The organism is Brevibacillus parabrevis (assembly GCF_003710905.1).
Lineage (GTDB): Bacteria > Bacillota > Bacilli > Brevibacillales > Brevibacillaceae > Brevibacillus > Brevibacillus parabrevis.
The window spans coordinates 288,358-742,709 of the sequence record NZ_RHHV01000005.1 but is presented as its reverse complement, the minus strand read 5'-3'; the positions used below and the strand labels follow the sequence as shown (position 1 = coordinate 742,709).

392 protein-coding genes, 1 tRNA gene, 7 pseudogenes, 1 CRISPR repeat array, 7 riboswitches and 2 other annotated features (1 of these 410 running past the window's edge) are annotated in these 454,352 nt (G+C 53.2%); of the genes and pseudogenes, 111 read left to right on the top strand and 289 right to left on the bottom strand.

Annotated elements, in window-relative coordinates:
• Window positions 1-107: 107 nt before the first annotated feature.
• From EDM60_RS06705 to EDM60_RS06695, 3 genes are read right to left on the bottom strand one after another with little or no spacing between them, the layout of a single operon-like run.
• A complete protein-coding gene (locus EDM60_RS06705) occupies window positions 108-3,125 on the bottom strand; it encodes an RHS repeat domain-containing protein (RefSeq protein ID WP_122963242.1) in 3,018 nt (1,005 codons plus the stop codon).
• Between the two features lie 57 nt (window positions 3,126-3,182).
• Window positions 3,183-4,172: an RCC1 domain-containing protein gene (locus EDM60_RS06700; RefSeq protein ID WP_122963241.1), complete on the bottom strand. Its 990-nt coding sequence runs from the start codon at window positions 4,170-4,172 to the stop codon at window positions 3,183-3,185.
• Window positions 4,169-13,852: an Ig-like domain-containing protein gene (locus EDM60_RS06695; RefSeq protein WP_122963240.1), complete on the bottom strand. Its 9,684-nt coding sequence runs from the start codon at window positions 13,850-13,852 to the stop codon at window positions 4,169-4,171. Before EDM60_RS06695 ends, EDM60_RS06700 begins: the two co-directional genes overlap by 4 nt.
• A 334-nt stretch (window positions 13,853-14,186) precedes the next feature.
• On the opposite strand from EDM60_RS06695, the gene EDM60_RS06690 reads away from it, so the two are divergent.
• Complete coding sequence (locus EDM60_RS06690) at window positions 14,187-14,564, top strand: DUF3899 domain-containing protein (RefSeq protein ID WP_122963239.1); 378 nt, start codon at window positions 14,187-14,189, stop codon at window positions 14,562-14,564.
• Here EDM60_RS06690 and EDM60_RS06685 read toward each other — a convergent pair.
• From EDM60_RS06685 to EDM60_RS06640, 10 genes are all read right to left on the bottom strand, one after another.
• Window positions 14,542-15,168 (bottom strand): hypothetical protein, encoded by a 627-nt coding sequence (locus EDM60_RS06685; protein WP_233454201.1) that lies wholly within the window; start codon window positions 15,166-15,168, stop codon window positions 14,542-14,544. The two genes, EDM60_RS06690 and EDM60_RS06685, sit on opposite strands and share 23 nt — an antisense overlap.
• A 270-nt stretch (window positions 15,169-15,438) precedes the next feature.
• A complete protein-coding gene (locus tag EDM60_RS06680; protein WP_122963238.1) occupies window positions 15,439-16,389 on the bottom strand; it encodes an ABC transporter ATP-binding protein in 951 nt (316 codons plus the stop codon).
• Entirely contained in the window at window positions 16,386-17,414 is a 1,029-nt protein-coding gene (locus EDM60_RS06675; RefSeq protein WP_122963237.1) for an ABC transporter ATP-binding protein, read from the bottom strand. Before EDM60_RS06675 ends, EDM60_RS06680 begins: the two co-directional genes overlap by 4 nt.
• 17 nt (window positions 17,415-17,431) lie before the next feature.
• Complete coding sequence (locus EDM60_RS06670; protein WP_167470244.1) at window positions 17,432-18,367, bottom strand: ABC transporter permease; 936 nt, start codon at window positions 18,365-18,367, stop codon at window positions 17,432-17,434.
• Window positions 18,368-18,376: 9 nt separating this feature from the next.
• Window positions 18,377-19,309 carry an ABC transporter permease gene (locus EDM60_RS06665; protein WP_063227133.1) on the bottom strand — a complete coding sequence of 311 codons (933 nt, stop codon included), beginning with the start codon at window positions 19,307-19,309 and terminating at the stop codon, window positions 18,377-18,379.
• A 15-nt stretch (window positions 19,310-19,324) separates the two neighbouring features.
• Entirely contained in the window at window positions 19,325-20,761 is a 1,437-nt protein-coding gene (gene pepV / locus EDM60_RS06660) for a dipeptidase PepV (RefSeq protein ID WP_122963235.1), read from the bottom strand.
• Window positions 20,758-22,833, bottom strand: coding sequence for a sigma-54 interaction domain-containing protein (locus EDM60_RS06655; RefSeq protein ID WP_122963234.1), 2,076 nt, complete (start codon window positions 22,831-22,833; stop codon window positions 20,758-20,760). Before EDM60_RS06655 ends, pepV begins: the two co-directional genes overlap by 4 nt.
• Before the next feature lie 74 nt (window positions 22,834-22,907).
• Window positions 22,908-24,578, bottom strand: a complete 1,671-nt coding sequence (locus tag EDM60_RS06650; RefSeq protein ID WP_122963233.1) for a peptide ABC transporter substrate-binding protein — start codon at window positions 24,576-24,578, stop codon at window positions 22,908-22,910.
• A 69-nt stretch (window positions 24,579-24,647) separates the two neighbouring features.
• Window positions 24,648-25,673 carry an asparaginase gene (locus EDM60_RS06645; RefSeq protein WP_122963232.1) on the bottom strand — a complete coding sequence of 342 codons (1,026 nt, stop codon included), beginning with the start codon at window positions 25,671-25,673 and terminating at the stop codon, window positions 24,648-24,650.
• A 291-nt stretch (window positions 25,674-25,964) separates the two neighbouring features.
• Entirely contained in the window at window positions 25,965-26,933 is a 969-nt protein-coding gene (locus EDM60_RS06640) for a GDP-mannose 4,6-dehydratase (protein ID WP_122963231.1), read from the bottom strand.
• A gap of 227 nt (window positions 26,934-27,160) precedes the next feature.
• Between EDM60_RS06640 and EDM60_RS06635 the strand changes: the two genes are divergently transcribed.
• Window positions 27,161-28,909 (top strand): phospho-sugar mutase, encoded by a 1,749-nt coding sequence (locus EDM60_RS06635; RefSeq protein ID WP_122963230.1) that lies wholly within the window; start codon window positions 27,161-27,163, stop codon window positions 28,907-28,909.
• On the opposite strand, the gene EDM60_RS06630 is transcribed toward EDM60_RS06635, so the two are convergent.
• A complete protein-coding gene (locus EDM60_RS06630; protein WP_233454200.1) occupies window positions 28,906-29,622 on the bottom strand; it encodes a hypothetical protein in 717 nt (238 codons plus the stop codon). The two genes, EDM60_RS06635 and EDM60_RS06630, sit on opposite strands and share 4 nt — an antisense overlap.
• Before the next feature lie 237 nt (window positions 29,623-29,859).
• Between EDM60_RS06630 and EDM60_RS06620 the strand changes: the two genes are divergently transcribed.
• Genes EDM60_RS06620 through EDM60_RS06600 form a run of 5 tightly spaced genes read left to right on the top strand, consistent with a single transcriptional unit; the run spans window position 29,860 to window position 35,627 of the window.
• Window positions 29,860-30,843 carry a GDP-mannose 4,6-dehydratase gene (locus EDM60_RS06620; protein WP_122963228.1) on the top strand — a complete coding sequence of 328 codons (984 nt, stop codon included), beginning with the start codon at window positions 29,860-29,862 and terminating at the stop codon, window positions 30,841-30,843.
• Window positions 30,843-32,084, top strand: a complete 1,242-nt coding sequence (locus EDM60_RS06615) for a glycosyltransferase family 2 protein (protein WP_122963227.1) — start codon at window positions 30,843-30,845, stop codon at window positions 32,082-32,084. The genes EDM60_RS06620 and EDM60_RS06615 overlap by 1 nt, the downstream gene beginning before the upstream one ends.
• 31 nt (window positions 32,085-32,115) lie before the next feature.
• Window positions 32,116-33,072: a GDP-L-fucose synthase family protein gene (locus EDM60_RS06610; protein ID WP_122963226.1), complete on the top strand. Its 957-nt coding sequence runs from the start codon at window positions 32,116-32,118 to the stop codon at window positions 33,070-33,072.
• Entirely contained in the window at window positions 33,069-34,175 is a 1,107-nt protein-coding gene (locus EDM60_RS06605; RefSeq protein ID WP_122963225.1) for a glycosyltransferase family 4 protein, read from the top strand. The genes EDM60_RS06610 and EDM60_RS06605 overlap by 4 nt, the downstream gene beginning before the upstream one ends.
• Before the next feature lie 18 nt (window positions 34,176-34,193).
• The gene (locus tag EDM60_RS06600; RefSeq protein ID WP_229049878.1) at window positions 34,194-35,627 is read left to right on the top strand and encodes an FkbM family methyltransferase; all 1,434 of its coding nucleotides are present in this window, start codon (window positions 34,194-34,196) and stop codon (window positions 35,625-35,627) included.
• 104 nt (window positions 35,628-35,731) lie between these two features.
• Here the strand turns inward: EDM60_RS06600 and EDM60_RS06595 are convergent, their stop codons facing one another.
• From EDM60_RS06595 to EDM60_RS06575, 5 genes are all read right to left on the bottom strand, one after another.
• On the bottom strand, window positions 35,732-36,631 hold the full coding sequence (locus EDM60_RS06595; protein WP_122963224.1) for an NAD-dependent epimerase/dehydratase family protein: 900 nt from the start codon (window positions 36,629-36,631) through the stop codon (window positions 35,732-35,734).
• A gap of 6 nt (window positions 36,632-36,637) precedes the next feature.
• Complete coding sequence (gene rfbF, locus EDM60_RS06590; RefSeq protein ID WP_122963223.1) at window positions 36,638-37,405, bottom strand: glucose-1-phosphate cytidylyltransferase; 768 nt, start codon at window positions 37,403-37,405, stop codon at window positions 36,638-36,640.
• Window positions 37,402-38,505 (bottom strand): CDP-glucose 4,6-dehydratase, encoded by a 1,104-nt coding sequence (gene rfbG / locus EDM60_RS06585; protein ID WP_122963271.1) that lies wholly within the window; start codon window positions 38,503-38,505, stop codon window positions 37,402-37,404. Before rfbG ends, rfbF begins: the two co-directional genes overlap by 4 nt.
• Entirely contained in the window at window positions 38,505-39,872 is a 1,368-nt protein-coding gene (locus EDM60_RS06580; RefSeq protein WP_122963222.1) for a sugar phosphate nucleotidyltransferase, read from the bottom strand. The genes rfbG and EDM60_RS06580 overlap by 1 nt, the downstream gene beginning before the upstream one ends.
• A 168-nt stretch (window positions 39,873-40,040) precedes the next feature.
• Window positions 40,041-40,889: a hypothetical protein gene (locus EDM60_RS06575; RefSeq protein ID WP_122963221.1), complete on the bottom strand. Its 849-nt coding sequence runs from the start codon at window positions 40,887-40,889 to the stop codon at window positions 40,041-40,043.
• Window positions 40,890-41,123: 234 nt separating this feature from the next.
• Between EDM60_RS06575 and EDM60_RS06570 the strand changes: the two genes are divergently transcribed.
• Together EDM60_RS06570 and EDM60_RS06565 are read left to right on the top strand one after the other, a co-directional pair.
• Window positions 41,124-41,951 (top strand): DUF1698 domain-containing protein, encoded by an 828-nt coding sequence (locus EDM60_RS06570; protein ID WP_233454199.1) that lies wholly within the window; start codon window positions 41,124-41,126, stop codon window positions 41,949-41,951.
• Between the two features lie 195 nt (window positions 41,952-42,146).
• Window positions 42,147-43,334 carry a glycosyltransferase family 2 protein gene (locus EDM60_RS06565; RefSeq protein WP_122963220.1) on the top strand — a complete coding sequence of 396 codons (1,188 nt, stop codon included), beginning with the start codon at window positions 42,147-42,149 and terminating at the stop codon, window positions 43,332-43,334.
• 16 nt (window positions 43,335-43,350) lie between these two features.
• On the opposite strand, the gene EDM60_RS06560 is transcribed toward EDM60_RS06565, so the two are convergent.
• A complete protein-coding gene (locus EDM60_RS06560) occupies window positions 43,351-43,695 on the bottom strand; it encodes a DUF1360 domain-containing protein (protein ID WP_122963219.1) in 345 nt (114 codons plus the stop codon).
• Window positions 43,696-43,789: 94 nt separating this feature from the next.
• On the opposite strand from EDM60_RS06560, the gene EDM60_RS06555 reads away from it, so the two are divergent.
• The gene (locus EDM60_RS06555) at window positions 43,790-44,872 is read left to right on the top strand and encodes a peptidoglycan-binding protein (protein ID WP_122963218.1); all 1,083 of its coding nucleotides are present in this window, start codon (window positions 43,790-43,792) and stop codon (window positions 44,870-44,872) included.
• Between the two features lie 60 nt (window positions 44,873-44,932).
• On the opposite strand, the gene EDM60_RS06550 is transcribed toward EDM60_RS06555, so the two are convergent.
• A complete protein-coding gene (locus tag EDM60_RS06550) occupies window positions 44,933-46,462 on the bottom strand; it encodes a hypothetical protein (protein ID WP_122963217.1) in 1,530 nt (509 codons plus the stop codon).
• Between the two features lie 139 nt (window positions 46,463-46,601).
• On the opposite strand from EDM60_RS06550, the gene EDM60_RS06545 reads away from it, so the two are divergent.
• The 5 genes from EDM60_RS06545 to EDM60_RS06530 all read left to right on the top strand — a co-directional run bounded on the left by EDM60_RS06545 (window position 46,602) and on the right by EDM60_RS06530 (window position 53,714).
• Window positions 46,602-47,486, top strand: coding sequence for a glycosyltransferase family 2 protein (locus tag EDM60_RS06545; protein WP_122963216.1), 885 nt, complete (start codon window positions 46,602-46,604; stop codon window positions 47,484-47,486).
• A gap of 107 nt (window positions 47,487-47,593) precedes the next feature.
• Window positions 47,594-48,796 (top strand): BMQ_0737 family morphogenetic spore coat protein, encoded by a 1,203-nt coding sequence (locus tag EDM60_RS06540; protein WP_122963215.1) that lies wholly within the window; start codon window positions 47,594-47,596, stop codon window positions 48,794-48,796.
• Window positions 48,797-48,969: 173 nt separating this feature from the next.
• Window positions 48,970-53,040 (top strand): hypothetical protein, encoded by a 4,071-nt coding sequence (locus tag EDM60_RS06535; RefSeq protein ID WP_122963214.1) that lies wholly within the window; start codon window positions 48,970-48,972, stop codon window positions 53,038-53,040.
• A gap of 82 nt (window positions 53,041-53,122) precedes the next feature.
• Window positions 53,123-53,305, top strand: a complete 183-nt coding sequence (locus EDM60_RS28370) for a hypothetical protein (protein ID WP_063227158.1) — start codon at window positions 53,123-53,125, stop codon at window positions 53,303-53,305.
• 22 nt (window positions 53,306-53,327) lie between these two features.
• Window positions 53,328-53,714 (top strand): M67 family metallopeptidase, encoded by a 387-nt coding sequence (locus EDM60_RS06530; protein WP_122963270.1) that lies wholly within the window; start codon window positions 53,328-53,330, stop codon window positions 53,712-53,714.
• Window positions 53,715-53,755: 41 nt separating this feature from the next.
• Here EDM60_RS06530 and EDM60_RS28470 read toward each other — a convergent pair whose 3' ends face one another.
• The 8 genes from EDM60_RS28470 to EDM60_RS06500 form a co-directional block, all read right to left on the bottom strand.
• On the bottom strand, window positions 53,756-53,929 hold the full coding sequence (locus EDM60_RS28470; RefSeq protein ID WP_167470239.1) for a hypothetical protein: 174 nt from the start codon (window positions 53,927-53,929) through the stop codon (window positions 53,756-53,758).
• A gap of 17 nt (window positions 53,930-53,946) precedes the next feature.
• Window positions 53,947-54,243 (bottom strand): ferredoxin family protein, encoded by a 297-nt coding sequence (locus EDM60_RS06525; RefSeq protein ID WP_122963213.1) that lies wholly within the window; start codon window positions 54,241-54,243, stop codon window positions 53,947-53,949.
• A complete protein-coding gene (locus tag EDM60_RS06520) occupies window positions 54,243-55,538 on the bottom strand; it encodes an FAD-dependent oxidoreductase (protein WP_122963212.1) in 1,296 nt (431 codons plus the stop codon). The genes EDM60_RS06525 and EDM60_RS06520 overlap by 1 nt, the downstream gene beginning before the upstream one ends.
• Window positions 55,531-56,553, bottom strand: coding sequence for an electron transfer flavoprotein subunit alpha/FixB family protein (locus EDM60_RS06515; RefSeq protein WP_122963211.1), 1,023 nt, complete (start codon window positions 56,551-56,553; stop codon window positions 55,531-55,533). The genes EDM60_RS06520 and EDM60_RS06515 overlap by 8 nt, the downstream gene beginning before the upstream one ends.
• A complete protein-coding gene (locus tag EDM60_RS06510; RefSeq protein WP_122963210.1) occupies window positions 56,550-57,380 on the bottom strand; it encodes an electron transfer flavoprotein subunit beta/FixA family protein in 831 nt (276 codons plus the stop codon). Before EDM60_RS06510 ends, EDM60_RS06515 begins: the two co-directional genes overlap by 4 nt.
• Window positions 57,381-57,488: 108 nt before the next feature.
• Complete coding sequence (locus tag EDM60_RS28365) at window positions 57,489-57,686, bottom strand: hypothetical protein (RefSeq protein WP_141254179.1); 198 nt, start codon at window positions 57,684-57,686, stop codon at window positions 57,489-57,491.
• Between the two features lie 51 nt (window positions 57,687-57,737).
• The gene (locus EDM60_RS06505) at window positions 57,738-59,996 is read right to left on the bottom strand and encodes an immune inhibitor A domain-containing protein (protein ID WP_122963209.1); all 2,259 of its coding nucleotides are present in this window, start codon (window positions 59,994-59,996) and stop codon (window positions 57,738-57,740) included.
• Window positions 59,997-60,426: 430 nt separating this feature from the next.
• On the bottom strand, window positions 60,427-61,704 hold the full coding sequence (locus EDM60_RS06500) for an ATP-binding protein (protein WP_229049877.1): 1,278 nt from the start codon (window positions 61,702-61,704) through the stop codon (window positions 60,427-60,429).
• A gap of 247 nt (window positions 61,705-61,951) precedes the next feature.
• Here EDM60_RS06500 and EDM60_RS06495 point away from each other — a divergent pair, with 247 nt between their 5' ends.
• Window positions 61,952-63,139, top strand: a complete 1,188-nt coding sequence (locus EDM60_RS06495; protein WP_122963207.1) for a M20 metallopeptidase family protein — start codon at window positions 61,952-61,954, stop codon at window positions 63,137-63,139.
• Window positions 63,140-63,191: 52 nt separating this feature from the next.
• Here the strand turns inward: EDM60_RS06495 and EDM60_RS06490 are convergent, their stop codons facing one another.
• The 3 genes from EDM60_RS06490 to EDM60_RS06480 form a co-directional block, all read right to left on the bottom strand.
• Complete coding sequence (locus EDM60_RS06490) at window positions 63,192-64,367, bottom strand: FAD-dependent monooxygenase (RefSeq protein WP_122963206.1); 1,176 nt, start codon at window positions 64,365-64,367, stop codon at window positions 63,192-63,194.
• A gap of 114 nt (window positions 64,368-64,481) precedes the next feature.
• On the bottom strand, window positions 64,482-65,396 hold the full coding sequence (gene cysK / locus EDM60_RS06485) for a cysteine synthase A (RefSeq protein ID WP_122963205.1): 915 nt from the start codon (window positions 65,394-65,396) through the stop codon (window positions 64,482-64,484).
• A 140-nt stretch (window positions 65,397-65,536) separates the two neighbouring features.
• The gene (locus EDM60_RS06480; RefSeq protein ID WP_122963204.1) at window positions 65,537-66,601 is read right to left on the bottom strand and encodes a hypothetical protein; all 1,065 of its coding nucleotides are present in this window, start codon (window positions 66,599-66,601) and stop codon (window positions 65,537-65,539) included.
• 203 nt (window positions 66,602-66,804) lie between these two features.
• Between EDM60_RS06480 and EDM60_RS06475 the strand changes: the two genes are divergently transcribed.
• Window positions 66,805-67,350, top strand: a complete 546-nt coding sequence (locus EDM60_RS06475) for a DUF3267 domain-containing protein (protein ID WP_244226800.1) — start codon at window positions 66,805-66,807, stop codon at window positions 67,348-67,350.
• 86 nt (window positions 67,351-67,436) lie between these two features.
• Here the strand turns inward: EDM60_RS06475 and EDM60_RS06470 are convergent, their stop codons facing one another.
• The 9 genes from EDM60_RS06470 to EDM60_RS06430 form a co-directional block, all read right to left on the bottom strand.
• The gene (locus tag EDM60_RS06470; protein WP_122963202.1) at window positions 67,437-68,423 is read right to left on the bottom strand and encodes an ROK family protein; all 987 of its coding nucleotides are present in this window, start codon (window positions 68,421-68,423) and stop codon (window positions 67,437-67,439) included.
• Between the two features lie 30 nt (window positions 68,424-68,453).
• Entirely contained in the window at window positions 68,454-69,275 is an 822-nt protein-coding gene (locus EDM60_RS06465; protein ID WP_122963201.1) for a sugar phosphate isomerase/epimerase family protein, read from the bottom strand.
• A gap of 15 nt (window positions 69,276-69,290) precedes the next feature.
• Window positions 69,291-70,259, bottom strand: a complete 969-nt coding sequence (locus EDM60_RS06460) for a Gfo/Idh/MocA family protein (RefSeq protein ID WP_122963200.1) — start codon at window positions 70,257-70,259, stop codon at window positions 69,291-69,293.
• Window positions 70,260-70,277: 18 nt separating this feature from the next.
• Window positions 70,278-71,252: a Gfo/Idh/MocA family protein gene (locus EDM60_RS06455; protein WP_122963199.1), complete on the bottom strand. Its 975-nt coding sequence runs from the start codon at window positions 71,250-71,252 to the stop codon at window positions 70,278-70,280.
• A 13-nt stretch (window positions 71,253-71,265) separates the two neighbouring features.
• Complete coding sequence (locus tag EDM60_RS06450) at window positions 71,266-72,255, bottom strand: Gfo/Idh/MocA family protein (protein ID WP_122963198.1); 990 nt, start codon at window positions 72,253-72,255, stop codon at window positions 71,266-71,268.
• Window positions 72,256-72,286: 31 nt separating this feature from the next.
• Entirely contained in the window at window positions 72,287-73,129 is an 843-nt protein-coding gene (locus EDM60_RS06445) for a carbohydrate ABC transporter permease (protein ID WP_122963197.1), read from the bottom strand.
• Between the two features lie 30 nt (window positions 73,130-73,159).
• Window positions 73,160-74,107 carry a carbohydrate ABC transporter permease gene (locus EDM60_RS06440; RefSeq protein ID WP_122963196.1) on the bottom strand — a complete coding sequence of 316 codons (948 nt, stop codon included), beginning with the start codon at window positions 74,105-74,107 and terminating at the stop codon, window positions 73,160-73,162.
• An 81-nt stretch (window positions 74,108-74,188) separates the two neighbouring features.
• On the bottom strand, window positions 74,189-75,472 hold the full coding sequence (locus EDM60_RS06435) for an ABC transporter substrate-binding protein (RefSeq protein WP_122963195.1): 1,284 nt from the start codon (window positions 75,470-75,472) through the stop codon (window positions 74,189-74,191).
• A gap of 148 nt (window positions 75,473-75,620) precedes the next feature.
• The gene (locus tag EDM60_RS06430; protein WP_122963194.1) at window positions 75,621-76,826 is read right to left on the bottom strand and encodes an ROK family transcriptional regulator; all 1,206 of its coding nucleotides are present in this window, start codon (window positions 76,824-76,826) and stop codon (window positions 75,621-75,623) included.
• 453 nt (window positions 76,827-77,279) lie between these two features.
• Between EDM60_RS06430 and EDM60_RS06425 the strand changes: the two genes are divergently transcribed.
• The 4 genes from EDM60_RS06425 to EDM60_RS06405 all read left to right on the top strand — a co-directional run bounded on the left by EDM60_RS06425 (window position 77,280) and on the right by EDM60_RS06405 (window position 81,550).
• Window positions 77,280-77,498: a PLDc N-terminal domain-containing protein gene (locus tag EDM60_RS06425; RefSeq protein ID WP_122963269.1), complete on the top strand. Its 219-nt coding sequence runs from the start codon at window positions 77,280-77,282 to the stop codon at window positions 77,496-77,498.
• A gap of 14 nt (window positions 77,499-77,512) precedes the next feature.
• Complete coding sequence (locus EDM60_RS06420; RefSeq protein ID WP_233454122.1) at window positions 77,513-77,932, top strand: hypothetical protein; 420 nt, start codon at window positions 77,513-77,515, stop codon at window positions 77,930-77,932.
• 900 nt (window positions 77,933-78,832) lie between these two features.
• A complete protein-coding gene (locus tag EDM60_RS06410; protein ID WP_122963192.1) occupies window positions 78,833-79,561 on the top strand; it encodes a hypothetical protein in 729 nt (242 codons plus the stop codon).
• Between the two features lie 468 nt (window positions 79,562-80,029).
• Window positions 80,030-81,550 carry an NAD(P)/FAD-dependent oxidoreductase gene (locus EDM60_RS06405; protein WP_122963191.1) on the top strand — a complete coding sequence of 507 codons (1,521 nt, stop codon included), beginning with the start codon at window positions 80,030-80,032 and terminating at the stop codon, window positions 81,548-81,550.
• Between the two features lie 281 nt (window positions 81,551-81,831).
• Here EDM60_RS06405 and EDM60_RS06400 read toward each other — a convergent pair.
• A pseudogene (locus tag EDM60_RS06400) lies at window positions 81,832-81,970 on the bottom strand (LuxR C-terminal-related transcriptional regulator).
• A gap of 381 nt (window positions 81,971-82,351) precedes the next feature.
• On the opposite strand from EDM60_RS06400, the gene EDM60_RS06395 reads away from it, so the two are divergent.
• Window positions 82,352-82,783 (top strand): VOC family protein, encoded by a 432-nt coding sequence (locus tag EDM60_RS06395; RefSeq protein WP_122963190.1) that lies wholly within the window; start codon window positions 82,352-82,354, stop codon window positions 82,781-82,783.
• 179 nt (window positions 82,784-82,962) lie between these two features.
• Here the strand turns inward: EDM60_RS06395 and EDM60_RS06390 are convergent, their stop codons facing one another.
• The 6 genes from EDM60_RS06390 to EDM60_RS06365 all read right to left on the bottom strand — a co-directional run bounded on the left by EDM60_RS06390 (window position 82,963) and on the right by EDM60_RS06365 (window position 90,378).
• Window positions 82,963-83,184, bottom strand: a complete 222-nt coding sequence (locus EDM60_RS06390) for a helix-turn-helix domain-containing protein (RefSeq protein WP_003387736.1) — start codon at window positions 83,182-83,184, stop codon at window positions 82,963-82,965.
• Between the two features lie 462 nt (window positions 83,185-83,646).
• A complete protein-coding gene (locus EDM60_RS06385) occupies window positions 83,647-84,570 on the bottom strand; it encodes an ABC transporter permease (RefSeq protein WP_122963189.1) in 924 nt (307 codons plus the stop codon).
• Between the two features lie 34 nt (window positions 84,571-84,604).
• Complete coding sequence (locus tag EDM60_RS06380; RefSeq protein WP_167470238.1) at window positions 84,605-85,468, bottom strand: ABC transporter permease subunit; 864 nt, start codon at window positions 85,466-85,468, stop codon at window positions 84,605-84,607.
• Window positions 85,469-85,614: 146 nt separating this feature from the next.
• The gene (locus tag EDM60_RS06375) at window positions 85,615-86,073 is read right to left on the bottom strand and encodes a chemotaxis protein CheX (RefSeq protein WP_122963188.1); all 459 of its coding nucleotides are present in this window, start codon (window positions 86,071-86,073) and stop codon (window positions 85,615-85,617) included.
• A gap of 79 nt (window positions 86,074-86,152) precedes the next feature.
• Window positions 86,153-86,548 carry a hypothetical protein gene (locus EDM60_RS06370; protein ID WP_063227188.1) on the bottom strand — a complete coding sequence of 132 codons (396 nt, stop codon included), beginning with the start codon at window positions 86,546-86,548 and terminating at the stop codon, window positions 86,153-86,155.
• 65 nt (window positions 86,549-86,613) lie between these two features.
• Window positions 86,614-90,378, bottom strand: coding sequence for a S8 family serine peptidase (locus EDM60_RS06365; RefSeq protein ID WP_122963187.1), 3,765 nt, complete (start codon window positions 90,376-90,378; stop codon window positions 86,614-86,616).
• A gap of 192 nt (window positions 90,379-90,570) precedes the next feature.
• Here EDM60_RS06365 and EDM60_RS06360 point away from each other — a divergent pair, with 192 nt between their 5' ends.
• On the top strand, window positions 90,571-91,032 hold the full coding sequence (locus EDM60_RS06360) for a MarR family winged helix-turn-helix transcriptional regulator (RefSeq protein WP_063227190.1): 462 nt from the start codon (window positions 90,571-90,573) through the stop codon (window positions 91,030-91,032).
• A 30-nt stretch (window positions 91,033-91,062) separates the two neighbouring features.
• On the opposite strand, the gene sdhB is transcribed toward EDM60_RS06360, so the two are convergent.
• The 3 genes from sdhB to EDM60_RS06345 are packed head-to-tail and all read right to left on the bottom strand — an operon-like array spanning window position 91,063 to window position 94,218.
• Window positions 91,063-91,812 (bottom strand): succinate dehydrogenase iron-sulfur subunit, encoded by a 750-nt coding sequence (gene sdhB / locus EDM60_RS06355; protein ID WP_063227191.1) that lies wholly within the window; start codon window positions 91,810-91,812, stop codon window positions 91,063-91,065.
• An 18-nt stretch (window positions 91,813-91,830) separates the two neighbouring features.
• A complete protein-coding gene (gene sdhA, locus EDM60_RS06350) occupies window positions 91,831-93,588 on the bottom strand; it encodes a succinate dehydrogenase flavoprotein subunit (protein ID WP_122963186.1) in 1,758 nt (585 codons plus the stop codon).
• Between the two features lie 18 nt (window positions 93,589-93,606).
• Entirely contained in the window at window positions 93,607-94,218 is a 612-nt protein-coding gene (locus EDM60_RS06345; RefSeq protein WP_063227193.1) for a succinate dehydrogenase cytochrome b558 subunit, read from the bottom strand.
• 325 nt (window positions 94,219-94,543) lie between these two features.
• Between EDM60_RS06345 and EDM60_RS06340 the strand changes: the two genes are divergently transcribed.
• Entirely contained in the window at window positions 94,544-94,996 is a 453-nt protein-coding gene (locus EDM60_RS06340; RefSeq protein WP_122963185.1) for a DUF2507 domain-containing protein, read from the top strand.
• Window positions 94,997-95,100: 104 nt separating this feature from the next.
• On the opposite strand, the gene EDM60_RS06335 is transcribed toward EDM60_RS06340, so the two are convergent.
• The 13 genes from EDM60_RS06335 to EDM60_RS06275 form a co-directional block, all read right to left on the bottom strand.
• The gene (locus tag EDM60_RS06335; protein ID WP_122963184.1) at window positions 95,101-96,342 is read right to left on the bottom strand and encodes an aspartate kinase; all 1,242 of its coding nucleotides are present in this window, start codon (window positions 96,340-96,342) and stop codon (window positions 95,101-95,103) included.
• A 231-nt stretch (window positions 96,343-96,573) separates the two neighbouring features.
• Window positions 96,574-96,760: riboswitch (Lysine riboswitch) on the bottom strand.
• Window positions 96,761-96,846: 86 nt separating this feature from the next.
• On the bottom strand, window positions 96,847-98,628 hold the full coding sequence (uvrC, locus tag EDM60_RS06330) for an excinuclease ABC subunit UvrC (RefSeq protein WP_122963183.1): 1,782 nt from the start codon (window positions 98,626-98,628) through the stop codon (window positions 96,847-96,849).
• 29 nt (window positions 98,629-98,657) lie between these two features.
• Window positions 98,658-98,909: a DUF2164 domain-containing protein gene (locus tag EDM60_RS06325; protein ID WP_122963182.1), complete on the bottom strand. Its 252-nt coding sequence runs from the start codon at window positions 98,907-98,909 to the stop codon at window positions 98,658-98,660.
• A 259-nt stretch (window positions 98,910-99,168) separates the two neighbouring features.
• Window positions 99,169-99,486: a thioredoxin gene (trxA, locus tag EDM60_RS06320; RefSeq protein ID WP_063227198.1), complete on the bottom strand. Its 318-nt coding sequence runs from the start codon at window positions 99,484-99,486 to the stop codon at window positions 99,169-99,171.
• Window positions 99,487-99,647: 161 nt separating this feature from the next.
• The gene (locus tag EDM60_RS06315) at window positions 99,648-99,935 is read right to left on the bottom strand and encodes a hypothetical protein (protein ID WP_122963181.1); all 288 of its coding nucleotides are present in this window, start codon (window positions 99,933-99,935) and stop codon (window positions 99,648-99,650) included.
• A gap of 121 nt (window positions 99,936-100,056) precedes the next feature.
• Window positions 100,057-101,016 carry an electron transfer flavoprotein subunit alpha/FixB family protein gene (locus EDM60_RS06310; protein ID WP_063227200.1) on the bottom strand — a complete coding sequence of 320 codons (960 nt, stop codon included), beginning with the start codon at window positions 101,014-101,016 and terminating at the stop codon, window positions 100,057-100,059.
• 20 nt (window positions 101,017-101,036) lie between these two features.
• Window positions 101,037-101,804: an electron transfer flavoprotein subunit beta/FixA family protein gene (locus tag EDM60_RS06305; protein ID WP_063227201.1), complete on the bottom strand. Its 768-nt coding sequence runs from the start codon at window positions 101,802-101,804 to the stop codon at window positions 101,037-101,039.
• 56 nt (window positions 101,805-101,860) lie between these two features.
• Window positions 101,861-102,634: an enoyl-CoA hydratase gene (locus tag EDM60_RS06300; protein ID WP_122963180.1), complete on the bottom strand. Its 774-nt coding sequence runs from the start codon at window positions 102,632-102,634 to the stop codon at window positions 101,861-101,863.
• Between the two features lie 119 nt (window positions 102,635-102,753).
• Window positions 102,754-103,344 carry a TetR/AcrR family transcriptional regulator gene (locus EDM60_RS06295; RefSeq protein ID WP_122963179.1) on the bottom strand — a complete coding sequence of 197 codons (591 nt, stop codon included), beginning with the start codon at window positions 103,342-103,344 and terminating at the stop codon, window positions 102,754-102,756.
• 204 nt (window positions 103,345-103,548) lie between these two features.
• The gene (locus EDM60_RS06290) at window positions 103,549-105,249 is read right to left on the bottom strand and encodes an AMP-binding protein (RefSeq protein WP_122963178.1); all 1,701 of its coding nucleotides are present in this window, start codon (window positions 105,247-105,249) and stop codon (window positions 103,549-103,551) included.
• Window positions 105,250-105,440: 191 nt separating this feature from the next.
• On the bottom strand, window positions 105,441-106,436 hold the full coding sequence (locus EDM60_RS06285; protein WP_122963177.1) for an LCP family protein: 996 nt from the start codon (window positions 106,434-106,436) through the stop codon (window positions 105,441-105,443).
• A 141-nt stretch (window positions 106,437-106,577) separates the two neighbouring features.
• Window positions 106,578-107,753, bottom strand: a complete 1,176-nt coding sequence (locus tag EDM60_RS06280; RefSeq protein ID WP_122963176.1) for a thiolase family protein — start codon at window positions 107,751-107,753, stop codon at window positions 106,578-106,580.
• A 40-nt stretch (window positions 107,754-107,793) separates the two neighbouring features.
• Window positions 107,794-108,741 carry a 50S ribosomal protein L11 methyltransferase gene (locus tag EDM60_RS06275; RefSeq protein WP_122963266.1) on the bottom strand — a complete coding sequence of 316 codons (948 nt, stop codon included), beginning with the start codon at window positions 108,739-108,741 and terminating at the stop codon, window positions 107,794-107,796.
• A 461-nt stretch (window positions 108,742-109,202) separates the two neighbouring features.
• On the opposite strand from EDM60_RS06275, the gene csaB reads away from it, so the two are divergent.
• Window positions 109,203-110,300, top strand: a complete 1,098-nt coding sequence (gene csaB, locus EDM60_RS06270; RefSeq protein WP_122963175.1) for a polysaccharide pyruvyl transferase CsaB — start codon at window positions 109,203-109,205, stop codon at window positions 110,298-110,300.
• Window positions 110,301-110,326: 26 nt separating this feature from the next.
• Window positions 110,327-111,184 (top strand): class I SAM-dependent methyltransferase, encoded by an 858-nt coding sequence (locus EDM60_RS06265; protein ID WP_122963174.1) that lies wholly within the window; start codon window positions 110,327-110,329, stop codon window positions 111,182-111,184.
• Between the two features lie 33 nt (window positions 111,185-111,217).
• Here EDM60_RS06265 and EDM60_RS06260 read toward each other — a convergent pair whose 3' ends face one another.
• Complete coding sequence (locus tag EDM60_RS06260; RefSeq protein ID WP_122963173.1) at window positions 111,218-112,855, bottom strand: polysaccharide biosynthesis protein; 1,638 nt, start codon at window positions 112,853-112,855, stop codon at window positions 111,218-111,220.
• A gap of 188 nt (window positions 112,856-113,043) precedes the next feature.
• On the opposite strand from EDM60_RS06260, the gene EDM60_RS06255 reads away from it, so the two are divergent.
• Window positions 113,044-114,420: a phenylacetate--CoA ligase family protein gene (locus tag EDM60_RS06255; RefSeq protein WP_122963172.1), complete on the top strand. Its 1,377-nt coding sequence runs from the start codon at window positions 113,044-113,046 to the stop codon at window positions 114,418-114,420.
• Here the strand turns inward: EDM60_RS06255 and murJ are convergent.
• Window positions 114,395-115,921, bottom strand: coding sequence for a murein biosynthesis integral membrane protein MurJ (murJ, locus tag EDM60_RS06250; RefSeq protein ID WP_122963171.1), 1,527 nt, complete (start codon window positions 115,919-115,921; stop codon window positions 114,395-114,397). The genes EDM60_RS06255 and murJ overlap by 26 nt on opposite strands.
• Window positions 115,922-116,169: 248 nt before the next feature.
• Between murJ and EDM60_RS06245 the strand changes: the two genes are divergently transcribed.
• The 3 genes from EDM60_RS06245 to EDM60_RS06235 are packed head-to-tail and all read left to right on the top strand — an operon-like array spanning window position 116,170 to window position 119,876.
• Window positions 116,170-117,432 carry an O-antigen ligase family protein gene (locus EDM60_RS06245; RefSeq protein WP_122963170.1) on the top strand — a complete coding sequence of 421 codons (1,263 nt, stop codon included), beginning with the start codon at window positions 116,170-116,172 and terminating at the stop codon, window positions 117,430-117,432.
• A gap of 4 nt (window positions 117,433-117,436) precedes the next feature.
• Complete coding sequence (locus EDM60_RS06240) at window positions 117,437-119,065, top strand: hypothetical protein (protein WP_122963169.1); 1,629 nt, start codon at window positions 117,437-117,439, stop codon at window positions 119,063-119,065.
• On the top strand, window positions 119,058-119,876 hold the full coding sequence (locus EDM60_RS06235) for a hypothetical protein (RefSeq protein ID WP_122963168.1): 819 nt from the start codon (window positions 119,058-119,060) through the stop codon (window positions 119,874-119,876). Before EDM60_RS06240 ends, EDM60_RS06235 begins: the two co-directional genes overlap by 8 nt.
• A 133-nt stretch (window positions 119,877-120,009) precedes the next feature.
• On the opposite strand, the gene EDM60_RS06230 is transcribed toward EDM60_RS06235, so the two are convergent.
• The gene (locus tag EDM60_RS06230; protein ID WP_122963167.1) at window positions 120,010-121,167 is read right to left on the bottom strand and encodes an MFS transporter; all 1,158 of its coding nucleotides are present in this window, start codon (window positions 121,165-121,167) and stop codon (window positions 120,010-120,012) included.
• Between the two features lie 76 nt (window positions 121,168-121,243).
• Window positions 121,244-122,608 (bottom strand): glycosyltransferase family 4 protein, encoded by a 1,365-nt coding sequence (locus tag EDM60_RS06225; protein ID WP_122963166.1) that lies wholly within the window; start codon window positions 122,606-122,608, stop codon window positions 121,244-121,246.
• Window positions 122,609-122,762: 154 nt separating this feature from the next.
• On the opposite strand from EDM60_RS06225, the gene EDM60_RS06220 reads away from it, so the two are divergent.
• Together EDM60_RS06220 and EDM60_RS06215 are read left to right on the top strand one after the other, a co-directional pair.
• Complete coding sequence (locus EDM60_RS06220; protein ID WP_122963165.1) at window positions 122,763-123,899, top strand: glycosyltransferase; 1,137 nt, start codon at window positions 122,763-122,765, stop codon at window positions 123,897-123,899.
• A gap of 162 nt (window positions 123,900-124,061) precedes the next feature.
• Window positions 124,062-124,889, top strand: a complete 828-nt coding sequence (locus EDM60_RS06215) for a M55 family metallopeptidase (RefSeq protein ID WP_122963164.1) — start codon at window positions 124,062-124,064, stop codon at window positions 124,887-124,889.
• A 284-nt stretch (window positions 124,890-125,173) separates the two neighbouring features.
• On the opposite strand, the gene EDM60_RS06210 is transcribed toward EDM60_RS06215, so the two are convergent.
• The 5 genes from EDM60_RS06210 to EDM60_RS06190 form a co-directional block, all read right to left on the bottom strand.
• Window positions 125,174-125,374, bottom strand: coding sequence for a cold-shock protein (locus tag EDM60_RS06210; RefSeq protein WP_063227221.1), 201 nt, complete (start codon window positions 125,372-125,374; stop codon window positions 125,174-125,176).
• A 224-nt stretch (window positions 125,375-125,598) separates the two neighbouring features.
• Window positions 125,599-126,897: a nucleotide sugar dehydrogenase gene (locus tag EDM60_RS06205; RefSeq protein ID WP_122963163.1), complete on the bottom strand. Its 1,299-nt coding sequence runs from the start codon at window positions 126,895-126,897 to the stop codon at window positions 125,599-125,601.
• Between the two features lie 298 nt (window positions 126,898-127,195).
• Window positions 127,196-127,513, bottom strand: a complete 318-nt coding sequence (locus EDM60_RS06200; protein ID WP_122963162.1) for a 2Fe-2S iron-sulfur cluster-binding protein — start codon at window positions 127,511-127,513, stop codon at window positions 127,196-127,198.
• A gap of 41 nt (window positions 127,514-127,554) precedes the next feature.
• Window positions 127,555-127,965 carry a DUF350 domain-containing protein gene (locus EDM60_RS06195; RefSeq protein ID WP_122963161.1) on the bottom strand — a complete coding sequence of 137 codons (411 nt, stop codon included), beginning with the start codon at window positions 127,963-127,965 and terminating at the stop codon, window positions 127,555-127,557.
• Between the two features lie 20 nt (window positions 127,966-127,985).
• On the bottom strand, window positions 127,986-130,343 hold the full coding sequence (locus EDM60_RS06190) for an endonuclease MutS2 (protein WP_122963160.1): 2,358 nt from the start codon (window positions 130,341-130,343) through the stop codon (window positions 127,986-127,988).
• A gap of 197 nt (window positions 130,344-130,540) precedes the next feature.
• Here EDM60_RS06190 and EDM60_RS06185 point away from each other — a divergent pair, with 197 nt between their 5' ends.
• Window positions 130,541-130,915, top strand: coding sequence for a phage holin family protein (locus tag EDM60_RS06185; protein WP_063227226.1), 375 nt, complete (start codon window positions 130,541-130,543; stop codon window positions 130,913-130,915).
• Window positions 130,916-130,966: 51 nt separating this feature from the next.
• On the opposite strand, the gene larB is transcribed toward EDM60_RS06185, so the two are convergent.
• From larB to pheS, 5 genes are all read right to left on the bottom strand, one after another.
• Window positions 130,967-131,737 carry a nickel pincer cofactor biosynthesis protein LarB gene (gene larB / locus EDM60_RS06180; protein WP_122963159.1) on the bottom strand — a complete coding sequence of 257 codons (771 nt, stop codon included), beginning with the start codon at window positions 131,735-131,737 and terminating at the stop codon, window positions 130,967-130,969.
• Complete coding sequence (larE, locus tag EDM60_RS06175; RefSeq protein ID WP_173598490.1) at window positions 131,730-132,590, bottom strand: ATP-dependent sacrificial sulfur transferase LarE; 861 nt, start codon at window positions 132,588-132,590, stop codon at window positions 131,730-131,732. Before larE ends, larB begins: the two co-directional genes overlap by 8 nt.
• 77 nt (window positions 132,591-132,667) lie before the next feature.
• Window positions 132,668-132,943 carry a cell division protein ZapA gene (zapA, locus tag EDM60_RS06170; RefSeq protein ID WP_063227229.1) on the bottom strand — a complete coding sequence of 92 codons (276 nt, stop codon included), beginning with the start codon at window positions 132,941-132,943 and terminating at the stop codon, window positions 132,668-132,670.
• Window positions 132,944-133,024: 81 nt separating this feature from the next.
• Window positions 133,025-135,448: a phenylalanine--tRNA ligase subunit beta gene (pheT, locus tag EDM60_RS06165; protein WP_122963157.1), complete on the bottom strand. Its 2,424-nt coding sequence runs from the start codon at window positions 135,446-135,448 to the stop codon at window positions 133,025-133,027.
• Between the two features lie 15 nt (window positions 135,449-135,463).
• On the bottom strand, window positions 135,464-136,498 hold the full coding sequence (gene pheS / locus EDM60_RS06160; protein ID WP_122963156.1) for a phenylalanine--tRNA ligase subunit alpha: 1,035 nt from the start codon (window positions 136,496-136,498) through the stop codon (window positions 135,464-135,466).
• A 454-nt stretch (window positions 136,499-136,952) separates the two neighbouring features.
• Here pheS and EDM60_RS06155 point away from each other — a divergent pair, with 454 nt between their 5' ends.
• Complete coding sequence (locus tag EDM60_RS06155; protein WP_122963155.1) at window positions 136,953-137,672, top strand: DUF2225 domain-containing protein; 720 nt, start codon at window positions 136,953-136,955, stop codon at window positions 137,670-137,672.
• A 108-nt stretch (window positions 137,673-137,780) separates the two neighbouring features.
• Here the strand turns inward: EDM60_RS06155 and EDM60_RS06150 are convergent, their stop codons facing one another.
• Window positions 137,781-137,894, bottom strand: coding sequence for a zinc-binding dehydrogenase (locus EDM60_RS06150; RefSeq protein WP_233454121.1), 114 nt, complete (start codon window positions 137,892-137,894; stop codon window positions 137,781-137,783).
• Here EDM60_RS06150 and EDM60_RS06145 point away from each other — a divergent pair.
• Window positions 137,866-138,105 (top strand): annotated as a pseudogene (locus EDM60_RS06145) (LysR substrate-binding domain-containing protein); the annotation flags it as partial. The gene EDM60_RS06150 and the pseudogene EDM60_RS06145 overlap by 29 nt on opposite strands.
• Window positions 138,106-138,168: 63 nt before the next feature.
• Here EDM60_RS06145 and rlmB read toward each other — a convergent pair.
• Both rlmB and EDM60_RS06135 read right to left on the bottom strand, forming a co-directional pair.
• Window positions 138,169-138,984, bottom strand: coding sequence for a 23S rRNA (guanosine(2251)-2'-O)-methyltransferase RlmB (gene rlmB, locus EDM60_RS06140; protein ID WP_122963154.1), 816 nt, complete (start codon window positions 138,982-138,984; stop codon window positions 138,169-138,171).
• A gap of 2 nt (window positions 138,985-138,986) precedes the next feature.
• Window positions 138,987-139,640 (bottom strand): potassium channel family protein, encoded by a 654-nt coding sequence (locus tag EDM60_RS06135; RefSeq protein ID WP_005829288.1) that lies wholly within the window; start codon window positions 139,638-139,640, stop codon window positions 138,987-138,989.
• 227 nt (window positions 139,641-139,867) lie between these two features.
• Here EDM60_RS06135 and sspI point away from each other — a divergent pair, with 227 nt between their 5' ends.
• Window positions 139,868-140,104 carry a small acid-soluble spore protein SspI gene (sspI, locus tag EDM60_RS06130; protein WP_063227234.1) on the top strand — a complete coding sequence of 79 codons (237 nt, stop codon included), beginning with the start codon at window positions 139,868-139,870 and terminating at the stop codon, window positions 140,102-140,104.
• A 34-nt stretch (window positions 140,105-140,138) separates the two neighbouring features.
• On the opposite strand, the gene EDM60_RS06125 is transcribed toward sspI, so the two are convergent.
• The 22 genes from EDM60_RS06125 to EDM60_RS06020 form a co-directional block, all read right to left on the bottom strand.
• Window positions 140,139-141,290 carry a GerAB/ArcD/ProY family transporter gene (locus EDM60_RS06125; RefSeq protein WP_122963153.1) on the bottom strand — a complete coding sequence of 384 codons (1,152 nt, stop codon included), beginning with the start codon at window positions 141,288-141,290 and terminating at the stop codon, window positions 140,139-140,141.
• Window positions 141,291-141,302: 12 nt separating this feature from the next.
• On the bottom strand, window positions 141,303-142,463 hold the full coding sequence (locus EDM60_RS06120) for a Ger(x)C family spore germination protein (protein WP_122963152.1): 1,161 nt from the start codon (window positions 142,461-142,463) through the stop codon (window positions 141,303-141,305).
• Window positions 142,456-143,616, bottom strand: a complete 1,161-nt coding sequence (locus EDM60_RS06115; protein ID WP_122963151.1) for a GerAB/ArcD/ProY family transporter — start codon at window positions 143,614-143,616, stop codon at window positions 142,456-142,458. The genes EDM60_RS06120 and EDM60_RS06115 overlap by 8 nt, the downstream gene beginning before the upstream one ends.
• Window positions 143,613-145,148, bottom strand: a complete 1,536-nt coding sequence (locus tag EDM60_RS06110) for a spore germination protein (protein ID WP_122963150.1) — start codon at window positions 145,146-145,148, stop codon at window positions 143,613-143,615. The genes EDM60_RS06115 and EDM60_RS06110 overlap by 4 nt, the downstream gene beginning before the upstream one ends.
• 208 nt (window positions 145,149-145,356) lie before the next feature.
• Window positions 145,357-147,105: an LVIVD repeat-containing protein gene (locus tag EDM60_RS06105; RefSeq protein ID WP_122963149.1), complete on the bottom strand. Its 1,749-nt coding sequence runs from the start codon at window positions 147,103-147,105 to the stop codon at window positions 145,357-145,359.
• 49 nt (window positions 147,106-147,154) lie between these two features.
• Complete coding sequence (locus tag EDM60_RS06100; protein WP_122963265.1) at window positions 147,155-148,570, bottom strand: amino acid permease; 1,416 nt, start codon at window positions 148,568-148,570, stop codon at window positions 147,155-147,157.
• A 56-nt stretch (window positions 148,571-148,626) separates the two neighbouring features.
• Window positions 148,627-149,910: a kynureninase gene (gene kynU, locus EDM60_RS06095; protein ID WP_122963148.1), complete on the bottom strand. Its 1,284-nt coding sequence runs from the start codon at window positions 149,908-149,910 to the stop codon at window positions 148,627-148,629.
• Between the two features lie 22 nt (window positions 149,911-149,932).
• The gene (locus tag EDM60_RS06090; protein WP_122963147.1) at window positions 149,933-150,127 is read right to left on the bottom strand and encodes a 4-oxalocrotonate tautomerase; all 195 of its coding nucleotides are present in this window, start codon (window positions 150,125-150,127) and stop codon (window positions 149,933-149,935) included.
• A 64-nt stretch (window positions 150,128-150,191) separates the two neighbouring features.
• Window positions 150,192-150,983 carry a 2-keto-4-pentenoate hydratase gene (locus tag EDM60_RS06085; protein WP_122963146.1) on the bottom strand — a complete coding sequence of 264 codons (792 nt, stop codon included), beginning with the start codon at window positions 150,981-150,983 and terminating at the stop codon, window positions 150,192-150,194.
• A gap of 3 nt (window positions 150,984-150,986) precedes the next feature.
• The gene (dmpG, locus tag EDM60_RS06080; protein WP_122963145.1) at window positions 150,987-152,015 is read right to left on the bottom strand and encodes a 4-hydroxy-2-oxovalerate aldolase; all 1,029 of its coding nucleotides are present in this window, start codon (window positions 152,013-152,015) and stop codon (window positions 150,987-150,989) included.
• On the bottom strand, window positions 152,002-152,901 hold the full coding sequence (locus EDM60_RS06075) for an acetaldehyde dehydrogenase (acetylating) (RefSeq protein ID WP_122963144.1): 900 nt from the start codon (window positions 152,899-152,901) through the stop codon (window positions 152,002-152,004). Before EDM60_RS06075 ends, dmpG begins: the two co-directional genes overlap by 14 nt.
• Before the next feature lie 14 nt (window positions 152,902-152,915).
• Complete coding sequence (locus EDM60_RS06070) at window positions 152,916-153,695, bottom strand: 2-keto-4-pentenoate hydratase (RefSeq protein ID WP_122963143.1); 780 nt, start codon at window positions 153,693-153,695, stop codon at window positions 152,916-152,918.
• A 31-nt stretch (window positions 153,696-153,726) separates the two neighbouring features.
• Complete coding sequence (locus tag EDM60_RS06065; RefSeq protein ID WP_122963142.1) at window positions 153,727-155,178, bottom strand: aldehyde dehydrogenase; 1,452 nt, start codon at window positions 155,176-155,178, stop codon at window positions 153,727-153,729.
• A gap of 13 nt (window positions 155,179-155,191) precedes the next feature.
• On the bottom strand, window positions 155,192-155,653 hold the full coding sequence (locus EDM60_RS06060; protein ID WP_122963141.1) for a RidA family protein: 462 nt from the start codon (window positions 155,651-155,653) through the stop codon (window positions 155,192-155,194).
• Window positions 155,654-155,667: 14 nt separating this feature from the next.
• A complete protein-coding gene (locus EDM60_RS06055) occupies window positions 155,668-156,660 on the bottom strand; it encodes an amidohydrolase family protein (RefSeq protein WP_122963140.1) in 993 nt (330 codons plus the stop codon).
• A complete protein-coding gene (locus EDM60_RS06050; RefSeq protein WP_122963139.1) occupies window positions 156,645-157,184 on the bottom strand; it encodes a 3-hydroxyanthranilate 3,4-dioxygenase in 540 nt (179 codons plus the stop codon). Before EDM60_RS06050 ends, EDM60_RS06055 begins: the two co-directional genes overlap by 16 nt.
• Window positions 157,185-157,348: 164 nt before the next feature.
• Complete coding sequence (locus EDM60_RS06045; RefSeq protein ID WP_122963138.1) at window positions 157,349-158,113, bottom strand: IclR family transcriptional regulator; 765 nt, start codon at window positions 158,111-158,113, stop codon at window positions 157,349-157,351.
• A 183-nt stretch (window positions 158,114-158,296) separates the two neighbouring features.
• Window positions 158,297-158,656: a DUF1294 domain-containing protein gene (locus tag EDM60_RS06040; RefSeq protein WP_122963137.1), complete on the bottom strand. Its 360-nt coding sequence runs from the start codon at window positions 158,654-158,656 to the stop codon at window positions 158,297-158,299.
• Window positions 158,657-158,659: 3 nt separating this feature from the next.
• Entirely contained in the window at window positions 158,660-159,277 is a 618-nt protein-coding gene (locus EDM60_RS06035; protein WP_063228714.1) for a DedA family protein, read from the bottom strand.
• A 178-nt stretch (window positions 159,278-159,455) separates the two neighbouring features.
• Complete coding sequence (locus tag EDM60_RS06030; RefSeq protein WP_233454118.1) at window positions 159,456-159,944, bottom strand: DNA alkylation repair protein; 489 nt, start codon at window positions 159,942-159,944, stop codon at window positions 159,456-159,458.
• Window positions 159,907-161,685: a B12-binding domain-containing radical SAM protein gene (locus EDM60_RS06025; protein ID WP_122963136.1), complete on the bottom strand. Its 1,779-nt coding sequence runs from the start codon at window positions 161,683-161,685 to the stop codon at window positions 159,907-159,909. Before EDM60_RS06025 ends, EDM60_RS06030 begins: the two co-directional genes overlap by 38 nt.
• 133 nt (window positions 161,686-161,818) lie before the next feature.
• The gene (locus tag EDM60_RS06020; protein WP_122963135.1) at window positions 161,819-162,325 is read right to left on the bottom strand and encodes a MogA/MoaB family molybdenum cofactor biosynthesis protein; all 507 of its coding nucleotides are present in this window, start codon (window positions 162,323-162,325) and stop codon (window positions 161,819-161,821) included.
• Between the two features lie 192 nt (window positions 162,326-162,517).
• Here EDM60_RS06020 and EDM60_RS06015 point away from each other — a divergent pair, with 192 nt between their 5' ends.
• Both EDM60_RS06015 and EDM60_RS06010 read left to right on the top strand, forming a co-directional pair.
• Window positions 162,518-163,960, top strand: a complete 1,443-nt coding sequence (locus EDM60_RS06015) for an aminotransferase-like domain-containing protein (protein ID WP_122963134.1) — start codon at window positions 162,518-162,520, stop codon at window positions 163,958-163,960.
• 93 nt (window positions 163,961-164,053) lie between these two features.
• The gene (locus EDM60_RS06010) at window positions 164,054-165,400 is read left to right on the top strand and encodes a TrkH family potassium uptake protein (protein WP_122963264.1); all 1,347 of its coding nucleotides are present in this window, start codon (window positions 164,054-164,056) and stop codon (window positions 165,398-165,400) included.
• 75 nt (window positions 165,401-165,475) lie between these two features.
• Here EDM60_RS06010 and leuB read toward each other — a convergent pair whose 3' ends face one another.
• The 12 genes from leuB to moaA form a co-directional block, all read right to left on the bottom strand.
• A complete protein-coding gene (leuB, locus tag EDM60_RS06005; protein ID WP_122963133.1) occupies window positions 165,476-166,570 on the bottom strand; it encodes a 3-isopropylmalate dehydrogenase in 1,095 nt (364 codons plus the stop codon).
• 77 nt (window positions 166,571-166,647) lie between these two features.
• The gene (locus tag EDM60_RS06000; RefSeq protein WP_122963132.1) at window positions 166,648-168,183 is read right to left on the bottom strand and encodes a 2-isopropylmalate synthase; all 1,536 of its coding nucleotides are present in this window, start codon (window positions 168,181-168,183) and stop codon (window positions 166,648-166,650) included.
• Between the two features lie 56 nt (window positions 168,184-168,239).
• The gene (gene ilvC / locus EDM60_RS05995; protein WP_122963131.1) at window positions 168,240-169,262 is read right to left on the bottom strand and encodes a ketol-acid reductoisomerase; all 1,023 of its coding nucleotides are present in this window, start codon (window positions 169,260-169,262) and stop codon (window positions 168,240-168,242) included.
• Window positions 169,263-169,319: 57 nt separating this feature from the next.
• Window positions 169,320-169,826, bottom strand: coding sequence for an acetolactate synthase small subunit (ilvN, locus tag EDM60_RS05990; RefSeq protein ID WP_063228706.1), 507 nt, complete (start codon window positions 169,824-169,826; stop codon window positions 169,320-169,322).
• A 1-nt stretch (window position 169,827) separates the two neighbouring features.
• Complete coding sequence (gene ilvB, locus EDM60_RS05985; protein ID WP_122963130.1) at window positions 169,828-171,564, bottom strand: biosynthetic-type acetolactate synthase large subunit; 1,737 nt, start codon at window positions 171,562-171,564, stop codon at window positions 169,828-169,830.
• 607 nt (window positions 171,565-172,171) lie between these two features.
• Complete coding sequence (gene sat, locus EDM60_RS05980) at window positions 172,172-173,323, bottom strand: sulfate adenylyltransferase (RefSeq protein ID WP_122963129.1); 1,152 nt, start codon at window positions 173,321-173,323, stop codon at window positions 172,172-172,174.
• 22 nt (window positions 173,324-173,345) lie between these two features.
• The gene (locus EDM60_RS05975) at window positions 173,346-174,047 is read right to left on the bottom strand and encodes a phosphoadenylyl-sulfate reductase (protein WP_063228703.1); all 702 of its coding nucleotides are present in this window, start codon (window positions 174,045-174,047) and stop codon (window positions 173,346-173,348) included.
• 154 nt (window positions 174,048-174,201) lie between these two features.
• Window positions 174,202-174,435: a hypothetical protein gene (locus EDM60_RS05970; RefSeq protein ID WP_063228702.1), complete on the bottom strand. Its 234-nt coding sequence runs from the start codon at window positions 174,433-174,435 to the stop codon at window positions 174,202-174,204.
• A gap of 268 nt (window positions 174,436-174,703) precedes the next feature.
• Window positions 174,704-175,063 carry a 50S ribosomal protein L20 gene (rplT, locus tag EDM60_RS05965; protein ID WP_063228701.1) on the bottom strand — a complete coding sequence of 120 codons (360 nt, stop codon included), beginning with the start codon at window positions 175,061-175,063 and terminating at the stop codon, window positions 174,704-174,706.
• A 91-nt stretch (window positions 175,064-175,154) separates the two neighbouring features.
• Window positions 175,155-175,352, bottom strand: coding sequence for a 50S ribosomal protein L35 (gene rpmI, locus EDM60_RS05960; protein WP_012685334.1), 198 nt, complete (start codon window positions 175,350-175,352; stop codon window positions 175,155-175,157).
• A 30-nt stretch (window positions 175,353-175,382) separates the two neighbouring features.
• On the bottom strand, window positions 175,383-175,886 hold the full coding sequence (gene infC / locus EDM60_RS05955) for a translation initiation factor IF-3 (protein WP_005829338.1): 504 nt from the start codon (window positions 175,884-175,886) through the stop codon (window positions 175,383-175,385).
• 262 nt (window positions 175,887-176,148) lie between these two features.
• A complete protein-coding gene (gene moaA, locus EDM60_RS05950; protein ID WP_122963128.1) occupies window positions 176,149-177,174 on the bottom strand; it encodes a GTP 3',8-cyclase MoaA in 1,026 nt (341 codons plus the stop codon).
• 188 nt (window positions 177,175-177,362) lie between these two features.
• Window positions 177,363-177,445, top strand: a riboswitch (cyclic di-GMP riboswitch).
• 148 nt (window positions 177,446-177,593) lie between these two features.
• Between moaA and EDM60_RS05945 the strand changes: the two genes are divergently transcribed.
• The gene (locus EDM60_RS05945; protein WP_122963127.1) at window positions 177,594-179,324 is read left to right on the top strand and encodes a methyl-accepting chemotaxis protein; all 1,731 of its coding nucleotides are present in this window, start codon (window positions 177,594-177,596) and stop codon (window positions 179,322-179,324) included.
• An 89-nt stretch (window positions 179,325-179,413) separates the two neighbouring features.
• On the opposite strand, the gene thrS is transcribed toward EDM60_RS05945, so the two are convergent.
• The 4 genes from thrS to EDM60_RS05925 form a co-directional block, all read right to left on the bottom strand.
• Window positions 179,414-181,327 (bottom strand): threonine--tRNA ligase, encoded by a 1,914-nt coding sequence (thrS, locus tag EDM60_RS05940; protein WP_122963126.1) that lies wholly within the window; start codon window positions 181,325-181,327, stop codon window positions 179,414-179,416.
• A gap of 332 nt (window positions 181,328-181,659) precedes the next feature.
• Entirely contained in the window at window positions 181,660-182,580 is a 921-nt protein-coding gene (gene ytxC / locus EDM60_RS05935) for a putative sporulation protein YtxC (RefSeq protein WP_122963125.1), read from the bottom strand.
• A 185-nt stretch (window positions 182,581-182,765) separates the two neighbouring features.
• A complete protein-coding gene (mqnC, locus tag EDM60_RS05930) occupies window positions 182,766-183,872 on the bottom strand; it encodes a cyclic dehypoxanthinyl futalosine synthase (protein WP_122963124.1) in 1,107 nt (368 codons plus the stop codon).
• 153 nt (window positions 183,873-184,025) lie between these two features.
• Window positions 184,026-184,244, bottom strand: a complete 219-nt coding sequence (locus EDM60_RS05925; RefSeq protein WP_063228695.1) for a hypothetical protein — start codon at window positions 184,242-184,244, stop codon at window positions 184,026-184,028.
• A 316-nt stretch (window positions 184,245-184,560) separates the two neighbouring features.
• Here EDM60_RS05925 and EDM60_RS05920 point away from each other — a divergent pair, with 316 nt between their 5' ends.
• Window positions 184,561-185,127 carry a YqaA family protein gene (locus EDM60_RS05920; protein ID WP_063228694.1) on the top strand — a complete coding sequence of 189 codons (567 nt, stop codon included), beginning with the start codon at window positions 184,561-184,563 and terminating at the stop codon, window positions 185,125-185,127.
• A 65-nt stretch (window positions 185,128-185,192) separates the two neighbouring features.
• On the opposite strand, the gene EDM60_RS05915 is transcribed toward EDM60_RS05920, so the two are convergent.
• From EDM60_RS05915 to EDM60_RS05905, 3 genes are read right to left on the bottom strand one after another with little or no spacing between them, the layout of a single operon-like run.
• Entirely contained in the window at window positions 185,193-187,004 is a 1,812-nt protein-coding gene (locus EDM60_RS05915) for an acyl-CoA dehydrogenase family protein (protein WP_122963123.1), read from the bottom strand.
• Entirely contained in the window at window positions 187,001-188,572 is a 1,572-nt protein-coding gene (locus EDM60_RS05910; protein WP_122963122.1) for a class I adenylate-forming enzyme family protein, read from the bottom strand. Before EDM60_RS05910 ends, EDM60_RS05915 begins: the two co-directional genes overlap by 4 nt.
• Complete coding sequence (locus tag EDM60_RS05905; protein ID WP_122963121.1) at window positions 188,569-188,985, bottom strand: MerR family transcriptional regulator; 417 nt, start codon at window positions 188,983-188,985, stop codon at window positions 188,569-188,571. The genes EDM60_RS05910 and EDM60_RS05905 overlap by 4 nt, the downstream gene beginning before the upstream one ends.
• A gap of 182 nt (window positions 188,986-189,167) precedes the next feature.
• On the opposite strand from EDM60_RS05905, the gene EDM60_RS05900 reads away from it, so the two are divergent.
• The 3 genes from EDM60_RS05900 to EDM60_RS05890 all read left to right on the top strand — a co-directional run bounded on the left by EDM60_RS05900 (window position 189,168) and on the right by EDM60_RS05890 (window position 190,470).
• Window positions 189,168-189,590, top strand: a complete 423-nt coding sequence (locus EDM60_RS05900) for a cell wall hydrolase (RefSeq protein WP_122963120.1) — start codon at window positions 189,168-189,170, stop codon at window positions 189,588-189,590.
• 27 nt (window positions 189,591-189,617) lie between these two features.
• Window positions 189,618-190,040 (top strand): spore coat protein GerQ, encoded by a 423-nt coding sequence (gerQ, locus tag EDM60_RS05895; protein ID WP_122963119.1) that lies wholly within the window; start codon window positions 189,618-189,620, stop codon window positions 190,038-190,040.
• Between the two features lie 124 nt (window positions 190,041-190,164).
• A complete protein-coding gene (locus EDM60_RS05890; protein WP_122963118.1) occupies window positions 190,165-190,470 on the top strand; it encodes a hypothetical protein in 306 nt (101 codons plus the stop codon).
• 42 nt (window positions 190,471-190,512) lie between these two features.
• Here EDM60_RS05890 and EDM60_RS05885 read toward each other — a convergent pair whose 3' ends face one another.
• The 12 genes and pseudogenes from EDM60_RS05885 to EDM60_RS05835 all read right to left on the bottom strand — a co-directional run bounded on the left by EDM60_RS05885 (window position 190,513) and on the right by EDM60_RS05835 (window position 204,956).
• On the bottom strand, window positions 190,513-191,664 hold the full coding sequence (locus tag EDM60_RS05885; RefSeq protein WP_122963117.1) for a DUF2087 domain-containing protein: 1,152 nt from the start codon (window positions 191,662-191,664) through the stop codon (window positions 190,513-190,515).
• Between the two features lie 136 nt (window positions 191,665-191,800).
• Window positions 191,801-192,277 carry a PilZ domain-containing protein gene (locus EDM60_RS05880; protein WP_122963116.1) on the bottom strand — a complete coding sequence of 159 codons (477 nt, stop codon included), beginning with the start codon at window positions 192,275-192,277 and terminating at the stop codon, window positions 191,801-191,803.
• A gap of 155 nt (window positions 192,278-192,432) precedes the next feature.
• Window positions 192,433-192,609, bottom strand: coding sequence for a hypothetical protein (locus EDM60_RS28465; RefSeq protein ID WP_167470237.1), 177 nt, complete (start codon window positions 192,607-192,609; stop codon window positions 192,433-192,435).
• 90 nt (window positions 192,610-192,699) lie between these two features.
• Complete coding sequence (locus EDM60_RS05875; RefSeq protein WP_122963115.1) at window positions 192,700-193,950, bottom strand: GNAT family N-acetyltransferase; 1,251 nt, start codon at window positions 193,948-193,950, stop codon at window positions 192,700-192,702.
• Window positions 193,951-194,128: 178 nt separating this feature from the next.
• Entirely contained in the window at window positions 194,129-195,568 is a 1,440-nt protein-coding gene (locus EDM60_RS05870) for an MDR family MFS transporter (RefSeq protein WP_122963114.1), read from the bottom strand.
• Window positions 195,569-195,753: 185 nt separating this feature from the next.
• Window positions 195,754-196,374: an NUDIX hydrolase gene (locus tag EDM60_RS05865; RefSeq protein ID WP_122963113.1), complete on the bottom strand. Its 621-nt coding sequence runs from the start codon at window positions 196,372-196,374 to the stop codon at window positions 195,754-195,756.
• A 274-nt stretch (window positions 196,375-196,648) separates the two neighbouring features.
• Window positions 196,649-198,220, bottom strand: a complete 1,572-nt coding sequence (locus tag EDM60_RS05860; protein WP_122963112.1) for a glutathione ABC transporter substrate-binding protein — start codon at window positions 198,218-198,220, stop codon at window positions 196,649-196,651.
• Window positions 198,221-198,441: 221 nt separating this feature from the next.
• Complete coding sequence (locus EDM60_RS05855) at window positions 198,442-199,671, bottom strand: amidohydrolase (RefSeq protein ID WP_122963111.1); 1,230 nt, start codon at window positions 199,669-199,671, stop codon at window positions 198,442-198,444.
• A gap of 15 nt (window positions 199,672-199,686) precedes the next feature.
• The gene (locus EDM60_RS05850; protein ID WP_425266753.1) at window positions 199,687-200,589 is read right to left on the bottom strand and encodes an ABC transporter substrate-binding protein; all 903 of its coding nucleotides are present in this window, start codon (window positions 200,587-200,589) and stop codon (window positions 199,687-199,689) included.
• A 120-nt stretch (window positions 200,590-200,709) separates the two neighbouring features.
• Window positions 200,710-201,438, bottom strand: a pseudogene (locus EDM60_RS05845) (ABC transporter substrate-binding protein); the annotation flags it as partial.
• Window positions 201,439-201,551: 113 nt separating this feature from the next.
• Entirely contained in the window at window positions 201,552-203,141 is a 1,590-nt protein-coding gene (locus EDM60_RS05840) for a glutathione ABC transporter substrate-binding protein (protein ID WP_122963110.1), read from the bottom strand.
• A 210-nt stretch (window positions 203,142-203,351) separates the two neighbouring features.
• Window positions 203,352-204,956: a glutathione ABC transporter substrate-binding protein gene (locus EDM60_RS05835; RefSeq protein ID WP_122963109.1), complete on the bottom strand. Its 1,605-nt coding sequence runs from the start codon at window positions 204,954-204,956 to the stop codon at window positions 203,352-203,354.
• 266 nt (window positions 204,957-205,222) lie between these two features.
• On the opposite strand from EDM60_RS05835, the gene EDM60_RS05830 reads away from it, so the two are divergent.
• Window positions 205,223-205,741 carry a DUF3231 family protein gene (locus tag EDM60_RS05830; RefSeq protein WP_122963108.1) on the top strand — a complete coding sequence of 173 codons (519 nt, stop codon included), beginning with the start codon at window positions 205,223-205,225 and terminating at the stop codon, window positions 205,739-205,741.
• Window positions 205,742-205,926: 185 nt separating this feature from the next.
• On the opposite strand, the gene EDM60_RS05825 is transcribed toward EDM60_RS05830, so the two are convergent.
• The gene (locus EDM60_RS05825) at window positions 205,927-207,000 is read right to left on the bottom strand and encodes a branched-chain amino acid aminotransferase (RefSeq protein ID WP_122963107.1); all 1,074 of its coding nucleotides are present in this window, start codon (window positions 206,998-207,000) and stop codon (window positions 205,927-205,929) included.
• 127 nt (window positions 207,001-207,127) lie between these two features.
• Complete coding sequence (locus EDM60_RS05820; RefSeq protein ID WP_122963106.1) at window positions 207,128-207,571, bottom strand: aminotransferase class I/II-fold pyridoxal phosphate-dependent enzyme; 444 nt, start codon at window positions 207,569-207,571, stop codon at window positions 207,128-207,130.
• Window positions 207,572-207,736: 165 nt separating this feature from the next.
• Here EDM60_RS05820 and EDM60_RS29065 point away from each other — a divergent pair, with 165 nt between their 5' ends.
• Genes EDM60_RS29065 through EDM60_RS05805 form a run of 3 tightly spaced genes read left to right on the top strand, consistent with a single transcriptional unit; the run spans window position 207,737 to window position 209,117 of the window.
• Window positions 207,737-208,099, top strand: a complete 363-nt coding sequence (locus EDM60_RS29065) for a hypothetical protein (RefSeq protein ID WP_233454203.1) — start codon at window positions 207,737-207,739, stop codon at window positions 208,097-208,099.
• A complete protein-coding gene (locus tag EDM60_RS05810; protein WP_122963105.1) occupies window positions 208,092-208,298 on the top strand; it encodes a hypothetical protein in 207 nt (68 codons plus the stop codon). Before EDM60_RS29065 ends, EDM60_RS05810 begins: the two co-directional genes overlap by 8 nt.
• A gap of 54 nt (window positions 208,299-208,352) precedes the next feature.
• Entirely contained in the window at window positions 208,353-209,117 is a 765-nt protein-coding gene (locus EDM60_RS05805; RefSeq protein WP_122963104.1) for an SDR family oxidoreductase, read from the top strand.
• A 95-nt stretch (window positions 209,118-209,212) separates the two neighbouring features.
• Here the strand turns inward: EDM60_RS05805 and EDM60_RS05800 are convergent, their stop codons facing one another.
• Window positions 209,213-210,682 carry an amidohydrolase family protein gene (locus EDM60_RS05800; protein WP_122963103.1) on the bottom strand — a complete coding sequence of 490 codons (1,470 nt, stop codon included), beginning with the start codon at window positions 210,680-210,682 and terminating at the stop codon, window positions 209,213-209,215.
• 308 nt (window positions 210,683-210,990) lie between these two features.
• Here EDM60_RS05800 and EDM60_RS05795 point away from each other — a divergent pair, with 308 nt between their 5' ends.
• Window positions 210,991-212,235 (top strand): amidohydrolase family protein, encoded by a 1,245-nt coding sequence (locus tag EDM60_RS05795; protein ID WP_122963102.1) that lies wholly within the window; start codon window positions 210,991-210,993, stop codon window positions 212,233-212,235.
• A gap of 197 nt (window positions 212,236-212,432) precedes the next feature.
• Here EDM60_RS05795 and EDM60_RS05790 read toward each other — a convergent pair whose 3' ends face one another.
• Window positions 212,433-213,122, bottom strand: a complete 690-nt coding sequence (locus EDM60_RS05790; RefSeq protein WP_122963101.1) for a hypothetical protein — start codon at window positions 213,120-213,122, stop codon at window positions 212,433-212,435.
• A 301-nt stretch (window positions 213,123-213,423) separates the two neighbouring features.
• Here EDM60_RS05790 and EDM60_RS05785 point away from each other — a divergent pair, with 301 nt between their 5' ends.
• On the top strand, window positions 213,424-214,098 hold the full coding sequence (locus EDM60_RS05785) for an MBL fold metallo-hydrolase (RefSeq protein ID WP_233454204.1): 675 nt from the start codon (window positions 213,424-213,426) through the stop codon (window positions 214,096-214,098).
• 246 nt (window positions 214,099-214,344) lie between these two features.
• On the opposite strand, the gene EDM60_RS05780 is transcribed toward EDM60_RS05785, so the two are convergent.
• From EDM60_RS05780 to EDM60_RS05770, 3 genes are all read right to left on the bottom strand, one after another.
• Window positions 214,345-215,565: an amidohydrolase family protein gene (locus EDM60_RS05780; RefSeq protein ID WP_122963100.1), complete on the bottom strand. Its 1,221-nt coding sequence runs from the start codon at window positions 215,563-215,565 to the stop codon at window positions 214,345-214,347.
• 110 nt (window positions 215,566-215,675) lie between these two features.
• Entirely contained in the window at window positions 215,676-216,899 is a 1,224-nt protein-coding gene (locus EDM60_RS05775; protein ID WP_122963099.1) for an amidohydrolase, read from the bottom strand.
• A 6-nt stretch (window positions 216,900-216,905) separates the two neighbouring features.
• Window positions 216,906-218,150, bottom strand: a complete 1,245-nt coding sequence (locus tag EDM60_RS05770) for an amidohydrolase (protein ID WP_122963098.1) — start codon at window positions 218,148-218,150, stop codon at window positions 216,906-216,908.
• Between the two features lie 184 nt (window positions 218,151-218,334).
• Between EDM60_RS05770 and EDM60_RS05765 the strand changes: the two genes are divergently transcribed.
• The 10 genes from EDM60_RS05765 (at window position 218,335) to EDM60_RS05720 (ending at window position 227,568) form a co-directional block, all read left to right on the top strand.
• Window positions 218,335-219,234, top strand: a complete 900-nt coding sequence (locus EDM60_RS05765) for an ABC transporter permease (protein ID WP_122963097.1) — start codon at window positions 218,335-218,337, stop codon at window positions 219,232-219,234.
• A gap of 13 nt (window positions 219,235-219,247) precedes the next feature.
• Window positions 219,248-220,168: a nickel ABC transporter permease gene (gene nikB, locus EDM60_RS05760; protein ID WP_122963096.1), complete on the top strand. Its 921-nt coding sequence runs from the start codon at window positions 219,248-219,250 to the stop codon at window positions 220,166-220,168.
• Window positions 220,169-220,180: 12 nt separating this feature from the next.
• A complete protein-coding gene (locus EDM60_RS05755; RefSeq protein WP_122963095.1) occupies window positions 220,181-221,203 on the top strand; it encodes an ABC transporter ATP-binding protein in 1,023 nt (340 codons plus the stop codon).
• 4 nt (window positions 221,204-221,207) lie between these two features.
• Window positions 221,208-222,197 (top strand): ABC transporter ATP-binding protein, encoded by a 990-nt coding sequence (locus EDM60_RS05750; RefSeq protein ID WP_122963094.1) that lies wholly within the window; start codon window positions 221,208-221,210, stop codon window positions 222,195-222,197.
• A gap of 170 nt (window positions 222,198-222,367) precedes the next feature.
• Window positions 222,368-223,087 (top strand): sensor histidine kinase, encoded by a 720-nt coding sequence (locus EDM60_RS05745; RefSeq protein ID WP_229049852.1) that lies wholly within the window; start codon window positions 222,368-222,370, stop codon window positions 223,085-223,087.
• A gap of 5 nt (window positions 223,088-223,092) precedes the next feature.
• Window positions 223,093-223,797 (top strand): response regulator transcription factor, encoded by a 705-nt coding sequence (locus tag EDM60_RS05740; protein WP_122963092.1) that lies wholly within the window; start codon window positions 223,093-223,095, stop codon window positions 223,795-223,797.
• The gene (locus tag EDM60_RS05735; protein WP_122963091.1) at window positions 223,794-225,110 is read left to right on the top strand and encodes a sodium:solute symporter family transporter; all 1,317 of its coding nucleotides are present in this window, start codon (window positions 223,794-223,796) and stop codon (window positions 225,108-225,110) included. Before EDM60_RS05740 ends, EDM60_RS05735 begins: the two co-directional genes overlap by 4 nt.
• Window positions 225,111-225,174: 64 nt before the next feature.
• Window positions 225,175-226,068: a DMT family transporter gene (locus EDM60_RS05730; RefSeq protein WP_122963090.1), complete on the top strand. Its 894-nt coding sequence runs from the start codon at window positions 225,175-225,177 to the stop codon at window positions 226,066-226,068.
• A gap of 99 nt (window positions 226,069-226,167) precedes the next feature.
• Window positions 226,168-226,614 carry a hypothetical protein gene (locus EDM60_RS05725; RefSeq protein ID WP_122963089.1) on the top strand — a complete coding sequence of 149 codons (447 nt, stop codon included), beginning with the start codon at window positions 226,168-226,170 and terminating at the stop codon, window positions 226,612-226,614.
• A 75-nt stretch (window positions 226,615-226,689) separates the two neighbouring features.
• Window positions 226,690-227,568, top strand: a complete 879-nt coding sequence (locus EDM60_RS05720; RefSeq protein WP_122963088.1) for a phosphotransferase family protein — start codon at window positions 226,690-226,692, stop codon at window positions 227,566-227,568.
• Between the two features lie 5 nt (window positions 227,569-227,573).
• On the opposite strand, the gene EDM60_RS05715 is transcribed toward EDM60_RS05720, so the two are convergent.
• From EDM60_RS05715 to EDM60_RS05690, 6 genes are all read right to left on the bottom strand, one after another.
• Window positions 227,574-228,407: a carbohydrate ABC transporter permease gene (locus EDM60_RS05715; RefSeq protein WP_122963087.1), complete on the bottom strand. Its 834-nt coding sequence runs from the start codon at window positions 228,405-228,407 to the stop codon at window positions 227,574-227,576.
• Window positions 228,408-229,358: a carbohydrate ABC transporter permease gene (locus EDM60_RS05710; protein ID WP_122963086.1), complete on the bottom strand. Its 951-nt coding sequence runs from the start codon at window positions 229,356-229,358 to the stop codon at window positions 228,408-228,410.
• Between the two features lie 17 nt (window positions 229,359-229,375).
• Window positions 229,376-230,524, bottom strand: a complete 1,149-nt coding sequence (locus EDM60_RS05705) for an ABC transporter substrate-binding protein (protein ID WP_409362256.1) — start codon at window positions 230,522-230,524, stop codon at window positions 229,376-229,378.
• A gap of 368 nt (window positions 230,525-230,892) precedes the next feature.
• The gene (locus tag EDM60_RS05700) at window positions 230,893-232,209 is read right to left on the bottom strand and encodes a serine hydrolase domain-containing protein (RefSeq protein WP_122963084.1); all 1,317 of its coding nucleotides are present in this window, start codon (window positions 232,207-232,209) and stop codon (window positions 230,893-230,895) included.
• Window positions 232,210-232,265: 56 nt separating this feature from the next.
• A complete protein-coding gene (locus tag EDM60_RS05695) occupies window positions 232,266-233,357 on the bottom strand; it encodes a DmpA family aminopeptidase (protein ID WP_122963083.1) in 1,092 nt (363 codons plus the stop codon).
• Window positions 233,358-233,383: 26 nt separating this feature from the next.
• Window positions 233,384-234,319, bottom strand: a complete 936-nt coding sequence (locus tag EDM60_RS05690; RefSeq protein ID WP_122963261.1) for a dipeptidase — start codon at window positions 234,317-234,319, stop codon at window positions 233,384-233,386.
• A gap of 157 nt (window positions 234,320-234,476) precedes the next feature.
• Here EDM60_RS05690 and EDM60_RS05685 point away from each other — a divergent pair, with 157 nt between their 5' ends.
• Entirely contained in the window at window positions 234,477-235,367 is an 891-nt protein-coding gene (locus EDM60_RS05685) for a LysR family transcriptional regulator (protein ID WP_122963082.1), read from the top strand.
• A gap of 1,645 nt (window positions 235,368-237,012) precedes the next feature.
• Here EDM60_RS05685 and EDM60_RS05680 read toward each other — a convergent pair.
• Complete coding sequence (locus EDM60_RS05680; protein ID WP_122963081.1) at window positions 237,013-238,173, bottom strand: MFS transporter; 1,161 nt, start codon at window positions 238,171-238,173, stop codon at window positions 237,013-237,015.
• Window positions 238,174-238,289: 116 nt separating this feature from the next.
• On the opposite strand from EDM60_RS05680, the gene EDM60_RS05675 reads away from it, so the two are divergent.
• Together EDM60_RS05675 and EDM60_RS05670 are read left to right on the top strand one after the other, a co-directional pair.
• The gene (locus EDM60_RS05675; protein WP_122963080.1) at window positions 238,290-239,180 is read left to right on the top strand and encodes a LysR family transcriptional regulator; all 891 of its coding nucleotides are present in this window, start codon (window positions 238,290-238,292) and stop codon (window positions 239,178-239,180) included.
• A 163-nt stretch (window positions 239,181-239,343) separates the two neighbouring features.
• Complete coding sequence (locus tag EDM60_RS05670; protein WP_122963079.1) at window positions 239,344-240,309, top strand: DHH family phosphoesterase; 966 nt, start codon at window positions 239,344-239,346, stop codon at window positions 240,307-240,309.
• A gap of 94 nt (window positions 240,310-240,403) precedes the next feature.
• Here EDM60_RS05670 and EDM60_RS05665 read toward each other — a convergent pair whose 3' ends face one another.
• The 4 genes from EDM60_RS05665 to EDM60_RS05650 form a co-directional block, all read right to left on the bottom strand.
• The gene (locus EDM60_RS05665) at window positions 240,404-241,360 is read right to left on the bottom strand and encodes a Gfo/Idh/MocA family protein (RefSeq protein ID WP_122963078.1); all 957 of its coding nucleotides are present in this window, start codon (window positions 241,358-241,360) and stop codon (window positions 240,404-240,406) included.
• Between the two features lie 117 nt (window positions 241,361-241,477).
• Entirely contained in the window at window positions 241,478-244,582 is a 3,105-nt protein-coding gene (locus tag EDM60_RS05660; RefSeq protein WP_122963077.1) for an efflux RND transporter permease subunit, read from the bottom strand.
• The gene (locus EDM60_RS05655; RefSeq protein WP_122963076.1) at window positions 244,575-245,828 is read right to left on the bottom strand and encodes an efflux RND transporter periplasmic adaptor subunit; all 1,254 of its coding nucleotides are present in this window, start codon (window positions 245,826-245,828) and stop codon (window positions 244,575-244,577) included. The genes EDM60_RS05660 and EDM60_RS05655 overlap by 8 nt, the downstream gene beginning before the upstream one ends.
• A 96-nt stretch (window positions 245,829-245,924) precedes the next feature.
• Window positions 245,925-246,494, bottom strand: a complete 570-nt coding sequence (locus EDM60_RS05650) for a TetR/AcrR family transcriptional regulator (protein WP_122963075.1) — start codon at window positions 246,492-246,494, stop codon at window positions 245,925-245,927.
• Window positions 246,495-246,692: 198 nt separating this feature from the next.
• Here EDM60_RS05650 and EDM60_RS05645 point away from each other — a divergent pair, with 198 nt between their 5' ends.
• The gene (locus tag EDM60_RS05645) at window positions 246,693-247,106 is read left to right on the top strand and encodes an SRPBCC family protein (RefSeq protein WP_122963074.1); all 414 of its coding nucleotides are present in this window, start codon (window positions 246,693-246,695) and stop codon (window positions 247,104-247,106) included.
• Complete coding sequence (locus tag EDM60_RS05640) at window positions 247,107-247,487, top strand: ArsR/SmtB family transcription factor (protein ID WP_122963073.1); 381 nt, start codon at window positions 247,107-247,109, stop codon at window positions 247,485-247,487.
• A 54-nt stretch (window positions 247,488-247,541) separates the two neighbouring features.
• Here the strand turns inward: EDM60_RS05640 and ileS are convergent, their stop codons facing one another.
• The 13 genes from ileS to EDM60_RS05575 all read right to left on the bottom strand — a co-directional run bounded on the left by ileS (window position 247,542) and on the right by EDM60_RS05575 (window position 261,227).
• Window positions 247,542-250,622 carry an isoleucine--tRNA ligase gene (gene ileS, locus EDM60_RS05635; RefSeq protein ID WP_122963072.1) on the bottom strand — a complete coding sequence of 1,027 codons (3,081 nt, stop codon included), beginning with the start codon at window positions 250,620-250,622 and terminating at the stop codon, window positions 247,542-247,544.
• A 53-nt stretch (window positions 250,623-250,675) separates the two neighbouring features.
• Window positions 250,676-250,934 (bottom strand) — a binding site (T-box leader).
• Between the two features lie 70 nt (window positions 250,935-251,004).
• Entirely contained in the window at window positions 251,005-252,210 is a 1,206-nt protein-coding gene (locus EDM60_RS05630; protein WP_122963071.1) for an MFS transporter, read from the bottom strand.
• 32 nt (window positions 252,211-252,242) lie between these two features.
• A complete protein-coding gene (locus tag EDM60_RS05625) occupies window positions 252,243-252,806 on the bottom strand; it encodes a thioredoxin family protein (RefSeq protein ID WP_122963070.1) in 564 nt (187 codons plus the stop codon).
• Between the two features lie 36 nt (window positions 252,807-252,842).
• Entirely contained in the window at window positions 252,843-253,235 is a 393-nt protein-coding gene (locus tag EDM60_RS05620) for a hypothetical protein (RefSeq protein WP_122963069.1), read from the bottom strand.
• 74 nt (window positions 253,236-253,309) lie between these two features.
• Complete coding sequence (locus EDM60_RS05615; RefSeq protein WP_122963068.1) at window positions 253,310-253,750, bottom strand: Rrf2 family transcriptional regulator; 441 nt, start codon at window positions 253,748-253,750, stop codon at window positions 253,310-253,312.
• 231 nt (window positions 253,751-253,981) lie between these two features.
• Entirely contained in the window at window positions 253,982-254,458 is a 477-nt protein-coding gene (locus EDM60_RS05610; protein ID WP_122963067.1) for a GNAT family N-acetyltransferase, read from the bottom strand.
• Window positions 254,459-254,496: 38 nt separating this feature from the next.
• The gene (locus EDM60_RS05605; RefSeq protein WP_122963066.1) at window positions 254,497-255,477 is read right to left on the bottom strand and encodes a quinone oxidoreductase family protein; all 981 of its coding nucleotides are present in this window, start codon (window positions 255,475-255,477) and stop codon (window positions 254,497-254,499) included.
• Window positions 255,478-255,605: 128 nt separating this feature from the next.
• Window positions 255,606-256,193: a DUF1802 family protein gene (locus EDM60_RS05600; RefSeq protein WP_122963065.1), complete on the bottom strand. Its 588-nt coding sequence runs from the start codon at window positions 256,191-256,193 to the stop codon at window positions 255,606-255,608.
• Window positions 256,194-256,271: 78 nt separating this feature from the next.
• Complete coding sequence (nadR, locus tag EDM60_RS05595) at window positions 256,272-257,294, bottom strand: multifunctional transcriptional regulator/nicotinamide-nucleotide adenylyltransferase/ribosylnicotinamide kinase NadR (protein WP_122963064.1); 1,023 nt, start codon at window positions 257,292-257,294, stop codon at window positions 256,272-256,274.
• Window positions 257,282-257,995 carry a nicotinamide riboside transporter PnuC gene (pnuC, locus tag EDM60_RS05590; protein WP_122963063.1) on the bottom strand — a complete coding sequence of 238 codons (714 nt, stop codon included), beginning with the start codon at window positions 257,993-257,995 and terminating at the stop codon, window positions 257,282-257,284. The genes nadR and pnuC overlap by 13 nt, the downstream gene beginning before the upstream one ends.
• Complete coding sequence (locus tag EDM60_RS05585) at window positions 257,992-258,837, bottom strand: TIGR02452 family protein (protein WP_122963062.1); 846 nt, start codon at window positions 258,835-258,837, stop codon at window positions 257,992-257,994. The genes pnuC and EDM60_RS05585 overlap by 4 nt, the downstream gene beginning before the upstream one ends.
• A 24-nt stretch (window positions 258,838-258,861) precedes the next feature.
• Window positions 258,862-259,770 (bottom strand): NUDIX hydrolase, encoded by a 909-nt coding sequence (locus EDM60_RS05580; RefSeq protein ID WP_122963061.1) that lies wholly within the window; start codon window positions 259,768-259,770, stop codon window positions 258,862-258,864.
• 182 nt (window positions 259,771-259,952) lie between these two features.
• A complete protein-coding gene (locus tag EDM60_RS05575; RefSeq protein ID WP_122963060.1) occupies window positions 259,953-261,227 on the bottom strand; it encodes a cation:dicarboxylate symporter family transporter in 1,275 nt (424 codons plus the stop codon).
• A 264-nt stretch (window positions 261,228-261,491) separates the two neighbouring features.
• On the opposite strand from EDM60_RS05575, the gene ytvI (EDM60_RS05570) reads away from it, so the two are divergent.
• Entirely contained in the window at window positions 261,492-262,523 is a 1,032-nt protein-coding gene (gene ytvI / locus EDM60_RS05570) for a sporulation integral membrane protein YtvI (RefSeq protein ID WP_122963059.1), read from the top strand.
• A gap of 73 nt (window positions 262,524-262,596) precedes the next feature.
• Here ytvI (EDM60_RS05570) and EDM60_RS05565 read toward each other — a convergent pair whose 3' ends face one another.
• From EDM60_RS05565 to EDM60_RS05530, 8 genes are all read right to left on the bottom strand, one after another.
• Complete coding sequence (locus tag EDM60_RS05565) at window positions 262,597-263,895, bottom strand: (Fe-S)-binding protein (RefSeq protein ID WP_122963058.1); 1,299 nt, start codon at window positions 263,893-263,895, stop codon at window positions 262,597-262,599.
• A complete protein-coding gene (locus EDM60_RS05560) occupies window positions 263,888-265,303 on the bottom strand; it encodes an FAD-binding oxidoreductase (RefSeq protein ID WP_122963057.1) in 1,416 nt (471 codons plus the stop codon). The genes EDM60_RS05565 and EDM60_RS05560 overlap by 8 nt, the downstream gene beginning before the upstream one ends.
• 198 nt (window positions 265,304-265,501) lie before the next feature.
• Window positions 265,502-266,821: an MFS transporter gene (locus EDM60_RS05555; protein WP_122963056.1), complete on the bottom strand. Its 1,320-nt coding sequence runs from the start codon at window positions 266,819-266,821 to the stop codon at window positions 265,502-265,504.
• Window positions 266,822-267,104: 283 nt separating this feature from the next.
• Window positions 267,105-268,115: a TAXI family TRAP transporter solute-binding subunit gene (locus tag EDM60_RS05550; RefSeq protein ID WP_122963055.1), complete on the bottom strand. Its 1,011-nt coding sequence runs from the start codon at window positions 268,113-268,115 to the stop codon at window positions 267,105-267,107.
• Window positions 268,112-269,479: a sigma-54-dependent transcriptional regulator gene (locus EDM60_RS05545; protein ID WP_122963054.1), complete on the bottom strand. Its 1,368-nt coding sequence runs from the start codon at window positions 269,477-269,479 to the stop codon at window positions 268,112-268,114. Before EDM60_RS05545 ends, EDM60_RS05550 begins: the two co-directional genes overlap by 4 nt.
• On the bottom strand, window positions 269,460-271,406 hold the full coding sequence (locus tag EDM60_RS05540; RefSeq protein WP_122963053.1) for a transporter substrate-binding domain-containing protein: 1,947 nt from the start codon (window positions 271,404-271,406) through the stop codon (window positions 269,460-269,462). The genes EDM60_RS05545 and EDM60_RS05540 overlap by 20 nt, the downstream gene beginning before the upstream one ends.
• Before the next feature lie 233 nt (window positions 271,407-271,639).
• The gene (locus EDM60_RS05535) at window positions 271,640-272,017 is read right to left on the bottom strand and encodes a VOC family protein (protein WP_122963052.1); all 378 of its coding nucleotides are present in this window, start codon (window positions 272,015-272,017) and stop codon (window positions 271,640-271,642) included.
• Between the two features lie 90 nt (window positions 272,018-272,107).
• Complete coding sequence (locus EDM60_RS05530) at window positions 272,108-272,986, bottom strand: helix-turn-helix transcriptional regulator (protein WP_122963051.1); 879 nt, start codon at window positions 272,984-272,986, stop codon at window positions 272,108-272,110.
• Between the two features lie 181 nt (window positions 272,987-273,167).
• Here EDM60_RS05530 and EDM60_RS05525 point away from each other — a divergent pair, with 181 nt between their 5' ends.
• The 4 genes from EDM60_RS05525 (at window position 273,168) to EDM60_RS05510 (ending at window position 278,156) form a co-directional block, all read left to right on the top strand.
• The gene (locus tag EDM60_RS05525) at window positions 273,168-273,938 is read left to right on the top strand and encodes a YheC/YheD family protein (RefSeq protein ID WP_122963260.1); all 771 of its coding nucleotides are present in this window, start codon (window positions 273,168-273,170) and stop codon (window positions 273,936-273,938) included.
• A gap of 180 nt (window positions 273,939-274,118) precedes the next feature.
• Entirely contained in the window at window positions 274,119-275,096 is a 978-nt protein-coding gene (locus tag EDM60_RS05520) for a LacI family DNA-binding transcriptional regulator (RefSeq protein WP_122963050.1), read from the top strand.
• A gap of 363 nt (window positions 275,097-275,459) precedes the next feature.
• Window positions 275,460-277,187 (top strand): amidohydrolase family protein, encoded by a 1,728-nt coding sequence (locus tag EDM60_RS05515; protein ID WP_122963049.1) that lies wholly within the window; start codon window positions 275,460-275,462, stop codon window positions 277,185-277,187.
• Window positions 277,188-277,454: 267 nt separating this feature from the next.
• Window positions 277,455-278,156 (top strand): YczE/YyaS/YitT family protein, encoded by a 702-nt coding sequence (locus EDM60_RS05510; RefSeq protein WP_122963048.1) that lies wholly within the window; start codon window positions 277,455-277,457, stop codon window positions 278,154-278,156.
• 131 nt (window positions 278,157-278,287) lie between these two features.
• Here EDM60_RS05510 and mscL read toward each other — a convergent pair whose 3' ends face one another.
• From mscL to EDM60_RS05495, 3 genes are read right to left on the bottom strand one after another with little or no spacing between them, the layout of a single operon-like run.
• Complete coding sequence (mscL, locus tag EDM60_RS05505) at window positions 278,288-278,752, bottom strand: large-conductance mechanosensitive channel protein MscL (protein ID WP_063228617.1); 465 nt, start codon at window positions 278,750-278,752, stop codon at window positions 278,288-278,290.
• Window positions 278,753-278,764: 12 nt separating this feature from the next.
• Window positions 278,765-279,697, bottom strand: coding sequence for a nucleoside hydrolase (locus EDM60_RS05500; protein WP_122963047.1), 933 nt, complete (start codon window positions 279,695-279,697; stop codon window positions 278,765-278,767).
• Window positions 279,694-280,542: a nucleoside hydrolase gene (locus EDM60_RS05495; protein WP_122963046.1), complete on the bottom strand. Its 849-nt coding sequence runs from the start codon at window positions 280,540-280,542 to the stop codon at window positions 279,694-279,696. Before EDM60_RS05495 ends, EDM60_RS05500 begins: the two co-directional genes overlap by 4 nt.
• A 235-nt stretch (window positions 280,543-280,777) precedes the next feature.
• Here EDM60_RS05495 and EDM60_RS05490 point away from each other — a divergent pair, with 235 nt between their 5' ends.
• Window positions 280,778-281,110, top strand: coding sequence for a protein kinase family protein (locus tag EDM60_RS05490; RefSeq protein ID WP_122963045.1), 333 nt, complete (start codon window positions 280,778-280,780; stop codon window positions 281,108-281,110).
• Between the two features lie 406 nt (window positions 281,111-281,516).
• On the opposite strand, the gene EDM60_RS05485 is transcribed toward EDM60_RS05490, so the two are convergent.
• From EDM60_RS05485 to EDM60_RS05460, 6 genes are all read right to left on the bottom strand, one after another.
• Window positions 281,517-281,732: a hypothetical protein gene (locus tag EDM60_RS05485; protein ID WP_063228613.1), complete on the bottom strand. Its 216-nt coding sequence runs from the start codon at window positions 281,730-281,732 to the stop codon at window positions 281,517-281,519.
• 53 nt (window positions 281,733-281,785) lie between these two features.
• Complete coding sequence (locus EDM60_RS05480; RefSeq protein WP_122963044.1) at window positions 281,786-283,003, bottom strand: ABC transporter permease; 1,218 nt, start codon at window positions 283,001-283,003, stop codon at window positions 281,786-281,788.
• Window positions 283,000-283,722: an ABC transporter ATP-binding protein gene (locus tag EDM60_RS05475; protein ID WP_122963043.1), complete on the bottom strand. Its 723-nt coding sequence runs from the start codon at window positions 283,720-283,722 to the stop codon at window positions 283,000-283,002. Before EDM60_RS05475 ends, EDM60_RS05480 begins: the two co-directional genes overlap by 4 nt.
• 3 nt (window positions 283,723-283,725) lie before the next feature.
• Window positions 283,726-285,363: an efflux RND transporter periplasmic adaptor subunit gene (locus EDM60_RS05470; protein WP_122963042.1), complete on the bottom strand. Its 1,638-nt coding sequence runs from the start codon at window positions 285,361-285,363 to the stop codon at window positions 283,726-283,728.
• Window positions 285,364-285,522: 159 nt separating this feature from the next.
• Window positions 285,523-286,929 (bottom strand): HAMP domain-containing sensor histidine kinase, encoded by a 1,407-nt coding sequence (locus EDM60_RS05465; protein ID WP_122963041.1) that lies wholly within the window; start codon window positions 286,927-286,929, stop codon window positions 285,523-285,525.
• The gene (locus tag EDM60_RS05460) at window positions 286,922-287,605 is read right to left on the bottom strand and encodes a response regulator transcription factor (RefSeq protein WP_122963040.1); all 684 of its coding nucleotides are present in this window, start codon (window positions 287,603-287,605) and stop codon (window positions 286,922-286,924) included. Before EDM60_RS05460 ends, EDM60_RS05465 begins: the two co-directional genes overlap by 8 nt.
• A 139-nt stretch (window positions 287,606-287,744) precedes the next feature.
• Here EDM60_RS05460 and bluB point away from each other — a divergent pair, with 139 nt between their 5' ends.
• Entirely contained in the window at window positions 287,745-288,428 is a 684-nt protein-coding gene (gene bluB / locus EDM60_RS05455) for a 5,6-dimethylbenzimidazole synthase (protein ID WP_063228607.1), read from the top strand.
• Window positions 288,429-288,584: 156 nt separating this feature from the next.
• Here the strand turns inward: bluB and hrpB are convergent, their stop codons facing one another.
• Window positions 288,585-291,107 carry an ATP-dependent helicase HrpB gene (gene hrpB / locus EDM60_RS05450; protein WP_122963039.1) on the bottom strand — a complete coding sequence of 841 codons (2,523 nt, stop codon included), beginning with the start codon at window positions 291,105-291,107 and terminating at the stop codon, window positions 288,585-288,587.
• 174 nt (window positions 291,108-291,281) lie between these two features.
• Here hrpB and EDM60_RS05445 point away from each other — a divergent pair, with 174 nt between their 5' ends.
• Window positions 291,282-292,103, top strand: a complete 822-nt coding sequence (locus tag EDM60_RS05445; RefSeq protein WP_122963038.1) for an MBL fold metallo-hydrolase — start codon at window positions 291,282-291,284, stop codon at window positions 292,101-292,103.
• On the opposite strand, the gene EDM60_RS05440 is transcribed toward EDM60_RS05445, so the two are convergent.
• Window positions 292,100-292,549, bottom strand: a complete 450-nt coding sequence (locus EDM60_RS05440; protein ID WP_122963037.1) for a DinB family protein — start codon at window positions 292,547-292,549, stop codon at window positions 292,100-292,102. The two genes, EDM60_RS05445 and EDM60_RS05440, sit on opposite strands and share 4 nt — an antisense overlap.
• A gap of 187 nt (window positions 292,550-292,736) precedes the next feature.
• On the opposite strand from EDM60_RS05440, the gene EDM60_RS05435 reads away from it, so the two are divergent.
• On the top strand, window positions 292,737-293,600 hold the full coding sequence (locus tag EDM60_RS05435) for an S-layer homology domain-containing protein (RefSeq protein WP_122963036.1): 864 nt from the start codon (window positions 292,737-292,739) through the stop codon (window positions 293,598-293,600).
• 20 nt (window positions 293,601-293,620) lie between these two features.
• Window positions 293,621-294,010, top strand: a complete 390-nt coding sequence (locus EDM60_RS05430) for a VOC family protein (protein ID WP_063228603.1) — start codon at window positions 293,621-293,623, stop codon at window positions 294,008-294,010.
• A 70-nt stretch (window positions 294,011-294,080) separates the two neighbouring features.
• Here EDM60_RS05430 and EDM60_RS05425 read toward each other — a convergent pair whose 3' ends face one another.
• From EDM60_RS05425 to EDM60_RS05410, 3 genes are all read right to left on the bottom strand, one after another.
• Window positions 294,081-294,911 (bottom strand): prohibitin family protein, encoded by an 831-nt coding sequence (locus EDM60_RS05425; protein ID WP_122963035.1) that lies wholly within the window; start codon window positions 294,909-294,911, stop codon window positions 294,081-294,083.
• 65 nt (window positions 294,912-294,976) lie between these two features.
• Window positions 294,977-295,192, bottom strand: coding sequence for a hypothetical protein (locus tag EDM60_RS05420; protein ID WP_122963034.1), 216 nt, complete (start codon window positions 295,190-295,192; stop codon window positions 294,977-294,979).
• Window positions 295,193-295,812: 620 nt separating this feature from the next.
• Window positions 295,813-297,045: an MFS transporter gene (locus EDM60_RS05410; protein WP_122963032.1), complete on the bottom strand. Its 1,233-nt coding sequence runs from the start codon at window positions 297,043-297,045 to the stop codon at window positions 295,813-295,815.
• A gap of 147 nt (window positions 297,046-297,192) precedes the next feature.
• On the opposite strand from EDM60_RS05410, the gene EDM60_RS05405 reads away from it, so the two are divergent.
• Entirely contained in the window at window positions 297,193-298,074 is an 882-nt protein-coding gene (locus EDM60_RS05405; protein ID WP_122963031.1) for a LysR family transcriptional regulator, read from the top strand.
• A 60-nt stretch (window positions 298,075-298,134) separates the two neighbouring features.
• Here EDM60_RS05405 and EDM60_RS05400 read toward each other — a convergent pair whose 3' ends face one another.
• The gene (locus EDM60_RS05400; RefSeq protein WP_229049849.1) at window positions 298,135-298,986 is read right to left on the bottom strand and encodes an ABC transporter substrate-binding protein; all 852 of its coding nucleotides are present in this window, start codon (window positions 298,984-298,986) and stop codon (window positions 298,135-298,137) included.
• A gap of 287 nt (window positions 298,987-299,273) precedes the next feature.
• On the opposite strand from EDM60_RS05400, the gene EDM60_RS05395 reads away from it, so the two are divergent.
• On the top strand, window positions 299,274-299,540 hold the full coding sequence (locus EDM60_RS05395) for a CD3324 family protein (RefSeq protein WP_122963030.1): 267 nt from the start codon (window positions 299,274-299,276) through the stop codon (window positions 299,538-299,540).
• A gap of 83 nt (window positions 299,541-299,623) precedes the next feature.
• A complete protein-coding gene (locus EDM60_RS05390; protein ID WP_122963029.1) occupies window positions 299,624-300,364 on the top strand; it encodes an MBL fold metallo-hydrolase in 741 nt (246 codons plus the stop codon).
• A 401-nt stretch (window positions 300,365-300,765) separates the two neighbouring features.
• On the opposite strand, the gene EDM60_RS05380 is transcribed toward EDM60_RS05390, so the two are convergent.
• The 3 genes from EDM60_RS05380 to EDM60_RS05370 all read right to left on the bottom strand — a co-directional run bounded on the left by EDM60_RS05380 (window position 300,766) and on the right by EDM60_RS05370 (window position 305,735).
• Entirely contained in the window at window positions 300,766-302,613 is a 1,848-nt protein-coding gene (locus EDM60_RS05380; protein ID WP_122963027.1) for an ABC transporter ATP-binding protein, read from the bottom strand.
• A 1-nt stretch (window position 302,614) separates the two neighbouring features.
• The gene (locus tag EDM60_RS05375; RefSeq protein ID WP_122963026.1) at window positions 302,615-304,351 is read right to left on the bottom strand and encodes an ABC transporter ATP-binding protein; all 1,737 of its coding nucleotides are present in this window, start codon (window positions 304,349-304,351) and stop codon (window positions 302,615-302,617) included.
• Between the two features lie 295 nt (window positions 304,352-304,646).
• Window positions 304,647-305,735, bottom strand: a complete 1,089-nt coding sequence (locus EDM60_RS05370; protein WP_122963025.1) for a M24 family metallopeptidase — start codon at window positions 305,733-305,735, stop codon at window positions 304,647-304,649.
• Between the two features lie 271 nt (window positions 305,736-306,006).
• On the opposite strand from EDM60_RS05370, the gene EDM60_RS05365 reads away from it, so the two are divergent.
• A complete protein-coding gene (locus EDM60_RS05365) occupies window positions 306,007-306,249 on the top strand; it encodes a helix-turn-helix domain-containing protein (protein WP_122963024.1) in 243 nt (80 codons plus the stop codon).
• A 26-nt stretch (window positions 306,250-306,275) separates the two neighbouring features.
• A complete protein-coding gene (def, locus tag EDM60_RS05360; RefSeq protein WP_122963023.1) occupies window positions 306,276-306,794 on the top strand; it encodes a peptide deformylase in 519 nt (172 codons plus the stop codon).
• A gap of 68 nt (window positions 306,795-306,862) precedes the next feature.
• Here def and EDM60_RS05355 read toward each other — a convergent pair whose 3' ends face one another.
• The 18 genes from EDM60_RS05355 to EDM60_RS05270 form a co-directional block, all read right to left on the bottom strand.
• Window positions 306,863-308,188 (bottom strand): hypothetical protein, encoded by a 1,326-nt coding sequence (locus EDM60_RS05355; RefSeq protein WP_122963022.1) that lies wholly within the window; start codon window positions 308,186-308,188, stop codon window positions 306,863-306,865.
• A gap of 15 nt (window positions 308,189-308,203) precedes the next feature.
• Window positions 308,204-308,641: a hypothetical protein gene (locus tag EDM60_RS05350; RefSeq protein ID WP_063228592.1), complete on the bottom strand. Its 438-nt coding sequence runs from the start codon at window positions 308,639-308,641 to the stop codon at window positions 308,204-308,206.
• A 431-nt stretch (window positions 308,642-309,072) separates the two neighbouring features.
• Window positions 309,073-310,779, bottom strand: coding sequence for a GmrSD restriction endonuclease domain-containing protein (locus EDM60_RS05345; RefSeq protein WP_122963021.1), 1,707 nt, complete (start codon window positions 310,777-310,779; stop codon window positions 309,073-309,075).
• Between the two features lie 471 nt (window positions 310,780-311,250).
• Window positions 311,251-312,126, bottom strand: a complete 876-nt coding sequence (purU, locus tag EDM60_RS05340; protein WP_122963020.1) for a formyltetrahydrofolate deformylase — start codon at window positions 312,124-312,126, stop codon at window positions 311,251-311,253.
• A gap of 162 nt (window positions 312,127-312,288) precedes the next feature.
• Window positions 312,289-313,167 carry a lipoyl synthase gene (gene lipA, locus EDM60_RS05335; RefSeq protein ID WP_122963019.1) on the bottom strand — a complete coding sequence of 293 codons (879 nt, stop codon included), beginning with the start codon at window positions 313,165-313,167 and terminating at the stop codon, window positions 312,289-312,291.
• Complete coding sequence (gene gcvPB / locus EDM60_RS05330; RefSeq protein WP_233454054.1) at window positions 313,148-314,632, bottom strand: aminomethyl-transferring glycine dehydrogenase subunit GcvPB; 1,485 nt, start codon at window positions 314,630-314,632, stop codon at window positions 313,148-313,150. Before gcvPB ends, lipA begins: the two co-directional genes overlap by 20 nt.
• Window positions 314,633-314,657: 25 nt before the next feature.
• Complete coding sequence (gene gcvPA, locus EDM60_RS05325; RefSeq protein ID WP_217365621.1) at window positions 314,658-315,992, bottom strand: aminomethyl-transferring glycine dehydrogenase subunit GcvPA; 1,335 nt, start codon at window positions 315,990-315,992, stop codon at window positions 314,658-314,660.
• A gap of 23 nt (window positions 315,993-316,015) precedes the next feature.
• Window positions 316,016-316,405, bottom strand: a complete 390-nt coding sequence (gene gcvH / locus EDM60_RS05320; RefSeq protein WP_122963016.1) for a glycine cleavage system protein GcvH — start codon at window positions 316,403-316,405, stop codon at window positions 316,016-316,018.
• A gap of 53 nt (window positions 316,406-316,458) precedes the next feature.
• A complete protein-coding gene (gene gcvT / locus EDM60_RS05315) occupies window positions 316,459-317,574 on the bottom strand; it encodes a glycine cleavage system aminomethyltransferase GcvT (RefSeq protein WP_122963015.1) in 1,116 nt (371 codons plus the stop codon).
• A 20-nt stretch (window positions 317,575-317,594) separates the two neighbouring features.
• Window positions 317,595-318,467, bottom strand: a complete 873-nt coding sequence (gene sdaAA / locus EDM60_RS05310; protein ID WP_122963014.1) for an L-serine ammonia-lyase, iron-sulfur-dependent, subunit alpha — start codon at window positions 318,465-318,467, stop codon at window positions 317,595-317,597.
• Between the two features lies 1 nt (window position 318,468).
• Window positions 318,469-318,987, bottom strand: a complete 519-nt coding sequence (locus EDM60_RS05305; protein WP_122963013.1) for a serine dehydratase beta chain — start codon at window positions 318,985-318,987, stop codon at window positions 318,469-318,471.
• A gap of 15 nt (window positions 318,988-319,002) precedes the next feature.
• Entirely contained in the window at window positions 319,003-320,256 is a 1,254-nt protein-coding gene (gene glyA, locus EDM60_RS05300) for a serine hydroxymethyltransferase (RefSeq protein ID WP_122963012.1), read from the bottom strand.
• A 103-nt stretch (window positions 320,257-320,359) separates the two neighbouring features.
• Window positions 320,360-320,440, bottom strand: a riboswitch (glycine riboswitch).
• A gap of 2 nt (window positions 320,441-320,442) precedes the next feature.
• Window positions 320,443-320,546, bottom strand: a riboswitch (glycine riboswitch).
• A 14-nt stretch (window positions 320,547-320,560) separates the two neighbouring features.
• Window positions 320,561-321,973, bottom strand: a complete 1,413-nt coding sequence (lpdA, locus tag EDM60_RS05295; protein ID WP_122963011.1) for a dihydrolipoyl dehydrogenase — start codon at window positions 321,971-321,973, stop codon at window positions 320,561-320,563.
• A 129-nt stretch (window positions 321,974-322,102) separates the two neighbouring features.
• A complete protein-coding gene (locus EDM60_RS05290) occupies window positions 322,103-322,441 on the bottom strand; it encodes an iron-sulfur cluster biosynthesis family protein (RefSeq protein ID WP_167470236.1) in 339 nt (112 codons plus the stop codon).
• Between the two features lie 229 nt (window positions 322,442-322,670).
• A riboswitch (glycine riboswitch) is annotated at window positions 322,671-322,775 on the bottom strand.
• A gap of 189 nt (window positions 322,776-322,964) precedes the next feature.
• Window positions 322,965-323,381: a VOC family protein gene (locus EDM60_RS05285; RefSeq protein ID WP_122963009.1), complete on the bottom strand. Its 417-nt coding sequence runs from the start codon at window positions 323,379-323,381 to the stop codon at window positions 322,965-322,967.
• A 106-nt stretch (window positions 323,382-323,487) separates the two neighbouring features.
• Window positions 323,488-324,597, bottom strand: a complete 1,110-nt coding sequence (locus EDM60_RS05280; RefSeq protein ID WP_122963008.1) for a mandelate racemase/muconate lactonizing enzyme family protein — start codon at window positions 324,595-324,597, stop codon at window positions 323,488-323,490.
• 31 nt (window positions 324,598-324,628) lie between these two features.
• Window positions 324,629-326,035: a YfcC family protein gene (locus EDM60_RS05275; RefSeq protein ID WP_174769194.1), complete on the bottom strand. Its 1,407-nt coding sequence runs from the start codon at window positions 326,033-326,035 to the stop codon at window positions 324,629-324,631.
• Window positions 326,036-326,199: 164 nt separating this feature from the next.
• Window positions 326,200-327,066 carry a LysR family transcriptional regulator gene (locus EDM60_RS05270; RefSeq protein WP_122963006.1) on the bottom strand — a complete coding sequence of 289 codons (867 nt, stop codon included), beginning with the start codon at window positions 327,064-327,066 and terminating at the stop codon, window positions 326,200-326,202.
• A gap of 69 nt (window positions 327,067-327,135) precedes the next feature.
• On the opposite strand from EDM60_RS05270, the gene EDM60_RS28460 reads away from it, so the two are divergent.
• Window positions 327,136-327,288 (top strand): hypothetical protein, encoded by a 153-nt coding sequence (locus EDM60_RS28460; protein WP_167470235.1) that lies wholly within the window; start codon window positions 327,136-327,138, stop codon window positions 327,286-327,288.
• A gap of 93 nt (window positions 327,289-327,381) precedes the next feature.
• Window positions 327,382-328,332, top strand: coding sequence for an ABC transporter substrate-binding protein (locus EDM60_RS05265; protein ID WP_122963005.1), 951 nt, complete (start codon window positions 327,382-327,384; stop codon window positions 328,330-328,332).
• 314 nt (window positions 328,333-328,646) lie between these two features.
• Here EDM60_RS05265 and EDM60_RS05260 read toward each other — a convergent pair whose 3' ends face one another.
• From EDM60_RS05260 to EDM60_RS05230, 7 genes are all read right to left on the bottom strand, one after another.
• Complete coding sequence (locus EDM60_RS05260) at window positions 328,647-329,366, bottom strand: YebC/PmpR family DNA-binding transcriptional regulator (RefSeq protein WP_122963004.1); 720 nt, start codon at window positions 329,364-329,366, stop codon at window positions 328,647-328,649.
• 219 nt (window positions 329,367-329,585) lie between these two features.
• Window positions 329,586-330,530 carry a metal ABC transporter substrate-binding protein gene (locus EDM60_RS05255; RefSeq protein ID WP_122963003.1) on the bottom strand — a complete coding sequence of 315 codons (945 nt, stop codon included), beginning with the start codon at window positions 330,528-330,530 and terminating at the stop codon, window positions 329,586-329,588.
• Window positions 330,531-330,548: 18 nt separating this feature from the next.
• Window positions 330,549-331,409, bottom strand: coding sequence for a metal ABC transporter permease (locus EDM60_RS05250; protein WP_063228571.1), 861 nt, complete (start codon window positions 331,407-331,409; stop codon window positions 330,549-330,551).
• A complete protein-coding gene (locus EDM60_RS05245) occupies window positions 331,409-332,152 on the bottom strand; it encodes a metal ABC transporter ATP-binding protein (protein ID WP_122963002.1) in 744 nt (247 codons plus the stop codon). Before EDM60_RS05245 ends, EDM60_RS05250 begins: the two co-directional genes overlap by 1 nt.
• A 294-nt stretch (window positions 332,153-332,446) precedes the next feature.
• Window positions 332,447-333,886 carry an NAD-dependent succinate-semialdehyde dehydrogenase gene (locus EDM60_RS05240; protein WP_122963001.1) on the bottom strand — a complete coding sequence of 480 codons (1,440 nt, stop codon included), beginning with the start codon at window positions 333,884-333,886 and terminating at the stop codon, window positions 332,447-332,449.
• Complete coding sequence (locus EDM60_RS05235) at window positions 333,883-335,265, bottom strand: hypothetical protein (RefSeq protein ID WP_122963000.1); 1,383 nt, start codon at window positions 335,263-335,265, stop codon at window positions 333,883-333,885. The genes EDM60_RS05240 and EDM60_RS05235 overlap by 4 nt, the downstream gene beginning before the upstream one ends.
• 14 nt (window positions 335,266-335,279) lie before the next feature.
• Entirely contained in the window at window positions 335,280-336,425 is a 1,146-nt protein-coding gene (locus tag EDM60_RS05230; protein WP_122962999.1) for an iron-containing alcohol dehydrogenase, read from the bottom strand.
• A 405-nt stretch (window positions 336,426-336,830) separates the two neighbouring features.
• Window positions 336,831-336,930, top strand: a riboswitch (glycine riboswitch).
• A 3-nt stretch (window positions 336,931-336,933) separates the two neighbouring features.
• Window positions 336,934-336,992: riboswitch (glycine riboswitch) on the top strand.
• A gap of 338 nt (window positions 336,993-337,330) precedes the next feature.
• On the opposite strand from EDM60_RS05230, the gene EDM60_RS05225 reads away from it, so the two are divergent.
• Entirely contained in the window at window positions 337,331-338,704 is a 1,374-nt protein-coding gene (locus EDM60_RS05225) for an amino acid permease (RefSeq protein WP_122962998.1), read from the top strand.
• Window positions 338,705-338,805: 101 nt separating this feature from the next.
• Here the strand turns inward: EDM60_RS05225 and EDM60_RS05220 are convergent, their stop codons facing one another.
• Together EDM60_RS05220 and EDM60_RS05215 are read right to left on the bottom strand one after the other, a co-directional pair.
• Window positions 338,806-340,407: a sigma-54 interaction domain-containing protein gene (locus EDM60_RS05220; RefSeq protein WP_122962997.1), complete on the bottom strand. Its 1,602-nt coding sequence runs from the start codon at window positions 340,405-340,407 to the stop codon at window positions 338,806-338,808.
• A 20-nt stretch (window positions 340,408-340,427) separates the two neighbouring features.
• Complete coding sequence (locus EDM60_RS05215) at window positions 340,428-340,766, bottom strand: hypothetical protein (protein ID WP_122962996.1); 339 nt, start codon at window positions 340,764-340,766, stop codon at window positions 340,428-340,430.
• Between the two features lie 124 nt (window positions 340,767-340,890).
• On the opposite strand from EDM60_RS05215, the gene EDM60_RS05210 reads away from it, so the two are divergent.
• The 3 genes from EDM60_RS05210 to EDM60_RS05200 all read left to right on the top strand — a co-directional run bounded on the left by EDM60_RS05210 (window position 340,891) and on the right by EDM60_RS05200 (window position 345,685).
• Window positions 340,891-343,833: a response regulator gene (locus EDM60_RS05210; RefSeq protein WP_122962995.1), complete on the top strand. Its 2,943-nt coding sequence runs from the start codon at window positions 340,891-340,893 to the stop codon at window positions 343,831-343,833.
• Between the two features lie 146 nt (window positions 343,834-343,979).
• Complete coding sequence (locus EDM60_RS05205) at window positions 343,980-344,696, top strand: response regulator transcription factor (protein ID WP_122962994.1); 717 nt, start codon at window positions 343,980-343,982, stop codon at window positions 344,694-344,696.
• Window positions 344,697-344,845: 149 nt separating this feature from the next.
• The gene (locus tag EDM60_RS05200) at window positions 344,846-345,685 is read left to right on the top strand and encodes a putative bifunctional diguanylate cyclase/phosphodiesterase (protein WP_122962993.1); all 840 of its coding nucleotides are present in this window, start codon (window positions 344,846-344,848) and stop codon (window positions 345,683-345,685) included.
• Between the two features lie 39 nt (window positions 345,686-345,724).
• On the opposite strand, the gene EDM60_RS05195 is transcribed toward EDM60_RS05200, so the two are convergent.
• On the bottom strand, window positions 345,725-346,429 hold the full coding sequence (locus EDM60_RS05195) for a MerR family DNA-binding transcriptional regulator (protein ID WP_122962992.1): 705 nt from the start codon (window positions 346,427-346,429) through the stop codon (window positions 345,725-345,727).
• A gap of 139 nt (window positions 346,430-346,568) precedes the next feature.
• Here EDM60_RS05195 and EDM60_RS05190 point away from each other — a divergent pair, with 139 nt between their 5' ends.
• Complete coding sequence (locus tag EDM60_RS05190) at window positions 346,569-347,315, top strand: DUF5701 family protein (protein ID WP_229049847.1); 747 nt, start codon at window positions 346,569-346,571, stop codon at window positions 347,313-347,315.
• Between the two features lie 336 nt (window positions 347,316-347,651).
• On the opposite strand, the gene htpG is transcribed toward EDM60_RS05190, so the two are convergent.
• The 4 genes from htpG to EDM60_RS05165 form a co-directional block, all read right to left on the bottom strand.
• The gene (htpG, locus tag EDM60_RS05185) at window positions 347,652-349,532 is read right to left on the bottom strand and encodes a molecular chaperone HtpG (RefSeq protein WP_063228559.1); all 1,881 of its coding nucleotides are present in this window, start codon (window positions 349,530-349,532) and stop codon (window positions 347,652-347,654) included.
• A gap of 210 nt (window positions 349,533-349,742) precedes the next feature.
• Window positions 349,743-350,501: a MerR family transcriptional regulator gene (locus EDM60_RS05180; protein WP_122962991.1), complete on the bottom strand. Its 759-nt coding sequence runs from the start codon at window positions 350,499-350,501 to the stop codon at window positions 349,743-349,745.
• Between the two features lie 363 nt (window positions 350,502-350,864).
• Window positions 350,865-352,400, bottom strand: coding sequence for a 2-isopropylmalate synthase (locus tag EDM60_RS05170; RefSeq protein WP_122962989.1), 1,536 nt, complete (start codon window positions 352,398-352,400; stop codon window positions 350,865-350,867).
• Window positions 352,401-352,582: 182 nt separating this feature from the next.
• Window positions 352,583-352,817, bottom strand: a binding site (T-box leader).
• Between the two features lie 164 nt (window positions 352,818-352,981).
• Window positions 352,982-353,788: an alpha/beta hydrolase gene (locus EDM60_RS05165; RefSeq protein ID WP_122962988.1), complete on the bottom strand. Its 807-nt coding sequence runs from the start codon at window positions 353,786-353,788 to the stop codon at window positions 352,982-352,984.
• Window positions 353,789-354,190: 402 nt separating this feature from the next.
• On the opposite strand from EDM60_RS05165, the gene EDM60_RS05160 reads away from it, so the two are divergent.
• The gene (locus EDM60_RS05160) at window positions 354,191-354,928 is read left to right on the top strand and encodes a cyclase family protein (protein WP_122962987.1); all 738 of its coding nucleotides are present in this window, start codon (window positions 354,191-354,193) and stop codon (window positions 354,926-354,928) included.
• Window positions 354,929-355,004: 76 nt separating this feature from the next.
• Here EDM60_RS05160 and EDM60_RS05155 read toward each other — a convergent pair whose 3' ends face one another.
• Entirely contained in the window at window positions 355,005-355,973 is a 969-nt protein-coding gene (locus EDM60_RS05155) for a hypothetical protein (protein ID WP_122963258.1), read from the bottom strand.
• 142 nt (window positions 355,974-356,115) lie between these two features.
• On the bottom strand, window positions 356,116-356,838 hold the full coding sequence (locus tag EDM60_RS05150; RefSeq protein WP_122962986.1) for an SDR family oxidoreductase: 723 nt from the start codon (window positions 356,836-356,838) through the stop codon (window positions 356,116-356,118).
• A 126-nt stretch (window positions 356,839-356,964) separates the two neighbouring features.
• Between EDM60_RS05150 and EDM60_RS05145 the strand changes: the two genes are divergently transcribed.
• Window positions 356,965-357,324 (top strand): winged helix-turn-helix transcriptional regulator, encoded by a 360-nt coding sequence (locus tag EDM60_RS05145; RefSeq protein WP_122962985.1) that lies wholly within the window; start codon window positions 356,965-356,967, stop codon window positions 357,322-357,324.
• Between the two features lie 24 nt (window positions 357,325-357,348).
• Here the strand turns inward: EDM60_RS05145 and mle are convergent, their stop codons facing one another.
• The 6 genes from mle to EDM60_RS05110 all read right to left on the bottom strand — a co-directional run bounded on the left by mle (window position 357,349) and on the right by EDM60_RS05110 (window position 365,109).
• Entirely contained in the window at window positions 357,349-358,188 is an 840-nt protein-coding gene (gene mle, locus EDM60_RS05140) for an alpha/beta fold macrolide esterase (protein ID WP_122962984.1), read from the bottom strand.
• A gap of 638 nt (window positions 358,189-358,826) precedes the next feature.
• Window positions 358,827-360,566 carry an ABC transporter ATP-binding protein gene (locus EDM60_RS05130; RefSeq protein WP_122962982.1) on the bottom strand — a complete coding sequence of 580 codons (1,740 nt, stop codon included), beginning with the start codon at window positions 360,564-360,566 and terminating at the stop codon, window positions 358,827-358,829.
• Window positions 360,566-362,377 (bottom strand): ABC transporter ATP-binding protein, encoded by a 1,812-nt coding sequence (locus EDM60_RS05125; RefSeq protein WP_122962981.1) that lies wholly within the window; start codon window positions 362,375-362,377, stop codon window positions 360,566-360,568. Before EDM60_RS05125 ends, EDM60_RS05130 begins: the two co-directional genes overlap by 1 nt.
• Window positions 362,367-363,836, bottom strand: coding sequence for an ABC transporter ATP-binding protein (locus EDM60_RS05120; RefSeq protein ID WP_122962980.1), 1,470 nt, complete (start codon window positions 363,834-363,836; stop codon window positions 362,367-362,369). Before EDM60_RS05120 ends, EDM60_RS05125 begins: the two co-directional genes overlap by 11 nt.
• Complete coding sequence (locus EDM60_RS05115; protein ID WP_122962979.1) at window positions 363,833-364,510, bottom strand: energy-coupling factor transporter transmembrane component T; 678 nt, start codon at window positions 364,508-364,510, stop codon at window positions 363,833-363,835. Before EDM60_RS05115 ends, EDM60_RS05120 begins: the two co-directional genes overlap by 4 nt.
• Window positions 364,507-365,109 (bottom strand): MptD family putative ECF transporter S component, encoded by a 603-nt coding sequence (locus EDM60_RS05110; protein WP_122962978.1) that lies wholly within the window; start codon window positions 365,107-365,109, stop codon window positions 364,507-364,509. Before EDM60_RS05110 ends, EDM60_RS05115 begins: the two co-directional genes overlap by 4 nt.
• 180 nt (window positions 365,110-365,289) lie before the next feature.
• Between EDM60_RS05110 and EDM60_RS05105 the strand changes: the two genes are divergently transcribed.
• Window positions 365,290-366,282 (top strand): helix-turn-helix domain-containing protein, encoded by a 993-nt coding sequence (locus tag EDM60_RS05105; RefSeq protein WP_122962977.1) that lies wholly within the window; start codon window positions 365,290-365,292, stop codon window positions 366,280-366,282.
• Between the two features lie 37 nt (window positions 366,283-366,319).
• Here EDM60_RS05105 and EDM60_RS05100 read toward each other — a convergent pair whose 3' ends face one another.
• The 4 genes from EDM60_RS05100 to EDM60_RS05085 form a co-directional block, all read right to left on the bottom strand.
• Window positions 366,320-366,754, bottom strand: coding sequence for an SRPBCC family protein (locus EDM60_RS05100; RefSeq protein WP_122962976.1), 435 nt, complete (start codon window positions 366,752-366,754; stop codon window positions 366,320-366,322).
• 88 nt (window positions 366,755-366,842) lie between these two features.
• Complete coding sequence (locus EDM60_RS05095; protein WP_122962975.1) at window positions 366,843-367,235, bottom strand: DoxX family protein; 393 nt, start codon at window positions 367,233-367,235, stop codon at window positions 366,843-366,845.
• A gap of 244 nt (window positions 367,236-367,479) precedes the next feature.
• Entirely contained in the window at window positions 367,480-368,868 is a 1,389-nt protein-coding gene (locus EDM60_RS05090) for a TraB/GumN family protein (RefSeq protein WP_122962974.1), read from the bottom strand.
• A gap of 94 nt (window positions 368,869-368,962) precedes the next feature.
• The gene (locus EDM60_RS05085) at window positions 368,963-370,072 is read right to left on the bottom strand and encodes a Gfo/Idh/MocA family protein (protein ID WP_122962973.1); all 1,110 of its coding nucleotides are present in this window, start codon (window positions 370,070-370,072) and stop codon (window positions 368,963-368,965) included.
• A gap of 124 nt (window positions 370,073-370,196) precedes the next feature.
• Here EDM60_RS05085 and EDM60_RS05080 point away from each other — a divergent pair, with 124 nt between their 5' ends.
• Window positions 370,197-371,045 carry a LysR family transcriptional regulator gene (locus EDM60_RS05080; RefSeq protein WP_122962972.1) on the top strand — a complete coding sequence of 283 codons (849 nt, stop codon included), beginning with the start codon at window positions 370,197-370,199 and terminating at the stop codon, window positions 371,043-371,045.
• Window positions 371,046-371,160: 115 nt separating this feature from the next.
• Here the strand turns inward: EDM60_RS05080 and EDM60_RS05075 are convergent, their stop codons facing one another.
• The 4 genes from EDM60_RS05075 to EDM60_RS05060 form a co-directional block, all read right to left on the bottom strand.
• A complete protein-coding gene (locus tag EDM60_RS05075; RefSeq protein ID WP_217364989.1) occupies window positions 371,161-371,403 on the bottom strand; it encodes a DUF2798 domain-containing protein in 243 nt (80 codons plus the stop codon).
• A 174-nt stretch (window positions 371,404-371,577) separates the two neighbouring features.
• The gene (locus tag EDM60_RS05070) at window positions 371,578-372,018 is read right to left on the bottom strand and encodes an SRPBCC family protein (RefSeq protein WP_122962971.1); all 441 of its coding nucleotides are present in this window, start codon (window positions 372,016-372,018) and stop codon (window positions 371,578-371,580) included.
• 111 nt (window positions 372,019-372,129) lie between these two features.
• On the bottom strand, window positions 372,130-373,695 hold the full coding sequence (locus EDM60_RS05065; RefSeq protein ID WP_173596112.1) for an AMP-binding protein: 1,566 nt from the start codon (window positions 373,693-373,695) through the stop codon (window positions 372,130-372,132).
• A gap of 2 nt (window positions 373,696-373,697) precedes the next feature.
• Window positions 373,698-374,543 (bottom strand): SDR family NAD(P)-dependent oxidoreductase, encoded by an 846-nt coding sequence (locus EDM60_RS05060; protein WP_122962970.1) that lies wholly within the window; start codon window positions 374,541-374,543, stop codon window positions 373,698-373,700.
• Between the two features lie 391 nt (window positions 374,544-374,934).
• Between EDM60_RS05060 and EDM60_RS05055 the strand changes: the two genes are divergently transcribed.
• The 8 genes from EDM60_RS05055 (at window position 374,935) to EDM60_RS05020 (ending at window position 383,549) form a co-directional block, all read left to right on the top strand.
• Window positions 374,935-375,720, top strand: coding sequence for a Crp/Fnr family transcriptional regulator (locus EDM60_RS05055; RefSeq protein WP_167470234.1), 786 nt, complete (start codon window positions 374,935-374,937; stop codon window positions 375,718-375,720).
• Between the two features lie 29 nt (window positions 375,721-375,749).
• Window positions 375,750-376,529: a class I SAM-dependent methyltransferase gene (locus EDM60_RS05050; protein ID WP_122962968.1), complete on the top strand. Its 780-nt coding sequence runs from the start codon at window positions 375,750-375,752 to the stop codon at window positions 376,527-376,529.
• 20 nt (window positions 376,530-376,549) lie between these two features.
• On the top strand, window positions 376,550-377,269 hold the full coding sequence (locus EDM60_RS05045; protein WP_122962967.1) for an ABC transporter ATP-binding protein: 720 nt from the start codon (window positions 376,550-376,552) through the stop codon (window positions 377,267-377,269).
• A gap of 4 nt (window positions 377,270-377,273) precedes the next feature.
• Window positions 377,274-378,341, top strand: coding sequence for an ABC transporter substrate-binding protein (locus tag EDM60_RS05040; protein WP_122962966.1), 1,068 nt, complete (start codon window positions 377,274-377,276; stop codon window positions 378,339-378,341).
• Window positions 378,316-379,086, top strand: coding sequence for an ABC transporter permease (locus EDM60_RS05035; protein ID WP_122962965.1), 771 nt, complete (start codon window positions 378,316-378,318; stop codon window positions 379,084-379,086). Before EDM60_RS05040 ends, EDM60_RS05035 begins: the two co-directional genes overlap by 26 nt.
• A 6-nt stretch (window positions 379,087-379,092) precedes the next feature.
• Window positions 379,093-379,398, top strand: a complete 306-nt coding sequence (locus EDM60_RS05030; protein ID WP_122962964.1) for an AraC family ligand binding domain-containing protein — start codon at window positions 379,093-379,095, stop codon at window positions 379,396-379,398.
• 181 nt (window positions 379,399-379,579) lie between these two features.
• Entirely contained in the window at window positions 379,580-382,705 is a 3,126-nt protein-coding gene (locus EDM60_RS05025) for a GNAT family N-acetyltransferase (RefSeq protein WP_122962963.1), read from the top strand.
• Window positions 382,692-383,549, top strand: coding sequence for an amidohydrolase family protein (locus EDM60_RS05020; RefSeq protein WP_122962962.1), 858 nt, complete (start codon window positions 382,692-382,694; stop codon window positions 383,547-383,549). Before EDM60_RS05025 ends, EDM60_RS05020 begins: the two co-directional genes overlap by 14 nt.
• A gap of 215 nt (window positions 383,550-383,764) precedes the next feature.
• On the opposite strand, the gene EDM60_RS05015 is transcribed toward EDM60_RS05020, so the two are convergent.
• The 10 genes and pseudogenes from EDM60_RS05015 to EDM60_RS04965 all read right to left on the bottom strand — a co-directional run bounded on the left by EDM60_RS05015 (window position 383,765) and on the right by EDM60_RS04965 (window position 394,523).
• Window positions 383,765-384,742 carry an iron-hydroxamate ABC transporter substrate-binding protein gene (locus tag EDM60_RS05015; protein ID WP_122962961.1) on the bottom strand — a complete coding sequence of 326 codons (978 nt, stop codon included), beginning with the start codon at window positions 384,740-384,742 and terminating at the stop codon, window positions 383,765-383,767.
• Window positions 384,743-385,002: 260 nt separating this feature from the next.
• On the bottom strand, window positions 385,003-385,941 hold the full coding sequence (locus EDM60_RS05010; protein WP_122962960.1) for an NAD(P)-dependent alcohol dehydrogenase: 939 nt from the start codon (window positions 385,939-385,941) through the stop codon (window positions 385,003-385,005).
• Between the two features lie 111 nt (window positions 385,942-386,052).
• The gene (locus EDM60_RS05005) at window positions 386,053-388,698 is read right to left on the bottom strand and encodes a winged helix-turn-helix domain-containing protein (protein WP_122963255.1); all 2,646 of its coding nucleotides are present in this window, start codon (window positions 388,696-388,698) and stop codon (window positions 386,053-386,055) included.
• A complete protein-coding gene (locus EDM60_RS05000) occupies window positions 388,689-389,459 on the bottom strand; it encodes a DUF4253 domain-containing protein (RefSeq protein WP_122962959.1) in 771 nt (256 codons plus the stop codon). Before EDM60_RS05000 ends, EDM60_RS05005 begins: the two co-directional genes overlap by 10 nt.
• A 195-nt stretch (window positions 389,460-389,654) precedes the next feature.
• Complete coding sequence (tyrS, locus tag EDM60_RS04995; RefSeq protein ID WP_122963254.1) at window positions 389,655-390,914, bottom strand: tyrosine--tRNA ligase; 1,260 nt, start codon at window positions 390,912-390,914, stop codon at window positions 389,655-389,657.
• 382 nt (window positions 390,915-391,296) lie between these two features.
• Window positions 391,297-391,401: pseudogene (locus EDM60_RS04985) on the bottom strand (formylglycine-generating enzyme family protein); the annotation flags it as partial.
• Between the two features lie 38 nt (window positions 391,402-391,439).
• Window positions 391,440-391,808 carry a DUF4180 domain-containing protein gene (locus tag EDM60_RS04980; RefSeq protein ID WP_122962957.1) on the bottom strand — a complete coding sequence of 123 codons (369 nt, stop codon included), beginning with the start codon at window positions 391,806-391,808 and terminating at the stop codon, window positions 391,440-391,442.
• 27 nt (window positions 391,809-391,835) lie between these two features.
• Window positions 391,836-391,997: pseudogene (locus EDM60_RS04975) on the bottom strand (TetR/AcrR family transcriptional regulator); the annotation flags it as partial.
• Between the two features lie 87 nt (window positions 391,998-392,084).
• Window positions 392,085-393,392, bottom strand: a complete 1,308-nt coding sequence (locus tag EDM60_RS04970) for an NtaA/DmoA family FMN-dependent monooxygenase (RefSeq protein ID WP_122962956.1) — start codon at window positions 393,390-393,392, stop codon at window positions 392,085-392,087.
• A 288-nt stretch (window positions 393,393-393,680) separates the two neighbouring features.
• The gene (locus EDM60_RS04965) at window positions 393,681-394,523 is read right to left on the bottom strand and encodes an AraC family transcriptional regulator (protein WP_122962955.1); all 843 of its coding nucleotides are present in this window, start codon (window positions 394,521-394,523) and stop codon (window positions 393,681-393,683) included.
• 210 nt (window positions 394,524-394,733) lie between these two features.
• Between EDM60_RS04965 and EDM60_RS04960 the strand changes: the two genes are divergently transcribed.
• The 4 genes and pseudogenes from EDM60_RS04960 to EDM60_RS04945 all read left to right on the top strand — a co-directional run bounded on the left by EDM60_RS04960 (window position 394,734) and on the right by EDM60_RS04945 (window position 397,492).
• A complete protein-coding gene (locus EDM60_RS04960; RefSeq protein WP_063229229.1) occupies window positions 394,734-395,264 on the top strand; it encodes an ECF transporter S component in 531 nt (176 codons plus the stop codon).
• 251 nt (window positions 395,265-395,515) lie between these two features.
• Window positions 395,516-395,834: pseudogene (locus tag EDM60_RS04955) on the top strand (hypothetical protein); the annotation flags it as partial.
• 135 nt (window positions 395,835-395,969) lie between these two features.
• Window positions 395,970-396,950 (top strand): hypothetical protein, encoded by a 981-nt coding sequence (locus EDM60_RS04950; RefSeq protein WP_141254099.1) that lies wholly within the window; start codon window positions 395,970-395,972, stop codon window positions 396,948-396,950.
• A gap of 125 nt (window positions 396,951-397,075) precedes the next feature.
• Window positions 397,076-397,492, top strand: a complete 417-nt coding sequence (locus EDM60_RS04945; protein ID WP_063229227.1) for a hypothetical protein — start codon at window positions 397,076-397,078, stop codon at window positions 397,490-397,492.
• A gap of 271 nt (window positions 397,493-397,763) precedes the next feature.
• On the opposite strand, the gene EDM60_RS04940 is transcribed toward EDM60_RS04945, so the two are convergent.
• A complete protein-coding gene (locus EDM60_RS04940; protein WP_122962953.1) occupies window positions 397,764-398,039 on the bottom strand; it encodes a hypothetical protein in 276 nt (91 codons plus the stop codon).
• 122 nt (window positions 398,040-398,161) lie between these two features.
• Between EDM60_RS04940 and EDM60_RS04935 the strand changes: the two genes are divergently transcribed.
• The 3 genes from EDM60_RS04935 to EDM60_RS04925 all read left to right on the top strand — a co-directional run bounded on the left by EDM60_RS04935 (window position 398,162) and on the right by EDM60_RS04925 (window position 400,250).
• Window positions 398,162-398,614, top strand: a complete 453-nt coding sequence (locus tag EDM60_RS04935; protein WP_122962952.1) for an Lrp/AsnC family transcriptional regulator — start codon at window positions 398,162-398,164, stop codon at window positions 398,612-398,614.
• Window positions 398,615-398,636: 22 nt separating this feature from the next.
• Window positions 398,637-399,542, top strand: coding sequence for an EamA family transporter (locus tag EDM60_RS04930; protein WP_229049844.1), 906 nt, complete (start codon window positions 398,637-398,639; stop codon window positions 399,540-399,542).
• A 180-nt stretch (window positions 399,543-399,722) separates the two neighbouring features.
• Complete coding sequence (locus EDM60_RS04925) at window positions 399,723-400,250, top strand: hypothetical protein (protein WP_122962951.1); 528 nt, start codon at window positions 399,723-399,725, stop codon at window positions 400,248-400,250.
• Between the two features lie 76 nt (window positions 400,251-400,326).
• On the opposite strand, the gene EDM60_RS04920 is transcribed toward EDM60_RS04925, so the two are convergent.
• The 18 genes from EDM60_RS04920 to EDM60_RS04835 all read right to left on the bottom strand — a co-directional run bounded on the left by EDM60_RS04920 (window position 400,327) and on the right by EDM60_RS04835 (window position 425,706).
• On the bottom strand, window positions 400,327-402,465 hold the full coding sequence (locus EDM60_RS04920; protein WP_122962950.1) for an AraC family transcriptional regulator: 2,139 nt from the start codon (window positions 402,463-402,465) through the stop codon (window positions 400,327-400,329).
• 196 nt (window positions 402,466-402,661) lie between these two features.
• Entirely contained in the window at window positions 402,662-403,477 is an 816-nt protein-coding gene (locus tag EDM60_RS04915; RefSeq protein ID WP_122962949.1) for an ABC transporter permease, read from the bottom strand.
• Complete coding sequence (locus EDM60_RS04910) at window positions 403,474-404,484, bottom strand: ATP-binding cassette domain-containing protein (protein ID WP_063229218.1); 1,011 nt, start codon at window positions 404,482-404,484, stop codon at window positions 403,474-403,476. Before EDM60_RS04910 ends, EDM60_RS04915 begins: the two co-directional genes overlap by 4 nt.
• Window positions 404,485-404,846: 362 nt before the next feature.
• Window positions 404,847-405,317 carry a PDDEXK family nuclease gene (locus EDM60_RS04905; RefSeq protein WP_122962948.1) on the bottom strand — a complete coding sequence of 157 codons (471 nt, stop codon included), beginning with the start codon at window positions 405,315-405,317 and terminating at the stop codon, window positions 404,847-404,849.
• Window positions 405,318-405,768: 451 nt separating this feature from the next.
• Window positions 405,769-406,968, bottom strand: a complete 1,200-nt coding sequence (locus EDM60_RS04900; protein ID WP_122962947.1) for an MFS transporter — start codon at window positions 406,966-406,968, stop codon at window positions 405,769-405,771.
• Between the two features lie 30 nt (window positions 406,969-406,998).
• Window positions 406,999-407,814, bottom strand: coding sequence for a MerR family transcriptional regulator (locus EDM60_RS04895; protein ID WP_122962946.1), 816 nt, complete (start codon window positions 407,812-407,814; stop codon window positions 406,999-407,001).
• Between the two features lie 482 nt (window positions 407,815-408,296).
• Window positions 408,297-409,136 (bottom strand): Ig-like domain-containing protein, encoded by an 840-nt coding sequence (locus EDM60_RS04890; RefSeq protein ID WP_122962945.1) that lies wholly within the window; start codon window positions 409,134-409,136, stop codon window positions 408,297-408,299.
• Between the two features lie 881 nt (window positions 409,137-410,017).
• Window positions 410,018-412,095: a CRISPR direct-repeat array (repeat unit 32 nt; unit sequence GTTTCAATCCACGCCTGCCTACGACAGGCGAC).
• A gap of 185 nt (window positions 412,096-412,280) precedes the next feature.
• Window positions 412,281-412,571 (bottom strand): CRISPR-associated endonuclease Cas2, encoded by a 291-nt coding sequence (gene cas2 / locus EDM60_RS04885; protein WP_122962944.1) that lies wholly within the window; start codon window positions 412,569-412,571, stop codon window positions 412,281-412,283.
• A 12-nt stretch (window positions 412,572-412,583) separates the two neighbouring features.
• Window positions 412,584-413,615 carry a type I-C CRISPR-associated endonuclease Cas1c gene (cas1c, locus tag EDM60_RS04880; protein ID WP_063229213.1) on the bottom strand — a complete coding sequence of 344 codons (1,032 nt, stop codon included), beginning with the start codon at window positions 413,613-413,615 and terminating at the stop codon, window positions 412,584-412,586.
• On the bottom strand, window positions 413,612-414,304 hold the full coding sequence (cas4, locus tag EDM60_RS04875) for a CRISPR-associated protein Cas4 (protein ID WP_208715191.1): 693 nt from the start codon (window positions 414,302-414,304) through the stop codon (window positions 413,612-413,614). Before cas4 ends, cas1c begins: the two co-directional genes overlap by 4 nt.
• A 6-nt stretch (window positions 414,305-414,310) precedes the next feature.
• Window positions 414,311-415,192, bottom strand: a complete 882-nt coding sequence (gene cas7c / locus EDM60_RS04870; RefSeq protein WP_122962943.1) for a type I-C CRISPR-associated protein Cas7/Csd2 — start codon at window positions 415,190-415,192, stop codon at window positions 414,311-414,313.
• A gap of 32 nt (window positions 415,193-415,224) precedes the next feature.
• The gene (gene cas8c, locus EDM60_RS04865) at window positions 415,225-417,081 is read right to left on the bottom strand and encodes a type I-C CRISPR-associated protein Cas8c/Csd1 (RefSeq protein ID WP_122962942.1); all 1,857 of its coding nucleotides are present in this window, start codon (window positions 417,079-417,081) and stop codon (window positions 415,225-415,227) included.
• Window positions 417,078-417,725, bottom strand: coding sequence for a type I-C CRISPR-associated protein Cas5c (gene cas5c, locus EDM60_RS04860; RefSeq protein WP_122962941.1), 648 nt, complete (start codon window positions 417,723-417,725; stop codon window positions 417,078-417,080). Before cas5c ends, cas8c begins: the two co-directional genes overlap by 4 nt.
• A gap of 15 nt (window positions 417,726-417,740) precedes the next feature.
• Window positions 417,741-419,999, bottom strand: coding sequence for a CRISPR-associated helicase Cas3' (cas3, locus tag EDM60_RS04855; protein WP_122962940.1), 2,259 nt, complete (start codon window positions 419,997-419,999; stop codon window positions 417,741-417,743).
• Between the two features lie 445 nt (window positions 420,000-420,444).
• Complete coding sequence (locus tag EDM60_RS04850) at window positions 420,445-420,879, bottom strand: DoxX family protein (protein ID WP_122962939.1); 435 nt, start codon at window positions 420,877-420,879, stop codon at window positions 420,445-420,447.
• A 510-nt stretch (window positions 420,880-421,389) separates the two neighbouring features.
• Window positions 421,390-421,465: transfer RNA gene (locus tag EDM60_RS04845), tRNA-Ala, on the bottom strand.
• Between the two features lie 427 nt (window positions 421,466-421,892).
• Window positions 421,893-422,978 carry an ankyrin repeat domain-containing protein gene (locus EDM60_RS04840; protein WP_122962938.1) on the bottom strand — a complete coding sequence of 362 codons (1,086 nt, stop codon included), beginning with the start codon at window positions 422,976-422,978 and terminating at the stop codon, window positions 421,893-421,895.
• 103 nt (window positions 422,979-423,081) lie between these two features.
• Window positions 423,082-425,706, bottom strand: a complete 2,625-nt coding sequence (locus EDM60_RS04835; RefSeq protein ID WP_122962937.1) for an Ig-like domain-containing protein — start codon at window positions 425,704-425,706, stop codon at window positions 423,082-423,084.
• Between the two features lie 19 nt (window positions 425,707-425,725).
• Between EDM60_RS04835 and EDM60_RS04830 the strand changes: the two are divergent.
• Window positions 425,726-426,451: pseudogene (locus tag EDM60_RS04830) on the top strand (YdcF family protein); the annotation flags it as partial.
• A 72-nt stretch (window positions 426,452-426,523) separates the two neighbouring features.
• Here EDM60_RS04830 and dnaI read toward each other — a convergent pair.
• The 3 genes from dnaI to nrdR form a co-directional block, all read right to left on the bottom strand.
• Window positions 426,524-427,462, bottom strand: a complete 939-nt coding sequence (gene dnaI, locus EDM60_RS04825) for a primosomal protein DnaI (RefSeq protein ID WP_122962936.1) — start codon at window positions 427,460-427,462, stop codon at window positions 426,524-426,526.
• Window positions 427,463-427,477: 15 nt separating this feature from the next.
• A complete protein-coding gene (locus EDM60_RS04820) occupies window positions 427,478-428,917 on the bottom strand; it encodes a replication initiation and membrane attachment family protein (protein ID WP_122962935.1) in 1,440 nt (479 codons plus the stop codon).
• 151 nt (window positions 428,918-429,068) lie between these two features.
• Window positions 429,069-429,557, bottom strand: coding sequence for a transcriptional regulator NrdR (gene nrdR / locus EDM60_RS04815; RefSeq protein WP_122962934.1), 489 nt, complete (start codon window positions 429,555-429,557; stop codon window positions 429,069-429,071).
• A 137-nt stretch (window positions 429,558-429,694) separates the two neighbouring features.
• On the opposite strand from nrdR, the gene EDM60_RS04810 reads away from it, so the two are divergent.
• Entirely contained in the window at window positions 429,695-430,825 is a 1,131-nt protein-coding gene (locus EDM60_RS04810; RefSeq protein WP_122962933.1) for an HD-GYP domain-containing protein, read from the top strand.
• A 121-nt stretch (window positions 430,826-430,946) separates the two neighbouring features.
• Here EDM60_RS04810 and EDM60_RS04805 read toward each other — a convergent pair whose 3' ends face one another.
• From EDM60_RS04805 to polA, 5 genes are all read right to left on the bottom strand, one after another.
• Window positions 430,947-431,993, bottom strand: a complete 1,047-nt coding sequence (locus EDM60_RS04805) for a glyceraldehyde-3-phosphate dehydrogenase (protein ID WP_122962932.1) — start codon at window positions 431,991-431,993, stop codon at window positions 430,947-430,949.
• Window positions 431,994-432,186: 193 nt separating this feature from the next.
• Window positions 432,187-432,750 (bottom strand): lytic transglycosylase domain-containing protein, encoded by a 564-nt coding sequence (locus EDM60_RS04800; RefSeq protein WP_122962931.1) that lies wholly within the window; start codon window positions 432,748-432,750, stop codon window positions 432,187-432,189.
• Entirely contained in the window at window positions 432,747-433,355 is a 609-nt protein-coding gene (coaE, locus tag EDM60_RS04795) for a dephospho-CoA kinase (RefSeq protein ID WP_122962930.1), read from the bottom strand. The genes EDM60_RS04800 and coaE overlap by 4 nt, the downstream gene beginning before the upstream one ends.
• 21 nt (window positions 433,356-433,376) lie before the next feature.
• Entirely contained in the window at window positions 433,377-434,204 is an 828-nt protein-coding gene (mutM, locus tag EDM60_RS04790) for a DNA-formamidopyrimidine glycosylase (protein ID WP_122962929.1), read from the bottom strand.
• A 59-nt stretch (window positions 434,205-434,263) separates the two neighbouring features.
• A complete protein-coding gene (polA, locus tag EDM60_RS04785) occupies window positions 434,264-436,912 on the bottom strand; it encodes a DNA polymerase I (RefSeq protein ID WP_122962928.1) in 2,649 nt (882 codons plus the stop codon).
• A 140-nt stretch (window positions 436,913-437,052) separates the two neighbouring features.
• Between polA and EDM60_RS04780 the strand changes: the two genes are divergently transcribed.
• Window positions 437,053-437,850: a divergent polysaccharide deacetylase family protein gene (locus tag EDM60_RS04780; protein ID WP_122962927.1), complete on the top strand. Its 798-nt coding sequence runs from the start codon at window positions 437,053-437,055 to the stop codon at window positions 437,848-437,850.
• Here the strand turns inward: EDM60_RS04780 and EDM60_RS04775 are convergent.
• A complete protein-coding gene (locus EDM60_RS04775; RefSeq protein WP_122962926.1) occupies window positions 437,828-438,586 on the bottom strand; it encodes an N-acetylmuramoyl-L-alanine amidase family protein in 759 nt (252 codons plus the stop codon). The genes EDM60_RS04780 and EDM60_RS04775 overlap by 23 nt on opposite strands.
• 128 nt (window positions 438,587-438,714) lie before the next feature.
• On the opposite strand from EDM60_RS04775, the gene EDM60_RS04770 reads away from it, so the two are divergent.
• Window positions 438,715-439,659 carry a DMT family transporter gene (locus EDM60_RS04770; RefSeq protein ID WP_122962925.1) on the top strand — a complete coding sequence of 315 codons (945 nt, stop codon included), beginning with the start codon at window positions 438,715-438,717 and terminating at the stop codon, window positions 439,657-439,659.
• Window positions 439,622-439,762: a hypothetical protein gene (locus EDM60_RS28455; protein ID WP_167470232.1), complete on the top strand. Its 141-nt coding sequence runs from the start codon at window positions 439,622-439,624 to the stop codon at window positions 439,760-439,762. The genes EDM60_RS04770 and EDM60_RS28455 overlap by 38 nt, the downstream gene beginning before the upstream one ends.
• Before the next feature lie 63 nt (window positions 439,763-439,825).
• Here the strand turns inward: EDM60_RS28455 and EDM60_RS04765 are convergent, their stop codons facing one another.
• From EDM60_RS04765 to citZ, 12 genes are all read right to left on the bottom strand, one after another.
• Complete coding sequence (locus EDM60_RS04765) at window positions 439,826-441,400, bottom strand: DHA2 family efflux MFS transporter permease subunit (protein WP_122962924.1); 1,575 nt, start codon at window positions 441,398-441,400, stop codon at window positions 439,826-439,828.
• Between the two features lie 13 nt (window positions 441,401-441,413).
• Complete coding sequence (locus EDM60_RS04760; protein WP_122962923.1) at window positions 441,414-442,643, bottom strand: efflux RND transporter periplasmic adaptor subunit; 1,230 nt, start codon at window positions 442,641-442,643, stop codon at window positions 441,414-441,416.
• A gap of 6 nt (window positions 442,644-442,649) precedes the next feature.
• Window positions 442,650-443,309 carry an efflux RND transporter periplasmic adaptor subunit gene (locus EDM60_RS04755; protein ID WP_122962922.1) on the bottom strand — a complete coding sequence of 220 codons (660 nt, stop codon included), beginning with the start codon at window positions 443,307-443,309 and terminating at the stop codon, window positions 442,650-442,652.
• A 9-nt stretch (window positions 443,310-443,318) separates the two neighbouring features.
• The gene (locus EDM60_RS04750; RefSeq protein ID WP_122962921.1) at window positions 443,319-443,747 is read right to left on the bottom strand and encodes a MarR family winged helix-turn-helix transcriptional regulator; all 429 of its coding nucleotides are present in this window, start codon (window positions 443,745-443,747) and stop codon (window positions 443,319-443,321) included.
• A 142-nt stretch (window positions 443,748-443,889) separates the two neighbouring features.
• Complete coding sequence (locus EDM60_RS04745; protein WP_122962920.1) at window positions 443,890-444,828, bottom strand: VanW family protein; 939 nt, start codon at window positions 444,826-444,828, stop codon at window positions 443,890-443,892.
• A gap of 65 nt (window positions 444,829-444,893) precedes the next feature.
• Window positions 444,894-445,982 carry a PRK06851 family protein gene (locus tag EDM60_RS04740; RefSeq protein WP_122962919.1) on the bottom strand — a complete coding sequence of 363 codons (1,089 nt, stop codon included), beginning with the start codon at window positions 445,980-445,982 and terminating at the stop codon, window positions 444,894-444,896.
• Between the two features lie 188 nt (window positions 445,983-446,170).
• Window positions 446,171-446,827, bottom strand: a complete 657-nt coding sequence (gene phoU, locus EDM60_RS04735) for a phosphate signaling complex protein PhoU (RefSeq protein WP_122962918.1) — start codon at window positions 446,825-446,827, stop codon at window positions 446,171-446,173.
• Between the two features lie 93 nt (window positions 446,828-446,920).
• Entirely contained in the window at window positions 446,921-448,684 is a 1,764-nt protein-coding gene (gene pnpS, locus EDM60_RS04730; protein WP_122962917.1) for a two-component system histidine kinase PnpS, read from the bottom strand.
• Window positions 448,685-448,698: 14 nt separating this feature from the next.
• A complete protein-coding gene (locus EDM60_RS04725) occupies window positions 448,699-449,394 on the bottom strand; it encodes a response regulator transcription factor (RefSeq protein WP_122962916.1) in 696 nt (231 codons plus the stop codon).
• 263 nt (window positions 449,395-449,657) lie between these two features.
• Complete coding sequence (mdh, locus tag EDM60_RS04720) at window positions 449,658-450,596, bottom strand: malate dehydrogenase (RefSeq protein ID WP_122962915.1); 939 nt, start codon at window positions 450,594-450,596, stop codon at window positions 449,658-449,660.
• A gap of 54 nt (window positions 450,597-450,650) precedes the next feature.
• On the bottom strand, window positions 450,651-451,934 hold the full coding sequence (gene icd / locus EDM60_RS04715; RefSeq protein WP_122962914.1) for an NADP-dependent isocitrate dehydrogenase: 1,284 nt from the start codon (window positions 451,932-451,934) through the stop codon (window positions 450,651-450,653).
• 150 nt (window positions 451,935-452,084) lie between these two features.
• Window positions 452,085-453,197, bottom strand: coding sequence for a citrate synthase (gene citZ, locus EDM60_RS04710; RefSeq protein WP_063229179.1), 1,113 nt, complete (start codon window positions 453,195-453,197; stop codon window positions 452,085-452,087).
• A gap of 369 nt (window positions 453,198-453,566) precedes the next feature.
• Between citZ and ytvI (EDM60_RS04705) the strand changes: the two genes are divergently transcribed.
• On the top strand, window positions 453,567-454,352 hold the 5' portion of the coding sequence (gene ytvI / locus EDM60_RS04705; protein ID WP_122962913.1) for a sporulation integral membrane protein YtvI. The gene runs 345 nt beyond the window's last position; 786 of the gene's 1,131 nt are visible here — the first part of the coding sequence; it begins with the start codon at window positions 453,567-453,569; the stop codon falls past the right edge of the window.

The following is a 454,352-nucleotide window of genomic DNA, read 5'->3' as shown; positions in this document are numbered from 1 at the left end:
CTCTAGTTGCCAACGCAAAAACACCTCCAAGGTTGTCCCCATATCTTACGACATGGTCAGGTTCTCTTGAAGGTGTTTTGATTTGTCTCACATTACGGGGTCAGTCCCTAGGCATAAGAGGTGCTCTTGGCCTGGTTTCCGTAGGGAATCGTGCGGCTGACCTGCAAACCGTCTGGCGTAAACTCGTTTTCCACGAGCGGACGTGTGCCGCCGTTTTTCCCTTTTTGCTCCTGGTAGGCGATATCGCCATACGGGGTGTAGTACGTAATAACCCGCGACGAGTCTGGCAAGGTTCGTTCGACCACCCCTGGCCCTGCCGTCTTGGTGCCCGTGGCATCGCCATCGCGGTACGTGTACGAAATCGTGCGCGTTGATCCCTGGTTCCGATAGCTCTCGGAAAGGAGACGACCCAGCGTGTCGTAGTCGTAGGTGACTTTGCCCCCGTCCGGGTACGTTTGGCTTTTGACCTGGCTTTGTTCATCGATGTCTAGCGTAAAATTCAGGACGTCGGTCTTGCCACTTTCCAGCTCGACCCCGGCCACCGTGATTTGCGTTGGCTGCAAGCCGTAGGCGTCGTAGGCGGGAAACGTTTGCGTTCTCGTCTTGCCGCCGAAGTTTTCCGTGACCGAGTAAAGCTGCTTGTTCGTGTATTCGTAGGTGCGCTCTGTCGTCTGGCTTTTGTACCCCGCCAGATTCGCTGGATACGAGTGGATCTCGGTTTCTTTTCGCAGCAAATACTGATCGTTGTACTCGTAGGACAAGTTGGAATAATATGGATCGCTGGAAGCGGCGGTGGCTTGCGTCCGCGTCGCCTTCAGCAAGGAAAAGGTGCGGAATCTCCCTTGGCTTTCCAGATCGTACGTCCATGTCGTCAAGATGCCGTCTGGCGCCAGTTGTTTGACCAGATGCCCGTACTCGTTGTATTCGTAGTACGTCTCTTGCGCGTAGTTGTTGAGTTTGGCGGCGTACGCGGCACGCTTGGACAGAACGGGTTCTTTTAAATAGGACGAAAACACATCCGGGTCGGACACGGAGACGGGTTCCAGAAATACGTACTGGTAGGTCGGCTTCGTCTGGCGGCCGGAATAGGCATAGGTGGTATACGTTGTCGGGTTGTACGATACGGCATATTTCGCCCCCGCAATCGACGTTCCTCCCTGGCTGATTCCGGTCGTCTTCGCGCTTCGCAGCAGCGGCGTTCCGTCTGCGTTGATGCGGTAAAACAGAGAGCGGGTGTAGCGGGACGGCTCCGTTTCCGTGACCTGGAACGTATCGCCATGCCGATCGGCCATGTTTTTCAGCCGGGGCAGCTGCTCTTTCGGCATTTTCCATATTTCGTAAAAGGTGTCGTTGTCGGCATAGCTTTTTTCCAAACGGTACGTGTTCGTGCCTTTTGGCGTTTGCAGAGCGTAGCTGTACGTGACCTTGTTCACGGGATGATAGGAGATGTAGCTTAGGGCGTAACGGTCTTGGAACATGCGCACCAGTCCGTCTTTGATCGACGTCTGATCGAGTGTGTATGGCCGATACTCATACTGGATCGACAGCCCTTGCAGCGGGTAGCTGGCCTCCTGCATGAGCAAATAGTCGAATTCCTTCCGCGTCTTTTTGTCTTCGGCCCAATATTTCGGCGACTCCTGGAGCGCCTGATCCGTTGCGACCTTGTCCAACGTGTACTTTTTGTTCAGGTTGAAATAGGCCATTCCTTTGGTGCGCGGGTTATGGTACGAGTAGCGGGCGGTGGTGTAGGCGCCGTTTCCTTTGCCGCCTGGCGGGAGCACCTCTACACGAGTGAGCTGGGTGTAGATGGCCAAGCCCGATTTTTGTTCCAAATGGTAGCGGATGTGCTTGAGCACCGTCGTTTCCGATTTGTCCTTGTAGACGATCAGGTCTTGGGTCCGGTCGTTGACGCCCCTTCTTTTCAGGACCACATACCGCCCGACGCTGTCCTCGATGGAGATGAGCTCGCCGTCACTACTGACCGTGTACGTGATTTTATCGCCGTAGATGTTCGATTTGACGATCGTCCCTCTCAGCAAGTCAAACTCGTAAATCCAGTTGCGGAAGGACAAGGTGTAGTTGCTGTTCAGTCGCTCCACGGAGAAGCTGGCATCTTTGTACGGGTAATTGACAAACTGGTTGTAGTGGTATTCGAGCGACGTTCCGTCTTCGAGCGTAATAAAATAACGGTTGCCCGCCGGCAGATCGTAGACCCGGGTGGTGTAGATTTCTTGCCCCGGGTTGCGGGAATCGTCGCTCACGGAGGCGGAGTGCTCGCGGGAGACGATCTCCAATTTCGGCACGTTGAAGTCCCAGCCGGTCGCAAATCGTTCCGGAGAGGAATGGGCTTCGTTGCCTGTCTCGGTTTCGTTCCAGCCGGGCACGCTAATTTTGCTGCCCAGAGAATGGTAGCGGCGTTGCAGGACCACGTCCAGGCCATGTTTGCCTTGCAGGTACACATCCTGCTCGACCAGATTGGCCGCCCGGTACACGTCGTCTACCGATGATTCGGTCTTGGAGCGGGCGAAGTGAAACTCTTGCTCTTTTTCCGTGTACTGCGTAGGCGGAAGCGGCGTCGCTGCCTGGATGTCCATCGTTTCCGCGAGCTTGCGGATTTCCGCCATTTTCGCCGGGATAAGCGGTGTGAGCTTTTGGAGCCATTGCTGCTGGTCCGACGTCACCGATTGATAACGGGAAAGAAGGTCCGTGTCGGTGAAGGCTTTGGCTTGCGCGCGCTCTTCTTCGGTGAGGAGTTGTTCCAGATCCGAGTAGAAATAGGCGGCAAATGTCAATAGCTCCCGGTCAAACGTGCGGTGGATTTCGCTGGCGGTGGAAGCGTCCAGTTGTGTCCAGGGCAGCTTGGCGATATCCGCTTCGGTAAAGGTGGTCGGATCGCTTTTCGCGGCTTGTTGTTCGATCGGAACAAGTTGCTCGTCCGCGATGGACTGCTGGAGTTCGTTGGCCACGGCTTCCGGTGTGGATGCGGTGGTTGGTGTGTCCTGCGCTTCCTGTGGGAGCGGCTCTTGGGACGGTTCGTTGGCCAGGGCTGCTCCTGGTGGCAGCAGGGTGATGCATAGGGCCAGGCAGAGAAGGTAGATGAGTGCTTTTATGGAAAGGTGTTTCATAGGGCCTCCATCATGGGTAGTAGTCCCCCCTTGGTGAGAAGGGGGGATTGGTGTTGGTTAGGGGAACCATGTAATCGGAATTGGTTTGTAACTAGGGGTAGTTGTGCCGTTGCCAAGTTGCCCGTTCTCATTAGCTCCCCAGCCTAGAACGGTTCCATCGTTCGTCAACGCAAAAACGTGTGCTGCAAAAGTTCCCGTAAAAATCTTCTTGATGGAAGTCAGTTCCGGGATGAGGACAGGTTTTGTCTGCTCGTCTGTTGTTCCATTTCCCAGTTGACCGGAAGCATTGGCTCCCCAGACAAAAACCCGGCCCTCCAAATCAATAGCGTAACTGCTCAAGGCATTTGTCTCGATCTCAGCAATTTGGGTAAGAGATTCAATTTTTTGTGGGGGGCCACTGGGGGTCAGGTTACCATGACCGAGCTGTCCAAAATCGTTGGCTCCCCATGAATACACGGTATTGTCACTTTTGAGAGCCAAACTGTGAGTGGCTCCTGCCTTAATACTCTTGATCTCGGCCAGACCTTCGACTTTCACTGGTGTTCGATTTTTTGTGAAATTGCCCATATTGACTCCCCACATGAAGACCGTTCCATCGCGTGTCAATGCCAGTGCATACACCTCGCCAGCCGCAATCGCCGTCACATTGGACAAACCAGCTATTTGTGCAGGTACTACTTTAGGCTGTTTGTTAGCATCGCCCAATTGACCGTCCCGATTAAAGCCCCATCCCCAAACCGTTCCATCGTTTTTTAAAGCCAGGCTGAAATTGGCTCCGGCAGCAATGCCTACCATGTCAGTGAGTCCAGCTACTTGAACCGGGGTCGTTTTGGCGATCTTCGTTCCATCGCCCAATTGTCCATCATCGTTTAGGCCCCAAGACCACACGGTTCCATCCTCTTTTAAAAGGAGGGTGTGGTACTTCCCGGCCGCACTTGATTTGACCTTACTGTCGGCATGAGCCCTTTCTTCCAGTAAGCCAAATACGGTCAGTACAATGATGAAAGAGCACATTATTTTTTGGATGCTGTGGTTATTCCAGATCATTTTGTTACCCTCCCAGGTTCCTGACCGATGATTTTAATCGGGCTATTCCGATTTTGCATGGTTCCATCTCCCAACTGCCCACTCTCATTTTGTCCGGTCGCCCAGAAGCTTCCGTCATCTGTCATGATCAGCGTGTAATTCATTCCTGCCGAGATGTACTGAACACTTCTTGGAATCCCTTTGACTTGCACAGGAATGGTCAGTTGTTGATCGTAATAACGAATGACAACGCTCGCTTTCCCTCCCATTTCGCCGGATGTCATGACTCCATGCTGGTCGACTTGGAGAATCTCTGGCTGGCTGCTTTCATATACGACTTGATCGGTAACATCTTGCGCATGGCCATTTGCATACGTGGCTGTCACCTTTAATGGCTTACTCTCGTACGCATTCATTTCTACGAGATTCGCCGTTGTCTCCAGTTGTGTAACGACGACATCCACCATAACCGGAACAGGTGTCGTCTGATTTTGCATCGTTCCATTCCCTAGCTGCCCGTGCTCATTTTGTCCGGTTGCCCAAAGGCTTCCATCCGCTCGCAAAATCTGTGTATATGCCATTCCGGCAGACAAACTTTGCAATTGGACGCCAGGGTCACTCACTTTCACCGCCACGCTCCGCTGCTTGCCGGAAAATGCTGCGGTAAGCGTCGCCGTTCCTGCTTTTTTAGCTGTCAGCAAACCGCCCGTACTTACCGATGCGATGGACGGGTCATCGACAGTGTACTGGGCCTTGTCGGTAATGTCGGACTCTGTTCCATCTGCGTGTACAGCCTTGACTGCGAGCTGCTTCGTCGCATGTTCCAGCAAGGTAATGGCTTCCGGAACGATCTTGATGTCCACTACCGCGTTCTCCGCCGTGACGACAACGGGTACGTTGACGCTCACGCCTTCATACGTCACAGTGAGGCTCGCACTTCCGGCCTGGACAGCGGTGACGAGTCCGTCAGGCTGGACGGTTGCGATGGATGAATCTTGCGACAAGTACGTAACTTGCTTGGATACGTCTGCCGTTTTGCCGTCTTGGTAGGTTGCCGTTACTTGCAGGGTCTGTGCTTTTCCTACCAAAAGCTCCAGTTTGACAGGCGTGACGGTCAGACTCTGCACTGGCTCCTGAGCTTCTGTGACCTGTACAGGCACAGAGACGGTTTTGCCGCCAAACGTAATCGTAATCGTCGTGGAGCCTACTGCCACTCCCGTAATCAATCCAGTCGCTGAAACCGTGGCAATCGCGGGTTGGGCGATTTGGTAGGTGGCTTGGCTGGTCACATCGGTCACCTTGTTATCGCTATACGTTGCTTTGACTTCCAGTTGCTGGGTTGCACCCTTTTTCACGCTGACGGACTCCGGACGAACCGAGATCGTCTGCAAGGTGACGACCGTTCCTGTCACCGTGACGGGAACGGACAGGCTTTTCGCTCCGTAGGTGACCTGGATGGTTGTCGTTCCAGCGGTAGTTGCCACCACGCCTCCCATGCCATCGACCGAGGCAATCGCAGGGTTGCCGCTGGTGTATTGGGCTTTGGCCGAAACGTTTTCCTCGACTCCGTTGGAATACTGTGCGTAGATGCTCAGTTGTCCCTTGTTTCCGGCTGCCAGCGAAAGCTGCGCGGGACTGGCTTTCAGCCCCAGCAAGTAAGCTCCCTGCACCGTTACTTGAGCGGAAGCGCTTTTGCCGTTATAGGAAGCGGTAATCGTCGCGGTTCCCGGGGCGATCCCGGTCACGACGCCCTGGCTGCTCACCTGCGCCACCGATGGACTGGAGGAAGAAAAGCTGGCGACGCTGTTGATGTCTTTGCTGCTGCCATCGGTGTAGTAGGCGGTGGCGTACACGCGCTGGATTTGTCCTTCTGCCAGGGTCGTTTGCGCCGGGCTCAGGCTGATGGACGACAAAGAGATCGCCGGAGCGCTTACGGTAATCGTGAGTGTCTTCGTTTGTCCGCCATAGTACAGCCGTGCCTGGGTGGTTCCGCCGTTGACGGCGTAGACACGCCCGTTGCTGATGTAGGCTACGGATGGATTTTCCACGATAACCGTCACTTGCGAGGTGACATCCACCTGACTGCCATTTTCCAGCGTCGCGGTTACCTTGATGGACGCCGAGCCGCCGGAGGACACATCCACTTTGTCTGAATCCAGCTTCAGCGCGGTTGCCTTTGGCTGAGGCGAGACGGCTTGCTTGACGCTTTTGAGCAGATTGCCGTTCTCATCGTGGGTGAAGGTGACGCTGTTGGCGCCGTTTTCCTTGATCGCCGTGATCCGGTTGTTGGCATCGTAGACGTATTCATACAGCGTGCCTCCTGCCAGTGGAGCAAAGACGGTAAACGACAGGCTAAGCGCAGTGGTGTCGTTGTTGGTCAGCCGGACGGTGTAGCTGCCGGATGCCAACTCGTACACGGCCTCGGACTCGCTTGGCTTTTGCTTCGGACTGACGAGCGTGCCGTTGGACAGCATAGCGACCGTCGGGTATTTGCTGCCTGGATTTTTCAGCTGGACCACGGTGCGGTAGGTTCCAGGAATCAGCGCATTCATGGACAGCTCGACCGATTGCCCGGCTGGAATCGTGAGTTCCTTGGCCTGGTTGAACACAATCGCTTCTCCGCTCGCCTTGGCCAGGAGCGTCGCGTACAAGGAGCTGCGGGACTGGACGGACAGATAGTACGTTTTGCCTGCGACCAATGCCGCGCTGACACTCCCGTTTTCACCGGAAGCGATTTGGTCCGGCGTTTGCAGAGACGCGCTGCGGAACACCGCGATTTTCCCTGAGGCGAGGGAACTGGAATCGTTGGTCAACGTAAACTGGTACGTGCCGCTCGTCTTGGCGGTGAGCTTGAAATATTTCGCCTGCTCCGCCGGGTAGTACATACGAATCGGGCTGTTTTCCTGCAACAACGTGAAGTTTTCCTCCGCAGGCAGCGTCTCGACGGAGATCGAAGCCGGGTAGCTGCTGATTCCGGATGGGCTGTAGGCCCACAGCATGATCGTATAGGCGCGGCCTGGCTGGAGGCCAGAGAACGTGTAGCTGGTGACGTTCCCTACATCTCGCGCCAGAGGATGGTTATCCAGGCGGATCTGGTAGGTGCTGGCTCCGGGGCTCGGGTTCCAGTACACCGTGATGGCGTTCTTGGTCGGCTCGGTCTTGACAATGACCGGCGCTCCCGGTTTCCGTTCGACGACCAGGACTCCGCTGTAAGAAGCGGCTCGACCGCTTGCGCTGCGTACCTCCGTATTCGTATACGTACCTTCGCCCAGCTCCTGGCCCAGCCAGCTCATACTCCAATAACCAGCTGAACCAGTCGTGGTCGTCGTTTTCCTGGCATACGTCGCCGGGTAAATCGTTCCTGTGAGCGTGTCTCCTGCCTGCAAGCGGCTGTACGTGCCGTCCAGGGTAAAGGTTTCCTTCAAGTCGATAATGCGCTTCTCTGTAGGGGTGTAGACTGCCAGCTCTGGGAGGTGATCCACCAGACGAGCCGAGTAGACTTGTGGCTCCGACCAGGCTCCGCGGTTATCTTGGGCCTGTGCGGTCCAATAGATGGTCCGAAACAGCATGTCTTTGGTGATGGGAAATTGGTAGCGACCTGTGAATTTTCGCCCTTGATCCACCTCATAAATACCCTCCATCGTCTCTCTTACCTCATTTCCACCCGGTGTCCAGCCAATCCGAATTTTCCGTGCTACCAGTTTGTCCGTAGCATCCTTATCCGCAATCGTGAAGCTGATTTGTCCGGTCTTCCCTCCGTAAATGACGATGAGTTCCGTGCTTTCCAAAACCGGAGCTTGGTTGCCGTTCAGGATTTTGAAAAACCGTTTGACGGTGGTGCCGCTGACGTATGCGGGCACGTTGCTGCTCAAAATAGTGCGCAGCCGCGCTTCCACGTTGGCGCTTTTGGAAATGGTGGAAGTATTCAACTCATAGGAGCGGGTATTCGCCGACAGTTTTTCCTTAACGGTGGAAGTGACATGACCCGCCTCGGAAATGTAAATCGTCAATTCCTGGCCCGTTATTTTGTCCAAGTAGGAGCCATAGCTTGTCGAGTAATCCCAAGTGAGGATCACCCGTTCTCCCAAGTTAATCTCCGCGTTATTGGCTGGACTATTCCATGTGGCCCCGACATCGATCGGGTCTTTTTCCTTGGCCTGTGCGCGCATATCCAGGGTAAAGTCCACCTGCTGTACAGGAGACAGGCCCTGCTTCTGATCGGTAGCCCAGACTTTCAGGGAGTATACGTCATCTGGCTTCAGGTCTTGCACCGGAGCATGGTACAAAAAGGCGGAGGCGTTTTCTGACGCCAAGAACGAAGCGATCTGGTGCACTTCCCCTTCGTCGATTTGATACCAGAGGCTGACGCGATCCCCGATGTTCGGGTCCATGACCCAACCGGAAAGGGTGATCACATCCTGTCCGTTCACCTGATCGATGACTTTTCCCGTAACGGGGGTGGTGAGGTACACACGCGGCGCGGCGTTATCCGGGATGTTCGTGGAGAGATAGTCAATCTCCGGGGTCCATTTGAATGAATCCCCCACCTCGGTTTCTTTTGCCTGCGCCTGGAAATACAGCTTGTCTCCCGCCTCAACTTCCAGCTCTTGCGCTAGCTCCACCCCAACCTGATCGTTGAACGCAATGGACTGCCAGCCCGCCGACGGCCAGATTTGGGTATCGTTTTTCAAAAGGCGGAGGTTAACGCCGTCTCCTTCGCTTCCTTCGAGCATAGACGCCCAGCCGCCGACGTGAATCTTCCCGGAACGCGGCGCTTCCCAGCGAATGACCGGATCGGAGCCGCCGATTTTCATCCACGTATTCCCGATGATCGTCTCGCCTTGCGGGCTTTTCCACTGCTCGCTTTCCTGGTTCCACACCAGTTCGGTGTAGCGCTCTTCCTTGACCTCCAAATAGGACCAGTTGTGTTTGCCCTGTTCCTTGGAAAATTGCAGCCAGTAGCGATTTTCTTCGGTGATCGCCTCGACAATCGTGACGGTTCTCTCCAGGTTGGTTTGTTTTCCGTCTTTTTCGGTAACCCGTACGGTCAGCTTGTGCGTTCCCTTTGGCTGCTCCTCTGCACGCAGCCTATAGGAAAAGCCTGGCTTCGCGCCTTGGCTGCCCGGGTACGTGCGCAGCACATCGGGGCGCTCGGTGCCGTACAGCGCCTCGCCCAAAACGGTTTCGTCCAGCAGCACCTCGATTTTGTCCAACTCGCCCTCAGGGAGGAACCAACCCGTGACGAGATAGTTGCCGCTGATGACTTCGTTGTCTGACGGCGTGTCGATTTCTCCACCGTGGCTCGGTCCGTCTCCTTGGACCTGCACCGGATACGTCTGCACGATTCCGGCATACGATACGCGCAGATGCGTGTTTCCTGGCATCAGGCCCGTGATCAAGCCAGTCGACGCCTCGATTTTGGCGAGGGCCGGGTTCTCAAACGCGTACGTCGCTTCGGCCGTGACGTCTTTTGTGCTGTTGTCGCGATGGGTGGCGGTCAGTTGGAAGGTCACCGTTTTGTCTTTTTCCAGCGCGATCGAGGTGAGATTGGCGGTCAGCTTGGCAACCGGACCAATGACCACGTCTCTTTCCAGCACGAGGCTTTCCTGTCCCGTCTGATTCGTGGCGCGGATGGTCAGCTTGTGCGTGCCTTCGGCGAACGGAAGCGTGTCCCATTGGTAGCGGAACCCGGCGTTTGCCTGGCGGTAATGCGGATACATCGCTGCAATATCCGGGCGAGGTTCGCCGTATTCGGCGGTGCCCACAGCTTGTCCATCCACGAGTACCTCGACTTTGGCAATGCCAGACGGGTCGAGCAGCCAGCCTTGGACGGTGGTCACGCCACCGATGACAGCGCGGTCAAATGGCAGCTCTAATTGCCCTTTTGGCTGCGTGGACCCGGCTTCTGTCTCCGTCACGGTGACGGGGATGGTGACAGATTGCCCGCCGTAGCTTGCGACTACGTTGGTCTGGCCAACTTGCAGCCCCGTTACCACACCGAGAGGGCTGACGTGGATGATCTCGGCCTTTTCTGCCGTGTACTGTGCTTCTCCTGTGATCTCTTTGGTCGTTTGCTCCGTCAGTAGCGCGGAGATCGTCAGCTTTTTGCTGGAATCTTTCGGCAAGGTGACGGTTGGCTCTTGCGGCTGCAAACGAAGGATCGGGGGTTGTTTTCCGATGACGAAGCGTTTTTCTGGCAACGGATGCGACTTGCCTTCTCCGTCGATGGCCACCACGGCAACGGTATGCTCCCCGGCTGGCAGGTCGGATCCCTCCAGCGTCAGGCTGAAACCGGCGTGGCTGTTTGCATAATCCGGGTGCAGCAAGGCGATATCCGGGCGAGCGATGCCTGCTTTTGCTTCGCCTTTCTTCGTTCCGTCTACGAGAACGTCGTAACGGGTAATGGGCGTCGTCGCTAAAAACCATCCGGCGATCGTGCTTGTGCCCTCGATGACAGCTCCTTGGACGGGCGTCTCGATTTCGCCCATCGCGGACAGTGGTCCGGCTTCCGTGACGGTGATGGGGATAAGGAGGCTCTGCTGTCCGTAGGTAATGGTCAAGTTTGCCGTGCCAGGTGTAATGGCGGTGACGAGGCCATCTGTGTTTACTTTCGCTACTAACGCGTTATCCACCATATAGCGAGCTAACTTAGTGACGTCATGCTCACTCTGATCTTCCAAGATCGCCTTGATCACGAGTAGATGCGTTTTTCCCTCTGCGAGGCTCAATTCAGTGCGGTCTGCCCGCAAGCTTTTCGCTGGCAAAAGCGGAACGACGTGGATCTTTCTTTCCCCAAGCATCGTCTGCGTCCCGTCTTGGCCCGTTCCGCGTACGGAAAGCGTATGCGTTCCTTCCTGGAGCTTGCTTGTATCGAGATCGAATTGATAGCCGATATCGTGATTCGGCGAGGAGACATCCGTGATCTCTACTTCTGGACGTGGTATGCCGTAGGCGGCTTCCCCTTGGAGGGCACCGTCTACCAGCACTTCTACCTTGGCGACTCCACCTGAGTGGAAATACCAGCCCGTAATCGGGTACACGCCGCTAATGGTCGCGTTGTCCGGTGGGGTATCGATGCCGCCTTGGATCAAGCCTGCCGCTTCCCGCACCGTTACGGGAACGGTCAGCACATGTTCCTGGTAGTGGACGGTGATGGTCGTTTGTCCGGCTTCTAATCCCGTGACCATTCCACTTGGCGAAATACTGGCCACATGCGGATGTTCTGCGGTATAGGTCGCTCCTGCGGTCACGTCTTTTGTCTCTTGATCGGAAAGGACAGCCGAAATGCGTAGCTGTTGCGTTTTCCCGCGAGCCACCTCTACTTTTTCAGGCGCAGCCGAGATGCTTGTCGTTGGCTGTTCTTGTTCAACTAGGATAGCTCGCTCCGCCAGCACATGTTCCGTGCCGTCGTTGCTGACAGCCGTTACTTTCAGCACATGCGATCCTTCTTGATCAGCGTTCGTCTGGAAAAGGAACTGAAAACCTGCCGCCGGATTGCGGTAGTCCGGGTAAGCTGTTTCGATGTCGCGACGGACAATCCCGTACTGCGCATCCCCCAGCCGCGTTCCGTCCAGTTGCACCTCGATTTTCGCCACTCCGGCCGGGTCCAAGTACCAGCCTTCCACCAGCACTTGACCCGCTACGGTGGCGTTGTTTGCTGGGTGCTCCACTTCCCCGCGCGCAGGGAGCGGTGTTTCTTCCTTGACTTGAACCTGTACCGGGATGACCAGCGTCTTGGCTTCGTAGGTGACGGTAAGGTTTGTGCTGCCGACTCCAACCGCTTGCACGACTCCCGTCTCACTCACGGTAGCAACTCCCGGGTCAGAGGAAACATAGGTCACCTGCTGCGTCACGTCTTGGACCGAGCGATCCTCCAAAATGACGGATATCTTCAACGGGTGGCTGTCGCCCGGAGCCAGCTCCAGCTTCTGGACATCCGCCTGCAAGCCCTCCGGCAACGGCGTTTCGCCGACATAAAAGGCTCGGCCCGCGATGGTCGTTTTCTCGCCAGCCGTATTCTCAATCACAACGGCCAGTGTATGCGCTCCGCTCGCTAGTGTTTGCGTGTCCAGTTGGAACGTAAACCCGGCGTTTTGATTGCCATATGCCGGATATTTCGCCGCGATATCCGGTCGTGGCTGACCGTACTGCGCTTCTCCTGCGTCAGCCCCATCCACTTGGATGCGAATGCTCGCCACTCCCGCAGGGTCAAGATACCACCCTTTTCCATTCAACAGACCGCTCGTCCATTCGCCATTTTCCGGACTGTCCAGCCCTGCCAGTGGACGCAGCGGTTCCGGCGGGGTCACCGTAACGGAAATCTCGAAGTGATGTCCCTCGAACTCTCCGGTTACTTTGGTTTCGCCCGGCCCGACAGCACTCACAAGTCCTGTTGCCCTTACCTTGGCAATGGCCTCATCCTGCACGGCATAGCTGACCCGCTTGGTCACGTCTTGTTCCGAGCCATCTGTGCGCTTGGCTGTGACTTTGAGCGGCTGGCTTTCCCCCTGTGCCAGCTTGAGTTCTGAAACAGAAGGCAAAAGCGCTTCGATTTCCGCAGAACTTTCCCCTTGCCCTAGCGCTTTCTCCAAATGCACCAGCCCTTTGCCATAAAAACGGGACTCGCCCAGCGGCGTAGCGCTTTTCGTCAACAGATCGCGCAGCTCAGCGCTAGAAATGTTTCCTTTCGCCGACCAAATCACGGCCGCCGCCCCCGCTACGTGCGGAGCAGCGAGCGAAGTGCCTGATCTCGTCTGAAAATCTCCACCAGGCGCGGTACTGCGGATATCCACCCCTGGCGCCATGAGGTCCAGCTCTTTTCCGACACTGGAAAAATCGGCGCGCTGGTCTTCCCGGTCAACCGCGCCGACCGAAATCGTTTCCGCATACTGGGCTGGAAACAGCTCGGTTTCTTCGCCCAAGCCCCGGTTGCCCGCCGCCGCAATGACCAGAATGCCGTGCTCGTTCGCCCGTTTGATCTGGTCGTGCAAGGCGCGGCTGTTTACATAACCGCCCGCGCTGATCGAGAGGATGTTCATCCGGTTTTGAATCGCCCATTCGATCCCCTGGATCATGCTGGAGTAGGTCCCGTGGCCTTTTTTGTCCAACACTTTAATCGCGTACAATTCCGCTTCCGGCGCGACCCCGACGATACCAAAATCGTTGTCCCGAGCGGCGATGACTCCCGCTACAGCCGTACCGTGGCCGTGCTGGTCGCCAAAATCGTCCTCTCCTTCGATGTAGGACACACCGCCCTTGATCTCCAAGTCTGGATGGGCAGAAATCCCGGTATCCATTACCCCGATTTTGATGCGTTGCCCTTTGTACTGCTGACTGTGCGCAGCGGCGGCACCGATATGCTCGACGCCCCACGGCACTTGCTGGCTTTGGCTCGGCGAGAGACTTGCTTCCGCCAGCTCGGTTTCGCTGTCTTCTTCGATGTAGGCGACATTTTCGTCTTCCAGCATCGCTTGTTTCTCGCTTTCGGTCAGTTCGGCGACCACGATTTGTCCGGTGAGTGGCTCCACCGATGACCGCTGGATCGCCCGGACCTTAGCGCGTTCCTGTTTCTTGAAGCCGATCAGGTATGTCTTGCTGTCCGCACTCGCCGCCGCATGCGCGGGAACGAGCTGCAAAAGCAGGAGCGACACCAGGAGGAACGCTTGGAACATACTGAATAAACGGAGGAAGGCCTGGTTCATTCACGTGACTCCTTATCTGGATTGATTTGTTGGTTGCGGCTGTGTCATTTGCCCAATGAAAATGGTACCTCTCCCTCCTGTCAACAGTTTGCAAAGGTATGAAATTCACAGCAAAAATAGTAAAATATTCCTGTTGCATTCAGGCGAATTATATTAAATTTCAAAACATGGTTCAACAGGAATTTACTTGAAATTTGCATTTTCGACACCATTGGCAATTTTTCAACATTTGCGGTAAAGTCAAATGAACAGGATTTTATCTGAAAATGTCGATTTGCACCTACTGCCGGCTTGGCTGGCAAAAGACTGACTCGAAAAAGGACGTGCTTCTACTGTGAACAATTGGTTTGCCATCATCCTGGTCCTAGCAATCACCTGTAGCCTCGTACTCGGGGTGACCTCCGAGACGCTTGCCTTGCTGCCTTATATCAATCAGAGCTTTCTGCTCGGGCTGATTTTGCTGATGGTCGGCTGTGCTGCCGTCGTTACCCGTTCCGGCTTCTTCACCGTTTTCATGCGCGGCTTCAAGCAGCTCAAAGGCTTCTTTTTTCGCAAGCCGCGCATGATGGAGAGCGATCTCGTGCAAGGAGACGATCCCGTTTTTGCGCAAAAAAAACAATCCGTCATCAAGGTGGCGACTTCCCTCTTTCTCGCCTCCGGGACCGGATTGATTGTGTTTTCGCTGGTGCTTACTTGTTTCTACTATTTATAAGCAACGATTTGCCGATGGCCAGGAATACATCGGATTCATAGATCGTCGGCAGCTGCTCTTGCGGCGAAATACTGTCAAAGCGTTCGCCTGCCAGCTTCAGCCAGGGAAAGCCTTCTGCTCCCTTCGCTTTGTAAAGCTGCTCGGGTGAATTGGGAATCAAGATGTGCTTGTCGCCTTCTTCCTCATAACTGCTATTCAAAAAGAGCAGGTACTCCCCTTGCTCCAGCTGTTGATACTCGGGGGCGACGAGACTGGCCATCTCGTGGATATCCCCTGGGGCGTATCCAATGATCCGGTAAACCTCAACCGTATCCCCAGCCTTGATATTTTGCTCGGTCTGGTTGTCGTACAGCTTTTCTACCTCGACGTCGTACACATGAAAAACGAGCTCGGCCAATTGCTCTTGTCTCGGTTCCTTGGAAATCTTTCCTTTGAGGATTACATTGGAGAAATCGACCAACTCACTGGTGGAGTTGTACACTTTTGACAATGAATAACCGGAAGAATCCGCCAAAGATGCTTCCTGCCTTTTTATAAAAGCGAGTGTCAAGCCAAGCCCAACAGCCAGTAATACTAGAATGGCAGTCATCGTTCTCTTTTTCACCGTCGCACGCCCTTTCCGAACAACCTTTCCCCACACTCTCGCAAACGCTTCATCCAAACCTCAACTCCTAATATATGTAAAAACACAACTGCTTGTAAATGACGAGACATCGCGGAAGGAAGGCTTGGACATTCACGGATTGCAAGGGATTAGGCAAAGGATCGCGCCAGAACCGGGCAGACTCGAACATCGCTCCTTTATCTATCACCTGCCGCCACCGCCATCTAACGCAAAAAGACGCCTGGAAAAAGGCGTCTTTTGTTTCCGTACCTATGCTTCTAGCAAATGACAGGCGACCCAGTGTCCTCGCTCTGCCTCCAGCCACTTCGGCTCTTCTTCGGCGCAGCGCGCAGTGGCGAGCGGGCAGCGCGTTCGGAAGCCGCAGCCGCTTGGCTTGTTCGCCGGGCTTGGCAAATCGCCCTGAAGCACGATTCGCTCGCGCTTGACAGTCGGGTCGGGAACAGGCACAGACGAGAGCAGTGCCTGCGTATACGGATGCAACGGACGGGCGTACAAATCATTGCTGGCAGCCAGCTCGACCATTTTGCCCAAGTACATCACGCCGATGCGATTGGAAATGTGTTTGACCATGGACAAGTCGTGGGCGATGAACAAATACGTAAGACCGCGATCGTGCTGCAAATCTTCCAGCAGATTGACGACCTGCGCCTGAATCGAGACGTCCAGGGCGGAAATCGGCTCGTCGGCAATGATGAATTGCGGTTCGACAGCGAGGGCGCGGGCGATGCCGATCCGTTGGCGCTGGCCTCCGCTGAACTCGTGCGGGAACCGCTGGGCGTGGTCTTTATGCAGACCGACCAGTTGCAACAGCTCGGCGACCCGCTCCCGGCGCGATCCTCTGCTGAGTCCGTGAATGTCCAAGCCTTCCGCGATGATGTCCTCTACCGTCATGCGCGGATTGAGGCTGGCCTGCGGGTCCTGGAAAATCATCTGGACATCCCGATTGAACTGGCCCACTTCTTTTCCGCGCAACTGGTGGACGTTCTTCCCTTTGAACAGCACCTCGCCAGCCGTATTCTCATACAGCCGGATAATCGTGCGGCCCAGCGTGGATTTGCCGCAGCCGCTCTCGCCTACCAGTCCAAGCGTCTCACCTTTTTGAATCGTAAAAGTCACCCCGTCCACGGCTTTCAGATCAAAACCGGGACCCATGGAGAAATGCTTTTTCAAATCGCGTACATCAACCAACGCTTCTGTCATACTCCCTGCCTCCCTGCTGCAACCAATTCATCGATGCGCGGCGCTCTTGGATCGTGCAGCCAGCAAGCCGCCTCGTGGCCCGCTCCGAAGTCGTTTTTGGCTGGCATTTGCTGATCGCATATTTCCATGGCAAAATCACAACGCGCCGCAAACGGGCAGCCTTTTGGCGGTTGGAACAAGTCCGGCGGCGTGCCGTCGATCGGTACGAGCCGCTGCTTCTCGCCCTCATCGAGACGAGGCAGCGAGCGCATCAATCCCCATGTGTACGGATGGCGCGGGTTGGCAAACACATCCTCGACCGTTCCTGTCTCGACAACCATGCCTGCATACATGACGACCATCCGATGGGCGATTTCCGCCACGACACCGAGGTCGTGCGTAATGATGACGACGGACAGCTCCTGCTCTGCTTGCAGCCGCTTCAGCAAATCGAGAATTTGCGCCTGAATCGTTACATCCAGCGCTGTCGTCGGCTCATCGGCGATCACGAGCCGCGGCTGGCAGGCAAGGGCAATCGCGATGACGACGCGCTGGCGCATCCCGCCGCTGAACTGGTGGGGGTATTGATCGATCCGCTTTTCCGGGTCTGGTATGCCGACCAGCCGGAGCATCTCGATGGCACGCTGGCGCGCCTCTTCACGCGTCACTTTTTGACTGCGCACAAATCCTTCTACGATTTGCGTTCCGACCTTCATCGTCGGGTTGAGCGCGGTCATCGGGTCCTGGAACACCATCCCGATCTGCGTTCCGCGAATGCCGAGCAGCTCCTTTTTGGAAAGCCCGCTGATGTCCTGCCCGTCAAACACGATCTTCCCCCCGACGATTTTGCCAGGCGGGTTGGGGATCAGCCCCATGATCGCCTGCGCGGTGACGCTTTTGCCGCAGCCGCTCTCCCCTACGATCGCGACCGTCTCGCCCTTGTCCACGTGAAAGGAGACGCCGCGCACCGCTTGCACTTCGCCACCGTAGGTCTTGAAGTTGACACGCAGCTCGTCGATTGCTAACAAATGCTGATTTTTCGTCATTTTCTCCCTCTCCCCCATCAGTCGCGCAGGCGCGGGTCAAGCGCATCCTGCAAACCGTCTCCAAATACGTTAAAAGCGAACATCGTCAGCGAGATCATGAGCGCCGGGAAAAACAGCCGCCACCAGTCTCCGGTCAAAATAACGCCAAGAGCGTCGTTCGTCATCGTTCCCCAGCTCGCCACAGGCGCTTGCACGCCGAGTCCGAGAAAGCTCAGGAACGACTCGGCAAAAATCGCGGACGGAATCGTAAACGTCAAATTGACAATAATGACGCCGAATGTATTCGGGATCAGATGTTTGAGCAAAATCCGGTTGAATTTGGCTCCCAGCACTTGCGCAGCCAAAATGAACTCCTGGTTTTTCAACTGCAAAATTTGTCCGCGCACCAGCCGCGCCATGCCGACCCAGCCCGTAGCGGACAGCGCAATAATAATCGTCAATATGCCCGGCTCCATGACGACCATCAGCAAGATCACGACCAGCAAGTACGGCAAGCCGTACAACACTTCAATCACGCGCATGATAATCGTATCGATCCGATCCCCCCGCTTGCCGCGCCCTGCCATGTAGCCAGCGATGCCGCCGACAGTTACGCCGATCACCAGGTCGATGAGCGCCGCCACCACCCCGATGGTCAACGAAATTCTCGCGCCGTACCACGTTCTGGCAAACATGTCCCGGCCAAGCTCGTCAGTTCCAAACCAGTGCTCGGACGACACTTCCTGATTTTTCGTCAACAGGCTCTGATCCGAGTAACTGTAAGGCACGAGGTTCGGTCCGATAATCGCCATCGCGACCAGTGCCGTGATGATGAACAAACCGAGCATCGCCAGCTTGTTTTTTGCCAACTTGCGAATCACTTGCTGTCCATTGCTCAGGCTCGGCCGGGAAATGACGTTGGCCTGCCCTTTTTTGGACAGCGGCTGAAATAACGGGTCTACTCTATGTTCCATCGCCACAGGCTATCTCTCCTTGTTGGTCAGCTTGATTCTCGGGTCGATCAGCGTATACGCGATATCGATCAGGAAAATGGTCACGATCAAAATGGCGCTGTAAAAAATCGTCGTACCCAAAATAACGGGATAATCACGGTTGAAAATACCGTCCACGAAGTATTTGCCGATGCCGGGAATCGCGAAAATTTTCTCGACGACAAACGTTCCCGTGATCAGCGAGGCGATCAGTGGACCGAGAAACGTCACGACAGGCAAAATCGCGTTGCGAATGCCGTGGCGCAACACGACCAAAAACATCGGAATGCCTTTTGCCTCGGCCGTGCGAATGTAGTTTTGATTCATCACTTCAATCATGCTGGCCCGCATATACCGCGTGATGATGGCGACCGGACCGAAGGCGAGAGCGAGTGACGGCAGCACTGTGTGCATCCATGTACCCCACGTCGCCACCGGAAAAATCGACACCTTGATCGCAAAAAAGTTGATCAGCAACGGAGCCATAATGAAGCTCGGAATCGCTACCCCGAGAACGGCCAGCGCCATCGCGACATAGTCCAGCCATTTATTGCGGTTGAGCGCTGCCACGATACCAAACGTGATCCCGAACACCAGAGCGATCGCAATCGCTTGCGCCCCCAGCCAGGCGGACGCGCCGAAGCCGTCGGAAATCATGTCGTTGACGCCGCGCGAGTCTGATTTGATGGACGGGCCGAGGTCGAGCAGCAACAAATTTTTCAAGTAGAGCACGTACTGGACGGGCAGCGGTTGATCGAGGTTGTACTTGGCCCGCAAGTTGTTCAAAATTTGCTCCGGCAGCTGATCCGACTCGGAGGCGAACGGATTTCCCGGAATGGCATGCATCAAGGAAAAAGTCAGCGTCACGATGATCCACAGCGTGACGATCATCATCAAAACGCGTTTCACCAGGTAGTTTGACATGAAGTTCCTCCTCGTTTATTTGGCCAGCTCGTAGATGGCGTGGGCGTAAATCGCCATCGCCCGCAGCAGGTCGTCGATTTCCACATATTCGTCCACCAGGTGCGCCGTCGATTCCTTGCCTGGAAAAAGCGGCCCGTAAGCGACTCCGTACGGCATGATTTTGGCGTAGGTCGCACCGCCGGATGACAGCAGGGCAGTCGGCTCGCCCGTATGCTCCTCGTACACCTTGGACAACGTCTGAATGACAGGATGATCGGCCGGAACGTAATGCGACTTCGACGTGCGCAGACTGGCGATTGTCCAGCCCAGCTCCGCCACGCGCGTCCTCAGCTTTTCCACGTACTCCTCACAGGAAATCGTCGCAGGATAGCGGATGTTCAGCCGAACGCTTCCCCCGTCCGTTTCGCTGTAGCGCAAAATTCCCGCATTGACAGTCAGCTTGCCGGATACTTCGTCCTCGCAAGCCAGATGAAGCTCGTGCCCGTAATAATCTTCGTGAACAATATCTGACAAGAGCGAAAGAAACGAAGATCCTGAACCTTCAAACGATTTTTCCCGCAAAAAACAGGCAAGCATCGTTCCCGCATTCACGCCCTCGTGTGGAGCCATTCCGTGTGCGGGCTTGCCCGCCAGGGTGAATGTCAGCTTGTCTGAATCGACTTGCTCGATCCGCCCGCTCGTTCCCATTGCCTGCAAAAAGGCATCCCACTCGGCAGCGAGCTGCGCGAAGTCGAACTTCGCTTTCGCTTGTGCGCCCAGCTCGACAACCGCTTCCGCCTTGTCCGGCACACTGTTGCCCTGATCGCCGGAAACAAAGGAAAGCAACGTCCAGCCCCGGTCTGCGCCCGCGCCCCGCTGTGTCGGAGCGATCGTCAGCGTCGGGTTGATCTGGCCTTTTTCCGCATGAATCATCGGAAAAGCCGAATCTGGCGAAAAGCCGACAGGCGGCACCCGGTCATGCTCGGCAAAATGCTTCATGCACAGCCAGCCGCTTTCTTCATCAGTTCCGATGATCAAACGCACCTTTTTGGAGAGAGCAAGCCCGGAGTCTCTCACCAGCCTGAGCGCATAGTAAGCAGCAAGAGCCGGTCCCTTGTCGTCGAGCGCTCCTCTGGCATACATGCGCCCATCGCGAATCGTCGGCTCAAAAGGAGGCGTCGTCCAGCCTTCTCCGACCGTCACGACGTCGATGTGGACGAGCACCCCGATCTCTTCTTCGCCGTCGCCATACTCGATCGTTCCTGCGTAGCCGTCGAGGTTTTTCGTCGCAAACCCATCCTGCTGTCCGCGCTCAAGCATCGCTTCCAGTGCGGCCGCGACACCTTGTCCGAACGGCTTGCCCTCCGTCGCAGTCGTCATGTCCTCGATACTGTTAATGGAAAGAAACGCCACCAGCTCGTCCACGAACGCTTCTTTTTGCAGGAGAGCTTGCTTCTTCCAATATTCGCTCATCTGTGTCCACCTGCTTTCCTCTGCGCAAGGAATCTCAGAAACGCTTCTCCCTTCGCAGAAATATGACTTCCTTGTCTGCCTTTTCCCACATGGATCAGTTCATCTTGCTGCATCAGTTTCAAACGGTAACGCAACTGCTGCGACGAAATCGCCACGTCGCGCTCGCCAAGCTGTTCCATCAAGGAGTAGCGACCGCCGCTCCCGGCTCCAAGCTCCTGCAAAATCGCGAAAACCTCCTCCAAAAAGCCTCGCTTGACGTATTCGCTTGCGATCGACTCAAACCGTTCTTCCTGCCCGTCTGATACAAGCGGCATTTCCGGTGCCTCGTTCCAAAACGGCAACTGATACACGTACGCCTCTTCCTCTGCGACGTGCGCCAAATACTCGATGACGTTTTCCAGCTCGCGGATATTCCCCGGCCAATCGTAGTTCATCAGCGCCTTCATCGCCTCGCTGGTCAAGGTAAAAGGCGGACGCCGCAAATCGAGCGAGTATTTTTTCACGAATTGCTGCGCGAGCCACGGGATGTCCTCCCGGCGTTTGCGAAGTGGCGGCAGGTGAATCGGCAAGATGTTCAGCCGATAGTACAGATCAGCGCGAAAAGAGCCTTCTGTCACCATCTTTTGCAAATCCTGATTGGTGGCAGCGACCACGCGGATGTCCGTCGGAATGACCTTGTTGCCCCCCACCCGCATGATTTGCCGCTCCTGCAACACCCGGAGCAGCCGATTTTGAATCGCGCCACTGGCGTCGCCAATCTCGTCGAGAAAAATCGTTCCTTTGTGGGCAAGCTCGAACCAGCCGATGTGGCCGCCTTTTCGCGCCCCTGTAAACGCCCCTTCCTCGTAACCAAAAAGCTCGCTCTCCAACAGCGATTCGGAGATAGCCGCGAAGTTGACGCCGACAAACGGCTCTCGCCTGCGCGGAGAGGCATTGTGGATAGCCTGGGCGAGCAATTCCTTCCCTGTTCCTGTCTCGCCTAACAAAAGCACCGTCGAATTGCTTCTGGCCATTTTCTTGGCAATCTGGATCACTTTTTGCACAGAAGGACTTTCTCCGTAGATATCATCAAAATGGTATTTGGCAACCAGCCCCTTGCTGTACAGGCGCATGCGGTAGTCGTGCTCCAGCTTTTCGATCTCCGCCGCCTTGCGGAACAACAGCAAGCTTCCGAGAAAGCTGCCCTCCATGACAATGTGCATCTTGCGGAAAAAGTAGGTTTTGTTCGCCCAATCTACCAAAACGTCCTCATTCTCTTCACACTGCCGGATCAACTCGTAAAAGTCCGGCGGAAGACAGTCGGCTGCACGCTCTCCGACCACTTGCCTGCCCTCCAGATGCAACGATTCGATTGCCTTTTGATTGACGAAGCGAATCCATTCCTTCTCATCAAACGCAATGATCGCATCCTCGATCCGGTTGACGATGGCTTCCAAGTATTTGCTCAAAAGGTGCGCGTGCTGAATCTCGTTGTTCAGCTCTTTCGTGACGTAAATCAACGATTGCATCGCTCTCGCCGTCACCTTTTGGAAATTTCCACTGCCAAAATGCGAGTAGATCGCCATCCAGGTCGATAAATCAATGACGCGGTAACCGATGTCGACTACTTTGCGAATGCCGGGCGGAACATGTTCAGGCTCGCCAGGCGTAACTGCAATTTCAATATCGGACGGATAGTCCGCTCCGGGATAGTACGGATACAACTCAAAATCCATGCTGGACGCCCGCAGCAAATCCACGTTTTCCTCTGCGGTTTCTTTGGTATCGCTTACCAAAAGCACTTTGACGCCTTTCGGAATCTCCAGCATGCCGCGCAAATTGTGATACGGCAGCATCCGCTTGGCAACGAGAATGCTCGCATCGCCAGGCAAATACGGCTCGACAAGCGAGACGATGCTTTTCGTGGACAAAACCACCAGCGCCCCCGGCGTAATCGGTCGAAACGGAAGCTGGTCCACTCGGATCGCTTCCACGTGAATGTCTTCAGATATCCCCAGTTCGTGGCATTGACTGACCACGGATTGCAAAAATTCGTCCATTCTCGCGATGAACGTAATTGTTTTTTTCGGCATGGACACTCGCTCCAGATGTAGTGTGAAGACAAGAGCACAAAGCTGCCCTTGCGCTCTTGTCTTCGTCTATTCTACTATTTCTTCCCGATCTCTACCCATTTGTAGTCGAGAGTTCCGACCGGATGGCGAATGATGCCCTTGATGTTTGGCTGATCCATGAACACTTTGGTGCTGAAGTAGATCGGCACCAGCGGCATGTCTTCCATAAAGATTTTTTCTGCATCGTGCATCAGCTTGAAGCGCTCGGTTTCGTTTGCGGTGTTGCGAATTTTTTCGACCAGCGCGTCGTACTCTTTGTTGCTGTAATTGATGCGGTTGCCCGGGTGATCGGTGACGAACAGCTCCAGATAGTTGACCGGATCGCCGTAGTCAGCCGGGATGGTGGAACGGGAGAATTGCAGCTTGCGGCCGCGCTGTTCTTCCAGGAACACTTTCCATTCCTTGTTCTCCAGCTTCACGTCTACCCCGAGGTTTTTCTTGTACATCTCTTGCAAAACTTGCGCGATCGCTTTGTGGGCGTCACTTGTGTTGTACGTCATGGTTACAGGCGGCAAGGTTGTCCAGCCTTCCTCTTCCATTCCTTTTTTCAGCAAAGCTTTTGCCTGCTCGATGTCGTTGTCTTTGATGAAGTCTCCGCCCTTCTCGCGGAAGTCGCCGCCTTCCGGTTCCGGGAAGCCGAATGGCACGTGCGCCAGTGCAGGAGCCTGCTTGCCTTGTACCACGTTGTCGATCAGCGTTTGGCGGTCGATCGCCAGCGCAAACGCTTTGCGGATGTTGGCGTTCGTAAACGGAGGCATCTGCGTGTTCATCCGGTAGTAGTAAATCGCCGCTTCGGATTCGACTTTGGCCTCTCCGGAGTCGATCAGCTTTTTCTTCAAGTCGTTCGGTACGGTCTGGATCATGTCCAGTTGTGCGGTGGAGTACATTTGATACTGTGTATTTTCGTCGTTGACCATCACCCAGTCGATTCCGGCAAATTTGACGGAGTCGCGATCCCAGTAGCCATCGTTTTTCACGAGTTTGACAGATTGGTCATGCACCCAGTCTTCCATTTTGAAAGGACCGTTTGTGACGATGCTCGACGCATTTTCTGCCCACTTCGGATTGCTTTCCACCACTTTTTTATTCACGGGGAAGAACGTAGGCTGCGTGATGATGTGCAGGAAAAAGCCTGCTGGCGCCTTGAGATGTACTTCCAGCGTCTTTTCATCGACCGCTTTTACCTTCACGCCGTCTGCGGTGCCGGTTCCTTTGTTGAACTCCTCTGCTCCCTCGATGTAGTAGGCGAGGAAAGCGGACGGGAACGCGTTGTTCGGATCGACGATGCGCTTGAAAGCAAATTCAAAGTCTTGCGCCGTTACCGGATCGCCATTGGACCACTTGCTGTCGCGCAGCGTAAAGGTGTACGTTTTTCCATCCTCGCTCACCGACCATTTTTCCGCCATGGCAGGCTGCGGCTTGTGGTCTTTGTCGAGACGGGCCAAACCTTCCATCGTCGCATTGAGCACCTCATTGGACGTGCTGTCAAAGCCTTTTGGCGGATCGAGGGACGGTGGCTCGGTCTTCAGGTTGAGCTTCAGTCTTGCTGCCGGATCTGCTTGTCCACCAGAGTCGCCTGCTGGCTGTCCGGCTGGTGTTCCCTCGCCTTGCTTCGTCGGAGCAGCCGACTGGCTACATCCTGTCACGGCCAAAACCGCGACCAGGGCGGCAGTGCTGAGCAGCTTCCATCCTTTGTGCAACTTCATTTTTTTGTGACCCCCTTCTTCTTTTGAAAAAATCTTTATAGATAAACGGCAACGAAAGGTAGCTGCCGCTTATACCCCCAGTGACACGCTCGTTTGCGTCAGCAAAAACGGCGTTTCGATCCGGCCTACGACGCTATTGCTCATGTTGGTGATCGGCGGGTTTGTGTATTGTGCCAACACTTCCAGCGGGCCGTCTGTACCGATCCCGAGTTGGCGCAGCACCTCGTTTACGACCGGATTGATGGCGCGTGGCCCGCCGTCCTCGATCTTCACTGCGATACCCAGCCCTGTTTTTCTGTCACCCAGACAGTAGACAGACTCAGCGCCCGCCTTGCCCACGATGCGCCCGGCAAAAGCATTCATCAGATCGGTGCAGTAGCGATTTTCGCCCCCGACCATTTCCGGATGAGCCGTCATCGCTTCTGTAATTCTCTCTACCGCTTTGCGGCGCTCCGGCTTCGCGATCACTTCCGGGCGAACGAGCTTGGCAAAAGCCCAGGCGAAGTTCGCGAGCGGCAGTTGATGAACAGGCACTCCGCAACCGTCTGTTCCCAGGTTGATCTTCTCTTTTGGATAGCCTGTAATGTCTTCCACGACATCGAGAATCCGCTGCTGCACCGGATGCTCTGGCAGGTGATAGGTGGCGACCTCTTCTCCCATGTACGTCGCGGTTGCAATCATGCCCGAATGCTTACCGGAGCAGTTGGAAAATACGGGTGTAAGCGGTTTCCCCTGACGGATCAGCTCTTTGTAGCTCTCCTCGTGACGCGGCACGTGCGTCCCGCATTGCAAGGTCGCTTCCGGTTGACCCGCACGTTCCAGCATCGAGAGCGCGCGCGTGCGATGGCGCGGCTCCCCGCTATGGGAGGCGCAGCAAAGCGACAGATCGGCAGGCTCAAATCCGTAATGATCAGCGGCGCCTGTCTCCACGACCGGAATCGCCTGCAACGGCTTCATGCTTGAACGGGCATAGGTCATTCGGTGTGGATCTCCGAATGCATACAGCAAAGTTCCGGAAGCATCCACAACGGCGATATGACCAAGGTGCGAGCTTTCCACCTGTTCTCCCCGGTATACGTTAGCAACTACATTCATAGCAAAGTCTCCTTTTGACGCGATAGTTGAAATGTTTGTACTTTTCTCAAAAGCAAGTTGCGTGCCAACCACTGGCAAGGCAGGGTTAAAACCGAATTTTCTGCAAGTTTATCGCTGTAGCGAGTGAAAAAGCGGGGAGCAGCAGAGGGTAACTGGTTGTTATACAAGGCTTAATAGGTTGTTTTTAATCATTAATAGGTTAACTCGTTTTTGCCCAAACAAAAAAACACCCCTTTTCTTTTGCGCTTCCAGAAATAGGGTGTCACTAATGATTTTCTCGCTGCTGTTTCGCTACTCTTTTGCCACGCGCTGCATATCGGCTTCCACCATCATATGAATCAGCTCGACCAGCTTTGTTTTCGGCGTCCAGCCCAGCTCCCGCTTCGCCTTTTCCGGATTTCCCAGCAAGACGTCCACTTCTGCGGGGCGGTACAGCTTCGGATCAATCAGCAAGTAATCCTGATAATTCAAGCCGACGTAGTCAAAGGCGATTTTGCACATGTCCTCGACGGTTGACGTTTTTCCGGTCGCAATGACAAAGTCATCCGGCTTCTCCTGCTGGAGCATGAGCCACATCGCCTCCACGAAGTCGCCTGCGAAGCCCCAGTCCCGTTTGGCCGCAATGTTGCCGAGCCGCAGCTCTTTTTGTTTGTTCGCGGCAATTCTCGCCACAGCGTCGGTTACTTTTCGGGTGACAAATTCAAGCCCGCGCAACGGCGATTCATGGTTGAACAAAATGCCGTTGCAGCTGTACATCTGGAAGCTTTCCCGGTAGTTTTTCGTCATCCAGTAGCCGAACAGCTTGGATACCGCATACGGACTGCGCGGATAAAACGGGGTTTGCTCCGATTGCTGCGGCTCCTGGATCAATCCGTACAGCTCGCTTGAGGAAGCTTGATACATTTTGATCGCGGGATTCGTCTCGCGAATGGCCTCCAGCACATGCAAAACACCCATCCCGGTCGATTGCGCCGTCAAGACGGGCTGCTCCCACGATGAGCCGACAAAGCTTTGCGCCGCCAAATGATACAGCTCATCCGGCTTCACGCTTTTGAGCGCCCTGGTCAAAGACGACAAATCCAAAATATCGCCGTCCTTGTACTCGATTTCATCGGCAATGCCCAAATACTCCAGCCGCCAGCGATCCACAGTGCTGCGGCGCGGCACAAGTCCTGCCACGCGATAGCCTTTGTCCAGCAAAAACTTCGCCAAATACGCACCGTCCTGCCCGGTTATTCCTGTAAGGAAAGCTGTTTTCATGCGTCACCTCTCCCCTGGCCTGATCCAATCCCAATCGTTAAAAGCATATGCCACCCTGCGCGCATTCGTTCAAAAACAGGGCTGGACGCTTGAAGCAACTTCGTTTTTCGCATGTGCCTCCGCCCTGTCTCTTGCGAATGATCTTTTGCTCCTCCCTCACTTCCCGCCCTTTTCCTTAATACGCTAAGAAAGAGGCAAGACTTTTTTGACGGGAAGTGAGGTTTGGCATGCAGATGGATTGGCACAAGCATTATACGCGCTGGAAGCAATACACAGACCTGGACCCGCAGCTTCAGCGCCACCTGGAGCAACTGGAAGGCGACGAGCAAAAGCTGGAAGACTGCTTTTACAAGCCGATTGCCTTCGGTACAGGTGGCATGCGCGGGGTCATGGAGCCGGGGATCAACCGGATTAACCTTTATACGATTCGCAAGGCTGCCGCAGGGCTGGCCCTGCATTTGCTGGAGCAACATTCGGATGCGGCCCAGCTTGCGGTCGTCATCGCCTACGACTCGCGCAACGATTCGTACACCTTTGCACTGGAAACGGCAAAAGTTCTCGGTTATTACGGCGTTTCCGCATGTTTGTTCGAGAATTTGTGTCCAACGCCGCTCTTGTCTTTTGCCGTTCGGCATCTGGGAGCTGCCGCAGGCGTCGTCATCACGGCGAGCCACAACCCGCCGGAGTACAACGGCTTCAAAATATACGGGTCAGACGGAGGACAAATTCCGCCGCAAGCTGCCGACCGGATTTTTGCCCAGATGGAACAAGCCGGAGATGAGCTGCAAATCGGAACGCGTGAAGTGAATGAGCTGTTGGACAGCGGTCTGTTGCGAATGTTGGGCGACGAAGTATTTACCGCCTATATGGCCTGCCAAAAACAGCTTCGCTCCCCTGCCGCTTCCGCCATCGTCGCTGCCCACCAGCCGCGCATCGTCTTTTCTCCGCTGCACGGCACGACGCTTGTACCGATTGCGCAAGGACTGCAATCGCTAGGCTTTGAGCAGGTAAAGGTCGTTCAGGAGCAGGCGGAGCCAGATCCTCTGTTTTCTACCGTCTCCACCCCCAATCCGGAAGAGCCGGAAAGCTTTCGATTTGCCTTGAAGCACGCTCGCAAAAAAGGCGCCGACTTGATCATCTGTACAGACCCGGATGGAGACAGGCTCGGGGTAGCTATCAGGACGGGCCCTAACCAGCATGTCATCCTGAACGGAAATCAGGCGGGCGTCTTGCTTTTGGACTATATTTTGGCGCAAGAAAAGCTTGCCGGAACGCTCCCGGCCCACGCTGCCGTCGTGAAAACGATCGTCACCTCGGAAATGGTTCGCGCGATCGCCGCTGATTACGGTGTGGCTACAATCGACACCTTGACCGGATTCAAGTACATCGGGGAAAAAATCGAGGAATTTGCGCAAAGCGGAGCGCATCACTTTTTGTTTGGACTGGAAGAAAGCTGCGGGTATTTGCGCGGTGATTTCGTCCGGGACAAAGACGCCGTCCAGGCCGCTTTTTTGCTGGCGGACGCCTGCGCGTTCCAGCTGTCGCAAGGCTCAAGCCTCCACCAGCGTTTGCAGGAGCTGTACGCCAAGCACGGCACTTTCCGGGAAGAGCTGATCTCGATTACGTATCCGGGAAAAGACGGCATGCAAACCATGACAGCGATCCTCGCTGCCTTGCGCGACAGGCCGCTGACAACTGTCGCGGGCGATGCGGTGACCTCCATCGAGGACTACTTGACTGGCGAACGTCGGCTGCAAGCGACAAACGAGTCACAGCCTTTGTCGCTGCCAGCAAGCGATGTCTTGAAGTTCATCATGGGCGACCATGCCTGGTTTTGCATCCGTCCATCCGGTACGGAACCGAAGATGAAGCTGTATTTTGGGGTCAAGGACGTCTCAGAAAGTGCAGCCTTGACTGCCCTTGCCAACATGAAAAAAGCGGTGCTCGACTATTTGCAGCAGCTGTTGCCCGCCTAGATTTCCAGGTAGGGGCCATTTCCACGCGGGTGGCCCCCGCCATCAGGGCCGTAGCTTGGCGGATGGTACGCCTCTTGTGGAGTTCGCTCCGCAAAGCGTGCCAGACCCAACAGTTCCCGGCGGACAAAGAAGGCGTTGACTCCACGCGAATCGGTGCCGATCAGCGCATAGCCGAGCTTTTTCCCAAGTTCGGCAAGCGATGTCAGGCTCGCTCCGAAATAGGTTGTTCCGTTCCATGCAAAGGAAGGATCGTACGCTACGACCATCTTTTGCGGTGGCGGAAAAGAAGCGTTGTATTCGATGATCACCACTCGCGGCTTGTAGGCAGCCAGCGCTTGCCAGACCCAATAGTCGATCCCGTCCAGATCGATCGAGAGCAAATCAAACTGTGTCGGAACGCGAAATTGGGCAAACAACGAGGCGATATTTTCTCTGGTAATGAACGCCTGATGGGTGGCAACCTGAGGGAGCGCGGCATAGGTCTGCTGCAAATAGATGTATTTGAGCGGGTGCCCCTCGATCAACACCCCCGACCATTGGTGCGCGTACGCCAAGTTTCGAGACAGGCACTCCACGCCCCCCTCGACTCCAAATTCAACAAAAAATCGATTCGTTGTCCCGATCCGCGCAAACAACTCCTCGATCATGCCATCTTCACCATTTTGCGAGAAAACACGCTTTTCATAGAGATTGATGGAGTCCATTCGGTTCATCGCCCCTCCTTCTTTCGTTCTCTTTTCTCCATCGTATTTGCCGTATGCGCGAAAGGCGTAGTCATCTGCTCCCCTTTGGCGAGAAAAAGGCGTGCCGCACTTTCCCTGTACATAAAAAGACATTCGCCGTGCCAGTATCCGCATGTTCTTACTATATATAAAGCAACTGCTTTCTTTTTTTGGAAACGGTTTTGCCTGCTGCTGCAAAAAAACATCACGAGCAAGGGGGGAAGCCTCTTGAAAGTTTTGATTACAGGCATTACCGGGTTTGCCGGCAGCCATTTGGCAGAATATCTGCTCTCGCGCGGCGATGTCGAAATCTATGGAACTTACCGGGCCCGCAGCCGAATGGACCATATCGCCCACATCGCGGATCAGCTTCATCTCGTGGAATGCGAACTGCAAGACCCCGCAGCCGTCGCCCAAATGATTGCCCGAATCAAGCCGGCACATATTTACCATCTCGCTGCCCAAAGCTTTGTCCCCGCTTCGTGGACTTCGCCCGCCGACACGATGATGAACAATATCGTCAGCCAGCTGCACATTTTCGAAGCGGTCCGGGCAGCTGATATTCCGTGCAAAATACAGGTGGCATGCTCCAGCGAGGAATACGGCCTCGTCTACCCTGACGAACTGCCAGTGCGGGAGACAAACCCGCTGCGGCCGCAGAGTCCTTATGCCGTGAGCAAAATCGCCCAAGATTTTCTCGGCTACCAGTATTATCAAAGCTACGGACTTTCCATTGTTCGCACGCGTACTTTTAACCATACAGGGCCGCGGCGGGGAGAGCGCTTTGCCACCTCCAATTTCGCCAAACAAATTGCCCAAATCGAGCTTGGCTTGCAGCCGCCGCACGTCCATGTCGGAAACTTGCAAGCGCGACGTGACTTTACAGATGTGCGCGATGTCGTCAAAGCGTATTGGCTCGCGCTGGAACGGGGAGTGCCCGGGAGCGTCTACAACATCTCTTCGGGGAACACGCGAACGATCGAAGAAGTATTGCATACCCTCCTGTCCTTCACTTCCGCACCTGTGCAGATTCTCGTCGATCCCAAGCGGCTGCGCCCCTCCGACGTAGAGGTACTGCTCGGCGACGCCAGCGCTTTTTGCACGCAAACGGGCTGGCAGCCGGAAATTCCTTTTCACCAGACGATGCACGACTTACTTCAATATTGGCGAGACACTTTGCAAGCACAAGCCGGGGAAAAGGAGGGCAGTTGATGGGATCGCAGAACTTGCCGCTAGTCAGTATCATTACGCCTTCCTTCAATCAGGCCGCCTTTATCAGGCAAACGATCGAGAGTGTGCGCAGCCAGGACTATCCGTACATCGAACACATCGTCGTCGACGGCGGTTCCACAGACGGGACTTTGGAGATTTTGCAGGAATACGCCCATGAAAAACAGCGCTTCCGCTTCGTTTCCGAGCCTGACCGGGGCCAGTCGCACGCCATCAACAAAGGCTTGGCACTGGCAAAAGGCCAGATCATCGGCTGGCTGAACTCGGATGACAAGTATTTGAATGGCGCTGTCGGCAAAGCCATCTCTGCGCTGCAAACCAACCCGCAGTGGTCGATGGTGTACGGGAACGCCCTGCACATCAACGCCGAGGACAAGATTACCAGCGTCTACCCGACAAAGCCGTTTTCCCGTCAGGCCCTGTTTCTGTTTTGCATCATTTGCCAACCGACTGCCTTCATCCGCAAAGAAGTCTTTCAAGCTGTCGGCGGTGTGGACGAAAACTTGCACTATTGCATGGACTACGACTTGTGGATGCGCCTGTCCAAAACGCATCAGGTCGGCTACATTCACGATTTTCTCGCTGCCTCCCGCCTGCATGCAGCCTGCAAGTCCGTCGCGCTGGAGGTCGATCTCGGACTGCCGGAAATATTGCTGGCCAGCGTCCGGCACTTCGGCACCGTCGCCAATCACTGGCTGTATCATTTTCTCACGCACTATCCGAACAAAGGCGTGTTCTGGTATCTCGATCTGTTCAAAAGTCATCGGGTCTTCGGAAATACTCCCCTGCTCGTGGACAGCAATCGCCATGCTTCCTTCTGGGTCCCGCCGCGCTACCGGATGCATCTGTACGTCGATCCGGCCCAGCCGATGCATGCTCTGGTCATCAAAGGCATCAATACGTTATTCAACCAGCCTGTTCACGTCCACGTCATGGTCGATCAAGTGCCGACCGCTCATCACGTCATTCCGGCCGGTCACTTTGAAACGAGCATCGTATTCCCAGTTACTACGCCGAATGCCGTCGTCGAGCTGGTGTGCAGCAGGCAGCAAATTTTGCCGGAAACAGAAATGGCGGCAAGCATCGGCACGGTCAGCTTCCAAGTGCAAAATGCGATGCCGCTCTCTGCCCAGGAATACCAGTTTTACTTGGAATACAAAAAAAATCCTCGGGATGTCGCCAACTGGTTGTTGAAAAACAGGCAGCCAGTCCCTTCGCTGTGACCACATTCGCGTAAAGGAAGGTGTTGCTTTCATGAATCTGTCGGACAAACGAATCGTCGTTACCGGCGGAGCAGGTTTCCTGGGAAAGCATGTGCTCAGCCAGCTGCAAGCCCAGCAATGCCAGCATGTGTTCGTCCCGAGAAGCCGCGACTTTGATCTGCGCAAAGAAAACGACATCGTCTTGATGCTGCATACTTACGCACCGGACATCATTATCCACCTCGCCGCCGTCGTAGGGGGCATCGGCGCCAACCAGAAAAATCCCGGCAAATTTTTTTACGACAACCTGATCATGGGCACACAGTTGATCGAGCAAGCGAGACTGTTTGGCGTGAAAAAGTTTGTCGCCATCGGAACGATTTGCTCTTATCCCAAGTTCGCACCCGTCCCTTTTCTGGAGGAAGACCTGTGGAACGGCTACCCGGAAGAGACGAACGCTCCGTACGGTTTGGCGAAAAAAATGATGCTGGTGCAGTCTCAGGCGTATCGTGAGCAGTACGGCTTCAATTCGATTTTCTTGCTGCCCGTCAACCTGTACGGCCCTCACGACAACTTCGATCTCGAATCTTCCCACGTCATCCCGGCGATCATCCGCAAATGCCTGGAGGCCAAAGCCGCCAAACAGGACGAGATCGTTCTCTGGGGCACCGGGAACGTCACCCGCGAATTTATTTATGTACAGGACGCTGCCCGCGCCATTGTGCTGGCGACCGAGAAATACGATTCCTCCGATCCGGTCAATATCGGCTCCGGTGAAGAAATGACCATTGCCGAGCTGGCCAGTACGATTCAAAAGCTGTGCGGGTACGAAGGACGGATTGTCTGGGACGCCAGCAAGCCTGACGGACAGCCGCGCCGCAAGCTGGCAACAGACAAAGCGAGGGACGCTTTTGGCTTTACGGCAACCACTCCGCTTCTCGCAGGCTTGCAGCAAACGATTGACTGGTATCGCCAGCACAGACGCGATGACGAGGTGAAGGCTCCGTGAAAATCGGTGTAAATCTGCTCGCCTGTATCCCTGGAAAAATCGGCGGCATGGAACAGTACGTGCGGAATTTGCTGGCGTACTCGATTCAAAACAAGGACAACGACCAATGGTTCTTGTTTTTGACCAAGACGAATTACCACACCTTTCCCAACCATCCGAAAATCCAAAAAGTGATGATGCACGAGCACATAGACGCGCACAAGCAGTTCCACGCCTGGATTCGCGCGCTTGCGCTCGATCTGTGGTTCTGCCCGCTCCTGGTGCTGAATCCGATCGATGCTCCCATCCCGAGCGTGATCAACATCCCGGACATTCAGCATGAATTTTACCCGCAGTTTTTTGACGAGAACTCGCTGCAATGGCGCAAGGCGACCTACCAATCGTCCGCGCTGAAGACAAACGCCGTCTTGACGTTGTCCGAGTATTCCCGGGAGAGCATCATTACCAAGTTCGGGATTCCGAAGCATCGCGTACATGCGATCCATCTCGATTCTGCCCATGAATTTACGCTCCCGTACAACGAATCCGTCAATCAGCGGGTGCGGCAAAAATATCGGCTGCCCGCTCATTACGGCTATTATCCTGCGAATACGTGGTGGCACAAAAATCACGTTTCGCTCTTGCAGGCGCTCGCTTATTTGCGCGATGCACACCAGTTGAAAATTCATATGGTGTTCACCGGAGCCCCCCAGGAAGCACACAACCAGGTTCTGACGACGATCCGTGAGCACCAGTTGTCCGATCAAATTACGTGGCTGGACTACATTCCGCAGGAAGAGATGCCGTATTTGTTTCGCAACGCCAACTTTCTCTGCTTCCCGTCCCTGTTCGAAGGCTTCGGGATTCCGCTGGTGGAAGCGATGCGAACCGAGCTGCCGATCATTTGCTCCAACAACGGCAGCATCCCGGAAATCGTCGGAGACGCTGCGCTTACTTTCGATCCGACTTCTCCGGAAGACATCGCCCGCAAAATAGTCGAGGTGCAAAACCAGTCTGTGCGCTCGGACCTCATCGCCAAAGGATTGCGGCAAGCGGCACAGTTTTCCTGGTCCAAATGCGCCAGGGAAACGCTCGCGGTTCTGCATCAGGTCGCAGGAAAATAACCGAAAGAGGAAAGGAGCATGCTCATGTCACGCATGGACGAAATCAGGCGGGTTTGGCAACAGGAGTTGCGCATTCCGTTTCCGCTCACCGCTCAGGAAGCGTGGGATTTTTGGCTGCTGGAATCGCCGCCTTACGAGGTGAAAACGACAGCTGTCGCCCAATACGGAAAAAAGCACCAAATCAACACGCTGATTGAAACCGGCACGTATCGCGGTTACATGGTGGATGCCCAGAAGGCTGTTTTTCAACGAATTTATTCGATCGAGCTTGACCTTGCACTGTACACGGCAGCCAAAACGCATTTCGCCGCCGACGCCCATGTATCCATCTTGCACGGCGACAGCGGCACAGTGCTTCCCCAACTGCTCGCATCGATTGACGAACCTTGCCTGTTCTGGCTGGACGGACACTACATCCCGCTGTCAACCGAGTCTGCAAAAGGCAATCTCGATACGCCAATTTTGGCCGAACTGGCCGCCATCTTGTCCCATCCCGTGCCGAATCACGTCATCCTGATTGACGACGCCCGCTGCTTCATCGGCTCCAATCCGCTGTTAAAAGACTATCCGACCATCGCCGAGCTGAAACAGTACGTGGCTACCCTGCGGCCCGATCTGCACTTCGAAGTGAAGGACGACATCATCCGCATTCATCCGCCGATTGCCCACGATCCGAAAAAGACGGTCACCTTCCGTCTGCCTTTTGACGAAAAATCGTTTTTGGTCCACGGCAGCAGTTCAGACCAGAGCGTCCTGTACTACATCGAAATGGCAAACGGCCTCTACGAGGAGTACGTGCTTAACGTGCTGAAGCGGGTCGTGAAGCCAGATTCCATCTGTCTCGACATCGGGGCGAACCTCGGAACGATTTCGCTTGCGCTCAGTCATCTCGCACCGCAGGGCAAGGTGTACGCGTTTGAGCCATCTTCCGTCAACCTCGCCTTTTTGCATCAGACTTTGCAGGATAATGGGATCGGCAATGTAGAGCCTGTTCCGCTCGGCGTATTCGACCGCAACGGCATCATCGAGTTTTGCGAGGTCGATCGCGGCGGCGGCTGGTCGTTCATCGCCAGCGAAGCGACTTCTGCTGCTACCAACACGATTTCGTGCACGCGTCTGGACGACTGGGTCGCTGCTCATAACCTGTCCCGGATCGACTTGATCAAGCTCGACGTGGAAGGCTCGGAGATTCAGGTGCTGCAAGGCGGGCAGGAAACATTCAAAGCCTTCGATCCCGATCTGGTGATCGAATTTAATCCCGACAACCTGCGCGGCTATTTCGGCAAGGACCCCAACGAGCTGTTCCTGCGGCTGTTCGCGCTGTACAAAAAAATCTACTTGATTAAACGGGAAGGCGGGCTGCTCCCGATCCACTCCTATCCCCAACTGTTGGAGGCCATCAGGCCGTTTCACGGCGATTTGTTTTGCACGAACAAAACGGCTCTGCTGTAATCCACGCCAGCCTCGTCATCCGCAACAAAAAAATGCCCGGCTGCGCCGTCCCGAACGAAGGGAACGCAGCCGGGCTGTTTTGTTGTTCGTTCGCTGTTTTTTTGTTAATCCGCGGCTTCCTTTTGCAAGATCAGCTTCAATCCTTGCTCCAGGGAAACGCGCGCTTGCCAGCCGAGTGCGCCGAGTTTGCCCGTATCGGCTTGCGAGCACATCAGCTCCCCCTCTCGCTGGGCGAATGCTCCGAATTGCAGCACCGCCGTCGAGCGAGTCAGCGAATGAATTTTTTCGACCAATTCACGTACCGCCGTCGCTTTGCCCGTTCCCACCTGAAACTCGGCGTATTCGGCTGGCAAGGACGACTTTTCCCGCAGCAAAAGCAAGTACGCTGCCACGACATCCTCTACATATACAAAGTCGCGCTTCTGCTCCCCGGAAGTGAGCGCGAGCTGTGCCCCATCCCGAAGACACTGGCTGATTACGTACGGGATGAATTTGTCAGACTGGTCGAACGGCCCGTATACGTGCTCCAGCCGCATGTTGGCAAACGTCAGCCCGTACTTTTTGGCTATGTACGCCCCCCATTCCGCAAACTGCTTTTTCGTCAGGTGATAGCCTGCCAAATGCGGCGCTCCTTGTGCAAGGGAATCGCGGGAAAACGTATCCGTATTCACAAACAGCCTGGTGCCCTGCTCACAACAAAGCTGGAGGAGCCGAAGCGGGAACAAGACGTTGGCTTCCAGCAGTCCCACGTCTGACTCCCCTCTCCGGCCGTAAGCGGTTGCGGCATGAATGACGGCATCAAAAGGCCCTTGCTCGGCAAAGAGCCGGTACACGCTCCCTTCCTCATCTGCATCGTACGCGATCATCTCGCTGGCGATGTCCGCAAGCCTTGTGCAATCGGACGAGCTGCGTTTGACGATGACCAGCCGATGCGAAGCTTGCACCAATGCCCGCGCCAGATGGCTGCCGAGAAATCCGGTCGCTCCCGTAAGCAAAATGTTCATGCTCTGCTACCTCCACTCCGCCTTTCCGCTTTTCCACAGCGACTCCAGGTAATTTTTGTCGCGCATCGTGTCCATCGGCTGCCAAAATCCGCTGTGCCGATAGGCTGCGAGCTTGCCGCTTTGCGCCAGTCGTTCCAGCGGCGCTTGCTCAAAAACAGTCGCATCATCGTCCAGATAGGAAAACACCTCTGGCTGCAACACGAAAAATCCGGCATTGATCCAACCGCCATCGCCGCTCGGCTTTTCCTGGAAGCCTTTCACCTGGCCGTCTGCTTCCAGATCGAGCGCGCCAAACCTTCCTGGCGGCTGCACGGCCGTAATCGTCGCCAGCTTGCCGTGCGACTGATGGAACGCAACGAGAGCGGCAATATCGATATTTCCCACCCCGTCTCCATACGTAAGCATGAACGGCTCCTCGCCGACGAATGGCTGGATTCGCTTGATCCTGCCGCCTGTCATCGTATCCTTGCCCGTATCGATCAGCGTCACCTTCCACGGGTCCTGGCAGCGATTGTGCAAAATCATCTCGTTCCCGCGGCGAAAGTCAAACGTGACATCCGACTGGTGCAAAAAGTAGTGGGCGAAATATTCCTTGATCATGTAGCCTTTGTAGCCGAGGCAAATAATGAAATCGTTGTACCCGTACTTGGAGTAGATGGACATGATATGGCAAATGATCGGCTTTTCCCCGATCTCAATCAGGGGCTTCGGCCTAAGCTGCGATTCTTCTCCGATCCGCGTTCCGTATCCGCCAGCCAAGATAACGACTTTCATGAAGCCCCCTCCTTTCCGTATTGATCGATGTGCGCAAAACAGACTTGCCGCATGTCGGCTTGTTGCTGGTAGGCTCTTGTCCACTCCACGATGCGATCCAATGCCTGCTCGATCGTCCAGTGCGGACGCCAGCCCAGCTTTTCCCGCGCTTGCGAGCTGTCGAGTCTGAGGTACGTCGTCTCGTGAAAAGAAGCTCGCTCGTCAACCTCGTAAGTCGCCTGCTTTCCCCATTTTTGGCACAGACGCGCAGCCAGCCATTCCACGCTTTTGGCGTCGTTGGCATCCGGCCCGAAATTCCAGCTACAGGAGTAGCGTAGACTATCCCCATACAACCTTTGCGCCAGCAGCAAATACCCGTGCAGCGACTCCAAAACGTGCTGCCAAGGGCGAACCGCTTGCGGATGGCGAAGCTGCATCGGCTGGTCAGCGAGCAAACTCCGCAGCAGATCAGGAATCAACCGCCCGCCTGTGAAATCGCCGCCACCGATGACGTTGCCTGCGCGTGCTGTTGCAAGTCCGATCGGAGGCAAGTCTTGGGCCTGCCCGTCCTGCTGAAAAAAAGCAGCGCGGTAACAGGCGGTCACCATTTCTGCGCACGCCTTGCTATTGGAATACGGGTCGTGCCCGCCCAGCGTGTCCACCTCCCGATACCCCCAGGGCCACTCCTTGTTTTCGTAGCATTTGTCTGTCGTGACATTGACCAGCGCGCGGATGGGAATACCTGCATTTCTCGCCAGGCGAACGGCTTCCAGCAAATAAACCGTTCCCATGACGTTCGTCTCATAAGTGGCGACAGGTTCCTGATAGGACAGGCCAACCAGAGGCTGTGCCGCCATATGGATGACGATATCCGGTTTTGCTTGCAAAAGCGCCGTTTGCAGCTGCTGACTGTCGCGAATGTCGCCTGACACGGAGTCGATCAAGGAATCGATGCGGCACAGCTCAAACAGGCTGGGATGGGTCGGCGGAGCCAGCGCATATCCGGTCACCTGCGCCCCCAAGCGATGCAGCAACAGGCACATCCACGAGCCTTTGAAGCCCGTATGTCCTGTCAGGAACACTCTTTTTCCTTGCCAAAAGGCAGCGTCTGGTCGCATCATCATTCACTGACCATTTCCACGATGTCATTCCAGTCCATGCCCAGCCGGACGATGTCCTCTTCGACCAGCTTGCTGCCCATCTGCACCTCGATAATGTCGAGGTCGCTGATCGCTTTGATCGCATGCTTGGCTCCGACAGGAATTTCCACCACATCGCCAGGCTTGACGATCATCAAGCGATCATTCAGGACAAACTCCCCTTCTCCCTCCACTATCATCCACACCTCGCTGCGAAAGTGGTGGTATTGATAGCTCAAATTTTTTCCGGCGTGGAGGTGGAGCTGCTTGGTCAACACCTCGACCTTTTCATTCATTTTCTGAAACTGCAAGACGTGGTACCAGCCCCAGCGCCGCTCCTCGAACATCGGCCGCTGCGACCAATCGCTTGCAATATCCTTGACCTTGTGGCTTTTGTCCTTCGCTGCGACCAGGATGCCATCCGGGCTGGCGGCGACGACGAGGTCGGATACGCCAATTGCGACGATCGGCAAATCCAGTTCATTAATGACGTGCGTATTCGTGCTTTCCTCCAGATGCACGCGCCCCACTGAGCTGTCGCTCATTTCCTCGGTCAGCGTGTTCCATGTGCCAAGGTCCTTCCAATCGCCTGCGTACGGCACAACGACGACATGCTTGGCTTTTTCGACAACCTCGTAATCAAAACTGATTTTCGGCAATGCCGTATAGCGCGCAACCAGCTGATCGTAGTCCGTCGGCAGTTGTTTCTTTTGCAGCTCTTGCAGCATATAGCCCAGGCGAAACGCAAATACGCCGCAATTCCACAGGGCGCCTTGCGCAATCAGCTGGGAAGCTGTTTCCACAGAAGGCTTTTCTGTAAAGCGCGCGACCTGCAAAAAGCTGCCAGACTCGTTGTCGGCTTGCACCGGAATGACGTATCCATACTTGGTGGAAGGGTACGTCGGCTTGACTCCCATCAAGGCGAGGTCGGCCCCTGACTGCTGTATGACCGTTTCCAGTCCTTTCAACTTTTGAAAAAAGTGATCCTCCACAAAAGAGTCGACAGGCATCACAGTCACGACCTCGTCTGGCCCCAGTTGTTTGACGCTGTGCAAATAACTGGCGATCAGCGCGATGGCGGGAAACGTATCCCTTTTTTGCGGCTCCAGAATCAGCGGCACATCCGGTCCCAGCTGGCTGTATATGAGATCTACCTGCGATTGACTCGTTGAGATATAAGCCATGTCCTCAAACTGATTGGCAGCAAGCTGCCTCCATACCCGCTGAACCATGGATTCCGGTTCGCTTTCCCCATTGCGAATCAGCTTCAAAAACTGCTTGGAGCGAACATCGTTGGAGAGCGGCCACAGTCTTTTGCCCGAACCGCCCGATAGCAACACCAGTTTCATCCAGGCCACCTCTGTCCGTTAAACTTCATGCATGAATCATCATATGAAAAGTTGGTAGAGGGTGACTGTTTGGTACGCGAAAATGGTCGATTCTCCCGCTTTTTGGAAAACCGGCAATCACTAGCCTAGTAGACAAATACCCCGACGCGATTCGCCGGGGCATGAGCTTCAGTTCTGTATGGTCCATTGGGACGATGCATAGTCGTAATAATGAACGCCGGGTTGCCTGGGGATATGGGGGAGCCAGAAATCTTTCATGTAGCTTTTGGCCGTAAGCCCCTGGAAATGCAACGAATTTAGCCGCTTGAGGGCACCGCTGGCCAGATCCTTGCAGTAGAGCTGTCCGTCGATGGCGTACACTTTTTTCTTGCCCGAAAGACTCTCTGCCCACCGCGGGCGGTTAATATTTTCGTCGAAGAAGCTGTCGCCGAACGTTCCATGCGTATGCGCCTGGCCGGAGTAAGAACGGAAATAAAGCAGGCACAGCACCATGTCCGACACCAGCGGAACCCCTTCGATCACCTGGTCAAGCTCGATCGTTTTTTGCACGAGCAGCCGAAACATCTGCGGATTCACAAAGTATTGCATCGTCAAATTGCAGAAACGATCCAGCGTATCCAAGCCTACGAAACTTGTCCACGCAAACTCCATGGAAAACGCCCGGTATTCCGGCTTGTTGACCTGGGTGTAGAGCATCACGTCCGAATCGAGGTAAAAGCAGCCTTGTATCCGGTTTTTGCGCATGAAGTCGCGGAGAATAAACCAGCGCTGAAAGCAGAACAAATTATATTCGTAGCTCATGACATGCATGTGCTGATACACCTTGGCGAACATCTGCGCTGTCTGCATATACGAATCCATCATGACATGCATGGCGCCGGACGAGGCGTATTTCCGGTTAGCCTCCCTGCCGAGCAAGTAAACGGGAGAGCGGGGATTGCTCATCTTGGCTTGCCGCAAACTGTAGGCTAAATAATCCTCATCGTCCCTGTGCATGAAAATGATAGGCAAGGTCATTGGCGCACCCTCCTGTACATTCCTTTTCCTCCACCGTATGCTTTTCGGATCGTGCCGGAAACGGCCACTGCTTGTACCGGACGCCTAAATCCGCCGCCATGCGCCTGAGAATGGGGGATTACACCCGTTTCCCGACATCTGCGGCGTTCATATCGTAATGTAGCATGATCGCATTTTGCCTAGACACCGATTCTTCTGAAGGAGGGACATGAGTGGGAGGAACATGGACAGACAGTGAAATTTTGGCGGAGATTGGCCAAGCGCACCTGGTACCATAAAATTCAGTTGCGTCCCGGGATCGCAACTCCTGGCCTGAAAATTTTGGAGCCACTTTGGGACAGTACGCGCAAATCCAGAGCGCACATCAATTACGCAGGGAAACGGGTGCTGGACATTGCCAGCTTCGACGGAATGTGGGCGTTTGAAGCAGAAAAGCTCGGAGCCTCGCTCGTCGTCGCCACCGACTGCATGCAGCCGCTGTACTCCAACTTTGAACTGTGCAAAGACATTCTCGAAAGCAAGGTTCTTCCGCTGTATAACATTTCTCCCTACAACTTGTGGGAAGGTTTGAAAGTGCTGCTGATGGACGATTTCTCCGCTCCGTTGCCGTTCCCGCAGCAAATTCGCCACAACCTGTTCGATATCGTTCAGCATACCGGACTGCTCTACCACGTCCGCGATCCTTTGTGGACGCTGTCGCAAGCGCGCAGTGTGATCAAGACTGGCGGACATCTGCTGTTGGAGACGGCTTGCATCCTCGACGACAACGAATCAAGAATGATCTTCAACGGCCCTCCGGGAAATATGAACAGAATCTACCACGATATAACGACCTACTGGGTGCCTTCGATCAGATGTTTGCGGGAGATGCTCGCCAGCACGCTTTTCGAAGTATTGCCGCAAAGCATCACAACCGTCAACTCCGGGACCAAAAACGACTACCCGATCGGCCGCGTCACGATGGTTGCGCGGGCCATCAGCGGACGGGAAACAGCTGCCGATTCGTACGCGGAACTGCTGCGCATTTACCGCAACCCGGGTCTGGTGCCGGACTATTTGTAAGGTAAGCACAATCTCGCCATGTGCGTCTATCAAGGTGTGCGCTCCCTCCTGCAAGCGAGGGCGCCACACCTTTTTGCTATGGGAATCTGTCAAAATAAGAAACGTATCCCGATGCCAAATCCGGTTCTTGTACATATGGTATTGCAGGCGTGCCATTTCTTTTTTGCGCTGACTTTTTGAAAAGGAGTGACAGAAATGTCTAGCGGGCAGCTGCCTCTCGTCAGTATCGTAACCCCCTCCTTCAACCAGGCCAGATTCATTCGCGAAACGATCAACAGCGTGCTGCTCCAGGACTACCCGAACCTGGAAATGCTCGTGATCGACGGCGGTTCGACGGATGGAACACTCGCCATTTTGCAGGAATACGCCAGTGCGGACAGCCGCTTCCGATATATTTCCGAACCGGACAACGGACAATCCCATGCGCTCAACAAAGGTTTTGCCATGGCGCAAGGAACCATCATCGGCTGGCTCAACTCGGACGACACCTATCTTCCCGGAGCGATTCGCAAGGCTGTCCACGCTTTATTGCAGCATCCGGCTTGGGGAATGGTTCATGGAAAATGTCAGGTCATCAATGAACATAGCCAGGCAGTCAATACGTTTCCCTCCTCGCACGCCGATGCCAAGCAGCTTTACTACACGTGCTGCATCTGCCAGCCCGCCGCGTTTATTCGCCGCAATGTCATCACCCACATGAAGGGCGTGGACGAAAAGCTGAACTTTTGCATGGACTACGAGCTTTGGATGCGCATCGCCAAATTTCATCAAATTGGCTTTGTTCCGGAGTTTTTCGCCAATGCCCGCATCCACGCCACCTGCAAATCGACGACGCAGTGGCATTCGGTCGGAATCCCGGAAGTGTTCAAATCGCTCGCCAAGCACTATTCGAGCATCCCGAGCGGCTGGATCTCGCACGTCTCGCAATATCGGGGGATGGGCGTAATTGACTTGCTGAAAATATTCAAGTCGTTTCCTTCCAACTCCACTCGTATTACCAGCACGAACCGCTTCCCGGACACATGGGCGCCTCCCGTCTTGCGCACGATCATTCAGTCTGACCCTGACAAGCCGGCACATATTTTGCTGATCAAAGGCAAAATTCCCGGTGCGCCAGCAAAGCTGCCCAAACCTTTTCAACTGACCGCTCTCGTCAACGGAGCCCGGGCCAAGTCTTTCACCGTCGAAAAGTCGCAGTTCGCCCTGGAAATCCCGCTCGACCCGCGAACAAACGTGCATCGCGTAGACATCGCTTCTTCCTTGACAGCCCCGGCGACCGTCCCGCATCTGCAAAACAAGCTGGTCGGAGGTTATCAGGCCGAGGAAGTGATCCCGCTGTCTCATGATGAATTTGTTGTGTATCAAGCTTTTTCGCGAGCCTAAAGACCCTGCGCATGCTTCACATGTACAGCCTCGTCTCCAGAACAGCCGCCGCCCCTGCAATCGCCAGCAGCAACAAGATGGGATAGGCGGCTGGTACATACGCGTAGACCGCCACTGTCGCCACAGCTACCCAAATGCCCGTGCACCAGTGGCAACTGAGCAATTCGCCAAAAAAGCGGCGGATTTTTCCCCCTTTAAAACGATACTGCCGATTCATTTGTCCGGTCGCGTCTGCCTCGTACACGACGGTAAAAAACGGGTTGCGAAGAAACGACGTGATCTCGTCATACACAATCAAATGGGTGAGGCGAAAGCTGGCCAGCACGAGAATGACCAGGTCAATCCACGAGATGCCAAACATCGAATTTTCCCTCTTTCCAATATTTTGTGGTTTCTTTCCCCAAACAATATCGGGTACCATTGGAGGGCGACAAACCAGAGAAAGGCGTGATGACATGAATCGCAACATTTCGAAGATTGCAGCTATCCTTTCCCTGTCCGTCACCTTCACCATGATCGGACAACCTGCATTTGCAAAAACAACATTTACCCCTCTGAAAAAGGGGATGAATAATGCACGCGTGCTCGAAGTGGAGAAAATGCTCGATGCCCTGCATTTTGACCACAAGCTGAAAGTAGACAAGCTCTATACCGTCGACACCGTGTACAACGTCAAGCAATTCCAGAAAAAGTACAAGCTCAAGCAAACGGGAATTGTGAACAAAGCGACTTACGACAAGCTGAACAAAGTGTACAAGGCGCAAAAGACAAAACCGGCTCCCAAACCGGAGACGCCAAGCAAGCCTGCCGAACCAGCTGTCACCCTGAAACTCGGCTCTACAGGTGAGCGCGTCAAAGATTTGCAAGCCATGCTCGCCAACCTCGGCTACAAGGTGACTGCGACAGGCACTTATGATGACTCTACCCGTTTTGCCGTCATGCTGTTTCAATCCCGCAACAAGCAGACTTTGACCGGGGAAGCCGACGCGAAAACGTACAAGGCGATTGAGGAGCAGTACAAGAACAACAAGAACAATCCGAAGCCAACTCCGACACCGACACCAACGCCAACCCCGACACCGCCTGTGACGCCAACACAGCCGGAAAAACCGCAAAACCCGGGCACTGGCACGACCGTTCCTTTGCCAGCCGATTTGACTGCTGACGAAAAGGAAATGGTCCAGTTGGTCAATCAGGAGCGCACGAGCCGCGGACTCGCGCCGTACCAGGTCGATATGCAACTGGTCAAAGTAGCGCGAGTCAAAGCCCAGGAGATGGTGACCAAAGGCTACTTCAGCCACACTTCTCCGACGTACGGTTCGCCTTTCCAGATGATGGACACCTTTGGTATCAATTATATGGCGGCAGCTGAAAACATTGCCCAAAATCCGTCGGTAAGCGGTGCCCATCAAATGTTCATGAACTCTTCGGGCCACAAGACCAACATCCTCAGCCCTACGTATGACTATGTGGGAATCGCTGTAGTCAATGGCGGCCCTTACGGAAAAACGTTCGTCCAAATGTTTTTGAAAAAGTAAGCTCGCTGAATGTAAAAGCCATCATTTCGCTATCGAAATGGTGGCTTTTTTTGCCTGTGCCTAGAACGAAACAGCAATCCGGTTGTTCGCCGAAAAATGCACGGATTGGTCATTGCAGAGAACGACTCCTTCTACAACGATCGCCTTGCCCGAATCCTGCTTCAAAAAAGACACCTGGAAATTTTGAAAAGCTTCCGCTGACTGCGGAGGGATCGCGACAGGCTGGATCGGAGCAATCCAGTATTCGCCGCGCTCCATCGCTTGGGTAAACCAGTCGTCATCAAGATACCGCCAGCCTTTCAAGCCGTTGCTGCCTTGCACAGCCAATGTCTCGACCAGCCGCGGCGGCAAAATTTGCCCGCCCATCTTGATCGAATCGGCTGGGCTTACCCGCAGGCAAACGATCGGATTGTACAGCACCTCTGTTCCCGTGTTTTTGACTTGCAGAGTGCCTATTAGCAAATACGGTTTTTCATTGGAGTCTGAGTGAATCAATGTGTAGTCAAAAAACACTTCTGCGGCTGTGCGCGCTTCTACAGCCTGTTCTTGCTCCTGTTCCTGTTCCTCTGTTTGTTCGGGAGCTGCTTCTTCTATATGGAGGACGGCTGCGTGCGGTTCCCGTGGTTGCTCTCGCTCCTGCGATGCGACTACCTCTTCTGCCAGGTGTGCAGCAACTTCCTGCTCTTGCTGAACCACTTGCTCTGCCTGCGGCTGTTCCGCCTTTTGCAGGCTCGCTACTGCTGTCTGTTCCTCCTGAACGTCTAGCGCCGCCTGTGCCGTCATGACTGGCGCCTCGGCTTGCTCCTCGCCAGCTTCGCTCTCGATTTGCTCGCAATCGTGCTCATCTGCCTGGTCAAGCAGCTCCTCCACTTCTGCAAGCAATTCCTCATCGTCGCTTGTGCTTGTGGTCAGCTGACTTTGCTCGGACGACCAGACGCTGGAGTAGAACAGCTTCAATATGTTCGGGGGAAGGTAAGCAAGCGGCTGAATGTGCAAGCCGTTTTGAAAATATTCCAAAATGCCCGAAGCAAGATAGAAGGCTATTTTTTCGCCGTAAGCTTTTCTTTTGTACACTTCCGTGTGAATCGGAATTTGCAACTGGATATGCACGATTCCGCCCGCTTGTTTGGGCGCTTTGCTCGCTTTTTGCTGGCACGCTATCCCCGTCTGCTTCAGTTCTTGCTGCAAGCAGCGGATCAGCTCTCTCTGCCGCTCATTTTCGTGCGGATATAAAACCAGCCGCGGCTTTTCCAGCAAGCGCAGTTCCTTCATGCTGAAGCGGATCGCAACATCCGTATTTTTCGCCAGGCTGAGGTTGTTTTTCGTCAGCACCACTTCCATTCCATAATCAGAAACGAAGCGCTGGACTTTCCCCAGCACATCCCACTCGTAGGCAGTTTCCGTCGTTTGGCCGCCTGTAAAAAGAACGCACACTTTCCCTTTCAGGCCCGAATCGAGATCGATCCGCTTCTGTTTCGGGTCCCATTTCAATTGAAATCCGTTTTGCTTGCAAAACAATCGAAAAGCAGGCAGAGCCGCATACGGCATGGTCCCGCCACGCTGCCCGCTGTAATATACCTCGACGTCCATCCTTTTCACTCCTCACGACACGATCTAGACTCTCCGCGATATTGTATGAATGCCTAGTGCCAAGAGTGAGCAAATTTGGCAGCGGGCGTTCCCTCCCCTGACGTGCGGCATACCATGGCTACTAGAAAGGAGTGGTCATATGTCCGTCGAGCAACCGCCATTGGTCTCTATTATCATCCCTGTCAAAAACGAAGGAGACAATGTGCGCACAACGATTACTTCTCTCGTCAATGCGAGAACCAATATGACCTATGAAGTCATCGTGGTCGACGATGCTTCTACTGATAATGGCTGTCATTTTTTGCGCAATCAGGAAAACCCGTCAAACATCAAGCTGATCACGACAGAAGGGATCGGAGCAGCCGCCGCGAGAAATTTGGGCGTCGATCACGCGCAGGGCAGGTTTTTGATCTTTTGCGATGCGCACCTCGCTTTTGAAAATTTCTGGATCGATCGCATGCTGGAGCTGATCCTCACCAAAAAAGCGGACGGCGTCGCACCGGGGATCGCCTCCATGACAGAGCCGCACAAAATCGGCTACGGCCAAAAGCTTGATCAAAAGCTGGGCGTCGTCTGGTATCCGAATCCGCAGCGGCCTGCTCCGATTGCGATTTTGCCAGGGGGCTGCTTTATTGTCACGCGAGAAGCTTTCATGAAGGTCGGCGGATTCGATCGCGGGTTCCGCGTGTGGGGCTTTGAAGACATCGAGTTTTCCATCAAAATGTGGCTGTTCGGCTTCACCTGCTTTGTCCACCCTTCCGTGAAAATTCGTCATCTGTTCAGGCAAACTCATCCTTATACAGTGGTGCATGAGCACATCTACTACAATATGCTGCGGATGGCGTACAGCCATTTTAGCGAACAGCGGATTGAAGCCACGAAGAAGCTCATCGTGTACGCAAATGCCAGCGAAATCGAAGACGACGTGCTGACATCTGGAGCAGCTGCCCAGCGCATCCGCTACCTCGCCCAGAGAAAACGCGATGACAACTGGTTTTTCCAACAATTTCAAATCCCGTTTTAATCCGTCTTTCACCTAAAAAATGGGCATTCGTTGACAAGCAAATTTCCCCTTGCCCACATAGTATGTAACTGCAAAGCAAATCCCCTAGGAAAGGAAGGATTCTTACGGTGAAACATCCTGTGAAGCCCATTATGGGTCGCCAGCTCCCTACACCAACACCGACCGCTACTCCTCCTACTCCGAACAACCTTCAGGAAGAGTGCATTCGCGTTCAAAAGGTGTACGACTGGGTCGTTCTTGCTAACAGCTACCGGAACAAGATTGCCCTTCCCGACGATTGTCGAGCACTTGTGGACGCAGCTATTCGTGCAGGGCAAGATATTTCCATCTCGTGCGTAGAGCCTGTATCTCCTGGCCCTAGCTGCAGCGTCGTCAGCATTCGCCGCGAAAACATCACAGTCAACGGCACAACCGTCCGCGTAGGTGTTGTCCGCTTCGTGTTCAGCGCCACTGTTATCGTGCGCGTTTTCGCAGACGGAACGCCACTCTGCGAATTTACGACAACGGTACAGTTCGATCAGGAGGTCGTACTGTGCTTGCCTGAACCGCTTGACGAAGACAACATCGTTTGCCGAATCAGCGCCCTGGAATGCAGCCCTACAGGCAACGTACTCCTCGGCGGCATGGTTCAGCTGGATGTCATTGTGTGCGTGGAAATCCAGGTAGAAGCGGAAGTCAAACTCGAAGTGCTCGCCAAATTCTGCTCGCCGCGTCCTAACAACATTCCTGTACCGTCGCCAACGCCTTCTTTCCGTTGCCCGCCGATCACATTCCCGCCACAATGCCCGCCAATCTTCCCAGTTCGCAACTGCGATTGCCAGGCGTCCGTAAACGCACTGATCCCGAACGTATCGATCAGCATCGGTATCCCACTCGAAATCGCAGTCGGTACAGTCCAGCTCATCGCCGATATCTGCCCAAGCTGCGATCCATCCAGCAGCTCGTTCACCTTTAATTTCTTCGATACAGTCTTGACTGACCTGTTGGGCGACCAAAGCTTCAGCTTCTCGCCTACCTCGATCAGTTCGCCTACGTGCATTACCGTGCTGCCAGGTCTGGATCTGATCACTGGTCTGGTCGTATCCGGTACCGGCGTGAGAACCTTCACAGCAACCGGAGCGCAAGAGTTCATGACCTACTCCTTGACTCTGGCCGAAACAGCACTCGGTCTGCCAGACGTGATCATCCTGACACTGACAGATGCAAACGGCATCCTCGTCTTCTCTGCCAACCTCACCATCGTTCCCGACGAGCAATTGCTGGTGCGCGATTGCGTCACATTCGGAGACATCGTCATCACCACGCCGTAAGCTTCCTGCTTCCTGCAAACTATACTGGTGTTTCCACCGGGAGAAGACTTTGTCTTCTCCCTTTTTTCGTTTCTTTTGCCGCCAGATTGGCCGCATCGGGATACAGGCACCAAATGCCGACCATTACATATGTCTATAGAGGATAACCTTACGCAAAAAAGGAGGACAACACTGTGCTTAAAAAAAGAACCTCCAGCACAAGCAAGCCAAAAGCAGGGAACGAGAAGTTCCTTTTGCTGAAAAAACAGGCGTACTACTACGAGGACAAAGCTAACCAACTGGGCATGAGAGTGATGGAGCTTGAGGAAAAGATAGAAGCAACCAGCCTGGAAAACCAGGAATACCGGGCACAGCTGGAGGAACTGCACCAGACCCTCGCCGATCTGGACCAAAAAGCAAATGAATGGCAGCAGTACACGGATCAGTCGCAGAAGCTGCTCAGCGATCTGGAAGCGAAACTGGACCACTACCAGAACCTTCTCCAGCAGCGCGAAAAAGCCATTTCGGTCTACAAAGATCGGGAGGGCAAGCTGAAGCGAACGGTAGATGAGCTGCGGAGCGAGCTGCACGAGCATGAAACATCCCCCAAGCTCGCGGAAGCCATTTCCAAGCATGAGGCCATGGAAGCCACTTTGCGGGAGCGTATCGAACTATTGCAGCGCAGGCTGGATCACTTTGAGAAAAAGGAAGCGGAGTGGGAGCAAAGCCTGGCGAAGCTGAAATCATATGAGTCCGCCAGCGAGCACGCACAGCAGCAGCTGGAGGAAGCGAGACGAAAAGAAGCAGAACTGGCACAGCTGATCGCCTCGTCGGAGCAGGTCAACACCCAGTTGCATGAGCAGCAGCAACAACAGCGTGACAAGATCGAGGAGCTGCTTGCAGAACGCCAGCAGTTGCTCGAAACGATTACCCATTTGGAGCAGCAGGAAAATTCCTGGAAACGAGCGCTTGAGCATATGCACGACGAATACGAAAGCGCCCAACTCGTGGAACAGGAGCAGCTTTCCCAGCTGGAGCATTTGCAAGAGCAGCTGGAAGCATCCCAGCAAGACCTGCACACCAAGCGCCAACAGTTGGAAGCGACAAACAAGAATCTGGAAACAACTTCCCTGCAACTCCAAGAAACGACTCAACTTTTGCAAGACACGTCCGCACAGCTGACAAACGCGTCCCAGCAACTGGAAGCTGCACGCGATCTGGAAGCGCAGCTTTTGCTCAAACAGCAGCACTTAGATGAAACCGCACGGCAACTGCACGAGACAACCGTACAATTGCAAAACGCCTCGGCCCAGCTGGAAGCTACCTCCCAGCAGCTTGACGCGGCCCGCGCTCTGGAGCAGGAGCTGGTCGAGAAGCAGCAACAGCTGGAAGCTGCCCTTGTTCAGCGGGAACAGCAGGAGCTTTCGTTGCAGCAAGCCCTGGAGAAAAAAGACGCTGAGCTGATCGCGGCTCATCACGATTATTTGGCGTTAATTGAAAGGCACGATCAGACGCTGCAACAGCTGGGCACAACGGCACAGCAACTCGACGAAACAAATCAGCAACTGGAAGACACCACAGCCCGGCTGCACAGCACAACTTCCCAACTCGACGCCGCCTCCCAGCAGCTGGATCACACTGCGCAACAGCTTGACGCGACTTCCCGGCAACTGGATCAAACTACACAACAGCTTGACGCCGCTTCCCGCCAGCTCGATGCCGCTCGCGAACACGAGACGCAGCTTCTCGCCCAACAGCAACAGCTCGAAGCAGCCGTCACGCATTGGGAGCAACAAAAGATCGTGTGGACCGAGGCGCTTGAGCAAAAAGACGCTGAGGTGCAAGCTGCGCTCCACCTGTCCCACGAGTGGAATGCGAAGCACGACCAGGTGGTTCAACAGCTTGACGCGACCTCTCAACAGCTCGATGCCAAGGCTGAGCAGCTCGACGACGCTTTGCAGCAACTTGACGTGACTACGCAGCAACTCGACACGACTGCGCAGCAGCTTGACACTACTTCCGCTCAGCTCGGCGAAGCGAACCAACTTTTGGCGGAAACGGCGGCTCAACTGCAAACCACGACTTCCCTGCTCGATGCCAAATCCGAGCAGCTTGACGACGCTTTGCAGCAACTTGACGTGACCACGAAGCAGCTCGACACGACTGCGCAGCAGCTTGACACTACTTCCGCTCAGCTCGGCGAAGCGAACCAGCTTTTGGCGGAAACGGCTGCTCAACTGCAAAACACGACTTTCCTGCTCGATGCCAAGTCCGAGCAGCTTGACGACGCTTTGCAGCAACTTGACGTGACCACTCAGCAACTCGACACTACTTCGCAGCAGCTCGACACCACCTCCGCTCAGCTCGGCGAAGCGAACCAGCTTTTGGCGGAAACGGCTGCTCAACTGCAAACCACGACTTCCCTGCTCGATGCCAAGTCCGAGCAGCTTGACGACGCTTTGCAGCAACTTGACGTGACCACTCAGCAACTCGACACTACTTCGCAGCAGCTCGACACCACCTCCGCTCAGCTCGGCGAAGCGAACCAACTTTTGGCGGAAACGGCGGCTCAACTGCACAGCACGACTTCCCTGCTCGATGCCAAGTCCGAGCAGCTTGACGACGCTTTACAGCAACTTGACGTGACCACTCAGCAACTCGACACTACTTCGCAGCAGCTTGACACCACTTCCGCCCAACTCGTCGAAGCGAACCAGCTTTTGGCGGAAACGGCGGCTCAACTGCACAGCACGACTTCCCTGCTCGATGCCAAGTCCGAGCAGCTTGACGACGCTTTGCAGCAACTTGACGTGACTACTCAGCAACTCGACACGACTGCGCAGCAGCTTGACGCCACTTCCCGACAGCTCGAAAGCGCCCTTGCCTCCAAGGCGCAGCTGGTTGCGAGGCAGGAGCAGCTCCAGGCAAGCATCGCGGACTGGGAGCAGCAGGAAGTTTTCTGGCAGCAAGCTTTGGAACAAAAAACAGCCGAGCTGCATAGCGCTCATCAGGACTACCTCGAACTGAGCGGAAAACACGAGCAAGCGCTTCAGCAGTTGAACACAGCTTCCCAGCAGCTTGACGAAGCACAGCAACAGTTGGCAGATACTCAAGCCGAACTGCAAAACACCCGCTCCCAACTGGACGCATCTTCCCAACAACTCGGCGAAACACAGCAACAACTGGAAAGCACAACTGCACAACTGCAAGACACCACAGAGCAACTCCAAGCCGCTCGCGAGCAGGCAGCGCAGCTGACCGCGAAGCAACAACAACTCGAAGCAAGCATTGCCCAGTGGGAGCAACAAGAGCGACTGTGGCAACAAGCTTTGGAACAAAAAAATACCGAACTGCAAGACGCCCACCGCGACTATCTCGAATTGGGCGAAAAGCACACCCAGACGCTTCAGCAGCTTAACAGTTCTGCGCAACAACTCGCCGAGGCGACCAAACAACTGGACGAAACAAAAACCCAACTGCAAAGCACAACTTCCCTGTTCGACGTTACTTCCCAGCAACTCCATGCCGCTCGCGAGCAGGAAGTACAGCTGCTGACCAAGCAGCAACAGCTGGAAGCAGCGATCGCCCGATTGGAGCAACAGGAGCAGCAGTTGAAGCAAGAATTGGAACAAAAGAGCAGCGAACTGCAAACGAGTCGCCAATCGTATGAGCAATTGAACGACAAGCACCTTTCGCTCGTTCAGCAGCTAAACACCGCTTCCCAACAGCTGGAAGCAACGAAAGAACTGGAAGCGCGCCTGACCGCAAAACAACAACAGCTCGACGACGCGCAAAAACAGCTAACCGAAGCAAACGCAAACTTGTCCGCGATCCAGAAGCAGCTGCGGGCCGCCGAAGACAAGCTGACTTTGCAACAGACGGATGAAAGCAGCTGGAACAAACGCCTGGAAGACACGATTCACTCCTTCAAGCAACAGCTCAAAGAAAAAGAAAAACAACTGGAGCAAATCACTACCCAGGAGCTTGTCTTGAAAAAGACAGTCGCCGGACTAAAACAGTTGGTCAAGGAGCATCAGGAGAAAGAGGAGAAGTACAGACAAGCCATAAAAGATTTCAGCCAAAAAGAAGCGCGGGCAAACAAGACGTTGAGCCAACTGCCGCACAGCACTTCTTCGTCCATGAACGGCCACATGAACGGCAACATGAACGGCAACGCAAACAACAACATCCCTGCTTCCAGCCCAATCTCGTTCAAGATGCCGCCGCATACGCAGCAAGGAAACACATTCAACCCGTTCAAGTGACCAGTTGCAATGTGCGATCGCCGTTACCACTCGACAGCTCGCTGAATAAAACATAGTACAGTACAGAAAGGGAGGGAAATCCATGACACCAGATCAACTCCGCGCACTTTACAATCAGCGTCAGCAACGCCCTGTTCGCCAAGGCATGCGTCCGCTGGGGATGCCGCCATCGCCACTGCCAAAATCCGGGCCTGTGCACAACGTGAAACCCTTTGTCCAATCCAAAACAACCGGAGGATGCTGCGGCAGACGTTGGCAAGGCTAATACAACCGAAACACCCTTTTCCATGACCCGATCTGTGTGGGACGAAATGGTTCGACATTGCCAAGAAGAAAAACCGTATGAGGCATGCGGATTGCTTTCCGGAAGGGGCAACAGCGCCCAGACCATTTGGCGGATGGAAAACGTCCTGAAACGCCCCGATGCTTTTGCCATGAGCACACGGCAAATTCAGAAGGTGCTAAATAAAATGGCCATGCGCGGCGAGAATCTGGTCGGGATTTACCATTCCCATCCAACCGCTCCGCCCGTTCCATCCACCGAGGACATCGCTTACGCCCACTACACGGAAGCCGCTTACCTCATCGTTTCCTTATCTTCGCCCCAACCTGCACTCGGTTGTTATCGCATTTGGGGGGCCAGAGCTTTTCCACGCCCCTTCCGCCTTGAATAAACACAATTCACCCACAGAGGAAAAACAGCCAGAACGCCGGGTCATCTCCCCCGCTGTTCTGGCTGTTCCTTTTTGGCGACCAGCAAGCATTCGCGCTGCTCCCAACTGACAAAATCATCCTCCCACAAAACTTGACACCGTTCTTCCTCGATGCTGATGACGACACCTTTGGCTCCATCCTTCACAAATACGACCAGATCACCCACTTGGATCACCGGAGATCGCCCGCCCATTATCCGAGTCTGAAAATGATTCCGTGGCCGCCCTTCGGGTATTCCCACCGGATGTTTTCGTGCGGACAGCCGATGCGACAGCTCCCGCACTCGTGGCAGCCCTCGTAGCCCACATGCATCCGCACTTCTTCCCATTTGTAAACCTCCGCCGGACAGAAGATCGTACAGAGCTTATCCGGGCATTGCGACGCGCACACATCCGCGCTCAATACGTGCAGGTGCGATTGCGTATCTGCCTTGAAGCGAACGAGATACTGCTTCTCTTCGATCGATTGCCCTTTGGGTATTTGCGTCATCACTTCATCACCCTCCATGCATTCATCAGATCGCGCGCCATTTTCCACTTGTCCTTGGCGCTGCCCAGATCGCTCCATATTTTTTTCTGCTTGTTCCACTTCGAGCTTCCGTCCACCGTGAACATTTGGCTGGCTGCCTTGTTCATCAGCGGGATGTACTGCTCAAAATATTGCGGGAACTTTTCAAAATGGTGTGTAGCATCCTTGTACTTTTTCAAATCCTGACCGACGAAGCTGTTCAACAGGCTGTCGCGGTACGGCATGAGCATTTTTTCCGAGAAGTCGTTCGCCTCTCTTGCCTGCATAATCGTCTCGGCAGCCATTACCCCCGAAGCCATCGCCATGTTCGAGCCTTCCCGGTGAATCGCGTTGACGAGCTGTGCCGCGTCTCCCACGACGATGACGCCGTTTCCGACGACTTTTGGCATCGAGCGATAGCCGCCTTCCGGGATCAGGTGCGCCAAATACTCCTGCTGCTCGCAGCCTTGTATATAGGGGCGGATCATCGGATGGTTCTTGACGTAATCCAGCAGCTCATACGGCTTGAGCTTATGCTTGATCAGCCCGGACAGCATCGTGCCCACGCCGATGTTCAGGCTGTCCTTGTTCGTATAGAGCCAGGCTGTGCCCAGTATTCCCTTGGTCGAGTCTCCAAAAATCTCGATCGTACAGCCGTGATCGCCCTCCAGATTAAAGCGGTCCTCGATGATTTTGCGATCCAGCTTCAATACTTCCATCACAGCCAGCGCAACCTCGTCAGGGCGAAACTCCTTGTGGAAGCCGAGCGATTTTGCCAACAACGAATTGACCCCGTCAGCGAGGACGACCACATCGGCGTAAACATCGCCGTCCGGTCGGTCAGTCTTGATCCCGACGACCTTGCCGTCCTCGACAATACAGGATAACGCCACTGTCTCATTCAGCAAAAGCGCGCCTTCCTGCACCGCTTTATCGGCAAACCACTGGTCGAACTTGGCTCTGAGCACCGTGAAGTTGTTGTACGGCTCCTGCGCCCATTCCATGCCTTTGTAGCTGAAATTGAGCGCCGATTCTTTATCGAGCATCATAAAGCGCTGCTCCACGATCGGCCGCTCGACCGGAGCCTCCTTGTAAAAGCCCGGGATGATATCCTCCATCGTCTTGCGATACAACACCCCGCCCATCACATTTTTGGAGCCGGGATATTCGCCTCTTTCCATCAACAGCACACTGACACCAGCCTTCGCTAGCGTGTAAGCACAGGCTGTTCCGGCCGGACCTGCCCCGACGACAATCACGTCAAATTTTTCAGCCATACGTAACCTCCCTGTCCGGCTCCTTTTGGAACGCTTTCATCAGCAATGGCACGATCTCAAAAGCGTCGCCCACAATGCCGTAGTGACACGCCTGGAAGATCAGGGCATTCGGGTCTTTGTTGATCGCGATGATCAGCCCGGAATTGCGCATGCCGACCAGATGCTGGATCGCCCCGGAAATGCCGATGGCAAAATAAATTTTCGGCGTAACCGTAACCCCTGTCTGTCCCACCTGATGCGCGTGATCGACCCAGCCCGCTTCGACGGCATCCCTGCTCGCCCCAACTGTCGCTCCGATCGATTCCGCGAAACGGTGGATGAGCTGAAACCCTTCCTTGCTGCCCAGCCCTTTCCCGCCAGCTACGATGACATCGGCTTCATCCAGCCTGACCTTTTCTCTCGTTTCCCGCACGATTTTCAACACTTTGGTGCGAATGTCTTCCTCTGCAAGCTTGATGCTCTCCTTGATGACTTCGCCCGTCCGCGTCTGATCCGCTTCCAGTGCTTTCATGACTTTCGGGCGCACCGTCGCCATTTGCGGCCGATGCTTTTTGCATAAAATCGTCGCCATAATGTTCCCGCCAAAAGCAGGTCGGCTCGCTTCCAGCAGTCCTGTCTCCGCATTGACATCCAGCATCGTCGTGTCAGCGGTCAGCCCCGTCTGCAAGTCGGTAGCTACCGCGCTCGCCAAGTCTTTTCCTGTCGTGGTCGCCCCGTACAAAATGATTTCCGGCTTGTGCTTCTCCACACACTCGATGACAGCGCGCATGTACGACTCCGTGCGGTAGTCGGCAAAAATGCGCTGATCGTAGACGTACACCTGATCCGCCCCGTACGGAAAAGCCGTTTGCGCCAGCTCCTCCACGCCATCTCCGATTAAAAGTCCCGCCAGCGGCACGCCGCGTTTGTCCGCCATTTGCCGCCCTGCTCCCAAAAGCTCCAGCGATACGGGCGCAATCTGTCCATCCCGCGCCTCCAGATAGACCCAGATGCCGCGATACTCCTCCAGATTCATGACTGTCCCTCCTTCACACGAAACAATCCCTGTTTCTCCCGGAGGATGTCCATCAAGCGCTCCACTTGCTCTGTCGCTGTTCCCTCCAGCATTTCTCCGCCCTTCGGCTTTTCCGGCGGCCATACTTTTGCGACGATAGTCGGCGAGCCTTTCAATCCAAGCAAAGTCCGGTCAATATCGCCCAGATCGTTCACAGACCAGACAACCGGATTGTACCTGGCCGCCCGCAGCATGTTGGGCAGAGGAGAATACGGCACCTCGTTGATTTCCTTTTCCACGGAAAAAAGACAAGGCAGCGTCGACTGGACAACCTCATGACCGTCTTCCAGCTTGCGGTGAACGATGGCATAGCCTTGTTCCTTGTTCACTTCCACTACCTTTTTCACATTGGTCAGCGGGGGAATATCCAGCCGTCTGGCAACTCCCGGCCCGACCTGTCCCGTATCTCCGTCAATCGTCATCTTTCCGCAGATGACGAGGTCAACCGGATGCTCCTCAGCGATTTTTTCAATCGCCTTCGTGATCGCATAGCTCGTCGCCAGCGTGTCTGCTCCGGCAAATGCGCGGTCCGTCACCAAATAACCCGCGTCTGCGCCGATCTCGATGCATTTGCGAATCGCTTTTACGGCTGGCGGCGGCCCCATCGTCACCACAGAAACCACGCCGCCATAACGCTGTTTCAGACGGACGGCTTCCTCTACTGCATGCGCGTCATACGGGTTGAGGATCGCAGGCGCACTGGCGCGATCCATCGTGTTTGTCTTCGGATTCATCTTGATGATCTTCGTATCCGGTACTTGCTTGATACAGGCAACGATGTGCAGCATGAACAATCCCCCCTTGCTGCCTGGCGCGGGTTTTTCTGTCGGCCTGTGCAAAGGTTGTCTTTCTTTCGCGCGATTTCCTGCGGGCAGCTTGTCGTTCGTTGTTATAACCTATTGCACCAGAGGCAGGCTTAGACCAGTAAACAGCCGGAATTGCCTTTGCACGGGGGAAAATCCGTTGTCTGCCGCCCCCTCGCGGACGTGAGCATTCGCCTGGAAGCAGGTGTCGCTTATCGGAAAGACGAGCGATCCGAGATCGCGCATTCGTTTCAGGACATGTTTTTCCGTCTGTTTGTCTACGGCATGCAAAAAGACGCCCGCTGCCAACTCGTGGCTTGCGGGCGTCTTGCTCTTTGCTTCTTACTTTTTCACAGACAGCTCAACGGTTCCTTCGGTAAACTTCTTGGATACCCGTTTCAGCTTGATTTGCAGTCCGATCTCAGGAAGGATTTTACCGATTTCCGGCACTTCCGACATCGTGTAGTCGTCGCCGTCGTCGAATGTCGTTACTCCAGCGAGCGGCTCATAATCCATCGTGCCGTAAATGTAATCGAGATCCATGCCAGATGTTTTGTTCGGGCTGAATGCCGCATCGTTCACCTGGTAGCGGGAGTCTGCGATCGCGTCTTTGTTTCCTTCGTCGTTGTTCCAGTAGCGCACTTCTTGATGCGCATCGACTACGCCGAGCATGCCGTAGCCTGGATGCTGGCTTGTGTTGTTGTCCTGCGTTTTGCCGTAACGGCCGTCGTAGTACCAGATCACCATACCTGGATCGTAAGTGAAGAACGTATCGTTGCGACGGAAATACTTCAATCCAGCGTCTACGCCTTCGTGAGAACGCAGCTCGATCAGGTAGTACGTGTCGTACATTTTGCCTTTTCCATCAAAGTGCTGGAAGCCGTCCAGCTTGAACTTCGGTTCGCCTTCTGCGTCATCCTCGAAAATAACCTGTCCGTCTCCTTCAACTTCAAAGTTGTCGAGATAGAAGCCAGCCATAGCCAAGCCGCCATCTGTCTTGTAGTTGAACTCAACGCGAATTTTCTTGCCGGCAAAATCGTTCAGGCTGATTTTTTCGTGATCCCAGCCTTTTGTTACATCGTCGAACACTTCTACTTCTTTGCTTTCCCCGGTATTTTCATCAATCACATTGACGTACAGGAAGTCGTAGTCGGTTTCAATCGCTCTCCAAGAATCAAAGCTCATGGAAGCCGAGCTTACTCCGCTCAAGTCAATGACGTCCGAAACCATTTTGGTATCGAGATTGTCACCCTCGTCAGAGAAGTAGGAGTAGTCCCCATCTTTTGGCTGAATCGGTGGCTCTTTTTCTACTTGCGGCATGTTGAGCTTGATGACTTTTCCGCCCATTTCCAGGCTGGAAGCGTCAACCAGGCTGACTGTCTTTTTCTTGTTTTCCAAATCTTTGTAGTCAAGCACGCGCGGCGAGATCCATTTGCCGCCGTACATTTGTTGCAGCATCATTTTAGACCAAGGGTCCATTCCGGTCGGTTGCGTTTGGAAAATTTGGCCGGTATGGCTTCCGGACGACATCAAGGACCAAGCCCCTACTGGGGAATCGTGCCCTTGCTTGCTTGTGTCATACAAGTCTGGCAAGCCGAGGTTGTGCCCGTATTCGTGAGCGAATACGCCTGGCGCGCCGTCTTCTGGCTGGATCATGTAGTCAAAAGCTTTCAGGCTGGTGCCTGGGATTTCCACCGGCTTTTTCAAAGTCCAGCGATGCGACCAGATTGCGTCTGCATCTTCCCCTGTTTCCTCCCCGATCCCTGCGTGAACAAGCATCAGGTTGTCCAACATGCCATCCGGCTCCATCAAATCCCCGTCGCCATCCAAATCGTACGGGTCGCGTTGGTCGTACTCGTCTTCTTTGCCTGCGATTGCCTCTCCTACTGCGTCAAGCGTTTCCACGACCAAGTCGCGCGGAGCGGAATCGCTGCCGCCGGAGTTGTTTTCGCCATAATACTTGTAGCTTTTCTCAGCCATTTGCCACGGAGTGACTACCCCGTCTACCGTCCAGCTTCGGCCGGATTGCAAGTAGTAGTATTCCGCCATGGTCGTCATGCTGGTGCCTTCTGGCGTCTCGTATCCTTTTTGATTGAACAGCATTTCCTTGTAGTGCTTTTCGTTGAAATCCGCTGTCCAGAGCGTATCGTTCATTTTAGGCAGTTCGTTGTGTTCGCGATCGGAAAACTCAACCAGCGCGATCACGATATTGTCTGTATGTACTCTTTTCGAAGCGCGCAATTCTTCTTCATCTTCAATCTCCGTAACTCGTTGCGCTGCATCCGACAAAGCCGCCAGCTGGGATTTCGTCGCCTTTTTCCCGAAGGAAGAGGATTCGTCTACACCATGCGGCACTTTCTTGTCTTTGAGGTAATCCTCCAAAGCTTCATTGATTTCATCCTGATCGGCATCCTCATCAATGATCCCTTGCTCAATCAAACCTTTGACCAGCCGGTCGATGTTGACCGTGGACAAGTCCACCTCCAGGCTATGCTTGTCCTCCTTCGATTTCGCCAACCCCGTAGCGGGTACCGCCGCAAATGCGGTTAGCACGAGCGATGATGAAAATAAAATGGATAATAGCTTCTTGCTTTTCTTCACTGCCGTTCACCCTCTTTTTCTATCTATTTTTTTGCCGGACTATGATAGAAACCCCCAGTTCCGACTATTCACAATTATTACATGTTTTTTGGTTATAGCCAAAAAAATTCTTTCGACAGAAAATCCTTCATGATCAAAATCATTTTTTCACCTGAGCAATCTGACCCACTTTGACAAATCTTTATTTTTTTTGATTTTTATGCAGATTCTTGTCCATTTGGCTGAAAAAAAGACCACTTCACTTATATGTCTACTGCCAAAAGACGCAGGAAAAAATTGTCGTATTTTGTCGCAATAAATCGAAATATAATTGCATTTCCCTTACCTGTTACCTTGCATATCACGTTTCCTTTTTGAAAAAAACGCAAAAAGCCATCTCGTACAGATGGCTTTTCCCTCGATACCTTGATGCGTAATAGGCCGGAAAATATCACTTGATCGGCAAGGTCACGGTGAATCTCGTAACGCCATGCTCTGACACGATCTCGATGTTCCCCGCATGTTTGCTGACTACTGCTTGCACGATCGGCAGGCCCGCTCCCCTTGCACATGATTGCGTGGCTGGCTTGGTCGTATATCCTACCGTGAAAATTTGCGCGCGCTGCTCTGGCGATATTTCCGTCCCTGTATTTTCTACTTCAAAAATGTACTGCTTGTCTTCCCGGCGACAAGCAATCCGGATTCGCTTTTCGCCCTCCGCCGTTTCCGCGGCATCGATCGCATTGTCGATCAGATTGGACAATATTTTCACCAAATCGATAGACGGAATGCTCTCGAAAGGATCGGGACACTCGGCAAATTGCATGACAATCTGTTTCGACTTGGCCTGCTCCCATTTCGTGTGGAACAAAACCATCAACGCCGGGTTGGCGATCCGCACCGTAAGATCGAGCAGCTTCGTCTCCTTGAGCAGCGATTGAATGTAATCGCGTGCCTTGTCAAAATAGCCGCACTCGATCAAACCGTACAAAACTTGCATATGGTTGACAAAGTCGTGGCGAATCGAACGAATCGAGCTGATGACGGAGCGCAGCTCATCCTGATAATGCTCCTCTGTCTCGCCAACGGCTGCTTTAAGCTCCCGGCGATACCAGCGCTGCAACCCGAGGATCAGCACGATCAGCACGACGACGAACAGCCCGTGAAAAACAAAGACAGGCGTGCTGTTTCGAACGACCTCTTCGCCAATCCCTTCCACCATCGCCATGTCTGTGTCGACGCCAACGATGCCTAGCAGCTGACCGTCTTTTCCGACCAGCGGCGCACCGGCCGACATGTAAACGCCGTAAACAGGGTCGCGGATGATGTCGGAATAGTAGGATTGACCCGTGCGAATTTTGGCAATCTGCTCTGCCGTCACATAGCAAGGATCGCCAATTTGAAAAGGAAGCGTCCGATCAGGCGGATAGGCCACGACCATGACTTTGCCGCCGTTTCCATCCTCGTTGATTTGCATAATGTACGAGTAAAGAATCCCGAATTGCTCTCGCGCCTGACTAAGTTGGGTACGAATCGACTCATAAGCCGGGTTGTCCTTGGCAGGGTGCTGCAAAAATTGCTCATAGGCGGCAATATCGATTCGCTGCGCCACCATCGCCGCCGTCTTCATGCTCTGATTGGCAATCGAAAGGCGGACCGACTGCATCGTATTGTAATAAGAGCCTGCGATACTAAGACAGGTCATCGTCAAAAACAGGACGCCTGACATCAGCACACAAATCCAGACTCTGCGATTTTTTGTAAAGGATGTTACCATTTTCTCCTCTGCCGTTCTCTCATTGACGTGTCACTCCCTTATCCATTCTAGTCGATTTGTTTCAAAGCTGTCCACCTGCGCTCCCCTCTTGACAGACATACTTTCGCACAACATAGATTGCAAACTATTTTGACTTCTTTTTATAATAAGGAGACTGCGAATTACCAATCTGTTTCCACCGTGAAAAGGAGTGGGCCCGATGCAAGACAAAATGTTTGCCCGTTTACAGGAAATTTACCCGGAGCTGGTTTCATTCAGACGCGATCTGCATATGTACCCTGAGCTTTCCTTTAAAGAAGAAAACACGGCAAAGAAAGTAGCGGACAAGCTCGCTTCCTTTGGCATCGAAGTAAAAACCGGAGTAGGCGGCCTGGGCGTCGTCGGCTACCTCAAGGGTGGAAAACCGGGAAAGACGGTCGCTTTGCGCGCCGATTTTGACGCTTTGCCGATTCAGGATGAAAAAGAGGTTGAGTATAAATCGCGGATTCCCGGCGTGATGCACGCATGCGGCCACGACATTCACACGGCCGGCTTGCTCGGTGTCGCCCAAGTTTTGAGCGAGTTCCGCGATGAGCTGCCAGGTACAGTCGTGTTTCTTCATCAGTTTGCCGAAGAGCTGCCGCCTGGCGGAGCGAAATCCATGGTCGAAGCAGGCTGCCTGGAAGGCGTCGATGTCGTCTACGGTGCCCACGTCGCTTCTGATTTGCCAGTTGGCGTCGTCGGCATTGCAAAAGGATACGTCACAGCCGCTGCTGACAGCTTTGAAATTGTTTTGTACGGAAAAGGCGGGCATGGCGCTTCCCCGCACACTTCCATTGACCCGATCGTCCTCGGCAGCCAGATTGTGATGAACCTGCAACAAGTGGCGAGCCGCCAGATAGACCCGCTCAAGCAAGTCGTGCTGTCCGTCTGCTCGTTTAACGGTGGCGGCGAAGCGTACAACGTCATTCCCGACCAGGTGCGCCTGAAAGGAACCGTCCGCACGTACGACGAAGAAGTGCGCGTAGCGGTTGAGCAATCCATGCGCCGCATCGTGGAAGCGAGCTGCCAGGCTGTCGGCGCGACTTGCGAAATCAAGTACGAACGCGGCTATCCGGCCACATGGAACGATGAAGTGGAAACGCCGCTCGTGGAAGCAGAAGCGAAACGTCTTTTTGGCGAAGAGCGCGTCATCCAGATGCCACCGATCATGGGGGGAGAAGACTTCGCCTACTACGCGCAGGAACGTCCAGCTACTTTCTTCATGACCGGCGGACGCAACCCGGAGCTTTTGGCAACCTATCCGCACCATCATCCCAAGTTCGATGTGGATGAGCGTTCCATGATTCAAACGGGGCAACTGTTCATCGGAGCACTGCTCGCGTACCAGGCTCGTCATCAAGAATAATCCGCTCTACAAAAAAGGCAGGGACTTCAGGCTCCCTGCCTTTTCCTATTGGCTATACTTCATGGCGGATGATCCATTCCAGGCGTCTGCTTTGCATGCCAGGCGGAATCGTTTTCAGCAACCAATTGCGCACGGCGATTGCCAACGGATTTTCCCACTGGGTAACATAGCCCATCAGACACGAGCCGCGCACGATCGCATGTGCCCGCTTTTTCCGCTGCTTCTCGTAGTGGACGAGAGCGGCTGGAATATCCACGTCGGCAGGCGCAAGACAACGTGCCAGCACAAGCGCGTCCTCCAGCCCTTGCCCTGCTCCCTGCCCCAGATTCGGCAGCATCGGATGTGCGGCATCGCCCAAAAGGCTGACCCTTCCCGTACCCCACCGTTTCAACGGCAGTCGATCGTAAATGTCGTGCCGCAAAATCGCTTCCTCCGGCGTAGCGGCGATGACGGCGCGGACAGGCTCGTACCAGTTTTCCAGGCGGCGCAACGCCGCGAGCTTTCGTCCGATCGGCGGATCTTTTTCGCCTTCCGGGGCATTGATGGCAGCGAACCAGTGTATCCGGTTGTGACCGATATGGGAAAAACCGAACCGCGCTCCACTCCCCCACGCTTCAAAGCCGCCGCCCGTTTCCAGCGGATAGCGCGCATCTTCATACCGGGCGATTCCGCGAATGGCCGTATAGCCGGAGTAGCGCATCTTTTCCGCGCCAAACAACAGCTTGCGCACGCTGGAGTGAATCCCGTCCGCACCGATGAGGACGTCTGCTTCCGCTGTCGTGCCATCGGCAAAAGACGCTTGGACCCGCTCCGCTTCCTGCGAAAAAGCGGTCAGCTTTTTGCCCAGAACCAGCTCTTGCTCGTCCACCCTTTCGCGCAGCGCTTGTTGCAAGTCTGCGCGGTGCACAAGGTAGCTGTCCGCCCCGCAGCGCTCGGCTTGACGTGCGACAGGCAGCTCGACCAGCACGTTTCCTTGCCAATCGCAAATGCTCGCCTTGCGGACGGGTGAACCAAGCTCACGGACGCGTTGGCCCGCTCCCAGCTTGTCCAGTGCCTTCATCGCATTGGCAGCCAGCACGATGCCTGCCCCGATTCCTTTTTGTTCCCTGGCTTGCTCATACAGCCTGACCTGCCAACCTGCCTGCTTCAAGGCAATCGCCGCCGACATTCCACCCACCCCGGCCCCGATGATCATCGCTTTTCTGTCTTTGTGCTTGCCGTTGGTCATGACTTTTTCTCCCGTCAGTAAGACTTTTCCAAATCATAACATGGCAAGCGACCAGGGCATACGAAAAAGCCGCTTTTCCATAGAAAAGCAGCTCTCTCGCTTGTCGCCTGTCTCCTAGAACAAGTTCATGCTCAAGTAACGTTCACCCGTATCCGGCGCAATGCAGACCACCCGTTTGCCTGTGCCCAGTCTTTTGGCAATCGTGATCGCCGCAAACACAGAAGCTCCTGACGACGGGCCGACCAAAATGCCTTCCCACGCGGCGAGCTTGCGCATGCTGTCCAAAGCTTCTTCGTCGGCGATCTGGATGATCTCGTCGTAAATGTCCGTATTCAAAATGCGCGGAATAAACCCAGGACTTGTGCCGACCAGCTTGTGCGGCCCCGGCTTGCCACCCGACAAAACAGGCGAACCTTTTGGCTCCACGACGGCGATGTACAACCCGGGAACCTCTTCGCGCAGCACCTCGCCCGTCCCTGTAATCGTCCCGCCTGTGCCCGCCGTCGCGACAAAAGCATCGAGCTGTCCTTTTGTCTGGGCCAAAATTTCCCGGGCTGTCGTGATGCGATGAATGTCCGGATTCGCCGCATTTTCAAACTGCTGCGGAATGAAGCTCCCTGGGATTTCCTGCTGCAACTCCTTCGCTCTGGCAATCGCGCCGGGCATCCGCTGTTCACTCGGCGTCAGCACGACTTCTGCCCCGTATGCTTTCAAAATGTTGATCCGCTCTTTCGACATGTTATCGGGCATGACCAAAATCGCCTTGTAGCCTTTGGCTGCCGCGTTCATCGCCAAACCGATTCCCGTGTTGCCGCTCGTCGGCTCGATAATCGTATCCCCGGGCTTGATCAGCCCCTCCTGCTCCGCTCTGGCAATCAGATTGTAAGCAGCGCGGTCTTTGACGCTCCCGGACGGATTGAACTTTTCCAGTTTGACCCACACCTCTGCCGCTCCCTCGGGAACCATCCGGTTCAGGCGAACGCAAGGCGTATTTCCAATCAGCTCGGTGATATTTTGGTAGACGTTCATAAAAACCTCCCGGACAAAGCCAACTGGCTGGTGTATACGAATAAGCATAATACAATTAAACCGATCTGAAAACAGCAAAAAAGCCCGTTCCCTGGTGCACAGCCGCACCGTGGCAACGGGACTTGATCTGTTTGCGCGCTTTAGAAGCCGTACTTGGCCTTGGTCTGTTGCAGCACATTTGCCGCCTGCTGATAGAGCTTGTTCGCAGCAGTCTTGCCGCCGCCATGCTCTTTTTCCAGCGCAGCCAGCCGCTGCTTCGCCTGATCGATTGCGTCGGTGCCTGCCTTGATCGCCGCCTGCAACGCTTTTTCGCGATTAGCCGCGTCCGGAGCATTCGCCTTGATCTCTTCCCAAACCGTCTGCGTGTCCTTAATATCCGTTTCCAGGACGGCAATCAGGTCTTGCATGCTTTGCTTCTTCTGGGCGATTGTGCTGTCCATCGCATCCATCCCGTCGACCAGCACCTTCATGCTGCCGAGCGTCCCGGCCATGACGTCATACTCCATTTTGCTCAAACTAGGCTGCTTGGAGTAGGTAGTCAGCTCGTCCAACAACCCTTGCAGCTCAGCCGCCTGGTCTTTGGAAAATTGAATCTCGTCTGCGAACTGGATTTCCTGCAAATATTGCGCGCTCTCCTGCAAGTCAGCCGCGAGCTTTTCCGTCCGCACGACTTTGTTCGCAAAAGCCACCCGCGCCTCTTCCTTGGCTCGCTGCTCCGCCAACACTTTTTTCTTCTGCTCCGCTTCCAGCTCGACGCTTTTCGTCCAGGCGGCAAGCTTGTCGCTGTAAGCCTGGTTTGTGCTGGCAACAAGCTTGGTTTCCTGTGGCTCTCCTTGTGCGAGTGAACCTGTAATCAAAAGGCCGTCCGCACTCAGCTTGGCCTGAAGCGGCCCAACCGACTCACCCGCAGATGCGGACTTCGGCTGAAGCGTCAGCGCATCGCCTTCCCGCGTCCCTGTAAAAAGGCTTGTCTCTGTTTGCAAGCGAGGAACCGTATCCTCGACTAGCAGCTTGGACAACGTGATTTCGACGTTGAGTTGCTCCTGTTCCGGCGTCACCTTGGCGTACACCATCCGGCTCTGGTCTGCGTACAAATAGCCTTCTGCCAGCGCGATCGGCATAAGCGCGCGATAGCCCCAAAAGCCCAAAGCGCAGACGACCAGCAACGCTATTATCCCTACGATCCGTTTGTTTTTCCCCTGCATACCGCGACCCCTCATCCGCTTTTTCTGTTTCTTTTGACCCGCTTTTACCAGTACGTACCACTATTTCATCATACATGAATCATGACCCTCAGCCATATGAGTCGAAAGGCCAAATCCATGAAAGCTTTCCGAGCTTGAATTTGAACTATTGCAGCTTGCCGCGCTATACTACAAGTATATCACCAGAGGAGGCCAGGTTGAAATTGGAAACGAACTATGTCCAAAAGCAAGTCGTCTTGCAACCATGGAAAGCCAACCTGTTTGCTTGTGTTTGCCTTCTCCTGTTTGTTCCGGCCGCTTTGCTTTTCTATCAAAAGGCGGTGACTTTCTCGGTATCTCTCAGCGATATCGGGCTGTTTTTTGTAGTCGTTCTCGGCGGAATCATCGTCCATGAAGCTGTGCACGGAGTCGGCTTCATGCTCAGCCGCCAGGTTGCTACATCCGATATCCGCTTCGGGGTAATGTGGCGCAAGCTTGTTGTTTACGCCTGCTGCCTGAAGCCGATCTCTGTGGGCAGCTATCGGCTTGCTGTCGCCCTGCCGGCTTTGCTGCTCGGTGTGTTGCCCTTTTTCCTGGCCTACTTTTTCCAGTCGCTGTTTTGGTACGTGTGGAGCATCGTCATGCTGATCGGCAGCTTTGGCGACTTCTACATCTTGTGGACGCTCCGTTCTTTTTCCAAACAGACACGCATTGCCGACTCGCCAGACAGCATCGGTTACGTAGCTTACCTGCCCGAATCAAAAGCGTGATTTCATCTGCCATGCCAAAAAGCCGACGTCCATGCGGAACCGTCGGCTTTTTTATGCGGCTTGTCAACTCGTTTTGTTTGCTACACCTATACCGCTACCTGTTTGCGTGCGGCAGGGAAATACAGCCCGGCTGCGCCAAGCACGCCCGCCTCTGCTCCCATCGTGGTGAACTGGAACGTCGCCTGGCTCGCCATCCGGGAAATGCAGCGCTGGCGAATCACCCGCTCTGCTTCCTCCAGCAAAATTCGGCCGTTTTTCATGACGCCTCCGCCGAACACGATCACCTGCGGATTGAACAGATGAATCAGGTTGGTCAGGCCGACACCGAGGTAGTAGCCTGCCTGCTTCATCAAGCTGATGCTAAGCGGATCGCCGCTCTCTGCCTGCTCGCCGATCTCCTTGGCCGTTATGCGCCCGAGCTCGCCCTCGCAGACGGTTCGCAGGGAGCTTTCCGCGCCAGCTTGCAGCTGTTCCTGCGCCATTTTTGCCAGCGCCAGTCCCGACACGTAGTTTTCCAGGCATCCTCTGTTCCCGCAAGCGCACAGCGGCCCTTCCGGATCGAGCGAGATGTGGCCGAACTCGCCTGCACTGTCGCCAATGCCTGTAATCAGCCGCCCTCCGCTGATGATCCCGGCGCCCACTCCCGTGCTTACCGTGACGTAGATGAGATCATCGGTGCCGCTGGCGCTGCCGAAGGCCCACTCGGCAACGGCTGCCGAATTGGCGTCGTTGATCAGCTGCACCGGAACGCCGAACCGTTGGCCGAGCTTGTCGCCGATCGCCACATCGCTCCAGTTCAAATTGCTTGCAAAAATGACCATTTGCCGGTTTGTATCAATGATTCCGGCTGTAGCAATTCCAATTCCGCGTATTTGCGAGATGCCGACACCGCTGTCCGCGAGCACGGACGAGACGAGATCGCCAATTCGCGAAATGACAATCTCAGCCGCGTCCTCTTTTTGTGTCGGAGCGTTCGCTTGGCTTAGGATGCTGCCATTCTGGTCGACAATCGCGGCGATGACTTTCGTGCCTCCCAGGTCAATCCCGATGGCATATGGTTTCTCTTGGGTCATCGTGTGACTCACATCCTCGCTGTCTGTTCTCTATTTGAAAATAGCGTCGAGCGCCTCGGAGGTCGAAGCGACCAACTGCTCTGGCTTGTAGGCATACGGCGAGATTTCTGGGATGATGTAGCCGCTGTACCCGATCTCGCGCAGCGCCTCTGCCACGCGCGCCCACGGAATGTCGCCAGCCAAAAGCGGCACAAATCCGGTAATGTTGCCCGTCGTCGTCTTGAAATCTTTGACGTGAATCGCCCGGATTCTTTTGCCGAGGATGCGAATCCACTGCTCGGGAAAACCGAATTGCAGCACATTGCCGACATCGAAGTAAGCGCCCACCCACGGGCTGTTCACTTCATCAATCAACCTGGCCATTTCCAGCGGGCTGAGCAAAAATTTGTTCCAGACGTTTTCAATCCCGATATGCACTTGCTTGGCTTCCGCCGTTTTCGCCAGTCGTGTGAGCGCTTCGCGTGCCCGCTCATACGCCGTGTCGTACGATACTTCCGGTGTCACCAGCCCTGGCACGACCAGAACCGTACGTGCTCCAAAAACGCTTGCTGCCTCAATCATTTTCTCGACGACCTGGATGCCTTTTTCCCGCACTTCCGCGTCGTTATGGGTGAGCGGGTACTTCCAGAGGAGCGCCGTCGAGACACTCGGCAGCTCCAATCCATACTCGCGAGCCAGTTGCGCCAGCTTCGCCAGCTCGCCCTCCGTCATTTCCAGATGCAAGGGAGCGTCTCCCTCGTCGAGATTCAACTCGACGCCTTTGTACCCGTACTCTTTTGCTTGCTGAAAAATATGTTCTGCGCGGCTTTCTTTCGGAAAGCACCAAGCGTTGATTCCTTTTTGAAAAGACATGCTGCTCACTCCTTCTTAATCGTGCGAAATGATGACAGGTGCACCGGACTGCGCAGACTCGTTTGCGGCCAATGTCACTGCCAGCGTCTTTTTCGCAGAGGCGTATGGCGACAAGATCAGGCTCGTATCTCCGGTTTCAATCGCCGTCACAAAAGCGCGATCCTGTTCCCGGTACATATCTACTGTCGCCTCAAATGTGCGCGTACCAGCCTCGTCCGTGATCGTCAGTTGTCTGCCGTCGATCAGCACACGGAAATGTTTCCCCAAAATTTCTACACCTGTCCGGTGATCCGCCTGGATAAAGCACGTATCCAGATGGCCGAGCGCCCCTGTGGAAAAGGCCATGCTGACCGCAGACACATCCGGGATGTCGATGCCTTCAATGTCTTGCGAGACGAGCAAAGACATCTGCGCGTATACTTTTTCCACGTCACCCGCCAAAAAGCGCATCATGTCGAGTGTATGCGTCGCCTGCTCGACCAGTTGGCCGCCCGATTTGCTCATTTGCCGCCACCACGGAGTTTCCACGAATTTGGTCAAATAATGGCCGCGCACCAAGGCGATCTGCTTGTCAGCCAAATACTCGCGGGCTTGCTGCACGATATCCAGATAGCGCAGGCAATAACCTGTCGAGGTAATAATCCCTGCTTTTTCCATCGCCGCCTGTTTCTTCGCGACTATGTGCATATCGAGGCCAATCGGCTTTTCCACGAACAGGTGAATCCCTTTTGCTGCCGCCTGCTCCTCGATTTCTTCGTGGGCAAAAGGCGGGACGCAGACAAACAGCGCATCCAGCTTTTCGTGCGTGAGCAGCTCCTGCCAGGACGTGTAGCCGGAAGCACCGATCCGCTCGGCCGTGGACATTGCTGCTTCCCGATTCACATCGCAGACAGCGGTAACTTTCACTCGTTCGTCAGCGAGCAAGCCTTGCAGGTGATGCTGGCCGATCCCTCCGACGCCGATCATTCCGATCTTCATACTCATATTGATCCACCGTCCCCGTTAGCGAATGACCACCGGTTGCTTCGATTCAGCCGACTGGTAGGCAGCAAGCGCTACTTCGACTGCGCGCATGCCGTCTTCTCCTGTTACGGATGGCGCTTTTTTCTCGCGGACGCTGGCAACAAAGTCGCTCACCAGCTGGCTGTCCATGTCGTCGCCCCAGTTGACCCATTTCAATCCTTTGTCATTGCTGTACACGTCGAGCTTTTGCGAAAAGGCATCGAGCGAGATAGTGCCTTCCGTGCCGATGATTTCCATCGTAACGTCGCCCCAAACCGGGAACGTCTTGTTGCGCGACCAGCTACAATCCAGCGTGGCGAATACGCCATTTTCAAATTCCATCGTCAAAATGCCGCAGTCGTCAATCGGGGTAGGCGAAAATTTGCTGTCTACTTCTGCGTACACCTCGCGCACTTCCACGCCCATGAACCAGCGCATCAAGTCAACGACATGCACCGTATGATCGATGACAGCGCCGCCACCGGACTTGGCAGGATCGACGAACCAGCCGCCCGGATTTTGCCCGCGATTCGTGCCGCGGATCGCCATGATGCGGCCAACCTTGCCTTGCTCTACCAGCTGTTTTGCCCGCACAACCGCAGGGTGGAAGCGAACAGGGAACGCCGTTTGCAAAATGACGCCTTGCTCGCGGCAAATCTCAATCATTTCCTGGGCCGCCGCCAGCGTGGTCGCAAGCGGCTTTTCGCACAAAATGTGCTTGCCTGCTTTCGCGGCTGCTACTGTATGCTCATGATGCTTGGCATTTTCCGAAGTGATGATGACGGCATCGACGTCAGCTGCCAAAAGCTCGCGATAATCGTGGTAAAACGGTACGCCCCACTTTTCTGCCGCTTCCTTGCCACGTGCTTCATCCTCGTCGGCTACACCGACCAATTGTACGCCCGCAAGCTTCCCGATCGCATTCGCGTAGCTGTATGCGTGCATATGTGCGACACTGATGATTCCCAGTTTCATATGTGGTCCCCTCCTACACTAGCGTTACGGGTTTGCCCGTTTCGATTGACTCAAGCGCAGCTCGCGCGATTTCCACTGCTTTCACGGCATCCTCGACCGTCACGCGCGGCTGGAGATCGTTTTCGATGCAATCGATGAAATGCTTCAGCTCGCGGAAGTACGGATTTTCACGCAGCGGACTCTCCGGCACAGCCACTCCGCCCATACCTGCCTGTTTCGCGCGATTTACGGCGATCAGCGGCTTTTCTTTTGCACTGTCGTACTGAATGATTCCTTCGCTTCCCGCCAGCTCCATTTTCATCGAGAAGCCTTCATGCGCCCAAGACCCTTCCACATGAGCGATCATCCCGCTTTTGAACCGAAGCGTCACCAGCGCGTAGTCGATGCGGGCGAAGCCGCGTCCAAGCAAGCTTTTCGCATAGACGCGCTCCACGTCGCCGAAGCACCAGCGCAAAAAGTCGAAGTCGTGGATGATCATGTCCAGCACAAGACCGCCGCTGTTTTTGTAGTCCGCATACCAGTCGTTCCACGCCGTCGGGAAAATACCGCCGCGGAACGTCCGCGCCACGCCGACATTGCCGATCGTGCCATCGTTCACCAGTTGACGGGACTTCTCGTACTCAGGGAAAAAGCGCAGCACATGGCCGACGAACAGCTTGACGTTTTTCTCGTGGCAATAGTCAACGATCGATTGCGCCTCTTCCTTGCTGCGTGCCAGCGGCTTTTCGCAAATGACGTGCTTGCCTGCGTCCGCAGCTTTTTGCACATACGTTTTATGCAGGTAAGTCGGCAGACACACGTCAATGATATCTACCCGCTCCAGCTTCTCCATGGCTTCATCGTAGCTCGCAAACCATTGCGTATTCGTTTCGGCTGCCAGCTCGCGGCCGCGCTCTCCGCGCAAGTCGACAATGCCGACCAGCTCGACGTTTTTCATGGCAGCGTAAGATTTTGCGTGAACAGTTCCCATCGTACCTGCTCCGATTACCAGAACATGATGCATAGTGGTTTTTCACTCCTTCAGGGGAAAATGGCTATTTGGACCCGGTTAGGGTAATACCCTCGACAAAATGCTTCTGCAAGAAAATAAAGACGATAATCATCGGCCAGATGGCGAGAACAGAACCAGCCATCAAAATCGGATAGTTCGTCATGTTCGTATGTTCTCCTGTCAAATAGGCCAATCCTGCCGACAGCGTCATTTTATCCGGCGTGCTGTTGACGATCAGCGGCCACATCAGATCATTCCACGACCAGAGGGCGACGAAGATGGCCAAAGCGATCAAACCGGGCTTCGCCAGAGGAAGCATAATGCGCCAGTAGATTTGGAAGTGATTGCAGCCGTCGAGCTTTGCCGCCTCTTCCAGCTCTTTCGGCAATGACATGAAAAACTGGCGCAACAAAAAAGTTCCGAAAGCACTGAACAGTCCTGGCACGATCAACGCGGTGAGCGTGTTCAGCCAGCCAAGCTCCTTCATGATGAGAAACTGCGGAAGCAAAAACACTTGCCCCGGCACCATCAGGACGGACAAAAAGACGATGAACAAGGCGTTGCGCCCCGGAAACTCGATGCGGGCAAACGCGTATGCCGCAAGCGAGCAAAGGAATACTTGCCCGACGACTTTCACGACTGTAGTCAAAATCGTGTTCCAGTAAAAGTCGTAGAAAGGCAGCATTTCGAAAATGTGCGTGTAGTTTTCCCATTGCAGGGACGTCGGCCAAATGACTGGCGGCACCTGCGTCGATTCACCCAGCGTTTTGAGCGAAGTCAGGATCATCCAGACAAACGGCGCGACCATTACTAGAGCGCCTAGTATCAGCAGCAGATGAATCAAAAGATTTTTGCCAACCCGATTACGTCCTGTTTGGACACTCATCGATCATTCCTCCTGTCCAGTCATGCTCGCTTAATCGTAATGGACCCATTTTTTCTGCATTTTCATTTGAATCGCGGTAACAATCAGGATCAGCACCAAAAGCACGACTGCTACTGCTGCTGCATAACCGCCATTGCCTGATTCGAAGCCGTTCGTGAAGAACAAGTACGCCACCGTCTGCGTCGATTCAGCCGCCGGATTGCCCAGCTTGCCGATCATCAAGTAGATCAGGTCGAATACTTGGAACGCGCCAATCAGCGAAGTGATGCTCACGAAGAAAATCGATGGCGTCAACAGCGGCAATGTAATCGTAAAAAACATCCGCACAGGTCCGGCTCCGTCGATTTCCGCCGCTTCGTAATAGCTGCGCGGAATCCCCTGCAAGCCCGCCAGGAAAATAACCATGTTGTAGCCGATCGAACTCCAGACGGCAACGATGATGACAGCGTACAGAGCGATGTCAGGGTCGGAAATCCAGCGCGGTCCCTGTATCCCCACTGTCCCTAACAAGTAGTTGATCAAGCCGTAATCGGCATTGTACAGCCATCTCCACACCATCGCCACGGCAGCCGCCATCGTTACGACTGGCAAAAAGTACAAGGTACGGTAAAACGAGATGCCTTTGATTTTCTGGTTGAGCAAGACGGCGATTAATATGGAGATAGCGATACTGGCTGGAACTGCAAGAACCGTATAAATAAGCGTGTTTTTCAGTGCGATCCACAGGTTCGGGTCTTGGAACAGCAGGACATAGTTGTCCACGCCCGTCCATTTGTACTTGCCGAAGCCTCCCCATTTGGTGAAGCTGAGATAAATAGTCTGCACGACTGGCCATATGTAGAACAAACCCAGACCGAGCAACGTCGGCGCAATCATGAGATACGCCCACAACCAGTCGCTTCGTTTCATGCGATTCAATGGCTTTGCTGGTTTTGGCCGGGCAGCGGCATGCACTTCTGGCTGAAGTTGGCTGCTCATCGCAATATTCCCCCCTGACAATAAGCTCGTAACAGGGGATGGCTCCGTCCTCGACACGAAGCCATCCGTAAAAAGAAACCCCTACTCTTGCGCCAGCAACTCGTTCATTTTTTGCGCAAGTTCTTTCGCTGCATCTTCTACGCTCATTTGACCTGCCCATGCTTTGGTCATGTAATCGGTCTCCAGCTTCGCCCATTTCGCGGTGTCCTTGGAGATCGGATACGCTTTTGCGTTAGCTGCCTGATCAATAAAAATTTTCAGATTAAAGTTAGGCATCGATTTCACCCAAGTATCTTGTGTACCGTTGAACGCCGGGATTGCCGCTCCCTTGCTTGCCTGGATCTCCGCCGCTTCCTTGGAGCCCAGGTACTTGACGAACTCCCACGCTTCTTTCGGGTGCTTCGTGTTCGCCGCGATCACATTGCCCAAACCGTGGATAACGCTCGTGTTTTCCTTGCCTTTAGGAAGGTAGGCCACGTCCACTTTGTCTTTGGTGTACTCGTTGCCATTGAATGCGCTTGCCATCCAAGACCCGGAGTAAACCATCGCCACTTTCCCGGATTCGAAAAGTTGCGTCGATTCAGTCTCCGACATTTGCGCCGCAGACGGCGACACTTTGTCATTGATCATGTCTACCCACAGCTTCAAGCCTTCGATCGTTTCCGGTTTGTCAAAGCCCGACGACTTTCTGTCTTCGGAAATGACGGAGCCGCCAGCTTGGAAAATCGTGTTGTAGTAATTGTCTTGTCCGTATGGCGCTGCCGCGATTCCCCAGATGCCTTTTTTCTCGTCCGTCAGCTTTTTCGCTGCTTCCTTCAGCTTGTTCCAATCCCATGTTTCGTCCGGATATGGCACTTTGGCGTCATCAAACAGCTTCTTGTTGTACCAGAGCCCGATAGTGTCAAAATCTTTTGGCAATGCAAACGTTTTTCCGTCGTATGTGTAGAGATCAACCAGCGCTTTTGGATAATTTCCAAGGTCGACGCCGTCTGCCTTGATCTGTTCATCGAGCGGCAGCAGCACATCGTTTGCCGCATACTTGATGATCCGCGGGCCGTTGATCCAGAAAACGTCCGGCAAAGTTCCGCCAGTCGCAGCCGCTTCCATCTTCGTCCAATACTGTTTGTTCGGTGTCAGCTCGATCTTGATGTCAACATTCGGGTTCGCTTCATGGAATTTCTTTGCAATTTCCTCCATGGCCGGCATCTGGTTTTTATCCCAGAGGGCGTAAGTAAGCGTTACCTTTTCTCCGGTTGCGGCGCCTGATTTTTGTCCATCTGACGGTGTGGCACTTTGCCCGCCACCGGAACATCCTGCTACCGCTACCAACAATGCGGCCATTGCCAACGAAACCAACTTCTTCATCTGAAGTCCCTCCTCGACATACGTTCTCCTCTTTTTTTACCCCCAACTCAGTTGAAACGACTGCGTCTTGACCTCCACGGCTCCCCCCTTTCACCGTACGATGCAATCTTTCTTTTTCCAATGCTAAAACAAAGTATTCAAAAAGGAACTACAGGCTGAAATGAAAGACGTCCTGTAGCAGTACGGCAGCGGCTGCCTTGACTTCAAAGTCCGCTCCCAGCATTGTCGGACGGAATTCCAGCCCGTCTACCATAATGCCCATTGCCTGTTCGCGCACCTGCTTTTCGATGCGCTCAAACAACACTTGATTGTCGCGCATCATTTCCCCGCCCAAAATGATCAGGCTCGGGTTGAACAGATTGACCAGGTTGACGATGCCGATGGACAAATACGCAGCGATTTCTTCTACGATGTCCTCGCACACCTGATCCTTTTGCTGCAAGGCACGGCGGAACACTTCAAACGTGATTTGCGTCATGTCTCCACCCGCCAGCTCCAAGACCAGCGTCTCTTTGCCGCGGGCAATCGCAGATAGCAATCCTGTGTAGATCGCCGGCCAGGCGACGTAGTTTTCCAGACAGCCGACGTTGCCGCAATCACAGCGCATGCCGCTGCGGTCTACGGTCGTGTGCCCGAACTCGCCAGCTCCCCCGCGGCTTCCCCGGAAAATGGAACCGTTTACAACAAGACCTGAACCTACCCCTTCGCCCACTGTTACGAACAGCAGGTTGTCGGCTTCGATCCCTACCCCGAAATTTTTCTCTGCCAGGGCAATCGCGTTGGCGTCGTTGTCGAGCCACGTACTCATGCCGAAACGCTGCTCAGCCAGCTCCTTCAACGGAACATCCGTCAATCGCAGCTTGGAATTGAAGCGAATCACCCCGCTCGCTGCGTCGACAATCCCCGGAGCGATAATGGAGATGCCCAAGCAACGCTCTGTGTCCGCTGCCTGTGTCAAAAAGTCTGCAATCGAGTCCAGTACATACTGCACCATCCGATCGCTGACAAGACCAGGACCGACCGGATATACTTGCTTGCGCTTGGTCGCCGCCTCCAGATTCATTTCCGCGATGGTGATCGCCGTGTTCGTGATGGAGACGCCAATCAAAAATTTTCCATCGGGGCAAAAGCGCACCATGATCGGCTTTCTGCCGCCTTTTGATTCTCCTGTTCCATCCTCCGCTACCACGCCGTCACGAATCAGCTCGTTGACTGCCGACGTGACCGTAGTCGGGCTGATGCCTTGCTTTTTGGCAATGTCACTGCGCGAGATGGGCCCATGCTGGCGGATTGTATCGAGTATAATAAAGCGATTTAGTTCTTGAATCAGTTTGAGGTCTCCGGTCCTGCGCATTTTATAAGCTCATCCTTTGTTTTTCCAATGACTTTATAAAGTGATCATAGCAGACCCTTCCAGCTTGTGTCAATTTGGATTTTTCAGTTTTTTGCACTTTTTCTGGACACCTTCCTTTCTTTGCCATCTGGCTCTTTCTTTTTGTAAAATGAAGCTGATACTGATATGGCTTGGCTCCACTTCACTTTACGCGAAAATGGGGGTACCGTTCATGAGAGATAACCTGCTGCCTCGGGAAATGAAGAGTTGCCTGGGTCCGTTTTATATCTGCTGCTTTTTATCCAAGCTGGCCTCTCGCAGGTTCCCGTTGATCGAAGACAAGAAAAGCGAGTATCAAAAACGGTACAGAGAGAGCAATTGCCTGTAGTGCGGGCTGCATGCACGAACATCGAGCAATATCCCAATTTTTGGTATACTCATAAAAGCGCTATAATGAAAAAGCAGGTGATTGCATTGGTTAGCATCGGTGACTCTTCTTTTTTCATGCTTCTGCCCCTGTTGGTAATCGTGCTCCTGAACGTGCTGAACATCGTGATCAGTATTTGGGGCTATCGCGATTCGCGGCGCAGAGGCAACAGCAAGGAATTTTCCATTATCGTCCTGGTAGCGTTGTTATTTTTCCCGATTATCGGGCTGATTGTGTACCTGATTATCCGCAAAGACGAACCATAGAGGGGAAGCTGCTCATGACGGCGACTGTGTGGACGCCTTACGAGGATTGGCGGAGGCATCCTGCTGACTTCCGGGTCAAGTATCGCTTTTATTCGGAAGCAGAGGGCGGGAGAAAGCTGCCGCCTGTTCAAGGCTATCGAAGCGATTTTTCTTATGCCGGCGACAATGAAAAAATCGAGCTGTTCGCTATCCACCCTGAGTTTGAGACGCCGGACGGGGATGTCATCCGCGATCTGACTGCTCCAGTCCCGGCAGAAGGAACGGCCCGCATGTGGATTTTGTTCCCGCAGATGCGCCAAACCGTCCATATCCATCGCATCAAGCCAGGGATTGTCGGGTATTTCATGGAGGGTGCGCGAAAAGTAGCTGTAGCGGAAGTGATTGAGATTGTCGGGTTGCATGAAAATCCTGGGGAAGATCAGGAAAAGAAATGAGGTTTCTTCTCTCTCGATGCAAGGAGATGAGTGCCTTTTTCTAAAGGCTCGTTCTGTCTCCGCTGCCCTGGCCAGCCCAGTCTGTCCAAGTTTGCTAACTTTCGCTAGACGACACTGAATGTTCGCTTCGTTATGCTAAATTCGCCCGTTGTAAAACGATCTCTTATCCGTTGATGGAACGCCGTGTGCGTTGAAAGTCGCCCGCACGGCGTAGGCTCGAACGAAATCCCTCCAAAATAACCGGAGGGAACAAGGCCAGAATAGCGATACCAGCCCAGCGATTGGCACGATCGCGGAGAATAGTACCCTCCCGCGATACATCATCCACTTCAACAAAGCGCTCGACGATGACACCATCGCTGAAACAGACCCGAAAAAAGTCATAGCTTTCTTTGGCATGAAGGGCACAGTGTGGAATCCTTCCGCTTTTGTTACCTCATTGGCATGGGGATACGACAGCTCCTGACCATCCGCTCCTGATTATGAACACTAAATTAAGCAACAACCCAGGTCCAGGGAAATACGTAAATTTTGTAAATGGAGCGGCAAAGGATCGGCATGGCAATGTCATTACGCGCACTACACCTTAATAGCGAATCCATCAACAATCTTCGGATTTCTCCGGGGATCTTTTTTTATATTTGGTGGCGACCACCGACTGCTTTCGAGGTTAGCGTTTTTTTACCAGCAAACTTGTTTCTATCATGTTTTGAGCGCTATTTATTTTTACACTCGTTCAAAATATTGTAAATCAATTCCATGATTCGACAGTATCTCCTAAGGTAAAGGCAAAGAACGTGCTTTAAAATGGTAAATGTTGGAATTAACACCACAACCGTTAACTTCCACTTGATGATATTGTCGAAACGCCATTTACTATGATCAAGAAAGGTGATGTTCATGTTTAAGAAATCTTTGCTCCTCCTGACATTAAGCTCCGTTGTCGCCGTACCGGCTCTCGCTGCGCAAGCCCATGGAGCAACGCCATCTCCCCAGGCAAAAACGACCGCTTACGCATCCGCTTTCAGCAAAGAAGACGGGAAAACGAAGCAGTCTCCTTCCAAAGTGCCCGCTAAAGCAATCGCAAACAAAGCATACGGCGAAGAGCATTGGGTGACCATTAGCTCGCCCATTCCAAGCGGTTGGGTCATCGTCAGAAATCAAGGAAACATGAATCTGATCAGAGACCTGAACAATGCACCCGCTAATGCCCAACTATGGGTATTGGGAGGCTCCCCGATCCCGACTGGATGGATCGTGACGAGATACCAGGAAAATACCAAATACATCCAAAATGTCAATAACGCGGCTTATGGCGCTCAACACTGGGTGTTGATTAGCTCGCCTATTCCAACCGGATGGATCGTCACCAGAAACAACGGAAATACGAATTACATCGAGAACGTCAATAATGCTCCTTTTGGCACCGAACGCTGGGTACTGCTTAGCTCGCCTATTCCAGCCGGATGGGTCATCACAAGAACTAACGGAAATACGCGCTACATTAAAAATATTGCGAGCGCTCCGATTGGCTATGAGCAATGGGTACTGCTAGGTTCGCCTCTCCCAAGCGGATGGATCATTGTTCGCTCGCAAGGATCAAACAATCTGATCAAGCGTGTTAGCTAAAACAGAACACGGAACAGCCGCATGCATGGGCAATAGACACATGACATGCAGCCAATGGACAAGCTGGCGTCGGACGTGCATTCGACATCAGCTTGTTTCTTTTTGGCTCACTTCGCTGCCCTCTGAGCATCTTCTTTCCATATCACTTTTTCATCATCCCGCTGCCAGAGCAAGTTCGTTATAGGAAAAGGAAAAGTCATTTTGCCCAGTTGTTGAAATACTTTTTCCAACTCTTCCGCCTCAAATACTCTCTCTTTCTTTTGCTCAACCGATTTTCATATTTCTTCTGTTCGGATCAGGCAATATAAACAGATGCTGTTCATAGAACGTTTTTTGTCCATAAAGTATTTATTAGAAGCATCAAACTAACACGTCTGGTATGGCTTCGGATACATTTGCTGAAAACACTGCAACTCCAACTAATGAATCGCGGCGAACTGCGAATCAATTTTAAGGAGGAAACAAGCTATGAACAAACAACTGCAAGCTGACAAAAGAAAGCAAGAAAAAGCACTTGTAATTGGAGCCGGTATTGCAGGCTTGCTAGCCGCCCGCGTTCTTTCCGGTCATTTTGCGGAAGTCATGGTTGTAGAAAAAGATGAGCTGCCAGAAAAGCCATCTACTCGTCCTGGTACCCCACAAGATTTTCATCCTCATCGTGTGCTGCCGCGTGGGGACTTGATTATGAACCGCTTGTTCCCAGGATATATCGATGATTTACTGAATCTCGGTGCATGTAACGTGCAAAATAGCAAAATGACTCGATTTACTGCATATGGAAAACTTGAATTGGTTAGCAGCCAAAAAAATGCATCTAGCAGTCGGGCCTTGTTGGAATGGGCGATCCGCCAGCGTGTGCAAAAGATTCCCAATATACGCTTTGTAACGAAACAAGTAGTGACAGGACTGCTTGCTTCGGAAGATCACAGGCAAGTTGTCGGTGTTCGCCTTCACGCACGAAAGGAACGGAACAAGGAGCGAACCGTTGCCGCTCATCTGGTAGTGGATACATGCGGCCGTCAATCGAAGCTCAATAAATGGCTGGAAGCGCTGGGATATGCTGTTCCAGAGCCTGAGCGCTTAAAAGTCCGTTTTGGGTACAGTACCCGACATTACCGAGTCCCTGCCCATCTTACAGAAAAATTGTCGGCTAGTTCAGAAGGAGATCCTGCTAACAACAAGGGTGCGGTGGGGCTGCTGTATATTGAGGATAACATAGCGCAGGCATTGTTGTTTCGTGCGGGAGGGAAACAATATCCCCCAACAGCCCCGGAAGAATATGAAAAAGAGCTGTACTCCTTGTCTACTCCCATGTTAAAGGAGTTAATCAAAGAGTTGGAGCCAATCGGCGCTCCACGTGGTTTTCGGGCAGAAGAATCGACGCGGCAGCATTATGAGCAAATGGAAAATTGGCCCTCGGGACTGCTGGTGTTGGGAGATGCATTTTGCAACTTTGACCCTATTTATGGGCAAGGCATGACGGTAGCTGCGATTGAAGCCGAAATGTTGGACATCAGTTTACAGAAAGGCGATCTGCTTCAACCTGACTTCGAACGCAAGGTGCTGCAACGGATGCAACAAGCCATTGAACCTGCCTGGTGGTTGAGTGCGATTGCCGATTTGCGCTGGAACGGGGTGGAGCATGTAGGCGCTATCCCCTTAAAAGGGGTGGCATTTGCTCAGAAATACTTTGATCTATACCTCAAAACAGCCGTGAAGCAGGCCATGGAGAATCATGACCTTTCCATGTTCCAGCAATATGTAATGATGAACGCATTAGTCCTTTCCCCTCAGGAAATCATTAACCAACGCACGCTAACTACGTTGCTAACCGGAGATGAATCTCGCGAAGAAACGCAACTTTTAGCGGAACTGGGAGAGCACGATGCAACACATCTGCAAGAGAGGATCAATGAGTTGATTCCTTCCTTTACTTTAGCATTTGATCAAAAGGTACCAAGTCTGTTCTCTGCCGACTCCCATCATTGAAAAACAGTAATAGATACTGCTAGGCTACCCGGCTTCGTGCCGGATTTTTCAGATGTTTGAATCCACTGCCCGCTCTCTTGGCAACCAGCATGTTGGCCGCTCCCGCCATATTTATGGGAAGTCGCAAGCACAGAGTTGAACAGCGGCCCGCGCCATTCCCGCACAACAGGCAACTCTTCAAAGCCACGCCGGTTCGCACCACGGAGAGTGGGCGGAATAAACCGTGTTTCGTGCTCAGCAGGCCAGTGCTCCTGCTTGTAAAATGCGCCCAGTTCACCAAGTCAAACGAGTTCGACTACTGCCTCGGATCGACCTTTGATACTTAATTTTTGCATGACATTACTGATGTGATTGCGCACAGTCTTTTTTCGCTGATGAAGACTGGCTGACAATCTCTTTCGTTCTCTTAGCTTGAACCAAGGATTTCGTTCACAACGGCTTGGCTTGGTCGCTACCCTTCAATCGTGCCACCCCTCCTTGTGGTCACGACAATACCTTCCGAAAACATTCCTACTCTTTGCTCCCTGTTCAAACGTAACAGCTCGTAAAACCCCAGAGCAACTTCTTTACCAAAGCACAGAACGCTTACAATGGGGCAGCAAAGATTGCTGCAAGCGGAACCTCACAGGTTGTCCATTTATCCCAATCCCCTCCATCCCCACTTAGCAAATCCGTGCATTCAGTTCAATCTTCCTCTTTTTGCCCAAAATAGTTTTCATAAAAAGCCTTGCTTTCACGCAAGCGTCAACGTTTACCGTTTATTTAAATCATTCCAACCACAACGGGAAAGGGGTTTCTGCTATGTCCGATTTTTACATTATGCCTATGTTCGTCAAATTGGAAGTGAAAAGTGTCGAGGAATCAACAAAATGGTATCGGGAAGCGCTGGGATTTTCGTCTGTGTTTGAACTGCCAGGCGGTGATGGGTCCGTCGTAATGGCTCATCTGCGGGGAACGAAGTACCAAGATATTCTTCTCATTCAAAACAAGACTGCGCCCTCACCAGCTAACAGTGGCGGTGTTGTCATTCATTTTTCAACGAATGACATTGATTCACTTGACCAGAAAGTTCGCGCAAAGAATGCTGAAATAATCGAAGGACCAGTAATTCGTCCTTGGAACGCACGAGAAATCGTGATAAAAGACCTTGATGGGTACGTCATTGCATTCTCCTCCCAAATCGATGGGTCTAAGGCATTTGATGAAGTAATGGATGGCATTCAGTTACCGTAAGTAAGCTGTCTACTTTGCCTTCGCATTGTGTAAGAAGAATGTGAACGTTATGCTTTCTCGCCTAGCCAGTAAACGCCTGACTTGTGTGCCAAATCGCTTGTATTGACTGGACTTCCCCCAAAAATAAAAAACCCTCCCTTCCGACCATGGGAAGAAAAGGGAGGCTGGGTGGACTGGGTTCAAATCTCTAGTTCACCAAGTCGAACGAGTTCGACTACTGCCTGAGATCGACCTTTGACACCTAATTTTTGCATGACATTACTGATGTGATTGCGCACAGTCTTTTCGCTGATGAAGAGTTGTCCGGCAATCTCTTTGGTTGTCTTATCTTGGACCAAGAGTTCAAACACTTCTCTTTCGCGATTCGTTAACAACGGCTTGGTTTGGTCGCTACCCTTCAATCGTGCCACCCCTCCTTGTGGGCTCTACAGGAACAAGGTTGAGGGATTACAGAGTCACCTTATCCTATGATGGGGGGTGGGTGATGGTGCCGGAATTTCAAGGATTTTAGGCTTTTGCCTTACATCCTATTCACAAAATGGGCAATGGGTTCCGAACACCACACAAGAAACATCTCCAGCCATCCCCGCCACTTCCGAAAAAATCATGTTGGTCGGCAGTCTGCCGGTTGTCTCTTTGACCAAACAGGCTTGCGTACTTACCCGCTTGGGGAGGCTGGCGCCGGAACCCAAAGGCCAACACCGCCCCCGACACTTCAGTCTATTCACATAGCATGTGTGCTGCTCCCTTCTTTCCCCCTCCTTTTTCCGCGTTCTTCGCAAACCTGTCCCAGCAGGGCGCACAGCCACACCAAAAACCCCGATCCATCACGACCGGGGCCATCAACTCCATCATCTTTACGGTTAAATAAACGGCGTGCGATGATACGTCTGTTCGAACTTCTCGCGCAATCCCTTCGCCAACAGCGTGAACGAACCGATTGCGATCACGAAAGCAACCAGCGGCGTCAGGAAAATCCAGGTGTAATTGCTGTAAACAAACCCCCGGTACGCTCCGAGCAGCCCTGCCCACTCATGCGTGATCGAGTGGAAAAGGACGGGGTCCATCGTCATTTTCGTCCCGCCGACAAACAGGTCAAACATCCCCAAAAGTCCCATCAAGGTCATGATGGCGACCATTTCTGTCACCAAAATAATAATGATCTGCTCTTTCAAGTGCGGGAGAATATGCCGGAAAATGATTTGCTCGCGTCCCGCTCCCAACGAGGTAGCCGCCAGGACGTATTGCGATTCCTTGATCTGTTCTGTCTTTTGACGGATGGAAGAAGCCACAGAAGGCGCTCCCAGCACTCCGACAAGCACGATGAAAAACAGGACAAGCGTCGATGTCGGCGTCAATGGATTGATATTGATGCCTTTGAGCAAAAAGTAGACGGGGATGAAGATCGGCATGTAGCTCCAGGCGTTTTCGATGGCGAGCCACCAGCGCTGCGGCTTGTCCTGAATGCCGATATACAGTCCGAGAAACGTCCCGATCAACAGGCGCACAGCAGCCACCGCCAGCGTGACAAAAACAGTATAAGGAGCGCCGTGCAACAACAGTGTGAGCAGATCGTATCCCCATTTGTCCGTTCCCAGCCAGTGAGCCTCAGACGGCGGCAATGGCGGTGCGATGATGATGGTTTTGCCGTTTACGACCTCGTTGCGCAGCTTTTCCTGATAGTCCAGCTCATAGGGAGCCATATACGGCCCGAGCACACCGAGGATCAGGAGCAGCACCACGAGGATGCTCCCCGTCCACAAAGACCAGTTGAATCCTTTTTGCATAGAAAAACCTCACTCGTTACGACGAAACATCGCGTTATTTGTACACGGCTACCCGTTCGAACAGGTACAGCACCGCGCGGATGAGCACATAGACCAGAATCGAGAGCAAAATGATGCCCAGCAGCCCCATGACCGCGGCATTGAACTGATAGCCCCCGTCCTTGCTGAAAATAAAGCGGGTAAGACCGACGACGTTGAGCAAATATTCCACGATGAACAAGTTTGCGACAGTAATCGCAATCGTCTTTTTCAAATCGGCCACGAGAAACGGCTTGATGTTTTTGTATACGTGGTGGGTCAGTACATGCCAAATGCCCATCCCTTTTGCAAGCGCTGTCTTAATGTAATCTTCGCCGCCGATTTGCACGTATTTCAGACTGATTACTTTCATCAGGAAAATCGTCGGCCCGATCGCGAGCAGCGTCATCGGGAACCAGTCATTGGCGGAGTCGCTGGTAGGCGACAAGGTGATGATGCGAATATTCGTCAGCTTGTAAAATCCGACTGCTGCCAAAATCGACATAAAAATCAGAATAAAATCGGGAATCGTGGCAACAAGATTCAGAACCTTTTGCAACTGGCGAACCATGCGAAAGCGCTGCAAAAACAAGCCGAATACCAGACTGGCCACCACAGCAATGCTGACGCTGGAAAACAAGAGCTTAAACGTATTCATGGCAAACGGGACGATATCCTCCGCGATGCTTCTCTCATTTTCCCCCAAGTAGTAGGTGCCGAGAGAACCACTCGCGATCTGCTGGATCAAAAAGACAGAGTGGACAACGATTTCTTCCGGTGCGAATACGATCTCTTCCTTGACCGTATATAGCATAAATGGCCCGCCACAGACGACGATGACCAGGAAGAACATCCCAAGCAGTTGTTTTACATATGACAAACACTCCTACCCCCTTACTAATTCCAACAATACACCATCTAAAAAAAATCATCTATACAATCAAAAAATATTTTATGTTTTTTTATATTTCAGATAATAGATTCGTTTCTCCTTCTAAAACAAAAAAAGACGGCCGCTGCCGCCTTTTACCGAATCACGATAATTTGAATTTCCAATCGGCCCATGTCATGCAGATCGAGAGGGGCCGTAAGCGCTGTTCCCGTCACGTCTTTCAAATCTTGATGATGCACGAACAACGGAGGCGTAATGTCGACAATCACACCGTTATTGGATAGCAAGGTGCTGGCGTTGCCTGAGATCATGTTCCCCAGCTCGGATATGGCGCTCTTCCCCAACTCGTCCATCTCCTGCACCGGAAAACCACCCATCATGGCAGAGACAATGCGCAAAGCCAAATCCTCTTGCAGACCAAAAAACACGTCTCCTTGCAATTGCCCTGTCATCCCGATCCGAATCCAGGTGTGACCCTCCGCATTGCTCCACTCCTTCTCAGCCAATTCCCCACGCGAAATGCCTACGTTACATACCTGTTGAATCACAGAGGAGGCTGATTCAAGAAATGGATCTAGGTATTTGACTATCATTTGCGATCTCTTCCTTTCCCGGGCAATTATCTCTGCTATAGGACTATCATAATGTCGATATTTGGCAGATGCAAGACTATCACAAAAACTTCATAGGCAAAAGGTCACTTATCCGCCGAACTCCCGGAAATAATTCCCATACTTTTGCATCATGCCTTTTGGTATAGATAGCCGAGCACGTACGCAGATCCAACACTTCTACGCCTACCTCATGCCGGCTTAGCTGCCACATCGGCAAACTGAGCCGCTCAAATGCAAAAACAGTATCGCCAAATGCGAGACACTCTGCTATACAGCGCTCATCCGGATAGCTATCGTCTGCTTCGAGCAAATGGACAGGCTCCAGTCCGAACTGCTGAAGCAGGTGCAGCCGATCCATGCATTGCGCCTTGCCGTTTTTCCCGGCAATTCGTCTGGGCGAGAGCAGTGGATACTCTTTTCTAACATATTCCCACTTGATTCCGTGATAAAACATCGAATTTGTTTCCCCCTAAAGCAGCAAGCCCGGCTGCAGCGATAATTCGCTGCGCCGGGCCATCCTTACTGCTTCCTTTTGCCGATCACGTTCATTTCGGCGCGCACTTCACGTCCCAGCGAGTCGGTTGCGATCACAGTCAGCTTTTGCTTCCCTTCCTCCACCCGATTCAGCACCAGGCGGAACCCTCCACGGTCATTCACATCCGCAGCAATCGGCTGCTCTTTGTACATGACTTGCACATGGACGGGGCCTGCACCTGTCACCTTGCCTTCGATCGGCAGCGTCTCGCCTTCCTGGCTCTCCACTTGTTGTTTCATCAATTGAATCGTAGGCGCGGCTACCGTTCTCGCCCGATAGTTCAGCCGTTGCTCTCCCAAGGTGAGCACGACCGTTCCAGCGCTTGCATCCACGTACGCGTATAGCAGCAGCGAGCTTTGATTGCCTGCCCCGTCTTTTCCTTCGATCAGGACGCGGTTCTCTCCTTGCTTCATCGGCAAAACGTGCGTCAAATTTTTGTGCACAGGTATTTCCAACTGGTCTTCCTCGAAGTTGGAAACGATCTGTCCGTTGACGCTCGCCTGCCCCTTGTACGTTTGATCGCGGTACATGAAGCGAATCGGCACGAGCATCGTTTTCGTTGCCGGGTCAAACTGAATGTCCTCGGAGCCGTCGTTTTGCAGCTGCAGCATCGGCGGGCTTGTATCGACGATGACGCGCTGCGTGAACTGCCTTGTATTGCCGTACATGTCAGCAGCGCTGTAGACGACGTAGTTCAATCCTTCTTGCAGTCTCAGGATCGTTTCGAACGAACCGTCTGCCTCCAGCTTCACAGGTGTTTTGTTGATGGATAAACGAACTCGGTCGAGCAGCTCCTCGCCTGCTACCTTCCCGCGCAAGGCGACATCCGGCTGCTTCGATATTTTCAAATAGCTGAACAGGTCATCCGGAAATTCTACGAACGGCGGCACCGTATCGCTCTTGCCGTTTACATTCGCCACACCGATGTTTCCGGCGTAGTCAAAGGCCACTACGCTGATTTTTTTCTCCGGCTGGTTGACCAGCGTACTCGTAATTTTCGCGGAGTACGGCCCGCCTACTTTCTTGCCGTTCACGTACAGCAAATAGCCTTGCACATCTTTGTCCCGGCTGCTCCACTGCACTTTGTTGCCGGAGACAGACGCGGTCACGACAGGCGGTTTCGTGTCTACGCGAATCGGCAGTGTCATCGTCTGCCAATTCGTTTGCCTGCCGTCGATCTTTGCCTTGATCAAAAACTGGTACGCTCCGTCTGGCGCTTGCACATAGCTGCCTTTTTGCGGGGAAAAGATTTTGCCATCCCAGCTCCACGCTTCCCGTTCCGTGTAGTAATAAGGCGTTCCCAGCTTGGACTGGTCGTACTTGCTGATTTTTTCATCGCGCACAAGTGTCCGTACCGGCTTGCCTGACTGGTCGATGACCTCCACGATCACTTGACGGGCGTTGCGCAAAAACGTAATCGAAGGAGCGGCGATATCGTAATGTCCATCTCCGTTTGGCGAAAACGCAATCTGGTTCGGATCAATCTGTGCCGTGCCGTCATCTTTGGCACCCGTCACGCCCAAATAATCGCGGTAACGCCATTTGTCATTGCGTTTATCGTGGAACCAGGTTGTTTTGACGCCCGTGCGCTTTTCCTGGCTGCCAGCCTCCCACACGGGCTGATCCATGATCCGCGGTTCATCCCAGTCCCCGAAAAAGCCGAAATACGGCACGCGCAAGACAGGCAGCGCTTTCTCCTCCGGCAAAAAGGCGATGAATCCTTCCGCAAACTGGTTGCGCGCTGCTGTCTGAGGAATCGCCAGCGTCACTTTGACCTCGGCTCGCTTCCCTGGCTCCACGGTTACCTTTTGTGCGGAAAAACGCAGCTGTGCCCCTTCCAGAGCGGTTTCCGTAAGCATATTCAGGCCATCCTTGCGCAAATCGGTCATGACGCCGAACTCATCTTGAATCTGATACGTCAGCGGCTTTTTCCCAAACTTGTTATCGACAAACAGCGAAAATGTCGTCGTCTGACTGATCTCTCCGAGCGAGACGCCTGCTTTTCCTTTCGCGTCTACGACTACCGCCGGAGTCTGGATCGCCTTGGCGATTTGCATCAAGCCCGCTCCTTGCACGCGCGGGCTGTACGGAACCTTTTTCACCTTGGCCTTGTCGGATGCAGCCACGCTCCCTCGCGGATCGAGCACAGGCTCGGCCGTGTTCATCGCCGCTGCTTTCAACGTTTCCACCAAAGCCCGTCCTTGCAGGTTGCGCCCTTGCTTTTGATACGCTTGCTTGAGCAGCGCCATCCCGCCCGCCACGTGCGGCGTCGCCATCGAGGTTCCGCTTTTCACGGCGTACTCCGAATCGCGCACAAGCGACAAAATGCCTCCGCCCGGTGCCGCAATCTCCGGCTTGAATTGCAGATCGGGAGTCGGTCCCCAGGAAGAGAAGCCGGAAATCGTTCCGCCATCCGGGTACGGCATCGGATTTTGCGCGTATTCGCCATTGAAGGTGACCGTTACTTTTTTGCCTTTTTTCACTGCCTGCGCCAGCTGCTCCCCCATCTGCTTGAGCACAGCGACGGCAGGAATTTGCTTCAAATGCTCCGCGCTAATAATCAGCGGCCCTGACTCGTTGTTGTAAATGATCGCGCCGACAGCACCCGCCGCCTTCGCCAGGCGCAGCTTTTCGTCAAAAGAAATGTCGCCGCGCTCCAGCAGCACGATTTTTTCCTTGACCGAGACGTTGTAGTCTTCTTTTTTGCCTTTGCCCATGTAGACGAGCGGATACGGCTTCAGGAGAGACACGACCGGATTGAGCGCTGCCCCGCTCTCCACGTGCCCCGGCAAGTATACGACTCGTTCCAGCCCTGATACACCCTGGACGGAAAAGCTGTTGCCCGCAAGTGTCGTCGCGTTGACAGAAGCAACGGAAAACGCGTCCGGACTGAGCCCGGGAGAACCGATCATCGCCACGTCCGGGTTTTGCGCCCGAACTTTGTCACTGCCAAAATAAGAGTCATTCCCCGCAGCAGCCACGACGATCACGCCATTGTCGACGGCTTTTTTCACGGCCATCTGCTCGACGTTTGACTCATCCACGTATCCGGCAGAGGAGCCGAGACTGAGGTTGATGACGTCCGCTTTTTTCGTGATCGAGTCGTTGATCGCAAACAGGATGGACTCACTGAGGCCAGGCACTTCCCCCTGATAGTTGGAAAAGACTTTCTGGCTCATGATTTGCGCTTCCGGTGCAACTCCTTTGATTTTCCCGTTGGCGGCGATGATCCCGGCCACGTGGATGCCGTGTTGGGATTCGGCGACATCTTCCGTCGTCTGGTTGCGGTCCGCCCAGTTGAAGCCTGGAATCACCTTTTGGGCCGAACCGGACTTTTGCACCGCCAACCGCTTGTCGTGCGGCGCTGGCAAGTCAGGATGGCGCGGGTTCACTCCTGTATCGATGACGGAGACGAGCATCCCTTCCCCTTTGACGCCTGCTTCCTGCCAGGCACGGCCAGCCTCGATCATCTCCAGGGTGGACACTTGCGCTTGCACAGCTTGTTCGCCCAGTGGAACCGACTCCGAGCGCTGCCACTCATTGGCGCTGCTTGCCCGCTGTCCGCTCCCTGCCGTCTCTGCTGAATGACTTGTATGTAATGGCTGCTTCATTTCCGCCAAATCCTGCATGACCACACGCGGCAGAACAGCGGAGTCGCCAGAAGCGAACACGTCTGCCTGCGTCTGATTCACGGTTGTTACGGGAAGCAAAACCAACGCTAACCCTAAGCTGATCACCTGTTTTTTCATCGTTTGCCCCCTTGTTGGAAGTACACCCATTATGTATCAGTTTTCACTGGGAACCGCTCGGGTATTCTCGTCTTTTGCCGTAAGGTTGACAAATCAGGTGATTCGGCCTATATTTAATTACGTTAAATATTTCCTGTACGAAACTTCCTCGTTACTATATTGCTACTATGCTGTAAGGAGCTGAAATTCAGCATGTCTTCCCCCTCTCCTGAGTCAATAGATCGCCTGCAAGAGGCATTCCGCACGATTATGCGCACACTTGGGTCACAGTTGGCCGAGCCTGTGGCAGGTTTGACCGGACCGCAGTTTTATATTCTCCATCAATTGGAGCAACGCCAAAGATGCACCGTCGGAGAATTGGCCGATTCCATGAATGTCAAACCAAGCGCAATCACTGCCATGATTGATCGCCTGGACAAGCACGGGTACGTAAGCCGCGACCGCGATGAGGAAGATCGGCGCGTCGTGTACATCAGTCTTTTGGATCACGGAAAAAGCATTTTGACCAAAGCCAAGCAAAATCGGCTGGAGGCGTTGAAGCAACTGTTTGCTCATTTCACGGATGAGGAATGGGAGCAGTTCGTGTACATGTTTGAAAAACTGGCAGTTGCGGCTGTCCAGGAAGCAAGACAAAAAGGCGTGCATTCCGGGTAACCGGCGCACGCCTTTTCTTTTGGCAACAGCTTAGGAGAAGAAGAACTTCTTCACAGCATGTTTGACTGTTTCTTTGTTCATGTGAGCGATCGAAGTGGTGAGCGGGATGCCTTTTGGACAAGCTTGCACGCAGTTTTGCGAGTTACCGCAATCGCCGATACCGCCATCCTCCATCAGTGCTTCCAGACGCTCATGCTTGTTCATCATACCAGTTGGATGCTGGTTGAACAGACGAACTTGCGAGATTGCGAACGGTCCGATAAACTCGGCTTTCGAGTTCACGTTCGGGCAAGCCTCCAGGCAAACACCGCACGTCATGCATTTGGACAGCTCGTACGCCCATTGGCGCTCAACTTCCGGCATGCGTGGACCTGGTCCCAGATCGTGCGTACCATCGATTGGAACCCACGCTTTTACGCGTTTCAGCGCATCGAACATGCGGCTGCGGTCAATCGACAAGTCACGTTGTACAGGGAATGTGCTCATTGGTTCCAGACGAATCGGCTGCTCCAATTTGTCTACCAGCGCCGAGCAAGCTTGGCGTGGTCTACCGTTGATCACCATCGAGCACGCACCACATACTTCTTCCAAGCAGTTCGATTCCCAGTTTACCGGAGCGGTTTTCTGGCCTTGTGCATTGACCGGATTGCGTTGAATCTCCATCAGTGCACTAATGACGTTCATACCAGGGCGGTACGGGATTCTGAACTCTTCCTTGTATGGAGTGCTGTCAGGGCTATCTTGGCGGGTAATAATCAGGTGAATCAATTTTTCTGCCATGATCAGTTTCCTCCTCTTTTAGTGCTTCTTGTCAGACGTATAGTCACGTTTCCGTGGTGCAATCAACGAAACATCGATGTCTTCATAGTAAATCTCTGGCGCAGTTGTTTCCGGGTTGTACTTCGCCATGGTTGTCTTCATGAAGTTCTCGTCATCACGCTCTGGGAAGTCTGGTTTGTAGTGAGCACCGCGGCTTTCGTTACGCATGAGCGCACCGATTGTGATCGCGCGGGAGAGAACCAGCATGTTCCACAGGTGACGGGTAAAGGAAGCACCGGAGTTGCTCCATTTGTTTGTATCGTTGATGTTGATTTTTTTGTAACGCTCCATCAACTCTTGAATCTTGGCATCTGTTTTTTCCAGACGGTCGTTGTAGCGAACTACCGTTACGTTGTCTGTCATCCACTCGCCAAGCTCTTTGTGGATCAGGTAAGCATTTTCTGTTCCGTCCATTTTCAGGATGCCGTCGTATTTCGCCTGCTCTTTGCTTGTGTAGCTGTCAAAGAGAGTAGAAGACAGGTCGTCCGAAGATTGGTTCAAGCCTTTGATGTACTCGATAGCTTTCGGACCGGCAACCATACCGCCGTAGATCGCGGACAACAGGGAGTTTGCACCCAAACGGTTTGCGCCGTGCTGGGAGTAATCGCACTCACCCGCTGCAAACAGACCAGGAATGTTGGTCATCTGGTTGTAATCTACCCACATACCGCCCATGGAGTAGTGAACCGCAGGGAAAATCTTCATTGGTACTTTGCGTGGGTCATCCCCAACGAATTTTTCGTAAATCTCGATAATACCGCCCAGTTTTACATCCAGCTCTTTTGGATCTTTGTGGGACAGGTCGAGGTATACCATGTTCTCGCCGTTGACACCCAGTTTCATGTCTACGCAGACAGAGAAGATTTCGCGAGTCGCGATATCGCGCGGTACCAGGTTTCCGTATGCAGGATATTTATCCTCCAGGAAGTACCAAGGTTTACCGTCTCTGTATGTCCATACACGTCCGCCTTCACCGCGCGCAGATTCAGACATCAGACGCAGTTTGTCGTCGCCAGGAATCGCTGTCGGGTGAATCTGGATCATCTCACCATTGGAGTAGATAACGCCTTGCTGGTAAGCCGCAGACGCTGCTGTACCCGTGTTGATGATCGAGTTGGTCGATTTACCAAAGATGATACCAGGTCCGCCTGTTGCCAGAATGACAGCATCTGCACGGAAGGATTGAATTTCACCGGAACGCATATTTTGCGCGGTAATCCCGCGACAGGTTCCTGTATCGTCCAAAACGGCTCCGAGGAAATCCCAATATTCGTACTTGGTTACAAGACCTTCTGCTTCATAACGGCGTACTTGCTCGTCCAAAGCGTACAGCAATTGTTGACCGGTAGTCGCGCCTGCAAACGCAGTACGGTGGTGCTTGGTTCCTCCGAAACGACGGAAGTCCAGAAGACCTTCTGCTGTACGGTTGAACATAACGCCCATACGGTCAAGCATGTAAATAATTCCAGGTGCTGCATCACACATTGCTTTTACAGGCGGTTGGTTTGCCAAGAAGTCTCCGCCGTATACTGTATCGTCAAAGTGCTCCCAAGTGGAGTCGCCTTCCCCTTTGGTATTTACCGCGCCGTTGATACCGCCCTGTGCACATACAGAGTGGGAACGTTTTACCGGAACCAGGGAGAACAGCTGGACGGGAACGCCTTTTTCTGCTGCTTTGATGGTAGCCATCAAGCCGGCCAAACCACCACCGACAATGATCAGTTTACCTTTTGCCATGATTGAGTCCCCCTATCCCTACAGAATGAAAGCCGACATCGCACGCAATCCGATGAAGGTTACAACTACGAATACGACCATAGTGAAGTATGTTGCAATTCGTTGGGAACGTGGTCCAACTGTAATTCCCCAGTGAACCAGGAACGACCAGATTCCGTTGGAGAAGTGGAAAACCGTACTGATAATCCCAATTGTGTAGAATACGATCATTGCTGGGCTGCTAAGAATGTCAGCCATCATGTCAAAATTTACGGTTACACCCATCGCTTTCGGGATACGTGTCGACCACACATGCCAAACAATGAAAATGAGGGTAATGACTCCTGTCAGGCGTTGCCACAGAAACATTTGGTTTCTGAAGTAACTGAAGTTCCCCACGTTTTGTTTTGCCTGGAATGCGATGTAGAGACCGTAAATAGCGTGGAACAGGATCGGGATGTAGATGAAAACGAATTCAACGATCAAGAGAAGTGGAACTTTTTCAATCAGACCAACAGTCTGGTTGAACGCTTCTGCTCCGTGGGTCGCTTGATAGTTGGCTGTCAAGTGAAACAGCAGGAAGAGCCCGATCGGAAACAAACCAAGAAGTGAGTGCAGCTTGTGACTGAGAAAGCTATGGCCTTTCGCCATACAATGGTCCCCCTTTCAGTGTATGTAGCGCTCTTTTATGGACCTTTCTCCCATATCCTAACCCATTGCCTACCCTATTAGACATGCCAAAAAGCCGTTAGAACCTCTCACGCCTAACTTTGTCGGAATGTGTCAAAATACGAAAAAAAGTTGGGCAAAACTTTGACCAAATCCAATTGTACTCTTGTCGACAGAGAGCGTCAAGACAATCAATAGACTAAATACATTGATAGAATAACTTTGTTCAATTTCACTATTTTTTCTATGAATCGGTCATAGAGTCCGGGCTTCTCTCATACTCTCTTACAAACAGGAGGGAAGCGCCATGAACCAAACCGATCAGCTGGCAGCACTGTTGCCGCCGCAAACGATTCCCGTAGCGGAAAGAATGAACATGCCCTACCTCGGCTACCATCTGCTACGCGAGACATTGACGAACAGCCTGCTCGGAGACAGCGAGAGTCCAATTTTGTACTGGCTGGGAAAAGACCTCGGGCGAAAAATCCCCATCCAGTCTTCCACAGGTCCGATTATGCCTTTTATTCGCCTCGGATTGGGACAGCTTGATCTTTTGGAAGAGTCTGCCGAAACCATCGTCTACAAACTCACCCATACGATCCACAACTACCAAACACCGGAACGCCTCAGCCGCTCCCTGTCGCTCGAAGCAGGCATCATTGCTGGCAGCATTGAGCAATGGAAAGGAAAAGACACCTTTGCCCGGCTAGAGGTCGAGAGTAGTTCTACGATCATGATACGCGCCCATACTCCAAAGTGATCCTTCATGCCAACCATTGGCAGCGCAATAATTGTCAGGACTGGCGTGTCTTGTCAGGTCAAAAAGATGCCCCCTCTGCCTACAGGCGAGGGAGCATTCGCTGCCTAGATTCCGTGCACCACTGCTGTCTCTTCCACATCGAGTCCGTATGCCGAGTGCAGGCTGCGGACAGCAAGCTCAGTCTGCCCGGCAGGAATGACGCAAGAAACTTTGATGTCTGAAGTTGAAACCATTTTAATAGAAATTTCTTTTTCTGCCAAAACGCGGAACATCTCGGCAGCCACTCCCGGATTGTTGACCATGCCGGAGCCTACGATGGACACTTTGGTCAGGTTTTGCTCGTAATCGACTTTTTCGAAGCCAAGCTCTGCTTTGTGGTTTTCCAACGTGTCCAATGCCTTTTTCAAGTCATCCGCAGCAACCGTGAAGGAAATATTCGTCACTGCTGCGTCATAGGAGCTTTGAATAATGATGTCGACGTTCACCTGATTGTCCGCCAGCGTATTGAACAGGCGGGAAAGAGTCCCAACCTTCGCAGGCATACCGACAACCGTGACTTTTGCTACATCCTCGTCATGCGCGACTCCACTTACTACTCTTCCTGTTTCCATGTTGGCAACCTCCTCAACGTACGTACCTTCTTCGGCAGTAAAGCTGGAGCGGACGACCAGCCGTACTTTGTATTTCTTCGCGGCCTCCACCGAACGCGGGTGAAGAACTCCCGCTCCGAGATTCGCGAGTTCAAGCATCTCGTCGTACGAGATCATGTCCAGCTTGCTTGCCGCTGGCACCATCCGCGGATCGGCTGTGTACACACCGGACACATCCGTGAAAATCTCGCATTTGTCTGCATTCAAGCTGGCGGCCAGCGTAACTGCCGATGTATCCGAACCACCCCGGCCGAGCGTCGTAATTTCTCCTTCGTCGCTGAGACCTTGAAAACCTGCTACGATCACAACACGTCCGCGGCTTATTTCTGCCTGGATGCGCTCAGAATCAATTTGTTTGATTCGCGCCCGGCCATGAATCGCTTCCGTCGTGATTCCAGCCTGCCAGCCTGTCAAAGAAATCGCATCGTAGCCTTTCGTGTGCAAGGCCATTGCAAGCAAGGCGATAGATACTTGCTCCCCCGTGGTCAGCAACATATCCAGCTCTCGCTCGGACGGGTAGGCGCTGATCTGTTTGGCCATATCTACCAATACGTCTGTAGATTTGCCCATCGCAGATACGACGACCACCACATCGTGCCCTTCTTCTTTGTAACTGGCAATTCGATCTGCAACTCGTAAAATTCGCTCAATGGTCCCTACAGAGGTGCCTCCGTATTTCTGCACGATCAACCCCATGCGGCTTCTCTCCCTTTTCTCATATCCAATGATTGTAGAATGTATCTTTTGCTGCCGTTTTATGAATCTCTCTATTTTTACTGGAAAAAGTCTGTATAAAAAAGGCACCGACAAGGAATAAGTACCTGCCGCTGCCTACTGTTTCGACATACCGGTTCCTCCCTCCCAATTACACGCGGTCCATGGCAGCACATGACAAGGCAAATCCCTGTCACCGCTCACATCGACACACCGTGAGATAGCTCTCCATCTGGCGCCGGTCAAGAGCCAGATGACAGTCCTGCACTTGTTCAATGCAGACCCAGCATGGAGACAAACGGGTTTTTCTCCACACTTCGGCGAATCCCCCTTTCCCGTTCCCTTCACAGATACCCGATCTCAAGGTGGTACTCATGGTTTTCGCGCCTCTACCTCACTCCATAAATGGAAGTGAGGCTAACTATTCTGTTTGAAACGCATTATATCATGGGAATCCGAGCGGTTCAATCGCTTTTTGCAAAACCGTTACGATTCCAGCTTGCGCAAATGAGTGATGATCTCTCGGGCCAGCTTGTCGCCGATCCCAAGCTGCCGGAAATCCTCCACAGTCGCTTCGCGCATTTTTTTCAGCGAGCCAAAATGGGTAAACAACAGCTTGCGCCGCTTCTCGCCGATGCCCGGAATTTCATCCAGTTGGGAGGAGAGCATCGTTTTCGTCCGTGACTGTCTGTGGAACGTGATCGCAAAACGGTGAACCTCGTCCTGAATGCGTTGCAGCAAATAAAACTCATAGCTGTCCCGCTTCAGATTCACGGGTTCTGGCGGATCGCCGTACATCAGCTGCGCCGTTTTGTGCTTTTCATCCTTCGCCAAGCCGCAGACCGGAATATACAGCCCCAATTCGTTCTCCAGGACGTCCATGGCAGCGCTGATTTGGCCCTTGCCTCCGTCAATGACGATCAAGTCCGGCAACGGCTGGTTTTCCTTCAACAACCGCGAATAGCGTCTGCGGACAACTTCGCGCATGGAGCCGTAATCGTCGGGGCCTTCGACCGTCTTGATCTTGAACTTGCGGTACTCCTTTTTGTCCGGACGACCGTCTGTAAACACGATCATCGCAGACACCGGCTCTGTTCCTTGAATGTTGGAGTTGTCGAACGCCTCGATCCGATGGGGAACGCCAATCCCCAGCACGTGCCCCAAATTGTGCACAGCCTGAATCGTCCTCGCATCATCTTTGGACATCAGCGCGAACTTCTCCTGGAGGGCAATGCGCGCGTTTTCACAGGCCATCTCGACCAGCTCGCGCTTTTTGCTCCGCTTCGGTGTCAATACTTTGACCCCGAGCCATTCGCTAAGCAGCTCCGGCTCGCTTTCCTCCGGCAGCAAAATTTCTTTTGGCAGCGCGTTTTGCTTGTCGTAGTAAAACTGGGTGACGTACGACATGAAGTCTTCGCTTTCGCCGCCATAGTATGGAAAAGAGGTCGTCTGCCGCTCGATCATTTTGCCCTGGCGCATGTAAAAAATTTGAATGCACATCCAGCCCTTTTCTACCGCAAAGCCGATAATGTCGCGGTCTACCGTGTCGGTAAACGTGATCTTCTGCTTTTCCATCACCGCTTCAATGCTCTTGATCTGATCCCGCAGTTCCTTGGCCCGCTCGAACTCCATCGCTTCTGCCGCCTGTAGCATTTTCTCGGTCAGGCTCTGCTTCATCTGATCATGACCGCCGTCGAGGAATCGGCTAATCTCGTCAACCAGTCGCTGGTTTTCCTCTGCCGAAACCTCGTACACACAGGGAGCAAGACATTGGCCCAAATGGTAGTACAAGCAAACCTGTTTGGGCATGTTGCGGCATTTGCGCAAAGGATAGAGCCGGTCCAGCAGCTTCTTCACCTCGGAAGCATCACCAGCGTTTGGATACGGGCCAAAATATTTGGCTTTGTCCTTCAGCACCTTGCGAGTAATCTCCAGACGAGGCTGTTCTTCATTCGTGATTTTGATGTACGGATACGTCTTGTCATCGCGCAGCATGACGTTGTAGCGGGGGTCATGCTTTTTGATCAGGTTGCACTCCAACAGCAGCGCCTCAATCGCCGAGGCTACCACAATGTACTCAAAATCGACGATCTCGCTGACCAAAAGCTGCGTCTTCCCGTTATGGCTACCCGTAAAGTAGGAGCGTACGCGGTTTTTCAGCACTTTAGCCTTTCCGACGTAAATAATTTCCCCGCTTGCATTTTTCATCAGGTAGCAGCCGGGTTTTTCTGGCAGCACAGCCAGCTTATCTTTCAACGAACGGTTCATGGCTGCTCCCTCCCTCGTTCTTTCATCTGCTATCGCTTTTTCATGACGGGCTGCTCCAGGACGTACAGCTCGTCTTCCAGTGCGCTCATCCGTTCCAGCAAAAGCTTGCGGCTATCCTGTACTCCTTGGTTGTAAAAAAACGGCCCCAGTTCTTTGGAAAAGAACTCGATCATCTCTTCCGTTTCCAGATTGCCCAGGTTTTCCGAGCGTTGTTCAGCGAAAAACCGCTGTATTTTCGACACGAGATAGTCGCTTTGCTCTTTCGTCAATTTGCTTGGCATCAAATGACTTCCTTCCCTTATCATTCCTGCAATAAGAATGTACGTTCTATGCTCATAGTATCACGATTCGGCGGATTAGAAAACGTAGCTCCGGCATAATCGCAGCCCAAGCAAAAAAACTGCCGCTTCTCATTGCAGCGACAGTTTAATCGTTCGTGAAAACGCTTTCTATTATAAGGAAGCAAAAAGACAGCATCCGTGCAGACATGAGAAAAGCGGCATTGGAGCGCCGCTTCTCATGCTGTCTGGTCGTTTATGCTTACAGGTGTTTGCCTACGGTTGCCATGAGGGCTTCTTTTGGTTGGAAGCCGATCACTTTGTCTACAGGCTGACCATCTTTGAAGACGATCAAGGTCGGGATGGACATAACGCCAAAACGGCCTGCGGAATCCGGGTTGTCGTCAACGTTTACTTTGACGATTTTGAGCTTGGAGCCCACTTCTCCGTCGATTTGCTCCAGGACAGGAGCGATCATTTTGCAAGGGCCGCACCAAGGAGCCCAGAAGTCAACCAGGACAGTACCGCCTTGCTCTACTTCCTGGGAAAAGTTTTGGTCAGTTGCATTTACGATTGCCATGGAAAGTTACCTCCTCGAAAAGTCAATTACTAAAAAAAGGGTTCAGACGCTCCTACAGTATATCATCCAAAAACAAAAATGACTACGGCGCCCCGCACTTTGTGCGCACTTCACGCTATAGTCTATCCAGAGTGTCGCTCCCTTATTGTTGACCATTCGATTTATTGACCGACTTGCTTGATACGGTTGATCTCCCGTTCATGGTCGCTCACCTTTTTGTGCATCAAACCGATGTCAGCTTCGATCAGCTTGTCTTGCCGCTCCAGACGCTCCAGGCGCTGGGTAGCATCATCGCGGAACTCGTACATCTCGTCGCGAAATGCGTACATCTCCGTTTTGAACTCATACATCTCAGCCTTGAACTCCCGCAGCTCCTGCTGCACGTCTTTGATGAGCCGATTGTTCTCCGCCACCATGTGAACCAGTTGTTGCAACAGCTCTTCACTCATGACGCTCACCTCTCCTATTCATTTATTATAACAACCGAGAACAGAATAAGGTAAGGGTTTGGAACAAAAAAAGCGCCCCGGGAGTGGGACGCTTCCATGTGTGACAATTGTTTCTTTCGCCTTACACCAACACTTTTTTGAACTCGGCAGTCAGCAGCGGGAGCACTTCGAACAGGTCGCCCACGATGCCGTAATCGGCCACTTGGAAAATAGGTGCTTCCGGGTCTTTGTTGATCGCAACGATCACTTTGGAGCTGGACATCCCGGCCAAGTGCTGGATCGCCCCGGAAATTCCGCACGCGATATACAGGTCAGGTGTGACGACTTTTCCGGTTTGCCCGATCTGCATGGAGTAGTCGCAGTAGTCGGCGTCGCAAGCGCCACGGGATGCCCCTACAGCCGCTCCCAGCACCTCAGCCAAATCGTACAGCGGCTGGAAGCCTTCCGCGCTCTTCACGCCGCGCCCGCCGGAGATGACGACTTTCGCTTCGGACAAGTCCACTTTTCCGCTCGTTTTTCGTACGACTTCTTTCACGATCGTACGCAAGTCTTTGATTTCCAGATCAACCGGAACGACAACAGCCGTTTTGGACGCGTCCGGCGTACCGATTGCGATATTGTTTGGACGGATCGTGATAAAAATTTTGCCGTCCACAAATTTGCGTTGTTGGAACGCTTTTCCGGCGTAAATCGGACGAACGAACACAGGTCCTGCTTCCAGGCTTGTTACGTCAGATACGAGGCCGTAGCCGAGCTTCGCCGCTACGCGAGGAGCAACATCGCGGCCGATTGCCGTGTGGCCCAGCACGATCGCATCAGGAGAGGCAAGCTCGATCAGCTGGACAAGTGCCTGCGCATAAGCGTCAGGTGTGTACTGAACCAGTGCCTGGTGATCCGCTGTATAAACTGTGCTCGCTCCATGCTGCGCCAATACTTGCGCATGGGAAGCAGCATCTGCCCCGAATACGCCTGCAACGATTTCGCCACCTTCGGCCAATACTTGCGCTGCGGCCAACGCTTCCAGCGACACATTGCGAAGTTGTCCGTCACGTACTTCTGTAAGTACAAGAACTTTTTTCATGGATATCCTCTCCCTCTCGCTTAGATCACTTTCGCTTCATTGCGCAACAGTTGCACCAATTCCGACGTTTGGGCCGCCAAATCGCCAGAGAGAATACGGCCAGCCTGCTTTTTCGGAGGCAGCGTCTGGTCGACAATTTGCGTCTTGGCCTGCACCGCTTCGGCTGTCAGTCCCAAATCGTCTGCACCGAGTCGATCCAACGGCTTTTTCTTCGCTTTCATGATCCCCGGGAGAGAAGGATAGCGCGGCTCGTTCAGCCCTTGCTGAGCCGTAATCAACACAGGCAAGCTGGTTTCCACCACTTCGAGATCGCCTTCCACATCGCGCTCAACACGAACGGTGGTGCCGTCCACTTCCAGCTTCACAGCAGTGGAGACGTGGTTGATTCCCAGCTCTTCCGCGAGGCGAGGTCCGCCTTGGCCTGCGCCGGAGTCAACCGCCATTTGCCCGCCGATGATGATGTCATAGCCGATTTTGTTCGCAACCGCAGCAAGCACCTTAGCGGTTGTATATTCGTCGCCAAACAAAGACTCGTCATCCACCAGGACAGCTTTGTCCGCGCCCATCGCCAAAGCGGTGCGCAAAGAGCTTTCCACACGGTCAGGACCTACGCTGATCACCGTCACTTCGCCGCCATGTTCCTCTTTGAGCTTGATTGCTTCCTCTACCGCATACTCGTCGTAAGGATTGATGATGACTTCCACGCCATCCTCGGAAATTTGCCCGTTTTGGATCACGATTTTTTCTTCTGTGTCAAACGTCTGCTTCAACACAACCACGATTTTCATCAGGATGCCTCCTCCTTAATCGTTCCTCGTACTGGTGATGCCGCTGCTGCATGTGATTACTTGTCTGCAAACTGCGGTTTGCGCTTTTCCAAAAAGGCTGCAACGCCTTCTTTCATATCTTCTGAAGCAAAAGCTTCCCCGAATTTTTTCGCTTCCTGTTCCAAGCCTTCCGCCAAACCGACTTGCACCGTATTGTGAACCGATTGCAGGGCGAGCTTGAGCGTAACAGCGCTTTTTTGCACGATCGCCTGAGTCAGCTTTTTCACTTCATCCAGCAAAATCTCCGCCGGATAAACCGCTTCCACAAGCCCGATGCGCAAAGCTTCCTCGCCGCCAATCATCTCGGAGGTGAGAATCATCTGGGTCGCTTTTCCTCTGCCGACCAGTCGCGGCAAACGCTGCGTTCCTCCGTAGCCGGGGATCAGCCCCAGGTTCAGCTCCGGCAGGCCGAGCTTTGCTTCCACGGCGGCAAAGCGTATATGGCAAGCCATCGCAAGTTCCAGTCCGCCACCCAGGCAAGCGCCGTTGATGGCGGCGATAATGGGCTTAGGGAATGTCTCCAGTCGATCGAACAACGCTTGACCACTTCTGGCCATCGCTTCCGCCTCGGCAGGGGCCAATTGGGTAAACTCTTTGATATCCGCTCCCGCAATGAAAAAGCGCCCTTCGCCAGTCAAAACAATCGCTTTGACGTCTGCGTTGTTTTCCAACTGGTCCAAAAGTTCACTCAATTCATCGAGCACCGCTTTGCCCAATGCGTTAGCTGGCGGGTTGCTGATCGTGACGGTAGCGACCCGATCAGCGATTTCCACATTCCAATGCGAATCCATTCCTCTCCCCCCAAACATCTATCCATATGAACAAACAGGCTATTTATGCTTTCTGAACGAACGCTCAGTCTTGCTGTTTCCATTGTAACAAACGTTCTCACACAAAAAAAGCTTTTCTTTCATTCTTTTCCCTTCATACCAAACAGGAAGAGGTTATGAATGGAATCAACATGAGAGACAAGGTCGTACTTGCACTGCTTCATGACCCAGGAAGTCGTCACTTCATCCAGCGTGCCGAAAATCATTTTGCGTGTCATTCTGACCTCCAGATCGGGGCGGAATACTCCTTGCTCCATCCCTTCCTGGATGACTTCCTCAATCAGATTGAAATATTGCTTCATCACTTTGCCGATGCCTTCGTTGATGAACGGATTGGCTTGGCGCAGTTCAATTTGCGTCACCTTTGCCAGCTCCTGGTCTTTCGCCAGTTGGCTCAGATGCGCATGCACGAGGACGTACAATTTTTGTTCAATCGTCGTCGCTTCCGAGATTCGCTTGCGGTTTTCGTCCACAAATTGTCCCATCTTTTCGTTGAACAAGGAAATCAGGATATCATCCTTGTTTTCAAAATAGAGGTATATGGTGCCGTCTGCTACCTTCGCCTCTTTTGCAATCTTCGATACCTGGGCGCTGTAATAGCCTTGTTTGGCGATTACCCGTACAGCAGCATCAATAATGGCTTGATACTTTTCCCCCGTTTTCTTTGCCATAATAACCTCCATCTTTACTCGCAGTGATGATAAAAAAATCCTGAAATGAATGATTATTCATTCATAAAAATAGTTTAATACACGAACCTGACGGTGTCAATCGCAAGTGCCGCGCGTCGAAGAGCAACGAATGCTTGTCCCTTTTCACCCCACAAAAACGGCCGCTTCCCTCTCAGGATGCGCACCGCTTGACCCTGTCTTTCGTCAGCTTGTTTTGATCTCTTCTTGTGTTTCCCGACGCGCTTTGTCTTCTTCTTGCAGCTGCCTGCGCAACACTTTTCCGACCATCGTTTTCGGCAGCTCTGTGCGAACTTCGTACTTGCGCGGAATTTTGTAGGCGGCAAGCTTCTGGCGGCAATGCGCTTCCAATTCTTCCTCGCTCGCCTGCTTTCCGTCCTTGAAGACGATAAACGCTTTGACTGTCTCGCCGCGATACGGGTCGGGCACGCCGATCACCGCCGCTTCCTGAATCGCCGGATGCTCGAACAGCACTTCTTCCACTTCACGCGGATAAATGTTGAAGCCGCCCGCGATGATCATGTCTTTTTTGCGGTCGACGATGTAAAAATAGCCGTTCTCGTCCATGTACCCGACGTCGCCTGTCAAGAGCCAGCCATCTTTCAGGACGGCGGCAGTGTCTTCCGGCCGGTTCCAGTAGCCGAGCATGACCTGCGGCCCTTTTACCGCCAGCTCCCCGATCTCGCCCTGTGGCAGCTCTTCTCCTGTAGCCGTGTCGATGATGCGGCAGTCGGTATCCGGCCAAGGCATGCCGATGCTGCCTGTGATGCTCTTTTCCCAGATCGGATTGGAATGCGTCACCGGCGAAGCTTCGGTCAGGCCGTAGCCTTCCACCAGCTTGCCTCCTGTCAGCTCCTCAAACTTGAGTTTGACCTCGATCGGCAACGGCGCCGAGCCGCTGACGCACGCGTCGATCGAAGACAGGTCGTGGTTTTTCAAGTCAGGGTGATTGATCAGCGCAATGTACATCGTCGGTGCCCCGGGGAACAAAGTCGGCTTGCGCTTGTCGATCATCTCGAAAATTTGTTTGACCTCGAATTTGGGCACGAGAATGATTTCGGCGGCAATACAGATTCCTTTGTTCATCACGGTCGTCATGCCGTAGACGTGAAACAGCGGGAGCACGCCCAAAATTCGCTCGCCGCCTTTTTTCAGCTTGTAAAGGACAGCCTGGCACTGGATCGCGTTGGCGATGAGGTTGGCATGAGTCAGCATCACGCCTTTTGCCACTCCGGTAGTGCCTCCCGTGTACTGGAGCAAGGCAATGTCCTTGTCCGGATCGACGGGCACCTGGACAGGTTTGACAGCGTTTTCTTTTATGACGGAAAGAAACGGTTCCACATCGGCACCGTATGTAACCTGCGGATTGTGCCCTTGTTTCTTTTGAACCAGTGGATACAGCCATTTTTTCAGCAAGGGAAGGAAATCGCCAATACTTGTAACGAAAATGCGCTTGAGTGGAGTCGATGAGCGAACCTGCGCGACGCGTTTGTACAGCAAATCCAACGTGATGATGGTCTGTGCGCCGGAATCTTCCAGTTGATGAATCAGCTCCCGCTCGGTGTAGAGCGGATTCGTCATCACCACGGTTGCTCCTGCGAACAGCACGCCATAGTAACTGATTACAGCCTGGGGGGTGTTGGGCAGCATGATCGCCACGCGTTCGCCTTTTTGCACGCCGCGCTCTACCAACGCGTTGGCGAAACGGTAGGACAGCTCCAAAAGCTCCCGGTACGATATGGTTTTTCCCATGAAGTAGATCGCATTGTTGTCTGGGTACGACGCAGCCGACTGCACGAGAAATTGCGTCAACGGAATACGGGGGTAGTCCAGTGACGGTGCAGTTTCGGACGGGTAATTGGCAATCCAAGGCTTGGCATTTGACATGGTCATTCCCTCCATCCCTTAAATGGCCTTGCCCCTCCCCTATGATCGACATTCATAATCTCTTCCTTATCGCTATTGTATTCGAAAAATAATCAATTTTCCAATTAAAAACGTCTCCTCGCAAAAAAGACGCGCCCCTGCTCATGCGGAGTGCGTCTTCCTGCGTTTGTTTTCGCTGCGTATGTCACGGGTCATGGCTGCAAGGCGGCCTGCATTTGCTTGCGGACGCGCTCCCGCTCCGCAGTCGGAACGAGATGGTACCAGCCGACGATTCCGTTGTGCCAGATTCGTTCGTCCTGCCCGACCAGCGTATCTGTCTTGATTTTGTTCGGTGTCCCATCGCTGTAGCTAAGCAACAGGGAAGCGATCTCCTGGTCAGTAAAATCGGTTTTCACGTGCTGTCCCAAAATTTCCATCAAAGTAAACGCCTTGGAGTACATCTGTGCCGATGCTCCCTTTTGCGCCAGAGCAGCCAAAATCTCCTGCTGGCGGTTAATCCTCTGGTAGTCGCTGTCCTCTTTTCCCAGGTCGCTCTTGCGATAGCGGGCGTAGTCCAGCGCCTGTTCGCCGGAAAGCACCTGCAAGCCCGGCATCAGGTCGATGTAAGTGTCGTCCGTAGGGTCGCTGTATTTCATCCGCTTTTGGACTTGAACGGAGACGCCGCCAAGCTCGTCGACAATTTTGCGGAAGCCTTCAAAGTCTACGGATACATAGCGATCGATCTTGATGTCCAAAAAGTTTTCCAGCGACTCCTTGACCAGCTTGGGGCCGCCGAAAGCCATGGCGTGATTGACTTTGTCATGGCCTTTTCCCGGCAGTTCCATGTAGCTGTCCCTCGGGATGGAAATGAGGTAGACGGATTGCTTCGCCGGATGGACAGCAGCGAGCATCATCGTGTCAGAACGGGCGCTCTCGCCGTCGCGACTGTCCACGCCGAGCAGCATGACCACGAACGGCTTCAACGGCTCGGTTCCGGTCAGCAGATCGCGGGGCGGTGGCAGCGAGGCAGTTGCTTGCTTCGCACCGCCCGTCGTCTGTCCGCCGAGTGGCGCGTACCATTTTTCGGTCATCTGTTTGTATTGATAGGCACTGTAACCGATGGCGAACAATGCCCCGGCCAACAGAAAGGAAAAGAAATGCAAAGCGATCTGTTTTTTGTATTGCTTCAAAAATGAAAAAAATGCCATGAAAAAGCCTCCCCCTTTGCAAGCACAGCCGCCACCTTCTTGCGTGCAGACACAAGTGGGGCTTGCTTTCCATTTTTAACCGGGGAGGCTTGATTTAAACATGCTCACAGTTTGCTGCGCGCGAAAAGCAGTTTGCCAGTTCTACACTCTTTCGAGGATCATCGCCATGCCCATGCCGCCACCGACGCACAGTGTAGCGAGTCCGCGCTTGAGCTGGCGGCGCTTCATTTCGTGCAGCAAAGTCACAACAATCCGACAACCGGTTGAACCGACCGGATGACCGAGCGAAATTCCGCTGCCGTTTACATTCGTGATCTCGCGCGGCAGCTCCAGAAGCTTTTCGACAGCGAGGTATTGAGCCGCGAATGCTTCGTTCACCTCGATCAGCTCCATATCGGCCATGGTCAGATTGGCTTTTGCCAAAGCCTTTTTCACAGCAGGAACAGGGCCGTACCCCATCAGATCAGGCTCCACGCCCGCTGTCGCCCACGAGACGATTCTGCCCAGCGGTTCGATTCCCAACTGCTTCGCCTTCGTTTCGCTCATGAGCACGACGGCAGAAGCTCCGTCGTTCAGCCCGGAAGCGTTGCCCGCGGTCACCGTGCCAGCTTCGCGGAAGCCCGGCTTCAGTTTGCCCAGGCTTTCCATCGTGACGCCTCTTCTCGGAAATTCGTCTTCGGTGACGATGATCTCGCCCGTGCGCTTGGCAATCGGCACACCGATGATCTCCTCGGCAAACAGCCCGTTGTCGATCGCGTGAATCGCATTGTGCTGGCTGCGCATGGCGATTTCGTCCTGCTCCTCGCGACTGATCTTGTACAGGTCAGCCAGACGTTCGGCCGTCTCTCCCATCAAAATTTGGTGGTGCGGGTCTGTCAACAGCTCCCACATGGCATCCGTCATCTCGCCGTGCATAAGTCTGCGGCCCCATCTCGCATTTTTCAGGACATACGGAGCGTTGCTCATGCTCTCGGTACCGCCTGCAATCACCACTTCATTTTCGCCCAGCAAAATTTGCGAGGCGCCGCTGGCGATCGCCTGCATGCCTGACGCGCATTGCCGCTGTACGGTAAAGCCTGTCACTTCCTTGCCTAGTCCGGCGTCAATTGCCGCCACTCTGGCGATGTTCGGTTCATCTGTGCGCTGTATGCAATTGCCCAAAATGACTTCGTCGATCTGCGATGCTTCGAGCCCTGCTCTGGCCATAACGGCACGGATCGACAGTTCAGCCAGCTTGCGAGCGCTTACATCTTTCAGTACACCCCCAAACGTGCCAATTGGCGTACGTCCGGCGGCAGCAATCACGACATGCTCCATTTTGTTTTCCCCTCCACTGATCGGTATTGTTTGTATGTTCTCACACAGTAGTTACAGAATGGTTCACAGCCGTATTTTTCAACAAAATCGTCACCCACTCCTCCGAATGCCGTTCTGCTTCGGCTTGAAAACCGGCCGCTTCAAAAGCGGACAGGACGGCTTCGCGATTCCAGTCAACGATTCCGGAGAGAATGACTTGACCATCCGCAGCGATCCGTTCGCGAATCAGCGGGAGGATCGAGACATTTTCATCTCCACCGATATTGACGAGAATCAGATCGGCTTGCGCGGGGAGCCTGGCTGCGACTTCTTGTTCGCTTGCGTCTCCGATGACCACCTGAACGGCTTCTTCCGGCAGATGATTGTTCGCTGTATTGACTTTTACCTGATACTCGCTTTGCGGGTTGATATCAATCGCCCAGATCGGATACTTCGCTCCGTTCAAGGCACTGAACAGCGACAAAATGCCCGAGCCTGCTCCGATATCAAAAACGGTTTTGCCCGTCACATCCATCTCTTGCAAAAGCAAAAGAATATCTTGCGTCGTTCCGTGGTAGCCTGTGCCAAACGCCGCACCCGGATCGATCCAGAGGACATGCTTGGCGTCCTTCAGCAATTGCGGGTCTGTCCACGTAGGAGCCACCCACCATTCACCGATTTGCACCTCGCGAAACTCCTCTTTCCACGATTCGTTTTCTTCCGCGACCTGCTCGATTTCCTTGAGGCTCACCTGACCGTCCCAGCGCGAGATGTACGCTCTGAGCCGGGAAACATGTTCTTCTTCGGAATCTTGCATGGGCTCAAACAAATAGGCAACGACAGGACCTTCGGTATTTTCCGCGTAATCATAACCGTTTTCTGTCGTCAAAATCTCGATTTGCGGCTCGACCCAGCCGAGCGTGTACGGGCTGCCCAACACTTCCGCCACAAACAAATCCTCTGTCGCTTGCTCTACCAACAAGGTGTATTTTAACCACATGCTCTCCATGATGAATCTTTCTCCTTCCAGGTTGTTGCGCTGCATGGCCATTTGGCTTGTTCGTTCCCGGGTTTGCCGTCAGCCTTTTCATCTGCTGTTGGCAAGTTAGCCAGGGAACATGGTATGATAATAGAATGGACTATTTTGCTTCAGGGAGGCTTGCCATGTTTGACGAATTTTTTTACCGACGTCGAAAAAACAAAGGAATGCTCGGCGTGATGATTGCCTTGATCGTACTCGGAATCGGCATGTTCGCCATGGGTTTCCTCTACATGTTCTCATAGGGCGAGCGTTCCTGATTCGTGAAGTGTTTTCATTATACCCTATGAAAACCTGCTAGCCCAAGGTCTATCGCGAAAAGCTTTGGCACCAAGTTTTGTTCCGGGGTCGCTTTACTTCCCCTTGTTTACTCGATTATACTTGAGGATGTATTTTTCCTGTACGTTTGATATAGAAAGAAGGTTCACTCCATGTCGCGAATTCTCATCTCCGGGTACTACGGCTTCAACAATGCCGGAGACGATGTGGTCCTCTACGGCATCATCAGCTCTCTTAAGCGGGAACAACCAAATATCTCTCTCGCCGTTCTGTCGAACCAGCCTGATCGGACTGCGGAACTGTTCGGGATTGAAGCTTATGACCGCTGGAGCTTTGGAACCATCGTCCGTGAGCTTTCGCGAAGCGACATGCTAGTGATGGGCGGAGGGACGCTGATGCAGGACGTTACCAGTCCGCGCAGTGTTCTCTACTATTTGGGCATCGTCACCATCGCCAAGCTACTCCGCAAGCCCGTGGTCTTTTACGCTCAAGGGTTCGGACCCATTCTCAAACCGCTCAGTCGCCAGGTTATCAAGCGGGTAGTGAATCATGTCGATGTCATTACCGTGCGAGATTACGAATCGGGAGAAGACTTCAAAGCTTGCGGCGTCAAAAAAGCGCCGATTCACGTCACAGCTGATCCCGCCCTGACGATATCTCCCGAAGATATTTCGGATGCGCGTGGAAAAGAACTGCTCCACGGTTTGTTCGCTGATCCGGACAAGCCTTTGGTGGCGATCTCTGTGCGCGACTGGAAGCAGGAGCAAGCGTTCAAGCAAACCATCGCCAAAGCGGCGGACTGGTTTGTCTTGCGCGGCTGGAATGTCCTGTTTCTGCCGATGCACGTTCCCAGCGACTTGGCTCCGTCCAAGGAGATCATGGAACAGATGACCCAGCCAGGAGCACGTCTTCTCGATGCGCCCGTTACTTTTCACGATATCATGTCTGTTTTAAAACAGTGCGACTACGTCGTCGGCATGCGGCTCCACTCGCTTATTCTCGCTTGCATGCTGCGCATTCCTTTTATCGGCATTTCGTACGATCCGAAAATCGACCGCTTTGTCGAGCGCGCCGGGATGCCGAACGCCGGACACATTACCGAGCTCGACGAAGCACAGCTGCTTGCGCTGCTCGCGGAAAAAATCGACGGACTTGCTGCCGAGATTGATCTCGTAACGGAGCATTCCCGCGTGCTGGCAATTGAAGCGGCCAAAAGCAGCGAGCTGGTGCTCCAGGCGCTGCGCACATAAGGCTGACAGGAAAGGAGGACGAAGCCATGTCCTTTTCTTCACAAGTATTGCTTGGATTAAACCGACTATTCCCGCTCCCCGTCCATCCCTTCAATTTGGCGAATGACGGGGAAATGAGCTATACCGAGTGGCAATTTCAAAAAGGGGATCAAACGATTCAGTTTTTCCTCCCCTTCCACTCCCAGGAGCAAATGTTCACAGGCAAGACCGTGCTGGATATCGGCTGCGGCGGCGGGGGCAAGACCTGTTACTACGCCACTTTTGGCCCGAAAAAGATGATCGGCATCGACATCGTCCCGCACTATGCAGAGGAAGGCAATGCCTTTGCCAAAGAAAAAGGGCTGGCGGACGTCGTATCTTTCATGACAGGCGACGCCGCGCGAATGGACTTTGCGGACAACACCTTTGACACGATCATTATGAACGATGCGATGGAGCACGTTGGCGAGCCGGAAAAGACGCTGGAAGAATGCTTCCGCGTGCTCAAGCCGGGCGGCCATCTGTACATCAACTTTCCGCCTTACTACCATCCGTACGGCGCTCATTTGTCAGACGCCATCGGGATTCCTTGGGTGCACGCCCTCTTCTCCGAGCAAGCGCTGATCGACGCGTACAAAAAGCTGGTGCGTGACTTGCCAGACGGTTCTGACCGCATCTCGTTCCGCTTCGACAAGCGCCCGGACGGAAGCGATACGATTTCCTACATCAACCGGATGACGATCAAGCGTTTTCGCAACATCCAAAAAGGCGTGACACAGCCCGCTGTCTACGAACGCGAGATTCCGTTGCGCAACCAGCTCAAAGGCTTGGCGAACGTGCCCGGTTTCCGCGAGTTTTTCGTAAAAATGGTCGTCTGTGTGTATCAAAAAACCCCTTCCTCCTGAGCGGAGAAAGGGGTTTTTTCGTGTCAGCCTGTCCTATTGCGCTTTGGAGGACGGCTGCTTTTTGCGTATGAGATTGATAAAAGCGCGCAGCTTGCCACCACCCGGCAGCCAGTCCAGCTCCTTGTCCTCGATGAGCGGGATGAGCAGCAGCAGTCCCAGATAGACGACCAGCCCAACGCCAACTCCCCCTACCGTTTCGATTGCCCCGAGCAGGCGCACTTTTTCCTTGCCGGCGAGCAGCAGCCCGACAGCTTCGGTCGTACCCCAGGCAAGCAGCAGCATCAGGTTGGCGACCAGAAGCGGATAGATCGTATCGAAGCGCCAATGGATCGGAACCTGTACAAGCTTCGCGATGACGCGCATGTTGAGAATGCAGACGAAGGCGGTCGCGCACAGCCAGGACAAAGACAGTCCATCCATGCCGAACAAGGACGTGAAGACGAGCGTAGCCGCGACTTTGACGATCACACCGTACAGCAGGTGGCGAGCCGGAATTTTCTCCTTGCCGATCCCTTGCAAGATGCCGTTTGTCGCCAGGAGCAGCGAGAGCGGGATCGCGCTGATGCCGAGAATCGCCATCGCCCGCGTCCCTTCCATATCCCCGTACAAGGCCAGATTGGCCCCTTCCGCCACAGCAGTAAGCCCCAGACCTGCCGGCAAGCCGATCAGCCAGGCAAAGCGCAGCGACAGCTTGGTCAAGGTCGTAACCCGCTCCGTGTCTTTTTGCCGCTTCGCTTCCGCAATCGCCGGAACGATGGACAGCGCGATCGATGAGCCGAACAGGCTGGCCATTTGCAAAAGCGGGCCGCCACGGCTGTAAATGCCAAACCACGTATCTGCCGTCAATCCGTCGACATTCCAGATGTAGCGAAAAATATTGATCGCCAAAAACGAATCCGTCAGGCTGAAAATCGGAATGACGAGGGCGCTCACGCAAATCGGCCAGGCAATGCGCCACATCGAGCCGAAAAACGCGCGGTCGTACCACCAGTCCAGACGCCCCCACTCCGCGTTCGTGAACACGGAGTTTTTCCGGTTATGCAGCCACATGAGCAGCGCCAGAAAACCGAGGCTGAGGAACGTGCTGATCATCGTCCCGAAATTGACTCCGGTGATCACCGTATCCGTGTCCTCGCCCAAGCGGACAAGGTACAGGGACGCTACGAGAATGAAGATCACCCGGAGCGTCTGCTCCACAATCTGCGACAGACCGACGTACAGCATCTTTTGATGTCCGTAAAAGAAGCCGCGAATCACGGCAATCAGCGGTACGAACAGCAGAGATAGCGAGATGGCGCGAATCGGCTCGATCAGATGCGGATTTCCCATCAGCTTCGCGATCAGCGGCGAGCTGGCATACAGCAGCGCGAACAAGACGATCCCGATTCCGCCCATCATCACCATGCTGCGGGCCAAAATTTGCCCGACAGAGCCTTGCTTGCCCTCCGCAAGCGCTTCGGCAATGACTCGCGACAACGCGACGGGCACGCCCGCCGTCGCCAGGATCAGAAAGGTCAGGTAGAGCGGATATACTTCCTGGTAAAGCCCAAGACCGTTATCCCCCACAATTTCCTGGAGAGGAATCCGGTAAAACATCCCGATTACTTTTGACAAAATTCCCGCGATGGCCAAGATCAGCGCCCCTGCGAGAAAATGACTTTTTTTCAACATTGGGTAACTCCTTTTTTGCGTCACTTTGACTTGGAAACTTGCAATCGCCATAAACCCACTCTCTATCCTACTATCAATTCCTCCATCCAGCAAACAGGTATATGGATGGAATTTGGCTGGAATACTGGTGAAAAACAGATTCCATTGACTTCTTCGAATCGTCTGATGGGAAGAGCAGGAGGAAAAGGATGGCTGTAACAGGATTTTGGATTCGCCAAGTACAGTGGCCTTTGATGGAGGTAGTAAAAGAAAACCGCACGCGTCCATACATGCAGGAGCTAAAGCTCGCCCAGCACTTGTCCAAGGACATGCTAGAATGGCGGCAGCGCGAGAAGCTTGTCAAACTGCTGGACCACGCTGTCCACAACGTCGCGGCTTACGAGCCATACCGCAGCACGTGGCGCGAGTACCGGGAAGCGCCTGAACGGTTTGTGCAAAAGCTGCCGATCCTCGACAAGACGCATTTTCGCCGCAATGCCGAGCAATATTTGAGCAAAAACATCCGCCCTGACAAGCTGATCGCCAATCGCACAGGCGGCTCCACGGGAGAACCGACCCGCTTCTACCTCGATCGCCCCACGGTCGAGCGCTACGAAGCGGCCCGTTGGCTCGGCCTGTCCTGGCACGGCATCCGTATCGGCGATCCGTGTGTCATGCTCTGGGGATCTCCGCTGGAGTTGAATCAACAGCAGGCGCGGACGTATCGCTTCAAGGAGCGCTGGCTGAAAAATCGGCTGCTGCTCTCCGCCTACGAGCTGGATGAACGCAGGCTCGATACCCAGCTCAAGCTGATCCGCCGCTTTCGTCCCGCTTATTTGTACGGTTACGCTTCCGCCTTGTACACACTCTCGCAAATGATGCTGGCCAGAGGTGTGACGTTAGGGATTCCGCTGAAAGCTGTCGTGTCTACCGCAGAAAGTCTGCACGAGCACCAGCGCCGCGCGCTGGAGGCTGCCTTTGCCGCTCCTGTCGTCAACGAATACGGCGCACGGGATGGCGGCATTATCGCGTACCAATGCCAGGCTGGCAACATGCACGCTTTTTCTGAAAACAGCTATTTGGAAGTCGTCGACCCGCTCACACGGATTCCTGTGTTCCCCGGAGTTCCCGGCGCCTTGCTCGTCACAGGCCTGCACAACACGTCCATGCCGCGATTGCGCTACCAGTTGGGCGATGTCGTCGCGCTCTCCGGAAAATCATGCCCGTGCCCTGTGTCGTTTCCGCTGTTGGAAACGATCGACGGCCGGGAAGACGACATGTTTATTTCGCAAAACGGCCAATATGTTCACGGCCACTACTTCAACCATATCGTCCGCAATCTGGACAGCTTCCGCACGTTTCAAATCGTGCAGCACGAGCCGCAGCGGCTAAGCCTCCGACTTGTGAAAGAGCCGGAACGCTTCCTGCCAGCCGACGAAGCAAGACTGCTCGCAGGGATTCGCTCGGCGCTCGGCGAGGTGAGCGTACAAGTCTCGTACGTGGAACACATCCCGCCGAGCAGCTCAGGCAAAGTTCGCTACGCCATCCGGGAATGCCCGCTTACGAGCGCCCTGCCGCCGGAGTAGAACGCTTCCGCACTTTTTGCAGCAGCTCCGATACGAGCGGTTCGCGCAGGACAGCCATCACGAGCACATAAATCAAAGCTCCGCCGCCAATTCCGATCGGCAAATACAGCCAGACGGACAAAAGCGACAGCCACGGATCGACGAGCACAATCGCGGCACCCATGATCGCGCAGGCCAAAAGTGTCTTCCCTGCGGTGGCAAGAAAGCTCGCCCGCACCGGACTGCCCACGGCTCGCCAAAGCAACAGAAACAGGAGCAGCGCCTGGCAGATGGCCGACACGGCATTTGCCAGCGCAATCCCGCCGTGTCCGAGCAACGGAATCAACAGCCAGTTGGCCAGCACGTATACGCCGATTCCGATAGCCCCGATGATGACGGGTGTCTTCGTGTTTTCCAGCGCGTAAAAGGCGCGAGTCAGCAAATCGCGGGCTGCCAGGAAATACAGCCCCAGCCCGTAAAACGGCAAGGCCCAGGCAGTCAGTGCGACAGAATGCTCGTCAAAAGCTCCCCGCTCAAAAGCGAGGCGGACGACCGGCTCTGCGTACAAGGCAAGACCAACCGTGACGGGCACGAGCAATATGAACAGATAGGCAAGTCCTTTTTGCAAGATTTGCTTCATCTCGGCCATCTCGCCGCGTTTGACGTGACTCGCCAACAGCGGGAACAGCGGCAAAGTAAACGCGCCTACAAAAATCGCCATCGGCATCTGCACGATCTGATTCGCATTGGCAAGCGCGGAGACTACGCCTGTCCCTACCCCTTCCGCAAAGCCTCTTTCCATAAATGTCGTCGCCTGTGCCACTACGGCGCCAATCAAAATCGGAATGACGCGCTCGCCCATCCCTTTTAACGAGGCATCCTCTCTCCAGGCAAGCGACACCCGATGCGTGTAGCCAAAGCTGCGCAAGGTAGGCAGCATCGTCAGCATCGCCGCCAAATAACCGATGCTTGTCGCAATCGCCAGGCCAACTGACCCGTAGATCGGAACGAGAATGTACATCCCGATGATGACCAAGGCTCCGTTCGCTACCGTGCCCAAAGTCGGCGTGAAAAAATGCTGGTGCGCATTGCACAAGCTCGACCACAATCCAGTCAAGCCGATAAAAATGGCGGAAGGCCACATCCACTGAAGCATCTCGGCTGTCAGTTCCAGCTTTTCCCCTGACAGGCCGAACATCGCTGCCAACTGATGGGAGAAAGCGACACCCAACAGCGCCAGCAGTGTGAATATTCCCAGAATGATCGCGAGCATTTTGTGGTACAGCTCGCTGGTCGGCTCTTTCTTTTCAAGCAAACCGCGCATCGTCGGAATCAGCACGGCATTGACTGCGCCGGGTACAACCAGAAACAGCGTCAAAGGGATCGTCGCTGCGATGTTAAACGCATCTGCCTCCATCCCTGTGCCGTACAGGTTGGAGACGTATACGCTGCGAAAAAATCCCAGCAGCCTTCCCACGAGCGTCAGCACGACGATCATGGAGGCAATTCTCAACAAACTCATGACCCAATTCTCCTATCCCTCGTTCAAAACAATGGTGTCCGTCGCATAGACAGCAATCGGGCACAGCCTGTTTTTCGTTCGTGAAAATTTCATAGAGCTTTTGCGAATCGCTCCAGCTCAAACACACCTGTTATCATATCTTATTTCTAGCTTTCCTACCAACCTCTTTCCCGCCAGCTTGCTTGCAGGTTGCCAGATTCATTATAATGGGTAGGTTAATCCCTGCCTGTAGGAGGACTACAAACAAAATGAGAGAAACCGTTGTGAAGTGGGGAAGCCAATCAACCACGTGGTTGTATCTGCTGTTGGCCTATCCGGTAATCGACTATGTCTTGCGAAAGATTCTACCGATTCCAGTCGTTTCGTCTTTTTGGGATGAAGCGTTGCTCATCATCTTGATGGTGTTTACGTTCGGCGCTTTTTTGCAAACGAACCGGACGATGCCTGGAATCAAACATTTGCTCAGCGCCTTCTTCGTCCTCGGCCTTGCCTTGATGGTAACGGACATGGCGAACTGGGAAGCCAGCGTGGAAGGATTCCGCTCTGTCTACCAGTACATCATCGCCTTTTTGATGGGCTTTTATTTGTTGAAGTCCGTTGAAGACCTGGACAAATTTATGAAGGTTCTCGCCCTGATCGGCTTTTTGGCCGCGCTCGTCGGCGTCATGCAGGTCGCCCTCGGCGTCAAAACGCCCGAATCATGGGTACAGGAAGGCGAAGCCATTACGACTCGCGCCTTTTCGTTCGTAACCAGTCCAAACGTGTTGGGCAGCTACATGGCTTTGATCGTACCAGTAGCGGCCGGACTGTTCGTCCAGTCGAAGGGGCTGTGGAAAAAAGGGCTGTGGGCCGTCGTCACTCTGGCGACACTTGCCGCGCTGCTTTTGACCGGATCGCGTGGAGCCTGGTTTGCGCTTGCGTTTGCGATGTTCATCTGCTTCTACATATGGAACAAACGAATTGCAGGCTATCTGGTGCTTGCAGGTGTCATCGGGCTTGTCGCTCTGTTTTTCGTGCCGGAGTCCGTTCCGATGGTTGGAACGATCAAAAACCGGATTTTCACGCTGTTCACACCTGAATACTTCGAGTCGAGCAGCCAGGGAGGCCGTGTAGGCCGCTGGGGCGAAGCGTATGACAAAATGCGCATCGAGCCGCTGTTCGGAGTCGGTCTCGGCCATCACGGCGGGGCAGTAGCCTCCCGACATTTTGGCACGATTTACTCCGACAGCTATTTCTTCAAAAGCTTGGCTGAGTACGGTCTGATCGGCATCATCCTCTGGATCGGTCTGGTCGTCTCCATGCTGAAATACGGAGCGGGACTGATTCGCAAGCTGATCGGATCGCCGCACTTTTTCACAGTGCTTGGCCTGTTTGGCGGGTTGATTGCGGTCGCGACGCACAACCTCGTGGAAAACATTTTCGAGGTGCCGTTCATGGCCCTCTATTTCTGGCTGTTTGGCGGCTTCCTCTGCGCTTTGTACGTCGACCAAACACAAAACAAAAGGTGGTGAACCCATGCGCCGCAATCCTATTCTCTCTACAATAAGCTGGGCGCTGTACGCCATTGCCCTGTTTTTGATTTACCATCTGCTCGTCAAGCCTGCGTTCCTTGACCTGAGCTGGATCGCTTTGCTGATTTTCTTGCCGCTGCTCGCGTTTTGCTACTACGTGATTCACCCATCGGAGCGGCGACAGGTGCTTGTGTTCACCGTCGGCTTTTTGCTGCTGGACCGCGCCTTGACCCGCGTCGACGTGAAAACGACGGCTGCTCTGCTCATTGGCGGCGCTGTCGCCATCATCGTGATTGCCCTGCTCGTCAAATGGTACGGCCGTTTGAGCTGGCGCGCTGTCGCTCCGCTCGTCCTGATCGCGGTGCTGGCCAATGTCACGTTCAACCGCTACACGTTGCCGGCACTCAGCCACTTTACCGTTCAGTACGAATCAAGCCGGATGTACAACGGCGACTGGGTAGACTACTTCCCGATGACCTTGTACGACGTCGATGGCGACGGAAAAATGGAGATTGTCACCTACGGCAATGCCGAAGAACTACCGCTGCCGGAAAAGGTCGAGAAGCCGGAAACAGAAGAAGAGAAAAAAGCAATGGCGGAAAAGCTGCGCCATTTGCAGGCGGAACCTGTGTCGCTCTATGTGATGTCCTGGAAAGACGGCCAAATAGTCCGGATGAAAAACGACCAGATTCCAGCCGAAACGATGGAGCGGATCAAGGAAAACTTGCCAACAGACTACCCTGGCTTCCCGTATTACACGATGAAAGACGACAAGCTCGTTCCAAACGTGCAGAGACAGCCATACTCGGAAGCCATGATGCAAGCCGGTACGACGGCACACCGCGCTTTTGTGCTCGATCTGAACAACATCGCCAACATGCTTGAGACAAACAAAGGCAGCATGGACGTGCGCCATGAGCTGGGAAGCAAATTCAAAGACTTGCATATTACAAACGGCATGCTGACAGGCACATACGAAGGCAAGCCATTTGGCGGCTCTACCAAAGCAACCAAGTTGCTGACCACCATGAACTTGCCTGATGGCCGTGAAGGGCTGATCGTCATTGGCGAGCATTTGAGCGTGCTGGCTGTTGAGCCGGACGGCACACTCACCGAAGCTTATCAATTGACCCGCAAGCAGGCCGAGCTTGCCACCGGAGAGTTCATTCCGGCTGACATCGACCACGACAAGGTGGACGAGCTGCTCGTAGCTGGCAGACCTTCGTACATTTTGAAACCGAAAGCGGATGGCACCTGGGACATTCTCTGGGCCAGCGACGAAAAGGACAAGAGCTTCCGCTTCTCCAACTTCGCTGCGGTCGGCACCGACCAGACGCCCGAGATCGTCGCCAAAGCGCGCAGCTGGATCAGCACGACCGATGCACGCTATCTCTCCGGCTACGACTATACGCCAGAGGGCTTGAAGGAAAACTGGCGCATTTACTTGCCGCTGATCAACGTCCAGATCGGAGATATCGACGGCGACAAGCAAAACGAGATCGTCGCTTCGCTGGAAAATTCGCATCGCATTCTCGTGTTCAAGCAGCACAACATTCCGGTATTCGCGTTGACCATCGCCCTGTTTGCCGGTCTGCTCGTATACGGGGTTGTAAGGAGGGGTCGCCATGCGTAAACGCACAAAAGCATGGGCATTGCTCGCTGCCATCTGCACGGCTTCCATGCTCGGCGGTTGCACGTACGAGTCGGGAACGAAAGCTTTTACCACTACCAACTTCGATACGAAGCCTGAGCAGACGACGACCGCGCAGACCGAATCGGCCGCAGAATGGCTGAAAACCGCTTTGGAAAAAGGAAAAACGGAAAAAGACGCGCAAGCTTTCTGGTACAAAGGATACGTAATCAACCGGATTCTCTCCCGCTCCACGACAAGCATGTTCGACGGAGCCGTCCTCACCGACAAAGGCTACAATGTCGGCACGCGCATCGCGGCACAGCCGTACACGTACTACCGGATCGGCGACAAACGCTACATCCGTTCCAACGACTACTGGGTGACTGCTCCGGACGAGCCGCTGGAATTTGACGTACTGAAAGGCTTCGAGGACTGGCTGCCTTTCATGGATCGGGCTGTGCAGCTTCCGGATGAAAAAGCGATTGGCGTCGTCTCCGTGCCGTTCCAAGTCAAAATGACTGGTGCCGAGTGGCTGGCGAAAAGTCAAAGCCCGCTGTTTGAGCCGCTGAAAAAGCTGGTCGGCGATCGCCCTGACCTCGAATACATTTTGAAAGAATCGACCATCAAAGCGACATTCTGGTTCGGCAAGGAAGACCGGCTGATTCATCAGTACGAGACGTGGATCATCCTGCCGTTGCCGGAAGCCGGGACGATGGACCAGCAAGTGAAGTTCAACCTGTACAAGTACGGCGATACAGGCGGCATCAACATCAAGGAACCGGAAGAAGTGGAGAAATACTTGCTCTACTAGAAAGCCCGGCTCCCGTCAAACGGCTAAAGGCCCATGACCACTTGCGGCCACGTCCGCTTTTAGCCAAAACAACGAAGCGTTTGGCACAGAAAAAGAGCCTGCTGCGAAGAAATTTCGCGGCAGGCTCTTTCGTTTACATTCCCGCACCACCCACTGAGCTTTTCGAGCTTGCCAGCATCAGGCTGTAGACGAAGGCAACTGCCGAGCATATGCCCATCGCCCAATAAAGCGCAGCGCCCCCGCTTTGCTGAAACAGCCAGCCGCCCAGCAGCGAACCGATGATGCCCGATATGCCGAAAAACAAAACGGCCAATACGGTTTGTCCGGTCGCTCTCCATTCTTCCGGGATGATTTTGTACAAGTATTGAATCGTCGCGGTGTAAAAAATGACGAACGTGACGCCTTGCGTCAGTTGCAAGTAGACCACCCATTCCGGTGAAGGAGCCAGCGCACACAGCACGTAGCGAATGGCGTACAGCGCCGATGCGAGCATAATCAGCCTGATTTCGCTCCAGCGGGCCAAAATCCGCGCACTGATCGCGAAAAACGCCACTTCGCTCACCGCTGCCAAAAACCACGCCTGCCCGACATCTCCGGTCGTGCCTCCCAAGCTTTGCACGTACACGCCGAGAAAGCTGTCATTCGTCCGGTGCGGAGTCGCTGCGATCAGCACGAGGAGAAAGAATCGCTGCGTCTTCGGATAGAGGAAAAATCGCTTTAGCTCCGGCCAGGACAACGGTTTGCTGCTCGCCGGAGCATCCTTCATCGCCAACGCGCACAAATAGGCAAGCACGCCGTAGCCGACAAACAGCCAGACAAGCTGTTCCATCCCCAATCGGTCGAGCGTCCAGCCGATGAACAAAGACGCTGTAGCGTAGCCGACTGCGCCAAATGTGCGAATGGAGCCAAAGCTTGTGCGATGCTGCTCAGCCATCCGATAGTTGAGACTCTCTGTCAAAGGATCGGTCGGCAACAGGAAAAAATACATGGCGCCTACGAGCAAAAACAACGCGAAAAACGGAGTCGTCGTAAACAACGCAATTCCTGAAACGATGGATAAGCCCAGCGTGACGAGAATGACCCGCTTGATCGTTTTCGTCCGGTCGCTGACCATCCCCCAAAACGGCTGCGACAAAATGCCGATAAAGGAGCCTGCTCCAATCAACACGCCGATTTGTGCCGGCGTAACACCGCGAAAGCTCAAGTAAACTGGTAAAAACGAAATAAAAATCGACAGCAAGGAAAAGTAAAAGAAATTGTACGCCCGCAAACTAAGCAAAGATGTATTCACGTTCCACCTCGTTTTTGTCCCAGAATGAAAAATAGCCCCGCAGCCTGTTCCTGGCTCCCGGGGCATGGGGTCAACGTTATCTGGTCAGCAGCTCATTCATCAGGTCGGCCAACTGTCTTGCCTGCTCGCGGCGCTCGTACGGCTTGACTCGCTCGGCAAAGTCCGCTCCGCGCTCTGCCTCGCCTTTTGCCTGACTGCTGTTTTCCTTCCATTCCCGATACAGCTTCCAATAAGCTTCTTTGATCGCATCCTTCTGTTCCGGATCGGCTACTTGGCCGAGACGGAAATTCTCGATAATCTCCGTCGCCTCTCCCGCCTTGTTCAAGGCGAGTATCGGATTGCCGATGCCCATGTACTCGTAGAGCTTGCCCGGGATGTACGCCCCGGCATCACTCGACACATCCCCGATCAGCAAAAGGGCGTCGGCGCTTTTCATCAATCCGAGCGCTTCCTTGTGCGGCAAATTTCCCAAGACGCGCACGATGTCGCCCAGTTCGAGCGCCTTCACGCAGTCCCGGTTCTCCGAATAGCCGGGATAGTCAAACACGCCTGCAAAGCTGAGCATCAGCTCTTGCCTGTCCACCTTGCCTTCGTCGATCAGCTCGCGGATTGCTTGCAAGAGCAGCCGCGGATTGCGCTTTTGATACAAAATGCCCGCATAGACAGCGTGGAATTTGCCGGGAGCCGCGTGACTTGGAGCAAGCCCTTGGAAATCGCCCTGATCGAAGCCGTTGTAGATCAGCTCCATCCGCTTGATTCGCTCCTGGTGCTTCTTGCGGAAGTTTTCGGCAAAAGTCGCCGTTACCGTCGTAATCGCATCCGCTTTTGCCATTACTCGCGCTTCCATCCGCTCTTCCAGACGTTCGCGCCACGGAATACCCGAAGTGTGCATGTTTTGCGTCCACGGATCGCGGAAGTCTGCCACCCATTTGCAGCCAAATTCGTCGGCAAGCTTTTCGGCAATCAGATGGTTGGTAACAGGCCCGGAGGTGGAGAAAATCACGTCGATTTTTTCCTGACGCATGATTTCCCGCCCGAGCTTGAGCGCATTGGGCAGCCAAAGAATTTGATCGTCCGGGATCAACAAGTACGGCTTGACCTTTTTCAGGACGTTCACGATCTGCTTTTTGACCTGCGCTTTCAACGATGGACGCGCGCCGGTGTTTGCCACGGCAGTCGAGCCGCTCCCGCTTGCCGCAGCAGCTTGTCCTCTGCCCGGCAACAGCTTCCACTCTTTCGCCCGATGAATGCTGACGTCAGCCGGAAGCTGGGTCAAAAGCGTTGGATCAAGCGTTGCATGGTAAGTCGGATCGACGGTAAGCACGTGCACGTTCCAGCCGAACTCCCCCAAATATTTGGCCATTTTCAGCGGCCGCGGCACCCCTCCGCCCCCGATGGGAGGAAAAATGTAGCATATGATCAAAACGTTATGCGCCTTCATGTATGTAACCGTCCTTCTCGTTTTTACGTTTTCCATCCTAAACGATACCACAAGTGCTGTCTTATTGCGAATCTATCAGCCATCTGCTATAGTGAGAATGGCTTTGGTTAAACCTTCGACAGAGGTTTTCTTACTAAGATTCGGGTGAAATTACATGAGCAAACTACGAGTCCTCCACGTGATTGGCGGGGGGGAATTTGGCGGTGCGGAACAACATATTCTCAATCTGGTCTCCACGTTTCCTGCGGAAGAAGTCGACGTTGCTGTCGTCTGCTTCTACGATTCGCTCTTTGCCAAAAAGCTGAGGGAAGCTGGCATCAACGTGATTGCGTTAAACCAGTTCGGGCGATTTGACATTCGTCTGCTACAAGCTTTGCGGCAGACTTTTCTTTCGTTTGGTCCAGCGATCATCCATACGCACGGAGTGAAAGCCAACTTTTTTTCCCGGCTTGCCGCGCTTGGCATGAATGTACCGCTGTTGACTACGGTGCACAGTGCGCTGCGCTTCGACTATGCGGGCACGCTGGCGTACGCGATTGTCAGCCTGATGGAACGGAGCACGCGCCACTGGAATCGGCATTACATCGCTGTCAGCGGCGCCATTGCCGACGATTTGCGCGCGCAGGGCGTGAAAAATTCCCAGCTCAGCGTCATCTACAACGGCATGGACTTGTCTCCTTATCAGCAAGATATGCTGCGTGAAGCGGACCGCAAACGTTTTCGCGCGGAATGGAACGTGCCTGAGGACGCCTTTATGTTCGGAACCGTAGCGCGATTTGTTCCGGTCAAAGGACTGCCGATCCTGCTCGACGCCTTCCATACTTTTGCACAGAACAACGGCAATGACGCTTATTTGGTCATGATCGGCGATGGCCCGGAACGTCCACTGCTGGAAGCAAAGGCGCAAGAGTTGGGCCTCGTGGATCGCGTCCGGTTCGCCGGGTTTCGTCAGGACATCCCTTCCTGCTTGCATGCGATTGATGGTTTTGTTCATTCTTCCTTGTATGAAGGGCTGGGCTACACGCTCATCGAAGCGATGGCCTCCAAGGTGCCTGTCGTCGCCAGCAATGTCGGCGGCGTGAAAGAGTTCGTCTTCCAGGAGCGCACAGGCTTGCTCGTCGAGCCAAACGATCCTGCCGCTCTGTCCAAAGCGATGGAGCGAATCTGGACCGAGCCTGCACTGCGGGAGACATTGGTGCAAAACGCCCTGGAAAAAGTCGAGGCAACCTTCACCATCCAGCAGATGACCGCTGACATTTTGACGCTTTATCGCAAGCTGTTGAACAACTGAAAGCACGGATGCCCTGCACAGGCGCTTCCCGTGCTTTTTTGGCTGCAACCTGAAAGTAAAAACTGTTTGAAGAATCTGTATTCATGGTTGCCTCCAGAGGGACAATCTGGTTACATAGAACTGGGACGATTTTGAATCGCACGCGAAAGGATGAAACCAAACATGAAACTTTTTCTCTCCGTAGATATGGAAGGCATTTCCGGCATCGTAGACACCAGCTACATCAATCCTGATTCGGGTGTGAACTACCAGCGCGGCCGTCAGTTCATGACGGACGATGCGAATGCCGTCATCGAAGCGGCCCTCGCCAGCGGCGTGACGGAAATCGTCGTCGCGGACAGCCACAACACGATGAACAACATTTTGTGGGAAAAGCTGCACCCGAAAGCTCGTCTGCTCGCTGGCTCCCCTCGCGACTGCTCCATGATGCAAGGTTTGGACGCAAGCTTTGATGCCGCCATGTTCATCGGCTACCACACCCGTCAAGGGGTTCCTGGCGTGCTCAGCCACACCATGTCTGGTGTCGTCCGCAATTTGTACATCAACGGACGAGTCGTAGGCGAATTTGGCTTTAACGCTGCTGTAGCAGGCTTGTACAACGTTCCGGTCGTCATGGTGTCCGGCGACAATCTCATTGCCAAAGAAGCGGCTGAGCTGATTCCTGGCATTCATACCGCCATCGTCAAGGAAGCGGTATCGCGCACAGCTGCTATCTGTCTGTCGCGTGAAGAAGCGTCTGCTGCCTTGCAGGAGCAAACGAAGCTCGCTTTGGGCAACATCTCCTCGATTGCTCCGTTCATCAACACCACCCCGCTGGAGATGGCGATGGAATTTTCCCATGCCGGCCAAGCGGAAATGGCAGCGATTGTTCCTGGCACCCGCTACGAGACGGCGACAAATACTGTCTATTACAGCACGGAAGACCCGCAAGATTTGTACAAAACGATGCGAGCCATGCTGAACCTCGCTTCCGAAGCAGAATTTTTCTAGGAAGCGGCACTCGTCCATCAGACGCACAAAAAGGCAGGGCAATCACGCCGTGCCTTTTTTGCCTGAGCGCTGTGCTCATTTTGCGCTTAAACTTCGGCTGCGCTTTCGCTTTTGTCCCCTGGCTGTTTCGCATCCCGCTGTTGGACGCCTTGGAGCCGGGGCCAGTGGACAAAGCGTGTGGGACAGATGACACTGCCTCGCAAAAAAAGGCGAATGCCAGCACAAACGTTACGCGCACAAAAAAAACAGACTCAGCAACTGAGTCTGTTTGTCGTTTTTGGCTTTTACAGCTTCCGAACGTTTGTCGCTTGAGGGCCGCGTTGACCGTTTTCCACGTCAAACTCTACTTCCTGTCCCTCATCCAAGGATTTGTACCCGTCTCCTTGAATCGCGGAGAAGTGAACGAATACGTCATCTGCCCCATCTCTCTCGATAAAACCGAAACCTTTTTCGCTGTTGAACCATTTTACTCTACCACGTTCCATTTTTGCCTCCTAGCATGTATCACTTACATGACATTGAAATATGATCTTACCTGGTTACTATTGCCATAAAAACGGGGAGTTATACGTGAAAACAGCGAAACGCAAAATCGGTTTCTCCTGTACGTGCTGACAGGCGCGATTCTCGCGTAAAAAACCTCCGCAAACGCTGCATGTGACGCTTTGCGGAGGCTTCCCTTGTGGAATGCTGTTCGCGTATTTATTTGTTAAATGCGGACAACCGTCGCTTTGCTGACCGAATCGAGCGGAATGCGGTTTTTCGTGTCAAACAGGATCGGCGAGTCAGCCATTTTTTCTGCTACCTCATCCCAGTTCACTTCGGCAAATTCTTTTTGCACCGCCGTCAAATACAGGGCATCAGCGCCGCGCACGGCTGCTTCCAGAGAGTCTGCCTTGTGCTCGTACGCAGTCGGAACAGCCGGGTCATACGAGCGAACTTCGACGCCTTTGGCGAGCAACAGCTTGATCAGGTCATGCACCGGGCTGACGCGGTCGTCGTTGGAGAAATCTTTCATCGCCAAGCCCAAGACAGCTACACGGCTTCCTGCGAGTGACTTGCCTTTTTGCTTCAACGCTTTTTCCAGCATGCCGATCAGCACTTCCGGCACAGCGTCGTTCGTGAGGCGCGCCTGCTGCAAAATCGGCAGGGACACTTCCAGCTCGCGCGCTTTCGGTTGCAGGTAGTACAGGGCGTTTGGCAGGCAGAAGCCGCCTACACCCGGTCCTGGGGTCAACAGGTTCACACGCGTGTGCGTATTGGCGACCTTGATCAGTTCAAACGTATCGATCCCGAACGCCTCGGCAAAACGGGCAAACTCCTGCACCATGGCGATATTCACGTCACGCTGGATGTTTTCGATCACTTTGGCTGTTTCCACGACGCGGATATCCGAGATAGTAATGTCCGTTTCGCTGATGACGGACAGCAGCTCTTTGCCTTTTTCGGCACTGATCTCGTTGATCCCGCCGAGCACGAGCGGCATGTGGATGAACTCTTCAAAAGCTCGTCCCTCCGCAATTCGCTCGGAGCAATACGTGAGGTAGAAATCGACGCCTGCGACCAGACCGCTCGCCTCTTCGAGAATCGGCAAAATCACTTCTTCTGTCGTTCCCGGGACGACCGTGCTTCTGATCATGATCGTATCGCCTTTTTTCAGCACGCCCCCAAGCGTTTGGGCACAGTTTTTCAACGGGCCGAGGTCCGGGTCGCCGTTATGCACTGGCAAACCGGCTGTCACGATATAATGATCGACTTCCGCAGCCGCTTCCTCGTAGGAGGTCGTAGCGCGGAACCGCTTCGCTTCTATTTGTTCTTTCAAAATTTCCGGCAAAGTCTTCCCTTGATAGGACTCCAGGTGGTGGGAGTGACCCGCATTAATTTCATCGACGACGTGAGGCAGGACGTCAATGCCGACAACGTTTGCTCCTTTCATGGCATAAGTAAGAGCAAGCGGCAAGCCGACAAACCCTAATCCCACTACAGCTACGCGTACAGGCTGAGTCATTGCGTATCTCCTCTTTCACGTTCTCTAAGGTAAGGTCCGGGTGACCAAACAGTCACGCGGCCAACTTGCAAAACTGCTTACGACAGATAGTAAATGCCCGCAGCGATAAAAAGCACGCACAATCCTATGAGGACCTTGTACAACGTCTCCAAGGCTGCTCCTCCCCATGTTTCAAATTGTAGGCTCGGCCCTGTCCAAGAGGGCATGGGACCGCACCCGATTGGGAAAAAAGTGCGGAACTCTCTGCCAAATCCTAATTATACTCTCGATTGAAATATCGTTCAACCAGGGTTTCTTTTCAAGCAGAGCCGGAACTGTCCAAAAAAACGGTCAACGGCCCGCTCACGTAAACCTGACAAGCAAGCCGATACCCTTTTTGCGCTGCGTCCCCCAGACGGTATTGCTCTGTCGCAGAAGGAGCGGGAGCAGAATCTGCGGGAATATTTGCTCTGACCATACAAGTCCGGCACTTTCCGGTGGTACAGAAAAAATCGATCGGCATCTGCGCGCGCACCAGCGCCATGAGCAAATTTTCCCCATCTGCCATGGCAATGCTGTGCTGCCTGCCATTTTCCCAGGCGATCCCTGCAAACTGCTGTGGCCGTTTGTCTTCCACACCGCTTCCCTCCTTCGCCGCGTCGAAAGCACGACTGCGCTCTACCTGGACAGGCTGACTCCGATAATATAAGAAAAGCCGATGGACAGGACCATCGCAATAAAGCCGATCGCCCTGTTGTCATTGGCTATTTCCTGATCCACCTTGAACGAAGGGGTCATAAATTCAAAAATGAAGTACGCGACCAATAGCAGGCAAAATCCGAATGTGCCCCAGATCAGCGCTTGCCCCAAAGAAAGATTCGCCTGAATCGAATAGCGGAAAATGTTGGCGATCCCGAAAATTTTTCCGCCTGTTGCCATCGCGACGGCCATGTTTCCACGTTTCAGCTCTGCCCATACGTGATAACGCGTCACGAGTTCGAAGACGACCAAAAACAAAATCATCGCGAGTCCCGTAACGGTAAAGTAAGCGGCAGTTGCAAAATATGGATTGTGCATAAGGCCTGCCATGGAATCTCCTCCCGACATCTCTATTTCAGTTCGGCTATCGTAGCGCCAACGCCGCCCTCACCTTGACCGCCGAGGCGGAAGGACTTGACGTTGCGGTGGCTGCGCAAGTATTCGTGTACTCCTTTGCGCAAGACGCCTGTGCCATGCCCGTGAATGATCGATACGGAGTGCAGTCCGCCCAAAAGCGCATCGTCTAGGAACTGATCCATCTCCCGAATGGCATCCTCGACGTTATATCCGCGCAAGTCGAGGTCCATTTTGATGCTGGCTGTCCGGCGATTGACCGATGTGTACGGAGCAGCCTGCGGCTTTTGCGTGATCGAGTTTTGCACATTCATGTCATCGCGTCTGACTTTCATCTTCATGATGCCGATCTGCACGAGAAACTCGTCGTTATTCACTTTTTCCAGCACAGTTCCTTTTTGTCCGAAACTGGTGACCATGACTTCGTCGCCCACCTTGATCTGGGTGGCGCGAACGGCTCTGGCCGGCTTCTTCACTTTTTCCTTTTCCAGCTCAAGCACTGCGTTGCCGAGCCGCTTTTTCGCCTCGATCAGGCGGTGTTCCTTGATCTCGACGCCATCGTCGCGCATCTCGCGCAGTTCGCGAATGATCGTCTCCGCCTCTTCTTTGGCCAGTTGGACAGCGATCCGCGCTTCTTCTTCGGCGCGTTCCATCAGCTTGTTTTTCTCTTCGGCAAAACGGGCGCGCTCTTCATCGAGCTGGCGACGCAGTTCTTCCGCTTCGCGGCGCAAGGAGGCGGCTGCATTTCTGTCCGCTTCTGCCGATTTGCGGTTGCGTTCAAGGGAAGCAATCATGCTTTCCACCTGGTTGTCTTCCTCGCTGATCGAGCCGCGAGCGACTTCGATGATCGCTTCCGGCAGCCCCAATCGTCTGGCAATGGCAAAAGCGTTGGACCGCCCTGGCACGCCGACGAGCAAACGGTAAGTCGGGCGCAAAGTCTGCACATCGAACTCCACGCTGGCGTTGATCACTTCCGGTCTGTCGTACGCATACGCCTTCAGCTCGCTGTAGTGGGTCGTGGCCACCATCCGCGCGCCGGAGTCAATCACATGGTCGATAATCGACATGGCGAGCGCAGCCCCTTCTGTCGGGTCTGTACCCGCTCCCAGCTCATCGAACAGCACCAAACTTTTCTCATCCATTTTTTCCAGAATGGAGATGATATTGGTCATATGACTGGAAAAGGTGGAAAGGCTCTGCTCGATGGACTGCTCATCCCCGATATCGGCAAAGACGGAGGAGAACACCGTCATTTCGCTCTCTTCCTCTGCCGGGATATGCAGCCCCGACATCGCCATCAGCGACAACAGCCCGATCGTTTTCAACGAAACGGTTTTACCGCCCGTGTTCGGACCAGTCACGACAATCGCCTGATACTCTCCACCCAGCTCGACGTCGACGGGAACGACGACTTCTCGCGGGATCAGCGGATGCCGCGCTTTTCTCATCTGCAAATAACCGCGGTCGTTCAGTTTGGGACAGACTGCCTTCATGCTCCAGGCGAGCTGTGCCTTGGCAAACAGGAAGTCAAGCTCAGTCAGCGCATCGACATTTTCGCTCAGAGCTTCCACCGCAAAGGAGACTTGCTCGGTCAAAATGTACAAAATGCGCTCAACCTCGCGCTCTTCACGCAAGCGCAGTTCGCGCAACTTGTTGTTCATCGACACGATCACTTCCGGCTCGATGAACAAAGTGGCACCTGACGCAGACTGGTCGTGGACAATCCCGCCAAAGACGTGGCGGTATTCCTGCTTCACCGGAATGACGAAGCGATCGCCGCGGATGGTTACGATGTTTTCCATCAACATTTTTTGATACGAGGAGGAGCGCGTCATCTGATCCAGCTTCTCACGGATGCGCGATTCCACCTGCCTGATTTCCTGACGAACCTGACGCAGCTCGACGCTGGCACTGTCCAGCACATCGCCGTTTTCATCGATGCAGCGGCGAATTTCCATTTCCAGCTCGCGCAAGCCCTCGATGCGCTCTGCCTGTAGCTGAAGCAGCGGCAAGTCATGGTCCTGGCACATATCCAGCAAGAAATTTTTCAAGCGACGGCCAGCCATGATCGTGCTGGCAATGTCCAAAAGCTCCAGCGGGGCCAGCATCGCATTCAGCCTGGCTCGTTGGACGGAGCTTCTGATGTCGCGAATGCCTCCCAATGGGGCGCTGCCTTTCAAGCGGAGTACCGTAGCAGCTTCCTGCGTTCCTTGCTGGGCGATTTTGACCTCGTCCAGTTGAACGAACGGCGTCAGCTCTGCTGCTTTTTCTTTTCCATATGTGCAAGATGCCTTGTCAACTAACAGGGCGATAATTTTATCGTATTCCAAAGTTTTTAAGACCCGTTGTTCCACTGTATCCTCCTTATTTCATCAGCGGCGACCGTCGGACTGCGCGGATGAGTACCACGGTCTGAACCTTCAATCACTACGATTTCCTCATTATATCACGCCAGCGGTTTGAAGGATAATTTTACACGCCTCCTGCTTGGCATAGTTCCGCCTGGAAAGAGCCAGAATGAAAAAGAACCAATCCAAAAGGAGGAGTATCCATGACGATCATGCGCCATCTCGTCCGCTTTGTCGTCGCTGCCGTCGTCCTGATGTTCGTCGGATTTCTGGTTCCCGGATTTTCCGTTAGCAGCTTCTGGACAGCATTTCTTGCCGCTGTTGTAATTGCCCTGTTGGGCTGGGTTGTGGAAGCCATGTTCGGAGACCGCATTTCCCCGTACAACCGCGGAATCATCGGCTTTCTAGTCAGTGCAGTCGTGATCTATCTGACTCAGTTCATCGTTTCCGGTTTCCATGTCACGGTCATCGGAGCGCTTTTGGCTTCTCTTGTGATCGGGATCATCGACCTGTTCATTCCGATCAAGACTCACATGGACATGCGCAATGGCGATGCCGGAAACCGCCAGGAAACGTAAGAGAGCTTTTCGTGAAAAGAGCCAACCCGTTACGCGCGGGCTGGCTCTTTTTCAGCTTGTTCCGTCATCTATGGCACTTGCGGCAGACTGGCGATGGATCATACCAGCCAGGTAGCCCGCGCCGAAACCGTTGTCGATATTGACGACCGCTACGCCGTTGGCACAGGAGTTGAGCATGGTCAAAAGCGCCGAGACACCGCCAAAGCTGGCCCCGTATCCGACGCTGGTGGGCACGGCGATGACCGGCTTGTCGACGAGTCCAGCCACTACGCTGGCGAGCGCTCCCTCCATCCCTGCGACACAGACGATGACGCTTGCCGACCTGATTTCCTCCAGACGCTGAAACAGGCGATGAATGCCCGCGACGCCGACATCGACGATAACCCGGGCTTCGCTGCCAAAGCAGCGCGCGGTCCAGGCCGCTTCCTGCGCCACCTGCCAGTCCGACGTTCCGGCTGCCACGACGGCAACGTAGCCATCCCGTTGCGGCACCAGCGGCTCGTGTGTGGACAACAGCAAGCGCGCTTCTGCGATGTACTGGACATCCGGCCAGCTCTCCCGAACTGCGCGTGCCTGCTGCTCACTCACCCGGGTAACCAAAACAAGCTTTTGATGCTCGCGCAGCTTTTCCATGATTCCGAGCAGCTGGCTTGCGCTTTTCCCCTCCCCGTAGACGACTTCCGGGAAGCCTGTTCGCTCCGAGCGAGCCAGATCGAGCGTCGCATAGTCCAGGCGGCTGATGCCGCGAAGCTGCTCTTCGCCTTGCTCCACGCTGAGCTGTCCAGCGGCTACCTTTTGCAAAATGTTTTTGAGATCATCCATGCTTGGCCTTCACTTCCGTTTCCAGTACAGCGTTCATGCTCCCGGTCTGATATCCGAACAAATCGAGGGTGACGTACGAAAAACCGATTTCCTGCAACGCTTTGTGGATGTCGGCATGGTGGGCAAGCAGCCGCTCAAACTCTTGCGGACTGACTTCGATTCGCGCAATCGTGTCGTGGTGCCGGACTCTGACCTGGTGAAAGCCGAGGCTGAGCAAAAACCCTTCCGCCCGATCCACCTGGTCGATTTTTTCCAGCGTAATCGAGGAGCCGTAGGGAATCCTGGAAGAGAGACAGGCAAAAGACGGCTTGTTCCACGTAGACAGTCCCATTTCTTTGGAGAGCGCGCGGATGTCTTCCTTATAAAATCCGGCTTCCTGAAGCGGGCTGCGCACCCCTCGCTGGGCTGCGGCTATACGGCCCGGGCGGTAATCGCCGCGATCGTCCATGTTCGCTCCGTCGCAAATGACGGCTTTCCACTCGTTTGCCTCCGCCAGCTTGCCGAGGTGCTCGTACAGGCCGTCTTTGCAATAAAAACAACGATTGGGCGGATTGGACACAAAATTCGGATTTTCCATTTCGCGAATTTCCGTCGTGACAAACCGTGCGCCAAGCTTGGCGGCCAGAAACTTCGCCGCTTCAAACTCGCGCGTGGGAAACGTCTCCGAAGCCGCCGTCACGGCAATCGCCTGCTCGCCTAGCTCCTCAATCGCTCTCGCCAACAAAAAAGTGCTGTCCACTCCCCCGGAAAACGCCACCAGAACCGTTCCCATCTCGCGCAGGACAGCTCCCAGCCTGTCGTTCTTTTCCGCCAGCGTCCACCCTTCGCTGCCTGTTGCCATACGTTTATCCATCTCCACAAGCTGCCCCTCCTTTGTGTCCAAGCTTTTGCCGCACAATGCGAAAAGAGAGGCCGCAGCCCCTCTTTCCCTTAATCTATCGGCTTTTCATTTGCATCTTCCTGAAGGATCTTCAGCAGTTCTTCGTACTCTTGACGCAAGCGGAAGTATTCATCCGCGATGTTCACCGCAGAGAGTACGGCAATTTTAGCCGTGTCCAATCGATGGTTGCCGTTCGCGATTTCGTTCATCTTGTCATCAACGAAACCGGCCACCATGCGTATGTGATTGACACTTGCCTTGCCACTGAGCCGGTATTGTTGGCCGAAGATATCCACCGTCAAACGATTTTTCCCATCACCTTGCACGAGGGGTTCCTCCCTACTGCGACCTTTGCTCTACTGTATCCTTTTTAGGTTACTGAAAATGTCAGAGTTCGTCAAGCCATGTTACATGCGCAGTTCGGCACCCGTCTTGTTTTTCAGCGCTTCGACAACAGCCGTTGTCACTTGCTGAATCTCTTCATCTTGCAGCGTGCGCTCCGCGTTACGGAACACGAGGGCAAACGCCATGCTCTTCTTGTCCTGCGCAATCCGCTCGCCAGTGTACACGTCAAACAGTGTCAATGATTCCAGCAGATCGCCCGCCGCTTCGCGAATCGTCGCTTCCAGCGCTCCTGCTGGCACACTGCGATCGACAACCAGCGCCAGATCGCGCGTCACAGCCGGGAACTTCGGCAGTTGGCTGTAGTGGCCCGCATCTGCTGCTGCCTCAATCAGCTCGGCTACATCGAACTGGAACACGTAAGTCTCAGACAAGTCGTACGCTTTTTCCGTACCTGGATGCACTTGCCCCAGATAGCCGAGGCGCTTGTCATTGACCCATACTTCCGCTGTGCGGCCTGGATGCATGCCAGCAATGTCCGCCGCTGCCTTGTACTCGGCTGTGCGGATTCCCAGACGAGCCAGGAGCGAATCGACGATCCCTTTGACCTGATAAAAGTCTACAGGCTGTTTCGCGCCCATCCAGTTTTGCGACAGCAACTGCCCTGTCAGCGCACCTGCCACATACAGGCGCTCCTCTGGAAGCTGCGTCAGCTCTTCTTCCGCAGACAAGAACACGCGGCCAAGTTCAAAGATGGCGACGTCGTGATTTTGGCGATTTTTATTGTACGCCACTGTCTCCAAAAGGCTTGGAACGAGGCTTGTGCGCAGCGTGCTGTGCTCCTCGCTCATCGGCATCAGCAAGGATACCGGATTGACTTTATGCTGGTGGAGTCCTGCTACTGCCTCTACGCGATCCGGGTGCACGAGCGCATAAGAGATCGCTTCGTTCAATCCGGTTCCGATCAGGTGGTGGCGGATCGTCCGGCGCAGTTTTTGCTCATTGGTCAGCTGGCCTTGCGTAGTCGTGCCAGTCGGCAAGCTGGTCGGGATGTTGTCGTAGCCGTACAGGCGAGCCACTTCTTCCACCAAATCCTCAGGTAGCGTAATGTCGCCACGGCGGGTTGGGACTGTTACCGTCCAGTTGTCTTCTGCCACGGCAAACGGGAATTGCAGACGCTCGAAAATCGGAGAGACGTCTGCGGCCGACAGGCTCGTTCCGAGATGCTGGTTGATTTTGGCGAGAGTCACCGAGACAACCGCTGGTTTCGCTTCGCTCACGACAGCGGAACGGATGCCTTTGGATACGGTTGCACCAGACAGTTGCTGGATCAGGGCAGCAGCTCGCTCCCCGGCTTCCTGCACGCGCGCCTGGTCGACTCCTTTTTCCCAACGGACGCAGCCTTCTGTGCGCATACCCAGCGTACGAGCGGTGCGGCGTACAGTCTGCGGCGTGAACCAAGCGGCTTCGAGGATGATTTCACTCGTTTCATTCGTGATCTCGGAGTTGGCTCCGCCCATCACCCCTGCGATCGCCAAGCCTTTTGCCGGGTCGGTGATCAGCAAAGTTTGCGCATCCAGCTCGCGCTCTTGATCATCAAGCGTAACCAGCTTCTCCCCTTCTTCCGCCAGGCGAACGACAATCGTGCGATCCTGGACTTGTGTCGCATCAAACGCATGCAGCGGCTGTCCGTATTCGAGCAAAACGTAGTTGGTTACGTCCACGACGTTGTTGATCGGACGAACGCCCGCTGCCATCAGGCGGTTTTTCATCCATTGCGGAGAAGTGGCGATCTTCGCGTTGGTGAAGTGGCGGCCATGGTACTGATAGCATTCGTTTTCGGCTGCGATCGACACTTGCAGCGGGTTGTCTCCGCCATTTTCCGTCAGCTCGATCTGCGGCAGTACCACTTCTTTGCCCAAAATAGCGGCTACTTCGTAAGCAACACCGAGCATGCTCAGGCAGTCGGAGCGGTTTGGCGTCAAGCCAAGCTCCAGCACGTAGTCGTCCAGACCGAGGTAGGAGATCGCATCCATGCCGATTTCCGCATCCTCAGGCAGCACCATGATGCCTTCTTGCTGATCTTTTGCCAGCAGCTTGTCGTTTAGGCCCAGCTCTTTTGCCGAGCAGATCATGCCTTGCGATTCCACGCCGCGCAGCTTGGAGCGCTTGATGTTCAGACCGCCAGGCAATTTCGCGCCAATCAGGGCCACGAGCACCTTTTGTCCTTTGTCTACGTTTGGAGCGCCGCAGACGATTTGCAAATCTTCTCCTTGCCCTGCATCGACGACGCATACGTTCAGGCGGTCAGCGTCAGGGTGCTTGCTGCGTTCTTTTACATAGCCGATGACGACACCGGAAACACCCGCGTTGCGGGATTCTACCGCATCTACTTCAATCCCGCTGCGAGTCAGCTTTTCAGCCAGCTCGTGGGGCGTCATTCCACTCAGATCGACGTACTCGGATAACCATTGGTATGATACCTTCATCTTTGCCTCTCCTCTCTAGCCTCGGTTGAACTGACGCAAGAAACGCACGTCGTTGGTATAGAAATGGCGGATGTCCTCCACCCCGTATTTGAGCATAGCGATTCGCTCTACACCCATTCCAAACGCAAATCCGCTGACTTCCTCCGGATTGTACCCTGCCATTTCCAGCACGCGCGGATGCACCATGCCAGAACCCAAAATCTCGATCCAGCCTGTCTGTTTGCACACCCGGCAACCGTGGCCGCCGCAGTTGAAGCATTGCAAGTCTACCTCTGCGCTCGGCTCCGTGAACGGGAAGAAGCTTGGGCGCAGACGAATTTGCTGATCGGCGCCGAACATTTGGCGGGCAAAGGTCAAAAGGATTCCTTTCAGGTCGCTCATTCCGATGCCTTTATCGACAACCAGTCCCTCGATTTGCGTGAATTGGTGGGAATGGGTCGCGTCGTCGTCATCGCGGCGATACACTTTTCCGGGACAGATGATTTTTACCGGAGTCTTGCCTTCTTTTTTCAGCATCGTGCGCGCCTGCACCGGGGAAGTATGGGTGCGCATCAAAATCTCGTCGGTCACGTAAAACGTATCCTGCATGTCGCGGGCCGGATGACCTTTCGGCAGGTTGAGCATCTCGAAGTTGAAATGATCCAACTCGACCTCAGGACCCTCAGCTACTTCAAAGCCCAGTCCGACGAAAATGTCTTCGATCTCCTCGATGATGCGGGAGAGCGGGTGCATCGTTCCGGCAGGCACCGGACGTCCTGGCAAAGTCACGTCGACCGTCTGCGAGGACAGCTTCGCATTCAGTGCCGCCTCTTCAATCGCTTGCTGCTTGCCGGAAAAAGCAGCCTCCAGCGCTTCTCTCACTTCATTCACGAGTTGCCCTACCACCGGGCGCTCTTCAGGAGACAGGCTGCCCATGCCGCGCAGAAGCTCTGTCAGCTCGCCCTTTTTCCCCAGGTATTTGACGCGCAAATCCTGAAGTTGTGCAGCTTCCGTCACCTGGCTGATTTGCCCCAGTGCGGACTCCTTCATTTCTTGCAACCGAGTTTGCACTTCGAATCGCTCCTTTTTTCTGTTGATAAAAAAAGAAAAACCCGCCCCAAAAAGGGACGAGTTACTTTTTTCTCGCGGTACCACCCTTGTTAGACAGATTGCTCGCTTGTGACAAAACCGTGACATTATCACTAACTGCGAGCAAGACTTCTGCCTCACTTCAGTTCATTGGTAACGGGAATGACCCGGCTGCTCCTACTGCGCCAATGCGGTTCAGAGTGCGGCTACGGAGTGAATTCGGCAGCTATCGTGCTAAAGATGCTCGCAGTCTGTGGCATCTTCTCCCTGAAAAACAGATAGGACCTGCGTACTAGTCTCCGTCATCGCTTTGCGTTATAATCAAGATGTAGGAAAATTATAGCGCAACAAGAGCTAACTTTCAATTCTACAAATGTTACATACTCACTTGCTTGCCCTAGATCGATTTTCGCGAATCTGAAAGGGGACTTTTGACATGATCGATAAGGTTTCGGCCCTCTATGATAAAACCAATGTCTGTCGGCACTGCGAAGCAGCCTTCTCCACCAAGCGAGTCAGAAGCGGAACTCTTACCATGATTCACCGCGACAGCGACTTCTATACCACTTTCAAGGAGCAGTCCTTGAATCCGATATTGTACACCGTAAATGTATGCCCGACATGCGGCTTTGCTTTTACCGACCAGTTCACAACCAAGCTTGCTCCATGGCAAAAGCAGGCGGTCGCTGAGCATATCTCTTCAAAGTGGCAAACAAAAGACTTCGGCTCGATTCGCAAGGTGCCGGAAGCGATTGTCAGCTACAAGCTGGCGATTTACGCCGCTGAGTTGACAGACCAGCCGCACTCGGTGAAAGCCGGCCTGTACTTGCGGCTTGCCTGGCTGTACCGTTACCAGAACAACCTCCCGGAAGAACTGCGCTTCATCGCGATGGCAGTAGACGAGTACGAAGAGTCGTACATTCACTCCGACTATACGCGCGGCGACAAGGACATGTCTGAAGTGCGCCTTCTGTACCTCATCGGCGAGCTGTACCGCCGCCTGGAAAAATTCGATCTCGCCATCAAGTATTTCGGCAAGGCACTCGCTTTCCGCAATCACACGATCGAAAGCGGCATCATTCGCATGGCGCAAGATCAATGGCAGCTGGCGCGCGAGGAATTTAAAGAGAAAAAAAGCGAGCAAAAAATCGGCTGACATGCAGCATGCAGGTATTTCAACTTTGTTGGAATGCCTTTTTTATTGGCTGCGTGAGTGAAAAAGGGCAAAAGGGCGCGGCACCCTCTGGTTCTCTCCCGCCCTTGCTTAGTCGATGGTAAGGACGATCTTCCCGCGTCCGCGCCTCGCTTCGATGGCCCGATGCGCATCGCCGGCCTGCTCCAGCGGGAAAGTGTGCCGGGTCGACGAGCCTGCCGCCATTGCAAGCCTTGTCCGGGCCGGGCTTGGCGTCGCGTTGGTAGGCAACTGCGGAGGCCCGAACTCCCCGCTGAACTTGCTGCGCATTGAGTTCCCCGTTTGCCAGCGCAATTTCCAGATTGTTTGGCACGAAAAGCGCTACCTCTCCCTCGCTGCCCGCAAATTTCGCGACTTTCTCATCAGGTACTTTGCCGAATCGGCTGAAGCTGGTTGAACTCACGGTCAAAAACAACAGGGACACTGGAGCAATGCCCAGTATCCCTGTTTTGGTTACGTGTCACCGTCTTCTGTTGCGCTGTGCCTCATACACAAAAATTCCCGCCGCGACCGCGGCATTCAGCGACTCTGCTTTGCCGTACAGCGGAATGTGCACGAATTGGTCCGCGCACGCCAGCATCTCTTTGGAAACGCCTCTGCCTTCGTTGCCGATGACGAGCGCGATTTTGCCGGAATACTCCGCCTGATCGTACGCTACGCTGTCCTGTGCCAAAGAAGAGACGAGGACACGGCCGCCCTGGCGCTTCCACTCTTCTGCCGCTTGGCCCAGTTCCCGCATGAACAGCGGGAGGCGGAACATCGCTCCCATCGTGGCGCGCACGACTTTGCCGTTGTAGATGTCGACGCTGCCTTTACCGAGCACGACCCCGTCGACTCCAGCCGCTTCTGCCGTCCGCAAAATCGTGCCCAGATTGCCCGGGTCCTGGATTTCGTCGAGGAACAACAGCAGCGTGTCGTCCTGGTCGGACAGCTTGTTCACCCATTCGTCCCATTCGTTCGCCGTCTTGTTTACTTCAGCCACAATCCCTTGCGGCGACTTCGTTTCCGACAGCTTGGCCAAAACAGCAGCAGAAGCTGCGATCACCTGCGTATCCTGGGGATGATTCGCGAGTGCCCGCTGGCAGGCCGGATCGAGATTCCGCTCCTGATCGTACAGGACTGTCACGACGTGCGCTCCGCTTTTCAGCGCCTCTTCTACCAGATGGGCGCCTTCGACGAGAAAACGCCCCTGCTCCTCCCGGCCTTTTTTATCGAGCAACTGGTGAAGTCTTTTCACCAGCGGGTTTTGAACAGAAGTGATGATTTCATATGCCATGGTTACGCCCGCTCCTCAAATGCTTTCAAATCTTTGTTGTTTCCGATCACGACAAGCACGTCTCCGTACTGAATGACTTCATCCGGGCTTGGTGCAATATTGAATTTGTCTCCGCTCTTGATCGCGATGACGTTGACCTCGTATTTTCGGCGGATATCGAGCTGTCTCAAGTTCTGGCCTACCAGTTTGGACGATACCACGACCTCTGCCACGCTGTAGTCTTCTGCCAGTTCGATAAAATCGAGGACGTTGGCGGAGATGAGGTTGTGCGCTACCCGCACGCCCATGTCCCGCTCGGGGAATACGACCCGGTCGGCTCCCACCTTGTACAACACTTGTCCGTGTCGCTCGTTTTGCGCCTTGGCGACGATCTTTTTCACGCCCAGTTCCTTGAGTGTCAGGACTGTCAAAATGCTCGCCTGAATATCCACCCCGATCGCCACGACAACCACGTCGAAGTTGCGAATGCCGATTTCTTTCAAAGCCCGTTCATCTGTCGAGTCAGCCGCAACCGCGTGGGTGACGTACTGAATATTTTCATTGATGCGTTCTTCGTTTTCATCGATTCCCATCACTTCGTAATCCATTTCGTACAACGTTCTGGCCACGCTGGAACCAAACCGTCCCATCCCGATAATGGCAAATTGTTTTGACATGCTGATCTTCTCCTTCGATCCATATCCAATATGAAGCATTATAGCATTAGCAAACCGTGCTTTGCACAAGAGAGCGCCAAAGTTGCATTACTTTTTCCAGCCTTATGATTCGGCACTTTCTGATAGTACAATGAAATCCCTCGCCACAAAAGGGGGTATGGGCAATCCCGCGAAGACAAATACTAACCCATGTATTCATTTACACAAGAGAGGTGCTAGATAAGGTTATGAACATTGCCTCGCTCAATTTGCGTCAAGCGATCATGTACAAAATGCAAGGCTCCGATTCAGGAGCGGTACAAGAAACGATCACCGATGCGATCACAAGCGGCCAGGAAAAAACATTGCCTGGTCTCGGCGTCCTGTTTGAAGTGCTGTGGCAAAACAGCGACTCCTCCGCCCGCCAGGAGATGGTGGAGACGATCGCATCCCACTTGCCCGCTCAGGCAGAAAAGCCGATTTAATCCAAAAGACATCAGGCAAAAGGGAGAGACGACTTTACGTCCCTCCCTTTTTGTCGTCTGCCACAGCATGAGCACCTCTCGCCCGAAACAACTGGATGACCGCCAACAGAGTCGGAAAGAGCACGGTTGGCAAATAGCTGAAATACGTCAACTTCTGGGCATAGGCGAAAAACTCGACGATGTTTTGTGGTCCCAGCGAGACATAAAAAAGCGGGATGATGAAAACAAGGGCAGCGATGCGCTGGAATCGGATTCCCTTCTTCAGCCACAAGCGCGTCGCGTAAATCATCGTATAGTACATGTTGCCAAACGTCGTGAAGACAGAAGCCATCCAGATCGTGAGAAAAGCGGACTCCATCCGCTCCAGAAACCAGCCTGTCCGCTGCGCTGTCTTGACCATCTCCAATGTCGGCCAGATGAGGTGTTGCAGTTCTTCGTAGCCAAACACGACAATGCCCGCTGCCACTGTCAGCACGTACGACACGACTGTAAAGCTCAACCCGCCCCATGTAGCAAGCGCAATTCTCGCCCCCGGCATAGCCAATCCGAAGTAGATCATCATCAGCTCAAATCCCGTGTACATCGTAAACGTCCCGATGGCGGTTTCGGCAGTCCCTTTCCACGAGTCGATGTGCAACGGAAGCAGGTTGTACCAGCTCGCGCTATTGATCGTCACATACGGAATGATCAGGATCGGAACAAACATGATCGGAAACAACAGCTCGTTCACACGGACCAGCACCTCGAACTCATGCATGCACAAATAGAGAACAATCATGAACAAGGTCAGCACGATTACTTCCAGCGGTGTATCCAAAAGCACGGTCGTCACGATCACTTCGCCAAACCCGCGCGCCACCATGCCCGTATTCAAAAACTGAAACAAGAGGTAGGCGAGAATCCAGGGGAAATGGAGAATTTTCCCCCATGTCTGGTGACGTTTGCCGCCAAATATAAGTGGAGCGTATTCGACAAAAGTCAAACCCGGGTACTGTTTGCTCAAGTAAATGATGGACATGAGCGGAATGACCGCAATCAATCCGCCGATCAGCGGCCCCAGCCACCCCATCTCCTGCATCTGGGTCGTTGCTGTCCGCGGCAAGGTAAGGATGCCTACACCGATCATCGAGCTGATCAGGATTGCGATTAGTTGCCATGTACTGATGCTGCCCCGTTGATTTTCCATCTTCATCGGCTCCTATTGCATTTCCATCCCTAAGCGGCGAACTTTGATCGTATAATCTACGCCAATTGGAAAATTTTTAAAATCCTTATGCCAATCGTGCTTCTCCCAGTAATCGCGGTAATGGTGTGCCCGAAGAGCAAGGCCGAGTTTCAAAATGTCACTGTTGTCTTCTTTTTGCAACTGGTAGAACAGCTTTTTCGCCCGCTCCTCCATTTCTTTTTTGATCAGCCGCTGCATGTCCTGGATAAACTTTTCCGGCGACACTTTCGTATTCGCGGTCACTTCCACGATATCGCCCTGCAGCTCACAGTAAAACATCGCCGCAAACGCTTCGTTGTTTTTGTTTCCTCCCTTGCTTTTCTCCGTAAGCTCCAGCCTGGTTTTGACAAAATGGGGGCGAAAGGTGACATAGCCGTTGTCTGTATTGGGCAACGGGATGACGACATCGCCTCCCCGGTCTTCGTTGCGCAGTTGCAAAAGCGACCACGACTGAACATCGTTCAGCGTGCCTACCATCTTGTGCTCGCGAAAGACGGCCACACCTCGCCAGCGCACTTCGGTTGCGCTTGCCTGCACGTAGTTTAGGAACGGCTGCATCGATTTGTTGGACGTTTGGTTGAAATAGTCTCCCAAAGTCTGATCCGGGATCGCGCCCATCTTCACTCCGTTCTCAATCAGATCCATGAGAAACACGACAGGGATTTGCGCCAGTTGCGGCTTGATTTTGAGCAAGGTGGCGGCTTCTCCTTTGACGACGATCGGCCACATCAGGCGGCGGATTTGCGGTTCGCGGCGGAAGCTGTCCATGATGTCGCTGATTCCTTTTTTCGCCACTTCTTCACTGACAGCGAGCACGCGGGTATGGCCCAAAAACAGCTTTTGGTTCAGCCGCAATTGCAGGTTGTTGTTGGCATCGAGAATCGTCCGCCCGGTCACGCTCATGATTTTTACCGCATCGGCATTCCCGCCGCCTCCCTGTCCGCTGCTTCCCGCGATTTTGATCGGAATCGGAATTTGCACAGTCAATCTGTACAAATCTTTTTGTCCTTCTGCCATATCGATCGCGATCGCGAGGACGGAGGTTCGCTCCTCCAGCTCTCTTCTGTCCCAGCATCCTGTCAAAAGAGAGGCGCACAAACAAACAATTGCCATTCGGAGCCACCCTTTAGCCATCTGCATTCCTCTCCTTTTGTTTTCGTCCCACACCTCGGAAGAAAAGCATAGTCAAGTAGAGGGCCGGTATTCCCAGATTGAGGATGAGGCTGTATATGCCCAAGTAGGAGCTGGCCCGAAACATTTCGACGATGTTTTGCGGCCACAGCGCGATATAGTAGAGCGGAATGAACATGATAGCCGAGATCAATCGCTGAAAGCCCAACCCTCTGTTGAACAGCTGCCGCAATCCGTATACGACGGCGTAGTAAGCGTTCGCCACTGTCGTAAACACAGCGGTAACCCACACAGCGAGAAAAGCCGATTCCAGACGTTCCAGGATCAATCCGGGCACTTGCGTCGTTTTCACCAGCTCCAGAGTCGGCCAGGCCACGCGCTGCAGCTCCTCGTAGCCGAATACGACAATGCCAGCCACGACAATCAAGGTGTAGACGAACATGCCCATCGCGATCCCGTAAAAACCTGCCCTCACCTTGCTTTGATTTTCATGCGCGTAAGCAAAAAAGATGAGCATGATCTCATAGCCGGAAAAAGAATAAATCGCCTCGTAAGCCCCCTTGATCAAGGAGGAGCCACTAGCTCGAAAAAGCGGCAGCAGATTGTTCCACTCCGCTTTTTGAAAGGACGCAAACGCGATGAACAAAAGCGGAAACAAAATCATCGGCAGCAACAGCTCGTTGATGCGCGCGACAACCTCCAGATCGTGCAAGGAAAGAATGAATGCCAGCAAAAACATGGTAATGATAATCACTTCGAGCGGCGTATCCAGCAAAACCGATGTCACTACCACCTCGCCAAAAATCCGCGAGACGATTGCCGTCGACAAGTACATAAACCCGAGATAAAGGATGATCCAGGGGAGACTGAGCCATTTTCCCATGCGCGAGTTTTTTTTCGCTCCCCAGACAATCGTGCTGTATTCGATGAAGGTCATCCCCGGAAAATGCTGGCTGAGCTTGGCGATCATCCAGACGGAGACAAAAGCGACGATCGAACCGAACAGGGGTGACATCCATCCCGCCTCATACAAGATGGCCGAGGTGGTGCGCGGCAAGGTCAAAACCCCTACCCCAATCAGCGTGCTGGTAATCAAGGACGTCTGCTGCCACAAGGAAAACGTTTGTTGTTGGCTGCTCACGTCCTGCCTGCTCACGGTTTTTCATCCTCTCTCATTCGGATTTCATCGTGTACATGAAACATGGTGGGGCGAGTTCGCAGCAAATGGTGCGGCGCCCGGATGAACAAATCTTTCATCCCCCTCAAATTCAGCGGACTGAGCGGCGACATGTACGGCACGCCGAACGACTTGAGCGAGGACAAATGAATCAAAATGACGATCAAAAACAGCATGATCCCGTACAAGCCGAACATTCCCGCGAGAAGCATGACCGGAAAGCGCAGCATCCGGATGGCAATCGCCGCGCTGTAGCTGGGAGACGCAAATGATCCGATCGTCGTCACCGCGACAATGATGACCATGACCGGACTGACCAGCCCGGCAGACACCGCCGCCTCCCCTACTACCAGCGCTCCGACGATCCCGATTGTCGGTCCGATCGGCCCTGGCAGCCGGACGCTCGCCTCCCGCAAAATCTCGATGGCCAGCTCCATGAACAACGCCTCTACCAGCGAAGGAAACGGAACCGTCGACCTGCCCGCTGCCATCGCAATCACGAGCCGGGACGGGATCATTTCCGGGTGAAAGGCGCTGAAGGCAATGTACAGGGACGGCAGGAGCAAGGCGATCGAAATACTGATGATGCGAATAAACCGCAGCAGTGTCGCAATGTAAAATCGTTCATAGTAATCCTCCGGGCTTTGATAAAACTGGGAGAACACAGCCGGAGCAATCAAGGCAAAAGGCGTCCCGTCGACCAGGATGCCTACTTTTCCTTCCAGCAGGTTAGCCACGACCTTGTCCGGCCTCTCGGTATTTTGAATTTGGGGAAAAGGCGACCACCTGCGATCCTGGATCAACTGCTCGATGTAGCCGCTCTCCAGGATGGAATCGACATTGATTTTTTCCATGCGCGCCAGCACTTCTTGCACCATCGGCGGATGGGCGATCCCCTCGATGTACATCACATAAATATCCGTCTGCGTCCGTTGCCCGATGACCATGTGGCGCACCCGCAGGTTCGGGTCCTTCAGGCGAAACCGGATCAGCGCGGAGTTGACACAGAGCGTCTCGCAAAAGCCATCCCGCGGCCCGCGCACGACAGACTCTGTCTGCGGCTCGTCCACGCTTCGTCTGTCCCAGCCGCGCGTGTTGTTCAAGTACGCTTTGCTTTCGCCATTTCGCATGAGCACAGCGGTTCCCGACAAAACATTGCGGATGACCTGTCTCAGCCCGTCGGTGGACTCCAGCTCGTTTGACGCGGGCAGATCGACGGGAATTTGCGGGTTGGTCATATACGTGATGATAAATTCGCTAATAATGTTGCGATCGACCATCCCGTCCAGAAACACGATCGCGCAATCGGTATCCCGCTTGTCCCGGAAACGCCGGATGACCAGATCATCGCAATCGCCCAAGCCTTTCTCGATCATCATGATATTTTCATCAATCACCAATGAAAGCTCTATATCCGAAATATTTTCCATACTTCTGTCCGTATGATGATGTAGCGCCTTCTCCTGAAGGGTGTCCTTCCGCTTTTGCCACGCTTTCCAAAACTGGCTCAACGCCTTCCCCTCCTAGATTGTGGGCATGCGATATCGAGTACGGATAGTGTGCCCAAGAAAGGAAATGAAAACCCATTTTTTAAGGAAACAAGAAAAAAGGTACAGCGCCCTCGGTTTTGTGAGTGGCTGTACCTATTCTGTATCAACGGGGCTTTTTCAGTAGTCTCCTAAAGTCGAAACCCTCTCTTTTTTGAGCCATCCGTTGCGGCTACTTTTTCGGCAATCCGTTGACCGGGTTGCCCAGAAGCGGGGTGGACAGCACGTAGATGCCGTGGTTGGAGAAAGCCCACACGAGGTTGCGATCCCACTCGACGAAAATGCTGTGCACCGGATTGGAGTGCTCGCTCTGCTCGAAGCCGCTGCCGTCGTTGCTCAAGTATTCTCCGGACATTTTTGGCACAAAGTAAGCGCCAATCGTCGGTTTGTTCGGGTCTTTCAGGTCAAAGACTTGCACGCCTGCGTTGTAAAAGGCGTACGGCATGACCGTTTGGCTAGGCGTGCCCGGCTGAATCGCCGCGTAGCCGCTGCGCTTCGGTCCGAAGCTGCCGCGACGCTGGCAGTAGTCTGTGAACGGAGCGTCGCTTGGCGGCGTAGGCCGTGGCAAGGTCATGGCGATTTTCGGTTTCAGCGGGTCGCGAACGTCGATCGCATAAATTTCCTTGTACGGCTCGTGGCAGTCTTCGCCAAGCGGGTAGCCGCTGTAATAGACCATTCCGGTCGTCTCTACTTTGGTCACATCGATATTGTCGCCTTCCGTACCGCTCACACTCATCGGCATGTCGATATGGGATACGGCTTTCATGTTGTTCGGATCGCTGATGTCCACTACCCAGAAGCCGTAGCCGCCCATCGCTGCATAGCCGTACTTGCCGCCCTGTTCAACCGGCTTCGGAATGAACAGCGGCATTCTCGCGCCCATCCAGGTCGTCTTGTTGCCTGCACGCGGGTTTTTGTTATATTCCGCTTCTTCCCCTTTGCGCTGTCCAGGCACCCACCATGTATCCAGACGTTTTGGCTTGGTCGGATCGGAGACGTCAAAGGCCAGTTGTCCTGCGGAGTACAGATAGCTTTTGTACTCGGTATTGGAGAAGCTGTCGTCCGGCGCTCCGGCGATAAACAAATATTTGTCGCCGTTATACACAGGCACATCCAGACCGCCCGAGCCTTGCTGTACGGCATCGCCAGGCTTCGCCTTCGGGTCAAGCGCCGTTTCGGAGAGCAGCTTCCAATCGGTAAACAGCGGGCTGGTTACTTCATAAATCCGGAAGCCGCGCAGCATTTCGCGTTTTTTGATCGCTTCCACTTCTTCGGGATTGGTGTATTTGTTGGACAGTACACCGTAGCGCGGCACTTCGTAAACTTGCACAGCGATCAGCTTGCCGAGTTGTTTGTTGTACTTGATCGTCATCGGTCCAAACTGGTGTTCTACTTTGGTGTCAAAGTTTTTGTACGCGATGCGCTTGGCATTGCGCGGATCAGTAATATCGTACACGTTGTACATCGTCGTTTCGTAGTCGTACAAATAGCGGCGGCCATTCAAGTCAAAAGTGGCTTGCCAGCTGTGGCCCCACCCTGCCACGTACGGGTAAAATCCTTCGACTTTCATGTTTTTGATGTACTGGTTTTGATCCAAATAAGGCAAGCTTCCGTTGAACGGCTGCGGCCCTTCGTTGTCCGGCGTAGCAGTCGGGTGCTTGAACTTGCCTGTTTTGACATCGTACCCCCACGTACCAGCCGCAGGCTCCGCCGGTTCGCCAGGGAGCAGCTTGTGCTCTGCTTTTGGATACGGCGGCGGCGCATCAGGCGCATTCACATTCAGCCCGGTACGCGGAGCGGTAAAGCTGTTTGACTGAGCCTCTCCCGCAGCATTTACGGCTGTCAACGGAATGAGCGAGCCTACCGCGAGCGCAGTGGCAAGCCATGCACTGACGACTCGCTTTGTCTGCTTGTTCTTCATCGAATTTCCCCCCTACCTTTTCTCTCAACGTTTTATGAAAGTCTGGATGTTACGATGGGATGTCTTTCTTGTCGCTTGCGCCTTGCTTGCCCATGTTGACGGACGCTTCATAGGCAGCCGGGTTTGCCTTTTTCCAGATGAAGTAGGCGATCGTGATGAGCAGCAAAAGCGGGAAGCCCATAGTCAAGGTGTCCTTAAATTCCGGCTGGAACCAGGTCGAGAGTACGACGCAAGCCAGTAAAACAGCTCCGATAATCGTCAAGTACGGGAAGCCGATCATTCTCACTGGCAGTTTGCGACCGCCCATTTCCTCCCATTTGCGGCGGAAAAACAAGTGGGTGACAAAGACCATGAACCAGGCGAACATGGCACCGAAGCTGGAAAGGGAGATCATCACGACGAACGACTGGTCAGGTGCGACGATGTTGATAATCGAGGCGATGGCAATTCCGATGGTGGACAGCGCCAGCGCTTTGACCGGAACGCCTTTTTTGCTCAGCTCTCCGAGTTTGGCAGGAGCGAAGCCTGCGCGGGACAAGGAAAATACCATGCGGGTAGAAATGTACAGCTGGCTGTTCATCGCAGACAGGGCAGCCGTGAGCACGACGAAGTTCATGATGCCAGCCGCGCCCGGAATATTGATAATTTGAAATACTTTGACAAATGGACTCGCATCACTTCCGGCATTTTGCCAAGGAACGATCATCAGCATCAAAGCGAGCGTCATGATGTAGAACAGGACGAGACGAACGACTGCCGACTTCAACGCCATCGGAACCGCTTTTTCCGGTTCTTTCGCTTCTCCAGCACTGACCGCGATCATTTCAATGCTGAGATAGCTGAACAAGGAGATGAAAATGGCGATCCACATGCCCCACATGCCATTCGGGAAAAAGCCTCCGTTGTTCGTGAAGTTTTGCGGGCCGATCTCCGGGTTCGCGCTACCGCCGAATACGACATAAGCTCCGAATACGATAAACAAAATAATGGCAGCGACTTTAATCATAGAGAACCAGTATTCGACGGTACCGAACAAATTGACACTGGTAGCGTTTACATAAAGCAGAACGGCTGAGAAGATGAGAATCCAGATGATGCCTGGAACGTCAGGGAACCAGTATTTCATGTAGACAGACATCGCAGATACTTCGGTTCCTATCGCGCAGACCAGACTGAACCAGTACGCGTAGCGGACGGAAAAGCCTGCCCACGGACTCACGTAACGCTCCGCATGGGCGCCAAACGAGCCTGTCGTCGGATGAGCTACCGTCATTTCCGCGAGGCAGCCCATCAGCAGCAGTGCGATCACGGCCCCGATCAAATAGCTGACAATTACGCTCGGTCCGGCAAAGCCAATCGCCATCCCGCTTCCCAAAAACAACCCCGTACCGATTGCGCCGCCGATGGCAATCATGGCGAGCTGGCGGGTGGTTAACCCGCGCTGCAGCCCTTTTTCACGTTCCATGATGTCTTGAAATTGATTTTGATTTGCCAAGTGCACTCACTCCTTTAACCAAGCGCTTAGGCGACAACCCCGCGCTTGTTTTCGAATTTTTCGTAGCGCTTTTCTTGCATGATCGCTTTTAACACTTGCACGCTTTCCCAGACTTCGCTGTACGTCGTGTAGAAGGCAACCGGAGCCAGGCGAATGATGTTCGGCGCGCGGAAGTCCGGAATGATCCCGCCCTCTTTCAACGCCTTGCAAATTCGCACCGCTTCTTCGTGTTCCAGGCTGACGTGACCGCCGCGGCGTTCGTCCTCTGTCGGATTCGCTACGGTAAAGCCCATGCCAGCCAGCTCCACTTCCATCAAATCCATCATGTATCTCGTAAGCTTGAGCGACTTTTCGCGGAGCTTCTCGATCGGCACTTCCTGGAACATTTCCAGCGAACCGAGCAGCGGTGCGACGCTTAGCATGTTCGGCGTTCCCAATTGATAGGCACCAGCCGTCTCGCAGACGTCCAGCGTATGTTCCATATCGAACTGTTTGTCTTTTTTCGAGCTGTACCAGCCTGTCAATCCCGGTACTCTGCCAAAATGCTTGCGGTTGACATACAGGCTTCCTACGCAGCCAGGGCCGCCGTTCAGGTACTTGTAGTTGCACCAGTAAGCGAAATCCACTTCCCACTTGCTGAAGTAGTGCGGGATGGCTCCTACCGAGTGGCAGCCGTCAAAGCCGATCAGGATGCCTCTCTCGTGAGCTGCTTTGGTCAGACGTTCGATATCGAGCAGTTGTCCGCTGCGGTAGAGCACAGTCGGCAAAATGACGAGTGCGACTTCCTCTGTCATCGCGCTGATAATGTCGTCTTCTTCAATGAGACGGCCGTCCCGGGAAGCGATGCGAACCAGCTGTTCATCCGGATTCAAGCCGTGCAGTTTGATTTGGCTTTGCAGGGCGTAAATGTCGGTCGGGAAGTCAAGCTCTGTCGCAATGATTTTCGTTCTTTTCCCTTGCGGCTGATAAAAAGTCGCTGCCAACTGATGCAAGTTGACGGTGGTAGAACCAGTCACAATGACTTCCTCCGGTTCAGCCCCGACGAGCGACGCACTCATTTCCCCCAATTTTTCTGGCAGGAAAAACCACGGATGCTGTCCTGTCGTCCAACCGTCAATGCCAAGCTCTTTCCAAGAAAGCATGATGTCCTGCAAGCTTTTCTCTGCTCGTTTTGACATAAGTCCCAGCGAATTGCCATCCAGGTACATGGCAGGCAGCAAGTAAAACTCTTCGCGGTATTTTGTCAACTCGTCCTGGGCATCCAGCTGTTGGGCGTAGCTTTGTGTTAGTGGGATAGATGATTGAGACATGAGTGACCTCCTTGATTTTCCGTTACAGGGAACGGGATTGTTCTTTTGTGACTCCCCCCGCGCCCCAGTGGGAAGGGGGAACCTCTGTTACCAGTACACGGACTTGCTCCGGCTTCACCTGCAAGCTATCTGTGATGGCTTGAGTAACGCCCTCAATCATTTGTCTGATCTGTTCTTTGTCTCGGCCTTCCAGGATGGACACCTGTACGATTGGCATGAACATCACCTCTGTCTTTTCAACAAGCTGTAAAGCCGCTGCCTCGGTTGACTATGTTGCCGGTCTACGCCTGGCAGCCGAAGGAGACACTGCCCAAACCGTCGACCGTCACGGTAATGACGTCACCCGGTTCAAAGGCAATCGCTTCTGTGATCGCACCGGACAACACAATCTGGCCTTTTTTCAAACCAAGTCCGCGCTCGCCCAGCTTGTTGACTGCCCAGGCCATTGCCGCTGCCGGCGATCCCAGCACGGCCGCTCCGGAGCCTGTCGTCTGAGTCACGCCATTTTTGCTCATGACCACACCTGTTAACGCGAGATCAAATTCGTGGGGCGATACCCATTTGCTGCCTACCAGAAAAGCGGAAGAAGAGCAATTGTCCGCCACGACATCCGGGAGGGTGAAACGGAAATTTTCATAGCGGCTGTCGATGATTTCGATGGCTGGCGCGACATAGCGCGTGGCGCGCAGCACATCTTCGGCCGTCACGGCTGTTCCCGCCAAATCTTCGCCCATGAGAAACGCGATTTCCGGCTCTGCCTTGGGATGGATGAAGCGTTGGCAGGAAAGCGGCTCCCACTCCAGCGCGAGCATCCCGTCTGTCAGGTAGCCGTAAATGGCTTCGTGCACCCCCATCATTTGCTGCTTGGCCCTGCTGGTCAATCCCAGCTTCAAGCCGATGCAGCGCTCACCATCAGCTTCCATTCGCGCAATCAGCTGCGCTTGAATCTCATAGGCAGTCTCGATGGGCAAGTCAGGGTACTTCGCCGTCAGCTTTTCCACCTCACGCCGTTCCCGTTGTGCCCTAAGTAAATATTCGACCAGCTCGCTTTGCACTTCCTGCGTCACTGTCATCTGTCATCCCCCTGCCTTTTGCAACTTCGCCAGTTCAGCCGCGACATCGATGATCATGTCTTCCTGTCCGCCGACGGCTTTGCGCCTGCCTACTTCCAGCAAAATGTCGCGCGGATCGACGCCAAACCGTTTTCCCGCCCGCTCTGCGTGCAAAAGGAAGCTGGAGTAAACTCCGGCATAGCCCATCACGAGGCTGCCCTTGCGGATTTCCTGGGAGTGCGGCATGATCGGGCCAACGATCTCTTCGGCGACGTCCATCAGTTTGTACAAATCAATCCCGATGTCCATTCCCATGCGATCCAGCACCGCAATCAACACTTCCGTCTGTGCGTTGCCCGCTCCGGCTCCCAGACAGCGGAGACTGCCGTCAATCCGGGTCGCCCCTTCCTCCAGCGCAACCAAAGTGTTGGCGATCGCCACCGACAAGTTGTTATGCGCGTGAAAGCCGATTTCGATGTCCAGCGATTGGCGCAGCGCGCGAATGCGTTCCCGTACCTGATCAGGCAAAAGCGCTCCCGCCGAATCGGTCACGTATACCGCCTCGGCACCGTAGCTCTGCATCAGCTTCGCTTGCTCGACCAGCTTTTCGACCGGGGCAGAGTGGGCCATCATCAAGAAGCCGCACACTTCCATTCCCAGCTCGCGCGCAATGTGAATGTGCTGGGCAGATACATCGGCTTCCGTCACATGGGTCGCTACCCGAACCAGTCCCGCCCCGCGGTTTTGCGCTTCCTTCAGTTCATGTACCGTACCGATGCCCGGTATGAGCAACACCGCGACTTTCGCTTGTTTGCACGAAGCAACTGCCGCTTCAATCAGTTCCATCTCACCGACGAGAGAGCGTCCGTACTGGATCGTCGAACCGCCCAGACCGTCTCCGTGGCTGACTTCGATGTAAGGGACGCCTGCATCGTCCAGCCCTTTGGCGACAGCCTGCACCTGCTCGCGCGTGAACTGATGGGCAACGACGTGGCTGCCGTCGCGCAAGCAAACCTCTGTTATTTTGATTGGTTTATCGCTATTCCGTTCCAAGGCTAACCCCTCTCCCATCCAAAAGATGACGGGCGACCTCTTCTCCCACCCGCACGGCCGCGGCCGTCATGATGTCCAAATTGCCTGCGTAAGGCGGGAAATAATCTCCCGCACCCTCGACCTCCAGGAACACGGTTACGCGATTTTCTTCAAACAGCGGCTCCTGCTTCAATCGGTAGCCAGGAACGTACTGTCTCACTTGCTCGACCATTTCCGCAATCGACTGGCGGATCGCCGCCTGATCCATCTGCTTGACTTCGCAATACACCGTGTCGCGCATCAAAATGGGCGGTTCCGCAGGATTGAGGATGATGAGCGCCTTGCCTTGATCCGCTCCCCCGACTTGCTCCAGTCCTTGGCGAGTCGTCACGGTAAACTCGTCGATATTGGCACGCGTTCCCGGGCCTGCGCTTTTGCTGGCAATCGTCGCCACGATTTCCGCATAGCTGACATCGGCTACCCGGTTGATCGCATAGACGATCGGGATCGTCGCCTGACCGCCACAAGTGATCATGTTGACGTTGGCTGTTTCTTTTTCCAGCTGCTCCTGCAGATTTACCACCGGACAGACGAAGGGGCCGCGAGCTGCCGGAGTCAGGTCAATCGCTACCTTGCCCAGCTCCTTCAGCGCTTTTGCGTGACGCACGTGCGCTTTTGCCGAGGTGGCATCAAACACGATCTCCGCCATGTCAGGCTGATCTACAATCGCCTGTATCCCGTTGGCAAATACCGCATATCCCCGCTCTTTTGCCCGCTGTAAACCATCCGAGTCGGGATCAATCCCGATGACGGCTGCGATCTCGATTTCCCTGCTTCTCTCCAACTTGTACATCAGGTCGGTCCCGATGTTTCCTGAACCCAAGATGGCCGCCTTGATTTTTCTCACAGTATGTCTCCTCTCTAACGAAACGTCACGGTTACGGCACCCAATGCGCCAAAGCTGGCCGTGACGACATCTCCCTCTTGAACAGCGACAGCAGCAGACAGCGCTCCCGGCAAAATCAGTTCGCCCGCCTTCAGGCTGATGCCAAATTCATGCAGCTTGTTTGCCAGCCAGGCCACTGCGTGCGCCGGATGACCGAGCGCCGCTGCTCCTGCTCCATTTCCCACTTCAAGCTCATTTTTGTACATCGCCATTCCCACGCTGCGCAAATCCAGACCCGCCAGGCGCGTGCGCTGATCGCCGACCACGACAAGCGCCGAGGAACCGTTGTCCGCTACCGTATCGACGAGCTTGATCTTCCAGTCGGCAATCCGGCTGTCGATGATCTCCAGCGTCGGCACCACATATTCGGTCGCCATCAGCACGTCGAGATAGTTGACGTTTGGCCCCTGCAAATCCGCTCCGAGCACGAAGCCGATCTCCGCCTCCACTTTCGGAAGCAAAAGCCTGTTCACCTCGACAGTCCCGTTGTTTGACACCAGCATGTTGTCGAGCAAATGACCGTAATCCGGCTCATTCACACCGAGCATCCGCTGCATCGCCAGGCTGGTCAGCCCGACTTTTTTGCCGATGACTGCCCGACCGCTGTCGAGCTTTTTCTCCAACACCTTGAGCTGGATGCGATACGCATCGCTTGCCTCCAAGCCTGCAAAGCGTTCCGTTATCGGCGCCACTGGCTGGCAGCTTTGCTCGGCCGCCAGCAGTTCTTGCGCGATTGTCTCCACTAAGCTCCCCATCTTCTGACCACCTTTCGACTCTCCCCGCTGCCTACAGCTTCATCGTCACGGTTTTGGCTTCGGTATAAAATTCAAAGCTGTGGCGTCCGCCTTCCCGGCCGATTCCGCTCGCTTTCGATCCGCCAAAAGGCGTGCGCAGGTCGCGGACGTACCAGCAATTGATCCACAACAAGCCCGAGTTGATGCCTGCCGCGACGCGGTGCGCCCGGCGCAAGTCGTTCGTCCAGACCACCCCTGCCAGTCCGTAGATGGAATCGTTGGCGATCCGGATCGCGTCTTCTTCTGTTTTGAACGGGATGACGACCAGTACCGGGCCGAAAATCTCTTCCTGGGCCACCCGCATTTTGTTATCGACATCGTACAGGACGGTCGGCTCGTAAAAATTGCCTTTGTCCAGGCCCGCTACGCGCTTGCCGCCATGTGCCAGCTTCGCCCCTTCGGCCAAGCCAATCTGCACGTACTCATCGACGGTTTCCAGATGGCTTTTGGAGACGAGCGCGCCCATGTCTGTGTCTGGAGCCAGCGGATCGCCGACTTTGATCTTCTGCACGGCGGCCACGAACTTTTCCAAAAATGGCTCGTACACCGTCTCTTGCACCAAAAGTCTGGAGCCAGCCAGGCAAATCTCGCCCTGATTGCGGAAAATCGCTTCTACGGAGCCTTTTACCGCTTCGTCCAGGTCCGCGTCCGCAAACACGATGTTCGCCGATTTTCCGCCCAGCTCCAAAGAGACGGGAATCAGCTCGGCGGCTGCGTTTTTCATGATCGTTTTGCCTGTCGTCGTCTCGCCGACAAACGAGATGCGGCGCACATGCGGGTTGGTGGTCATGGCCGTCCCGACCGTTCCGCCTGGTCCCGTCAAAATATTCAGAACGCCAGCAGGAAGGCCAGCTTCGTTGGCGATCTCACCGAGCATGAGTGCCGACAAGGGCGTATACGACGCCGGTTTGACCACGACGGTATTGCCTGCCGCCAGCGCCGCAGAAGCTTTCCACGTCATCTGCATGAACGGCAAATTCCACGGGATGATCAGGCTGGTCACGCCTGCCGGAGCGTATTTGGCGTACGACATGAAGTTGCCTTTGTCGTAGTGCTCATGGTGGACATACTTCGCCATTTCCGCAAAGAACCACAGGTTTTGCGCCGCTCGCGGGATATCGAAGCCAAGGCTTTCCTTGATCGGTTTGCCGACATCGAGCGTTTCGACTGTCGCCAGCTCTTCCACGCGTTCCATCACCAGATCAGACATCCGGCACAAAATTTCCGCGCGTTCCTCGGCCGATTTTTTGCTCCACACGCCGCTCTCAAAAGCAGCCTGTGCTACTTCAATCGTCCTGTTTGTATCGTGTACGTCTGCGCAAGCCACTTCCGCCAGCTTCTCGCCCGTGGCCGGATTGATCGTGTCAAACGTTTCGCCGGACTGCGCATCGACGTACTCGCCGTTGATAAACAGCTTGGCATTTTTCACGTGAATGCTGTTCATAGTTCCCTCCTGCCTAGTCCTCGATCTCCAGTACCATCTCGATTTCGACTGCCGTATTGTTCGGAAGCTGGGCCATGCCTACCGCAGAGCGACCGTGCTTGCCCGCCTCGCCAAAGACGGCAACCAACAGATCGGAAGCACCGTTCATCACTTTCGGCTGGTCGGTAAACTCTTCCGTCGAATTGACAAATCCCAATATTTTGACGACTCTTTTCACTTTTCCCAGATCGCCAAGCTCCGCCTTGACCGCCGCAAGCACGTTCAGCATGGACTGACGGGCTGCCAGGTAGCCTTCCTCGACGGTCAAGTCTCTTCCCAGCTTGCCTTTGTACTGATCCACTCCCTGTCCTGCCGTAAACAACAGATTGCCTGTGCGGACGCAAGCTACGTAGTTGCCCACTGGCGTACGGAGCTGCGGAAGCGAAAGCTGCAAGGCAGCAAGATTTTCCTCCGGTGTCTTTGTCTGTTCTCCCACTCCTACCTCTCCTCTCACACTTTCAAAAATCTCAATGCATTGCCGCCGAGCATGGCGACTTTTTGTTCTTCTGTCAGCCCTGGCGTCTCGTCGATGACTTTGCCCGGCGGAAGCTCGCGCAGCAAGAACGGATAGTCGGTGCCCATGACGATTTTTTCGTGGCCGAACCTTTCGATCAAAAGCCGGATATTCAACGGCTCGTAGTTCAGCGAGTCGAAGTAAAAGTTTTGTGTGTAATGGCTCGGCGGACGCTCCGTCACGCGCAGGTGCGGCCACACGTTCCAGCCTTGGTCGAGACGCGGCAGGATGTACGGAAAAGAACCGCCACCGTGCGCAAAGCAGACGCGCAAATTCGGGAATTTCTCGATGACCCCGCCGCCGACCAGACTCGCTGCGGCAAGCGCGGTTTCGCTCGGCATTCCGACGGTGTACATGAAGTTGTGGCGCGGCATCCGCTCCCGGCCCAGCGTCTCCCACGGGTGGACAAACAGCGGCACGTCCCACTTCTCGCACATCTCAAAAAACGGCAGGAAGGCTGGATCGTCGAGGTTTTGCCCGTTGATGTTCGAACCGATCTCGATCCCTTTCAGCCCTAGTTGATGAATGCAGCGATCCATCTCGCGAATCGAGCTTTCCACATCTTGCAAAGGAACGGTTCCGAGTCCGATGAACCTGTCGGGATATTGACGCACTGTATCGGCGATAAAGTCGTTTTGCAGGCGGGCCATCGCTTCTGCCGCCTCGCTCGGCGCCCAATAGGAAAAGGTGACGGGAATCGGCGAGAGCACTTGCATGTCCACGCCTTCCGCGATCATGTCCGCGATCCGCTTTTGCGGGTCCCAGCACTGATCGGTAATCTCCCGAAACAGCTTTCCGCCGACCATGATGTTCGCTCCGCACGAGCATGTCGGCTGCAGGGTCGGCCAACGCTCTCCGCCGTATTTTTGCGAAAAGTCAGGCAAATCTACCGGGATGATATGCGTGTGAAAATCTATTCTGGCTGCCATTCTTTCACTTCCTCCGACGCTACATGACCGCAGTTTTTGCATGTGCGCAAATCTTCGCTACCGTTGAAAGTATGGATCGCTTCTTTCACCTGTTTTTCGATATCTGTCAGCTGCACGCGGGTGCGGTGCATCTCCTGGTCGCACTTCTCGCAAAACCAGACGAAATCTTCCAGCTCGCCTTCATCCCGGTTGCGCTCGATGACCAACCCGATCGTGTCTGCTACACGGTGCGGGGAATGCGGAACATTCGCTGGCAACAGGAACATTTCTCCCTCGCGTACCGTGATGACCTCGCGCTTGCCTTCGGCGTTGATGATTTCCACGTAGCAGTCGCCCTTCAGCTGATAAAAAATTTCCTCGGACGGATCGACGTGGAAGTCGCGGCGTTTGTTTGGCCCGCCCAGCACCATCATCATCAGCTCGGCGTCCTTCCAGACGACTTTGTTGTTGACAGGCGGTTTCAGGCTGTCTTTATTCTCATCGATGAACTTCCAAATATTTATTGGTTTTGTGATAGTGCTCATATCGGACACGCTCCTTTTCGTATTTGAAAAATGATTCTCTCACCAATTGCAGGAGGTTTGAGTATGGTTGGCGAATGGTTCTCAGATAGACTTCTCTTTGTGGTGTTTTCGGCTGGCCGCTTGAAAACTGCTCCAACAAGGGGGAAGTCTCTTTTTGTTGCCCATCAGCCTCGATACCCAAACCGTCTGGAAACCGCCAGCGCAGCTTGCTTGACTTCGTGAATAAACGTCGCCATTTTGTCGTCGGAGAAGCGATGTTTGGGACCGGCGCAGCTTATGGAGGCGATCACTTTCCCTTCATGGTTGAAAATCGGCGCTGCCACGCATTTCAGGCCGATCTCGATCTCTTCGTCGTCGATGGCGTACCCTTGCTCGCGAATTTTGCCCAGCTCTTGCTTGATCGCGTCCGGATCAGTCAGCGTAAACGGCGTGAATGCCGTCATCTCCGCTTCTTGCAAAATGCGATCCACGGTCGCCTCATCCAAGTAAGCGAACAGCGCTTTCCCTACCCCTGTGCAATACATGGGAGCGCGCTTCCCCAGCATGGAGTACATCCGCAGGGCAGCAGGCCCTTCCACTTTTTCCACGTACACCACTTCGTCCTTGTCGAGCACGACCAGGTGAACCGTCTCTTGCAATTTCGCGACCAACTCTTGAATGATCGGGTAGGCGAGATTGCGCAGCTCCATGCCGCTGCCAACCAGGTTCCCCAGCTCGAACAGACGCAGTCCGAGCTTGTACTTTTGATCGGTCGGCTTTTGCTCCAGGTACCCTCTGTGCTCCAAGGTTTTGATCAAGCCGTGAACCGTGCTCTTCGAGAGTTGCAGCCGATCACTGATCTCCTTGACGCTCAGCTCCTGCTGCGCGAGGGAAAACAGCTCCAAAATATCGATGGCTCGATCCACAGATTGGATAAACTTTTCGCTCATGATCCCTCCTGTTCGTTCGATATTATCGAACGCCATTCGATAATGTTGATTACATTTTTTATTATAGGCTCGATTTCCCAAATGCGCAACATACAATTTAGAGTTTTCTGTCATTTATGCGTTTTCATTATGGGAAAACAAAAAAAGAACCTCGCGTCATTCGTTGCACACGAGGTTCTTGCCTTATTGTCTGCCGATCCAGACGACCAGCGCGATTTGCAATAGACAAAACAGTGGGACAAAAAACAGGAAGGAGGCATGCCGGGTTTTGTGGCGGTGCAACAGCATCCCCGCCAGTGCCCCCGGTCCTCCTCCGAGAAAAGCGACGAGCAGAAGGCTGGCCTCGGGAATCCGCCAGCTTTTCCTTTTTGCCAGACGCTTGTCCGTGTACATCAGAAACCAGGCGTAGCCGTTCACAATCAGAGCGCCCGCTGCCGTGACAAACGGCTCGAAGCTGAAATACCCTCCGAGCACCAGCAGCCAGGCGAGCGCAAGCACCAGATTGCGATTGCGCCTGTGCGTTGCCACTTGTTCCAGTCTCATCGCTTATTCTCCTTTGGCCCGATACGCGCGATTGCTGATGATGAGCTTGCGCACGATCAACCAGGCGGCCAGTCCCACCACGACGACCAGCAACGCGTAAAACCCGTACTGGCGAATCATCCCGATAATCGCCTCTACGTTGTTTCCGAATACATAGCCGAGAAAGTAAAAAGCAATCGTCCAGACAAGCCCGATCGGATACGACAGCAAGGCATAGCGGCGGTACGTCATGCCTCCCAGCGCCACCAAATAAGGCACGACGTGGCGGACAACCGGAAAGAGATAGCTGATGCACAAGGCTGTCGTGCCGTATTTCTCCAGCAAGCCTGTCGATCGCTCTACAGCATGTCTCATCTTTTCGCTTTTGGACAGCCATTGCAAGATCGGCTTCCCAAAGTATTTTCCTAATAAAAAACCTATGGTCAATCCGGAGGCAACTCCCATGTACCCGGCCAAAAACGAGTAGAACGGGTCCAATAGGCCAATCGAGGCGAGAAAACCTCCCGTGGCGACGACCAGCTCATCCGGGATGGGCAAGCCGACAATCCCCAGCCAGAGCAGGAAAAAAATCGCAACGTAGCCGTATTGTTCGATGATTGACATCAGCAGGTTGATTTCCATGAGGCAAAATCCCCTATCTTTGCCACTGGCGGCAAAATTTCAGTCGACGGGCAGTGGCTGCGCGCAGTATGTGACTCTTAGTTATTACGTGTGAACATGCAAAAAGGTACTTGTCTATTTTGCAATAGATGAACCATTTTTATCAAGCGAAGAAATCATGGACAACTCGACGCGCCGATCAACCAAGGTGTTTGAGCGCCTCTCGCTTGCTCAGGTTCGACAGCACAGTCCTTTCTGCAAAGCCACGCACTGCTTCGGGTTCTGTTTTAGCGTATTCCCTCAGGGACCAGCCTATCGCTTTTTGAATGAAAAATTGGTTGGACGCTGCACACGACTCGATCAAGGAAAACAGCAGCTCTTGATCGGTCTTGGCCTTATAAGACAGCTGGAACAGGATCGCTGTTCGCGCAAGCCAGATGTCGTCTCCTTGCACCCACGCTGTCACATTCGGCCGGATCAGCTCGGGATAGAGGGAAAACAGCTTGCCTGTGGTATGAGCCGCCAAATAGTCGACCGTGTCCCACCACGACTTTGTAGTAATCCAGTGGACGATCCACGGCAGATGCTCAGGTGTCAGCTGCTTTTTTCGCTTCTCCAGCAAGTCCATCGCCACGTATTGATACTCGCGCTCAGCCAGCAGCGTGAACGGCAGAAGTGACGACAGCAAAATCGTTCGTTTCTTCTTTTTTATACGGATAGTACACGACAAGGGTAAAATCGCCTTCGATGATCTCTCCGGTTCTCATCCACTTCTCCACATCGAAGGTCACTTTTGCCGTTACGGTGTGCTTGAAGTAGTCTTTTTCCAGCGCAGCATGTGCGGCAAAGTCTTCGCGCAAACGGTCGCGCTGCTCGTAAACGGCAGCATACGTCAGCTGCATCGCTTCCTTGTCCATGACATCCTCCCACCACAGCTTGCGCGGGCGATGCTTCTGGTTGCGCAGGTAGTCGAATTTCATCAGGCTGAGCACGTGTTCCAGCCCTTCGACCTTTTGCTGCTCCAAAAAGGACTGCAAGCGAGTGAACAAATCTTCCAGCTGATGCCCGATGCGGCTCCAGCCTTGCTTTTCCCAATAGTCGCCAAACGTCTGGAAGAAGTCAAACGCCGTCTCAAACTGATTGGCCAAAAGCCATTCCAAGGTCAGATCCATCCGGTGCGCGTTCCAGTATTTCTCCAGCACGTCCTCCACCCGCTTGATCTTCTGCATATCCGCAAAAGACAGCACGTTGTTGCCCAAAATCTCGTAAGGCGCTTCATCCATAAACACATAGCCGTGTTGGGCAGCGCGCGCCCGCACTCCGGTTCCGCGCAGCATTTTCAAAAAGCCGAGCTGAAGCTCCTCCGGACGCAGGGCAAACACATCGTTGAACGTCTTGCGGAAGGAGTGATAGTCTTCCTCCGGCAAGCCCGCGATCAAATCGAGATGCTGGTCGATCTTCTTCGATTCCTTGATTTGCGTAACCGTTCTGGACAGACGGTCGAAGCGCTGGATGCGCTGCACCAGGCGGTTTGTTTCGTCATTGGTAGACTGGACGCCGATCTCGAAGCGGAAAATCCCCGGAGGCGCATTTTCCGTCAAAAAGTCCAGGACGTCCGCACGCAAAATGTCTGCCGTAATCTCGAACTGAAAAACGGTGCCGTTGTGATTGTCGATAAGGAACTGGAAAATCTCCAACGCATACTTTTTATTGATATTAAACGTACGGTCAACGAACTTAATCGTTTTGATGCCATGCTGAATCAATCGCAGCAAGTCTTCCTTCACCCGCTCCAGGCTGAAGTAGCGCACGCCATCTTCAATAGAAGAAAGACAGTACTGACACTTGAACGGACACCCCCGGGATGCCTCGAAATAGACGACGCGGTTGTTCAGTTCGTCGAGATGATCCACAAATGGCGACGGAATCGCATCCATCTCTTCAATCTGTGCTCTCGGCATGGAAAAGCGAACGTACTCGTCGTCGCGATAGGCGATTCCCGCTACATCCCGCAGGCGAGGAGGCTGACCGCTGTTTTTCGCCTCCTGATAGGTTTGCAGCAGCGCAAGAAAAGTCTGCTCCCCTTCTCCGATGGCGATGACATCAATCTCCGGATGCTTTTTCATCCATTCATCCGCATCGTAAGTCACTTCCGGCCCTCCGAGGATCACTGGAACATCGGGACATATTTTTTTCAATGTGCGGATCACGTCCAACGTCTCGCGGATGTTCCAGATATAACAGGAAAAGGCGACGAGATCGGGCTGTCGCTTGTAGATGTCCGCCACGATGTTGAGCGTCACGTCGTTGATCGTATACTCCACCAGCTCGATGCCCGGAAAAGCTTCCTGGGCGTAGCTGCGCAAATAGCGCAAAGCCAGTGAGGAGTGAATGAACTTGGCATTTAAGGTCGATAATACAATCTTCATGAATGAGTCTACTCTCCTTGCACAATCCGGCCATGCCACCAACCATCTGTGCTGCGACAGTCGGTGGAAAACCGAGCGATTTCCTTTCGTAACAGTACCACACGAGACAAGAACACGGCAAATCCTGTTCTGATCAGCGATTCAACTCTCGCACGACATGACCAAGTTCCGGCACGATCAGGCGATTCATCGCCAGCTTGACAGCACCTGTCGACCCAGGCGTGGAGAAGATCATTTTTCCTCCCCGGGTGCCCGCGACTGCGCGACTGAGCATGGCCGCCGATCCGATATCTTCCGTAAAGCTCAGCATCCGAAACAGCTCGCCAAAGCCGGGCATTTCTTTTTCCAGCAAGCCGTGCACCGCTTCGAACGTGTTGTCGCGCGGCGATATGCCTGTCCCGCCGTTGAGCAAAATGACCTGCACGTCCGGATGCGCCACTCCTGCTTCGATAGCTGCGATCACCTCGGCAGGCTCGTCCTTCACGATCTGGTACAGGGCAACGTGATGACCTGCTTCGCCCACCAGTTGCTTCATTAATTGTCCGCTCTTGTCTGTCTCTTCGGTTCGCGTATCTGACACGGTGATGACCATGCACGTTACGTGTTTGGGCGACAATGCCTTGTGCTCCTGTGTGCTCATTTTGCGTCCTCCCCTTTTCCTGCTGGCGCATTTTCTCTCATTCTACCATTTTCCCTCAATCCGGTACGGCTCAACCGCGCGATTTCCGTGAAAACCTCTCGACGTTTTTCACACTTCTGCTACCCGAGATGGCGCGGTTTTCGATATAATGCTGATGACAGCTATTTTCGACAGACAAGGAGGCGTCCCCGGATGGCAGAACGCCCATTTTTTTCGTTCCATTTTCACAAGCAATCCCACACGCCCATTTATGTGCAACTAGCCGAGCAACTGAAAACAGCTATTCTGCGCGGGGCCTTTCTTGTAGACGGTCAGCAGTTGATTTCCCTTCGCGATATGAAAACCGTCAGCGGCTGCTCGCTGGAAACCGTCAAAAAAGCATACGATCACCTCGCATTGGAAGGCTGGCTGGAGGCGGTGCACGGCAAAGGCTACTACTTGACGCAACTGGCAAAAGAAGCGCGTCTGGAAAGCCGCCTGCCGCTCACCGACATTCCGATCGCTTCGCTCGCCGACTCTTCTCCCCGCCCTGGCGAAGAGCTGGTCAAGCGACTGCGCGGCGCCTTTTACGAGAGCTTGGCCGTACTGGACGAACCTTCGGCGCAAAAGAAACTCCGCCGCGCCCAAGCCGCCAAAGTATTTGCCGATCACCTGAGCAGAAGAGGCTTGCCGCACTCCCCTGAACGCGTGCTGCTGTTCAACCGGAGTACGAGCGGGTTCGCCTTTCTCGCCCAGCGCATCATGAATCCGCGCGATGTCGTCTACGTGGAGGAATACAGCTACCCCGTCTTTTTGCGCTTGCTCAGTCAGTGCGGCATCACGGTGCGTCCGATTCGGCTCGACGACGAAGGAGTCAGCATAGAAGCACTCGATCAGGAACAGGAGCACTACCCGGCCAACTGGCTCTTGATCAATCCGCACTATCATTTTCCTACCGGGATCAGCTACTCGCTGAAACGCAAGGAAGAACTGCTTGCCTGGGCCGAACGCCACAGCGTGCGCATCGTGGAAAACGACCACTACGGCGACTTGTGGTTCGAGGAGCCGAGCAAGCCGATTTACGAGATGGCTTTTCAGCAAAAAAGCTCTGTCGACGTGTACTACCTGCACTCTCTGTCCAAGACGCTGGCACGCGATCTGCAACTCGGCGTCCTGATGCTGCCTTCTGATTTTGCCGAAGAGGAGCTGGAGCGCTACAGACAGATTGTCTCGATGACAGGTGCGGAGCCGTCGCTCTTGGTCGTAGAGGCAGCCGTTACACTCCTCGGCGATCCCTGGTTTTACGAAAAGTATTTGCCGGATCACCGCGCTCTGTTCCAGTCCCGCTTCCTTAGGCTTTGGAAGGAAAAACAGCAGGCTTTGCCGTCCCACGCCCGGATGTATCCGATTTCCGGCGGGCTGAATACGTGGATCGAATGGGGAAATCCGACTACGAACGCCACCGAGCTGGAAGAGCGGGTCGTAACCATCCTGCGGGAAGAAGGGCTTGAGCTTACGTGCGGCCATGCTTTTCGGGTAGCTGACGAGCCTGACGACACCAAGCGCCGCCCTGCTGTCCGGTTTCCGCTCGCCCCGCTGGAGGAGCGCGAACTGAAGCACTGGCTGCATCGTCTGGGGGCCGCCCTTTTGCGGTAATTTTTTCAGGGGAAACGCCATACTAAGGAAATACCGAGTTTTTCTCGCATCAAACCATTCACAATCGTATAAAGAAGTCGAGGTATGACCTACATGATCAGAAAATGGACTGACAAGCTACAGCTTGATCCCCCGAAAACACTCGTCCTTGGGTTCGCCCTGATTATCCTTCTCGGCACATTCCTGTTGACCCTGCCGAGCGCTACCGTCAACGGACAAGGACTGCCGTGGCTTGATTCTCTGTTCACCGCCACTTCGGCCACCTGCGTGACAGGTCTGGTCGTCGTGGACACCGGAACGACCTTTACGACTTTCGGTCAGATGGTCATCCTCTCGCTTATCCAAATTGGCGGTCTTGGCTTCATGACCGTCGCCACTTTCTTTTCCTTGATCATGCGCAAAAAAATCTCGTTGCGCGAGCGGCTGATCTTGCAAGAGTCGCTGAACCAGATGACGATGGAAGGCGTCGTCCGTCTGGCCAAAATGATCCTGATTTTCACCGCGCTGGCAGAGCTGATCGGCGGGGTTTTGCTTTCGATCCGGTTCGCCTTCGACTTTCCTTTGCCAAAAGCGATCTACTTTGGCTTTTTTCACGCCATCTCCAATTTCAACAACGCCGGCTTTGACTTGATGGGCGACTTCGCCAGCCTGACGGGCTATGTAGACGATCCGCTCGTCACGCTCGTCGTATGCTTATTGATTATTCTCGGCGGGATTGGCTTTATCGTCGTCAGCGATCTGTACGAATATCGCCATACGCGCCGCCTGTCGCTGCATACCAAAGTCGTCCTGTCCACGACTGCCCTCTTGGTGCTGGGCGGTACGGTGCTGATCTTCATTTTGGAGTATACGAACCCGAAAACGTTGCAGCCGCTCTCCATGCTCGGAAAAGTGCTCGGCTCGCTCTATCAGTCTGTGACGGCGCGAACGGCCGGGTCGAACACGCTGAGCATCGGCGACATGCGCCAGTCTTCGCTGTTCCTGATCATTTTGCTGATGTTCATCGGGGCTTCTCCCGGTTCCACCGGGGGCGGGATCAAGACGACGACGTTTGCCACGCTCATCGGTGCGGTCATCGCCCAGATCAAAGGGAAGGAAGACGTCATCTTTTTCCGGCAACGCATTTTGCCGCACATGATTTACAAGTCGCTGACCGTGACCATGACCGGGTTGTTCATCGTCATGGCCGTCACGATGGCTCTGTCCATTACGGAAGCAGGCGCACGTTTTGAAATGATTTTGTTCGAAGTCACGTCCGCTTTCGCCACGACCGGGTTATCGATGGGGCTGACCCCCAGTCTCTCCCCGATCGGCAAAACGCTGATCATTTTGACGATGTTCGCAGGACGGGTCGGGCCGCTGACGATCGCATTCGCGCTGGCCCAACGCAGGCAGAAAGAATACTTCCGCTATCCAAAAGGCAAAATCACGATCGGTTGAATGAACGAACGAAAACCCTGCCAGTTGTCCATTGGGACGCTGCGGCAGGGTTTTTCATCTTTTTCGTGCTTTTGCTTACTTATGCTGCAACTGTTTGGACAGCTCGTCGCGAACCAGTTGGCCCATTGCCACGGTGCCAATCGCTTTGCTCGGATCTGCTGCGATATCGCCTGTGCGGTGTCCGGCCTCAAGAACGGCCCACACGGCATTCTCGACCGCTGCCGCAGCCTCATCCATGCCGAGCGAGAGGCGAAGCATCATCGCTACGGAAAGAATCGTCGCCAGCGGATTGGCAATGCCTTTTCCGGCAATATCAGGCGCGGAGCCGTGCACAGGTTCGTACAGACCGAAGCTTCCCGCTGCCAGACTGGCAGAAGCGAGCATTCCGATCGATCCGGTCAGCATAGCCGCCTGATCGCTCAAAATGTCTCCAAACATGTTTTCCGTCACGATGACGTCAAACTGCTTCGGTGCGCGAACAAGCTGCATCGCGCACGAATCGACCAGCTGATGCGACAGCTCTACATCAGGGTAGTCGGCTGCAACGCGTTCGGCTACTTTGCGCCAGAGGCGGGAGCTTTCCAGGACGTTCGCTTTGTCGACGGAGACGAGACGTTTTTGACGCTTGCGGGCGATATCGAAGCCCACGCGGATGATTCGCTCCACTTCGGCTTCGTTGTAGATGCACTGATCTTCCGCTACTTCTCCGTTCGGGCCGTCGTAGCGCTTTTTCTCCCCGAAGTAAATGCCGCCAGTCAGCTCGCGCACGACAATCAGGTCTACGCCGGAAACCACTTCAGGCTTGAGCGAAGAGGCGTCGACGAGCGAGCTGTGCATGGTCGCCGGGCGAATGTTGGCAAACAATCCAAGCGCTTTGCGAATACCCAAGAGGCCAGTTTCCGGGCGCAGATGTCCCGGGTTTTGATCCCACTTCGGTCCGCCTACTGCGCCAAGCAGCACAGCGTCAGCTTGCTTCGTCAATGTGACGGTTGCTTCCGGCAAAGGAGTTCCGTCCGTGTCGATGGCAATTCCACCGATTCGGCCTTCCTCGCACGTAAATGTAACGCCTTCGCGCTCTCCTACAAGCTGAAGGACTTTGACTGCTTCCTGCATGATCTCCGGTCCGATACCGTCACCAGGAAGAACGGCGATGCGATAGTTTTTCTTCATCGTTTATCCCGCATTTCTTTTCTGTAATGGTTTTTCGTTCCTTGCTGGTTCCTGTTCCTATCCAATACGCTTTCTTTCTAGTTCACAGCCACTGGCACCGATTCCCCGCGACGCTCCAAAATTTTGTTGATGGCGCGTATATAGGCAATCGCGCTCGCTTCCAGCACGTCCGTACTGACTCCACGGCCCGTAACCGTCAGCTCGCCCTGTTGCAGACGGACATACACTTCGCCGAGCGCATCCTGGCCGTGCGTTACCGAAAGAATTTTGTAGTCAATCAAAGTGACTTCTTCTCCAGTCGCACGGTCGATCGCTTTGTAGATCGCATCGACAGAACCATTGCCAATCGCTGCCTCTTCTACGACCGAATCGTCAGCCCGCTTGAGACGAACGCTGGCGGTCGGCACGGAAATGTTGCCGTAGGCGAGTTGAACCGATTCCAGCTGGAACGCTTCCTGGCCGCGAACGATTTTGGTATCGATCAAGGCAAGAATGTCGTCGTCCGTAATTTCCTTTTTCTTGTCGCACAATGCTTTGAATGCGGCAAAAGCGGCGTTTACTTCCTCTTGGTCGAGGTGGTAGCCCAGTTCCACCAGCTTTTCCTTGAAGGCGTGGCGGCCCGAGTGCTTGCCGAGAACCAGTTTGTTTGACTTGAAGCCGACCGACTCTGGACGAATAATCTCGTAGGTGGTAACTTCCTTCAAAACGCCATCCTGATGGATACCGGATTCGTGCGCAAAAGCGTTCGCTCCTACGACGGCCTTGTTGCCCGGCACGATCATTCCGGTCAAACGGCTCACCAGCTGGCTGGTCCGCGCGATTTCCTTCAAGTGCAGCTTGGTTGTCGCCTGGTAGTAATCTTTGCGAGTCTCAAGAGCGAGCGCGACTTCTTCCAAAGCAGCGTTGCCGGCGCGTTCACCGATCCCGTTGATCGTGCCTTCCACTTGGGTCGCTCCGCCTTCTACCGCTGCCAAACTGTTCGCGACAGCCATTCCCAGGTCATCGTGGCAATGACAGCTCAGGCGGATTCCGTCTGTAGCCGGCACGCGCTTTTTCAACTCGCGGAAAATGTTTCCGTACTGATAAGGCGTCATGTAGCCAACCGTGTCCGGAATATTGACAGTCGTAGCCCCAGCCTTGATGACTGCCTCCACTACCTCGGCCAAAAAGTCGATCTCTGTACGCGCTGCATCCTCAGCAGAAAATTGTACTTCCGTGAAATACTTTTTCGCATACGTGACTGCCTCCACCGCACGAGCAAGGACTTGCTCCTTGCTCATGTTCAGTTTGTACTGGCGGTGGATCGGAGAGGTTGCAAGAAAGACGTGGAGGGATGCGTTTTGCGCGTTGCGCAGCGCTTCGTACGCCTTATCCATGTCGTCTTTGACGGCACGTGCGAGACTTACGATGGTGGAGTTTTTCACCCGCTTCGCCACTTCGGCCACAGACTTTTGGTCGCCCGGGGAAGCAGCCGCGAAGCCGGCCTCAATTCTGTTTACGCCCAGCTTTTCCAGTTGGAGGGCGATCTCCACCTTTTCGTTCGTGCTAATGTTGACGCCCGGAGACTGCTCCCCATCACGTAATGTCGTATCAAAAATCTCAATGGTCCGCATGAACTTTTCACCTCCACATTTTTTCCTACATTATATATGTCTCTTTGTAACGATCCTTATTGACCGATTTTCGCTTCTTCTTTTTTCGTGTCTTTGTTCAGCCAAGACATCATGCCGCGCAGTTGTTGACCTACTACTTCGATGCCATGTTCTGCTTCCAGACGGCGGCGGGAAGTGAAGCCAGGGCGGTTCGCTTGGTTTTCCAAGATCCAGTTGCGAGCGAAAGTACCGTCTTGGATTTCAGCCAGCACTTTTTTCATTTCTTTGCGAGTCTCGTCTGTGATGATGCGGCGGCCTGTGCTGTAGTCACCGTATTCCGCTGTGTCACTGATCGAGTAGCGCATGCGAGCCAGACCGCCCTCGTACATCAGGTCGACGATCAGCTTCAGCTCATGCAAGCACTCGAAGTAGGCGATCTCAGGGGCGTACCCTGCTTCTACCAGCGTATCGAAGCCTGCTTTTACCAGCTCGCTTGCTCCGCCACACAATACCGCTTGCTCACCGAACAGGTCTGTTTCTGTCTCTTCACGGAAGGTTGTTTCGATTACGCCTGCTTTGGTGCAACCGATTCCGCTGGAGTAGGCCAGAGCGAGGTCTTTCGCATTGCCAGTCGCATCCTGATAGATCGCGATCAGACCAGGTACGCCGAAGCCTTCTTGGTATACGCGGCGAACGAGGTGACCAGGGCTTTTCGGAGCGGACATGATGACGTCAACGTCTGCTGGCGGCACGATTTGCGCATAGTGGATGTTGAAGCCGTGGGAGAAGCACAGTGCTGCGCCGGATTTCAGGTTTGGCGCGATCTCGTCGCGGTACACTTGCGCCTGGCGCTCGTCTGGCATCAAGATTTGCACAACATCAGCGCGCTTGGTTGCTTCTGCTACCGTCAAAACTTCAAAGCCGTCTTTAGCCGCTACATCCCAGGATTTCCCGGGGCGCAGACCTACTACTACTTTATAACCGCTGTCGCGCAGGTTTTGTGCTTGCGCATGGCCTTGGCTGCCATAGCCGATGATCGCGATTGTTTTGCCACGCAGTACCTCTTTGTTTACGTCCGCTTCATAATACATTTTTACCATTTGTGTAGCCTCCCTGAAATATCGTTTAGTTTGAATTTCTATTCTGAATTTTGCAATTTAAACCGTTGCTGCGGCTGTTGCTGGAACAATACTGCGCGCCATCGCTACTGATCCGGTGCGGGTCAGTTCGAGTACCCCATAGCTTTGCAAAAGGACAAGCAGCGCGTCGATTTTTTCGGTGTCACCCGTCACTTGCACGATCAGCGAAGTCGGCCCGACATCGACGATCGCGGCGCGGAACGGCTCGACGATCCCGTTCAGCTCTGCCAGCTGGCTTGGCGAAGCACTTACCTTGATCAGCGCCAGCTCTCTGGAAACATAAGGATTTTCGCTGAGGTTCGTCACCGAGATGACATCGATCAGTTTTTGCAGCTGCTTCATCAGTTGTTGAATCTGACGGTCATCTGCGCCTGTGGTAATAATCATCCGGGACAGACCTTGTTCTTCTGTTCCGCCCACCGTGATGCTGTCGATGTTATAGCCGCGCTGCCCGAACAAGGTAGCGACTCGGGTCAAAACGCCGGGGTGATCGTTGACGAGTACGGCGATGGTATGTTGTTGCATCCTAATCGTCCCCCAATTCCATCTGATCTAATGTGTCGCCTGACGCTACCATCGGATATACGTTTTCTTCCTGCGCGACGCGGAAGTCCACTACGACTGGCCCATCATGCTTGAGCGCCTCTGCCCAAACCGCTTCCGCTTCCTCTGGTGTGGTTGCACGCAATCCTTTGACTCCGTACGCTTCCGCCAGTTTGACGAAATCCGGGCTGCACGTCAGATCGATTTGGCTGTAACGATTGTCGTAGAACAATTCCTGCCATTGGCGAACCATCCCCAAGCACTGGTTGTTCACAATCGCGACTTTCACCGGAATGTTGTACTGGGAGACAATCGCCAGCTCCTGGTTTGTCATCTGGAAGCCGCCATCGCCAACCACTGAAATTACTGTGCGATCAGGATGCGCGATCTGTGCGCCGATCGCTGCCGGGAAGCCGAAGCCCATCGTGCCGAGGCCACCGGAAGAGATAAACGAGCGCGGATGCTTGAACTTGTAGTATTGTGCTGTCCACATCTGGTGTTGTCCAACGTCTGTTGTGACGATCGCTTCCCCATCTGTGGAGCTGTACAGAAGCTCGATGACTGCTTGCGGCTTCAGCACGTCGCCGTCTTTTTTGTACTTGTACGGATACTGGGCTTGCCATTCTTTCAACTGGCTGATCCACGCTTCGGAATCGCAAGTGCGGGCAACCGGAATCGCTTTGGCCAAGGTGCTTTTGACATCTCCAGCCACCGTTACGGCTGTTTCCACGTTTTTGCCCAGCTCTGCCGGATCGATGTCGACGTGAACGATGCGAGCTTTCGGCGCAAATTCTTTTGTGCGGCCCATCGTGATCCGGTCATCGAAACGCGCGCCCAGCCCGATGACACAGTCTGCGTTCAGCAGCGCCTGGTTGGCGGTGTAGTTTCCGTGCATGCCCGGCATGGCGAGCGCCAATTCGTGCGTTCCAGGGAAACCGCCAAGACCCATGAAAGTGTTGATGACAGGGATGCGAGCCTTTTCGGCAAAAGCGAGCAGCTCTGCTTCGGCTTTCGAGGCGATGATGCCGCCGCCTGCCAAAATGACCGGGCGCTTCGCTTCGCCAATCGCGGTAACAAATGCTTGCACTTCTTCGTCTGTCGGCACGAGCGTGTCGCGGTAGCCGCGAATCTCGACTTTGTCCGGGTAGGTGAACGGCGCTGTCGCATTCGCCACATCTTTTGGAATATCGATGAGCACCGGACCCGGACGTCCTGTCGTTGCGATGTGGAACGCTTCCTTCACGATGCGCGGCAGATCGCGGATATCGCGGACGAAGTAGCTGTGCTTTGTAATCGGGATCGTGATCCCTGTAATGTTCGCTTCCTGGAACGCGTCTGTTCCGATCAACGACTGGGCTACGTTTCCGGTGATGCACACCAGCGGAACCGAGTCCATCTGGGCTGTCGCAATTCCCGTTACGAGGTTGGTCGCCCCCGGCCCGGAAGTGGCGATACATACGCCCGGTTTGCCAGTGGCGCGGGCATATCCGTCAGCAGCGTGGATAGCGCCTTGCTCATGGCGGGTCAAAATGTGCTTGAAGTAGCTCCCGTACAAGGAATCGTAGATCGGGAGAACCGCTCCGCCTGGATAGCCGAAAATGTACTCGACCTGCTCCAGGATCAAACAGCGCAGAAGCGTTTCTGCTCCTGTCACTTCCTCACCGAACTGGATCGGTGGCATGCCGTTCTTTTTCTGCAATTCGGCCATTTCAACACTCATTTCCTCTCCTCCTCCCACTTCTCAACAGGTACCTATAAACAATACCTATAGACACATAGAAAAACCCTTTCGCCCCGACACGGTTCGATTTCCATGTCTTTTGGGGCGAAAGGGTTCGCGGTACCACCCAACTTTATCGGCGCCTCACGGTCAGCCGATCTCAGCCAGTCACAATAAATGCGGACTGTAACACGCTAACGGGTGTTAATCGGTTTTGCCTACTATGTGATTTTACGCACATTTCAGCAAAACAGCTCGGAGGTGAGCAATGCAACGTACCCGATACCCGTTTCTCAGCAATCAGGGCTCTCTGTAAAAGGGGAGACGTGCACCATCCTCGTCATAGCCTGCTATTATAACAATATTTCTAATATTGTTGTTGTCAGAAAATAAAGTGTTACGTCTGATTATAGCTAGGCACTTTTGGGGTGTCAACGAAAACAAAAAGATTTTACTAGACTTTCGTCCGAACGAGTGCTCAATAGAAAATGGCGGAACGGCGCGGTTTTTGCGTGAAAGCGGATACATTTTTATTCCGGCTTGTCCCCGTTTTGGACAAGGAAACGGAACGGCACTGCCGTCCCTTCCCCCTGTTTTGGGAACACGTTTATCTCTGTTCGCGCAGACCCTCGATCAAAATGCTGGCGATTTCCGGGCGGGTAAATTCCGGGGGCGGAGTCTTGCCGCTGCGCAGCAATTCGCGCACTTTTGTCCCGGAAAGCGTCAGGTGCAAGCTCGCGTCATGCGGGCAAGTCTTCGCGGTCGCCATCCCCTGGCAAGCCGTGCAGTAAAAGCTGTGTTCGAAAAACAAAAGCTGGATACCCAGCTCGCCTGGCTCAAACGCAGAAAAGATGTGCTGCGCGTCATACGTCCCGTAGTAATCGCCGACTCCTGCATGATCGCGGCCTACGATGAAGTGCGTGCAGCCGTAGTTTTTGCGGACGAGCGCGTGAAAAACCGCCTCTCTCGGCCCCGCATAACGCATGGCTGCCGGAAAGGCGGCGAGCAGCACGCGCTGTTTCGGATAGTAATTTTCCAGCAGGGCGAGATAGCTTTTCATTCTCACTTGCGAATCGATATCGTCCGACTTCGTCTCCCCCATCAACGGGTTGAGAAACAGCCCGTCAACGATTTCCATCGCCGCTTTCTGGATGTACTCGTGCGCCCGGTGGACGGGATTTCTCGTCTGAAAGCCGACCACCGTTTTCCAGCCTTGTCTGGCAAAGCTTTCTCGCGTTTCCTCCGGCGTCAAATAATACTCGGCAAAGCGCTTTGGCCTCGGTCTTTTCAGCACTTGCACAGGACCGCCCACATACAGGCCCGGCTTCTGGGCAAGCTTCTTCACGCCCGGATGCGCCTGATCGGCCGTGCGAAATACTTGTCTCGCTTCCCGTTCCTTGTCCGGCTCATAGCAGCTTTGCACGTGAAGAACCGCATAATCCTCCCCATCCTCCCCGCGCAACAGCACCCTGTCTCCCGGCTGAATGTCCGCATACACGAGCGGATCGACAGCAAGCGTTACCGGCAAAGGCCACACTGTCCCGTCTGCGAGCCGCATCGTCTCGACGACAGAGCGGTAGTCTGCCTCGTTCATAAAGCCTGTCAGCGGCGAAAAGGCGCCAATCGCCAAACAATCGAGATCGGACAAGGTCCATTCGTCTATCGTGATCACTTTTTTGACACTTGCGTTGTCTGCCGCTTCCGCCTGGTTCACCAGCCGATTGATAAGTGTTCCGCCGTGCGGCAAGATCGTTTGCATGCCAACTCCCCCTCTTCCTCTCCTACTTGTGCAGACCGCACTCGGTCTTGTCAAAGCCGGCCCAGCGCCCTGCACGCGGATCTTGCCCCGGGAGGACAGGCCGGGTGCACACACTGCAGCCAATGCTCGGATAGTGGCGATCATGCAGCGGATTGTAAGGGACCTGATTTGCATGTATATATTCCCACACCTGATCCATCGTCCAGTCCGCAAGCGGATTAAACTTCACCAGATTGAATTTGTCATCCCATTCCACTTTTTTCGCATGGGCGCGTGTTGGCGCCTGATCGCGTCGTATTCCTGTAATCCACGCGTCGTAGCCGGACAAAACCCGCTGCAATGGCTCTACCTTGCGAATTTGGCAGCAAAGATTCGGGTCGGTTTCCCATAATTTTTCTCCATGCTTCTCTTCCTGCTCAGCCAGCGTCATCTGTGGCAACACCTGGATATACTTGGTCTGGTAACGCTCTTGCAATTTGTCCCGCGTCTCGTAGGTTTCGGCAAAATGCTTGTTCGTATCGAGATAAAAGACGGGTATGGTCGGCGCCAGTTTGTGCAACATGTCGATCAGCACCACATCTTCAGCACCAAAGCTTGAGGCGAGGACGAGATTGCCTGCGAAGTTTTCTACCGCCAGAACCAGCACATCCTGTGGCAATTTGGCTTCCATCCGGTATGCCCATACCTGCAATTCCTCATCCGCCATCCTCTGGCGATTGCTCATCAGCGAAACTCCCTTCCTGCTAGGATTCACCCACCATCATATGTGGAAAATCCGGAAGTGGAGATTCGTCCTGCCGACAAAACTGCATCGCCCACGCCAAAATGAACGAAGCGATCAGACATCATGCCTGATCGCTCCTCGCGGTATTTCGCTGTTATTTCTTTTCTACTTTCACATCGCCTTTGGCAGGCGGGATAATAAATGTGCTGCTCGTAGGAATCGTATTTTTGACTTGATCCACTTTTTGCACAAGCGGTGCGCCTGTCACGAAAACGACTGGTGCTACATAGGCATCGTCTTTTTCTTTGGCAAATGCTCCCGGAACGAACAGCGCCGAACAAACAACCGCAGTAGCACCCATCATCATCATCCATTTTTGCTTTTTCATATATAATCTCTCCCTATCCAATGTTTTCCTTTGACACTTTTATTGTATGGCAGGAGGCAGTCCCTCCGACACGGACGGAAGATTGTTTTTCTCTCCAACCTGAGACGGAAGTGCCCCTACGTCCCACGCCCATTTTTTGGCGTCAATAGCCGTTTGACTACTCCCGTCTGTACATGCTGTCTTGCGTCTGGAAAAAGGGAAAGGCCGTTATATGCAAAAAAGCCGACCATCTCCCCACGGGGAAAAGGTCGGCTCGTGATGCAGCTGATTAAGCGTTCAGCTTGCCTTTTGCAACTGTTGCCAGTTCGTTGAACGCAGCTTTGTCGTTAACAGCCAGATCAGCCAGCATTTTGCGGTTCACTTCGATGCCAGCCACTTTCAGGCCATGCATCAAACGGCTGTAGGACAGACCGTTCAAGCGAGCTTGCGCGTTGATACGAGTGATCCACAGTTTGCGGAAGTCGCGTTTCTTTTGACGGCGATCGCGGTATGCATAAAGCAGGGATTTCATTACCTGCGCATTAGCGGATTTAAACAGGCGATGTTTGGAACCGAAGTATCCTTTCGCCAGCTTCAAGATTTTCTTATGACGACGGCGTGTAACAATGCCACCTTTTACTCTTGGCATACTAAACTCCTCCTGGTCTTTCCAGCATGGCGGCCTACTGCTAGGCGCTTAGGGAGCTCATGCTGCGTAATGTGTGTAGTGATACAAAAACTTACAGGTAAGTGAGCATTTGCTCAATACGTTTTTGATCGCCTTTGGAAACGAGTGCAGCTTTGCGCAGGTGGCGCTTGGCTTTCGTCGATTTGTTAGCGAACAAGTGACTACCAAATGCGCGGTCGCGCTTCAATTGGCCGCTTCCAGTCTTTTTGAAACGTTTCGCAGCAGCCTTGTTGGTTTTCATTTTAGGCATCTGAAAAATCCTCCTGTCTAAACTACTATCTTACTTTTCCGCTTTCGGAGCCAGAATCATGATCATGCTGCGGCCCTCGATCTTCGGTTTACGCTCAGGCGTAGCGAGATCTTCACACTGGGCAGCCACACGTTCCATAACGCCAAGGCCGATTTCGGAGTGGGTGATTTCACGTCCACGGAAACGGATCGTACACTTCACCTTGTGATGATCCTCCAAGAACTTGCGGACGTTGCGAAGCTTGGTTTGAAAATCGTGTTCCTCGATGTTGGACGAAAAACGCACTTCTTTCAGCTCGATGATCTTCTGGTTTTTCCGTGCTTCTTTCTCCTTTTTCGCCTGCTCGTACTTGAACTTTCCATAGTCCATGATACGGCAAACAGGCGGTTTGGCTGTAGGAGCAACGTTTACCAGATCCAGTTCGGCTTCCTGGGCAATGCGCAACGCTTCCCTAAAAGGTACGACTCCCAATTGGCTCCCGTCAGCACCGATCAAACGGACTTCACGGGCACGGATCGCTTCGTTGATTAACATTTGATCCTTGCTAATACTTGCCACCTCCGTCAATTTCGAGAAGGAACAAAAATGTGCGAACGCATCTGCGCCCGCACATATCTCACCTAAGCAATTTCATCAGATCCAGGGATCTTTGCATAAGAGTTACCTGTCAACAGTCGTGGAAGACGTCGACGCAGGTGAGAAGCTGGGCGCCTCTGCTTGTTCTCGAAGTATGAAGTGTTTATACACTCAATTCATGATACAGGTTATAGTTGTCTTTGTCAAGGCTTATCACATACTATCCTCCAATGTGCGACATTTCCACCTTGGGACGTTTTACGAGGCCAGGCGTCTCATTCAACCGCTCTTCTGAATATCGTTCATCGCGCATGCTCCAGATCGTCTGAATCTGCGCCCTGATCTCATCGTCGCTCGTTCCGTTTCGCAGCGGCTCGCGCAAATCCTCTCCCGTAGAAGCGAACAAGCAGCTGTACATTTTGCCCTCTGCGGACAGCCTGGCGCGGGTACAGGTTGAGCAAAAAGCTTGCGTCACAGAAGAAATCAGCCCGATCTCCTGATCCCCGTCCTCGTAGCGATAGCGCGAAGCGACCTCCCCGAAGTAATTTGCCTCGATCGGAACAAGCGGCATCTCCTGGTGAATCATGCGGACGATTTCGCTGGACGGCACGACCTGATCCAGCTTCCAGCCATTGGAGTTTCCGACATCCATAAATTCAATGAAGCGCAAAGTATGCCCCTGCTCGCGGAAGTATTTGGCCATCGGCAAAATATCTTGGTCATTCACTCCCCGCTGCACGACCATGTTGATTTTCACGCCAAGACCTGCTTCAGCCGCCGCCCGTATGCCGTCCAGCACAGCTTCTACCGGATAGCCCCTGCCGTTCAATGTGCCGAACCGCTCGTTGTCCAGACTGTCGAGACTGACTGTCACGCGGTCAAGTCCTGCTTCCTTCAGAGCCTGCGCGTGGCGGACGAGCAACGAACCGTTGGTGGTCATAGCGATGTCGTGAATACCTGCTACTTTTTTTATCATTTCAATTAACACAGGCAAGCCTCTGCGCATGAGCGGCTCTCCGCCTGTAATTCTGATTTTCTGGACGCCAAGCGAGGCGAAAATGTCGGTCAGTCGAACAATCTCTTCAAATGAAAGCAGCTTGTGCTGCGGCAAAAATTCAAAGTCCGGTCCAAAAATTTCCGCAGGCATGCAGTATCTGCAACGAAAATTGCATTTGTCTGTCACGGAAATACGCAAATCGCGGAGAGGGCGATTTCGTGTATCAACGAGTGGCGACTGCTCTGGCATTGGCTGTCACTCTCCTTTTTCCTAGCGTATCATATCCACGATCGGGCGTAATAGCTTTCCTGCACTTTCGCCTGGTTGTTCCTATGCAAAACCATAATATTTTGCTTGAAAGTGTAAATAGCTCATTTTTGCTATTCCCTTTTTGAATTAATATAAGCTAATATGACTATATATTGTGAAATTGTATAACTGAAAGTGGAAGCGATGATCAGCGATTTGTATGTGGGCACTTGAATGGCTGGGAGTGAGTAGTGCAACCGACCCTATTATTGCTGTAGGGTCGGTTTATTTTATCCCAGAACATTTGTCGTGTCCACTATCGCCAATTCACTCACCAAAGCACCATTGACGTATGCTCTCTTCCCCCGTTTTGAAGCGAACGACTAAAAAAGAGAAAAGCAAAGAATCCGGAGGTCTGCATGCAATTTTTTACGAAGAAAACAAAGCCATGGACAGAGTACGTAAAATCCTCTCACACGACTGACATCGATCAAGTAGGAGAACGAGTAAAGGAGCGCTTGTCCTTTTTAGGGGTGGATCAAGACACGCTCGCCCATGTCAAAAATGCTGCCGAAACGCTTTCGCCCTTTAAAGCGAAGATTGTCGACCAATTTTACGGCGCAATCACGGCTGTTGATCAATTGCAAAAACTGATTCTCGACCACTCAACACTAGGAAAATTGAAACACACATTGGAGTTGTATCTTGAACAGTTTCTGCAGGCGAATGTGGATTACGAATACGTGAAGACGAGAATTGTGATTGGACAAGTTCACAGCCGCATTCATCTGACAGCCGATCATTTTATCTCCGCTCATCATATGTTGATTCAGATCATGACATCGATCTTGATGGAAAAATGGAGCCATCAGCCGCATCAAATGATGCAAATGGTCACATCCGTCCAAAAACTGGCAGCGTTCGATCAGCAACTGATCGTGGAAGTATATATGGAAGAGACGTTCAAATCATTTTTGTTCGGCATCTCCGACATGTTGAATCATATGACACAGCTCGATACGACCAAACAGCTCATCTCGGGCATGGACGAACAAATTGAGGAAAGCCACAGCGTGACAGCAGCTACGGAAGAAATGAGCGCTTCCATTCAGGAAGTGGCCAACCACGCTATCAAGGTGGCGGAAGGAACGGACGATGCCGTCCACTCCGCAGAACAGAGCAGGCAGATCATCAATGCCGCGCTGGGAGACATCCGGCAAGTCGGGCGCGTCTTCGAAGAGGTCATGGGCCGCGTCAACAAGCTCGATCAGGAGATTCACCAGACCCAGGATGTCGTGCATATTATTCGGGAAATCGCCGAGCAAACGAATCTGCTCGCCCTCAACGCCAGTATCGAGGCTGCGCGGGCAGGCGACCAGGGGCGCGGCTTCGCCGTTGTCGCCTCAGAAGTTCGCAAATTGGCCGAGCATACAAAAGAACAAATCAGCCAAATTACAACCAATATGGCATCGTTGCAGCATGTCTCCAATCAGGTGACCCAGCAAATGGACGATACAGGCAAACTGGTTGAGCGCTGTGTGAGTGAGGCCCAATACGCTGACGTCGCCTTGAACAAAATTGTGACCGCGATGCAGGAAATCAGCCAATCGACCTCGCAAATTGCCGCCATGACCGAGGAGCAGGCTTCTTCCGTAACGGACATTGCCCGCCGCAACTCCACGATTTTTGACTTGAGCGCGCATTCGCAGGAAATCGCCAAGGATACGGCCCAGCTGATTTTGGAATTGAGCCGAAAAATGGACGATTACCGCAAAACGTTCTTTACGATCAACGTCAAGCTCAGCTCGAAAGACATCGTCCGCGTGGCAAAAACCGACCATCTTCTGTGGAAATGGAAAATTTACAACATGTTTTTGGGCTTGGAGCACTTGAACGCAAGCGAAATGGGCTCCCACCACACATGCCGTCTCGGGAACTGGTACTATGGCGAGTTGTCTGCCCAAGTGCGAAACAATCCGATCTTCAAAAAGCTTGAGGAGCCGCACCGGATGGTTCATGCTTACGCCAAGCAAGCCGTCGAGCAGTACCAGGCTCAAGATCTGGCGGGAGCGCAGCAAACGTATCTCTTGCTCCAGGAGGCATCGAGCGAGGTCGTCTCCCTGTTGTCCCGCCTGGAGTCCGCTCTGTAATTTCCTTTCACGAATCACGAAAAAAGCAAAAAGGGCAGTTCTCTTCATCGCGGAAGAGACTGCCCTTTTTCATGACCGTTTTGTTGTTTTTACTTCATTTCGTTGATTTCAGCGCGGATTTTTTCCACGAAGGCATCCACAGTCATGGCACCTTCGTCGCCTACGCCGCGTCTGCGAACAGACAGTGTGCCGTCAGCCATCTCTTTTTCACCGATGACCAGCATGTACGGGATTTTTTGCACTTGCGCTTCGCGGATTTTGTAGCCGATTTTTTCGTTGCGCGCATCCAGCTCCACGCGGATTCCTGCTTGTTGCAGTTTTTCTTTGACTTGCTCTGCATAAGGAATGTGTACCTCGCTGATGTTCATCAGGCGAGCCTGAACCGGAGTCAGCCATACTGGGAACGCCCCGGCATAGTGCTCGATCAGGATGCCGATGAAGCGCTCCATCGAGCCGTACATCGCACGGTGCAAGACAACCGGACGGTGCTTCTCGTTGTCCTGGCCAATATAAGTCAGGTCAAACTTCTCTGGCATCTGGAAGTCGAGCTGGATCGTTCCGCATTGGTGGCGGCGTTTCAACGCGTCAGTAATTTGGAAGTCGATCTTCGGACCGTAGAAAGCGCCGTCGCCTTCTTTGATCTCGTAAGGCATTTCCAAGTCTTCCAGCACCTTTTTCAAGGAGCTTTCCGCAGTTTCCCACAGTTCGTCGGAGCCCATGGAATCCTCTGGACGAGTCGAGAGCGCTACGCTGTATTCGAAGCCGAAGACGTTGTAAATTTTATCGATCAGTTGAATCATGCTCTTGATTTCGTTCTGGATCTGGTCAGGACGAACGAAGGCGTGCGCGTCATCCTGGCAGAAAGTCCGAACGCGAAGCATGCCGTTCAGCGCACCGGAATACTCGTGGCGGTGCACCTGACCAAATTCGGAGTAGCGGATTGGCAGGTCGCGATAGGAGTGCATCGCATTTTTGTAAATCAGCATGTGTCCAGGGCAGTTCATCGGCTTCAGCGCATAAGTCGCGTGCTCGACCTCGGAGAAGTACATGTTTTCCTTGTAGTGATCCCAGTGGCCGGACTCTTTCCAGAGACGCTCGTTCATGAGGAACGGAGAGCGCACCTCTGTGTACTGCGCCAACTGCTGCAGGCGGCGGGAGAATTGCTCCAGCTCGTTGCGGACAGTGAAGCCGTATGGCAGGTAGAACGGCATGCCTGGAGCTTCTTCGGAGAACATGAACAATCCCAGCTCTTTGCCCAGTTTGCGGTGATCGCGTTTTCTCGCCTCTTCGATGAAGTGCAGATATTCATCCATGTCGGCTTTTTTCGGCCAAGCTGTACCGTATACGCGTTGCAGCACCTGGTTTTCCGCTTTTCCGCGCCAGTATGCGCCTGCTACACTCATCAGCTTGAACGCCTTGATGAAGCCAGTCGATGGCAAGTGCGGGCCGCGACAGAGGTCGAAAAACTCGCCCTGCTCGTACAAAGTAATGGTAGCCTCGTCTGGCAGATCGCGAATCAGTTCCAGCTTGAGGTGATCGTTCAGATCGGAGAAGATTCGAATCGCCTCATCGCGGCTCACCACTCTGCGGCGAATCGGCAAATCTTCTTTCACGATTTTTTCCATTTCGGCTTCGATCTTGCCCAAATCCTCTGGCGAGAGTGCTACCGGAATATCCATATCGTAGTAGAAGCCATCCTCAATCACGGGACCGATACCGAATTTCACTTCGCTGCCGTAGATGCGGCGTACAGCCTGGGCGAGCAAGTGAGCGGTACTGTGGCGATATACTTCCAATCCGTCCGGTGTATCGAGAGTGACGATTTCAATCGCTGCATCATCCTCAAGTGGCGTGTACAAATCCACCACTTTGCCGTCTTTTTTACCGGCTACTGCTTTTTTCTTCAGGCTTGCGCTAATCGAGCCTGCGATCTCTTCGATGGTGATCCCAGCATCATACTGACGAACTGCGCCATCTGGGAATGTTACGTTAATTTGTGCCACCTTGGATTCTTCCTTCCTGTTTGTTTTTGAGAAAATAAAAAACACCCATCCCAAAAAGGGACGAGTGCATTCTCGCGGTACCACCCTAGTTCAAGTCTGTTTGCATAAAAAGGAACACCGAAACAGACTCCTCATGACATGATAACGGTATGGGAACCGGCAAACCGATAGTGGAAGCAAACGCGCTTCGTTCCCGGCTGCTACTCGAAGGGGGTAGATCCATATGATCTCGCAGCAAGCTCCCAGCCTAGGCCCGCCTCTCTAGAGCGATCTTCATATCGTCCATGTCCTTCTCATCGTATTTGTAAGCCATATACGTTTGTTGTTGCTTATTATAGTGGACTCGGATTGTTCCCGTCAAGTACACGTCTTTGCCCAATGCATAATGAACAGGAATGGCACGTAATCAGCCGGCTGTCGAAAATGCTGCGTATCGTTTGCGCAAGCCCCGGCCTGTCGCCAGCCATGTGCAGCACGATACTCTCAGGAGCCAGTGTAACCAAGGCGCTGACCAAATAATCCTCGTCTCGGCACTTTTGTTCGTCCATGCTGAGCACGGAATCAAGCTGCTCCAGCCAGAGACGGTCTCCCTGTTTGTCATAAAGATGGAAAGGTTTGTCCACACTAGGAACAACATGGACCACTTCCTGTTTCACTTCCTGCACGGCGATGAAGTAGCGCAACAGCTCGACAAATTCCTGGTATTGCTTGTCTTCCAGATATTCGTCAATCCCGGACTCCACCAGTTCAAACAGCTCGTTCCAATGCTCTTGCAGCCGGAACCGGATGAAACCCAGGACGTTGATCGTCCGCTCCTGCTCCAGATACAAAAACGCCTTGCGGTAAACATTGGCCTTGCGGGTCGTGGCAGCCAAAAGCTCGCGGCCATCCTGCTCGATTTCCTGGCACATGCGCTCGATGTAGGGCAAAATTTCTCCCCATTCTTCTTCCAGTTGTTCTGCCGCCAACAGATCGGCAGCCATTTCCTGCATGATGTCCGCTTCCTTGACCTGTGTCACCCACTCTGCCAACGTCAATGCCACAAAAGCTCTCGCCCACTCTATCGTCTGCGCATCATATTCTTCTTCGCACCAGCTTTGAAAAAGGAACGTGCAGTAGTCCTCCTGCTCTTGCTCCTTGTATGTAATGCGCACCGGGGCCGTATTGACTCGCTCCAGCATTTCGTTTACGATCACGCGATACGTGCCACTATGCTCAGGGACATTCTCCAGCAATACGCGATACGTTTGCATTTTCATCCCCCCAACCGCAATTGTAGTTACAGTATATGTCCCTTGATTGGCGATATACTTTTAAACGATTGGAAACCGGGGATTGGAAAATGGGGTCGTTCCATATGAAAAACGCGCTCCCTCATCACTTCCCCTTTGACAAAGGCTGGTGATCAAGCAGCGCGTGGAAACAGCTGGTATATCAATTAGTTTTGCATCACAAAATCTTTCTCTGCCATCTCGCCGTCCTGGAACACGCGCAGGATGTCGTACTGGGTATTGCGCTGGGCAGGGATTTTGCCTGCTCCGCGAATCAGTTCGAGAATCTGGTTGGTGTTCACTTTGTACGTACATGCGGCGGCTGACACGACATTTTCTTCCATCATCGTCTGACCGAAGTCGTTTGCTCCGTAAGAGAGCGACAATTGGCCGTAGTGCGGGCCCATGGTGACCCAGGAAGATTGGAAGTTTTCGATATTGTCCAGCATGAGTCGGCTGATCGCCAAAGACTTGAGGTATTCTTCCGGCGTGTTGTTGACGGCCTTCATGTTGGTGTTGTCCGGCTGGAACGTCCAGACGATGAACGCTTTGAAGCCGTGCGTCTCGTCCTGTGCTTCACGGATGCGCAGCAAAGACAGCACGCGCTCCTCCATCTCCTCGCCAAAGCCGATTACCATCGTCGCCGTACCTGGCAACCCGATGCGGTGAGCAGCTTTTTGCGTATCGATCCACTCTTTCCAAGAGCCTTTCAAACGGGAAATTTTGCGGCGCGTACGGTCGTCGAGAATTTCTCCGCCCGCTCCCGGCAAGGAATCCAGCCCCGCTGCCTTCAGCTCTTTGAGCACATCCTCGACCGACATGTTGGAGACTTCCGCGATTTTGATGACTTCCGCTACCGACAGCGAGTGCATGGTGATTTTCGGAAAACGTTCCTTGATCGCCCGCAGCAGGTCGGTAAAGTAATCAATTTTCAAATCCGGGTTCGTTCCGCCCTGCATCAAGATTTCCGTACCGCCTACGTCTACGGTCTCCTGAATCTTTTGGAAAATGGTTTCTCTTGGCAGTACATAGCCTTCGCTTGAGCCTGGACGACGGTAAAAGGCGCAAAAGCGGCAATACGTATCGCAAATGTTCGTGTAGTTCACATTTCGGCTGATAACAAACGTGGCAATTGGTTCCGGATGATGCTTTTGCATCACCAGATTGGCGTAGTGTCCGATCTTTTCAATTTCGTTGCTGGCAAACAAGGCCAGGCCGTCTTCCAGGCCCAGTCGTTCCCCTGCAAGGGCACGCTCCAATATAGCATCGATCATCAGGATCACTCCTTGTACCATACGTAAATTCCATCCCACATGATATCACACTCGGGACATAACGGCTATAGCCCGAGGTGCTGCCACAAACAGGAGCTTTATGCAAAACAGCCCCGCAAAAAGCAGGGCTGCCCGATATTTCTTGTTCTTTTATCATTCAAATCCGATCTGCTCATACACTTCCGGTTCCCAGTAGATGACCGTTTGCGAAAGTGGCAGATTGGTTTCACGCGCACCATTAGGCTGACCGTTAAAGTAAATGATTTCAGTCACGGCTACCCGGTCTCCGCGCACGTCAATTTCTCCTGTCAGTTGCACGCTGGTTCCATCCGGCGCATAAAAAACGACTTTCCCCGATCCCAATGTCTTCATGGGCTCCTCCCAACGCTGTATGTCCTTCTTCTCTATACTAATGGATATTCTTTCCTATCGTCAATGGAAAAGCTAGGGACTTCCTGACCACGACTCACGCATACACAGGGCCGTTTCGCTCAGGACGAATCTCCTTAAAAGCCGGAAAATACCAGGAAAATGTAACCCCCCGGTGTAATCAATCGTATTTCTATCTGTTTGGATCAGCCCGCTTTTTCGGTCTTTGTCCGCACGACCAAGCATATCCTAACTACTGAAAACCGCTTTTTTCCTGTATAATTGATTCCCGAGAGGAAATGTGCTTAAGGAGATGCTCATGCTCGATCAAATCACAGAACTTTTCATGCAATATGGAATATGGGGCCTCTTTGGCATGGCATTTTTGGATTCGTTCATCAGTCCGATTCCTCCTTTTTTTATGCAAATTGCGATGAGTCTGCTTGACCCCGGATCGGCCCTCCGCTTTGCAACGGTGGCTTTTACCGCCTCGATTCTTGGGGCGCCAATCGGATTTTTGCTCGGCAAGTGGCTGGGGAAACCGCTTTTGCACAAGCTGCTCCCGGAAAAATGGGTCGTGGTCGCCACCGAGAAATTCGCCAAAAACGGAGACGCTGCGGTGTTGATCGGCGCATTTACGCCCATCCCGTTCAAAGTATTTACCGTATTGAGCGGCGTTTTCAACTATTCGCTGACAAAGCTGATGCTCTTTGCCATCGTCGGTCGCGGCCTGAAATTTTTCCTGATCGGTACGTTGTTTTACTTGTACGGCAAACATGCCAAAGTGTTGCTGGACGAATACTTGGAAGTCTCATTGCTCGCAGCCGCTGCACTTGTAGCCGTTGGCTGGTTCATCTGGAACAAACGCAGAAAACGCTATGCCTGAGATGAAAAACGCCCAAGCAACCTCGAATTGGCTGCATGGGCGTTTTTTCCTTTTGATGCGATTGGTTACGTGGCGAACAAAAAGGCAGACTGCTGCTGTAGCGCCTCCAGCGGGATCGGCTCATAGTCCAGAAGCTCGCGGAAAAAATGCACATCCAGCAGCTCGTCACCCTGGATGCCCCGCTTTGTCTTCGGCAGCAAATGCTTGTTTGCGTACAGCTTTGCCAGCACGTATTTGCGGGCATTGTTGTCTCGCAGCAGCTGATCCTCTGCTTCGCTGACGATGCAGGAAAGCGTGTACAAGTCAATCATGTGGTCGGCGAGCGCCTTCAATTTATAGCTGAGATAATCAGGCGACTGCTGGAGCAAATAAGCAATATTCTCCTCCAGTACAGCAAGCTCGGATTGCAAAAGCTGGGCGAACGGCCGGGAAAAGGCATGGTGCCAGCCTGCCGCACGCGAACGCAACAGCCGGATCAAGACCGCATGGCTGTTTTCTTTTTGCATGACGCGCAAAATGTCCAGCGCAAGAATGTTCGAAGTTCCCTCCCACACCGTCAACACCTGCGCATCCCTCAGCAAGCGCGGTGTGACATACTCTTCGATAAAACCGTTGCCGCCGTGAATCTCGATAGCTGTGTGGGCGGCTTCCACCGCTTCCTCTCCCGTCCGGTATTTCAACAGGGGAATCAACAGCCGGCAAAGCGCCAAATTGTCCCTGCCCCCCGAACCATCCTGTACGCGGTCGTAGACAGCAATCATGTCGAACACGGCGCCTGTGCTTACTTCCGTATCCAAGAGCAGGTTGACCAGCATTTCTCTGACCATCGGGTACTGGTCGATCGGCTTTTGAAAAGCACGCCGCTCGCTCGCGTAATATTTGGCTTCATACAAGGCTCGGCGCATGATTCCGACCGATGCGATCGCATTGCAAATTCGCGACAAATTCAGCGCTTCCGCCATGTATTTGAAGCCATTTTCCGGCTGTCCGATCAAATAGCCTTCCGCGCCGTGAAGCAGCACCTCCGCAGACGGCACTGCGTTCACTCCGAGCTTATCTTTCAAACGCCGAACCTCAATCTGGTTGCGCGTGCCATCCGGCCGAACCCACGGGACGAGAAACAGCCCCAAGCCTTTTGTGCCCGGCTTGCTGTCGTCGATTCTCGCAAGCACCGTGGCGACCATCGCGCCCGCATTGCTGGCAAAAAATTTCTCGCCCGTCAACTGATAGACGCCCGGCTTCCCAGCTGTCGGCTTGGCAACCGTGAGATTCGCCCCGACATCCGAGCCGCCCTGACGCTCCGTCAGCCAAGTGGCTCCCTCGTACAGCGAACGGCGATCCCGCGAGGTCAGCCCGCTCAGGTACTGCTCTTTTTGCTGCTCATCCCCGTATTTATCGATCAAATACGCCGCCGACATCGTCAAGGTCACCGGGCAATAAAAGCCTGGCTCGGTCTGGCTGACGAGGTAGCCCAGCAAAAAGGAGTAGCTGTACGGTGCCTTGAACCCAAGCTCGGGAATGTCGTGGTACAAATAATGGACGATCCCCGCCCCGTACACGTCAGCCACCGTCTGCTTGTAGCCTTCGTTGGTGATGATCTCGGAAACGTCTTCGCCAAGGCGATTGTATTTGCGCAAGTGCGGCTTGCCGTCCCGATCGGTATAGGCTGCCCGCTCATCCAGCGGCCCCGCCGCATGTGCCCCCAGCCAACCAAGCTGCTGCTTCGCCCAATCGTGCATCGGCGCCGGCAAATACCGCTCCAGCAAAAAAGCAAGGTTGGGGTCTGCCGCAAAAAAGTTTTGCTGGCTGCCTGCGCGCGGGTGAGGGATGTTGTCGCTGTAGCGGCGCTGGTCGATTTTCGCTTGCAGGTCGCTCATGTCAGCTCCACTTCCTTTTGCGCAGCCGAATCGCGCAAAGCATGCTTGAGCACTTTTCCGCTCGTATTGCGCGGCAGCTGGGCGAGGACTTTCACCTGTCGCGGCAGCTTGTAATCGGCAAGGTGTCCGCTCAAAAAGCCGCGCACTTCTGTCAGCCAATCGTGCGCCGGATCAGCCCCTGCAACAAGCACTACATAGGCGGTAACCGTCTCGCCCCACTCGGGATGGGGCAGCCCCACGACAGCCACTTCGGCAATCGCCGGGTGACGCTCCAGCAGCTGTTCAAGTTCCTTCGGGTAGACATTGACTCCGCCCGTAATCATGACATCCTTTTTCCTGTCGACGATCCACAGGAAGCCGTCCTCGTCGAATTTTCCGATATCTCCCGTGTAAAGCCAGCCGTCGCGCAGCGCCTCGCTCGTCGCTTCCGGGTTGTTGTAATAGGCTTTCATCGAGCCTGCTCCGCGAACTCGCACCTCGCCAGGCGTACCTGCCGGGACAGGTCTGCCCGCTTCGTCGACAACCTCGACTTCGGCGAACAGGACGCCGCGGTTTCCGACGCTGCCCACCTTGTCCGGGTGCTCGCGGTGCAGCAGGCGAGTGCCCGTCGGCCCTGCTTCCGTCAGCCCGTAGACGCAAGCCAGTTTGTCCCTGCCGTACGCTTGCTCCATCTGCGCAGCCATTTCCTTGGACAGAGGAGCGCCTCCGTACATCCAAAACTCCACGGATGACAAATCGTACCGGGCGAACTCGGGATGCTTCATCGTCAGCAAGTAAGCAACGGGCGCCCCGAAAAAGTGGGTAATCCGGTGCTTTTGCACGAGCGACAAGAGAAGCTCCGGCGAAAACGTGAGCGCCATCACTTGCGTCGCTCCGACCATCAAGCCTGAGATAAAAAACAAGTGCAGCGGCGCTGAATGGCTGAGCGGCATGAGCTGGAGGATGCGAGAGCGATGCTGGATCGACAGTTCGATGGCCATCATGGTCGCGACGGTCAGCAAGCTTCTGTGCGTGTACAAAACACCTTTTGGCCGGCCCGTTGTACCTGACGTGTACAAAATGCTGACTTCGCTGTCTTCTGTCAAGTTCGGAGCATCCGGGTCGATCGCAAATTCATCCAGCTTGCCGAGAACGTCTTCGCCTGTCTCCCAAGCTACTGTTCCCAGCCAAACGCCCTGACTGCCGCCCGTCTTGATGGCAAGCAGATTCGTTCCTTGTTCGATCCATTCGTTGACCGCGTGCACGAGAGCTTCGTGAACGATCAGTGCTTTCGCCCCTGCATGCTCGCATATGTAGCGCACTTCCTCCTGGGTCGACCGCGCATTGATCGGTACGACAAGCGCCTGGCAGCGAATAACGGCTATGTAAAAAACCGCAAACTCCGGACAATTCGGCAGCATCAAAACCACGCGATCTCCTGGCTCGACGCCATGCTCTCTCAAACGATAGGCCCACCTGCTCGCCTGATCATTCCACTCGGCAAAGGTAAGTTCTGCATCACCTGCGACAAGTGCAGGCTTGTCGGGATATTTGCGTCCGTTTACAGCAAGCAAAGCTGATACGTTCATCGGTTCCCCTCCCCATGTTCTTCCAGCAATTTTTGTTCAAACCCCAGCTTGTAAGCGAGAATATCTTCCCGCAGCAGCGACAGCTCCCTGATCTTGTCGTCAATTTCCGCCAGCTTCTGGTTGCCGTAATCAATGGCACGCAGCAACTGGGCGCGACCGCTGCGATCCTCGCCAAACAACTCGATCATTTCCCGGATTTGCTCCAGCGAGAAGCCGAAGCGCTTTCCCCGCATAATCAATCGCAGCCTGGCCCGATCCTGGCGGCTGTAATACCTGATCCCCCGCTCAGTTCGAGCCGGAAAAATCAGGCCGACTTCCTCGTAGTAACGAATCGTTCTCGTGCTGACATCCAGTTCGTGAGCAAGATCAGAGATGGACCATGGTGCTTGCTTTTCGTCGCCTTCTCTGTTCATCGTCTCCTGCTCCTTTACCTTTCTTTTCTAATATTCAGAAATAACTGATTAACCATATTTTACCTTCCGTTTACGTTAACGTCAACTGCCGCCCCGATCTACCGAAAAATTTCGCTGGTGCAATCACCGATCTGGCATACGCCCATATATTGTCATTGTGAGTTTTATGAGGAGGTGAAGCAATGGCCGTTATCAAAGCGAACAGCAATGACGTCGATATGTTGGCTCGTTTAATGCGCGCGGAAGCGGAAGGCGAAGGCGAGCTGGGGATGCTGATGGTGGGGAATGTGGGCGTCAACCGGATTCTCGCCAACTGCCTTGACTTCAAGAACATACGGACGATGCGAGATATGGTCTATCAATCTCCGGGCGGATATGAGTCTGTGCAAAAGCCGTACTTCTACCAGCGGGCACGTGAGCGCGAAAGACGTTTGGCCCAGCGAACGATCAATGGCGAGCGGACACGTCCAGCCACCAATGCGCTTTGGTTTTACCGTCCTGTCGGCAATTGCCCTGCCACCTGGTGGGATCAGGCAAACTCCGGGCGTTACAAGGCGCACTGCTTCTTCATTCCAACCAGAGCCGATTGTCCGCGCGTTTTTTAACAGATAGATAAAAGGAGCGAGTTCATCATGAGTCAGCAAATCCCATACCAACCGTATCCTTACGGGTATGAAATGTATCCTTCCGCACAGTTTCCTTTTGGCATGCAGCAACAGCAGCAGCCGCAATTGGTTCCTATGCAGCCAAGCGGCGCGCTGATCCCTGGCACGCCTTATACGCCGGGGCAAGTCATGGAAGAATCGTACATCGAAAACATTTTGCGCATGAATCGCGGCAAAGTCATTACCGTTTACCAGACGTTCGAGAACAACAGCCAGTGGAACGCGAAAATTTTCCGCGGCGTGCTGGAGACAGCCGGGCGCGACCACATCATTCTCAGCGACCCGCAAACGGGCAAACGCTACTTGCTGCTCATGGTCAATACCGACTACATCACAGCCGACGAAGAGCTGAACTACATTCCTCCGACACTTCCTCAGGGGGTACGTTAAGCTTTACCAAAAAGACAGTGTCCATCTCTCGTTCAGATGGGCGCTGTCTTTTTGCTATAATGGGGCGATAGGCAAAGCATGCGCTTGTGCCACACATCTTTTCAACAGAAAGAGGAGAGCATTCGTGGCATTCGGCATTTCACGAGCAGAGTTAAACGAGTGGAAACAGGCGGTCCGGCGCGGAGAGATTGCTTTTCTGACGCATTACTGGCTGGACCCGCGTTTTCCTGAGATGAAAACCGTGACAAAAGTAGGCTGCGCCGATCCAAACAAGCTGGTGGAATGGTGCCGCCAGCACGGCTTGAATCCCGCCTATATTCACAACCGCGCCGCTTTTCCCCACTTTGACCTGATTGGCCCGAGGCAAATCGAGATTTTGCAGCAGATCGGATTGCACGACCACCTGGAGCGCTTTCGCCTGCTCGACTAAAAAACAGGCTACCCTCCAGTTCAAGGTAGCCTGTTGCTTTTTCTACTCTGCCTGTTTTCGGGTATGGTATCCGCGGTCGCCGTATGGAGCCAGCTTCTCTACCCACTTTGCTTCCAATTTCTCCAAAGCAGCCTTCGCATCAAACGCAGGCTCGTCTTTGTTTTCCAGCACTTCCAGCACCTCGAACTCGAATGCATCAGCGCCCAGCTCGTTCCAATCGTTTTGCAGTTCCCGGTTGGGATGGGAGCCGTGCTGCAACATGAACTTTTTGCCGTTCATCGTTTTGATGTTCATGGTGCTCGCCACGAGTACCTTGCCGTTCTCTTTGTTGCGGATCTGGTAGACGCCAGCCTCGCTCTTCACTTCTTTGTACAGCTGTTTCAGCTCTTGCTTGCGATCCGTCGTCGCCTCTTGCTCCGCTCCGTCGCCGCCCGCCCGGCTCGTGCGCCAATACGCGCTGCCGTCGGCTTCCCGGCTCAACAAAGCGAAGTCGATCAAGTAACGGCGCAAGGTAACGTGGTCCTCATAAATCGCTTCCAGCAGCTCATTGACTTCCCGCTCCGTGTACACCTTGTCCGGCGCAAAGCGATTGGCAATCTCCTGAAAAACAATCTGCCTGTGGCTATGCTTGCGTGGTATCCGCGCCAGCGAATGGCCTGGCCCGTTCGGAAAATACTTTTGCACAACCGCGGCATATTCAGACGGCCCGGCCTCTCTCTGCTTTTCAGCCTGCTTGTTTGGCTTTCCCTTGCCCGTTGAAGAGCATGTGCTTGCTTTGTCCGTTTCCCGCAGCAGCTCCATCATTGCCAAAAATACTTTTGCTTGCCGCTCTTTCTCTTTGAGGGCAAAACGGTGATTGCGGATCGTCGAAGCGCTGCCGATGCCCATCTCGGCTTGCACCTCGGCATCGCTTTTGCCCGCATAAAACAACCGCATCAAGCTGGCCTGATGATCGGACAGTCCGGTCAACCGCTTGTCCAACCCGCTCAGATGAGCAAAAACCGATTCATGCTCCTGCTCGATATGATGACGCATGTAACGCGACGCCTCGAACAGGGCGCCGTCTACCGGATAGATGATTCCTTTTTCCACTTCTGCTCCACATAGCAAGCACAAATAATCGTGCTCCCGCTCTACATATCCTTGCTTGGCTTCCTCCAATGAAGCAGTCCAAAACGATTCATTGATGCCCATTGACAAGCACATCCCCAAAATGTTTAGTTTATTGCAGACAATATAACACTTCGTTTGTGCATTGTCAAAAAAAGCCCCTTGTTGGTCACCCCACCAACAAGAAGCCTGCTCGTCTTGATTCGTTTGCTGTTTTGCCCTATGCTCTCGTCGTCTCCAAAGTTTGCGACGCCTGGGCCAATTCTTGCAGAAAGGCTTGCCGATCGCCCTTCCAAAAGCTCCCTTCCGTCCCTACCCGGTTTTGCCGATAGCGAATGGCCAGACGGTTCACCAACTGGTTGATCTCCAAATGCTGCGCTTCTTCCATCGTGAACCGTACCGCGTATTCATAAAAATCTTGCTCCCACGGGCTTGTACGCACGACATGTCCGTACATTTTCAATGTCGAGCCGCACAACTCCGTCTCAAACTGCAAGACGAGCTGGTCGCTGGCCGGCATTTTCAAGTGCGAGAGAAATCGCAGTCCGCCTGCGCCGATATCCTCAATCAGCACCTTCGCGCTGCCGATCTCCATCGTCTTTCCTTTGACAAGAACAATGGTCATGAATGCACAGAGGGGATGCTCCAGCTTCAACCGGAAATATTCACGTTTGTGACCCTCTGATCCACTCGCCATTGCTCTCACCTTCCTTTCCCTTGCCCGATTTATTCCCAAACGCGGCGAAGCCCTCGTCCCTGTCGGCACAAGGTTTTCGCTGCCCGCATTCATTTCTTAGGTAATGACTTCCCACCGCATGTCACAAAAGAAAACAGCGCCGTGTGACTGGCGCTCTATTTATTTTTCTCTTTCTTGTACCGAATGTCCTGCAACTTTGTGTCAAATGATTCCCAAAGCTCCCTTTGGTCGTACTTGATGGAATCGCGCTTCTCCAGACGGAACAGGAGCTTCACCACAAACCAGACAACCAGCAAAAACGCAAAAAAGATGACGACGGTAAAAAAAATCATAAGACCTGCCCCCTCCCCGTTTGTTAACAACATATGGGGAGAGGCAAAATAAGATGACCAATTATGGCAAAATCATGACAATTTTAAAAATCAGAACGGCGTCATGCTCTGCGGTTTTTTCGTCGTGTAAAAAAGCCGATCCAACTGCGGCAACGCGCGCAGGTCATCCAGCTCTGCCAGACCGTACTCGTGCAGCTTGCTGAAACGAACCGCCCCCATGACGAGCGAGGAAAAATCGGATATATCCAGTTGAACAGCAGCGTCTGCCTGTCCTTCCTCTACCACGCGAGCATGTCCGTCTGTGAACTGGACAAGCCATGTCCCGCTGTTTTCCGGCAGGAAGGAGTCGCGCACCGTCAGCTGCAAGCGAACCGTTTCTGCGCCAAAGCGATGAGCGGACATTTGCCGGAAAAAGCCCGGTACATCAATCACCCGATACATCAGCCCAACCCCTGAAACATGACTCTCGTGGTAGACGCTAGGCAAAAGTCGGTTCGTTCCATTTCCCGGATCAGACAAAAGCAAATGGAAGTCTTCGTCGGCTGTATTGAGGACAACCCGCTGTATTTGATCCGCCTGGCTGTGCAGGAAGGAGAGTAGCTGCGCCAACGCCTCGCGCGATTCATAGACCAGCTCTTTCGCGACGATGTTGTTGAAAATTTTATTTTCCTCGTGAGCGCTTTCAAATTGGAAGGCAAGATATCCCGTCAGTTTGTCCTCCTGTCGGACACCGACGACGATTTTTTCCGGCACATTCAGCAGGCTGTCCACATCCCGCTCCGTCCGTTTGATCATCCCGTGCGTCTGCCGGGCGACCCGCTGGTAACACGCCAGCACTTGCTCCTTGTCCTCTTTTGTCACGTACACGATTTGATCCTTGCCCGTATAGGGAAGGCTTGCAGGCTTGAATTTGTACTGATGAATTTTGCTTCCTGTCCCAAAGCCCATCTGCTTGTAAAAATCAACGCGAAACGGATAGAGCGACACAAGTGGAATCCCTCTCTCCCGGTAAGCCGCGAGAAACCCGTGCAGCATCGTTTTCGCTACCTTTTCTTTTTTATGCAACAGATCGACAGCGACCGTGCCGATTCCTCCTGTCAGTACAGATTGACCGTATACATACATGGAAAAATCGTACCACTTCATGATTCCTACGAGCTGTCCGTCCCGATAGCATCCGTGATAGCTTACGTTCGGGTCATTTTCCAGCGTGCTTTTGACCCGTTCAGCGAACTGCTGTCTGCCCTCCGTCCCGAGAAGATTGCTTCCCGGATAAGCCATGGCGGCAATTCTCGCTACCTCGTCGATATCGTTCAAAGAAACAGGGCGAATCTCGTCCATCGTCACAATCACTCCTGTCTGTACGCATTTGGGACAAACCATTTCGTCTAAAAAAATTTTATAGAATCTATGCGGTAAATAGCAACAAGTTTTTGTATATTTTGGAAAAGTTTCATTTTCAGCCATATTTGGCTTGGCCATCCAAAAAGCGCCGACCGGATGGCCGACGCTTGATAAATTACTGGCTGTTCGCCTGTTGCCGCTGATTTTTGGCAATCACAAGCGACAAGAGGAAGCAGCCAATCGCGATAACCAGTGTTCCGGTAAAGACGACGTGGACCCCGGAAGAAAGCAAATCGCGGATCGACGCCAGCTGTTCCGCAGGGATGGAGCCTGTCTCGAAGGATGCCCCGAGATTCGCGTGGCCTCCCGCTACCGTGACCATGTTGAATAGCATCCCGAAGACTGCCGCCCCGAAGGTTTGGCTGAAGGTTCCTGTGAACGTGTTCAATGCGACAGCCGTTCCCCGTTTGTCGACAGCGACCGACGCCTGAATTTTGACCATGACGATCGGGCTGATCAGCCCCATGCCAAGCCCCACCAAGCCTACGGCGACATAAATCAAGTAACTTGCCGAATGGGAAGACAGAATCGTTAAAAGCGTCGTGGCAACGGTCAATATGGCCGTCCCTCCGATAATCAACTGCTCTGCCCGCAGCTTGCCCAAGAGATTGCCGGACAAAATCGAGCCGATCGTCCAACAGACGGGCATCGGAGTCAGGACAAAGCCTGCCATCGTCGCGCTTTCCCCCAGTACGCCCTGGCTCCAGATCGGCAAGTACACGACCATGCTGATCACAATCCCGTTGGTCAAAAACGTCAGCATGTTGATCATCGTCACGTTGCGATTCGTCAAAAGGGTGAGCGGAATCAGCGGCTCAGGCGAGCGCTTTTCTACCGTAACGAAAACCAGGTAGGTCACGAGTGCAAACACAATCAAGGAAATCGTCACCGGATTGGTCCAGGACTGATCCTGGCTGCCCGTCAACAGCGCGTACAGCAAGGCAATCGTGCCCACGGTGAAGATCAGCGCTCCCGGATAATCGATATGACGCTTCGCTTTTGCCAGCAGCTTTTCGCGGTAAAACCAGACCAGCATGAAAAAGGACAAAAGCCCGAACGGCAAATTGAGAAAAAAGATATAACGCCAGGAAAGCGTGTCGACCAAAAACCCGCCAACGAGCGGCCCTGCCACACCTGACAGGCCCCATACAGCGCTGATCCAGCCCTGGGCTTTCGCTCTCGCCGTCTGCTCGGTATACAAGTCGCCGATAATCGTCATCGTAATCGGCATGACCGCACCCGCGCCCAAGCCTTGAATCGCCCGGAACACGATAAGCTGGCCCATCGTCATGGCCACACCGCAAAGCGTGGAACCAAGCAAGAAAATACCGATCCCGATCAGCAACACATTTTTGCGTCCAAACAAGTCAGCGAGTTTGCCATAAATCGGGGCAGACACGGCAGTCGCCAGCATGTAGATGGCGTAAACCCAGCTGACCAGCTCAAATCCCGATAAATCACTTGTAATCCGCGGCACCGCTGTACTGACAATCGTCCCTTCCATGGCGGCCAGGAAGGTGGAAAGCATCAGTGCCACCATAATTTTTACTCTCATCTCGATCTCCTCTCTCTATCTACGCACGATCGCGATTCGCCAAAAAGCGTTGTCATAGTATATCACAAAACTTTGCTTACCTATGAAACAAAAACGCGTCTGCCACCTGTCCGCGCCATTGTTGCAACGCGCGAAAGGATTGACAAGACTGGGGACTCGGGGAGCCGCCTTCGCTCCTGATCTTGTTACAGCCAGCTTTTGATCGCCTGAAACACTTCCTGATAATAATGCACTTCATGGGGAACAAAATCACTCTGCTTGACCATCAGACTAGCGTCGTAGCGCTCTCCTGCCGCATCGGTCAAAAACCCTTTCGCTGCCACTTGCGAAAGCTGGTCTGCAAACAACGCCTCCAACTCCTGCACATTCACCCAGAGAAGTCCTGTCACTTCTTCCTTTTGCAAGCGATATTCGTGCAGCGGCTGATCGCACTCCATCGCAAATACGTGGCACAGCTCCTTGTCGATGATGCCTGGCGCCGTAATCACATCGCGAATGACGCCAATCTGGCGGAGCTTTTCATACGGCACGACAAGTCCAAGCTCTTCCTCCAATTCCCGCACTCCGTCACAGGGCCGCTCCCCTGCGAGCAAATGACCTGCCGATGTTATATCAAGCAAATTCGGGCCCGTATCTTTTTCCGGATGCCTTTTCTGGAACAAAAGCTCCAGTTGTCCATTGTGCACCCGGTAAAGCCAGCAATGGAAAGTTTGGTGCCAATCCCCTTTTCGGTGCACCTCGCTGCGCGCTTCCACACCGATCTGCTGTCCTGATTCGTCAAAAATGTCAAAGCGTTCTTCCGTCATCCAACTCCACCTCATCTGCGTATCGGTTTCTCATTCTTTTCCACCTTACCAGTTAGGCGAAGTGTTGGCTACTCTGTTCGCCCGAAATATGCACTACCGCCACTCCGCCCCGTTTCGGCTTTGCTTTTGCGCTGTCCATGCTCGATCCAAAGCCTTGCCAGGCCGCTGGCGAGCAGCACTCCCGGTCATGTTGACAGCCTCGCTCCCTTCCTATAGACAAAGGGACAGCGCCTGGCGCCATCCCTTTGTCTCATCGTGTTGTCCTGGTGAAAGCTTATTGAATTGTGACTTCGTCCAGCATCAGGTAGCCTACCGGACTTAACCAGAAGCCTTTTACATCTTTGGCTGTTACCGATACGTGGTCGATGGTGCGGATCGGAATGACCGGAACTTCTTTCAGCTCGATCTCTTGCAGCTTGGCATAGATCGCGTTCCGCTTCGCTTCGTCCTTTTCGCGGCGGCCTTCTTCAATCAGCTTGTCGACTTCCGGGTTGTTGTAAAAGGCAATGTTTCCGGCGCTGCCTTTAGAGGAGCTGTGGAAGACGTTGTACTGGTTGTAGTCGCCGTCGCCTGTGGCATTGCCCCAGCCGCCGATAAACATCGCATGCTCGCCTTTGTCTGTGTACTCCAAATATGCCCCGTACTCCATTACTTTGATTTCCACGTCGATGCCAATGCCCTTCAACTGGGACTGGATTACTTCCGCTACGTTCATGCGCTCTTTGCGGTCATCGGTCACAATCGATGTTTTGAAGCCGTTCGCGTACCCTGCCGCAGCAAGCAGCGACTTCGCTTCGTTCACATCGTACTTGTAGTCCTCAAGGTTCGGGTTGTAGCCGATCACTTTAGGAGACATCGAAGAGACTGCTTCTGTCCCTACGTTGTTGTACACGCCTTTGACAATCGCTTCTTTTTCAATCGCATGCGCGACAGCCTGGCGCACACGTATGTCGTCAAACGGCTTTTTCGTCACGTTGAAGCCGATGTATTCTACACCGAGACCTTCTGCGCGAACCATGTTCATGCTTGGCGTTGCTTGTGCGCGCTCCACCTCTGTTACAGGAAGCTGGTCGCCGATGTGCGCTTCGCCTGCCTCGACCATCGCGATGCGGGTCGTGTCTTCCGGTACGACTTTATATTGGACTTTGTCCACTTTCGGCTTCTCGCCCCAGTAGTTTTCGTTTTTCGCCAGGGTCATTTCCTGACCTGGAATCCAGTCTTCAAATTTGAAAGGCCCGGTTCCTACCGGCTTTCTCGCCAATGTGTCAGCGCCTTCGGCAATCGCTTTCGGGCTGATAATGCTGCCTTCCGTGCTTGCGAGAATCGACAGCAGCGGCGCAAACGGGTAGTCCAAAATAAACTGAACCGTTTTGTCGTCGACTGCCTTGATTTCCTTGATCATCGCGAAGTTGGAAGCGCGCGGGGAACCTACTTTCGGATCGAGGGCACGTTCGAACGTCTTTTTCACGGCCTCGGCATTGAACGGTGTGCCATCGTGGAAAGTAACGCCTTCGCGCAGCTTAAATTCCCAAGTCAGATCGTCAACCTGTTTCCACTCGGTAGCCAGCGCTGGCTTGTAGCCTGCGTTTTTGTCCCGCGCCACCAGACTCTCATATACTTTGCCGTAAATATAGTTGGCGGATGGAATGTTGGAAATGAAATGCGGATCGAGATTGTTTGCGTCTGCCTTGCGCGCTACGATCAAGGTTCCGCCTTCTTTTGCCGCCTCGGAAGCCGGTGCTCCATTTGCGTTTTGCTGCTCTGTACCTGCGCCACATCCCGTCAGTGCTACACCGACGGTCAGCGACAGCGCGAGCAGCGATCCAAACAAGCGTGTTTTCTTCATCTGCGTGTCCCCCTGTACAATGCTGTCGAAAATTCTGAATCTATTTCTTATTTGCATTATACGGTAGACTTTCTGCGCAGCCTTTCAGCATCTTTACTTCTATTTATAATATTTTTACTTTTATTTAATTTTATCTGATTCAGCTTCCGGAAAGGGACTGCGTGAAAAAACCGCTCATCCCCTGTGAACGGACAAGCGGTTTTCTCCAATAAAAGCAGCGGCTACTGCTTTTGCCAGACGATTTTTCCCGCGTACACGACTGCTTCCTTCGCAGCTTGACGTGCGACAGCTTCAGCCGAGCAACTGGCCCGGACAAACACAGCATCGGCAGCGTCACCAGGCTTTGGCCAGGCGCGATTCCCTGCCTCGTCAAGCGGGGTGATGCCGCCAGTGACCAGGCCGAGCGTGCGGGCAAGCGATTTCTCGTCAATGAGCCGGAAGCGCTCCGCTACGCGATTCGCTTTTTGCAGCATATCTCCTGTGCCGAACGGGTCCCAATGATCGGTAATGTTATCGTTGCCAAGTCCGATCTGCACCCCTTTTGCCCGGAGCAGCGGAATCGGGATCGTCGGCATGTCGATCGGCACCGCGGACATGATCGCGATGTTCAGTTCCGTGCACAATTCCGCGATCTCTTCTGCCAAAGCCGTCGGCACCTCTCCCAGCGCATAGGCGTGGCTGACAGTCGTCCGGCCTTGCCAGCCAGCATCGCGCACCATCGCGGCGAGTCGCTTCATGATGAAAATGCCCAAATGCCCCGGCTCGTGCAAATGCAGGTCGATGTCCGCATTGGCTTCTACCGCAATATCCATCATTGTGTGCAGCGATTTTTCGATATCTTCATCAAAAGAAGCTGGATCGACACCCCCGACGAGTCCCGCCCCATGCTTCATCGCCTCGCGGACGAGTGCTACGGAATCACTGCGCAGCAATCCATGCTGAGGGAAAGCGACAATTTCCCAGGAAAGTTTTTCCCGGTAAGTTTCCAGAGCAGCGAGTGTGGCCTCCAAGTTTTGCAAACCGATGACCGGATCGATATTGCAATGCGTTCGGACGTGTGTCGCACCGTGCGATTGCAGCAGGTGCAGCAAGCCTTCTGCACGCTGTTTGGCTACCGGAAGCTGGCGCGGCAGCAGTTCCTGCTCTTGTTGAATCCGGAAAAAGCGGTTGGGAGCAGGAATGACTGCCTGCCAGGGACCTCCGTAAAACGTTTTATCCAGATGGATATGCATCTCCCGAAAAGACGGCAGCATGAGCAGTCCTTCTGCGTCCCAGTAAGAGGCAGCTTGTGGGAGCGGAGTGCTGGCAGGGACGATTTTTTCCACGCGGCCGTCCGCCAAAAGCAGATGGACACGCTCTGTCACCGTCCCTGTTATCCTCCCGTTCTCCTCTTGAAACCCGCTTTCCAGACGTGCGTTTTTGATCCAGAGGCTGTCTTTCCCGCTCTCCATGTTCGCTCCCCCTTCTTACTCCATCGTAATATCGTTAATCATCATGTAACCGGATGGGCTGATCCAGAAGCCCTTGATTTTTTTGCTGACCGCTGCAACGTGTTCCAGATTGCGGATCGGAACCATCGGCGCTTCCTTGGACTCGATTTCCAGCGCCTGGGCGTAAAGTTGCTTGCGCTTGGCGCTGTCCGGCTCGCGGCGTGCTTCTTCGATCAGCTTGTCCACTTCCTTGTTTACGTAAAAAGTCGTGTTGCCGCCCTTGCCGAGCGAGCTGGAGTGGAACAGGTTGTACTGGTTGTAGTCGCCGTCGCCTGTTGCGTTGCCCCAACCGCTGATAAACATGTCTGTCTCGCCATTGTCTTCGGCATCGAGATACGCTCCGTACTCCAGCACTTTGACCTCTACTTCCACGCCGATGCCTTTCAACTGCGACTGAATGACTTCTGCGGCATTGATCCGCTCTTTGCGATCCCCGGTCCACAGCGTTGTCTTGAAGCCGTTGGCATAGCCCGCTTCCTTGAGCAGTGTCTTGGCCTTGTTCGGGTCGAACTCGTAGCCTTTCAGCGCCTCGCTATAGCCGAGAACTTTCGGGCTCATCGCAGAATTGGCTTTTGTTCCCACATTGTTAAAAACGCCTTGGATGATGGCATCTGTCTCGATCGCATAGTTGATCGCCTGGCGAACCCGGACATCGTCAAAAGGCTTTTTCTTCGTATTGAAGCCGATAAAATCGGTGCCCAGTCCTTCTGTGCGATACAGAGCCATTTGCGGCGACTGGCTGACGCGTTCGATCTCGGTTACAGGCAGCGGCTCCGCAATATGGGCTTCGCCTGTCTCAACCATGGCAATTCGCGTCGTATCTTCCGGAACGACCTTGAAGACGGCCTTTGCGTATTTTACCTTTGGCTCTTTTCGCAAATTTTGTTGCTATTGCTGTTGTGGAAACGTGTGTTCTATAATGAAAATCAGGAAGTCTATAGGATTTCCATTTACCGTGAATGCACGCTTCGCTTGGTACTATAAATACCAAGCAACTCACGGCTTTTCTAAAAGCAACAATTTCTTAGAAAAGAGCGTTACCTTTTCACCCCAGTAGTTGTCATTGCGTGCGAGCACGATTTCCTGTCCCGGCGTCCACGCCTCGAACACGAACGGCCCTGTGCCTACCGGATGCTTGCTCAAATCTTTTCCGTATTGCTCGATCGCTTTCGGGCTGATAATGCTCCCTTCATGGTTGGCCAAAATGGACAACAGCGGCGAGTACGGGTAAGTCAGCTTGATTTGCACAGTGTAGTCGTCTACGGCTTTCACTTCCTGGATCATTTGGAACTGGGTGGCGCGCGGAGAGCCGACTTTCGGGTCGAGGACGCGAGCAAACGTCGCTTTGACCGCTTCTGCGTTAAACGGTGTTCCGTCGTGGAAAACAACGCCCTGGCGCAGCTTGAACTCCCACGTCACTTCGTCCAGCTGCTTCCACTCGGTTGCGAGCATCGGCTTGAACTCCATATTTTCGTCACGGCGAATCAATCCTTCGTACACTTTGTGATGGACGACGCTCGCCGCGTTGATCGCGGAAATAAAGTGCGGGTCCAAGTTGTTGGCATCCGATTGTCTGGCAATAATCAACGTCTGTGTTCCATCAGCCGCTTCGCTTTTGGCTGGATTGTCCGCAGCCCCCTGCTCCGGTTGTGCCGAACACCCTGCAAGCACCAGTCCAACGCCGAGCACGCCCGACATCAGAATGCTCCATCCTTTGCGTCTTTTCATAAAATCGCCCCCGTTTTTGCTTTTCTGTCTCTTGTTTTGAAAGTAGAGCAGCATAGCTGATCCCTTCAAGGAACTCGGCTATGCTGCGATTCATTGCTCTTGGAAGCTTGCGGTTACGGCAAGGTGATTTCGTCGATTTCGATGTGACCAGCCGGGCTGATCCAGACGCCCTCTACCCCTTTTTCAATCGCTGCCAAGTTTTCTGCGAAGCGGTAAGGCACGACTGCTACTTCATCCATTTCGAGCTGTTGCGCTTTTTCGTAAATTTGTTTGCGTTTTTCTTCGTCTTTCTCTTTGCGTCCTTCTTCGATCAGCTTGTCTACTTCCGGATTGCTGTAGAAGGAGTGGTTGCCTGGTGCGCCGTGAGACTTCGTGTGGAACAAGTTGTACTGATTGTAGTCAGCATCGCCTGTCGCGTTGCCCCAGCCGCTGATGAACAAGTCTGTTTCGCCTTTGCTCGCTGCGTCGATATAGGCGCCAAACTCCAGCACTTTGACTTCCAGATCGACATTGATTTGTTTCAGTTGTTGTTGCAATACTTCCGCTACGTTGACCCGCGCCTTGTTGTCATTGAGGTAGACGGTTGCCTTGAAGCCGTTGGCATAGCCTGCGTCCGCCAGCAATTTTTTCGCTTTCTCGATGTCGTAGCCAAGGTCTTTTACATTCGCGCTGTAGCCGACCATCGTAGGAGAGATCGAGGAATGAGCGACCGTTCCCACATCGTTGTACACCCCTTGAATGATCGTCGGCTTGTCGATCGCAAGCGCAATCGCTTGACGGACGCGCACATCGTCAAACGGCTTTTTCTTGTTGTTGATGCCGATATGCTCGCTGGAGAAGGACGCATAGCGGCCGAGTGTCATGTTTGCCGAGTTTTTCACGCGGTCTACTTCTGTTACAGGAAGTTGTTCAGCCACTTGTGCTTCGCCTGTCTCGACCATAGCCAGTCGGGTTGTGTCTTCTGGTACTGTTTTGAAGACAACCTTGTCCAGCTTCGGCTTGTCTCCCCAGTAGTTGTCGTTTTTCACCAGCACAACTTCTTGTCCTGGCGTCCACGATTCAAACTTGTACGGCCCTGTTCCGGTTGGATGCTTGGTCAAGTCTTTGCCGTACTGCTCGATCGCTTTTGGCGACAGGATGCCGCCTTCTGCGCTGGCGAGAACGGACAACAGCGGAGCGTACGGGTAGTTGAGGATAAATTGCACCGTGTTGTCATCCACGACTTTTACTTCCTTGATCGCTTCGAACAGGTTGGCGCGGTTCGAGCCGACTGCCGGGTCCTGGACGCGGGCGATCGTCTTTTGCACCGCTTCTGCATTGAATGGGGTGCCGTCGTGGAAAGTTATGCCTGTGCGCAGTTTAAACTCCCACGTCACATCGTCCACTTGCTTCCATTCGCTTGCCAGCGAACCGACGTATTTGCTTTCTTTGTCCATGCGGACCAGACCCTCGTATACTTTGTGATGAATGATAGCTGCCGAATTAATTTGCGTAAGAAAGTGCGGGTCCAGATTGTTTGCGTCCGACAACCGGGCGATGACCAGTGTGCCACCTGCTTTGCCCGTGCCAGGCGCTGCTGTTTGCCCGGACGTATTGGCGTTCGTCCCCGCTTCTGGCGCTGGCGCCTGCGAGCAGCCGGCCAGCGCTGCCGATACGGCAACAGTCATGGCGATCAGCGTCTGGAAAAAGCGCGTCTTTTTCATGTAGTGTTTCCCCCTCTTTTGTTTGCGCCGGATGTGCTATAATTTTTTGACCATTCGCGCATGTCTCATTTTACCTACTATTCAGGCATTATTTTTTCACTCTCTTTACTACTATTTTCACTTTCTTTACTCTTTTTTTGCCTTTTCCACATATTAGGATAGCAAAAGAAAAAGCCCCTCCCAGCAATTGGGAGAGACTTTTGGCACAGCCTATTGAATCGTCACATCGCTGACCTCGATGTAGCCGGAAGGGCTGATGTAGACGCCCTGCACATTTTTCGCGATAGCTGCCAGGTTTTCAGAGCTGCGATACGGGAGCAGCGGCACTTCGTCCATCTCGATCTGTTGCGCCTCTGCGTAGATTTGCTTGCGTTTCTCCGGGTCTTTTTCCTTGCGTGCTGCTTCGATCAACGCGTCGACTTTTGGATTGCTGTAGAAGGAATGGTTGCCTGGCACTCCCGCAGACGTGCTGTGGAACAAGTTGTACTGGTTGTAGTCGCCGTCGCCTGTGGCATTGCCCCAGCCGCTGATGAACATCTGGGCTTCGCCTTTTGCCGCCAGCTCCAAATACGCCCCGAACTCCATCACCTGGATTTGCAGGTCAATGCCGATGCCTTTCAACTGCGATTGCAACACCTCTGCCACGTTGATGCGCGCTTTGTTGTCATTCAAGTACACGGTCGCCTTGAGTCCGTTGCCGTATCCAGCTTCTGTGAGCAATTGCTTGGCTTTGTTCAAATCGTACTCAGGCGTCTTGATGTTCGGACTATAGCCGATTACTTTTGGACCGAGCGAAGAGATCGCGACTTTGCCGACGTTATTGTAGACGCCTTGAATAATCGCTTCCTTGTCAATCGCATGCGCAATCGCCTGGCGGACGCGGACATCGTCAAACGGCTTCATTTTGACATTCATCCCGATATGATCCACGGCAAAAGACTCGAAGCGCCCCAGCGACATATTCGCGGAGTTTTGCACCCGCTCCAGCTCCGTGACGGGCAGCTGCTCGGCAACGTGCGCTTCGCCTGTCTCCACCATCGCGACACGCGTCGTGTCCTCCGGAACCGTCTTGAACACGACTTTGTCCACTTTTGGCTTCGTGCCCCAGTAGTTTTCATTTTTGACGATGACGATTTCCTGACCGGGCGTCCACGACTCAAAGACGAACGGGCCTGTCCCTACCGGGTGCTTGGCCAAGTCTTTGCCGTACTGCTCAATCGCCTTCGGGCTGATGATGCCGCCCTCGGCGCTGGCGAGGACAGAAAGCAATCCCGCGAATGGATAATGCAAAATGATCTCGACTTTTTTCGGATCAATCACTTTGACTTCCTTGATCATCCCGAACATATTTGCCTTCGGAGTCGGCTGGTTTTTGTCCAAAATGCGATTGATCGTCTTCTTCACAGCTTCCGCATCAAACGCGGTTCCGTCGTGGAACGTCACGCCGTCCCGCAAAGTAAATTCCCATGTCACATCGTCTTTCTGCTTCCATTCTGTCGCCAGAAGCGGCTTGTACTCGCTGTTGCGGTCCATCATCACCAGACCTTCGTACATTTTGTGCTGCACGACTGCCATGGAGTTGATTTGCGTACTGAAATGCGGGTCGAGGTTGTTCGCGTCAGACAGCCGGGCGATAATCAACGTACCGCCGCCAGACGCAGCAGGGGTGGATGGCGCAGGACTGCCGGTTGCTTGTCCGGAGTTGGAGCCGGTCGAAGCCGGTTGCGATTGCGAGGTGCCGGAACAGCCTGTCAAAACGGTCGCAAACGCGACAGACAAAGCAAGAATGGAACGTACGATGCGCGTTTTCTTCAATGAAAATGCCCCCTTTGTCTCGTTGGTAAAAAGAAAAATAATGACATAACAAAATATTACTAATTTTCTTACTATTAATCTTTGCACGATCTTTACTTTCTTTTTCACTATCTTTACCTTGTTGTTTTTGAATGTTAAAAAAATCTCTACCAGGCGAGTGCCTACATTTTCCACGGTGAATTTGCCGCGCATGGCGAATCTTATCAATGGGCGGAAGATCATTCGAGTGCCGCCGTCAGATGAACGGCATCAGAAGGAGGACAGGCATGGGGATTTTTGGTGACAATTCCAAACAAGAGCCGCTGCATTATGGCGAAGTGTTTGGCGTCTGGGTTTATTTGGCGACGACAAAAGCTCTGCTCGCTGGTTATCAGACAGCGATGAATCATGCTGGCGATACGGATTTGAAGGACTTTCTCGAAGATATCATGCAAACGATGAAAAAAGAAATTGACCAGTTGGAGGATGTACTTAAAATAAACGGCGTCGCCTTGCCGCCTTCCCCTCCCGATCGGCCACTGGCTGATCGGAGCAGCATTCCGGTCGGAGCCAGGCTCAACGACTCCGAGATTGCCCTGGGAATTGCCCGGGATATTGCCGGAGGCTTGCTGACATGCAGCCAGGTCATGAGCCAGTCGCTGCGCGAGGATATCGGCTTGATGTTTGCCGAGTTCCACTTTGCGAAAGCGCACTCCGGTTTTCGTCTGCAACGCATCCTCAAGGAAAAGGGCTGGCTGATTTCCCCACCCCTGCACATGCACGCGCCAGAGCTTGCTCACGTCTAGCCTGTTGTTGTGAATAAGCACTGTCACTGAGTGGGCAGTGCTTTTTTGCGCGTTCGGTCATTTTTGATTACGTTGAGGGAAGCAACTTGGCAAATCTCGCTGGCGTAGCGCCATAAAAAAACATGCCCCCGCTCGTCGAGACGAGGAAGGCATGCTTTGCAGCTTGTCGCATTGTCGTTATGAAATTACTCGCTGACTTCTACAGACCAGCCGAACTTGTCTTCTTTTTCGCCATACTGGATTCCGGTCATTGTTTCGTACAGTTTGGTGGTCAACGGGCCTGTTTTTTCGCCGTTGAGAATCATTTGGTGGCCGTTCCAGTTCAGGTCGCCGACTGGCGAGATGACCGCTGCCGTGCCTGTTCCAAACGCTTCTTCCAGTTGCCCTTTTGTGTACGCCTCGTACAATTCTTCGACGGAAATCCGCTTTTCTACTACCGGGATGCCCCAGTCTTTCAGCAGGTGGATCGTCGAATCACGGGTGATTCCCTCCAAAATGCTGCCGTTCAAAGCAGGGGTCCACACTTCTTCGCCCACTTTGAAAAATACGTTCATGCTGCCGACTTCTTCAATGTATTTATTTTCTACGCCATCCAGCCAAAGCACTTGCTCGTAGCCTTTTTCCTTGGCTTCCGCCTGTGCTTTCAGAGCGCCTGCGTAGTTCCCCGCTACTTTGGCATTGCCTGTACCGCCGCGGACAGCGCGAACGTATTTGTTTTCTACGTAAATTTTCACTGGCTCCATACCATTTGCATAGTAAGCGCCAACCGGAGACAGAACGATGATCAGCTTGTACGTGTGCGATGGACGCACGCCGAAACATGGCTCCGTAGCGATCACGAATGGACGGATGTACAGCGACATGCCGCTCTCTGCCGGAATCCATTCTTTTTCAAGCGCTACCAGCTGTTTCAGCGCATCGACCATAAATTCCCCGTCCACTTGCGGCATGCTCATCCGCTCCAGGGACCGATTCATCCGCTTGAAGTTTTGCTCCGGACGGAACAGAAGCACCTTGCCTGCTTTGTTGCGGTATGCTTTCATTCCTTCAAAAATCGCTTGTCCGTAGTGGAGTACCATCGCAGCCGGATCGAGCGTCAGCGGAGCGTGCGGAACGATTTGCGGATCGTGCCAGCCTTTTCCTTCCGTGTAATCCATCGTGAACATATGGTCGGTAAAATGCACGCCGAACCCCAGCTTGTCGAGTGCTGGCTTCTCTTTTTTCTGTTCTGTTCGGACAATCGTTAGCTGACACTCCATCTTCTACATCTCCCTTGATTATTAAAATCCTGCATTTCTGAAATAAGCTTTATATATTTAAAATATCAACTATTTCGAATGATTGCCAGCTTAACTTTCCTTTTGCCAGAAACGGCTAACAGGAAAGTTACTCTATCATCGGGGAAAGTGCAGCATAAACCTCTTCCATCTCCGCTTCCGTTCCGACTGTGATGCGCAACATGTCCGCAAGGCGCGGCAGTTGATCATAGCGCACGTAAATTCCTTGCTCCATCAGCTTTTCATACAGCTCGCGCGCAGACTGTCCTTCTGCCTTCGCTGGTGGCTGGCACAAAATGAAATTCGTCTGCGCTGGGACGACGCTGAAACCGAGCGATTCAAGCTGCTTGGAAAAAACCGCCCGCGTCCGCTTGATCCTGCCTGTCGTCTCTTGCATATAGCTTTGATCGCGCAACGCCGCAAGCGCGAGATGGCGTGCGATCGCAGATTCAGGCGGATCGCTTTTGTTCCCGCCGAGGGCATCGCGCCTTTCACATTGCCGGGCATCTTTTCGATATGAGGCAAAATCATCGTCATTGCTTCTCTCCTCCATGTCGCGTGCGACTTTCTCATCCCTGCTTCCGATTCGCTTTGCAAAGATGTTATGATGTAGAATATCCTTAATTTTACAAAGACAAAGAAGAAATATCCAGTTTTCTGCTTTTTCCAGTGCCAGGAACGAAAGGAATGGAAGTCGACATGCTCCAACGGACGCGTCGTGTACGTCGGAACGTTTTCCAGAGTGTTGTGCCCCTCTATTCGGCTCAGCTATCTCGTTCTGCCTCCCGCACTGCTCGACCGCTTCCTGACGAAAAGCAACAGCTACGACCAGTACGCTGCGCCCATTTTCCAGAAAACGTTGTACCTGTTCATGGAATCGGGTGATTTTCATCGGCATGTGCGAGCGAACAGCGAAGTGATTGACTATTCCCAAAAAAGGCAGTATTCATCAGCGCAAGAAAAATGGACTGCATTTTGCAAAAACAGCGCTCTGGTTGTGCTCACGCATCCCATCAAAGATTGGACTTTTACATGGAACGAAAAGAAGGTAGTAAAGTGGGGTGATTTTTATCATGAATGAATATATTATCATCGCGATCCCGCTTTTGCTGGGAATCGTCGGCTTCGTTTGCCTGCTCCTCGGTTTGTTTGGTTACCATCCGAAAAAAATTCGCATACACCTCACCATTTCCGGGATTTGCTTTTTCTTGCTGTTCGCCTATCTCATCATCGGGTATATTTACTTGGCTCCGCCATCGTTGTTGCTGAACTTGTTTTGATTACCCGTGGGCAAAACGCAAATGATCCATTATCGCTGAGGAGGTTTCGTGCCTATGAGTAGAAAAGTCGCCATCGTCACAGGAGCAAGTCGGCTGAACGGTATTGGTGCTGCCATATGCAGAGCGTTGGCTGCACAAGGGATTGATCTGTTTTTCACGTATTGGACAGCGTACGACAAGACAATGGACTGGGGGATACAAGACGATGAGCCAGCGCAACTGCGCGAACAGTTGACCCGCTATGGAGTACAGTGCGCGTGCAGCGAAATCGATTTGTCCAAGCCTGACTCGTGGTCGCATGTCCTCGATGAAGCCAGCTCGCAGGTTGGCGCTCCCTGTATTCTCGTCAACAACGCTTGCCATTCCACTTCCGACAATTATCAGTCGCTTTCGGCTGCCAGTCTGGACGCTCATTATGCGCTCAACGTTCGCGCGCCGATCATGCTCAGCGCCGAATTTGCCCGTCGATTCTCCCAGCCTGGCAACGGCCGGATTATTCACCTGACTTCCGGGCAATCGAAAGGTCCCATGCCTGGCGAAATCGCCTATGCCGCGACAAAAGGGGCGCTGGATGCGTTCACGATTACTTTTGCCGCAGAAGTCGCTCCGCTCGGAATTACCGTCAACGCAGTCAATCCCGGCCCTACAGATACCGGATGGATGTCAAAAGAGCTGGTGCCGTTCCTCTTGGAGCGCAGCCCCATGGGCAGGATCGGCCAACCGGAAGATGCGGCACGTCTGGTCGCTTTTTTGGCAAGCGAGGAAGCGGGATGGATTACCGGACAAATCATTCATTCGGAAGGAGGATTTTTGCGTTGAGCTGCCACTTTTGCGTGTGTTGCGCGCAAAATAAAAGCACAATCCGCTATACAACAGCAGATTGTGCTTTTTGGATTGGCTTTTAGTGCAGAGCGTTACGGTTTGTTGACGATGCGAAACGACGGGGTGAACAGTTCCTTTTCGCCAAGCTGCTGATAGTCTCTCTCCACATAGCCGAGGCGCATTTTGTCAAAATAGCGTTGGCCGCGCTCCTTGATTTCCGCAAGATCAACGCCTGGCAGCACGCGGTCTTTCATTACGGTGCGTCCTGCGATGATCGACAGCTTCACATCGCGCCCGGAGCCGCACATGATCAGGGTGCGAATCGGATCGTCAACGGTTCCCATGTGGAATCCGTCCAGGTCGATCGCGATGATGTCGGCTTGCGCTCCCGGAGCGAGTCTGCCGAGATCGTCCCTTCCGAGGAAGTGGGCGCCGCCCAGTGTTGCCGCGCGGAAAATATCCGCGTAGCTGGAGTCTGCCACATCGCGCTCCTGCAAGCGGGAAAGCATGCTGGCCGTGCGAATGTTTTGGATGAAGTCTGGCGGGAACGTGTCCGTCCCGATCGCGATATTAATGCCGCGACGCTTGTAGCGGGCAAAAGATTCCAGCGCGGAGCCGTGGCGTCCGATGACGAGCGGGCAATGAATGACCGTTGTTCCCGTTTCTTGCAGGATGGCCAGATCGTCGCCTTCCCCGATCGTCGCTTCGCTGTAGCCAGGGATGAAATGCGCGTGCGGAATCGCCGTCCTTTTGCCCAGGAACCCGATTTCGTTGAGGTACTGGATGGGCGACATGCCATGGCGACGATGAATTTCCGTGTACTCGTAGCTTCCTTGCGCCGCATGCAGGCGGATCGGGCAACCCAGCTCATCGCTGTAGCGTTTCGTCAGAACCAGATTTTCCGGCGTTTGCGTCTCGATCCGCTCCGGCGCGAGCATGCCGCGGATCAGGCCGTTGTGGGCGCCGTCAAAGTCTTTGACGAACTGGACAGCCCGCTCAAGCCCTGCCCGTCCTTCCGCTTCGTTCCACAGCACTTCAATCTCGCCATTTGCCTTGACGACGCGCATTCCCGACTGGTAGCTCGGTCCCATGTACATGCGCAGTCCCAGGCGTCCTGCATGCTCCGCTGCCGCTGCCAGTTCCTCGTACGTCTCTGCCCAGCGCTTGTAAAAGACAGAGGTGATCGGCATCGCCGTCGTCACGCCGTTCAAGATCAGTTGGCTGTAGGCGTACAGCGATTTAAACGCCTCTTCCTCCGGCGTCATGACCTCGTGGTAGCCTTTGTTGTAGTACGCTTCCGACCAGAGCAAATTTTTGTTTCGCTGCGCCGACACTTCCAGATGCACGATGTCGTGGTCAATATCGCCAAGCGCGTTCAGATCGATGAACCCCGGGCTGATCACGGCATTGCCCATGTCGGTCACTTCGTCCACTTCTCCGTCATACGCATGTCCTACATACAAAATCGTCTCACCTTCGTAGACGACTTCCCCGTCTTTGATGATGATGTGGTCTTCTCCGTCGTACCCGATGACATATTTGGCTGTCAGTTTCTTTTTCATGCTGCTCCTCCCCCTTGCTTCCGTATTCGTGCTCACACTCTCCACTATCTATCTTTGTATCCTTTGCCAGTATAAGAAATATTCTGTCAAGTTTGTTTCAATTGCTTTACATGTATTTGCACAATCTTTACTACTTTTCAAAAAACGGCAAGAATTTCGCCAATAAGTAAAAATCATGCAAAAACTCGTAAAGAAGCTGCAAATCTTTATTCAAAATATTCCTTACAATTAATAGAGAGCAATGAAGCTAGGCTGGGCTTTTTTCAACGATCCTCTTACTATTTTTCATGCGAAAGGGCTGATTTTTTGTGAGTCAAGCATACTCATACTGGCTAACCAACGTTCGTCTCGATAGCGGATTTGAAACCGGAGACGATGGGGTAGTCCACACACGCTCCGAGCTTTGCCACCTGAAAATCCAGGACGGGGTGATTAGCGAGATCGTTTCCGCGACCAAGCCACTCGACACAACGCTTCTGCAGCAGGACGCCAACGGACTGCTTGCGCTCCCGTCGTTCGTGGAAAAGCACAACCATCTGGACAAAACGTATGCAGGCGCTACCTGGAAGTCGTGTCTCCCTCCGAAAAAGCTGATTGATCGCCTAGAGTTCGAAGCGACAGAAATGCCGCTGATGACCGGAACCACGCAAAAGCGGGCCGAAGCGATGTTGCAGCTTTTGCTGAACGGCGGCGCCACACATGTACGGACGCACGTCAATATTGACCCGTACATCGGCCTGAAAAACTTGGAGGGCGTACGGGCCGCACTGGAAGCGTACAGCGACCGGATGACCTACGAGATTGTCGCTTTTCCGCAGCAAGGGCTGTTGCGCACACAAGCAAGCTCCTTGATGAGACAGGCGATGAAAGAAGGCGCTACGCTCGTCGGCGGATTGGACCCGGCTGGCATCGATAACGAGCTGGAAGGTTCGCTGCGGGAGATGATGGACATTGCCGTGGAAGCTGACGCCGATGTCGATATCCACCTGCACGATCCGGGCACGCTCGGCTTTTATACGATCAAGCGCATTCTCGACCTGACAGAAGAAGCAGGCTGGCAAAACCGGATGGCGATCAGCCACGCCTTTGCTCTCGGTGATGTATCTGTCGAGGAAAGTACAGAAATGGCGGAGCGTTTGTCCCGATTGGGCACGATGATCATGACGACCGTGCCGATCAACCGGGCGATGCCTCCCGTACCGATCCTGCACGAAAAAGGCGTGCGCGTAGCTCTTGGCTATGACGGTTTCTACGATTCGTGGTCGCCGTACGGAACGGGCGACATGCTGGAGAAGCTGAATCGCCTCGTGGAGCGCTATCGCTGGGTGGACGAGCGCTCGCTGGTGCAATCGCTCTTTTTCATCACAGGCGGCAAAACGACGCTCGACCGCGCTGGCAACCGCGCATGGCCCAAAGCTGGTGACGAAGCGAGCATCGTTTTTGCCGAAGCTTCCTGCTCCGCCGAAGCCATCGCCAGAAGATCGCGCCGGGCTGCTGTCATGTTCAAAGGGAAAGTCGTGCATGGGGCGTTGGAGAGACGAGGGGAAAACTAGTGCCAGGCGCCACGTCTGGAAGGAGAACGCGGCCAAGGTGGGAGCTGGCAAGCATCCGTCTCCCCTGATTTCGTATCTGTTTTTCATTTGGCATGCCGCCCCTTTTCGTAGTGTATGTGGATACATCCGTAATCGGATGGCAGTTGTGACATTAAAGAAAGAAAAAAGAGGCAGCTTTCGCTACCTCCCCCCTTACACTATTGCTTTTCCCACTTATCGTTTTCCAGTACAAATTCCGTAACCGTGCTTTCCCCGTCTGCTGATTGCTTCAGTACATACAAACTTTCACGGGATTCATGGAGGTAGATTTGTGGGCGTATATCACCAATCGAAATCTTAGTCACGGCGTTGACCTCTTTAAAGAGGTCTTTGTCCAAATTGAAAACTACCTCTTTGTCGACTACAGTGTATTCTGACAAGTCTATTCCAGTATCGTCAGCAATTTCATTGGCGCTTTGTACGAGTAGATTCTCGTATTCTTTGGCTTCATGTGGATCTTCCTTAACGAGTGTCCAATCAATCGGATTATACACGGCCGTATCCGAGGACATTTTGAAGTCACTTATTGGTCCAGCGCCTAAACTTTCAGTATGCTCGCTCTCAACCTTGTATCTAATTTTCGGCTCATGACTGGAAGTATAAGCACCTGACGTCCGAACTCTATCCTCTACTTCGTCTACGAGCACGACTCCTTTGTACAAAGTATACACTTTAGCGTTCGCATTATTATTAAGCGTCTTAGCGGAAAACTTTACTTTGTAGCTACTTGTGGTTGAGCTACTGATGTCGACAGATGAAGTCGCAGACGTGATGTCGGCTGAAGCACTATTCGCAAACAATAACAATGAGCCAAGACCAGCAATAGCGAATACAGATCTCTTTATCATTCTTATGCACCGCTTCCTATTTTTGGTAGATTCGGGCACTATACTATATTACTTTTATTTATTTTTCAATATTTTTATATGTGAAATAAATAAAAAACAAGGAAATTTTCCCTATCCGACGAAGAGGCAAGCCACCTCCCGACTGTCGAGTGTGTACAGTCGGGAGCTTTTTTCTTGTGCCACACGATACAACCAGGTCAAGGGCAGCAAGCCAAATCATCCGGTAAAGATTGACAACGGCAAAACCAACGTAATATTATATATTTACGTAAAAATGTAATTTTACGAAAGGTTGATGACGATGACAATGGCGGCGGAAATTTCACCGGGGGTTTACATGCTTTCGCTCGATTTTCACGGGAATATCGTTCACCCCATGCTTCTGCGCGAGGGAGAAATGAGCGTTTTGATAGACACAGGCTTTCCCGGGCAAATAAAAGATTTGCGCGCAGCCATGGACGCGGCAGGAGTGCCGCTCGCCCAGCTGCAAGCCGTGATTTTGACGCATCAGGACATGGACCATATCGGCTGTCTGCCTGAGATTTTGCAGGAATGCGGTTCACGTGTGAAAATTTACGCGCACGCGCTGGATCAGCCGTACATTCAAGGGGAGTTGCCGCTGTTAAAAGACAGCCACCTGGAACATCCCCCTAAAGGCAGAGTAGATCATACGGTAAGTGACGGTCAGGAGCTGCCTTTTTGCGGCGGGATTCGCGTCATTCATACGCCCGGACATACTCCCGGCCATATCAGCCTGTATGTAAAAAAGAGCAAGACGCTCATTGCCGGAGATTCGCTGTACAGTGTAGACGGGATGATCGGCGGCATTCATGCCCCGACGACACCAGATATGGACGCAGCCCGGTGCTCGCTGAAAAAGTATGCAGACCTCGACCTGGAAGCCGTCGTCTGCTATCACGGGGGCGTATGCAAAGGAAACGTCCGTGAGCAAATCGTGAAGCTTGGCCAGGCATGATCGCGCGCTGTCTGTCGTCTCAGGCGCTGAGTTCATAGGAAGAACGGGCTGTTTCACGAACGCATTAGCAAACAAGCATGGCTCCATACGCCAAAAAAGAGGCAAAACCGCAAGCGGTCTGCCTCTTTTTTTCTGTGAAAACATCTCGACGTTTTTCGTGAAATGGGATGTGACCGCTTGCAGTCAACAAAACGGCCATGAATGTTTTGCTGTAAATGGTACGTAACGTTTCAAGTACCTGTCAGCTTACAGCGCCCCGGACACCACATTGCCACGGAACACGACAGCCTGGCGCTTCGAGCGGCGCGCTACGGCCTCCGCCACAGAGGAAGCGTGCAACAACACCATGTCTGCTTCGTCTCCTACATTCGGCCATTGGCGGTTGCCCTCTTTGTCGAGCGGCGTTTTGCTGCCTGTGATAAAGCCCAGCGCCTGGGACAAGGACCGCTCATCCTGCATGCGGAAGCGCTCCGCCAATCGTCCTGCCTTTTCCAGACTGTCTCCCTGGCCGAACGGCGACCAGTGATCGGTAATGCTGTCGTCGCCGAGCATGACTTTGACGCCTTTGTCGCGCAAAAGTGGAATCGGAATAGTCGCCTTGTTGACAGGAACCGTAGAAGTGATCGAGATGCCGAGTGCGGCGAGCATCTCGGCTACGTCTCCCGCTTCCTCCAGGCTGACGTCAGCCAAAGCGATGGCGTGGCTGATCGTGACGCGGCCTTGCCAGCCTGCCTCTTCGGTCATTTTCGCCAGACGCTTGAACGTGAAAATGCCGAGATGGTCAGGATCGTGCAAGTGAACGTCGATCGGAGCATCCGCTTCTACCGCCAGTTCAAAAATCGTCGCCAGCGATTTCTCGATGTTTTGATCGACAGTCGCCGGATCGACGCCGCCGACGTAGGTCGCGCCCATTTTCAGCGCCTGGCGAATGTTCTCCACCTGATTGCTGCGCAAAAGCCCTTGTTGCGGGAAAGCAACGACCTCGCATTCCAACTTGCCGCTGAACGTTTCCATGGCAGCAAGTGTCGCCTCCAAGTTTTTCAGGCCGATATACGGGTCGATGTTGCAATGGCTGCGAATTTTCGTCGAACCGGCGGACAAAAGCAGTTCCAGCATCTTTTCCGCGCGCTCCTGCGCCGTCGGCAACAGCTTGGGCATCAGTCGGCTCTCTTCTTCCAGACGTTCCAAAATGCTTTTGACCGGAGTGACCGCTTTCCACGGGCCGCCGTAGTACGTCTTGTCGATATGGATGTGCATGTCCTGAAACGACGGTACAGCCAACAAGCCGTTCGCATCTTTGACAGGCAGTCCGCTCGCCCCTGCCTCGTCGCCATAGGCGATTTGGGCAATCCGGCCGTCCTCGATCAAAAGGTGCGCCAGCTCTGTGTCGGTTGCGACTATTTTGCCATTTTCTGTCCGGTATCCACGCTCCAGGCGAACGTTCGTAATCCAATAGGCTGTAGACATGTATTCATAACATCCTTTCCAGATGGAATTTGTAAAAAACCGCTGTCACCGCGCAAGGCTTGCCGCCGACCGTTGGCTTCTTCGCCACATGTCGCGCCGCCTGTTGCCTGTTACCATTCGCCCGCTACCCTGCTGCCCTGAAACAGCACCACTCTGCGCTTCGCCCGCCTTGCCACCGCTTCTGCCGAAGAAGCGGCTTCTACTGCCATCAGGCTTGCCTCATCCCCTATCAGCGGCCACAGACGATTGCCCGCATCGTCCAGCGGAATGCGCCCCTCTGTCACGAAGCCGAGGGCCACTCCCAGCGACCGCTCATCCGTCAGGCGAAAACGTTCCGCGAGTCGGCCTGCTTTTTCCAGCAAATCTCCGCTTCCGAACGGCGTCCAGTTGTCTGTCAGGCTGTCGTTGCCGAGCATGACGGCGACGCCTGCTTTGTGCAACAGCGGAATCGGAATCGTCGGGCGGTTGATCGGAACCGTCGATGCGATCGAGATGCCGAGCGTTGCCAGCTGCTGCGCTACCTCTCTCGCCTCCTCCAGCGACACATCTCCCAGCCCGAGCGCGTGACTGATCGTGACACGCCCTTGCCACCCTGCCTCTTCCGTCATCGCTGCGATCCCCTTGATCGTGAAAAGTCCGAGGTGCCCAGGGTCGTGCAGATGCAAGTCGATGTCGGCATCCGCTTCCACAGCCAGCTCCATGATCGTTTGCAGCGAGCGTTCGATATCCTGGTCGACACCGCCGGGATCGACGCCGCCCACATGCGTCGCTCCTTGGCGCAGCGCCTCTCGCACCGTCTCGCGTGCTTGCGTGCGCAGCATGCCGTAGTGCGGGAAGGCGACAATCTCATGCGACACTTTGTCTGTAAAAGTTTCGAAAGCCCGCAGCATGCCCTCCAAAAAGCCGAGGCCGACAGTCGGGTCGACGTGGCAATGCGTGCGCACGTGCGTAACGCCCGTTTCCACCAAAAGCGACAAAATGCTCTCCGCTCCCGCCTGTGCCTGCTTCAAGTACATCGGCAGCAACGTGCGATCCTCCGCGTGCCGTTCAAACAAGTTTTTCACCGGAGTCGTCGCTTTCCACGGCCCGCCGTAATACGTTTTTTCCAAGTGGATGTGCTTTTCCGCCATCGCAGGCAAAATCAACAGACCCTTCGCATCCTTTTTTGGCACTCCGTCCTCCAAAATTTCGCTGGACGGAACGATTCGGGTGATTTTCCCGTTCTCGATAAGCAAATCGCACAGCTCGGTACGCGTTCCTGTGACAACTCCCTGATCCCACTCATACCCGCACTCCAGGCGAGCGTTAATTATCCAGTACGGAGATGCCTTCATTTGCGATCATCCCTTCGTTGTGGTCGCTTCTTCCACTTGTCCGGCGACCTGGCTTCCTTTGAAAAAGACCGCCTGGCGATCTGCCCGCCGCGCGATTGCTTCAGCCGAGCACGACGCTTCCACCAGAACGAGGCTCGCTTCTTCTCCGACAGCAGGCCACAGTTGCGTGCCGTTCGCATCCAAAGTCGTTTTCCCGCCCGTAATGAAGCGAAGCGACTGGGACAAAGCCAGCTCGTCCAGCCAACGGTTGCGCTCCGCCAAGCGCCACAAGCGCTCCAGCACGTCGCCGTTGCCGTACGGCTGCCACGTATCAAAAATGTTGTCGCAGCCAAGCGCCACGTCCACTCCGTTTTGATGCAGCAATGACACAGGCGGGATCGCCCGGCTGAACGGAACGCTGGAAATAATCGTAATGCCCGCTTCCCGCAAGATCGTCGCCATCTCTTCTGCTTCCGGCACGGGAATGTCCCCGAGCGCAAAAGCGTGGCTGATCGCTACGCGGCCTTGCCATCCGGCATCTACCGTCATGGCTGCAAGCCTTTTCATCGTAAACGTTCCCAAATGTCCCGGGTCGTGCAAATGCAAATCAACCCCGGCGTTCGCCTCGACCGCCAGCTCCATCATCTGGTGCAGCGACTGTTCGAGATCGCCGTCTACCGTTGCCGGGTCTACTCCGCCGACATGTGTCGCGCCCTGGCGCAGCGCCTCACGCAACAGCGGCTGCGCATCCGTCCGCAAAAGCCCGTGCTGCGGGAACGCCACGATCTCATGAGTTACCCGATCCGCATAAGTAGCCAGCGCTGCCTGCACCGATTCCAGATTGGAGATGCCCGCTTCCGGATAAATGTCGACGTGTGTGCGCACGTGTGTGGAACCGTAGGAAAGCAGCACGGACAGCAGGTTTTCCGCCCGCTCCTGCGTAGTCGTCGGCAAGGCTGGCAATGCCCGCTTTTCAATCTCGCAGCGCTCGATAATGTTCGCTACCGGAATGACAGCCCGCCACGGCTCGCCCAAGAGTGTCTTGTCCAGATGCACATGCTTTTCAATGAAGGACGGCAACGCCAAAAGCCCTTTGGCGTCTTTTTGCGGCAAATCGTCCGCAAGCGTCTCCGTCGCCTGTGCAATACGTGCAAATTTTCCGTCTTTTATCAAGATGTGAAACAAGGATGCATCCGTTCCAGCGACGACTCCGTTTTCCCTGCGATAGCCCGTCTCCAAACGAACATTGGTCAGCCAATAGGCAGTGCCCATCCATCATCCATCCTCTCTGGGAAATGTGTATCTATGCCTTCCCTACCCATTATCTAGGAAGGGACGAGCGTTGATTTGCACAATCTTTACGTCTATTTTCACTATTTTTACGACTTGTTCAAATTGCCTTTACTTCATACATTTTTCTGATAACTTTGACGTAAGCAAAGGAGGGGGTCACATCATGAAGGTTGAGTTCGCACCAACCAATCAAGCTCTTCCGTCAAAAGCTGCGGCAGCACGCCCAGGCAGATGGCGGACTTTTTACCGGAAATTGCGCAAAAACAAATTGGCGATGGTAGGCGGGTTTATCGTCTTGTTCTACATCGCAATCGCCCTGTTGGCACCAGTTATCGCTCCGCACGATCCTTACGCGATTGATCTGGTGAACAAGCTCAAGCCGCCATCCGCTGATCACTGGATGGGTACGGACGACAAAGGTCGGGATGTGCTCAGTCGTCTCCTCTACGGAACACGTCTTTCCATGTCTGTCGGATTCGTCGCTGTTTTTATCGGCGCTTTCTTCGGAATTATTCTCGGTCTGTTGTCCGGCTACTACGGCAAATGGGTCGACACGGTCATCTCCCGTGTCATTGATGTTCTGCTTGCGTTCCCGGGCATCCTGCTCTCGCTGGCTATCGTCAGCGCCCTGGGTCCCAACTTGTTCAACGTCATGGTCGCTGTCGGGGTCTTCTCGATTCCGGTGTTTGCCCGGATCGTCCGCGGTTCTACCTTGACGGTGAAAAAGCTGGAATACATCGACGCGATTCGCTCGCTCGGCGCCAACGACTTCACGATCATTTTCAAGCACATTTTCCCAAATATTTTGTCTCCTATTATCGTGCAAGCAACAATGCGTCTCGCGACAGCGATTTTGTCCGCTGCCGGTCTGTCGTTCCTTGGGCTCGGCGCACAGCCTCCCCTGCCGGAATGGGGCGCCATGCTGAGCAACGGACGCGACTTTTTGTTCACCGCTCCTTATTTGGCCATGTTCCCTGGCCTGGCGATTTCTACGCTCGTACTCGGCTTCAACATTTTCGGAGACGGCCTGCGGGACGCTCTGGACCCAAGAATGAAACAATAGGAGGGAAGGCTTCATGTTTGTCTACATTGTTCGTCGCCTGTTACAGATGATTCCCGTCCTGCTCGGTGTCATTCTGGTTGTGTTCTTGATCATGCAAATGGTTCCCGGCGATCCGGCTGTCCTGCTCGCTGGTGAAGGTGCTTCTGCAGAAACGATTGCCAAAATTCGCACACAACTCGGGCTCGACCAGCCTGTCATGGTGCAATACTTCCATTATGTAACGGACGTCATGACCGGAGATTTGGGTACGTCCCTGCGCTCCAACCTGCCTGTCTTCGACGAAATCATGGCTCGCCTGCCAGCAACGATCGAGCTTGCCATTGCCAGTATTTTTGTCACCGTCGTACTCGGAATGGTCGCGGGGATCATCTCGGCTACCAAGCAGTATTCCGCGGCTGACATCACAATCATGATCGTCGCCCTGCTCGGCGTCTCGCTGCCAAGCTTCTGGCTCGGTTTGAGCCTGATCTACTACTTCTCGGTCAAACTGCAATGGTTCCCGGTCGCTGGCTGGGGCACGTGGAAACACATGGTTTTGCCCGCGATCACGCTCGGAACGGCCGGAGCTGCCATCGTAGCGCGGATGACCCGCTCCAGCATGCTCGACGTCGTACGCCAGGACTACATCCGCACAGCGCGGGCAAAAGGCTTGCGTGAACAAGTGATCGTTTACAAGCACGCGTTGAAAAACGCCCTGATTCCGATTATCACCGTTGTCGGCTTGCAGTTCGGGTTCCTGTTGGGCGGTACGGTTCTCGTCGAATCCGTCTTTGCCATCAACGGCTTGGGCCGTCTGATCGTCGACGCGATCCGCATGCGCGATTTGCCTGTCGTCCAGGGCGGCGTACTGATCGCTTCCGTCATCTTCGTGTTCGTCAACCTGCTCGTCGACGTACTGTATCGCTACTTCAATAAACGAATCGATCTGAACTAAGGAGGGAGCACCATGCCAGGACAACAAGAAAAAATACTGGACGTTCGCAACCTGCAAACGCACTTTTTCACAGATGATGGCGTCAGTAAAGCCGTGGATGGCGTTGATTTCTCCCTGAACAAAGGAGAAACGCTCGGTCTGGTAGGCGAATCCGGCTGTGGAAAAAGTATCACCTCGCTTTCGATCTTGCGTTTGATTGCCAGCCCTCCGGGAAAAATTGTAGGAGGAGAAATTTTGTTCAAAGGGCAAGACCTGATTGCCAAATCAGAAGCCGAGATGCGCAAAATTCGCGGTAACGAAATCTCGATGATTTTTCAGGAGCCGATGACATCGCTCAACCCGGTGTACACGGTCGGCGAGCAAATCGCCGAGGTGCTGCGTCTGCACCAGAACATGGGCCGCAAAGAAGCGTGGGAAAAAGCGGTCGACATGCTGCGCCTCGTCGGCATCCCTTCCCCGGAAAAACGCGCGACCCAGGAGCCGCACGAGTTGTCCGGCGGGATGCGTCAGCGCGTCATGATCGCGATGGCACTCGCTTGCCGCCCGGAAATTCTCATCGCGGATGAGCCGACGACCGCGCTCGACGTGACGATCCAGGCGCAAATTTTGGAGCTGATGAAAAAGCTGCAGGCCGAAATGGGCATGAGCATTATCATGATTACCCACGATCTCGGCGTCGTCGCAGAGACGTGCGACCGCGTCGCTGTCATGTACGCCGGAAAAGTCGTCGAGTACACGACCGCCAAAAACTTGTTCGAAAATCCGAAGCACCCGTATACGATCGGTCTGATGAACTCCCTCCCCCGTCTAGACGAGGATGTGGAAGAGCTGGTGGCGATCAAGGGCAACGTTCCAAGCCCCTTCAACATGCCGACTGGCTGCCGCTTCGCCCCGCGCTGCCCGCATGCGACTGAACTGTGCCACTCCAAGCTGCCCGAGCTTTTGACAAGCGACGACGGAAGCAAGGTACGCTGCTGGATGTACACGCCTGAATGGGATGGCGCCAGCAAGACTGCTACAGAAATGGGGGTATGACGTCATGATGATGACAGCCGATCAAACGAAAAAACCACTGCTCGAAGTCCAAAACCTCAAGCAGCACTTCCCGATCAAAGGCGGCATCTTGGGCCGCACCGTCAATCACGTCAAAGCGGTTGACGATGTCAGCTTCACGATTTTTGAAGGCGAAACGCTCAGCATCGTAGGCGAATCCGGCTGCGGAAAATCGACTACCGGACGCGCCATCCTTCGCCTCGATGAACCGACAAGCGGCTCGGTATTTTTCGAAGGAAAAGACTTGCTCGCCATGTCCAAATCGCAAATGCGCAGTATGCGCAAAGACTTGCAGGTCATCTTCCAGGACCCGTTCGCATCGCTGAATCCGCGTCAGTCCGTGGCGCAAATTCTCGGCGAAGCACTGGCGATCCAAAACATCGTCCCTGCCAACCAGCGCCGGGAGCGCATCATTGAACTGCTCAGCCACGTCGGTCTGCGCCCGGATCAAATCGATCGTTTTCCGCACGAATTTAGCGGCGGGCAGCGGCAGCGGATCGGGATTGCCCGCGCCCTGGCGATGCAGCCCAAGCTGATCATTTGCGACGAAGCGGTGTCTGCTCTCGACGTTTCGATTCAGGCACAAGTGCTGAATCTGTTGAAATCCCTGCAAAAAGAGTTCAAGCTGACCTACTTGTTCATCTCGCATGACCTTGGCGTCGTTCGCCACATTTCTGATCGCGTGATGGTGATGTATCTCGGCAAAGTCGTGGAAATCGCCGACAAGAAGTCGCTGTTCGACAGTCCGCAGCATCCGTATACACAGGCGCTTTTGTCCGCGATTCCGGTCCCGGACGTCAGCAAAAAGCAAGAACGGATCATCCTGCGCGGAGACGTGCCTTCGCCGATCAATCCACCGCAAGGCTGCCGCTTCCATACGCGCTGCCCGCTCGCGGTCGAGCGCTGCAAGACAGAAGTGCCGGCTCTGACCAACGTACACAGCACGCATCAGGTTGCCTGCCACCTCGTGCCGTAAGAGACATTAAAATTTTCTAAAAAAGCAAGCGAGCCTCAAGCGGCATGATATGATGGTAACTGCAAAATCAAAGACGACCATACAGAAGGGATCTCATGATAAGCTTCGAAGGTTTCACTCTGCTCATTCTGTTGTTCATTTTGGCTCCTATTATAGGAGCTATTGCTTTATTGTTTTTGTTCATTTTTGAAAAGCGCATCGACCTGCTGGAAAACAAAAATGTGAAGATCGAGCTGGAAAAGGAGCTTCAGCAAGCGCTCTACAATCAGCTGAACCAGCAAATCCAGCCGCACTTCCTGTTTAATACATTGAATGTCATCCTCAGCCTGGCACGGCTCAACCGGACAAAAGAGCTGGTGAGGGCTCTCGAAGTCCTCTCCCAGTTTCTCAAATTCAAGTACAAATCGACGGAGCCGTTGATTTCACTCGCCCGGGAGATTCAATACACCGAGCAGTACCTGGAGATTCAAAAGCTCCGCTTCGGCCACCGACTGCACATTACTCTCGAATGCGCGGACGATTTGCTCACCGCCTCGATCCCTCCGTTCGTGCTGCAAACGCTCGTGGAAAATGCGTTCAAACACGGGCTGGAGCGCAAGATGGGCGACGCTGTTTTGCAAATCCACATCAGCCGCCAGGCAGACGATGTCTTGCTCGTCGTCGCAGACAACGGCTCTGTTGACCTCGCCGCCTTCGAGCATGAGAATGGAACAGACAGCGAAGCCGAACAGCCGCATGAGAAGAGCGGCCACGGCTTGGACAACATCCGGCGCCGCCTTCACCTTTGCTTTGGTGATCACGCACAATTACAGCTAGAAAGCTCATCTGAGGGAGGAACGCGTGTGATTGTTCAATGGCCGTGTATTTTTGAACATGTTGATGTGAGGTGAACAAGATGAACGTACTACTCGTGGATGACGAACCGTTGGAGCTGGACCAGCTGGAATACTTGATCCAGCCCATGTTCCCCTTGTGGAATCTGTACAAGGCCGCTGACGGCAGCCAAGCCATGGCGATCAGCCAGAAGGTGCCTCTTCATCTCGCCTTTCTGGACATCAATTTGCCGGGGAAATCCGGGCTGGCGCTCGGCGAGGAGCTGCGTGCCCAGCATAAAGAGATCGAACTGATCATCGTGACTGCTTACCAAGATTTTCATTACGCCAAACAATCCATCCGCCTCGGTGTCGTCGATTACATCACGAAGCCTGTCATCGAGAGCGAGCTGGTCGAGATTTTGAACAAATACCAGAAAAGTCCTGCCTTGTCCGCCTACACCCGGATTATTTCCGATGCGATGAACATCATCCACCAGAAATTTGCCGAAAAGCTCAACCTGGCTGACCTCGCCGCAGAAGTGCACATCAATCCGACTTATCTCAGTCGACGGTTTCATGAGGAAGTCGGCGTTTCGTTTTCCGAGTACCTGATGCAATACCGGATTCAGATGTCCAAAAAATTTCTGATCGGCCATCCGGAATGGAGCATCTCGACCGTAGCGGAGCGCACAGGCTTCAACAGCCAGCACTATTTCAGCACCATCTTCCGCAAGGTGGTCGGGAAAACTCCCAAAGAATATCGGGACAAGGGGAATGTATTTTGACGTATTTATCCTTTCGCGAGTACGTGCTGGGCGCAGCCAAAATCGGGATCGGACTCGGGGCCGTCTCCATTCTTGCCCGCTGGGTGACTGGCAACACCATTTTTGGCTCACCAGAGGCGCTCGTCAAATACGGCATCTTCGGCGGGATCGGCTTCGCCTTGATGGGGGCAGTCGCCCTCTGCTTCTTCGGTTTGCTCGGTCGCCGGGTGCGCCGGGAATTTTCCGAAGGCATGACCATCGGCGATTACTTGCAGGGCAAGCTGCACCCTTTTGGCTACTGGTTGATGATTATTTTGTTGCTGCTGACGACGATCGAAGCGATGTTTGTCCAAGGGATGGCTGGCGGCGTCTTGCTGAACATCTTGTTCGGCTTGCCTATCCCGCTCGGTCTGCTCTGTTTTTTTGTGTTCTCCGTCCTGTTCGCTGGCATCGGAGGAATCCGCTCGATCCACCGCTTTGCCATCGTGCAGATTGTGATTACATTTGCTGCGGCGATTCTTATTCCGGTCTACTTTTTCATCGGAAAAGGCGTCGAGCACGTCTACAACGGCTTGCGGCTGTACCATCCGTATTTGCTCGTGGCAAGCAACAAGGAAGGGCTGTTGTTTATCGTCACGGGGCTGTTGATCGGCTTCGGACAAGTTTTTTCCGACCAGGCTTCCTGGCAGCGGCTGTATATGATGGAAGAGAAAAAAATCGTCCCGACCTTTTTGCTGTCCGGACTGATTTTCGCCACGGTGCCGCTGGCCTTTTCGTCGCTAATCATCATCGTCATTTTCACGGGCGGCTTTGACGACATCTACTCGCTCATGTTCGACCTCGTTCGCAAAATCGATTCGATGTTTTTGCTTGTCCTGTTCGTCCTGTGCTCCTTCGGTGCGATCATGTCCGCATTCGGAGCCGGGCTGCATTCCATGATCAGCCTGATGGTCAACAACGTCTATCAGCTGTTCCGCCCGCGTGCAACCGAACGGCAAAAAATTCGCACGGGTTACATGCTCGCCATCATGATTGGCGCGGTGTCTTTTGGTCTGACGAGCTATTTCAAACCGACCTTGCTCGACTTGCTGTTTTTCTTCGGCATCATCTACGCCTCCCTGATTTTGCCCTTGATCGTCATCGTCTGGTCGCGGGGGAAGGCATCCAATTTCATTTTGATCAGCGCTGTGGTAGGACAGGCAGCAGGGTACGTCAGCAGAGCGTTTGTCGATCCGATGAAAGCGATCTGGATCGCTTCTTTTGCTACGGCCTTCTTCCTGGTAGGCTACCTGAGCATCACCTGGCTGTGGAGGCGCTACTTCCGCACGGCATAACGCCCGCAAGCCCTTACGCTGCTGGTGCTGGCTGGCGCTGATCGCACAGGAAGGAACGAATGTCATGCTGCGATCTTACTTGCTGCTCATTTTTTGCGTCACCGCCTGGGGCAGCAATTTTGTCTTTGGCAAAATGCTGGTGGCGGAATTTTCGCCGCTGTTTTTGTCTGTCATGCGTCTGCTGTTCATCGCGCTGTTTTTGTTGATCTGGGCAAAAGGACGACTGACGATTCCGAAGCTGTCACGGCGCGACTGGCTTTTGGTTGCGACTCTCGGCATTGTCGGCGTCGGGATTAACCAGTGGTCGTTTTACAAAGGGCTGGTGACGGCTGATCCCACTACTTCGTCGCTGATTTTGGCTTTGACCCCGGTTACGACTGCGCTGCTCGCCGCCCTGTTTTTAAAAGAAGCGCTGACATGGCGGATGGGGCTTGGCGCTGTCATCGGTACGGCTGGTGTTCTGTTCGTCATTTACACAGGGGCGGAGCTGCACTTTGACGTCGGCATTCTCTGGATCGTGCTGACGATGCTGACATTTGCCGTCTCGATCATTCTCGTCCGCATGCTCGGCCACCGACTGCCTCCGCTCGTGACCACGCTTTTTTCCAACCTGATCGGATTCGGCGCGCTGCTGCCGTTCGTCTTCGCCAGCTTGCCGCAAGTTGCCTACAGCACGCAGTTGTCTTCGTGGATTTTGTTGTTTGTGACCGCTGTCATCATGCACGGCATCGTCACCTTGATCTGGAACAGCCAGCTGCAAAAAGTCGGAGCGGCCAAAGCCGCGATGTTTTCCAATCTGGAGCCGTTTATCGCCATGCTGTTCGGCTTTTTCCTGTTGGCGAAGCCCGTCACGCTCATTCAACTGTTTGGAGCGCTCCTGATCATCGCAGGTGTTACGCTAACCACCACTTCCAAAGAGCCGCGCGATCATAAGTCCGCTTCGCCTGTTTCTTCGTGACATTTTCATTTCATACAAAAACAGTCGGAATTATGGTTGAGTTTTACAAAAGCAGAGATTATACTAGACAGTACATGCAAAGATCGAGGAGGGCTGTTCATGTCTACGGTTAAGCTGTCCCAATGGGAGACGATGCTTCTGGAAGCCGCTCGTGCCCATGGATTTGTCGATGAAGAAATCATTCACAGGCTGAGAACGGGCGATTCGGAGCCTTTCGCTGATGTGGAAGGCGGCAAATACGATTTCTCTCCCCTCTTTGAACTGTACCAAAACGATTCTGCTGCGCTGGAGCAAGCCATTCGCGACGGCTATCAAATCAAGTTCACGACGATAAACGGGATCAAGTTCCTGTTGAATAAGCGCTATCAGCTGCTGGCCGAGCAAGATTATGAGGTAGAGGAAACGGCACTGAGCCAGGTTCGCTTGTCAGTTGAAGCGCTCGACTGGATGCGCAAGACGATCTCCAGAAACTGGCGAGTCGTCGAGCAGGAAAAGCTCGCGGGCGGCAAGGAAACGGTGGTCCGATTCGAGCTGGCTGCTTCCTGAATGCGAAAAGAGCACTTTCCACGCGGGAGAGTGCTCTTTCTTTTTCACATTTTACACGCTAAAAGGAGAACGGCTATGAATGAACAAAGCTGCATACGCGCCATCCAGGATGCCTATCCTGATTTCATTGTCCACTCTCTCGTTCGCAATGAGATCGGACAAAACAACGATGTGTGGATCGTCAACGGCGCGTACGTGTTTCGCTTTCCCAAGTACGCGCTGGGCATTCGCCAGTTGAAAAAAGAAACAGCCGTGTTGCAAGCGGTCCAGGATAGCGTTTCCCTGCCGATCCCCGCTCCGGTCTATCGTTCCTTCGTACCGGAGGAGCCTGGTAAAGTCTTCACTGGCTACCCGCTGCTACGCGGAGAGCCGTTTACGCGTGAAGCGTTTGCGCAAGCAGCCCGTCACAATCAGCTCCCTGCCATCGCCGCCCAGCTCGGGCGATTTTTGCATGAGCTGCACTCTTTTCCGTATGAACAGCGGCTCCCTGAGCTTGTTTCCGACTCGGTTGGCATGGCAGACGAGCTGACGGAGCTTTACGACCGAATCGTCTCCCGGCTGTTCCCGGCCATGCGCGAGTCGGCCAAACAGGAGATTGCTGAACGATTTGAGACGTATTTGGCTGATCCTGCCCACTTTGCGTTTGCGCCGCGGCTCATTCATGGTGACTTCGGCACGACCAACATTTTGTACGACGCGCAAAAACAGCGGATCACGGGCATCATTGACTTCGGCGGAGCAGGCATCGGCGACGCGGCTTACGATTTCGCCGGACTCGCCGCGAGCTATGGCGAGAACTTTTTGTCCTGCCTGTCACCGTGGTACCCCGATCTGGATTCCGTCCTCGTCCGCATGCGCTTTTATCGCAGCACGTTTGCCTTGCAGGAAGCATTGTTCGGCATCGAGCAAGGGGATGAACAGGCGTATCGGGCGGGGATGCGGGACTATGTGTAGCGTCTTCATCCTTTCACGGCTCCTTGCGTCAGCCCCTCCACCAGGTACTTTTGGCAAAAGGCAAACAACAGCATCGTCGGGATGACAGACAGAACAGTAGCTGCCGACATCGCTCCCCACTCGATGTCGTACTTTTTGATGAAAGCGTTCATGGCGACCGGGATCGTCTTGACTGACTCTTCATCGATGAACAAAACGGCCATGATCAGCTCGTTCCAGCATTGCACGAAGGCAAAAATGAACGTGGCTGCGATACCGGGGAGCATGATCGGCACGATTACGCGAAACAACGCGCTGATCCGGGAACAGCCATCCATCATGGCCGCCTCTTCCAACGCGTTCGGGATGCGTTGAAAAAAGCCGGACATGATGATCGTGCAAAACGGAATCAGCATGACGGTGTAAATCAGGATTAAAGAAAACAGACTGTTCAAAATATGCATTTTCGACATCATGACATAGAGCGGCGCCATCCCGATGAAGATCGGAATCATCTGCGTGACGAGAAAGCCGAACATGACCTCTCTTTTGCCCCGAAACGAAAAGCGGGCCAGAACGTACCCGCCAAGCATGGCGATCACGACGACAAGCGCCGAAGCGAACAGCGATACGAGAAAGCTGTTCCAGATATAGACCTGAAAATGCGAGATGCGAAAAATCTCCACATAATTGAGCAACGTCACCTCATCGGGCCAGTAGCGGATCGGCAACGAGAAAATTTCTTTTTGCCCTTTGAGCGACGTGATGACAATCCAGTACAACGGAAAAATCGCAAAGGCCAAAAATCCGCCCAAGACAACTACCCGCGCTGTTTGCCACCATATGTGATCGCGCTGCATCTAGAAATCCCCTCCCTTCTCCATGCGGGTCGCCTTGACGTAAAACACGGTGAACACCAGAAGGAGCAAGACAATGATGACCCCTACAGCCGAGGCTTGCCCGTAATCCTGTCCGAAAATGACTTTATCGATCATATACGTGGCGAAGATGTGAGTCGAGCCTGCCGGACCGCCATTGGTCATCGCGTAAATGATGTCGGGAAAATTCAAGATCCAAATGACCCGAAGAAGAATCGTCACCAGCATCGTCGGCAAAATGTAGGGCAAGGTCACGCTCCAAAACTGCTGGATGCGCCCCGCGCCGTCCATCGCTGCCGCCTCGTACAGCTCCTCCGGGATCGATTGCAGGGCAGCCAAAATCATGATGGCAAAAAAAGCGACACCGTACCAAATGTTTGCGATGATCACGGCCGCAAGCGCCCATTTTCCATCGGCCAAAAACGGGATCGGGGCAGCGATCAACCCGCTTTTCACCAGCAAGTCATTAATGACGCCAAATTGCGCATTGAACATCCACCGCCAGATCAATCCGATCAAAAACCCGGACATCGCCCACGGAAAAAACACAAACGCCTGATAGATGCCTCTCCCCCGGAAACGGCGGCGCATGAACAACGCCAAGGCAAAGCCGAACAGCAACTGGAAGAACAGCGAGACAGCCACCCAGTAAAAGCTGTTCAACGCCACGCGGGGAAACTCCGGGCTGGTCAGGACAGCGAAGAAGTTGTCCAATCCGATGAAGCGCACATCCAGCAAATTAAACAGCGTGTAGTTTTGGAAGGACATGATGATGCCGCGCAGCAGCGGATAGTAAGTAAAAATGCCGACAAACAATACCGCTGGCAGCAAGCAAAGGCAGATGAAAGCTCCTTCCTTGGACAGCCGAAACGGCTTTTTCGGTGGCGAAACGAATGGTTCTTTCGTTACGACGATGGGCTTCTCTGTTTGCAAGACCGCTCCCCCCTCGTCTATTTGCGCTCAGCCCGCTCTTTTGTCCAATACTCGTCCCACTTTTTCAGCAAGTCTTCCGCAGAGAGCTGATCGAGCAAATAGCTCTGGATTTCCTTGTCTGCCGCGCTTTGCCACGCTCCCCAGCCTTTGTAGTCGACAGGTCTGGATACATCGATGAATGTTTGCGGCTGCTGGTTCATCTCAATGAACGGCTGGAAGTATCCGGTTTTGTAAAACTCGTCTTCCGCTGCGCTTTTTACCACAGGAATGACAGACGTTTTCTTGGCGAAGTGGGTGCTTTGCTCGGGGTCAGAGAGAAATTCGATCAGCTTCCAGGCTTCCGGTTTATGCTTGGAGTATGCTGTCATGCCCCAGCCTGGTCCGCCTACCACTTGCTGGGCTACACCTGATGGCCCAATTGGCAAAGGGGCGGTTGCCCATGTTCCTTCCTGCATTTTTTCCTTGGCCCCATCGATGACATCGGGGTCTTGGATCAGCATGGCCGTCGAACCTGCCACGAAACCTTGCACCATCTCCTGGAAGCCCCAGCTTACCGAATCGGGCGGCGATATTTCTTTGTACAGCTGCTTGTAGTAGCGCATTGCCTCCAATGACTCCGGGGTAGAAAAAAGCGTTCGGCCGTCTTTCAGGAAAAAAGCAGAGGACGGATCGACCTCGGTGCCGTTGTAGGCCCACATCGCAATCAAGGCGTAGTCCCACCCGGTAGGGCCTCCCCGGAAGCTGTACCCGTAACGATTTTTGGCCGGGTCGGTCATTTTTTTGCCCGCGGCCAACAGCTCAGCCCACGTCTTGGGCGCTTCGATGCCCGCTTCCTTGAACCAGTCCGCCCGATAGTACAGGACGCGCTGATACAAGCCGTTCGGAATATAGTAAGGGGTGTTGTCGACCCAAGTGGCGCGGCGTTTTGCCACATCGGTCAGCTGGTCGTAATTGCTCCATTTTTCCGTGTAGGGCTTCAGATTTTCAATAAAGCCGTTCATCGAGAACTGCTTCGCATTGAACTCACGGACCTCCAGCACATCAAGCTCTTCTTTTGCCATCAGCATTTGCGTAATTTTTTGATCGGCCCCCTCGAAAGGCGGGGAGATCAGGTCTACCTTGATGCCCGGGTTTTTCGCTTCAAACTGGGTCAGCATTTCCTTCAGAAGCGCTGTGCGCTGCGGACTGGTAATGCTCTCGACCATCTTCAGCCTGACTTCTTGTCCAGCTTGCTCTTTCGCGCCATCTGGCTGCGCTTGGCCGGAATTGGCGGCGGGCTGACTACACCCAACCAGCAATGCCGTGGCGATACTCACTTGAAGTGCCGCAAATATCCAGGATCGAACTCCCATACACGAACCCCCTCTACTTTTGGAAGACAGTTCGTATTATAGTAAATATTCAGAATTATTAGTTTTAAAATTTTTACCAATATTTTCACTTTCTTTACTCTTTTTCGCTGCAAAGCAAACAGCCCGTTCCACGGCTTACTTCTCCCGTGAAACAGGCTTGCGAATGCAGCTTTTGCAAAAGACTATTCGACGCGTTGCAGCATCCTCATCCCGAGCAGCACAGCCCAGGCTCGGCGATCCGCCTTGAAGAAAAAGCGCAGCGGCAGCTCGCTGTCCGTAAAGATCAATGTATCGCTTGCGGCAGCGCGCAGGGCAAACTCGGTGCCTGCCACATCGGCGACGGGCACGCCCTCCCTGACGAAAAGCCGCAGGTGCCCGCCTTCTGCGCAAGCGTACGTCCCGACAAGCTTGTCCAGCTCCTCGCCGTCGATCTGATACAGCGGCGCGTCTGGCTCCTTGTGGGCAAGCGGCAAGCCCAGCGCCGCGTTTACCGCTGCCAGCCATACTTTGCGGATTGGCACGTTTTCCATGTTGGACAGCACGACACAAACCAGACCTTTTTCTGGCACAAAACCGAAATTGGACGACACGCCTGGCTGCCCTCCCCCGTGCTCGACCAGCGTGACCCCCGCGTAGTCCGTTGTCGTCTTGAGCGCATATCCGTACCAGGCGTCTTTCGTCAGCCGATGGGCGGGCTGCCACATCGGCGCAAGTCCTTTGGCGGGCACGATTTCCTGCTGTTGATCGGGTCCTCCGCCTACGTACAGGCTTCCGTACGCAAGCAAATCCTCCACGCTGGAACGAATGCCGCCGCCAACCTCGTAGTTGCCGAGCGTTGGCCAGGCAACCTTTGTCATCTGCTGGTTTGCCCCTCGCCGCGCATACGGGGTAGAGACATTGGACAGACGCGCGACTTCCTCCAGGCTGAACGTAGAGCGGTGCATGCCAAGCGGCTCCAGCAGCCGTTCCGTCATATAACGGCGGTACAGACGGCCCGTCACTCGCTCGATGATCGCCCCAAGCAGCAGGAACATGTCATTGGCGTAGCTGAAATACTGTCCCGGCTCGCCCAGCGCGGCAAATTCCACGTGAGCCAAATAATCGAGATGCTCGTGAAACTGGATCAGCTCTTCTTTGCGCAGCAGCGGCGGAACGCCGGAGGTATGGGACAGGAGATGGCGAATCTGGATTTTGCCCGCATCGCAGCCTGTCAGTCGGAACGACGGCAAGTATTTGTTGACCGGATCATCCAGCGACAGCTTTCCTTCGTGAACAAGCTGCATGATCGCCGCTGCCGTAAACGACTTGGTGACGGAAGCGATGCCAAAAACCGTTTCGGGCGTAACAGGCTCTTTTGTATCCAGATCGCGCACGCCAAACCCTTTGGCATAGATCGTTTGTCCGTGAAGAGACAGCGCCACGGCAAGGCCAGGGACGCTGTGCTCTTCCATGAAAGTTTCTATGTAATGCGCAAGCTCTGTCGTTTGCAGTCGCTCCATAGCCGTCCTCCATATTGTTGGGATAAATGAGATCGTTCTTGCTGAAGCCGACCTTTTTACAAAAGCGTGGTCGGCAGCGCGTGCACCGTGCGCCCTTTTCTGCCGTTCGTCGTGACTGCCTGGGACAGCGAGTTGTAGATCGCTTCCTCCGTCGCCTCTGCCGCCGCCGCAAACAGCTCGTTCATGATCGGGTGATCCTCGCGAAGCTGTACGCGCGTCTCGATATGCGCGTCTGTATTGTGCGGAATTTTCTGTGCGGTGGAAAAGGCAATGACGATGTCGCCGCTCCCGTGCCCGAAGTGACTTCCCGTACGCCCCAGCCCGATTCCTGCCCGTTTGGCGACGCGCAGCAACTGCCGATCGCTCAGCGGCGCGTCCGTAGCCAGTACCATGATGATCGAACCGTCCTCTTTGCGCTCGGTTGCCTGTTTGGCCGTTTCTGTTTCGTCGGCGTTGGTATTGCTGTTGGCAAACAGCCGGTGGCCCAAAAAGTCGTCCTTGCTGCCAAAATTGGACAACACCAGCGAACCGAGCGTGTACTTCTGCCCATCCGCCGCCACGACCCGTGAAGACGAACCGATTCCGCCTTTGTAGCCAAAAGCGATCATGCCCGTTCCTGCTCCGACCGCTCCTTCCTCTACCGCTTGCTCCGAAGCGTTTTCAATCGCCGCCACAGCATCTTCGGGCCGCACCACACAGCGGCGGATGGAGTTGAGGTGCCCGTCGTTGCACTCGCCGACCACGATGTTGACCGTTCCTGTCGTATCCCCGATCTCTTCGTTGGTAGCCAGCATGTATTGCAATGTGCCCTGCGTGACGGCTGGCACCGAAAACGTGTTGGTCAGCATGATCGGCGATTCCAGCACCCCCAGCTCGTTTACTTGCACAAGCCCGGTCGTCTTGCCGAAGCCGTTGATGACGTAGCTTGCAGCGGTCACCTTTTCGCGGAACAGACTCCCTCCGTGCGGCAAAATCGCCGTCACTCCTGTACATGCGCACTCCCCGTCTGCCAACTCGTGCTGAATCGTCACATGCCCCACGCGGACACCTGCCACGTCTGTCAGATCGTTTTTTTCGCCTGTAGGCAGCTTGCCGACGACAGCTCCCCATTCGCGAATTTTTCCTCTGTTCTTTTCAGTGCGGTCCATGGTTACTCCTCCTTGCGCTTTTTTGCTTACACTGGACGGTTGCGCAAAAAGTTTTCGTAGGCGAACCCGCGCACTTCATCCTCTGTGTATCGTTTGAGCAGTTCATTGATCAAATTTTGGCTCATGCCCGCATGCTCCAGTCCGACGACTTTGGCAGAAATCCCGTCGAAATCGGAGCCTAGCCCGATGTGGCGTACTCCGCCGAGCGAGCAAAAATGGTCGATATGCCGGATCAGATCGTCGATTGTCGGCGGTGTCGACTCGTTAATGAACATCGTGCAGTAGACGACGTGGACGTTGGCTCCTTTGGCAAACATCGCCTTTGCCTGCTCATCGGACAGGTTGCGGGGGTGGCCGCAAATCGCCTGCGCATTGGAATGGCTCGCGATCGGGTACTTTGCCAGCTCCAGCGTCTCCCAGAAGCTGCGCTCACACAAATGCGAAACATCTGTCAAAATTTTTCGTTCATTGTGAAACTGGATCAGCTCTTTGCCAAACGCGGTCAGCCCGCCCTTCCGTTCTTCCAGCACTCCATCAGCCGCCAAGTTCGCCAAGTTCCAGGTAAGCCCAACAGAACGCACGCCCAGCTGGTACAAAATGTGCAGCTTTTTCAAGTCGTTGCCGATCGGCTCGACCCCTTCGAGTGTCAACATGGCTCCGATCTCGCCGTCGCCGAGCTTGTCCAGATCGCTCCAGTCGCGAATCTGTTTCATTTCCGGGTGTTTGCCGAGCACTTCGGCGTAAAAGTAATGAATCTGATCCAGCGCGCACTGGAACCGACTTTCCGACGGCAGATCGGGTGGCGTAAAAATCGCGTAGCTTTGCACTTTTACTCCGCCTTCGTGCAGTCTGTTTCTGTTCACATCGAGCTTGTCGGAATCGGTGAAGGAGATGCTGCCCTTTTCCTCCCACAGCTTCAACAGCGCATCGCAATGCAAATCGATAATCGGCATTCCCATCATTCCCTGCATTCCCTGCATTCCCATCATTCCTCGCTCTATTTTCTCTGGTCGAACTCTACCTAATTCTCTCATTTTACGGTAATGTATTTTTAAGTGCGATTCCAATGAATTTTTGCTATAGGCATCTTCAAAATTTTGCATAATGGAGCCTACCCCTATGAATATGGAACAACTGGAAGCGTTTATCTTTGTTGCCTTGACCGGGAGTTTCAGCAAAACAGCAGACCTGTTGTACCTTTCCCAGCCGACCGTCAGCATGCGGATCAAAGCGCTGGAAACCTCGATGGGCTGCAAGCTGTTTCAACGCACCGGACATACGATCTCGCTGACCAAAGAAGGCGACTTGTTTTTGCCCTACGCGAAAAATATCATGAACACACTGCAAGAAGGCCAACAGGCGATTCAGCGGTCGCAAGGCGACGTGGAAGGCGAGCTGACCATTTCGACCGTATTCGTTTCGGCCTTCTACATCTTGCCGGATCTCGTGGAACAGTTTCAGCAACTGTACCCGAAAATCAAGCTGACGATCCTCACGGGACATTCTCATCAGGTGCTCGATATGGTGCTCAACCACGAGGTTTCGTTCGGCATCGCCAGAGCGGTCAACCACCCGCAGATCAACCGGATTCAGCTCATGTCCGACGACATGGTGCTGGCGATTTACCCTGAGCATTCGTTTGCCTATCGCCATCAGGTGTCGATCGAAGAGGTGGCGCGCGAACGGCTGATTTTGTTCAACCGCGGCTCTCTGGACTGGAAGCTGATCAACAACGCGTTCAGCCATTTTCAACTGCAAAACAACGTGGTCATGGAAGCGGACAACATCGAGGTCGTCAAGCGGATGGTGAAGCAGCGGCTTGGCATCGCCTTTTTGCCTCGCTTTGCGATCAGCAAGGATTTGAGCGACGGGAAGTTGAAGGAAGTAGATGTCCTCAACCTGCCGCAAATCAACCGCAATTTTGAGCTGATTTACTTGAAAGACACGCCTGTAAACGGAATCATGCGGACGTTTATCGATTTTTTGATGCAAAACAAGGCGTTGCAGTGAGGGATATACCGTTGGCAAAGGGCTTCGGCACGTTTTTTGTGCGCGGGGCTTTTTCTTTTTGGGTGGCTTCGGTTGAATGGGGAGCGCTTGGGAGGATGCTTTGTGGATTGCTTTATTGGTAACTCGGGTGGGGCGAGGAAAAGGCTGAATGCATGAAAGCTGGCTTGGGCTTCGCTTTGTAGATTGCGTTATCGGTACTTCAGGTGAGGCGGGAAAAAGCTTAAGGAGCAAAGCCTGTTGGGGTGGCGCTTTGTAGATCGCGTCATCGGTACTTCAGGCGCGGCGAGGAAAGAGACGAATCGCTGTAGCTTCTTGGGATACCCGCTGGGGGCCTAGACTGCACGGCTCCGGGGAAAAAGCGAAACCGCGTCAAAAGCAGCCGCTCACAGATGCAGATTCACGTTGACGCTTAAAACCGTGTTTCGCTTTTTCCTCGGAACCTCGGTCGGTATCCCAAAGAGCTTTCGCGCATTTCGTCTCTTTCCTCGTCAGCAGTTGGTTGTGGTCGGCGCGGGTTTCAAAGAAAAATGCCAAGTGCGAAAAAGCCTACTTCGGTAGCGCTTTGCAGTTTGCTTCATCGACACTTTTCCTATGGCGAGGAAAGAGACGAATCGCTGTAGCTTCTTGGGATACCCGCTGGGGGCCTAGACTGCACGGCTCCGGGGAAAAAGCGAAACCGCGTCAAAAGCAGCCGCTCACAGATGCAGATTCACGTTGACGCTTAAAACCGTGTTTCGCTTTTTCCTCGCAGCCTCGGTCGGTATCCCAAAGAGCTTTCGCGCATTTCGTCTCTTTCCTCGTCTGGGGCTAGGTGTGGTGATCGGGGGTTTCAAGGAAAAGGCTGAATGCATAAAAGCTTGCTTGGGCTGACTCTCTGTAGTTTGCGTCATCGGCACTTCCGCCGTGACAAGGTAAAATCGAAACCATGATTAAGGTTTTTCTTGAAGTCGGTTGCGTCATACAACGCATCTATGAAAAAGGATTGTCTACTTCCCGCACTGAATTTCCCCCTGATCAACCATCACGAAGCTCATCCAGAAATTTCCTCCTCCGCTTAACTTTCAACAAACAAACTCCGCCCAAAGCTAAACGTTGGCCGAGGAAACAGGAGAAACAAGCGGCAGGGCTTTCGGACTCCTCCCAGCCGGAGGTGAAAAAGGAAAACGGCTTTTAAGCGGCAACGTGAGCACACTTCTTCGAACACACTGCTTTTGCCGCGGTTTTCCTTTTTCACCGCAGGCGGCCAGTCTCCCCTTCCCCGCAAGAGGCCAGGTGCCCTGCGGCGGTTTCTCCTGTTTCCTCCCTTCGCTGCAGCACCGTTCAACAGCTGCACTAACATTTCAGTTCCTGATCAACCATCACGAAGCTCATCCAGAAATTTTCTCCTCCAATTAACTTTCAACAAATAAACAAACTCCGACCAAAGCCAAACGTTGGCCGAGGAAACAGGAGAAACAAGCGGCAGGGCTTTCGGACTCCTCCCAGCCGGAGGTGAAAAAGGAAAACGGCTTTTAAGCGGCAACGTGAGCACACTTCTTCGAACACACTGCTTTTGCCGCGGTTTTCCTTTTTCACCGCAGGCGGCCAGTCTAGGCTTCTCCGCAAGAGGCCAGATGCCCTGCGGCGGTTTCTCCTGTTTCCTCCCCTATGTCGCCACCGTCCTTTTAACCACCTGCTTCCGCCCGCCGAGCCTGCTGATCGACCAGAGCAGACAGCCGATGATGAACAGCATCACGATCAACCCAACCGTAAAATTGCCAAAAACATCCACAGTCAACCCAATCAGCATCGGCCCAAGACAGCCGAGCATGTAGCCGCCGCATTGCATTGCCGCTGACCAGGAAGTCGCTTCCGCAGCGCTCTCCGCTTCCTGAATCGGGATCAAAAGCGCCAGCGGGAACAGACCGCCTGCCCCGATTCCGAGAAACACGGTCGCCAACCACGGCGACAGGTGAGCGAGCAGCAAAGCGACGCCGATCAGCTCGGACAGGGCACAGATGACGAGCCACAGATTGCGTTTGCCCGTGCGGCTGACGATGACCGGGACGAAAAAGCTGACGGGAATCTGGATGATCGTAAACAACGTCAGAACGAGTCCCGACTGCTCGTGGCTGATTCCTGCCGATTGCACGAGCGGCGCCAGCCAGGCGGTAATCATGTAAAACATCGATGACATGCAACCGAAAAACACCATGCTGCTGCCCATTCGCCCATTTTTCACCCGCAAGGAAGGCCGTGTCAGCTCCGATTTCGCCGCTTTTTCTTTCGTCAGCGGAAGCAGCAGCCCCGCCGCAATCACCGCCAAGCCTGCCCAGACGCACAGCGCATATTGCCACGACTGGTGCAGCCCTTCAAAAATCGGAATCGACAAGCTCGAAGCGACCGCCGCCCCGATGACCAGCGATACGGAGTAGATGCTCGTAGCACCCGGCCTGCCAGGAAAATGCTTTTTGATAAAGCCTGACAAAAGCGGGCCTGCGATGCCGATGCCAATTCCGGAAATCAGGGCAGTCGCCAGCAGGCTGACGCTGTCGTTGACCGCCGCCCGAAACGCCGTAGCCGCAAAAATCATCACCATAGAGACAAACAACGCTCGCTCCAGCCCAAAACGCTGGCTAAGCGTGATCGACAAAAGCGCAAACAGCCCCATGCACAAGACCGGAAGCGTCGTAATCAGGCTGGCGGTCACGCCGCTCATGCCCAAATCCTTTTGAATGATGTCAAGCAACGGTCCTACAGACGTAATGGACGGCCGCAAGTTCAGCGACAGAAAAAACACGACGAAACCCAAATAAAAAAACTTCACGCAAGCACTTCCTTCCTCAGTCCTTGAATGAAGTGTAAATGCCGGATTATAATAGATCAATTCTATTTTTTCTATACAAACAATAGCTACAGACTATGTATAAAGGAGCGGAAGCGATGGAATTTCGCCAGCTGCAATACTTTCTCATGCTGTGCAACGAACTGCATTTTTCCGAAGCCGCCTACAAGCTCGGCATCACCCAGCCGACATTGAGCCAGCAAATCCGCGTTCTGGAAGACGAAGTCGGCGTTCCCCTGTTCGACCGCATCGGGAAAAAAACGGTAAAGACAGAAGCCGGAGAAATTTTGGAGCATCACGCCAGACAAATCGCGCAGCAGCTTGAAAATGCGAAAACAGCCATCGCAGACTTGACCCGCCTGCATGCCAGCCACTTGCGCATTGCCGTACTGCCCTCCGACCTGGACTATCGGCTCACCTCTTTGCTCATCGACTTTCATAAGCAATTCCCGCAAACCAAAGTGCAAGTGTTTCCTTCCATCGACATCGTCAATCAGGTGTTGAACATTGAAGTCGACCTGGGTGTCGGTCTGTCCATGCCCGCCGTGCCTGCCGACCAGCGCTTGACCCGCATCCCGTTTTACACGGAAACGTACAGTCTCTACGTCCATGCCGACCACCCGCTTGCCGAGAACGAATTTGTGTCTGCCGACGATTTGCGCACCATCCCGTTTGTCATGTATCCGAAAGGCTTTTACGGCAGAGATTTGATCGACAGATGGGGGCTGGAATACGGGCTGACCGTTGAGACGATCATGGAAACGGGTTCTGCCACCTCCCTGCTCCAACTCGTTCACGCCGGAATCGGAGCCACGATCCAGCCCAGCCGCCTGATCGAAAGCTTCCCCTCGCTCAACATTCGCGCGATCGAGATCAAAGATTCGCCGATCCGGGAAATGGTGATCATGTATCGCAACGACAAGTACATGAGTGTGGCTGCCAAAGCGTTTATCCATAAGCTGGAGACGTCTTTTCGCACCTTTCGTTAACAAACGCAGGCGGACTGCTTGTTCATCAACGAACTTCAGACGACACACACTTTTGAAAAATGGCTCGGCTCGCCCTCCCGCTGGTTCGAACACAAGCCGAAAAGGACATCCTAAGTGGTAGCTTCGCTATCCCACAAAAAGCCAAACACAAGGAGAGCCTTCAATGCATCAGCCAGCCATCATCCATTTCACCGACAAAGACCTCGACGGAGAATCGTGCGCCATCCTGAGCCGAATCGCCTATGCCGGCCAGGAAGTCCTCGTCCGCGGCGTATCTCCGTATACCGTCAGCCAGGAGATCGAGACGTTCATCGAGCAGGAGCTTGCCCCCGGAATGTCCGTTGTCATTACCGATGTCAGCGTCAACGAAAAAGTAGCCGCCCTGATTCAAAAACAGGTCGCGCGCGGGCATTCGTTCGTCCTGATCGACCACCACCCGACAGCGCTGCCGCTGTCAGCCAAGTACGACTGGGCGAACGTCGTGGTAGAGGAGGCGGGGAAAAAGCCCTCGGCCACAAGCCTTTACTACGACTACTTGATCCAAAAGGGCGCGCTTGCGCCTACCGACGTGCTCTCCCACTACGTAGAGCTGGTTCGCGCTTTTGACACGTGGGACTGGGAGACGAGCGGCAACGACCAGGCGCATCAGTTGAACCTGTTGTTTTACTTGGCAGAACGGGAGACTTTTGCCGATCAAGTAATCGGACGATTGCGCGGGGAAGGCGACGACACGGATCAGTTTGTGTTCACGGAATGGGAGTCGATCCTGATCTATGCGGAGGAACGCAAAATCGCTGCCTACGAGCAAAAAAAGCTGCGGCAAATGAAGCGGCTTCCGGTCGACATCGACCTGGACAAGCCGAAGCAGTACACAGTCGGGGTCGTCTTTTTGGAGCAATACCACTCTACGACGGGAAGCTTTTTGTGCAAAAGCGACGAGACAATCGACTTTGTCGCCATGCTCGATCCGGGAAAAGGCCGGATCAGCCTGCGCACGAACCGCGATGACGTCGATCTCTCTGTGATCGCCGCCCATTACGGCGGTGGCGGACATCCAAAAGCGGCGGGCTGCTCGTTCACAGGGCTGACGTTGAAAACGTTCGTCTACCCAGCCCTGCGCGTCCATTAAACGCAAAAAATCCCCTCCGGTCATCCACGTCCGTCCCAAGCTGTTACGAGACGAACGCGGACGCTTCCGCGAGGGGATTTTTCCTGCCTTACCGTTACGCGTGACCCAGCAACGCTTCCAATACTTTCTGCACTTTTACACCTGTCTCAAACGTAACCAGCCTGGCTTCCTTGCCTTCCAGAGCCAGCGCCAGCTCATCGAGCAACAGCGACAGACGGTCCTGCTCGGGCACGCCCGCTGCCTGAGGAGCTTCATTGTCTCTTCCGACAGACAGCTTGCTCCAGTTGACCACACTGAGCGTGCCTTTTGTACCGTAAATGCGGTAGTCCAAATGCTCCTGATGCGCGATACCCGCCAGCCCGTTGATCGTCACAGGCGTGCCGTCTGCCAGGCGCAAGAAGGCAGATACGCCTGTTTCACACGCTTGCGGATCTTCCGGATAGTCTACCTCCGAGCGGATCACCTGCAAGTCGCCAAACAAAGCGTACGTCAAATGGGTAAAATGCGGCAAAACCTCGCGGATGAAGCCGCCCTGCTCCCGACCGGACAGCCACGGCGTCTGCTGCCACGGGCGCGGCCATGTATGGAAATGAGTCAAAATGTCGATTCTGCGCACATCGCCGATCTCCTCCAGCCTGCGGCGCAGCTCCGGGAAAATGCCCTGATAGTAGAGCGGGAAATTCATCGCGTGTACGACACCTGCGTCTTTCGCTGCGGCCAGCATTTCCTCCGCTTCCCCAAGCGAGTTGGCGAGCGGCTTCTCGCACAGCAAATGCTTTTTGTGAGCCAGCACGTCCAAGGCAATCGCGTGGTGGAATTTTGGCGGAACAGCCAGATAGATGCAATCCAGCTCTTCTTTTGCGAGCAATTCCTTGTAATCGGTGTACCACGGCACGTCTCCGGATTTTTGCGCAGCCTCCTGCGCTCTTTCCGCCGAAACGTCACTGACTGCCGCTACACAAAATGTTTCGTGCGTGCGAATGGCGTTCATCATTCGTTCGCCCATGACTCCTGCGCCGATGACGCCCACTTTCCACTTGCTCTGGTTCATCTGTCTTTCCTCGCTTCCTGATGAAGTACGTCTTTTTTGCACCTCCCCCATTTCTCCATTTGTCTGAAAATTCCTTGTAAAAAAACGAGATCGCGCAAAAAAGCTTTGCCAAAACCGCTACACGCAAGCCGGAGCCTCTTGCTGCTTCTCCACCCGCTCACGCTTCTTTTCCTTTTGCAGCGCCACGACGGTATAAAGCGACGGCACAACAATCAAAGTTAAAAGCATCGAGAACAGCAGCCCGGAAATAATCGTGATGGCCAGCGGTTTGAACAGCACGCTCCCGGAAATCGCCATCGGGGCAAGGCCAGCCACGGCTGCAAAAGTCGTCAGCAAAATCGGGCGCAACCGCGCTTTTCCAGCGCCGATCACCGCGTCTCGCAACCCCATGCCAGCGTGCCGTGCTTCTTCGATGAACTCGATCAGGACAATTCCGTTTCGCACGACAATTCCGGCCAAGGAGATAAACCCGGCTACTGTCATGAAGCCGATCGGCGTGTCGGTAATGAACAACCCGATCATGCTTCCGGCGATCGCCAGGTAGACTGTGCTCATCACCAAAGTCGGTATCGACAAGGAATTGAACTGCAACACAATCAACAGGAAGATGAGCAGCACAGCCACCACCGCGAGCAGCCCCAAATCGGCCAGCACGTCGCCTTCCTCCTCCGATTCACCCGTCACCTTCCAGGCGTAACCATCCGGCATTTCGACGTGTTCCAGCTTTTGCACCAGCTCGCTCATCACGTCATCCGCCGTGCGCCCCCGCACATCGCTCGTAATCGTGACACTGCGGGACATATTGTAGCGGGGAATGCTCTGGATGGACAAGCTCGGTTTCATTTCCGCTATTTGCGCCACCGGAATGAGCTGCCCTTGGCTATTCGGAACCGTAAGCTGGCTAAAAAGCTGCTGCGGAGTCATGTTCGCCTGATCAGCCAGCAAAGTCATGTCGATCAGCTTTTTCCCGTTGTCAAACTGTCCAACCGGGATGCCTTGACTGATCAGACGCAACGTTCTCGTCAAATCCGCTTCATGGACCAGCGCCTTGTCCATTTTCCCCTGCTCCACCTGGAATTGGAGGGAATATTGCGCATTCCCGAGCGTGTCATTGATATTGTAAGTTCCTTTCGTCTCTTTAATCATCGCTTTGACTTCCTCGGAAATCGCATACAGCTCGGACAAGTCATTTCCATACACGCGAATGGCGACCGGGCTGCCCGAATACATGCCCGCCTTCACGCTGTACGGAATGATATTCGCCTCCGGGTACAGTTCTTTCAGCTGCACAGTCCACGGCTCGACGACTTTGCGCGCATCCATCTGCGTATGGTCAAAGACGACGACGAGCTGCGCCATGTTTTCGCCTGTTCCGATCGACGGGGCACTCGTGATCATCTGCGGGGCAGCTCCCCCGACGAAGGCAGCCACCTTTTGAATGTGCGGCTGTTTGACAATCCAGTCGCTGGTGCCTTGGACGATCCGGTCGGTTTCCTGCAAATTGCTGCCGATCGGCATGTTTATGTTGACAATCATCTGCGGTCTGTCGTCATCCGGGAACAGCTGGATCGGAATAAACGCAGCCAGTCCGTAAAAGGCTGTAGCGACCAGCACCCCGATCACTCCCGTTTTCAACGGGTTTTTCAGCATCGCCGGCATGACTCGATCTCCGTACCAGCGGGTCAGCGCATCGATCTGCTTGCCCAAAAGTCCGGCTGGCTTGCGGTCTGCTGCCGTTTTTTTCGCGCGCTTGTTTTTTCGTCTCTCGTTCCACTCCCGGTAAATCGGGATGAGCGAGAGCGACATGATCATGGAGGCGGTCATCGTGAAAATGATGACGACTGGCACCGGAAAAATGAACTGCCCGGCATCGCCTGTCAAAAAAATGATCGGGCCAAATGCGCTGATCGTGGCAAATGTCGCCGTGACAATCGAAACGGCAACCTCTTTCGTGCCAAGCACGGCTGCCGTATACGGTTCTTCTCCAAGCACGGACAGCCTGCGCTCAATGTTGTCATTGACCACAACGGCGTCATCCACCAAAATCCCGAGAACGATGATCATGCCAAAGACACTCATCTGATTCAGCGTGATCCCGAGCAAAGGGAGAACAGCCATCCCTGACGCAAGCGAGATCGGGATCGCGAGGGCGACCATCATCGAAGTCGTCAAGTTCAAGCCGAGCATGCAAACGAACAGGACGGCCACAATCGCGATCAGCATTTCATGCAACAGCTCGGAAAACAAACTGTCGATCCGCTCCATCTGGGCGTAAACCGTTTCCTTTTTCGCCCACGAAGGCAGCTGCTCTTCTAAAGAATGCAGCTTCTCGTCGACCGCGCGCTGGACGCTCGGGACGTTGCTGCCCAGCTCGGCGTTGATGCTGACCGTGACGGCGGGCTTTCCGTTGTAGTACGTCTTGTATTCCACCCGTTTCGTACTGTCCAAAATCGTGGCGACATCTTGCAAATAGACGGGTACCCCCTGAGCAGTACGGGTCACGACCACTTTTCCGAGCGAAGTCGGATCGTAGCTGACAGGCATGGTCAGTTGGTATTGGCGTTTGTCGACATGTATGTCTCCGAGTGGAACCGTCTCGTTTTTCGTTTGAATCGCGTCCATGACTTGCGCCCAAGAAATGCCGTAATGCTGGAGCTTTTGCGCCTGTACGTTGACTTTCACTTCCTGCTCGGGCAATCCGAGGATCGAGACATCGGACACGCCCGGAACGGTGCGCAGCTGATCCTTCCACAGGTCGAGCGTATCGCGCAATTGCAGGATTTGTTCAAAAGAATCGGCGGTAATTTGGAACGACTGGATGAAAGTGCGGCTCATGTCATCATTGATGATCGGCTGCTCCGCCTCTTCCGGCAGGTCGGCTTCGGCGTCCTTCACTTTTTTCCGCATGTCTTCAAACACGGCTTTCGGTTTGGCATCATTTTCCGTCTGTACGGTAATGATCGACACCCCTGAACGCGACTCGGAGTTGATCGACTTGATCCCTTGCACTTCATTGATCTTCTCTTCCAGCTTTTTCGTGACGGTCTGCTCGATTTTTTGCGGAGTCGCTCCCGGATAGACCGTGGTCACTGTCGCGGTGCCGACGATGATGTCAGGCTGCTCCTGTCTCGGGAGCGAGAACAAGACGTAAATCCCCATCAAGATCAGCATCGCAAAAAAGACGAGCGTGATTTTTCGCTTCTTGATCAAAAATTCAATCATGCTTCACGCCTCCTTTGACAGTGACCCGATCCCCGTCGAGCAAGCGGTCTGCCCCGTCAGTGATCAAGACATCGCCCGCCGCTATCCCTGCTGTAATTTCCAGCTCGTTGTCGACATACTCCCCCAGCGTTACCGTCGTCTTGCGGGCTTTTCCTTCTGTCAAAAGGAAGACATAAGGTTCAGACCCGCGGCTGAAAACAGCTTGGGTCGGGATAAAAATCGCTGCTTTTTGCTCCAAGGTTCGTTTCGCACTGACCACTTGCCCGGCAAACCAGTCTTTGGCGGCATTGTCGACCACCACTTCCACGCCGATCGTGCCCGTCTGTTCATTCGTAGCCGGATAGATGTTCGTCACTTTGCCTTTGCGCTTGTTCCCGTACAGCGCAAGCTCGACCTCGTCGCCTGCCCGCCAGGATGAGATGTCTTGATCCGGCACAGGCAAAATCGTTTTCAACTGCTGGATGTTGCCGATGCGATACACGGGAGCACCCGGGCCTGCAAGCTGACCGACATCCGCCATTTTTGCCAGTACGGTTCCGGCAAAAGGCGCTTTCGCCTCGGTTTTCGCCAGTGTCGCCGCCGCCTGATTGCGTGCTGCCATCGCTCCTTGATAACTCGCCTGCGTCGCGTTCACATCTTCCGCGCGCGCCCCTTCGACGACCAGAGAGTAGGTCGCTTTTGCCTGGAAAAGGTCTTTTTCCGCCAGCTCCCGCGCATTTTTCGCCCGTTCAAACTCACTTTGCGAGATCGCCCCATTTTTATGTAGCTGCTCCATGCGGCGGTAATCGCTCTCGGCCTGCTGCAAAGAGATTTGCTTCGCTTCAACCGCTGCCTGCGCTTGCTGGACTTCTTCCTTGCGGGAGCCGTTTTTCGCTTTGGCCAATTGGGCGTTCGCGCCGTTTGCTTCTGCGTTTGCCATTGCGAGCTGGAGCGAGTAGTCCGTGGTGCCAAGCACCGCCAGAACGTCTCCCTTTTTAACCGAATCCCCCTCCTTGAACGGCATCCGTTTGATTTCCCCGGCGAATTCAAAAGCAACCGTCACCTCTTCTACAGGAGCAAGCGTGCCCGACAGCTCGCTCTCGGTACGGACAGTCTTCGTTTGAACGCGTTTCGTTTCCACCACTTTTGCATCCAGCCGGGTTTCCACGCTGCTTGCAGGCTGCTCCCCTGTTGTGCAAGCCGTTCCCACCAGCACAAGCGAGAGGAGCGCTACACTTCCCGCCGCTTTCCTGATCCATGCATTCATGTTCTCTTCACTCCTGCTTAATTAGGTACATGTCCAAGCGATGTCGGTTTAACGGAATGAATATTCATTCCGTTCTGTTCAAAAGAAAGATCAGAATCAATGAATTCTGATCGCATCCCAGCAAGCCTCTTCCACGCCTGCCAGCAATTCCGGTGTTTCCTCGATCTCGCCCGCCCGGCAAGACTTGTACAGCGATATAAACGCACCGTCAATAATCGCGATCAATGCGTCGGCAGGCAACGGACGAATGATTTCGTTTTTCTTCCCCTGGTCAATGAACTCATAAAAAAACGTGCGCAGGCGCATGTAAGCTGCCTGGCTTGCTTCGTCCAAATAGTAGCCATTGACATGGGAATCGACAAACAGCAAGGCCGTGAGATTTTTATTCGCATAGCTGACCAGCTGCTTGGCAATATGAGCGAATTGCTTGCGCGAATCATTCGAGTCGTGCGGATAGCTCTGGTTCAGCGTCTCCAGCACATCGTTGACGCACTCTTGAAACAACGTGTTGACCAGCGCTTCCTTGTTTTCAAAATAGCGATACAGCGTCCCGGCGCCCACGCCTGCTTTGTCGACGATCATCGGAACAGTCGTGCCGTCGAAGCCTCGCTGTTCAAACAGAACCATCGCCGCTTCCAATATTAACTCCCGCTTTGTCTCAGACATGCCAGACCTCCTCACTTCGGAATGAATGTTCATTCCGTTTTGATTGTAATCAATTTCTCCTGAACCTGTCAAATCTTTCTTTCCTATCATCCGTTGACATGCAACCTTTTGGTTTCGTATACTGCAAAAAGCGAAACGTTTTGGTTTCGTTTCCATGTGCAAACTAGGAAACTACTTTCTTTTTACGGAGGCGTATTCATGTCCAACACCATTCCTGATATCGTTCAGACACAAGTATTTCAAGCTCCGCTGCAAAAAGTTTGGGATGCCGTCGCTACAGCAGACGGGATTGCCGCCTGGTTCATGCCAAACGATTTTCAGCCAGTAGCTGGACATGCCTTTACCATCCATTCCCCATACGGCGATTCTCCTTGCGTCGTGCAAGAAATTGACCCGCCGAACCGTCTCGTGTTCAAATGGGGCAAAGACTGGGTAATCACGTTCGCGTTAAAAGATTTGGGAGAAACAACAGAGTTCACACTGATTCATTCCGGTTGGTCTGCCGATACGGTAACGGAGTTTGGGGAAGGCCATGCCGTCGTCCGCGACCGGATGAACCAGGGCTGGGATTCTTCTGTGCTGCCTAAGCTGAAAGCGTATGTGGAAGCGTAAATGAGCAGCTCTGCCGCCAAGCATGACGTATTTCAAGCCATCGCCGATCCGACGCGCCGCAAGCTTTTGCAATTGCTGACCGATCAGGAAATGCCTGTGACCGCGATCAGCAGACACTTTCCGATCAGCCGCACTGCTGTTTCCAAGCATTTGCGCATTTTGTCCGAAGCAGGGCTGGTCAAGGAGCAGCGTGTAGGCCGCGAGACGAGGTATCGGATGCAACCGGAGCCGCTTGCCGAGCTGAAAAGCTGGCTGTCCTACTATGACCGCTTCTGGGACAACAAGCTGACCGCACTGAAACGGCTGGTGGAAGCCGAGCAGCCTGAGGATCATTCGCTGACAGGGCCGCGTCTTGTGGAAACCAAGCGGGATGAGTTGTAATGAAAAAAGGATAGGGAAAGCAGCATTCGTGCCGCTTCTCCCTATCCTTTTTGCTTATTCGATATGCAAGCCGAACGATTTTTCGCCAAAAGACACCGTCGCAAGCTCTTGCCCGGACGTGTACACCACATCGGACAGCAGCACGCTCTCCCGCAGCAAATGCTCAAAACGGTTCAGCGCTGCCCGCAGCTCCTCGTCGACCGCGAGCGTGACAACTACCCGTTTGTCGATCGGCAGCTCCATGCGCTTGCGGTAGTCCTGAATGACGCGGATCACTTCCCGCACCAGCCCTTCCTGGACAAGCTCCTCTGTCAGCTCCGTCGTCAGCGCCACGTGGATTTGATAGCCGGATGCGGAGGCAAAGCCTTGTTTTCCTTGCTTTTCGACGAGCAAGTCTTCGAGCGGGACGCGGATCGGCTCATCGTCCAGCACCATGTCCAGATGCCCCGACTCCATCACTTGCTTGGCTGCGGCTGGTGACAGTTCTTTCAAATGCGCTTGCAGCCCGCTTACGAGCTTGCCGTATTTTTTGCCAGCCACTTTCAGATTCAGCTTGAAATGATAGGTGACAAAACCGTCGTCGCTCCGTTCCAGACGAATGCTTTTCACATTGATTTCGTCCCGGATGATGCCGGCAAACTGGTCGAGGCGAAACGGTCGATCGAGCGAGACGATCAGCTCGGATAGCGGCTGACGCGTCTTGATTCCGGTTTCGTTGCGGATATTGCGGGCCAGCTCGACGATTTGTCTCGCCGTCTCCATGTCGCGCTCAAGCGCTTCGTCGCGTACGTCCTCGTTTACTTGCGGATAGTCTGCCAGATGAACGCTGCCCGCTTCGCCGAGATTGCCGTACATATCATCCGCGATCAGTGGAGCGTATGGCGCAATCATCCGCGCAAGTGTCAAAAGCACCTCGCGCAGCGTATGGTAAGCGGCGATTTTGTCGGCAGACAGGCCGCTTTCCCAGAAGCGGTCGCGCGAACGGCGGATGTACCAGTTGCTCAGCTCGTCGACGAATGCTTCAATCTGCTTCGCCGGATTCATGAAGTCGTACGTGTCCAGCCCTTTGCGCACATTTTTCAACGTCGTATGCAGGCGGGACAGTACCCAGCGATCCAGCTCGTTTTCAGACGCAACTGCCGGATGCTGCTGCGGATCGAACTGGTCGATACCCGCGTACAGCGAGTAAAAGGCGTGCGTGTTGTGGATCGTATCGATCACCTTGAACTTCGCCTCGGCGACGATCCGCTTGGAAAAGCGCTTGCTGCTCCACGGCGCACTGTCCGACAAAAGCGCCCAGCGGAATGCATCTGCCCCGAACTCCTCGATCACTTCCCACGGGTCGATTCCGTTGCCTTTGCTCTTCGACATTTTTTGGCCGTGCTCATCCAGTACGTGCCCGGTCGAGATGACCGCTTTGTACGGCGCTTGCCCGTTGTAAAGCGTGGAGACAGCCAGCAGGCTGAAAAACCAGCCCCGCGTCTGATCGATCCCCTCCGAGATCATGTCGGCAGGATATTGCTCCTGGAACTGCTTGTCGTCGCCAAACGGATGATGGTACTGGGCAAAAGGCATCGAACCGCTGTCAAACCAGACGTCAATGACCTCCGGCGTGCGCTCCATCACAGAGCCGCATGTACAGCGCAGCTTGACTTCATCCACATACGGCTTGTGCAGCTCCAGCGACTCGTCGATTGATACGGCTGCCTTTGCGCGCAGCTCTGCAATGCTTCCTGGCGCGTACTCGCTGCCGCAATCGTGACAAAGCCAGATGTTGAGCGGCGTTCCCCAATAGCGGTTGCGGCTGATGTTCCAGTCCACCAGCTCTTCGAGAAAATTGCCGAACCGCCCTTCGCGCAAATGGCCCGGATACCATTCGACTTTGCTGTTGTTGGCGATCAGCTGATCCTTGATCGCCGTCGTCTGGATGAACCAGCTTTCCATCGCGTAGTAGAGCAAGGGCGACTTGCAGCGCCAGCAAAACGGATAGCTGTGCTCGTACCGTTCCTTGGAGAACAACAGTCCGCGATGGGCCAAGTCTTTGACGATGTCGACGTCGCACTCCTTGACGAAGCGCCCGGCAAAATCGGTAATTTGCTCCGTGTAACGCCCAGCCAGATTGACTACGTTCACGAAGTCCAGTCCGTGCTGACGGGTCGTGCGATAGTCGTCCTCTCCGTGGGCGGGAGCCGTATGGACGATCCCCGTCCCGCTCGTATCGCTGACATACTCGGCGTCGACGATGACATGCCCTTTTTCCACGCGGACGTAGCTGTACGGCGGCTCGTATTCCGTCCCGACAAATTCCGCCCCTTTGTGCGTCGACAACACTTCATACGCATCGGTGAACACTTTGTCTGCGAGATTTTTCGCGACGACGTACACTTCGCCGTTTTGCTTCGCGCGCACGTAGTCCAGCTCTTTGTTGACCGCGAGAGCCACGTTTGCCGGAAGCGTCCACGGCGTAGTCGTCCAGGCGAGAAACACTTCCTCCCCCTGCTTGCTGCGGAACTTGACCGTCGCGCTCAAATCTTTCACATCTTCGTAGCCTTGCGCTACTTCGTGAGAGCTGAGCGTCGTCTGGCAATCCGGGCAGTACGGACTGACGCGATGTCCTTTGTACAACAGCCCCTTTTTGTGGATCGTAGCCAAAATGTGCCAGACACTTTCGATGTAGTCGTTAGTGAGCGTCACGTACGGATGATTCATATCCGTCCAGTAGCCGATTGCCTCCGTCAGCTCCCGCCATTGCTTCTCGTACTCGAACACGCTCGCCTTGCAGCGCTCTACGAACTTCGCCACACCGTAGTTCTCGATCTCATGCTTCCCGGAGATGCCCAACTGCTTTTCCACGCCAAGCTCCACTGGCAAGCCATGCGTATCCCAGCCTGCTTTGCGCACGACGCGGTATCCGGACATCGTTTTGTAGCGCCCGATGAAGTCTTTGATCACTCGTCCGAGCACGTGGCCGATATGCGGTTGACCATTTGCCGTCGGCGGCCCTTCGTAAAACACGTAGTTCGGTTTGCCAAGCCGATTGTCCATCGATTTTTGAAAGGTGCCATCCTCTTTCCATTGCGCCAGCACACGCAGCTCGCGTGCCCTCGCCTTTTCTTTGACGTCGACTTTTCTCATTTCACTCATCCCTCCTGTGATTGATGTCCGAAAACGCAAAAAAATCCCGCCCCCGAAGGGACGAGATTTCATCTCGCGTTACCACCCTTGTTCCGAAACGATCACGAAAACGTGACGCTTCGACACCTCTGCTACGTACCATCATACGCGCCCCTTGTAACGGCGGGGTCCCGGGTCAGCTTACTTTGTTGCGCTTCAGCTTTCCTTCTCGGAGAGGATTTTCGGCTAAGTCTTGAACGTTGGCTTTCAGCGCTAGGCCAACTCTCTGGGGAACAAGGGGTTTAGCGTACTCTTTCTCGTCAATGAATTTGATCAGTTCAATTCGTACCTTCTTTTTACATCAGTTTTCCAGCTTTGTCAAGAAACGAAAGCAAGCGGTCTGTTACGCCGCGACCCGCTTCAAGCTTCTGCGGCTTTCCACGCGCGACAGGAACAAGCTTAGGACAAGGACGATCGCTCCGAACAAGTACGGTGCGTTCACATGCATTCCGTACAAAGTCCCCGCCACAGCCGGGCCAAAAATGTTGCCCAGACTCATGTAGGCGTTGTTCATCCCGGCGACAAAGCCTTGTTCATCCCCGGCCCGCTTGGAGATGAGCGTATTGATCGCCGGACGCATGATCGAGGTCAAGGTGAAGAACAACACAGTCAAGACGAGCATATACCAGAAGTTCCCTGACAAAAGCATCAGCACCATCGTGACCGCCGAGCTGAAAAACGTCCAGTTGATCAGCTTCTTTTCTCCAAAACGGGAAATCAGCTTCCCGATCAGCATAGCCTGCACAATCGTTCCAGCCAACGCCCCGACCGTGATGATGATCGAGATGTCACGCGGCGTATAGCCGAACTTCGCATCTACGAAGAGCGGAAAAATTACTTCAAAGTTCGCCAGCCCGAAAGTCATCGTAAAAATCAGCACGAGCATGATGAAATACGACGACTGGAAAGACTTGCCGAGTTGCAGGAAAATATTTTCTTTCTTCTGCTCCGAACGGCGGGCTGCCAGCTGTTTGTCTTTTGGCAATGACTCAGACAAAAAGAGCACGGAGCCGATCGTCGCCACGGCCCCTACCGCCGCGGAAATGTAAAACGGCATCCGCAGCCCAAGCTCGGCGAGAAAACCGCCGATCCCCGGCCCGATCACGAACCCGAGAGACATCGCCGCGCCGAGCAGTCCCAAGCCTTTTCCGCGCTTGTCCTCGGTCGTAATATCGGCGACGTACGCGAGCATGGAAGGAATCATCGAAGCGGCGCCGATTCCCCCGATCAAACGGGAGAGGTAGAGCACCCATGTCTGTTCGGCCAGGGCAAACACCAGATTCGAAATCGTAAACAACACCAGGCCGGAGACGATCATGATTTTCCGACCGTATTTGTCCGACCACTCTCCCGCGATCGGAGAGAACAGAAACTGCGTCAAACCAAACGCTGCCACCAGGTAGCCAGCCGTCTTCCCGCCTGCTCCAAATTCTTTCAAAAACTCGGGCAAAATCGGGATAATCAAGCCGATTCCGAGCATGGCAATAAACATGTTCATCATCAAAAAGAGAATCGGTCGCCCGCTATTCTCTGCATTTTCACTTTTCATTGATCCAATCCTATCCTGTTTATTTTTTCTCTTTACGCTTTGAGCCTCGCCTTCACGCTTTCGATCACGGTGCGCCACACCGCAGGATCAGTCGTGATCGTTTCCTTGAACGTCCGATACAGCTGCTTTTGCTTCTCCTCAAAATCCGGCGCATCGGTCGCAGGCAGCGTCGCCCGCGCAGTCGTGATCATTTCCTGCACCTCTGGCGAGCGCGGCCCCCAGACACAAGCTTCGTAACCATCCTGATCGAGGAAAACGAAAATCGGGATCGCCCGCGCTGTACCGTTCGTCAAGTATTGGTCCATCAGCTCCAGATTCTCGTCGCGAATGAGGAAGCGCAGCTCGATATTGCTTTCTTCCACGATGCGTTGAATGACCGGAACGCACAGCGCCGCATCTCCACACCAGTCGGCTGTCAGCACGATGCCTTTCCAGTTGCGCGCGGACAGCTCCTTCCAAAACGCGAGATCTTCCTCGCTGAACGTCAGCTGCTCGTAGACGCGGCTCAACTCTTGCTTGTTCACATTCATGCTGTCGCGATACTGCTCAAACGTCATTCCTTTTTCAAACCAACTGCTCTGATTCACGTTAGACATAATGGGTACTCCTCCTCTATATGCAAAAATGATAAATCATTGCTCCCAAATCGCTGACGTGCCCAGGCGATTTCGCACAGAAAAATGTCTGGCCTTGCCCGTTTGCACCTCAGTTGCCGAGTCCCGCACCGCTTCTGCTTTTGCCGCAAGCTCCAGGAACCACGCTTTGTCGCGAATGAGCAGCGACAGGTCGATCAAATCATGCAAAGATTCCAGATCGTCAAAAGTGCCTGTCGACATGCGCTCCAGCCATTGCAGCGGGATGGTCACGATCTTGCCCACCGTGTTTTCGTTGTCGCATTTGACGACGTAGACTTTCGCAATGCCCCGCAATGAATCGACGGTTTCCACGAAGCCTTGAACCAACTCGCCATGCTTGGTCTTGCCCAATACCCAATCACTGATTTCCAGCAACTGTTCCCGATTCATACGAACGCACCACCTTAAAATGTAGTAAAAATAGTTACAGTTTCCAGTCAAACAAGTCGCTTCGTCTGCTTTGCTTATTCGCTGACCTGATCCTGACACGTGCTTTGACGAATTTTATCCAAAACGCTTTGAATGGTAAGCTGCTCCAAATACTTCGTGTAGTACAGCTCTGCTTCCGTAAAAATTTGATCCATCACGTTGTGGATATTCGCAGACACCAGGCAGGCTTCTTTCGGGTCACCCGAACACCAATGCGGCTTCAAGGTTCCTTTTGACATGGAATGGTAAATCTCGGCCAGTGTCACTGCATGCGGATCGCAAGCCAAAATGTATCCGCCGCCTACGCCTTCTTTTGTCTTCACAAATCCGTTTTTTCGCAGGATACCCATAATTTTGCGTATTCTGGCAGGATTGGTGCATACGTTTTGCGCGATGAGCTCACTGCTTGCCATATGTCCCGGTATATGAGCCAACAAGGCCAAGCTGTGAACAGCTATCGTAAACTCACTATTCACGTCTGAGACGGCCCCCTCCGAAAGTGTACTGTAATCATAATTCTTACAGTTAAGAATGTCAACAATTGCGGGAGGCGTAACTGTATTCCATATATGCTGGTTTTTCTTTTGCCGTGGTTTTGGTGGCGGTGGCGGGCTTGAGCGGGAGGAAGCCTTGGTCTGGTGCTCTGGCTCTAGCTGATGCTCTGGCTTCCGTTCTGGTTTCCTCTTCCCCTCTCATGCTCATACTGTTTAAATCAGCTTGACCAACACGATTTCGTCGCGAATCGGAATCCCGTTGTCCGCGATCAGCGGAATCTCCGGCTTGATCGCCCGCGCTTTTTCCACAGCGTTGACATGCAGCTCGTGAAACTGATAGCCGCGCCGCTGATAAAAGCCGAGCGCATGCAAGTTGTCATTGGTCGTCACCAGCTTCATCCGCTCGCAGCCCGCTTCCTTCGCCGCCTGCTCCGCTCTCGCCAAAAGGGCAGAGCCGATCCCCCTGTTTTCCGCCAGGCTGTCCAGCGAAATGATTTCGCACTCGGTCTGCTCCAGCACATAGCTGACATACCCCTGGATCGCGCCATCCGAGCCGATGTGCGCATAGCCGTCCAGCTCGTCACATGTAAAAATGCCGCTTCCGATCACCATTTGCGGACTTCCCCAGTTGGTGATGAAAAAGTCCGTAATGACGCTTTTCGAAAGTTCGCTTGCCGCTATGATGTTCATGCTCTGCACCTCTTTAGCCGTTTCGATTCTCCCGTATGCTAGGGCCGCACTTGCAGCAGTACCTTTCCCGTGCTCTGTCTGCTTTCTACCCATGCGTGGGCGTTTGCCGCCTCTTCCAGCGAAAACACTTTGCCGATCTTGACGTCGAGCTGTCCTTTTGCCAAAAAGTCGATCACTTGCCCAGCTGTATCCTGCAAAAGATGCGGACGCAGCTTCCGCGTCGTGCCGAAGCTGAAACCGAGCACCGAGCGGCAGCTTGCATGCAGATCAAGTGTGCGGATTTGCCCGATTTCTCCGCTCGCATTGCCAAAATGCACGAGTCGGCCGTACCAGGCGAGACATTCGATGCTTCGTTCGCTCACCCGGCCTGAGATCGAGTCCAGAATGACGTCAGCGCCAGCCCCGTCCGTCAGCTCGCGTACTTTTTCCACAAAGTCTTCCGTGTCGTGGCAAATGGCATGATCCGCTCCGGCAGCCAAAGCAACTTCGGCTTTTGCCGCGCTGCCCACGCTCCCGATGACGCGCCCCGCTCCGAGAAGCTTGGCCAACTGAATCGCCGTCGTTCCGATCCCGCCCGCCGCCGCGTGGATCAGCACCGTTTCTCCTTCGGCCAAACGGGCGACTTTTGCCAGCAACTGATAGGAAGTAAACGACACCACAGGGCAAGCTGCGGCTGTTTCCGTGCTGATCGAGTCGGGAATCGCGAAGGTGAGCGCCTCATCGGCAACGACGTATTCCGCATACGAGCCGTTCGCCGGAAACGCGATCACGCGCTGCCCGACGCGCAAATTTTTCACTTCTGACCCGACCTCTTCAATTACTCCTGTCGCATCCAGTCCGGGAATAAACGGCAGCTTGGCTGCTCCCTTTTTGCCGTAGCGCGACTTGATATCGGCAAAATTGACACTCGCCATCTCCACGCGAATGAGCACTTGCGCAGCTGAAATCTTCGGTATATCCACGTCCGTGTACTGCATCGTCTCCGGGCCGCCCAGTTGTGTTACCAAGATCGCCTTCATGAACATGCCTCCCATGCTGATTGGTCGCTCTTTTACTTCCGCATGAGCTGCCGATTCCCTGCCAGTTCCTGCCGATCAGACGCAAAAAACCGCTCAAGGCGTGAACGGTTTCTCGCTTTTTTATGCTTTTATGCTTGCAAAATGCCCAAGATTTCCGCCTTTTTCCGCGCAAACTCTTCGTCGGCAAGCACGGGCGCAAACTCGCTGCGCGGCAAGTCTGCGAGCAAATCGTGCCACGACTTGCACCCCTGGTAAGCGGCCTCAATCGGAATCACGACCGGCTGCGCCAGACGGTACATGCGGACGAACAAAATATGCAGCGGCTGCTTCTTTTTCCAGTGCAGACGCACATCCGCAAAGTTGTCTGTCCAGATGTGGTAAGGCGAGAGCGCGCGCAGCTTGGCTTCGTCCATCAGCTCCACATCGTCGGTCACTTCGGCAAAATATTCGATGGAGACGGTCGTCTGATCACTCGACCAGCCTGCAAGCGTCGCATCCAGCAGATGGTGGTAAGCTGGCTTCACCATGTCGCGCTTCTGATGCTCGTAAGTAGGGTACAAGTAAAACAGATTGTTTTCCAATCGAAATTCTCGTGTTTCTTCGTATAACCCGCCCTTGCGGATCGTAATGATCTGCTCGCCTTCCCCGAGCGCTTTGACAGCGACCGCCCATTCCTTCAGGCTCAAGGGGGATTGCGGCTGTACGATCGTCTGCATGCAGTACGTCTCCCTTCTCTCTGTCAGAATCGTTTGATGACCATAGTCTAGCTTAATTCCGACTAAAAGGGAAGACATTTACAGCAATTGATTGACTTGCTGCACAGCGCGATGCAGACGCTCTTCATAGTCACCTGTAATCGTCACATAAGTGATGCCCCGCTCATCCAGCATCCGGCACAGCTTTTGGTGATTGTCCAGACGGATTTGCTCAGCGCCGTGGACGCGCAGGCCGTCATCAATCCAGGCGACATCCGGCGCGAGGAGCAGCCACAAATCGTAATGCTGTTCGCGCGCGATTTCGTCCAGCACCGGAAAGGAAATCCCTGTGTAAAGCTCTGAATAAAACTGCGTGACGATCGCTTCCGTATCGATGAACAACAGCTTGTTGGCCCGCTGGAGCGCTTCGTATTCCTTCATTTTGTGCCCGTAGGCGATGTGCGGGAAATACTCTTTCGTCAAAATCGTGTCGCAGCCGCCCACCTCTTCGCAAATCGTGCGGCCGTACTCCTCGACAAACACGGTGTTGTAGATTTTGGCGAGATAGCGGGTCAGCGTCGACTTGCCGCAGCTTTCCGTCCCGACGACGACCACCTTTTTCACAAAGAAAGGCTGAGCCACGGTCGGAATGTGCTGCCAATGGGCGAAGACGCCCTCGTTTCTGATCCGGGTAGCCGAGATCGGCACCTGACTGCGCGCACCATCGAGCACGACGTGTTTGGCGTCCGGGTACAAGCGGCGAAAAATCGGATCATACGACTGCTCCGAGCTGAAGACGAAATCGATCGGCTTGCCGATTTTGCGCTTGATGTCGGCAGCGCCCGCCTGCCAATCGTACGTCTCGTCGCTCTCCGCGCCATCCTCCACCGCAATTACCCGCACATTTTCCATATCCTTGACCAGCGTCGACAGCCAGCGCAGCCTGACCTCGTACGGTATCGGCTTCATCCCCGCCGCTTCGCACAGCTTTTGATCGCGAACGGGGCTGTGCGAGAGCACCGCGTACAGCTCGTCGCAGCGGCACGCCGCCTGGGTAATGGCGTAGACGTGCCCTTGGTGCAACGGCAAAAACTTGCCGCCGATAAAGCCTACGGTACCCATAGCTGCCCCTCCTTTTGCGCGCGATATTGGCGAATCCAGTTCAGCAGGCCGTAAAGCGCATTGACCAGGTAAGCCGACCACATGACGAGAATCGAGATGTCATTGCCGTCCGCGAGAAAAGCGACCACCCACATGTAAATCGTGAACAAGTCGATGATGACCCAGACAACCCACTGCTCTACCAGCCGTTTCACCATGAAAATCATCGCCACAATCGAGAGAACGGCTGTCAGCGAATCGATGAAGGGCAAGGCTCCGCCCAGCTGTTTCAGCACAAATCCGTAGGCGACCGTAGCGACTACGCACAGCACGCTCCACCAAATGCGTTCAGACGAGCGCAATACGGCTATTTTGACGTCGTTTTGCTTTTGCTCCGACACTTTGTTTTTGCGCCACATGATCAGTCCGATAAACTGCATCGGCAAAAAATAGAGCAGATTCAGCATCACTTCGCCGTAATACTTTTGCCCATACGCGACGAAGGCGTACAAAATCACATTGACGATGCCCGGATAGTAGTTGAACGTCTTGCCTTTGGCGACCAGCACGACACTCAGCATCCCGGTCAATGACGCGCACAAGCCGATCCACGTATCATCGAGCGCTACGTACAAATAGACGGTGACAAGCGTAAACGAAGCCAGCCAAATCCGCTCGAACCAATTCCAGTCTGCCAGAAACCGGCGACTCATTGCGATCATGCGAATCTCTCCTTGAACGCCCGCAGGTTTTCCTGCCGCGCCGAATGGTCATAGATGGCGAAGACGATCTGGTCAAACAGCTGCGCGTACTCTTCTTGCAGCAACACCTGGGCAAAGTAGTCCGCCACATCCCGGGCGTGATTGCGAAAGACGCCGCAACCGTACGCGCCCAAAATGATTGTGCGTTTCTCGTGCATCGCAGCCAGGCGCAGCACTTTTCGGATGCGCTCTTTCATTACAGTTGCGATTAGGCTGACATTTTCCGGTTCACGCTCGCGGACTACTCCCGCGTTCACAGCCGGAGCGGTGACAAACGACAGCAGGTACGGCTCATCCAGCAGTTCGTCTGCCTCGTTGCGGATCACGGGCACGTCGGGCGAGTAAATCATGTAGTCGGAATAAAAGCATGTTTTCAATTGGCGATTGTACTGGTACATTTCCTCCATTTGCACCAGGCACGGATACAGTCCGGACGCCCGGGCCAAGCTTTCCTCCTGCGCCTGGCTCCCGCCGAGAAAGCCGCCGCCCGGATTTTTCGCCGAAGCGAAGTTCAGGCAGAGCGTATCGCTGCGCTTTTCCCGCACAATGAGCCTTTCCGCTGCCCCCAAGCTCGACTCGGAGGGCACCTGGATCGAGCCTCGGCCCGTTCTCGCTACCCCTGCCGCCGAGTTCTCGGTCAAATCATCTGGACGATACAACAGAGTGCCGCTGACTGCTGTCGCAAGCTCGGCTGCGATCTGCACTTTTTGCCCGCGGCGATTCACGTACTCGCCTTGCTCCAATATGTGCAACGTTTCGTGGGCCGTTTTTGCGCGGCCGCCACGGTTGTTTCCCTGGCTCATCGTTTCTTCTCCCCCTGCTTGCGCCTATGACTGTTCCATCCACTCCGGGTTGAAGCGATAGTATTTGGATGGACGGTGTCCGGCATGTTTTCTGTATTGGTTCGTTTCCAGCACTTTGTCTGCCACCTTCCGGCGAAATGCCGCTGCGAGCAGCTCCTTGCCCAAAATGACTTCATACACCTGTTGCAGCTCGCTCAACGTAAACAGCTCCGGCATCAAGGCAAACGCGATATCGGTGTATTCAATCTTGCCGCGCAGCCGCTCCAGCGCGTACTGGATCAGCTTGGCGTGATCGAACGCGATATTGCCAGCGTCCACAATCTCGCGCTTCTCCTGCACGATCCGGTTGGCGATCGTCTTCGTAATCTTGATCGTGGCAGACAGTTCTTCCTTGGCATTGACCAACCGCAGCTCCAGCCATTTTTCCGTTACCGTGCCGTTCTCTGTCGCCGTTTTCGTTTCCTTCAGCCACTTGTCCTCGATGCGAAACCACTCTGCCTCGTCCGCGTCATCCCCTGCCTGCAAACTGAGAGTCGAGCTATCGACCAAAGCCATGTAGGAAGTGCTGATGACTCGCATGCGCGGATCACGCCCGACGTCTCCCCACGTGTACAGCTGTTCCAGGTAAATGTTCTGGATGTTCGTTTCCGTAAACAACTCGCGCTTGGCCGCATCCTCCAAACTTTCGCGCGGCGAGACAAACCCGCCCGGCAGCGCCCATTGGCCCAAAAACGGATGTTCTCCGCGCTTCACGAGCAAGATTTGCAACGATTTGGGCGAGAGCTTGCGGTAGTTTTCTTCCTGTTCGTCCACTACGGTGAAAATAAGCATATCGACTGTCACGGACGGCCGCTCGAACTGGCTGGCATCGTACGTGCGCAAATACTCCTGCTCGGTCTGGCCTCTTTTATTGACAAGCGGTTTATCGGTCATGGAAATAAAATCACCTCTGGAAAAAATCATTTATTGTTACGCATGTTTTGTTATTAACAAAATGTTATTATCAATTTGTTTTCATCATATTACTGCTTCCTGTTTTTGGTGTCAAGCAAAAACAACAGCAAAAAGCCCCCTGTCAGGACATCCTAACAGGAGGCTTTCGTATGTTTCGATGGTTAAGCCGCTCTTGCTTCGGCTTTCACTTCTTGAATGTACTGCTCTGCTTTTTGTTGGTCAAACTGGCCTTCCCAACGGGAGATGACGACAGCGGCCAACGCGTTTCCTACCACGTTGACGACGGTGCGAGCCATGTCCAGCAGTCGGTCGACACCAGCGATAAAGGCGAGTCCTTCCAGCGGAATCCCTACGGAACCGAGAGTCGCAAGCAATACGACAAACGATACGCCTGGAACACCGGCAATCCCTTTGGAAGTTACCATGAGCACAAGCATCAGCGTAATTTGAGCGCTGATCGGCATATCAATGCCGTACATTTGGGCAATGAACAAAGCAGCCAGTGCCTGGTACAAGGTCGAGCCATCCAGGTTGAAGGAGTAGCCCGTCGGAACGACAAAGGAAGTAATCGCCTTTGGACAGCCCATTTTCTCCATCTTTTCCATGATCTTCGGCAGTACCGTCTCCGAACTGGACGTGGAGTAGGCCAGCAACAGCTCGTCCTTCAAAATGCGAAGAATCGACGTGATCTTGACTCCGCTGATGCGGGCGATCGTTCCCAGTACGACGAGGATGAAGAACAGCATCGCCAGGTGAACGAGGATGACCAGTTTTCCTAACGGAACAAGGGACGACAAGCCAAACTTGGATACCGTCACCCCGATCAGGGCGAATACACCGAATGGGGCAAAGCGCATGATCGCGTTTACAACCCAGAACATCGCATCGGCAACTCCCTGGAAGAAGGCGAGCACGGGCTTTCCTTTATCCCCGGCAGCGGCAACCCCAAGTCCAAACAAGACAGAGAAGAAAATAATGGCCAACATGTCTCCGCGGACAATGGCATCGAATATGTTTTTCGGAACGATATTTACGAATGTGTCAATCATGCTGTGACTTTGCGTCGTTTCCGCTGTCTCAACATACGTATGAATGTCTGTTTTCGTCAGATGGGACATGTCGACGCCCACACCCGGCTGGAACAGGTTGGCGGCCAAAAGACCGACCACAATGGCAATCGTGGTAACGATTTCAAAATAGAGGATGGTTTTTCCGCCGATTTTACCGAGCTTCTTGATGTCTCCGACTCCCGCTACCCCAACGATCAGAGTGGCAATGACAATCGGAACGACAATCATTTTGATCAGCCGCAAAAATACATCGCCAATAGGCTGCAAATAGGTCGCCACTGCCGGGTTGCCATAGAAGATGGCACCCACCAGGATACCCAGAATGAGTCCGAGGACAATTTGAATCGCTAACCCAAACCGCTTCATTCTGACACCTCGCTAGTATAGTTTGAAAAGAATGGTTTGTCACACTATATACACATCCGTCTGAAACGAAGTGTTATATAGATGAGAATCATATCATGTTTTTTTGGCTACCCTGTTTTTTTCTATTCTTTTTATTTCTCTTTATTTTTTGACAACCAGCTCTTTTTCCGCAATTAGCGGGCAGATTGTGCTCGGTTCGGCAAAAATGCTAAAATAAGCCTACCGTAATACGCTGGACTCATTAAACATGAATGGAGCACTTTCATGACAATTCGGAAAATGTTGCTTCTGGGCTTGCTGTTGGCCGTTGCACTATTTCTATTGCCATACTCTGTCCCGTTTCTGCTCGCGCTTTTGACCGCGATTTTGCTTGAGCCGCTTGTTTTGTTCCTCATCCGTCGGGTCAAAATGAACCGGATGGGCGCCGTCAGCGTCTCCTTTTTGCTTTTTCTCGTCTCCTTTGGCATCATTTTGTACTGGATCGCCACGCAGATCGTCATTCAAGGGATTGATTTGGCCCAGCGGTTGCCGGGCTTTTCCCAGCACTTGTTCGAGCTGGTGGAATCGTACCTGTTGAGCTGGGAAAGCTACTACGCTACTTTGCCGGCAGACACGGTCGTGCAAATCCAGAGCGTCTTTGCCGGATTGAAAAACTGGGCGATCACGAGCGCGTCAGGCGTCGCCAGAGCAATTCTCGGAGCCGTTGCGATCATCCCCGGCTTTTTGATCAGCACGATCATTTACCTGGTCGCGCTGTTCCTGATCAGTCTGGATCTGCCAAGGCTGCGGGCTGGCTTCCTGCGGATGTTCACCGTGTCGGCCAGAGAAAAGGTCAATGTTGTCTTTTCCCAGTTGAACCGCGCCACCGTCGGATTTTTGCGCGCACAAATCATCCTCAGTCTCCTGACGTTTTTGCTTTCGTTTTTGGGGCTGCTCATCTTGCACGTAAAATACGCGGCTGTCGTCGCTTTGCTGATCGTGCTCGTCGATATTTTGCCCATTCTCGGAACAGGTTCTTTTCTCGTTCCGTGGGCGGTCTACAACTTTTTGACCGGAAATGCTCGCCTGGGGATCGGGCTGATTATCCTGTTCCTCGTCATTACCGTTGTCCGGCGCATTATCGAGCCGAAAGTTCTCGCGTCCAACCTCGGGATCAGCGCCCTGGCGGCTCTCGTCAGCCTCTTCCTCGGTTTTCAGGTCATGGGATTTTTCGGGCTGATTATCGGCCCTGCGCTGGTGATCATTTACGAAGCCTTGCGCAAGGCGGGCTTTTTGAACTTCAAAATTGATTTTTAAAACGCAGGTCGCGGCGTTGGACGTCTATATGAAGCAACAGCAAAAAACCGCCTGGACAATCCAGACGGTTTTCTTATTCCTTGGGGGAGACGCGGGCCAACAGATCGACGAGATGTACAGCTTCCATGCGCCCGTCCAATCCGGCGCGGTGAATCCCGGCCTTCATCTGAAGCAGGCAGCCCGGATTCGAGGTGACGAGAATGTCCGCTTGCGTCTTTGCGACGTGCCCCATTTTTTCATCCAGCAAACCGGAAGCCATCTCGGGCTGGAGCAAGTTGTAGATGCCTGCCGAGCCGCAGCAGCGCTCCCCTTCAAACAGCGGGACATACGTTGCCCCGGGGATGTTTTTTACCAGTTGTACCGGTTCGTTGCTCACCTTCATCCCGTTGCGCAGGTGACAGGACGACTGATAGGTGATTCGCTGCGGCAAGGACTGCCATTTTTGCGCATCCATTTGCTCGCCCAACACTTCGCTGATGTCTTTGACTCGCGCCGCAAACCAGTCAGCCTGCTCGCGCATCTCCGCGTCATCCGCCAGCAAATGGTCGTACTCTTTCAGCATGGCGCCGCACCCGCCCGCATTGGAAATGATCATGTCCACATTCGCTTCGTGAAAGACAGCTACATTAATTCGGGCCAGCTTGCGGGCAATGCCGCGCTCCCCGCTATGGGCATGGAGCGCGCCACAGCAAACCTGACCGGGCACGATGACAACCTCGCAGCCCGCTTCGGCGAGCAAGCGCACCGTATTGCGGTTCGTCTCCTGAAACAACACATCCATAATACAACCGGAAAACATCCCCACCCGATACTTGCGTTCCCCGATGGCCGGGATGACCGCAGCTTGCCATTCGTCCGCGAGACTGCGCGCCGATGCTTCCGGCATGATCGCTTCCATCTCCCGCAAGTGCCGGGGCAGCCAGAACAGCAAGCCCAGCTTGCGCACTGCCTTTTGCAGCCCGGAGCGTTGGTAAAAGCGCAGCAGTCGGCCGAGCTGTTGCAGCCGCTTTTGCTCGGGAAACAGATGCACAAAAGCGAGCCTGCGCACGGCTTTGACCCACCACGGGTGCTGCTGTACGTCCTCAATCGCCTCCCGCGTCTGCTCGATCAGCTGTCCATAAGACACGCCAGCGGGACAAACTGGCTCGCACGCCCGACAGCCCAGACACAAATTCATCTGGTCGACAAAGTCTTTGTCCGGCTCCATGACGCCGTCTGCCACCGCTTTCATCAAGGCAATCCGGCCGCGTGGAGATGCCGCCTCATAACCTGTCTCGCGAAAAGTCGGACAGGCTGGCTGACAAAAGCCGCAGCGCATGCAATTGGACAATTCCTCGTAATCCAGCTTTTTGACGAGCGCTTCTTTAAGCACGCTGCACCACCACTCTCTGGCGCGACTCTTTGGCGAACATCTTTCCCGGATTCAGCAAATGATTTGGGTCAAAAGCTTGCTTGATTCCCTTCATCACTTCCATTCCGGCAGCCCCTGCTTTCCATTCCAAATAGGGCGCTTTGACGATTCCGACGCCGTGCTCTCCGGTAATCGTCCCGCCCAGCTCGATCGCTGCGGCGAATATTTCTTCAAAAGCGTGCTCCACGCGCTCGATTTCCTCCGTATTCCGGGCATCGGTCATACAGGTCGGATGCAAATTGCCGTCTCCCGCGTGGCCAAAGGTGCAGATTTGCAGCCCGTAGCGGCTGGCGATTTCCTGGATGGCGGCGACCATCGGAGCGATGGCTGCGCGCGGCACAGTCGCATCCTCCAAAATCGTCGTCGGCCGCATTCTGGACAGGGCGGCAAGCGCACTCCGCCTCGCCGTCATGACTTCGTCCGCTTCTTCCGCTGTCGTCGCCACTTTGATTTGTACCGCAGCGTTTTTTTGGCAGATCGCAGCAATTTTGTCCATATCCTGATCGACCGTCAGCGGGTCGCCATCTTGTCCGATCAGCAAAATGGCCGCCACGTCTGTAGGAAGCCCGATCTTTTTGAACTCCTCGACGACGCGAATCGTGCCCTGATCGAGAAACTCCAGCGTGCCGGGAATGATCCGGTTGGCGATAATGTCCGACACCGACTTCGCCGCCTGCGCCATATCCGCGTACATCGCCAGCATGACCCGCTGCGTCTGCGGCTTGGGAATCAGCTTCAAAATCGCCTCCGTGATGATCGCCAGCGTCCCTTCGCTGCCTACCAGAAGCTTCGTCAGATCGTAGCCCGCTACGTCCTTCATCAGCTTTCCTCCGGTGCGAATCATCTCTCCGCTCGGCAGCACCGCTTCCAGTCCCAATACGTAATCTTTGGTCGTGCCGTACTTCAAACCGCGCAGTCCGCCCGAATTGAGCGCAATATTCCCGCCAATGGTCGAAATGACCATGCTCCCCGGATCGGGCGGATAAAACAGTCCGCGCGCTTCCACCGCCTGATGAATGTCGACTGTCCGTACTCCCGGCTGAACCGTAATCGTCAAGTTTTGCTCGTCGATCTCCACGATTTGATTCATGCGGTTGAGCACCAGCACAATGCCGCCTCCCAGCGGAATCGTCCCGCCGCACAAGTTGGAGCCAGCGCCGCGTGTCACGACGGGAATCCGTGCCGAGGCGCATAGCCGCATCACCTCCTGAACTTCTGCGGTGCTCCCCGGCATGACTACGGCATCGGGCAAAGCTTGTTGCATAGGAGTCGCGTCATACGAATAGGCTACAAGCGCTTCCTGGCTGTCCAGGCAATGTTTCTCGCCGACAATGGCCCGAAGCTGTGCGCGAATCGGTGCAGGCAACATCCAAAATCTCTCCCTTCCGGCAATCCCTTTCTGCATCCATCCATCAATCGTTCAAATATTCGCTCTTTATCATTCGTTTTCATTTTATGTAATGAAATTACGTTAGTCAAATCGTTTTAAGTAAATTTTGTTTCAAAGTATTTTTTCACCCCAAACAAAAAAAGACGCAATACGCGCCTTTTTTCTGTGTACACCTCGTCAGCTTGCGTTCTTCTGGTCATCCAGCTCAGCCTCGATCCGGGAAGCGCTGGATGTTTCGCCCATGCGCCAGTACGTAATCAGGCTGATCGCAATACAGCCGGCGACATAGTAGTAGAAGAGCGATTCAGAACCGATATTTTTCAAGCCGAGGGCGATAAATTCAGCCGTTCCCCCGAAGACGGCAACCGTGATCGCATACGGGAAGCCTACGCCCAATGCGCGAATTTCCGTCGGGAACAGCTCGGCTTTCACAATCGCGTTGATCGAAGTGTAGCCAGTGACGATGATCAGCCCTGTCAGCATCAAGACGAAGGCAACCATCGGACTTTTGGTTTGCTCCATCAACAGGAACATCGGCACCGTAAACAGCGTTCCCAAAATACCGAATCCCATCAGGAGCGGACGACGGCCGATCCGGTCAGACAGCAAGCCGGCAATCGGTTGCAGCACGACGAAGACGAGCAACGCCGTGAAGTTGATCCAGCTTACCGTTTCTTTCGGAAGCCCCACGGTATTGACCATGAACTTTTGCAAATACGTCGTGTACGTGTTGAAAGCAATCGTTCCGCCGAGCGTCAGTCCGACGACGGTCAGCACAGCCTTCGGATGCTTCATCAGCGCGCGAAGGGTACCCGCGCTTTCCTTGCTCTTCTTCTCCATCTTCGAAAATTGCTCCGACTCATCCATCGAGCGACGCAGCCAGAGAACAGCCAAAGCTCCAAGCGCCCCGATCACGAACGGAATGCGCCAGCCCCATGCATGCATGTCCGCTTCGCTGAGAACTTGCTGAAGGACAATTTGCACCCCGAGGGCAAGCAACTGTCCGGCGATTAACGTAACGTACTGGAAGCTGGAATAGAAGCCGCGGCGTCCGCTGCTCGCCATCTCTGACAAATAAGTAGCGGAAGTTCCGTATTCTCCACCCAGTGACAAACCTTGCAGCAGGCGCGCGAGAACGAGAATAATAGGCGCATAAATGCCAATCGTGCTATAGCCTGGCGTCAAGGCGATAATCAGGGAACCGCTGGCCATCACCGTAATCGACAGCGTCAATGCTGCGCGTCTGCCGTGACGGTCGGCGTAACGCCCCATCAGCAAGCTTCCGATAGGACGCATTAAAAAGCCGATGGCAAAAATCGCTGCGGTGTTGAGCAGTTGGCTGGTCGGATCACCTTTCGGGAAAAACTCGGACGAGAAGTACACTGCGAATGCGGAATACACATACCAGTCGTACCATTCAATCAGGTTTCCGATCGAACCTTTGAAAATGTTGCCCGTGATGCGTCGCGAATTGGCGCGATCGTTTGCTTGACTCACTTTTTTTCCTCCTCCAAATGTAATCGGTTTCAAAAATCATTCGCGAATATACAAAAGCAAGTTGCATGCCAAACCAGTCGCAAACTGCTGGCAGGTCACAGGCAAACGATTCTGAGCGCGCGCTATCCATGGAATTTTCCGATCTGCCAAAATGTTTCGTCTAGCAAATCAGCCGACTGCGTCCATCTGCATTTTTCTTGGCCCACACAAAAACCCGGCAAAAAACTCCGGTTGAGGCGGAATTTTTTGCCGGGTCGGTAACATGACGCGTACTTTTTTTCCTTTACGGCTGTGGTTCCTTCGCTCGGGCCAGCTCCGCGTAGTACAAGGCTGCTCCCGGATGAAGCGGAACGACCAGGTTTTCGCCCGCTTTTTGCCTGTCGATTTGCTTCGCGGCTTCATGGGCATGTTGCAAGGCGTCCAGATTTTCGAAAAAGGCTTTCGTCAGCCGATACACTTGTTCGTTGGGCAAATCGGAGCGAACCAAAAGAATATTGCGGATCGCAACCGTCGGGATCGCTTTTTCGTTTTGGTAGACGCCAGGCGGAAGCTGGGCTTTTTCGAAAAAGGCAAACCGTTTGGTCAGCTTTTCGATATGCTCGGGAAAGATCGGGACGATTTGCACCTCATCGGTGGATTGCAGCGCGAGCACAGCCGTGTTGGGCAAGCCGGACGTGACGAAGGCCGCGTCAATCGCGTTGGTTTTCAACTGCTCGATCGCCTCCGAGTAAGACAAATACTCCGGCCGCAGATCGTTGTACGTAATGCCGTGCTCGTTTAAAATCATCCGCGCGTTGACCTCGACGCCGCTGTTCGGCGCACCTACGCCTACCCGCTTGCCTTTCAGATCGTACACGGAATGAATGTCCCGGTCTTTTTTCGTCACGATTTGCACGTAGTTCAAATACAGCCCGGCCACCGACTTCATGCGCGCAACCGGCCCGCTTGACTGGAAGCTCTCCAGCCCGCCGAGCGCGAACGAAGCGACATCCGACATCGCAAAGGCCAAATCGGCTTTTCCGCTCTCCAGCAGGCGCACGTTTTCCACAGAGCCGTCAGAGGAACGGACCGCCGTATGATAGCCGAGCTTCGTTTGATACACTTTAGCCAACGCTCCCCCGATGACGTCGTACGGACCTGACGCGCCGCCCGTTGCGATCGTCAGCAGCGCTTGTTCTTCGCCGGGAACAGGCTGGGCCGACTCCGGCTTCGGAGCGCACCCGCCAGCGCTTGCCAAAAGCGCCAATCCAACAACGACAGCCGTCACGGCAATCCATGCGCGAGCCTGCCTCATTGCGCGCCTCTCCCGTATTGCTTCAGCTTCTCGCGCAAGCCCCGTTCGCTGATCGCAAGCTGCTTGGCCGTGTTCAACCGATGCCCGTTGTTATTGTCCAGCGTATACAAAATGTACATCCGCTCTGCTTCTGCCAAAGTCAATCCTGGCGGTATCAACAGCGCTTGTTCTTCTGCTGCTTGCGCCTGGCTGCTGCTCCGCTTTTCGCGCACTGCTTCCGGCAAGTCATGCGGCTCGATCACTTCCTTTTCCGATAGGGCAACCGCATATTCGAGTATGTTGGACAGCTCCCGCACGTTGCCAGGGTAAGCATAGTCATACAGCTTTCGCTTGGCCTCCGGACTGAGCGTTTTCGTCCTGACCCCCATATTCGCCGAATACAAGGCCAAAAAGTGCTCCACGAGCAGCGGCACGTCTTCCTTGCGCTCTCGCAATGGCGGCAGATGAATCGGAATCACGTTCAGCCGGTAGTACAAATCTTCGCGAAACGTTCCTTTTGCCACTTCGTCCTGCAACTGACGGTTCGTTGCGGAGATGATCCGCACGTCGACTTCCTTGGACTGCTGCGAGCCGATCGGCGTGACCACCTTTTCCTGAATGACGCGCAAAATTTTGGCTTGCAGAGCAAGCGGCATCTCGCCGATTTCATCGAGAAAAATCGTGCCGCCATCCGAGCGCTCAAACAGACCTTGCTGCCGCGCGTACGCTCCGGTAAACGCCCCTTTTTCATGCCCGAACAGTTCGCTTTCCAACAGCAACTCAGGGATAGCCGCGCAGTTGATGACGGAAAAGGCGCGCTTTTGCCTGTCGCCTTGATAATGGATCGCCCGGGCGACCAGCTCTTTTCCCGTCCCGCTTTCTCCGCTAATCAGCACATGCGAATTGATGTCCTTGACCTTTTCCACCAGTTGAAAAACTTTCTGCATGGCATGGCTCTTGCCGATGATCCCCGCGTACGTTTCCTGCTGGCGGACAGCCTGACTCAGCACCTGAACCTGGCGATGCAACTGCTGAAAAGCGAGCGCTTTGCCGAGCAGCAGCCTGACCTCCTCCAAATTGAGCGGCTTGGTCAAGTAATGGTAGGCACCTGCTTTCATCGCCTCGACGGACGACTCGATGGAGCCGTAGGCAGTCATCATGATGACGACTGCGTCCGGCTGCTTTTCCTTGATCTGGCGCAAAAGCTCGATCCCGCTCGTCCCGCGCAAGTTCAAATCGAGCAGAATGCCGTCGATCGGCTCCTGTTCCAACAACTGCAAGCTTTCCTCTGGCCCGGAGGCAGTGAACACCCGATACTCGTCATCCAGGGCAAAGGAAAGCGACGAACAGATCGCCCGTTCATCATCAATGATCAAGATGTTCATCGCCAGTCTCTCCTTTCGCAAAATGCAGGTAGAACGTCGTTCCCGCTCCTTCTGTGCTCTGCACGGTAATTTCTCCCCCGTGGTCGTGCATAATTTTTTGACTGAGGTACAAGCCGAGTCCGATTCCCTGGCTTTTCGTCGTGAAAAAAGGCTGGAACAAATGCAGCCTGTCCTGTTCGCTCATGCCCGGCCCGGTATCGGAAATCGCCAGGCACACCGCCCGAGCTTCTCCGGGCAGTACGCGAAACGTCAATTGCTTGTCAGCAGATTGCTGCGCCATCGCTTCGCTGGCATTCAGCAACAGATTGATCAGCACTTGCTTGATCCGGTCCCGATCGACAAGCACGTCCACATCGAGCGTAGGGTCAAGCTTTGTCTCGATCCGCTCGCTCTCCAGCCTCTTGGCAAAAAGTCCCTGCACGGATTGCACAATCTCCAGCAGATTTTCCCGCTTGCGCTGCAACGGCTTTTCCCGGGAGTAATCGAGCAAGTCTTCGATGATGCGGTTCATGCGCGCCACTTCTTCGGGAACGTGCTCCACAAGCTGTGCGCGGAAGCGTTCGTCATTCAGCTTCCTCGGCAAAAGCTCGGCAAACGTTTTGATCGCGGTGAGCGGATTGCGGATTTCGTGAGCAATGCCCGCGACCAGTTCGCCCAGCGCGCGCATTTTTTCCTGGGCAATCAAGCGGGCCTGCAAATGCTTCTGCTCCGTCCGATCCTGCAAGCAGAGTATCCCGCCCGTTCTCTGTCCAGCCCCGTTCGTCAAAGTAGCGAGGTAGTATTGCACAATCCGACCCGTGCCATCCCCCAAGTGCAGCTCGCCTTCCAGCACGCGGGCATCCTGCATCTGCAAAAGCTCCCGGACGGGCAGCTCCGGCAGGCAATCCATCACAGACGCTGCTTCCGGCTTGTCCATGTTCCCCAGCCATTTTTGTGCCGCATGGTTGATCAGTGTAATTTTGCCTTCCTGGTCGAACGACAAGATGCCGTTGTCTACGCTGTTGAGAACCGTCGTCTGAAAAGCGAAGCTGTCCGCCAAAGCTGCCGTTTGCCTCCGAACTGCTTTTTGCAGCCTTTTGTTCCACAAAAAACTGCCCGTCAACACGACGATGACGATGCCCATCACGATGAGCAGCCCGTAGACCAGCTTTCGCCACCAGTCGATCGCCAGTGCGCTGTACGGCTCCAAATACCGCGAATACAACTGTTCATACACGCCGTTGCGGTGCAGTTGCGCCAGTCCGGCATTGAGCTTGTTCACCAGCTCGTAGTTTCCTTCCCGGACGGCAAACGCATAGTCGGACGGCGGAATCAGTCCCGTGCGAATCCGGTAGTCGCTCCCCTTGCCCGTTCTCTCCAGCATATACTCGGCTGTCCAGCGGTTGCCCAAAAACACGTCGGCCCGATCGAGAAAAAGCATCTCCAGCGCATCCGTCTGACTGAACGCAGCCAGCCTTTTGCCGCCGCGAATGCTCTCCAATTGCGACACGCCTGCATCGTCGCGCTGAATTGCCACGACTTTGCCCCGCAGGTCGCTGATCGCCGAAATATCCCGCATCGCTTGCGGAATGACGAACGCGTCCGCCGCGGTCAAATACGAGTCGCTGAAGTCAAACTGCGTATCGCGCGTACTCGTGTATTTCATCCCGACAACCACGTCCAGCTGTCCTTCTCTCAGCTTGATGACCGCATCCTCCCATTCGAGCGGAACATACTCGATCTGATAGCCATGCAAGGCGTCCATGCTGCGAATCAGTTCAATATCAAACCCGACTGCTTCCCCGTTTTTATCCACGTAAGACAGCGGCGGCAAGCTTTTGTCAAAGCCGACGCGGATGAGCCGCTCTTCCTGCGCTTTCGTATGAGCGATTGGTACGAACAAGCAAACCAAGGTGAATAAAGCGATGAGCCATGCGAACCTGCGCAAAAAGCCCGCCTCCTTTCTCCTGCTCTTCGTGCCGTCCAGACGGGTTGATGCAACAAGCTTATTATGGACGAAGGAAGCATGCTTGAAAAGAATGCATGCGCCCGAACGCCAAAACTACAGTTACAGCCAAAACCAAAGCCAAACAAGCCGAGTCTCCTTTTGGCATGGAGAATCGGCTTGCTTTTCTTTCCTCTGCATCTGGCGGATCGCAGAATGCCGGACGCCGCTGAATCTCAGACGAACAGGCTGATCAAGTTTCCATCCGGGTCTTTGACGATCGCATAGCGCTGGCCCCAGACGGCATCCCACGGCTCGCGGTGGCTTTCGTAGCCGCGCTCGACGACTTTTGCATACAAAGCGTCCAAAGCGGCGGCATCCTCGCATAAAAAGGCCAGCTCGATTCGGTGGCCGCTGGCAGGCTCCCAACCGCCGTAGACGCTTTTCGCGATCTCTACCGTGTCAAAAGCCAAGCGGACGCCATCCTGCGCCACTTCTACGTGGTGCTCCCCATTCGCCTCTTCTGGAATCGCAAGTCCGAGCGTGCGGTAAAAGTCCAGCGCTTTTTTCATATCCTGTACGACAATTCCTACCATATCGAGCTTGATTGTCATGTTTAATGTCCTCCTGTCCTTGTTCACAGCTTCTCCCGCCAGAGCGATCCAGGCGTCAGCGGGGGTCTTGTTCAACCATATCAGACAAGCCTAGTTGCCGGATTGTAAAAAACGGACAGCTTCGGGCGATTGCTGCACCTGCACACCTGTACGCTGGGGCTGGGCAAAAACTCCGCTTGGCGGCTCGCCGTAAAAGGCGCGAAAGCTTTTGATCACGTGCGACTGATCGTAATAGCCGCATTGCAAAGCCGCTTCGACAAAAGGCAACGCCTGATTGCGGGACAGCATTTGCAGCAAGCTTTGGAACTGAATGATGCGCATAAGCTCTTTCGGCCCCACGCCAAAAGCTTGCTGGAACAGCCTGCGCACGTTTCTTTCGCTGTACGCCACTTTGTCCGCCAAAGCCGCGATGGACAGCGTTCCGCGCTGCTCGTACATGTACTGCATGCTGGTCAACAGCAACGAGTTTGTCGGTGGCCTGTCGCGGTTCAGGCACTGCATAAGCATTTGCTCGACACGGGCGATCCGCTCCGCCGTATTCGCCGCCTCCAAAATTCTTTCCATAGCCCAAAGCGCCTCCATCCCCCACAAATCTTGCAAAAAGACATGGGCTGCACTCACTTCTGCTACGGGAAAGCGGAAAAAACGGTCTGCCTCCTCCACGAAAAAGCGAATGCCGAACATCGACTGCGGCCCTGCCAGTGGCATGACTTCATAAGAGGTCATCAAGCCGGTGACAAAAGCTCCGCTGGCAAACGCCCCGGCTTGCAGATCGAAAATGATGTCGACGCAGCCATCCGGTATGACCCGGTGCAAGTGCGGCGTGCTCTGCCCGTGAAACTGCGACGTCCAATAGCAAGCCACATAGTTCGCCAGACGCTCGCTCGGCAAATATTCGTGATAATGGTAACGGTCAGGCAAGTCCGGCTGTTGCAAGGTCGGAGGCTGCACAGGTCGGTATCGTCTCATCGTGTTTCTCCGTTCTTTTGGCGAGCATGCTTCACTGGCTTTTGCGAAGCGAAGCGGGCTTCTTTGCTTCTAGAACCTATTTTCCCCACGATGGCCCAACTCCTGCTCACTTTTTCCCAATTTGTTGTATATGTTAGCAAGAATGGAACTTTGATCTTTGGAGAAAGGCGAGGTGCACGATTTGATCTCCTCATCCAAATGGAGTCTTCATCAGTTCTTTTCCAAAAGCCCGTACGTTCGCCCGTATTTGCCCCCCACGTCGCTCTATCAGCCTGCGCTTCTCGAAGACTATCTCGGCAAGTACGGCACGGTTTATATCAAGCCGACCAGAACCCACATGGGCAAAGGCATCATGCGCGTCTGGAAAACAGCGGACGGCTTTTCGCTCGTCAAAGAACGCGGAGAGCCTGTACAGGCAGGCTCCTTGTCCGAGTTGAAGCAACAGCTCGCTCGCCAATGCACGGAAAAAAACTACGTGATTCAAAAAGGGCTGGACTTGGCGGAGCTGGACGGACGACCGTACGATATACGCGTCATGATGATGCGAAACGGCCTCGGGAAATGGCAGTATGCCGGAATGCTGGCAAAGGTGGCTGGCAGCGACAGCGTAATTACGAACGTCGCCCGCGGCGGCGGATATGCGGTTACCGTTCCGTATGCCTTGACGAAGTCGAAAGCCGTGGAGCCGGAACAAGTCAAAGCCATCGTCGCGAAGCTCATCCAGGTCAGTCATCGCGTCTGTGCGCACTTCAACAAGTACCGCCACAGCGCGCAAATCGGGGTTGATTTTGCCATCGACAAGCAAGGCCAGCTCTCGATCATCGAGGTCAACTACGACTTTCCGTCGCACGCGCTTTTTGCCAAGCTCAAAGACAAAACGTACTTCCACAACATCAAGCGGCTGCACTACCAGTACAAAAACCGGGTGAAGCGCAAAAAGAAAAAAGTGTGAGCGGGCCATTTTTCGGGATAGAGCTTTCAGATCGCCTCTGGATTCTCTATCTTTGCTTTTTTCGGAAAACAACAACAGAATTTTCTTGCAATTCCACAAACACAATGCTACTATTCTCTCAACAGAACAAGTTAATCGATTAACTGATACGTTTAACTAAGCTTTGGCAAGGAGGTTCCCATGGCTACTTTAAAAGACATTGCCAAGCATGCGAATGTCAGTGCCTGCACCGTCTCCCGATATTTGAACGATGATATCGTCATCAAAAAAGAAACAGAGGAACGCATTTTGCACGCCATCAAAGAACTCGGCTACGTGCGCAACGTGGTGGCAAAATCGCTCAAGCGCAAGGAGACGTTCAACATCGCTGTCATCCTGCCGAAAATCAACAACCTTTACTATTCCGAGATTACCTCCGGCATCAGCCAAACTTTGGGGAAGCATCACTACAATCTCTATATTTATGAAGTCGACAACCTGAACCTCCAGGAAGAAGCCATCCTCCAGCTCATGCGCGAAAACATGGTAGCGGGCATCATCTTCATCGGCTTGTTCTCGGACACTTCCTTTTCCGAGAGCATCCAGAACGTCATCGACTGGAACATTCCCGTCGTCTACGCCAATCGCTGCATGCCGTTCGAAGGCTTCCCGCTGCTGTACCCCGATTTGGTCCAGGCCAGCAAGCTAGGAACCGAATATTTGCAAGCCAGCGGCAAAAACAAGCTCGCTTTTGTTCACAAAAAAGTGCCCGATCAGCTGCTCGCGCTATTTTTGGAAGGGTATCGCCAGGCGACGAACAGCGACGAGAAGCCACTGCTCCTGGAAATCTCCGATGAGCTGGAGCTTGTCAAAGACTGCATTCCGACTCTTGTCGAAAACAGCATCGAAGGCGTTTTTGTGCTGAACGAGCTGAGCGCTGTCTATTTGACAAAAGCACTCGTACAAGCCAACATTCGGATTCCGGAAGACATGGCTGTGCTGAGCTTGGGCAATTCCTTGATGTCGCAAATATCGACCCCTGAGCTGACATGTGTGGATTTACAGAACCGCGAGCTTGGGATCAAAAGCGCAGAAATGATTTTAAGCCAGATTCGCAAAGAAGAGTTTGAACCTGTCACTGTGCTTGCGCCGTGCATCGTCGTGCGAAAATCAGCGTGACTGGATGGCGCGACAGTTGGTAGAACAGTTGGCAGCGCAGTTGGTAGAACAGTCATCAGGCCGCAAAAGGACCACACGTCTTTTGGCCTTTCGTTCCTCTTTTAGTTAAACGATTAACTGGAAGCTCCCTTCGTTTTTGGGCTTGCATGGAAGGCTGCTTTTTTACACCCACTTAGTTAATCGTTTAACTAAGCAAATTTTCGTCCCATGCAGCCAATCTCTTTTTTTCGCCCTTTGCAGCCAGTCTCTGTTTGTTCCCTTTTAGTTAAACGATTAACTAACGATCATCACCCTACTCCCGATAAGTGCAGAGCCTAGCTCTACTTATATAAAATTTTTGCCAAGGAAAGGAAGAACTCAGCCATGAAGCAAACAGAAATCAACCACCTTGAAAAAGTCCGTGCGATCTTCGATATTTTGCACGGGAAAAAGGAAGCCGACCTGCTCCTGAAAAACCTGAACATTTTGGATGTTCACGGAGAAACCGTCTACCATGGCTCCCTCTTGATTTACGACAAACGAATCGTTGCGCTCAACCCGGACGAATCGGTCATCCAGGTAAAAGAAGTATTTGACGGTCAAGGACTGTATGCCATTCCGGGCTTGATCGATGCCCACCTGCACTTCGAATCGCAGCTCGCTCATCCGACGGCGCTTGCGGAAGCGATGGTGCCTTGCGGGACGACGACGATTTTTGCAGAATGTCTGGACCTCCTCAGTGCTGCTGGCGAAGATGGCGTACGCGCGGCGCAAAATTTGTTCCGCGATTACGACAAGCTGCCGTATCGCCTGTACGCTTTTGCGCCTGGCAAAAAGACCGCAGCTTGGGTGACCAAAGAAGTGCTGGAGATGGAGCCAGTCATCGGTTTGGGCGAGTTTGAGCATTTCACCTACAGCAAAGGCGATGAGGACGATTTCCAGAAAGCAGCGTGGGTGCGGGCCAAAGGCGGCTTCATGAATGGCCACTGGGGCTTGACCGCTCTGCCAGACATGGTGCTGAACTACTTGCCAGCCATCGGGGTATCGAACAACCATGACGTCTGGAACGGAGACGACATCGAAAAAAGCATCCGCTACGGCTTCCCTACCCAAATCAAATTTGGCGTCGGCAGCAGCGAAGTCATCAAAACATTGCTCCGCTCCATCGTCGACCGCAAGTTCCCGACGGAAAACTTCATGCTCTGCACCGACAACATCTCGATTGAGCGCTTGTTGAAAATGGGACACATGGATTGGATCATCTCCCTCTGCACCCAAATGGGCATCAATCCGATCAAGGCGATCAAAATGGCTTCCTACAACACGGCGAAATCGTTTAACATGGATCATCAAATCGGCTCTTTGACACCAGGCCGTTTTGCCGATATCGTGTTGACAGATAGCTTGTCGCAAATCAACCCGCTGTACGTCTTCAAGGACGGGGAATTGATTGCCAAAGACAGAAAAATGTTGAAAAATGCCGACATCGACTACTCTGCCATGTGCACAAAAGGCGTCACCGGGCTGGACGACTTGACGCCGGAGCAGCTTGACATCGTGCCGCTGGAACTGTCCGAAGACGGGCAACAAGCCAAAGTGTACCTGTTTGACGTATACGGCCGCGGCCACGCCAAGTTTTATCAGGAAATCTGGGTGCCTGTAGTAGACGGCAAAGTCGTCGCGGAGCATGAAGGCGAAAAATTGAGCCGCCTGTCTGTCATTCGCCGCTATGCCGATGGCAAACGCCATATTGTCAACGGTTTGTTCAAAGGCGTTTACGTGGAACACGGCGCTGTGGCAACCTCCTGGCCAGCACCGATCCCGTACTTCGTCGTCGTCGGGCAAGAAAGCGAGGAAATGTGCTATTGCGCCAAAGAAGTGGACAAGTATTCCGGAGCTTGCATCGTCACCGACAACAAGACCAACAAAAGCGTGCTGCCGCTGGAAATTTACGGGGTGATGGCGAACATGACTGTCAGCGAACTGACGCAAAGCGCCGATGCCATCGACGCCGCTCTGGAAGAGATGGGCAACCGCAACGAAGGCGAACCTGTCGTAAACAAGCTGCTCAGCCTGTTTATCTCCCTGCACCGCTTCCGCTTCATGGAATAATGGCAAAGCTCGTCAAGACTGCCATTTACTGTCTGAATCATTGGAATCTTTTTGCCTGAATCCTTTTCACAAAAAAGAAAGCGCTTTAACGTATGGGGGATGATCTCTCAAAAAGCCTCATCTCCCCCATGCCTGCGCACATTTCGGGGGAACATTTGCTATCTCACGCTGTATCGTATCCTGCTCGCGCTACTTTCCCTCCCCATTTTCACGCCTGGTGGTTTGCTGTCAGCATCATAAAACTTCTTTAGAAAGAGGGATTGGTATATGCACACTCACGGGGATTCGACGGAACTGCAACTGAAGGGCAGTTTGACCAAACGGTGGATCATTTACTTGGTCGGCATTTATATCCTGACTCTTGGCATCAGCCTGGCGATCCGGGCGGGAATCGGTATTTCGCCGCAGAGCAGCCTTACCCGGACGCTCACTGTCATTTATCCAAACTTGACCCAAGGCACTTATTCTTTCATGCTGGAGCTGCTCATGCTTTTGCTTGCCTTTCTCGTCATGCCAAAGGCGTTCCAGCTCAAGTATTTTGCCGGATTGATCCCGGCGCTTGCCCTCAGCCTGTTTCTCGACCTGAACTTGCTGTTGACCGGCTTCATCCAGTTGGATTTGTACGCGGCAAAAGTCATGCTGCTGATTGTCGCTGACGCGGCTCTCGCCTTTGGACTGTTTCTCATGCTCCAGGCGAACCTGGTCCTGATTCCCGTCGATTTGTTCGTCAATACGCTGTTCCAAAAAACCGGGTGGAAATGGGGGAACATCAAGACCGCATTCGACTGCTCCCTTTTGGTCGCCTCGGCATGTATCGGCCTGCTGTTCCTCGGCGAAATCAAGTTCATCCGCGAAGGAACGATTATCAACGCCATCCTCGTCGGCCAATACATCAAGCTGTACACGCACCTGTCCAAAAAATCGCAGGCCGGAAAAGTCCCGCAAAATCCGAACATTATCAAAAACTAGCTGCATCCTTTTGACGGTAAACATTCGGTTGCAAACAAAACAAAAGCAAGCCGCTCCTTTTGGTCGGCTTGCTTTTGTCGTTTCCATGATCGTTGTGATTGTGTGATTGCGCGTTTGACTTGCGCCCCCGCTTACTCGTGCGCCAGTGCAGCTTTGTTCCCGTCCAGCATGGAGGTGCAATGCGGGCAGCGGGTTGCCTTGATCGGAATGGACGTGATGCAGTGCGGGCACTCTTTGGTTGTTACCGGCGCCTGAACGACTTCCTGCTTGCGCTTGAAGCGGTTCAGCTGTTTGATCACGATGAAGATCGAGAAGGCGATAATCAGAAAATCGATGACAGAATTAAGGAAAAGTCCGTAGTTCAGCGTCGCTGCTCCGCCTTTTTTGGCTTCCGCCAGCGTAGGGAAATCTCCGCCGCTCAACGTAATAAACAGATTGGTAAAGTCAACTTTGCCCAGCAACAGACCGATTAACGGCGTAATGATGTCGTTGACGAGCGAGGTCACGATTTTTCCGAAGGCTCCCCCGATGACGACCCCGATAGCGAGATCCAGTACATTGCCTTTTAAAGCAAACTCTTTAAATTCTTTTAACATGCAAATTCCTCCTTAATGTCCCAGTACATGCTGCAAAAAATGTTCGACAAACCGCTCGTGGTCTACTTCCAGGCACACTTGCACATTCGCAGGCTTGGCCGGATTGGCCCGTCTGTCGCCAATCGTGCGGGCATCGCTCGCGCCGCCGGACGTATCCACCTCGACGTGCATCGGCACTTTTTTCACGAAAGTCGGGTCGATCACCACACCGACCGCCAGCGGATCGTGCAAGCCGCAGCCGCGCAGGTTGCCGACTGTGGCATACGCGTCCATATACACCTGGCACATATCAGCGAACACATGGGCAAGCGGTGTATCCAGCGCTCTCCATTCCCGCAGATGATCGCGGGTGAGCAACGTCTGCATCGTCACATCCAGTCCGACCATCGTCAGCGGGATGCCTGATTGAAACACAAAGGCAGCCGCTTCCGGGTCGGCGCATATATTGGCTTCCGCGACCGGAGTGCGATTGCCGGGCACACTGACCGCTCCGCCCATTACGACGACCTGCTCGATGAGTGTCACGATTTCTGGCGCCGCCATAATCGCCCGGGCGAGGTTCGTCATGCTGCCTACCGTGATCAGCGTGACTTGATGGGGATTCGCCTTGATCGTCGAAATCAGAAACTGCGTGGCGCTCTCTGGCTGCGCAGTTGCAGTCGGTTCAGGCAACACGACGTTGCCAAGCCCGTTTTCCCCGTGAAACAGCCTCGCCTTGCCCGTCAGCTCGCGCACGATCGGACGAGACGATCCCTGGTAGACAGGTATGTGGGTAGCCCCGAGCAGCTCCAGCATTTGCAGCGTATTTCTCGTCGCTTCCTCCACTGTAATGTTCCCGAAGGTCGTGTTGATGCCGCACACTTCTAAATGAGGGGAATGTACGGCGTAAGAGATCGCGAGTGCGTCATCGATTCCCGTATCTACGTCCAGAATGACCTTTTTCATGCTCTGTCCTCCCCCTCCGTCAGCTGCCGGACCCAAGTCTCGATCGCTTCGGATTGTATCGCCATGCAGACGTCGGCATCTGTTCCTGCACTTGGCTTGGCCCGCAGGTCGGCAATAAGAGCGCCGCGAGACAGTAGGCTGTGGCAGTCGATGCTCAGCTTCAGCCGCTCGGTTTCGATCTGTTCAGGCGCTACAGCCGCAATCATCGCTCCCAGCACGCTTTTTACAGTGCCTGCTTTTCCAGTGGCTGTGGTTCCCCTTACCGTTTTCGCCAACAACGCCGCCTGTTCATCCGTCAAGCCGAGCGATTCGGTCGCATCAAGCGGAACGAACAAAAGCGGCCCTTTCGCAGCGAGAACAAAAGCAGCAGCCTCCGGGTCAGCATGCAAATTGGCTTCCGCAATAGCCGTCACATCTCCCGGCACGCGGATCGCTCCCCCGCGCACGACGATTCGCTGCACAACTTGCAGCCACTCAGGCTTTCTGGCAATCGCCTTGGCCACGGTCGTCAGACGCCCTAAAGTAACGAGCGTGAGCGGGTTGTCCGGATCGGGCACAAGCTCAGTCAAAAAGGTGACCGCTTCACTGGTCATGACGGAATCAGCCGCGCGATCGGCTTCCCCGCGAAATAGCGGCTGTTGCGTTCCTGCCATGACAGGAATCTCTTCACCTGGCCGAACCTGATCTACCAGTCTGCGTGCCAGCTGGATGCCGCGATCTGGCTCGGCATCGCTCACGATAATTCCGCTCACTTGAACCTTTGGCGACTGTAGTGCATACAACAGCCCTATCGCTTGATCGGAGTCACCGCTAAAATCGATCAGCAGCCGCTGTTTTGATGCCATGGCTCTCAACTCCCGCATTGGTCTATGTCTTTTTTTGCAAAATGTGCTGTACTTATGCTAACGAAATCGGCAGCAGTCGTCAAATGTCAGCACACTTGCGCCAGCTATCCTCTTGCATCGCGGGGCAGTCTATTTTACACTTATCTTTATATTCGACAAAGTTCGTCAACTTCCATTTTGTAGGTTATACTCATTCTCCTGCGATTCGACAATCTTCACAAAAGGAGCAAGCGACATGCCCTCTGTGGAAAACCACCCGACTGACTCGATTTCCCTCGCCAAACAGCATTTGCTTCGCGCGATTGTTCAATCCAAAACAAAGCCTTATTTACCCGTGTGGGGCGAGCTTTTTACCGCTTTGCGGGACATCGCCAAAACTGGGCGGCAACGCCGGGAAAACATCCGCCTCTATCTTCTTCAGCCAACAGGCTCCCTCTGGTATTTGCACAAGGAAGACTGTTTTCACGCCGACCTTCCCGATCCCGGAATCTCTATTTCGCTCTCACAGGAGCAGTTGATTGACGCCCTGTTGAAAGGCAGCTTTTCCCCCAAGACACCCGCATCGTAACAGCCAGCCAGATGAGCAACTTCGGGTGGCTGTTTGCTGTTTTTGGACAACAAAAAAACCCAGGATATGCTCCTGGGAAGGGTAGTACGGAAGTATTCACGTGAATACGATTATTGTATATCCAAGTACCTATCGGGTCTAGCTGTATGTTTAGGCAAAAAAACCTGTTCTATCCACCTGCAAAGCCACGTTCGCCCGCTCTTGAAAAAAAGTAGGCGGCCCTCCTGCACAGTTTGGGTACCGCCATCCCGAACTTCCCCAAGTTCGTTCATATTGGAATTGTACTATGAAACTCTTCTATCGAAAAGTGTCAGGTTTTGTTTTATAGCGAAATAGTGGGAAAATAGATAGAAAAAGCGGAAAAATAGCGAACCCCTGACCCGACTATCCGATCAGGGATTCCCTGCTACTTCGTATCCTTGTCCATCACATCAGCAGCTCTCGGCCCAAAGATGATGTACAAATAGACGTATTGGCTGACACTGACTCGCGGAAAGACGAAGGCGACGCCCGCTTTCCCCGCATGCTGCCTGACAACATACCGCAATTTGCTCGTTTTCAGCCGTTTCAAGATGCGCACTGCTTCTCGCCACGACACGGAAAATTGGACGTTTTTCTCCATCTGTACAAACACCTCACCGAAGCTAGTATGCCCCGATTGGAAAAAATACACACTTACTCATACCGCAGCGCATCGATCGGCTTTAACTGGGCTGCCTTGCGCGCTGGATAGACACCGAAGATGACGCCGACCAATGACGAGGTCAAAAAGGCGTACAAAATCGGGGTGAGACTGATCGAGGTCGAAAGCGATCCGAGCTTGCTGATCAACAGCGCCGCCCCTACACCGAAGGCGATCCCTAAAATGCCGCCAATCAGGCTGAGAGTGACCGCCTCGATCAAAAACTGGCGCAAAATGTCTCGGCGCTTGGCTCCGATCGCCTTGCGAATGCCGATTTCCCGGGTGCGCTCCGTCACGGACACCAGCATGATGTTCATGACGCCTATCCCGCCGACAATAAGCGAGATCGCGGCAATGCCGGACAACAGCGCCGTCATGGAGCTGGACACTTCCTGCGCTGTGCTCAAAATGTCGGACTGGGAGGTAATGCGGAAATCATCTTCTTTTTGCGGCCGCAAGTTATGTTTGGCGCGCAACGTCTGGCGGATGTCTTGCTGCGCTTTGTCCATGACGTCAGAGGAAGCGGCGGACACGTAGATCGTGCCGACATTTTTGCCCCCCGTCAGACGGCTCATCGCGGTCGTAATCGGAATGAGGATTCTGTCGTCATTGTTCGTCATCCCCGAGCTGCCCTGACTTTTCAACACCCCGATGATTGTAAAAGGAACCCGGTTGATTTGAACGGTTTGCCCGATCGGGTTTGTCGTCGCATTTTTGAACAGATTGCTGACGACCTCGGTCCCGACGACAGCCACGTTGAACTGCCTCGTCACCTCAAAGTTCGAGAAAAAGCGGCCTTGCGCTACTTCTGCGTTGCGGACTTGCAGGAAGTCGGCAGTCGTTCCCTCCAGTGAGCTGGAGTAGTTGTTGCTTCCCCAGACGATTTGCGCGCGTCCGTTGACGCTCGGTGCCACTCCCGCGACCGAATCGTTCTCGGCGATCGCTTCGGCATCAGCCATCGTCAGCGTATTCAGCGACCCGGCCCCGAGGCTTACCCTGCCTTGTGTCGCCTGTCCCGGCGAGACGATCAAAAGATTGCTCCCCAGTCCATTGATTTGGGAAGCGACAGAAGAAGACGTTCCTTCCCCGATCGCAACCATGGCAATAACGGCTGCCACCCCGATAATAATCCCCAGCATCGTGAGCACAGAGCGCAAGCCATTTGCCCGGATGCTGCGAAACGAAACACGTACACATTCAATCAAGCTCATGTTCTCACTTCCTCTGCCTGCGCTATTCTGCGCTCTTGTACCACTTCATTGGAAATGATCTGACCGTCGCGAAAACGGACGATCCGTTTGGCATACTCGGCAATGTCCGGCTCATGCGTGACGAGAATCACCGTCTTGCCTGCGTCATTCAGCCGCTGGAAAATTCCCATGATCTCTTCGCTCGTCTTCGTATCCAATGCGCCTGTCGGTTCGTCCGCGAGCAAGATGACCGGATCGTTGACCAGTGCCCGGGCAATCGACACCCGCTGCTGCTGGCCGCCAGACAGCTCATTCGGCTTATTGTTCAGCCGCTCGGCCAGTCCTACGCTGATGAGTGCCTTGATCGCTCTCTCCCGCCGCTCTTTGGCTGACGCACCGCCGTACAGAAGCGGCAGCTCCACGTTTTCTACCGCAGTCGTGCGCGGGAGCAAGTTGAAATTTTGAAAGACAAATCCGATCTTCTGATTGCGGATTACAGCCAGCTCGTCATCGTGAGCCAAAGACACAGGCTGCCCGTCCAAATAAAACTCTCCCGAGGTCGGTTTATCGAGGCAGCCGATGACGTTCATCATCGACGACTTGCCTGAGCCGGACGGCCCCATGATCGCCACGAAGTCGCCCTCGTCAATCGTCAGGCTGACGCCCCGCAAAGCCATAATCTCCTGGTCGCCAATCTGATACTGTTTCTTCAAGTCTTCGATTTGAATGACTGGTCTCATCTTTTATCGACCCCTCATCTGGACGCCGCCTCCGCCGCTAGGGAAGCCTCCGCCCATCCCCGGGAATCCGCTTCCGCCCATGCGCATATTACCCGAGTTGGCGGACGTTGAGGTTGTGCTTGTGCTGACCGGGATGACGACCCGATCGCCTTCTTTCAAGCCTTCCAAAATCTCTACCCGATCCGCCGCAAAAAATCCGATTTTGATCGGTGTGAAATGGTACGGCATCGATGCCATTCTGTTGGCTCGCTCACTTCTCGGCTTTTCTTGCGACTTGTCGGCAGCTTCCGTTTTTGTCTCAGTCTGCGCAGCCGTTGCGGTTGCATTTGCCGCCGTACCCGAACGCTCTCCTGCCATCAGGTAGACGCCGTCCTTGCCGTTTTGCGTTTGCAGGGCAGCAGCTGGCACGTAGAGCACATCCTTGTGCGTCCCAAGCTCAATCGTCACGTTCATCGTCATTCCGATCTTCAGCTTGTTGTCTTTGTTTGCCACAGACAGCAGCACATCATAGCTCGTCACACCCGAATCGGTTTTCGCCTCGGGGTAAATCAGCTTGACCTTGCCTGTAAAAGTATCATCCGTATAAGAGCTGGTCGTAAAAGACACGGGCAGACCTTCTTTTACTTTTCCGATGTCGCTCTGGCTGATTTGCGCCAGCACCTCAAGGTCACCCGAGTTGGAATTATCCATAATAATAAAATCATTGCCGGGAATTTCACCTACGTTGCCATTCAACTGAACGATCACCCCGTCCATCGGCGCTTTCAGTGTCACGGCATTCAAAGCCTTCTGCGCTTTTTGCAGCTCGGCTTTCGCCTGCTCTACCGCTGCCTTCGCTGCGAGGATCGTCGCAGAATCCGGGCCTTCATTCGCTTCTTTCAAAGCTTCTTGCGCCGTCTGGTAGGCTGCCTCCGCCTGATCGACTTTGACGCTGGACTGCGATGTCGTCTGTCCGGCTGTCAATGTAGCGGAGTTGTAGTCGCGCTTCGCTTGCTCCAAGGAGTCGCTCGCGTTGTCGTATTCGGTCTGCGAGATGGCTCCTGCCGCAAACAGCGCTTTTTGCGAGTCAAATGTCTTCTGCGCATTTTCGAGCGCGGCTTTGGCCTTCGCTACATCGTTTGTCGCCTTTTTCCCGTCGATGTTTTGCTTCGCCAGTTCAAGCTCGCTTTTCGCTTGAGTGACCGCCGCCTGGAGCGAGGCAATTTCCGCTGTGCTCTTGCGCTTTTGCGCATCTTCCAGCTTGGCTTGCGCGGACAACAGATTAGCCTGCGCATTCGTCACTTGGATTTTCGCCACGGAATCATCCATCGTTGCCAGCACCTGTCCCGCTTTGACCTGGTCACCGATTTTCACCTGGATGGTCGAGATGGAATCTTTGGCGTCCTCTGCGTCTGAGAACGATAGCGAGGAACGCTTGGAAGCCTGAACGGTCCCGGATGCCAGCACGGTTTCGGAGACGTCGCCTTTTTGGACCGTGACAACCTGAAAAGCTGCTTGCGCCTGCTCAGGGGTCACAAACGCTTTGTATCCATACACGCCCCCTCCCGCGATCACCGCGACCGCCAGTCCGGCGATGAGCCATTTCTTCTTGCTATTTCGCGCCGCCGAAAACAACGTCCGTTTCTTCTCCGATTGCGTCACATCAAATCCTCCTGCCTTGTGCGTAATAAGCGGGAAACACCTTGTCTTCCCTGTTGCGATCAATATACGGAACGAATATGTCAGGGATAAGTCAGATGAATGGGAATGATGTGAAAAACGACCAGCCGATTTGGCATGGTCGCTTGTGGCAAGCCTATGTTATTGGTGCAAAACAAGGGTGAAGGTACTGCCGTCCTTGGAGCTTTCCGCAAGCAGCAGCTTGCCCCCGAGCGCCTGCGCGATCATTTTGCTAAAAGACAAACCCAGCCCCAGCCCGCGAACGACCTGCTTCTTTTCCTCGCCACGGTAAAACCGCTCGAAAATCAGTGGCTGCTCCGCCTCCGGGATTCCTTGCCCCGTATCTTTGACATCTACGCGAATTTCTTCGCCGACCACCGAAAGCGACACGTCGATCTTCCCTCGCGAGCCCATCGCTTGTGCCGCATTGTTCAGCAGATTGTACAAAATTTGCTGCACGCGCAACGGGTCCGTGTTCACGATGATCGGTTCGGCTGGCTTCTGGATGGACAGCTCGATCTGCTCCGCCTCCTGCATAATCTGCCACTGGTGCGTAATTTCCTGCACCAGCTCGTACATGTTTTGCTGCTCGCGGCGAATGCGGATATCCCCGACCGCAAACGAGTTGAAGTCGAGCAAATCCTCCACCATTTTTTGCAGGCGTACGGTTTCCTTCGCGCATATCTCCAAAAATTCCTTGGCTTCCTCGCCGCTGACGATATCATCCTTGACCGCCTGAACCAGCCCGCTAATCGACGTGACAGGCGTCTTCAGCTCGTGCGTGACTCCTGCCAGCAATTCGGTGCGCATCAGCTCCAGCTGCCGCAAGCGATCAGCCATTTCCTTGAACGAATGAATCAGCTCGTCAATTTCCTCTTCGCGCCTGTCTTTCTCGAAGTGAATCTCGTAGTTGCCCATGACGATTTGCTTGGCCGCGTCTGCTACGTCCTTGATCGGGGTAGACAGCTTTTTCGTCAACAAATAGATGACGAGCCAGCCGAGCAGTCCGAGACTGATCAGCATGATGAACATCAGCTGAAACTCGGTCGTGCTGCGCATCAAGTCTTGCTTCGGGGTAAAAAGCATGACCCAGCCGACAGTTTGCTGGTTGACCCGGATGCTTTTTTTCACGAACAGCAGCTCTTCGCCGCGTTCCAGCTTCACCTGTGACATGCTTTCGTCTGCTTCCACCAGGTCCTGGGCCATCCGCCGCAGTTCAGAGTTGAGCGGATCACGCCCGCCAAACACGGCGCGATGATTGGCATCCAAAATGACCATGAACGGTTTGTAATTGACGCGCAGCGACTCTTGCCGACTGTCGAGCAGGCGGAACAAAAACGGCGAAATGACGACTTTTCCGTCCGCATCCACGACGCGGTCCGATACTTCCGCCGCCATCAAGCGCATGAAGTCGAGCCGCTTTTGCTTTTCGCTGTAGTTGATCCAGAAGCTGGAAGCGATACCGATGACCAACAGGCCGATGCAAAGCGTAATCAAATACCGGGTCGTCCAATACCGGAACAAAGTAATCCGCTTTTTCTCACTCATAGACACATAGCTTGTAACCCAAGCCGCGGTACGTGCGAATTTCCCCTTCAGAAGCCGGCCAGTTCTCCAACGATCGGCGAATCCGCTTGATGGCGAGATCGACGGCCCGGTCGCTTCCCTCGTAATCCATCCCCCACACTTGCTCGATCAGCTGCTCGCGGGTAAATGTCTGGTTTTTGTATTGGGCGAGAAACAAAAACAGGGACAAGTCTTTCGGCGTAAACGCCAGCTCAATGCCATGCAAGGTAACGGTGTACGCCTTGAAATCGACTTTGAGACTGCCAAACTGCTTGACCTGATCGCCCTCGATAATTTGCTTGGAGCGGCGAAGCACAGCCTTGACCCGCGCAACGACTTCATCCGCGATAAACGGCTTGGTAATGTAATCGTCGGCACCTTGCTCCAGCCCGGCGAGCTTGTTGTCGATATGCCCGAGTGCCGTCAGCATGATGACGGGACAAGAACTTTTGGAACGTATGTATTCTAAGAGACTCCACCCGCTTCGTCCTGGCAGCATGACGTCCAGAAGGACCAGCGCCGGGTTGAAGGCATCGAATTTGCTCTGGGCTTCGTCTCCGGTAAAAGCCTGTTCGACCTGGAACTGATGCTTCTCCAGATACGCTTTTAGTACCCGAGAGATGGGCAGTTCGTCTTCCACGATCAAGATGTTTGTCATTGCACTTTCTCTCCCCTCGAAAACGACAGGTCTTCCCTCTCTAGCGTAGGACATGAATATGTCAAGCAAATGTCTAGATCAATAGCTAGACTGGCATTAAAATGAAGAAAGCTGTAGTAGATTTAGGGAGGCTATACTTATGAAACGTTTGACCGAGGAAGAAAAAACCGGACTGTACAAGGCGATCAGCAATCGGCGGGATATTCGCACTTTTCGCCGCGACCCGGTTCCGCCTGAAAAAGTTGCCATGATTCTCGCCGCTGCTCACCACGCTCCTTCCGTCGGCTTCATGCAGCCGTGGAATTTCATTCTCGTGGAGGATGAGCAAATCAAGCAGGAGCTGGCAGACTGTGCAGACAAAGAACGGCGGGCGCTCGCGATCCACTACGAGGGAACCGGCCGCGAATCCGCTTTTCTCGACTTGAAAATTCAAGGGATCAAAGAAGCTCCCATTACGATCTGCGTTACCTGTGATCCGACGCGGGGCGGCGACCACGTCCTCGGACGCAATTCTATCCCCGAGACAGATATCATGTCTGTCAGCTGCGCCATCCAGAACATGTGGCTGGCAGCGTATGCCGAAGACTTGGCGATGGGCTGGGTGAGCTTTTACAAAAAAGCAGACGTCCGCCGCATTTTGCACATCCCGCCGCATATCGATCCGGTTGCCTTGCTATCGATTGGCTATACAGACCACTACCCGGATCGGCCGCTTTTAGAGCTGCACAAATGGGCACAGCGGCAAGACTTGCAACAACTGATCTATCGCAACAGCTGGGGAGAAAGTGCCCGGCACGCACAAAAAGGGCTGCCGGAAAACTAGGCAGCCCCAATCAAAGTGGAGGGTAGTACGTGAATCTCGGTATGTTCCTGACGTAACTACCCTGCCCGCAAGTTTCAGCGAAAAGCCGACTTGCTCACATGGAACTACGAAATTGGGAAATATCACCCGATCGTGCTGGCAGCGCAAGCAGATGAGTTAGTTCTGCGGGCGCGTCCTGTTTGTCGGAACAGCCGTCAGCGGGTCGTCCGGCCAGTAATGCTTCGGGTAGCGCCCTTTCAAGTCTTTTTTCACTTCGAAGTACGCTTGCTGCCAAAAACTCGCCAAGTCTTTCGTCACTTGCACCGGACGCTGTGCCGGAGACAGCAGGTGAAGCGTTAGCGGCACTTTTCCACGCCCGATGCGCGGCGTGTCTTGCCAGCCGAACAGCTCCTGCAGCCGGACAAACAGACTGGGCGCAGCCGGATCGCTGTAATCGACGGGAATGTTCGATCCGCTTGGAACTCGCACATGGGTGGGCGCATACTCGTCCAGTTGTCGCCGTTCGTCCCAGCCGAGCATCCCGTCCAAAATGGCAGCCAGAGACAGCTGTTGCAGCTCGTCTCTTTTTCGCATGCCGTACACATGCGGCGCAAGCCACTCTTCCAGCGTAGCGAGCAGAGCTTCGTCATCGACGCGAGGCCATTCCGGGAACAGGTCGCTCATGAACTGCAACCTCTCCCGGAGCTGGCGGGCGTGACGGCTCCATGGCAGTATCGCCAGGCCCTCTGTCCTGATGCCGGTAAGCAAGGCGTGCAACACGGCGTCGTCATCCCGGTCTGCCGCCGTCTCTTTTAAGATGAGCGCACCGAGCTTCTTGCGGGTACGCGACCGCACAGCGCCAGCGGAACGATCCCACCAGACGGCTGTTTCTTCGCTGATCTGCCCGGCCCAGTCCTGGTGCAGTTCGCTCTCTTCGATTTGCGCTGCCAGCATGATGCGGCTGTCTACTCCCTGATCGTCAAGAAGCGGCGCTACTACATACGGGGCAAAAGCCAGTGGCTGCTCCAGCCCAAACGCTGCTCCACGGCCATTGCGCAACAAATATCGCCCGTCGCCCCTGCGCTGCGCGATCCGATCTGGATAAGCAAATGCCAGCAGTCTGCCTGTCTGGCTGATGTCGCCGCTCACGCTTGTCTTTGGCTCCCCGCTTTTTCTCCACTGCCGCTTCAACTGCGCCGCGTCGTTCCACAGCTTGCTGCAAACGGCTTCTTCCACTTGCAGCCCATGTCCGTGAACAGAACGTCCCTCCCCGCGATTTCCTGCCACGAACCGCAGAAGTTCGACTCGCGAGCCAATATCCGCGTCAGCCGCAGCCCCTCTCCCGCGAACGATATCCCGCTCTTCCAGCAATACAGCCAATTCGCAAGCCAAATCGAGCAGTCCCAGCTCGCTTGCTCGCTGAATCATCTGCCCAAGCCTCGGATGCAGTCCCATCCCGGCCAGCACCCGGCCATGCGCCGTTATTTGCCCATGAGCGTCCAGTGCTCCCAACTGCTGAAGCAGCTCTTGCGCCTGGGCCAGTGCCGCTTTTGGCGGGATATCCAGCCATTGCAGCTCCTCGACATCCTTCACGCCCCAAGCCGCAAGCTCCAAAGCAAGCGGCGCTAGGTCAGCGTCGATGATTTCCGGCGAATCGTGCGCGGCAAGCATCCGGTCTTCCTGCTCCGTCCACAAGCGATAACAGACGCCCGTGTCCAGCCTGCCCGCCCTGCCCATGCGCTGTTCTGCGGACGATCTCGATACACGCCCTGTCTCCAGTCGCGTCATCCCGGTGCGCGAAGAGAAGCGCGGATACCTTTTCAAACCGCTATCGATGACAATCCGCACGCCTTCTACGGTCAGGCTCGTTTCCGCGATGGAAGTCGCGAGCACGATTTTGCGCTCTCCTGGCTGCCCGGGACGCAACGCCCGATCTTGCTCCTGCTGCGAAAGCGCTCCGTACAACGGACATACGCGCACCTGTGCCCCAAGCTGACTTTTCGCCAACAGAGCTTGCGTCGTGCGGATTTCTTTGGCTCCCGGCAAAAATACCAGCATGTCTCCCTCGTCCTGCATAAGCGCCGCGAGCGCGAGACGGACGATCTCTTCTTCCACGGAACCATTCAGCGGTTTGGGCAAAAAGCGCGTCTCGACCGGAAAAGCCCTGCCCTCGCTGACGATGATCGGAGCGTCACCGAGCAACCGGGCGACAGGCTCCGCCGCAAGCGTCGCTGACATGACCAAAATGCGCAGGTCGGGGCGAAACAGGCTTTGCGTCTGAAGACTGAGGGCAAGTCCGAGGTCGGCATGCAAGCTGCGTTCGTGAAACTCGTCAAAAATAAGCAGACCGACAGCTTCCAGACCCGGATCGTCCTGAAGCATGCGTGTCAGGACACCCTCCGTAATGACCTCAATCCGCGTGTTCGGGCCGATTCGCGTATCGTGCTTGACCCGATAGCCGACCGTCTCTCCCACTTGCTCCCCAAGCTTGCGCGCCATGTAACCCGCCGCCGAACGGGCTGCCAGACGCCTTGGCTCCAGCATGAGAATGCGCTTGTTGGACAGCCACGCCTGCTCCAGAAAAGCAAGCGGCACCCTGGTCGTCTTTCCCGCGCCGGGAGCTGCGACTAGCACCGCGCTGTTGCTTGCCGCAAGCGTCTCGATCAGCTGCGGCAACACGGTATCAATAGGCAATGCCATGTTGTGTTTCACCTCATGTCCAAATCCATTCTGTAATCATCATACACGATTAGAGCGACAGGAAAAGAGATTGACAAATGACTGAATAATCATTCAATAGTATAATGAGCATACGTTCAATGCAGGGCGGAAGCGGATCTGGCAGCAGGATGAAGAAAATACGGGGGTGTTAACGTGGTAGAAGTCCATCAGCATGAAAATGTTTTATGTCTGGAAGGCGTGGTGAAAAGAGCTGGCCGCGAATCCGGCATCTGCGTGTATGTGGCAGACGGCATGATGATCGATACTGGCCCGCAATCACTTGCCACTGATTTGATCGACTGTTTTTCGCAAGCCTCGTTCGACGCGGTTGTTTTGACACACAGCCATGAAGATCACAGCGGCAACGCAGCCTGGATCGCCAGCACCAAAGGCGTGCCCATTTTCATCCATGAAAAAGGGGTAGGGCAATGCTTGCAGCCAGCAGACTACCCGCTGTATCGCCAATTGGTTTGGGGAGTGCGCGAGCCTTTTGCCGCACAGCCTCTGGGAGAGACTGTTCATTCCCGTTCCATCGACTGGGAGGTCATCCATACACCTGGACACGCGCATGACCACGTCGCGTTTTTTGACAAACAAACAGGCCGCCTGTTTTCTGGCGACCTGTTTCTCGGGACGAAAACGAAAGTGATTTTGCAAGACGAATCCATCCCGCTGCTGATCCAATCGCTTCGCCAGGTGCTGACACGCGATTTTGGCGCCATGTTCTGCGCGCACGCGGGTTACATCGCCGAGGGAAAAGCTCTGTTGTCGCGCAAGCTGGACGACCTGCTCCATTTGCAGGGAGAGATTGTGCACTTGCACCAGCAAGGACTGACTGCCGCAGAGATCCATTCGAAGCTTTTTGCAAAAACATCTCCGATCATCGCACTATCGGAAGGTGAGTTCGACTCCCGGCACATCGTTACTTCTGTGCTCTCGGATCAAGGAAGCAGCGAGCCGTCATCGCTATTCTAGCTGATTTGCCTCTGCAACTGGTCGAGGTGGTGCTCCATGTGCTCCACGTAATCTTGCACCAGCCACTGCAAGCTCACGGCTGTGCCATCGGCAGTCGTACAGGAATGGTCGTAGGCGGATGCTGGCATGACGGAGATCACGGTGATGATCGCGCGGTTCATGCTGCTGTAGAGCTGAACAATCTCTTCAACGGTCCGCTGCTGGTACGCCTGCGCCTTCACCCATTCATCCTGCTGATACGGAATAAGCACATACGGCTGTTCAGTCTGTGCCCGGACAAATCGGGGCAAATTGTTGATCGCCGAATCGCACAAATGACCCAAAATTTCCTTGGCGGACCACTTCCCGGGAGCAGGACGGCTTGCCGCCTTCTCCTCTCCGATCTGCTGAAATGTTTGGGAAACGGCAAGCAAATGTTTTTCCAGCCTAGCAATTTGTTGCTCCATGCTCATTCCTCCTCTGCTTTCTTTTCACCCTATCAGATCCGGCCCGTCTGCACCAATAGAAGAGTTCGATGGCCGTCATCGGTATTGGTGAAGTCTTCCTTTTTTTCGTTCAGGCGATATACTAGAAAGAAGCACTGATTCCATACCCGTATGATCCTCGCCAAACGCGATCAGCAAAGGAGGCAACATGAGAAGAAAGCTCTGGCTATTTTTTGTTTTCATTTTTGGCACTGTTCTGGCAACATCAGCTCCCGCGCAGGCTGCTACGCGCTTTTCCGACGTCAATTCCGCAGAGTACGGCTGGGCGGAGGACGCCATTTCCTTTATGGTCGGAAAAGGCGTGATCAGCGGCTATCCGGATGGCACCTTCAAGCCAGGGAGATTCGTAGACAAAGCGGAGATGACCGTGATGATTTATCGGCTGTTTGATCGCTACCGACCGAACAGCTCTGGTCAAGGTTCGAACGATAACAGCTATTCGATCAAGCAATTTGCCGATGTTCCTAGCAATCATTGGGCGTACAAAGAAATCAGCTCGCTCATCAACATCTCCTGGTGGAATGCCGTCCAATCCTCCCCGAAAGGGTATCTGTTCTACCCTGACGCCAAGCTGAATCGCATCGGAGCGGTCAACCTTCTCCCGCTGTTCATGCTGGCGGAGGAGGATCTGTCCAACGAAGAAGTGTATCAGATCGTTTCTGCCATGCGCGATGTTCCCATAGTCGTCAGCTCTTACTCAGATGACGAGCTGTTTATGGGCCATCCCCTTCAAGAGGATGGGCGCTACGACGAAAACGCGGGCAATAAAACGAACCTGCTGTTTCCTCTGTTGTTCGCCAAAGACGGCAATGAACTGCACATCCCGGATGATTACAGCGGCATTGTCGCCAGCGATCTCGCTCTCTTGCAAAAAACAGGCATCATGACAGCCTACAACGGAGAATTTGAGGCACAAGACATGCTGACTCGTGCGGAAGCGGTCACGATTTTGCACAGGCTGTACTTGCGCCTGAAGCAAACCGGAGCGCTTGCGAAGTATTCCAGCAAATAAATGTAACGGGGGAAATCAAAGTGGCGATCAAAAAAATCGAGCACGTCGGCTTGATGGTAAAAGATTTGGATGCGTCCATCGCTTTTTATACGAACGTGATTGGCATGGAGCTAAAAGGCACCTTGGTGCACTCCAACCAAGTTATCACGCTCGCTTTCCTCGGCTTCCCCGGCCGCCCGGAAACCGAGCTGGAGCTGATCCACGGCTACAACGACTCTCTGCCTGTAGAGGGCAAAGTTCATCATCTCGCACTCGCTGTGGACAACCTGGAAGAAGAAATCGCGCGGCTCAAACAGCTTGACGTCTCCTTTATCGACGAGGCGATCACCACTCTCCCCAACGGCTCCCGCTACATGTTTTTCCGCGGACCGGATGGCGAGTGGCTGGAGTTGTTTGAAAGCACCCGCTAACAAGCTTTTCACTGCAAAAAAAAAAAGACCATCTGGCCGACTGTAGCCCGATGGTCTTTTCGTTTGGTCGTTATTGATTCCCCACGTTGATAAACGGAGTGGCGCCTCCCGTGACGTTCGGCAGCTTGCCGTCCCATTTGCGGATCGCTTCCAGCTGTGCTTCGATCTGTCTGAGCTGGATCAGCTCCGGCGTCACTTCTTGTTTTTGCAGGCGCAAAGCTTCGGCCTGTGCCTGCGCTCGCGTGATTTCCTGCTCTTTCTCGATTTTGATCCGCTCCAGGTCGAGCTTCGATTTGAGCGCTTGCTGCTCCGCCACTTGCTTCGACTCGATTGCGCGGTTAAATTCATCGCTGAACGTAAATTCGCGAATGTTGATTTCATCCAGAATGATATTGTACGTGGACAGCTTTTGCCGCAAAACTTCTTTGACTTTGTTGCTCACTTCGGAACGCTTGGAAATGAGTTCTTCTGCCGTGTACTGCGCCGTAACCGCCTTCAAAGCCTCGGCGATAGCCGGGTCGACGATGCGGCTGTTGTACTCCAAACCTACTTGCTGGTACAGTTTGTTCACGTTGTCGCTGTCCAGGTGGTGGTTGACCGCGATGGTCGTCGATACGGTTTGCAAGTCACGCGAAGCGGACGTTTGACTCGTCTCCGATTTTTGCACCCGCACCTCCATCGGAACGATCGTTTGGATAAAAGGAATTTTGAAGTGCATGCCTTCCTGCAAAACTTTTGGCTGGACAGCACCGAGCTGCAAAACGACGCCGCTGTGACCAGCTGATATGATGGTAAACGATTGGGTCCCGAGCAAGACCAAAACGACAAGTACGAGAATCGTGACGATCAGCTTCCCCCCAGCTTGGAAGGGACTCATTTTTACTCCCTGATTTTCGCTCATGTTCCGCCTCCCCTTTTGTAATCGGTTCTCTTCTTACATACGTACGGATCAGCGGCCCAGAAGTTTCAAAAACTTTCTGTCTTCGCAGCTTCAAGCAGCACTTTGCCCATTCGCTCCGCCTCGATTTTGCACAACTCAAACTCAACCTCGCCCGATACGTGGGAGATCAGCTGGATGACTTCCGCGCACCCGTGACTGCACATGAGGAACTGCTCCCACTTCACCTCCGAGCGCGGCACTTTTCTGGCTGAAAAGCCGCTTTGAAAACCGCCTAGGGTCATTTTGATCAGGTCCTTTCGGGATGAATAGAATTGGATATTGTCGTCTTCTCGTATATGGTGCTAATATTGAACGTTTTTACCGAGTTTGTGAACCCCTATCTCTCTCCCCCTTGCAATCCCGAGCGTTTCCCGACTCTTTTTTCCTGAATCTCGTTGCTCCGGCAGTACAAAGCGTCCTATGTCTGAGGTTTTTATCGATCTTCTCGCACTTCTTCTTGTAATTATATTCATTCGGAATTTCCTGGTATATAATGAAAAGGAAAATAATTGCAGCAAAAAGCGCCCTTGTATTTGCAGCCGAAAAGAAACTCACCAGCCATCACTCAACCGTACAATACCTTGCAGATATAGAGATGGCATCCCCTGATTACGACAGCTTTGATTATGAAAAAGGATGGTCCCTTATGTGGAAAAAACTTCTGTACGGCCTATTGGTTTACATACTTGGCCACATCGTGGTAATGGCGTCCGTTTCTATTTACAACAATGATACTGGTGACCGCTCGTTCCTAAGAGCGATCGTTGCTGCGATTCTTTACTTAGCCGCAGTGATAAGTGTTACGAGGAGTCGCAGTTCATAAGAAAAAGCCCCAACAAGCCATTGGGGCTTTTCCTCATTATCACTTCATCTTCGCCACCGACCACTTCTTCTCCAAAACCGGAGGCGCCGGAATGGCTATCGCTTTGGACAATTTTGTGGCAAACACGAAGGCTACGGTCATGAATCCGGCGATCATCGCGACGACGCCACCCCAGCCGAGCGAAGACCAGAAAAGTCCTCCCATCGTCCCGCCAATGCTGGAGCCTGCGTAATAAAAGAACAAGTAGAGCGAAGACGCTTGCGCCTTGTCGTGGGTTGCGCGCTTGCCTACCCAGCCGCTCGCGATGGAGTGGCTGCCGAAAAAGCCAAAGGTGAGAATCGGCAGGCCCGCGACGATGACAGCCAAATGCGCATCGAGCGTCAGGCATGCGCCAATCAGCGTCAGCAACAAAGAGACGAGCAGCATTTTCGTCCGCCCGAACTTCTCGGCCAGCTTCGCCATCCAGACGGAAGCGAACATCCCGACGAGAAAGACGATGAAGATCCAGCCTACGAGCGTTTGGCTGAGCGAGTAGGGCGGCGCGGTCAGCACATACCCGATATAGTTGTAGAGCGCGACATTGCTGCCAAGGCTCAAAAATCCGATGCCAAACAGACAAAGCAGAGCCGGGTCCCGCAAGTGAGCGAGCATCGAGCCTGCCAGCTTGCGCAACTCGGGAGCACGCGCGTGAAAATTTTGCGAGGCGGGCAAGCTCATCCAGAAAACCAGTGTGGCTACCAGGCTCATCAGGCTGATTGTCCCCATTGCCACGTGCCAGTTGAACAAGTCCGTGAGCGTCCCGGAGAGAATCCGCCCGCACACCGCTCCAAGCGAGTTCCCGCTGATGTATAGTCCCATCGCCACACCGAGACTTTTCGGTTCCATCTCTTCTCCGAGATAAGCCATGGCGATCGAAGGGAGTCCTCCCAATGAAATTCCTTGAATAATGCGGTACAGAAGTAAAGTCTCGTAGGAAGTGCTGCATGCCGTCAAAATCGACAAGAGCGACGCCGCCAGCATCGAGCTGATCATCACCGGCTTGCGCCCCCACACTTCGGACACCGTCCCGAAAATCAGCATGCTGATCGAAAGAGAGATCGTCGTCAGCGAAAGCGACAAGCTTGCCATCGTCGGCGAAATGCCAAATTCTTTCGTAAATTCAGGCATTAATGGCTGCGTGCTGTACAAAATGGCAAACGTATTGAAACCCGCTGCAAAAAACGCCAGGTTCGTCTTGCGAAAAGTGGCTGTGCCTTGCTTGATGTGTCCCATGATGGTGAAACCTCCCCGTGTTTCTCCCCGCTTCACTGTTATACTATCATTGACAATTCATAATGTATAATTTATTGTAATCATAATTTTGATGCACCAAAGTAATGAATCGACGACAGATCAGCGTCATACAGGGAGGTTGCTTCCATGGAATGGCAACAGCTCGAATACTTTCAGACACTCGCCCGCATCCAGCACGTCACCCGCGCAGCGGAAGCCATGTCGCTTTCCCAGCCTGCACTTAGCCGCTCCATCGCCCGGCTGGAGGAGGAGCTTGGCGTCCCGCTTTTTGAGCGCCAAGGCCGGACGATTATGCTCAATCGCTACGGCCAGCTTTTTTTAAAGCGCGTCAACCGGATTCTCAAGGAATTTGAGGACGGAAAACAGGAGCTTCGCGATCTCGTTCATCCCGATCACGGGGAAGTGGCGCTTGGCTTTCTGCACACGCTCGGCACCAGCCTGATTCCCGACCTGATCGGTTCTTTCCGCGCCAAGTCGCCCTCGATCAGCTTCACCATGATCCAAAATCACAGCTACTCGCTGCTTGCGCATCTCGACGCCGGCGAGCTGGATTTGTGCCTGTTGGCAGAACCGACCGAAACCAAGCTGCCGATTTTGTGGACGCCGCTCTGGAGCGAAGAACTGTTTGCCATCGTTCCGCTCGGACATCCGCTGGCTGAACGGGAGAGCATCCTGCTCGCGGAAATTGCCGAGGAGTCGTTCATCTTTTTGAAAAAGGGCTACGCCCTGCGGCGAACGACAGACCAGTTGTTTGAGCAGCTGGGTGTAGTCCCGCGAGTGACCTTCGAAGGCGAAGAAGCAGCCACCGTAGCAGGGCTGGTTTCGGCGGGACTCGGCGTGTCCTTGCTGCCCGATTTGCGGGGCATCGACAAAAGCAAAATCGCGCAAATCCGCATCAGCAGCCCGAAATGCCAGCGCGTCATCGGCATGGCCCAAGTCCAGGGCGGCTACTTGTCTCCTGCTGCCGTGCGCTTCAAGGAATTTGTCCTGGACACATTCAGGAAATAACGGCAAAAGACCCTCGGACTGTAGGCTGTGCTCCGAGGGTCTTTCCGCATATTCGTTGCTTTATTTTGCCTGGTGCGCCAACAGCTGCTCCACGACCAGGTCGAGCTGGCCTTCAATCGCCAGCGGATCGTAATAGTACATTTGCTCAAACGTCATCTCGTAGATGTGGTTGTTTTTGACGGCTGGCAAATTTTTGTAAACCGCGTTCCCGAAAAACTTATCCTTATCCTCTTGCTTCGTCTCATACGTGGTCACAAACATGTGGTCTGCTGCGAATTGCGGTAACACTTCCTGGGAAATCAGCTTGGGCGGCGTGTTGGCATCTACGACTTCCTTCACGGCTGGCGGCGGTGTCAGCTTGAGCGCATTGTAGATGACTTGACCGCCGCGTCCCCAGTTGTCTCCGAGCACGTAAAACTTCTGAGAGCGCAGCTCGTAAATTCCGACCGTCTCCCCGTCTTTTACCGCCGTCTTGATTTTTTCGCGGGCACTCGCTGCTTTTTCATCGAATTGCTTGATCCAAGCCTCTGCCTCCGCTTGCTTGTCCAGCAGCTCGCCAAAAGCCCGTATGTCAGCGCGGATGTCGTCGTTGTACGTGCCGTATGGGATCAGCACAGTCGGCGCGATCTTGGAATAGCCAGTCGTTCCGATCGGCTTGACCCCGATGGACAAAAGCTGGCCCAAATACAGATCGGAGACGATACGCTTCGGTTCTGCAGGAATCTGGATTTCTTTTCCATTTGGCATTTTGTACGTTTTCATCTTCACGCTATCCTGTGCTGGCGCCGCTTGCTGAGCCGGGGTTTCATTGCTGGCCCCTTTTTGCTCCGTTGCCGCCCCGCATCCTGTCATGGCAACGAGTAAAGCGAGGATTGCCGTTCCTTTCGCGATCCATTTCGCGTATTTTTGCATAGTCCCCTCTGAATGAAAATGATAATTATTATCATAAACTATCTTACCAGCAGCTTTTTTCCATGTCCACAAGGGAATGTCCTTGCATCCCGCCAAACCGCTTACTACTATTAAAAGGGAAAGGAGTTGACCGTATGCTAGACCCTTACGTTCGAACTGCCGATTGCGGCTCTGGGCAAAGAGTCCTCCTTCCTCTTTACTCAGGGCCGACTCGCTAGTGTTAAAAGAAGGGCCTCTTTGCCCTGCTATATACCGACTTCACGTTATATAGACAGGAGCAGAGTCAGATGAGATACCAAAATGCCAAACTCGTTTTGCCGGAACCGCTTTTGCAGGAAATCCAGCAATACGTCCAGGGCAGCTATTTGTATATTCCGAAGCCTTCCGCTTCCAAAAGAAAGTGGGGCGACGGCACCGACACGAAGCAATTGCTTCGCGAGCGAAACCAGGCCATCTTGCAGGCTTATCGCCAAGGAACGGGCGTCAAGGAATTGGCCGAGCAATATTTTTTGACGAGACACAGCATCCGCCGCATCATTCGCGAACAGCCATAATCCAGAAAAGTAGTCGTCCGTGCAAGTACCGCACTTCCTGCGTTACACTTCGCTTATCGCTACGACAAATGGAGGTACGTTCCATGAATGGCATGCATCTGCTTTCGCTGTCTTTTGAGCAAAACGGACACAGTCAAGTCATCACACCCGTCCTGCTGCGCGACGAACACGAGCTGATCCTCGTAGACTGCGGCTATCCCGGATTCCTGCCGCTGCTGGCAGAAGCAGCGAACAGCCAGCAGCTCGACTTGTCCGCGCTGACCAGAGTGATCGCGACTCACCATGATGTCGACCATATCGGCGCGCTCGCCGCTTTGAAGCAAGCATACCCGCAAATTGAAATCATCGCCTACGAGTCAGATGCCCCATACGTAACTGGCGCCAAAACTTCGCTGCGAATTTTGCAGGCGCAAGCAACGCTCGCCTCCCTCACTGGCGAGGAGCTGGAGCTTGCGGAACAGTTTATCCGCTTTTTGCAGACGATCGAGCCAGCACCAGTCGAGCGCACGGTAGTCGATCAGGATCGTCTGCCCTGGTGCGGCGGGATCGAGATCGTTCACACGCCCGGTCACATGCCTGGACATATGTCTTTGTATCTTCCGGCAAGCCAGACACTGATTGCCGGAGATGCCGTGGTCATCGAGGACGGAAAACTCGCGATTGCCAATCCGCAGTACGCATTGGACCTTGCCGATGCCGTCCGCTCTGTCCGCCGCTTGCTCGACTATGAGATCAGGCAGCTCGTCTGTTATCACGGCGGGCTGTTTCAGGGCGATGTGAAGCAGGCACTGGAAGAGCTGCTTCAACGTTACCAGACAACATGACAAATTGATTACTCCCGACTGCAAAAAGCGCGCAGTCCGATGCCAGGCAACAAGTTACAATGAGGATTGGCGTTGTTTTGCAACTTCGCTTTTTTCGCTTGCACAAGCTGTCACCGCCAAAAAGCCCTGTCGTCCGCCGAAGTGGATGCCAGGGCTTTGCTTTTGCCGTCGTTCGCTCGGTACCGCTTCGGTTTCACAAGAGTACAGCAGTCATGGTCATGCAAAATCAAGCCGATATGTTCCAGGGCGTCATCAACCGAGGAGGGAGCGCATTCTCGTCCATACGACGGGGAAAAAATGTTCAGCGTCGCATCAAAGTCATAGGCGTCAAATCGCTGAGTCCGCCACAACAAAACACCCCGCCTGCACACGCGCCAACGCGCGCCAGCCGAGGCATTTTTCTACTGCGAAGCCGTCTCCAAGTTTTTGAACTGATTGTAAAACAATTGATGATACATCCCTTTTTGCTCGATCAGGTCGTCGTGGCTGCCTTTTTCCACGATCTGCCCGCGATCGACGACCATGATCGTGTCGGCATCGCGGATCGTTCCGAGCCTGTGGGCGATCACAAAGCTCGTGCGCCCTTCCATGATCGAAGCAAGGGCGTCCTGAATGATCAACTCGGTACGGGTGTCGATGCTGCTCGTCGCCTCGTCGAGAATCAACAGCGACGGCCTCGCGAGAAAGACGCGGGCAATCGCCAAAAGCTGGCGCTGTCCCTGACTCAGATTCCCCCCGTTTTCCGTCAGCGGCGTATCGTAGCGCTTGGGCAGGCGGTTGATGAACACGTCTGCATGCGCCATTTTCGCTGCCGCTTCCACCTCGGCGTCTGTCGCATCGGGCTTGCCGTACATGATGTTTTCCTTGATCGTCCCGGAAAACAAATACGTGTCCTGCAAAACGAAGCCGAAGCTGCGGCGCAGGCTGTCCCGCGAATATTCGCGAATGTCTTTTCCATCGAGGTAAATGGTTCCTTCCGTCACATCGTAGAAGCGCGTCAGCAAGTTGACCACTGTCGTTTTGCCTGCCCCTGTTGGTCCGACCAATGCCGTCGTGCTGCCCGCCTCCGCCCCGAAGCTGACGTTTTGCAAAATCGGCTGATCAGGGCGATAGCCGAAGCTCACCCGATCGAAGACGACATGCCCTTTCGGATTCGCAAGCACGACCGCATTCGGCGCATCGAGCGGCTCTTCTTGCTCGTCCAGCACTTCAAACACGCGCTCTGCTCCGGCGACTCCAGACTGGAGCACGTTGAAAATGCTGGCGAGGTCGTTCAGCGGACGGACAAACTGCCGCGAATAGCTGAGAAAGCTGGCGATCACGCCGACGGTAATCATCCCTTTGACCGCGAGCACACCGCCGACAATCGCGACCATGCCGAAGCCGAGGTTGTTGATCACGTTCATGATCGGCATCAAAAAGCCCGACCACACTTGCGCTTTCATCCCGACCTTGCACAGTCGGTCGTTAATCGCCGCGAAGTCGGCAATCGCCTTTTCTTCATGGTTGAACGCCTTGACGACCTGGATGCCGGAAATCGTCTCTTCAATATGCCCGTTCAGCTTGCCCAGCTCGGACTGCTGATCTTTGAACAGCACACTGGTTCTTTTCGCAATCGTGCGGGTCAACAGGAACACAAGCGGAACCGTAATCAGGCAGGCAAGCGTCAAAATCGGGGACAGCACGATCATCATGATCAAAGACCCCGCAATCACGATGACGCCTGACATCAGCTGTGTCGTCGACTGCGAGATCGAGTTGCTGACGTTGTCGATATCGTTGGTCAGCCGGCTCATCAGCTCGCCATGCGTACGCGAATCGAAAAAGGCGACCGGGAGCTTTTGCAGCTTTTCAAACATCGCCTGGCGCATATTCGTCACGATCCGCTGCGTGATTCCCGCGACCATCCAGCCTTGCAAAAACGTCAAAGCCCCATCGAGCACATAAGAGCTGAGCAAGGCCAAAACGATGATCGACAACAGCGAAAGCGACCCGGGGCCGCCCGTCATCGCATCGATCGATTTTCCGATCAAGTACGGAGCCGAGAGCATCAGGAACCCGTCTACCAACACGATGACAAAGACGAGCGGCAGCCATCTTTTTTCCCGCCCGAACGATTGCCACAGTCTTTTCAGCGTGGCTTGGAAGTTTTTCGGCTTGCTCACCGGACCTCGCTGTGCCCCATGCCCAAACCCGCGTCCAGGCCGCGTCGGAAAAATCGGCTGCTGCTCTTTTGGTTGTTGCGACATGTTAGCTCACCTCCCTGCCGATTTGCGATAGGAAGATTTCCTGATAGACCTGACACGTAGCGAGCAGCGTTTCGTGCGAGCCAATCCCCGCCACTGCGCCGTTGTCGAGGACGACAATCTTGTCGGCATCCATGACAGACGTGATCCGCTGCGCGATCAAAATGCAGGTCAGCCCTTTCGCGTACGTTTTGAGCGCTTCCTTGATCCGGCTTTCCGTCGCCACATCAACCGCACTGGTGCTATCGTCGAGAATGAGAATGTCCGGCTTTTTCACCAACGCTCTGGCAATCGAGAGCCGCTGCTTTTGCCCCCCGGAAAAATTGACCCCGCCCTGGCCTACCCGCGTCTGGTAGCCTTCGGGAGTGGCGGCGATAAACTCATGCGCCTGTGCCATGCGCGCCGCCTCGATCGCCTCTTCCTCCGTCGCATCTTCCTTGCCCCAACGAATATTTTCCAGTACCGTGCCTGTAAAAAGCGTCGTTTTCTGCGGCACGATCGCCATTTTTTCGCGGAGCTTGGCAGGCTCGACATCGCGCACATCCTGTCCGTCTACGCGAATCGTCCCTTCCGTCACATCGTAAAAACGCGGAATCAAGCCGACCAGGCTGCTTTTCCCCGATCCGGTAGAGCCGATGATCCCTACTGTTTCCCCCGGCAAGCATGTAAAAGAGACTTGCTTCAGGACAGGCTGACCATTCGTTCCGGCATAGGAAAAGCTGACGTTTTCAAAATCGATCCGGCCTGTTTCAGCCCCGGCTTCATCCGCCCCCGCCGCCGCTTCCTTCCAGCTCATCCGGTTTTCCTCGGCAAAAACTTCGCCGATCCGCCCAGCCGATGCTTTGGCCCGCACGAACATGTTGAAGACGAGCGAAATCATCATCAGCGAGAACAAGATTTGCGTCATGTAGTTGGTAAACGCGATGATGTGTCCAACCTGAATGCTCCCTTGCTCGACTCCCAAACCGCCCAGCCACAGCACAGCGACGATTCCGAGGTTGACCGTGAGCATGATCGCCGGGCTGAAAACCGACATGACGCGGGTCGCAGACAGCGATTTCTTTTGCAACTCTTCATTGGCCCCGGTGAACTTGCCCACCTCGAAGTCAAAACGGTTAAACGCCTTGACGACCCGCACGCCCGACAAATACTCGCGCATAGCACCGTTTACCTTGTCGAGCGCCTGCTGCACCTTGAGGAAAAACGGAAAACCGATTTTCAGATTCAAAAAGATCAACAGCCCGACAATCGGCACCACGACTGCGAGCACTACCGCCAGGTCGGCATTCAACTGGGTCGCCATGAACAAGCCGCCGATGCACATCAGCGGCGCTTTGACGAAAATACGCATCATGCCGTTGACAAACACCTGCACCTGATTGACGTCGTTGGTCATGCGCGTGACGAGCGAGGCGCGGTCGAACTTGTTCAAACTGTCAAAAGACAGCGACTGCACCTTCGTGAACAGATCGGCGCGAAGCTGCGCTCCGAAGTTTTGCGACACGTACGTGGCAAGCAGATTGCGGACGGTAGCAGCCACAGCGCCCAAGGCTGTAATCAACAGCATCAGCCCGCCCGTTTTCAGCACGTAATCCAGATCGCGCTGCGCGACACCGATGTCGATGATTCGGGACATAATCGTCGGCTGTAAAAGGTCGCACAAAGCTTCCACCGTCAAAAAGATCATGGATACGCTTGCAACAAAGCCGTATTTTTTTATGTATTTTTGATAAAACCGCATTGAGTCACCTCATTTCTTGCTGCAAAGCTTCTACGTTCCACGATACCTGTTGCCATCCAAATTGTCACGAGGGGAGTTGTATCTCTTCACGATAAACAAGCAGCAGAGAACATGCTTGCTCTTTGCTGCTTGTGAGGTGTTTCTTCTATATATAAGGATTATTTTATATGCGACGCTTTCCGATTATTGCTGCGACTTCCTATGCCTTGAACTCAAGCTTCGTCTCGAGTGATCTCCGGCTGGACGTCCGCTTTTTTCAGCAAAATGCGTTTGGCACCCGCCCATCATCGCTTTTTTACAAGGACAGAAGCTCTTTCGGCAAATTCATCAAATTGAGACAGCCGTCTTCCGTCACAATGACATTGTCCTCGATTCGGACTCCGCCTTTGTTCGGCAAGTAAATGCCCGGTTCAATCGTGAACGCCATGCCTGGCGCAAGCACCAGCGGATTGTTCTGGATCATGTACGGCTCCTCGTGTCCGCAAAGCCCGATGCCATGTCCAAGCCGATGCGTGAAGTATTCGCCATAGCCGCTATCCCGGATAATCGCGCGGGCTGTTTCGTCAATCTCATGCGCCGTGACGCCAGGGCGAACCGCCTCAACTGCCGCTTGCTGCGCCTGCCGCACGACCTCGTAAATGTTCGCAAGCTCCGCGTCCAGCTCCCCGACAGCCACCGTTCGCGTAATATCAGCCACATACCCATGAAAAATGGCTCCGAAATCGATGACGACCAGCTCACCGGACTGGATCAGCTTGTCCGATGCCCGTCCGTGCGGCAGCGCCCCGCGATATCCCGACGCGACAATCGTGTCAAACGGCGTGCCTTCCGAGCCTCTTTTTCGCATCTCGTATTCCAGCTCGGCGGCAACCTCCAGCTCCGCGACACCAGCCCTGACGCGAGGCAGGATCGCCTGAAAGCTGTCTTCCACGATGCGTACCGCTTGCCGGATCGCCTCGATCTCTTGCTCGTCCTTGATCACGCGCAACGCATCAACCGTTTGCTCGATCTCGACAAACTCCTGTGCCCCAAGCTGCTCAACCGCTTTCCATTCCTTGACGCGCATGTGCCCATACTCGATTCCGACCCGGCCGAGCGTGCCCAGTTTTTTCTGCACCTCCGCCAACGCCTGTCCCGGACCTTGCTCGTCCGTGTACGAGAACAAAGCATCGTGTGCCACCTGCTCGACCTTGCTCACTTCCAGCTTGGGCATCAAAAACAACAACTGATTCTCCTTCGTGAGAATAGCCAGGCTGAGCCGTTCGCTTTGATGCAGCGCCAGACCAGTGAAGTAGTACAGATTCGGGCCAGGCACCAAAATGCACGCATCCGTGTTTTCCTGCTGCAAATGATGGGCAAGGCGTTGTCTTCTCGCTTCCTGCATCTCGTTCTCTCCTTTTTGCCGTTGATGGCGCTTGCTCCGATATAGCCTGCGGCAAGGATGCTTTTTTCCACTTCCGCCTCTTTGCCTTTCCCCTTCAATACAACAGAACGGACGACAAATCCTGCCGAAGCCGTCCATTCTGCACCTGCGTACCGGAAAGCCGATGTCCTTTTGGCAAAATGGTCCGCCGTCCCGCTTGCTTTTTTCGCGAAATCCGTTATATTAGGTAATAACTTAAAACATTAGGCAACACCTAAAAGAAGGTGATCGAATGCTTGTGTGGATGTTGCGAAAAGTAATGGCTGACAGAGGGATCTGGTCCGGAGCAGCGCTCGCCCGTCTGCTGAAGGAAAAAGCCGGCTACGAAATATCGGCACCGTCGATCAGCGCTCTCTTGAACGGTCAGCCCAAGCAGATGAAGGCTGACACGCTCGATGCCTTGTGCACGGCATTGGACTGCACACCGAATGATTTATGGGTCTACACCCCACCCTCCCAACAAGATGGGGCATAATTACTACCTTTGGAGGTTGAAAGCAGATGGCAGTCAAAACAATCCTGCCTTTCGGAGAGCCGATTTTGCGCAAAAGCGCGAAGCCGGTGGTTGAATTTAATGACAGACTGGGGAAACTTTTGGACGATATGGCAGAAACGCTGTACGCCAAGGAAGGCCGCGCAGGGCTGGCCGCTCCGCAAGTCGGATTTTTGAAGCGGGTCATCGTCATGGATTGCGGAGACGGGCTGATCGAGCTGATCAATCCACAGATTCTGGAGATGTCCGGCGAGCAGCTCGGCCCGGAAGCCTGCCTGTCTTTTCCCGGCTACTCCGGCATTGTGAAACGCGCCCAGTACGTCAAAATCGAGACTGCGACCCGCACTGGCGAGACATTCACCATGGAAGCCGAAGACTTTTTGGCGCGCTGCATCCAGCACGAAATCGACCATCTGGACGGGATTTTGTTCGTGGACCGGATTGAAGGCGATAAGCTGTACCATGACCAGACGAAGCGCAAAGTGAACCTGATGGATGTGTGGAAGTTGACGCAAAAGCAAGGGTAATTCGGTTTTGATGGGAAAACGAAAAATCCACCTGATGATTTCAGGGTGGATTTTTCGTTTTATACGTTCTATACGCGTTCTGAAGTCCGCCGCTGTTCTTTGGAAACGATACCGCTGATGATGTAGACAGGAACGAACTCTTCGCTGGCATCCATTTTTCTGGCGAAGCCGTCAAGCTCCCACTTTTTCAGCAGTTTTGCCGCCTCCTCCATGCTGACCACTGCATTGTAAGCCAATTCGTGGACGGTCAGGCGACCATTCTTCCGCTTGGCTACCTGGAAAGCCACTCGCTCCATTTTTTCTGCTTCCTCCTTAGCCCTGATTAAATACAAAACTCTGTATCCGCCGATAACCGCCCCAATCCCCCCATAAAAGAGGAAATTATTCCAGTTCATTAAAGCGTAACCAGCCAATAACGAATAAAAGAAAGCATAACAACACGTCATCATCAGCTGCTCTTGCAGATGCTTGAACTTCGCTTGCGGCTTGTAATTTGGCTCCCGATTGTACACCATAGATTCATGCGAGCAATTCGGAAACAAATATATCGCTGTCCCGTCATTCTCGTACGATATCGTCACAAGATTGTTCTTGTGCCAGCGATCAATCATCGGCTGGAGGGATGACATGCTCTCGTTGGTAAATTCTGCGATTTCTTGCGGATATAGCACGCCTTGGTTGTCCAAAACGTAACCCAGGACATCATGTTCGGTTTTCCGCACATAGTCTCGGTAAGCCAAGTAAACAACATGAATCAGGCGGATCACTGCTAACGTGCAGACGATGATGGCTCCTGTCAAAAATGCATCTGAATAAATCATCTGTTTATCCAATAGCCAGAGCGGAGCTATGATGGTCACAAGAACGATAAAGGTAATCCTCGGCAACTTTTTCCATGCTTTTTGTTTCTTTTCATCTTCTTCCGTTTCATCCACCTTGCCACAATAATCCCGCTCATCTGGCAGCCAATTCTCGTAGACGAGCGGCGCCAATTCATATACTGTGGCGTCGCCGACAGCAGATGAACTGCTTAGAATCTGCTTTTGTTCAAGTTCCTTTAAAATCCGCTCACATTCTGCCAGCTTCAATGAAGTTTTCAATGCCAGCATTGGCGCGGTAACCTCGTTGCCATAATCTAGCGCAATCCCGATCACATCTGCATGATACTTGATATCCTGACTCTTTTTCGCAAGCATTCGCTCAATCATCCGGGAGCCAATGTAGATCAGGGAAAGAATCACCAAGAGTAGACCTATGATGCTCTCATTGTCCATCAAGAGATGTATAGTAGTAAAAAATGGCTTCCATAGTGCAACACCAAGGATTATTAATACTGCACAAAGAATTAAAATACCCACCAAAATAAAAAAAGCCATCCCGAAGAAGTATTCCATTCCTTCCCCTCCCTTCTATTCGTCCCTATTGGAAAATCCGGGGAAGCAGTAAAGAATATCCCCTGTTTTCGCCACGCTCAAGTCTGCGTATCCCCTGTTATGCAGATCATCCAAAATTTTTTGCGATTCCGTTAAGGAAAGCGTAGTTTTTGCGGCAACATCCACGGCCGTAATGTATCCATCATTCTCATTCGCTACCGTCAAAACTCTTAAAATCGCCCAGTCTTCCCTTTTGAAACGAATCTTTTGCAGTCCTTTTGCGATCCATCCCTCCATGATTAATCCAAGCGGAAAGGCGATAGCGTAGGAGAGAATCAGGATCGCAACCGTGTCCGAATGAAACTGCTGGTAATAACCGAGCATTTCTGGATACCACAGATCGTCCTGCGTAACAGTAGGCAAATAATGCTGGAACACAAAAAACAGAATAATAGTTAGTGCGATAATACTCATGTAATTCCCTCGACTTTCATATTTTCCCATGCTCTTTCAATTTTACACGTTAGCCTCTATTTTCGGAATCATCTTCCAGCGTATGATTTACCAAAACTCGCTCAGGAACGCAGTATCGGATCAAGCTAACGTTGGTCGAGGAAACAGAAAAAACAAGCGGCAGAACTTTCGGACTCCCACCCAACTGGAGGAGAAAAAGGAAACCGGCTTTTCAGCAGCACGTGATTACGCTTCTTCGAGCACGCTGCTTTTGACGCGGTTTTCCTTTTTTGCCATAGGCGGACCAGTCCATGCTTCCCCGCAAGAGTCCAGGTGCCCTAAAGCAATTTCTCCTGTTTCCTCCCTCCACTACAGCACCGATCCCCCCAACGCACCAAAAAAGGCACCCACACCAAACCAGCCTGTGGATGCCCTTACTCTTCTGCCCCAACCTAAATATACAACATCGGATGAAGCTTCCCCTGAATCAACTGAGCACGCTGCTCGTAAAACCGGAGAAACTGATCCGCATCCCACGTTTGCTCATCTCTTGGAATCAGATGCTGGTTGATGTAAAACGTTTTGTTCGTGACATGATTGTCAATCCATTCCTTCAACGGCTTCGCGTTTTTCACTCCGCGGTTTGTGCCGTAATCGAGGAGCTGATAGTTGAAGACGCTGTTGACCTGGTCCAGCGAATACCCTTTGCTCACAAGAATCGAGTACGGGTGGATGTGGTCCATGTCCTGTTTTCTTGTGACAGGTTCACGGTCGTAGATCAAATAGAACAAAAAGTTGCTGTCAAACTGGTTGCTGATGCTGGATGTATCGAGATTCCGCGTAAACCAGAGCGGGTGGCTGGTGTAGATGGAAAACAGGCGCTGCGTCGGAAAAGGCGCATTTTTGTGCTGCTTCATTTCCTCCAATATTTTTCGAATCCCCGTTTTATACGGAATCCATCCGGAGCCTCGGCTGAATACCCCGTTCAGCAGCGACCAGTACATCCATTCATAAATACTTGCGAAGTCCTCGTTGCTCGTATCGAATGTATCGAACAGATTTTCCAGCCTGTCCGTCGGCACATCCGTTTTGTGAAAAATATGATACGCGATGAAGTAGAGCGGGATAAAGGAACGGTTCCCTTCCCGGTAGTAGTTGAGCAGCTTGGCGGACTGCAAAAACTTCCGCAACGATTTTAACGTTTCAAGGATGCGCGCCCGATTTTCGATGGCGAATGTCGCGTCTGCTTCCTCGATATCGGTCATTTCCTTTTTGTGATTGTCGTTCAGCAAAAAGACGAGCTTGATCAAAACTTCTTGCGTCAATCCGATGTCCTGATAATCTTTCAGCGTGGACTCCAGAAATTCTTCCATTTTCCACTCGAACCCTTTCAGGATCGACGCCACCAAATCAAAGGAAGACAGCTTTGTCCCGCCGTCGTTCAGCCTTCTGAACAACTCGACGATCCGCTGGCGATTGGAGTTTTCGTTCAGCGAACGGTTGATGCGCACTTTCGAGAGGCCAATGCTTTCGTTATTAAAAATGCTGCGGTAAAAGCGGGCGATGTTTTTGCGAACGTAGTCCTTCTCAAGCGCTTCCGTGATCGCAAAGTTCTGGATGATTTCATCCGCTACTTGATCCTCGTCGTTTGTCTGTTTCAAGGAGCGGTACAGTTTGCTGACCGAATACCACTTGTACGTCTTCAATTCGCACTCTTCTTTATCCGTCGCCTGCTTGGGCAGCTTGTCGCTGTCTTTTTCGAACTTGAAGTAAAATACGAGATTTTTAAAGTCGCTAAACAAGTCGAAATACAAAATTTTTCCGTTAAAGCTTCCCAGCAATCCGAGGTAAAACGATTGGAGTCTTTGCTGACCGTCGATGATGAACAGGTGATCCTTTGAATTGGTTTCATCGTAGATCGAACTGATGGCCTGACCGTCCTTCGTAAAATGTCTATAGGCAAAGAGCGGCTTGTTGCCCTCTTCTTCCTCGATCGCCATAATCCCGCCGAACGAGTTTCCCTTAAGCAACGTGTCAAACAGCAATTCCATTTTCTCTTCTTCCCAGACGAGCCTGCGCTGGATGACAGGCAATACCAGGGTGTTGTCGTGGATACGCGTAACGATTTCGGATACTTTTTTTGTTTCCCAGTTAGCCATGTGCCATCGGACTCCTTTTTCCAAAAAGCGGGATTCAATATTCGTCTTTTCCTTTCATCTTAGTTAAAATGACCACGATTTTCCACAACCTTTTGCCATTTCAAAAGGTTTCTTGCCACCGCGGCGGAATAATCAAGCCAACTCCCACCATCACAATAAAAATATTCACCATCAAAACGCCAAGCACAGCTGGCAGATGACCTTTGCGCAACATAAAAAAGCCCCCTCATCCATTTTTTGGACAGGAGGCGAAAATTCCACGCGCAAATAAACAGGCACACTTTTCCCAGAGAAAAAGTCAAATGCCCTATCATTACGAGCAAAAGCCAACACCTATCCTGTCCAAAAAAATTCGTCATTTTCATACGAGTTTTTCCTGGAAATCGGATTAGGAGATCATCGGCTTTCGGTCACCCTTTCATTTTTCGATAGGGCAAGCGTAACAAAGCCTGAAAAATAAGCAAATATTTTTTAGGCAAACACGATCGTCTTGTTGCCGTACACGATGACTTTGTCCTCCACGTGCCAGGAGATCGCCTGGGCCAAAACGTTTCGCTCGACGTGGCGGCCTGCCACTTTCAAATCTTCTTCCGTATAGCGATGGTTGACGCGAATCACGTCTTGTTCGATGATCGGGCCTTCATCCAGATCGTTCGTGACGTAGTGCGCCGTTGCCCCGATCAGCTTCACCCCGCGCATGAAGGCGCGCTTGTACGGATTCGCCCCGATAAAGGCGGGCAGGAAGGAATGGTGAATGTTGATAATCTGATTGGGAAAATGGGTAATAAAGCGCGGAGACAAAATCTGCATGTACCGGGCCAAAACGATGAAGTCGACATTGCCCTGCAACAGCTCAAGCGCCTTGCGCTCTGCCTCTTCCTTGCTCTGGGTCGCAAGCGATATGTGATGGAACGGAATGCCGTACGCTTCCACCGTCTCTTTCGCATCCGGATGATTGCTGATGACCATAGGAATATCGACGAGAATTTCCTGCGATTTGACTCGCCAGAGCAGCTCGACAAGGCAATGATCCATTTTGGAGACGAAAATCGCCATGCGCTTTCTTTGGCTTTCCTTGCTGAGCCGCCAGTCCATCGGGTAATCCTCGGCCATTTTGGCCAAGTCCTGCTCCAACTGTGAAAATGCCGTTGGCAGAGAGTCGAGGTCAAACAAAATGCGCATGAAAAACATCCCGTCGCGCGGGTCTGTCGTGTGTTGGTCGAACTGAACGATGTTCGCTTTGTAGCTGAGCAGCAGATTGGAAACGGCAGAGATGATGCCCAATCTCTCCGGGCAAGAAATCAAGAGGACGGCGCGGTTCTCATTTTTTGCAGGCTCGTGGTTCATATGTATGTTCCTCCCATTCTGGATGCTTTTCCCTCTTCATAGACATAGACTGTCCAAAACCGTTGGAAAACCTGCGATCAGCTTTCATGGCATGGACAAACAAACAAACAAACAAACAAGCAAGCTCCCGCCCTGTCAAAGCAACAGGCGCGGGAGTCGCGTTTATTTGGCAATCGTCGCTTGCGCCACCTGCTCATGCGCATGGTAGGAGCTGCGGACGAGCGGCCCTGATTCCACATGGGCAAAGCCCAGCTGCATTCCCAGTTCCTTAAATTCGCGAAACTCATCCGGCGTGTAGTATTTCAGGACGGGCAAATGCTTTTTCGTCGGCTGCAAATACTGCCCGAGCGTCATAATATCGCAGTTGACGGCGCGCAAGTCGTGCATCGTCTGCACGATTTCCTCGTCCGTTTCCCCTACGCCAAGCATGATGCTGGACTTTGTTTTCTGCCCGGGCCGAAGCTTTTTCGCATTTTGCAAAAGCGTCAAGGAACGCGGATATTTCGCTCTCGCCCGCACCCGATCCGACAGGCGCTCGACTGTCTCGATGTTGTGGTTCAATATGTCCGGCTTCTCGGCCAAGACCGTCGCCAGCGCCTCCTCCGATCCGCCGAAGTCGGGAATCAATACTTCGATGCCTGTCAGCGGATTGCGCTCGCGAATCGCCCGGATCGTCTCCGCGAAAATCGAAGCTCCGCCGTCGCGCAGATCATCGCGCGCAACCGAGGTGACGACCACATGCTTCAGGCCCATTTTCGCTGTCGCAATCGCTACCTTTTGCGGCTCTTCCTGGTCAAGCTCGGTTGGCAGGCCCGTTTTCACGGCGCAAAAGCGGCAGGCGCGCGTGCAGATGCTGCCCAAAATCATGAACGTTGCCGTGCGGTTGCTCCAGCATTCGTAGATGTTCGGGCATTTCGCTTCCTCGCATACGGTGTGCAGGTTGCCGCCGCGCATGATCGCTTTCAGCTCTTTCATCTGCTCATTCGTATGCAGCTTGATTTTCAGCCATTCCGGTTTTCGCTCAGACGAGGGCACCTTCATTGGCTTGGCTCCCCTCTGCTTTCCGCACAGCGTTTTCCTCTGCCGGCTTCCGATAGCGCAATACGGGCTTGCGCGCCGCCGTCACCTCATCCAGACGCGAGACAATCGTCGTGTGCGGAGCTTCCTGCACAATCGTCGGATTTTCCTCCACTTCTTTCGCAATCGCAATCATGGCGTCGATGAACTGATCCAGCGTCTCTTTCGACTCCGTCTCGGTCGGCTCGATCATCATGCACTCATCCACGATCAGCGGGAAGTAAATCGTCGGCGGGTGATAGCCGAAATCAAGCAGACGTTTGGCAATGTCCAGCGTGCGCACGCCCAATTTCTTTTGTTTGCGCCCGGACAGGACAAATTCATGCTTGCAAATGCGGTCGTAAGGAAGATCGTAGTACGGCGCCAGCTTGCGCATCATGTAGTTCGCATTCAACACGGCTTCCTGGGAGACGCGCAGCAACCCTTCCGGCCCGTTGGCGCGAATGTAGACGAACGAGCGCAGCAAAATCCCGAAGTTGCCGTAAAACGCTTTGACCCGTCCGATCGATTGCGGAATATCGTAGTCGAGGCGATACGTGTCGCCCTCCTTGACCACCTGCGGACGCGGCAAAAACGGCACCAGCTCTTTTTTGCAGCCGATTGGGCCAGCGCCTGGACCGCCGCCGCCATGCGGCCCGGTAAACGTCTTGTGCAAGTTCAGATGCACCACGTCAAAGCCCATGTCTCCCGGGCGAGCGATGCCCATGATCGCGTTCGCATTCGCTCCATCGTAGTACAGCAAGCCGCCCGCCTCGTGGACGATCTCGGCAATCTCCTGGATGCTTTCCTCAAACAAGCCGAGCGTGCTCGGATTCGTCAGCATCAGTGCAGCCGTGTCTGCTCCCACGACTTTGCGCAGCTCCTCCAGATTGACGTTTCCCTGTTCATCAGAAGAAATCGTGACCGTCTCCAAGCCAGCGACTGCCGCGCTCGCCGGATTCGTCCCGTGCGCCGTGTCAGGCACGATCACTTTCGTCCGTTTTTCCCCGCGGCTCTCGTGGTAAGCGCGAATCATCATCAGCGCCGCCCATTCGCCCTGTGCTCCCGCCGCAGGCTGCAAGCTGACCGCATCCATCCCGGTAATTTCCGAAAGCTCCGCTTGCAGGTCGTACAATACCCGCAATGCGCCCTGCATCGTTTCCTCCGCCTGGTACGGATGAATTTTGGCAAAGCCGGGGTAGCGAACGACATCTTCATTGATTTTCGGATTGTACTTCATCGTGCATGAACCGAGCGGATAAAAGCCGGAGTCGATCCCGTGGTTGCGGTTGGACAGCCCGGTGTAGTGACGCATCAAGTCCAGCTCGGAAACTTCCGGCAGCTCCGCAGGCTGCTTGCGCAAATACTGTGCGGGGAAAACTGCGTCCAGCTCCACCTCTGGCACATCGCTCTCAGGCAGGCTGTAAGCGACGCGACCCGGCTTGCTCATTTCGAAAATCAGCTCTTTTTCCTTGTTAGTTTGCACGGCCAATCTCCCCCAATCCTTGGACAAGTGCGTCGATCTCTTCTTTCGTGCGTGCTTCCGTCACAGCCAAAAGCATGTGGTTGGCCAGCTCAGGATAATCCCGCCCGAGGTCGTAGCCCCCGACGATCTTTTTCCTCAACAGCTCGCGGTTGACTTCGCCTACGCTTTTCGGCACCTTGAGCACAAATTCGTTGAAAACAGGGCTGTGGTAAACGAGCTGGCAATTGTCCAGCTTCGCCAGCTCGCGCAGCGCATACTGGGTCTTTTGCACGTTCAGCCGGGCCATTTCCTGCACGCCGCGTTTGCCGAGGGCGGTCATGGCGACAGAGGCAGCCAGAGCGTTCAGCGCCTGGTTCGAGCAAATATTGGACGTCGCCTTCTCCCGGCGAATGTGCTGCTCGCGCGCTTGCAGCGTAAGCACGAATCCGCGGCGTCCTTCCTGGTCAACGGTCTGGCCGACGATTCTTCCCGGGATTTTGCGCATGAGCTTTTCCTTGACGGCAAAATAACCGCAAGATGGCCCGCCAAGCTGCATCGGGATGCCAAAAGGCTGCGCTTCGCCGACGACGATATCGGCGTTGTACGCTCCCGGCGGCTGCAACACACCGAGGGCCAGCGGGTTGGCACTGACGACAAACAGCGACTTGTGCTGATGCGCGATTTTCTCAAGCGAAGCCAAATCTTCGACTGCCCCGAAAAAGTTCGGGTACTGCACCATGACCGCTGCCGTCTGTTCGTTTACCGCTTGCTCCAACGCTTCCAGGTCGGTCACGCCGCCCTTGCAGCCAATCTCGATCACTTCATAGCCTTGAGCCTTGGCATTGACCCCGAGAATTTCACGCGCTTCCGGATGTACCGCTTTCGACACGATGACATTTTTTCCGGCAACGCCGCCGACAGCCAGATTCGCCGCTTCCGCCAACGCCGTCGGCCCGTCGTACATCGACGAGTTCGCTACTTCCATCCCGGTCAGCTCGCAAATCATCGTCTGAAATTCAAAAATCGCCTGAAGCTCTCCCTGACTGATTTCCGGCTGGTACGGCGTGTAAGCCGTGTAAAACTCCGAACGGGAAATCACGTGGTTCACGGTGCTGGGAATGTAATGGTCGTAGATGCCCGCTCCGAGAAAATAGGCGTATTCGCTGCTGTCGACATTTTGTCTCGCCAGCTTGGTAAAATGCCGCACAGTTTCCGGCTCGGACAGCGCAATCGGGATTTGCAGACTGCCTTGAAAGCGGATCGCTTCCGGGATGTCCGCAAACAGTTCCTCTACGCTAGACAGACCGAGAAACGACAGCATCTCTTGCTTGTCTTCCGTTGTCATTGGCAAGTATCGATAGTTCACACTTATCCCTCCAAGACAAAATCTGCATATTGTTCCGCAGAAAGCAGCTCGGACAGTTCATCCGGATTGCTGATTTCCACGACGATCATCCAGCCGCCGCTGTACGCATCGCTGTTGATGACTTCCGGGCTGTCTTCCAGCTCGCTGTTCACTTCCACCACTTTGCCGCTCACTGGCGAAAACAGGTCCGATACCGCTTTGACCGACTCGACCGAGCCCATGCTTTGATTCGCGACAACTTCGGCACCCACTTGCGGCAGCTCTACAAATACGAGATCCCCGAGCTGGTTTTGCGCAAAATCGGTGATTCCCACGCGCACTCTCGTTTCGCTCAGCACCTCGACCCATTCGTGTTCCCTGCTGTACAACCAACCTTTGACGACTTTGCTCATGTCCTGATCTCCTTTGACTCGTTCGTATTCGGATTCATCCGTTTCCTGATTTTTTAGCGCTTGTAAAAAGGGGATTTGACCGTTACCGCCTCGACCCGCTTTCCGCGAATCTCCACAGCAAGCGGCGTGTCTACAGCCGCGTACTCTGCGCGGATCAGCGCCAGCCCCAAGTTTTTCTTCAATGTCGGGGATTGCGTGCCAGAGGTGATGTAGCCGATCGGCTCATCCTGCTCCCCTGCTTCTTGCGCAAACACAGGATAGCCTGTGCGCGGAATCCCTCTGCCGATCAGTTCGACGCCGACGAGCTTGCGCGGCACGCCTGCTGCTTTTTGCTTTTGCAGCGCCTCTTTGCCGATGAAGTCCTGTTCCTTTTGCAGCTTCACGGCAAAGCCGATCCCGGCTTCAAGCGGCGTGATGTCGGCCCCCAGCTCTTGCCCGTACAGAGGCAGTCTTGCTTCAAAACGCAGCGTGTCCCGCGCGCCCAGTCCGCACGGCAGCACGCCGTCTGCTTTGCCCTCCGCCAAAATTTTTTCCCAGAGAGAAGGCGCATCTGCCGCAGACACGTACAGCTCGAAGCCGTCTTCTCCGGTGTAGCCTGTGCGCGATACGAGCGCCTTGATGCCCGCGACATCCACGTCTTGCTGGAACCAGAAATAGCGGATTTGCGACAGGTCAGTTGCGGTCAACCGTTGCAGCACCTGCTCGGCAAGCGGGCCTTGAATCGCCAGTTGAGCCGTCGCCTCGCTCACATTTTCGACCGTGACCTCGCCTTTGGCATGCGAGACGATCCAGTCTACGTCTTTGTCGATGTTGGACGCGTTGATCACCAGCAAAAATTTTTGCTCGCCCTGCTTGTAGACAAGCAGATCGTCCACTGTGCCGCCATCCGGGTAGCACATCGCCGCGTACAGCGCCTGATTCGTTTGCAGCGTCGTCACGTCGTTCGTAATCAGCGACTGGACAAACGCGCTGGCGTCAGGGCCTTCAATCATGACCTCACCCATATGGGACACATCGAACAGTCCTGCCTTCGTCCGTACCGTGTGATGCTCTTCGATAATACTGCTGAACTGCACAGGCAACTCCCAGCCGCCAAAGTCGATTACCTTGGCGCCGTGCTGGGCGTAGAGCGGGTAGAGCGGCGTTCGTTTCAAAGCTTGAGCTTGCATCCAGCCTCATCCCTTCGTCTTCATTTCATGATTCTCTCTTTGACCGCCTCTCCGGTTGGCGTCACGGCAAGTCCGCCGAGAGCCGTCTCGCGGTAGGCGCGGGGCATTTTTTTTCCGATCTCGTACATCGCTCCGATCACTTCATCGCACGGAATCTGGCTTTCGATGCCAGCCAGCGCGATATCGGCTGCGGAAAAGGCGATGGAAGAACCGATCACGTTGCGCTTGATGCACGGCACTTCCACCAAGCCTGCAACCGGATCGCAGACAAGCCCGAGCAACGATTTCAAGGCGATGGCAGCCGCATGAACCGCCTGGCGCGGCGTCCCTTGCTTGATCTCGACGAGCGCGGCAGCAGCCATCGCTGTTGCAGATCCAACTTCTGCCTGGCAGCCTCCCGCAGCACCCGAAATAAACGCGCGGTTGGCGATCACATAGCCGATGGCGCTTGCCGTGAACAGCCCCATCACCAGATGCTCAAACGTATATTTTTGATTTTCGTGCAGCGAAAACAGGCAGCCGGGCAAGATTCCTGCCGAGCCCGCTGTTGGCGTCGCGACGATGATTCCCATGCGGGCGTTCATTTCCGAGGTGGCAAAAGCGAACTTCATCGCATCCCCGACAATCGGCCCTGTCAGCTGCTCCCCTTTTTCCAGGTAGCGCTCCAGCTTGTAGGCATCGCCGCCCGAGATGCCGCTTGGGGCGAGGGACTGATCGGACACTCCCTGATCGATCGCCTCTTTCATCCGGACGAGCCGCAGCTTCATCGTTTCCACAATCTCCTGCTCCGACCGCCCGCTTTTCGCGCTCTCGCGGGCCACCATCACTTCTGCTATGCTCCTGTTGGTCGATTCACAGAGAGCGAGCAGCTCTGTCATTGAAGTAAAGTCCATGCTATGCTCCCCCTACCGCAGCCTCGCAGCGTGTATTGTGCCAAAGCTTGTTGCGCAAGTCATCCAGATCGTACGGCGCGTTCAACGGAATATCGACAGCGAACTCGTTCACGTAAAACACTTTCGAGATGCCGCCGCCGAGCGAGACGCCGCCGATGACGGCGATATCGCGTGCTGTGCGGGCCTGGATCATGACGGTATTGGGATGATCGTAGTACGGGCAGTCGCCCCGCTTTTCGAATACGACCTGCAGCCCTTTCGCCGCTGCCAGCTCCAGCGCTACGCGTATCCGGCTGTCATCCGTGTCCATCCCGAGCAAGCCGCCGACCACTGCCTTGTCTGTCCCGTGCCCTTTGTACGTTTCCGAAAAAGAGTCGTAAAACACAATCGTCGCTGACTCGATTTCGCCGCCGAGAAAATCGCGGACGAATTTTCCGATCGTGACGACTCCCGCTGTATGCGAGCTGGAAGGGCCAACCATGATCGGCCCGATAATATCAAAGCAGCTGTTGTATACCATCGTCGCTCCTCCTGCTTACCTCACTGCGAGCTGTTGATACAGCGGATACGATTCGCACAGCCCGCGAATTTCGCTTTTCACCCTGGCGGTCGTCGCTTCGCTGCCCTTTTCTTTGAGCACAGCGGCAATCGCCCGGCCAATCGTCTCCATATCCGCTTCCTTCATGCCGCGGGTCGTAATCGCAGCCGTGCCGATTCGCACGCCGCTCGTCACAAACGGACTTGCCGTATCGTACGGAATCGTGTTTTTGTTCACCGTAATGCCTGCCGCCTCCAGCAGATGCTCCGCTTCTTTGCCTGTCAAATCCCACGGCCGCACATCGAGCAAGACCAGATGGTTATCCGTTCCCCCGGACACGAGCGTCGCCCCTTCGCTTTTCAGCGTCTCCGCCAATGCCGCGGCGTTTTTCACCACTTGCTGCGCGTAGGTGACGAAGCTCGGCTGCAACGCTTCTTTGAAGGACACTGCCTTGGCGGCGATCACATGCATGAGCGGCCCGCCCTGGATGCCCGGGAAAATGGCTTTGTTGATCCCTTTGAAAATTTCTTCGTCGTTCGTCAGGATGATGCCGCCGCGCGGGCCGCGCAATGTTTTGTGCGTCGTACTCGTCGTGACATCTGCGTGTGGAACGGGCGAAGGATGCAAGCCTGCGGCGACCAGTCCGGCGATGTGCGCCATGTCCACCATCAGCTTGGCTCCGACTTTGTCCGCGATTTCCTTGAACCGGGCGAAATCGATCTGGCGCGGATAAGCGCTCGCTCCGGCAATCAGCAGCTTCGGCCGTTCGCGCAATGCAACAGCCTCGACTTCTTCATAGTCGATCCGGTGCGTATCTTCGCGCACGCCGTAAGCGACGACATTGAACCATTTTCCCGACAGGCTGACAGGGCTGCCGTGCGTCAAATGCCCGCCGTGGGACAAATTCATCCCCATGATCGTATCGCCGGGCGAAAGCAGGGAGAAAAAGACGGCCGTATTCGCCTGCGCCCCGGAGTGCGGCTGCACGTTCGCGTACGTTGCGCCAAACAAGCTGCTCACCCGTTCGATCGCCAAACGCTCGACGACATCGACATGCTCGCAGCCCCCGTAGTACCGTTTTCCCGGGTAGCCCTCCGCGTATTTGTTAGTCAGTACGGACCCCATCGCCTGCATCACTTCTTCGCTGACGAAGTTCTCGGAAGCAATCAGCTCCAATGTTTGATGCTGCCGCTGCCGCTCGTCTTCCATCGCCGCAAAAATTTCTTGATCGCGCTCCTGCAAACTCACGATATCTCCCCCGTTTCAACTTTTGCTCGCTACCTTTCCCAAGCGTACGAACGCGAAAAAAGGACAATGGAAAGATAGACTCCTTTTTCGGAAAAAATCTACCTTTCCTCTGTCCTTTTTACCTGAGAGTTTGGCTTCGGTTCGCGAAGCTTTCCCCTTGGGTGGCTTGTGCAGCGCTCTCCAGAGGTGCGTCCAATCGTGGTACTCTTTACCTGAGAGATTAATCCCAAGGGTTTTTGGGACTTGCTCCTTCGGTGCCAGCCAGTGCGGCCAGTCTCTCCCACGATCATCATCCGCCGATATGCAGTTATTTGTTCAGTTGATGAATGCCGTGCCCGAGCGCTCCTTCTGCCGCTTCCATGATGATTTCTCCCAGGCTCGGATGGGCGTGGATCGTCTCGGCAATATCTGTCAGCGTATGCCCTTTTTCAATCGCCAGGGCAACCTCGCCGATCAGATTGGACGCTTCCGGCCCGATAATCTGCGCTCCCAGCAGCAGCCCCGTCTCCTTGTCGCCCACGAGCTTCACGAAGCCTTCCCCGACGTTCAGAGACAGTGCCCGCCCATTCGCGGCATAAGGGAACTTGCCAACTGCCACCTCGTGTCCGCGCTCTTTGGCTTCCGACTCGGTCAGTCCCACACTGGCAATCTCCGGATCGGAGAACACGACAGCGGGAATCTTTTTGTCGGTGAGCTTGCTGTCTTTGCCAGCGATGGCTTCCGCCGCGATTTTGCCTTCGTACGACGCTTTGTGGGCAAGAGCCGGGCCTTCCACCAGATCGCCGATCGCATACAGGTGCGGAATGCTCGTTTGGCACTGTTGGTCGATCTGGATGAAGCCGCGCTCTGTCAGCTTGACAGCGAGCTTTTCCAATCCCAGCCCCTCGATGTTCGGCCGTCTGCCAACCGTAACGAGCACATAGTCGGCGGTCGCCTGACGCTCTTCGCCTTTTTCCGCATAGGTGACGCTGACCTGTTCGGCTGTTTGTTCCGCCCCTTTGGCCAGCGCTTCGGTGTGCACTTCCACGCCGAGCTTTTTCAGCTTCCTCGCCACCAGACGCGACAGCTCTTTTTCAAAGCCGGGCAAGATCGAGTCCGAGCCTTCCAAAATCGTCACCTTCGTGCCCAGCTTGGCAAATGTCTGCCCCAGCTCGATCCCGATATACCCGCCGCCAATGACCAGCAAGCTTTTCGGCAATTCTTCAAGCGCCAGCAGTTCTGTCGAGGAAAGAATGCGGCCCGCGAATGGAAAGGCTTTCAATTCGATCGGACGCGAGCCTGTCGCGAGAATCGCTTGCCGGAATTGCACCTGTATGCAGTCGTCGCCATTTTTCACCTCAACCAGCTGCTCGCCGACTAGCCGCGCTTCCCCGCTGATTCTTTTGATCTTGTTGCCTTTGAGCAGCGAGCTTACGCCTCCGGTCAATTTGTCGACCACGCTGCGCTTCCATGCCTGGACCTTGGCGAAATCGACGCTCACTTCTGCTGCCTGCAAGCCGATGCTCGCGGATTGCGTCATCGCTTCGTATTGATGCGCCGCCGAGATCAGCGCCTTGGAAGGAATGCAGCCGCGGTTCAAACATACGCCGCCGACCGTATCTTTTTCCACAATCGCGACCTGCTTGCCGAGCTGAGCCGCCCGGATCGCGGCTACGTAGCCCCCCGGCCCCGCTCCGATCACGAGAACATCCACCTGCTCTACTGTTCCGTTCGTTGTCATTTGTTCTCTCCACCTGTTTTTCTTTTTCTGTGTAAGGCGTCTCCCGCGGTTTTACCCCGCAGGAAGAGGCGCCTGCGCCTGCTTGCAGTCGGCCAACTGCTGCTCGTGCTGTTCTGCCTGTTTCCGTTGTCAACCGCGACGAACAGCGAGCCGATCCGCAAAAGCTTCTTCCGGGCTGGACAAGGCGAAGCCCAGGAAAGGGTCGTAGTCCAGGGTAAGCACATCCCCGAGATGCCGTTTGGTCAACCGATCCATGCAGACCGGAATCCCGTTTTCGTACACGAGCGTGTCGTTTTTGCGCAACTCATCTACTCCGAGCTGGACAAAAAATCCGCAACCGCAGTCGCCGGAGATCACCACGTCAATCCTGAGCGCGGTATCCTGCGGAAAATTCAGTTTTTTCAGCTCTGCTTGAGCCGCTTTCTTGATCGTAAGCTCCATTTTCGTGATCGCCTGCTCCTTTCCCATCGCGCCACCTTTCACTCGTATCCGTTTCGTTTGGCCGAAATGCAAGCGTCTGCGCCCGCTTTTGTGCAACTCGACGCGACGTTTCATTCAGCAAAAAAGGACAGAGGAAAGATAGAGTGACGAATACTCTACCTTTCCTCTGTCCTTTTTACCTGAGAGTTTAACTTCGGCAATCAATCGGTTCCGAAGTATTCCCCTTGGGTGGCTTGTGCAGCGCTCTCCAGAGGTGCGTCCGATTGTAGTATCTGGTACCTGAGAGATTAATCCCAAGGGTTTTATGGGACTTGCTCCTTCGGTGCTAAACGCGTCGTTTAGTCTCTCCTACAATCATCATCCGCCGCTATTCACTTGTTGGCTAACATTGACATTAGTAAATCACACTCCTTCTGCCGATGTCAATTCTGAAAAAAATTATTATTCAGGTAACCTTATTCGATTTGCGGCGGGCCGCCATGACGACTGGCATCGCGAACAGGCCAAAAGCGGTAACGCCTGCTTTTGGCCTGTTGATCCACCCTATTTTTTACTGTTGCGAAATCGCAGCCTCATCCATGTACACGTATTCCCACAAATGTCCGTCCAGATCGATAAAGCTCCAGCTGTACATGAAGCCGTGGTCTACCGGGTCTTTAGCCGGCTTGGCCCCTGCTTCGTGCGCTTTGTTTACGATCTCGTCGACTTGCTCCCGGCTCTCGGCTGACAGCGCCACGATGACCTCGGTGCTCTGGGCCGTATCCGTCACGGGCTTGTTCGTGAACGATTGGAAAAACTCCTCCACCAAGAGCATCGCGTAAATATTTTCGCCAATCACCAGGCAAGCGGCATTTTGATCCGTAAATTGCGGGTTGAACTCATAGCCCAGCGCTGTAAAAAAATCAATCGACTTGTTCAAATCTTTCACGGGCAAATTGACAAAAATTTGTTTTGATTGCAGTGCCATTGCGTATCCCTCTTTTCGATAAGTGTTGTGATTGATTAAATCGTACCATCTCTTGGGATACGATGCTTCTTATGGATTGCTAATTACGCCAACTGATTCGCCCCTCCTAAGAAACCTCCGCCGCAAAAACACTCAACTCGCGCACAACAGCCTCATCGACTTCCACGCCAAGCCCCGGACGATCTGCGAGCAGCAAGCGATCCTGCTCGTAGCGAAGCTGTCCGAAGTCGCGGGAGAACATGAGCGGCCCCACCATTTCGTTGGAAAAGATCATCCCTTTTGCCAAAGACAGATGCGCCCCGGCGGCGGTGGCCACGGCTGATTCGACCATCGAGCCAACCTGACATCCCATCCCCGCCATCTCTGCCTGCGCGACCAGCTTGAGCGCCGGATACAGGCCGCCGCACTTCATCAGCTTGATGTTGATCAAATCGGCTGCCTGGCGGACGATGACTTCCCGCATTTCTTTGTCGCCGTGCAAGCCTTCGTCGACCATGACCGGAATGAACGTTTTTTGGCGAACCTCTGCCAAACCGATCAGATCGTCCGCCAAAACAGGCTGCTCAATCCAGTCGAGCTGGCAGTCCTCTACTTGCTTCAACACGCGCATCGTTGTCGCCACATTGCGCCAGCCCTGGTTCGCGTCCACGCGCAGCTGGACGTCCGGGCCAATTGCCTCGCGGACGGCGCGAATCCGTTTGACATCGACAGCCGGATCGCCGCCGACCTTGATCTTGATGCTCGAATATCCGTCTTGCAAAGCTTGCGCCGCCTGGCGAGCCATTTCTTCCGGCGGCAAAATGCTCACAACATAAGGCACCGTCAAAAAGTCGTGCGCTTTTCCGCCAAGCAAATTGTAGACAGGCTGTCCCGCGGCTTTGCCCATGAGATCGTAGCAGGCGATATCGATGGCCGCTTTTGCAGATGGCGCGTAATAGACAGCCTGCCCCATGATTCGGTGAACTTTTTCAATATCAAACGGGTTAGCCCCGAGGACGAGCGGCGCAATGTCTTTCACCAGCATTTCGTACGTGCTGGAAAATGTCTCGCCCGTCACGTGCGGGTCGGGCATGCCTTCGCCGTAACCGACAAGCCCCGTGTCCGTCGTCATTTTGACAATGATGCTCGGAAGCTTGTGAAACGCATCGTAGGCCACGATAAACGGCCGCACCAAAGGCAGCTCGGTCGCAAATACTTCAATCGCAACAATTTTCAACAGGAAACCCTCCATTGCTCACACATTTTTCTTAAAACGGTCCATAGTGCATCCAATTGGCGATGATGACCGCTACCAGCCCAATCCCGAACTGCGTCAAAATCAATGGCAAAATCCACTTCGCCCAACGAATCCACGGGATGCCCGCAAGCGCCAGCCCTGCCATGAAGTAACCCGAGGTCGGGAAAATAATGTTGCCGATTCCGTCTGCCAGCGAGAAAGACAGCACCGCCGTTTGCCGCGTCACTCCGACCAGATCAGCCAATGGCGCCATGATCGGCATGGTCAGCGCCGCTTGTCCGCTGCCCGAAGGTACGACGAAGTGAATCAACGCTTGCAAAATGTACATGCCAGCCGCGCTGAGCACAGGCGGAATTTCGTGCAGCATGCCTGACGCATGGAACAACAGCGTATCGATGACGTGTCCGTCGCCAAGCACGACAAGTGTCGCTCGCGACAACCCGATGATGAGAGCGCCCGTGAGCATCCCCGCCGCCCCTTTCATGAACGACTCGATCAACTGATCGGCAGACATGCGGGAAATGAGCGTAATTACGATGGCCAAAATGACGAACAAGGCAGAGATTTCGGTAATGTACCATTGGAATTGCAGGACGCCGTAAATCAAGGCGACGAAGTTAAGCAGGAAGCAGATCAGCACCCATTTGTGCGTTTGGGACAAAGGTTGGTCAGTTGTCGGTGCAATCTGCTCAAACGCTGCGACTCCTTCGCCGTAAAATCCGAGCGAGCGATCTTTTTTCACCTTCATCGCGTAGCGGTAAATGAAGCCAACCGATACGGCATACATGATCACGAACAAGATGATCCGGTAGCCAATGCCCGAGAAAATCGGCAGCTGGGCGATTCCTTGGGCAATCCCCACTGTAAACGGATTCATGATCGCCGTCGTAAAACCGATCGAGGCTCCTACCAGGACAATCGCGGTTCCCGTGATGACATCAAAGCCGAGCGAGACAGCAAGCGGCACCAAAATCGGGATGTAAGCCAGCGTCTCCTCCGCCATTCCGGTAAACGCCCCGGCAAAGGCGAAAAACAGCATCATGATCGGGATCAGCCACTTTTCCTTGTTCCCGAGCTTTTTGGACAGCGAGCGGATAAAAGCGTCGACAGCTCCTGTCGCAGTCAGCACGCCAAACGCTCCTCCGATGATCAAAACAAAGAAAATAATTTCTCCTGCGTCCACCATCCCCGTGTGGATCGCGCTAAACAGGGAAAAAACGGAGACGGGCGTCTGTTCAATCGCTTTGTACGACTGTGGATCGACGACGTTTCTGCCGTTCACTTCCACGCGGGCGTATTCTCCCGCCGGAACGACGTGGGTGAGAAACGTCGCGATGAGCAGCACGCCAAACAACAGCACGAAAACGTTGATTCCTCTCTTGCGTCTTGCTGCTTGTTCTTTGCTGTTTGGAAGCACTTCCAACTCCCCCTTTTTTTATTATTCTGTTTTTTTATCGTAGTCGATTTGATTCGGCATGAAAAATGAGGTTGTTCAATGATAACCATAAATAAATCCATACTTCGCCACACAAAAAAACGACCCCCGGAATCGCTTCCGAAAGTCGTATACCACGGCTTCATTCAAGCCCGAAAAGTCGGCCACACATCAAGCACCACGTCGACGAAACTGCTGACGGTGCTGTAATCGCGCTGGTCGCGCGGATAAATCAAGTAAGTCAAAAGCCTTTTCGGAAAGCGGTGCAGCACTTGCAGCGTTCCCTGCCTCACTTCTTTTTCAATCATGACGTCGCTGATCAAGGCAATCCCCGTCTGGGACATAACCGCCCGCTTGATCGCCTCTTCGCTGCCGCATTCGATCGTCCAGAGCGGTTTGCAGCCGATCTCTTCCAAACATTCGCGAATAACGCCTTCCAGATCGTACGTAATGAACGGATGCTCCGCAAAAAGCTCCTCGGCGCTGCGCGACTTGACCAGGAGCGGACTCGCTACCAGCACCAAATCTTCCTGATCGATCAAAATTTCCTCAATCCCCGGCCGATTGCACTTCCCGGCGACAATCCCGATATCCGCCCGGTTCGACTCCACCAGCTTGATCGTCTCCTTGCTGTTGTAACAGAGCAGCTTCATCTGCACTTGCGGATGCACCTTCACGTAAATGCTGAGCAGTTGCGACAAGTAATAGCTGCAATAAAACTCGGGCGCCGCGATGGTCAAATTGCCGTACGGCTTTTCCAGCCGCCGCAAGTCTTGTTCCAGCTCGTCCAAATTTTGAAACAGCTTGTCTGTATGCTTTTTCAACAGCTTGCCTGTCGGCGTCAAAAACGTCCTTTTTCCCACCCGGTTCAGCAAGGTATGGCCGATGTCTTGTTCCAGCGCCTGGATTTGCAGGCTGATCGTCGGTTGCGTATAGCGCAAAATTTCCGCAGCCTTGGTGAGATTCAAACATTCCGCAACGACGTGGAACGTCTTCAAGTGGCGCAGCTCCATCCCCATCACCCCAAAAGCTCAGTTAGACTTTCGTTTCGTTTTGTATTTGTCCATCGTAGAACATTTGCTGTGAACAGACAATACGAAAACCGCACCGAAAAGCCTGTCTCGCAGGAGGGCGAAAAGCCGCTTGGCGCTGACGGATACTGCTTCGTCATGGGGCGATGGCTCTTGGTGACGGAAAAAGCTTACGGGAGAATGTCTGAAAATGTTCAGGAATGAAGCAGCCCTGGCTCATTCGGGTACCCTATAATTTACTGTGATGATCTCCCCTGCCATAGACAGACCATATATGTACGATCGGAGTGACGAGAGATGTACAAAAAGCTACTGGCCATCCCTGTGACGGCTGTTTTTCTGTTGCTTGCCGCATGCGGCGCGGGTTCCGGAGGGCAAACCGCAGACGGCTCGCCTGACGCAAAGCCGACCAGATCCATTCAATATTTGGGCACTGCCTATAAAATTCCGGCGCGAACCAAACAAATCGCCTTTGTCGATTCGCGAAGCAGCTTTGAAGACTCGCTTTTGCTCGGCATACCGCCGTTCGCCGCAACGGTAGAAAAATCCGGCGCGTTCCCGCAGGAATACGCCTCGATTACGCAAAATACGCAAAAGCTCCCGGCAGACATCGTCGAGCGGATTGATGACCTGAAAGCTCTCTACCCGGACACTATCCTGACCTCTGACAAGACGCCTGCGGAAAAGCGCGCCACGCTGGAAAAGGCAGCGTCCGTGATCCCTATTTCCTCGAACGGAGCGCACTGGGAAGACAACCTGCGGCTTTTGGCTGAAGTGCGCGGCAAAGACGCAAACGTGGATGCGATTGTGAGCAAGGTAAGAACCAACATCGAAAATACGCGGGAAAAGCTTGCCCCGCTGAAGGATAAAAAGGTGTTGGCTGTCTGGTTCCACGAGGGCGCTTTTGTCGTCTCCCCGAAAAACGAACGGTACAACTATTTGCTCTACACCGATCTCGGGCTGGCGACACCAGACGTTGTAGAACAGGCAAAAGAGCCTGTATCGCTGACGCTTGAACAACTGGCCCAGACAGACCCCGATTATTTGTTTGTCATGGTCGACAAAAGCAGCGACCCCGGCGCAGAAGCTGCCTTTGAACAGTTGCAGCAAAAAAGCGAATGGAGCAACCTGCATGTGGCCAAAGACGGACGGGTTTACGTCAACGCCGTCAATCCGGGCTTGGCCGGGGGCACTGCCTACAGCAACCAATCCTTCATGAACGCGATTTCCGCCCGCATGTTGAAATGATGTATAAGAGCACAAAATCGGACCATACTATACTTATCGAGCTCGGTGGTGTGTTTTCAAACAGGCTGTAGTCCCTAACGGAGGCGATGTGCCATGGATGATTTACACGATCACCTAGTGAGTAAGGAAAACCGCAACACTGCAATAAGCTTCTAACTTCACACTGGAGGTAGATGCGTCGCACGTGATGATCGGTAACACCTCAAAACTAGCGAGCTCGATATATGCCGTCTCCTTTTAGGAGGCGGTTTTATTTTGCCCATGAAAAAAAACCTTCGCAGCAACTGCCAGCAAAGGTTTTTTCACGGACAAATTTATTCTCCCAGATCAACGTTATGGTACACCTGTTGCACATCGTCCAGGTCTTCCAGCGCATCGATCATTTTTTCAAACTGGGCTTGCGCCTCTTCGTCCAGCGTTACTTCGTTTTGAGCGAGCATGGTCAGCTCCGCTACGGTAAACTCGGTAATGCCCGCTTTTTTCAGCGCTTCCTGTACAGCGTGGAACTGCTCAGGCTCGGCGTAGACGATGACAGCTCCGTCTTCGTCCAAAATGTCGCGCACATCGACTTCGGCTTCCATCAACAGCTCAAGCACTTCCTCGGCGGTTTTGCCTTCGAGGCCGAACACCGCAGTCGGGTCGAACATGTAAGCGACAGATCCGGTCACGCCCATGTTTCCGCCGTTTTTGTTGAAAGCGGCGCGCACTTCAGACGCTGTGCGGTTTACGTTGTTGGTCAAGGCGTCCACGATCACCATCGAGCCGTTCGGGCCGAAGCCTTCATAACGCAGCTCGCTGTAGCTTTCTTCCGATCCGCCCTTGGCTTTCTCGATTGCGCGGTCAATAATCGCTTTCGGTACACTGTATGTTTTGGCACGCTCCAGGACGACCTTCAGAGCGCGGTTCGACTCTGGGTCCGGCTCGCCTTGCTTCGCCGCTACATAAATTTCCTTCCCGAACTTGGCATATACGCGACTGGTGCTCGCATCCTTCGACGCTTTTTTCTCTTTGATATTGTTCCACTTACGACCCATAAATTCCCACTCTCTTTCAACGTCACAGATTGATTGATTGATTGCTTGCAAGACTCCGTAGTCCATTTTCACACTCAACTATTATACCTCAATCTCGTGTTTTTTTACGAGAAAATCATTTCGAAAAGTTCATCCGCCCCTTGTTGCGGACAACTCCTCCATCGGCTGAAAAAGCACAGCCCCCCTGGATGGAGAGCTGCGCCGTGTACGACTTGCTTTCTATTTTTTCGTCAAGCCTTCGTAGATTGTCTTGATATTCCACTCCATCATTTTGATGTACGTATCGCCATCTTCGCCTGGCTTGCCGAGCGAGTCGGTAAACACTTTTCCGACGATCGGCACGCCGGTTTCCCGGGATACCATCTCCATGCTGCGCGGGTCAATGCTCGTTTCCACGAACAGAGCCGGAATTTTTTTCGCGCGGATCGTATCGACTACCTGGCTGACTTGCTCAGGCGTTCCTTGGTTTTCCGAGTTGATTTCCCAAATGTAGGCGGCGTCGAAATCGTATGCTTCGCTGAAATATTTAAACGCTCCTTCGCTCGTTACGAGAACGCGCTGTTCACGCGGAATTTGATTGTATTGCTTGACTGCCTCTTCGTGCAAAGCGCGCAGCTTTTCGATGTACGCTTTTGCATTTTGCTCGTACGTGTCCTTGTGCGCCGGGTCGACCTTGATCAGTGCGTCTCTGGCATTTTCCGCGTACTTGATGCCGTTGCGCACATCCAGCCACGCATGCGGATCTTCTTCGCTCTCTTTGCCTTTTGTCGTCAAATGCTTGGCGGCTACGCCTTCACTCATGCGGAACACGGGTGCATCTTGTCCAGACTTGCCTGCTGTGTGCATCAGCTTTTCAAACCACGAGTTTCCTGCTTCCAGATTCAAGCCGTTGTAGAACACGGCATCGGCATCCGTCGTTTTTTGCACGTCGGCTGGCAACGGATCGTATTCGTGCGGGTTCGAGCCGACCGGAGCCAAGCTGTGAATTTCCACGCGATCTCCGCCCACATTTTTCACAATGTCATACAGAATCGAATACGTTGTCACTACGTGCAGCTTTTCATTTCCAGTTTTTGCCTCTTGGTTGGAACTTTGCGGCGCACCGCACGCGGCGAGCAGGACGGATGAGATGAGAAAGACGAGAAACAGATTCCATTTTTTCATGACGAGTTCTCCTTTTATTTACTTCGAAAGCTCGGCTCTTTTTTGCCGCACTCGAATGGATTTCCATACAACTCCGTGCTTTTTCGAGAACAGGAAGGCCAGAAGGAACAAACCTGTCGCCACCATTACGATGGTTGCCCCCGAAGCCAGGTTGTAGGTAAAGCTGAAGTACAGGCCGATAATCGCTGAAATGACCCCGAAGCTCGCTGCCAGGAAAATCATCACCGACAGTCTGTCTGTCAGCAAATAGGCTGTCGCTGCGGGAGTAATCAGCATGGCGACCACCAGCACGATTCCCACGGTTTGCAGCGACGCTACGGTAACCATCGTCAGCAACGTCATCAGCAAATAGTGAATCAGATTGTTGCGCAGACCGTACGCCGCCGCAATCGTCGGATCGAAGGACGTCAGCAGCAGTTCCTTGAAAAACGCGTAGACGGTCACAATCACAATCACGCCGATCCCGACCGTCACCCACATGTCGGACGGTCGCACTGCCAGAACGTTCCCGAACAAAATGTGATACAGGTCCGTGCTGCTTTTCAGCATCGTAATCATGATGATTCCCAAGGCAAAAGCGGAAGTGAACAAAATCCCGATCGCCGTATCGTTTTTAATCCGGCTGTTTTGGCTGACATATCCGATCCCGATCGCTGTAAGCACCCCGGTGGCGACTGCGCCCAGGAAAAAGTTGATCCCGAAGGCATACGAGAGCGCCACCCCTGGCAAAACCGCGTGGGAGATGGCATCGCCCATCAACGACATCCCGCGCAAAATGATGAAGCTGCCAATGACCCCGCAAATGATTCCCACCACGACTGATGTAAACAATGCCTTTTGCAAAAAATCATATTGTCCGATCGCTTGTAAAAATTCCATTACGCAGTTACCTCGGCCTTCTCCAGAAATTGCAGCTGATGCGCGTAAGCTTTGGACATGACTTCCCGGTTCAGCACCTCATCGACTGCTCCAAACTTGATCAATTCCTTGTTCAAAAGCAGCAGCTGATCGAAATACGCATTCGCTTTGCTCAAGTCGTGGTGGACGACTACGATCGTTTTGTCCTGAAGCTGAAGCTCCTTCAAAATATGGATGATCGTCTCCTCGCTGGCGACGTCGATTCCGACAAACGGCTCGTCCAGAAGGAGCAATTCCGGTTTTTGCGCCAGTGCCCGGGCCAAAAATACGCGCTGCTGCTGCCCGCCTGACAACTCGCCGATCTGCCGCTTGGCGAAGTCCTCCAGTCCCACTTTTCGCAGGCACTCCATCGCCCACAACTTTTCCTTTTTTTTCGGAAATTTGAATAATCCGACGCTTGGATATGTTCCGATGAGAACCGTATCCATCACCGTGATCGGAAACGTCCAGTCGATTTGGCTTCGCTGCGGCACATAAGCGATTTTCTTGCGCACCTCGCTTACTTCTTTGCCGTAAAACAGGACGTCTCCCTTGTCTTTTCCGATCAACCCCAACATGGCTTTGATCATGGTCGATTTGCCTGCGCCGTTCGGGCCGATGATGCCCACCATGCTGCCCTGCTCAACCGCAAACGATACACCCTGCACGACCTCAACTCCAAAATAGGAAACGTGAAGCTCTCTGACTGACACAGCACTATTCATGAGATTCCCTCCAAAAATAATCAGTCGTTTTATTCTCGCTGTTGCGCTACATCATCCGCTCTGGTTGTCCCGACTCACTTATATATGCTTATACACAAAATTGTAGTTATTAACCAATAATATTCGCCATGGCAAAATAATATGCTTGTGTATAAAAATGTTTCCCTGATGCAAAATTTACTGGAAATCGTTCTCACTGTCAACCCTTAATTTCATTTTCTAGGGAATAAAGAAAAAGCACAGCCCGCATATCACGCGCTGTGCTCTTTGTTTATTCACTTTGTCATCTGTTGGTTACACCAGTTGCAGCGAAATGTATTTGACCTCCAAATATTCTTCGATTCCTTGGTGACTGCCTTCCCGGCCGAGACCGCTTTCCTTCATGCCGCCAAACGGTGCTTGCGCGACAGATGGCCCCCCGTCGTTTACCCCGACAATGCCGTATTCCAGATTTTCCGAGAACATGAATGCCCGCGTCAACGACTGGGTGAAAACGTAAGCCGCCAGTCCGTACGGTGTCGCATTCGCGCGTCTGATGACGTCCGCGTCGTCGGAGTACGTGCTGACAGGAGCAATCGGCCCGAACGTCTCCTCTTGCATGCAGAGCATTTCGTCTGTGACCTCCGAGAGCACAACAGGCTTCAAGAAATAGCCGACCGCACCTTCCAGCTCCGGATTGCCATGCAGCACAGCCCCTTTGGAGATAGCGTCGTCTACCTGCTGCCGGACTTTTTTGACCGCTCTGTCATCGATCAGCGGGCCGATCTCGACATGGTCCTCTGTCCCGACACCTACGCGCAGCGCAGCGACCGCTTCTGTCAGCCTTTGCAAAAATGGTTCTTTCACAGCCTCGTGCACGTAAATCCGGTTGGCGCAAATGCACGTTTGCCCGGCGTTTCGGAATTTGGACTGGATCAAGCCTTTGACAGCCGCTTCGAGATTCGCATCTTCTGCCACGATGAACGGCGCCAAACCGCCCAGCTCCAGAGACAGCTTTTTCACGGTGTCCGCCGCTTTTTTCATCAAGAGCTTGCCCACAGGCGTCGATCCGGTAAACGTCAGCTTTTTCACGCGAGAATCTTCCATCCAGACGTCGACCACTTCTCCCGCCCGCGAAGTAGTGACGATGTTGATCACACCTGCGGGGATGCCAGCCTCCTCGGCGCATTCCGCCAGCAACAGCGCCGTCAACGGCGTCTGTTCCGCTGGCTTGGCTACGGCCGTGCAGCCTGCGGCAAGCGCCGGAGCGAGCTTGCGTGCGATCATTGCCGCCGGAAAGTTCCACGGAGTAACCGCAGCCACGACACCGACAGGCTGCTTCTGGACGATGATCCGTTTGGAGACGGCAGACGACGGGATCGTCTCCCCGTAAATCCGCTTCGCTTCTTCCGCGTACCATTTGATGTAGCTGTTGGCATACTGCACCTCGCCCCGCGCTTCTGCAAGCGGCTTGCCCTGCTCCATCGTCATCACGTAGGCGATTTCATCGAGTCTGGCTTCAATGGCCTGATGCCAGCGCTCCAGAAGAGTGGCCCGCTCGTAAGCCGTCGTTTTCGACCAGCTTGCAAAAGCGGCTTGCGCGGCATCGACTGCCTGCTTCGCTTCTTCCGCACCTGCGTCCGGCACACTGCCAATCGTCGCGAGCGTCGCCGGATTTTGCACGATCATGCGCTTGTCAAGTGTCAGCCATGTTCCATTCACGTAAATCCCTTTGTTCCACTCTTGTTGTTTCACGCCGCTTTTTCCTCCTGTTCATTGGCTGTAAACAATTTCTCTTTTTCTCCGCGCAACCAATCTTTTCCATATAATAAAACGCACAGCAAAATTCCCGCGCCAAAAGCCATCGCTGCGCCTTTGATCACCAGAATGGCTCCGACGACTCCGGCGATCCCCAAATCGCGCTGGCTGCGCGCCTGCATCACGCCAATTCGCACGCTGACGTAGCCTTGCACGAGCAAGGTCAATGCCACTGCAACACCGAGAATCGGCTGAACGAGGCTGACGATCGGCAACAGCAGCAGACCTGTATTCGTTCCCCAGCGGAAAGAGCCTGCGCCCCCGAAAAAGGAGTTCATCGCCTGCTTGCCTTTTTTGAACCGCTCCACGACCACGACCTGCATCGCTGCCCACATCGGGCCGCACATCGTAATATCTGGTCCGATCAGGCTCATCAGCATGTTGCGTCCGCCAAAAATCATGTGCGCCCGGTCAGGATTGTAGTCGACTTTTTCATCGAGACGCACCTGGTCAGATTCGGATAACAGCGCTTTCGTTTTCAGCACATCGCCAAAGACGACAAGGTAAGTCGCGAACACCGCAGGAAGCGCCGTGATGAAAAAGGACAGCGCCGGCAGCCCCAAGCCGAAAACCGTATACTGCGACCAGAGCGTGGCGAAGTCCGGTTGGCTGAATCCCCACTGAATGTCCGGCCACTTCGCTTCCCCGAAGATCGGCGCTACGAATACCGCCAACAAAATCGCAGGCAAAATCCCCAAATTGCCGAGCAGCGCCCACAGCTTGCCTTTTTGCTTCAATCCTTCAAAATGCTTGGAAAATACGAGATAAAAGCAGAAACCGATACAAATCGCAATCGTGTACGGGAACAGGTCGAACTTCCCGCCTTTTTCAAAAATCGAGGTGATCGCGCCAATCCCCGCGCCGAGGATAATGCCTGATTTGATCGCGTTCGGCACGAAGTTGACTACCCGTTTGGCAAGCCCGGTGACGCCCAAAATAATCGATAGCAGCCCAAGCGTCAACTGGAAGGCAATCAGGGCGTACACCCGATCCGGCCCTTCGGGAAATTGCCCGACAAACAGCACGATCAACGGAATCGCAGGGGTAATCCAGCCCGGAATGACCGGATCGCCCAGCAAGTGGTGCAGCAAATACAAGAAGCCATTTAAAATGACGACAGCCAAGCCAACCTCAAACGGCATGCCAAGGTGATCGGCAAGCAACGTGATGGCGCCGAGATCGACGGCGCACATCAGCAATCCTTGCAAGTAATCAGGCCATTCAAAACGATAATGCACGAACGGCAGGCGAATTTTGAACGGGCCAGCCGGAATATACGGAGTCTCTGCACCATCTTTGCGTTGCTTCCACTTCATGTGATATCCCCCTCTTAGTAAGCTGCGCGATATATATCTTCTATGTCTTTTTTCCGCAAGGTGCGGGGATTGTTTTTCAAAAGCCGGGTCTGCTTCATCGCTTCTTCCGCCATCTCGGCAAGCGCTGTCTCAGGGATGTTGAACTCGCGCAACGACTGGGGAATTTCCACGTAACGGCACAGACGCGTCATCGCTTCGATCGCTTTTTCCGCCGCTTCATCCAGGCTCAGGCCAGTTGTATTTTCTCCGAGCGCCTGGGCGATGTCTCCCAGCTTTTCCAGGCAGGCGATCTTGTTCGTGCGCATCACGTAAGGCAAAAGCAGCGAGTTGCTGACGCCGTGCGCCATGTGGAAGCGTCCGCCGAGCGGGTAAGCCAGGGCATGTACAGCTCCTACCCCTGCATTTCCGAAGGCAAGACCCGCCATCAACGCGGCTGTAATCATGGCTTCGCGCGATTCGATGTTGTCCGGGGCCGCGTACGCTTTTGGCAGGTGAACAGCGATCAGCTTCATCGCGCCAATCGCCAGCGCGTCCGTGACTGGGGAGGCAAACTTGGAAATATAGGCTTCCACTGCATGCACCAACGCATCCACGCCGCTCGCAGCGGTAACACTCGGCGGGCACGTCAGCGTCATCATCGGCGAGACGATAGCGACATCCGGCAGCAAGTAAGGGCTTACAATTCCTTTTTTTACTTGCTCCTTCGTATCGGACAAAATCGAGATATTGGTCACTTCCGAGCCTGTTCCCGCTGTAGTCGGAATCGCGATCAGCGGCAAGCCCGGCTGCTTGACCAGATTCGTGCCAAAATACTGTTCGATGCTGCCCTCATTAGTCGCCATGACCGCAGCCGCTTTCGCAATGTCGATCGCGCTTCCTCCGCCGACCGCAATCAGCCCGTCGTAGCTTCCTGCGCGAATCATGCTGACACACAGGTCGACGATTTCGATTTCCGGCTCCGGATTGACGTCCGGGAAGATGCCTGCCTTCATCGGCAAAAGCTCCTCGACTTGTGCCACCACCCCGGCCTGAATCAAAATATGGTCGGTGACGATCAGCGGACGCTGCACCCCCAGACGGGCGACTTCCTCTGCAAGCAATGCCAGCGAATCGCGGCCTGTGACCAGCTTGTTCGCAGCAGCAAATGTAGAAATGTTCATGTTGTCACTCTCTCCCTTCTCTGTGCTGCCACTTAAAAGCAACTCTCGTGCCAAAGCCTTAAAATTCGCTGCACCCAACCTCGTTTGCTTCCGGCGAAATGGTAGATTTCCGCTCGCGAAACCACCTTTTCTCACATGTTCGTCACATTTTTCACTCTCGCTTTGCCCGGAACAAAAAGCAACCGTTTTCATCCGATCACCGATCATGTTTCAAATCAAAATACATCATATTGATTTGTTTTCGAATCAAATTGTTGTTGATTCTTGCCATCTCCCTTGTTTGTTGGACTTCAATCGGTCAAAAATGTTTTATGCTTAAAATAGTCTGTCAATTGGCAATTTTCGTTTGACAAGCTATTTGGAATAATTTACTATCAAAAGAACGCATGCGAATATCTATCGCGGATGAATATTGCGGGAGAGACTAAACTTACCGTTTAGCACCGAAGGAGCAAATCCTGACCCCCAGGACAAATCTCTCAGGTAAAAGGACCGCAATGGGACGCATCTCTGGAGAGAGCCATTGGCCACCAAAGGAGTTAAACACTCTCAGGTAAAAGGACAGAGGAAAATAGGAACCAGCCTATTTTTCCCGTTCCTTTTTTTATTGGCGAAAAATAGGATTGCTGCTAGAAATCGCTGCGCTTTCAGGGGAACAGCCACATCCCCACTCGGGCAAACAAGGAGGGAGCAACCGGAAGCAAACAGCAAAAAATAAGGACTCACTGAAAAATGTAAGCGTTTTTTTCGTTGGAAGTAACTTAATGATGTATTTATTCTGTACAGCTATGTTACTATGAGAATTATAAAGAACCATAAACTTTTGTGAAGAAAAAGTCGTCGAGCAAGTAGTTGTCTTTCCAAGTAACTGTGCAGAATCAGACAGAGAGAAAGAGGGGGATCACATGGAACAACAAAAATTGGCGAGAGGTCTGAAAAACAGACACGTTCAACTCATCGCAATCGGTGGAGCCATTGGTACCGGACTATTTCTGGGTGCGGGAAAATCCATTCACCTCGCCGGGCCATCCATTTTGTTTGCGTACCTGATTACTGGGATTATTTGCTTTTTGATCATGCGCTCGCTCGGCGAACTTCTCCTGAGCAACCTGAACTATCATTCCTTCGTCGACTTCGTAAAAGACTACCTCGGAAACATGGCTGCGTTCGTCACAGGCTGGACGTATTGGTTTTGCTGGATTTCGATTGCCATGGCCGATTTGACGGCTGTCGGCTTGTACACACAGTATTGGTTTCCGGGAGTGCCGCAATGGATGCCGGGGTTGATTGCCCTCGTAATTTTACTTTTCATGAACCTGGCAACCGTGAAGCTGTTCGGAGAAATGGAGTTTTGGTTCGCGCTGGTAAAAGTCATCGCGATTCTCGCCTTGATCGTCGTCGGTATCGTCATGATCGTCAAAGGCTTCTCCACCAACTCCGGCGCTTCCAGCTTCACGAACTTGTGGAGCCATGGCGGGATGTTCCCGAACGGAATCAACGGCTTCTTACTTTCGTTCCAGATGGTCGTCTTCGCGTTCGTCGGCATTGAGCTGGTCGGGCTGACTGCCGGAGAGACAGAAAATCCTGAGCGCGTCATTCCAAAAGCGATCAACAACATTCCGATCCGCGTCTTGCTGTTCTATGTCGGTGCGCTGATCGTGATTATGAGCATCTACCCATGGAGTGCGATCGTTCCGACAGAAAGCCCGTTCGTGCAAGTGTTTGCCGCAATCGGAATTGCTGCCGCTGCGGGAATCGTCAACTTTGTCGTACTGACCTCCGCCGCTTCGGCATGTAACAGCGCCGTCTTCAGTACAAGCCGAATGGTCTACTCTTTGGGCAGAGAACAAAACGCGCCTGCGGCCATGACCAAGCTCACGACTCGCCAAGTTCCTGCCAATGCCCTGTTCTTCTCTACCGTCGTCATTCTCATCGCCGTTGTATTGAACTACATTATGCCAGAAGGCGTCTTCACGCTGATCACGAGTGTCTCGACGGTTTGCTTCCTGTTCATCTGGGGCATTACGGTCATTTGCCACCTGAAATACCGCAAGACAAGACCAGAGCTGGCAGCGCAAAACAAATTCAAAATGCCGCTCTATCCGTTTGCCAATTACTTGATTCTCGCTTTTCTCGCGTTCATTCTCGTCGTGCTCGCACTTGCTGAAGACACGCGCGTTGCCTTGTTCATCACACCTGTCTGGTTCATCATGCTCGTGGTGATTTACAAGCTGCGCAAAGCGAAAGTCGATCAGGTCAAAATTGCCGAAAACTCGTAAGCGGTAAGCGACACAACCAAAAACCACATGCATGAACGAATGTGGCTGCATGAGTAAAACAAACATCCCGCGATGGCGTCAGGCGCTCGCGGGATGTTTTCCTATTCGTTCAACTCCGGTTCGCTGCCGATGTGCAGCTGCCACTTTTTCATCTTCTGGACGAGCGCACTTTGGCTGATCCCAAGCGCTTCTGCTGCCAATCTGGTCGTCCGGTGCGTCTGGATCGCTTGGCTGATCATGCTGCGCTCCAGTCGTGCCACCGCATCGCGCAACGACGTCGGCTCCGCTTGCGGAAACACCTGTTGCAAAAAGCCGGGCAAATCTCCCACGTCAATCGTGTTGTGAAAAGTCGTGACAACCAGCCGCTCGACCAGGTTCGCCAGCTCCCGGATGTTCCCCGGCCAACTGTAGTTGGTCAGCCACTCGTAACACTCCAGCGTCATCGTTTTTTGCTCGTTGTACTTTTCGTTGAATTTTTCCAGATAGGACTCAAGCAGCGGGACAATCTCTTCCCGGCGCTGCCGCAGCGGTGGAACCTCGAAAGTGACGATGTTCAGCCGATAGTACAAATCCTCGCGGAACAACCCTTCCCGCACCAGCGTAGCCAAATCCCGATGAGTCGCCGTGATGATCCGCACATCTACATGCCGCACTTGCGTGGAGCCGACGCGCATGAATTTGCTCTCCTCCACGACCTTCAACAGCTTGACTTGCAGCTCCAGCGGCAGATCGCCAATCTCGTCGAGAAAAAGCGTACCGCGATGGGCGCTTTCCAAAATGCCGACCTTGCCTTGCTTGAGCGCTCCCGTAAACGCACCCGGCTCGTAACCAAACAGCTCAGCCTCCACCAGATGGCCCGGGATTGCCGCGCAGTTCAACTCCATAAAAATTTCGTTGGCTCGACTGCTCCTGGCGTGGATGTATTTCGCAATCATGCTTTTCCCTACACCCGTCTCGCCCTGCAACAAAATTTTTGCATCTGTCTTGGCGACTTTGTCAGCCAGGCGGAAAAGCGAGCGCGTCGCTGGCCCGAGCACAACATCTTCCAGCCCCATCTGATCGGCAGGGGGCACATCGCTTTGCAGCAGCTTTTGACTATCCAGCTCGTGCTTCAAGCGAATCAGCTCGGTGATGTCCCGGACACTGCTGATGATGTATAAAATCTCGCCTGCGGACGACAGCACAGGCGTCGCGGAAACGATGATTTTGCGGCTGTTGCGTATCGTCTGGATCAGCGTCACGGGCCTTCGCGTGCGGATCGTCTCCAGCGAAGCGGACACGGAGATCATGCCTTGCTTGATCAAATCGCCCATATGCTTGCCGATGACCTCTTCTTCGCGAATCCCGGTAATGCGCTGGTACGCCTGGTTGATGAACAAAGTAATGCCTGCTCCGTCTGTAATGTACACGCCGTCATACAGCGCATTGAACACGATTTGGCAAATCGGACTCTCGAAAAAAGCGTGAAGCTGCGCCTGCGAGCTTGCCTGCCGCTTTCGATCCGGCAAGCTCACTTCCGGCACCACGTACTCGACAATCGGCCGCGTCAATTCCCCGCGATGAATCGCATGGGCGATCGCTTCTACCGTCAAATAGCCGATAAATTCGTCTTCTTCACTGTATACTTCCTGCACTTCGTTCCGGTCTGGCGTAAAATGGGCGACGGCTTCCTCGACCGTCATCGTTGGACGCAATGGATGCATGTGCGATTCTCTCCATGATGTCATGACCTGATCTCGCTCTCTTCAAATGGTTCCAATATTCCTTCGATCTTTATTCCTTGCTTGCGTTTGAGAAAAGCCATAAAAGGAAAATAAGAAATAAGACTGATAACCGCGGCGCCAAAAGTATAGACGATGACAGTGCCTGCCGCATTCGCCAGGCCGGCAAGCAAGCTGTCCCACATGCCGCTTGCTCCTGAATGTCCCTCTGTGGCACGCATCAAAAACAGAAAAAGCAGTTGAACAAGTCCGATCAAGAGACCCAGTGAAAAACCGGCTCCCACACATAGTTTGAGGTAGGAAGATATTTTCAAGTATTTCACTTTCCATACGGTGTACATGACTGTCACCCCTTCCTCTCTATTTTACTAGATGAATCGGGAGCAAGCCGCGCTTTTTCCGGAAGATTTTGAGATTTGTGTTGTAAAATGAAAACAACGTACATCACAGATTGCGAGGTCGTTCATGAAAACTTTTCACGTCAGCCATGCCCGAAAACTGACCATTCTCATCCTCCTGATCATCGTGGTCGCCTTCTCCCTGTCCGGCTACATTATGCGCTCCCAAACCAACCGGATCATGAAAGTCGAGATTGAGAACAAGCTGACCCTGCAAAGCCAGGCTCTGGCCGAACGGATGGACGCTTTCTTTGCGCAAAAAGCGTTGCTGATCAGGCAAATGAGCACCAACCAGGCAATCTTGCGCTACCTGCAAACCGTGCAGACGCGAGAGCATGCCTTCACCAGCCCGCATTACTTGGACGTAGCGACCGCATTGGACGGCATCCAGCGGCTGGACCACAACCTGGGCCTTGTATGGGTTTCCAGCAATGCGGGCAACTTCACGATCGGCAACACCGACACGCTCTCAGGAAAAGACTGGTCGCTCACCAAACGCCCCTGGTATCCAGACGCCGTCCGTTCCAATGACGTCGTTTTTTCCGAGCCGTACGCCGATTATCTCACGAAAAAAATGGTGACCAGCGGCACCATGAAGATTGAGGAAAACGAAAGGCTGCTGGGCTTCGTCGCCATCGATATTTTGCTCGACGACATTCCGCAAATGCTCGGCACGTACCCGATCGGGGAATCGGGCTACGCCATCCTGGTTTCCAAAGACGGAACGATCATGTACCATCCGAATCCGGAGCTTGTCAGCCGGCACAAGCTGACGGAACAACCAGGCGATCTGGCCAAAATCGGACAAAGCATGGTCGCTGGACAAAAAGGGTTGCAACTCGTCTCCATCGACGGCAACAACTATTACATCGGCTACTCCCCTGTCTCTTCCACGGGCTGGTCTGTCGCAGCCGTACTGCCTGCCAGCGAAGCGCTCGGACAATTGAACTCTGTACAAGACTTGTCCAGCCTGATTACCAAAGTTTCCATTTTCGTTCTGGTCAGTCTGCTCTCGCTTTTGCTGCACTTCATGTTAAAGGAACAGCGGCGGATTCAGGCCGAACTGCGGGCAGCCAAAGAAGAAGCGGAGGAAGCGAGCAAGGCGAAAACCGACTTTTTGGCGCGGATGAGTCACGAAATCCGCACCCCGCTCAACGGGATCATCGGACTGTCCCAACTGATGCAGAAAACGGTGATGACGGTGATGCAAAAAGATTACTTGGACAAGGTGCTGTCTTCCTCCCAAGTATTGCTGCGCCTCATTAACGAGATTCTCGACTTTTCCAAGATCGAGGCTGGCAAGCTGGAGCTGGAAAAGGCAAGCTTTGACCTCGACGATTTTGTCCGGCGGCTCTCGCACATGCTGAGCATTTACCTCGGGACGAAGCAAATCGAAATCATTCTCGATCTGCCGCCGAAAATGTTGCCCAAACTGATCGGGGACCAGCATCGGCTCGAGCAAGTGTTGCTCAATCTGTGCCACAACGCCATCAAGTTTACCGAGCAAGGATACGTCTCTGTGCGAATCACGCTGGAAAAAGAAGAAGGACGACTGCTGTACTTGCATTTTGCCGTAGAGGATACAGGCATCGGCATGTCGGAAGATCAGCTCGACAAGCTGTTTGAACCGTTCACACAGGCAGATGGCACGACGAGCAGAAAATACGGCGGCACAGGACTTGGTCTGGTCATCTCGCGCAGTCTCGTCGAGATGATGGGCGCCACTCTCGAAGTGACTAGCGCAATCGGCAAAGGAAGCTGCTTCTCCTTCACCCTCCCGTTTGAACACGCGCCTTGGCGGGAAAGCGAAAGCCCTGGCTCCATGCTGCCACCGGGCTACGAAGGCCAGCGTGTCCTGATTGTGGAAAATCACGACAAAATGCGAAGCAGCATGGCTGACATGTTGTTTGGCTTAAACTTTTCGCCTATTTGCGTCGCCACCTGGCGAGAGGCTTTCGAGCTGTTGGAACACGCTGAAGCGCACAACCCGTTTCGCTTTGTGTTCGTCGACATGGAAGCGGAAGACATGTACGGCGTAGAATCGTTGCAGCGGCTGCACGCGCTCGCCGAGCTATGCGACGCAGCGACAATTGCCATGACGACAGAGTACGGCCGCGACGAGCTGGCCTCCCTGGAGGAATCCGCCCAGCCTGACGCTGTTCTGATCAAGCCGATTAACCGGATGGATGTAGCGCGCGCGATACTGGGGGCACAGGAGCACAAGGAAACACATGTGACCGAGACTTTGCAGAAGCCGCAGTCCGCTCCTTACGAAAACGTCCTCTTCCCCGGATATCGCGGCAAAATTTTGCTGGCAGAGGACAACGAGATCAATCAGCTGGTAGCGGTCGAGTTCCTCCGGCGCGAAGGTTACGCTGTGACCGTTGCCAAAAACGGGCAAGAAGTGCTGGAGCTTTTGGAGACGAGAAAATGGGACCTGATTCTCATGGATGTCCACATGCCGGAGATGGACGGTTGTGAAGCGACGATCCGCATCCGCCAGCACAAACAGTACGCCAGCCTGCCCATTATTGCGATGACGGCGAGCGTCATTAAAGCCGAACACGACAATTGCTACCGTTCGGGGATGAACGGCGTCATTACCAAGCCGATTCATTTGGGCGAGATGAAGGAAACATTGAAGCGAGCAATTCCCGTACCTTGTCTGGATGTCTCGCTCGCACTGGAGCGACTGGATGGAAAAATCCCGATATACACGCAAATTCTCCGTTCATTCACTAAAGAATATTCGGATTTTACATCAAACCTCCAAACGGCGTTTCTCGCAGGAAACTTCCAGGAAGCAAGAAGAATGATTCACACTCTCAGTGGTGTTGCGGGAAATTTGTCTGCACAAAGATTGCTTCTTTTATCAAGAAAAATGGAGGCGCAGCTTTCTGCTTCTGTAAATCCGAACGATTATCAAGAATTTATGAGCGAGCTGGAATGGCAGTTGAACGAAGTGTTAGCGTTAGCAAACGAATGGCAAGAAACTCTGGCAATCTCCTAACATTTTTTTAGCATTTTTCATGAAATTAGGTCCATTCTCCTCGCTTTTTTGCTAAAATATGAGAAAAGTATTAGGAAAAAACGAAAAATTGCTAGCTCTTTCCCATTTTTACGAATAACTTTCTCCCAGAAAGAGTGAGGAATCTGATGTACAACCTATTGATTATCGAAGACGATCAGATTATGGGCGAAATGCTGGCCATGTATTTAACCGAAGAAGGCTATTCTGTAAAAATAGCGGATCATGGACAGAAAGGCTTGGACATGGCGCAATCATTTGCTCCGGATGTCATCCTCGTGGACATGATTCTGCCGGATATGAGCGGTACCAGGATATGCAGCGAGCTGCGCACCTTTTCCGTTGCTCCCATCCTGATTGTCTCGATGAAGACAGACGTATCCGATCGCGTAGAGGCTTTGCAAGCTGGAGCGGACGATTATATTTGCAAGCCTTTTTCCTTGCGAGAGATTTCCGCAAAAATCGGAGCCATGATCAGACGAACCCACCAATACCAACAGCCTGCTGCCCCAGAAAGCGGGGAACAGGCTGACACAGCAGTCGCGAGTTCCGAGAATACTTTCCTGCTCGATTTGGAGCGCAGGGCGATCTTTGTCAATCAGTTTCACGTCGAAACGACTTTTTCCGAATTTGAGATTATGCGTCTGTTCATTACAAATGAGGGAAAAGTATTCAGTCGGGAGGAATTGCTCTACGAACTGCGCGGTTTCGATTCTTTTGTGACAGATCGGGCCATCGATGTTCACATCGCCAACCTGCGCAAAAAAATCGAAGACAATCCGAAGGAACCGAAATACATCCGCACCGTTTGGGGTGTAGGATACAAGTTCGTTTCTAAAAACTAGCAGACAAATGGCATCGTCTCCTGCGAGATGGTGCTATTTTTTTGAGATTATTTCACACTATCCTAATACATAGACAGAAACTTATCTAATACATCCCGTGCATAATCAATCCCAGAAGAAATGGACGCAAAATGGAGGGTAAATAAAACATGGAGTTTACATCGTTACTGACGAGCGAGGATCTGGAGCACAAGCTGAGACTGGCCAATGATTTGCAAGAAGCAGTACGGCTTGAACAGCTGACTTTGCATTACCAACCGCAGTTCGAAACCGTCTCTGGCAACGTACGCGGTTTTGAAGCTTTGCTCAGATGGCACCATCCGCTCTTCGGACCGATCTCCCCTACGGAATTTATCCCGCTCGCCGAAGAGATCGGACTGATTTATTCCATCGGTGACTGGGTCATCCAGACCGCTTGCCAAAAAAACAAGCAAATTCAAGAAAAGTACATGCCCACTTCCGTCATGTCAGTCAACATCTCGGGCCTGCAATTGCAAGACTCTCTCTTCTTCGATCGGGTATGCGGCATTTTGCAGAAAACAGCTCTCTCCCCTCAATCATTGGAGCTGGAATTGACAGAACGGGACAGAATCTCGCTCAAGGACAGACGGATCGATACTTTGAAAAAATTCGCTAACCACGGCATCAAAATCGTATTGGATGATTTCGGGACGGAATACTCCTCGCTTGAATACATCACGACTCTCCCCCTCTCAACTATTAAAGTCGATCGGTCATTTGTCGCTCATATTGCCAATCATTATGAAGGAACGGTACTCGTCGAATGGATCATTTCACTGGCGCGCAAACTGGGGCTCACTGTCGTCGCTGAAGGCATCGAGACGTTTGAACAGCTCCATAGCCTGCAAAAGTGGAAATGTGATTTTGTGCAAGGCTTTCTGATCAGCAAACCGTTGCACGAAAGCGAGTTGCCCCTGTTTTTCCGCAAAGTAGAATGGAAGCAGGAAAACAAGTTTCTGCATACATGATGAAAAAGCTTCGGTTACCGAACCGAAGGCACCCTCCTCTCATTCAACCAGCTTTACCAATCGGCACAGATCATAGAGAGCATGGATTCCGCGCATTTGCCAGCAGTTGACCCGATGCAAATACTGCAAGGAGTCCGTGGCGATTTTTCTCGCCTCTAAAACATCGTCTTCCCTCATGTGAGCAATGGCATTTTTCAGCTCTACAACCGTTGGCGAATACACCTGCGCGCGCAACGCTTGCAAAAGCATAATTTTTCGGATATGCGAGCGATTGAACAACCGATAGCCATTTTGCGGATCGCGCGTGGTTGTAATCAGCCCTGTTTTCTCCCAATGGCGAATCGTCGAGCTGGGAAGCCCTGTTTTTCGGGAAGCTTCCTTGATCGTCAGCCACGCTTCGCCAGATTCTGCTTGCGTTTGCTTGCCATCCAGCTCGCAGAACATCCGCATGTTGCTTTCTGCCAGTTGCTTGTCCCGTTGCAAAAGGGCTTGCACCTCATTCACGCGCCATAGCGCCGCATCGAGCTGCCTTGCTTGAACGTTCCGCACAACTTCCGCAGTCACCTCCATCCCGAACCCGGGCGACATAGCCTGTATACAAGTAAAATAGGCAACGTGCTCGGCGGTATACAAACGATAGCCGCCCGCAGACCGTTCCACTGGCGGAACAAGTCCTTGCGCTTCGTAGTTGCGCAAGGCGCTTGTGCTCAGCTTCAATTTTCGCGCAATGTCAATCGGCCGCATTTTTCCGTGGACCCCTCTCTTCATTTGTTCCTGGTTTAAAGCTCGCTTATAACGTTTGAGCAACTCTCCCCTATTTATTCAACAAAACTTCTGACCAAACCTTCGAATTAGCATCCATGTTGTAAGATGAAAAGGAAAAATGTCCTCGTTAGTGATGCGCATATCGAAGGAGGGGTTTCCCATCGTCTTTGACCTGTTGGAAATGGAATTTGAACGCCAAGTTACCAATCTCGTTGCAAAAGGGTATCCTGGCATTGCCCGGATGACAGAGAGCGCATTCCGCAAGCAACTGGAACCGTTGAAGGACAAAGCAGCCTCGCTTCCTCCGTGGACGAATGAGACGGAACTGCCTGAAGGCTATGCTCCTTTTGCCCTCGTCGTAAAAAGCGAGTGGGTCGACAGCAGCCGTGCCATCCAACTCGTGGAGCGCCAGAAAAAGGCAGGCTTTAGCGTCATGGATGAGCAGGATATGTGCCGCTTCAAGCCGATCGATGGAATCGCGTTGCCTGCCGGAGTCGCCTATCTTTTGGCTGACATTGATACCGGACGACAAACGCTCAACGTCACGCCGAACGACGCCCTGCCCCGCCTTTTGGCCCAAGGGCGCTCTCCGCTTACTCTGGAGGAAGGCATTGCCCTCGTTACCCACTTTCCTGAGCTGTTGAAAAAGAACAACGGTTTTTCCCTGCTCGGCTCCCGTTGTGGCGATCGGCGCGTAACGGCCCTGTGGATCAGTCAAGGCAAGCCGAAGCTCGGATGGTGCTGGGCAGGTAACCCGCATACGTGGCTAGGCTCAGCCTCATGTCTGGAGCGCATAGGAACGGACAACATCGCAAACGAAAAAAACCTTGAAGGCAGCTTTAAGGTTTGCTCCCACAACAGCTAACGGTTTTACTTTAGCGTAACTCCGTTGATGACGTGCGCTTCCACCTGGGCAATGCTTTTTCGCTACTGTCGCGTGCGGAACTCCCGCAAGGCTGCGCAGTTCATCTGCATCGGTCGCAAGCGCCTTTTGCAGCTGCTCAGCCCGCATTTTCCGACCTCCATCACGAACCGGACTGGATCGCTACACGCCAAGAGCGCTTGGGAACGATTCTCCTTTGTTGCTTCCATCTTCCCGTCCACACTCGGCGAATGCAAGAAAACCGCGATGCGCGATGTGCTTTTCGCAAGCGATTATTTCCAGCCAAAAAAGGGGATGCCTCATGCATCCCCCTTTTTGCTATACCATCATTTTGCAAATATCGTTCGTGAACGCGACCGGATCTTCAATCGGCAAGCCTTCGATCAGCAGCGCCTGATGGTAAAGCACCGCTGTGTACAAATTCACTTTTTCCTTGTCTTGACCGAAAGCGGCCTTCAGCGACTGGAACACGTCATGGTTCACGTTGATCTCCAGCACCTTTTGCGCCTTCACGCCTTGGCTGTTCGGCATGGCGTTCAGCACTTTTTCCATCTCGATCGTGACATCTCCTTCTGTCGACAGGCAGACTGGATGGGATTTGAGACGCTTGGATGCTTTTACGCTTGCAACTTTGCCTTCGAGCAGGCTCTTCATGTAAGCGAACAGCTCCTGGTTGTCTTCATTTTCAGCGTCTGCCGCCTTGTCCTGCTCGTCCGGTTCAATTCCCAGATCGGCGCTGGAGACGGAACGGAACTCCTTGTCCTTGTAGGTGCGCAGCATCTTGATCGCGAACTCATCGATATCCTCTGTGAAGTAAAGGATTTCATAGCCTTTGTCGGATACCAGCTCGGTTTGCGGCAGTTTTTCGATGCGCTCGTTGGATTCCCCTGTCGCATAGTAGATGTACTTCTGGTCTTCCGGCATTCTCTCGACGTACTCGGCCAGCGTCACCAGCTTTTTCTCTTTGGAAGAGTAGAACATGAGCAAGTCCTGAAGCGTGTCCTTGTGTGTGCCAAAATCGCTGTATACGCCGTATTTCAGCTGTCTGCCGAACGCTTCGTAAAACTTTTCGTACTTCTCCCGCTCATTTTTTTGCATGCTTTGCAGTTGGCCCTTGATTTTGCTGGAGATGTTTTTCGCGATCAGCTTCAACTGGCGGTCATGCTGCAGCATTTCCCTGGAAATGTTGAGAGACAGGCTTTCCGAATCGACCATCCCTTTGACGAAGCTGAAGTAATCTGGCAGCAGGTCGGCACATTTGTTCATGATCAGTACACCATTGGCGTACAGCTCCAGACCTTTTTCATACTCTTTGGAGTAGTAGTCGAACGGAATGCTTTCCGGGATGTACAAAATCGCCTGATAGACGACCGCTCCATCCGCGCTGACGTGAACATGCGCAAGCGGCTTGTCGAAACCGTAATGCTTGCTTACATAAAACTGTTCGTAGTCTTCGTCAGTCAGCTCGTTTTTGTTCTTGCGCCAGATCGGCACCATGCTGTTGACCGTCTGCTCTTCTTGCACTTCCTCAAACTCGCTGTCGCTGCCTTCTTTCGGCTGATGCTTCGTCACGTCCATCTTGATCGGGTAGCGAATGAAGTCCGAGTATTTTTTGATAATCGCCTTCAAGCGATACTCTTCCAAAAACTCATCGTAGCGTTCTTCTTCCGTATTCTCTTTGATTTTGAGAGTGATCGTAGTACCGACCTCATCTTTTGCATAAGGCTCGATGGTATAGCCATCGGTTCCGCTGGATTGCCACTTGTAGCCTGTGTCTGCCCCCAGCGCTTTGCTCGTGACCGTTACCACGTCAGCGACCATGAAGGCAGAGTAGAAGCCCACCCCGAATTGCCCGATAATATTGTAGCCGTCTTTGGCATCGTTTTCTTTTTTGAAGGCAAGGGAACCGCTTTTGGCGATCACGCCCAGGTTGTTTTCCAGCTCTTCAGCGGTCATGCCGATTCCCGTATCGGTAATCGTCAATTCGCGGGCAGCCTTGTCCACGCTAATTTTAATGAAGTAATTGTCTTTATCGAACACCAGCTGATCATCCGTCAGCGAGCGGTAATAGATTTTGTCAATCGCATCGCTTGCGTTGGAAATCAGCTCACGCAGGAAAATCTCTTTTTGCGTGTAAATGGAGTGGATCATCATTTCCAACAGTCGCGTCGATTCAGCCTGAAACTGCTTTTTTTCCATCGGCCATTCTCCCTTCTATTTTGCCACACACAATTGTTAGCACTCTCACCGCGAGAGTGCTATCCACTATTTTTATAACAGTCCTAGATTTTTCTGTCAATATACCGCCCCTGTTTTTTGTAAATTATTCCCTGATCGCCGCACAAGCTTTTTGCCCAAAAGACCAAAAGAAAAAGGACCATCGTTCTCAATGGTCCCTTCTCTCTTTCCCTACTCTGCTTTTGCATGAGCCGCATACGCCTCGGCTGCGATCGCCAGAAAATAGGCAAGTCCTGTCTGCTGCCCCTCCAGCATCTGCAAATGGAAGTCGTCTTGCAGGAAAAACCGAGTCTGTCCGGCAAACTCGTACGGAGTAAGCGAATGCCCGTGCTCATGCATAAAGCGCAGATGCTCCCCGATCAACTGATGCAGCTTCGCATCCGTATGCTTGACTCCATCGCGCAATGCGGCAGCCATCTGCGCCATGAACCGTTCGGCTTCCTGCGCTTGTTCATTCATCTTCGCCACGTCGATGGAAGCTTCCTGTGCCAGATCGTATCCGTACGTTTCCTGCAAATGCTCGCTTTGCTCCTGCAGAGCTGCTCTCCACTCTTCCTCACTGCTGAACCCTTGAAACATCGCTTGGTTATCCATTCCTTTTCCTCCTCGCAGGCACGCCAGCGTTTCTTGCAGCGTGCGTATGACCTCTTCCAACCTGCTTTGTCGTTCCAAAAGCTGCTGTTCCTGTTCTTGCAACACAAGCTCTCGCTCCGGCTCTCCATCAAGCAGCTCGCGAATTTTTTGCAGCGGAAAATCCAGTTCGCGGTAAAACAAAATTTGCTGCAAACGCGCAAGCTCTTTGTCGCCGTACAGCCGATAGCCCGCTTCACTGATCTCGCCCGGAATGAGCAGGCCAATCCGGTGGTAATGGTGCAACGTCTTGATCGTCACGCGGGAAAGCTCCGCTACTTCCTTAACTGTGTACAGCACGCTGTCCGCCCTCCTTTCCCCTCTAGTGTAAAGACTCCCCCAAGCGGAGAGTCCAGCGTTTTTTTCATAAAAAAAGCCCCCGCAAACAGCCGCGAGGGTTGAAAAAGGTGGTTAACAGTGTATGGTAATCAGTTTTTCCAAATTTTCCATTCCTATACTTGCAGGCTCGCTGCCAAATCTGCTTTGCCATCAGTTGGCAGCCATTTCTACCGATACAGATCAGCCTTTTTGCCTTTGCAGCCCGCTTTCCTGTTCAAGCAGCCTTTGGACATTCAGCCTGAGTTGGCAGCAGTCTTTTTACATGCTTGATTCTCGGCGTGTTTCAGACAGGGGTCGTCTCGCGCCTGCTCTTGCTTTATCCGACTATCCGACCGCAACCAGATCAAGCACCGCAGCGTTGACCCCGTTCAAAAACGCAAGGGCGCTCGCTTTGATAATATCGGTATCCATCGCCCGACCGGAGTACGTTTTCCCCATGTACTCGATGCGAATATTGACACGGCCTACAGCGTCTTTGCCGCGGGAAATGCTGTTGATCTTGTAATCCTTCAGGTGGACATCCAGCCCGACCAACGTTTTGATCACGTCGTACAACGCTTCGATCGGCCCTTCGCCTACTGCGCTGCCTTTCAGCATTTCCTCGCCTTTTTTCAGCTTGACCGTCGCAGTCGGGTACAAATCGTTGCTGACGACCTGGAACGACTCCAGCTCATACAGATGCTTGCTGCTATCTGCGAGCGTGCGGTGATTCGCCACCAAATAAAATACGTCGTGGTCGTACACTTCTTTTTTGGCGTCTGCCAGCTCCAGGAACTTGGCGAACAACACCTCGAAATCAGCCGCGTCGTTCGTTTCAAAGCCGAGCTTCTCAACAGCATTTTTAAAAGCGTGGCGCCCAGAACGCGCTGTCAAAATCAGCTCCATGCTGTCTGCCCCGACTTCTTCCGGCGACATGATTTCGTACACTTGCTTATCTTTCAAAAGACCGTCCTGGTGAATACCCGACGAATGGGCAAAAGCATTCGCGCCCGTAATCGCCTTGTTCACCTGCACATCCAGACCAGTCAAATGGCTCACCAGCATCGAGGTGCGCAGCAACTCCTTCGTGTTAATGTTCGTATGGCACTGGTAAAAATTCTCGCGCACCTTCATCCCCATCACGACTTCCTCCAACGAGGCATTTCCGGCACGTTCCCCGAGTCCGTTGATGGTACACTCGACTTTTTCCGCTCCGTTTTTGATCGCGGCGAGCGTGTTGGCCGTAGCCATGCCCAAATCGTTATGACAGTGGACGCTCAGGATGACATCCGGGTTGAGGTTTTTCAAGCGGTCGTTGATGCGGCGGATCAAATCGCCGAACTCATCCGGCACCGCGTAGCCCACCGTATCCGGGACGTTGATCATCGTCGCTCCCGCTTTGACGACGGCTTCAATCGTACTCCACAAATATTCAAAATCGGACCGCGATGCATCCTCAGTCGAATACTGAACGTGCGGCAGCAATGTTTTGGCGTAGCGTACTGCCTCCACGCCCATTTCCATGACGGCGTCCTTGGAGCGGTTGAACTTCTTCTCTACGTGAATGTTGGACGTTCCCAAAACGATGTGGATGAGCGGGTCCTGGGCGATCTTGACACTTTCGTACACCGCATCGATGTCGCTTTTCACGGCACGGGCCAAAGCCGTAATCGACACGCTGTCACCGACACTGCGGGCAATCTCCTGCACCGCGCGAAAATCTCCCTCGGACGAAGCCGGAAAGCCCGCCTCGATGATGTCCACCCGCAATTTTTTGAGCTGTTGGGCGATCTCGATTTTTTGCTGGACGTTCAACTTCGCTCCCGGCACTTGTTCTCCATCACGCAGCGTTGTATCAAACACGATAATTTTACGGCTCATTTTCTGTTCCTCCCCAAAATGGTTTGTTTTTGCAACTCGATTTATGGAAAGCGGGGCCGGCTAAACCCGGTCTTCAGCCAGCAAAACGGTCATGACCCGTTTTATTGATCACTCGCAATCAACATCCGCTTTTCTAAAAAAACGTCGCGACGTTTTTCACGCAAAAAAACCTCGTCTCTGCGCATAGAGACGAGGTTGAACTCGCGGTACCACTCTAATTCATTTCCAAATAGCGGAAACGATCTTTTTCGATGGCCATCACCATCTATCCCTGTAACGGTGGAACTCCGGCTTACCCTACATTGTCAGGCAGCTGTTCATAGACGAGTTCGAAATAAACGACATTGCCGTTTCACACCACCCAACGGCTCTCTGAAAAGTCTTTTTATTTCTACTATTTCTAATCGCAACATTTGTTTTATCATTTTTTGTAATTATATGGGCAGAAAAATGCCACTGTCAACAAGCAAAATGCTGGAGGATCGATCAAACATTTTTGATTGAAGAAAATAAAGCGAGAACAATCTGGCGGACAAATCGAAAAAACGCCTCCGCAAAGAAGGCGCTCGCTTTTGTCGCTGCTAAATCGTTTCCCTGTTCGACTCGCGCGTACGGTCGCGGGCAAATTCCCTTTTTTCCGCTTCCATCCCTTCCGCAAACAGCCATCTCAGGGCATGGATAAACTTCATGGCAAAGAAAAAGCTGTCGTGCGTGCCGAGCGGATCTGTCTCGAATTTCACGTTTTGCTCCGGGAAGCCTTTGTCCAGCAAGATGCGGTACGCTGCTTTCGTCTGTGCGACCATTTCCGCTTGAATCGTCGTCTTGTGGATGCCTTCCAGCTCGCCCACGTACATGTACAGCCGATGATCGGCAGCGGGAAGCGGTGTTTCCTGCATGTGCTTGACGTAGCCCTCATACCAGAAGGAGGCGGACAGCCAGGCGCTTTTGCCAAATGTATCGGATCGCAAATAATAGGCGTGCGCACTGACCAGACCCCCGAACGAACATCCGGCGATTGCCGTGTGCTCCGGTTCAGGCATCGTCGCATAATGCGCGTCGATATATGGCTTGATCTGATCGGCAAGCACTTGAATGTAATCGTTCGCTCCACCGCCAAACAACACTCCGCCAGGCACCAGCGTGTCTGCCGGCCACGGCGTGTATTCATAATTGCGGTCGTGCGGCGTGATTCCGACAAAAATCAGTTCCGGCAGCTGCTTTGTGATGAACAGATGATCGAGGTAATTAAACGCATTCAGGACGACATTTCCCCCGTCCTGCACATAAATAGCCGGATATCGCTTCGCGCCTTCTGCATAGCTGTTCGGCAAATAAATGGTCAGTTCAAAATCCGCTACTTTTTCCTTGATGATTCGATGTTGCTGCATTTTTGCACCTCTCTCCCACTCATTCCTATCAAATTATAAGGAGTAGGGCAGCGAGTTGCCATGTACTAAATCCAGATCGGAGATGGACAAAACGCCAAAAACCGCTTGCCTGAGCTTGCCCGCCAACCTTCGCGCCCAAAAATCCCTCGCTCACGCCCCCACCTCTATCGTCGCCACTCTCCCCTGTCGATTTATTCGTCTCGTTAATTCCCTTATTGACACTCGGAATTATAACGCATAAAGTAATGGTATAACAAATCCTTCCAACAAGTTGCAGGCAGACATGCAAAAACCGGACAACCTCTGGACGCCCTGGCGCCTGGCAAGATTCGTCTTGGCAGACAAGGACTTGTTGCCGAAGGATTCGGGCGAAAATTCCAAAAACGTTGATGAGGTGGGCGCATGGCAAACGACTTGATCCAAGCAATCCAACTGCTGAAAGAGAAAGAATGGGTAGACTTGACTCATACATTCGGCCCGGAATCACCGCATTTTTCTGCCTTTGAATCAGCCGAGTTCAAAACGCTGTTTACGCATGACGACGGCTTTTTCTCGCAAAGCTTCACTTTTGCCGGACAGTACGGCACGCACCTGGATGCGCCGATCCACTTTGTGCGCGACAAGCGGTACCTGGACGAGCTGGACTTGAAGGAACTCGTGTTGCCCCTCGTCGTCATCGACAAATCGAAGGAAGCCGAAGCAAACAACGACTACAGCCTGACGATAGAAGATATTTTGCAATTCGAAGCCGAGCACGGCAAAATCGAGAGCGGCAGCTTCGTCGCCCTGCGCACGGACTGGAGCAAGCGCTGGCCCGATGTGGCGGCGTTCAACAACAAAGATGCAGATGGCAACAACCACGCTCCCGGCTGGGGCCTGGACGCCTTGAAGTTCTTGTTTGAAGAACGGCAAATCAAAGCCGTCGGCCACGAAACATTCGACACCGACGCCAGCGTGGACTTCCAGAAAAACGGCGCGCTGCTTGGCGAGTATTACGTGCTGGCACAAGATACATACCAGGTCGAGCTGCTGAAAAACCTGGACAAGCTGCCAGCCAAAGGCGCCGTCATCGTCAACATTACCCCCAAACCGGAAAAAGCGTCCGGATTCCCGGTGCGTTCGTTTGCGATTTTGCCTTAGTTTTTCCAAACAAAAAAGGACAGTCCGCAGTCAAATTTGACTTAGGACTGTCTTCTTTTATCGCCTACTTTTTGTCCTACTTATTTTTAGTGGATACTCCTCTGATTTCTAAATAGGAACCTAAAAACCACGCCATAAAGCCCAGAATGCACCAATAAAGAACAGACCAAAATTCAAAGTCCCAAATATACAACCAGAATGCGAATACTATTTCGCACACAATGATTCCGAATGCATTGCCATGCTCTCTCAAATGTTTGTACGACTCTATATAATCTTTAATTTGATCATCCTTCTGTTCCTCAGATAAGCTTTCTTTATTTAGGTGTGTTTCGCCCGTCGTTACTCTCATTTTAAGAACGCTTGATTTTCTTGCTATATCCTCATTATTCGTTCTGAATTTGCTTAATTTCTCATAAAACTCCTGAATGAGACGAGAACTAAATAATAGTAAGAGAATTAATCCTACAATGATACTTATTGCAATGAGGTGCTTGTTATTTCTCCAATGATCCGCGTATTTCCCGTCCATTAACATAGGAGTAAATATCCAAGAAATGTACGACAAGAAACCTACAAAAAATACTATTCCTACGTATTTTGTCCATGATTTTGGAGGATAAAAAAATATTAATGACCTAATTCCATGCAAAATCAAAATCAGCATACTGGAAAAATACATATACAAAAATCCGGAGACTGCCAAAATAATCGCAGCCAAGATGGGAAAACCTGTCTCTGTTATCTCTATGTTTTCATTTTTCGCATCAATCAAATGATTACTCCCTATGGTTTTTAAAAGACTGTTCGCATCATCAACGCCCAGACCATAAGTCGTACTAAACAACAAGCTTTTCACATCATCTTTTATACTTTGACAGCCAGCAACATCGCACTCTGCACATAGAAAATCTGATTTGGGATAAAAAGCTTTCGTTATCAGCCCATCATAATTAATCACCAAATAAAACAAAATCACAATCCCAAAAATCGTGCCCAGCAAGTAGCGCACCAAATAAAACTCCCAAAACCGCGTCCCTCCCATGCTCCCCTCCATACTCTTTTTTCCATTTTCCATCCCGCTACACTCAACAATCATGCAAATTACCAAATATTGTACCATACTCCCAGGACTTTTGATCCAAAAAAAGAACCCCCAGTCAACCATCTGGGGGTTCCGCACTCTATTAACCTTGCTGCCTCGTCGGCGCCAGCGCTATTTCTCGGATGTTGACACTTTGCGGCTGGCTGAAGGCGAAGTAGATCGTCTCCGCTACTGTTCTTGGATCGAGGCCGCCTTCAATCGACTGTTTCCAATCGGTGTAATTCTCCTTGATCGTCTCATCGGTCGTGTAGCTCAACAGTTCCGTCTCGACAACGCCGGGGGCGATCGTCATGACGCGGACGTTGTGCTTCGCTACTTCTTCCCGCACGTTTTCGCTGATGGAATGAACGGCGAACTTCGTGCCAACGTAAGCCGCATGGTCCGCGAACGTTTTTTTGCCCGCAATCGAGCTGATGTTGATGATCGTTCCTGTCTTGCGCTCGATCATGGATGGAAGCACGGCCTGCATGCCGTTCAACACGCCAATGACATTGACCGCGTACATGTCCTTCCATTCACTGCTGTCCTGGGAACTGATATCGCCCAGGAGCATCCGTCCTGCATTGTTGACGATCGCCTCTACCGGACCAAATCGTGCCTCTGCATCGGCAATCGCCTGCTTCAACGCTGGCTCGTCAGTCACGTCAACCTGCGCCTTGATGATATTGGCTCCCTGAAATTCCTCCAGCCGCTCCACCCGTCTCGCGATCAAAAGCACGTTGAATCCTTTTTCAATAAACAAAGCAGCGGTCGCTTTGCCGATCCCGGAAGAAGCCCCGGTTACTGCTACAAATCCCGTTTTCATTCCTGTCTCCCTCTCTCCCTATCGCTTCGTGTTTCATGGTAAAGTGAGTATAAAAGGAATGCCCGCGCTTCGCTAGTAAGCACTTTGAAGTGAGCTAGTAACCTTGAGGTAAGAAAGGACGCAGCCATGACGAAGAAAAAGTACCTGAACGAATTTGACGCCACCCTGCAAATCATCCAGGGTAAGTGGAAAGTCATGATTCTTTACGAGCTGTATGAAAACTCTCCCAGACGCTTCGGGGAGCTGCACCGCTACATCCGGGATATTTCGCACAAAACATTGACCAATCAATTAAGAGAGCTGGAAGAAGACGGCCTGGTAATTCGAACCGTCTACCCCGAAGTTCCGCCGCGCGTCGAATACGCGCTGACTGCAAAAGGACTCTCGCTCATCCCGCTTTTGGAAATGATTTGCGACTGGGGAATTGCGCACGTCGATCACGGGCAAATGGAGCGTCTGCTCTGCGACGAAACAGAAGAAAAGTGACGCAGGGCGCTCTCGCTGCTACCTTTACCCCTTTCTGGAATGCTGCAAAATTCCGCCAAGGACGGCAGCCCAATCGCCATACGGCAGCTCGTGCCCTGTCCCTTCCAGCGTCAGCAGCTCAGCTCCGGGAATCGCCCGAGCAAGCGCCACTCCATGCGGATACGGAATGATCGGGTCCTCTGTGCCATGAATGACCAAAGTAGGCACCGCGATTTCTTCCGTCCGGGCCAAATAAGCTTCGCAGCCTGTGATCAGGGCATGATTGTTGATGTTTGCCATCTTGCGGCTTCTTTTAAATTCCGCCGCTGCCAGCTCTCGCGTGCGCTTCTCATCCAGCGGATACTTGGAGCCGACGAGCACTTCGCACCTTGCAATGCAAAACGCAATCACCGCCTGCTCATTCGCCCAGTCGACCTCTTGCGCATTGCTGAAAAATTGCATCACCTTGTCTTCCATCGGCGGCAAATCAGGAGCGAAATTAGACGTTGCCAGCAAACTGATCGCCTGCACCCTCTCCGGGTTTCGCAAAGCGATCATCTGGGTAATAATCCCTCCCATCGACATGCCGACGATGTGCGCCCGCTCGATTTTGTAAGCGTCCAGGATGCAGATCGCATCGTCCGCCATGTCCTCGAACGTATACCCCGGATTGCCAAGCTCAAAAGTCGTGGAGCGCCCGACATCGCGATTGTCGTAGCGAATGACAAACCGTCCTGCATCCGCCAGCCGCTGGCAAAACTCTTCCTCCCACCAAACCAGTGACGCCTGAGCGCCCATAATCAGCAAAATAGCCGGATCAGCGGGGTTCCCAAAGCTCTCCGTGCAAATCTCCGCGTTCTTCACCTTCACCATTTGTTCAGTCATTCGTACATCTCCCTTCAAAGTCCGTGTTATCATTAGCTCGCTTGGCTGCTACGAGAGCCAGTCAGTATGGCTCGCCGCCTCTGCCAAGCCTGCACAGTTGTTTCGCTTCGCTCATCACATTTTGCCAACAAAAAAACACAGGCTGGTTGCCTGTGCTTGTGTAATCGAAACATACAAAGAAAAAGAACCGCGCAAAAAACACCCTGCTTTCCGCGCACGATGACAACAGCCACGAGAAAATGGCCGTTCCGTTCTCTTTTCCATTGTTTGTTGTTTTCCAGGGCAAACAAGTGCCGCATTCACCTGCTTTTCACGCGTTTTCACACGCTTACGCACTTGCGCCCTGCAAACAGGTTACCTGAATGGCAAACCATTTTTCGATTACCGTATGCACACAACATAGCCTTTTTGTGCTATTCAAAATCATTGTGCCAGGAATCCAATCGAAAAATTAATTTGCCACACGTAACCCTCCGTTCCATTCAAGTGCCTACAGCTTATCATGCGCTGCTTTTGACTGTCAATAACTGGTGCTCGCCCAGCGATTGGCTTCCTTAGCTCGTTCCTTTTCAGCTACGCAGTAACTCTCCAATCGCTTCGTTCTTTGTTGCCCATCCAACAGCCCATTCCTTCGCGTGCTACGCAGTAATTCTCCAGCCGCTTGTTCTTTGCTGCAGCTCCCACAGCCGCGCGTAAAGCCCGCCTTTTTCCAGCAGCTCCTGGTGACGCCCCTGCTCCACGACTTTCCCCTCTTCCAGCACGATGATATTGTCCGCATTCACGACTGTTTTCAGCCGATGAGCGATCATGATGACCGTGCGCCCTTTGACCAGACGGCCGATCGCCTGCTGCATGACCGCTTCATTTTCCGGATCGAGAGAAGAAGTCGCTTCGTCCAGCAACAGCACAGGCGCATTTTTCAAAATCGCCCGCGCAATCGAGATGCGCTGCTTCTCCCCGCCAGACAGGGTAGAACCGCCCTCTCCGACCATCGTGTCGTAGCCGTCCGGCAGCTTCATGATGAAATCGTGACAGCACGCTTCCTTGGCGGCTGCCTCAATCTCCTCTTGCGTCGCATCTTCTCGGCCATAACGTATATTGTTGCGGATCGTGTCCTGAAACAAATATACATCCTGAAAAACCATGGAGATTTTTTTCAACAGCTTCTCCGGGTCCAGCTCGCGCTCATCTTTGCCGCCAAACAACACTCGTCCGCCGAGCGGGTCGTAAAACCGCGCCGCCAGCCGCAGCATGGTACTTTTCCCGCTGCCGGATGGCCCGACAATCGCCGTCAACGTGCCTTCTCTCATTTCGACAGAAACTTTGTCGAGCACAAGCGTATCGTCATAGCCGAAGCTGACCTCCTCGAACCAGATGTCGTGCCCGTGCGGCGCATCCTGTTCTCCTTGCATGATCGGCTGGGCAAGCAGGTTGACGATGCGCTCGCCTGCCATCGCATCGTATTTGAATGAAGGCAAGCGCATGATCGCGACGGAAAGCGGGTCGAAAATACGCGCTCCTACGAGCAGAAACATCGCGAACAAAGGAACGGTCATTTCCCCGCCGAGTACGCGATACACGCCAACAATCGTCACGAGCGACACGCCCGACTGCATGAACGCCATCGCCACGAGAAAAAACGGGCCGAGCACCCCTTCGATGCGGATGCTTTCCTTCATGAACCGATAAAACGATCGCTCCAGCCGGGTAAAGTTGTCCGTGCGCAAATTGTACGCTTTGATGACCTTCATCCCGTACAAGTATTCTTGCAGACAGTTGGCGAGTGTGACTTTTGCCTGGGAATGGCTCGTGCCGAGCTTTCGCTCCAGCCTGGAGACTCCCCACAAAATCAGGATCGTGACAGGAAAGCCGGCCAACATCGCCAGCGCCATGCGCCAATCCCAAAACAGCAAGCCAAAAAACGCGAAGAACGGAATCAGTATCCCACTGACCAGTTGCGGCAACACCGAAGTGCTCGCATTTTCAATTTGAGTAAAATCGTTCATGATCGTGTGGCCCAGCTCGCCAGCATCCTTGCGCATGAGAAAGCCAAGCGGCAGCTTGCGCAAATGCTCGGCCAAGTTCGTCCGTCCGGCGGCAGACGCTTCATAGGCGCCGCGATAAATGGCGCGATACGCCTTCTGCTCGCAGAAATACACCACGCCGAGAAACACAACCATACCAGCCGCTGCGAGCCACAAACCTGTCGTGTCAAGCACGGCCTGCTCCCCCGCGTAATAGGCGTACACGAGACTGACAGCCCAAGCGAGACAGCCAAAAGGCAGCATGTTCGCCAGATTGGCAAGCACAGCCCAGATAATCGGCTTCGCCATTTTTTCCGGGTGGCCGGCCGTAATGTTATACAACATGTTGCGCATCAGCCGAACACCTCCTTCTCTTGCCTGAGATCGACTGTCCAATCCGTCGAACTCGTGTAGGCCACCCACATGTTTTTGTACAGCCCGCCTCTGGCCAAAAGCTCTCTGTGCGTACCTCTGTCCGCGATCGTTCCGTCCCGCAGCACGATGATCTGATCCGCCTCGCAGATGGTCGTCAACCGATGGGCGATAATCAGTACAGTCTTGCCCTTGATCAGTTCCCCCAAGGCGAGCTGCATCTCGTACTCGTTCTCAGGATCAGCGTAAGCCGTCGCTTCATCGAGAATTAAAATCGGCGCGTTTTTCAAAATCGCCCGGGCAACCGACACACGCTGCGCCTCTCCACCCGACAGATGCACGCCGCCCTCGCCGATCAGCGTGTCGTAGCCTTTTGGCAACCGCTCGATAAACGTGTGGCATTGCGCAGCCCTCGCTGCCCGGTATACGTCCTCTCGCGTCGCAGACGGCCTTCCCGCCAAAATGTTGTTGTACAGCGTATCGGAAAACAGGAACGTATCCTGGAATACAAAAGACATCGCATCCATCAGCTCGCCAGTTTTCATCGCACGGATGTCTACCCCGCCAACGGAAATCGTCCCCTTTTGCACATCCCAAAACCGCGGAATCAACTGGGCAATCGTCGATTTTCCAGAGCCGGACGGGCCGACCAGCGCCGTAATTTTTCCTTGCTGTGCCACGAAGCTGATGTCTCTCAGCACTTCGTTGCCCCCCTGCTCGTTATAGGAGAAGGAGACATGTTGAAACGCAATGTCATAGCCCGTCGGCTTGTGTCCGTTGTCCGGTTCCGGGATCGGCTGCTCTTTCAGCATGTCGTCAATACGGTTGACTCCCTCCGCGATCGTCGTCATGGCCGAAGCGAAGCTGTTCAGCTTGAAAATCGGCGTAGAAATCCCTGGCGCCAGCACGAGAAACAGCATTAGTGTGGCGGCGAAAGCGACATGATCCGGGTCTTTGCTGAGAAAATACACCCCGACCGGAAAGAAAAAAGTCGCAAGAGACAGCAAGATGACCTTGAAGGAGACGTAGCCCCGTTCAAAATTGTCCGTATAGCGCAGACTGAAATCGCGATAATGCAGCATGTCTTGATAAAACTTGCGAAATGAATGCACAGTTTGGCCGAATACTTTGATCGCCGGCATCCCGCGGACGTACTGCACAGAAGAGGTGCTGATCGATTCCAGCGCGTCAAAATACTCCTTCAGCCCCGCCTTTGCCTTTTTGCCAGCCATCATCGAAAACTGGGCGGCAAATCCGAGCACCATCGGGATGATGCAGGCCAGAGCCAGCCAAACGTCGAGCGAGAACATCGCCACGATGATCACGACTAGCATGACTGCCGTATTGATCAAATCGGGAAGCTGATGGGCAATAAACAGCTCAATTCGCTCCACGTCCAGCTCCACCACTTTTTTAATTTTTCCCGTCGCATTTTTATTGAAGTAGCCGAGCGGCAAAGAGCCGATATGATCAGCCAGCTTGACCCGGATGCCGTACAAAATACGAAAAGCGGCAATGTGCGAGCACATCCCGCCAACGTACATGAACAAATAGCCGAGGAGCAGTCCAACCACGCCCCATACCGCCCATGTGATGACATACGCGGCGTCGACAGCGGCAATGTCATCCGCATGGCGCAAAAGCTCAGCCAAAACGCAGTAAATCGACAAGTACGGGACGAGCAGCAAAAAGACGCTCACGGTAGACAAAACGGCCGAGCAAACCATCAGCGTCTTTTTCTCGCCTGCCAGTTCCATAAGCCGGGCCAGTCCTTTTTTGGGCTTACGTTTCAACGGTTCTCACTCCTTGTTCTGTGAAAATCGTCTCCTCATCATGAGCCGCTTTCAACTCCACAACCTGGTCGCTTGCCAGTCCGGACAAAATCTTGTCGTGTGTGATAATCACGACGGTCTTTCCTGCCCGGGCCAGCTGCTTGACCCACGCTGCGACTTTGAGGACACCGTCACCGTCCAGCCCGCTCGTCGGTTCGTCCAAAATAATCCACTCGGCATCCGAGCAGTAGGCGGCAGCCATCGTCACCCGCTGCTTTTCTCCCCCTGACAAGGAAGCCGGATGACGGTCGCGCAGTCCTTCAATGCCGAACGCTGCCATCGCTTCATAGGCCCGCTTGCGCAAGTTCTCGTCCAGCGCTCTGCCCATGACAATCTCGTTGCCCACACTGTCCGAATACAGCTGGTAGTCTGCGTCTTGCATGACCAAGTAGCTGGCCGAGCGCCGCTTGCTGGCGGAATAACGGGCAGAACCGTAGAAGACCGCTCCGCTTCGCTCGCGCAACAGCCCGCACAACACTTTGCACAGGGTCGTCTTCCCCGATCCGTTTTCACCCGTCAAGGCCGTCACTGTGCCCTTCGGAAGCGTGACGTTCAGATTCGAGATCCCATCTCCTTTTTTCCGGTAGGAATACGACAGCTCCCGGGCTTCCAGCGCCATTTCCGCCGTGCGTACGGTCTCCCTGTGCTCCTGCTCCCCCATCCGAATCATATCGGGATGGCGCAAACCGTACGGGCGAACCGCTTCCATCGGCAGTTCGGCAAACTCGTCCCGCGACCACCTCCGGGCGATTTGGCCTTGATTCATGCAGACAAACGAGTCCGCGACAGGCAAAAACGGATTCAGCCGATGCTCGCAAATGAGCAAAGTCGTGCCGTTGTCCTTGAGTCTCCCCAAAATCTCGATCAGATTTCGCGTAGAGGATTGATCCAGATTGGCTGTAGGCTCGTCTAGCAAAAGCAGCGGCGGGTTCAGGACAGATGCCGCCGCGATCGCGACACGCTGCTTTTGCCCGCTGGACAGCTTGTGCAGCGAGCGGTCGAGCAAATGATCTACCCCGAGTTGTTTCGCCACACTTTCAACCCGCTCGATAATTTCTCCCGGGTCCATCCCGATGTTCTCCGCCGAAAACGCCAGCTCATCCCGCACCTTTTCCATAAAAAACTGGCTGCGCGGGTCCTGAAATACGACACCCATCAGCATCGTTCTCTCCTGCGGCAAAAGCTCGGCCGGACTTTTCCCGCCCACACTCACCGTACCGCTGAGCGTCCCTGGATAAAAGCCGGGAGCCAGCCCGTTGACCAGCCGCATCATCGTGCTCTTGCCGCTGCCGGAGCGCCCGCACAACACGACGCACTGTCCGGCTTTGACAGACAAATTGATCTGTTTGACTCCCGACTCGCTGCCGGGCTCTCCGTCATCACTTGCATAATGGAAGGTGACATCGCGCAATTCGATCATCGAATAATCCCTCCCCCGTAAATCGCTGTTCCTGCGATGATATAAATGAGCAAAGCCACTGCGTCCACCGATTTGAAATGATACGGATAGATAGATGTCCTGCTGCACTTGCTCTCGATCCCGCGCAGCTCAGCCGATGAAGCCAGCTCGGCTGACAGTTTCAGGCAACGCACGACCAGCGGCATGAAATAGCACTCGTAAGCCATAGCCGGATGAAGCAGCGCGCTGTACCAGTGCGGGAAAATGCCCCGAGCGCGAATCCCGTCCCGAATCGCCTGCATTTCCATGATGACAACCGGGAAAAAGCGGAGCAAAACGCAAATCATTACCGTGATCGGCCGGGGCACAGCCATTCTCTCCAGCACGCACATCAGACTGCCAGGAGGCGAGTACATCAGCGTCGCCCCGATCATGACCAGCGGCATCATTCTGGCAAAAGAATAGAAAACGAGCTTCATCGTGCCCAGCATCTGCGGCATGATATACGCAATAACCAGCGACATCACATAAACGAGAATAAATGGCATGACCTTTCTGGACAGGTGATTTAAGACCAAGTACACTACACTTAAAGCAACCATCATATGTACTTGCCATTCTTCCTTGATCAAAATGGTCAGGATCGTTGCCAGCAAAAGCACCGACAAGTGTGTCTTTGGACCCGGTTTTCTCATGCCAGCTTCGCCTTTTTCACATGCTTCTTGAACAACACGTTTCCGATCAGGCACCCAAGCAGCCCGCCCGCTGCTGAAATCGCTAACATCGTAATCGCCATGCTCGGCGTACTGTAGTAATAGAGCATCTTATCCATAGCGGCTTTGGAATAGCTCTTGGACAAAGTGGCAATATACGCATCGCGGAAGAAAATGAGCGGAACGATGGCGCAGAGCGAATAGCCTACGTAAAACAGGGCGTAGGCAATGGCGTTGCGGACAGGATTTTTATAGCCGTCCTTGCCCCACAAAACCAGTTCGCCCACGATTCCCATGCAGGCCAATACGAGCAAAAAATACGCGTAGCCATAGGCGATAAAATACAAGCCTGTAATGACGGAAGTGAAGAACAGGACACCTCTTTTGTTGATTTTGTTGGACATGACAACGTAAAGCGGCGCATTGAGCAAAGCCGTAATCCCGCCAACCACCAGATACGAGGCGAAGGTAAAGATCGGGCAAATCGTCATAATAATGAGCATGACTACGTTAAAAATAGCGAGTGTGATAAAGTCCCGCAAAGTCCATCTGTTTTGCAGGGGTGAGACGGCGGCTTCCATGATAAATCCTCCTTTTGTTCATACTCTGAGATGATAGGACTGTAAATGAGATCAATTTTCATTTGCAGTAACTTGGTTCCATTTTATTTTTTTCCAACTCGGGGGGTCAATGAGCTAACGGCAGGTGTGTCTTTTCATGGCATCATTTCGTCTGATCAAAGCATTGGGAGGTGAGTAGAAATGAAGGATCTTGTAGCTGACATGCACGTGCCTTGCCTGGCAAAATGCGGTTTTTTCCGCGATGACAGCCCATCTCCTTACAGTCAGGCGGGAACGTGCTTCTCCATCTCGCCGGAAAAAGGCTCCGGGCATTACTGGACGTATTCCCGCGAGAATCTGTTTTCCATCTCCATCCTCGACTTCGTTTTTTACGAGGATTTGTACCTGGAATTTGAGCAGCCGAAATATATGAGCCTGAACTACTACGACTCCGTGGCGGGAGAAGAGCTGCATCCGCCGAAGCGTCTCTCCTCCGGATACATCCGGGTGCATTTTGGCTGCAATAACGTGTATCGGGCGCGATATGAGAAAAATGTGCCGATTCGTTCCACTGGGTTTGAGATTACGCCGGAGTATTACGAAGATTATTTGCAGACCAAATACCCCGATGAGTACACAGACCTTCGTTCCGCTTTTGTCAGCGTGGACGGCCTGACTCATTTCCCCGAGCTTGTCTTTTTGCTCAGGCAAATCAGACAATTTCGCGGTACGGGAATTGCCGCGCGACTGTACTACGAGAGCAAGGTTGCCGAAGCGGTTTCCCTGATCGTCGAACGGGCCAAACAGCAAAAAAAGGCTCATCCGAGCAAGTTTGTGTCCAGAGAGGATTTGGATAGTCTTCAAGCTGTGACTGCGTATATGGATGAACATTTTGCCGGAGAACTTCACCTGGAGCATCTCGCCCGCATTGCCTGCATGGGTACGACAAAGCTCAAGTACACGTTCAAGCTCGTCTATAAGTGCACGATTACCGAATACATTCAAAACAAGCGAATGAGCCATGCGGAACAACTGCTCAGCACGACTGACTTGCCGATCAGCCAGATCGCCCAGATCGTCGGCTATCACAATTCGAGCCGTTTTTCCGAGCTGTTCCGCAAGATGACTGGTCTTTTGCCCAACGAATACAGAAGACATTGCGCCACCCCTCTGCTTGGCGTAGCAAAAAAATAAGCTGTGGCCGCTTCTGTGACGGCTACAGCTTATTTTTTCAGCAAACGTGCGTCTTCAGTTGCTCGATCACGCTTTCCCAATGTTCCTTCATCTGCTCGCGCATGTCGGCATCCGCCAAGTTTTCCTGATGAAAGCTGACGGTAGTTTTCCCGTTTTTGGCGGAAATCAAGCGGATTTGCAGCGTCGAGAACTTTTCCCAATCGCTTTTTTTCCACCTTAGGCGAAGCTGCTGATAAGGCTTGACGATTTTGAACTGTCCGGATATTCCTTGCTGCGATTCAAAAGCTGCTTCTGCTGCAAGCGACAGCGGCGGCAGGTCGCCCAGCCAAAGCTTCGTTCCCTCCGGAGAGGTCAGAAAAAGCCAGATTGGCTCCGCCTCTACGGGAAGCGTTCTCCTCACGCCGATCTGAAACCCGGCAGCAGCGGTTTGCCCCACCACCTTAGGGATGGCAGCGGACTGCTTTTTGTTCATCTGTACTTCCCCCTATCCGTTCGAAATGTGCATGCTAATGCTCACAAACTTGTCTTTCTAGCATACTTTCATTTTTTGGAAATATCAATCAATCCACAGAGGAAAACAAGTTGCGTACCCGCTCATCCCGCAGCCAAAGCCCGCCCCAGGCCAAAATGGCCAGGTAGACAGCAAACAGCGTGTGCGTCAAAAGCGGCGCATCTACGCGAACTTGTGTAGCGATGACGCCACCGAAGTAGCCTGTCAGCAAAATCGCTCCCAACACTGCAGTTCGCGGCAAAGCGTACAAAACAGTAGAGATAATCGCCAAAATGCCCAAGAGCGCAATATGGTGCTGCGCAAATCCGAGTACCAGTGTGCCTTCGACGACAGGAGCGGGTTGGATCAGCTTGAACACACCGTCAAACAGCATGAAGAGGATGACCAGCCAGCTCATGATCCGCGCTACCCACAGTCGCGTTCGGGAAATTGTTTTCGCCATGTTTTCTAACCGCCTTTCTTTATTTGCCAAAATCCTTTTGTTAAGAGAAGCGTATCATAAACCGCTGATCAACGTTTCTTCTGGCTTGCTATGTTCAGCGTCACGGCTCGTGGACCGCATGCCGCTCCGCTCACTCTCCTGCCAAAACATCGAGACGTTTTTCACAGAAAAAAGCAGTCCGTGCAAAAGGCTGCTGCCTCGCTGCTCGAACTGCCTGCGTTCTTCTGTTATTTTGCTGTGCCGCTTACTTCAGCCGCTCCACCTGATAGCCTTTTTCCTTCAGTTGGTCAAGCACCATGCCTTTCAGCGCGTAGTGGGCAGAGCCTACGACGACAAAGGAAGTGTGCTCGCCTTCCTGTTCCAGCAACTGGGCCAGCTTGTTCGCCATGTTTTTGTCCCGTTCACCAACGAGGCGCTGGTTCAATCCTCCGGCATCGAATTGTCCTTCCACGCTCAAAACTTGAGTCATGCCTTCCAGATCGCCTTGCACCCACTTCGTCTGCATGTCTTGCAACACCTGATAGCTTGCTGCCGGCTCTTTTCCGGAAAGCAAGCTGTCCAGAATGACGTTCAATTCCTTTTCCTGCTGCTCTGCGGGTACGCCCGAGAGCAAATCGGCTTGCAGCTTGATGCCTTCCAGCTCGTGGATCGGCTTTTGCTCAAGCATCGCTTTGGCCAGGAAATAGCGGTCGATCCCTGTCAGCATCGCCAGTTCGCCTTCCTCCGGGCTTCCGGTATAGCCTACCGTTACCAGGGAAAGACCAACGGCAAAAGGCTTGTAGCCATCGAACGCATTTTCAGGCAATTTCATGCTTGCCAGCGCCTTTTGCAGCTTGCTGTATGTGGCGGCTGACACGTGATCCTGGAGTGTCGTTCCGTCGCTGTAAATCATTTTCTCCAGCATGTAATTCATGTCGCCAGCAAGGATATCCGCCTCGACCCACAGATCGTCTGACGCTTCATAAGCGTCGCGGATTGTTTTTTGCATCGGGTACATGTCGGTTGTGCCCATATGAATCGAGCCGAGCAAATAGAGCGTATTTTGGCCTTTGGTCACTTTCCACAACAAGCCTTTGGCTCCGCCGCCCGCCAAATCATTGGCGAACTCGACCACCCGGCTGGCCATGACCGCAGCCTGCTCTACTGTTGCTGACTGATCCAGCTCCAAACCTGTGCTCGTCCCTTTGACAAGTCCATGTTTGCGCATGTACTCCAACGGAGCGAGTGCAGTCACATCGGCTCCCTTTCCGGCTGGCCACTCATAGTTTGCCAGCAGCTTGTGCAAGGAAACGGCTACTGCTTCGCGCGTCGCCACACGGTTGTCTGACCAGGACAAAGCTGCTTTTTTCTTCAAGCCAAGCTGATCGAGCTTCTTCTCTGTCGCTTTCAGCAAATCCGCAAACTTATCGGCAGGAATCGGTTGAAGGAACGATTCGTCTTTGTACCAGGCTAACGGAAAAATTCCGTATTTCTCGCCTTCATTCAATGTCGAAATGGACCATTCACTGAGAAAAGGCACCTGAACAGGCTCTGCGGCTTTCAGCGGGTATACGTGGCCGAGCAAAATCGTCAGGCCAAGCACTCCCGCCCCTGCCCATCTGCCAAGCTTCTTCCAGTGGTTGTTTCTTTGCATTTTCAAGATCTCCTCTCATGCTGTCTGCAACTTGCCTGCATGTTTCTAGTAAACAATGGTAGATTATACCACAGTTGAAAATGGTAGGTAAACGTCAAAAAGTCTGCCTGCTCCCTGTGGCAGCCGCCAGTCTGATCGCATCCAGAAGCCGATGCAGGTGGAGTGCCTCAAAAAAATCGGGAACGGTGAACGTCCCTGTCTGAATGTCCTTGGCAAAAGCTTCATGAGCACTAGCCACATATTGCCTGACTGCTTCGCCTTCTGCCGCATCTTTTGCAACCGAGACGAAGTGGTCCGGATTGCTTGCTGCAACACGGCTTGCAGAAGAGTAGGCTGTCATGTGCGCTTCCAGGTTGCCGAACTGTACATGTCCCGCCGAATTGTGCTGCACGATGCGAATGACTCCCAGCTCTCCCTGAATTTCCAGCTCAAAGGCGGGATACGTGCCTGCCTGGATATGAACGAATGCCGAAGCCCCGCTTTTCAGCACTCCTTGCACCATGATCTGATCTGCTGTGTCTTTTGCAATGATTTCATTCGTCGCAAGCACAGTCGCAGTAGAAAAATTCCGGTTCATCATCGCGGACAGCTCACGAAAATCGCCAAGCAAGTAGCACAGGGCATCCAGGGAATGGCCGCCGTTGATCGCAAGCAGTGTCGCACCGTGTTTTTCGCTCAGCAAATACGCCCCCTGCCGATCGGTGACTCCGCCTTTTCCTTGCGTGGAAACGCGCATGTGACAAGACAAGATACGGCCAATCTCGCCTCGCTCCAGACGCTGCTTCACTTGCCGCAGCACAGGTGACTGTCTCGCCTGAAGCCCTGCTGCGTGATGAACGCCTGCCTGTTTTGCCAGACCAGCCAACTGTTCTGCCTCGCTTGTCGTGACAGCTAGAGGCCACTCGCAGTACACATGCTTCCCGGCAAGGATGGCGCTGCGGACTGCATCGTAATGATCAGGAACCTTGACGCTTACAACTACCAGCTCCACAGCTGACGAGCCGCTTACGGCGCGGTGGTCTGTCGCAGCGAGCGTAGCCCCGGTCACTTCCGCACTCTTTCGCGCACTCGCTTCGTTTGTCGTGGCGATTGCGGTGATGCGGTGTCGCTCACTTTGCAAAAGCACAGGAATATGCGTCTTGCTTGCCCACTGATTGTTCAACGACCCGCCGATAATCCCGGTGCGAATTTGCTTTGTATCCATGTCTTTCCCTCCTGCTTCACGCGTGCAATTCTTTTTTGTGAAAAGTATACTAATCCAAAGACATCTCGAATAATGTTAACTTTTGATTGCTCTATCACTTTTTTTGATGGAAGGAGTTGAAAACATGGACATCGATACAATCCGGGCGTTCGTGACAGTTGCCGAGCTGAAGAGCCTGTCCGCCGCTGCCTTTCGCATGAACCATCTGCAATCCAACATGACGGCGAAAATCAAAAAAATCGAAGCTCATTACGCACAGCAACTGTTCATTCGCAGTTCCAAAGGCATGGAGCTGACGGTGGAAGGCAAGCGGCTTTACACGCACTACAAGAAGCTTTTGAGCTTGTGGGAAGAAGCCGAGCAAGAGATGAAACAGCTTGAACCGAAGCTTCGGCTGGGCACGATGCAATCCGTGATTGGCTCGGAAATTACCGCTACGCTTGCCGGCTTGTATGAAAAATACCCGCAGCTGTCCGTTACTTTACAGACTGGCTCAACTGCCGAAATGGAACAAGCGCTGATGAATGGCACGATCGACCTGGCTTTCGCGATTGGCGCATCCAGCAAGACGGAACAGCTGCACTATAAAAAAATCGGCTTGGAGGAAGTCGTCCTGGTTGGAAAAGGAGCCGTGCCAGGCATGTCGCTCAAAAGCATTTTGCCAGGAGCAACGGTACTGATTTTGTCCGAACAATGCCTGTATACATCGCGCATGGCACAACTTTTTTCCGATTTCGGTCTGCCAAAAGCACCCGTGACACAGGTTGCTGTAGTGGAAACTCTGCTACAATTCGCCGCGCTGGGAATGGGCATTACTCTCATGTCCAAACGCATTGTCGAACGGCTCGGTGTGACGAACTATTTGGAGCTGCCTGCCGAGCAGCGTTTTCTCGATAAATATGTGGTTACCAGGCAAGGCTATGAGCTTTCTCCGCTGGAAAAGCAATTTATAGAAGCCAGCCACTTTTTATAGTCCGACCTGGTTTTCTCCGCTTTTTTCCTGCTTCTTGTCCCGGTTCGAGGTACTGGGACAGCGCTGAAAAAAAAACACACAGCTTTGCCCCTGCTGTGCGTTCCCGATCCGCTCTTTATTTTCCCTCGACAAACGTAATCTTCTTCATGAGCAGCCTGATGCCTTTTGGCAAAAAATAAGCGACTGGAAAAGCCAGTGAAAACGCCATCGGCCACGCCTTGAGCCAGCGTGTAAGCAGCATGGAGTCGAAGCCGAAATTAACCAGCATCATGAAAAACGACAAAAGACAGGACATGCCCAAAGCCATCAGAAAAGTAAAAAGAATGTGTTCGTATTTTTTGTTGATTTTCACAAGCATCACCCTCGTTGTAATTTCCTGTTATTCCCTATTATAAGGTACCTATTTTGCGCAATAGTTACCTCGTTAACTATGGTAGATTAAAGCATAATGGCGAAGTCGTCAATCGCGTAAGTGTCGGCTGAAAAAAAAGAAAAAACCCTTGGCAATCAAGGGTTTTTAGACATGTCTTCGCTATTGTTCTTTCATCCGGCTGGCTACCGCTTCCGCCAGTTCGGTTGTCAACTGGGGAACGTGCGATTTCAGGATGGAATTTACCATCGGCGCCTTCAAACCTTTGGCTGTAATATCGAGAAAGCCGGTCATTTTTGTACACTTCTCGCCCAATTCCTGTGCCTTGAAGTAGCCTTCGCCCGTGAAATTCTCGTTGATTCCGGTCAGCATGAATTTGACTTCGGTCGGCTCGTTCCATTCCGTAATATCTACCTGCAAGCTGATCTCCTTTTTCAAGATGCCGATGTCTCCGGTAAAGCTCCAGGTCACGCGGCGCTCGTTAATGACTTCGTGGCTGATGTAGCCCGGAACCAGCACTACCCAATGATCCAATACACGGACAAACTCCCAAACCGTTCGGATTGGCAGCGGCACTTCGATATCGTGGATGCCTTGAGGCATGGCTTTTCATCCCTTTCCCCGTATGATTTCTCTGTCTCGTAATATGTATGGTTTGTTTTGACAGGATATATCGGGAAAATGTGGCGAAGCGTTTGCCCATACCAGGCCATTTTACATGAGCTGCTTCCGGTCCGGCTTGCCCAACTCGGTGTACGGCAGCTGCTCGACAAAAACGATTTCTTTGGGCATCTGATATCTGGCTACTTTTTGCCGCAGCCATTGCTGCAATTGTGTCTCAGTCAGTCCGGCATGACTCGCGAGCTGGACGAACGCCTTCAACCTTTGCCCAAACGCTTCGTCCGGGATGCCGATCACAGTGGCGTCTTCGATGGCCGGATGCTCCACAAGCACTCGCGCAAGCTCGACTGGATACACATTTTCGCCAGCGGATACCACCATGTCGTCTGTTCGCCCGCACAAGTAGTAATAGCCCGCTGCATCCCGATAACCGACGTCGCCTGTCTCGATCCAAGCCTGTCGCTTGAAAAACAGCGAGCCGCCCGCCTTCACGCACAGCTGGCCGATTTCGCCTGCCTTGCATGGACGCTGATCGGAGTTTCGCACATTTCGCACATGCAAACGGACACCCGGGATTTTTTGCCCGATCGTGTGCGCACGATGCCGGAGGTCGCCGGGCGTGGCGATCACACATAGCCCCGCTTCCGTTGTCCCGTATAAATTGTACAGACAGTCGCCCAATTCGGCGGACACCTCGGCTGCGAGTCCGGTGGCAAGCGGCGCTCCGCCTGATGCGATGCAAACAAGAGACTGCAACGCTGCCGGATCGTGATGCAGCATTTTTCTGAGCATCAACGGGACAACGGATACGACCTCTACTTTGTGTCTGGCAATCAGCTCACACGCTTTGGCGGCAGCGAAGCCGGGAGTGATCACTGTTTTTTTGCCCAAAGCGACAAACAACAGCAAGATAGCCAAACCGTATCCATGGTAGATCGGCGTCGCAATATAGGCTGTATTCAGCCGAAGCAGCCCAAGCTGGCTGAGCAGAGCCAAAAACGGCGGCAAATAATGAAACAGCGACGGCTTGTGCGGCACTTTTTTCGCACGCCCCGTCGTTCCGCCTGTCAGGAGCATGATCTTGCCCGCAGAACTGCGCGCTGGTACTGGCACTGACGCCAGCCTTTCGTCCGACCAGTCCGAGCATTCTCCCAGCAACTGGTTGATCGCGGGAAGATGCTCGTGATAGCTGTACAGACTCGCTCCCGCGTATCCCGCCTGCTCGATGGTCGCCGTCTGCTTTTCGTCGTGGATAAGCAGGTCCAGCTCCACTTCGTCGAACAACTGCCTGAGCTGTCCCGCACTCATTTCGGGATTGAGCAAATATACATCGCAGCCCGTACCGGACGCCGCGAAAATGGCTCGCACCAACGCGATGTGGTTTTGGCATAAAAAGCCGACCTGTTTGCTTTTCGCAAGACCGTATTTTTCCTTGAACACCCCAGAGAGCCGCAGAGAGTCTGTCCAAAGCTGCTGAAAGCAGACCGTTTCCCGCTCGTCGACCAATGCGATCTTTTGACCGTGGGTGCTTTGCGCGATTTTCAGCAGCGTCATCAGGTTCGTTCCGCATCGGAACAAGGCGGCGAGCAGCCTGCCGATGCCTGCTGGCGTCAAAAGCTTCATTTTGGCAAGCACAGCGAGCAAATACATCAGGCGCATCGTCATTCCCCCCTTTTGCGTAGCCAGCGAGGAAGCAATCGCTCCCATAGCCCTCTGCCAAACAAGGAAGCCAGCTCGCCCCCCAAAAGCCACCACGGGCGGATCGTGGTCCGTTTCGTGTACAGCGATTTGGCGATGAGCCTCGCAGCGTGCTCTGCGCTCATGGCAGGCATGCTCCGATAGGCAGTCGTGGGCAAAATCATCGGCGTTCTCACCAGCGGCAAGTAAATCGATGTCGTGGCAATCCCCTTCGCGCTCCACTCCGGCGCGGCCGAGCGAAACCAGGTGTCGAACGCGGCTTTCGAAGCTTGATACGCCGCCCAGTAAGGCAACGGGAGCAACGATGTGTTGATCGTGGAGACGTTTACGATCTGCCCTTTGTTTCGGGCGAGCTGCTCAGTAAGCGACAACAAGATTTTAACCGGAGCAAAATAATTGATCGCCATCGTCCGGGTAAAATCGTGATAGCGCTCCAGAGAGTCCATGATCGGTCGCCGGATGGACAAGCCTGCATTGCTGACCACGATGTCGATCCCGCCAGACTGCTCGTGCAAAAACGCAAGAAATGCCTCCAACTGAGCCGGATCGCGAAGATCGGCCCCAAACACACTGACTCTCGCCCCGTCTCGCTCGATTTCAGCTTTGATCTGGCGCAGCTTTTCCTCTCTTCTCGCCACCAGCAGCAAGTGCACTTGGCAGCGCCCCAGCACATATGCCAGCTGCTCCCCGATTCCCGAGCTGGCCCCGGTAATGAGAATCGTCTTGCCCGCAACAGCCGCCGCGAGCTTGCCCTCATCCAGAGCCGTTGGCCAAAACAGCATGTTTTCCCACAACGTATAGGCAGGCATCCGCATCGTCCTTTTTTCTGTGAAAAACGTCTCGCCGTTTTTCATGAAATGGGATGTGACCGCTTGCGGTCAACAAAACGGTCATGTTCGTTTTGGTTAGTCGTCCGTTCTCCTTTATTTTCCTCGACCGAACCCGCAGAAACAAGAATGAGATAAATTCTCAACTGTGATATTGGTCACAAGGCATCGCTCAGCACATGTTTTATACTTGGCTCGTAATCAATCAACTACCTGCTCCCATTAAAACGCGTGAAAGGTTGTGAAAGTGCGCCTCAGTGCGATTGCTCTGGCCTTTGCTTCCTTTTCTCATTTTTTTCCGTTCACACAATGTTATAATTGAGAATGATTATTATATTCAATTATAACAATGCGAGAAAAGGAGTGCATTCCTATGCTGTCTACTGGCCCGATCTCCTCCGTTTTGCGTTGCTTTCATTTGTTTCGCAATTTGTCTGAGCATGAGCTGGAAGCTGTTGCGGCTACGTGCAAATCCGGTGAATTTGCAAGAGGCGACTACCTTTTCTATCAATCGGAAGAAATCTTGCAAGTGTACTTCGTCATTTCCGGCCGAGTCCGTCTGTTCAGCACGAGTGAAGATGGAAAAGAACAAACTTTCCTGCTTGCCGATCAGGGCGACATGTTCCCTCACCTCGGATTTTTTCGCACAGACAGCTATCCGCACCACGCCGTCGCGCTGGATGACGTCCATTGCCTCGTCATTCCCGTGCGCACTTTCGAACAGCTGCTGCTCGCTCATCCCGCCATCAGCTTCAAAATCATGCAAGTGCTGGCGGACAAAATTATCGATCTGCAGCAGCGTCTGGAAGACAAGACGTTTTATCCGGTGGAAAGCCAGCTCGTGTCTTTATTGCTGCGCCTGAGCGAGACACACGCAGCCAGGCTCGACGCAGAATGGCTCCGCTTTTCCACGACTTTTACCAACAGCGAGCTGGCCGGGATGCTCGGCACGACGCGCGAGACGGTCAACCGCACGATCCAGAAGCTGAAAAAGCAGCAAGCGGTCGTGATGGCCCAGGGCGGCAGCATGCACATTCACCTGGAAAAGCTGAGAAGCTTGCTTCCTGACACGCCTGTTGTGCCGATCGATCCCCAAAAAGACCATTTTATCCGCACTCACGCCCAGACATGCTGCGTCAGAGGCTGCCATGAGGTGTGAACGTGCGATCATAAGAAAGGATGTTTGACATGACCGAAAAAGCAAGCCGCAAGCCTACTCACCTGTTTCTCGCTTCCCTTGGGAAAACCCGGCTGCGTCCGGGCGGAAAAGAAGCGACCGAGCGCATTTTGCAAGCATGCCGCCTCACCGCCGATACGAAAGTGCTGGAAGTAGCGCCAAACATGGGCACGACCGCCATTCAGATCGCCAAGGAGTACGGTTGCCAGGTGACCGGAATTGATATTCACCAGCCGAGCGTCGAGCGGGCGCAGGAAAACATTCGCCAGCACGGACTGGAAGAGCGCGTCCAGATTGCATACGGCAATGCATTGGAGCTGCCTTTTGCCGCTGAAACGTTTGACGTGGTGATCAATGAAGCGATGCTCAGCATGCTGCCGCTGGAACAGAAAAAGCAGGCGATCGCGGAATATTTCCGCGTCTTGAAGCCGGGCGGCAGACTGGCGACCCACGATTTGCTGCTGTGCAAGGACCCGGAAACGCCGGAAGTGCAGGAGCGCCTGGCTGCTTTGCGCCAACTGCTCGCGGTCAATGCCCAGCCGATGACCGAAGCGAACTGGCGCGGTTTGTTCGAACAGGCTGCCTTCCGCCAAGTCGATTGCCAGACAGGAAAAATGTCGCTTCTGTCGCTGAAAGGCTTGCTCACAGACGAAGGCTGGGAAGGCACGATCCAACTTTTGACCAACGCGTGCAAAAACCCGGCGGATCAAGCCCATTTGTTTGAACTGATTCGTACATTCGATGCCAACGACGACCTGTACGGACACATCACCTTTACGGTCGTGAAATAACAAAGTCAGGAGGCGAGCCGATGGAAGCCTTGCTGGAATTTGCCTCCGTCACGAAGTCGTTCAACGGGACGACTGTACTCGCTGGCTTTTCCTTCTCGCTCGCGGCGGGAGAGGTCGTCGCCATCCTCGGCCCTTCCGGCTGCGGCAAAACAACGATTCTCAACATGGCAGCCGGATTGATCAGGCAGACTTCCGGAACGGTGACCGTCCGCACGGAACAGCTCGGCTATGTCTTTCAGGAGCCGCGGCTGATTCCGTGGAAAACGGTCACGGACAACATTCGTTTTGTGCTCGGCCGCATGGACCAAGACACGATGAACGAAAAAGTGACGACGGTGTTGCAAAAAGTCGGGCTGTTCCATGCCCGCGACTACTATCCGAAGCAGCTCTCCGGCGGGATGAAGCAACGCGTATCCATCGCACGCGCGCTGGTCACAGACCCGAAAATGATGCTGATGGACGAGCCTTTTTCCGCGCTCGATCTCGCCCTCAAGCGCGAGCTGCAACAAGATGTCATCCGTTTGATCGAGGAACGCCGCATCGGAATGGTCTATGTGACACACGATCCGGAAGAAGCGGCCCGCCTGGCTGACCGCGTCCTGTTGTTCAGCAAAAGCAACAACCTTGCAGCGGCAACAGTCATCCGGGAATACCCCCTCCCCGGACAAAGAGCAGGCAGGAGCGAGGAACAAATTCAACAAATCAAAGCCGTGCTGCACCAGCACCTGACAGGAGGATAGACAAGTGTCACGCACATCCAAAACCAGCTACGTCATGATGTCCCTGATTGTCGCCATCACCAGCGCCCTGATCGGCTGCTCCGCTCAAACGAATCAGGCTACCACCTCAAGCCAACAATCAGCCGCCGAGCAACCAGCTGCGACTGCGCAAGAAGTGCAAAAACGCGAGCATTTGACCATTCAGGCACCAGTGGGAATCTCGCTCTCTTCTCCCATCTATAAAATGATCGAGGACAAATCGCTCAGCCCGTTCGTCGAAAATGTTGAGTACAAGCCGTGGAAAACACCGGATGAGCTGCGCGCCCGAATCAGTAGCGGCCAGGCCGAAGTATCCGCCGTACCTACTTATGTCGGCGCCAATCTGTACAACCGGGGAATGGATGTCAAGCTGATCAACACGCTGATCTGGGGCATCCTCTATATGATCGGCCCCGACGGTGAGGCAGTCAGTTGGGACAGCCTGCGCGGGCAGACCGTTCACGTTCCGTTTAAAGGCGATATGCCCGATCTCGTCTTCCGCTACTTGCTGAAAAAAAACAATCTCGATCCGACTAAAGATGTCAAAATCGAATACGTCAGCGCGCCGCAGGAGCTGGTCGGCTTGCTCGTCGCAGGCAAGGCGAAGTACGCCATCTTGCCGGAGCATATGGCGACCATGTCTGTGATGCAAGGCAACAAGGCAGGCAAAAAACTGGGCAAAGTCATGAGCTTGCAAGCCGAATGGGCGAAAGCGACAGGCAAATCGCCGCGCATCCCGCAAGCTGGTATCCTCGTCTCAGGCGAACTGATCGCCAAGCATCCTGAACTGGTGGCGGAACTGCAAAAACAGTTTGAGCAATCCGTCCAGTTCCTGAACGAAAAGCCAAAAGACGCTGCCGCGATGATCGCGAAATACCAGGACGGGCTGACCCCGCCAATCATTGAAAATGTCATTCCTTCCCTGAACTTGCAGTTCGTCTCGGCCAAGGACGCCAAGGAAGAACTGGAATTTTTCTTCACCGAGCTCTCCACTCTGTCCCCGGAGATTATTGGGGGGAAATTGCCGGATGCAGGATTCTACTACGCTCCGTAATCGCCGCCTGCTCGTACAGGGCGTGACAATCCTGATCCTGCTCGCCATTTGGCAAGGCTTATCGATGTCCTTGCCCTCTATCCTGTTCGCTTCACCACTGGACACCGCAGCCGCTTTCGTTCGGATGGTCGAGAGCGGGGAGTTCACCGAGCAGTTGCTCCAGTCCGCTTCCCGCATGTTTACCGGACTTTTTAGCGGAATGATAGTCGCGATTTGCTGCGGGCTTGTCGCAGGACGTTCTCCCGTCCTGTACGATGCGATGCGTCCGGTTCAGTCGATGCTCATGGGGATTCCGCCGATCATCGTCGTCGTCCTGGCGATGGTCTGGTTCGGCACAGGCTCGATGGTTCCCGTGTTTGTCGTCTCTGTGCTCGTTTTCCCCGGCATTTACTTGAATACGGCGGACGGCTGGCGCAATATCGACCGCCAGCTGCTGGAAATGGCGGCGATCTACAAAAGCACTCCGTGGCACACGTTGAGACACATCATTTTGCCCGGACTTGCCGTGCCGATTTTCACTGCGATCTCGCTTGCGACTGGCTCTGCCGTACGCATCACGATCATGGCAGAGCTGCTCGGCGCAGATGCGGGAATCGGCTATTCGCTCGCCTTTGCCAGAGTCAACATCGATACGGCAAAAGTGTTCGCCTGGACACTCGTCAGTATTTTCATCATCATCCTGCTGGACCATCTTGTCATATCTCCGCTGCGGAAATTTATTCTGCGCTGGAACCGTGAGGAGTGATCATTTATGCAAACGTTCGACCTGAAAAACTATCTGGAGTCCGCGCCCAAGCATATTGGCGCGTTGATGGGCTTTGAACGCACCAAAGTGCTGCAACTGCAATTGCGTGCCGGCAGCTTTATCCCGGAACACGACACAGACGCCGACGTGTTGATTCTCGTGCAAAAAGGCAAAGCGGTCTTTGACTTTTCCGGGAAGCAGATCGAGCTTGATCCACAGTCGCTTTTGTACATGCTGCCAGCGGAGAAGCACAGTGTGCGCGCTTTGGATGAAGACGTGGAAATGGTCGTCATCCGCATCGAGCGTGCGTAAGTGCACACATTCGGTTGCCACAAGTGAACAGTGAAAAAGCCAGTATCGTTAGAGTTTGACCGAGCGATACTGGCTTTTCGCGTTGACAAGAAAAAACTGCCAGAACGAGAAACCGATGCTATCTTCAAACGTATCTCTATTAATAGGCAAAAACTGACATGAGATCGAGGTGCAAGCAAACATGGAATCTATCTCTATCGTTCTCTACCGACCGGAGCTGGCTGCGGCTGTCGCTGATATGTGGAACGCCAGCCGAGACAGCTGGGGAGGCGGCAATTCGATTACGACGGCGGAACAAATCAGACAGGAAGAAGCTCGCTCCGACGCGCTTGCTGTGTACCTCGCAATGGACGGCGAATCGGTAGTCGGCTATTGCAGCCTGGCGGAATACAGGGAAGATACGGGCGCCCTCTACATCCCCCTGCTCAACGTTCGTCCTGACTATCACGGAAAAAAAGTAGGCCGCATGCTGCTTGCCCTCGCCCTGGACCAGACTGTCCAGCTTGGTTGGCCGCGGCTTGACCTGTACACATGGGCTGGCAACACGAAGGCGGTTCCTTTGTATAAAAAATTCGGTTTTTTCTGGGAAGACCGGGATGACTCGACGCACTTGATGAACATGATGCCCACTGTCCTGCGCACAGAAGCTATCGCGCATTATTTCGATACGCTGGACTGGTACCAGGATTCCACAAGACAAATTGTGGTCGAGCCGGATGGACGAAAAGAAAACGGCTTTGATTACTTCACCTACTCCTGGAAAAAAGCCGACCTGAGCTTGCGCGTGGAGTTTGAACGGCGCGGCCGCGGGCTGCGCCTGATCGAAACGGAAGACTACTTGCTGTCCGCCGAGGTCGAGCAGCTGGAGCTGGTCTTCGGCCGCGACTACCAGATTCACTACCGGATCGTCAATAAATCGGGCAAGCCGTTGCAGCTTTCCTTGACGGGAGAGTCGAATGAAAACATTCAGTTTGACTACCAGCAGGAGCTGTCCGTCACGGACGAAACGAGCTTGTCTGCAAGCTTTACGGTCGGAGCAATCACGGAAGAGCAAAGCATTTGGCGCACGCATCCAAGAGTTTGCACACACATTCAAATCAACGGCAAAAAGGCGCTGTTCCAGGTCGGCATCTTGCCCAAATTCCCTGCTTCGCTCACCATGCACGTTCCTGGTCTGACTTATCCGGGTCAAACTGCACACTATTATTTGGACATGGAAAACAACTTTTCCGAAGAAGCACAGTTTTCTTTTGAACTGGCTGACTCGCCATTCTTGCGCTTCCACGAACACAGCCATTCGCTGCGGTTGTCCGGCAAAGAACGCGTCTCGCTTCCGCTTCGCGCCGATCTGATCGACCACGGATTTTACAGCGCCGATGTGCAAATCGTGGGGCAGCTTGCAGACGGCAAGCAAGTCTCCTTCGTGAAAAAGCTTGGCGCTGCCTTTACCGGATTGGGAGCGCTCCTGGCAGGCGAAACAGAATTGACGTGGCAAGTGCATCACGGCCGCCATACGCTCACCTTGAACAAGGACGACAACGAACTCACCATTTCCGGCGGAAACGGCGGAGCGCCGACGTACATCGCCTATCCGAAGCTTGGCAAGCCGTATTCCAGCGAGTTTTCCAAAAAGCGCGCGGAGCACGTCGACTTCTTTTCCGAAAAAGGCGCCATCGGTATTCGCGCCGCTTACCGTTCCGATGCCTACCCTGCTCTTTCGCTGATCAGCAAAACGCTGCTGCACGGCGATGGCACCGTTGAACACACGCTGGATATAACCAACACTTCCACGGAAAAACTGGCTGCTGAGCTATGGCTGACACAAAGCCTCATCCACTCGATCCAGCACCCGATCTTGCCCTATCAAGGCCGCTATGTAGACGTTCCCACTTCTTACGGCAGCGACCTGGAATATTGGGACGGCAAGCTGCTCAGTGAAAACTGGCTGTTTTCCCGGGAAGATGCAGCCCCGTGGGGATTGTGCTGGCCGCCATCTTGCCAGATGGATATTCAAGGCTGGCAAATCGCCCTGGAATCGTGCATCGGAGAGCTGGAGCCGCAGAGCAGCGCGACGTTCGGCCCGATATGCGTGGCGCATGGAGCGTATACGGACTGGAAAGAATTTCGTGCTTTTGCCCGAAAAGAAGCTTTGGCCAAAGACTTGTCGCTGACCCCTCATCTGGAGCTGATTGCCAACGATCACAACCCATTTTTGGCAAACGGCGAAGTGAAAGTTGAGGTAAAAGAATACAAACAGCAGTACCTGGACGGGGAACTGACGGCCTTACTTGCGAGCGAAGAAGCTCTGGGACAGACGCAACGCTTCACGGAAGAAGCCGAGGAACAGGAAGCGCACTTCGCTTTGCCTGCTTCGGCCAAAGCGTACGAGCTGGTTCGTGTGGACGGTCAGTTCGCTACCCACGACATTTGCTTGCAAAGCGCCCTTTTCCCGGTTCAACCAGGCTCCATCTCCATGGAAGTGACCGAAGAGCAAGGCCAGCAAGTCTACAGCGCAGACAACGGCTCCATCCGCATCAAAGCAGCACCGGATTTTTACCCGTCGCTGTTCTCGCTCGTTTCGGGCGGACAGGAATGGCTGGCCAGCTCTTTCCCGCAGCGGCAACCGAAATCGTGGTGGAATCCGTGGACAGGCGGCATCGGCAACCACATCGAAGAACTGAGCGCTTTTTCACTGGTTAAAGAAGAAAGAAGCGCCGCCTTCGTCCAGCTGACCGACAATCGCCAGAACGTCTGGCAAGGCATCAAGCTCAGCTATCACGTCAAAAAACAGGAGAAGTATCGCGGCCTCACCTGCCACCAATATTTTCTTTTGCTGCCGGGCGTCCCGCTCCTTTGCCATACGGTCGAAATCGTGCAAAAAACCGGAACGTACTTTGCCCACAAAAGCTTTGCGACCGAAGTCTTTTTGCAGACAGAAGCGGCTGACGAAACGGTTTGGCTGAAAACAGCGGGGAAACACGGGGAGCCGCTGACCTACAAGCTGGCGCAGGGAGATTTGACCGTAACGGAACAATCCGACTATACGTTTGGCGCAGCTTCCCGCGCCGAGCAGCTCACGATCTTCACCGATCTGGGCACCGCAGATGTCGAAGTGTACGCCAACAAGGAAATCGCGATGACCACCATCCTGCGCGAACTGAACTTGCCGGACAACAGCACGAGCTTTACGCCGCCTGTCTTTTTCCTGTTTGCCGACAAAGAGCTGCCTGCCGATTCCTTGGCGGCTTTGCGGGCGATCCGGTTTACCAGCGAAGGCGAAGGGGGAAATTCAGATGAAGATCATTGATGCGCACATGCATTTATCGCATATCGAAGAATTTAAGCGGACAGCCGCGGAGAAGTCGTTTGTCGACTACTCTGTCCAAGGCATTTTGCAGGAATATAAGGACAACGGAGTGGTGCTCGGAATCGGCATGGGCTTGACGGAAACAAAGCAGGACGGCTTTCCCGATTACGAAGCGATCACGCCGATGGGTCTGGACTTGACCGCTGAACTGCCACCGCAGCTCGTCTACTGCCTGGGGATTAATCCGTACACGCTGGACGATGCGGCGGTTGCTCGCCTGGAGCAAGATTTGCAACACCCCCAGGCGGTCGGCTTGAAAATTTATCTCGGCTACTATCCGTTCTACGCCTACGACAGCGTCTACGATCCGGTCTATGCACTCGCCGCCAAATACGGGGTGCCCGTTGTTTTCCATACGGGTGACACTTACTCGGAACGAGGTCTGCTCAAGTATTCGCATCCGCTCACTCTCGACGAGGTAGCGGTGAAGCATCGGGACGTGAACTTCATGATGGCCCATTTCGGTGACCCGTGGGTGCTGGATGGCGCAGAAGTCGTGTACAAAAACCGCAACATGTTTGCCGACCTGTCCGGCTTGATGGTCGGTGACGCAGACAACTGCCGCAGACTGGCCGAATCGCCGCTGTTCTTCGCTCATCTGCGCCATGCGATTACGTACTGCGATCATTATGACAAATTTTTGTTCGGCACCGACTGGCCGCTCGCCCCTGTGAAGTCGTACATCCAGTTTGTGCAGGAGCTGATTCCGGCTGAGTATCATGCGGATGTGTTTTACAAGACGGCGTTGAAGGTGTTTCCGAAGGTGCGGGCTTTTGTCGAGTAGTAAACTGCAATGAATTTCCTTTCACGTCCATCAAAAAAATCCCTCATGTCTGCGCTCATTCGCGTGAAGACACATGGGATTTTTCTTTTGCCAGAAGGGGTTTGCCGTGTTCTTTGGCAGTATTGTGCGAGCTTTGCGCCCCGGCATGCTCCCACAAAAAAAACGCCTGGTTCCCCAGACGTTCTCGTTATTTTTTCGTATGCAGCTGCCTCTCGTTACGACTGGGAGAGAAAGCCTTCCTTGAAGATTTTCAGCAAATATTCCAGCGTAATCGGGTCGCTGTACGTCGATGCTTCCATGTCGATCACGATCACATGGTTATTTTTCACAGCGGGAATCTTTTTCCACGTCTCCGAGGTCAGGAACGGATTTTCTCCGCCCTTGCGCTGGCTGAGCACGATGTAGTCTCCAGCGTACTCCGGAATCACTTCCAAAGAAAGCGTGTAGTAGCCAGGGCCAAGTGCGTCTTTCTTGACTTTTTCCGGCATGGCGAGGCCCATTGCCTGATACAGGATTTCCGTTCCGCGAGCCCAGTTGTTGCCGAAGACGTAAAAGTCTTTCGTATCATGCTCGAACACGGAGACGGTCGTGTCCTTACCGATTTTCGCCTTGATTTCTTCGCCAGCAGCTTGCGCGCGCTTCGTGAAATCGTCGATCCACGCTTGCGCCTCTTTTTCCTTGTTCAAAAGCTTACCAATCTCGCGTTGCTGCGCCAGGTAGTCCAGCTTGCCCCACGTGTAGACGACTGTCGGTGCGATTTCCTTCATCTTGTCGAGGTTTTTCATCCACGATCCGGCAATAATCAGGTCGGGCTGGAGAGCCAAAATCTTCTCCATCGTCTCGTCCGATACGACTTCGACATCTTTGACTTTGTCGGTGAACAGTGGATTTTTCTTCGTCCACTCGTCGATCCCGACCAGTGTGCCGCCAAGCGCAACTACGTTAGGCGCGTTGGTCAGGCCCACGATTCTTTTTGGCTGGGCAGGAACCTCAACCGGACCGTTCTCCGACTGGTACGTGATCATTTCAGGTTTGGCCTCAGCATTCGCATTCGGCTTTTCTTCGGTTTTTGTTGCCTGCTGTTGATTTGTCTCACTGCCGCCCGCATTGTTTGGTGTCGGCGTCGATGCATTGCCGCAAGCGCTGACCATCAGCGAAAGCGACATCAGGAAAGGAATGAGCCACTTTTTCATGTTGCAGTCTCCTTTTTGGCAAATAAAAACTTGTAGATGATAATGATAATCATTTCTGACAATTACATACTATAAACAGTTCTCACCTGCCTGTCAATACGGTCAATTTCTTTCCCCTGACATGCGGTTGGAACCGCTTCCACCCATGTGTTGCGGCAAACAATAACGTCATGACTGTTTGGCTGACCAGAAGCGGTCACATGCGTTTTCCCGATAAATATCGAGACGTTTTTCCATACAAATACAAAAAAACGGCCTTTTCAGCCGTTGTGTCCGTTCGCGGAGTCATCTGCTACCGTAATGACTACATTTCCTTTTTTGTGCCCCTGCTCTACGTATTCATGTGCCTGTGGAATCTGTTCCAGCGGATAGCGTCTGTCGATGACCGCCCGGAGCTGGCCCGACTCCATCAGCTCGGCGAGAAGCTGCATGTCTTCCACGCGCACTTTTGCCACTCCTTGCCCTTCCACGGTGAGGTATTTGCCATGGGGAGCCAGCACCTGCTTGCAGCGGGATTTCGCGCATTTTCCTACAGCGTCAAAGACGATGTCGTACTGCTTGCCGGATTGGGCAAAGTTTTCTTTTGTATAGTCGATCACCTCATCCGCGCCAAGCTGCCTGACCAGTTCTACATTGGCGGTACTGCACACTCCGGTCACCTCGGCTCCGAAGTATTTGGCGAGCTGCACCGCCGATGTGCCGACCGATCCCGAGGCGCCGTAGATCAAGACTCGTTGCCCGCGCTGCAACTGTCCTTTGCGGAAAAAGTGCAAGGCGGTAGTTCCGCCAAACGGCATCACTGCGGCTTCTTCATAAGTGGCATTAGTCGGCATGAGGGTGACGTTGGCGTCCTCGTGCAAGCATTTGTATTCGGCATACGTGCCAAAGTCCATCTCGGTGATCGCATACACCTTGTCTTTTGGCTTGAAGCGCTTGACTTGCTTGCCGACCGCTTCCACCTCTCCAGCCAGCTCGACGCCCAAAATCGAGTTTCGCGGCTTGTTCCATCCGATCAGCAACCGCATAGGCAGCCAATACAGCAACGGACAGCGAAAAGCGCGCACCCGGCAATCCCCGGAAGTGACCGTGGTCGCATATATTTTCACGAGAATCTCATGCTCTTTCGGAACGGGCTTGGCTACCTCCTGGAGCGAGAGGACATCCGGTGCTCCATAGCTGGTGCAGACGACAGCTCTCATAGGCTTCCTCCTTTTTCCTGTTTGCCATGAGTATAGCCGCTATGAACGGTCTCGCTACAGCTACTAAAGTATGGTTTTGCAAAAACAATCACGGCTGAAAAACAGCACCGCCTACAACAGTCCAAACTCGCGTGCGCGCGCGACTGCCTCCGTGCGCCGCTTCACTTGCAGCTTTTCAAAAATGACCCGGTTGTGCCCTTTTACAGTCGGCAATGCAATAAACAGCCTTTCGCTGATCTGCTGGTTGGAAAAGCCTTGGGCAATCAGGCGGAGCACTTCCAGCTCGCGATTGCTCAACGGCTCGATCAGAGACTCGGCTTGCTGCGCTTGCACTGGCTGACCCGTCCCGTGTGCTGGCGCCAACTGGTTCATGGCAGCGAGAAGCTTGCCACAATACTCAGACGCCGCTTCGGCTGCTGTCCACTCACGCAACAGCGGCAGGAGCAAAGCAGCTTCATCGACAAACGTCCGCACCAGCCCGCCCGGCTCAGCCAGTGCCAAAGCTTCGCGAAGCAGTTGTACCGCCTGGCGCTTTTCCCCATGCCCAAAAAGCGCGACAGCCAAAAGCAGCTTGGCCTCGATCCGCTCCCGTTCTTGGCGGGTCTGCTCCAGCTCTTGATGCCACGGTTTGAGAATCGCCACGGCTTGGGCGGAATTGCCCTTGGCCAAATACACCCGGGCGCGAGTGCTTGCGAGCTGTCCATTCGCCGTCGCCAGGCGCTCGGCAGCAGCCAGATTGCCTTTATGCAGTTGCACCATGGTCTGGACCGCCAAAAGCTGAGGAAGCTGGACTGCGAAGTTTTGCCGCTGGACCGTGTGATCGCTTTCTGCCAGCATGCGTGCTGCCCCGCTGGCATCGCCTTGGGCAAGCTTTAGCCTGGCTAAAAAAATCTCGCTCTCGACCACGCAATCCGTCTGTTCCAGCTGTTTTGCCCACTTCACGCTCTGACGAGTATGCTCCAACGCTTTTTCCCGTTCATCCCACTCGTAATACAGGCGAGCCAAACCAAGATGCGCCTTGCAAGCTGCCGGCAGCGGCGGATCGCCCGCGAGCTTCAGCACCCGCAGATAGCTTCGCTCCGCCAGGTACAGCCGGGATTCCATCTCCTGAATCATCCCCAGGCCAAGTGTTGCCAGCATGGTAATCAGGACATGGCCGACCCTTTCACTGTTCGCCAAAGCTTGCGTATAAGCCACGCTCGCCTCTGCCCATTCGCCCCGAAGCTGGCAGCCGTACCCGCGTGCCCATAGTGTCGCTGTGCGTACAGGCACATTTTCTGGATGCAAAAGCTCCAGAGCACGGTGCGACTCCGCTACGATCCGCTCCGCGTCGTGCTTGCTCACCGCCAACGAAGCGCGGATCGCCGCGATATGACCGAGCAAATCACGGGTCATGTCGCTTTGCTCCACCGCCTGCAACACTTTTTCGGCAGCTTGCAGCTTTGGTTCCACGCCTGTTGTTTTTCCAGTCATCAACAGCGCAGACGCTTGCATCACCCACAAACCGGGCAGCTCGTTCTTTTCCTGCTCGCCCAATGACTCCAGCCATTGCAGAACAGGGGTCACTGCCCCGCGAAAAATCAGGGGCAAGCCAGCACCTTCCGCCAGCCGCGCCGCCCTTTTTGTATCGTGGGCGCAAACAGCATGGTGAAACGCCTCAAGCGCAAAGCCGTTCGCTTCATACCAGCTGCTTGCGCGAATATGCAAGCTTGCAGCGACGGTTGGATCAAGCCGTTTGCGCAAAAGCTCGGCAAAAAGATGGTGGTAGCGATACCAGCGCCGTTCGCTGTCCAAGGCGACAAGAAACAGATTGGCACGATCAAGCAAGGCCAGCGTCGCTTCGCCAAAGCCAGCCCGGACTGTGTGCTCCCCGTCGCTCAGAACAGCATCGCAAAGCGGCCCGCTCATCCGTTCAAGAACAGACGTCTGGAGCAAAAACGACTGGATGCTCTCCGTTTCCTGATTCAGCACTTCCTCGACCAAATAGTCCCACACATAAGGATGATTAGGCGGAAAAGACTGAATCAACCGATCCGGCTCGCCTTCCCTGCGCAAAGCAAGCGCCACCAGCTGCAATCCGGCAATCCAGCCTTCTGTGCGTTCTGCCAAAATCCCGACGCTTGTCTCGGAAAGAACCAGCCCCATCCCCTGGCACAAAAATTCGCCGGCTTCCCGCTGGGCAAAGCGCAGATCGCCAGCATGAACTTCCGTCAGCTGATCCTTCGCGCGCATCCTCGCCAAAGGCAACGGCGGCTGCGCGCGGGTCGTGATGACGAGATGAAGTTGCGGCGGCATGCGTTCCAACAGAAAAGCAACCGCCTCATGAATACTCGGAGAGCGGAGAAGATGATAGTCATCCAGAACGAGAACCATCGCCGGGGATAAAGAGTGGAGATCGTGCAACAAAGACAGCAGCATCGCCTCGCTTGGCGAACTTTCCGCAGCCTTGAGCATGGGCAGCAGCCCTTTTCCAATAGACGGCTCAATCGTCTGCATAGCTGCGATCACGCAGCGCAGGAAACGCCCCAGGTCGTCGTCTCCCCCATCGAGCGACAGCCAGGCGACAGAGACGGGAGCATCTGCCAGCCATTCACTGACAAGCGCCGTCTTGCCGTAGCCTGCTGGAGCAGAAATCAGCGTCAGCTTGCGATGCATCCCTTCGCTCAATTTTTCCACGAGCCGCGGGCGTCGGACCGCTTTTGGCCGCGGTTTGGGGATGTACAGCTTTGTCAAAAGAATGTCCTTTTCTAATCCCACCAAAAATACCACACGTCCTGCTTCAGCAAGTAATCGGCGTAATGACCGAGCGTCTGTTGATCGTCCAAAACGTACTGGCAAAAAATAAAATGCTCTTTTGCCAATTGCAGCGCTTCTTCAGCCGTTTGCGGACGCCGCTTCGCTTGCAGCACCCATGTATCGCCTGTCACAGCGAGGATGCTTGCGCCGTACTGTTCCTGAAAATGCTTGAAGATGACCGACTGGTACACAGGCAAAGGGCATTCGTTGTATCCGCCCATCGGAATCCACAGCGGAGCCTCATGCCCGCGCTCCTGCGGCAAGTTCAGCACGACGAGCGAATCTCCATCCTCGATCCGGTCCTGTGCCCATTCCCGATCGAGCTGAAACGGTTCTGTCGATGCTTCTGTTGCGACCAACTGCTCGTGAACCAGCTCGCTGCCTTCCCACATCGCTGCGTACGCCTGATAACATTCGGAAAAGTTTTTGCCTTGCAGCTGCTTCTCCTCAGCTGGCAAATCAGTGTAGACCAGCCGGGACTCCACGATTTTGCGGAAGGTATCCTCTACGCTCAGGCTGCGGGCTTCTTCCAGCTGCTGCGCGACAAAAGCGGACAACGTTTCTGCTTCCTCGCACACTTCTTCCATCATTTCCAGCAGGTTGTAGCCCGGCAACACCAAAATGCGGTGCTTCCCTTCTGCTTGCAGCGGCAACGCCAATTGTTCTACTGCGACGACTTCTGTTTCGCATTCATCCAAATACTCGACCAATTCTTCAACCATGACCGACACCTCTTTTTCTTCACGCATTCATTCGCTTTATCGATTTATGCAAATGGCTTGTTCGCATTTTTGGAAAAATAAGCCACACTTGTTCATCGTACACCATCTATCCAGAAGAATGTAGAGCTAACCTAAAAAAAGCTTCCCTCGCCAGTCGGGAGGGAAGCTTTCCTTTTTTCGTGCGATTTGCTTGTGTTACGACAGCTTAACCAGGCTGTAGTTTTTCTTGCCTTTGCGGATGATGATGAAGCGTCCGCCGATGGCGAGGTCAGCCGTTACTTCCAGCTCCAGATCGCTCACCTTTTCGCCGTTCATGGAAATCGCGCCTTTGGTAATGTCCTCGCGCGCCTGGCGCTTGGATGGCTCGATGCCCAGCTCTACCAGCCAATCCACGATGTTTTTCGCTTCTTTCGTCGCTTCATAGGTCGGCATTTCTTTGAAGCCTTGCTCGATTTCATCTGCCGTCAACGACTTGATGTCTCCCGTGAACAAGGCAGCTGTAATGCGTTTGGCCTGCTCCAGCAGCTCTTCCCCGTGCACGAATCGGGTCATTTCTTCTGCGAGCATTTTTTGCGCTTCGCGTTTATGCGGTTCGGTCTGGACTTTTTCAGCCAGCTCCTCAATTTGCTCTTTGGACAAGAACGTGAAGTAGTTCAAGTATTTCACAACATCACGGTCATCGGTATTCGCCCAGAACTGGTAAAACTCGAATGGCGTCGTTTTGTTCGGATCGAGCCAGACAGCGCCGCCAGCCGTTTTCCCGAACTTCGTGCCGTCTGCTTTCAGCATCAGCGGAATGGTCAAGCCAAACGCTTTCGCTTCTGGCCCTTCTTTTTTGCGGATCAAATCGAGGCCGCTCGTAATGTTGCCCCATTGGTCCGAACCGCCGATTTGCAGCTGCACGTCTTCGTGTTTGTACAGGTGCAAGTAATCGAGCGATTGCAGGATTTGGTAGGAGAACTCGGTAAAAGAAATCCCGCTGTCCAGTCGGCTTGCCACCACGTCTTTGGCGAGCATCGCGTTGATGCTGAAATTTTTCCCGTAGTCGCGCAAAAATTCGATGACGTTGATTTTATGCGTCCAGTCGTAGTTGTTCACCAGGCGGATTTGATTGTCGCCTTCTGTGATGAACAGCTTTTTCATTTGCGCAGTCAGCGCATCCACATTCGCCTGCACTTGCTCCAATGTTTGCAGCGAGCGCTCCGATTGCCGGCCGCTCGGATCGCCGATCGTTCCTGTCGCGCCGCCGATCAAAATAACCGGGCGGTGACCAGCCAACTGGAAGCGTTTCAGCATGATGAATGGGATCAAGTGACCGATATGCATGCTGTCGCCTGTCGGGTCCACGCCACAGTAGAGCGAGATCGATTTTTGCTCGGTCAATTCGCGAAGTCCCTCGGCATCTGTTTGTTGATTGATGGCGCCGCGCCATTCGAGTTCATCAATAATGTTCACAGCCAATTCACTCCCTCAGGTTCGTAGTTCTCCTATACCGGATCAACGTTGTGCGTGACAACAAAAAATCGCCCCTTGTCATATAGACATAGGGACGATTGAATAACCGTGTTACCACCCAGATTGCACCAATGCCGCACACGCCTTCCTTTTGCGCGCCATTCATGCCACTCTCGGCGAGATATCGTTCGCCGCTTCCGCTCAGCATTACCCGAGATACTCCAGAGTTGTAATTCGCTTGCTTGGTGTGTGCCGGGTTTCATCATCCCCCGGCTTTCTGGGACAGGGACCAATCTGCTACTGGGCTCTTTCAACGTATGTCGCATATAAGATTACAGACAGTATAGTGAATTGGAAGATCGGTGTCAACTGGCGTTTGCCCTCACACCGCCCGGGCAAGCCGAAAGCCGAGATCATCGATGCGAAACGTCGGATGACTGCGCCTGCGGCATGTCGCGCCGACACCTCTAGCCGCTTCCGCCCAAGCCTGCCTGCCTGTCATCTGGTTCCCTCCGCTTTCCACTTTTATTTAGCCAAGCTCAGCTTTTCGATCGCCTGCTGCTCAGTCGGCAGGAAAAAGATGTCGTTGCCGTTGTTCGACTCATAGATGAAGTCTTTCAAGCTTTTGCTTGCATACACGGAAAAATCGCCCACGATCGCCAGCTTTGCCTTGTAATTGATGAACTTTTGCAAAATGTCGCCCGCCAGTCGCGTCTTCAGATCGAAAAAACTCTCCGCAAGCATCGTTTTATGAATGACGATGCGGTCGCATTCGGCTTCGTACCATGCCGTCGCGATCAGATCCAGTGCCGCCTGGACATCGGCGATGACGTGTTCCTCGCTTGTTACGACAGCAATATTGACTCCGTTAACGGTGTGCTTGGCAATGTTCATCGTCTACCTCCCTGTTTGATCAGCCACTCATTTGGCATGGGCCTGGAAAAGTCTTTGGACATACTGCTCGCCTATATAGCGATTGTCTTCGCCCTGCGGCGGCACAATCCCCGCCACCCAAAAAAAGCTCAGCCCGACTACCATCGCCATCAGCCCATAAGCGGCCCCCTGAGCATCTTCTTCCGCCAGCTGGCAAAGACTGATTTTTTAGGGAAAAAGAAGGACAGGAGGCGGGGCAGGGTGGCTAAAGCAGTTCATTCCCGGCAACGCACGATTTTATTGGATTCCCAGATGCTCGCGCAAGGTGGCGCCTGCGTATTCCCGCTTGAACAAGCCTTTTTCCACCAGCTTGGGCATCAGTTGTTCGAAAAAGATGTTCATCGATTTTTCCGATCCGCCCGGCAGAGCGATGAACCCGTCAATCGCTCCCGCCTCGTAACGCTCGATAATATCAGCCAGTACATCGTCGACAGTTCCGACAGACACCCAATGCGCCGATCCGACTACCTCAGGGCGTGCCAGCACTTCTTGCAAAGTCGGCTCGTACTTCGTGATAAATCGGCGCAACAGCTCGGCATGTGTCCGGCTGCGGACGGGCAGGTTCGGATCAGGGAGCATGTCAGCTGTTATGCGTTGATCCAGAGCCAGATGGCTTGCTTCCATTCCGAGTACGAATTTCAGCGAAGCCAGCCTGCGCTCCGTGCTCAAATTGGCATGCGCCACTTTATGCAATTCCTCTGCCTCCTCGCGCGTCTCCCCCAAGAAAAAGTACAGGCCCGGCAGCACTTTGACTGCATCCGGATTACGTCCATGCTCCTCCGCCCTTTTGCGCAAGTCGCTTCGCAGTTCGACTCCTGATTCAATATCCGGCATGGCTGCAAAAATCGCATCCGCGACGGAAGAAGCAAAATCACGTCCCGTATCCGACGCACCCGCCTGGAAAAACGGAATCGAGCCGGAGGCATGGGCTGGCATCGTCAGCGGCCCTTTGACACTGAAAAATTCGCCCGAATGGTTGATCGGCGTTACCTTGTCCCGATCGGTAAAAATGCCTGTCTCCCGATCCATGACAATCGCTTCGCGCGGGTAGCTATCCCACAGCTTGCGTACGACCTCGATAAACTCTTTTGCTTTCGCATAGCGCTCTTGCGGTGATGGCATCGGAGCATCGCCGAAGTTCTCGGCCCCTTCAATCGATGTGACGATATTCCAGCCAGCTCGCCCGTTGCTCAGCCAGTGCAACGACTGAAGCTGTCTCGCCACGATGAACGGCGGATTGAATGTGGTGGAGATCGTCGTCACCAACCCGATTCGCTCGGTTTCCCGGGCAATAGCGGAGAACATCAGTGTCGGATCAACGCTGCCAAAGCTGACGGCGTCTCCCAGCATCTGCGGACCGACGTATAAATAATCGGCTTTGAACAAAAAATCGAGCTTGGCTTGCTCGGCCATTTTCGCCAAATCAATATAGTAGTCGATCGTGTCCAGTTTCTCGATATCACTGTCAGGACGCCGCCAGCCTGCCCCTTTCATCCACGTAGTATTAATCGCCAGTCCGATGCACAATTGTCTATTTTCAGCCATACGTATCCACCTCTCCTGGATTGAGATTCGTTTCGCGATTAGGACTTGCCCCGCTCTTCCGTCATGTTGGCAAAAGCGCAAATACGCGCCTTTTTCCAACAATGATAATCATTATCGTTAAATAGTGTAGCAAGGGCAGAAGTAAAAGCAAATGCACAAATCACGAAAACGATATGCAAGATTGTCTAATCCAGTGCTTTTCTTTGAAAAACGTCCCGGCGTTTTCAGCGCAGTTGGTGGGCGGTTTGCAGCTCGCAGCTTGCGGTTTCTTGCAGTCAGCAATCACAGTCATGACTGTCCGACGTCCTTATGACTCTCTTCTTGCTCTCTGTACGCGGAAGGCGACACGCCGAATTTCTTTTTAAACATCCTGCTGAAATAGAGCGGATTGGCATACCCGACACTGACGGCGATATCGCTGATCGGATAGCTGCCTGCTTTCAGTAGCTCGCGCGCTCTCTCCATCCGGTAATGAATCACGTAGTCGATAGGGCGGTATCCTGTGTATTTATGGAAAAAGTAAGAAAATTGCTTGGGGCTCATACCGTGCAACTCAGCCAATTCGCCGAGCGTCAGCGGCTCCATGTAGTGCCCGCTAATGTACGCAATCGCTTCTTCGATTATTTTTTGGCCTGGAGAACGTCCTTCCTCCCGACTCTTGCAGCCCACCAGCACTTGATGCATGATGCCTAAAAACAGCTCTTTGACATGCAGCTTCCCGATCCCGCCTGTAGCGCGGGCTTTTTGCTGGATCATGATGAGCGCTTCAAGCAGCCGGGGATTCGCGCCGGATTCGAGCTTGAAGTGAGTATCCAGTTCAACAGCCGCTGTGTCATTTGCGTGTTTGTTCCACCTGTAAAAGACAATGAAATACTCCAATTCTGACTGACCAATGACCCGCGAGTCCATTTGCATGCCTGGAGCAGCATGAACGACCGTTCCCGGCAACAAATCGTAAGCGGTTCCGTTCACATGCATCTTCGCCTCTCCACGCACAATAAACAGAAATCCGTATTGGACAGTCTTGAAACCGCGCAAAATACTTTTCGGCTGAATGACCAAGCGCTGCACATTGGCTATCTCATAGGAACCGCCGGCGAATATTTCCGCTATCTTGTCCAAATCCATCATGAAAGGAAACCTGCTTTCTGTCCATATCGTGTACCCCTGCTTATTTTATCATAGGATCGGGCCTGATTTTGCCGTAGGAACATCGCATGCGCTCCATCCCCGGGTTTGCCGTACCATCTGGCGCTCCCTGCCCAAATAAATCGCGGGAAGCATATTTATTTAGGAACCGTTTGCGGGTATGATAATAGAAAAAAAGAAAGAGGCTGTTATATGGATTCAACTTACTCACCAAGATCTACTTCGAAAACAAAAATGCTTGTGATTCATGCCCTTTTTATCGCTTTTACCCTCGCAGCTACCATGTTCATCAACATCCGCCTACCGATCATGGGCAACGGCGGCCTGATTCACCTCGGTAACGTGCCTCTTTTTATTGCTGCCTTTGTGTACGGCAGAAAAACGGGAGCGATTGCCGGAGCTTTCGGCATGGGTCTCTTCGACCTGATCTCCGGCTGGACAGCCTGGGCGCCTTTTACGTTCATCATCGTCGGTGCCATGGGTTATGTCGCTGGCCTCATCGGGGAAAAAATGCCTGGCAAACGCACACTGGCTTACTGTGTGGCGATCGCCGTCGCGCTGATTATTAAAATCGTCGGCTACTACTTCGTGGAAGTGATTTTGTATGGCAACTGGATTCAGCCGTTCGGCTCCATCCCTGGGAACTTCCTCCAGGTTATCGTTGCCGGAATTATCGTGCTGCCACTCGTAGGGCGGTTGAAAAAGATTGTGGGACAGGTGTAAGTAGAAAATCACTTTCTCGTAAAACTTGCAAAAGAGCGATTCATGTGATGCCCCAATAGAGCTGTAACTATAAAAATCGCCCAGGAGATTCTGATTCCTAGGCGATTTTTTTTCAAGGATGTGTCTGAAATTCTCGAACGATTCGGTCAGACAAAGGCGATAAATTTGTGCTCGTATGTGTAACGATGGAGCCGGATGGGCTGAGCTGGAGCCGGAGACATCGATGGTACGGCAAAGGGAATACGGCTGTCTTGCGTCATAAGAGCAAACGCCGAGATCCTGTTGAAACACGTGGCCGATTCAACGTAGGGAAGTCCATCCAGCAGCGCCCTAAAGAAGTGAGAAAACGTCTTAGTTTTGGTCACTGGGAACTGGATACGGTTGTTTCCAGTCGGGGAAAAAGTAAAGCATGCGTCGCTAGGTTCGCTGAGCGTAAGACTCGCCTTTGCCAAGGTCTCTGAAGAAGAACTTGCTCAAGCCTTGTATCTCATTAACAACCGACCAAGAAAATGTCCGGGCTGGAAGACGGCTCACGAATCATTCATGGAAGCTCTGTCGCACTTGGCTTGACAATCCGTCTGAATCAAAAGATTTTATATAAAATAACTTAATTGTAAAAATATGTTTACACAAACTAAACAAGTTGCTATAATCCCTAATTGACCGGTCAAAAATACCAATATAAGGGAGGTTAAAAATCATATATTGAAAATATATATGATTAACTTTTTTATGAAGATGAATGTGTTTTTAAAGTTTCTAATAACTGTCGCATTATTGCTTGGTAGTGTTACAAATGTAGCTGCAGCTGAAAACTCAAGTCAACAAACTACTAGCATTACAAGTGACACGGAGAATCTAACAGATCTTTTTAAGCAGAGAAACAACGTTCAGTTCGAGCAAATTGGTAATGAACAAGAAGTTTATTTTGAATCTAACGAGATAGAAATAAATGAGGAATTAATTGAAGAGTTTCATAGTATCGACGTTGAAGCGCAAAGTTACTTTGATACTTACTTTGACTTTTATAAAGAACACGGATATTTTCCTGAAAAGAAAGTCCTTACTAATAGATTAGCTTCGTCTGCCTCTTATGATGTAGCCTTAAATCTATTAAAAGGTTACGGCGTGAATTGGACTAAAGATCAACTAATTGCTAGACTCGCAACTTTAGGTGCTATCGCATCTCTTGATGGTCCTATTCCTATTGGAGATTTTGTTGCTCTCCTTGCAGGGGCTGTGATCCTTAACCCGAATCTTGACAACTACATTGCAAATTTAGATGAAATTACAAACTATTTAAAATCAGTTTCCCTAAGAAACGCTATTAGTAAAGTCACCGGAGCTGTTTCATTAAGCATTGCAACCAGAAAAGAAATTAAGAAAGGAAAAAAACACTTCGAAGCTTGGCTATCCACTGGTGGATGGGGCGGTATTTTTATTGGACGGTCGATTAGTTTATCTGAAGCGCAAAGTCGGGCTCGAAATGGTTTGGATACATTTAGTGTAAGTAAAGAGAGTGCAAAAAAAGTAGTAAAGCAAACAAACTATTGGTATTATGATGAAGGCGGTCACATTACATTGGGATATCTCGCCAATTTACCTCATTATCATATGACCACTGATGAAGCTCGTCGAAATAAATTGCCTGGTCACCATTTCTTCCCCTACGATCCACTTGATTAATAATTAGTCTGGGACTGGAAACGACATATAAGCTATAAATGTATATGTCGTTTCCGATATTTCACTAAAAAACAGTTGCTTCATTTTTTAACCTCCTATTTCGAACATAGCTAGGTGATAATTTCATGAATCAGGATGACCTTCATTCGAATCAGAATTCCATCCATCTCGAAAAGCTCTACAAAGACATTGACGAACAGTCAGCCAAGTTCTTTCACCATAACTATCAACATTACCTGGATGAAAATGTGTTTCCCGAAGACGCATGCTCCATTCCTCAAGATATCGATCTGTCCGCAGCTACTATTGTGTTAGGTGAACTCAAATGGGAGTGGACGGAAATTGAATTGTTATCCAGATTGAGTCTGTTAGGTGCAGAAATTGGAATCAATCGCCCGATCCCCGTCTTGGATTTCTTTACATTGCTAGAAGGGAAATCCGTAGTCTGGTCCAAATACTGCGATCATTATATAGAGAACTTTGAATCGCTTATCAACTGCTTAAAGCGATTTATCCCCGATCAAGATGAATCGAGTGAATAATTTTTAAAGTGCTCCCTTTTAAGTACCATCTTCGGACGAAGGAGGGGGCACTTTCGATCATGTGCCTCCTTCGTCCGAAGGGCTAGCAATTGGTTGCATAGGTCATGTCAGTTTCACATGCTGCTATTAGCTATAACACGTTGTTTTTTGATGACTTTTAAATTCCTCCACAGACCAGGTTTGAACTGCACCACATTTGTTGGGCCCTCCAACAGTTGGAAGTGCAGTTTTTCTATGACGAAATTTAGTGAAGATTTTAAACGTCTCCACTTCAAAGATACTTAGGAGGGATGGAGAGCAGCGTTCCCTTCCCTTCATGAAAAACGCCAAACCGTTCCGTTTGATACTGTGCATCATCCAAATACACTTGTGATCGCTCCGCGAACATAAACATGTTGGCAAGCATCTGATAGTGGCGAATTGACTCGTCCGGTCGCAGCAGCCGATGCGGGATATCGGCAATCATAATGGTCGCATTTTCCCACATCCACAACGCATTGTGGAGCGCCCCTCGAAGCATTCTCTGCCCACCATACAGCTTGTCCATGCGTTCACGCCCCTTTTATCCAACCAAACAATCATAGCTGATAATCATTACTACAATGCGATTATAGAAAAGAGTCGCGATTATGCGTAAAACATTCGAAAAGATTCTGCAGGAGGTACGCCATGGACGATATCGATATCAAAATTTTGCAACTCCTTGAGGAAAAAGGGAGACTCTCGCACGAAGAACTAAGCAAACTTTTGCACATATCCCGCCCTGCCGTTCATCAGCGGGTGGCAAAGCTGGAAAAGAGCAACATCATCAAAGGTTACCGCTGCATTGTCGATTGGAGCAAGCTGGAGCAAAAACTGAAAGTGCTGATCTTTATCAAAATGAAATGCCAAAACTTCAAAGAAATCGCAGGCAAGATTGTCGATTTGCACGTTCCGGGCGCAACGATTCTCGAATGCCAACGCCTGGCTGGGGAATGGTGCATGATGCTCAAAGTGCGGGTATCCTCCCCTGAGGATATTACGAATCTGATCGATGAAATGGTCAAATTCCCTGACGTTCAGGAGACTTCGACGACGTTTGTTTTATCTACCCTTTACGAAAACGGGATGAAGGAGAATTGAGAAAGAAGAGAGGCGACCCTGGATGATGCAAGGGAAAAAAGCAATGCAAATCGGCGAGTCAGAAAATTCAAATATCACTCTCGTTGTAATCGCTTTACTCTCCGTGTACATTTTTTGGGGAGGAACGTATCTCGGGATGAAGGTTGCGATTGAAACCATCCCGCCTTTTATCATGGCAGGCATTCGGTTTTTTGTGGCTGGAACTGTCCTCTATGTGCTTGCGCGGTTAAAGGGTGAGCAGCATCCGAGCGTTGCCGAATGGAAAGGCGCAAGAATCGTGGGCGCTCTCTTGCTCTTGGGCGGGAACGGGCTGGTCGCCTGGGCGGAACAAAAAGTCCCGTCAGCCATCGCCTCCCTGCTGGTAGCAACTGTTCCTTTATGGATTCTTGCTTTCAACTGGCTTGGCGGCAACAAAAAAAGACCTGCGCTCGGCGTCCTCGCTGGCGTACTGCTCGGCTTTTCCGGCATTGCCGTGCTCGTCCTGAACACAGGCGGAGCGAACAGCCAAAGCATGGACACAATCGGCATGATCGCCCTCTTGATCGCTTCGGTTTCTTGGTCAATCGGATCTTTGTATTCTCGCAGGGCAAAACTCCCCGCGTCTCCCCTGCAATCGACAGCGGCGCAAATGATGGTAGGCGGCGCTTTGCTGATCTTTGTTTCATTTTTCCTCGACGATTGGACGAAGCTGCACCTGTCTGAGCTATCTGTCCGCTCCGCTCTCGCCTTGGGCTATCTGATCGTGTTCGGCTCGATCATCAGCTACACAGCGTACATTTGGCTGTTGAAAAATGCTGACCCCGCCTGGGTATCGACATATGCTTTCGTCAATCCGATCGTCGCCGTATTTTTGGGTGGTTTCTCGCAAACGAGCGACTCTCTCCCCACGCCTGGGCCGCCGCTATCATTATCGTTGTCGCGGTCATGATGATTACGGTTTTTGGCGGGCAGAGGAAAGCCATCGAGCGGAAAGAAGTGGTGAGAGGGGAAGGGGAGGGCGTGTAACTATTAGTTTGAGAAAAAGGTGAAATTACCCTCATAATCCAATTTTTATAATAAAGCAAAAACAAGTCATGTTTGCTTAGAAAAAAGCAGAGGGGCGAATCATTTGGACAAAGAGAACCAGGGACTTCAAACTAAAATTTTCGACCTTATTGAACAAGAGGGACTGGAGGAACAACTGGAGTCATTGACCAGAAATGTATTTGAAGATTGCATCTCCAGAAATACAATCGAGTTAAGCCGCATAAATCCAAGCTTCATCCGTCTCATAGCGATGTTGCTTAAAAAGAGTTCTTTCCATGTCATTGGCCGAATTGAAGATAGCTTTATCAAGGACAAAAAGACAGCTACAGGGTCGCCGCCAGCGGCAGGGTATCGGTTTCAAGAGGGGTTTGGGAAGTGGTATGATCTCAGAGTGGAAGATGCCCTCTTGCTTGTAAAATACGGTAATGTCACCAACCTTGAAATTAATCCCAACGAAAATTACTTCATTGGGAAAGGAATCGATCTAAGGAAACTGCCAAGAGTAGCTACAGCCCCCGGCACTATTTTCACTGATGAAGAGATGCAGAACTACTTAGTATGGTTTAAAGGGATTCAAGTTCAGATGGGTATCCAGCCTACCATCATTTAAAAAGTAGCAAAAGCAGCCCTCTGCCAGTCGAATACAAGGAGGGCTGCTTTTGGTTTCGCGTATCTCTCAACTTTTACTACTTACTGATCGTTTCCTCACCAAGCAATTTCCCCGCAATATAATCAAACTGCTTTTCCAACGACAGCGGATCATTGAAATAAAATGTATTCGAATCAATCGTATACACGCGCTTGTTTTTGACGGCATCAAGCTGTTGCCACAACTCGTTCTTGCTTATCTCCTTCTCCAGCGAATCCTCGATAAACAAAAAATCTCCCGCATATTCCGGCAGTTTTTCATGCGAAAGCGCAACGTAGCCTTTGCCGATGTCCATCGTTGCTTTCTGGATGATCTCCGGCGCTTTCAACCCAAACTCGCGATATAAAATCTCTCCGCCTCGTCCGTAAAAATCTCCGAACGCACCAAGCGATTTCATGTCTCCCCCTAAAATCGCCACTTTTTTGTCACCCACGACCTCGTGCACGGCTGGCTTATACTTCGCCACTTTGCTATCCCAGTTCGCAATCCACGCTTCTGCTTCCTGCTCCCTCCCAAACGCTTTGCCAAAAGCCCGAAGCTGCTCCCGCAAATTTTTTTCCCCGTATTTGATCGCGACAGTCGGCGCTATTTTTTGGATGTTCTCCAGGTTTTTCGCGTTGTCCAAGGCGATAATGACGTCAGGCTTCAGCTCCAACAGCTTTTCCAGCGAGTTGCTGTCATCGCCATAGCCCCCGATATTTTCAATCCCGTCCACTTTTCCGGCGTAAAAAGGATGATTCAGGGCAAACTCCGACAACCCTACAGGCTTGATGCCCAAAGCGAGGAAATAGCCTACGTAACTGTCTGCCAAAATGATAACCCGCTTCGGATTTTTCGGAATCGTCACCTCTCCGCTTGTCGTCTTGTAGGTGATCGTCTCTACTTTTGCCACGTTATTCGCATCCCCTTGTGCCGGGGCTGCTGCCCCATTACTCGTACTGGTCGCGCCAGAGCAAGCACTCAGCAACAGCATGATGCACAACAGCGCAGTTGCCGCCAGTGACGCTCGTGAACCTCTGCTCATCGGAAAATCCCCTTTTTTTGTATATTGATAATAATTATCACTATCAATGTACCGATTCAGCATCCGTTCCACAATAGAATATGTAGGGAATTTTGCCGGACTATCTGCAACTTTGCTCTGTTGCCAATTCCTTCTCCGATACTCGGCAGGCGACACGCCCAGCTTTTTCTTGAACAAGCGGCTGAAATAATACACATCTTTGTACCCGACACCTGCCGAAATCGTCCGCAGCGAAGCGTCCGTCTCCGTCAGCAGGCTCGCCGCTTTTTCAAGGCGAATGCGAATCAAATAATCGATCGGACTGTAGCCTGTGCTTTGCTTGAATGTCGCGGATAAATGGTACGCACTGTAACGAAACATCTCCGCCAAAGACTCCAGCGTGATCGGCTCCGCATAATTTTTTTCCATGTACAGCATGATTTGTGCCGTCAAATCGGGATAGGTCACTTCGCTGCCCTCCCGCTCCAACTCTGCCAGCACCTGATAAACAAATTGGTAGAAAAGAGCTTTGATCTGAAACCGCCTCAGCGACTCTGTGCCCTGCCATTGCTCGTGCATTTGTTGCAAGTGGTGAAAAAGCAAAACCGGGCTGCTCGGGATCAGGCTGTATTGCGCCAAAAACGGGTTGCTGCGCTTTAACAATTCAAGCAAACTCTGGCTTGCGGGTGCCGGAATCGTTGCTTTGTAAAAAATCGAGTAGTATTCAAACGCTTCACCCGCAGGCACAATCTGGAGCGTGGCTCCTTTTCCGCTGTGCATGAGCTGAAACCCTTTTGCCATGTACGCCGTCCCATCCAACAAAACCTGCGCGTTGCCCCGCGTGGAAAAAAGAAACATGCTGGCCGGGAGCTTGTACGGTCCAAACCCTTCCCCCGGTGCCAACGCTGTGTGACGGATGTCCAAAATTTTAATGGCAGCCTGGTTCCATAGCAGCGCTTGGGTGTTTTCTTGCTTCAATGTGACCAGTCCTTTTTGTTTGGTTGCTTTATTATAATTGATAATAATTATCAGTTGAAGAGCAAGAACAGCAATCTGGCTAAAACGAACCGGAGCCATCGCTTTGCTGTGCTCATAGCTTTTTTCGCTGTTTATCCGTCTCCCATAAGAGTGGTCGAACCAGCGATTGACGGCATTATAAATGCATATAGTCATGAAAAACTGTCTTCCCAACAACAACAACCGCTACCTGCCAGACAGCTCCGGCATATAGCGGTTGTTTATGTCTCTGGTTAGTTGGATGAACCGTACAATGTACAATTGCCAAATGATAGTTACACCGAGCCTGAGTCTAAGTCTGAGCAAGCCTTGCAATCCCTTGTTGACCCGCTTCCCGTCCCTACAAAATTCACTACGTCCGCCGCATGTAAGCCCGCACCGTCAGCGGAGCGAAAATAGCCACGATAACGGCAGCGCTCGCGAGCGACAGAGCGAACTCCGTACCAATCGTGCCGCTATTGACCAATTCGCGAACCGCGCTCACCAGATGGGAAATCGGGTTGAGTTGGACGAACCACTGGAGCCATCTCGGCATCGTTTCGACTGGTACAAATGCGTTGGAGAGAAAAGTCAGCGGAAACAGCACCAGCATGGAAATCCCTTGCACGCTTGCCGCCGTCCTCGCAATGACGCCGAAAAAGGCGAAAATCCAACTGACCGCCCACGAGCAAGCAATGACAAGAATCCCCGCAATCGCGACGAATCCCAGTCCGCCCTCAGGCTGGTAGCCCATGATATACCCCATCGCAAAAGTAAGCACGGTCGCAATCGTATAGCGTATCGTATCGGCAAGCAAAGCCCCGGCCAAAGGCGCGATCCGGGCAATCGGCAGCGACTTGAAACGGTCGAAAACTCCTTTGTCCATATCTTCGCGGAGCTGGACGCCCGTCACGATGGACGTCGAGATAACGGTCTGCACGAGAATGCCAGGAATGATGATCGGCAAGTAATTTTCCACGTTTCCTGAAATCGCGCCGCCAAAAATATACGTGAACATCAGAGTAAACAGGATCGGCTGAATCGTGACATCAAACAACTGCTCGGGAGTGCGCCGGATTTTCAGCAGCCCCCGGTAGGCCATCGTCAACGAATGGCGGAGCGCCTGAGCGAAACTGGCGCGGTTTTTCAACGAACGATCAAGCTCTTGCGTCAATGCTGCGCTTTTCATACAGTGGCTTCCTCCGTTCTGTTCGGTTGTTCTGAGGCTTGCTGTGCATTTTCGCTGGCACCGTGCCCCGTAATCGTTAAAAAGACTTCGTCTAGCGTCGGCTTTTGCACGCTGATCTCCGTCAGGTGAATGCCTCTCGTCCGCAGAGCGATCAGCAAATCGGTGACCTGGTCGGCGCTCGCCATTGGCGCCGTAATCTTGCCTGCTTCTGCCGTTATGCTGGAACGAACTCCGAGCACTTGCTCCACCATTTCACGGGCATTGGCAATGTCCTGCACATTTTGGACTCGCAGATGCAAGGCGGAGTTCCCGACAGATGCTTTCAACTCATCCACCGTACCTTCTGCCACGACCCGCCCACGGTCGATCACCGCGATTCGGTCGGCCAGTTGGTCTGCTTCATCGAGATATTGCGTGGTGAGCAAAACTGTCGACCCTGTTTCTACCAGGCGGCGAATCGTATCCCACATTTGCGAACGCGTTCGCGGGTCCAGCCCGGTCGTCGGTTCGTCCAGGAAAATGAGCGGTGGCTGCGCGATGAGACTGGCAGCCAAATCCAGCCGACGGCGCATCCCCCCGGAAAAGTGCTTCAATGGACGTTTGGCAGCCTCCGTCAGACCAAACTCTTCCAGCAGCTCAGCAGCTTTTCGTTTCGCCTCGGCGCGCCCCAAGCCGAGCAAACGAGAGAAAATAATCAGGTTCTCTGTGGCGCTTAACGATTCATCGACCGAAGCGTATTGCCCCGTTACCCCGATCAACTGCCGCACGACATGCGCCTCTTTCGTCACATCGTGCCCGAAAATGCGCGCCTCTCCGCCATCCGCCCGGAGCAAAGTCGCCAACATGCGAATCGTCGTAGTCTTGCCCGCCCCATTTGGACCAAGCACGCCGTAAATCGAGCCTGCGCGCACGTTCAAATCCACACCATCTACAGCGCGATTGTCTCCGAACACTTTGACAAGCCCACGGGCTTCGACTGCCCATTCATTGCTGTACTTCTTGTTCATTCTGGCATCTCCTTACCCACTGTTTATTTGATATCGCAACAATACCGTGCGGATTTAAACTGAATGTAAACTGGTTGTCGTTTTTTTATTTTAGGGCTTTTTGTCCGGTTGTTACACGTACATGGGAAGGGGGTGGAGGTCAGTCTGGAGGAGGAGAGGGAAGTGTTTTGCCGTGACATAAAAAGAGAATGATTGTCCAGAGACAATGTGGAATGTTCTTGGTTAGCTACAACAATCCGCTTTTAACTCCAACAAAAAAACGGCATCTCAGCCGTTTTTCGTGCCTTTTATATGCTGGCGCACGTAAGCGGGAGCGCACGAGCACCATTGGCAGTATAATCAATGTAGCAATGGCGGTGATATTACTGAAACCACCGCTGCTTGCCGTATTCAAGGGAAAACAAAACAGTATTACGATCATTTTCAAGCTTCTTATAATTCCAATTTTGACTTGATGCACTGCTGTGCCCAAACATGTTAATGATGTTTTCCTTCGAAGTTATATAAGCGTTAATGACATTCTCCTGATCAATAACAATCGCAAAGTAAGGTTTGCAAGCAAAATGCCCGCACGCCTCGTCTACTTTTCGAAATTCATCACTCGGTCTGGTAATTGTCAGTGCGTTATCAATTTGCCCCGCTGCCCTGCTTCGCGATTTAACGGATATGCCCAACCGTTCACCTGTTGACTTCCTCGTTGCAATGATGTCAATTCCCGTATGAGTGACATGCACACACTCGAATCCATGTCGAGACAACCAGTACATAATTAAATGTTCGGCAAAATCCCCCGTAATTTTCGAGTGATTGCTGCTCTTGTCAACGCTTTGCATTTTCTGTTGTGCCTCCCGATCCTAACGTTATTTCGTTCCTCATCTCTCCAAAATCACCCGTCAGCCAATCTGCTTTTTCCAGTCAAAAAACATTTTATCATCTCAATGCTTGGATAAGTTTATCGATCTGCGCCCGGCTGGCAAATGACTCATCAATTGATAGGAAAGACAACATGGAGACGGGCATTTTGGCATGAGCAGCCGCAAACATTTTGTGATGTCCGTCTAGCAAGTAGTGCGATCAGGCAAAGTGAGGATCGGCCACACTTTTACACAGGAGAATCTATCAAAAGTTTTCCTCATAGTAGCATAACCTAGTATAGTCAGCTAGGCTGCCGACTTTAGTGCCTGGCACGGAAAATCGTTTGGTTAAAACATTGTTCGCAGATCATTCGCGGAAGCCGTCATATCCAACAAAAAAACGGCACTTCTGCCGTTTTTGCAAGATCCATCAAAGCGTTTCTTTCATGTGACTGCGGTAGCGGCTGGCTTTACGGTCCAGCTGATAACTGACAAAGGTCAACAATGATGCAGCCACCGCAACGATCCCGCCTGCCCAGGATACGTCGATAAGTTCCCTGTTCACCGTGACGATTCCCCCGAGAGCCGCTCCAAATGCGATTCCGACGTTTATAGATACAGGAGCCAACGACGAAGCCAACTCCTTCGCTGCCGGATAATACTTATGTGCTACATCAATGAAATACAATTGCATGGTCGAGTTCATCATGTAAACAACAAGAGCAATGAGTGCGATACTAATCAAGGCTGCGACAATCGAATGGGAAGAAAAGTACAACGAAGCAAGGATAGCAGCTTGAATCAGAAACACATACCTCAACTTGCCAATCCCGTTACGGATCGCCAGCTTCCCGCCAATGAGCGTGCTAAAAACGGAAACAACACCGTACAGCAAAAAAATGACGCCGATGTAACGCTCAGGCACGAATAGCACTTCTTGCAGCAAAGGAGCCAAATACGTATATACCGTATAGGTAGCCCCAATACTTAATGCGGGAATAAAAAAGCCGATGACAATACGCGGATTGGTTATGAGACCCATTTGTTTTTGCAAGGAACTCTTTGTTCCCCTCAGCTGTTTGGGAATGGTCACAGCGCTTACGATTAAGGATACGATACCCAATACGCTGGTAAACCAAAAAGCCATTTGCCAGCCGCTCCATTGCCCGATATACGTTCCGATCGGCACCCCGACTACGCTTGCTATCGTAAACCCCGCAAAAATAATCGATATAGCTGGCCCCCGCTTGTCGGCAGGCATCGTTTCATTCGCCACACTCATTGCAAGTGCGATCAGTACCCCGGTAACTACGGCCGTGACGATTCTGCTGGCAACAAGCAGTGCAAACGATCCCGATAAAGCCGTAATGACATTTGCGACAATAAACACCCCGATCAGGGCAAGCATCAGCGGATACTTGGAAAATCGGCTTAAAACAGCCGTCAAGATCGGCGTGCTTATGGCAAACGTGATGGCAAAAACCGATACAAGCGAACCCGCCGTTGATATCGCTATTTTCAAATCTGCTGACACTTCATTGAGCAACCCGACAATCACAAATTCACTCGTTCCCAAGACGAAAGTTAATAAAAACAAATTGAAAATCAGTCGCTTATGTTGTTTCGCCATTCATTGAATCTCCTCTCCAGATGAACTTCCTCATGCTCTTTCTATGGCAACCTGCAACTCGGCAACGTGAGCTTCCGGATCGTTTGACTTTTCATGCGGCAAACAAATTTCGCGCCGCGGTTCATTCTCTTTCATACGATATCCGTTCCGTTCAATCCACGCTGCCAATACCGCGCTTGCACTACAGGGGCGAGTCGTCCGGCAAAGGTGGATAAGCGTAGCCATCATCGGAACTTCCGGCAATTGTTTCACCGTAAAAGGAGGCCGGCTCGGCATATCAAGAGTCAGAGGCCGTGCCACTTCCATGTCAATTTCGTCCTCGCTTTCTTCACATCCGTGCCAAAGTACAATTTGAGGCGTAGATGGCTGAACGGAATTTCCCAATTGATCATCCACCTGTTGGAAAAGCTCCGGAATTTGCTTGAGCGAAGCTTTTTGGCGGTAAGACAGCACAAGTTGAGGCCCGACTTCCTTTACAATAACGTCGTGCGACTTTTGATTCTCGCCTTCATTTTCGATGAAAGACAGCCGTTCCTTAATTTGCGTCAGTTTTGCCTGCTCCTTAGCCAAATTGGACAAAATCTCGCTTTCCTTCAACCGAAACATTCCCCGAATTTGTTCTTGCGAGATTTGCTCTCCTACCAACTGGCGAATTTGCTCTAACGAGAAGCCCAGTTCTTTAAAGGCCAAAATCCGATTGAGTTGAAACATTTGGTCAGCCGTATAATACCGATAACCTGTAAATCGGTCGGTGTGATTCGGCTTGAGCAAATTTAACTGGTCGTAGTAACGAAGCGTCTTTACGGACACCTGGCTGATTTTTGAAAACTCGCTGATTTTAAACATCCATCCATCTCCTTGCACGGGTCATTCTATTCTCTCCCTGGTCTTTTCCGAGTATAACGTTCCAGTTGAGGGGAGAGTCAAGGGAAGCGATCTAGGAGAAATTTTCGTATAAACCGGAATTTCTGCGTCTTCGCCATTTCTACCTGGAGCCGCTGAACCTGTCATTCGTCTCACCGTTTTAGTAGAAGACACTAGGTTGGCAACAAGATTCCTGCATCATTCAGAGGAGAATCCTGTTCGCGAGTCTTTCGTTGCTCTAACGTATCGCGATTGCCCCTGCATTTATCTGAAAGTAAACAGGCCGCTCCCGACACAGAAAAAAGCAGCCTTCATTTTGGCTGCTTTGGATGTTTAAGTATGGTTAACCTACTAGCGCCTCCTTCACTCATACGTTTTCTGGCTGCTAAAACGTTTTGAGGGCTGCGGTTTGAAATGAAAAAACCCAGGATTTCTCCTGGGGAATTGTGGTGCATGCAACAGAACTATGGGGTAGTGACAAACAAGATCGTGTATGTGGCTGTTGTCGTTCCATCCGTTGCTGTAACCAGCACATAATCTCCTGTTTCCAAAAGGTCGAAGGAACCTTTTTCGACGTGAGAAGCAGAGAACAGCTTGACCGTTGCGCCATCTGGGCCTTCAAGATGACCCATCAATGCAGATCCGACATAGGTAGAACCACTGAAGAAGACAGCACTTCCATCAATCACTTTTGCGGCACTGTCGATTGTGAACATCGCAGTAGGTTTCGCAGTCAATGTCACATCATTGTTGATGGCAAAATCAGCGGTAACGGTCACAGAGCCCTTCTGTACCACATGATGATCAGCATCATCAGTAATCACGTAGCTAATCACTGCCGAGCCTCCACCTTGCCTCGAAATCTTGCCCTCTGTGTCGACTGAAATTTTGCTTGGATTGCTTGATGTCCAAGTAATGGTTTGTCCGGAACCTGCCGTGATCGTTTGATCCGGGGATATAGCCGTATCGCCTTCAGCAAGGTTTCCATTCGTTCCAGTACCCGAGTATGAAGGGTTGGTTTCTTGCGCTGTAGCGTAGACTGTCACAGTGACACTGTTTACAGCTCCATTAGAACTTGTATATTGGATCGTTGTCGTTCCAGGTGAAACTGCCGTGATCACTCCAGTGAAAGCATTCACAGTCGCTACTGACGGATTGCTCGATGACCAAATCTTGGTTCCTGGTTCTGTTGTTGTTGCTGTTCTCGTAATTGTCTCGCCAATCTGTAAAACTGTTGCAGATGTACCTACTCCTGTAATTGCTTGTCCGCTATTTCCGGCTAACCCAAAAACGGGCTTTTGCACAGACCAACACCGTGCAGGCGCCTTTCAACGCACACGGCGTTCCATCAACACTAAAGAAGGACTCCTTTCCTAGGACTTTAGAACTCCTACAACGGGCAATTTGATTGTATCATAGATTTCATCGGCTATAAAAGTAAATACTGAAAAATCAGTTTTGGGGGCTAGGCGTGAGGAGTTCGTGTAATTATTCTATCATTTTCGAATTATCGAGCCTCAGCAGATCAAATGAGATATCTGTATCAAATCACTGCTTATCAAAGTGAAATGGACAAGTTGTCATTCGCATACAGAGCTATTTGAAACTCGTCCATTTTTTTACATAAGCAGCTATAATGTGATGGTATCTCGATTTTTCCCACTTGGGAGGGCGTATAAGAATGGGATTGTTAGTTGATGAAATAAAAATACATATCAATGCGTATATTAACTATCTTACATTTAGAATTCGAAAATTGCTCTTCTACTTCTTTCCTGCCAATACATCGAGGACTAAACCATTATTGATATGCTACTTAGTAGCATCGCAGCCATCTTTGCTATACAGTAGAGTGTTAATGTAGAGCAACCATAGCTTCCCATCCCAAAAAGCAGGTACACTTTCCAGAAAAGTCTAGGATCAAGCAAAAAATTGGCGATGAACAAAATGTAAAACAGCATTACTGCCGTTTCCGTAGTTAAATGGTGAACTATTGAGATCAAACTACCGGCCTATGTCTACTAGCTGAGCTAACTTCTCTGTATTTGGTAGTACATCTGACCAGTTCGGACTTCCACCAGAGTCAGGTGTCACTGCCCTAAACAGGTCCTCAAATTCTCCAGTAATCACGCCTGCCTACGACAGGCGACGCGAAGGCGGTTGTAGAGGAGGGAACGGCATGACCGTTTCAATCCACGCCTGCCTACGACAGGCGACCTTATCTGGTCCAAGTATCTGAATCTTCAAATTAGTTTCAATCCACGCCTGCCTACGACAGGCGACGCGATCCAAGACGCAAATTCCCAAGCACTTGGGTTTCAATCCACGCCTGCCTACGACAGGCGACTCGCCGCGGGCGGCCTTTTCTTTGTAACGAGCTTGTTTCAATCCACGCCTGCCTACGACAGGCGACAATATTGACAATATGGTGCTCGAGAAAATCTTTATCGTTTCAATCCACGCCTGCCTACGACAGGCGACGGATAGCCCCGTCCTGCTCCTGCTGCATTTGCCACTGTTTCAATCCACGCCTGCCTACGACAGGCGACCAGGGCATTTAATTGTTTTATAAGGATTGGGAACGTTTCAATCCACGCCTGCCTACGACAGGCGACCGGCGCCTTCTCGTAAGTGATTTCATAGACCGGAGTTTCAATCCACGCCTGCCTACGACAGGCGACCAACATGACGAGAACCCCCTAAACGTTTTTTGATAGTTTCAATCCACGCCTGCCTACGACAGGCGACGTAACGATTTCGGGAGTCGTTATTTTGATATGTGGTTTCAATCCACGCCTGCCTACGACAGGCGACGGCAAGACCTACAAGGAAAATCATCGGAAGAAGTGTTTCAATCCACGCCTGCCTACGACAGGCGACCATAGAACCGCCTCAACATTCCCACTCCTTAAAAGGTTTCAATCCACGCCTGCCTACGACAGGCGACGTCTACTCCGATCAGGACGGTATGTTAGAAACAGTTTCAATCCACGCCTGCCTACGACAGGCGACACAAAAGTTTTCCGCACGACAATTCAAGAGCTGGCGTTTCAATCCACGCCTGCCTACGACAGGCGACTCGTTCCTGGTCAAACCGATTTCGTGGGTTCTGGTTTCAATCCACGCCTGCCTACGACAGGCGACTGTTTTTTCCCAAGCCTTGGAGCCGTTCGGGTTGTTTCAATCCACGCCTGCCTACGACAGGCGACCCTTACGCGACATTTCCATCTTTGAATTTATTGATGTTTCAATCCACGCCTGCCTACGACAGGCGACAAAGGCAGCCGCGTGCTGGCCGGGTACTTTGAAGAGTTTCAATCCACGCCTGCCTACGACAGGCGACCGAGGACGGCAATGTCGTAGAGAGTTGTAAACTCGTTTCAATCCACGCCTGCCTACGACAGGCGACGCCCGATGCTTGGCAAAAGCGTCATGACATACTGGTTTCAATCCACGCCTGCCTACGACAGGCGACGAAAGGTAAGAGTCACATCATCTTGGTTGAGAAGTTTCAATCCACGCCTGCCTACGACAGGCGACTTGGGTGTTTACCTAGAAGACTATTTTGCAGAAGTTTCAATCCACGCCTGCCTACGACAGGCGACCTCTCCACATCAGCCTTTGCCTCGATTGCCCGGTGTTTCAATCCACGCCTGCCTACGACAGGCGACGATGGAAGCTATCGTGTTTGGGAGGTATGAGGAGTGTTTCAATCCACGCCTGCCTACGACAGGCGACCGACGAAAACGGTGATCCGTTCCAAGGTGTTCTTGTTTCAATCCACGCCTGCCTACGACAGGCGACGGGTATTCGTGGACAACAGCAAAAAATGAACAGGGTTTCAATCCACGCCTGCCTACGACAGGCGACTCCGGGTTCGCGTCATGTTCCGGCGCCATGAATGTTTCAATCCACGCCTGCCTACGACAGGCGACCCAGAAGTAATCATACCTTTGTCTGCAGGCAGGAGTTTCAATCCACGCCTGCCTACGACAGGCGACAAACCACTTCAACATTGGTGTTCAGTACCATTCGTTTCAATCCACGCCTGCCTACGACAGGCGACGTTCGCATACTGATTGAGGGCATGGGCCTTTGGGTTTCAATCCACGCCTGCCTACGACAGGCGACGAAAAACGCATTAGACTTGGCTCGGGACTTCATTAGTTTCAATCCACGCCTGCCTACGACAGGCGACTCCGTCGATTGAGTTCAATTCGGTCTCCATGGTGTTTCAATCCACGCCTGCCTACGACAGGCGACTGCAATACCTAGGAAGCTTTGTCCTGACTAGGGATTTCACGCGATTTCCGCGAACCTCGTTTATACGGTCGCATAATACGCAGCAGCATATACCAAAAACACCTCGAATCCCAGCAACGGCAGGCATTTGCGAACCTCCCTGAAAATCGATGTGAGCCTAGTGTTCGCAAATGCCATATCCACTGCTAAATCATCAAAAACCCCTCTGGATCATACCCTTGTTTAGCGCCAACATGTTCAACCTTACCTTTCCAATTACTCCCAATCCGATAGAAGCGCAAGCTGTCCATCTCCGGATCTATAGTCTTTTTCAGCTTAATCTGCAATTCCTTCAGCTGCTGCGAATCAATCAAACATTCAAACACCGAATTTTGCACTCGCTGACCGTAGTCCTCGCATGTTTTGGCAACCTGTCTCAAGCGTCTTTGCCCATCAGCAGAGGTTGTATTCACATCGTAAGTAATTAACACCATCATCCCACATCACTCCTACTTCCAGAAAAATGGCGGGTAATCATCCAGGTCGCCACGCATATACCTGGCCAACAACATCGCTTGCGCGTAAGGAAGAAGTCCAACAGCAATCTTCTCTTCAAAAAATGGATGATAAATCTCGTCCCGCTTCCTCTGCTGCCACTCCGTCAAAACAAGCTTTCTGGCCTCATCGATCAATATAAACGCCCCGGACTCCTTCTCTACAAAGTCATCCTTGGTCACCTGTTTCCGGTTGATAAGCGTCAGCGCCGTTCTATCCGCCATATAGACCCGAAACTCCTCCATCAAGTCCAACGCCAGGCCATTCCGCCCCGGACGATCCCGATGCAAATATCCGGCCTGAGGATCAAGTCCGACCGTCTCCAGTGCATGAGTAACATCATTCGCAAGCAACGTGTACAGAAATGATAGCAGTGCGTTCACCCGGTCCCGAGGAGGACGTTTCACTCGGCCCCTAAACTCGAAGTCCTCTTTATTTGCCAAAATTTGCTCTGGCAACACCGAAAAATAATGCCGCGCCGCCAGTCCTTCGATTCCTCGCAGTTCATCCAGTGACTTTGCCTTCACGACTTCCCTCATTTGCCGATCCAGCCACGTCACAACTGACTGACAATGTTCCGCCTGAATACGTTCTGCGTAGTCACGGAGCGTACGCTTAACGGACACTCTTGCATTGACAAGCTTGGAATAGATGAACCGTTTCGCCAGCAGCAGCGACTGGTCCTCCCTGTCGCACCAGCGGTACTGCGTACGCCGCAGGTGAATATTGCCGGATACCTCACCCGTCACCCGTGCCTTGAACCGGCCCGAGGGCGTCAGAAACACAAGTGAAATTCCGTTGTCCACACATAAGTTCATCGCTTCCGGACTGACGCCGACATAGCCAAAAATAACAATCGACTCCAAATTAATTCGCGGCACCTGCAATTCCTTGACGCCTTCAGCGCTTACAAGCAGTGTTTCGCCTCTCGCCCTCAGATAGGCATTTTCCATCGTGATATACAAGGTGTTCAACAATCGCCTCATTGTCTATGCCCTCCGATCCACTGCTCCACATAAGCGGCAGCCGACTTTGCACCTCTGCTGCTCCACTTCGGCTGGCATAACGATACAAGCGAGCATTGGCGGCAATGCGTCTTGTACACCGCCTTGGGCGTCCGTGACTCCGCATGCATTTTCGTCATTTCAACCGTAATTTTCGCTACGCGCTCCCGCAGTCCAGAGGTAAGTTCAATCTTCTCGCGCTTCCTGACCTCGTGATAAAATATTTCTCCCTCAGAAATGGATACACCCAGCATTTCCTCCAGACAAATTGCCTGCGCGCATAGCTGAAGCGCATCGCGGTCATCTCTCTTCGGCTTACCCCGTTTATACTCCACCGGTATGACCGACCAATAGCCTGCACGCCCTTCCAGCACAACCGTTGCCGACGAAGGCTGCTCCTGCCGTCTAAATTCCACCATATCCGCCGTCCCACGAACGCGCAAAGCCTCGGATACAAGCGGCATAGAACGCACCACCCTTTTGTCTCCCCGCGTCTCGTCAAATTGCGGATCGTCCACCATACGATGCACATCGTTGCCTTCTGTCGTCAGCACATTTTCTTTCCACTGTTGCTCCACATGAATAAGCGCCCACTGTCTAGGGCAAAAGGCGAAATGCTGAATGCCCGACAGCATCAGATAATCGTCAGGTTCCAATGCCGTAACCGTCATATGAACCTACAGCTTTTCCAAAATACGAACCCCGTCAGGAGCCGCGTAAATATCAACGACATAATCGTCGAAAGAGCGAGGAATATCCGATCCCGGCTTGCGGTATACCTGGACGAGTTGGAACAGCTTATGCGCCGGCGCGTTGCCCAGCCGGGTCTCATGCTCGAATACGATCAGCTTCTGTGCAGCCATCTTGCCCCTTGCAGCCGAGCGGTCATGGTCGAACATGTTGACAAGCGCACTCCACAGCAGCTCCAGGTCCTCTTCACCAAAATTCGTCTGATTCGCCAACGGCGCGGAAATAAAGCCTTCCATTCTGTACAGTCCGTACGGAACGATGCTCTTGCGTCCCATCGTGCGCTCCTTCTCCGCGTCCTTCTCGTTCGTCACCGCCATCCGCGTAATCGTAACATCCATCGGCGAGATTGGATCGATGCTCCGCGCAAAGCTGAACTGCACTGGTCCGCGCACTTGCCCGCAATTGACTCCGGTCGTCATGACCGCGCCGAAAGCGCGAATATCGTAGTACTTGTCGCACATCCAGCGAGCTAGCGTCTGCTGGTCCTCTCTTTTCTTAGCGGCCATCTTGTCCGGCTTGTTGTCCTTCAATTCCATGTCCGGATGATGGAGGAAGGCTTCTTTGTTCAAATTGTTCAGCACAGCGGCTTCCTTGACATAAATACCGTATGAATCCCGATCACCCTGCGCCAGTTCAATATAGTTGCGCACTTTACGCTTGATGGACACATCTGTTACAAGCCCGCAACCAGTCTCTGGATCAATGCGTGGCAGGTTGCCTGCATCTGGGTCGCCATTCGGATTTCCGTTTTCTACATCGAACAACAGCACAAATTCATACCGTTTTGAAAGCGGTGTTTTTTCCGGCATAATCAAATCCCTCTCTTTCCAAATATATAGTGCTATTCGTGCGTCTCCGTCTGCTCAACCTGCTGCAACGCATCCGCAGGCTCCGATGATGAAGATGTATAGAAGCTTTGCCGCTTATGATAATAGCCGATGGCAAATATGCCCTGCTCCTCCAATGTGAGACGGCGGGGGAAACGGTCCGGCAGCGAACCCATCACATCCTGTATCAAATGGTTGTTGTAGCCGCCCCATTTCTCGTCCTTAGACACATGATGCTGGGCCAGATAAAGCAGCCGTGGAAATACATTAGCCGGGGAAGCCGATGCCGCTCCCCAGAAACGGTCGCGAATCGTTGCGTTAATGCCTGCTCCTAATGCGCTCGCCTGTGTCTTCTCCAAGCAAGCGAACAGCCTTCCCAAATTGTACGCCACGTTCGTAGAATCTTTATTTTCCGCCACTGACAATTCTCCTTCCATCGTCTTGTCTTGGTTGCTCCGGTAAGCTCGAAGCAAATATGCCTTGATCATCGCCGCCCGAATGCTGCCAATTTTGTACAATCCTTTGCGCGGATCGTCCGAATCCACCCTGACGCGATTCATCAGCTGGGCGAACACCGCCTTCGAATACGGCAGTCCTTGCAGGATCGAGCGGAGCATCTGGCCTTCCATATTGGGCGGGATGTTGCTCCAGTCATGACCGACGGCCAGCTCCTTCAACAATTGCCGCACCGTTGGCGTTCGATCCAGACCGACAATGGCAAGATCCTTGTAATGGCGCCACACTCGCTCCCCGATCTCCCCAAGCGTACCTTTGTAGAAGAAACGAATGGACAAACGCGCTGCATTAGGCGATATTCCCAACACGTAAAACGTTGTCTCAAAATGTAAATCCCCGAATGTATCCCGAAACTCCTGGCCGTTCCGCACTCGGGACATCGCACTTTTCACCCGCTCGCGCACGCTGTCGGGATCGGGCGGCTGCCCGTTCTCTCCATCCCCGTCGCCTTGATACTCCTGCATCAGGCTTGCCAGGAAGATCTGCTCATGATCGAGCGACGACTCCGCCCAGAACACAACTGTCATATCGTTCATTCTGACGCGGTGCCTGGGATCGGCAAGCAATTTGTTCAGCACATAACCGTAAGCATCGGCCGCTTTCTTCGAAGTAGGCGCATTAAACGACTTCTCCCTGCCGAAGGAGATAAACGAATCTTTGTTGAACGATACAAGTGCTGCTCCTGATGATTGGGCTCCGACTACATTTTTGATGTTGGGGTGCAACCGCGCAATTTCTCCTACGGATACAGTTTCACCGGATACAAGACATCTCTGCGTCACATCGGAGTGGTCCGTATCGGCCTGTGCCTTCAAATAGCGCTCCCACGCCTTCTGCAGCAAACGGTTGTCTTGCAAGAAGCGGCCTGTTGGCGCATACTTCAGCACGCACAGTCCGCCTGACGAAAGCAATGTGCGTACATCCTCTCTTAGCAACCTTTCGAACTGTCCTGCCAATTCCTCCGTATCCCATTCTATGAAGCGCAACAAAGCCTCCAACTCCGGCGCATCGGCATCCGTATCCGCATAAGCCAGCACCTTGCGCCAGAGCGACTGCAGCTCTTTGCGACACGTTTCCCGCAGCGAAAGCGCCGCCCCGAACAAATAGTCTGCCTTGTCGCAGAGAAAATAGGGGAAGACATTCACAGATCGCTTCACCTGCTCTGGCACATTAAAGGTTCTCTTGATCGGCTTCCCCTTCTCGTTCACATAAGAAATAACGTCAACAACCGTACCGCTCTCATCCAGATGCACTTCGAACGAAACGTCAGCTGCGGAGTAGCCTTCCCTTGGCATGTTATCGCCGTCCTGCCCCAGCAAAATATGATAATAAGAATGAAGCGCCTGTAAAATCATCCGATCACCTCCCGGGGACTCGGAACGCTGATAACTCCATCCACCATTTGAGCCCGGAAGAAATACGGCGTTACCTCCTTGACCTCCCCCTTCTCATCCAATTGGAAGGACTGATCGTATAGCATGTATCCAAGATCAACGGTTCCTTGATGCGGATTGGAAGGTACTGTTGGCGTTCCCTCTATCAGCTCAAAGCTAACGGGAAACTCCCGTGTCCCAAAATACGGTCGATGGAAGCACTGACCCTGCCGCGCTCTTCGCAGAAAAATGTTGTAATGCTTTTCAGGACTTTCTTCACTTCCGCGCCGGTCCGTCATTTCAAAGTGAGCTTCAATGATATACTCCACATTTCTAAGCACCAGGGACGCTCTCTGCTGCCGCTCCTCCGAGGCGTAAATCGCCGCTTTCCGCGCAGAAGCTTTGGTTTCCACCTCATTACGCCGAATATTCTCGAAGCGGATAGGCTGCAGCACATGAATCCGGTCCACGATCCAGCGTATGGCCGGCTTCCAGTGGATGGCCTCCAGTATGCCTCGCGCCGCCGATGGCGTTATTACATCGTAGCTAACCCTCTCCACCTTCATCTCCGGCCTTGTAAAGCAAGCATAATCGCCCCAAACCTTCAACTTGATCCCATACCCCATTGACGCAACTCCTTCCTAAAATAATAAAACCTCATGCTCCACCAAATCCTCAGGCTGAAGCAAGCCCGTCTCTTTGTTGTAATAGGCGCTTTCCGTTAAATAAAGAACGCCACCGCTGCTCGCAAGCAGATCAGCTCTGAGCATGGCAGCCAGCTCGAATTGATAGACCTGCACCGAGTAAGTCTGCAGCTTGCGCATAATACCAGCGGGATGAGCACTGTATCTCAATGCCTCAATGGCTTCCGTCGCTTTGGCATCATAAGGAACGACGATACTTTGCATCTGACCATCAATAAACTGGAATCGATCCGCAATCTCTTCATACGGAATTTGGAGATTCATATTTTTGAGGCTAAGTAGCTCCATGATGCCTTTATCGTCCGTTTTCTGGAGAACGGTGTTGTCATTGAATCCATAGATTCGGTCAAAATAGTTCCGCATGGCTGACAGCGAAAGCGCGTCACCCTCATACCGCAGTACATGCTGCGCTTCCGCCGCCGTCTCCTTCATCCAACCTTTTGTCGGCATGCCGTGCCGCTCCGGGTAAAATACACGCACCTCGCCCAGTACCGCCCCCCCTTCGCGATTGCATCTGCCAGCGGCTTGCGCAATGGAATCCAATCCGGCCATCGCCCGAAACACCTTAGGGAAGTCGACATCGACTCCCGCTTCTATTAATTGCGTGGATACGACGCGACATGGCAGCCCTGCCGCCAACCGTTTCTTTATCTCCTCCAATATGCTCTGGCGATGGGATGCGCACATGCGGCCACTCAAATGATAGATGCCATCTATATGCAGCAACTTTAGATGTTCGAACAGCAGTCTGGCATGCTTGCGCGTATTGACGATACAAAGGACTTGTCCCGCATCCGCAATCCAGTCCACGACAGTTTCGTCAGTGACTGCATCGTCGACTGCACCGTAAACGGAGACTTGAACTCTTTTGAACATATCCATTAATTGCACGGGTGTCGGATCATCCAAAATTTCTTTAGTTTGAACTCCCAGCTTGTCCCATGGGGGCTGTGTTGCCGTACATAGCACCACCGAACACTGGTAATGCTCCACAAGCTCCTGAATCGCATGCAGACATGGCATCACATAGCCTCGCGGAAGACTCTGTGCCTCATCGATCACGATGACGGAGCCGGCAATATTGTGCAGCTTGCGGCACTTGCTTCTTCGGTTCGAGAACAACGATTCAAAAAACTGAACAGATGTCGTGACGACAACAGAAGCATCCCAATTTTCCGAATTCAGCTTGAGCAACCGTGCTTCCTTCGGATCATGATTCTCTTCGTACTCTTCCATATTGAAATTGCTGTGATGCTCAAGTACGGCATCTTCACCAAGCGCCCTCCGAAACACTCTCGCATTCTGTTCTATTATGCTCGTAAAAGGGATGACATAGATGATGCGGCGTAGTTTGCAAACCTTGGCATGCTCCAAGGCGAAAACCATAGACGATAGCGTCTTGCCGCCGCCCGTCGGCACCGATAGCGAGAACAGTCCTCGGGCCGACTGGGCCTGCCGTCGACACACATCTTGGATTTGCCTGCGCTGTCTGTTGATTTGGGTATCTTCGGCCTGCTTGAAAGGACGCAGATAATTGTTCAACCGCTCCAGCAATTGTTCCATCGACGGTTGATTTCGTTCCTGTATCATAAGACGGTCGGCATCACTCGCGAAATCTCTCGTATCGATAGAATCCGCATCGACTAAGCAGGAATACAGCATTCTGCCAAGAAAACTGTATTTCCAAGCTAAAAGGTGCTTATGCTTCAGCAGCAGCTCCGGTTGAAAGACTGGTGGAATCGGTACCTTACCCAACGGAACTTGTATTTCGTCCCATGCGGAAGACCATGACGGAATTTCGGCATCGCTCTTGGACACGCGCTTCTTGAATGAACCCTCTTCGTCCCGAGTACCGTAGTTTTGCAGGCCGCCATGATGACCAGAAATAGACATCGCAGCCAGCGTCGCCAAATATGCGGCCGCACCGCTCGTTCCAATGTGCCTGCTGTACGACTGCTTGTCCAGCATCCATTTCGCTCCCGCAGTAGAATGATCTACCCGCACATTTTTCCCTCTCACCCGTTCCTGGAAAAGCTCTGAATATTTGCCGACATCATGCATGAGGCCGATTATATAGCCCAATTGGCCTAGTCCAAATATATCCGCGTTGCTTTTGCACCTTTCCGCAACCGCTTCCAAATGGATCTTCAATAGCTGATAATCTCCGTTGTCCTTGCTGTGGGCGTAAAATTCCATGGATCTCCTCCTGTCAAAAAAGGGATGCACATAGATATTATTGTTGGAATTTGTAGCAAACTGTAACAGGATTAAATGAACATTTCTACGCCTAAAGTCTCATTCCTTTTAAATTTAATTATTTTTACACAAATGATAGATTATGGTACAAATTGCGGCACCCAAACCATTTCTAGCCCCACCCATTTGTTAGAGCTTCGAATTTACGTCAAACTTGATACTCCTTTATTTACAATAAAAAACGGCATCTCTGCCGTTTCCGTAGTTAACATTATGATGGAACATAGCCGGATCGAACCGCTTACCTCTACATTGCCAGCGATGCGCTCTCCCACAATAGTTTGTTTCACTCCCCATAAATCCGAAACAAACTAAACGACACATAATGAACGAGGCACCTGGAACATCGTTTTATTATAGTGAGAAAGTTATGCACCCCACAAGTTTACCCCGCCAACAGGACTGCTGCTAAAAAGACGAACTGAAGCACTGTACGAAGAAGTAGCTTAGGTACAGGTCTCCCCCCAATCGTTAAGGACTCTCTGGCCGCACGCACATTGGCTGGGAACATCGCCACCAGCAGCACTGCCAAGCCTATGGAAGCCGCCTGAGAGGTCGCAGGGAACAGAATGCCGATGGCTCCGGCAATTTCCAGCAACCCGGTAGCTGTCACGATCCAACCTGGCTTCGGAAAAATCGGCGGAACCATGCGGATTAGGTCAGGACGTTTTGCCCCCCAGTGGGCAGAAGCGGTAAGCAGCAGCATAACGGCTACCGCTCCCTGAAGCGAGGAATGCCACCCTTCGAAATAAGACAAGCCGATTAGCCCGAGAATCTTGAACAGCAGAAAAGCTCCGACAAGCACGTAAAAAGGCACCATTTTCATCTCTCCCTTTAGGAATCTGCTTATAAAGGAACGTGACGAGGGTCAGACCCTTGTTCTATTCGTTGTTGTCCCAGCTTTTTAGAAGCCTGTCACTGCCAAGAGGTATACTATCAACCATCACGATGGGCGGTCGCCGTAATGGCGATGCCGAAAACTGCCCAAGAGCGAGAAGTCTCACGATACTCCTTGGAGATTTTGCCGCTTTTGATGTGGTGGAAGCCGTAGCGAATCATTCTGAGCTGCAACGGAATAAGTACGGCTAACCAGGCTAGTTTTTATCTTTATGCCGGGCACTTGGTGTCTATATGCCAATTATAAAATACCGACCGTCGGTTTGTAAATAGGCAATTTCTTTTTTGGAGATATTTATCATTGCGCTTTTCTTCTCCTCATAAAATTGAAGTATTTTAGGGAACCATGCTATTTTAGGTTCCTAAGATATGCTCATAGAACGTTTGAATCACAACAAAAAAACGGCATCTCTGCCGTTTTGACGATTAAGTATGGTGGAGACAAGGGGGATCGAACCCCTGACCTCTTGACTGCCAGTCAAGCACTCTCCCAGCTGAGCTATGCCCCCACGATAAAATTAAAGCTGGTATTCATTTTTTGGTAGTACATTTGACCAGCTCGGACTCCCAGCTGAGCTAATGCCCCATTATGTATTCTTCAGCGATATTACTGCCTCAGTGCTCTAAGTATAGCACACCGCCCGTTTACACTGCAAGCGAAAAAACAGGAAAAATTCCCACTCCTTTTGAAAAATCCTTCGGCCATTCCTTCGCCTTTTCATTTAAAGAAGGGAGTCGTTAGTTTGATGACCTGATGGTGTGTCAGCTGTGCTAATCGTGCTTTCTTTTTGGGGAGCAGCCGAGTGGCGAAGAGGAATAGGGGGCAAAACTGGTGGGTGACCCTTCCGCCCCAGTTGCTCTCTCTGACTCACCCCACCAAGCCGCAAACATTTACTCCCCAGACCCCTTACCTGCCTCCCTCTCTCTTCCCACGCCCTACTCTCCCAACTCCCCCTCCATAAACTTCATCAAATAAACCTCCGGCCGCTTCATAAATTCTGCAAAGCTGGCCAGGTCGGCATATTCCTGGTGCTCCTCGTCGTAGCAGCCGATCATGCCTTTTTTCTGTGGGTTCCATACCAAAACCAGACCGGAGTAGTTGTCGACGCAGGCGGAGATGCGCAGCAGCTTTTTGCGACCGATTTTCATTTCGACTGTATCTGTCAGGGACAAAAAATCGATGTGCTTTATCTCGAAATCATTGTCTGCAAGCTTCACGTGCAAGTTGTCTCCGGTGAGGAAGGCGATTAGCTCGGCGGACAGCTTGTGCTTTTGCAGTTCGTATTTTCTGTTCTCCAGATCATGCAGCTCGGCGGGCTCCAACGATTTTAAATAGGCGGCCAGTTCGTCCTGCTTGTTGCTGACGGCAATCGTGTAAGGGCGCTCGCCGCCTTTTTCCGCGAGGGTGACGTCTGCGCCGCGCTCGACCAAGTATTTGACCATGCCGACGTTGCCCATGCGGGTTGCGACGGTCAGCGGTGTTGCCTTGTACGGATAGACCATGTCTGGCTGATTGTAGTTGATGTCTACGCCATGCTCCAGCAAGTAATCGATTGTTTTGCGGTCGTTGTCCGCTGCGGCCTTGCGCAGCACCTCTCCCGCGTGCTGTCTGATGTTCAGACCGAGCTCGTGGATCAGCGGGATATTGCTTTTTTGGCCGTAGTAGGCTTGCTCATATGCGCCGGATTTGACCCGGTTCAGCATATCCATGCGGGCGCCTTGCTCTGCGATATAGCGAACGATGTTTTCTTTGCAATAGCGGACAGCCAGCAAAAAAGCAGGCTTCTCTTTCGCATTGAGGTTGGCGCCGTGTTCGACGAGAAGCTTGACTACTTCCAGCTTCTCCGCCATTAACGCCAACTCCAGCGGGCTTACTGTCGTGTATTGGCTCAAGACGATTTCTTTTTCCAGATCCCAGCCGGCTGCCAAGGCTGCCTGCAAAGCGTCGACATTTCCTTCGTAAATGTGCGCTGCAATCTCTGGCAACACCTCAAAATTCCCTAAGTCCTTGATCTTGGGCATGTGTGGCCCCTCCCTTTTCTCTTTTCCCTAAAAAAAGGGGGTCTCCTGCCGAATACTCGGCTGATGAGACACCCCCTGGAGCTAATGCTTCTATAGATCAGATCTAGCGTACGGTTACGACGATTGGCGTTTTCTTGCCGCCGTAGCTGACGTAAATGGTAGCTTTGCCGGAGCCAGTCGCCTTGATGATCCCGTCCTTCACGTCTGCTACGAGCAGGCGAGAGGTGGTCCACAGGGCTGGCTTCGTGACGTTCGCTTCCGTGCCGTCCATGTAAGTAGCGATCGCGCTGACTTGCTTCGACTCGCCTTTGCTCATGACGACTTGAACGACGTCTGTTTTCAAATATTTCAGCGTGTCCACATCGACCGGGATGCTCACGCTCTTGTCGCTGTATTTGGCGCTGATTGTCGCTTTGCCGAAAGCCAGACCTTTGACCAAGCCTTTGGATACGTCGGCAATTTTATAGTTGCTGACCTTCCAGTCTGCCATGTTCGTGACGTCCATCGTGCGGCCGTCTGACATGGTTGCGGTCAGGGTGATTTGTACCCCGCCACCGTTTGATTTCAGGCTGACAAAGCGCTTGTCCGCCTCCAGCTTGGTCACAATGCCTACTTCTACCGGAAGCGATACAGACTTGCTTCCGTATTTGAAAGTGATTGTCGCGCGACCGTTGGCAAGCCCACGCACTTTGCCGTTTTCCACATCCGCTACCTTCAGGTTGGTCGAGGTCCAATCTGCGGTTTTGGATACATCGATAGTGGCGCCGGAAGCGTCTGTCGCTTTCAATTCGATTGAGGCCGTGTCATTGACGTTGATGATCAAGATTCGCGGATTGATGGTCAAGGTCTGTGCCTGGTCTACCTCGACCGTCACGGTCACGCTCTTGCCTTCAAAAGAACCTGTGATCGTCGCTTTCCCGGAGCCGATTGCTGTAATTTTGCCTGCGTTCACTTCGGCTACTGCCGCAGAAGTGGACGTCCAAGTCGCTTGCTCATTGATGTTGTTTTTGACTGTTCCATCCGCATAAGTGGCGGTCAGCTTGACTTCCTGGCTGTCGCCTTTGCTTAAGACCACCGACTTTTTGTCTACCGTCAAAGATTGCAGGACACCGACCGATACCGGAATGGTGATCGAGCGTGTGCCAAACGTCGCTGTGATCGTTGCGGCACCCGTCGCTACACCTGTGACCAGACCTTGGCGCACGGTTGCAACTGCTGGCGCGCTGGATGTCCAGGTGACTTTTTGTGTCACATCTTCACTGCTTGCGTTCGGGAAGGCAGCCGTTACTGTGATCTGCTTGACGTCGCCTACCTGAATTGCCACTTTGGAAGGATTCGCTGTCAAGCTTTGCGGTACATCCACGTCTACCACGAAGTTCGCTGTCTTGCCGCCGTATTTCGCCGTCAATGTCGCGGAGCCCGCTTTGTAAGCCGTAATGGTTTTCCCGCTGGCAAACACGATGTCCGGTTGATCCGAGGACCATTCCAGCTTGTCCGTAATATACTCACTTTGTCCATCTGCAAAATAAGCTTTTACCACTACGTTGTTGCCATTTGGTGCCGTTCCTACTTCCACGCTTTTGCCGCTTTGCATCGTCAGGTAGGACGGAATGATATCCAGCGAGCGCGGCACTTCTACATCAACGAGAATTTGCACCGTTTTGTTGCTGTATTTCGCCGTAATGACGGCTTCGCCTGAAGCTACGGCATGAATTTTCCCGTTGCTGTAGTAAGCGACGTTTTCCTTGTCCGAGGACCATTCTGCCTTGTCCTTCACGTCGACAGGAGTGGTGGAGTTGGCATAGGTAGCTTCCAGCTTGACCGTCTGCTCTGCGCCAACTTTCAAAAAGACGTTTTGTGGCGAAACGACCAGTCGTTGCGTATTGTCCACATCCACCTTGATCGTAGCTGTTTTTGTCCCGTATGTGGCGGTAATGGTGGCAGTACCCGCGCTGTAGGCGGTAATTTTTCCTTTGATGGCGTCTGCTACTGCAGCGTTGTCAGAAGACCATTCTGCTTTTGCAGCGACATCCTTATCTTCGGAGCCATCCGGATAAATCGCGGTCAGCACGATGTTTTGCGATTCTCCCAAAAGCAGCGACAGTTGGGTTTTGTCCGGGTCGAGTCGATGCGCAATCTCGACGCTTACCTGCATGCTTGTAGACTGACTGCCGAACTTGGCAGTAATCGTTGCCGTACCGGAGCTAAGCCCTCTGATCTTGCCGTTGATCACGGTGGCGACGGCCGGCTTGTCGATCGACCAGTCTGCTTTTTCTGTTACTTTTTCCGGTTCGCCTTCGCTGTAATACGCAGTCAATTCAACCGTTTTCTCTTCCCCGATGCGAGTGTTGACCGACTGCTGATTCAACGACAGCGCCTTGACTTTTTTCGTGACGGTTACATTGACGATGGCTGTCTGGCCCATATATTCCGCAGTAACTACGGCGTTTCCAACAGCCTTGGCCGTAATTTGTCCTGAGTAGACGTTAATCACTTTGCCCTGGTCAGGGCTTTGCCAATTCGTCTTTACCGTAACATCTTCTGTTTTTCCGCTCTCGTAAAGGGCTGTGGCTCCTACGGATACCGTGTCACCCAACTCTACCGTTACCTCGTTTTTGGTCAGCACCAGGCGGTTGATTACTTCCGCAGCCAATCCGACCCCTGCGCTCCCGGTTCCCACAAAAAGCAGGGCGGCCAGAAACAAGAGCATTGTTTTTTTCCAGAACATTGCCAGCCTCCTCGCAAGTATGACATTTGCTGTTTTTCGAAACCTTTCCACCATTACTATATCGGCATTTGCGAGAAATAATTTACCAGTGATTTATGTCGGCCATGTGTCGAAGGGTGTAACTAGACAGCTGTTTCCACGTCTAATGAAAGAGAAAGAACTAGCATTTGTGCGAAAAAGAGAGATACAAGGGAGCAGCAAAAAAATGAAGAATCTAGCAAAACGACTGCAAATATTTTTTCCGCGAAGAGTTTTGGTCGCGTTGGCTATCCTTTTTCTGATCGGCGGAGTGTGGATCGGCTATCATTGGTGGCGGATTGAACAAGCAGCCGCACAGGCGATTCCTCGCCATGCCGATATCGGAATTGTCCTCGGCGCTGCTGTGTGGGGGGAAGGCCCCAGTCCCGGACTGCGCGAACGACTGGAGGAAGCCGTCCGGCTGTACGAAGATGGGTACGTTTCCACTTTGCTGGTCACTGGCGGGCTTGGTGAAGGCAAGACGCGAACAGAAGCAGAGGTCAGCCGCGAGTATTTGATCGCCCACGGCGTTCCGTCCGGGCAGATTCTCATGGAAGACGAATCTACCAGTACATACGAAAACCTGCTGAATAGCCAGCAGGTTTTGGAAAAGCACTCTATTCGACATGTGTTGATCATTAGCCACGACTATCATTTGGCGCGGGCGATGACGATGGCTGAATCGCTGGGAATCAACGCCTCTCCCGTCGCCGTCCATTCGCACGTCCTGTTTGGACCGTACCATCGCGGCAGAGAAGTGCTGGCTCTCTCCTATTGGGAGGTTTCCAGCCTGTTCTCATTAGTTGCCCGCTCGGTGGTTCTGGCGGCGGATTTCGTAGACGTCCACAAAATGGCGAATCCGCTCCATGATCCGGGCCGCTTTCGTCTGTTCAATCCGGTTGCCGTTGGAGATAGACAGATGCTCCTGTAGTTCCTCCAGCGAGTAATTCGATGTAAACAAAGTCGGCAGGTGATTGTTCGCCCGCTGGTTCAGGATGACTCCCAAAATCTCGTCGCGCACCCATGGCGTCAAGTTTTCCGCGCCAATATCGTCCAAGATGAGCACGGGCACTTCTTTGAGCAACTCGAGCTTTCCGGCATACGATTGATCCGAGATCGAGTCTTTCATTTCGCGGATAAAGTCGGGAACGTAAACAAGCAGGGAAGCCACGTTCTTCTCGGAAAGCTCGCGGCCGATCGCGCCCATGATGTAGCTTTTTCCTACGCCGAACGGGCCGTGAAAATACAGACCTTTTACCCGCTCGCCCGTGCCGATCTTTTCACAAAACTGCACGGCCGCTTCCACCGAGGCCAAATTGTCTGTGTCGATGACCATTCCTTCAAAGCTCGCGTTCAATGTCTCTTCTGACACGTAGTAGCTGCGCATGAGGCGGCGGCGGCGCACTTCTTCCTCATGGGCAAGCTGCTTGGAACAGGGAGTGATGGAGCTGACGATGTTCTGGTGGGCCACTTCCAGCTGCGTGCTGTGGCCCTTGACCAGATTCGGGCACTCTTTCAGCCCTGGACAACGCTCGCACCAATACTGTTCTTTGACCGCTGTATATATACTGGAGAGCGAGCGCAGGTAATCGTCTCGGGTCAATGCCGGGTGCTCCGCTTGAAATGCTTTCAGATAGGCGGACGAACGAAACATTTTATCCAATTGCTGATCGGGTGTCAGCAGCTGACGCGGTGTTCGCTTGGCAAGCTCCTGCATGAACTCACTGATAGATTCCATTTTCCCTCACGCTCCTTACTTCCGTTTTCGCAGTGTTTCCAGTCTCTTCTGCAAGTCCGGAAAATCTTGAATCGACTGTCCTTTGGCAACGTCTGGCGCTGCCTTTTCCTGCGACATTTGCCACTCCACCGAAGCCGGCAGCTTGTCTTGCAAAATCGCCCTGCCGTTGCGTCTGACTGGCGTCGTTTCCTTTTTCGCTGTCTTGGCTTTCTCGGCCGATTGCGCCCGTTGCTCGGAGCGCTCTACGATCTGCTTCACCGCTTCATCGACCGTGGCGATCCGCTTGGCCTTCCAGCTGTCGCGAATCGTCTCCATGTACGCTTTTGGCAGCTCCATTTGCATGCTGGCGAGCGTGTGCAAAAGCAGTGCGTTCACTACTTCAGCGGACATGCCGTCTGCAAAAACGAGCGTCTCCGCCCGCTCCAAGTACACTTTGCTCACGCGGCCGCCCACGACCTTTTCGAGCAGCGCAAGCGGGGAAAGCAAGCGGCATGCACGGACAAACGCTTCGCTGCCCGGCTCGGGCAACTTGCCTGGCCCCCAGTCGTCATCCAGCGATGCAGGCGCCGAATCGCTGCGGTACAGCTTGTCTTCCGTGTAGCGCTGCATGAGCCGTTTGCGCAGCACATCCCCGTCCAAACTCCGATCCGTATTGTACAACGTCCAGTCCCGCAGTTCCTGCCCCATTCCCCAACTGTCCAACTGATAAAAATGGCAGAGGGAAAACAACAGCTCCATGCTTTTGCCATCCAGAACCTTGGCAGGATCGGCATTGTCCGGCAAATAAAGCCGCAGCGACGACACGCTCAGCGAGTGGTTCACCTGGGCCTCGAAGCCGGATTTCATCGCAGCCTGCGGGAAGCTCGTCTCCATCTCGCTCAAAAAGCGCTCGCGCTCCGAACCTTTTTTCACTTCCAGCTCCGACGGTTTCAACGATTGGAACACTTCATGAAAATCTTTCGTTATGTTTTCGACCTGCGAATATTCTTCCGCCAACTGGCTGCCCAGCCCATCCGCATACTGCTGGCGCAGCTGGGAGAAGCGGACGTTTTCGATCTTGTTGAGCAGCATCAGCGAGAGGACGTAATCGGCAAAAAACTCTCCGGGTGCAAGCGGAGGTTTGATCAAGTATTCGTAGTAATAATCGCGCTGCTGGTTTTCGCGGCGGCGCACTTCTACAAGTCCGATGGCCTCCAGACGTTCACGCGCATCCAGCAAACGATCCAGGGACAAGGAAGACGCAAGCATGAGACTGCGGTGGGTTCCCTCCGCAGAGGCCCCGCTCGCTTCCTGCATGCTATGGACAAGCATTTGGTAGAGGGCGTACGATTCGACGCCAATGATCGGCAAGTACAACTGCGTGACAAACCCCATTTCCGAAAAACTGAGAGGTCTTGCCAGCCGCACCAAATAACGATCCTTGGGCAACAATTCGTTCCAGACTAAACGGCGCATCCGATCTTTCCTTCCTGACAAAATTCGATTCTTTTATTATAGCATGGCAAACGAATGTGCGTAGAAAAATAACTGGAAAGCAAAGAAGCCCTGGCGTTTTTTCGCAAGAGCGTGAGGAGAAATCTATAGGAGCGGACGCGTCCGCCTTTCTCTATGATTCTTTTGGGGATGATGGCTGGCTGCCCCTCGCCTGCGTCAGAAGCTCCTCCAGCTCTTTCATGAATACATTGATATCTTTGAATTGGCGGTAAACGGACGCGAAACGGACGTAAGCGACTTCATCTACGTGGTACAAACGTTCCATGACCTTTTCCCCGACATCGTTGCTCGGGATCTCGGCCTGGCCGCAACTACGCAATTCTTTTTCGATGTCGTTTACCACATTTTCCAGGACTTCCAAAGGAACGGGCCGCTTCTCGCAGGCGCGCACCAATCCGCGCAGCACCTTTTCACGGCTGAACTCTTCGCGGGTGCCATCCTTTTTCACAATCAACAGCGGGGTCTCCTCGACCATTTCAAATGTAGTAAAGCGACGCTCGCACGATTCGCACTCACGGCGGCGACGGATCGATTTATTATGATTAAACGGACGCGAATCCAGGACTTTAGTCCCGTTGTATTCACAAAATGGACAACGCATATCAGAATCAACTCCAATATTGACAATACATGTCTACAGTGTCCCTCATATTCCAGTCAGAAGTCAAGTCAATCCTTGTACCTATTTATATGATAAGTCGTTTGGAGTACAATATGGGTACTGTTGGAGGGATTGCAATGCGTTTAGTTTCTTTAAGACAAGTCCAGCCGGGAATGAAGCTCGGCCGTACCGTTTTCACGGAAGATGGCAAAGTGCTGCTTGGCGTCGGTATGCAATTGACAGAGCGCTTGATTTCTGGGCTCCAGCGATCTGGTGTGGACTCTGTGTACATCGATGATCCGCGTACAGAAGACATCGTGGTGGAGGAAGTCATTCGCCCCCAGACTAGACAAATCGCGGTCGAAGTCATCGAAAAGACGATCAAGCAGATCACCAACTCAAACAAGCTCGCCCGTAAAATCTCCTTGAAAGAGATGGGGTTGCATTTTCAACGGGCTTTTAGCTCCATTCTGGACGACCTGATGCAAAACAAGCAAATGGTCGGCCACCTGACGACAATCTCTTCTCACTCTCCGTCCTTGTATCATCACTCGGTCAACGTGGCCGTGCTCGCGACAGCCGTCGGCATGTCGATCGGCTACAACCGGACACAACTGATGAACCTGGGCGTTGGGGCCATGCTGCATGATATCGGCAAAGTCAGCTTGCCTGAAGAGTTGTTGCAGAAAAAAGAGCGCTGGAACGCGGAAGAACAAGAGATTGCCAAGCAGCATACCACGCTCGGATTTAATCTGCTCCGCAAGCAGCATGACATTTCTTTGATGTCCGCACACGTCTGCTTGCAGCACCACGAACGGCTGAACGGAAGCGGATATCCTCAAGGACTGGTCGGAAAGCAGATTCACGAATTTGCCCAAATCGTGGGCATCTGCGATATTTACGATTCATTGACTTCGCCTCGTCCTTGGCGTAAACGATACATGCCGCAGGATGCCGTCGAATACTTGCTCGGCTCGGGCGGTCACCTGTTCGAGCACCATCTCGTGAACGCCTTTATCAAGCATATCGCCATCTTCCCGATCGGAAGCAGCGTCGTTCTCAATACAGGCGAGACAGGAGTAGTCAGCCGTGTTGACCCGGACTATTCGCATCGGCCAACGGTGCGTATCCTGAGAGACGGCCGCGGCAACGATGTCATCGCTCCTTACGATCTCAACCTCAAGGAGAACATCAGGCTGTTTATCATCGGTTTCGAAGACGACCAGTTGTTTAACATCAGTGGATTGTCTGAATCCGAATCCTCGTGACTTGCTTGCAAACATATCCGGCTTCGCCCACTTGCGGCGAAGCTTTTTCTTTTCCCTTCTCATGTCATGAAAAAACCCTCTGCCCGTTCAATCGGGACAGAGGGTTCTCCATAGCAGCAACTTAGTTTACACCAGCTGTAGCCGCTTCTTTCACAGTTGTTTGGTTGTGCATCTCAGATACGTGGCGAACCAGGTCAACAACGCGGCAGGAATAGCCCCACTCGTTGTCGTACCAAGCGATCACTTTTACTTGGTTGGTTCCCATTACCATCGTGGACAAACCGTCTACGATCGAGGAGTTGTCGTTTCCGTTGAAGTCGCTGGATACGAGCGGCTCGTCGCAAAATTCCAGGTAGCCTTTCATATGGCCTTCGCTCGCTTCGCGCAGCACGCGGTTCACTTCTTCGACCGTTACAGGCTTTTTCGTGTTGATCACCAGGTCCACAACCGACACGTTAGGAGTTGGGACACGCAGCGCGAAGCCGTTCAGCTTGCCGTTCAGTTCAGGCAACACTTTGCCTACCGCGCGGGCAGCACCTGTAGTGGTCGGGATGATGGACTCGCCAGCAGCGCGGGCACGGCGCAGGTCTTTGTGTGGGTTGTCGATGTTTACCTGATCGTTCGTAATCGAGTGAATGGTTGTCATCAAGCCTTGCTCGATGCCGAATGCATCATTCAGCACTTTTGCCACAGGAGCGAGGCAGTTGGTTGTGCAGGAAGCGTTGGACACGATATGGTGATTCGCATGGTCGTAGATGGTATCGTTTACACCCATCACAATCGTTGCGTCTTCTTCCTTGGCAGGAGCGGTAATGACTACTTTTTTCGCTCCGCTTTGCAGGTGCTTGCCAGCGCCTTCGCGGTCTTTGAATTTGCCTGTCGCTTCTACGACGATTTCCACGCCCAGTTCGCCCCAAGGCAGTTTCAGCGGGTCGCGGTCAGACAGGACAACTGTCGCTTTGCCATCTACGATGATTTTGTTGTCTTGTACTTCTACTTTATTTTGCAGGCGTCCGTGAATGGTATCGTATTTGAGCAAATGTGCAAGCGTCTCCGCTGGGTAGCTAGCGTTGATCGCTACGATTTCAATGTTGGGGTCCTGAATAGCGCGGCGGAATACCATGCGCCCGATACGGCCGAAACCATTAATACCAATTTTGATTGTCATAAATAGAAACCCCTTTCGCGATTAAGTTACGCTCATCTGTTACTTTCATTATAATAAGTATAACACAATTATCAATGTGTTTTACTGAAAAATAAATATTTGGACGATTTTCCCCTCCTATTTTTTGTCCGTTTTGTTTCTTAGCCTGCCCTAAACACGAACAAAAGCCGCCCTCATACACGAGAAGCGGCTTTTACCTCAATTGGAAGTCATATATGCGCTTGTAACGGTCATGATAATAGAGGACTCGCTGCACGTACTGGCGCGTCTCCCCGAACGGAATGTCTTCAATCGTCTCGCGGTGCCCGCTCCACTGCTCGGTCGTCAGCCAGCCGTTCACTTTTCCCGGGCCGGCGTTGTAGGCGGCGACGACCTTGATCAGATCGCCCTCATACCGATTGAGCAAAAAGTTCAAATACCATGTTCCGATCTCGATGTTCATGACCGGATCGTACAAGTATTGCTCGTCTTTCGGTTGAAATTTGGCCTGAGTGACGATCCATTCAGCGGTGTCGGGCATGATTTGCATCAAGCCAACCGCGCCCTTTTTCGAGACGCGATCCGTCTTGAAGCCACTCTCCGAACGGATGACGGCCAACACGAGATAAGGGTCCACATTGTATTTGATCGCTGCTGTCAAAATTTCCTGCTGATACTTGATCGGGTACATCCACTTCCAAACCATAGGCGTGCCTTGCAGCAAAAAAACGCTCATCAAGACGAGCAGGATGAATGCTGCGCGTTTGCCTGATTTCATGATCGCAGCTCCGCCCGAATCTCGGCGAGAAGGGCTTCCACTTGTCGCTCTGTCTCTTCGCGTGAAAAGGAGTTGTCGATCAAAAAGTCGGCTTCCAGCTTCTTCTGGTCAATCGGAAATTGCGCTCGCAGCCGTTTTTGCGCCTGTTCTTCTTCCAACTCGTCCCGTTCCATCATGCGGGCGAGCTGCATATCGCCTGGCGCGTAGACCACGACGATTTTCTCGACCATGTGTTGCAGCTTGCTCTCGAACAACAGCGGGATGTCCATAAACACGATGTCAGCCCCGTTGGCCTCTGCTGCTTCCGCTTCCTCCCGCATGACTCTCCGTACCTCAGGATGGACGATGGCATTCAGCTTTTGTCGCTCGGATTCGTCTGAGAACACGATTTCTCCCAGCCCTTTTCGATCAATCTGACCGTCTTCCAGCAAAATGTCTCTTCCAAAATGACGCACAATCGCTTCATAGGCTGGTTTCCCCGGCTCTACGACTTCTCTGGCAATCTGATCCGCATCGATCACGGGAATCCCGCGTTCTCTGAGCATCCCTGTGACTGTGCTTTTGCCAGTGGCGATCCCGCCTGTCAATCCTAAAATCATATCCATCCTCCTCCCTCGGCAATAATGTTACTTCTTCTGGCACACCGGACAAATATGGGTTCCTCTGCCACCCACGACAAAGCGGACGATCTCGGCTCCGCAGCGGACGCAAGCCTCGTTTTTCCGTCCATACACCGTAAGCGATTGCTGGAACATGCCCATCTCGCCCTGGCCGTTCACGTAGGACTTGATGGAGCTGCCTCCTTGCTCGACAGCCTCGGACAAAGTAGCGACGATGCTCTCGTGCAGTCGTTCGACCTCTTCGCGGGTCAATTCTCCTGCCAGCTTCTCCGGGTGGATTCCTGCCTTAAACAGCGACTCGTCCACATAAATATTCCCCAGCCCGACAATACATTCCTGGTTCAGAAGGAGCGGTTTGATTTTTGTTGACCGCCCTGCCAAAAGCTTGGCGAGAACATCGGGAGTAAAGCTCTCTTCAAGCGGCTCTACTCCCAGTTTTGCCAACGGCCCGGTCGCTGTTTCCATTCCTTTTGGAAAAAGATCCATCGTCCCGAACTGGCGCACGTCCCGATAACGCAGCTCCGACTGATCTGTAAAATGGAACACGACATGCGTGTGCTTTTCCATCGGCTCTTCCGACTGGTACAATCCGTACCTTCCTTCCATCCGCAGATGGGAGATCAGCACATCCTGATCCATGAAAAATTGAATGAACTTGGCCCGGCGCGAGATGTCCTGAATCGTTTGTCCCGCCAATTGGGCCTTGAATTGTTCGATATCATCCGGCTGGCGAATGATCCGGGGCAGATGGACACTGACCCGCTCAATCGTTTTTCCCAGCACCAAACTGCGCAGTGTGCGCACAACGGTTTCTACCTCTGGCAACTCCGGCATGGTGCCTCCTCCTCTCGCTGTCTCTTTGCTTACTCTATTGTTTACGGCGACACGCCTGCTTACTTCGCTTCGTACCAGCTGCGTCCGTCACTCACGTCCACTTTGAGCGGAACATCGAGCGCAAGCGCCCCTTCCATGACTTCCGGCACGAGCTTGCGCATGATCTCAAGCTCGTCTTTTGGCACTTCAAACACAAGCTCATCGTGCACCTGCAAAAGCATGCGGCTGGACAGCCCTTTTTCCACCAGACTCTCTTGCATGCGAATCATCGCCAGCTTGATGACATCCGCCGCTGTCCCTTGAATCGGCGTGTTCATCGCTGTGCGCTCTGCAAAGGAACGCAGATTGAAGTTGCTGCTGCGAATGTCCGGCAAATAACGGCGGCGGTGCAGCAGAGTGGTCACGTAGCCATCCTGCTTGGCCTGCTGAACGATCTCTTCCATCCAATGTTTCACGCCGGAGAAAACGGCGAAGTAACGCTCGATAAAATCGGCCGCTTCCTTGCGGGTGATGTTCAAGTTTTGCGACAATCCGTAGTCGCTGATCCCGTAAACGATGCCGAAGTTGACCGCTTTGGCCTGACGGCGCATCAGCGAAGTCACTTCGTCTTCGCTCACTCCGAACACGTCCATCGCTGTCCGCGTATGAATGTCCATCCCTTTTTGGAACGCGTCGATCAGATTGGCGTCGCCGGAAATATGGGCGAGAATCCGCAGCTCGATCTGCGAGTAGTCCGCCGCCAGCATGTACCAGTCCTCCTCAGACGGGATGAACGCTTCGCGGATTTTGCGGCCTTCCTCCATGCGGATCGGGATGTTTTGCAGGTTCGGCTCCGTACTCGACAAACGTCCTGTGGCGGTAGTGGCCTGATTGTACAACGTGTGCACCTTGCTCGTCTTCGTATGAATTTCTTTAATCAAGCCTTCAATGTACGTAGAGCGAAGCTTCCCGAGCTGGCGGAAGTTTAGGATCGCGTCGATAATCGGGTGATACGGTGCCAGCTTCTCCAACACGTCTGCGCTGGTCGACGGACCTGTTTTCGTTTTTTTGATCACAGGCAAAGACAGCTTGTCGAACAAAATTTCACCCAATTGCTTCGGCGAGTTGATGTTGAACGATCCGCCAGCCAGGTCGTAAATCTGGGTGGTCAAATCAGCCAGCTTTCTGTCCAGCTCTTCCCCCATCTGTGCCAGGCGCTCGCTGTTGACCTTGATCCCCTGCTTCTCCATTTGCGCCAACACCATGCTAAGCGGCGCTTCCAGATCGCGGAGCAGCTCCACCATTTCATTTTCCACCAGCTGCTCGCGCAGGACGGGAACGCTTTGCCAAATCGCGGCGGCCTTGTGCGCTACATGCTCACTGAGCACATCCATCTCTGGAACAAGCCGTTTGGCTCCTTTTCCATATACCTCTTCGTCGGACAGTACGCGTACGTGGGCATATTGCGAAGCGATGCTGTCAAGCGTAGGGTTGCTCTCCGCAGCGTTGAGCAAATAAGACGCGAGGTACACGTCAAAGCCGATCCCTTTTGCCTCCAGCTCATGCCAGGCCAGGCCGACCGTGTCGCGCTTGCCGTCAAACGCCCACTTTTCCTGCGCCGGGTCAGCCAGCCACGTACAGAATGCCTTCCATTCGCGTGCCACGTCCCACGGTACGAACAGGACGTTCTCTTCTGACGCCAGACCGAAGCCAAGAATCGGCGCATGGTGGTAGTTCTCCCCATCCATTTCGATGTACAGCGCCATTGGCGAGGTCAGCTTGTCTGCGTGCTTGTCGGCATTTTCCTCCGTGACCACTTCGAAGTGGAACGGCTTCGCCTCTGCTTGCTCGCTGCCTTCTCCTGGCTGTGCCACCTTGATTTTGGAGAGCAGCGACTTAAATTCCATCTTTTTAAAGAAATCGCTGACGAGCGCTCCGTCATAGCCGTCGTACGCTGTCTCTTCGACTTGCAATTCGACCGGAGCTTCGCGCAAAATCGTCGCCAACGCCTTGCTCATGTTGGCCTTGTCCACGTTCTCGCGCAAGTTTTCTTGCAGCTTTTTGCCGGAGATGCGATCGATGTTTTCCAGCACCTTCTCGACAGAGCCGTATTCGTGCAACAGCTTCAGGGCTGTTTTCTCGCCGACTCCGGGAACGCCCGGAATGTTGTCGGACGAATCGCCCATCAAGCCTTTCAGATCAATGATTTGCAGCGGCGCAAGGCCGTATTTTTCCTGAATTTCCTGCGGGGTGTACAGCTCGATTTCACTGACGCCTTTGCGAGTCAGCGCGACCGATATGTGATCGGACACGAGCTGGAGCATGTCTTTGTCCCCGGTAATGACGGTCGTTTTCCAAGACTGCTCGTCCGCGTGCTTGGTCAGCGTACCGATAATGTCGTCGGCCTCGTAGCCCTCCAGCTCAAATCGCTTGATGGAAAAGGCGTCCAGAAGCTCGCGAATCAGCGGAAACTGCTCGGACAGCTCAGGTGGTGTCTTGCTGCGTCCACCCTTGTACTCTGCGTATTCGCTGTGGCGAAACACAACTTTTCCGGCGTCAAAAGCAACCATGATATGCGTTGGCTTCATTTCTTCCAGCACTTTCAGCAGCATGGTGGTAAAACCGAGCACTGCGTTCGTATGCAGTCCAGCTGACGTGGACAACAAAGGGAGCGCGTAAAACGCCCGGTTAGCAACACTGTTTCCATCAATCAACACAAAATGACTCAAGGAATCCGACCCCTCTCGTGGCGAAACTACTATCTTTTATCGTAACATAGGGCGATTGCATAAGCCAAGCCGCAGATGTCGCGGGTAAACACGGGCATGGTTGAACAGACTATGAAAAAAATGACAAGGAAGGCGATTGCATGCAACTGCTCAAAAAAATCCCGTTGATTGTAGCGCTTCTGCTCTCGTGTTTTGCCTTTTCCACGGCGACAACGGCAAATGATACGCCTTCGCCCGAACAGCCAAAGCCGAAGCCAAAGCACCTGATTGCTTTTGTCATCGATGATTTTGGCAACAACATGGCGGGAACAGAAGAAATGCTGAACATGCCCGTACCGCTGACAGTTGCGGTCATGCCGTTTATGCCCAGTACGAAGCAGGACGCCGAGCTTGCCCACCAAAAAGGGCACGACGTATTCGTCCATATGCCGATGGAGCCGGTAAAAGGCAAACGCTCCTGGCTCGGCCCCGGGGCGCTCACCACGGATTTGTCCGATGAAGAAATCCGCAAGCGCGTGGAAAAGGCGATTGATGACGTGCCGCACGCGATCGGGATGAACAACCATATGGGCTCAAAAGTGACGGCGGACGAGCGAATCATGCGCATCGTGATGAGCGTCATCAAAGAGCGCGGTCTGGTTTACCTGGACAGCAAAACAACCGACAAGAGCGTCGCAGGCAAGGTCGCGGCTGAAATGGGGGTTCCCCATGCAGAAAACCGGATTTTTCTCGACGACCAGTACACCGTGCCGCACATCACCAAACAAATGGAGAAAATATGCAAGCTGATCGATAACCACCCGGTTTGCATCGCGATCGGGCATGTCGGCCCTCCTGGCAAGAAAACAGCCTCCGTTCTGCGCCAGTACATCCCGCGGATTCAGAAGGAGGCCGAATTTGTAACTATCTCGAAGCTTATTCAACAATCCGGCCATTGATTTGCTCAATCAATGGCTCTTGCCACCAGCTTTCTTCTGTGGACGCCTCCATTTTCAAATTTCCCGTCAAGGTCACGTACTCGCTCACGGCATCGCTGATCGCCTGGGCGATTTTTTCTTGTGACTGGGGATGGGTAAGCATATGTCGGTCAGACGCGTTGCTGATAAACCCCATTTCCACAATGACGGACGGACAGTATTGGTGGCGAAGTACGTAGTACGTTTTGCCTTTGACTGGTTTGTCATTGGTGTTCGCCAGACGGTTGAGGGAGCTTTGCAAAAGATCCGCCAGCATGTAGCTCTGCTCGTTGCTCTGGTAGAGCACGACAGGGCCGCGGCGGCGCGCATCTTTTGACCAGTTGACGTGCAGGCTCAGCATCATTTGCGGCACCATTTCTTTCGCCAAGTTTTTGCGCTGGGCCAGGTCGCGAATGTGCCGGGAGCGATTCCCCAGCCAGCGGTTGTCGTCGCTCAGCGCGATATCCTCGTACCGATTGAGCGCGACGCTGTACCCCGCTTTGGTCAGTTGCTCGTACAAGCGCTTGGCGATTTGCAGATTGATGTCCTTTTCGTAAAGGTCGCCATACGACGTGCCGGAATCAATCCCTCCGTGACCGACGTCAATCAAAATGTGGATGGGAGTCAGCGGGATCGCTTCTGTCCGGGCCGGAAAACTGACGACGACGAACAGGAACAGCAGGACAGCAACACGGAAAAAGAAAGGTAGATATCTCATGCTTGTAGGATTGCCTGATTGAAAAAAAACCTTTCAGGCAACTGGGTAAGCATAACATTGTGAATTTTTCAGGCGGACGTTACAATAGAGAACATCGTGACTTTTAGCAGATATAAGAAGGTGTACTCATGAATCATTCATTGGAAAAGCCGCCTTTTCCCCCGTATCTCGCGCTGTTGATCGGGGTGATTGCGATTTCTTCGTCCGCGATTTTCGTCAAACTGTCCAGTGCACCTGCACCGATCATCGCCACGTATCGGCTGATTTTTTCTGTCGTACTCACGCTTCCTTTTTTGCTCTGGAATCGCGGTGCCATCGCCGAGATCGGAAAAATGAGCAAAAAAGTGTGGCTACTCTGTCTATTGTCTGGCGCATTTTTGGCCAGCCACTTTCTGTTGTGGTTCGAATCGTTGAACTACACATCTGTAGCCAGTTCTACGGTTCTCGTAACGTTGCAGCCCTTGTTCGCCTTTATCGGCGGTTACTTCTTCTTCGGGGAACGCGTGCGGCTGCTCGCGCTCTCTGGCGGACTGCTCGCGATCGTGGGCAGCTTCGTCATCGGCTGGGGTGATTTTCAAGTCGGGGGGATGGCTCTTTTTGGCGATGCCCTCGCCTTGCTCGGAGCGGTGACCGTTACAGGCTACTGGCTGGTCGGCCAATACGTCCGCCAGCACATGTCTTCGTTCTCCTACACACTCGTCGTCTACTCTGCGACGAGCGTGATTCTCGTGGCGTACGATCTCGCACTGGGCTATCCACTGGTCGGCTATCCCGCGCAAGACTGGGGTTGGTTTTTCTGCCTCGCCCTGTTCCCGACTTTGCTTGGGCACTCGATCTTCAACTGGGTGATCAAGTGGCTGAGTACGACCACGATTTCGATGGGAATTTTGGGAGAACCGATCGGGACGGCCATCCTGGCTTACTTTATTTTGGGAGAGATCGTTACGGTGCCACAATGGGTAGGCGGCCTTGTCATCATCGCAGGTATTTATTTGTTCATTCGCTATAACCAACCAGCTAAAGGAGTGTCCCAAGGTGAACAAGCACCCCCAACACCGAAAAAGCTTGCGTGAATTTGTCAAAGGACTGAACGTCTGGGCCAAGATCGGCTGGACGATTCTTTTGGGCTACATCGTCGGAAGGATCGTGTACTGGTTGTGGAAGGTTACTTCCTGACTGGATGAAAAGAGGGTCACCCCCGCAGCCTGACACAAGGCTTGCAGGAGTGACCCTTTCTTCTTAGGCAGCCGCCTTTTGTTGCTCGGGCGCCTGCGGAGCTTTCTTCGGTTTTTTATGCAAAAAGTACAAGAGTGGGATCGACAAGGCAATCGGGATGACAGAGACGAGGAACGTGTCTCCGATCCCTTGCACCAGCGCTTCTTTTGCCATCATCCCGTACAGGATCGTGCTCGCTCCGCCTGTTGCGCTCGCTGTATCTACCCCTGCCTGAACGTACAAGCCGGAAATTCCGCCGATAAACTGCGTAGCCATATCCGAGTTCAGGTTGTCGGCAATGGAAGACATGTGGAACGTTTGCCGCGCCTGCATGATCACGGTCAAAATCGCAATCGCGAACGAGCTCATGACCTGGCGCAGCACGTTCGAGAGCGGAGAAGCATCCCCGACACTCGTCCGCGGCACCGCGTTCATCCCGACCGTCGACAGCGTCATCATGCACAGGCCGATACCCACACCGCGGATGGTCAAAATCATGTCCATCCAGGAATGCATGCTGTCTGCCGCGAGATTGTGCAGCTCATAAGTCGTGATGGTCATGATCGTCAGTCCGACCAGTCCGATTGGCCCGATGCCGTATTTATCCATCAGCTTGCCGCTGATCGGCATCATGACTGCCATCGCAATCGACTGCGGCATCAGCAATATCCCTGACTCCATGGCCGTCATCCCCTGAATGTTTTGCAGGAAGATCGGCATCAGGAAGATCCCGCCCATCATCCCCATCATGACAAAACCGGACGTCAGAATACTGATGGAAAAGACAGGGATTTTCAGCAAGCGCAAGTCAAGCAGCGGCTGTTCTTTTCCAAGTTCCACCCAGACGAACAGCGCAAGGCTCGTGATGGCAACGAAGAACAGACTGACAATAAAAAAGGACGTCCATCCTTCCGCCTGTCCTTTACTGAACGCGAGCAGAAGGGCACCAAAGCCGACAATCGCCAGAAAAGCGCCGAGAAAGTCGAACTTCAACTCCGGTTTTTTCGGTGTTTCCTTGAGCAAAACCATACTCATGATTACCGCAAAAATCCCGAAAGGAACACCGACCAAAAACAGAAACTGCCAGCTCAAAAACTCAATGAGGTAACCGCCAAGAGTCGGGCCCAATGCAGGCGCCGTCATCGAAGCAATCCCGAAAATCCCCAGAGCCATCCCGATCTTTTCCCGGGGAACGATCATGTAGATCATCGACATCCCGATCGGCATGATCATCCCGCCACTCACCCCTTGCACGACGCGAAACGCAATCAGGGAAGAATCGCTCCAGGCGAGCGCACAAAGGACGGATGAGATCGTAAAGGCAGACAATGACAGGACGAATATTTTCTTTGCCCCGAATTTGGCTGACAGCGAACCGCTCATCGGAATCATGACGGCGTTTGCCAGCATGTATCCTGTCAAAACCCATTGCATGGTCTCTGTCGTGGAGCCAAAAATACTGACCATGGTGGGCAGGGCAACGTTGATCAAACTGTTATTCAAAATCGCAACGAAGGTTCCCGAGAGAATCGCGATCAATGACAGCCACATGCTGCCGTTGCCGCTCTTTTCCTCCCGCTGTGCCACCGCTTCCGCCATGTCATCACCCCCGTTAGTTTGCGATCACCTTGGTGCCCTCGGACAGCTTGTCTGTCGGGTTCAAAACAATCTGATCGTTGTCTTTCACACCTTGGGTCACAGTTGTCCAGTCACCGCTTGCGTTGTCTACAGAAACTTCCACCTGGTGAACGACGTCGTTGTCCACGGTGTAGATGTAATGCTTGTTTTCTTTGGCAAGAACAGCTGTCGTCGGTATTTTCATTCCTTGTGTCGCCTGACCTTGCAGGGCCACTTCAGCTACCATCCCGGCGCGCAGCAGTCCTTCTTGGTTGCTCACCTTCACCTTGATCGGGAACGAGCTGCTGTTAGGGTCAGAGACTGGGGAGACGAACTCTACCGTACCTTTCAACACTTTTCCGCCCAGGCTGCCGACTTTTACGTCAACTTCAGAGCCAACTTTGACGCTGTTGATCTGATCTTGCGGTACGCTTGCCTCTACTTTCACGTCAGCCATGTTGACGAGGACGAGCAATGGCGTGCCTGCTCCAGCCATTTCGCCCGGATCGATGGAACGCTTCGCGACGATGCCGCTGATTGGCGCGCGAATGATCGTGTTGTCATAGCTGCTTTTTGCCAGCTCCAGGCTGGAATTGAGACGGCTTACCTCTGCTTGAAGCGCGGCAACCGTGTCAGCGGTCGGGCCTGCTTTTGCCAGATCGTACTGCGCTTGCGCCTGCTCCAGTCCTGTTCTCGCCTTTTCCAGATCGAGCGAGACTCTTTCCAGTTCAGCCTGTGACAGCGCCCCTGCATCGAACAAAGCTTTCATGCGATTGTAGTTGCTCTCTGCCACCTTCAGGCCGGCTTGCGCTTGCGTCACGATGCTCGACAGCTGTGTGAGCTGCTCGTTGCGGGCGCCTGCTTTTGTATCGCGCAGCTTGGCGCTTGCTCCGGCAATAGCCGCCTGCGCCTGATTAATTTGTTGCTGATAGTCTGCCGCCTCCAGCGTAACCAATACATCGCCTTGCTTGACGACAGAGCCTTCTTTTACGTTGACGCTCGCCGCTTTGCCGGACACTTTGGACACGACCTGAATTTCATCCGAAGCGGCGATTTTACCGTTCGCAATGACTCCTGTCTGGGAAGGAGTCACCTTCCATGTCTTCACAACCGGAATGCTTTCGCCTCCGGAAGACGCGGAGGATGTATCGCTACAGCCTGCTGTAATGAGCGAAATCGCCATCAATACAGCGGCGATGGACTTCCATTGAGCTGTTTTTTTCATGCCAGATTACATCTCCTTCACTTGCACTTTGATCTCGGCGTTCAAACCGGCAGCCAAATGAAGACCTGCTGTGTCATCAATGGCAATTTTAATCGGAATACGCTGGGTGACTTTGGTGAAGTTCCCGCTTGTGTTGACGGCTGGCATCAAGGAAAACGTGGAGTTAGTCGCTTTTCCGATCTCCATCAGATGACCAGTCAGTTTTTTGCCCGGATAGGCATCCAGCGAAAATTCTACCTTTTGGCCCAGCTTCAGCCGCTCGATCTCGGTTTCTTCCAGGTTTGCGGAGATGTACAGCTTGCTCTCGTCAATCACCAGCGCAACGGATTGCCCTGTGGAAACAATTTCGCCTTCCTTCGCCTGCGTTTTGATCACGGTTCCTGTAATCGGAGAACGCAGGACGCTGTTTTCCAGCGAAGTAGTCGCGAGGTTGCTCGTATCTTGCTGTCCGACAATTTGATCTGCTACAACCGCGTCGCCTTCTTTTACAGCGAGTCCGGTCAGCTTGCCTGTCATTTTAGGCATAACCCGATAAATATCCCCTGCGACTCTGGCATCCTGCGTCGTAACGTAGTGTTCACCTTGATACCAGTAGTAGTAACCGATGCCCCCGCCCCCTGCGACAAACAGGAGCAAAATGACATACAAAACCAGTTTTCGCTTCATGATTTCTCCTCAACTTTCTCTCTCTTCTAGTTTCGTAATCAACGTTTCCATCGAATAAATAATGCCATCTAGGTCTTCATCCGAAAAACCGTGGAAAATCCGCTTGTAAAATTCTTCCGAGAAAAAGTCAACCTTGGCAAACAGTTCGGTAATCTTCTCCGTTTTCTGAATCCAGACAACTCGGCGGTCCTTCTCATCACGCACTCGCTCGACCAGCTGCTCCCTTTCCAGTCGGTCAATGATGCCGGAAACGGTGCTGTACGACAAATCGACAGCTTTGCTCAACTGGCCGATCGTTTTGGGCTCGCAATGAATTTGCCGAATGATCATCAATTGGGGAACGGTCAAACCGTATTTGCTCAGTTCCTTGGTAGCCATCGTCGCGAAGGTCTTGTTCAGACGCTTCAGCAAGTCCCGTATATGCAACGGCTTGTTCATGATGCACTCCTTTCCTAACTAATATTTCGGACACGAAATTTTTATCACAGAAAACACTATACGACTTTTTTTATTCCGTGGCAACTATTTCTTTACATTAAATTTTAACTAGGTAATAAAAAAACCAACATGCCCGTCAAGCTCAAGGCAGTGTTGGTTCCGTGATGGTTTCCGGGCTGGCTGGCCCTTCTTCCGGTGTGTTCTGGCGCACGCTTGGAACATGTCGAGGCTCGTATTCAATCTCGGGAAACGAATGCACGGTCACATACATCGCTCCGTTTCCTGCGATAGCCCTGAGCATGATCGGGTAGGCGTATTTGTTCTGAAACACAAAATCCGGCCCGTACCAGCTCACGGTCGCATCCCGGCCAGGCGGGACGTAGGCGACGTTTCTGCTATGGGAATAGCGCTGCATGATATGCAATCCAGCCTTGTCCACGGCGTTGAACAAAGTCGAGGATACTTGGCAAATCCCGCCGCCAATTCCCTCCGACAGCTCTCCCCTGACGATGATCGGTGCCTGCATGTACCCTTTTTCCTTCGTTCTTTGGCCGACTACTTTATTGAAAGAAAAAATCTCTCCCGGCAAGACGACGTAGTTGTTGATCGCTTGGGAAGCGAGTTTGATGTTGTGAGAGCGGTTTTTGTTCCGCGAATTGAAATAGGTGGCATACTGCCCGATCACTTTTTTCCGGACCTGGCTGATGAGAGCCTTGTCCACTTTTGGATGGACTTCCTGGAAGGAAACTTGTAGAGTCGAAGCGCCCTCGCCGTAGTAATACTGGTAAAACTGCTGCAAAAAAGCAGCTTCATCCAGCTTGCGCCCTTTTTTCTCGGCAACGATGGACCCTTGCGCATTAATCGTCGCATTGATCGGCTCCACATACGCCTGTTTGGCGACATCGTCTATTACTTTTTGCAAACGGTAGTCATCTGCCACTGGGACACCGTCAACAGGCAAGGTATAATCCGCTCGGTCCAGGATGGCTACTGTTTTCTCTCCCAACTCGATGTGCAAAAAGTTGGTCGGATCGAGGGGATTGGCTAGCAACAGCAAAGCCAGCGTCAAAGCAAAACCCATCCGGCCGCTCACCTCCTTCTTGTAGTATGAGCAGCCGAACAGGTTTCATTCGGGTCGATATTGGTTTATCCCATCCGCGCCAGCCTGCTCATGATCGCTTGGGCAACCGCTTTGAGCCTGGACTCATCTGCCAGTTCGGCGTACACATTGTTCAACTGATCGCGCAGTTCCTTGGCAGCCAAAAGCGATGCTGTCGCTTCCTTGATTTTTTGCGTGTAGCGCGACTTGATCTCAGCCAGCTCATCGTGATACAGCTCGTCGGTGTCAGGGTCGATCGCCCGTGCGTACATGTCGATCACTTCATCTGTTTCTTTGCTGGGGAAGTATTCGTGTGGAGCCGTGCTGTCAAAAATCGCCACGCTTTTCTCCGGCACGATCACCATGTCCAGGCTGTGCGGGTCAAGTCCGCAGTGGTATACCTCCACATCGAAGCCGCGATTCTCCGCCTCTGTCACCAGCTTTTTCAGCATGGTCGACTTGCCTGATCCCGGTCGGCCTTTGATGAAATAGCGCTTCTGCAGCGAATCGGTCAGCTTCATGATGTGATCCACCGGACCGTTCGGAGTGGCGGCGCCAAGGTACATTCTGCGCACCTGCGCCCGCTTGTTCTGCTTTTCCTCTCCGAAAAACAGCTCCACGACCTCTTGCGTGACGAGATTGGCTGCCTCCCGGTTCAGGTTCTCGATGTAGGGGGCTTCCCATTCATCGTGGATGCGCAGCGCCTCCCCGAATGCCTGATAAGCTTCCTCGCTCTTTTGGAAAATCTCTTCGTACCACGCCGCGATATGCCTTTTGTACAAAGCCAGCTGATCGGTATCGAGCGCCGACTGCAAGTTGACGTGAATCTCGGTAACGCCGGGCGCAGCCGGTCTCCAGATGCGGGGATAGCTGCCGTCCATAATCGCTACCCGCCATTCGTGAAAGACAACACCGTCGTACTGCCCGTTCACGAACGGTGAATGAATCCACTCCACCTGATCGGTCTTGCGAGACATCTCCTTGCCAATCGTCTCGATGAGCGGCGATGTAACCCCCTCCACCACTCCTGACAGGATGTATACGCGCTCCATGCCTTGCAGGACCGAGTCGTAAAATGTTTTGTATCCTCGCGCCGTGTTGCCCGCAGCGTATATGTGACGCACTTTTTTAGCCATGCACATTCCCTCCAGTCACTCACTGATCGAAAATGGATCGGATCGATGTATTGTATGCAGCGAGGAGGAAATGGGCATCTGTCACGACAGGAAAAAGGAAAAAAGCCGCTGCAAGCGCGAAAGGCTCACAGCGACTTTTATTCCGTATCCAGAGCGCCCGCTGGCAAAAGCTTTGAGCGTCCTCGATCCTATTTGTTCAAGTCCGTCATTTTGCCTGTGGACATGTAGATGATCCACTCGCAAATGTTCGTGACGTGATCGGCAATCCGTTCCAAATATTGCGCCACCAGGAGCAGATGCGTGCCTTGGGAAATCGCATTGCCATTTTTCATCATGACCTCGATCAGATCACGGAAGATCGTGGCGAACAGCTTATCGACAATATCGTCTCGCGCAGCGATCTCTTCTGCCGCTTCTTTGTTGCGAGCGATATAGGCATTCAGGCAATCCCTCACCATCGCTTTCACATGATCCGCCATCAACGGAATATCGATCAGCGGCTTGACGTATGGCTCCGCCATCAGGCGACGTGTCGTCTTGGAGATGGACACGGCATGATCGCCCATTCTCTCCAGATCAGTCACCAGCTTCAGCATGGTTCCCAGGCGGCGAAGATCGCTCCCGACAGGCTGCTGCAAGGCGATCAGGCGGAAGCATTCGCTCTGTATTTCCTGCTCCAGCTCATTGATAACCGGATCGGCCGCAATCACTTGTTCCGCCAGATGGACATCCCGTTCTACCAAACTTTTAATCGATTTATGAATCGCTTCCTCAACCAATGTTCCCATGGACATGAGTTTGCGATGCAGTACATCCAGCTGCTCTTCGAAAGCGTGCCGCGACATGTTCCTCGTCCCCCTTCATTTGTCTGACACGACAAATAGTACAAGGGGATTGTAGTCTGCGGGTAAAGCTACTATTTTGTTTGTGTAAATATTTCAGGTGAGCGGCAAGATGACTGTGAAGGTGGAGCCTCTTCCTTCCACGCTCTCTACCTTGATCTGGCCGTGCAAGTTTTCGACCAGATGCTTCACGATGGCCAGACCAAGCCCTGTGCCGCCCGAATCGCGGCTGCGAGCCTTATCCACCCGGTAGAACCGTTCGAAAATTCTTGCCAGGTCTTTTTCCGGAATGCCGATCCCTGTATCTGCCACCTGAATGGTAATCTGCTTGTCGTCCGCTTCTGTCCTGATCGTGATCTCGCCCTCTTCCGGCGTGTAGGCGATCGCGTTTGTCATCAGGTTCAGCACGATTTGCTGGAGGCAATCTTTGTCCGTCATCAGCCAAATGTCCGGCTGGCTCTCCGGCAGCGCCACTTTCAGCTGCTTTCTTTGCGCCTGATCGTGCATGATCGCGGCCGCAGAACGGATCAGCTCCTGTACGTGCACGTGGCTGAGATGCAGCGGGATGCGCTTCTGCTCGATTTTGGACAAATCGAGAATGTCGCGGATCATCCGGTACAACCGTTCACTTTCATCGGAAATGATTTGCAGGAAGTTGCGGCATGTCTCCTCATCCTGCATCGCGCCTTCCAACAGCGTCTCGGTAAACCCTTTGATCGACGTAATCGGCGTGCGCAGCTCGTGCGACACGTTGGCGACAAAGTCGCTGCGCATCTTTTCCAGACGGCGGATTTCCGTGATGTCATGCAGGACGACGACTACACCTCGCGACTCGCCCTTGAAATTGATGTACGGGGCAAAATTGACGTCGAGCACGCGTTCCTGCGGGTAGTAAATGTGAACCTCCTGCCGAAACTTCTCGCTCTTGTCCAGGCATCTGTCGATGTACTGGGACAGTCCAAAGCTTTTGCCTGCCTCGATGTGCAGCTTGCCTACCAGCTCATGCCCAGCCGTCCCGAGAAGCTTCTCGACCGCAGGGTTGACGAGCATGATTCTGCGCTGCTCCGATATGAAGATCACACCGCTCGTCATGTTGGTCAAAACCCCGGCGAGCCTCTGCTGGTTCTCGGAGATTTCGTACATTTGCTGCTCCAAGCTGGAAGCCATGAAGTTAATCGCCCCGGCGAGCTGACCGATCTCGTCCTTGGCCTTGATCCGTACCCGGCTCTCGTACTGACGCTGGGTAATGTTGCGGGCTACCCTGGTGATTTCCTCAATCGGACGGATGATGGAAAAAGAAATGCGTGAGACCACAATGGAGCCGACCACCAGTGTGACCAAAAGCCCTGTAAGCAAGCTGTACCACATGTTGTGAATCGTGTCCGTAATGTCTTTCATCGACATGGCGGAGCGAACAGCCCCGACAATGTTTGTGCCTTGCTCGACTGGCACCGCCACGTACATCATGTCATAGCCGAGCGTCTCGCTGAATCGGCGGGAAATGCCTGTTTCGCCCCGCAGCGCAGCCTTCATCTCCGGCCTGTCGTGATGATTTTCCATCTCCTCTACATGGGAGGAGTTGTCGTACAGCACCTGACCTTCGCGGTTGATGATCGTCAGGCGGACTTCGTCGGAAGGAGCCACTTGCTTGACGCGATCCGCCAGCGTAACCTGATTGTCAAAAACCGTCGGGAAGCGAACAGCCTGGGCAACAAGCTTGGACTCGCGGGATAAAAGCTCATGCAAAGATTGCAGGTAAGAGTTCTCCAGTACCTTCGCAAAGTACATTCCCATCAAAAGGAGAACCAATGAGATTAATCCCAAGATAGTGAAGGTGAGTTTGATACGAAAGCGAGTCAAGGTCGTGCCTCCTGTTATCCTTCCAGTTTGTATCCCAAGCCGCGGACTGTTTTAATGTAGCGCGGATTTTTCGTGTCTTCCTCCAGTTTTTCTCTCAGGTGGCTCACATGTACGTCCACAATCCGCGAGTCGCCGATGAAATCGTAGTTCCAGACGGCATTCAGCAGTTGATCGCGCGTCAGGACACGTCCCTGGTGGCTGGCCAAGTAGTTGAGCAGCTCAAATTCTTTCGGAGTCAGCTCGATTTTGGCGTCTTTGCAAAACACTTCATATTTTTCCGGATAGATGCGGATGTCGCCAAACTGAAGCACGACGTCTTCAGGAGCAGTAGCCGCTTCCGGTGTCGATTGGATTCGTCGCAAAATGGCTTTGACGCGTGCCACTACCTCTCTCGGGCTGAATGGCTTGGTCAAGTAGTCGTCAGCCCCAAGCTCCAGGCCGAGAATCTTGTCCAGTTCGTCATCTTTTGCGGTCAGCATGAGAATCGGTGTATTGATGCGTTCCTGCCGCAATGTTTTACAGACATCCATGCCGTCCATTTTTGGCAGCATCAAGTCGAGAATGATAAAGTCAGGCTGCTCGCTTTTCACCATATCCAATGCCTGTCTGCCATCAAATGCAGTAACGACCTGAAATCCCGATTTTTCCAGATTGAATTGCAGCAGCTTCACGATAGAAGCTTCGTCATCCACTACCAAAACCTTGATCATTTTGTCCGTTTCCCCCTACCAATGCGATGCTACAGATTGAATGTTGCAGACCTTCGTCCTCTGATTTGTTTCTTCTCTCTACACTACTCAGTCTGCCAATGCTGAAACCGGAAGACAAGTAATTTTTTTGTAAAGGTGTTTAGCGACAGGCTACTCTGGGCATGAAATTTGCTTTGGACTGTAGTATTCCTCGAAATCGGCTTTGGCATGAAAAAAGACGCCCTTCACGAAGAAAGGCGTCTTTCGTATTCCGATCAGACAAACTATTTCAATACAGCCATGACATTGCGCACCGAGTCGGCCGATTTGTCGAGCGCGGCTTTTTCTTCTGCGGTGAGTTCCAGCTCGATGACTTTCTCGATTCCGTTTGCACCCAGAAGGGTCGGAACGCCGAGGTAAATATCTTGATAGCCGTACTCGCCTTGCAAAAGCGCAATGGATGGAAGGATACGTCGTTTATCCTTGATGATCGCTTCCGCCATCTGTACGAGAGCGGCAGCCGGCGCATAGTAAGCGGAGCCGTTGCCAAGCAAGTTGACGATCTCGCCGCCGCCTTTGCGGGTGCGTTCGACGATGGCGTCCAGACGGTCTTTCGGGATCAACGTTTCCAGTGGAATGCCACCCGCATACGAGTAGCGAACCAGCGGAACCATGTCGTCGCCGTGACCACCGAGCACGAAGCCTGTCACGTCCTCAACAGAAACGTTCAGCTCCATGGCCACGAAGGTACGGAAACGCGCCGTATCCAGCACGCCGGACTGCCCGATGACACGCTCTTTCGGGAAGCCGGACGTTTTAAAGAAAGTGTAAGTCATTGCATCAACGGGGTTGGAAAGGACGAGCACGATCGAGTTGGGAGCATATGTCTTCACTTGCTCCGCAACCGACTTCATGATGCTTGCATTGGTGTTTACAAGGTCATCGCGGGACATGCCTGGCTTGCGGGCAATACCTGCGGTGATGATCACCAGATCAGCGCCTTGAATATCCTCGTAGCTTGCAGTACCTGTAATCTGGGCGTCGAAGCCAAGCACAGGGGAAGACTCCATCATATCCAGCGCTTTCCCTTTTGTCGGGTTCTCCAGTTGCGGAATGTCAACCAAAACTACGTCGCCTAATTCTTTTTGCCCCAAAATAAATGCTGTGGTTGCACCAGTGAAGCCACTACCGATAACAGCGATTTTTTTACGGTTGAATGCCATGACTTAACTCCCCTCCAAACTGTAAGTGTAAATAGTTGCCAAACTATCTCTATCTTACATGTTTTGAATCAGCGCGTCAGCAAACTCGGAGCATTTCAGTTCAGTTGCGCCATCCATCAGACGAGCGAAATCGTACGTTACTGTTTTCGCGGAGATGGTTTTTTCCATGGAGTTGATGATCAGATCAGCTGCTTCGTTCCAGCCCAGGTGACGCAGCATCATTTCTCCGGACAGGATCACGGAGGATGGGTTCACTTTGTCCAGACCAGCGTATTTAGGAGCTGTACCGTGTGTTGCTTCGAAGATCGCATGACCAGTCAGGTAGTTGATGTTCGCTCCCGGAGCGATACCGATACCGCCTACTTGTGCAGCCAGAGCGTCGGAGATGTAGTCACCGTTCAGGTTGAGGGTAGCTACTACATCGTACTCAGCCGGACGAGTCAAGATTTGTTGCAGGAACGCGTCAGCAATCACGTCTTTTACGATGATTTTGCCAGCTGCTTCTGCTTCTTTTTGCGCTTTGTCAGCGTCGCCGCCTTCTGCTTTGATGCGGTCGTATTGTGCCCAAGTGAACACTTTGTCGCCGTATTCTGCTTCAGCCACTGCATAGCCCCAGCTTTTGAACGCGCCTTCGGTGAACTTCATGATGTTGCCTTTGTGTACGAGGGTAACGGATTTGCGTTTGTTGTCGATCGCGTAGTTGATCGCTGCGCGAACCAGACGCTCTGTACCGTCTTTGGAAACAGGCTTGATCCCGATACCGGAAGTTTCCGGGAAGCGGATTTTCTTCACGCCCATTTCGTTTTGCAGGAAGTCGATTACTTTTTTCACTTCTGGAGTGCCTTCTGCCCATTCAACACCAGCGTAGATGTCTTCTGTGTTCTCGCGGAAGATCACCATATCTGTCAATTCAGGATGTTTGACAGGGGATGGAACGCCATCGAAGTATTGAACAGGACGCACGCAAGCGTACAGATCCAGCTCTTGACGCAGCGCTACGTTGATGGAGCGGATACCGCCGCCTACTGGTGTAGTCAGAGGACCTTTGATTGCGATCAAGTATTCGCGAACAGCAGTCAGCGTATCTTCTGGCAGCCACTCGTTGTATTGGTTGAACGATTTTTCGCCTGCGAACACTTCGAACCAAGCGATTTTTTTCTCGCCGTTGTACGCTTTTTCTACTGCTGCATCCAGAACGCGAACGGAAGCGTTCCAGATGTCAGGGCCAGTACCGTCACCCTCGATGAAAGGAATGATCGGGTTGTTTGGAACGACCAGTTTGCCGTTATCTACGGTGATTTTTTCACCAGCAGTTGGTTGAGTAAGGTTTTTGAACACAAGAATCCCTCCAGTGTTGAAGATATTGGGTGATTATGAATATTTCCAGACGTAGGAGAACTACCACTTCTTGTGGTAGTTCTCAAGCTTGCACTTAGGGCTGGTCAGCATGGCTGCACATGGCCCTCCACGCTCGAAAATAGCGGGTTTTTAGCGGCGGTCAATCGGTACGTAATGTTGGTTGACCGGACCGATGTAATCCGCGCGAGGACGGATCAGACGATTGTTTTCATACTGTTCCATGATGTGTGCCGTCCAACCGGACATGCGGCTGATGGCAAAGATCGGTGTGAACAGGTCTGTTTCCAGGCCGAGAGAGATGTACACGGATGCGGAGTAGAAGTCAACGTTTGGCTTCAGTCCTTTTTCCGATGTAATCATGTTGTCGATTTTCACGGACATTTCATACAGCTCAGGACGGCCGATTTGCGCCGTCAGCTTTTGAGACATTTGCTTCAGCCATTTCGCACGCGGGTCGCCATCTTTGTAAACGCGGTGTCCGAAGCCCATGATTTTCTCTTTGTTGTCCAGCTTGCTGCGGATGTAGGATTCCACGTTGTCGAGTCCGCCGATTTCCACCAGCATTTTCGCAACCGCTTCATTGGCGCCGCCGTGCAGAGGGCCTTTGAGCGTGCCGATTGCGGACACGATACCGGAGTAGATATCTGTCAGGGTCGCAACGGTTACGCGAGCAGCAAAAGTAGAAGCATTGAACTCATGGTCTGCGTGCAGAACCAGCGCAACATCAAACGCTTTCACAGCTGTTTCTGTTGGCTCTTCGCCAGTCAGCATGTAAAGGAAGTTTTGGGCAATGGTGAAATCTGCACGAGGAGCGATTGGCTCCAATCCTTTGCGCATGCGCTCGTAAGCAGCAATCAGAGTAGGAGTTTGAGCCATCAGACGGATGGATTTGCGATAGTTGGCTTCAGGAGACATATCTTGCGCTTCTGTGTCGTAGAGCGCTAACGAAGAGACAGCTGTGCGCAACGCCGCCATTGGGTGCACGCCTTTTGGGTAATGGCGAATGCTTTCCAGCACTTCTTTTGCTACTGCTGCATTTTCACCCAATTGTTTTTTCAAAGCGTCCAGCTGATCACGCTTCGGTAACGCTCCATGCCAGAGCAAGTATACAACCTCTTCAAAAGTTGCATGTTCTGCTAACTCATCGATGTTGATCCCGCCATAGCAAAGAACCCCATCGACGATCGAACAGATCGATGATTGAGCGGCAACGACGCCTTCAAGTCCACGTGTTGTTGTCATAGAACTCCCTCTCCTTTTCCACTCAAGTAATAGTGCTTATCCAGTCCTTCGCTTGTCCTCGTGACTGATAAACGACCTCTTCTTAAAGAAATTGATAGCAGCGGTTTCTTTCATCCACCACTCTTGTCAGGAAATATATCCACGCAAATCCTTGAGCATGCCAAGGGGGAGAGGCGAGAGAAAAGAATCCACTATAAGTCGACCCAATTATAAAAGATTATTGCGATTTTGTGAATAAGATTGGCGAAAAAATGTTTCAAAGGATGAAACCCAGTTTTGTTTTTTCGCGCGCTTGCTCCATTTGTCCCGATTGCTGCATAATAGTTCCATAAGCATTTGTTGCTGTTTTTTGGCAGAAAGGAGACCTTTTTGAATCAGGAAAACTGGGTGGAGCGCGTCTTTCAGATCATTCGCTTTTTCTGGGTATGCCTGCTTGTTTATGTAGGAATCTGGCTGTTTCAGTTTGCAACACCATTACTGTACCCATTTATAATCGCTTTAGTCATTGCGCTCATGATCCACAGACCCGTCACTTTCATCACGAAAAAGTTCAAAATTCCCCGCTGGCTGTCGGTTACGATCGCCCTGCTTGTACTGATGCTTCTCGCCATCGGCCTGGCTACCCTGGTCGTAACGGAAACGGTCGTAGAGATCGGCGAACTGGCAAAACGGCTGCCGGTGTTTGCCCAAGAGCTGTCCGAGTATTTGCAGCGGACGATTTCCCAAGACTTCTTGCTCGGCATCTACAACCAGGTTCAATGGATTTACGACCAGCTTGATCCGAACTACAAGGACAAAATCAGCAACACGGTCGGCAGCGGCATCACTTCGATCACACACGCCGGACAAAATCTGATTGTCAGCTTCCTGGACGGCTTGAAAAACTTGCTCGTCTCCTTGCCGAACATGGCTACCGTCTCGGTCATCTCCATCATGGGCGCTTTCTTTATTTCAAAAGATTTCTTCCTCTGGGAATCGCGCTTCCGCCGCCTTTTGCCAAGCGGGGTCAACAATCGCCTGGACCAGATTTTCCGCGATCTGCGCGCCGCTTTGTTCGGGTTCATCAAAGCTCAGGTGACGCTTATTTCCCTGACTGCGGCGATCGTGATCATCGGACTGTTGATCATGCGCGTGGAATACGCGATTACGATCGGC

Coding starts and splice junctions, on each gene's coding strand:
- EDM60_RS06705 (WP_122963242.1), bottom strand. CDS start 3,125: ATGAAACACCTTTCCATAAAAGCACTCATCTACCTTCTCTGCCTGGCC.
- EDM60_RS06700 (WP_122963241.1), bottom strand. CDS start 4,172: ATGATCTGGAATAACCACAGCATCCAAAAAATAATGTGCTCTTTCATC.
- EDM60_RS06695 (WP_122963240.1), bottom strand. CDS start 13,852: ATGAACCAGGCCTTCCTCCGTTTATTCAGTATGTTCCAAGCGTTCCTC.
- EDM60_RS06680 (WP_122963238.1), bottom strand. CDS start 16,389: ATGACAGAAGCGTTGGTTGATGTACGCGATTTGAAAAAGCATTTCTCC.
- EDM60_RS06675 (WP_122963237.1), bottom strand. CDS start 17,414: ATGACGAAAAATCAGCATTTGTTAGCAATCGACGAGCTGCGTGTCAAC.
- EDM60_RS06670 (WP_167470244.1), bottom strand. CDS start 18,367: ATGGAACATAGAGTAGACCCGTTATTTCAGCCGCTGTCCAAAAAAGGG.
- EDM60_RS06665 (WP_063227133.1), bottom strand. CDS start 19,309: ATGTCAAACTACCTGGTGAAACGCGTTTTGATGATGATCGTCACGCTG.
- pepV (WP_122963235.1), bottom strand. CDS start 20,761: ATGAGCGAATATTGGAAGAAGCAAGCTCTCCTGCAAAAAGAAGCGTTC.
- EDM60_RS06655 (WP_122963234.1), bottom strand. CDS start 22,833: ATGCCGAAAAAAACAATTACGTTCATCGCGAGAATGGACGAATTTTTG.
- EDM60_RS06650 (WP_122963233.1), bottom strand. CDS start 24,578: ATGAAGTTGCACAAAGGATGGAAGCTGCTCAGCACTGCCGCCCTGGTC.
- EDM60_RS06645 (WP_122963232.1), bottom strand. CDS start 25,673: ATGAATGTAGTTGCTAACGTATACCGGGGAGAACAGGTGGAAAGCTCG.
- EDM60_RS06640 (WP_122963231.1), bottom strand. CDS start 26,933: ATGAAAACAGCTTTCCTTACAGGAATAACCGGGCAGGACGGTGCGTAT.
- EDM60_RS06635 (WP_122963230.1), top strand. CDS start 27,161: ATGCAGATGGATTGGCACAAGCATTATACGCGCTGGAAGCAATACACA.
- EDM60_RS06630 (WP_233454200.1), bottom strand. CDS start 29,622: ATGAACCGAATGGACTCCATCAATCTCTATGAAAAGCGTGTTTTCTCG.
- EDM60_RS06615 (WP_122963227.1), top strand. CDS start 30,843: ATGGGATCGCAGAACTTGCCGCTAGTCAGTATCATTACGCCTTCCTTC.
- EDM60_RS06610 (WP_122963226.1), top strand. CDS start 32,116: ATGAATCTGTCGGACAAACGAATCGTCGTTACCGGCGGAGCAGGTTTC.
- EDM60_RS06600 (WP_229049878.1), top strand. CDS start 34,194: ATGCTCATGTCACGCATGGACGAAATCAGGCGGGTTTGGCAACAGGAG.
- EDM60_RS06595 (WP_122963224.1), bottom strand. CDS start 36,631: ATGAACATTTTGCTTACGGGAGCGACCGGATTTCTCGGCAGCCATCTG.
- rfbF (WP_122963223.1), bottom strand. CDS start 37,405: ATGAAAGTCGTTATCTTGGCTGGCGGATACGGAACGCGGATCGGAGAA.
- rfbG (WP_122963271.1), bottom strand. CDS start 38,505: ATGATGCGACCAGACGCTGCCTTTTGGCAAGGAAAAAGAGTGTTCCTG.
- EDM60_RS06580 (WP_122963222.1), bottom strand. CDS start 39,872: ATGAAACTGGTGTTGCTATCGGGCGGTTCGGGCAAAAGACTGTGGCCG.
- EDM60_RS06575 (WP_122963221.1), bottom strand. CDS start 40,889: ATGACCTTGCCTATCATTTTCATGCACAGGGACGATGAGGATTATTTA.
- EDM60_RS06565 (WP_122963220.1), top strand. CDS start 42,147: ATGTCTAGCGGGCAGCTGCCTCTCGTCAGTATCGTAACCCCCTCCTTC.
- EDM60_RS06560 (WP_122963219.1), bottom strand. CDS start 43,695: ATGTTTGGCATCTCGTGGATTGACCTGGTCATTCTCGTGCTGGCCAGC.
- EDM60_RS06555 (WP_122963218.1), top strand. CDS start 43,790: ATGAATCGCAACATTTCGAAGATTGCAGCTATCCTTTCCCTGTCCGTC.
- EDM60_RS06550 (WP_122963217.1), bottom strand. CDS start 46,462: ATGGACGTCGAGGTATATTACAGCGGGCAGCGTGGCGGGACCATGCCG.
- EDM60_RS06545 (WP_122963216.1), top strand. CDS start 46,602: ATGTCCGTCGAGCAACCGCCATTGGTCTCTATTATCATCCCTGTCAAA.
- EDM60_RS28370 (WP_063227158.1), top strand. CDS start 53,123: ATGACACCAGATCAACTCCGCGCACTTTACAATCAGCGTCAGCAACGC.
- EDM60_RS06530 (WP_122963270.1), top strand. CDS start 53,328: ATGACCCGATCTGTGTGGGACGAAATGGTTCGACATTGCCAAGAAGAA.
- EDM60_RS06525 (WP_122963213.1), bottom strand. CDS start 54,243: ATGACGCAAATACCCAAAGGGCAATCGATCGAAGAGAAGCAGTATCTC.
- EDM60_RS06520 (WP_122963212.1), bottom strand. CDS start 55,538: ATGGCTGAAAAATTTGACGTGATTGTCGTCGGGGCAGGTCCGGCCGGA.
- EDM60_RS06515 (WP_122963211.1), bottom strand. CDS start 56,553: ATGAATCTGGAGGAGTATCGCGGCATCTGGGTCTATCTGGAGGCGCGG.
- EDM60_RS06510 (WP_122963210.1), bottom strand. CDS start 57,380: ATGCTGCACATCGTTGCCTGTATCAAGCAAGTACCGGATACGAAGATC.
- EDM60_RS06500 (WP_229049877.1), bottom strand. CDS start 61,704: ATGTCAGGCGTCCTGTTTTTGACGATGACCTGTCTTAGTATCGCAGGC.
- EDM60_RS06495 (WP_122963207.1), top strand. CDS start 61,952: ATGCAAGACAAAATGTTTGCCCGTTTACAGGAAATTTACCCGGAGCTG.
- EDM60_RS06490 (WP_122963206.1), bottom strand. CDS start 64,367: ATGACCAACGGCAAGCACAAAGACAGAAAAGCGATGATCATCGGGGCC.
- cysK (WP_122963205.1), bottom strand. CDS start 65,396: ATGAACGTCTACCAAAATATCACCGAGCTGATTGGAAATACGCCTTGC.
- EDM60_RS06480 (WP_122963204.1), bottom strand. CDS start 66,601: ATGCAGGGGAAAAACAAACGGATCGTAGGGATAATAGCGTTGCTGGTC.
- EDM60_RS06470 (WP_122963202.1), bottom strand. CDS start 68,423: ATGACCCAAGAGAAACCATATGCCATCGGGATTGACCTGGGAGGCACG.
- EDM60_RS06465 (WP_122963201.1), bottom strand. CDS start 69,275: ATGTCTTTTCAAAAAGGAATCAACGCTTGGTGCTTTCCGAAAGAAAGC.
- EDM60_RS06460 (WP_122963200.1), bottom strand. CDS start 70,259: ATGAGTATGAAGATCGGAATGATCGGCGTCGGAGGGATCGGCCAGCAT.
- EDM60_RS06455 (WP_122963199.1), bottom strand. CDS start 71,252: ATGAAACTGGGAATCATCAGTGTCGCACATATGCACGCATACAGCTAC.
- EDM60_RS06450 (WP_122963198.1), bottom strand. CDS start 72,255: ATGCATCATGTTCTGGTAATCGGAGCAGGTACGATGGGAACTGTTCAC.
- EDM60_RS06445 (WP_122963197.1), bottom strand. CDS start 73,129: ATGAGTGTCCAAACAGGACGTAATCGGGTTGGCAAAAATCTTTTGATT.
- EDM60_RS06440 (WP_122963196.1), bottom strand. CDS start 74,107: ATGAGCAGCCAACTTCAGCCAGAAGTGCATGCCGCTGCCCGGCCAAAA.
- EDM60_RS06435 (WP_122963195.1), bottom strand. CDS start 75,472: ATGAAGAAGTTGGTTTCGTTGGCAATGGCCGCATTGTTGGTAGCGGTA.
- EDM60_RS06430 (WP_122963194.1), bottom strand. CDS start 76,826: ATGCGCAGGACCGGAGACCTCAAACTGATTCAAGAACTAAATCGCTTT.
- EDM60_RS06420 (WP_233454122.1), top strand. CDS start 77,513: ATGACGGCGACTGTGTGGACGCCTTACGAGGATTGGCGGAGGCATCCT.
- EDM60_RS06410 (WP_122963192.1), top strand. CDS start 78,833: ATGTTTAAGAAATCTTTGCTCCTCCTGACATTAAGCTCCGTTGTCGCC.
- EDM60_RS06405 (WP_122963191.1), top strand. CDS start 80,030: ATGAACAAACAACTGCAAGCTGACAAAAGAAAGCAAGAAAAAGCACTT.
- EDM60_RS06395 (WP_122963190.1), top strand. CDS start 82,352: ATGTCCGATTTTTACATTATGCCTATGTTCGTCAAATTGGAAGTGAAA.
- EDM60_RS06385 (WP_122963189.1), bottom strand. CDS start 84,570: ATGCAAAAAGGATTCAACTGGTCTTTGTGGACGGGGAGCATCCTCGTG.
- EDM60_RS06375 (WP_122963188.1), bottom strand. CDS start 86,073: ATGATAGTCAAATACCTAGATCCATTTCTTGAATCAGCCTCCTCTGTG.
- EDM60_RS06370 (WP_063227188.1), bottom strand. CDS start 86,548: ATGTTTTATCACGGAATCAAGTGGGAATATGTTAGAAAAGAGTATCCA.
- EDM60_RS06365 (WP_122963187.1), bottom strand. CDS start 90,378: ATGAAAAAACAGGTGATCAGCTTAGGGTTAGCGTTGGTTTTGCTTCCC.
- EDM60_RS06360 (WP_063227190.1), top strand. CDS start 90,571: ATGTCTTCCCCCTCTCCTGAGTCAATAGATCGCCTGCAAGAGGCATTC.
- sdhB (WP_063227191.1), bottom strand. CDS start 91,812: ATGGCAGAAAAATTGATTCACCTGATTATTACCCGCCAAGATAGCCCT.
- sdhA (WP_122963186.1), bottom strand. CDS start 93,588: ATGGCAAAAGGTAAACTGATCATTGTCGGTGGTGGTTTGGCCGGCTTG.
- EDM60_RS06345 (WP_063227193.1), bottom strand. CDS start 94,218: ATGGCGAAAGGCCATAGCTTTCTCAGTCACAAGCTGCACTCACTTCTT.
- EDM60_RS06340 (WP_122963185.1), top strand. CDS start 94,544: ATGAACCAAACCGATCAGCTGGCAGCACTGTTGCCGCCGCAAACGATT.
- EDM60_RS06335 (WP_122963184.1), bottom strand. CDS start 96,342: ATGGGGTTGATCGTGCAGAAATACGGAGGCACCTCTGTAGGGACCATT.
- uvrC (WP_122963183.1), bottom strand. CDS start 98,628: ATGAACCGTTCGTTGAAAGATAAGCTGGCTGTGCTGCCAGAAAAACCC.
- EDM60_RS06325 (WP_122963182.1), bottom strand. CDS start 98,909: ATGCCAAGCAAATTGACGAAAGAGCAAAGCGACTATCTCGTGTCGAAA.
- trxA (WP_063227198.1), bottom strand. CDS start 99,486: ATGGCAATCGTAAATGCAACTGACCAAAACTTTTCCCAGGAAGTAGAG.
- EDM60_RS06315 (WP_122963181.1), bottom strand. CDS start 99,935: ATGAGTGAAGAGCTGTTGCAACAACTGGTTCACATGGTGGCGGAGAAC.
- EDM60_RS06310 (WP_063227200.1), bottom strand. CDS start 101,016: ATGAAAAAAGTTCTTGTACTTACAGAAGTACGTGACGGACAACTTCGC.
- EDM60_RS06305 (WP_063227201.1), bottom strand. CDS start 101,804: ATGAAAATCGTGGTTGTGTTGAAGCAGACGTTTGACACAGAAGAAAAA.
- EDM60_RS06300 (WP_122963180.1), bottom strand. CDS start 102,634: ATGGATTCGCATTGGAATGTGGAAATCGCTGATCGGGTCGCTACCGTC.
- EDM60_RS06295 (WP_122963179.1), bottom strand. CDS start 103,344: ATGGCAAAGAAAACGGGGGAAAAGTATCAAGCCATTATTGATGCTGCT.
- EDM60_RS06290 (WP_122963178.1), bottom strand. CDS start 105,249: ATGTCAAATGCCAAGCCTTGGATTGCCAATTACCCGTCCGAAACTGCA.
- EDM60_RS06285 (WP_122963177.1), bottom strand. CDS start 106,436: ATGGCATTTTTTTCATTTTTGAAGCAATACAAAAAACAGATCGCTTTG.
- EDM60_RS06280 (WP_122963176.1), bottom strand. CDS start 107,753: ATGGAGCATGTCGTGATTGCTGCCGCCGGACGTACGCCAATTGGCACG.
- EDM60_RS06275 (WP_122963266.1), bottom strand. CDS start 108,741: ATGGAGAGCATGTGGTTAAAATACACCTTGTTGGTAGAGCAAGCGACA.
- csaB (WP_122963175.1), top strand. CDS start 109,203: ATGTCGCGAATTCTCATCTCCGGGTACTACGGCTTCAACAATGCCGGA.
- EDM60_RS06265 (WP_122963174.1), top strand. CDS start 110,327: ATGTCCTTTTCTTCACAAGTATTGCTTGGATTAAACCGACTATTCCCG.
- EDM60_RS06260 (WP_122963173.1), bottom strand. CDS start 112,855: ATGTTGAAAAAAAGTCATTTTCTCGCAGGGGCGCTGATCTTGGCCATC.
- EDM60_RS06255 (WP_122963172.1), top strand. CDS start 113,044: ATGGCTGTAACAGGATTTTGGATTCGCCAAGTACAGTGGCCTTTGATG.
- murJ (WP_122963171.1), bottom strand. CDS start 115,921: ATGAGTTTGTTGAGAATTGCCTCCATGATCGTCGTGCTGACGCTCGTG.
- EDM60_RS06245 (WP_122963170.1), top strand. CDS start 116,170: ATGAGAGAAACCGTTGTGAAGTGGGGAAGCCAATCAACCACGTGGTTG.
- EDM60_RS06240 (WP_122963169.1), top strand. CDS start 117,437: ATGCGCCGCAATCCTATTCTCTCTACAATAAGCTGGGCGCTGTACGCC.
- EDM60_RS06235 (WP_122963168.1), top strand. CDS start 119,058: ATGCGTAAACGCACAAAAGCATGGGCATTGCTCGCTGCCATCTGCACG.
- EDM60_RS06225 (WP_122963166.1), bottom strand. CDS start 122,608: ATGAAGGCGCATAACGTTTTGATCATATGCTACATTTTTCCTCCCATC.
- EDM60_RS06220 (WP_122963165.1), top strand. CDS start 122,763: ATGAGCAAACTACGAGTCCTCCACGTGATTGGCGGGGGGGAATTTGGC.
- EDM60_RS06215 (WP_122963164.1), top strand. CDS start 124,062: ATGAAACTTTTTCTCTCCGTAGATATGGAAGGCATTTCCGGCATCGTA.
- EDM60_RS06210 (WP_063227221.1), bottom strand. CDS start 125,374: ATGGAACGTGGTAGAGTAAAATGGTTCAACAGCGAAAAAGGTTTCGGT.
- EDM60_RS06205 (WP_122963163.1), bottom strand. CDS start 126,897: ATGACTCAGCCTGTACGCGTAGCTGTAGTGGGATTAGGGTTTGTCGGC.
- EDM60_RS06195 (WP_122963161.1), bottom strand. CDS start 127,965: ATGGCAGGCCTTATGCACAATCCATATTTTGCAACTGCCGCTTACTTT.
- EDM60_RS06185 (WP_063227226.1), top strand. CDS start 130,541: ATGACGATCATGCGCCATCTCGTCCGCTTTGTCGTCGCTGCCGTCGTC.
- larB (WP_122963159.1), bottom strand. CDS start 131,737: ATGGATGATCTCAAAAACATTTTGCAAAAGGTAGCCGCTGGACAGCTC.
- larE (WP_173598490.1), bottom strand. CDS start 132,590: ATGGATAAACGTATGGCAACAGGCAGCGAAGGGTGGACGCTGGCGGAA.
- pheT (WP_122963157.1), bottom strand. CDS start 135,448: ATGAAGGTATCATACCAATGGTTATCCGAGTACGTCGATCTGAGTGGA.
- EDM60_RS06155 (WP_122963155.1), top strand. CDS start 136,953: ATGATCGATAAGGTTTCGGCCCTCTATGATAAAACCAATGTCTGTCGG.
- EDM60_RS06150 (WP_233454121.1), bottom strand. CDS start 137,894: ATGGCGGCAGGCTCGTCGACCCGGCACACTTTCCCGCTGGAGCAGGCC.
- rlmB (WP_122963154.1), bottom strand. CDS start 138,984: ATGGCATATGAAATCATCACTTCTGTTCAAAACCCGCTGGTGAAAAGA.
- EDM60_RS06135 (WP_005829288.1), bottom strand. CDS start 139,640: ATGTCAAAACAATTTGCCATTATCGGGATGGGACGGTTTGGTTCCAGC.
- sspI (WP_063227234.1), top strand. CDS start 139,868: ATGAACATTGCCTCGCTCAATTTGCGTCAAGCGATCATGTACAAAATG.
- EDM60_RS06125 (WP_122963153.1), bottom strand. CDS start 141,290: ATGGAAAATCAACGGGGCAGCATCAGTACATGGCAACTAATCGCAATC.
- EDM60_RS06120 (WP_122963152.1), bottom strand. CDS start 142,463: ATGGCTAAAGGGTGGCTCCGAATGGCAATTGTTTGTTTGTGCGCCTCT.
- EDM60_RS06105 (WP_122963149.1), bottom strand. CDS start 147,105: ATGAAGAACAAGCAGACAAAGCGAGTCGTCAGTGCATGGCTTGCCACT.
- EDM60_RS06100 (WP_122963265.1), bottom strand. CDS start 148,570: ATGGAACGTGAAAAAGGGCTGCAGCGCGGGTTAACCACCCGCCAGCTC.
- kynU (WP_122963148.1), bottom strand. CDS start 149,910: ATGTCTCAATCATCTATCCCACTAACACAAAGCTACGCCCAACAGCTG.
- EDM60_RS06090 (WP_122963147.1), bottom strand. CDS start 150,127: ATGCCAATCGTACAGGTGTCCATCCTGGAAGGCCGAGACAAAGAACAG.
- EDM60_RS06085 (WP_122963146.1), bottom strand. CDS start 150,983: ATGACAGTGACGCAGGAAGTGCAAAGCGAGCTGGTCGAATATTTACTT.
- EDM60_RS06070 (WP_122963143.1), bottom strand. CDS start 153,695: ATGGGGAGCTTAGTGGAGACAATCGCGCAAGAACTGCTGGCGGCCGAG.
- EDM60_RS06065 (WP_122963142.1), bottom strand. CDS start 155,178: ATGAACAGCATTCACGTGAAAAATGCCAAGCTGTTTATCAACGGCGAG.
- EDM60_RS06055 (WP_122963140.1), bottom strand. CDS start 156,660: ATGGCAGCCAGAATAGATTTTCACACGCATATCATCCCGGTAGATTTG.
- EDM60_RS06050 (WP_122963139.1), bottom strand. CDS start 157,184: ATGAGCACTATCACAAAACCAATAAATATTTGGAAGTTCATCGATGAG.
- EDM60_RS06045 (WP_122963138.1), bottom strand. CDS start 158,113: ATGAGCGAAAAGTTTATCCAATCTGTGGATCGAGCCATCGATATTTTG.
- EDM60_RS06040 (WP_122963137.1), bottom strand. CDS start 158,656: ATGAGACTGGAACAAGTGGCAACGCACAGGCGCAATCGCAATCTGGTG.
- EDM60_RS06035 (WP_063228714.1), bottom strand. CDS start 159,277: ATGGAAATCAACCTGCTGATGTCAATCATCGAACAATACGGCTACGTT.
- EDM60_RS06025 (WP_122963136.1), bottom strand. CDS start 161,685: ATGAAGATTGTATTATCGACCTTAAATGCCAAGTTCATTCACTCCTCA.
- EDM60_RS06020 (WP_122963135.1), bottom strand. CDS start 162,325: ATGAGCACACAGGAGCACAAGGCATTGTCGCCCAAACACGTAACGTGC.
- EDM60_RS06015 (WP_122963134.1), top strand. CDS start 162,518: ATGGCAGAACGCCCATTTTTTTCGTTCCATTTTCACAAGCAATCCCAC.
- EDM60_RS06010 (WP_122963264.1), top strand. CDS start 164,054: ATGATCAGAAAATGGACTGACAAGCTACAGCTTGATCCCCCGAAAACA.
- leuB (WP_122963133.1), bottom strand. CDS start 166,570: ATGAAGAAAAACTATCGCATCGCCGTTCTTCCTGGTGACGGTATCGGA.
- EDM60_RS06000 (WP_122963132.1), bottom strand. CDS start 168,183: ATGCGGACCATTGAGATTTTTGATACGACATTACGTGATGGGGAGCAG.
- ilvC (WP_122963131.1), bottom strand. CDS start 169,262: ATGGTAAAAATGTATTATGAAGCGGACGTAAACAAAGAGGTACTGCGT.
- ilvN (WP_063228706.1), bottom strand. CDS start 169,826: ATGCAACAACATACCATCGCCGTACTCGTCAACGATCACCCCGGCGTT.
- ilvB (WP_122963130.1), bottom strand. CDS start 171,564: ATGAGTGTTGAAATGGCCGAATTGCAGAAAAAGAACGGCATGCCACCG.
- sat (WP_122963129.1), bottom strand. CDS start 173,323: ATGCAAACGATCTTGCCGCACGGCGGAACACTTATCAATCGGCTGGTG.
- EDM60_RS05975 (WP_063228703.1), bottom strand. CDS start 174,047: ATGAGCAATCGCCAGAGGATGGCGGATGAGGAATTGCAGGTATGGGCA.
- EDM60_RS05970 (WP_063228702.1), bottom strand. CDS start 174,435: ATGAAAAAGCAAAAATGGATGATGATGATGGGTGCTACTGCGGTTGTT.
- rplT (WP_063228701.1), bottom strand. CDS start 175,063: ATGCCAAGAGTAAAAGGTGGCATTGTTACACGCCGTCGTCATAAGAAA.
- rpmI (WP_012685334.1), bottom strand. CDS start 175,352: ATGCCTAAAATGAAAACCAACAAGGCTGCTGCGAAACGTTTCAAAAAG.
- infC (WP_005829338.1), bottom strand. CDS start 175,886: ATGTTAATCAACGAAGCGATCCGTGCCCGTGAAGTCCGTTTGATCGGT.
- moaA (WP_122963128.1), bottom strand. CDS start 177,174: ATGCCAGAGCAGTCGCCACTCGTTGATACACGAAATCGCCCTCTCCGC.
- EDM60_RS05945 (WP_122963127.1), top strand. CDS start 177,594: ATGCAATTTTTTACGAAGAAAACAAAGCCATGGACAGAGTACGTAAAA.
- ytxC (WP_122963125.1), bottom strand. CDS start 182,580: ATGCAAACGTATCGCGTATTGCTGGAGAATGTCCCTGAGCATAGTGGC.
- mqnC (WP_122963124.1), bottom strand. CDS start 183,872: ATGATCGATGCTATATTGGAGCGTGCCCTTGCAGGGGAACGACTGGGC.
- EDM60_RS05925 (WP_063228695.1), bottom strand. CDS start 184,244: ATGAAGACATTGGGATCGGGGAAAGTCGTTTTTTATGCGCCGGATGGA.
- EDM60_RS05920 (WP_063228694.1), top strand. CDS start 184,561: ATGCTCGATCAAATCACAGAACTTTTCATGCAATATGGAATATGGGGC.
- EDM60_RS05915 (WP_122963123.1), bottom strand. CDS start 187,004: ATGAGCGACCTGCAAGCGAAAATCGACCAGCGCCGCTACAGCGACAAC.
- EDM60_RS05910 (WP_122963122.1), bottom strand. CDS start 188,572: ATGAACGTATCAGCTTTGCTTGCTGTAAACGGACGCAAATATCCCGAC.
- EDM60_RS05905 (WP_122963121.1), bottom strand. CDS start 188,985: ATGAACAGAGAAGGCGACGAAAAGCAAGCACCATGGTCCATCTCTGAT.
- EDM60_RS05900 (WP_122963120.1), top strand. CDS start 189,168: ATGGCCGTTATCAAAGCGAACAGCAATGACGTCGATATGTTGGCTCGT.
- gerQ (WP_122963119.1), top strand. CDS start 189,618: ATGAGTCAGCAAATCCCATACCAACCGTATCCTTACGGGTATGAAATG.
- EDM60_RS05885 (WP_122963117.1), bottom strand. CDS start 191,664: ATGGGCATCAATGAATCGTTTTGGACTGCTTCATTGGAGGAAGCCAAG.
- EDM60_RS05880 (WP_122963116.1), bottom strand. CDS start 192,277: ATGGCGAGTGGATCAGAGGGTCACAAACGTGAATATTTCCGGTTGAAG.
- EDM60_RS28465 (WP_167470237.1), bottom strand. CDS start 192,609: ATGATTTTTTTTACCGTCGTCATCTTTTTTGCGTTTTTGCTGGTTGTC.
- EDM60_RS05875 (WP_122963115.1), bottom strand. CDS start 193,950: ATGGACGAGATTCGCCCTGTTTCTTTGAACGATATCGACGAGGTAGCG.
- EDM60_RS05870 (WP_122963114.1), bottom strand. CDS start 195,568: ATGAGAGTAAAAATTATGGTGGCACTGATGCTTTCCACCTTCCTGGCC.
- EDM60_RS05865 (WP_122963113.1), bottom strand. CDS start 196,374: ATGACGGAAGAACGCTTTGACATTTTTGACGAATCAGGACAGCAGATC.
- EDM60_RS05860 (WP_122963112.1), bottom strand. CDS start 198,220: ATGAAGAAAACACGCTTGTTTGGATCGCTGCTCGCGCTGTCGCTGACC.
- EDM60_RS05855 (WP_122963111.1), bottom strand. CDS start 199,671: ATGGAGAGCGGGAAAGACAGCCTCTGGATCAAAAACGCACGTCTGGAA.
- EDM60_RS05840 (WP_122963110.1), bottom strand. CDS start 203,141: ATGAAAAAGACGCGCTTTTTCCAGACGCTGATCGCCATGACTGTTGCC.
- EDM60_RS05830 (WP_122963108.1), top strand. CDS start 205,223: ATGGGGATTTTTGGTGACAATTCCAAACAAGAGCCGCTGCATTATGGC.
- EDM60_RS05825 (WP_122963107.1), bottom strand. CDS start 207,000: ATGGAGTGTCAGCTAACGATTGTCCGAACAGAACAGAAAAAAGAGAAG.
- EDM60_RS05820 (WP_122963106.1), bottom strand. CDS start 207,571: ATGGAGGAGAGAAGCAATGACGATGATTTTGCCTCATATCGAAAAGAT.
- EDM60_RS05810 (WP_122963105.1), top strand. CDS start 208,092: ATGAATGAATATATTATCATCGCGATCCCGCTTTTGCTGGGAATCGTC.
- EDM60_RS05805 (WP_122963104.1), top strand. CDS start 208,353: ATGAGTAGAAAAGTCGCCATCGTCACAGGAGCAAGTCGGCTGAACGGT.
- EDM60_RS05800 (WP_122963103.1), bottom strand. CDS start 210,682: ATGAAAAAGAAACTGACAGCCAAATATGTCATCGGGTACGACGGAGAA.
- EDM60_RS05790 (WP_122963101.1), bottom strand. CDS start 213,122: ATGATAAAGAGATCTGTATTCGCTATTGCTGGTCTTGGCTCATTGTTA.
- EDM60_RS05785 (WP_233454204.1), top strand. CDS start 213,424: ATGACAATGGCGGCGGAAATTTCACCGGGGGTTTACATGCTTTCGCTC.
- EDM60_RS05780 (WP_122963100.1), bottom strand. CDS start 215,565: ATGTCTACAGCCTATTGGATTACGAACGTTCGCCTGGAGCGTGGATAC.
- EDM60_RS05775 (WP_122963099.1), bottom strand. CDS start 216,899: ATGAAGGCATCTCCGTACTGGATAATTAACGCTCGCCTGGAGTGCGGG.
- EDM60_RS05770 (WP_122963098.1), bottom strand. CDS start 218,150: ATGGGCACTGCCTATTGGCTGACCAATGTTCGTTTGGAGACGGGCTAT.
- EDM60_RS05765 (WP_122963097.1), top strand. CDS start 218,335: ATGAAGGTTGAGTTCGCACCAACCAATCAAGCTCTTCCGTCAAAAGCT.
- nikB (WP_122963096.1), top strand. CDS start 219,248: ATGTTTGTCTACATTGTTCGTCGCCTGTTACAGATGATTCCCGTCCTG.
- EDM60_RS05755 (WP_122963095.1), top strand. CDS start 220,181: ATGCCAGGACAACAAGAAAAAATACTGGACGTTCGCAACCTGCAAACG.
- EDM60_RS05750 (WP_122963094.1), top strand. CDS start 221,208: ATGATGATGACAGCCGATCAAACGAAAAAACCACTGCTCGAAGTCCAA.
- EDM60_RS05740 (WP_122963092.1), top strand. CDS start 223,093: ATGAACGTACTACTCGTGGATGACGAACCGTTGGAGCTGGACCAGCTG.
- EDM60_RS05730 (WP_122963090.1), top strand. CDS start 225,175: ATGCTGCGATCTTACTTGCTGCTCATTTTTTGCGTCACCGCCTGGGGC.
- EDM60_RS05725 (WP_122963089.1), top strand. CDS start 226,168: ATGTCTACGGTTAAGCTGTCCCAATGGGAGACGATGCTTCTGGAAGCC.
- EDM60_RS05720 (WP_122963088.1), top strand. CDS start 226,690: ATGAATGAACAAAGCTGCATACGCGCCATCCAGGATGCCTATCCTGAT.
- EDM60_RS05715 (WP_122963087.1), bottom strand. CDS start 228,407: ATGCAGCGCGATCACATATGGTGGCAAACAGCGCGGGTAGTTGTCTTG.
- EDM60_RS05700 (WP_122963084.1), bottom strand. CDS start 232,209: ATGGAGCGACTGCAAACGACAGAGCTTGCGCATTACATAGAAACTTTC.
- EDM60_RS05695 (WP_122963083.1), bottom strand. CDS start 233,357: ATGGACCGCACTGAAAAGAACAGAGGAAAAATTCGCGAATGGGGAGCT.
- EDM60_RS05690 (WP_122963261.1), bottom strand. CDS start 234,319: ATGATGGGAATGCCGATTATCGATTTGCATTGCGATGCGCTGTTGAAG.
- EDM60_RS05685 (WP_122963082.1), top strand. CDS start 234,477: ATGAATATGGAACAACTGGAAGCGTTTATCTTTGTTGCCTTGACCGGG.
- EDM60_RS05675 (WP_122963080.1), top strand. CDS start 238,290: ATGGAATTTCGCCAGCTGCAATACTTTCTCATGCTGTGCAACGAACTG.
- EDM60_RS05670 (WP_122963079.1), top strand. CDS start 239,344: ATGCATCAGCCAGCCATCATCCATTTCACCGACAAAGACCTCGACGGA.
- EDM60_RS05665 (WP_122963078.1), bottom strand. CDS start 241,360: ATGAACCAGAGCAAGTGGAAAGTGGGCGTCATCGGCGCAGGAGTCATG.
- EDM60_RS05660 (WP_122963077.1), bottom strand. CDS start 244,582: ATGATTGAATTTTTGATCAAGAAGCGAAAAATCACGCTCGTCTTTTTT.
- EDM60_RS05655 (WP_122963076.1), bottom strand. CDS start 245,828: ATGAATGCATGGATCAGGAAAGCGGCGGGAAGTGTAGCGCTCCTCTCG.
- EDM60_RS05650 (WP_122963075.1), bottom strand. CDS start 246,494: ATGTCTGAGACAAAGCGGGAGTTAATATTGGAAGCGGCGATGGTTCTG.
- EDM60_RS05645 (WP_122963074.1), top strand. CDS start 246,693: ATGTCCAACACCATTCCTGATATCGTTCAGACACAAGTATTTCAAGCT.
- EDM60_RS05640 (WP_122963073.1), top strand. CDS start 247,107: ATGAGCAGCTCTGCCGCCAAGCATGACGTATTTCAAGCCATCGCCGAT.
- ileS (WP_122963072.1), bottom strand. CDS start 250,622: ATGAGAAAAGTCGACGTCAAAGAAAAGGCGAGGGCACGCGAGCTGCGT.
- EDM60_RS05630 (WP_122963071.1), bottom strand. CDS start 252,210: ATGAAAAGTGAAAATGCAGAGAATAGCGGGCGACCGATTCTCTTTTTG.
- EDM60_RS05625 (WP_122963070.1), bottom strand. CDS start 252,806: ATGTCTAACGTGAATCAGAGCAGTTGGTTTGAAAAAGGAATGACGTTT.
- EDM60_RS05620 (WP_122963069.1), bottom strand. CDS start 253,235: ATGAATCGGGAACAGTTGCTGGAAATCAGTGATTGGGTATTGGGCAAG.
- EDM60_RS05610 (WP_122963067.1), bottom strand. CDS start 254,458: ATGAACATCATAGCGGCAAGCGAACTTTCGAAAAGCGTCATTACGGAC.
- EDM60_RS05605 (WP_122963066.1), bottom strand. CDS start 255,477: ATGAAGGCGATCTTGGTAACACAACTGGGCGGCCCGGAGACGATGCAG.
- EDM60_RS05600 (WP_122963065.1), bottom strand. CDS start 256,193: ATGCAGACGATCGTACAGCCGCAATCCCCCTTGAGCCTGAAGGAATGG.
- nadR (WP_122963064.1), bottom strand. CDS start 257,294: ATGGGTACCGTAGGCTTTATCGGCGGCAAGTTTTTGCCGTTGCACCAA.
- pnuC (WP_122963063.1), bottom strand. CDS start 257,995: ATGATCGCAATGAGTCGCCGGTTTCTGGCAGACTGGAATTGGTTCGAG.
- EDM60_RS05585 (WP_122963062.1), bottom strand. CDS start 258,837: ATGAGCCAGGGAAACAACCGTGGCGGCCGCGCAAAAACGGCCCACGAA.
- EDM60_RS05580 (WP_122963061.1), bottom strand. CDS start 259,770: ATGACCGATAAACCGCTTGTCAATAAAAGAGGCCAGACCGAGCAGGAG.
- EDM60_RS05575 (WP_122963060.1), bottom strand. CDS start 261,227: ATGAAGCGGTTTGGGTTAGCGATTCAAATTGTCCTCGGACTCATTCTG.
- ytvI (WP_122963059.1), top strand. CDS start 261,492: ATGACAATTCGGAAAATGTTGCTTCTGGGCTTGCTGTTGGCCGTTGCA.
- EDM60_RS05560 (WP_122963057.1), bottom strand. CDS start 265,303: ATGTTGCCTGCACCGATTCGCGCACAGCTTCGGGCCATTGTCGGCGAG.
- EDM60_RS05550 (WP_122963055.1), bottom strand. CDS start 268,115: ATGAGGCAGGCTCGCGCATGGATTGCCGTGACGGCTGTCGTTGTTGGA.
- EDM60_RS05545 (WP_122963054.1), bottom strand. CDS start 269,479: ATGAACATCTTGATCATTGATGATGAACGGGCGATCTGTTCGTCGCTT.
- EDM60_RS05535 (WP_122963052.1), bottom strand. CDS start 272,017: ATGACAATCAAGCTCGATATGGTAGGAATTGTCGTACAGGATATGAAA.
- EDM60_RS05530 (WP_122963051.1), bottom strand. CDS start 272,986: ATGAGACGATACCGACCTGTGCAGCCTCCGACCTTGCAACAGCCGGAC.
- EDM60_RS05520 (WP_122963050.1), top strand. CDS start 274,119: ATGGCTACTTTAAAAGACATTGCCAAGCATGCGAATGTCAGTGCCTGC.
- EDM60_RS05515 (WP_122963049.1), top strand. CDS start 275,460: ATGAAGCAAACAGAAATCAACCACCTTGAAAAAGTCCGTGCGATCTTC.
- EDM60_RS05510 (WP_122963048.1), top strand. CDS start 277,455: ATGCACACTCACGGGGATTCGACGGAACTGCAACTGAAGGGCAGTTTG.
- mscL (WP_063228617.1), bottom strand. CDS start 278,752: ATGTTAAAAGAATTTAAAGAGTTTGCTTTAAAAGGCAATGTACTGGAT.
- EDM60_RS05500 (WP_122963047.1), bottom strand. CDS start 279,697: ATGAAAAAGGTCATTCTGGACGTAGATACGGGAATCGATGACGCACTC.
- EDM60_RS05495 (WP_122963046.1), bottom strand. CDS start 280,542: ATGGCATCAAAACAGCGGCTGCTGATCGATTTTAGCGGTGACTCCGAT.
- EDM60_RS05490 (WP_122963045.1), top strand. CDS start 280,778: ATGCCCTCTGTGGAAAACCACCCGACTGACTCGATTTCCCTCGCCAAA.
- EDM60_RS05485 (WP_063228613.1), bottom strand. CDS start 281,732: ATGGAGAAAAACGTCCAATTTTCCGTGTCGTGGCGAGAAGCAGTGCGC.
- EDM60_RS05480 (WP_122963044.1), bottom strand. CDS start 283,003: ATGAGCTTGATTGAATGTGTACGTGTTTCGTTTCGCAGCATCCGGGCA.
- EDM60_RS05475 (WP_122963043.1), bottom strand. CDS start 283,722: ATGAGACCAGTCATTCAAATCGAAGACTTGAAGAAACAGTATCAGATT.
- EDM60_RS05465 (WP_122963041.1), bottom strand. CDS start 286,929: ATGAGTGAGAAAAAGCGGATTACTTTGTTCCGGTATTGGACGACCCGG.
- EDM60_RS05460 (WP_122963040.1), bottom strand. CDS start 287,605: ATGACAAACATCTTGATCGTGGAAGACGAACTGCCCATCTCTCGGGTA.
- bluB (WP_063228607.1), top strand. CDS start 287,745: ATGAAACGTTTGACCGAGGAAGAAAAAACCGGACTGTACAAGGCGATC.
- hrpB (WP_122963039.1), bottom strand. CDS start 291,107: ATGGCATTGCCTATTGATACCGTGTTGCCGCAGCTGATCGAGACGCTT.
- EDM60_RS05440 (WP_122963037.1), bottom strand. CDS start 292,549: ATGGAGCAACAAATTGCTAGGCTGGAAAAACATTTGCTTGCCGTTTCC.
- EDM60_RS05435 (WP_122963036.1), top strand. CDS start 292,737: ATGAGAAGAAAGCTCTGGCTATTTTTTGTTTTCATTTTTGGCACTGTT.
- EDM60_RS05425 (WP_122963035.1), bottom strand. CDS start 294,911: ATGAGCGAAAATCAGGGAGTAAAAATGAGTCCCTTCCAAGCTGGGGGG.
- EDM60_RS05420 (WP_122963034.1), bottom strand. CDS start 295,192: ATGACCCTAGGCGGTTTTCAAAGCGGCTTTTCAGCCAGAAAAGTGCCG.
- EDM60_RS05410 (WP_122963032.1), bottom strand. CDS start 297,045: ATGGGACACATCAAGCAAGGCACAGCCACTTTTCGCAAGACGAACCTG.
- EDM60_RS05405 (WP_122963031.1), top strand. CDS start 297,193: ATGGAATGGCAACAGCTCGAATACTTTCAGACACTCGCCCGCATCCAG.
- EDM60_RS05400 (WP_229049849.1), bottom strand. CDS start 298,986: ATGCAAAAATACGCGAAATGGATCGCGAAAGGAACGGCAATCCTCGCT.
- EDM60_RS05395 (WP_122963030.1), top strand. CDS start 299,274: ATGAGATACCAAAATGCCAAACTCGTTTTGCCGGAACCGCTTTTGCAG.
- EDM60_RS05390 (WP_122963029.1), top strand. CDS start 299,624: ATGAATGGCATGCATCTGCTTTCGCTGTCTTTTGAGCAAAACGGACAC.
- EDM60_RS05380 (WP_122963027.1), bottom strand. CDS start 302,613: ATGTCGCAACAACCAAAAGAGCAGCAGCCGATTTTTCCGACGCGGCCT.
- EDM60_RS05375 (WP_122963026.1), bottom strand. CDS start 304,351: ATGCGGTTTTATCAAAAATACATAAAAAAATACGGCTTTGTTGCAAGC.
- EDM60_RS05370 (WP_122963025.1), bottom strand. CDS start 305,735: ATGCAGGAAGCGAGAAGACAACGCCTTGCCCATCATTTGCAGCAGGAA.
- EDM60_RS05365 (WP_122963024.1), top strand. CDS start 306,007: ATGCTTGTGTGGATGTTGCGAAAAGTAATGGCTGACAGAGGGATCTGG.
- def (WP_122963023.1), top strand. CDS start 306,276: ATGGCAGTCAAAACAATCCTGCCTTTCGGAGAGCCGATTTTGCGCAAA.
- EDM60_RS05355 (WP_122963022.1), bottom strand. CDS start 308,188: ATGGAATACTTCTTCGGGATGGCTTTTTTTATTTTGGTGGGTATTTTA.
- EDM60_RS05350 (WP_063228592.1), bottom strand. CDS start 308,641: ATGAGTATTATCGCACTAACTATTATTCTGTTTTTTGTGTTCCAGCAT.
- EDM60_RS05345 (WP_122963021.1), bottom strand. CDS start 310,779: ATGGCTAACTGGGAAACAAAAAAAGTATCCGAAATCGTTACGCGTATC.
- purU (WP_122963020.1), bottom strand. CDS start 312,126: ATGAACCACGAGCCTGCAAAAAATGAGAACCGCGCCGTCCTCTTGATT.
- lipA (WP_122963019.1), bottom strand. CDS start 313,167: ATGAAGGTGCCCTCGTCTGAGCGAAAACCGGAATGGCTGAAAATCAAG.
- gcvPB (WP_233454054.1), bottom strand. CDS start 314,632: ATGAGCAAGCCGGGTCGCGTCGCTTACAGCCTGCCTGAGAGCGATGTG.
- gcvPA (WP_217365621.1), bottom strand. CDS start 315,992: ATGACAACGGAAGACAAGCAAGAGATGCTGTCGTTTCTCGGTCTGTCT.
- gcvH (WP_122963016.1), bottom strand. CDS start 316,405: ATGAGCAAAGTCGTCAAAGGTTGGTTGTACAGCAGGGAACACGAATGG.
- gcvT (WP_122963015.1), bottom strand. CDS start 317,574: ATGCAAGCTCAAGCTTTGAAACGAACGCCGCTCTACCCGCTCTACGCC.
- sdaAA (WP_122963014.1), bottom strand. CDS start 318,467: ATGGACTTTACTTCAATGACAGAGCTGCTCGCTCTCTGTGAATCGACC.
- EDM60_RS05305 (WP_122963013.1), bottom strand. CDS start 318,987: ATGGTATACAACAGCTGCTTTGATATTATCGGGCCGATCATGGTTGGC.
- lpdA (WP_122963011.1), bottom strand. CDS start 321,973: ATGACAACGAACGGAACAGTAGAGCAGGTGGATGTTCTCGTGATCGGA.
- EDM60_RS05290 (WP_167470236.1), bottom strand. CDS start 322,441: ATGGGAAAGGAGCAGGCGATCACGAAAATGGAGCTTACGATCAAGAAA.
- EDM60_RS05285 (WP_122963009.1), bottom strand. CDS start 323,381: ATGGCACTGCAATCAAAACAAATTTTTGTCAATTTGCCCGTGAAAGAT.
- EDM60_RS05270 (WP_122963006.1), bottom strand. CDS start 327,066: ATGGAGCTGCGCCACTTGAAGACGTTCCACGTCGTTGCGGAATGTTTG.
- EDM60_RS05265 (WP_122963005.1), top strand. CDS start 327,382: ATGTACAAAAAGCTACTGGCCATCCCTGTGACGGCTGTTTTTCTGTTG.
- EDM60_RS05260 (WP_122963004.1), bottom strand. CDS start 329,366: ATGGGTCGTAAGTGGAACAATATCAAAGAGAAAAAAGCGTCGAAGGAT.
- EDM60_RS05255 (WP_122963003.1), bottom strand. CDS start 330,530: ATGAAAAAATGGAATCTGTTTCTCGTCTTTCTCATCTCATCCGTCCTG.
- EDM60_RS05250 (WP_063228571.1), bottom strand. CDS start 331,409: ATGGAATTTTTACAAGCGATCGGACAATATGATTTTTTGCAAAAGGCA.
- EDM60_RS05245 (WP_122963002.1), bottom strand. CDS start 332,152: ATGAATAGTGCTGTGTCAGTCAGAGAGCTTCACGTTTCCTATTTTGGA.
- EDM60_RS05235 (WP_122963000.1), bottom strand. CDS start 335,265: ATGAAGTGGAAGCAACGCAAAGATGGTGCAGAGACTCCGTATATTCCG.
- EDM60_RS05230 (WP_122962999.1), bottom strand. CDS start 336,425: ATGAACATTTCTACATTTGCTGCTGCGAACAAGCTGGTCACAGGCCGC.
- EDM60_RS05225 (WP_122962998.1), top strand. CDS start 337,331: ATGGAACAACAAAAATTGGCGAGAGGTCTGAAAAACAGACACGTTCAA.
- EDM60_RS05220 (WP_122962997.1), bottom strand. CDS start 340,407: ATGCATCCATTGCGTCCAACGATGACGGTCGAGGAAGCCGTCGCCCAT.
- EDM60_RS05215 (WP_122962996.1), bottom strand. CDS start 340,766: ATGTACACCGTATGGAAAGTGAAATACTTGAAAATATCTTCCTACCTC.
- EDM60_RS05210 (WP_122962995.1), top strand. CDS start 340,891: ATGAAAACTTTTCACGTCAGCCATGCCCGAAAACTGACCATTCTCATC.
- EDM60_RS05205 (WP_122962994.1), top strand. CDS start 343,980: ATGTACAACCTATTGATTATCGAAGACGATCAGATTATGGGCGAAATG.
- EDM60_RS05200 (WP_122962993.1), top strand. CDS start 344,846: ATGGAGTTTACATCGTTACTGACGAGCGAGGATCTGGAGCACAAGCTG.
- EDM60_RS05195 (WP_122962992.1), bottom strand. CDS start 346,429: ATGCGGCCGATTGACATTGCGCGAAAATTGAAGCTGAGCACAAGCGCC.
- EDM60_RS05190 (WP_229049847.1), top strand. CDS start 346,569: ATGTCCTCGTTAGTGATGCGCATATCGAAGGAGGGGTTTCCCATCGTC.
- htpG (WP_063228559.1), bottom strand. CDS start 349,532: ATGGAAAAAAAGCAGTTTCAGGCTGAATCGACGCGACTGTTGGAAATG.
- EDM60_RS05170 (WP_122962989.1), bottom strand. CDS start 352,400: ATGAGCCGTAAAATTATCGTGTTTGATACAACGCTGCGTGATGGAGAA.
- EDM60_RS05165 (WP_122962988.1), bottom strand. CDS start 353,788: ATGCAGCAACATCGAATCATCAAGGAAAAAGTAGCGGATTTTGAACTG.
- EDM60_RS05160 (WP_122962987.1), top strand. CDS start 354,191: ATGGCAAACGACTTGATCCAAGCAATCCAACTGCTGAAAGAGAAAGAA.
- EDM60_RS05155 (WP_122963258.1), bottom strand. CDS start 355,973: ATGGGAGGGACGCGGTTTTGGGAGTTTTATTTGGTGCGCTACTTGCTG.
- EDM60_RS05150 (WP_122962986.1), bottom strand. CDS start 356,838: ATGAAAACGGGATTTGTAGCAGTAACCGGGGCTTCTTCCGGGATCGGC.
- EDM60_RS05145 (WP_122962985.1), top strand. CDS start 356,965: ATGACGAAGAAAAAGTACCTGAACGAATTTGACGCCACCCTGCAAATC.
- mle (WP_122962984.1), bottom strand. CDS start 358,188: ATGACTGAACAAATGGTGAAGGTGAAGAACGCGGAGATTTGCACGGAG.
- EDM60_RS05130 (WP_122962982.1), bottom strand. CDS start 360,566: ATGCGCAACATGTTGTATAACATTACGGCCGGCCACCCGGAAAAAATG.
- EDM60_RS05120 (WP_122962980.1), bottom strand. CDS start 363,836: ATGATCGAATTGCGCGATGTCACCTTCCATTATGCAAGTGATGACGGA.
- EDM60_RS05115 (WP_122962979.1), bottom strand. CDS start 364,510: ATGAGAAAACCGGGTCCAAAGACACACTTGTCGGTGCTTTTGCTGGCA.
- EDM60_RS05110 (WP_122962978.1), bottom strand. CDS start 365,109: ATGGAAGCCGCCGTCTCACCCCTGCAAAACAGATGGACTTTGCGGGAC.
- EDM60_RS05105 (WP_122962977.1), top strand. CDS start 365,290: ATGAAGGATCTTGTAGCTGACATGCACGTGCCTTGCCTGGCAAAATGC.
- EDM60_RS05100 (WP_122962976.1), bottom strand. CDS start 366,754: ATGAACAAAAAGCAGTCCGCTGCCATCCCTAAGGTGGTGGGGCAAACC.
- EDM60_RS05095 (WP_122962975.1), bottom strand. CDS start 367,235: ATGGCGAAAACAATTTCCCGAACGCGACTGTGGGTAGCGCGGATCATG.
- EDM60_RS05090 (WP_122962974.1), bottom strand. CDS start 368,868: ATGCAAAGAAACAACCACTGGAAGAAGCTTGGCAGATGGGCAGGGGCG.
- EDM60_RS05085 (WP_122962973.1), bottom strand. CDS start 370,072: ATGGATACAAAGCAAATTCGCACCGGGATTATCGGCGGGTCGTTGAAC.
- EDM60_RS05080 (WP_122962972.1), top strand. CDS start 370,197: ATGGACATCGATACAATCCGGGCGTTCGTGACAGTTGCCGAGCTGAAG.
- EDM60_RS05075 (WP_217364989.1), bottom strand. CDS start 371,403: ATGCTTGTGAAAATCAACAAAAAATACGAACACATTCTTTTTACTTTT.
- EDM60_RS05070 (WP_122962971.1), bottom strand. CDS start 372,018: ATGCCTCAAGGCATCCACGATATCGAAGTGCCGCTGCCAATCCGAACG.
- EDM60_RS05065 (WP_173596112.1), bottom strand. CDS start 373,695: ATGCGCCTGATGTATTTGCTCGCTGTGCTTGCCAAAATGAAGCTTTTG.
- EDM60_RS05060 (WP_122962970.1), bottom strand. CDS start 374,543: ATGCCTGCCTATACGTTGTGGGAAAACATGCTGTTTTGGCCAACGGCT.
- EDM60_RS05055 (WP_167470234.1), top strand. CDS start 374,935: ATGCTGTCTACTGGCCCGATCTCCTCCGTTTTGCGTTGCTTTCATTTG.
- EDM60_RS05050 (WP_122962968.1), top strand. CDS start 375,750: ATGACCGAAAAAGCAAGCCGCAAGCCTACTCACCTGTTTCTCGCTTCC.
- EDM60_RS05045 (WP_122962967.1), top strand. CDS start 376,550: ATGGAAGCCTTGCTGGAATTTGCCTCCGTCACGAAGTCGTTCAACGGG.
- EDM60_RS05035 (WP_122962965.1), top strand. CDS start 378,316: ATGCAGGATTCTACTACGCTCCGTAATCGCCGCCTGCTCGTACAGGGC.
- EDM60_RS05030 (WP_122962964.1), top strand. CDS start 379,093: ATGCAAACGTTCGACCTGAAAAACTATCTGGAGTCCGCGCCCAAGCAT.
- EDM60_RS05025 (WP_122962963.1), top strand. CDS start 379,580: ATGGAATCTATCTCTATCGTTCTCTACCGACCGGAGCTGGCTGCGGCT.
- EDM60_RS05020 (WP_122962962.1), top strand. CDS start 382,692: ATGAAGATCATTGATGCGCACATGCATTTATCGCATATCGAAGAATTT.
- EDM60_RS05015 (WP_122962961.1), bottom strand. CDS start 384,742: ATGAAAAAGTGGCTCATTCCTTTCCTGATGTCGCTTTCGCTGATGGTC.
- EDM60_RS05010 (WP_122962960.1), bottom strand. CDS start 385,941: ATGAGAGCTGTCGTCTGCACCAGCTATGGAGCACCGGATGTCCTCTCG.
- EDM60_RS05000 (WP_122962959.1), bottom strand. CDS start 389,459: ATGGTTGAAGAATTGGTCGAGTATTTGGATGAATGCGAAACAGAAGTC.
- EDM60_RS04980 (WP_122962957.1), bottom strand. CDS start 391,808: ATGAACATTGCCAAGCACACCGTTAACGGAGTCAATATTGCTGTCGTA.
- EDM60_RS04970 (WP_122962956.1), bottom strand. CDS start 393,392: ATGGCTGAAAATAGACAATTGTGCATCGGACTGGCGATTAATACTACG.
- EDM60_RS04965 (WP_122962955.1), bottom strand. CDS start 394,523: ATGATGGATTTGGACAAGATAGCGGAAATATTCGCCGGCGGTTCCTAT.
- EDM60_RS04960 (WP_063229229.1), top strand. CDS start 394,734: ATGGATTCAACTTACTCACCAAGATCTACTTCGAAAACAAAAATGCTT.
- EDM60_RS04945 (WP_063229227.1), top strand. CDS start 397,076: ATGAATCAGGATGACCTTCATTCGAATCAGAATTCCATCCATCTCGAA.
- EDM60_RS04940 (WP_122962953.1), bottom strand. CDS start 398,039: ATGGACAAGCTGTATGGTGGGCAGAGAATGCTTCGAGGGGCGCTCCAC.
- EDM60_RS04935 (WP_122962952.1), top strand. CDS start 398,162: ATGGACGATATCGATATCAAAATTTTGCAACTCCTTGAGGAAAAAGGG.
- EDM60_RS04930 (WP_229049844.1), top strand. CDS start 398,637: ATGATGCAAGGGAAAAAAGCAATGCAAATCGGCGAGTCAGAAAATTCA.
- EDM60_RS04920 (WP_122962950.1), bottom strand. CDS start 402,465: ATGACTATATGCATTTATAATGCCGTCAATCGCTGGTTCGACCACTCT.
- EDM60_RS04915 (WP_122962949.1), bottom strand. CDS start 403,477: ATGAAAAGCGCAGCATTGACGCAAGAGCTTGATCGTTCGTTGAAAAAC.
- EDM60_RS04910 (WP_063229218.1), bottom strand. CDS start 404,484: ATGAACAAGAAGTACAGCAATGAATGGGCAGTCGAAGCCCGTGGGCTT.
- EDM60_RS04905 (WP_122962948.1), bottom strand. CDS start 405,317: ATGCAAAGCGTTGACAAGAGCAGCAATCACTCGAAAATTACGGGGGAT.
- EDM60_RS04900 (WP_122962947.1), bottom strand. CDS start 406,968: ATGGCGAAACAACATAAGCGACTGATTTTCAATTTGTTTTTATTAACT.
- EDM60_RS04895 (WP_122962946.1), bottom strand. CDS start 407,814: ATGTTTAAAATCAGCGAGTTTTCAAAAATCAGCCAGGTGTCCGTAAAG.
- cas2 (WP_122962944.1), bottom strand. CDS start 412,571: ATGATGGTGTTAATTACTTACGATGTGAATACAACCTCTGCTGATGGG.
- cas1c (WP_063229213.1), bottom strand. CDS start 413,615: ATGAGGCGATTGTTGAACACCTTGTATATCACGATGGAAAATGCCTAT.
- cas4 (WP_208715191.1), bottom strand. CDS start 414,304: ATGACGGTTACGGCATTGGAACCTGACGATTATCTGATGCTGTCGGGC.
- cas7c (WP_122962943.1), bottom strand. CDS start 415,192: ATGCCGGAAAAAACACCGCTTTCAAAACGGTATGAATTTGTGCTGTTG.
- cas8c (WP_122962942.1), bottom strand. CDS start 417,081: ATGATTTTACAGGCGCTTCATTCTTATTATCATATTTTGCTGGGGCAG.
- cas5c (WP_122962941.1), bottom strand. CDS start 417,725: ATGGGGTATGGGATCAAGTTGAAGGTTTGGGGCGATTATGCTTGCTTT.
- cas3 (WP_122962940.1), bottom strand. CDS start 419,999: ATGGAATTTTACGCCCACAGCAAGGACAACGGAGATTATCAGCTATTG.
- EDM60_RS04850 (WP_122962939.1), bottom strand. CDS start 420,879: ATGGTGCCTTTTTACGTGCTTGTCGGAGCTTTTCTGCTGTTCAAGATT.
- EDM60_RS04840 (WP_122962938.1), bottom strand. CDS start 422,978: ATGCCCAAGATCAAGGACTTAGGGAATTTTGAGGTGTTGCCAGAGATT.
- EDM60_RS04835 (WP_122962937.1), bottom strand. CDS start 425,706: ATGTTCTGGAAAAAAACAATGCTCTTGTTTCTGGCCGCCCTGCTTTTT.
- dnaI (WP_122962936.1), bottom strand. CDS start 427,462: ATGGAATCTATCAGTGAGTTCATGCAGGAGCTTGCCAAGCGAACACCG.
- EDM60_RS04820 (WP_122962935.1), bottom strand. CDS start 428,917: ATGCGCCGTTTAGTCTGGAACGAATTGTTGCCCAAGGATCGTTATTTG.
- nrdR (WP_122962934.1), bottom strand. CDS start 429,557: ATGCGTTGTCCATTTTGTGAATACAACGGGACTAAAGTCCTGGATTCG.
- EDM60_RS04810 (WP_122962933.1), top strand. CDS start 429,695: ATGCGTTTAGTTTCTTTAAGACAAGTCCAGCCGGGAATGAAGCTCGGC.
- EDM60_RS04805 (WP_122962932.1), bottom strand. CDS start 431,993: ATGACAATCAAAATTGGTATTAATGGTTTCGGCCGTATCGGGCGCATG.
- EDM60_RS04800 (WP_122962931.1), bottom strand. CDS start 432,750: ATGAAATCAGGCAAACGCGCAGCATTCATCCTGCTCGTCTTGATGAGC.
- coaE (WP_122962930.1), bottom strand. CDS start 433,355: ATGGATATGATTTTAGGATTGACAGGCGGGATCGCCACTGGCAAAAGC.
- mutM (WP_122962929.1), bottom strand. CDS start 434,204: ATGCCGGAGTTGCCAGAGGTAGAAACCGTTGTGCGCACACTGCGCAGT.
- EDM60_RS04780 (WP_122962927.1), top strand. CDS start 437,053: ATGCAACTGCTCAAAAAAATCCCGTTGATTGTAGCGCTTCTGCTCTCG.
- EDM60_RS04775 (WP_122962926.1), bottom strand. CDS start 438,586: ATGAGATATCTACCTTTCTTTTTCCGTGTTGCTGTCCTGCTGTTCCTG.
- EDM60_RS04770 (WP_122962925.1), top strand. CDS start 438,715: ATGAATCATTCATTGGAAAAGCCGCCTTTTCCCCCGTATCTCGCGCTG.
- EDM60_RS04765 (WP_122962924.1), bottom strand. CDS start 441,400: ATGGCGGAAGCGGTGGCACAGCGGGAGGAAAAGAGCGGCAACGGCAGC.
- EDM60_RS04760 (WP_122962923.1), bottom strand. CDS start 442,643: ATGAAAAAAACAGCTCAATGGAAGTCCATCGCCGCTGTATTGATGGCG.
- EDM60_RS04755 (WP_122962922.1), bottom strand. CDS start 443,309: ATGAAGCGAAAACTGGTTTTGTATGTCATTTTGCTCCTGTTTGTCGCA.
- EDM60_RS04750 (WP_122962921.1), bottom strand. CDS start 443,747: ATGAACAAGCCGTTGCATATACGGGACTTGCTGAAGCGTCTGAACAAG.
- EDM60_RS04745 (WP_122962920.1), bottom strand. CDS start 444,828: ATGGGTTTTGCTTTGACGCTGGCTTTGCTGTTGCTAGCCAATCCCCTC.
- EDM60_RS04740 (WP_122962919.1), bottom strand. CDS start 445,982: ATGGCTAAAAAAGTGCGTCACATATACGCTGCGGGCAACACGGCGCGA.
- phoU (WP_122962918.1), bottom strand. CDS start 446,827: ATGTCGCGGCACGCTTTCGAAGAGCAGCTGGATGTACTGCATCGCAAA.
- EDM60_RS04725 (WP_122962916.1), bottom strand. CDS start 449,394: ATGATCAAGGTTTTGGTAGTGGATGACGAAGCTTCTATCGTGAAGCTG.
- mdh (WP_122962915.1), bottom strand. CDS start 450,596: ATGGCATTCAACCGTAAAAAAATCGCTGTTATCGGTAGTGGCTTCACT.
- citZ (WP_063229179.1), bottom strand. CDS start 453,197: ATGACAACAACACGTGGACTTGAAGGCGTCGTTGCCGCTCAATCATCG.